The 461,373-nt window shown below is 48.9% G+C and carries 375 protein-coding genes, 3 pseudogenes and 4 riboswitches (1 of these 382 only partly in view); of the genes and pseudogenes, 95 read left to right on the top strand and 283 right to left on the bottom strand.

From position 1 onward, the window contains the following. Nucleotides 1–273: 273 nt before the first annotated feature. Together MRBLPE1_RS14560 and MRBLPE1_RS14555 are read left to right on the top strand one after the other, a co-directional pair. Nucleotides 274–909 (top strand): hydrolase, encoded by a 636-nt coding sequence (locus tag MRBLPE1_RS14560; RefSeq protein ID WP_364146387.1) that lies wholly within the window; start codon nt 274–276, stop codon nt 907–909. Nucleotides 910–1,017: 108 nt separating this feature from the next. Continuing rightward, nucleotides 1,018–1,857, top strand: a complete 840-nt coding sequence (locus tag MRBLPE1_RS14555) for an alpha/beta fold hydrolase (RefSeq protein ID WP_364146385.1) — start codon at nt 1,018–1,020, stop codon at nt 1,855–1,857. Between the two features lie 454 nt (nt 1,858–2,311). Here the strand turns inward: MRBLPE1_RS14555 and MRBLPE1_RS14550 are convergent, their stop codons facing one another. From MRBLPE1_RS14550 to MRBLPE1_RS14520, 7 genes are all read right to left on the bottom strand, one after another. Continuing rightward, complete coding sequence (locus MRBLPE1_RS14550; protein ID WP_364146383.1) at nt 2,312–3,868, bottom strand: response regulator; 1,557 nt, start codon at nt 3,866–3,868, stop codon at nt 2,312–2,314. Beyond that, the gene (locus tag MRBLPE1_RS14545; RefSeq protein WP_364147304.1) at nt 3,861–5,762 is read right to left on the bottom strand and encodes a sensor histidine kinase; all 1,902 of its coding nucleotides are present in this window, start codon (nt 5,760–5,762) and stop codon (nt 3,861–3,863) included. Before MRBLPE1_RS14545 ends, MRBLPE1_RS14550 begins: the two co-directional genes overlap by 8 nt. A gap of 35 nt (nt 5,763–5,797) precedes the next feature. Further along, the gene (locus MRBLPE1_RS14540) at nt 5,798–7,495 is read right to left on the bottom strand and encodes an extracellular solute-binding protein (protein ID WP_364146381.1); all 1,698 of its coding nucleotides are present in this window, start codon (nt 7,493–7,495) and stop codon (nt 5,798–5,800) included. A gap of 479 nt (nt 7,496–7,974) precedes the next feature. Next, nucleotides 7,975–8,835, bottom strand: coding sequence for a LysR family transcriptional regulator (locus tag MRBLPE1_RS14535; protein ID WP_364146379.1), 861 nt, complete (start codon nt 8,833–8,835; stop codon nt 7,975–7,977). Nucleotides 8,836–9,219: 384 nt separating this feature from the next. Beyond that, the gene (locus tag MRBLPE1_RS14530) at nt 9,220–9,405 is read right to left on the bottom strand and encodes a hypothetical protein (RefSeq protein WP_364146378.1); all 186 of its coding nucleotides are present in this window, start codon (nt 9,403–9,405) and stop codon (nt 9,220–9,222) included. Between the two features lie 1,078 nt (nt 9,406–10,483). Further along, on the bottom strand, nt 10,484–10,816 hold the full coding sequence (locus tag MRBLPE1_RS14525) for a transposase (RefSeq protein ID WP_364146376.1): 333 nt from the start codon (nt 10,814–10,816) through the stop codon (nt 10,484–10,486). Nucleotides 10,817–11,046: 230 nt separating this feature from the next. Then, nucleotides 11,047–11,712 (bottom strand): GntR family transcriptional regulator, encoded by a 666-nt coding sequence (locus tag MRBLPE1_RS14520; RefSeq protein WP_364146374.1) that lies wholly within the window; start codon nt 11,710–11,712, stop codon nt 11,047–11,049. Between the two features lie 283 nt (nt 11,713–11,995). Here MRBLPE1_RS14520 and MRBLPE1_RS14515 point away from each other — a divergent pair, with 283 nt between their 5' ends. From MRBLPE1_RS14515 to MRBLPE1_RS14505, 3 genes are read left to right on the top strand one after another with little or no spacing between them, the layout of a single operon-like run. Further along, nucleotides 11,996–12,424, top strand: a complete 429-nt coding sequence (locus tag MRBLPE1_RS14515; RefSeq protein ID WP_364146372.1) for a YbhB/YbcL family Raf kinase inhibitor-like protein — start codon at nt 11,996–11,998, stop codon at nt 12,422–12,424. Nucleotides 12,425–12,457: 33 nt separating this feature from the next. Continuing rightward, nucleotides 12,458–12,661 (top strand): hypothetical protein, encoded by a 204-nt coding sequence (locus MRBLPE1_RS14510; RefSeq protein ID WP_364146370.1) that lies wholly within the window; start codon nt 12,458–12,460, stop codon nt 12,659–12,661. After that, nucleotides 12,630–14,036, top strand: a complete 1,407-nt coding sequence (locus tag MRBLPE1_RS14505; RefSeq protein WP_364146369.1) for an MFS transporter — start codon at nt 12,630–12,632, stop codon at nt 14,034–14,036. Before MRBLPE1_RS14510 ends, MRBLPE1_RS14505 begins: the two co-directional genes overlap by 32 nt. Before the next feature lie 805 nt (nt 14,037–14,841). Here the strand turns inward: MRBLPE1_RS14505 and MRBLPE1_RS14500 are convergent. The 4 genes from MRBLPE1_RS14500 to MRBLPE1_RS14485 are packed head-to-tail and all read right to left on the bottom strand — an operon-like array spanning nt 14,842 to nt 18,553. Next, nucleotides 14,842–15,762: an alpha/beta hydrolase gene (locus MRBLPE1_RS14500; RefSeq protein ID WP_364146367.1), complete on the bottom strand. Its 921-nt coding sequence runs from the start codon at nt 15,760–15,762 to the stop codon at nt 14,842–14,844. A gap of 19 nt (nt 15,763–15,781) precedes the next feature. Then, the gene (locus tag MRBLPE1_RS14495; protein ID WP_364146366.1) at nt 15,782–16,414 is read right to left on the bottom strand and encodes a bifunctional 4-hydroxy-2-oxoglutarate aldolase/2-dehydro-3-deoxy-phosphogluconate aldolase; all 633 of its coding nucleotides are present in this window, start codon (nt 16,412–16,414) and stop codon (nt 15,782–15,784) included. Nucleotides 16,415–16,442: 28 nt separating this feature from the next. After that, the gene (gene mutY / locus MRBLPE1_RS14490) at nt 16,443–17,672 is read right to left on the bottom strand and encodes an A/G-specific adenine glycosylase (protein WP_364146364.1); all 1,230 of its coding nucleotides are present in this window, start codon (nt 17,670–17,672) and stop codon (nt 16,443–16,445) included. Continuing rightward, complete coding sequence (locus MRBLPE1_RS14485) at nt 17,672–18,553, bottom strand: AraC family transcriptional regulator (protein WP_364146362.1); 882 nt, start codon at nt 18,551–18,553, stop codon at nt 17,672–17,674. Before MRBLPE1_RS14485 ends, mutY begins: the two co-directional genes overlap by 1 nt. A gap of 170 nt (nt 18,554–18,723) precedes the next feature. Between MRBLPE1_RS14485 and MRBLPE1_RS14480 the strand changes: the two genes are divergently transcribed. Further along, nucleotides 18,724–19,080: a c-type cytochrome gene (locus MRBLPE1_RS14480; protein ID WP_364146360.1), complete on the top strand. Its 357-nt coding sequence runs from the start codon at nt 18,724–18,726 to the stop codon at nt 19,078–19,080. 138 nt (nt 19,081–19,218) lie between these two features. Here MRBLPE1_RS14480 and MRBLPE1_RS14475 read toward each other — a convergent pair whose 3' ends face one another. From MRBLPE1_RS14475 to MRBLPE1_RS14455, 5 genes are all read right to left on the bottom strand, one after another. After that, a complete protein-coding gene (locus MRBLPE1_RS14475) occupies nt 19,219–19,446 on the bottom strand; it encodes a hypothetical protein (RefSeq protein ID WP_364146358.1) in 228 nt (75 codons plus the stop codon). Nucleotides 19,447–19,506: 60 nt separating this feature from the next. After that, nucleotides 19,507–19,905 carry a holo-ACP synthase gene (gene acpS / locus MRBLPE1_RS14470; RefSeq protein ID WP_364146356.1) on the bottom strand — a complete coding sequence of 133 codons (399 nt, stop codon included), beginning with the start codon at nt 19,903–19,905 and terminating at the stop codon, nt 19,507–19,509. A 91-nt stretch (nt 19,906–19,996) separates the two neighbouring features. Continuing rightward, a complete protein-coding gene (locus tag MRBLPE1_RS14465; protein WP_364146355.1) occupies nt 19,997–22,099 on the bottom strand; it encodes a copper resistance CopC/CopD family protein in 2,103 nt (700 codons plus the stop codon). Nucleotides 22,100–22,108: 9 nt separating this feature from the next. Continuing rightward, a complete protein-coding gene (locus MRBLPE1_RS14460) occupies nt 22,109–23,170 on the bottom strand; it encodes a DUF4198 domain-containing protein (RefSeq protein WP_364146353.1) in 1,062 nt (353 codons plus the stop codon). A 121-nt stretch (nt 23,171–23,291) separates the two neighbouring features. Next, nucleotides 23,292–24,923, bottom strand: a complete 1,632-nt coding sequence (locus tag MRBLPE1_RS14455) for a hypothetical protein (protein WP_364146351.1) — start codon at nt 24,921–24,923, stop codon at nt 23,292–23,294. A gap of 161 nt (nt 24,924–25,084) precedes the next feature. Between MRBLPE1_RS14455 and MRBLPE1_RS14450 the strand changes: the two genes are divergently transcribed. Continuing rightward, entirely contained in the window at nt 25,085–26,233 is a 1,149-nt protein-coding gene (locus MRBLPE1_RS14450; protein ID WP_364146349.1) for an SGNH/GDSL hydrolase family protein, read from the top strand. 142 nt (nt 26,234–26,375) lie between these two features. Here MRBLPE1_RS14450 and MRBLPE1_RS14445 read toward each other — a convergent pair whose 3' ends face one another. Continuing rightward, the gene (locus tag MRBLPE1_RS14445; protein ID WP_364146348.1) at nt 26,376–26,720 is read right to left on the bottom strand and encodes a DUF3243 domain-containing protein; all 345 of its coding nucleotides are present in this window, start codon (nt 26,718–26,720) and stop codon (nt 26,376–26,378) included. Nucleotides 26,721–26,885: 165 nt separating this feature from the next. On the opposite strand from MRBLPE1_RS14445, the gene MRBLPE1_RS14440 reads away from it, so the two are divergent. Continuing rightward, nucleotides 26,886–27,104 carry a hypothetical protein gene (locus tag MRBLPE1_RS14440; protein ID WP_364146346.1) on the top strand — a complete coding sequence of 73 codons (219 nt, stop codon included), beginning with the start codon at nt 26,886–26,888 and terminating at the stop codon, nt 27,102–27,104. A 69-nt stretch (nt 27,105–27,173) separates the two neighbouring features. Here the strand turns inward: MRBLPE1_RS14440 and MRBLPE1_RS14435 are convergent, their stop codons facing one another. From MRBLPE1_RS14435 to MRBLPE1_RS14390, 10 genes are all read right to left on the bottom strand, one after another. Beyond that, nucleotides 27,174–28,364 (bottom strand): MFS transporter, encoded by a 1,191-nt coding sequence (locus tag MRBLPE1_RS14435; RefSeq protein WP_364146344.1) that lies wholly within the window; start codon nt 28,362–28,364, stop codon nt 27,174–27,176. 105 nt (nt 28,365–28,469) lie between these two features. Continuing rightward, nucleotides 28,470–28,856, bottom strand: coding sequence for a DUF2809 domain-containing protein (locus MRBLPE1_RS14430; protein ID WP_364146342.1), 387 nt, complete (start codon nt 28,854–28,856; stop codon nt 28,470–28,472). A 15-nt stretch (nt 28,857–28,871) separates the two neighbouring features. After that, nucleotides 28,872–29,702 (bottom strand): hypothetical protein, encoded by an 831-nt coding sequence (locus MRBLPE1_RS14425; RefSeq protein WP_364146340.1) that lies wholly within the window; start codon nt 29,700–29,702, stop codon nt 28,872–28,874. A 148-nt stretch (nt 29,703–29,850) separates the two neighbouring features. Next, nucleotides 29,851–30,660, bottom strand: a complete 810-nt coding sequence (gene nadE / locus MRBLPE1_RS14420) for an ammonia-dependent NAD(+) synthetase (protein ID WP_364146339.1) — start codon at nt 30,658–30,660, stop codon at nt 29,851–29,853. 14 nt (nt 30,661–30,674) lie between these two features. Next, nucleotides 30,675–31,109 (bottom strand): BrxA/BrxB family bacilliredoxin, encoded by a 435-nt coding sequence (locus tag MRBLPE1_RS14415; protein WP_364146337.1) that lies wholly within the window; start codon nt 31,107–31,109, stop codon nt 30,675–30,677. Nucleotides 31,110–31,187: 78 nt separating this feature from the next. Further along, a complete protein-coding gene (locus tag MRBLPE1_RS14410; protein ID WP_364146336.1) occupies nt 31,188–31,583 on the bottom strand; it encodes a DUF3905 domain-containing protein in 396 nt (131 codons plus the stop codon). 15 nt (nt 31,584–31,598) lie between these two features. Beyond that, entirely contained in the window at nt 31,599–31,739 is a 141-nt protein-coding gene (locus MRBLPE1_RS14405; protein ID WP_364146335.1) for a hypothetical protein, read from the bottom strand. An 82-nt stretch (nt 31,740–31,821) separates the two neighbouring features. Next, complete coding sequence (locus tag MRBLPE1_RS14400) at nt 31,822–32,274, bottom strand: GNAT family N-acetyltransferase (RefSeq protein ID WP_364146333.1); 453 nt, start codon at nt 32,272–32,274, stop codon at nt 31,822–31,824. 117 nt (nt 32,275–32,391) lie between these two features. Next, nucleotides 32,392–34,059, bottom strand: a complete 1,668-nt coding sequence (locus MRBLPE1_RS14395) for an ATP-binding protein (protein WP_364146331.1) — start codon at nt 34,057–34,059, stop codon at nt 32,392–32,394. Nucleotides 34,060–34,180: 121 nt separating this feature from the next. Then, nucleotides 34,181–35,017 carry an alpha/beta hydrolase gene (locus MRBLPE1_RS14390; RefSeq protein WP_364146329.1) on the bottom strand — a complete coding sequence of 279 codons (837 nt, stop codon included), beginning with the start codon at nt 35,015–35,017 and terminating at the stop codon, nt 34,181–34,183. Nucleotides 35,018–35,080: 63 nt separating this feature from the next. Here MRBLPE1_RS14390 and MRBLPE1_RS14385 point away from each other — a divergent pair, with 63 nt between their 5' ends. Then, nucleotides 35,081–36,337: an NAD(P)/FAD-dependent oxidoreductase gene (locus MRBLPE1_RS14385; RefSeq protein ID WP_364146327.1), complete on the top strand. Its 1,257-nt coding sequence runs from the start codon at nt 35,081–35,083 to the stop codon at nt 36,335–36,337. A gap of 84 nt (nt 36,338–36,421) precedes the next feature. Here MRBLPE1_RS14385 and MRBLPE1_RS14380 read toward each other — a convergent pair whose 3' ends face one another. Continuing rightward, complete coding sequence (locus MRBLPE1_RS14380) at nt 36,422–36,829, bottom strand: hypothetical protein (RefSeq protein WP_364146325.1); 408 nt, start codon at nt 36,827–36,829, stop codon at nt 36,422–36,424. A gap of 181 nt (nt 36,830–37,010) precedes the next feature. Between MRBLPE1_RS14380 and MRBLPE1_RS14375 the strand changes: the two genes are divergently transcribed. Then, a complete protein-coding gene (locus MRBLPE1_RS14375) occupies nt 37,011–37,916 on the top strand; it encodes a helix-turn-helix domain-containing protein (protein ID WP_364146323.1) in 906 nt (301 codons plus the stop codon). 87 nt (nt 37,917–38,003) lie between these two features. Here the strand turns inward: MRBLPE1_RS14375 and xylB are convergent, their stop codons facing one another. Further along, a complete protein-coding gene (gene xylB, locus MRBLPE1_RS14370) occupies nt 38,004–39,500 on the bottom strand; it encodes a xylulokinase (protein ID WP_364146321.1) in 1,497 nt (498 codons plus the stop codon). A 20-nt stretch (nt 39,501–39,520) separates the two neighbouring features. Then, nucleotides 39,521–40,834, bottom strand: a complete 1,314-nt coding sequence (gene xylA / locus MRBLPE1_RS14365) for a xylose isomerase (protein WP_364146319.1) — start codon at nt 40,832–40,834, stop codon at nt 39,521–39,523. 230 nt (nt 40,835–41,064) lie between these two features. Between xylA and MRBLPE1_RS14360 the strand changes: the two genes are divergently transcribed. Beyond that, complete coding sequence (locus tag MRBLPE1_RS14360; protein ID WP_364146317.1) at nt 41,065–42,231, top strand: ROK family protein; 1,167 nt, start codon at nt 41,065–41,067, stop codon at nt 42,229–42,231. Between the two features lie 78 nt (nt 42,232–42,309). Here MRBLPE1_RS14360 and MRBLPE1_RS14355 read toward each other — a convergent pair whose 3' ends face one another. The 6 genes from MRBLPE1_RS14355 to MRBLPE1_RS14330 form a co-directional block, all read right to left on the bottom strand. Beyond that, nucleotides 42,310–48,753: an Athe_2463 domain-containing protein gene (locus MRBLPE1_RS14355; protein ID WP_414698871.1), complete on the bottom strand. Its 6,444-nt coding sequence runs from the start codon at nt 48,751–48,753 to the stop codon at nt 42,310–42,312. A gap of 17 nt (nt 48,754–48,770) precedes the next feature. Beyond that, on the bottom strand, nt 48,771–49,751 hold the full coding sequence (locus MRBLPE1_RS14350; RefSeq protein ID WP_364147301.1) for an S-layer homology domain-containing protein: 981 nt from the start codon (nt 49,749–49,751) through the stop codon (nt 48,771–48,773). Between the two features lie 340 nt (nt 49,752–50,091). Beyond that, nucleotides 50,092–51,342: an MFS transporter gene (locus MRBLPE1_RS14345; protein WP_364146313.1), complete on the bottom strand. Its 1,251-nt coding sequence runs from the start codon at nt 51,340–51,342 to the stop codon at nt 50,092–50,094. 35 nt (nt 51,343–51,377) lie between these two features. Continuing rightward, on the bottom strand, nt 51,378–52,730 hold the full coding sequence (locus tag MRBLPE1_RS14340) for a DUF2087 domain-containing protein (protein WP_364146311.1): 1,353 nt from the start codon (nt 52,728–52,730) through the stop codon (nt 51,378–51,380). 143 nt (nt 52,731–52,873) lie between these two features. After that, a complete protein-coding gene (locus tag MRBLPE1_RS14335) occupies nt 52,874–54,103 on the bottom strand; it encodes an MFS transporter (RefSeq protein WP_364146309.1) in 1,230 nt (409 codons plus the stop codon). A 67-nt stretch (nt 54,104–54,170) separates the two neighbouring features. Then, nucleotides 54,171–55,268: a lactonase family protein gene (locus tag MRBLPE1_RS14330; RefSeq protein ID WP_364146307.1), complete on the bottom strand. Its 1,098-nt coding sequence runs from the start codon at nt 55,266–55,268 to the stop codon at nt 54,171–54,173. Nucleotides 55,269–55,434: 166 nt separating this feature from the next. Here MRBLPE1_RS14330 and MRBLPE1_RS14325 point away from each other — a divergent pair, with 166 nt between their 5' ends. From MRBLPE1_RS14325 to MRBLPE1_RS14310, 4 genes are all read left to right on the top strand, one after another. Continuing rightward, nucleotides 55,435–55,797, top strand: a complete 363-nt coding sequence (locus MRBLPE1_RS14325) for a hypothetical protein (protein WP_364146306.1) — start codon at nt 55,435–55,437, stop codon at nt 55,795–55,797. A gap of 149 nt (nt 55,798–55,946) precedes the next feature. Continuing rightward, a complete protein-coding gene (locus MRBLPE1_RS14320; RefSeq protein WP_364146304.1) occupies nt 55,947–56,945 on the top strand; it encodes an aldose 1-epimerase in 999 nt (332 codons plus the stop codon). A 142-nt stretch (nt 56,946–57,087) separates the two neighbouring features. Beyond that, nucleotides 57,088–57,552, top strand: coding sequence for a hypothetical protein (locus MRBLPE1_RS14315; protein ID WP_364146302.1), 465 nt, complete (start codon nt 57,088–57,090; stop codon nt 57,550–57,552). Then, nucleotides 57,549–58,238, top strand: a complete 690-nt coding sequence (locus MRBLPE1_RS14310) for an AIM24 family protein (protein ID WP_364146300.1) — start codon at nt 57,549–57,551, stop codon at nt 58,236–58,238. Before MRBLPE1_RS14315 ends, MRBLPE1_RS14310 begins: the two co-directional genes overlap by 4 nt. Nucleotides 58,239–58,288: 50 nt before the next feature. On the opposite strand, the gene MRBLPE1_RS14305 is transcribed toward MRBLPE1_RS14310, so the two are convergent. Continuing rightward, on the bottom strand, nt 58,289–61,396 hold the full coding sequence (locus tag MRBLPE1_RS14305; protein WP_364146298.1) for a glycoside hydrolase family 2 TIM barrel-domain containing protein: 3,108 nt from the start codon (nt 61,394–61,396) through the stop codon (nt 58,289–58,291). A 234-nt stretch (nt 61,397–61,630) separates the two neighbouring features. Between MRBLPE1_RS14305 and MRBLPE1_RS14300 the strand changes: the two genes are divergently transcribed. After that, nucleotides 61,631–62,470: a M23 family metallopeptidase gene (locus MRBLPE1_RS14300; RefSeq protein ID WP_364146297.1), complete on the top strand. Its 840-nt coding sequence runs from the start codon at nt 61,631–61,633 to the stop codon at nt 62,468–62,470. A gap of 85 nt (nt 62,471–62,555) precedes the next feature. Here the strand turns inward: MRBLPE1_RS14300 and MRBLPE1_RS14295 are convergent, their stop codons facing one another. The 5 genes from MRBLPE1_RS14295 to MRBLPE1_RS14275 all read right to left on the bottom strand — a co-directional run bounded on the left by MRBLPE1_RS14295 (nt 62,556) and on the right by MRBLPE1_RS14275 (nt 68,483). Continuing rightward, the gene (locus MRBLPE1_RS14295) at nt 62,556–64,364 is read right to left on the bottom strand and encodes an ABC transporter ATP-binding protein (RefSeq protein WP_364146295.1); all 1,809 of its coding nucleotides are present in this window, start codon (nt 64,362–64,364) and stop codon (nt 62,556–62,558) included. A 138-nt stretch (nt 64,365–64,502) separates the two neighbouring features. Next, entirely contained in the window at nt 64,503–65,264 is a 762-nt protein-coding gene (locus MRBLPE1_RS14290; protein WP_364146293.1) for a response regulator transcription factor, read from the bottom strand. Between the two features lie 80 nt (nt 65,265–65,344). Next, nucleotides 65,345–66,175 carry a carbohydrate ABC transporter permease gene (locus MRBLPE1_RS14285; protein WP_364146291.1) on the bottom strand — a complete coding sequence of 277 codons (831 nt, stop codon included), beginning with the start codon at nt 66,173–66,175 and terminating at the stop codon, nt 65,345–65,347. A 3-nt stretch (nt 66,176–66,178) separates the two neighbouring features. Next, the gene (locus tag MRBLPE1_RS14280; RefSeq protein ID WP_364146289.1) at nt 66,179–67,069 is read right to left on the bottom strand and encodes a carbohydrate ABC transporter permease; all 891 of its coding nucleotides are present in this window, start codon (nt 67,067–67,069) and stop codon (nt 66,179–66,181) included. A gap of 94 nt (nt 67,070–67,163) precedes the next feature. Continuing rightward, the gene (locus MRBLPE1_RS14275) at nt 67,164–68,483 is read right to left on the bottom strand and encodes an ABC transporter substrate-binding protein (protein WP_364146287.1); all 1,320 of its coding nucleotides are present in this window, start codon (nt 68,481–68,483) and stop codon (nt 67,164–67,166) included. A 316-nt stretch (nt 68,484–68,799) separates the two neighbouring features. On the opposite strand from MRBLPE1_RS14275, the gene MRBLPE1_RS14270 reads away from it, so the two are divergent. Genes MRBLPE1_RS14270 through MRBLPE1_RS14260 form a run of 3 tightly spaced genes read left to right on the top strand, consistent with a single transcriptional unit; the run spans nt 68,800 to nt 72,172 of the window. Then, a complete protein-coding gene (locus MRBLPE1_RS14270) occupies nt 68,800–69,774 on the top strand; it encodes a glycoside hydrolase family 113 (RefSeq protein WP_364146285.1) in 975 nt (324 codons plus the stop codon). Next, nucleotides 69,771–70,982: an AGE family epimerase/isomerase gene (locus MRBLPE1_RS14265; protein WP_364146283.1), complete on the top strand. Its 1,212-nt coding sequence runs from the start codon at nt 69,771–69,773 to the stop codon at nt 70,980–70,982. The genes MRBLPE1_RS14270 and MRBLPE1_RS14265 overlap by 4 nt, the downstream gene beginning before the upstream one ends. A gap of 14 nt (nt 70,983–70,996) precedes the next feature. Next, nucleotides 70,997–72,172 carry a glycosidase gene (locus tag MRBLPE1_RS14260; protein ID WP_364146281.1) on the top strand — a complete coding sequence of 392 codons (1,176 nt, stop codon included), beginning with the start codon at nt 70,997–70,999 and terminating at the stop codon, nt 72,170–72,172. 71 nt (nt 72,173–72,243) lie between these two features. On the opposite strand, the gene MRBLPE1_RS14255 is transcribed toward MRBLPE1_RS14260, so the two are convergent. The 7 genes from MRBLPE1_RS14255 to bioA all read right to left on the bottom strand — a co-directional run bounded on the left by MRBLPE1_RS14255 (nt 72,244) and on the right by bioA (nt 78,770). After that, the gene (locus tag MRBLPE1_RS14255) at nt 72,244–72,693 is read right to left on the bottom strand and encodes a hypothetical protein (protein WP_364146279.1); all 450 of its coding nucleotides are present in this window, start codon (nt 72,691–72,693) and stop codon (nt 72,244–72,246) included. Nucleotides 72,694–72,813: 120 nt separating this feature from the next. Then, a complete protein-coding gene (gene bioC, locus MRBLPE1_RS14250; RefSeq protein WP_364146278.1) occupies nt 72,814–73,683 on the bottom strand; it encodes a malonyl-ACP O-methyltransferase BioC in 870 nt (289 codons plus the stop codon). Continuing rightward, complete coding sequence (locus tag MRBLPE1_RS14245) at nt 73,646–74,461, bottom strand: alpha/beta fold hydrolase (RefSeq protein ID WP_364146276.1); 816 nt, start codon at nt 74,459–74,461, stop codon at nt 73,646–73,648. Before MRBLPE1_RS14245 ends, bioC begins: the two co-directional genes overlap by 38 nt. Next, nucleotides 74,458–75,636 carry an 8-amino-7-oxononanoate synthase gene (bioF, locus tag MRBLPE1_RS14240; protein WP_364146274.1) on the bottom strand — a complete coding sequence of 393 codons (1,179 nt, stop codon included), beginning with the start codon at nt 75,634–75,636 and terminating at the stop codon, nt 74,458–74,460. The genes MRBLPE1_RS14245 and bioF overlap by 4 nt, the downstream gene beginning before the upstream one ends. Before the next feature lie 13 nt (nt 75,637–75,649). Then, the gene (gene bioB / locus MRBLPE1_RS14235; RefSeq protein ID WP_364146272.1) at nt 75,650–76,648 is read right to left on the bottom strand and encodes a biotin synthase BioB; all 999 of its coding nucleotides are present in this window, start codon (nt 76,646–76,648) and stop codon (nt 75,650–75,652) included. A gap of 5 nt (nt 76,649–76,653) precedes the next feature. After that, the gene (bioD, locus tag MRBLPE1_RS14230; RefSeq protein ID WP_364146270.1) at nt 76,654–77,400 is read right to left on the bottom strand and encodes a dethiobiotin synthase; all 747 of its coding nucleotides are present in this window, start codon (nt 77,398–77,400) and stop codon (nt 76,654–76,656) included. After that, nucleotides 77,397–78,770 (bottom strand): adenosylmethionine--8-amino-7-oxononanoate transaminase, encoded by a 1,374-nt coding sequence (gene bioA / locus MRBLPE1_RS14225; protein WP_364146268.1) that lies wholly within the window; start codon nt 78,768–78,770, stop codon nt 77,397–77,399. The genes bioD and bioA overlap by 4 nt, the downstream gene beginning before the upstream one ends. Before the next feature lie 101 nt (nt 78,771–78,871). On the opposite strand from bioA, the gene MRBLPE1_RS14220 reads away from it, so the two are divergent. After that, nucleotides 78,872–79,108 carry a hypothetical protein gene (locus MRBLPE1_RS14220; RefSeq protein WP_364146267.1) on the top strand — a complete coding sequence of 79 codons (237 nt, stop codon included), beginning with the start codon at nt 78,872–78,874 and terminating at the stop codon, nt 79,106–79,108. On the opposite strand, the gene MRBLPE1_RS14215 is transcribed toward MRBLPE1_RS14220, so the two are convergent. Genes MRBLPE1_RS14215 through MRBLPE1_RS14200 form a run of 4 tightly spaced genes read right to left on the bottom strand, consistent with a single transcriptional unit; the run spans nt 79,086 to nt 84,124 of the window. Further along, complete coding sequence (locus MRBLPE1_RS14215; RefSeq protein ID WP_364146265.1) at nt 79,086–80,171, bottom strand: LacI family DNA-binding transcriptional regulator; 1,086 nt, start codon at nt 80,169–80,171, stop codon at nt 79,086–79,088. The genes MRBLPE1_RS14220 and MRBLPE1_RS14215 overlap by 23 nt on opposite strands. Nucleotides 80,172–80,185: 14 nt before the next feature. Continuing rightward, entirely contained in the window at nt 80,186–81,475 is a 1,290-nt protein-coding gene (locus MRBLPE1_RS14210; RefSeq protein ID WP_364146263.1) for an ABC transporter substrate-binding protein, read from the bottom strand. Beyond that, entirely contained in the window at nt 81,472–83,343 is a 1,872-nt protein-coding gene (locus MRBLPE1_RS14205) for a sensor histidine kinase (RefSeq protein WP_364146261.1), read from the bottom strand. The genes MRBLPE1_RS14210 and MRBLPE1_RS14205 overlap by 4 nt, the downstream gene beginning before the upstream one ends. A 19-nt stretch (nt 83,344–83,362) precedes the next feature. Next, a complete protein-coding gene (locus MRBLPE1_RS14200) occupies nt 83,363–84,124 on the bottom strand; it encodes an SDR family NAD(P)-dependent oxidoreductase (protein ID WP_364146259.1) in 762 nt (253 codons plus the stop codon). A gap of 290 nt (nt 84,125–84,414) precedes the next feature. Here MRBLPE1_RS14200 and MRBLPE1_RS14195 point away from each other — a divergent pair, with 290 nt between their 5' ends. The 8 genes from MRBLPE1_RS14195 to MRBLPE1_RS14160 all read left to right on the top strand — a co-directional run bounded on the left by MRBLPE1_RS14195 (nt 84,415) and on the right by MRBLPE1_RS14160 (nt 93,678). Then, on the top strand, nt 84,415–85,347 hold the full coding sequence (locus MRBLPE1_RS14195) for an ArsR/SmtB family transcription factor (protein ID WP_364146257.1): 933 nt from the start codon (nt 84,415–84,417) through the stop codon (nt 85,345–85,347). Nucleotides 85,348–85,675: 328 nt separating this feature from the next. Then, nucleotides 85,676–87,187, top strand: coding sequence for an argininosuccinate lyase (gene argH / locus MRBLPE1_RS14190; RefSeq protein ID WP_364146255.1), 1,512 nt, complete (start codon nt 85,676–85,678; stop codon nt 87,185–87,187). Between the two features lie 13 nt (nt 87,188–87,200). Next, nucleotides 87,201–88,163 carry an amidohydrolase family protein gene (locus MRBLPE1_RS14185; RefSeq protein WP_364146253.1) on the top strand — a complete coding sequence of 321 codons (963 nt, stop codon included), beginning with the start codon at nt 87,201–87,203 and terminating at the stop codon, nt 88,161–88,163. Between the two features lie 31 nt (nt 88,164–88,194). Then, the gene (locus MRBLPE1_RS14180) at nt 88,195–89,556 is read left to right on the top strand and encodes an extracellular solute-binding protein (RefSeq protein WP_364146251.1); all 1,362 of its coding nucleotides are present in this window, start codon (nt 88,195–88,197) and stop codon (nt 89,554–89,556) included. A gap of 70 nt (nt 89,557–89,626) precedes the next feature. Next, nucleotides 89,627–90,559 (top strand): carbohydrate ABC transporter permease, encoded by a 933-nt coding sequence (locus MRBLPE1_RS14175; RefSeq protein WP_364146250.1) that lies wholly within the window; start codon nt 89,627–89,629, stop codon nt 90,557–90,559. A 15-nt stretch (nt 90,560–90,574) separates the two neighbouring features. After that, the gene (locus tag MRBLPE1_RS14170) at nt 90,575–91,435 is read left to right on the top strand and encodes a carbohydrate ABC transporter permease (protein ID WP_364146248.1); all 861 of its coding nucleotides are present in this window, start codon (nt 90,575–90,577) and stop codon (nt 91,433–91,435) included. 60 nt (nt 91,436–91,495) lie between these two features. Further along, a complete protein-coding gene (locus MRBLPE1_RS14165; RefSeq protein WP_364146246.1) occupies nt 91,496–92,809 on the top strand; it encodes an LLM class flavin-dependent oxidoreductase in 1,314 nt (437 codons plus the stop codon). Between the two features lie 26 nt (nt 92,810–92,835). Further along, nucleotides 92,836–93,678, top strand: a complete 843-nt coding sequence (locus tag MRBLPE1_RS14160) for a sulfurtransferase (protein ID WP_364146244.1) — start codon at nt 92,836–92,838, stop codon at nt 93,676–93,678. 83 nt (nt 93,679–93,761) lie between these two features. Here the strand turns inward: MRBLPE1_RS14160 and MRBLPE1_RS14155 are convergent, their stop codons facing one another. The 31 genes from MRBLPE1_RS14155 to MRBLPE1_RS14005 form a co-directional block, all read right to left on the bottom strand. Continuing rightward, nucleotides 93,762–94,877, bottom strand: coding sequence for an NADH:flavin oxidoreductase (locus MRBLPE1_RS14155; protein ID WP_364146242.1), 1,116 nt, complete (start codon nt 94,875–94,877; stop codon nt 93,762–93,764). 226 nt (nt 94,878–95,103) lie between these two features. Further along, on the bottom strand, nt 95,104–95,988 hold the full coding sequence (locus MRBLPE1_RS14150; RefSeq protein WP_364146240.1) for an ABC transporter ATP-binding protein: 885 nt from the start codon (nt 95,986–95,988) through the stop codon (nt 95,104–95,106). Between the two features lie 3 nt (nt 95,989–95,991). Further along, on the bottom strand, nt 95,992–98,871 hold the full coding sequence (locus MRBLPE1_RS14145) for an ABC transporter permease (protein WP_364146238.1): 2,880 nt from the start codon (nt 98,869–98,871) through the stop codon (nt 95,992–95,994). A 58-nt stretch (nt 98,872–98,929) separates the two neighbouring features. Next, nucleotides 98,930–99,955 carry an efflux RND transporter periplasmic adaptor subunit gene (locus MRBLPE1_RS14140; RefSeq protein ID WP_364146236.1) on the bottom strand — a complete coding sequence of 342 codons (1,026 nt, stop codon included), beginning with the start codon at nt 99,953–99,955 and terminating at the stop codon, nt 98,930–98,932. Then, complete coding sequence (locus tag MRBLPE1_RS14135; RefSeq protein ID WP_364147299.1) at nt 99,939–100,631, bottom strand: ABC transporter ATP-binding protein; 693 nt, start codon at nt 100,629–100,631, stop codon at nt 99,939–99,941. Before MRBLPE1_RS14135 ends, MRBLPE1_RS14140 begins: the two co-directional genes overlap by 17 nt. Nucleotides 100,632–100,769: 138 nt before the next feature. After that, complete coding sequence (locus MRBLPE1_RS14130) at nt 100,770–101,702, bottom strand: AEC family transporter (protein ID WP_364146234.1); 933 nt, start codon at nt 101,700–101,702, stop codon at nt 100,770–100,772. A 463-nt stretch (nt 101,703–102,165) separates the two neighbouring features. Then, nucleotides 102,166–103,110, bottom strand: coding sequence for a cysteine synthase A (gene cysK, locus MRBLPE1_RS14125; protein ID WP_364146232.1), 945 nt, complete (start codon nt 103,108–103,110; stop codon nt 102,166–102,168). Between the two features lie 75 nt (nt 103,111–103,185). Beyond that, nucleotides 103,186–105,069 (bottom strand): ABC transporter ATP-binding protein, encoded by a 1,884-nt coding sequence (locus MRBLPE1_RS14120; protein WP_364146230.1) that lies wholly within the window; start codon nt 105,067–105,069, stop codon nt 103,186–103,188. Beyond that, the gene (locus tag MRBLPE1_RS14115; protein ID WP_364146228.1) at nt 105,044–106,807 is read right to left on the bottom strand and encodes an ABC transporter ATP-binding protein; all 1,764 of its coding nucleotides are present in this window, start codon (nt 106,805–106,807) and stop codon (nt 105,044–105,046) included. Before MRBLPE1_RS14115 ends, MRBLPE1_RS14120 begins: the two co-directional genes overlap by 26 nt. Before the next feature lie 33 nt (nt 106,808–106,840). Continuing rightward, on the bottom strand, nt 106,841–108,667 hold the full coding sequence (locus tag MRBLPE1_RS14110; RefSeq protein WP_364146226.1) for an ABC transporter ATP-binding protein: 1,827 nt from the start codon (nt 108,665–108,667) through the stop codon (nt 106,841–106,843). Further along, entirely contained in the window at nt 108,651–109,250 is a 600-nt protein-coding gene (locus MRBLPE1_RS14105) for a PadR family transcriptional regulator (RefSeq protein WP_364146224.1), read from the bottom strand. The genes MRBLPE1_RS14110 and MRBLPE1_RS14105 overlap by 17 nt, the downstream gene beginning before the upstream one ends. Nucleotides 109,251–109,462: 212 nt before the next feature. Continuing rightward, complete coding sequence (locus MRBLPE1_RS14100) at nt 109,463–110,437, bottom strand: aldo/keto reductase family protein (RefSeq protein WP_364146222.1); 975 nt, start codon at nt 110,435–110,437, stop codon at nt 109,463–109,465. A gap of 41 nt (nt 110,438–110,478) precedes the next feature. Further along, nucleotides 110,479–111,846: an LLM class flavin-dependent oxidoreductase gene (locus MRBLPE1_RS14095; protein WP_364146220.1), complete on the bottom strand. Its 1,368-nt coding sequence runs from the start codon at nt 111,844–111,846 to the stop codon at nt 110,479–110,481. A gap of 16 nt (nt 111,847–111,862) precedes the next feature. Continuing rightward, nucleotides 111,863–112,615: an oxygen-insensitive NADPH nitroreductase gene (nfsA, locus tag MRBLPE1_RS14090; protein ID WP_364146218.1), complete on the bottom strand. Its 753-nt coding sequence runs from the start codon at nt 112,613–112,615 to the stop codon at nt 111,863–111,865. Between the two features lie 23 nt (nt 112,616–112,638). Next, nucleotides 112,639–113,961 carry an LLM class flavin-dependent oxidoreductase gene (locus MRBLPE1_RS14085; protein WP_364146216.1) on the bottom strand — a complete coding sequence of 441 codons (1,323 nt, stop codon included), beginning with the start codon at nt 113,959–113,961 and terminating at the stop codon, nt 112,639–112,641. Nucleotides 113,962–113,987: 26 nt separating this feature from the next. After that, entirely contained in the window at nt 113,988–115,358 is a 1,371-nt protein-coding gene (locus MRBLPE1_RS14080) for an ABC transporter substrate-binding protein (protein WP_364146214.1), read from the bottom strand. A gap of 40 nt (nt 115,359–115,398) precedes the next feature. Continuing rightward, entirely contained in the window at nt 115,399–116,715 is a 1,317-nt protein-coding gene (locus MRBLPE1_RS14075; protein ID WP_364146212.1) for an LLM class flavin-dependent oxidoreductase, read from the bottom strand. Further along, nucleotides 116,712–118,049 carry an LLM class flavin-dependent oxidoreductase gene (locus MRBLPE1_RS14070; RefSeq protein ID WP_364146210.1) on the bottom strand — a complete coding sequence of 446 codons (1,338 nt, stop codon included), beginning with the start codon at nt 118,047–118,049 and terminating at the stop codon, nt 116,712–116,714. The genes MRBLPE1_RS14075 and MRBLPE1_RS14070 overlap by 4 nt, the downstream gene beginning before the upstream one ends. Nucleotides 118,050–118,317: 268 nt before the next feature. Then, the gene (locus tag MRBLPE1_RS14065; RefSeq protein WP_364146209.1) at nt 118,318–119,292 is read right to left on the bottom strand and encodes a carbohydrate ABC transporter permease; all 975 of its coding nucleotides are present in this window, start codon (nt 119,290–119,292) and stop codon (nt 118,318–118,320) included. Nucleotides 119,293–119,315: 23 nt separating this feature from the next. Further along, entirely contained in the window at nt 119,316–120,182 is an 867-nt protein-coding gene (locus MRBLPE1_RS14060) for a carbohydrate ABC transporter permease (RefSeq protein ID WP_364146207.1), read from the bottom strand. After that, nucleotides 120,179–122,449 carry a DUF5696 domain-containing protein gene (locus MRBLPE1_RS14055; protein WP_364146206.1) on the bottom strand — a complete coding sequence of 757 codons (2,271 nt, stop codon included), beginning with the start codon at nt 122,447–122,449 and terminating at the stop codon, nt 120,179–120,181. The genes MRBLPE1_RS14060 and MRBLPE1_RS14055 overlap by 4 nt, the downstream gene beginning before the upstream one ends. Next, the gene (locus MRBLPE1_RS14050) at nt 122,446–124,599 is read right to left on the bottom strand and encodes a YIP1 family protein (protein WP_364146204.1); all 2,154 of its coding nucleotides are present in this window, start codon (nt 124,597–124,599) and stop codon (nt 122,446–122,448) included. Before MRBLPE1_RS14050 ends, MRBLPE1_RS14055 begins: the two co-directional genes overlap by 4 nt. Nucleotides 124,600–124,615: 16 nt before the next feature. Next, nucleotides 124,616–125,398 carry a carbohydrate ABC transporter permease gene (locus MRBLPE1_RS14045; protein WP_364146202.1) on the bottom strand — a complete coding sequence of 261 codons (783 nt, stop codon included), beginning with the start codon at nt 125,396–125,398 and terminating at the stop codon, nt 124,616–124,618. 69 nt (nt 125,399–125,467) lie between these two features. Further along, nucleotides 125,468–126,364, bottom strand: a complete 897-nt coding sequence (locus tag MRBLPE1_RS14040; RefSeq protein WP_364146200.1) for a carbohydrate ABC transporter permease — start codon at nt 126,362–126,364, stop codon at nt 125,468–125,470. After that, nucleotides 126,354–129,311 (bottom strand): extracellular solute-binding protein, encoded by a 2,958-nt coding sequence (locus MRBLPE1_RS14035; RefSeq protein ID WP_364146198.1) that lies wholly within the window; start codon nt 129,309–129,311, stop codon nt 126,354–126,356. Before MRBLPE1_RS14035 ends, MRBLPE1_RS14040 begins: the two co-directional genes overlap by 11 nt. A 36-nt stretch (nt 129,312–129,347) precedes the next feature. Beyond that, nucleotides 129,348–130,457 (bottom strand): ABC transporter ATP-binding protein, encoded by a 1,110-nt coding sequence (locus MRBLPE1_RS14030; protein WP_364146196.1) that lies wholly within the window; start codon nt 130,455–130,457, stop codon nt 129,348–129,350. A 111-nt stretch (nt 130,458–130,568) separates the two neighbouring features. Then, a complete protein-coding gene (locus MRBLPE1_RS14025) occupies nt 130,569–131,540 on the bottom strand; it encodes an aldo/keto reductase (RefSeq protein WP_364146194.1) in 972 nt (323 codons plus the stop codon). Between the two features lie 132 nt (nt 131,541–131,672). Then, nucleotides 131,673–131,981 (bottom strand): hypothetical protein, encoded by a 309-nt coding sequence (locus MRBLPE1_RS14020; protein ID WP_364146192.1) that lies wholly within the window; start codon nt 131,979–131,981, stop codon nt 131,673–131,675. A gap of 35 nt (nt 131,982–132,016) precedes the next feature. After that, nucleotides 132,017–132,202, bottom strand: a complete 186-nt coding sequence (locus MRBLPE1_RS14015; protein ID WP_364146190.1) for a YezD family protein — start codon at nt 132,200–132,202, stop codon at nt 132,017–132,019. A gap of 216 nt (nt 132,203–132,418) precedes the next feature. Further along, nucleotides 132,419–133,753, bottom strand: coding sequence for an APC family permease (locus MRBLPE1_RS14010; protein WP_364146188.1), 1,335 nt, complete (start codon nt 133,751–133,753; stop codon nt 132,419–132,421). A gap of 92 nt (nt 133,754–133,845) precedes the next feature. Then, a riboswitch (guanidine-I (ykkC/yxkD leader) is annotated at nt 133,846–133,944 on the bottom strand. Between the two features lie 224 nt (nt 133,945–134,168). Continuing rightward, complete coding sequence (locus MRBLPE1_RS14005; protein ID WP_364146186.1) at nt 134,169–136,232, bottom strand: methyl-accepting chemotaxis protein; 2,064 nt, start codon at nt 136,230–136,232, stop codon at nt 134,169–134,171. Between the two features lie 272 nt (nt 136,233–136,504). On the opposite strand from MRBLPE1_RS14005, the gene MRBLPE1_RS14000 reads away from it, so the two are divergent. Continuing rightward, nucleotides 136,505–136,864 (top strand): YtxH domain-containing protein, encoded by a 360-nt coding sequence (locus MRBLPE1_RS14000; RefSeq protein WP_364146184.1) that lies wholly within the window; start codon nt 136,505–136,507, stop codon nt 136,862–136,864. A 4-nt stretch (nt 136,865–136,868) separates the two neighbouring features. Then, a complete protein-coding gene (locus tag MRBLPE1_RS13995) occupies nt 136,869–137,009 on the top strand; it encodes a hypothetical protein (protein WP_364146182.1) in 141 nt (46 codons plus the stop codon). 76 nt (nt 137,010–137,085) lie between these two features. Here the strand turns inward: MRBLPE1_RS13995 and MRBLPE1_RS13990 are convergent, their stop codons facing one another. Genes MRBLPE1_RS13990 through MRBLPE1_RS13980 form a run of 3 tightly spaced genes read right to left on the bottom strand, consistent with a single transcriptional unit; the run spans nt 137,086 to nt 138,775 of the window. Beyond that, nucleotides 137,086–137,868, bottom strand: a complete 783-nt coding sequence (locus tag MRBLPE1_RS13990) for a sigma-70 family RNA polymerase sigma factor (RefSeq protein WP_364146180.1) — start codon at nt 137,866–137,868, stop codon at nt 137,086–137,088. After that, complete coding sequence (gene rsbW, locus MRBLPE1_RS13985; RefSeq protein WP_364146179.1) at nt 137,865–138,305, bottom strand: anti-sigma B factor RsbW; 441 nt, start codon at nt 138,303–138,305, stop codon at nt 137,865–137,867. Before rsbW ends, MRBLPE1_RS13990 begins: the two co-directional genes overlap by 4 nt. A gap of 38 nt (nt 138,306–138,343) precedes the next feature. After that, nucleotides 138,344–138,775 (bottom strand): DUF948 domain-containing protein, encoded by a 432-nt coding sequence (locus tag MRBLPE1_RS13980; protein ID WP_364146177.1) that lies wholly within the window; start codon nt 138,773–138,775, stop codon nt 138,344–138,346. A 198-nt stretch (nt 138,776–138,973) separates the two neighbouring features. Here MRBLPE1_RS13980 and MRBLPE1_RS13975 point away from each other — a divergent pair, with 198 nt between their 5' ends. Together MRBLPE1_RS13975 and MRBLPE1_RS13970 are read left to right on the top strand one after the other, a co-directional pair. Continuing rightward, a complete protein-coding gene (locus MRBLPE1_RS13975; RefSeq protein ID WP_364146175.1) occupies nt 138,974–141,733 on the top strand; it encodes a response regulator in 2,760 nt (919 codons plus the stop codon). A 26-nt stretch (nt 141,734–141,759) separates the two neighbouring features. Next, a complete protein-coding gene (locus MRBLPE1_RS13970) occupies nt 141,760–142,602 on the top strand; it encodes a CheR family methyltransferase (protein ID WP_364147296.1) in 843 nt (280 codons plus the stop codon). A gap of 85 nt (nt 142,603–142,687) precedes the next feature. Here the strand turns inward: MRBLPE1_RS13970 and MRBLPE1_RS13965 are convergent, their stop codons facing one another. The 6 genes from MRBLPE1_RS13965 to MRBLPE1_RS13940 form a co-directional block, all read right to left on the bottom strand. Further along, nucleotides 142,688–143,125: an ATP-binding protein gene (locus MRBLPE1_RS13965; protein WP_364146173.1), complete on the bottom strand. Its 438-nt coding sequence runs from the start codon at nt 143,123–143,125 to the stop codon at nt 142,688–142,690. Next, a complete protein-coding gene (locus MRBLPE1_RS13960) occupies nt 143,122–143,454 on the bottom strand; it encodes an STAS domain-containing protein (protein WP_364146172.1) in 333 nt (110 codons plus the stop codon). The genes MRBLPE1_RS13965 and MRBLPE1_RS13960 overlap by 4 nt, the downstream gene beginning before the upstream one ends. Nucleotides 143,455–143,531: 77 nt before the next feature. After that, nucleotides 143,532–144,146 (bottom strand): hypothetical protein, encoded by a 615-nt coding sequence (locus tag MRBLPE1_RS13955; protein WP_364146170.1) that lies wholly within the window; start codon nt 144,144–144,146, stop codon nt 143,532–143,534. Between the two features lie 99 nt (nt 144,147–144,245). Beyond that, the gene (locus tag MRBLPE1_RS13950; protein ID WP_364146168.1) at nt 144,246–145,385 is read right to left on the bottom strand and encodes a fused response regulator/phosphatase; all 1,140 of its coding nucleotides are present in this window, start codon (nt 145,383–145,385) and stop codon (nt 144,246–144,248) included. Nucleotides 145,386–145,535: 150 nt separating this feature from the next. Next, nucleotides 145,536–145,934, bottom strand: coding sequence for a general stress protein (locus MRBLPE1_RS13945; RefSeq protein ID WP_364146166.1), 399 nt, complete (start codon nt 145,932–145,934; stop codon nt 145,536–145,538). A gap of 94 nt (nt 145,935–146,028) precedes the next feature. After that, entirely contained in the window at nt 146,029–146,193 is a 165-nt protein-coding gene (locus tag MRBLPE1_RS13940; RefSeq protein ID WP_364146165.1) for a DUF1328 domain-containing protein, read from the bottom strand. A 220-nt stretch (nt 146,194–146,413) separates the two neighbouring features. Here MRBLPE1_RS13940 and MRBLPE1_RS13935 point away from each other — a divergent pair, with 220 nt between their 5' ends. The 6 genes from MRBLPE1_RS13935 to MRBLPE1_RS13910 all read left to right on the top strand — a co-directional run bounded on the left by MRBLPE1_RS13935 (nt 146,414) and on the right by MRBLPE1_RS13910 (nt 150,590). Continuing rightward, nucleotides 146,414–147,298: an alpha/beta fold hydrolase gene (locus MRBLPE1_RS13935; protein WP_364146163.1), complete on the top strand. Its 885-nt coding sequence runs from the start codon at nt 146,414–146,416 to the stop codon at nt 147,296–147,298. A gap of 105 nt (nt 147,299–147,403) precedes the next feature. After that, the gene (locus MRBLPE1_RS13930; RefSeq protein ID WP_364146161.1) at nt 147,404–147,574 is read left to right on the top strand and encodes a hypothetical protein; all 171 of its coding nucleotides are present in this window, start codon (nt 147,404–147,406) and stop codon (nt 147,572–147,574) included. Between the two features lie 153 nt (nt 147,575–147,727). Further along, nucleotides 147,728–148,405: a GntR family transcriptional regulator gene (locus tag MRBLPE1_RS13925; protein ID WP_364146159.1), complete on the top strand. Its 678-nt coding sequence runs from the start codon at nt 147,728–147,730 to the stop codon at nt 148,403–148,405. A 20-nt stretch (nt 148,406–148,425) separates the two neighbouring features. Continuing rightward, nucleotides 148,426–149,517 (top strand): mannonate dehydratase, encoded by a 1,092-nt coding sequence (gene uxuA, locus MRBLPE1_RS13920; protein WP_364146158.1) that lies wholly within the window; start codon nt 148,426–148,428, stop codon nt 149,515–149,517. Next, nucleotides 149,514–150,368: an SDR family oxidoreductase gene (locus tag MRBLPE1_RS13915; protein WP_364146157.1), complete on the top strand. Its 855-nt coding sequence runs from the start codon at nt 149,514–149,516 to the stop codon at nt 150,366–150,368. Before uxuA ends, MRBLPE1_RS13915 begins: the two co-directional genes overlap by 4 nt. Before the next feature lie 87 nt (nt 150,369–150,455). Next, nucleotides 150,456–150,590 (top strand): DUF6254 family protein, encoded by a 135-nt coding sequence (locus MRBLPE1_RS13910; RefSeq protein WP_308994118.1) that lies wholly within the window; start codon nt 150,456–150,458, stop codon nt 150,588–150,590. A gap of 107 nt (nt 150,591–150,697) precedes the next feature. Here the strand turns inward: MRBLPE1_RS13910 and MRBLPE1_RS13905 are convergent, their stop codons facing one another. Then, entirely contained in the window at nt 150,698–150,994 is a 297-nt protein-coding gene (locus MRBLPE1_RS13905) for a 4a-hydroxytetrahydrobiopterin dehydratase (protein ID WP_364146155.1), read from the bottom strand. Between the two features lie 169 nt (nt 150,995–151,163). Between MRBLPE1_RS13905 and MRBLPE1_RS13900 the strand changes: the two genes are divergently transcribed. Continuing rightward, on the top strand, nt 151,164–151,676 hold the full coding sequence (locus tag MRBLPE1_RS13900) for a cupin domain-containing protein (RefSeq protein WP_364146154.1): 513 nt from the start codon (nt 151,164–151,166) through the stop codon (nt 151,674–151,676). Nucleotides 151,677–151,878: 202 nt separating this feature from the next. Here the strand turns inward: MRBLPE1_RS13900 and MRBLPE1_RS13895 are convergent, their stop codons facing one another. Beyond that, nucleotides 151,879–152,850: an SDR family NAD(P)-dependent oxidoreductase gene (locus MRBLPE1_RS13895; RefSeq protein WP_364146152.1), complete on the bottom strand. Its 972-nt coding sequence runs from the start codon at nt 152,848–152,850 to the stop codon at nt 151,879–151,881. A 121-nt stretch (nt 152,851–152,971) separates the two neighbouring features. Further along, the gene (locus MRBLPE1_RS13890) at nt 152,972–153,493 is read right to left on the bottom strand and encodes a TetR/AcrR family transcriptional regulator (RefSeq protein WP_364146150.1); all 522 of its coding nucleotides are present in this window, start codon (nt 153,491–153,493) and stop codon (nt 152,972–152,974) included. 156 nt (nt 153,494–153,649) lie between these two features. On the opposite strand from MRBLPE1_RS13890, the gene MRBLPE1_RS13885 reads away from it, so the two are divergent. From MRBLPE1_RS13885 to MRBLPE1_RS13875, 3 genes are all read left to right on the top strand, one after another. Beyond that, the gene (locus tag MRBLPE1_RS13885) at nt 153,650–154,192 is read left to right on the top strand and encodes a TraR/DksA C4-type zinc finger protein (protein WP_364146148.1); all 543 of its coding nucleotides are present in this window, start codon (nt 153,650–153,652) and stop codon (nt 154,190–154,192) included. Nucleotides 154,193–154,412: 220 nt separating this feature from the next. Next, on the top strand, nt 154,413–155,432 hold the full coding sequence (locus tag MRBLPE1_RS13880) for a Leu/Phe/Val dehydrogenase (protein WP_364147294.1): 1,020 nt from the start codon (nt 154,413–154,415) through the stop codon (nt 155,430–155,432). 46 nt (nt 155,433–155,478) lie between these two features. Next, on the top strand, nt 155,479–155,775 hold the full coding sequence (locus MRBLPE1_RS13875; protein WP_364146146.1) for a winged helix-turn-helix transcriptional regulator: 297 nt from the start codon (nt 155,479–155,481) through the stop codon (nt 155,773–155,775). Here the strand turns inward: MRBLPE1_RS13875 and MRBLPE1_RS13870 are convergent. Then, on the bottom strand, nt 155,679–156,380 hold the full coding sequence (locus MRBLPE1_RS13870) for a DUF421 domain-containing protein (RefSeq protein ID WP_364146144.1): 702 nt from the start codon (nt 156,378–156,380) through the stop codon (nt 155,679–155,681). The two genes, MRBLPE1_RS13875 and MRBLPE1_RS13870, sit on opposite strands and share 97 nt — an antisense overlap. A 189-nt stretch (nt 156,381–156,569) precedes the next feature. On the opposite strand from MRBLPE1_RS13870, the gene MRBLPE1_RS13865 reads away from it, so the two are divergent. Further along, entirely contained in the window at nt 156,570–156,872 is a 303-nt protein-coding gene (locus tag MRBLPE1_RS13865) for a hypothetical protein (protein ID WP_364146142.1), read from the top strand. A 91-nt stretch (nt 156,873–156,963) separates the two neighbouring features. Here MRBLPE1_RS13865 and MRBLPE1_RS13860 read toward each other — a convergent pair whose 3' ends face one another. The 22 genes from MRBLPE1_RS13860 to MRBLPE1_RS13755 form a co-directional block, all read right to left on the bottom strand. Further along, the gene (locus MRBLPE1_RS13860) at nt 156,964–157,179 is read right to left on the bottom strand and encodes a helix-turn-helix transcriptional regulator (RefSeq protein WP_308998098.1); all 216 of its coding nucleotides are present in this window, start codon (nt 157,177–157,179) and stop codon (nt 156,964–156,966) included. 136 nt (nt 157,180–157,315) lie between these two features. Beyond that, nucleotides 157,316–158,542, bottom strand: coding sequence for a M20 metallopeptidase family protein (locus MRBLPE1_RS13855; RefSeq protein WP_364146140.1), 1,227 nt, complete (start codon nt 158,540–158,542; stop codon nt 157,316–157,318). A 4-nt stretch (nt 158,543–158,546) separates the two neighbouring features. Next, nucleotides 158,547–159,881 carry an LLM class flavin-dependent oxidoreductase gene (locus MRBLPE1_RS13850; RefSeq protein ID WP_364146138.1) on the bottom strand — a complete coding sequence of 445 codons (1,335 nt, stop codon included), beginning with the start codon at nt 159,879–159,881 and terminating at the stop codon, nt 158,547–158,549. Nucleotides 159,882–160,442: 561 nt separating this feature from the next. Further along, entirely contained in the window at nt 160,443–160,979 is a 537-nt protein-coding gene (locus MRBLPE1_RS13845) for a GNAT family N-acetyltransferase (protein ID WP_364146136.1), read from the bottom strand. 47 nt (nt 160,980–161,026) lie between these two features. Then, nucleotides 161,027–161,521, bottom strand: coding sequence for a DinB family protein (locus tag MRBLPE1_RS13840; protein ID WP_364146135.1), 495 nt, complete (start codon nt 161,519–161,521; stop codon nt 161,027–161,029). Between the two features lie 41 nt (nt 161,522–161,562). Further along, nucleotides 161,563–162,723, bottom strand: coding sequence for an N-methyl-L-tryptophan oxidase (gene solA / locus MRBLPE1_RS13835; protein WP_364147291.1), 1,161 nt, complete (start codon nt 162,721–162,723; stop codon nt 161,563–161,565). Beyond that, nucleotides 162,680–163,870, bottom strand: coding sequence for an amidohydrolase (locus tag MRBLPE1_RS13830; RefSeq protein ID WP_364146134.1), 1,191 nt, complete (start codon nt 163,868–163,870; stop codon nt 162,680–162,682). Before MRBLPE1_RS13830 ends, solA begins: the two co-directional genes overlap by 44 nt. Then, nucleotides 163,867–164,877: an LLM class flavin-dependent oxidoreductase gene (locus MRBLPE1_RS13825; protein WP_364146132.1), complete on the bottom strand. Its 1,011-nt coding sequence runs from the start codon at nt 164,875–164,877 to the stop codon at nt 163,867–163,869. Before MRBLPE1_RS13825 ends, MRBLPE1_RS13830 begins: the two co-directional genes overlap by 4 nt. Nucleotides 164,878–164,898: 21 nt before the next feature. Next, entirely contained in the window at nt 164,899–165,651 is a 753-nt protein-coding gene (locus MRBLPE1_RS13820) for an amino acid ABC transporter ATP-binding protein (protein ID WP_364146131.1), read from the bottom strand. Further along, nucleotides 165,648–166,358 (bottom strand): amino acid ABC transporter permease, encoded by a 711-nt coding sequence (locus MRBLPE1_RS13815; protein ID WP_364146129.1) that lies wholly within the window; start codon nt 166,356–166,358, stop codon nt 165,648–165,650. Before MRBLPE1_RS13815 ends, MRBLPE1_RS13820 begins: the two co-directional genes overlap by 4 nt. Further along, on the bottom strand, nt 166,348–167,136 hold the full coding sequence (locus MRBLPE1_RS13810) for an amino acid ABC transporter permease (RefSeq protein WP_364146127.1): 789 nt from the start codon (nt 167,134–167,136) through the stop codon (nt 166,348–166,350). The genes MRBLPE1_RS13815 and MRBLPE1_RS13810 overlap by 11 nt, the downstream gene beginning before the upstream one ends. 26 nt (nt 167,137–167,162) lie before the next feature. Further along, nucleotides 167,163–167,999 carry a transporter substrate-binding domain-containing protein gene (locus tag MRBLPE1_RS13805; RefSeq protein ID WP_364146126.1) on the bottom strand — a complete coding sequence of 279 codons (837 nt, stop codon included), beginning with the start codon at nt 167,997–167,999 and terminating at the stop codon, nt 167,163–167,165. Between the two features lie 289 nt (nt 168,000–168,288). Further along, nucleotides 168,289–169,203, bottom strand: a complete 915-nt coding sequence (locus tag MRBLPE1_RS13800) for a LysR family transcriptional regulator (RefSeq protein WP_364147288.1) — start codon at nt 169,201–169,203, stop codon at nt 168,289–168,291. Nucleotides 169,204–169,420: 217 nt separating this feature from the next. Further along, the gene (locus tag MRBLPE1_RS13795) at nt 169,421–169,708 is read right to left on the bottom strand and encodes a HesB/YadR/YfhF family protein (protein WP_364146125.1); all 288 of its coding nucleotides are present in this window, start codon (nt 169,706–169,708) and stop codon (nt 169,421–169,423) included. A 176-nt stretch (nt 169,709–169,884) separates the two neighbouring features. Then, on the bottom strand, nt 169,885–173,154 hold the full coding sequence (locus MRBLPE1_RS13790; RefSeq protein WP_364146124.1) for a carbohydrate-binding protein: 3,270 nt from the start codon (nt 173,152–173,154) through the stop codon (nt 169,885–169,887). Nucleotides 173,155–173,286: 132 nt separating this feature from the next. Continuing rightward, a complete protein-coding gene (locus MRBLPE1_RS13785; protein ID WP_364146122.1) occupies nt 173,287–174,570 on the bottom strand; it encodes a glycoside hydrolase family 125 protein in 1,284 nt (427 codons plus the stop codon). Between the two features lie 48 nt (nt 174,571–174,618). Next, nucleotides 174,619–175,506: a carbohydrate ABC transporter permease gene (locus MRBLPE1_RS13780; protein ID WP_364146121.1), complete on the bottom strand. Its 888-nt coding sequence runs from the start codon at nt 175,504–175,506 to the stop codon at nt 174,619–174,621. A gap of 9 nt (nt 175,507–175,515) precedes the next feature. Then, the gene (locus MRBLPE1_RS13775; RefSeq protein ID WP_414698870.1) at nt 175,516–176,466 is read right to left on the bottom strand and encodes an ABC transporter permease; all 951 of its coding nucleotides are present in this window, start codon (nt 176,464–176,466) and stop codon (nt 175,516–175,518) included. Between the two features lie 96 nt (nt 176,467–176,562). Next, a complete protein-coding gene (locus MRBLPE1_RS13770; protein ID WP_364146119.1) occupies nt 176,563–178,197 on the bottom strand; it encodes an extracellular solute-binding protein in 1,635 nt (544 codons plus the stop codon). A gap of 179 nt (nt 178,198–178,376) precedes the next feature. Next, entirely contained in the window at nt 178,377–180,023 is a 1,647-nt protein-coding gene (locus MRBLPE1_RS13765) for a sensor histidine kinase (RefSeq protein ID WP_364146117.1), read from the bottom strand. Next, nucleotides 179,992–180,744: a response regulator transcription factor gene (locus MRBLPE1_RS13760; RefSeq protein WP_364146115.1), complete on the bottom strand. Its 753-nt coding sequence runs from the start codon at nt 180,742–180,744 to the stop codon at nt 179,992–179,994. Before MRBLPE1_RS13760 ends, MRBLPE1_RS13765 begins: the two co-directional genes overlap by 32 nt. Nucleotides 180,745–180,929: 185 nt before the next feature. Beyond that, nucleotides 180,930–181,880: a VanW family protein gene (locus MRBLPE1_RS13755; protein WP_364146113.1), complete on the bottom strand. Its 951-nt coding sequence runs from the start codon at nt 181,878–181,880 to the stop codon at nt 180,930–180,932. A gap of 142 nt (nt 181,881–182,022) precedes the next feature. Here MRBLPE1_RS13755 and MRBLPE1_RS13750 point away from each other — a divergent pair, with 142 nt between their 5' ends. Further along, nucleotides 182,023–183,243, top strand: a complete 1,221-nt coding sequence (locus MRBLPE1_RS13750; RefSeq protein WP_364146112.1) for a hypothetical protein — start codon at nt 182,023–182,025, stop codon at nt 183,241–183,243. A gap of 13 nt (nt 183,244–183,256) precedes the next feature. Here the strand turns inward: MRBLPE1_RS13750 and MRBLPE1_RS13745 are convergent, their stop codons facing one another. After that, entirely contained in the window at nt 183,257–183,526 is a 270-nt protein-coding gene (locus tag MRBLPE1_RS13745) for a hypothetical protein (protein ID WP_364146110.1), read from the bottom strand. Nucleotides 183,527–183,977: 451 nt separating this feature from the next. Between MRBLPE1_RS13745 and MRBLPE1_RS13740 the strand changes: the two genes are divergently transcribed. Both MRBLPE1_RS13740 and MRBLPE1_RS13735 read left to right on the top strand, forming a co-directional pair. Next, complete coding sequence (locus MRBLPE1_RS13740; RefSeq protein WP_364146108.1) at nt 183,978–184,334, top strand: helix-turn-helix domain-containing protein; 357 nt, start codon at nt 183,978–183,980, stop codon at nt 184,332–184,334. Between the two features lie 294 nt (nt 184,335–184,628). Next, a complete protein-coding gene (locus MRBLPE1_RS13735; protein ID WP_364146106.1) occupies nt 184,629–186,968 on the top strand; it encodes a family 16 glycoside hydrolase in 2,340 nt (779 codons plus the stop codon). Nucleotides 186,969–187,224: 256 nt separating this feature from the next. On the opposite strand, the gene MRBLPE1_RS13730 is transcribed toward MRBLPE1_RS13735, so the two are convergent. The 27 genes from MRBLPE1_RS13730 to MRBLPE1_RS13600 all read right to left on the bottom strand — a co-directional run bounded on the left by MRBLPE1_RS13730 (nt 187,225) and on the right by MRBLPE1_RS13600 (nt 216,392). Then, entirely contained in the window at nt 187,225–187,362 is a 138-nt protein-coding gene (locus tag MRBLPE1_RS13730) for a paeninodin family lasso peptide (RefSeq protein ID WP_364146105.1), read from the bottom strand. A 152-nt stretch (nt 187,363–187,514) separates the two neighbouring features. After that, the gene (locus MRBLPE1_RS13725) at nt 187,515–187,652 is read right to left on the bottom strand and encodes a paeninodin family lasso peptide (RefSeq protein WP_364146104.1); all 138 of its coding nucleotides are present in this window, start codon (nt 187,650–187,652) and stop codon (nt 187,515–187,517) included. Nucleotides 187,653–187,682: 30 nt separating this feature from the next. Continuing rightward, on the bottom strand, nt 187,683–189,605 hold the full coding sequence (locus tag MRBLPE1_RS13720) for an asparagine synthase-related protein (RefSeq protein ID WP_364146102.1): 1,923 nt from the start codon (nt 189,603–189,605) through the stop codon (nt 187,683–187,685). A 174-nt stretch (nt 189,606–189,779) separates the two neighbouring features. Further along, the gene (locus tag MRBLPE1_RS13715; protein WP_245976023.1) at nt 189,780–189,923 is read right to left on the bottom strand and encodes a paeninodin family lasso peptide; all 144 of its coding nucleotides are present in this window, start codon (nt 189,921–189,923) and stop codon (nt 189,780–189,782) included. Between the two features lie 27 nt (nt 189,924–189,950). Continuing rightward, nucleotides 189,951–191,882, bottom strand: coding sequence for an asparagine synthase-related protein (locus MRBLPE1_RS13710; protein ID WP_364146101.1), 1,932 nt, complete (start codon nt 191,880–191,882; stop codon nt 189,951–189,953). A 50-nt stretch (nt 191,883–191,932) separates the two neighbouring features. Beyond that, a complete protein-coding gene (locus MRBLPE1_RS13705) occupies nt 191,933–193,738 on the bottom strand; it encodes an ABC transporter ATP-binding protein (protein ID WP_364146099.1) in 1,806 nt (601 codons plus the stop codon). A 21-nt stretch (nt 193,739–193,759) separates the two neighbouring features. Next, nucleotides 193,760–194,251, bottom strand: a complete 492-nt coding sequence (locus tag MRBLPE1_RS13700) for a lasso peptide biosynthesis B2 protein (RefSeq protein WP_114379625.1) — start codon at nt 194,249–194,251, stop codon at nt 193,760–193,762. Next, nucleotides 194,251–194,544 carry a lasso peptide biosynthesis PqqD family chaperone gene (locus tag MRBLPE1_RS13695; RefSeq protein ID WP_114379626.1) on the bottom strand — a complete coding sequence of 98 codons (294 nt, stop codon included), beginning with the start codon at nt 194,542–194,544 and terminating at the stop codon, nt 194,251–194,253. The genes MRBLPE1_RS13700 and MRBLPE1_RS13695 overlap by 1 nt, the downstream gene beginning before the upstream one ends. Beyond that, nucleotides 194,541–195,365 (bottom strand): aldolase, encoded by an 825-nt coding sequence (locus MRBLPE1_RS13690; protein ID WP_364146096.1) that lies wholly within the window; start codon nt 195,363–195,365, stop codon nt 194,541–194,543. Before MRBLPE1_RS13690 ends, MRBLPE1_RS13695 begins: the two co-directional genes overlap by 4 nt. Before the next feature lie 191 nt (nt 195,366–195,556). Beyond that, on the bottom strand, nt 195,557–196,723 hold the full coding sequence (locus MRBLPE1_RS13685) for a nucleotidyltransferase domain-containing protein (protein WP_364146095.1): 1,167 nt from the start codon (nt 196,721–196,723) through the stop codon (nt 195,557–195,559). Between the two features lie 24 nt (nt 196,724–196,747). Further along, a complete protein-coding gene (locus MRBLPE1_RS13680) occupies nt 196,748–198,088 on the bottom strand; it encodes a UDP-glucose dehydrogenase family protein (protein WP_364146093.1) in 1,341 nt (446 codons plus the stop codon). A 32-nt stretch (nt 198,089–198,120) separates the two neighbouring features. Continuing rightward, nucleotides 198,121–199,488 carry a sugar phosphate nucleotidyltransferase gene (locus tag MRBLPE1_RS13675; protein WP_364146091.1) on the bottom strand — a complete coding sequence of 456 codons (1,368 nt, stop codon included), beginning with the start codon at nt 199,486–199,488 and terminating at the stop codon, nt 198,121–198,123. A 24-nt stretch (nt 199,489–199,512) separates the two neighbouring features. After that, nucleotides 199,513–200,499, bottom strand: a complete 987-nt coding sequence (locus tag MRBLPE1_RS13670; RefSeq protein ID WP_364146090.1) for a polysaccharide pyruvyl transferase family protein — start codon at nt 200,497–200,499, stop codon at nt 199,513–199,515. Nucleotides 200,500–200,598: 99 nt separating this feature from the next. Then, nucleotides 200,599–201,150 (bottom strand): acyltransferase, encoded by a 552-nt coding sequence (locus MRBLPE1_RS13665; RefSeq protein ID WP_364146089.1) that lies wholly within the window; start codon nt 201,148–201,150, stop codon nt 200,599–200,601. Nucleotides 201,151–201,251: 101 nt separating this feature from the next. After that, nucleotides 201,252–204,224 (bottom strand): chitobiase/beta-hexosaminidase C-terminal domain-containing protein, encoded by a 2,973-nt coding sequence (locus MRBLPE1_RS13660; protein WP_364146088.1) that lies wholly within the window; start codon nt 204,222–204,224, stop codon nt 201,252–201,254. 25 nt (nt 204,225–204,249) lie between these two features. Continuing rightward, nucleotides 204,250–205,137 (bottom strand): glycosyltransferase, encoded by an 888-nt coding sequence (locus tag MRBLPE1_RS13655; protein WP_364146087.1) that lies wholly within the window; start codon nt 205,135–205,137, stop codon nt 204,250–204,252. Beyond that, nucleotides 205,134–206,180, bottom strand: coding sequence for a glycosyltransferase family 4 protein (locus tag MRBLPE1_RS13650; RefSeq protein WP_364146085.1), 1,047 nt, complete (start codon nt 206,178–206,180; stop codon nt 205,134–205,136). Before MRBLPE1_RS13650 ends, MRBLPE1_RS13655 begins: the two co-directional genes overlap by 4 nt. Continuing rightward, nucleotides 206,173–207,546, bottom strand: coding sequence for an oligosaccharide flippase family protein (locus MRBLPE1_RS13645; RefSeq protein WP_364146083.1), 1,374 nt, complete (start codon nt 207,544–207,546; stop codon nt 206,173–206,175). Before MRBLPE1_RS13645 ends, MRBLPE1_RS13650 begins: the two co-directional genes overlap by 8 nt. A gap of 3 nt (nt 207,547–207,549) precedes the next feature. Then, the gene (locus MRBLPE1_RS13640; protein ID WP_364146082.1) at nt 207,550–208,800 is read right to left on the bottom strand and encodes a glycosyltransferase family 4 protein; all 1,251 of its coding nucleotides are present in this window, start codon (nt 208,798–208,800) and stop codon (nt 207,550–207,552) included. Continuing rightward, nucleotides 208,797–209,969 (bottom strand): O-antigen ligase family protein, encoded by a 1,173-nt coding sequence (locus MRBLPE1_RS13635; RefSeq protein WP_364146081.1) that lies wholly within the window; start codon nt 209,967–209,969, stop codon nt 208,797–208,799. The genes MRBLPE1_RS13640 and MRBLPE1_RS13635 overlap by 4 nt, the downstream gene beginning before the upstream one ends. Before the next feature lie 200 nt (nt 209,970–210,169). After that, nucleotides 210,170–211,426: a glycosyltransferase family 4 protein gene (locus MRBLPE1_RS13630; protein WP_364146079.1), complete on the bottom strand. Its 1,257-nt coding sequence runs from the start codon at nt 211,424–211,426 to the stop codon at nt 210,170–210,172. Between the two features lie 12 nt (nt 211,427–211,438). Beyond that, entirely contained in the window at nt 211,439–212,101 is a 663-nt protein-coding gene (locus MRBLPE1_RS13625; protein ID WP_364146077.1) for a sugar transferase, read from the bottom strand. 2 nt (nt 212,102–212,103) lie between these two features. Then, the gene (gene galU / locus MRBLPE1_RS13620; RefSeq protein WP_364146075.1) at nt 212,104–213,009 is read right to left on the bottom strand and encodes a UTP--glucose-1-phosphate uridylyltransferase GalU; all 906 of its coding nucleotides are present in this window, start codon (nt 213,007–213,009) and stop codon (nt 212,104–212,106) included. A 283-nt stretch (nt 213,010–213,292) separates the two neighbouring features. Continuing rightward, the gene (locus MRBLPE1_RS13615) at nt 213,293–213,985 is read right to left on the bottom strand and encodes a CpsD/CapB family tyrosine-protein kinase (protein ID WP_364146073.1); all 693 of its coding nucleotides are present in this window, start codon (nt 213,983–213,985) and stop codon (nt 213,293–213,295) included. Next, nucleotides 213,966–214,721, bottom strand: coding sequence for a YveK family protein (locus tag MRBLPE1_RS13610; RefSeq protein WP_364146071.1), 756 nt, complete (start codon nt 214,719–214,721; stop codon nt 213,966–213,968). The genes MRBLPE1_RS13615 and MRBLPE1_RS13610 overlap by 20 nt, the downstream gene beginning before the upstream one ends. A gap of 178 nt (nt 214,722–214,899) precedes the next feature. Continuing rightward, nucleotides 214,900–215,184 (bottom strand): hypothetical protein, encoded by a 285-nt coding sequence (locus MRBLPE1_RS13605; RefSeq protein WP_364146070.1) that lies wholly within the window; start codon nt 215,182–215,184, stop codon nt 214,900–214,902. Between the two features lie 725 nt (nt 215,185–215,909). Beyond that, nucleotides 215,910–216,392 (bottom strand): DUF3885 domain-containing protein, encoded by a 483-nt coding sequence (locus MRBLPE1_RS13600; protein ID WP_364146068.1) that lies wholly within the window; start codon nt 216,390–216,392, stop codon nt 215,910–215,912. A 1,077-nt stretch (nt 216,393–217,469) separates the two neighbouring features. On the opposite strand from MRBLPE1_RS13600, the gene MRBLPE1_RS13595 reads away from it, so the two are divergent. Beyond that, nucleotides 217,470–219,176 carry a glycosyl hydrolase family 28-related protein gene (locus tag MRBLPE1_RS13595; protein ID WP_364147284.1) on the top strand — a complete coding sequence of 569 codons (1,707 nt, stop codon included), beginning with the start codon at nt 217,470–217,472 and terminating at the stop codon, nt 219,174–219,176. A 119-nt stretch (nt 219,177–219,295) separates the two neighbouring features. On the opposite strand, the gene MRBLPE1_RS13590 is transcribed toward MRBLPE1_RS13595, so the two are convergent. Both MRBLPE1_RS13590 and MRBLPE1_RS13585 read right to left on the bottom strand, forming a co-directional pair. Further along, nucleotides 219,296–219,502, bottom strand: a complete 207-nt coding sequence (locus MRBLPE1_RS13590) for a hypothetical protein (protein ID WP_364146066.1) — start codon at nt 219,500–219,502, stop codon at nt 219,296–219,298. Further along, nucleotides 219,499–221,580 carry a hypothetical protein gene (locus MRBLPE1_RS13585; protein WP_364146064.1) on the bottom strand — a complete coding sequence of 694 codons (2,082 nt, stop codon included), beginning with the start codon at nt 221,578–221,580 and terminating at the stop codon, nt 219,499–219,501. The genes MRBLPE1_RS13590 and MRBLPE1_RS13585 overlap by 4 nt, the downstream gene beginning before the upstream one ends. Before the next feature lie 558 nt (nt 221,581–222,138). Here MRBLPE1_RS13585 and MRBLPE1_RS13580 point away from each other — a divergent pair. The 4 genes from MRBLPE1_RS13580 to MRBLPE1_RS13565 all read left to right on the top strand — a co-directional run bounded on the left by MRBLPE1_RS13580 (nt 222,139) and on the right by MRBLPE1_RS13565 (nt 224,927). Then, the gene (locus MRBLPE1_RS13580; protein ID WP_364146062.1) at nt 222,139–222,765 is read left to right on the top strand and encodes a bifunctional transcriptional activator/DNA repair enzyme AdaA; all 627 of its coding nucleotides are present in this window, start codon (nt 222,139–222,141) and stop codon (nt 222,763–222,765) included. Between the two features lie 16 nt (nt 222,766–222,781). Further along, nucleotides 222,782–223,330, top strand: coding sequence for a methylated-DNA--[protein]-cysteine S-methyltransferase (locus MRBLPE1_RS13575; protein ID WP_364146060.1), 549 nt, complete (start codon nt 222,782–222,784; stop codon nt 223,328–223,330). Continuing rightward, nucleotides 223,308–224,036, top strand: coding sequence for a 2OG-Fe(II) oxygenase (locus MRBLPE1_RS13570; RefSeq protein ID WP_364146058.1), 729 nt, complete (start codon nt 223,308–223,310; stop codon nt 224,034–224,036). Before MRBLPE1_RS13575 ends, MRBLPE1_RS13570 begins: the two co-directional genes overlap by 23 nt. A 72-nt stretch (nt 224,037–224,108) precedes the next feature. Next, nucleotides 224,109–224,927 carry an SPL family radical SAM protein gene (locus tag MRBLPE1_RS13565; RefSeq protein WP_364146056.1) on the top strand — a complete coding sequence of 273 codons (819 nt, stop codon included), beginning with the start codon at nt 224,109–224,111 and terminating at the stop codon, nt 224,925–224,927. 7 nt (nt 224,928–224,934) lie between these two features. Here MRBLPE1_RS13565 and MRBLPE1_RS13560 read toward each other — a convergent pair whose 3' ends face one another. The 3 genes from MRBLPE1_RS13560 to MRBLPE1_RS13550 all read right to left on the bottom strand — a co-directional run bounded on the left by MRBLPE1_RS13560 (nt 224,935) and on the right by MRBLPE1_RS13550 (nt 227,585). After that, nucleotides 224,935–225,621, bottom strand: coding sequence for a DNA alkylation repair protein (locus MRBLPE1_RS13560; protein WP_364146054.1), 687 nt, complete (start codon nt 225,619–225,621; stop codon nt 224,935–224,937). An 18-nt stretch (nt 225,622–225,639) separates the two neighbouring features. After that, nucleotides 225,640–226,257 (bottom strand): DNA-3-methyladenine glycosylase family protein, encoded by a 618-nt coding sequence (locus MRBLPE1_RS13555; RefSeq protein WP_364146052.1) that lies wholly within the window; start codon nt 226,255–226,257, stop codon nt 225,640–225,642. 221 nt (nt 226,258–226,478) lie between these two features. Continuing rightward, nucleotides 226,479–227,585, bottom strand: coding sequence for a glycoside hydrolase family 88 protein (locus MRBLPE1_RS13550; RefSeq protein ID WP_364146050.1), 1,107 nt, complete (start codon nt 227,583–227,585; stop codon nt 226,479–226,481). Between the two features lie 235 nt (nt 227,586–227,820). Here MRBLPE1_RS13550 and MRBLPE1_RS13545 point away from each other — a divergent pair, with 235 nt between their 5' ends. Continuing rightward, entirely contained in the window at nt 227,821–228,204 is a 384-nt protein-coding gene (locus tag MRBLPE1_RS13545; protein ID WP_364146048.1) for a DUF1801 domain-containing protein, read from the top strand. A 77-nt stretch (nt 228,205–228,281) separates the two neighbouring features. Here MRBLPE1_RS13545 and MRBLPE1_RS13540 read toward each other — a convergent pair whose 3' ends face one another. The 5 genes from MRBLPE1_RS13540 to MRBLPE1_RS13520 form a co-directional block, all read right to left on the bottom strand. Beyond that, on the bottom strand, nt 228,282–230,552 hold the full coding sequence (locus MRBLPE1_RS13540) for a glycoside hydrolase family 3 protein (RefSeq protein ID WP_364146046.1): 2,271 nt from the start codon (nt 230,550–230,552) through the stop codon (nt 228,282–228,284). Between the two features lie 206 nt (nt 230,553–230,758). Continuing rightward, complete coding sequence (locus MRBLPE1_RS13535) at nt 230,759–233,281, bottom strand: GH39 family glycosyl hydrolase (RefSeq protein WP_364146044.1); 2,523 nt, start codon at nt 233,279–233,281, stop codon at nt 230,759–230,761. A gap of 168 nt (nt 233,282–233,449) precedes the next feature. After that, on the bottom strand, nt 233,450–235,129 hold the full coding sequence (locus MRBLPE1_RS13530) for an ABC transporter substrate-binding protein (protein WP_364146042.1): 1,680 nt from the start codon (nt 235,127–235,129) through the stop codon (nt 233,450–233,452). A 106-nt stretch (nt 235,130–235,235) separates the two neighbouring features. Next, nucleotides 235,236–236,843 (bottom strand): response regulator, encoded by a 1,608-nt coding sequence (locus MRBLPE1_RS13525; protein ID WP_364146040.1) that lies wholly within the window; start codon nt 236,841–236,843, stop codon nt 235,236–235,238. Beyond that, nucleotides 236,821–238,659, bottom strand: coding sequence for a sensor histidine kinase (locus tag MRBLPE1_RS13520; protein ID WP_364146038.1), 1,839 nt, complete (start codon nt 238,657–238,659; stop codon nt 236,821–236,823). The genes MRBLPE1_RS13525 and MRBLPE1_RS13520 overlap by 23 nt, the downstream gene beginning before the upstream one ends. Before the next feature lie 143 nt (nt 238,660–238,802). Between MRBLPE1_RS13520 and MRBLPE1_RS13515 the strand changes: the two genes are divergently transcribed. After that, a complete protein-coding gene (locus MRBLPE1_RS13515) occupies nt 238,803–239,753 on the top strand; it encodes an ABC transporter permease (RefSeq protein ID WP_364146036.1) in 951 nt (316 codons plus the stop codon). 15 nt (nt 239,754–239,768) lie between these two features. Then, nucleotides 239,769–240,641 carry a carbohydrate ABC transporter permease gene (locus tag MRBLPE1_RS13510; protein ID WP_364146034.1) on the top strand — a complete coding sequence of 291 codons (873 nt, stop codon included), beginning with the start codon at nt 239,769–239,771 and terminating at the stop codon, nt 240,639–240,641. Nucleotides 240,642–241,723: 1,082 nt separating this feature from the next. Here the strand turns inward: MRBLPE1_RS13510 and MRBLPE1_RS13505 are convergent. Beyond that, a complete protein-coding gene (locus MRBLPE1_RS13505) occupies nt 241,724–242,881 on the bottom strand; it encodes an MFS transporter (protein WP_364146032.1) in 1,158 nt (385 codons plus the stop codon). Between the two features lie 219 nt (nt 242,882–243,100). On the opposite strand from MRBLPE1_RS13505, the gene MRBLPE1_RS13500 reads away from it, so the two are divergent. After that, nucleotides 243,101–244,066 carry a hypothetical protein gene (locus tag MRBLPE1_RS13500; RefSeq protein ID WP_364146030.1) on the top strand — a complete coding sequence of 322 codons (966 nt, stop codon included), beginning with the start codon at nt 243,101–243,103 and terminating at the stop codon, nt 244,064–244,066. 616 nt (nt 244,067–244,682) lie between these two features. On the opposite strand, the gene MRBLPE1_RS13495 is transcribed toward MRBLPE1_RS13500, so the two are convergent. From MRBLPE1_RS13495 to MRBLPE1_RS13475, 5 genes are all read right to left on the bottom strand, one after another. Continuing rightward, complete coding sequence (locus MRBLPE1_RS13495; RefSeq protein ID WP_364146028.1) at nt 244,683–245,732, bottom strand: Gfo/Idh/MocA family protein; 1,050 nt, start codon at nt 245,730–245,732, stop codon at nt 244,683–244,685. 18 nt (nt 245,733–245,750) lie between these two features. Next, nucleotides 245,751–246,479, bottom strand: coding sequence for a ThuA domain-containing protein (locus tag MRBLPE1_RS13490; RefSeq protein WP_364146027.1), 729 nt, complete (start codon nt 246,477–246,479; stop codon nt 245,751–245,753). Nucleotides 246,480–246,503: 24 nt separating this feature from the next. Further along, nucleotides 246,504–248,063, bottom strand: a complete 1,560-nt coding sequence (locus MRBLPE1_RS13485; RefSeq protein WP_414698886.1) for an extracellular solute-binding protein — start codon at nt 248,061–248,063, stop codon at nt 246,504–246,506. Between the two features lie 94 nt (nt 248,064–248,157). Then, entirely contained in the window at nt 248,158–249,072 is a 915-nt protein-coding gene (locus MRBLPE1_RS13480) for a carbohydrate ABC transporter permease (protein ID WP_364146024.1), read from the bottom strand. Between the two features lie 18 nt (nt 249,073–249,090). After that, a complete protein-coding gene (locus tag MRBLPE1_RS13475; RefSeq protein ID WP_364147281.1) occupies nt 249,091–250,005 on the bottom strand; it encodes an ABC transporter permease in 915 nt (304 codons plus the stop codon). Between the two features lie 341 nt (nt 250,006–250,346). Between MRBLPE1_RS13475 and MRBLPE1_RS13470 the strand changes: the two genes are divergently transcribed. Both MRBLPE1_RS13470 and MRBLPE1_RS13465 read left to right on the top strand, forming a co-directional pair. Beyond that, nucleotides 250,347–252,083, top strand: coding sequence for a sensor histidine kinase (locus MRBLPE1_RS13470; protein WP_364146023.1), 1,737 nt, complete (start codon nt 250,347–250,349; stop codon nt 252,081–252,083). A gap of 15 nt (nt 252,084–252,098) precedes the next feature. Then, complete coding sequence (locus MRBLPE1_RS13465; protein WP_364146022.1) at nt 252,099–253,685, top strand: response regulator; 1,587 nt, start codon at nt 252,099–252,101, stop codon at nt 253,683–253,685. A 342-nt stretch (nt 253,686–254,027) separates the two neighbouring features. Here the strand turns inward: MRBLPE1_RS13465 and MRBLPE1_RS13460 are convergent, their stop codons facing one another. Beyond that, complete coding sequence (locus MRBLPE1_RS13460) at nt 254,028–254,642, bottom strand: TVP38/TMEM64 family protein (protein ID WP_364147278.1); 615 nt, start codon at nt 254,640–254,642, stop codon at nt 254,028–254,030. Nucleotides 254,643–254,910: 268 nt separating this feature from the next. Here MRBLPE1_RS13460 and MRBLPE1_RS13455 point away from each other — a divergent pair, with 268 nt between their 5' ends. After that, complete coding sequence (locus MRBLPE1_RS13455; protein ID WP_364146020.1) at nt 254,911–256,815, top strand: PAS domain S-box protein; 1,905 nt, start codon at nt 254,911–254,913, stop codon at nt 256,813–256,815. A gap of 89 nt (nt 256,816–256,904) precedes the next feature. On the opposite strand, the gene MRBLPE1_RS13450 is transcribed toward MRBLPE1_RS13455, so the two are convergent. From MRBLPE1_RS13450 to MRBLPE1_RS13425, 6 genes are all read right to left on the bottom strand, one after another. Further along, entirely contained in the window at nt 256,905–258,104 is a 1,200-nt protein-coding gene (locus MRBLPE1_RS13450) for an MFS transporter (protein ID WP_364146018.1), read from the bottom strand. Nucleotides 258,105–258,151: 47 nt separating this feature from the next. Then, nucleotides 258,152–258,751, bottom strand: a complete 600-nt coding sequence (locus MRBLPE1_RS13445; RefSeq protein ID WP_364146017.1) for an SDR family oxidoreductase — start codon at nt 258,749–258,751, stop codon at nt 258,152–258,154. 416 nt (nt 258,752–259,167) lie between these two features. Next, the gene (locus MRBLPE1_RS13440; protein ID WP_364146016.1) at nt 259,168–260,301 is read right to left on the bottom strand and encodes a glycoside hydrolase family 88/105 protein; all 1,134 of its coding nucleotides are present in this window, start codon (nt 260,299–260,301) and stop codon (nt 259,168–259,170) included. After that, entirely contained in the window at nt 260,298–261,350 is a 1,053-nt protein-coding gene (locus MRBLPE1_RS13435; protein WP_364146014.1) for a dienelactone hydrolase family protein, read from the bottom strand. Before MRBLPE1_RS13435 ends, MRBLPE1_RS13440 begins: the two co-directional genes overlap by 4 nt. 38 nt (nt 261,351–261,388) lie before the next feature. Beyond that, nucleotides 261,389–262,285: a pectinesterase family protein gene (locus tag MRBLPE1_RS13430; protein ID WP_364146012.1), complete on the bottom strand. Its 897-nt coding sequence runs from the start codon at nt 262,283–262,285 to the stop codon at nt 261,389–261,391. A 73-nt stretch (nt 262,286–262,358) separates the two neighbouring features. After that, nucleotides 262,359–263,930, bottom strand: coding sequence for a glycoside hydrolase family 43 protein (locus MRBLPE1_RS13425; protein ID WP_364146011.1), 1,572 nt, complete (start codon nt 263,928–263,930; stop codon nt 262,359–262,361). 197 nt (nt 263,931–264,127) lie between these two features. Between MRBLPE1_RS13425 and MRBLPE1_RS13420 the strand changes: the two genes are divergently transcribed. From MRBLPE1_RS13420 to MRBLPE1_RS13400, 5 genes are all read left to right on the top strand, one after another. After that, entirely contained in the window at nt 264,128–266,389 is a 2,262-nt protein-coding gene (locus tag MRBLPE1_RS13420) for an AraC family transcriptional regulator (protein WP_364146009.1), read from the top strand. 281 nt (nt 266,390–266,670) lie between these two features. After that, nucleotides 266,671–267,627 carry an ABC transporter permease gene (locus MRBLPE1_RS13415; RefSeq protein WP_364146008.1) on the top strand — a complete coding sequence of 319 codons (957 nt, stop codon included), beginning with the start codon at nt 266,671–266,673 and terminating at the stop codon, nt 267,625–267,627. Nucleotides 267,628–267,639: 12 nt separating this feature from the next. Beyond that, nucleotides 267,640–268,524 carry a carbohydrate ABC transporter permease gene (locus MRBLPE1_RS13410; RefSeq protein ID WP_364146007.1) on the top strand — a complete coding sequence of 295 codons (885 nt, stop codon included), beginning with the start codon at nt 267,640–267,642 and terminating at the stop codon, nt 268,522–268,524. A gap of 116 nt (nt 268,525–268,640) precedes the next feature. Further along, a complete protein-coding gene (locus MRBLPE1_RS13405; protein WP_364146005.1) occupies nt 268,641–270,152 on the top strand; it encodes an ABC transporter substrate-binding protein in 1,512 nt (503 codons plus the stop codon). A gap of 105 nt (nt 270,153–270,257) precedes the next feature. Further along, nucleotides 270,258–271,100: a helix-turn-helix transcriptional regulator gene (locus MRBLPE1_RS13400; RefSeq protein ID WP_364146004.1), complete on the top strand. Its 843-nt coding sequence runs from the start codon at nt 270,258–270,260 to the stop codon at nt 271,098–271,100. Nucleotides 271,101–271,104: 4 nt separating this feature from the next. Here the strand turns inward: MRBLPE1_RS13400 and MRBLPE1_RS13395 are convergent, their stop codons facing one another. The 9 genes from MRBLPE1_RS13395 to MRBLPE1_RS13355 all read right to left on the bottom strand — a co-directional run bounded on the left by MRBLPE1_RS13395 (nt 271,105) and on the right by MRBLPE1_RS13355 (nt 285,966). Beyond that, a complete protein-coding gene (locus MRBLPE1_RS13395) occupies nt 271,105–272,700 on the bottom strand; it encodes a glycoside hydrolase family 28 protein (protein ID WP_414698885.1) in 1,596 nt (531 codons plus the stop codon). Nucleotides 272,701–272,981: 281 nt separating this feature from the next. Then, nucleotides 272,982–276,230, bottom strand: coding sequence for a hypothetical protein (locus MRBLPE1_RS13390; protein WP_364146000.1), 3,249 nt, complete (start codon nt 276,228–276,230; stop codon nt 272,982–272,984). 230 nt (nt 276,231–276,460) lie between these two features. After that, on the bottom strand, nt 276,461–277,462 hold the full coding sequence (locus MRBLPE1_RS13385; protein ID WP_364145999.1) for a zinc-dependent alcohol dehydrogenase: 1,002 nt from the start codon (nt 277,460–277,462) through the stop codon (nt 276,461–276,463). Between the two features lie 16 nt (nt 277,463–277,478). Further along, nucleotides 277,479–279,728: a helix-turn-helix transcriptional regulator gene (locus MRBLPE1_RS13380; protein WP_364145997.1), complete on the bottom strand. Its 2,250-nt coding sequence runs from the start codon at nt 279,726–279,728 to the stop codon at nt 277,479–277,481. A 50-nt stretch (nt 279,729–279,778) separates the two neighbouring features. Next, nucleotides 279,779–280,642, bottom strand: a complete 864-nt coding sequence (locus MRBLPE1_RS13375) for a carbohydrate ABC transporter permease (RefSeq protein WP_364145995.1) — start codon at nt 280,640–280,642, stop codon at nt 279,779–279,781. Continuing rightward, entirely contained in the window at nt 280,636–281,601 is a 966-nt protein-coding gene (locus tag MRBLPE1_RS13370) for an ABC transporter permease (protein ID WP_364145993.1), read from the bottom strand. Before MRBLPE1_RS13370 ends, MRBLPE1_RS13375 begins: the two co-directional genes overlap by 7 nt. 75 nt (nt 281,602–281,676) lie before the next feature. Then, the gene (locus MRBLPE1_RS13365; protein WP_364145992.1) at nt 281,677–283,299 is read right to left on the bottom strand and encodes an extracellular solute-binding protein; all 1,623 of its coding nucleotides are present in this window, start codon (nt 283,297–283,299) and stop codon (nt 281,677–281,679) included. A 365-nt stretch (nt 283,300–283,664) separates the two neighbouring features. Next, complete coding sequence (locus MRBLPE1_RS13360) at nt 283,665–283,931, bottom strand: hypothetical protein (protein ID WP_364145990.1); 267 nt, start codon at nt 283,929–283,931, stop codon at nt 283,665–283,667. After that, a complete protein-coding gene (locus MRBLPE1_RS13355) occupies nt 283,861–285,966 on the bottom strand; it encodes a trehalase family glycosidase (RefSeq protein ID WP_364145988.1) in 2,106 nt (701 codons plus the stop codon). The genes MRBLPE1_RS13360 and MRBLPE1_RS13355 overlap by 71 nt, the downstream gene beginning before the upstream one ends. 83 nt (nt 285,967–286,049) lie before the next feature. Between MRBLPE1_RS13355 and MRBLPE1_RS13350 the strand changes: the two genes are divergently transcribed. From MRBLPE1_RS13350 to MRBLPE1_RS13335, 4 genes are all read left to right on the top strand, one after another. Then, on the top strand, nt 286,050–286,982 hold the full coding sequence (locus tag MRBLPE1_RS13350; RefSeq protein WP_364145987.1) for a helix-turn-helix domain-containing protein: 933 nt from the start codon (nt 286,050–286,052) through the stop codon (nt 286,980–286,982). A 40-nt stretch (nt 286,983–287,022) separates the two neighbouring features. Continuing rightward, entirely contained in the window at nt 287,023–287,730 is a 708-nt protein-coding gene (locus tag MRBLPE1_RS13345; RefSeq protein WP_364145985.1) for a response regulator transcription factor, read from the top strand. Continuing rightward, nucleotides 287,708–289,180, top strand: a complete 1,473-nt coding sequence (locus MRBLPE1_RS13340; RefSeq protein WP_364145983.1) for a sensor histidine kinase — start codon at nt 287,708–287,710, stop codon at nt 289,178–289,180. The genes MRBLPE1_RS13345 and MRBLPE1_RS13340 overlap by 23 nt, the downstream gene beginning before the upstream one ends. A gap of 96 nt (nt 289,181–289,276) precedes the next feature. Further along, entirely contained in the window at nt 289,277–290,392 is a 1,116-nt protein-coding gene (locus tag MRBLPE1_RS13335) for a TolB family protein (RefSeq protein ID WP_364145981.1), read from the top strand. A 127-nt stretch (nt 290,393–290,519) separates the two neighbouring features. Here MRBLPE1_RS13335 and MRBLPE1_RS13330 read toward each other — a convergent pair whose 3' ends face one another. Beyond that, the gene (locus tag MRBLPE1_RS13330) at nt 290,520–292,346 is read right to left on the bottom strand and encodes an APC family permease (RefSeq protein ID WP_364147275.1); all 1,827 of its coding nucleotides are present in this window, start codon (nt 292,344–292,346) and stop codon (nt 290,520–290,522) included. 87 nt (nt 292,347–292,433) lie between these two features. Next, nucleotides 292,434–292,850, bottom strand: coding sequence for a hypothetical protein (locus MRBLPE1_RS13325; protein WP_364145979.1), 417 nt, complete (start codon nt 292,848–292,850; stop codon nt 292,434–292,436). A gap of 168 nt (nt 292,851–293,018) precedes the next feature. After that, nucleotides 293,019–293,186: riboswitch (cyclic di-AMP (ydaO/yuaA leader) on the bottom strand. A gap of 90 nt (nt 293,187–293,276) precedes the next feature. Continuing rightward, nucleotides 293,277–293,477, bottom strand: a riboswitch (cyclic di-AMP (ydaO/yuaA leader). A gap of 559 nt (nt 293,478–294,036) precedes the next feature. Between MRBLPE1_RS13325 and MRBLPE1_RS13320 the strand changes: the two genes are divergently transcribed. Genes MRBLPE1_RS13320 through MRBLPE1_RS13310 form a run of 3 tightly spaced genes read left to right on the top strand, consistent with a single transcriptional unit; the run spans nt 294,037 to nt 296,538 of the window. Beyond that, nucleotides 294,037–294,921 (top strand): ABC transporter ATP-binding protein, encoded by an 885-nt coding sequence (locus MRBLPE1_RS13320; protein ID WP_364145977.1) that lies wholly within the window; start codon nt 294,037–294,039, stop codon nt 294,919–294,921. A 6-nt stretch (nt 294,922–294,927) separates the two neighbouring features. Continuing rightward, entirely contained in the window at nt 294,928–295,725 is a 798-nt protein-coding gene (locus tag MRBLPE1_RS13315; protein ID WP_364145975.1) for an ABC transporter permease subunit, read from the top strand. A 15-nt stretch (nt 295,726–295,740) separates the two neighbouring features. Then, nucleotides 295,741–296,538, top strand: a complete 798-nt coding sequence (locus MRBLPE1_RS13310) for an ABC transporter permease subunit (RefSeq protein ID WP_364145973.1) — start codon at nt 295,741–295,743, stop codon at nt 296,536–296,538. Between the two features lie 95 nt (nt 296,539–296,633). Here MRBLPE1_RS13310 and MRBLPE1_RS13305 read toward each other — a convergent pair whose 3' ends face one another. Together MRBLPE1_RS13305 and MRBLPE1_RS13300 are read right to left on the bottom strand one after the other, a co-directional pair. Continuing rightward, nucleotides 296,634–297,659 carry an ATP-binding protein gene (locus MRBLPE1_RS13305; RefSeq protein ID WP_364145971.1) on the bottom strand — a complete coding sequence of 342 codons (1,026 nt, stop codon included), beginning with the start codon at nt 297,657–297,659 and terminating at the stop codon, nt 296,634–296,636. 1,048 nt (nt 297,660–298,707) lie between these two features. Beyond that, the gene (locus MRBLPE1_RS13300; protein WP_364145970.1) at nt 298,708–300,282 is read right to left on the bottom strand and encodes a hypothetical protein; all 1,575 of its coding nucleotides are present in this window, start codon (nt 300,280–300,282) and stop codon (nt 298,708–298,710) included. Nucleotides 300,283–300,540: 258 nt separating this feature from the next. On the opposite strand from MRBLPE1_RS13300, the pseudogene MRBLPE1_RS13295 reads away from it, so the two are divergent. Beyond that, a pseudogene (locus tag MRBLPE1_RS13295) lies at nt 300,541–300,820 on the top strand (IS5/IS1182 family transposase); the annotation flags it as partial. Nucleotides 300,821–300,977: 157 nt separating this feature from the next. Here the strand turns inward: MRBLPE1_RS13295 and MRBLPE1_RS13290 are convergent. Continuing rightward, complete coding sequence (locus MRBLPE1_RS13290) at nt 300,978–302,198, bottom strand: cytochrome P450 (RefSeq protein ID WP_364145968.1); 1,221 nt, start codon at nt 302,196–302,198, stop codon at nt 300,978–300,980. A gap of 244 nt (nt 302,199–302,442) precedes the next feature. On the opposite strand from MRBLPE1_RS13290, the gene MRBLPE1_RS13285 reads away from it, so the two are divergent. Beyond that, entirely contained in the window at nt 302,443–302,991 is a 549-nt protein-coding gene (locus tag MRBLPE1_RS13285; RefSeq protein WP_364145967.1) for a PadR family transcriptional regulator, read from the top strand. A gap of 170 nt (nt 302,992–303,161) precedes the next feature. Here MRBLPE1_RS13285 and MRBLPE1_RS13280 read toward each other — a convergent pair whose 3' ends face one another. The 14 genes from MRBLPE1_RS13280 to MRBLPE1_RS13215 form a co-directional block, all read right to left on the bottom strand. Further along, nucleotides 303,162–305,471: a glycoside hydrolase family 2 protein gene (locus tag MRBLPE1_RS13280; RefSeq protein WP_364145965.1), complete on the bottom strand. Its 2,310-nt coding sequence runs from the start codon at nt 305,469–305,471 to the stop codon at nt 303,162–303,164. A gap of 205 nt (nt 305,472–305,676) precedes the next feature. Beyond that, the gene (locus tag MRBLPE1_RS13275; RefSeq protein ID WP_364145964.1) at nt 305,677–306,435 is read right to left on the bottom strand and encodes an SDR family oxidoreductase; all 759 of its coding nucleotides are present in this window, start codon (nt 306,433–306,435) and stop codon (nt 305,677–305,679) included. 49 nt (nt 306,436–306,484) lie between these two features. Further along, the gene (locus MRBLPE1_RS13270; RefSeq protein WP_364145962.1) at nt 306,485–306,700 is read right to left on the bottom strand and encodes a hypothetical protein; all 216 of its coding nucleotides are present in this window, start codon (nt 306,698–306,700) and stop codon (nt 306,485–306,487) included. A gap of 128 nt (nt 306,701–306,828) precedes the next feature. After that, nucleotides 306,829–308,424 carry a DUF5597 domain-containing protein gene (locus MRBLPE1_RS13265; RefSeq protein WP_364145960.1) on the bottom strand — a complete coding sequence of 532 codons (1,596 nt, stop codon included), beginning with the start codon at nt 308,422–308,424 and terminating at the stop codon, nt 306,829–306,831. Between the two features lie 33 nt (nt 308,425–308,457). Continuing rightward, a complete protein-coding gene (locus tag MRBLPE1_RS13260) occupies nt 308,458–309,309 on the bottom strand; it encodes an SDR family NAD(P)-dependent oxidoreductase (protein WP_364145958.1) in 852 nt (283 codons plus the stop codon). Between the two features lie 242 nt (nt 309,310–309,551). Next, nucleotides 309,552–311,147, bottom strand: coding sequence for a response regulator (locus MRBLPE1_RS13255; RefSeq protein WP_364145957.1), 1,596 nt, complete (start codon nt 311,145–311,147; stop codon nt 309,552–309,554). Next, a complete protein-coding gene (locus MRBLPE1_RS13250; protein WP_364145956.1) occupies nt 311,144–312,901 on the bottom strand; it encodes a sensor histidine kinase in 1,758 nt (585 codons plus the stop codon). The genes MRBLPE1_RS13255 and MRBLPE1_RS13250 overlap by 4 nt, the downstream gene beginning before the upstream one ends. Before the next feature lie 107 nt (nt 312,902–313,008). Then, nucleotides 313,009–313,893, bottom strand: a complete 885-nt coding sequence (locus MRBLPE1_RS13245) for a carbohydrate ABC transporter permease (protein ID WP_364145954.1) — start codon at nt 313,891–313,893, stop codon at nt 313,009–313,011. A gap of 82 nt (nt 313,894–313,975) precedes the next feature. Further along, nucleotides 313,976–314,941 carry an ABC transporter permease gene (locus tag MRBLPE1_RS13240; protein ID WP_414698869.1) on the bottom strand — a complete coding sequence of 322 codons (966 nt, stop codon included), beginning with the start codon at nt 314,939–314,941 and terminating at the stop codon, nt 313,976–313,978. A 170-nt stretch (nt 314,942–315,111) separates the two neighbouring features. After that, a complete protein-coding gene (locus MRBLPE1_RS13235) occupies nt 315,112–316,383 on the bottom strand; it encodes a glycoside hydrolase family 1 protein (protein ID WP_364145953.1) in 1,272 nt (423 codons plus the stop codon). A gap of 180 nt (nt 316,384–316,563) precedes the next feature. Then, complete coding sequence (locus tag MRBLPE1_RS13230) at nt 316,564–318,138, bottom strand: glycoside hydrolase family 43 protein (RefSeq protein WP_364145951.1); 1,575 nt, start codon at nt 318,136–318,138, stop codon at nt 316,564–316,566. A 146-nt stretch (nt 318,139–318,284) separates the two neighbouring features. Then, nucleotides 318,285–319,838 (bottom strand): extracellular solute-binding protein, encoded by a 1,554-nt coding sequence (locus MRBLPE1_RS13225; RefSeq protein ID WP_364145949.1) that lies wholly within the window; start codon nt 319,836–319,838, stop codon nt 318,285–318,287. A gap of 110 nt (nt 319,839–319,948) precedes the next feature. Then, complete coding sequence (locus MRBLPE1_RS13220) at nt 319,949–320,797, bottom strand: sugar phosphate isomerase/epimerase family protein (protein ID WP_364145947.1); 849 nt, start codon at nt 320,795–320,797, stop codon at nt 319,949–319,951. A gap of 8 nt (nt 320,798–320,805) precedes the next feature. Next, a complete protein-coding gene (locus MRBLPE1_RS13215; RefSeq protein ID WP_364145945.1) occupies nt 320,806–323,607 on the bottom strand; it encodes a family 78 glycoside hydrolase catalytic domain in 2,802 nt (933 codons plus the stop codon). A gap of 321 nt (nt 323,608–323,928) precedes the next feature. Between MRBLPE1_RS13215 and MRBLPE1_RS13210 the strand changes: the two genes are divergently transcribed. Then, complete coding sequence (locus MRBLPE1_RS13210; protein WP_364145944.1) at nt 323,929–324,738, top strand: SDR family NAD(P)-dependent oxidoreductase; 810 nt, start codon at nt 323,929–323,931, stop codon at nt 324,736–324,738. Between the two features lie 36 nt (nt 324,739–324,774). Here MRBLPE1_RS13210 and MRBLPE1_RS13205 read toward each other — a convergent pair whose 3' ends face one another. Next, entirely contained in the window at nt 324,775–325,656 is an 882-nt protein-coding gene (locus tag MRBLPE1_RS13205) for a LysR family transcriptional regulator (protein WP_364145942.1), read from the bottom strand. A gap of 150 nt (nt 325,657–325,806) precedes the next feature. On the opposite strand from MRBLPE1_RS13205, the gene MRBLPE1_RS13200 reads away from it, so the two are divergent. Continuing rightward, nucleotides 325,807–327,426: a carboxylesterase family protein gene (locus MRBLPE1_RS13200; RefSeq protein WP_364145940.1), complete on the top strand. Its 1,620-nt coding sequence runs from the start codon at nt 325,807–325,809 to the stop codon at nt 327,424–327,426. 34 nt (nt 327,427–327,460) lie between these two features. After that, a complete protein-coding gene (locus MRBLPE1_RS13195) occupies nt 327,461–328,258 on the top strand; it encodes a sulfite exporter TauE/SafE family protein (protein WP_364145938.1) in 798 nt (265 codons plus the stop codon). A gap of 77 nt (nt 328,259–328,335) precedes the next feature. On the opposite strand, the gene MRBLPE1_RS13190 is transcribed toward MRBLPE1_RS13195, so the two are convergent. The 24 genes and pseudogenes from MRBLPE1_RS13190 to coxB form a co-directional block, all read right to left on the bottom strand. After that, nucleotides 328,336–330,126, bottom strand: a complete 1,791-nt coding sequence (locus tag MRBLPE1_RS13190) for a family 43 glycosylhydrolase (RefSeq protein WP_364145937.1) — start codon at nt 330,124–330,126, stop codon at nt 328,336–328,338. A gap of 16 nt (nt 330,127–330,142) precedes the next feature. After that, entirely contained in the window at nt 330,143–331,909 is a 1,767-nt protein-coding gene (locus MRBLPE1_RS13185) for an ABC transporter ATP-binding protein (protein ID WP_364145935.1), read from the bottom strand. Next, nucleotides 331,906–333,633, bottom strand: coding sequence for an ABC transporter ATP-binding protein (locus MRBLPE1_RS13180; protein ID WP_364145933.1), 1,728 nt, complete (start codon nt 333,631–333,633; stop codon nt 331,906–331,908). Before MRBLPE1_RS13180 ends, MRBLPE1_RS13185 begins: the two co-directional genes overlap by 4 nt. Next, nucleotides 333,630–334,082, bottom strand: coding sequence for a MarR family winged helix-turn-helix transcriptional regulator (locus tag MRBLPE1_RS13175; protein WP_364145931.1), 453 nt, complete (start codon nt 334,080–334,082; stop codon nt 333,630–333,632). Before MRBLPE1_RS13175 ends, MRBLPE1_RS13180 begins: the two co-directional genes overlap by 4 nt. A gap of 363 nt (nt 334,083–334,445) precedes the next feature. Further along, a pseudogene (locus MRBLPE1_RS13170) lies at nt 334,446–334,566 on the bottom strand (MarR family transcriptional regulator); the annotation flags it as partial. 263 nt (nt 334,567–334,829) lie between these two features. Continuing rightward, a complete protein-coding gene (locus MRBLPE1_RS13165; protein WP_364145929.1) occupies nt 334,830–337,292 on the bottom strand; it encodes a glycoside hydrolase family 2 TIM barrel-domain containing protein in 2,463 nt (820 codons plus the stop codon). A gap of 13 nt (nt 337,293–337,305) precedes the next feature. Further along, nucleotides 337,306–339,957 (bottom strand): glycosylhydrolase-like jelly roll fold domain-containing protein, encoded by a 2,652-nt coding sequence (locus tag MRBLPE1_RS13160; RefSeq protein WP_364145927.1) that lies wholly within the window; start codon nt 339,955–339,957, stop codon nt 337,306–337,308. 76 nt (nt 339,958–340,033) lie between these two features. Beyond that, on the bottom strand, nt 340,034–341,626 hold the full coding sequence (locus MRBLPE1_RS13155; RefSeq protein WP_364145925.1) for an ABC transporter substrate-binding protein: 1,593 nt from the start codon (nt 341,624–341,626) through the stop codon (nt 340,034–340,036). A 72-nt stretch (nt 341,627–341,698) separates the two neighbouring features. Next, the gene (locus MRBLPE1_RS13150) at nt 341,699–342,574 is read right to left on the bottom strand and encodes a carbohydrate ABC transporter permease (RefSeq protein ID WP_364145923.1); all 876 of its coding nucleotides are present in this window, start codon (nt 342,572–342,574) and stop codon (nt 341,699–341,701) included. A gap of 2 nt (nt 342,575–342,576) precedes the next feature. Beyond that, the gene (locus MRBLPE1_RS13145) at nt 342,577–343,482 is read right to left on the bottom strand and encodes an ABC transporter permease (protein ID WP_364145922.1); all 906 of its coding nucleotides are present in this window, start codon (nt 343,480–343,482) and stop codon (nt 342,577–342,579) included. A 148-nt stretch (nt 343,483–343,630) separates the two neighbouring features. Further along, nucleotides 343,631–345,214, bottom strand: a complete 1,584-nt coding sequence (locus MRBLPE1_RS13140) for a response regulator (protein ID WP_364145920.1) — start codon at nt 345,212–345,214, stop codon at nt 343,631–343,633. Between the two features lie 21 nt (nt 345,215–345,235). Continuing rightward, complete coding sequence (locus MRBLPE1_RS13135) at nt 345,236–347,050, bottom strand: cache domain-containing sensor histidine kinase (RefSeq protein WP_364145918.1); 1,815 nt, start codon at nt 347,048–347,050, stop codon at nt 345,236–345,238. 105 nt (nt 347,051–347,155) lie between these two features. Continuing rightward, a pseudogene (locus tag MRBLPE1_RS13130) lies at nt 347,156–347,299 on the bottom strand (recombinase family protein); the annotation flags it as partial. Nucleotides 347,300–348,761: 1,462 nt separating this feature from the next. Then, nucleotides 348,762–350,069, bottom strand: a complete 1,308-nt coding sequence (locus MRBLPE1_RS13125; protein ID WP_364145916.1) for an ABC transporter permease — start codon at nt 350,067–350,069, stop codon at nt 348,762–348,764. After that, entirely contained in the window at nt 350,062–350,967 is a 906-nt protein-coding gene (locus MRBLPE1_RS13120) for an ABC transporter ATP-binding protein (RefSeq protein WP_364145915.1), read from the bottom strand. The genes MRBLPE1_RS13125 and MRBLPE1_RS13120 overlap by 8 nt, the downstream gene beginning before the upstream one ends. 18 nt (nt 350,968–350,985) lie before the next feature. Further along, nucleotides 350,986–351,903, bottom strand: coding sequence for an ABC transporter ATP-binding protein (locus MRBLPE1_RS13115; protein WP_364145914.1), 918 nt, complete (start codon nt 351,901–351,903; stop codon nt 350,986–350,988). Between the two features lie 12 nt (nt 351,904–351,915). Further along, nucleotides 351,916–352,302: a GntR family transcriptional regulator gene (locus tag MRBLPE1_RS13110; RefSeq protein ID WP_308995970.1), complete on the bottom strand. Its 387-nt coding sequence runs from the start codon at nt 352,300–352,302 to the stop codon at nt 351,916–351,918. A 31-nt stretch (nt 352,303–352,333) separates the two neighbouring features. Further along, the gene (locus tag MRBLPE1_RS13105; protein ID WP_364145911.1) at nt 352,334–353,059 is read right to left on the bottom strand and encodes a hypothetical protein; all 726 of its coding nucleotides are present in this window, start codon (nt 353,057–353,059) and stop codon (nt 352,334–352,336) included. 207 nt (nt 353,060–353,266) lie between these two features. Continuing rightward, the gene (locus MRBLPE1_RS13100) at nt 353,267–353,710 is read right to left on the bottom strand and encodes a DUF420 domain-containing protein (protein ID WP_414698884.1); all 444 of its coding nucleotides are present in this window, start codon (nt 353,708–353,710) and stop codon (nt 353,267–353,269) included. A 57-nt stretch (nt 353,711–353,767) separates the two neighbouring features. Further along, nucleotides 353,768–354,664: a cytochrome c oxidase assembly factor CtaG gene (gene ctaG / locus MRBLPE1_RS13095; protein WP_364145908.1), complete on the bottom strand. Its 897-nt coding sequence runs from the start codon at nt 354,662–354,664 to the stop codon at nt 353,768–353,770. Between the two features lie 92 nt (nt 354,665–354,756). Further along, the gene (locus MRBLPE1_RS13090) at nt 354,757–355,074 is read right to left on the bottom strand and encodes a cytochrome C oxidase subunit IV family protein (protein WP_364145906.1); all 318 of its coding nucleotides are present in this window, start codon (nt 355,072–355,074) and stop codon (nt 354,757–354,759) included. A gap of 3 nt (nt 355,075–355,077) precedes the next feature. Continuing rightward, the gene (locus MRBLPE1_RS13085; RefSeq protein ID WP_169087959.1) at nt 355,078–355,695 is read right to left on the bottom strand and encodes a cytochrome (ubi)quinol oxidase subunit III; all 618 of its coding nucleotides are present in this window, start codon (nt 355,693–355,695) and stop codon (nt 355,078–355,080) included. Next, a complete protein-coding gene (ctaD, locus tag MRBLPE1_RS13080) occupies nt 355,692–357,539 on the bottom strand; it encodes a cytochrome c oxidase subunit I (protein WP_364147269.1) in 1,848 nt (615 codons plus the stop codon). The genes MRBLPE1_RS13085 and ctaD overlap by 4 nt, the downstream gene beginning before the upstream one ends. A 74-nt stretch (nt 357,540–357,613) precedes the next feature. Further along, nucleotides 357,614–358,663, bottom strand: a complete 1,050-nt coding sequence (gene coxB / locus MRBLPE1_RS13075; protein ID WP_364145904.1) for a cytochrome c oxidase subunit II — start codon at nt 358,661–358,663, stop codon at nt 357,614–357,616. Between the two features lie 368 nt (nt 358,664–359,031). On the opposite strand from coxB, the gene MRBLPE1_RS13070 reads away from it, so the two are divergent. After that, complete coding sequence (locus MRBLPE1_RS13070; RefSeq protein ID WP_364145902.1) at nt 359,032–359,760, top strand: YhcN/YlaJ family sporulation lipoprotein; 729 nt, start codon at nt 359,032–359,034, stop codon at nt 359,758–359,760. Nucleotides 359,761–359,835: 75 nt separating this feature from the next. Here MRBLPE1_RS13070 and MRBLPE1_RS13065 read toward each other — a convergent pair whose 3' ends face one another. Further along, on the bottom strand, nt 359,836–360,810 hold the full coding sequence (locus MRBLPE1_RS13065) for an aldo/keto reductase family protein (protein WP_364145901.1): 975 nt from the start codon (nt 360,808–360,810) through the stop codon (nt 359,836–359,838). A gap of 155 nt (nt 360,811–360,965) precedes the next feature. Between MRBLPE1_RS13065 and MRBLPE1_RS13060 the strand changes: the two genes are divergently transcribed. Further along, a complete protein-coding gene (locus MRBLPE1_RS13060; RefSeq protein ID WP_364145899.1) occupies nt 360,966–361,298 on the top strand; it encodes a winged helix-turn-helix transcriptional regulator in 333 nt (110 codons plus the stop codon). 7 nt (nt 361,299–361,305) lie between these two features. Here the strand turns inward: MRBLPE1_RS13060 and MRBLPE1_RS13055 are convergent, their stop codons facing one another. From MRBLPE1_RS13055 to MRBLPE1_RS13010, 10 genes are all read right to left on the bottom strand, one after another. Then, a complete protein-coding gene (locus tag MRBLPE1_RS13055; protein WP_364145897.1) occupies nt 361,306–362,175 on the bottom strand; it encodes a DUF421 domain-containing protein in 870 nt (289 codons plus the stop codon). Nucleotides 362,176–362,615: 440 nt separating this feature from the next. Further along, nucleotides 362,616–363,329 (bottom strand): GTP cyclohydrolase II, encoded by a 714-nt coding sequence (locus tag MRBLPE1_RS13050; protein ID WP_414698883.1) that lies wholly within the window; start codon nt 363,327–363,329, stop codon nt 362,616–362,618. 122 nt (nt 363,330–363,451) lie between these two features. Beyond that, nucleotides 363,452–364,399, bottom strand: coding sequence for a glycoside hydrolase family 43 protein (locus tag MRBLPE1_RS13045; RefSeq protein ID WP_364145893.1), 948 nt, complete (start codon nt 364,397–364,399; stop codon nt 363,452–363,454). 20 nt (nt 364,400–364,419) lie between these two features. After that, a complete protein-coding gene (locus MRBLPE1_RS13040; RefSeq protein WP_364145891.1) occupies nt 364,420–366,201 on the bottom strand; it encodes a glycoside hydrolase family 2 protein in 1,782 nt (593 codons plus the stop codon). Between the two features lie 33 nt (nt 366,202–366,234). Continuing rightward, nucleotides 366,235–368,673, bottom strand: a complete 2,439-nt coding sequence (locus tag MRBLPE1_RS13035) for a family 43 glycosylhydrolase (protein WP_364145889.1) — start codon at nt 368,671–368,673, stop codon at nt 366,235–366,237. A gap of 37 nt (nt 368,674–368,710) precedes the next feature. Further along, nucleotides 368,711–369,547 carry a carbohydrate ABC transporter permease gene (locus MRBLPE1_RS13030; RefSeq protein WP_364145887.1) on the bottom strand — a complete coding sequence of 279 codons (837 nt, stop codon included), beginning with the start codon at nt 369,545–369,547 and terminating at the stop codon, nt 368,711–368,713. Between the two features lie 39 nt (nt 369,548–369,586). Continuing rightward, entirely contained in the window at nt 369,587–370,480 is an 894-nt protein-coding gene (locus MRBLPE1_RS13025) for a carbohydrate ABC transporter permease (protein WP_364145885.1), read from the bottom strand. Between the two features lie 65 nt (nt 370,481–370,545). After that, nucleotides 370,546–371,922 (bottom strand): ABC transporter substrate-binding protein, encoded by a 1,377-nt coding sequence (locus MRBLPE1_RS13020; RefSeq protein ID WP_364145883.1) that lies wholly within the window; start codon nt 371,920–371,922, stop codon nt 370,546–370,548. Nucleotides 371,923–372,089: 167 nt separating this feature from the next. Then, complete coding sequence (locus MRBLPE1_RS13015) at nt 372,090–373,148, bottom strand: GntR family transcriptional regulator (protein ID WP_364145881.1); 1,059 nt, start codon at nt 373,146–373,148, stop codon at nt 372,090–372,092. A 127-nt stretch (nt 373,149–373,275) separates the two neighbouring features. Further along, on the bottom strand, nt 373,276–374,652 hold the full coding sequence (locus tag MRBLPE1_RS13010; RefSeq protein WP_364145880.1) for an ABC transporter substrate-binding protein: 1,377 nt from the start codon (nt 374,650–374,652) through the stop codon (nt 373,276–373,278). Between the two features lie 406 nt (nt 374,653–375,058). Here MRBLPE1_RS13010 and MRBLPE1_RS13005 point away from each other — a divergent pair, with 406 nt between their 5' ends. Further along, a complete protein-coding gene (locus MRBLPE1_RS13005; RefSeq protein ID WP_364145878.1) occupies nt 375,059–377,104 on the top strand; it encodes an RICIN domain-containing protein in 2,046 nt (681 codons plus the stop codon). A 76-nt stretch (nt 377,105–377,180) separates the two neighbouring features. Here MRBLPE1_RS13005 and MRBLPE1_RS13000 read toward each other — a convergent pair whose 3' ends face one another. Continuing rightward, the gene (locus tag MRBLPE1_RS13000; RefSeq protein ID WP_364145876.1) at nt 377,181–377,933 is read right to left on the bottom strand and encodes an SDR family NAD(P)-dependent oxidoreductase; all 753 of its coding nucleotides are present in this window, start codon (nt 377,931–377,933) and stop codon (nt 377,181–377,183) included. 154 nt (nt 377,934–378,087) lie between these two features. Between MRBLPE1_RS13000 and MRBLPE1_RS12995 the strand changes: the two genes are divergently transcribed. Together MRBLPE1_RS12995 and MRBLPE1_RS12990 are read left to right on the top strand one after the other, a co-directional pair. Further along, on the top strand, nt 378,088–378,783 hold the full coding sequence (locus MRBLPE1_RS12995) for an HAD family hydrolase (protein WP_364145874.1): 696 nt from the start codon (nt 378,088–378,090) through the stop codon (nt 378,781–378,783). Between the two features lie 336 nt (nt 378,784–379,119). Further along, nucleotides 379,120–380,448 (top strand): FAD-dependent oxidoreductase, encoded by a 1,329-nt coding sequence (locus MRBLPE1_RS12990; RefSeq protein WP_364147266.1) that lies wholly within the window; start codon nt 379,120–379,122, stop codon nt 380,446–380,448. A 194-nt stretch (nt 380,449–380,642) separates the two neighbouring features. Here the strand turns inward: MRBLPE1_RS12990 and MRBLPE1_RS12985 are convergent, their stop codons facing one another. Further along, nucleotides 380,643–381,614, bottom strand: coding sequence for a family 43 glycosylhydrolase (locus MRBLPE1_RS12985; protein WP_364145872.1), 972 nt, complete (start codon nt 381,612–381,614; stop codon nt 380,643–380,645). Between the two features lie 307 nt (nt 381,615–381,921). On the opposite strand from MRBLPE1_RS12985, the gene MRBLPE1_RS12980 reads away from it, so the two are divergent. Further along, entirely contained in the window at nt 381,922–382,836 is a 915-nt protein-coding gene (locus MRBLPE1_RS12980; RefSeq protein WP_364145870.1) for an ArsR/SmtB family transcription factor, read from the top strand. Between the two features lie 102 nt (nt 382,837–382,938). On the opposite strand, the gene MRBLPE1_RS12975 is transcribed toward MRBLPE1_RS12980, so the two are convergent. From MRBLPE1_RS12975 to MRBLPE1_RS12910, 14 genes are all read right to left on the bottom strand, one after another. Beyond that, the gene (locus tag MRBLPE1_RS12975; protein WP_364145868.1) at nt 382,939–383,097 is read right to left on the bottom strand and encodes a hypothetical protein; all 159 of its coding nucleotides are present in this window, start codon (nt 383,095–383,097) and stop codon (nt 382,939–382,941) included. Nucleotides 383,098–383,704: 607 nt separating this feature from the next. Beyond that, nucleotides 383,705–384,685: a carbohydrate ABC transporter permease gene (locus MRBLPE1_RS12970; protein ID WP_364145866.1), complete on the bottom strand. Its 981-nt coding sequence runs from the start codon at nt 384,683–384,685 to the stop codon at nt 383,705–383,707. A gap of 5 nt (nt 384,686–384,690) precedes the next feature. Beyond that, complete coding sequence (locus MRBLPE1_RS12965; RefSeq protein ID WP_364145865.1) at nt 384,691–385,569, bottom strand: carbohydrate ABC transporter permease; 879 nt, start codon at nt 385,567–385,569, stop codon at nt 384,691–384,693. 2 nt (nt 385,570–385,571) lie between these two features. Further along, nucleotides 385,572–387,908: a DUF5696 domain-containing protein gene (locus MRBLPE1_RS12960; RefSeq protein ID WP_364145863.1), complete on the bottom strand. Its 2,337-nt coding sequence runs from the start codon at nt 387,906–387,908 to the stop codon at nt 385,572–385,574. Between the two features lie 9 nt (nt 387,909–387,917). Then, complete coding sequence (locus MRBLPE1_RS12955) at nt 387,918–388,535, bottom strand: YIP1 family protein (protein ID WP_364145861.1); 618 nt, start codon at nt 388,533–388,535, stop codon at nt 387,918–387,920. After that, the gene (locus MRBLPE1_RS12950) at nt 388,519–390,018 is read right to left on the bottom strand and encodes an NHL repeat-containing protein (protein WP_364145859.1); all 1,500 of its coding nucleotides are present in this window, start codon (nt 390,016–390,018) and stop codon (nt 388,519–388,521) included. The genes MRBLPE1_RS12955 and MRBLPE1_RS12950 overlap by 17 nt, the downstream gene beginning before the upstream one ends. A gap of 13 nt (nt 390,019–390,031) precedes the next feature. Further along, nucleotides 390,032–390,892: a carbohydrate ABC transporter permease gene (locus tag MRBLPE1_RS12945; protein WP_364145858.1), complete on the bottom strand. Its 861-nt coding sequence runs from the start codon at nt 390,890–390,892 to the stop codon at nt 390,032–390,034. Nucleotides 390,893–390,898: 6 nt separating this feature from the next. Beyond that, nucleotides 390,899–391,861, bottom strand: coding sequence for a carbohydrate ABC transporter permease (locus tag MRBLPE1_RS12940; protein ID WP_364147263.1), 963 nt, complete (start codon nt 391,859–391,861; stop codon nt 390,899–390,901). Nucleotides 391,862–391,863: 2 nt separating this feature from the next. Then, entirely contained in the window at nt 391,864–394,863 is a 3,000-nt protein-coding gene (locus tag MRBLPE1_RS12935; RefSeq protein ID WP_364145856.1) for an extracellular solute-binding protein, read from the bottom strand. Nucleotides 394,864–395,029: 166 nt separating this feature from the next. Then, on the bottom strand, nt 395,030–396,451 hold the full coding sequence (locus tag MRBLPE1_RS12930; protein WP_364145854.1) for an ABC transporter substrate-binding protein: 1,422 nt from the start codon (nt 396,449–396,451) through the stop codon (nt 395,030–395,032). A 648-nt stretch (nt 396,452–397,099) separates the two neighbouring features. Further along, nucleotides 397,100–398,029, bottom strand: a complete 930-nt coding sequence (locus MRBLPE1_RS12925; RefSeq protein WP_364145852.1) for a hypothetical protein — start codon at nt 398,027–398,029, stop codon at nt 397,100–397,102. 30 nt (nt 398,030–398,059) lie between these two features. Next, complete coding sequence (locus MRBLPE1_RS12920) at nt 398,060–400,273, bottom strand: heavy metal translocating P-type ATPase (RefSeq protein ID WP_364145850.1); 2,214 nt, start codon at nt 400,271–400,273, stop codon at nt 398,060–398,062. 107 nt (nt 400,274–400,380) lie between these two features. After that, the gene (locus MRBLPE1_RS12915) at nt 400,381–400,581 is read right to left on the bottom strand and encodes a copper ion binding protein (RefSeq protein ID WP_364145848.1); all 201 of its coding nucleotides are present in this window, start codon (nt 400,579–400,581) and stop codon (nt 400,381–400,383) included. A gap of 20 nt (nt 400,582–400,601) precedes the next feature. Next, nucleotides 400,602–400,949 (bottom strand): metal-sensitive transcriptional regulator, encoded by a 348-nt coding sequence (locus MRBLPE1_RS12910; protein ID WP_364145847.1) that lies wholly within the window; start codon nt 400,947–400,949, stop codon nt 400,602–400,604. A gap of 182 nt (nt 400,950–401,131) precedes the next feature. Here MRBLPE1_RS12910 and MRBLPE1_RS12905 point away from each other — a divergent pair, with 182 nt between their 5' ends. Genes MRBLPE1_RS12905 through MRBLPE1_RS12895 form a run of 3 tightly spaced genes read left to right on the top strand, consistent with a single transcriptional unit; the run spans nt 401,132 to nt 404,047 of the window. After that, the gene (locus MRBLPE1_RS12905; protein WP_364145845.1) at nt 401,132–402,076 is read left to right on the top strand and encodes a DoxX family membrane protein; all 945 of its coding nucleotides are present in this window, start codon (nt 401,132–401,134) and stop codon (nt 402,074–402,076) included. A gap of 25 nt (nt 402,077–402,101) precedes the next feature. Further along, complete coding sequence (locus tag MRBLPE1_RS12900) at nt 402,102–402,848, top strand: glycerophosphodiester phosphodiesterase (RefSeq protein ID WP_364145843.1); 747 nt, start codon at nt 402,102–402,104, stop codon at nt 402,846–402,848. Continuing rightward, nucleotides 402,845–404,047: an SLC45 family MFS transporter gene (locus MRBLPE1_RS12895; protein WP_364145842.1), complete on the top strand. Its 1,203-nt coding sequence runs from the start codon at nt 402,845–402,847 to the stop codon at nt 404,045–404,047. The genes MRBLPE1_RS12900 and MRBLPE1_RS12895 overlap by 4 nt, the downstream gene beginning before the upstream one ends. A 71-nt stretch (nt 404,048–404,118) precedes the next feature. Here the strand turns inward: MRBLPE1_RS12895 and MRBLPE1_RS12890 are convergent, their stop codons facing one another. The 7 genes from MRBLPE1_RS12890 to MRBLPE1_RS12860 form a co-directional block, all read right to left on the bottom strand. Beyond that, nucleotides 404,119–404,985 carry a YitT family protein gene (locus MRBLPE1_RS12890; RefSeq protein ID WP_364145840.1) on the bottom strand — a complete coding sequence of 289 codons (867 nt, stop codon included), beginning with the start codon at nt 404,983–404,985 and terminating at the stop codon, nt 404,119–404,121. Between the two features lie 361 nt (nt 404,986–405,346). Further along, entirely contained in the window at nt 405,347–406,447 is a 1,101-nt protein-coding gene (locus MRBLPE1_RS12885; protein ID WP_364145838.1) for a GerAB/ArcD/ProY family transporter, read from the bottom strand. 21 nt (nt 406,448–406,468) lie between these two features. After that, nucleotides 406,469–407,680 (bottom strand): Ger(x)C family spore germination protein, encoded by a 1,212-nt coding sequence (locus MRBLPE1_RS12880; protein WP_364145837.1) that lies wholly within the window; start codon nt 407,678–407,680, stop codon nt 406,469–406,471. Beyond that, nucleotides 407,677–409,104, bottom strand: coding sequence for a spore germination protein (locus tag MRBLPE1_RS12875; protein ID WP_364145835.1), 1,428 nt, complete (start codon nt 409,102–409,104; stop codon nt 407,677–407,679). Before MRBLPE1_RS12875 ends, MRBLPE1_RS12880 begins: the two co-directional genes overlap by 4 nt. Before the next feature lie 179 nt (nt 409,105–409,283). Beyond that, nucleotides 409,284–409,562: a hypothetical protein gene (locus tag MRBLPE1_RS12870; protein ID WP_364145833.1), complete on the bottom strand. Its 279-nt coding sequence runs from the start codon at nt 409,560–409,562 to the stop codon at nt 409,284–409,286. Between the two features lie 77 nt (nt 409,563–409,639). Then, the gene (locus MRBLPE1_RS12865; RefSeq protein ID WP_364145831.1) at nt 409,640–411,379 is read right to left on the bottom strand and encodes an ABC transporter ATP-binding protein; all 1,740 of its coding nucleotides are present in this window, start codon (nt 411,377–411,379) and stop codon (nt 409,640–409,642) included. A gap of 4 nt (nt 411,380–411,383) precedes the next feature. After that, a complete protein-coding gene (locus tag MRBLPE1_RS12860) occupies nt 411,384–413,111 on the bottom strand; it encodes an ABC transporter ATP-binding protein (RefSeq protein ID WP_364145829.1) in 1,728 nt (575 codons plus the stop codon). 180 nt (nt 413,112–413,291) lie between these two features. Then, nucleotides 413,292–413,370, top strand: a riboswitch (ZMP/ZTP riboswitch). Between the two features lie 61 nt (nt 413,371–413,431). Here MRBLPE1_RS12860 and MRBLPE1_RS12855 point away from each other — a divergent pair. After that, the gene (locus MRBLPE1_RS12855) at nt 413,432–414,277 is read left to right on the top strand and encodes a bifunctional 5,10-methylenetetrahydrofolate dehydrogenase/5,10-methenyltetrahydrofolate cyclohydrolase (protein ID WP_364145827.1); all 846 of its coding nucleotides are present in this window, start codon (nt 413,432–413,434) and stop codon (nt 414,275–414,277) included. Nucleotides 414,278–415,190: 913 nt separating this feature from the next. On the opposite strand, the gene MRBLPE1_RS12850 is transcribed toward MRBLPE1_RS12855, so the two are convergent. From MRBLPE1_RS12850 to MRBLPE1_RS12835, 4 genes are all read right to left on the bottom strand, one after another. Continuing rightward, complete coding sequence (locus MRBLPE1_RS12850) at nt 415,191–416,132, bottom strand: sugar-binding transcriptional regulator (protein ID WP_364145825.1); 942 nt, start codon at nt 416,130–416,132, stop codon at nt 415,191–415,193. Nucleotides 416,133–416,318: 186 nt separating this feature from the next. Further along, on the bottom strand, nt 416,319–422,009 hold the full coding sequence (locus MRBLPE1_RS12845) for a 5'-nucleotidase C-terminal domain-containing protein (protein WP_364145823.1): 5,691 nt from the start codon (nt 422,007–422,009) through the stop codon (nt 416,319–416,321). A 417-nt stretch (nt 422,010–422,426) separates the two neighbouring features. Beyond that, on the bottom strand, nt 422,427–424,199 hold the full coding sequence (locus MRBLPE1_RS12840) for an ABC transporter ATP-binding protein (protein WP_364145822.1): 1,773 nt from the start codon (nt 424,197–424,199) through the stop codon (nt 422,427–422,429). Between the two features lie 12 nt (nt 424,200–424,211). Further along, entirely contained in the window at nt 424,212–425,954 is a 1,743-nt protein-coding gene (locus MRBLPE1_RS12835; protein WP_364145820.1) for an ABC transporter ATP-binding protein, read from the bottom strand. 287 nt (nt 425,955–426,241) lie between these two features. Between MRBLPE1_RS12835 and MRBLPE1_RS12830 the strand changes: the two genes are divergently transcribed. Then, nucleotides 426,242–427,339 (top strand): glycosyltransferase family 2 protein, encoded by a 1,098-nt coding sequence (locus MRBLPE1_RS12830; protein ID WP_364145818.1) that lies wholly within the window; start codon nt 426,242–426,244, stop codon nt 427,337–427,339. Between the two features lie 79 nt (nt 427,340–427,418). Here the strand turns inward: MRBLPE1_RS12830 and MRBLPE1_RS12825 are convergent, their stop codons facing one another. Continuing rightward, on the bottom strand, nt 427,419–428,462 hold the full coding sequence (locus MRBLPE1_RS12825; RefSeq protein ID WP_364147261.1) for an anthranilate phosphoribosyltransferase: 1,044 nt from the start codon (nt 428,460–428,462) through the stop codon (nt 427,419–427,421). 15 nt (nt 428,463–428,477) lie between these two features. Continuing rightward, nucleotides 428,478–429,095, bottom strand: coding sequence for an ANTAR domain-containing response regulator (locus MRBLPE1_RS12820; protein ID WP_364145816.1), 618 nt, complete (start codon nt 429,093–429,095; stop codon nt 428,478–428,480). 323 nt (nt 429,096–429,418) lie between these two features. Between MRBLPE1_RS12820 and nirB the strand changes: the two genes are divergently transcribed. The 4 genes from nirB (at nt 429,419) to MRBLPE1_RS12800 (ending at nt 434,263) form a co-directional block, all read left to right on the top strand. Beyond that, nucleotides 429,419–431,860 carry a nitrite reductase large subunit NirB gene (gene nirB, locus MRBLPE1_RS12815; protein WP_364145815.1) on the top strand — a complete coding sequence of 814 codons (2,442 nt, stop codon included), beginning with the start codon at nt 429,419–429,421 and terminating at the stop codon, nt 431,858–431,860. Between the two features lie 93 nt (nt 431,861–431,953). Beyond that, nucleotides 431,954–432,268 (top strand): nitrite reductase small subunit NirD, encoded by a 315-nt coding sequence (nirD, locus tag MRBLPE1_RS12810; protein ID WP_364145813.1) that lies wholly within the window; start codon nt 431,954–431,956, stop codon nt 432,266–432,268. Nucleotides 432,269–432,327: 59 nt separating this feature from the next. After that, complete coding sequence (gene cobA, locus MRBLPE1_RS12805; protein ID WP_364145811.1) at nt 432,328–433,104, top strand: uroporphyrinogen-III C-methyltransferase; 777 nt, start codon at nt 432,328–432,330, stop codon at nt 433,102–433,104. 205 nt (nt 433,105–433,309) lie between these two features. Further along, nucleotides 433,310–434,263, top strand: coding sequence for a TRM11 family SAM-dependent methyltransferase (locus tag MRBLPE1_RS12800; protein ID WP_364147258.1), 954 nt, complete (start codon nt 433,310–433,312; stop codon nt 434,261–434,263). Between the two features lie 15 nt (nt 434,264–434,278). On the opposite strand, the gene MRBLPE1_RS12795 is transcribed toward MRBLPE1_RS12800, so the two are convergent. After that, nucleotides 434,279–435,055, bottom strand: a complete 777-nt coding sequence (locus tag MRBLPE1_RS12795) for an alpha/beta hydrolase (RefSeq protein WP_414698882.1) — start codon at nt 435,053–435,055, stop codon at nt 434,279–434,281. Between the two features lie 177 nt (nt 435,056–435,232). Next, the gene (locus MRBLPE1_RS12790) at nt 435,233–435,697 is read right to left on the bottom strand and encodes a divergent PAP2 family protein (protein ID WP_364145807.1); all 465 of its coding nucleotides are present in this window, start codon (nt 435,695–435,697) and stop codon (nt 435,233–435,235) included. Nucleotides 435,698–435,883: 186 nt separating this feature from the next. On the opposite strand from MRBLPE1_RS12790, the gene MRBLPE1_RS12785 reads away from it, so the two are divergent. Next, nucleotides 435,884–436,312 (top strand): DMT family transporter, encoded by a 429-nt coding sequence (locus tag MRBLPE1_RS12785; RefSeq protein ID WP_364145805.1) that lies wholly within the window; start codon nt 435,884–435,886, stop codon nt 436,310–436,312. Between the two features lie 26 nt (nt 436,313–436,338). On the opposite strand, the gene MRBLPE1_RS12780 is transcribed toward MRBLPE1_RS12785, so the two are convergent. The 11 genes from MRBLPE1_RS12780 to MRBLPE1_RS12730 all read right to left on the bottom strand — a co-directional run bounded on the left by MRBLPE1_RS12780 (nt 436,339) and on the right by MRBLPE1_RS12730 (nt 448,893). Then, entirely contained in the window at nt 436,339–437,193 is an 855-nt protein-coding gene (locus tag MRBLPE1_RS12780) for an MBL fold metallo-hydrolase (protein WP_364145803.1), read from the bottom strand. Next, on the bottom strand, nt 437,190–437,951 hold the full coding sequence (locus tag MRBLPE1_RS12775; RefSeq protein ID WP_364145801.1) for an ABC transporter permease: 762 nt from the start codon (nt 437,949–437,951) through the stop codon (nt 437,190–437,192). Before MRBLPE1_RS12775 ends, MRBLPE1_RS12780 begins: the two co-directional genes overlap by 4 nt. After that, on the bottom strand, nt 437,939–438,691 hold the full coding sequence (locus MRBLPE1_RS12770) for an ABC transporter ATP-binding protein (RefSeq protein WP_364145799.1): 753 nt from the start codon (nt 438,689–438,691) through the stop codon (nt 437,939–437,941). Before MRBLPE1_RS12770 ends, MRBLPE1_RS12775 begins: the two co-directional genes overlap by 13 nt. A gap of 228 nt (nt 438,692–438,919) precedes the next feature. Next, entirely contained in the window at nt 438,920–439,195 is a 276-nt protein-coding gene (locus MRBLPE1_RS12765; RefSeq protein ID WP_364145797.1) for a hypothetical protein, read from the bottom strand. 66 nt (nt 439,196–439,261) lie between these two features. Beyond that, complete coding sequence (locus MRBLPE1_RS12760) at nt 439,262–440,971, bottom strand: ABC transporter ATP-binding protein (RefSeq protein WP_364145796.1); 1,710 nt, start codon at nt 440,969–440,971, stop codon at nt 439,262–439,264. Next, the gene (locus MRBLPE1_RS12755; RefSeq protein WP_364145794.1) at nt 440,958–442,769 is read right to left on the bottom strand and encodes an ABC transporter ATP-binding protein; all 1,812 of its coding nucleotides are present in this window, start codon (nt 442,767–442,769) and stop codon (nt 440,958–440,960) included. Before MRBLPE1_RS12755 ends, MRBLPE1_RS12760 begins: the two co-directional genes overlap by 14 nt. Nucleotides 442,770–443,017: 248 nt before the next feature. Then, nucleotides 443,018–444,031, bottom strand: a complete 1,014-nt coding sequence (locus MRBLPE1_RS12750) for a zinc-binding alcohol dehydrogenase family protein (RefSeq protein ID WP_364145792.1) — start codon at nt 444,029–444,031, stop codon at nt 443,018–443,020. A gap of 15 nt (nt 444,032–444,046) precedes the next feature. Next, nucleotides 444,047–444,991 carry an aldo/keto reductase gene (locus tag MRBLPE1_RS12745; RefSeq protein ID WP_364145790.1) on the bottom strand — a complete coding sequence of 315 codons (945 nt, stop codon included), beginning with the start codon at nt 444,989–444,991 and terminating at the stop codon, nt 444,047–444,049. A gap of 86 nt (nt 444,992–445,077) precedes the next feature. After that, the gene (locus MRBLPE1_RS12740; protein ID WP_364145788.1) at nt 445,078–446,577 is read right to left on the bottom strand and encodes a UxaA family hydrolase; all 1,500 of its coding nucleotides are present in this window, start codon (nt 446,575–446,577) and stop codon (nt 445,078–445,080) included. Beyond that, nucleotides 446,570–448,066 (bottom strand): tagaturonate reductase, encoded by a 1,497-nt coding sequence (locus MRBLPE1_RS12735; protein WP_364145786.1) that lies wholly within the window; start codon nt 448,064–448,066, stop codon nt 446,570–446,572. The genes MRBLPE1_RS12740 and MRBLPE1_RS12735 overlap by 8 nt, the downstream gene beginning before the upstream one ends. After that, nucleotides 448,063–448,893: an amidohydrolase family protein gene (locus MRBLPE1_RS12730; protein ID WP_364145784.1), complete on the bottom strand. Its 831-nt coding sequence runs from the start codon at nt 448,891–448,893 to the stop codon at nt 448,063–448,065. The genes MRBLPE1_RS12735 and MRBLPE1_RS12730 overlap by 4 nt, the downstream gene beginning before the upstream one ends. A 125-nt stretch (nt 448,894–449,018) precedes the next feature. Between MRBLPE1_RS12730 and MRBLPE1_RS12725 the strand changes: the two genes are divergently transcribed. After that, nucleotides 449,019–449,909: an AraC family transcriptional regulator gene (locus MRBLPE1_RS12725; RefSeq protein ID WP_364145783.1), complete on the top strand. Its 891-nt coding sequence runs from the start codon at nt 449,019–449,021 to the stop codon at nt 449,907–449,909. A gap of 66 nt (nt 449,910–449,975) precedes the next feature. On the opposite strand, the gene MRBLPE1_RS12720 is transcribed toward MRBLPE1_RS12725, so the two are convergent. Continuing rightward, nucleotides 449,976–450,953 carry an EamA family transporter gene (locus MRBLPE1_RS12720; protein ID WP_364145782.1) on the bottom strand — a complete coding sequence of 326 codons (978 nt, stop codon included), beginning with the start codon at nt 450,951–450,953 and terminating at the stop codon, nt 449,976–449,978. A 188-nt stretch (nt 450,954–451,141) separates the two neighbouring features. On the opposite strand from MRBLPE1_RS12720, the gene MRBLPE1_RS12715 reads away from it, so the two are divergent. Continuing rightward, nucleotides 451,142–452,332, top strand: a complete 1,191-nt coding sequence (locus MRBLPE1_RS12715) for an acyltransferase (protein ID WP_364145780.1) — start codon at nt 451,142–451,144, stop codon at nt 452,330–452,332. Between the two features lie 334 nt (nt 452,333–452,666). Beyond that, on the top strand, nt 452,667–453,539 hold the full coding sequence (locus MRBLPE1_RS12710) for a VOC family protein (protein WP_364145778.1): 873 nt from the start codon (nt 452,667–452,669) through the stop codon (nt 453,537–453,539). On the opposite strand, the gene MRBLPE1_RS12705 is transcribed toward MRBLPE1_RS12710, so the two are convergent. Continuing rightward, nucleotides 453,536–454,390 carry a helix-turn-helix transcriptional regulator gene (locus MRBLPE1_RS12705; RefSeq protein WP_364145776.1) on the bottom strand — a complete coding sequence of 285 codons (855 nt, stop codon included), beginning with the start codon at nt 454,388–454,390 and terminating at the stop codon, nt 453,536–453,538. The two genes, MRBLPE1_RS12710 and MRBLPE1_RS12705, sit on opposite strands and share 4 nt — an antisense overlap. Before the next feature lie 158 nt (nt 454,391–454,548). Here MRBLPE1_RS12705 and MRBLPE1_RS12700 point away from each other — a divergent pair, with 158 nt between their 5' ends. Beyond that, nucleotides 454,549–456,603: a beta-galactosidase gene (locus MRBLPE1_RS12700; protein WP_364145775.1), complete on the top strand. Its 2,055-nt coding sequence runs from the start codon at nt 454,549–454,551 to the stop codon at nt 456,601–456,603. A gap of 55 nt (nt 456,604–456,658) precedes the next feature. Here MRBLPE1_RS12700 and MRBLPE1_RS12695 read toward each other — a convergent pair whose 3' ends face one another. The 5 genes from MRBLPE1_RS12695 to MRBLPE1_RS12675 form a co-directional block, all read right to left on the bottom strand. After that, nucleotides 456,659–457,126 (bottom strand): DMT family transporter, encoded by a 468-nt coding sequence (locus MRBLPE1_RS12695; protein ID WP_364145773.1) that lies wholly within the window; start codon nt 457,124–457,126, stop codon nt 456,659–456,661. Between the two features lie 12 nt (nt 457,127–457,138). Further along, nucleotides 457,139–457,837 (bottom strand): Crp/Fnr family transcriptional regulator, encoded by a 699-nt coding sequence (locus tag MRBLPE1_RS12690; protein ID WP_364145772.1) that lies wholly within the window; start codon nt 457,835–457,837, stop codon nt 457,139–457,141. Nucleotides 457,838–457,855: 18 nt separating this feature from the next. After that, nucleotides 457,856–458,281, bottom strand: coding sequence for a DMT family transporter (locus MRBLPE1_RS12685; protein ID WP_364145770.1), 426 nt, complete (start codon nt 458,279–458,281; stop codon nt 457,856–457,858). Nucleotides 458,282–458,381: 100 nt separating this feature from the next. Further along, nucleotides 458,382–458,942, bottom strand: a complete 561-nt coding sequence (locus MRBLPE1_RS12680; RefSeq protein WP_364145768.1) for an NADPH-dependent FMN reductase — start codon at nt 458,940–458,942, stop codon at nt 458,382–458,384. A 95-nt stretch (nt 458,943–459,037) separates the two neighbouring features. Next, nucleotides 459,038–461,373: the 3' portion of a glycosyl hydrolase family 95 catalytic domain-containing protein gene (locus MRBLPE1_RS12675; protein WP_364145766.1), read on the bottom strand. 118 nt of this gene lie beyond the right edge of the window; 2,336 of the gene's 2,454 nt are visible here — the last part of the coding sequence; its start codon lies beyond the right edge, outside the window — the gene reads right to left on this strand; the stop codon is at nt 459,038–459,040.

The following is a 461,373-nucleotide window of genomic DNA, read 5'->3' as shown; positions in this document are numbered from 1 at the left end:
CTTTCAATTGTTTTGTTCTTACAAGCTAGTTTTCTATTCATAAGTTTATAAGTTGGCATTCTTACTAACAATAAGGCTTTCTCTATAACAGCCATAGGAATTGCTTATGTATATACTTTATTGAAATTTTAATATTTATAGTTTTTTCCTATACATAGTATAGAAAACTGAAGATTGTTTGTTCGATTATATTTCAATAGACTGAATACACACAGCAGGATTTCCATTTTTTTAAATCTGTTGTAATTAAATAGGGAAAGCAGGGATCTTTGTATGTTTAACGGAAAGACAGATTTACTTACGGCTGAAAACTCAGCTATTATTCTTGTAGACCATCAGCCTCAAATGCTATTTGGTGTACAAAGTGCTGATCGCCAAACTATCATTAGCAATACGGTTGCACTTGCAAAAACGGCTAAAGTTTTTAATGCACCAATTATTCTTACGACTGTTGCTGCTGAATCATTTTCAGGTCCTATTCATCCGCATATTCAAGATGTTTTTCCTAATCAAAAACCAATTGACCGTACAAACATGAACGCTTGGGAAGACGAAAACTTCGTGTCGGCTGTGAAAAAAACAGGTCGTAAGAAGCTGATTATGGCAGCTCTTTGGACGGAAGTTTGTCTCGCTTTCCCTACAGTTTCAGCCATTAAAGATGGATATGAAGTATACATTGTAACGGACGCTTCAGGTGGGACTACCACGGAGGCACATAACATAGCCGTTCAACGCATGATACAAGCGGGAGCAATTCCCGTTACTTGGATGTCTGTTCTTCTTGAGTATCAACGCGATTGGGCACGTCAAGAAACGTATGATGCAGTCTTGGAGATTGTTATGCAACATGGTGGTGCTTATGGTGCGGGTGTTGTTTATGCTCAAACGATGTTTGGTGGACATGAGTAATATTCATCCCAAAAAGGACAATTTAATTTTGACTGTCTTAGCTTGTGGATTATGCCTAAAGTGAGGGTACTATACCCAAAACAATTCTAAAGGAGTGAATTATGGAGCATGGCTAAATTAACAGTCGGAACGGAAAACGGGCATCCCATTGAATTGTATTTTGAGGATCTTGGAGCAGGCAAACCTGTAGTTTTGATCCATGGCTGGCCACTGAGCGGGCGCTCGTGGGAGAGTCAAGTTCCAGCGCTCATCGATGCAGGTTACCGCGTGATTACCTATGACCGCCGCGGATTCGGACAATCCTCCCAACCGTGGAACGGTTACGACTATGATACGTTTGCGACGGATCTCCATAAGCTGATCGAACATCTGGACCTTAAGGACGTGACACTGGTCGGATTTTCGATGGGTGGCGGAGAGGTTGCCCGTTACATTGGCACATACGGAACAAGCCGTGTCAAAAAAGCCGTGTTGGCTGCTGCGGTTCCGCCGTTCTTTTATAAATCTGCCGAGCATCCAGAGGGTGGTCTGGATGAAGCCACCATTCAAGGCTTCCAAGATGGTTTGAAAAAAGACCGTGTCGCCTTCCTTGACGGCTTCACTCACAATTTCTTTAAAGCAGGGGATAGAACCGACCTGGTCAGCGAGTCCTTCCGTGCTTACAACTTTGATATTGCTTCTTATGCATCACCAAAGGGGACGCTGGATTGTATTGATGCCTTCGGCCGGACGGATTTCCGTGACGATTTGGCGAAATTTGATATCCCATTGCTTGTTATCCATGGTGATTCCGATGTGATTGTGACGCTTGAGGTAAGCGGTCAACTATCCCATGAAGCTGTTGCAGGCAGCCAACTCGTTGTAATCGAAGGTGGACCACATGGTTTGAACGCGACTCACCCTGAAGAATTCAATACCGCTTTGATTCACTTCCTTAATACTAAATGAATGAACAGTCACGGGAATCATCAGTTACTTCATATAAAGCGCTTTCGAGACTTTTCATACTGGACTAAAGAGGAGAGTTAAAATAAACAAGTACCCATTAAATTGATGAAAAGGTGTGAACTGTGGCCCATAAGAAGGACACATTGAAAAAAAGTGACCCTCTTGTGGGTCATTTGTGTTTCAATCTAGGTAAGGATGAGGAACGAGACGAAAATGGGGAAGTTGAATCGAGCCGTATTTACAGATGAGCAGATGAGAAAGTTGGAGGCAACCCCCAACGTACAGCATGTGTCCGAGTCGGCGAGTATATGAACTAAGGCGTATGAGACGTTATACTCGGGGCCACCGGACAATTACTTGCCGACTACGTCGCAGCCACACTCGAGCTTTCACTTGTCGAACGGACGCATGTCTGTTAAAGCAACTGGACGGAAACATTCACCTTGAAGCCATTTTAGGTTTCAAACAGCCTTCGCTGGCTTCGGAATTCCAGCGCTGTGATGCCTTCGGTATCCTTAAATATTCTCGTAAAATGCTTCACATTTTCGAATCCAACCTGATCACTGATTTCGTACACCTTCAAATCGGAGTGCACCAACAGTTCCTTCGCCTTGTCCAGCCTTAACCGGCGAACATAGTTCGAGAAACTCTCACCGCTATATTCTTGGAAGGCTTGGCTGAAATACGAGTAATTGAGTGAGAAATGGTTGGACACGACCGCCATGTTCAAATCGTCGGTATAATGCGTCTGCAAGTAGGCGAGAACTTTTTGCATCGTATTTTGTTCCGTCGGGGCTTGCTCTCTCCGATCTTGAATGAACCGATCCAGACTATCGAGAAGCTGCTCCACAGCTGCATAATAATGTTCAAATCGATCGAAATTCCCGATATGGCCAACATTGGAGTACGGCATTAATAGGCCAAGCACTTTATTTCCGTAGATGCGGAACACCTTGTCGAACAGCTCTTCATTGAGCAGTTGGCTGATCCGTTCCAGGTAGCCGATTTCACAGCAGCTAATGATACGAACATCTAGAATTTGATCGAGAAGCTGTTTGATTTCATCCCCGCGTTTCATTCCGATGAGATTCAATATTCGTTGAATCAACTCAACAGGAACGACATGCCGCTCATTGCGCTCACTTATGCTGGTGTAGTCCAGCACATCGAGTTCTGGAAGCACAATTCTGTATTTCAAGGTTTGCTTCGCTTGGCTGTATGCCCGCCTTATCTGCTCTATCCCTTGAACAGACTCGCTAATCGCGATTCGCAGCTGTGACTCATATACACTCAACCTCCACCGTTCCGACAACTGGTAGAACATAACCGGATCGCGTACGATCATAATCGTGCCGCCTTCTCCATCACGCGTGAGCATCCAATCCATATGCCCTTGTAACAGCTCAGTGATTTGATTCCTGAAAGAAGCAGCATCCGTACTGCTAGGCTGTGATCCTCCACCGCGTCGCGTAAGCAAGCCCAGCGTATATCCTGCATCCAACCAGCTAAAGCCGGCCTGCTTCAGCATGTTTTGTGTTATTGCATCATCCACATCCTTTTGGGTCAAATGCTGGGTAACTAGCTCGGCAGCAACAAGGCTGGCATCTTCGCCCGCCTTGTCTGCTCGCTCTTCTCTCATCCTTATGTCCTGCATTAATCGCTCCAGGACGGCGAACAACTCCTCCCGTATCACAGGCTTCACGAGATATTCCTTCACAGCAAAGCGAATCGCTTTCTGTGCATATACGAACTGATTATAGCCAGACAGCAGTACAATCTCGGGCCTTACGGGATGCTCTTGCAGTTGCTCGAGCAGTTCGATCCCATCCATAATTGGCATTCGGATATCTGTGAACATTATATCCGCAGGCTCCTGGCTAAGCAGCTCCAGCGCCTCTTGTCCATTCTCGGCAAATCGGTAGTTGAACAGATTAGGAAACTGTCTCTCAATCACCGCTTGCAAGCCCCTCCGAATGATTTTCTCATCGTCGACGATCAGCATGCTAATCATAGATGTCTAATCCCCCTTCCATGACCCGATACGGCAAAATCATGATTATGCGTGTATAGCTTCCTTCCTGACTCTCGATCTGAATCCCATATTCCGTCCCATAGCTCATCACTAAGCGTTGGTCCACATTGCGCAGACCAATTCCATTGCCGTCCTGGTTATTTTTGCGAATGAATAATTGCCGGACATCCTGGTAAGCGGACTCTTCCATTCGTAGCATTCGATTTAATAAGCCCAGCTTCTCTTCCGGTATGCCGCAGCCGCTGTCAGTGATCTCTATGACACAAGCTTGATCACGCCGGACGGCAGAGATCGTAATGACAAGATTTCCGTCGCTGGAATGCATGCGGCTCATCCCATGCTTGATTGCATTCTCGACTGCGGGCTGCAGTGACATTTTGAGCGATTCCTGCTTGAGGCATTCCGGTGCAATCGACAATCGGAGATCAAGTCTTCCATCATAACGGATGTTCATGACGGATACATAATGCTGGACCTGCTGAATCTCATTGCTGAGCATCACGTGATCCCGCTTCCATTCCATCGAATACCGCATCATACCGCCTAGCGAGGTCATTATGTCCGATATAAGGTACTGCCCTTCAATCTCCGCCAGCATCTTAACGTTCTCCAGCGTATTGTAGAGGAAATGGGAATCTATCTGGTTCTTCAGCGCCCGAAGCTCGGCTTCTTTGCCTGCCGCCTGCCTAGCTGCCTGTTCTTGAATAAGCTCGTTAATCTTCAGAATGAGCTTACTGTAGTGCAAGCCCAGCTCTCCTACCTCATCGGTACCGGTAATCTGCGGCAGCTCGACGTCGAAGTTACCGCTTCTTACCTGTTTCATCGATTCTCTTAACACCTTAAGCCTGCGCAAAATCATCGCCTGCATCGAGTAAGACAGCAGTACGAGAAATGCCACTAGTAACGAAATAAGTACAATATAACGAACTCTCGAATGGTGAATGCCTTCAATCGTGTCCGCAAGACTAACCATATTGACCAGATGTACGTCGATCGATGGAATGTAACTCTGAATTGCCAAGTAGGACTGCCCATTAACCTTGAATTGTACCGTCTCGTGATCTGTATTACTCGTCAGCTTCACGCTGTTCATCAATTGCTCCGCGCTGTGCTGTTCGAACACAGGTGAAGCCTTCAAGCTGAATACCTGTCCGCTCCTTGCTACTACGATCAACTGGGAGTTCATGTCCTGCACACTACTGAACGTTCGAGAGAAGAAATTCGACAGCTTCATCGATATCTCTAGAATCCCATTATGTGTTGCGTTGTCCGCATATTTGAATTCCTTGAAGTACGTCATGAAGGGCTCATTCGGCGATGGTTCGGAAGGCGCACCGGTGAGGGCGACGTTCTCCTGTATCTCCCACCAGGGCAAACCGCTCTGCTTCATCACCTCATCATGCCAAGGCTTGTCCTGAATACGTGATTCCTGTAAGATGACTGGCCAAATCTCATTCACATAAGGGTTGTCCGTGAACAACCGGACATTCGCAATTCGTGGATTGTTGAACAGAAAATATTGAAAGCTGTTGACCACATTATACTTTATATGTAGAACACGCGCTGCATCTTGAATTTGTTCAATTTGCAGATAATTGTTCATTTCCCGATTGGATAACGCAAGCTGACCGGTCCATCCCATCAGCTCCATGTTATTCTCAATATTCGTCTTCTCGACCGCCAGCGCATTCTCGTTGTTCTTCGTCAATTCTTTCATTGCCTTGGCGGACTCTTCATTGATCGTATACCAGGAGAATAAAACAACCGGTATGATGATAACGAACACAAATGACAGAATCAGTTTGACTTGAAGCGAAAGTTTAAACGTAAATGCACGTATCCCCAATAACCGACGGATTGCAGCGAATCCCATCTCCTGCTTCACATCCTACTGCTTCCTCTATAGAACTATTGATTGAGCGACGACTTCAGCTTCTGTACATTTCGTTCATAGGCTGCTTGGCGGCTAGCTACGATGGCTTCATACTCGGGATCCTCGGTAATGCTGTTCATGAATTCGGTGAACAGTTGATCGAATTCAGCATCCGACTTGGACATCAGCAGCTTCGGCAGCGTCTCGGCCCAGAGCCGCACGTTTAGGTCTTCGGCAATACCTTCCTTCGTCGTCGGGTCCGGATCCAGATTGTCGAACTCGCTCATGCTGATTGTCTTGCCCCTCGTCCAATCGGCAATTTGTTTGGCAGGATCAGCATCCATCCCCGTCATCCATGCTAGTTTCATGTTTGTATCCATTAGCATCCAGTACATATAAGAACTGCCATATTTGCTATCGAACGCTTGGCGGTCGGTGTTGAGCAGATGCATGATCTCCGGCAGGAACTGATCTTTGCCGTCTATCGTATCGTAGGTAACGCCCTTCTCTCCTAAGTACAGATCCTTGTTTCCCTCTTCGCTGAGCAAATAGCTAAGGAAGGCAATTGCCCGCTTCTTATCCTTGACATTCTTCGAGATGAGCGTCACCGTCCAACCGGAGATTCCATTTCCTGCAAGTGTTGGCGCATCATGCGCATCATTCGCCGGACCATCAATCGCGATATACACCTTATTCGGGTCCTTCTGATACAACGCTTGGTTAATCTCTGTAAAATCAGACCACTGATACAGCATGGCAAAATAGCGCCCTTGCGATATTTTTTCATCCTTTTCCAGTCGTTTTTCATCAATATAGACATCTGTCGGCATCAGCCCGTCCTCATTCGCTTGGCGGAACACCTTCAGCCATTTCAGATAGGTTGGATCGCTTCGACGGTCGTACAGTTTGCCGTTTTTCTGCTGTGGAATTGCTAGAAAGTTCTGAAGATACGCTTCCAGTGAATAGTTGCCGGTTTCCGTAAATTCATGCAGGCCGATCGGAATGAGCGGCTGGCCGTCCACTTCCGGAAACTTCTCCTTAGCAGCCTTCAGCGCGCCGAGAAACCCTTCCGGCGTGCTCATATCCGGCTTCCCAAGTGCTTCATACATGTCTTTCCGAACAACAAAGGTCTGATTAGACGTAAAAAGCTGACCATATTTTTGATAATCCATAGGGGATGAAGATGCATTAGGGTAGCCATACACATTGCCGTCAGCCTGTGTATACCAGCTAAGCTTCGCGGGGTCTGCGACTTTAAAGAAATAAGGATCATACTGATCCGCTAGCTCATTCAATGGAAGCACCATATCTCCTTTGATCATCTTCAGCACGGAATCCTCGTACCAGCCTAGCGTGATGAAGTCAGGAAGCGACCTTGCTGCCATCATCGTGTTGAGCTTCTCGCTGGCGTCGCCAGCAGGCACGATAAAGTTCAAGCTGACGCCCGTCTTCTTCGTTATATAATCGGAAACGACGTTTCCTCCCCACTTGCTGGTGAACCAATCGAAATTGATATACCAGTCAAACGTAATCGGTGTCGTGTCCTGCTTCCAGGCAGGCTCATCCGGAGAAAGCTTCGTTCGAGAAGCATCTGCCTCCATAAGTTTGGCCTTGAAATTCGGATCTTCAGTAGTGCCATTGCTCGATGTGCCGTTGTTCCCAGAACAAGCCGCTAACATCCAACACATCACCAGAGCTAATAACAGTATTGCTGATTTACGCATTTTATCCATTCATAATTCTCCTTCGTCTGCGCAGTGGTGAACTTAGAATCCTATTTTTGGAGTATTCCCCCTACTAAAGCAGGATTACGCTGGTCAGAAACCTCAATTAGTATAAAGGTTATTGCAAGCAAAAGAAAGAGCTTACATGGTAGGGTTACTATATATTGGGTTTCCTACGTCGCCAACGCGAATAAGCGAGTACGACAAGGAAATATTCCTTCGTCTTGCTCGCTTTCGTTAGCTATGATGTTCTAGTTATGATTCATAATCTCCAGCGTCGTAAGATGCTCTTTCCAAATATCAACTGCGCATAAAAATAACAGATCACACCTCCTCATTTTCTGTCCAGGTGGAAAGCGATCTCTTTCATATTTGTACGGCAGCTGTCTTCAATGCGTGATCGGGATTATATTATGCAACCCCCGCAAACGGCAATAACGAAACCTATCGCCCTATTTACGATGGCCGTTGTCTGCCAACTTTTTTGATTATTCCAGAAAAAAATCGATACATTTCTGAACAGAAGGATTATTGTAATGATACTTTTTAAAAACAAGCTTGATCTCACGTATAGGCGTTGGATCTACGAGACGAATCATTTTCAATCGCTGACCAGAAAAGTTTTCAATTAAAGAAGCAGGTAAAATAGCTACCCCCATCTTTTGCATTACCATAGAAAGAAGAATAGCAGTGGAAGATGACTCAAACTTTGATTGTAAGGATTTGGCGATTTTAGCGCTGAATGTATGAAGATGCTCGATTAAACTTATATCCCCAACAAATAAGAAAGATTCTAAATCTTCTAGCTCTTGAAAAGAAACTAAGGTTCGATCTGCCCATGGATGATCCGCATAAACGACCAATGCTTGTTCTTCTTTATACAGGTGCATCATATGAATTTCTTTGTTTGGATCATAATTATCGGTAATGCCAATATCGATACTACTATTCAATAATTGCTGCGATGTATTTTCTATACTGGCAAATTTTAATGTAATGTCAGGATACTGTTCATGGAATTTCAAAAAACGGGGTATTAAACAAAAAAAGTCCATGGGCGAAATGCCTATCGAAAGTTTATTTGTCCGAGCATAGCGTAACTCGTAAGTTTCTTTCTTCGATTCTTCAATGAGCCTCATCACGGAAAGAGCTTTTTCGTAAAGTATTTCCCCGTCAGCTGTAATCTTTACCCCTCTACCAACTCTCTCGAACAAAGGGGTTCCAACTTCTACCTCTAGAAAGCGGATCTGTTGACTTAAAGTAGGTTGAGAAGTCATTAAAACTTCTGCAGCCTTAGTAAAGCTTCCTTCTTTGCAAATTTGAATGAAACATTCTAATTGCCTGAACATGAAAGATTCACCTCAACCTCTCTTATAAATGAATCCATCTCTTGAATTGTGCATTGGGACTCATAGTAACTCATTCATTATTCGTCTGTCCGAACCGAGCGGGCGGAGCGCAGTGATGGAGGTAGGGCGGCGATTCAGCAGCAAGTCATCGCGATTCCGCCTGCGATCGGACCGATACCGGCGCTTCATGGATTTTTACCCGTCGAATCCGTCGTCGTTGTCGTTGTCGTTTCCGATATTAGCCACCAAGGAGATGCCTTGAATAGAGTCCGATTCGTCACGCGTGCTTGCATTTTGAGCCAAGTTTCAATACGCATCTTCAAATTCCGCGATTTCCATTGGCGTGCCTTCGAGCTCGATGCCGTACATCGTTGCTTTCATTGGCTAATCCTCCATTAATGGTTTTTTCGCTTCCAGCCGCTTATTCAGCCTGCGAAATTCGGCGTACAGCCGCTTTACTTCTTCGTCCTGTAGACGATACGCCGCCAGAAGGTTGTCGTAGTCGTGTTTGAGCTGGGCGATCGCAGGTATATCCTTCGCGTTGTGGTGCTTGATCCCCGGTCTTGGCATAGAAGTCCCCCGTTTCTCAAATCAGCAAAAAAATAAAGGCGGGAAAGCACCGACACTTATGCATTTACTGATTTGTTTTGTCCTTCGGTTTCTTTAACATGGCGATTGGCAGACACCTATATTCGCCTTGCTGGCCGGTACTTTTCTTGGTGCTTCCCGTACTGAGTATTCACCCGCTGGTGGTGATGAGCTTGATCGTGGTAATTGCTGGACTTCGTAAACATTATATGAAAGAACCCGTCATGTAATATATCCGCTAGATTTCAGGTGAAGGTTACTAGATTTTAGGGTTGGTGCGTTGGGAACACTATGTGTGTGGTCTGAAAATATGAAGAGCCCGCTTCTCGATTCGCGGAAGTTCAGTGGTAATCGCCGAGCTGGTCGGCTGCAATACGGAGGCCTGTTCGTCCGCTACTCCGGCATGTTACCGAGCGAATATCAGCAGCGGCTAGGGCAAAATGGGGGAGGGGAATGGCAAAATCGCGTTGGCGGTTAATATGAGGTCAACCAGTTTTTACTGAACACTTTTGTCTTGGTGGTGTATTTCTCAGTAGCCGGGGCTGATCGGACGTTCTCCTGGGGTCTGTAACTCGTCGCTAAAACTGATCGCCCCTACTTGTCACAGATAAATAGATAATTCCCTTAAATTAAAGAACTTTATTTATCATTAAAAAACTTTATTTTCAATTAAAGAACTTTATTTTCCCACATCAGTAAAGGGAGTCCGATATACTTCACTTGGTGACAGAAAATAAAGATGTTAACGAAGGTCTAGTAAAATCAAGGGTTTTCGGGACATCAAAATCGGCGTCAATTATATTATAGTTGTTTAATCGAGGCGACTTTAAGTTGTGCCGCGGTAGATATCTCGAAAATAAAGTTGTTTAATCAGAGGCATGCAAAATGCCCGAAATGAAAATAAAGTTGTTTAATGAACTTGGCAGCTGGTTCATCATACCGCCCAAAAAGAACAAAATGAAAAAGTCCCAACCTTGCAATGAGCAAAGTTGGGTACTTTCGGTTTTATATATTTTAGAACCAAGTACAATATATGCTTAGTTTTTTATAAGATCTACTACTACTGACTCACATGAAGCTTTATCTTATAGATTTTTTCAAAAAAGACGTTGTTGACCACATCGGCTTTAAGCCACAGCCACAATCCTTCGACAGGGTTAAGATTAGGGCTGTACGGTGGCAGAAAGACCAACTGCAGGCGCAGGTTTTTCCTTAAAAAAGGTTGCAGCGCACTAGCATAATGAATACGGCTGTTGTCCAAAATCATAGCTATTTTTCCGCTCGGATAAGCAGAGAGAAGATCCTCTAGAAACCGAATGAAGGCGACCACATCAGCTTTTTCTTCTTCCCGATGATGTACCTGTCCAGTTTCATAGTTAATGGCTCCGAACAACTTCTCTAGTGTTACCGTACGTTGGCACTTTGCACCCCGGACAACCACCTAAACTTACAGACGAGCAGCGTAGTCAACTCGCGGCGATGTTTTTGGTTCTCCATCGATTGTTGCCTTCTTCAGCCGATTGTGGGCAAGGAGCTGCTGCCCATCTGTTATGCGTTAAACGATCCCAATCCAAGTCCCCTCAGAAACAACGTCCTCAAAGACCAAGAGTCAACCTAAACCACTTAACGGTTGTCAAACAATTTATCCGCGGTGAGCTGGATGTGCGTTCTAAAGAGCTTGACGGCAAGATCGCTGTCGCGGCTAATAACGGCATCAGCTAATGCCTTATGTTCAGCACGCCCATCGCGAACTTGCTGTTGCAGGGGCGAACAATGCCGATAAAATTCACTCAAATCCCACAGGCGCCTGCAGATATCTAACAGAATTGGATTGGGACATGCGGCGATAAGCTCGTAATGAAATTGACGGTGGATCTCGGACCACTCTTCACTAATGACAAGCTTGTCATTTGCTTCCTTGTACTCGGCTGTCTGCGATAATTTGTGGTGAACGGCAATTACATTGGATTCCCATGTAAGATCGCCACAGGCGATGGATAGGCGTAAGGCTTCGGATTCATTAATCGAACGCGCCCGTACGATGTTATTCAGTTCTTCTTCCGACGCCCTCTTCACTGAGAATCCGTGGTTAGGGTTTTGCAGGACGAGGCCTTGAGTCGCCAACCGGGTCAGTGCTTCTCGAACGACAGCAACCGAGACCTCGAAACCTTTGGCTAATTCCGAAACGGTTAATGGAAAACCCGGTTCATATTGTCCGGCCAGAATATCGGACTGCAATTTCTTCGTGACATTCTCGCTTAAAGTAGACGAACCGTTTCTTTTGGCCATGCAGCCAGCACCATCCTTCATGCACATTAGGATTACACACATTTTATCTAGTTTACACCTAAATTCACAAAAAACAAAGGTAAAATTCAATAATCTAACAACTAAACGATTTATGTTTACAGAATCGATTATTGTATATATAATCGAATTTGTATCGACAAAAAGGAGGAATTTTACAATGAACAACAATCCATTAGCCAAATTACCGGAAGTCGCAGCCTTTCAGGTGGTAAGTAACGACATTATCGAGGGCCTTCCCCTACCGCCACAGCAGTACTCAGGTATGTCAGGTGTGGAAGGTGCCAAAGATCTTTCACCCCATTTGAAATGGTCGGGTGCACCCCATGGGTCGAAGAGTTTCGCCGTAACAGCATATGACCCAGACGCCCCAACCGGATCGGGATTATGGCACTGGGCCGTCATTAACATCCCTGCCAGCGTCACCGAACTTGCGACCGGTGCAGGTGACGAGTACGGCAGCGGCTTACCGAAAGGCGCCCTGCAGCTGCCGAACGATTTGAGGCTCCAACGGTTTATCGGTGCGGCGCCCCCAGCGGGACACGGTCCTCATCGGTATTATTTTATCGTTCATGCGCTGGATGTCGAGAATATCGGCGTCGACCCTAGCGCCACGCCGGCGTTCTTAGGATTCACCATGCTGAGCCATACGCTGGGGAGAGCCGTACTCGTGGTAACAGGGGAGACCAAATAATCCAAGTCATTTGAGGTCACAGGAGACGATGACATGAAAAAAAGTGAGCTTCGGCATGTGACACAGAACGACCCGCCCCCTCAAAGCGTATGCCCCATGTGCCAGGAGCCCATGAAAATTTTGAAGCATACGATCATTTGCGGCTGCGGGAGCAAAATCAACAAAATGGGCGTTGAGCACCGTCCTAAAGGAATGAGGCGTACCCATGCAAACCCATACAAGCATTCAAAAGAATAACGGGGAGTTATTACTTGTTTTACTTGTCTTTACACTCATTATCTCTGTCATGAATGCAACTATGTTTAATGTTGTACTTCCAACGATCAGCGATCAGTTTCAACTCTCACCATCGCAAGTGAGCTGGATCATCACGGGCTATATGATCGTATATGCAATTGGCTCGGTCACTTACGGAAAATTGACAGACAGATACAGTTTGAAGAATTTGTTGACCTTTGGTCTGATCCTTTTTGCCATTGGATCCGTTGTCGGTTTGGTGGCTGCCCAATATTGGATGGTCATTGCGGGGCGGATTGTACAGGCGGCTGGCGCATCGGTCATCCCGGCGACTGCTATGATCGTGCCAGTTCGTTACTTTTCACCCGAAAGGCGCGGTCGTGCGCTCGGTACCGTCGCAATCGGGTTTGCACTCGGTTCGGCACTCGGTCCGATCATTGCTGGGATAGTGAGCAGTACGTGGAACTGGCGGGTACTATTTGTGATATCGCTATTATCGTTGCTTACGCTGCCCATGTATCGAAAATATTTGGAGGATGAAAAGGGAGCCGCCGGCAAAATGGATTTCATAGGCGGATTTCTTTTGGCGGGCACAGTAGCCATTCTTCTACTGGCTTTAACAAACGTTAATAGTTGGTTCGCCTTGGCGGGTGCTATTTCTTTCGCTCTTTTCTTATTACGTATACGCTATGCCGCAGCTCCGTTCATCAACCCGGCTATATTTCGAAACAAACCGTTTTCATTCAGTCTAATGATGACTTTCGTTATGATCGGGATCAGCTTTGCTATTCCATTCATTACACCTCAGCTGCTTTCTTCTGCCAATCATTTATCACCGGTGCTCATCGGGATGGTTATGCTGCCGTCTGCCCTAATGGCTGCACTATTGGGTCGTCGAGGCGGAAAATTAGCGGATGAAAAGGGAATTCCGTTCCTGGTGTATACAGCGTCAGCGCTTCTTATTATCGGCTTCATCTGTTTGTCTTCAGTCGTTGGCATGTCGCCAGTCTTTATTGCGGTCTTTCTTATTTTCGGCGTCCTGGGTCAATCGTTCATGCAAATTGCGATGTCAAATACCGTTTCACGAACGCTATCACAAGAGCATCTGGGAGTAGGAATGGGGTTGTTCACCATGATTACTTTTATTTCTTCGGCTGCATCAACAGCTGCGATCGGCAAGATCCTGGATTTCGGCACATCGACCTTTCACATAAATCCAATTCCTCACAATAGCTCCACTTTCGTATACAGCAACATTTTCCTAGCACTTGCCTTTCTGGTCGTTGTGATGGCCGCATTGTATTATGTACAATTTAGGTGTGCAGCCAAAATGGCTAAGGACGAAAAACCAGATCGCACATCAGTTACTTCGTGACCTGAACGCCAGGATTAAAATACATGTCCATTCCTGCCGAAAAGTTTAACAATTGTAAGGGAGCATTCTCAAAAGGGTCAAACTCGTAGTCGGCTATCTTTTCTGGAACCTCTGCTTTAGCCAAAAACGACCATGCAGGCCTATGCCTGCTTGGTCGCTTTGGTTTTCCATCTCATCTTTACTCTCATAGCGAAACACGAGCTTTTGATCGGCAGTGCACGTCCAAGTATCTGCCTCCGCGTCGTTGTTGGACCAGTTTTTTGGCGTGGCGTTAATGCCATCTTTATTCGCATACATAGTAATCTGACCATCATTCACCTTGATATTATTCGTTTCGATGCCTCCTTCAATAGGAGCAATCAGTTAAAGCCCGCTGATTGTTTCAAATGCTTTAAATAACGGGCACGGATCAGTAGAAAGTACAGGAATTGCGCGGCAATTTGGGTTTTGCTGTGTTTTTTGATCATCGTATATTGAGGACTCACGCCGTCATACCATTAAACAACTTTATTTTCTGCAACCCCTATATCAAGCGACTCAGATTAAACAACTCTATTTTCCGTTAAACAACTTTATTTCGAGTTAAACATCTTTATTTTCGCTCACCATCACTTGCTTAACGGGTAGTTTCCGAACGGCTATGTAATCAAACTGTAATATTTCTCTCATCTTGGTTTCATCTTATGCTTATATAATGAATTCATGACCCCCCTTTATTATATATTCTCTCTTGGAGCCTGCAGCCTTGTGCCGCGGGCTTCCTTTTTGTTTGAAGATAGATATATAAGCACATGATAAGCAAAAACTATGCATTATTATTTATTAAGAAAGGCATGACACTCTCCCAAAATACGGGGTCTTGCTCCGATTGGCTGTGGCCGGTCCCCGATACAAAGAGCGTTTTTACAAGCCCCTCAGGCAGCTCGCCCTTCAGTTTCATCAAATCCTCCGCGCTTATAAAATCATCGCCCTTGGCATGAATCATTAGAACCGGCGTGCGTCCGGCTTCCGAGAATCCCGCCCGCTTCGCCAGCACCAGCGGTATGCTTGCTTCCTTGAATTGCGTCCGCGAAATGCGCGCGCGGATAAGCCAAATCTTCGGAATTAGATAGGCTAACGGGAAGATCGGCAGTTTTTTGCGCCGCAGCTCCGACTTCATCATCGTCTCGAACCGAACGGGCATGGAGTCCGTTACGACGGCGCTGACCTTCATTCCTTGGTCAAGCGCGAGCAGCGCGCCAAAGCCGCCAAGCGAATGTCCGAGCACCGAAATCCGGTTTGGATCAATACCTCGCAGCTGCTTGGCCGCTTCTACCGCAGCCAGAACGTCATCACGAAACATCAACGCGGAAGGCGCCGATATGGAATCGCTGTCGCCGTGGCTCCGCGCGTCATACATCCATACCGCAAAGCCCGCTTCGTAGATCGGTCTGGCATATCGGAGTACTCTCGTCCGGTTAGAGCCCCATCCGTGTGCAATCACAATCAGAGGCGCAAGCCCCTCTCGGGTTAAGGCATCCGATGCCGGCTGCAGCAGCCAGCCCTCCAGCTTGGAGCCGTGGCTTGTAAAGGATACGGACTGCCACTGCGTCCCGATGGCAGGAGCATTGCCGTTCGCAAGCTTCCGCGGTGTCTGGCTGCGGGCGCCCATTTGCCATAATAATGCGGCAGCCAGCACAATGATGATGAGAATGAAGACGGGTAATAACCATGAGACATCGTCCATCCCAGCTACCTTCCTTTCTCTACAAGGCTTTCACGGCTTCAACGAACTGCCGGGCCTTCTCCGTTACCTGATCGAATTTGCCTTCGCGAACCCACTCCAGATTGACAAGCTTGCTGCCCATTCCGACAGCATTCGCTCCTGCTTTAAAATAATCGGCAATATTATGCAAATCAACGCCGCCGGTGGCGATCATCGGAATCGTATCGAGCGGACCGCGAATTTCTTGCAGGTAGCCTATGCCAAGCGTTCCCATTGGGAAAATTTTTACGGCATCGGCTCCGGCCTTCCATGCCTTCACGATTTCTGTCGGCGTCATAACGCCGGGCCAGACGGAGACTCCCCGCTCGCGGCCGTACGCAATCACTTCCTCATCCAAATTAGGGGATATGAGAAATTGCGCTCCTGCGGCAACGGCTTGCTCCGCGAGGGCCACATCCGTTACCGTGCCTGCTCCGACAGCTGCTTTGCCGTCAAACTTCGTACGCCAACGATTGATCATTGCCGCCGCGCCATCCGTATTCATCGTAATTTCCATCATATAAATACCGCCGTCGATTAAAGCCTGCGCGGCAGCGTCCGCATGCCGGTCTTCGATTCCCCTTAATATCGCTACGATTTTGTGCTGCAGAAGCAGCTCAAGCATTTGACCCATTCTTATCTCCTCCGGCCTGTACATTCATTTATTCCCAAAATTGCTTTAACATGCGCAAAAATAAATTCGGAAACGGCAACGTTTCCATATCTTCCTTGCCAATCCATCGATACGCGCTCATCCCGGCAGCTTGCAAACCTTGCGTATCCGCAGCCTCCGCAGCCTCATATCCGGCGTTTACTTCAGCAGCTATGAGATTACGCTCAGGCTCGGACGATGCTGCCACATCCTCAAGCACATTCGCCACTTCGCCTAAATCAGCCAAATAGAATCGCATTTTCCAATGAATATGGCTGAAAATATGATCCGCATCCATAAACCAGCTGCGCGGCCTTATGAGCAATCCCGTATCTTCCTCCAGCATGCGGCTGATCATCTCAGCCAGCTCGCCCTGCTCCTTCGGCGCTGAATCGGCCAGCCAGCCTGCCTTATCCGGCGGCAGCAGCAAATGCGGCAGCTCCCACATCTGAGCAAGCAGCCCCGTATCCGGGCGCTGCCTTACGAGCACCTTGCCCGCATTCACCCCGCTGCCTACGACAATGGCTGCCGCCCTGAATTCCGGACGCGGCGGCTTCGCCTTTGTTTTTATCGGCAATTCCGACTCCCTGCCCGCAAGGCGTGCCGCGCAATGCTCCATCACCGGGCATGGCAGGCAGCTGGGCGATTTGGGCGTGCAAACAAGCGCTCCAAGTTCCATAAGCGCTTGGTTAAAATCACCAGCGGCACCTTCCGGTATAAGCGAGGCAGCCAGCTTCTCGATGCCTACCCGCGTAGATGCCTTCGCAATGTCGTCCTCGAGGCAAAAATAACGGGAGAGCACGCGCATCACGTTACCATCGACTGCCGGCTCCGGCCGGTTAAACGCTATGCTCATAATCGCTCCGCTTGTGTACGGACCCACGCCCTTCAGTCCCGCTACGGAAGCTTTATCGTCCGGAACGATCCCGCCGTATCGCGCTACTACCTCTTTGGCGCCTGCTTGCAAATTGCGCGCGCGCGAGTAATAGCCGAGGCCCTCCCAGCTCTTGAGCACCTCCGTCTCCGGCGCTTCCGCAAGCGCGCTTACGGTCGGGAATTTACTCATGAACTGGTTATAATAAGGAATAACCGTATCCACCCTCGTCTGCTGCAGCATAATTTCAGATACCCATACGCGGTACGGGTCACGATTAATCCGCCATGGCAAATCGCGCTTGATCAGCCGATACCAATTAAGCAGCTCCGTGCTAAAAAATAGTTTGACATCCTCTTGTCCCATTAGCTGTTATCCTCCTCGCTAGTTGATGCCTCCGGCCCCAACCGGCTGCAGCTGTTAAGTCGTCCGATGCGGCGGTATTGAACAGGCGTGATCCCCATGTATCTCTTGAACAGCCTGGATAAATAGTGGTTTTGCATGCCTACCTGCTTGGCCACGGCCGCCACCGGCAGCTCCGTTCCCATTAGCAGATCCTTAGCGAGCGCAATCCGGCGATTGGTTACATATTGAATCGGGGAGCAGCCCATAATGCTTTTGAAAGAGGTAATAAAATAATTCGGATGCAAAAAGGCGAATTTCGCCAGCTCTTCGACTTGTATGTTCTCATGCAAGTTCGCTTCAATGTAGGCAAGCACCTCGTTCCACTTCACCTCGGAATCGGGATCAGGCTGGTCTTCTCTCTGAACATCGCTTTCATCCATATAAATGGCAAGCAGCTCCAGCAAAACGGCCTTCAGCCGCAGCTCTCTCGTAATGGTATTGGAGTGCTGGTACGCATCCATTTTGTCAAAAAGCTCCTTGACCGCCTGCCTGTCCTGCACGATAACGAATGGCGGCAGCTGCAAGGAATTCATGACTTGAACATCGCCTAGCTCTAATCGAAAATGGCACCAATAGCGGCTAAAATTTTCGTCGCCCTCCGTACCAAACGATTGCATCGTACCCGCCGGAAATAAATAAAGGGTTCCCGGCTGCAAATCATGCTTTTCTTCATCGATCATAGCCCAGCCTTTTCCCTTCTCTGTGTAACAGAAACGGTAAAAGTCCGGCTCAGATTTTTGTTCTAACCAGCCTGGGACACTTTCGGTATAAGCGCTCATAATAACGTCGGCTTGGAGTTTTTTCAATTGATTCTGTAAAATGCCATCTATTGTCGGTTTCATGAATTCTCCTGTAGGTAAAACTGCGATATAATAGATAAATAAACATCGTGTTCGGCTGTCAGCCTTCTCTATTATACGAATTAACGCTTCAAATTCATATGGACGTCTTGTGAATAGCCTTGATAAGACCAATATTTACATAATTATACAATAAGAAGGGATGAATTTTATTGTTCGCCAAGCGGAATCCCATTTTTATCCTTATTTTGTTCGTTTCTTTGATGCTGATGCTGGCATTAACAGCCTGCGGAGGCAGCGGGAATGCAGCATCAGGCAAAGACGGCGCGCTTGATGGGCCCGATGAAGTTGTCTCGGTATATAAGGCCAATTGCGTTAGCTGCCATGGTACCGGGCTCCAAGGGAGAGTAGGCCCTGCTACCAATCTCCAAAAGGTTGGCGAGCGTATGAGCGCTTCGGACATCACGCAGCAAATCGAACAAGGCGAGGGCTCGATGCCGGCTTTTAAAGACCGTTTGACCACCGAGGAAATTACGGGCCTTTCGAATTGGCTGGCTGCCAAAAAGTAGCATAAGGCGTCCCTAACGCAATAAAGCCTATAACGCCGGGATTATTCATAACAATAACCTTATCACTGCATATCCATAAAAAAAAGGATGCCCTGGCTGACTAAGCTGCCGCAGGCATCCTTTTTTGTTCGTAATCGTCTAATAGCCGATATGGTGACCATTTATTTTGGGAGATTTCATGAAATGAAGCGCGGACTGCCCGGCGTACGTCCAATTCGTTTCGCCCATTTGCGGATGCAACGGGAACAAATCCCCCTGGACCAGCACCAGATCTCCGCCCCAATCGTCCGAATACAGGCCGTCATACTCGACCCATTGCCCCGTCTTAAAACGGCGCTTCGTCTTCTGCTGCCGCTGCTCCTTCATTGCCGACATCCCCTCTCGACTGCTAACTTGGTATATTACATTCCAAGTATAGGCAAAAGGTTACTCCGATATCCGTTCCGCAACGGCAAATGCGGACGCGAGCTTACGCTCATGCGTAATGGTTACATGAATTCGCACGTCCTCCGGCCGAAGTCCCAGACGCTCCCAAGCACCTGCGGATAAATAGCATTCCGGTTTGCCGCAGCTCCCCCGCAAAATTTCGATGTCCGTAAATCCAATCACATTGCCAATGCCGCAGCCAAACGCCTTTACGACTGCTTCTTTTGCCGCAAAACGGCCCGCTGTAAATTGATGGAGCCGCTCTCCCGCATAATGCAATGCAAGCTCCCGTTCGCCGCCTGAGAGCACGCGCTCTAGAAATCTTTTGCCCGTGCGACCGTCTAACACTTTGGCTATTCTCGTAATATCCGATAAATCATGTCCGATGCCGATGATCATACTAACACCCGCCTTTTCCCTGAAGGTGAGATTAGCAGAAGGCATCAAAGAAGTCAAGAAATGCTTCCTTTTTCCGAGCTCCCCGGTCCAATTATTCCTTGATCGGCTCCCCTGTCAAGCGTTCGTAATGGAAGCTGTTGCCCTCTTCATCCAGCACGTCTATCGTTATTAAGCTTGCCTGCTTATCATCGATAAACTCGCCGGATGCCAGGTACGTATATTTTGTAAATCCGGGATACTCGAATAATTCAGCTGCGCGCGGCTGAAGCCCAAGCGGGATCGGCACTTCTTCCCCGTTTTTATTATCTTTAGGAGCTACAACAGCCATCACCGAAGCAGCCGCTCCTTGCCCTTCAGGAAGCCAGACATCGAGTCTCGCGGTTTGCACCTTCGACTGCTCATCCTCTGAGATGCGCATGCTCATATGCGCTTTGTCGCCCATGACATGCCAATATATCGGTTCCGAAAGTTTCTGCGCCGCATCAGCCGGAGGGGAGGTGGAGGATAACCAGCCGGCCAGCACAAACAATGCGACTGCGAGCAGCACCTCGGCCCGAATGCCCAGCAGCAACCCTCTTCCAGAAAGACCCTGCGCGATGCGCGGCATAAATACCAGCCTGTGAAAAGCAGCGATGGCGAGCACAAGCAGCATGAATCCGGTTTTGGCGGTAATAAGCCTGCCGTAAGGCGTTGCCAGCAGCTGTTCCCATGCCGAAAGCCTCGCTGCTGCCAGCCAGATCCCGCTGATCAAAATCAAGCCCATGCTGGGCAGCGCCCAAATCGCAAAGCGCGCTGCCGATTGATTCAAGCGATCGGCAGCATCCCTCTCAAAGGTTAGGGACAGCAGGCCCGCAAGGCCGCCGAACCAAATGGCTGCCGCCCCCATATGAATCGTGTGGGCGATGATGGCCGCCGCTGCGCCCTCTAATGCCGCGTAGGCATGGCCCGTCAGCGGGAAAGTCACGATGATAGCCGATGCAGCAGCAAATTTAAGAGGATTTGCCCATAAGCGCTCCCTGCTTGGCGCGAATGCGAGCAAAAGCGCGAGTATGGCGAGCGCCGTTCTAAGCACTGCCATCCTGCCAATCATCGTACCGGAAGCCAGATCATATAAGGCTGCGCCGCCAAATTGCTCGGACAGCATCGTTAATCGCGATAGTCCGGAAATCAACCACACGAATGCCGCGGCGCCGATAACAATCCGTTCGGCCCGCAGCGAGAAGCCGATCGGTGCCTTTTTCTCCCCGTCTCTCCAAATCACGTAGCGAAAGAACAAAATCCCCGTAAGCAGCACGCTTACCAGAATATCAAGCACGCGCAGCGCAACCATGCTGCCATGGCCGCCTGTATGCTCATGCTCCCCCTCCTCGGCATGGCTGCTTCCGCCGTGGCCGTCGTGATCGCCATGGCCGCTGGCCTGGCTGGTCCCTCCCGCTTCCGTCTGCGGCGAAGCAGCATCCGCGGGCTCGGCGCCGGCAGCTGACGGACTTGCTTCGCCTCCGTTTCCGCTTCCGGAGCTTCCGGCTGTCGCTGTATCCGGCGTTGCTGCCGGCTTATCGCCGCTGTCCGAAGCAGCTGGCGCGCTTGGCTCGCTGCTTGCTTCGCCAGCTGCTGACGGCGCGACGCTTGCTTCGCCAGCCGCTATCGGCGTATCGTTGGGCTTTGCCGCAGCTGTCGGCCTCGGCGTACTGCTCGGCTTCTTCGTAGGCGCGGGCTTCGCCGTTGATTCCGGCTTAACCGTCGCTTCCGCTCCATTGCCGGTGCCGTCTCCAGCGCTTCCGTTCCCGTCTCCGTCCAAGGATACCGTATCATCCGGTTTGGAATGTTCCAGCTTCACGCCGACTGCGAATTGGAAGGAACCGTCCGTCATATGCGAATCCAGCGAAAGCACCTGCCAGCCGGCCTCATAGACGCCATTCTCCAGCTTTGGAATCGTATAAATAAGCGTCTGATCGCCTTCAGCGCTTAATGTGCCTGCAATGGCTGCTCCGTCATCGACCCGTTGGAGCGAAATGCTGCTCAGCTTCGTATCGATTTTTTCAGTAAACTTAATTCGTATGGCCGTTGGTGATTCCGTCAACTCAGCATCCTGATAGGGGGCCGATTGCGCAATATAGGCATGCGCCGAGACGAAGCCCGGCATGCATGCCCACATCATAATAAATAAGGTAATCCAATTTATTCGCTTCTTCATCATCAAGCCTTACTTCGTATAGACCGCAACCGCTGCTTGATTTCCGCCTACTGCCGGGAAATACTCAACGAATGCGCCTGCCGCTTCTGCCGCGGAACGAAGCGGTACAAGGCCAGTTCCTTTATACGCTGCATCCACATGCTGTTTTATAAAGGATGCATTCACCTTTGTCGTGCCTTGCGTTATGGTCAGGCTGCTGGCAGCCGCTGCATTTCCGTTTACATAGATAAGCGGTTTAGCCGAGGATGGCGTGCCGGGAAGCTTTACGGATTTATTTTGAACCGTAAACGTTAGGGTCGCTTCGTAATTTGTAGTGCTGTACTCGCCTTCCTTGGCTTCCGCCGTGCTCGGCTTCGCGCGGACCAAATAATAATCGGCTGCGCCTGTTTTAAAGGTAATCACGCCTCTGGCATCCGTCTTCAGCTGGGCCGCTTCCGAATTGCTTCGACGGATGATATCCACTGCCGTATCGGCTAGCGGCTTACCCTTTAGGAGAAGCTGAATCGATACCGTCTCGTCCGGTGTAACCGCAGCCGGGTTAAATACGGGGACAAGCTCAGCCCGGTCCGGGCTTACCTGCTTGGAGAAGCCCTTCAGTGCTTTCACCCGCTCAAGAACGGGAATATCGCCAACGGCTACAAATGATTTTGCGCTGCGCAGGGTACGGCTTGCAGCCTCTGCCCCTTTGAACACACTGTCTGCTTCCGTGGAAATAATATACGCTCCGGGTATATTCGATTTAAACGATGCAACAAAGTAATTGTTCAGTGCAGGCGACTCTTCCGTTGCCGGCTCGCCCGTATAAAAACGCGTGCCTGTAATATCCGACTTCACGCCAGCCGGCGTTGTCACGAATACTTTCGAGCTGTTGCCCCACTGCCCGTCTATGCGGTAGCTTTTGTGCTCATTAGAGTGGTTTCCGTACATAAGCTCCACGTAAGAGATTTGGTTTTGCGCTACGATCGGAGCGCTTGTCTGCGACCATCCGTCATGCGCGAATACAGGAACCGCCGCTCCAAACACCAATACTGCCGCTAGGGCAGCGCCTGCGATTTTTTTCTTAAACATCATTCAAAAAAACCTCCATCGATTTGGATTAACTGTCCAAATTGTAGCAATGGAGGTCTTTCTGCGCATGACTCGTTAGGGCTATAGAGCTGTGAACGATGTGTGAAGAGCGTGCGGCAATGTATTAAAGCGTATATTCCGAAAAATCAACCGCAGATCCGTTTATTCGATTGTCGCTGATACCCTGGCTGTCTACCGTAAGCTCCAGCCTCGTCTCATCACGAGTGACATACCGAACGCTTAGATTCTCGCCTGATAACCATATTGGCGAGTTTCTTCTTGCCTCAGCCGCAAAAGCTTCAAAGATCGGCAGCCCGATCCGTTTTGCATCACTGCAGCTGACCGCTTCGATAATGACGCCGTTATGCGCCCCCTCGCTTGTCACGACATACCGGTCGGATAAACATTCAAGCACACAGGGCTGCATCACATAAACGGACCAATAGACCTGATTCGTCTGTCCGAGCAGCATTCCAGGCTCCTGCATCCATTCGATATGAGGTAAAATTCCGATTATACGATTCTCGGTGCCTTCCGGAATAGCGTAGAGCGCAGCAATCGTATTTTTGTAAAACAAAACTTCCGTATTCCCGGTTTGATGTCTCGGATCCTCGTTCCCATTGCGATCAGACGGGTGGAAAAAATAAGCTTGATTCACGCCTTCTTGCCGACCTGCGGGCAATGAAATATCCCAGCGATGCTGCTCGTTATCAAACTCTGCGTACCGCTCCCACATCCCGCCCGCCGCAAACTCCTCCGTAATATAGGCATAGCTGTGCAGCTTAGTCGTACCCCCGCCCGATTGCTTCGTAATGAGCTTCTTCACCTCGGCCGGCTCGCTGCGGTTGATCGCTCGTTTACGGATCTCTTCAGGCGCTTCGTAAAACAAGAAGCCTGCGTACTCCGTCCGAGGCAGCTGAGCAGGCAGCTCGAAATCGCCAAATTGCACGTAGTCATGCAGAACATTGCCGTCCAGCGGGATATCATGCTTTTGCGCTCGGCAATGAGCTCCGACAAAAGCCCCTTTCAAATAAAACGCGGACCGCTCGTCCCATAGAAAGTCCAGCATGCCCGCTAGCTCTTGCTTGATTGCTTGATCCTTGATTAAATGCCATGCGCATGTAAATGCCTGCACCCAATGCCAGAACCAAGGCAGACTATTGTATTCGGACATGCCCTGCTTTCGGATATGAGCGAGGGAGAGCCCGAGATTGCTGCGTCCGTCTTCCGTTAAAGCGGCATCCTCGTACCGTTCGCCGAAAATCAGCTTAGCAGCCGTATATTTGGCATCGTGATGACCGAATACATTATTTTGACGATAAAATCCGCTCCGATAGACATGCTCCAGCGCGGAATCAAATGCCTGTTGAAGCTTAGAGCTAAAATGGGAGCTGTAGCGGCTCGCAAAAAAAGCCATCAAGCTGCCCATCAGCTCCACGGGCAAAGCATTCGGCGCGGCTTCCCGCGGCGAAGTGCCTAAGTTAAGCGGCCAATGTCCATAGGTCGCACGGTTTGAGTCTTGATCCTGAAGAGCCAATACCTCCAGCAATACGGCTTCGGCCGTTTCCTTGGCGCCCTTCGCTTCGAAGGACAGCTTCTCCGGCTGATCAACCGCGGCCGCAAACAGGTAGGACGCATAATAAAAATTATCGCGAATATCGTGATGAAACCATAGCCCGCTGCTTAGGACGGGCTGCTGCTGCGCCGCAGTGGCTATTTTTAGCACAATCTCGTTCTGCCTGGCTGTAAAGCTCATCATACCGGTCTCCTTGAAAGTCTGATTTTTCTTCTAATCATATCTAATTTAAACCGCTAGAGAAACCTCATTATTGTTTTCTATTAAAAATAATGATAGGTTTGAGAGAAATGCTTTCTCTCACCGGAGAGGCTAAATATTCATAGAAGGAGCTGGAAATTTTGCAAACGGGCTTCACCTCACTTACCGCTTTGTCCAGTGCGTCAAATTTTATGTGGAGGCCGGAGAAACCAGCGACCATGACCTTCCGCACCTACATTCGGCCGCGGGAATACGGCCTGCTTTCGTTCAAGCTTTGGCACAGCAATACGGTCGATTCGACATGGGCGGACGGCTCGGAATCGAAGGCCAACGATCAAGGTGGACAATGGCGGATCGAATCCTGCTCCGTGGCTGACGGCGGCTTGCAGCCGGATGGCAGCGTCGCTGAAGGCAGCGTGCGCCCTGTCACGTTTGGCGGAGAGCTCTCGCGGGATGTGGAGAAGGCTGAGCAGTTCTGGAGCGACCAGGTATCGGTGCTCATACCCGAGCATCATTTTCTGGCGTTCAGCTGGTCCATTACGGTAGTCGGCTTTGAGAACGGACTGCCGTTCAATACGGAGACTTTGCTTGCAAGCGCCTATGAGGCGGAGGGAGATTTGGCTGGACAAGCTTCGGCAAACCTCTATGCGCCTGCCGGCAATCGTCAGGTCCTTCCTTCACTGCTTGCGTACGAAAAGGCCGTGTCGAAGCAGATCGTGTTTCTCGGGGATTCCATTACGCAGGGCGTACGGACGGAGCAAGATGGATACGCCTTCTGGGCTGCAAAAATTGCTGCCGGTTTTGGCGCTGATATCGGGGTATGGAATATTGGCAGCGGCTGGGCCCGCGCTTATGATCTGGTCGACGACAGCCCTTGGCTTAACAAAGCAAAGTTCGGTGACGAGGTGGTGATTTGCCTCGGCGTTAACGATATCGGTACGGCCAATCGCAGCGCCGAGCAATTGATAGCCGATTTAACGGCAATTATCCAGCAGCTTATCGAGAACAAACCGGGTCTTGCCGTTTGGCTGTGCACGCTGCCTGCTTTCAACTTCGAAGGCGAGCACGAGCTTGTCTGGCGCACCGTTAACGATTGGATCCGCTCGGGTTCGGCAGCCGGCGTTGCCGGTGTCTTCGACATGGCCAAGGTGCTTGGGCAAGTGGCTCCGAACGACCAGCTGCTGCAGGCTGCCTACATGAGCCCCCATAACGATCCCCACCCGAACGGCCATGCGGGTACAGCGGTTGCGGAAGCCTTCTTGGACTGGTATACGGAACATACGAAATAGCATTGGCCACTGGCTGCCGGCTCGCGAGCTGGCTTAAAAGCAAGGAGGCTGCCTCGGTAAGCGTTATGCCTTCCGAGACAGCCTCCTATTTGAATGGCCTTCTATCTTGGCCTGCACTAGTACAAGCAAGTAATGCGGCTGCTTACGCTTTTGCCTGCGCCAGCTTCACGAGCAGATGGGACAGCTTATGCTGCTCTTCTTCGTTTCCGACCTTCCACAGCTCCTGCAACAGCTTTTCCTCGCGGTTGCGCGGGTCCTCATTCTTCGCTAAGTATCCTGCTACCTTCTGTGCTACTAATGCCAGCTGCTCCTCATTTAAACCGATATTCTCAGCCAGCTCGATTCGTTTGGCAAGATAACCTTTGAAATGCTCGAAATTTTGCAAAATATCATCTTTGATCCCCGCGTCCATACGATCCAAGGTTTGATCGATTTTCCCAAGCTCCAGCTCGCCGTCTTTATCCACAACATGTTTAATCTCTGACATATAAATTCCTCCCAGTACGGTAAATTTACTATCGGTCTATTTATACCCCTACATCATGCGAACCAAACATCAGGCTTCAAATCGCCGCCACCTAATAGCCGCCTGTTTGACCGCCACTCGAAACGGGTAGTACAACGTAATCAAACCAAAAAGAGGTGGACAATCATGAATGAATTTGAGAAGGATGCAGACGGCGTAGACAAAATAGGCAAACGCGATCACCCCGAGCAGTACCCGACGGAGAATGAGAGCTTGTTCGATAAATTCAAGAGCCAACAAACGGTAGATCCGATTCCCGTTGAAGACCTCAAGCTTCAAGTAGAGGACGAGAAGCACAAGGAAGAGACCAAGCATAAATCATCCAGTGAGAATAAATATAAGTAAACGCAGGAAAACAGCAAAGAGGACGCCGAAATCATCCGGCGTCCTCTTTGTCGTTAGATCCAAACCTGCCTACTTTGCCTCTACCGCCTGTTCGCGCGGACGAAAACCGAAGCCAAGCAGCGCAAACGCGAGAAATGCGGCACCCATAAACAAAAAGATGCTGTACAAGGACACATAGCGGATGCCGTAGCCTCCGAGAGTTGGCCCCATGATGCTGCCGATGCTGAAATGTATCGAAGCAATGACATTTGCCGCAGGCAAAATGGCACGAGGCAAAATATCCGCCGCATAGGCAAGGCCCAAGGAATAAAACGAACCGACCGCCCCGCCCGCGATAGCGAATAAAACAAACAAAAGTGCCGTATGGCTCCCTGCAGCCGGTATAGCCAAGAACGCAAGGGAGCCGACTATGCCGCATGTTATCAGCACGGGCTTCCGCCCGATTCGGTCACTCCAAATCCCCAGCGGAAGCTGAAGGATTAGGCTGCCGATGCCGAAGGATAAAAGCAGAAGCGAGATCCAATGCTGGCCCAGCCCGATCCGCAAGCCGTAAAGCGGAAAGCTGCTGTTCATAGACGCTTCCATCAAGCCGTATAGAAACCCAGGGATGAGCACGAACCATGCGATACGATAGGTTTTTACGAACCGGTTTCCGGCAGCCGCATCTTTAACAGGCCGTTCGGGCAGCTCATTACTCATCCGCAGCACCAGCAAAAGCACCATGATGAAGAAAATACAGGAGACAATAAACGGAACGGCCCTGCCAAGCGGAAGCAAATTAATCCCGAGCGGTCCTAGGCTGAAGCCAAGTCCATACGCCATGCCGTACAACGAAATATATCTGCCTCTGCGCTCCGCGGGACTTGAGCTTACAATCCACAGCTGGGTTGCAAAATGCAGCGAGCTGTCGCCCACGCCTACCAGCAGACGCAAGATGAACCAAACCGCTAATGAATGGGTAAACGGGAAAAGGAGGCTGGCAACCGTAACTAACGCAATGCCTGCTACGATTACTTTCTTGTAACCGAAGCGCAAAACAGGTTTCTCCACGAAAAACATTGTACAGAAAATACCAATATACATAGCAGCCGAGTTAATGCCATTCCTATCGGACGAGACGCCCGCATCCTCCAGCATAATCGACAGCAGCGGCAGCAGCAGCCCTTGGCTCATTCCCGCCACAACGACGACGAGCAGCAAGGTTATTAAACGAAAACGAAAAAAAGAAGGCGAAGCTGAAGCAATTGCACTTGATGACAAACCTGTTGCACTCCCTTACGTAAACAATTGAACACATTTTCACATTGTATACGTATAGGCGGAGCCTGACAACCGCCCATTCCTTGGGAACTGAATCGTGGATCATCAGCCGATGCGTTTGCGAATAATCCATCCGTCTGCCGCTGCCGCCAGCGCGATTCCCGCTGTATACCTCACTAAATCCACTGTCACAAAACCGCTGCCGAGCACTAAGGCCCCCAGAAACGTGCTTCGGATGCCATGGATCCATTCCGCTTGGTACAGCTGGCTCAGCTCGATGCCAAAACAAAAGACAATGCCAATCAGCGCCGGCCAAACGATTGTTTTTGTAGGCCAGAGCACACGGATGCCAAAATAAACCATACTCGCCCAAAGCGCGTCGCCAAAATGCGCGGCAACGAATGCCGGCAGCGCTTCGGCATAGCTTCTAGAGCCGTAGCCAAGTATCATTGCGATAATCATCGCAGCTAAATATGGAGCCCTTGCTTTCAATCCCTACACATCCTCTTACCCGGATTGCAAAAATAAGCCGATTTTTTCATGTATGGCATCCCAGTCTGAGCTGGTCTTATCCAGCAAAATCCGATCTAGGGGCAGCGTCTCCAAAATCGCTAATTCAGCTGTCTTGCGCTGTTCGAGCACCTCAAGCAGCCCGTCTACTCCGCTTAAGCTATTCGCTTTCCCGTAGCCCTGTTCTGTATAATACCAGGTAATAAAACTTAACCACTCTTCCGGTCGTTCCGCAATAACGCTGGAGAAAGACCGTTTAAAGCGATCATCCTGCAAATAAATCAGCTTTGGGTTCAATGCGTGTATGCGGCCGTACAAGGAATGGATATACGCAGATCGTTCCGGCCCTGTCCGGTTATCCCGAACCATCATGACCGTCATTGGATTTTGTAAAAAACAGCATTCCAAGATGTACACTTCATCTCCGTTGACGGCCCGCTCTGCAAATACGCTCCACCTTTGCAGGATTAACAGCTGATGCTGCGCGAGAGGCAGATTGTAAACGTCATGAGTGCCGAAGTCTTCTCCTTCGAAAGCATCCGTTACCTTCGCCAGCTTGCCGTAATACAGCAGAATTCCGCCTGCTACTGCTTCGGAATACCTCCGTAGCAGAGACTCCTGATCTTTGTATCGTTGCAGAAGGGCTTCGAACTGCGCTTCCGTTAAATAAGCAGCAGCCTCGTAATCGGCGGGATGCTCCAAATCTCCTTCCAAAAACAATTGATTCGGTATATGCCGTTCATCCAATAGCTTCTTTACGTAACGCGCGGTGCTCGTTTTTCCTGAGCCGGGCAGGCCTTCCACTAAAATCAGCTTCGTATTTTTCATAGGCATGGCTCCTTTCATTGTTTAGGTAATTCTCTATGCTGCCAATCACTCCTTCCTTTGCTGCGAACATGGCCAAAAAAAAGACCGCCCTGCTCCGATTGCTCGGTCTCAGGACAGTCTTCGTAGCGTACTCTAAACCTAGCAGCCGTTAAATGCCCGGTATCGGGGAACGCTTATGCTCGGTTTTCAAATATTGTTTTTCAAGCTTTTCACGCGCTTCCGCAGGGACTTCTTTGCCCTCGAGATAATCGCTGTTGTCGCCATAGGTAATGCCCAGCTCTGCCTCGTCGGTTTGTCCGTCCCACAGGCCTGCGGTAGGCGCCTTATCGAGCACGCTTTGCGGCACGCCGATATGCGAAGCTAACTGGCGGACCTGGCGCTTGTTAAGCGAGCTAAGCGGAGTAATATCCACTGCACCGTCGCCCCATTTGGTATAAAAGCCCGTAATCGCTTCAGACGCGTGGTCTGTCCCGACAACCAACAGGTTTAAATCAAACGCAAGCGCGTACTGCATAACCATGCGCGTTCTTGCCTTCACGTTTCCTTTGCCACCGCGGCTCAAATGACGCGGAATGCCCAATGATTTGAAGCTATGCTCCACCTCAATCGCAATCTCGTCCACGGCTTCCGCAATGTTCGTCTCCGCGCGATGCTTCAGCTGGAAAGCTTCGGCTACCGCGTAGCTGTCAGCAATGTCGGATTGCGTCCCGTAAGGCTGGAACACGCCAAGCGTCATATACTCCCGGCCCGTCTCCGCGCTTAGCTCATCCGTTGCTTTTTTGCAAAGCCCGGCTGCTACGGCGCTGTCGATCCCGCCGCTGATCGCAATAAGCAATCCTGCCGTGCCCGATTGCTTTACGTATTGCTTCAAAAAATCTACCCGATTACGAATCTCAACCTCGGGATCGATTTCCGGCTTAACGCCGAGTCTTTCAATAATTTCTTGTTGTAAGCTCATAGCCACCGTCCCGATTAACGGCAGAACCGATCGAAAGCGTCCGACAGATCGGCTGCAATGTCCGCTGCGGAACGATTTTCGATCTGGTGCCGCTCGATAAAGTGAACTAGCTCTCCGTCCTTCATCAAAGCGATCGAAGGAGAGGATGGCGGGTATGGAGCAAAATATTCGCGGGCTTTCGCAGTCGCTTCTTTATCTTGTCCCGCAAATACGGTATACAAATGGTCTGGCGTGATATCATGCTGCAGCGCTTCTGCTACGCCGGGGCGGCATTGGCCTGCCGCGCATCCGCAAACCGAGTTCACGACAATAAGCGCCGTGCCTTTTGCGTTCGGCAATTTTTCTTCTACTTCCTCAGGCGTGCGAAGCTCCTGAATTCCAATGCGGGTAAGATCGTCCCGCATAGGCTGTACCATATCTAACATGTATCGCTCGAATGACATCGACATCGAAACACACTCCTTTAATTACTTTATTTTAGCTACTATTATACCGCCCGTAGTCAAAATAAAGCAACCGGAGCGCGTTCACTCCGGTTGTTCTTTTTCATCTGAAATTGGAGAATTCTCCGGCAAGTCCAGCCCATAGGCGGCATTTTTATCGGGATGCGTAAAAATACCTCCTTGCGGCGGCAGCCCTTTCTCGAAAATATCCCGGTTCTCTGCCGTCTGAAAGCCGATATCTTTATAGGGATGAACCCATTCATCGCCTGCCATGACGGCCGGATCCGTATCCACGCTCCACTGCGACAACGGCGAGTCAGCGGACTCATATTGATGGTCGCCAATGACGATGCCGTACTGGTTTACAAACGGAGCACGGCTTCCGCGCCCTTCGCGGAACTGCGGTAAAAATTCAATTTCATAAGGATCCAGCTCCGGATCGTCGACATGCTGCTTCGCCTCATGCTTATGATCAGTCACAAGATCACCTCCGCCCTAAACGGATGGACGGTTAGGTCCATCAAGCTTTTTGTCAAAGCCGGCGGACTCCGGCGGCTTGCTGTTATTTGCTGCGTTTTTGGATGCCTGCTGAGCTTGCTCACCCGAACGGCTTTTTTCTTCATTATTCTGTGTCAACCTTAACGCCTCCTCCCATAATAAAATCTAACCGGTCTTGCAGGTTAGCTTCCAAAGGTAGTATGCGCAGCTAGAGCCTTCCTTATAAATCCTGAGAAAGACGGACCATATCAACGACCTGGATCCCGTTCTCATAAATCGCTTCCGGATAATGCCTGATGAAAAAGTCCCGGTCAATGCCTGTCATGCGAAAGCCGCATTTTTGATATAAGGCAAGCTGGCTTACACCCGAATTCCCCGTTCCGATTTCAATTGTTTTATAGCCAAGCTGCTTCGCAATCTTTATCGCATGAAGCACCATTTGTTTTCCAAATCCTTGTCCTTGGCGAATCTCATCTACGGCCACATTCACGATTTCCACAGTCTCCGGTCTTGTTGGCAGCAGGACATATTCTGCTATGATTTCGTTATCCATAATACCTACCCAACATTCCCCGCGCTTCAAATATTCCTCTACCAGCAAAGCCGAAGGATCCGCTGACAGCAGCAGCTCCATTGGAGGTTCTTCGTTTGCGAGCAGCTTTCGTATTTCCACAGTCATCTCCTCTTCTTTCTTTGAATTTTTCGATTAACGCCCTAGCTTCCGTCGACTGCAAAAAACCGTAAATGAACAAAGGTTCATTTACAGTTCCCATTCCGTGCAATTATGTCTTTAGCATGCGAAAGCCTCCTGCAGAAAGAACGTAACGATAAAAGCCGTTCCCTCTCCCTCTCGCGACTCGACGTCTATTCGTCCATTATGCCTCTCCGCAATGCTTAAGCATAATGGAAGCCCAAGCCCGGTGCCCTGTGTCTTCGTCGAGAAAAACGGCTCGAACAAATGCTTCATCTGCTCCTGCGGTATGCCCACTCCTTGGTCCGCTATCCGAAGCTCGACTTTGCTCTCGGTGCAGCGGGTGCTGATATTTAAGGAGCCTTTATGGCCCATCGCCTCCATGCCGTTGCGGGCAATATTAAGCAGCAGCTGCTTGATCTCCCTCTCATTCATCATAATCAACGGCAGATGCTCGCAAAGGCTGACTTCAACAGACTGTCCGCGCAGATTCGCATCCGCGTGAAGCAGCGGTACGAGCTCGTTAATGACATCGTGCAAGGAGGACGGCTCCATGATGAGCGCCCTATTTTGGGCAAGCGACAGAAAATCGCTAATAATCATATTGGCCCGATCAAGCTCCTCGATCACAATCCGGAAGTATTCCGCTTGGTTCTTCGGGCTTCGTTCCTGAATGAGCTGGACAAAGCCTCGAATAACCGCCATCGGGTTACGGATTTCATGCGTGATACTTGCAGCCATCTGCCCCACCAAGCTCAGTCTCTCCATTCGGCCAACCTCACTTTGAAGATGGCGCAGCTCCGTTATATCCTGCGCAAGAAGCGCTGCTCCGGCATTTTGGTCCTCTTCCGAGGTTCTTAGCGATATGGTCGTTAGAAGCAGCACCTTGTCGCCATTAACGAATGGAACGAGCGAAGACTTCTTGCCGTTTAGCGCTTGATACAGCATTTTTACGCAAGTATCGCTTTGCCCCTGTTGAAACACGAGAGGAAAGGAGCTGCCGATCAGTCCTTCTTCACCGTTATAGTTCGCATTTAGGTTAAGCACCGTCTTCGCCATACCGTTAAAATGCGTGATATAGCCTTCGTGGTCGATAACGATTACCCCAAAAGATGTCTCGTCAATAAATTGCTGCAGCTTCTCCACTTCGTTGCGGTAATTTGCCGAAATTCGTTTTACTTCTTCATGGAGAAGCTGCTTCTCCATCACGCTTTCAATCATAAAAATAAACAGCCAAGTCGCCGCTAAGGTTCCCGTAGTAGAAATCAAGAGCGCCAAAACCATTTCAAGCGTCCATGACTTGCCGCTAAAAGAGATAAAACCCGATATCGTAATGATGTAATAAAGCATCATCGCAGACATCAGCAGCAGGCCCATTCTTTTCTTGCGAAGGGTTGAAGCATGTTGAAAATGCCGTATCGACCATAAAATCAGCGTTGCGAAAACAACGATAAACACGATGAAGCTGACCGTTTCCCACACGCTGTCCAACATTGGAATTCGGAGACCTAAATAAATGGACGTCAATAAGGCGAACGCTGGCCAGCCTCCGTAAAGCGAGCCTATCAAATACGGTATCAAACGCAAATCAGCTTCATAGCCAAAAATGTTTGATGCCGTCAGCATGCACAATATCATCGATGTACCGCAATAAACACCCATGAAGAATGGCATTCCCTTCCAGCCTTGTTCTTTGTTATACCAGAGCTGGAATGCGAAAACGGGCAATAAAGCCACAATGAATTGTAACAGCAAATCCTTTAACAAAACGATCGGTTCCCCCTGCCGCGCTTTGAATGCATGACACATATTTAGTTAAATTCAAGAAAGAAAGCGTTACTCATTCGTAAGAATCTGTTAGTCCGATTAAAACACATATTACATGTTTTTACAATTGCTCTTCCAGCCAAATGATTAGCTCTTGAATCGTCTTTTCGCCTTCAATATCATTGTGAAGCTCGTGATATCCACCGTCCCAGCGCCTAAAATCGCATTTTCCGCCCAGCTTCCCGGCCAGAAGCCGGCTTGCTTCCAGGGAAGTTACGCGGTCGGAGGTTCCATGCATGAGCAGCAGCGGGATTTGCAGGCGATCTGCGTTAGCTAAAGCCCACTCGCCGCCGGAGCTGATTTCCTTAAAGGCTTGGAGCGTTATTTTTGTATGGCACAGCTTATCCGCTGTAAGCGAATCCGCCGGCACAAAACCGGGCCGGAATAAATCCGCGGGATTTAAGCCTGTCTTCTGCTGCAGCGCCGGCATAATCGAAGCAAGCCTGCGCCCGAACCATTCCACCGCCGGGTTCGGCTTGAAGGCAAGCCGCAGCCAAGGGCTGGTCAGAATGAGTCCTTTTACATCAGGATGTAGGCGCAGCGCGCAGTTCAAGGCGACATTGCCGCCCATGCTGTGGCCGTACAAGAAAATAGGCGCGCCAGGGTGCCGCTCGGCAGCCGCCTCTATCATCAAAGCGGCATCGCTGGCTGCTGCCCCTATTGAATGTAAATGGCCGCGTTTCCCCGATGAGCGGCCGTGTCCGTGCTGGTCGAGCGCAATAACCGCAATCCCAGCCTCCGTGAAGCGTGCCGCGACATGCGCGTACCGGTCGCCATGCTCTCCCATGCCGTGAACGAGACCAACGACCGCCTTGGCCGCCTCGGTCTCCGGTTTCCACTCCCTAAGAAACAATACGGTTCCTTTTGCACCTGTTATATGCCATTCCTCACGCAGCATCAGAACGCCGCCTTTCTTTTGTGGTATTATAGATCTACTAATAAATATAGCAGGTGGAACGCGATGCAGTATGATGCAATTGTTATTGGCGGCGGCTCGGCCGGATTAATGGCCAGCATAGCCGCAAGCAAAGACGGCGCTAAGGTGCTTCTTCTCGATAAAGGAGAAAAATTAGGCCGCAAGCTAGGCATCTCCGGCGGCGGAAGATGCAATGTAACGAACAATAAAGATTTGGACGAGCTTATCAAGCATATCCCGGGAAACGGGCGTTTTCTCCACAGCGCCTTTTCTAATTTCAACAACAAGGATATCATTGCCTTTTTTGAAAACCTCGGCATTGCGCTCAAGGAAGAAGATAACGGAAGAATGTTTCCCGTATCGGACAAAGCCAAGACGGTCGTGGATACGCTTGTTAACCAAGTTCGAAAACAAGGCGTCAAAATTATAGTAAACGCTCCTGTCGATCATATCATGTTCGGAGACGGAAGGGTCACGGGCGTGCGTATCAAATCAGGCGAAACCTTCAAGGGCAGGAGCGTCATCGTTGCCTCTGGCGGAAAATCAGTGCCTCAAACCGGTTCAACCGGCGATGGCTACGCATGGGCCGAGAAAGCCGGGCACTCCATAACGGAGCTTTTTCCAACCGAGGTTCCGCTCACCTCGAATGAACCCTTTATCGTGAGCAAAGAGCTCCAAGGCCTTTCGCTCAGGGATGTCGGATTATCCGTATGGAACCCGAAAGGGAAGCAAATTATCGAGCATCATGGCGATATGCTCTTTACCCATTTCGGCATTTCAGGACCCATCGTGCTGCGCTGCAGCCAATTTGTCGTAAAAGCGTTGAAGCAATATAATGCCGGGAATATCGTTGTTGCGATCGATCTCGTACCAGATAAAAGCAAGGATGAGGTTTACCGGGAGACGTTGAAGCTCGCCGAGCAGGAATCCAAGAAAACGATCAAAAACGTGTTGAAAAACTATCTGCCGGAAAAAATGATCCCCCTTTTGCTTCAGAAAGCCGGCTTGCCTGAGGGGCTTACTTACGACAACATTCCAAAGCAGGACTGGATTACCCTGTCGCAGCTCATTAAGCATTTCCCGATTAGAGTATACGGCTCGCTTTCAATTGAAGACGCCTTCGTTACAGGCGGGGGGATTAACCTGAAGGAAGTCGATCCAAAAACAATGCAGTCTAAGCTCATGGACGGACTGTATTTTTGCGGAGAAATTTTAGATATTCACGGGTACACCGGAGGCTATAACATTACCGCCGCTTTTTCCACGGGCTATACGGCAGGGCTGAACGCGGTACTCCAATAATCGATACGCCAAAAAGGCTGTCCGCATATGTCATTAGACATTGGACAGCCTTTTTGGTGTTTCCGGCAAGCGTCGTTCGTCGTTTTAAATACGGACATCCCCCGAAAAATGGTCATACGTGCCGGGATCCGGTAAAAATCCTTCATTGAAATCCGCATCTTCGTCGCGGTTGCGCAGCCCGTCCGGGTAGGCCGCTTCATCGGACATAATCCAATCCTCATTGACGAGATGCGCAGGTATCGCGATAGCGTCAAGCGAATAGGCGCTATCCGTCATGGCGTCCGCATCGATTTGGGCTTGCTGTGCGAGCTGGCCCCCATGCGCTTGCGCGATTTCAAGCGCGGACGTCAAATCGCTTCCTTCAATATGGACATGCATGCGGCTGCCGTCATGCAGAACCGTCTCATAACCGAGCTCCTTCAGCGTCTCGCATGCGAGCGCTGCGCTCTGTGCGTCGTTAAAATCAAATAATAGGGCAGAGTTCGCAGACATTTACGATCATCCTTTCTCATGTTTGGTTTAGCTTGTCCAATTCATGAGAATACATGTAAGACGGGATAAAAAATAACATGACATGATTTTTTCACAAATAACTATGTCATTGTGTTAGATTTTGTGACATAATCATTACATGCATATCGTCTTTGCGCTAACTGATTGGAGGGTGTCATCGATGAATCATTTATTTTATTTGCTTTCTGAACCAATGCTTATCGTTGAATCCGACGAATCCCGTTGGTCTATTCGCGATGTCAATCAAGCCTTTGCCGTCTTTTCCGGCTTTAAGAAATCTGATCTTATGCTTATCGATCCGTCCACAATCATTTCCGTTCACGATTCGGGCCTATCCTTCGACGAAGCCATCCATCAGCTTGCGGATGAGTTTGCCGTCTCGCCCTTGCTCGAATGCAAGCTGGTGACCAAAGCTTCCACTCCGGCGGACGTGCGCATGTCATGCCGCAAGCTTCAACATGGGGAGCGAACCGTATACGTTCTCATTTGCAAGGATTTGCGCGAGGCAAAATGGATTGATGAATATATTTTACATAATAAAATCATGGTCTCTTCCATCGTCAATGAGCGTTACGGCATCTTGAGCTTAAAGCATTATTACGCCCCTGTGCAGCAGCCCTCCTCCTCTTATGTAAACAAATCGATATTCGATCTCGTCGCGGAGCATGAGCGGAATAAGATCAAGCGGGTGTTCGATTTTGCCAAAAACAACCGAACGGCCGAAGCCGTTGATTTTCAGCTTAAGCTCGGGGACCGAAATTATGGCACCGAAGCCATTATACAGCCTTTTTATAACGGCAACCGAAGCTTTAAAAACTTTGTCGTCATCCTGACAAGCCTATATGCCAACAATAAGGAGGAAGACCCCTCCTATAAGCTCCGCATGCTTATGCTTAGCAAAAATATTTCCGTAACCTCGCTCGCCCAGTCTACGCTTATTTCACTTACAACCATTTCAAAAATTCGCAACGGGAAAATAAAAAAGCCCCAGCGCCTGACGGCTGAATTGATTGCCGGCGAGCTCGGCGTCCGGCCTGAAATGATATGGAGCAGCTTCAAACGATGACCGCGGCAGCTCTATAACCCTAGCAAGCGACAAAAAAAGGGACTGATTACCTCGTACGAGGTGTTCAGTCCCTTTTTATGCTTAAATTTAGCCGCGATAGGGCGCGAGCGCCTCATTCAGGGCTTTTGTTTGTTCATATACCTGCTGGTAAACCTTAAAGATTCCGGCATATGCAGACACCGCGTCAGGCTGCGGCGAATACGATTCCGCATGTTTCACGAATTTGTCTGCGCAGGACTCCAGGCTGTCGAACCAACCGGAGCCGTATGCGGCAAGCATCGCGGCACCCAGCCCAGGTCCTTGTTCATTTTCAAGCGCTACGACCTTCGCATCAAAAATATCGGCTTGCATCTGCAGCCAAACCGGATTTTGAGCGCCGCCGCCGATGGAAATAATCGTATCAACCGTTTTACCCGCACGTCTGAACATGTCCACGGACTCATTCAGCGAGAAAGTAATACCTTCAATCACCGCACGGGCAAAGTGAATCCGTTCATGCGAGCCGTCTACGCCGATAAAGCTTGCGCGAATGACGGAATCCGCATGCGGTGTACGTTCGCCGACGAGGTACGGGGTAAACAGCAGCCCGCCCGCTCCCGGCTTCACGTCGCCCACGCCTTCAAGCAATTGGTCGAAGCTCTCGTTTGGAGCAAATGTTTTCTTGAACCAGCTGAGGCTGTAGCCAGCCGCAAGCGTAACGCCCATGACATAGAAGGAATCCTCTTTGCCATGGTTAAAGAAATGTACCTTGCCCGCAAAATCCTTCGTCTTGTCATTCTCATAGGAGAGAATAACGCCGGACGTGCCAATGCTGCAAAGCGTCAACCCTTCGGATAAAATACCCGAGCCAATCGCGCCGCACGCATTGTCTGCCCCGCCCGCGAATACTTTGGTTTCTGCCGGAAGGCCGGTGCTCTCCGCAAACTGCGGCAGCAGGTTTCCGACAAGGCCATGCGATTCGACAAGCGGCGGACAGAAGCTTGCCGGAAGCTCAAAAGCATCCAGCACTTCACTGCTCCACGCCTTGCCAGCCACGTCAAGAAGAAGCGTACCTGCAGCATCGGAATAATCCATATGCAGCTCGCCGGTTAGGCGGTAGCGCAGATAATCCTTCGGCAGAAGGAACAGCTTCGCCTTGGCGAAGGCTTCCGGCTCATTCTCGCGAACCCATAGGATCTTAGGAAGCGTGAAGCCCTCCAAAGCCGGATTGCGCGTTACGCTGAGCAGCTTGTCGCCAAGCTTGCGTTCAATTTCCCGGCACTGCTCCGTCGTGCGGGTATCATTCCATAGGATCGCATTGCGGATAGGGTTTCCTTCGCCGTCCAGCAGCACAAGGCCGTGCATTTGGCCGGAGAAGCTAATGCCTTCGATCGTGCCGGCATCGATACCGTTAGCGGAAGTGAGCTCGCGCAATGCTTCTACGGTACCGTCTACCCAATCATCCGCCCGCTGCTCGCTCCATCCGGAATGCTCGTGGAACAACGGATAGCTGCGGGATGCTTCCCCGGCTACCGTGCCGTTGCGATCGACGAGCAGCACTTTAACGGCGCTCGTCCCTAAATCTATACCGATTACATAGCTCATTTGCCCTTGATCCTCCCGACTTAAACGCTGAAAATAACTTCGCTCAGTACAAGGCGGATACGTTCTTGACGGCCGGACTCGTTCTTGATCGGATTGTTTTGCAATGCATATTGCTCAAGCGATGCAAGCGTCGCTTTGCCGGATACGATTTCCGCGCCGATGCCTTCTTTGAAGCTGCGGTAACGGTTGTCTACGATATTGTCGAGAATTTTCTCTTCCGTCAATTTCGCAGCCGCTTTAAGACCCCAAGCGAAGCTGTCCATACCAGCGATATGCGCCAAGAAAAGATCTTCTGCTTCAAACGAACCGCGGCGAACTTTCGCATCGAAGTTTACGCCGCCGCGGCCGATGCCGCCAGCTTTCAATACTTCGAACATCGTTAGCGTCGTGGAGTAAAGGTCAGTCGGGAACTCATCCGTATCCCAGCCAAGCAGCAAGTCGCCTTGGTTCGCGTCAAGCGATCCAAGCATGCCGTTGATTGCAGCCGTACGGATTTCGTGCTCGAACGTGTGGCCTGCAAGCGTTGCATGGTTTGCTTCAAGGTTAAGCTTGAAATGATCTTTCAAGCCGTATTTTTGCAAGAAGGAAATCGTTGTTGCAGCATCGTAGTCATATTGGTGTTTCGTTGGCTCTTTCGGTTTCGGCTCGATCAAGAATTGCGCATCGAAACCGATTTCGTTAGCGTATGCGATTGCCATATGGTACAAGCGGGCAAGGTTATCAAGCTCAAAGCCCATGTCTGTATTAAGAAGCGTTTCGTAGCCTTCACGGCCGCCCCAGAATACGTAGTTTTCAGCGCCAAGCTCTTTACCGACTTCAAGGCCTTTTTTCAACTGCGCGCCGGCATAAGCATAAACGTCAGCGTTGCAAGTCGTGCCTGCGCCGTGTACGAAACGCGGGTTGGAGAACATGTTAACCGTGTTCCAAAGCAGCTTTTTGCCGGAGGATTTCATGTTGTCCTTCAATAGAGCAACGATTACATCCAGGTTTTTGTTCGTTTCTTGCAAAGTTTCGCCTTCCGGCGCAATGTCCACATCGTGGAATGCGTAGAAAGGAATGTTTAATTTATTCATGAATTCGAAGTTTGCTTCAACGCGCGCTTTTGCACGGTCAAGGCCGTTATATTGATCCCAGCCGCGAACCATGGTAGCTGAGCCGAAAGGATCTGTACCGTTGGCGTTAAATGTATGCCAGTAAGCAACCGCGAAGCGCAGATGCTCTTCCATTGTTTTGCCCATGATAACTTGGTTAGGATCATAATGTTTGAATGCCAGCGGATTATCGGAACCCTTACCTTCAAACTGGATTGTATTAATGTTTTTGAAATAGCTCATAGAAAACTAAATCCTCCTTCACGGAATTCGATATTTTTGTTAGTGCTTACATTTAGAATAACATGCCTTAACTTAGTTTGTCTATTAAACAAACTAAGTTTTTGTGTTAAACTAGGTTTAATCTAATTTTTGCTTCCATCGCCGTATTCAGTATGCGAAGCGGATAAGCTGTATATTCAATTTTTCGTGATACAATGATAGATATCGTGACTTGGACGGAGGCTTTCTTTTTGAAAATCAAACCAACAGGAGACTTAGCGCTCATCAAAAAAATAAATACGGCCATCGTACTCGAAGCCGTGCTTAAGCATGCGCCGCTCTCGCGGGCGCAAATCTCGGAGATTACCGGTCTTAATAAAGCAACCGTATCCAGCCTCGTTCAAGATCTCATCGACAGCCATCTTGTTCTTGAAAACGGACCAGGGCAATCCAGCGGCGGACGTAAGCCCGTAATGCTTCTATTTAACGGCACGGCTGGTTATGCAGTCGGAATCGATCTTGGCGTCAATTATATCCGCGGGCTGCTTGTCGATATGGAAGGCAACGTCATTGCCGAGCATCAGCGCGGCCTCAAGCAGCAGGATGCTGAGCAGGCAATCGCGCAGTTAACGGAATGTATCGAACTGCTTATTAATGAAGCGCCGGATTGCCCCTACGGAATTGTAGGGATCGGCGTCGGCGTGCCGGGTATCGTGGACGACAATGGCATCATCCTTTTTGCTCCCAATTTAAAATGGCATCAGGTCGAGCTGCAGCGGCAGCTTGAAGAACGCTTTGGCCTGCCCGTTACCATTGACAACGAAGCGAACGCCGGCGCGCAGGGCGAGCAGAAATACGGGGCTGGACGCGGGATTCCCAACCAGATTTATGTCAGCGTAGGCATCGGGATCGGCACCGGCATTATATTGAATAAAGAGCTTTACAAAGGGGCATCCGGTTTCTCCGGCGAGCTCGGCCATCTCTCGATCGAGTATGACGGCAAGCCTTGCAGCTGCGGCAATCGAGGCTGCTGGGAGCTGTATGCCTCCGAGAACGCGCTTCTGGAGAGGGCGGCGCTGCTCGGCTTCGAGAACCTGGACGAGCTGCTGCTCGCCGCGGCTGCCGGAGATGAACGCGTCATCGAGCTTATCCGCTCCATTGGCGATTATTTGGGCGCAGGCATCGCCAACATCGTCAACGTCTTTAACCCAAACGTGGTCATCATCGGCAATCGGATGAGCCGGGCAGCGGAGTGGCTCGAGCCTGCCGTTCAGGCAGCCGTCGATCAACGCACGCTTCCTTACCACCGTGAACGCATGCGGATATTGTTCGCTGAGCTGCAGGACCAATCCGCCGTTCGCGGAGCCGCTTATTACGCTATAAGTACCTTTTTTGCAAAGATCAAAAGCGGACAATAATCGAAACGGATATCGAAAGCCCCCGACTTACATTTTCCGAGATGAAAATGATAGCCGGGGGCTCCTCTGTCTTTTCATTTATCGGACGCGGTGCACGCTTACGATTTGCATGGTTTGGCCATCGATCCACGCGTCAACCCGAGCTGTAATCACAGTGCCATTATTATAGTAAGCCGTAAAGACGAATGAAATCATACCATTGGGCAGCTGGGCATAGTCATCTTTCCAAAGCTCTCCTTCCCAGCTGTCCCTATCCGTTCCTACAGGTAGTAAAGAGGCTTCCTCGCTCCCCATCCGTACCTCTACCCGGTCCGCTCTTGTGGCGGTTCCCGTCTTCGTTGTGACCGCCTCGAGCATAAACTTTTCGCCTGCCCAAAATACCGAGTAGCCGCGAGGAGCATCTTCCTTTCCGGATACTTTGATGTTAAACGCCTTGCGATGCTTCTCCCAAAGCTCCGTATGCTTCACAAACCCGAAAAGCTGGAGCGGAAGCACCTGCAGCGATTTCGTAACGCTCACCGGATCAGCGATTCCGTCGCTTACCGTCATTTTCATGGTCCATGCGCCGGCAGCCGTCAGCCTTAAAGATGGACCTCGTGCCGGATAAGCAGGACCGTTTACAGTGTAACTGTAGCTGCTTTTTACCCCAACCGGACTGGTGAGCTCATAATGAACCGAAAGCGCATTGCCGTCCGGGTCCGCTGCTTTTGATAAAAATGAGACTCTGTCTCCTGCATACACCGGTTTTGGCGACCAATCAAAATCTCCTTCAGGCGGCCGGTTGGTCACGAAATGAATGTAGGCAAACTTCCCTTCATTAGCGGCAAGATCAATGTCGATAACCGTAAGACGATATTCCTGCCCGGCTGTTAGTCCGGTCACCCGATAAGTCTGACGGTCAAGAGGGAGCGGCAGGCTGTATTCCGATTGCCCGTCTCCGTTCAGATCTATGTTCGTTACGCCCCCATCCGCATTCACCTGTTGCAGATAAAAGGTCCGGGCAGCATGCCCGGACGACGGCTCCGCATCGCTAAAAGCATTAAATGATACCGTCACGGCCGCAGGTTCAATTTCCAATTGCTCATTAACATCGGCTGGCTTAACGGTATCTACAAAGAAAAAGCCGTTGCTTGAATATGGGCCCCATAGGTAGCTGTCATTAGCTCTCGCTTTCCAATAATGCAGTCCCTCCGAAAGCGCTGGAGGCGCATAGCTTGCGGCCATTACGGATGATTCCGTATCAACCGCCTTCGCGCCGTTTGCTGCACGGTAAACTTCATAAGCAATGGAAGTAATCGCGTGCATTTCAGGATCAACGGTAAAGGTTCGCAGCAGCGGTCGGTTTGTATTCGTATAGACGGGATGATTTGCATCCGGGCCGTTATAAGAGAGCAAGAATGTCTGCGGCGGGAGATCCAGCACAACGTATTTACTGTTGCTTAGATTCGACCACACACCCGATGAAAAGACCTGCCCTTGGATGCGTACGATGCGTCCCGGCTCGATTGTACCTTCAATCATCGGATAAGTAAGAGCAGCGCCCTCATGTTCGATGGACAAAGCGGTTTCATTACGATCCACATACGTGAGGACTAAGCGATATCGCTCCTGCTGATCATTTTCGGCATCATAATATGTCCATTTGACTATCGGATCTTTGATCAAAACCGTAGGTGCCTCTGCTGTTGTGCCTGAAGGATAAGTAATCGTCATTATTGGCTTAGTCTGGTTTACTGGCGGTATAACATCCTTATAGACGGTGAACTGCCCCCAATACGACCATGCGCCGTGTATATCCCGGACTTGCTCCTGCACGATAAGCTCCACGCCGGGACGATTGTAATACTCGCGCTTGCCTGTTCTCCAACCCGTCTCGTCTGCCCAGCGCGTTCTGAACAGCTTGTCCGATAGAATGTGCGCAATGTCGGGATCGTAGGAGGCATCAAGCGTTTCATAATCTAGAGACTCCCCCTCCGCGTACACTTTTCCAGTAAACCTAACTTCAGGTTTGGCCACTGGCCTGCGATGAACATAGAGCAGCTTTTTGACGGGCTCAGACCACTTAGCGTAAGCCGCTAAGCCAGGATTGTCGTTTGCCCGAAAGCTAATCTCATACACGCCAGCCCGATCCAAAGCGTTGGCCGTCTTTCCGTACGTTTGGCCATGATGAACGCTAAGCCGATCCGGGCTCTCAAAGAAATTCGGATTATGGGTATAGCTCCATTTTTCAGCGGCCATGGGGTCTTTTTCTATATCGGTAAACAGCTTCTCATAGGAAATGGGGTCGTTGACCAGCACGGTATCATAGGTTTCTTGCGTGTACGTATCGCCATAGTTGGTTTTCATCACGTTCGAGAACGATGCTGAGGATTGGCCGAGCGACATCAGCCCTGCGGCGCCCTTGGTGTATGTACCATCGGTAATCTCGATAACCTTGGAGTTATTAACGAAAACACGCAGCGTACCGTTCACTGCTTCAACCTTCAGCGGATATGCAGTAAACGGCGAACGCGCTAAGGTTATGGATTGTAAAGTAGTTTTCAGACCATTTACGGTTTTGTAGAGCGTTAACGTATCCATGCTCCATTCCACCGCGTACATGTTCTTTTCATTTTGAATATGGAAGCCCGCTCCGATGGATTTGTTGTTTTTAATATCGTTCACGCTAACTTCAAATTGTAGGGCATAATTTTTCATGATGCTTCCTGCATCATAAAGCAGACCGCCCCAATTATCGTCAAAGATGCCTACGGTGTTTGCATCGATATTTTGCAGAGCAGCACTTCCTGATGCAGATACAAAGGCCGTTACAGAATGGGGCCATCTTTTTTGATCAATAATAAATACTGACCCATTTGGAAGCACCGGAGTGATGGTAATATCTCCACCGCCTGCTCGGTAGTCATTTGCATCTTGCATAGGCTCCGATGCTATTATTTCATTTGTTGTTGGTTTACTGAGTCCATATTTGCCATCCGTAGTATGATAGAAAGCAGATAAAACCTCGCCGTTACTCAATAATCCAGCTTGATAAACATCAGCCATTCCCCACATGTATTGACTGGTAAGCAGAGTACCCGTTTTAGTAAAGCAATAAATATTGCGGGCTTCTTGTATGACCACCGTTCCGTCTTCTTGCACCATGGGACTGACTAGTGAGGTCCTTTGATTTTCATATAAATACGTTTCTTTTAGCGAAGTATACAAGTTAACTAAGCTCAAATCATTTGTCCTAAATGTTTGAAAATAATTGGTTTTGTAATCCCCATTGGATTGACCGAAATTTTTGAAATACAAGTACTCTCCATCCTTGCTAAGAGCGACAGCAGATCCGCCTGCATGTCCTGAAATAATAGCAGAATCTACCCGCGCACCGATGGGCGAGATTTTGGTTATCGTTTTTCCTGTCAAATAAATGCTTCCATCGGAACCTACTGTCATCTGAGTAGTCGAAGAAAAATTCTGAGTCCCATCGTATCTCGAAATGAGCGGACCAGCGGCTACCCATACGACTGATTTGGTTTCTAGAGCGTATTTATAATATTTTATTTCGTTATAGCTGTTGGCATCGGAATACGTAACGCCAATAATGACCGTTTTGAAATCAGGCATGAATTCAAATAAGTTTATTACCATGCTTCTATTATTAACATCTACTAAACCAATCGTATGCGATTGTTCTTTTTTTCCCGTTTTATCGTATTCATTAAACGCTATCGTTGTTTTATTATTTATGCCGTAAGAATAAAACTTCTCATTCCCTTTTAATATAGGGCTTAGTCCTTGTCCTTCAGAATCGTCTCCAAATGTAAAAGCCGGACGTAACGCATTTCCAGTCACCGCATCCCTTTCCGTGTAAAACATCGTATTGTGATACATCATATATTGCCCGACAGGTACAGAATAATCGTCTTGCACCTTTTCCATCGTGTAGATGCGGTTGTTGTTAAAAATAATTTCAGCCGCTAGGTGAACATTATTGCCATAAAAACCAGTAGGGAGTAAATGCTGCACTCTCCAATGTTGTTTGGCTACAAGATCGCTTGGCAGAGAGTACTTATTGCGTGAGTTTGCACCATTTCCCGCCTCTGGATACTTCAAATTAAAATTAACCATTTGACCGTTTTTCGTGCTAATCGTTGCCGCATCCGCTTTCCAAGCAAGCTTATCTGTACTTCCGCCTACGTACGGCTTTCTTAATGTCCATGATCGAAAAATGGATTGCGCTGTATAGGCAGTCACAGGCGATCCGCTCTCATCTCCTTGTCCAGGCTGCCGCGTTACGCCAAATACGTTAAAATTAACGGATGGCGCATAATTCCGGACATCCGTTTCTGTGGATGGAGAGACCGCTGTTTTACCGTAATCCTCTGTAACGGCAGCCCGGTACTGTCGTTTCCCTACCGTTGCATAGCTTAGAGAATGCGTTGTTTTGAAGGCACCGTCATAAAGCGTTGTCCATGCTTCCTCCTCGAAATCACCGTCCCCATCCTGGTCAAATCGCTCTTCGAGAAATAAATGTTCCAGCATATCCGCATCTGGACTTTCCGCATCCATATAAAGCATAAAGCCGCTGCTCCGATACGTTTCTTCTGGCGCAATGACTTCAATCGTTGGAGGCAGGTCAGGAACAACCTCCACGGCTAAATCAGCCCATTCGCTGACTCTTCCTGTCGTGTCAACTACCTTTCCTTCGAGGGTATATTGCCCCAATGCTAAATTATTTGTTGTTGGAAAATCGATGGTATAACCGACCTCTCCTACTCTTTTGTATCTTCTTTCGGATTTGCGGTGATCAATGGTCACGCCTCGCTCCGCAAGAGGGGTGTAAGAGTTGTTCAAGTGATATGGAAAAGGAAACGGTCTTCCCTCAATGATCTTAGTAGCCCCAGCTACAATGGCAACGGGTTTCGGATCGATTACCGTTAAAGTGGCTGAGGCCGAGGAGGATCCGCTGCTGTCACTCACTTTGATCGATGCTCGATATGTGCCCGCCTGCGTAAAGGTTTGATTGATATACTCGTATTTACTCTTATCCGTAAATAAAGGATCTAAATTGGACGAAAATATCCATTCGTAGCTGTCAAATCCATCTGAGCTATTCAGGAGTGATGAAGTTTCCCCTGCCAAAATTTTGTCGGGCACGAATCGAAGGCCTGCATTTAATTCGGGACGCGGCGGTAAGGTAGGAGCTGGCGGGGTCGGCTCGCCTACACGAATAATCAGCTGCGCCCACTCGGATACCTTCTTTGCGCTGTTCGTCACGCGAAGCTCTACAAGGTAAGTTCCTTCAGCCGCAAAATCCTTTGCTCCCGGCTTCGTAAATATCGTTGTTCCAGCTGGGGTCTTATATTTCCATTCTCGGATGGTGATGGTTTCCTTGCCTGGTGAATAGGAGAGTTTGTCATCAAGCTTCGGCTCAGACGCCGGCTTAATGATGATTTCGGGGGTTGTTCGATGATCGCCTTCATGATGGGAGATGACGGCTATTGGAATAGTGGGTTCATTCTTTTTGTTAAAAGCAATTTTAAAGTCTTTGATGTTGTTGTTTTCGTTAGACTCGGCTACCGCTTCTCCGAAGTCTGTTTTTGCTGCGAAGCTCTTTATGCCGTTAGTGGTGGAGGATACGTTCACCGTCACCGTCTTGATTTGACCTGGAGGCACATTTGAAATGACTTCGGATTTTGTTGTCGTTCCGACGATGCCTACTGTGAAGGGACCGCTATCTGTTTTCCCTTGGTTTTTTGTTGTGATTTGAATGGGGACTGATTCGCCGAGCCAGGCATCGGATGGAGATATGAGATTGCTGATGATGAGGTCTGGTTTCGCAGGCGGTGGTAGAAGAGGTTCAGGTGGTATTGTAAATACTTCATACCACCAAGATCCGTCTGGTTCCCATATGTTCCACATTTGAACGACGCCCGGGGAAAACTTGGTTCGTGCTTGTTGGATAATGGCGTAATCTAAAAGGGTATCCCCTGTCCAGCTAGTGCCTTTTAATTTATTGTAGCTCTCCAAGAACGTTTTTGAATGGCCGTATGGATCTTTCATATCTTTAAGCCATTCTGCGGCTATTATTGTGTTATCAGAAAATGATGTCATTTCAATGCCTTTGGAACGGCCAGTCTGTGTTCTCCACGGCTCTTTAACCCAGTTTTTTGCAACACTTTTTGTTTCATTTGAATCACTACGAAACATCCAGTTTCGATATAAATTCCCTTCATAGTCCCATCCAAGATATCGATATTGCCCCTCTTCCAAATCTTGTTTAGCTGGATCTATATCTGATGGACAACCGTATACGATAACATTTGAGCCTATGTTTGTTTGATTTAATAAGAACTTTTCATTCAATGCCCTATCCCTAGAGTCTTTTAGGGGGATATTATAAAAATCGATATACTCTTTCGCTAAGTCACTATAAGTTGCTGGTGCAGGGCAATTCGTTGCTGCCGTTACAGGAATTTGGATTGATGTGATTAATAGAAAAAAAGATAAAAGTACAAATACCCATTTTTTCATTCCCCTATTCAAATTATTCACGCTCCAATCACAATACCTACAGTTTTGTTACTACTACCTTTATAAGCAACAAAAAGAACTCCGTCATATCTCAATTCAACACTATTCTTCCCTTCAACAAATTTCATATCATTTACTTTAATGTAACTGCTATAAGCCTTTTCATATGATATTGGATAGTAATGTTTGAGTAGATCTTTAAGTAAAGCTTTGTTCTCTGCATTAGGCTCATAAATATAAATGAAGGTTTGTTTGTAATCGCTATCGTATTCAACAGTAAATGTATTATCCTCAAAAACATCCGTACCTTTTAAATTCACCAATACTTTCTGATTCCTTCCAAAAGTCGTATTCCCCTTAAAACTTGGCAAAGACTGAATCAACGCATTCAACTCTTCTTTCGTCTTCGGATAAGCCACCGGCTTACCATTTTTCGCCGTCAACGTATTCATAACCATCACCACGGCCTCTGCGCGAGTAGCATTTTTGTCCCCGCCCATCGTACCATCGGGATAACCCTTCATAATCTCAAGCTTTTTTGCTAGCGCCAAATAACCCGATTTCGCACCCTCCGCATCCTTGCCAAGCGCCCGGATCGCCATGCGCGCGATCTCCTCACGCGTAATCACGCGATTCGGTTCAAAACTGTTTTCTTTATAATCCCCAACCTTAATGATCGATTGCTTCAACCCTGTGGCGACATAAGACCGGAACCAACCGGTATCATCGACAAAAGGCGTATCGGAATCGGCTGCCTTTATTTTCATTGCTGCCACCAACGATTTTAGAAATTCAGCACGCGTCATGTTGGCATTCGGTTTAAAGGTTTTTGCATCGTAGCCATTAATCCATCCTTGATTCACGGCCACCGATATTTCATCCTTTGCCCAATGCGTCTTCGTATCATTAAAAGCGGCAGCTGCAGCAGCCCCCTGCGCACTCATCAGCATCGTCCCCAGTAATGTCAGCGCTAGAAAAACCCGTCCTATTTTTTGCATCACATCAACCCACTCCCATTATTTATAAGTCTACTTATGATCAAGCGTCTTTTTTCATCAAAAACAAACATAATTTTACAGCCTTCCTATCATTTCTTGCCGCACATCGCTTTTTCCTTCTTTCCCCTTCCCTTCCACATCTTCACTACCCACGCTATTTCTCCAAACCAACCTCTCGTGTCCTCCCGATTCGGCATGCCACTCTCCCAAGGACAGTACCGAAACAACAAAAAAGCACGCCCCTCCCTCTTACGAGGGTGTAAGCGTGCTTCGCCATACCTTGTATCAACTAAAATAGATGTTACTTCACAAGGAAGTTTCTGTCAATATCCCCATGCTGCTAGGAGTTCGTTTGGGCAATCAGCGGCTTTTGCTTAAACAATGGAACAAGGATCAGCATTCCTAAGAACATGATGGACCCTGCTACGGTATAAATGCCGACTAGCGGGAATACCAGCTTCAATTGGCCGGCAACCAATGTCATGATAACCATCATGCCCATAAACATAGGCGTAAGCACGCCGTTCACTCGGCCCGTATACGCTTCCTCCGACCACTGCAGAATCATTGTGCTAATGCCGATCTGAATCATAGGGAAGCCTAAGCCGCCAATAAACTGCAGCACCAGCGTTAGAGGTATGCTAGTTGATAATCCCGTACCGATCATCGTGAGCGAGCTGATCAGCAGACCGATCGCCAGCAGCTTTTGCGGAGCGACCTTCTTGGCTACGACCATGACTGCACCGCCGCCAACAAGCATCGCAATCCCGTTAACCATCAGCATATATTGCAAAAATTCTTTTGGCTGCCCGAGGCGCTCCAGCACGATAAACAAACCGAGCGTTTGTGCGATACCGACTGCCGTCCCTGCTAAAGCAAACGTTCCACCCAGCGCTTTCAACACCGGGCTGCGCCATACGTAAGCAAACCCGGCTTTTAATTCCTTCCAGAATTGGCGATCTGCAACGGCTTCCGTTTTCTCCACCTCACGGTCGCGAGGGATTCGGAACAAGACGATTGCCGATAACAAGAAGGCTACGCCCATTACGCCGATTGAAATCTCAATGCCGAATTTTTGATACGAAATCACGCCGAGCGACGGTCCTAGCACCATAAATATCGCCATAAGCGACTGGAACATCGCCATGGCAGATTGCAGCTGCTCCGCCGGAATATGCTGCTTAAACAGCTTCATGGCGGATGGCTGTGAGAACTGTGATAAAATCGCGGACACGAATGTCGCAAAATAAACCATATGCCATGATCCGTATAGAAGCGTAATCAGCACGATAAATACGGATAACGCGGATAAGAAATCGCACCAAATCATCGTAAGGCGCGGCTTCCAGCGATCCGCAAACGTCCCGCCGATGAACGAGAATACGAAAATCGGCAAAAATTCCACAAAGCCCATTAAGCTGATCGCGAACGGGTCTTCGTTTGTCTTATCTGTCACGTACATTAGGATAGCGAAATTCCGTACCCATATCCCGATTTGCAGCAGTACGTTTGACAACAAGATCGTTTGAAAAAATGTATTGCGGAGCAAGCTATTTCCAGCTCCAGCTCCCTTTATTCCTTTTGCAGACATGTTAATGTACACACTCCCTTTTTAATCCGTAATCTTTAATCCTTTGCGTTCTCACCTGCGCCATGGTAACCCTTCTCGCCATAAGGCCTTAGCTTCTCTACCCACTGCTCCTTTAATTCAGCGACTTCCCGGTTGTATTGGCGTACCATATCAACGGGCTGCCGGCCTTCAGGATCTAAAACGTCTTTATAATCATAACGAATCTTTTGATCCAATTTAACGGTCTCGAGAACGAGAAACGAAAAGTTTTCACTGCCGAATTGCTTCCATTCCTTCTGGAGCTCTTTGTTCGCATGGCCGTCAATATTCAGAATAAACTGCTCTTTTCCCCATAGCGCGTCTAGATTAGTCGAGCCTCCAATATAAACCTTGCCATTGGCATTATTTTTAATCTGAAAAACGCCCATCAGCCGCTCGCGTTCTTGGTATTCTGCCGTCAATTGCTTGCGCTTTTCCTTATCCATATTTGTCCCCTCCTTTCGTTCATCCGCTTGCTCCTGTAAAATCTCTTTCGGCTTCGTCTTTCCGGATTTTCCTTTTTTCCCCTTGCTGCCCGCCTTCGAAGATTCACCCTGCTCCATTGAAACTTCTGCCTCATGATGCCTTTCCCCGATGTTCGTGCCCTTTACCCAATACGCACGGCCATCATCCGTACGATCCAAATACCCGTATTCGATCAAATATCGGCGCAAAGTCACGTAATCCTGTTCCCAGAAACGGCTTAACCGCTCGTTCACTTCCTTCTCCGTATAACGCGTTCCGCTTTTAAAATAAGAAGAGATATGCCGAAGTATGGCGATTTTACGCTTTTCTTTACGGGGAAATGAGGCTAGCGGCCCTTCAGGCCCATTCGGAAAATATTGCTTCAACAGCGACGCGTATTCGTCCTCCGTAATCGCGTAACGCTCATCTATCTGCGTAGCAGTGCGGTGCACAGGCATAAAGCGCGATGCCGCAGCAGCCCCCAGCTCCATCATCTCCATAATTGCGAGCTGCAGCTTCGCCTGCTTCGCTTTCTCCTTTAGCACGAAACGGTGGTTTCGTATGGTCGAGGCGCTTCCTACGCCTGTTCGGGTCATCATTTCTTGATCGGACAATTGATCGGCAAATCCGCGAATCAGCTCTTTTTGCAGATCGGTCAGTCCTGTCTGCCTCTTATCGAGCTCCAGCAAATAAACAAGCATGGAGCCATGCTCCTGCTGAATATGATGGGCTGCGTATTTACGGGCCTCGAACCACCGCCCGGATTGCTCATGGCGAAAAATCTCCCCATCCTCAAAGCGCTCCCCGCAGATCAGACAATAATAACAGCCTTCTGCATTTTCATATACATACCCCTGCTTCAGCTCTTCTACTGACGATGACCAAAACCTTTCTTCACTCTCCATTTATCAAACACCTCATTATTTTGTTTGCTTATTCTATAAACATTATATAATTTCGTTTGGTTTTTATCAACTATCCAAATTAAAAAAAGAACAACCGCCCTAAGGATAGCTCCTTAAAACGGTTGTTCTTCATGTTATTCCTTTTATGCAGCTTCTCTTCTATCCTTCGGAAGCATAAAAGCGAGCAAGCCAATCAGCGGCAGAACGCTGCATGCTGCCATCACAAAGCTAAGCGACCGGCTGTCCGCCAAATAGCCAAGCACGACTGCGCCGAGGCCGCCCATTCCAAATGCAAGTCCGGTAATAAGACCCGAAGCCGTGCCTACCTTGCCGGGCATGAGCTCCTGCGCGTATACGACGCTAACCGAAAAGCCCGATTGCAGGATGAAGCCCAGCAGTACAATTAACGGATAAACCATAGGAAGCGGCAAATGCGGGAGTGCGAGCGCAAAAGGCGCGGCTCCAAGAATAGATAAGAGCATCATTTTCTTCCGTCCGATCCGATCCGCAAGTATCCCTCCCAGAAACGTACCGGCCACGCCGGCAGCCATAAACAGAAACAGCGGGATTTGCGCATGCTTGATGGACAGGCCGTACGTCTCCACCACATAAAACTGATAGAAATTGCCGATAGCTGCAGCATACCAGGAGCGTGCGAATACGATAGCGAACAAAATTGCAAGCGCGAATCCGACGACCTTGGGCGATAGGGCAGCCTTCATGCTGCCGGCGGCTTTTCGCTGCTGCCTTTTGCCATCCTGCACCGCAAGATGCGTTTTATACCAAGGCACGACTTTTATCAATATTATGATGGCTGCGGCAGCGAGCAGGGTGCCCCATATCGCGCCCTTTTGGCCAAACGGCAAAAAGATCAGCATCGTCATTAGAGGCCCGAGCATTTGACCGAAATTGCCGCCGACCTGATATATCGATTGAGAGAACGCTCGGCGGGGACCGGCGGCCAAATGCACGACGCGCGAGCCCTCCGGATGGAATACCGCTGAGCCAAGTCCCACAAACACAACCGCAAGCAGCACCATATAAAAATTCGGGGCAAAGGCTAAGCCTGCCATCCCGATCATGCTCGAAAACATGCCGACCGGAAGCATCCACGGCGCGGGTCTTTTATCCGATATTAAGCCAACCACAGGCTGCATGACCGAGGAGGTCATATTGAGCGTAAAAGCAATCCAGCCGATTTGCGCCAAGCTGAGCCGCAGCGACTGCTCTAAAACGGGGAATAATGCCGATACGACCGACTGCATCATATCATTCATGAGATGAACGGAGCTGATGCATATTAATATGGAATAAACGGTAGCTGATTTGATCGCTTCTTTGTTGATGACGCTTGTTGTAAGCGGCGCTGACATATTATACAGGACCTGCCTTTCTTAACGAAAAGCCTTCATCTCCTTGTTCGGATCATGTTGGCCATTATTATTTGGCGAATTTAATGCAAACCGGGCTCGGCAATTCAAGCGATGAGGCGGTTTTCTCTAACAGCCCGCTCTCCGAATCGATCGTAAATACCACGATGTTTCCTGTTTTCTGATGCGCCACCAGCAAATGGCCGCCATCAGGCGAGACGGCAAAATTACGCGGAGAGTCGCCTCCGCAATCAACAGACTGGATAAGCGTTAGCTCGCCGGTCGCTTGATCTACCGCAAATACGGCAATACTGTTATGTCCGCGGTTAGAGCTGTATAGATAACGTCCGGACGTGTCTAAATGAATGTCAGCCGCATCGTTATAGCCGCTGTAGCTTGCTGGCAGCGCCGAAATGGCTTGCCCCGCCGTTAATACGCCCTTCTCGGCATCCACCTTCAGCACCGTGACCGTGGAATCCAGTTCATTCATGACGTATCCGACAGGAAGACCCGGATGGAAGATTACATGGCGAGGACCGGCGCCGCGATGCATCTTGCTGATCCCGTGCGGGGTAAGCGAATGTTTCTCTTCATCGAAACGATAGATGACGATAGCATCGATTCCCAAATCGACGGCGCATACGTAAGGCGAATCTCCGAGCGGCACGATGCAGTGCGCATGCGGAGCATCCTGCCTTGCGGCATTCGGACCCAGCTCGCCGGCATGCTGCTCCACCGCTGCGGCCCCGGTTAGCTGGCCTTCTGCTGTAATAGGAAGCAAAGCAACGTTGCCGCCCGTATAATTAGCGGCAAGAAGCACCTTCCCCGTCTTATCCGTGCTTATATAGCAAGGATGTGCGCCGTGCGTAAGCGCCCGGCTGCTTGGGCCCGACAGCATCCCCGTTACCCCGTCAATCTCAAATACCGCGACAGAGCCCCCGCCCGCGTCTCCTGTCGCTTCCGTTTCGCTGGCTGCATACAAACGTTTTCCATCTGGATGAAGCGTTAAGTACGAAGCATTTTCCAGACCGCTTACACGTTGGATAACAGCGAGCTCACCCGTGCTCCCATCAAACGCGCAAACATGTACGGTCGCATCTTCCGCCGCTCCATATGACCCGATGTAGAGGATTTTACCCGATGTCGGTTGTCCATTTTGATTGCTCATAGCTACCCAACCTTTCTGACTTTTTGGCATTACAGTGACCATAGCACATGCCGCCTTAGCAGACAATGTCTTTTTTTTATAAAAGACTTCACAAATACTATTGTAACATGTTACAATGTAAGCGCTAACAATTCAGTGGTTCACATTTCTAAAGGGGGAAATTGAGATGATGAATGTAGTACTGAGCGAACGGAACGTGTATGAGGATTTTGAGCTGGAATCGGATGTGCTTTACTTTAAGCTCGGTATGCAGGGTCTCGTAAGCTTCCATGGCAGAAACTATAATATAAAAAAGAGAATGACTGCCGAACAGATTGCACAGCTAACGAATGAAAGCAGCTTCTATCCGATCAGCTCCAATTGCTACATTAATATCGGAAAAATCAAGACGATCGAAGGCGGCACCATTTTCTTCGGCTCCGATATTTCCGAATCCAAACAGGTTTCGGTCAATCGCCGCAAGCAATATGTCATTCAACAGCTGTTCTCGCAGCGCGCATCGAGCAAAGACTTGCGCATCACGCAATAACCGCATGAACAACCGCCCTAATTCGCAATATGCGGATTAGGGCGGTTGTTTGTTTTGCTCTGTCCTGCTATTCTTAGGTTGAATATGATTTTTCCAGCTCATGCTTGACGTGTTAAGCTTTATTCCAAATACTTTTTAGGAGGATTTTCATGTCTACGCAAGGACAAGCATTCGAACAATTATTTCATGACGAACAAGCCGTATGGCTGCAATGGGGACCTTATGAAGCGGCAGTATTGCCGGCAGTCGGAGCCAACCTCATCGCGTTCCGTGATAAAGTAAACAACTATACGTTCCTGCGCGAGCCATCGCTTGAGGAAATGGACGGCTTTAGAGCCAATCCGGGCATTCACGGCATTCCGGTGTTGTTCCCTCCCAACCGTTATGAGGACGGTACCTTCACTTGGAACGGCAGAACCTATAACTTTCCCGTTAACGAAGCCAAAACCGGCAATCATTTGCACGGATTTTTCCATACGGCTGCATGGAGCGTAGAGGATTTTGGCACGAACAAAACCGAAAGCTACGTGTCGCTCAAAATTTCTATCGATGAGACTCACCCGATCTATGCTTATTTGCCTCACCGCTTCACCTTGAAGCTACGTTACGCGTTAAATGATACAGGATTGCTGCAGCATGTATCGGTACATAATGAAGGAACGGAAGCCATGCCTTGCCTGATCGCTTTCCACACGGCAATCAATGCCCCGTTCGCTCCGAACAGCACGTCGGATGATTACCGCTTCACCCTCACAACCGGCAAACGCTGGGAGCTGAACGAGCGGATGCTTCCGACAGGCAGCTACCAGCCGCTTATCGCGGAAGAGGAAGCCATGAAAACAACCGGAATCTCGCCTTTCTGGGCGTCGATGGACAACCATTACACAACCGAACCGCAAAACGGCCGCAACGCCATGGAGCTGACCGATACGCGAAACGGCGTGACGCTTGTCTACGATATCGGAACGGCCTACAAACAGTGGATGATCTGGAACAACAATGCAACGCCAGGCTTCTTCTGTCCAGAACCGCAGCTTAATCTCGTTAACGCGCCGAACGTTAACCTTCCTGCCGAGCAAATCGGGCTTGTCTCGCTTGAGCCGGGCGGAATTTGGGAAGAAACAAGCCGCTTGTACGTTAGAAAATAGGACTTATCCCAAGGATAGCAGCCAGCCTGGCTGCTATCCTTTTTTTGATGGATAAGAGCCGGACGAGAGTGACTATTGTCGAGAAAGGCTGTAAAATATAAGCATCAGCTCCGATTATGTCGAAAATTCAAGGAGGACTATGATGCGACAGCCTGTTCGGAAAGTTCTCGCCATTGTATGTTTCTTATCCTTTATTCTAATAACTATACCGCAGCCTGCCGCATATGCGGGCTTTTTCGATCGAATCAAAGCCATTTACGATACCCCGGAAAAGATTAGCGAGCTGGAGCAGCAGTATATCGAAGCGAAGGAAGAGCTTGCCGCGCAGCAGCAGAAGCTTGCGGAGTCGGCCAAAGCAGCAGAGGAGTATGCCCACAAACAGCAAGCGCTTATTGAACAAAACGAGCGGCTTATTGCCCAGAATGCCGAAATGCAAGCCGAAATGGAGCGGATGAGGCAGGATCGCCAGTCTCTGATCAGCAAGCTCATCAACACGGTTATTGTGATTGCAGTCATTTTTATCGCTTACATCGTATCCATACGCGTATGGCGATATATGGTATGGCGTAAGCAGCGGAGCGCCGGCGGTAAAGGAATCAGCGGATGAATATTACCGTTCCTGCCCAGACGGGTCATGTGCATGTCCAGCTTGAAGCTTCGGACAAGCTCCATGTGCTGCATCCCAAATCCATTATCGCCTATCAAGGCGATCCGCAAAATCGCGAGGACCGCTTTATGGACCTTGCCGGCATGTACCGCAAAAAAAGATGGATTCGCTCCATGCTCTCGGGTCCGTCCGAATTCATCATCGGTTTGCCGGCAGGCTGCTCGCTCGAAACGGTTCAAATCGGTGAGAACAGCGATTTGCTGTTCGACTTCCGTCACGTCATCTTTTTCTCGGAAGGCATGAAGCTCAAATCCGTTGTACAAAAGCTCAAAAACGCTTGGATAACGAAAGAATTTGTCCGTATGCGTTTCTCCGGTCCCGGCAGTCTGGGCATCATTACGGCGGGTGACGTGAAATCGATTCAGCTTCAGCCGGATCGCCCGCTATATGTAGAGACAGGCGCGCTGGTCGCTTACCCGGAGCACGCCTCTATCCAGCTTTCGGTTTATGGCAATAAGCTTGCCAGCCAGCATATGAATGTCCAGTGGGAAATTCGCGGTACGGGTCCTGTGCTTATCCAAACCGGATCACGCGATGCCGAGCTGGAGGAGCAGCTCCAGAACGGCGGTTTTATCAAGCGTATTCTTCGTGAGGTGCTGCCCTTTGGCGGAATCTATATCAAATAAAAGAGAGACCGGCCTTCCGTCAACAGACGGCAGACCGGCCTCTTTTTTATTTAAATTCCCTGCAGCGAAAACCGATGCGTATAGACTTGGTTCGCATATAGGATATATTCTTTCTCGGGCCGCTGTCCCCAGCTGTCATGCCCGCCGACGCCCGTTTGCTTATGATTGACACGGACAACCGTTTTGTCGCTGTCCGGAAGCAGGTGGATATGGTCATGCGCTTCCAGCTCGGAAGGCGTATAAGGCAGTACGTTCAGCTCAAAATGAGGTGCGCCCTTCAGCACAAGCCCTTCGCCCTGCGCGTTCGTTACGGCTGCATGGCGCACATCCATTTTGTTCCCGCATTCCTGCGGCCTGATATAAGGCACGAGCTGATCGCGGACCTTGCCGCCGTAAAGCCCGAGCTTGCCGCCGGTCTGACGGTCCCAATAGGTCTCGTCCGGTCCTTTGCCGTACCAGCTGACTTGATCATAGGCAGCTGGCATATGGAACAGCATGCCCACCTCAGGAATTTCCGGCAATCCTTCTCCCGGCTGCAGCTCTTCATACACGTTAATCTCTCCGTCGCCGCTTACCGTGTAAATCAACGAAAGCAGGGAAACGGAAGTCGTAGGCAGGCTGTACTGCACGCGTACGGTCAAGTTGCTTTCCTGGGCCTCCCATGTGATCGCGCGCAGGCTCCGCTCTGCTCCTGCTTCGCGCCAGGTAGCACAACGTTCATGCTGTTTATTGCCGCGGTCGTTATCCGTATAAGCGCGCCAGAAGTTCGGCGTTAAGCCTTTGGACAGCCGCTCGGTGCCCTTCCATTTGTAGGAAACAAGGCTTCCGTTCGTCAGATCGAACAAAGCGGTAAAACTCTCGCCGCGAGCGAGCAGCCCTTCAGCCGTTTGCTCCGTTTGGATCGCCGGCTTAGATACTCCGGAACCGACGAATAGCTTAACCGGGGCGGGCAGCACAAATTGCTCAAATGCGATCTCATGACCTGCCTCCGCCCATCGCGTCTGTTCCTTTAATAGAAGCTGAACCGTAAGCACGGCTTCATCTTCGGCACGCGCCAGCAGCGGCAGTTCATAAGGAATGGCCAGCGTTTCTTCGGCTTCCGGCTGTGCCGCTGCTGCTAAGCTGCCCGATTCCACAACTTCGCCGTTCACCGCTACCTGCCACGCAAACGTAAACTGATCGAGCGTACTGAATAAATGGCGGTTTGTCACCTTCACTTCGCCGCGCTTCAAATCAACCGCTTCGAACTTTGCGTTCTGGTATACCTTCTTCACTTCTTGAAGCTTTGGCGATATCGTACGGTCTGCGAAAATAAGGCCGTTCCCGCAAAAATTTCCGTCATGCGGCGACTCGCCAAAGTCGCCGCCGTACAGCATTTTCGAAATGCCGTTTTCATCGGTCACGCGAATCGCCTGGTCAATCCAATCCCAGATGAAGCCGCCCTGCAAAACGGGATACTTCTCGAAGATCTCCAAATACACATGCAAGCCGCCGCAGGAGTTGCCCATGGCATGGCTGTATTCGCATAATATAAACGGCTTCTTTGGATTGCTTCGAGCGTAATGTTCGACGCCCTGCGGACTCGTATACATATGGCTTTCGATGTCCGACGCAGCTTCCGAGGCGCGATAATGGAAAATCCCCTCATAGTGAACGACGCGCGAAGGATCCGCGTCACGCAGGAAATCATGCATTTTGATAAAATTGTCGCCGCCAAACGATTCATTGCCGAGCGACCAAATGACGATCGACGCATGGTTTTTGTCGCGCTGGAACATTGAATTGCAGCGGTCCAGCACCGCGCCCGTCCATTCGGGCAAGCTTCCCGGAACAGTCGCGCCCAGCTCCTGCTGGCCATAAGACCATGCGCCATGCGTCTCCAGATTCGTCTCATCGATAACATACAAGCCGTATTCGTCGCACAGCTTATACCAGAGCGAATCGTTCGGATAATGCGAGGTCCGAACGGCATTGATGTTATGCTGCTTCATCAGCAATATATCCTTGCGCATATCCGCTTCATTGATCGCCCGGCCGGTATCGCAAGAGAATTCGTGACGGTTAACCCCTTTGAACATGATGCGCCGTCCATTGATCTGCATTAACCCATCCTTGATTTCGAACTTGCGGAAGCCAACCTTGCAGCTGATCGCCTCCAGCAGCGTTCCGTCCTCCGACTTCAAGCTGAGAATAAGCGTATACAAATTCGGCTGCTCCGCGCTCCATTTCAGCGGGTTTATTACAGCTGCGCGCAGCTGCACGGAAGTAAGCACCTCTCCCTCAACCTCCGTCTGAATCGATAACGGCGCTTCAAATACGGGAACCCGCTTCGCATCGTACAGCGCAGCCTCGACCGTAATTGCCCCCAGCGGTTTAACAAAATAATTGAGAAGCTTCGCATCAACGATGAACTCCGCATCTTTGAACTGCTCATCCAGCTCTGTTTTCACAAAATAATCGTAAATATGCGCTTCAGGCGTCGTATACAAATACACATCGCGGAAAATTCCGCTCATCCGCCAAAAATCCTGATCCTCCAGCCAGCTTGCATCGCTCCAGCGGTAGACCTCTACGGCAAGCTTGTTCTCGCCCGGAACGAGATAAGGGGTCAAATCAAATTCAGATGGCGTAAACGTATCTTGGCTAAATCCGACAAGATCACCGTTCAGCCACACATAAAACGCCGACTCGACGCCTTGGAAGCTGATAAACACAGGCTTGTCGCTCCAACCCGCCGGCACTGTAAAGGTCCGCGCATACGAGCCGACCGGATTGTACGCCGTCGGGGCAAACGGCGCTTTAATATCCTCATTGCCATCCCATGGGTATTTCACATTCGTATACTGCGGATAATCATAGCCCTGCAGCTGCCAGTGGGCAGGCACCGCAATGCTGTCCCACTCGCTGTGATCATAGTCCGCTTCATAGAAGTTGGCGATTCGGGCTTCCGCATTGGCCGCAAACGCGAATTTCCACTCGCCGTTTAACGTGAGGTAGTTGGTAGAATTGTGATGGCTTCCTTCCCAGGCTTCCTCCACGGTATCAAAAGGCATTAACGAAGCATGCGCGTCCATGCGGTTGATACGATAGATTTCGGGATTGTTGTTCCACTCCGGATAACCGTTAGCCGGCGGCGTATAAATGAGCTTTTTTCGCATAAATGTAAGCACCTCGTTACTATTTTATTAAATGATATTCACATTATAGTTCATTCCGATTACAGGTTTAATAAAAGAATTTTAATATTACCTATAATAATATGAATATATTTTCGGCGACTTTAGTCCCATGCGCAGCCGCATGTACCCAATATTTACCGCTAAATATAAAGCGCTTTCTCTATTAAAATGGAAGAGCAGGCCATATCTTCTACATAGAGAGGACGAGACAGCATGAATAACCGATTGAAACAGCTCGTTTGCGGCACCGCTATGTTAGCCCTCTTAACCGCCCTTCCTTTCACAGGTTCCGCCGCTTCTTACACGGTACAGAAAAACGATACCCTATGGATAATCGGAACGAAGTACAGCACGACCGCCGCGCAATTAAAGCAGCTAAACGGCCTCACCTCGGATTCGCTTATTATTGGACAGAAGCTGCATGTTCCCGATCCGCCAGAATTCAAAACTGCAAACGTTCTCACGGGCGATACGATGTGGAAAATCGCGCAGCGCTACAATGTTCCGCTTTCGAAGCTGATCGCGGCTAATCCCCAGTTGACCAACCCGAATAACATCTGGGCTGGACTTAGCGTTCGCATCCCCAAAGCGCCTAACCAATATTTGAACGGCGTATTTCCGGTCGCAAAGGGGAAATACACGCCATTCTCGAACAGCTATGCGGAAGCCCGTTCCTGGTCGGCTAACGGCCCTGCGGTACGCGCGCATGAAGGCGTGGATATTTTCGCGCCCAAAGGCACCCCAGTATACAGCGCGTTGGCCGGCACGGTAGTCAAAGCAGGCTGGAATGAATACGGCGGCTGGCGGATTACGGTTCGCGTCGACGACAGCACTGATTTCTATTACGCGCATCTATCCAAATATGCGGCCGGTATGAAGGATGGCGTCAAGGTTGCTGCCGGACAATTGCTCGGTTATGTCGGCAGCACCGGCTACGGCCCCGAAGGAACGGAAGGTAAATTCGTCACTCACCTCCACTTCGGCATCTACAAAAAATCGCCGGGCTATCATGCGGTTGATCCTTATCTTTATCTCAAATGGTGGTCGTTGTAAGCCCCATTGCATTCTTGAGTAAACGGAAAAGGTTGATCGGGCTCTATGTCCCGATCAACCTTTTTTCATCCTTCGATATGCCCTTTTACAGCTGCAGCTGCTTCAGGTTATAAAACTCGCCCTTGCTTGCCATCAGCTCGTCGAAAGTGCCCACCTCGGCAATGCGGCCGTGCTTCATGACGACGATGCGGTCGGCATCGCGAATCGTCGATAAGCGGTGGGCAACGATAAAGGTCGTGCGGCCCTTTATAAGCTCCTGCATCGCCTTCTGGACATGGAACTCCGATTCATTATCGAGAGCCGAGGTCGCCTCATCCAAAATAATAATGCTCGGCTCACGCACGAGCGCTCTCGCGATGGCGATACGCTGGCGCTGACCGCCGGACAGCTTGCCGCCATGCTCCCCGACCATCGTATCCAAGCCGTCAGGAAGCTGCCCGATAAACTCCGACAGGTTAGCCATCTCCACGACGCGTTTCACCTGCGAATCGGTGATGTCGCGCAGTCCATACGTGATATTGTCCCGAATCGTTCCCGAAAATAAAATATTCGTCTGCGGCACGACAGCCAAATGCTTGCGATAGCTGCGAAGATCGATATCCGCCAAGTCGATGCCGTCCATCAGCACCTTTCCGCCCGTTGGCTGAAGAAAGCCGATCACGAGGTTAAGCACCGTAGATTTGCCCGCGCCCGATGCGCCGACAAAAGCGATGCATTCGCCTGCCTCCACATCTAGCGTGACATCCTCGAGCACATGATGCTCGCTCCCCGGGTACGAAAGCTCAACGCCTTGGAACAAAAATTCCCCGCGCACGCCGGCCAGCTTTCTTTTGCCGCTGTTGTTTTCAATATCCGTCGATACCAGTATTTCCTTTATGGAATGAATGGATTCCAAGCCCTTGGCGATTTGCGGATAAATATTAATAAGTCCGGTAACCGAAGCCAAAATCATGGAGAAGAAGCCCTGATACATGACCACATCGCCTACCTGGATCTCGCCTTGGTAAGCAAGATAAGCCGTAAAGATCAGGCAAAGCACTTGAAAAATCTGAAAGGTAACCCAGTTCGTTGAGCCAAAATAGGCTTCAACCAGATCAAGGCGGTATCCTTTGCCCTGTATGTTACGCAGCGTTGAATCGATGCGGGCAATCTCCACCTTCTCCAGACCGTGCGCACGCGTGATCGGAATCATCTCCACCATTTCCGAGACGCGCGAGGACATTTGTTCGATCTCCTTGCGGAATTCCTTGTTCGACTTTCTGATTTTGCGGCGGAAAATGGTCACGATCGTAATCGACATGGGGATCGTCAATACGAAAAACAACGATACGATCCAGCTGCTGTTCAGCGTAATCACGAACGATACAATGATGTTCACGACGGCAGGCGCCAGCGCGATCATAAACTGCTTCGACATCATCTCGACCGCTTCTACGTCGCGAAGCACCTTCGACTGCAGCTTGCCCGCCGGCAGCTCGCGGTGCTGATTGATGGACAACTGCTGCAGCTTCCGCACCAATGCGCTACGCAGCCCCGCTTCAACGAATCTGACCGCACGGCTTAGAAAGGATATGTAAGCGGCATGCGTCGGTATGTTTTGCAAAATGACAATCAAAATAATGAAGAAATTAATCCAGATGCCGCTGATCGGATACTTTGCCGGATTCGTAGCGATGTTAATGATATTCGCGGTTACGATCGGCAGCACGTAGACAGGCGCGCTCTTAATCAATAAAAACAATAAGGAAACCAGCAGGTTGGCGAAATTCCCTTTGTACAGCGATAACAAGAATCGTAACGGACTCGCGTCCTCCTCCAAGGATGCATTTTCAAATGTGCTGGCGAGGCCTTTTGCAGCCGCGCCAAGCCTTGCCTTTTCTGCGCTCTCTGACATTGCCTTCTCCATCCCTCTGCAGCTCAACTTGCTTATAAACGCGTGTTTATTCAAAGCGCTACGGCACAATATTACGCTCATATCGTGCAGCTGTAAATATAGGATCTTGCGCTTCTTCTATTCATTTTGGCTATACTGCTAGCGGTGCTTGCCTTTATAATCCTTCGGCGTTTCTCCTGTCATCTTCTTGAACAGCTTGTTGAAATAGACCGGATCGCTATAACCGACCAGCTGCGAGATTTCATAGTTTTTCAAATTCGGATGGTCAGTCAGAAACTGCTTCGCCTTCTCGATCCGAATATCGATTAAATAATCCGTCAGGGTCATGCCCGTCTCCTGCTTGAATAGACGGCTTAAATAATTGGCGCTCATGCCGACGGTCTCAGCCATGCGCTCCATTTCGAAGTTTTTTCCGTATTCCTGCTCTAGGATGGATTTCATCTGCTCGATCACATGATGCTCTTTTTCTTTTGAAATCGGCTCCTGCGGCAGAAGCAGCTCATTCGTTTCCCCCGCCAGCCTGCTTTCCTCGCGCTCTTGCTTAATCTTGATCAAAAGGTCATATAAATTCGCTTTATCGACCGGCTTGAGCAAATAATCCCGCACGCCGTAACGCAGCGCCTTGCGAGCATATTCAAATTCGCTAAAACCGCTGAGCACGATTGTCGCAATGGCCTTACCGCGCAGATGCTCAATCAGCTTCAAGCCATCCATCATCGGCATTTTTATATCGGTAATCAACACATCCAGCTCGCCTTCGCCAAGCTTCGAAATATGCGCCCAAGCGTCCATTCCGTTGCTGTACGAGCCGATGACCGTAATGTCCAAGTCCATTTTCGTTAAAATTTTTTCAAGGCCTAACCGTATAAATTCCTCATCGTCCGCGATGATAATGTTCACTCCTGATCGCCCCTTTCGCGCATGCCTCTTACATTTTGCGCTATTATCGGTTCCTCTGCAACGAAAAAAAAAGCGGACGGTTATTTAACCGCACCGCTTGTCACGCCCGCGAATATATACTTTTGCAAGAAGATATACATGATCGCCGTTGGAATCATAATAATGAGAATCGCAGACGAGATCATTTGCCAATCTCCGCTGTTAACCCCAAAGAAGCGCATGAGCGACGTGGAGACGACGACATGTTCGGCCCTGGGCAAATAAAGCAGCGGGATGAACATATCATTATAGATGCTGATCGTTTTCAGAATAACGATGGTCGCCGTTGCCGGAGCAAGCAATGGGAAGATGATCGAGCGGAAAATCCGGATTAATGAGGCTCCCTCCAGCATTGCGCTTTCGTCCAGCTCGTTCGGAATGTTCCGGATGAATTGCAGGTAAATGTAGATTTGCAAAATATCCGCACCCACATAGATAAGAACGGGACCCATTAGATTATTCGTAAGTCCAAGCATTTGAATCGTCTTGTAGTTGACGACCTGCGTTGTAATAGCTGGAATAATCGTAGCAAATAAGAACAAACCGACAATTGGTCCCTTAAATTTAAAATTGAAGCGCCCAACCGCATAACAAAACGCTGATCCGATCAAAATATTTAAGATTAGCGTTACCGCGATAATAAATAATGTGTTTCCAAATGCATGAAGCATATCTGCCTGCTTGAAGGCTTGCGCGAAGTTTTTCAAATACAGGAAGCTGTCCGGCATCGCAATGGTTGATTTATCATGGAATTCATCCTTCGTCTTAAACGCGTTGACGACGATGATATAAGGCGGGAATAAAATCGCAAATGCCGCCAATACGAGGCTGATATATTTGACTGTGTCCCAAAGCTTATTGGATTTATTCATCGATTATTCCCCCTTTCCTTTCAATAAAAAGCGTTGAATCGACAATACAATGACAACGAAGAGCAGCAAGACGACGCTCATCGCGGATGCTAGGCCATAATTGTTAAATTGGAAGGCCGTCTCGACGATTTTCATAACGAAGGTTTCACTCGATCCCGCCGGTCCGCCCTTGGTCAAGATATAAGGCAGATCGAATACTTCCAACGCGCCCGTAACCGTAAGGAACAAATTGAGCTCGATAATTTTGTAGATGTTTGGAAGCGTGATGCTGATAAACTTCTGCCAGCCGTTTGCTCCGTCGATCGAAGCCGCTTCATAGATATCGTTCGGGATGGATTGAAGCGCAGCTAGGTAAATAACCATGTTAAAGCCCATGAAACGCCAGAAACCAATGGAAGCAAGCGTGTAATTGACGAACGATCCGCTGCCGAGCCAGCTTGTTTTCGACAAGGCATCAAAGCCGAGCTGTCCAAGCAGGTAGTTCAAAGATCCGTTCGTCGTATCAAATACGTAACCGAATAAGTATGCTACAGCAACGCCGTTTAGGATGTACGGTAAAAACAGCAGCAGCCTGAAAAAGTTTTTTCCTTTTAGCTTGCTGTTCAGCACCACGGCGAAATAGATCGCGGCGATATTTTGTACGATTCCTACGGCGAAATAGGCAAAGTTATGTTTAAAAACTCCGAAGATTTCAGGATTAGCAAATACTTCTTTATAATTTGACCAACCAATCCAAGCCTTATCAGGACTTAATCCATCCCAGCTTGTAAAGCTTAAACGAATGAGTTCAAGCGCCGGATAATAAGCGAATGTCAGCAGCAGCAGCAGCGGCAATGCGACAAATCCAATGATTACAACGTTCTTTTGTGTTTTGAAAGGCAATCTGCTAAACATGGAACAACCCCATCCTCCCTGCGTCTTTCTAATCGGAATGCGCAGGAAGGATATCCGCTTAGCGAATCATCCTTCCTGCATGCCATCCTTGTTCTTACAGACCTAGATCTTTTTTCGCTTTCGCCCAAGCCGTGTTCACTTTGTCGAGAACCTTTTGCGGATCTTTAGACAATACGAACTCTTGAACAACTGCGGCTTGATCAAGCTGCGCTTTGTTTTGGATTTGCGTAGCTGCATCTACCGGTGCTGCCGGCTCGAAGAATTTTGGCGCGAAAGTGTTAAATTCAGCAAGCTGCGGAAGCTTCGATTCTTTATCCTTCAAGGTCGGGATGAAGCCTGCGAAATCGTCATAACCCGATTCTTCAATCATCCATTGAACGAAAGCTTTACCTGCTTCAACATTGCCGCCTTTGTTGACTGCGTAGAAGAAATCCGGGTTAAGCGGCGCTTTTGCTTCGCCGGAGTTGTCGGATGGGAATGGGAAGAACCCAATATCCTCTGCTGCAGCGCCATTTTCGATCACTTGGTTGATTACCCAGTTGCCAAGCAGGTACATACCGAATTTACCGGATGCTACGTCTTTTTTTGATTGCTCCCAGTTTGTCGAGTTTACGTCTGTTTCAAGGAAACCTTTCGTATACAGCTCACGCAGGATGCTCCATGATTTGCCGTATGCATTGTCAAGCGTGTAAGGCGTGTCGCTTTCGGCGCGTTTGTTTTGGTGATCGGAAGCAGAGCCGATAAGCGTCGGAATATCGTACACCCAAGCATCAAGCGGCCATTTGTCTTTGAAGTTCGAAGCCAGCGGCACGATGCCTGCGTCTTTCAGCTTTTGTGATGCTGCAAGGAATTCATCGTATGTTTTTGGAAGAGCCGTGATACCTGCTTTTTCGAAAGCCTTTTTGTTATACACGATGCCTACTGTCGATGCGCCGGAAGAAATACCGTACATTTTGCCTTCGTTTGCTTTCAAATCTTTGAAGTGAATGTCGCCGGAAAACGCGATATCGTCAAGCGGAGCAAAATAATTAGCCAGCTCTGCGTTTGGAATCGTTGGCACAAACACAACATCAGGGAAATCGCCGGAAGCGATGCGGATTTTCAATGTTTTATCATAATCAGTGATCGCTTCGAATTTAAGATCTACGCCAGGATATTTTTCTTCAAAGCGTTTCTCATAATCAACGTACTGCTTATCGATCATGTCTGTACGGTTTGTTAAGAAAACAACATCGCCCGTAATTTTCGAAGCTTCTTCGGTACCGCCGTTTTCCGGCTTATTTGTAGCTGTGTCGTTCGTGCTCGGCTTGTTAGTAGCCGTGTTTCCGTTCGAATTTGTGTTATTTCCACCACATGCCGCTAACGATGTTAGCATAACTACAGAAACAAATGCTAACGAAATGACTTTTTTCATTTTTTTAAATCCCCCTCAGCTCGTATTGATTCCGCTTACATTACGATAATAACTTATAAAAAGCGGTTCTAAAATGGTTTAAAATATTATTTCTAGTCTTAAACTGACATTGTGTGAAAACGCTATCTCTAGCTATTTATCTAGTTTTTCCGTTTGCAACCGCGCTTTTTCCTGTTATTAAATGAAGCGGAATTATGAAATCAACGCCTTATAAAGAAAGGTATTGCAAACCTTATGCGAATCATGTTTACTTGTTATATAACAAAAAGTTTTATTAGCAATAACAAAACTACTAAATAAAAGTGAGGCGACTCAAATGACGAGTAAAGCAGCCTATATTGGCGGTATGACATGGGGCTGGACCGGTATTCGCGGCACCTGGTCCGGCGCACCAGCAGAACGTTCCATGGAGCTCATGGCCGAGCGCTTAAACGTAAACTGGACCGCTATTGCGCTGGGCGCGCTTCAGGATCACGCGCATGCGACGGAGATTAAGTTCCGGGAAGAGCCTACGGTTACCGATGAAGAGGTTCGTAACGCAATACGCAAAGCCAAAGAACTTGCTCTAAAGGTTTGCTTGAAGCCGGTCGTCAACTGTGCGGACGGGACATGGCGCGCGCATATCAATTTCTTCGATCTTGATGTTCCCTGTGAGCCCAAATGGTCCGATTGGTTCGCTTCCTATACAACATTCATTTTGCATTATGCGCGAATGGCCGAAGAAACCGGGTGTGAAATGTTCTGCATCGGCTGCGAGATGGTCCAAACCGATCGCCGTGAATCCGAATGGCGTCAATTGATTGCCGAGGTACGCAAGGTTTACTCCGGGATTGTTACCTACAACTGCGATAAATACCAAGAAGGCCAAATCAAATGGTGGGATGCCGTTGACGTCATATCCTCCAGCGGCTACTACCCTATCGATGCTTGGGAAGAGCAGCTTGACCGCATCGGGAAGGTTGTAGCCGAATTCGAAAAGCCCTTCTTCTTCATGGAAGCAGGCTGCCCTAGCCGCGAAGGCTCGCAGCATATCCCTAATGACTGGGGACTTGCGGGAGCGCCGAGCGAAGAAGTACAGCGCCTTTTTTACGAGACGATGTTTTCCCATTCCGATAAGCGTGACTGGGTCGGCGGCTTTATGCTTTGGGATTGGCCGGCACGACTATATGAAGAAACCGAAGCAGCCGTTAACGATGATTACTGCATGTACGGCAAACAAGCCGAGCAAACCGTCCGCGATTATTACGGTTCGAAAATTCCAAAGAAAGCCGTGGGAGGTTCTATTAAATGAACGAAAATAACCAGCAGTGGTTAGCCAGCATCAAGCAGGAGCTGGAATCGAACATTCTCGGCTTCTGGATGAAGCATACCGTCGACGAGAAAAACGGAGGCTTCTACGGGTACATTACCCGGGATCTTACGGTAAATCCTGAGGCCGGCAAAAGCCTTGTGCTCAACACGCGCATTTTGTGGACCTTCGCCTCCGCCTATCGGATAACGGGAAATGACAGCTATTTAAAAATCGCTGACCGAGCTTATGAGTATGTAAATGAGTATTTCGCAGACCCGGTATTCGGCGGATTGTATTGGATGGTTGACGCGTCAGGCCAACCTGCCGAAACGAAAAAACAAGTATACGGGCAAGCTTTCGCGATCTACGCTTACTCCGAATATTACCGGGCAACCGGCAGCGAGGCTGCGCTGAAGCAAGCGATCGAGCTGTTTCACACGCTTGAGTGCTACAGCTACGACAATCAATTCAAGGGCTACTTCGAAGCGCTGACGCGGGAGTGGCAGGAGACGGATGATAACAGCCTAAGCGAGAAGGATTTAAACGAAAAGAAATCCATGAATACGCATCTTCATGTCATGGAAGCTTATACCAACCTATACCGGGCATGGAAATCGGATGAGCTTCGCTCAAAGCTGAAAGAGCTTATCGAAATCACGATCAAACACATCATTCATCCGGACAAAGCGCAATTCATTCTATTTTTTGACGAGCAGTGGAACTACAAATCCGAGCATATCTCCTACGGCCATGACATCGAAGGCAGCTGGCTGTTAGTCGAAGCTGCCGAGGTGCTCGGTGATGAGGAGCTGCTCGCCGAAGCTAAAGAAATTGCAATACGAATGGCTGAAGCTGTACTGAACGAAGGCGTAGATGCGGATGGCGGCCTTTTAAACGAAGCAGGACCAGAGGGCTTGATTGATACACATAAAGATTGGTGGCCGCAGGCCGAAGCGGTCGTTGGCTTCTATAATGCTTACCAAATGACCGGCGAAGAGAAATATCGCGAGGCTGCCGTTCGGTCATGGGCCTTCATCGAGCGCTTTATCGTTGACAAAGAGCATGGGGAATGGCATTGGAGCGTAAAACGTGACGGTTCGCCAAGCGATAACGTTCAAAAGGTCAGCCCTTGGAAATGCCCATATCACAATGGACGCGCCTGCTTTGAAATGATCGAACGGCTGAACGGACAATCAACCACACATTAACGGAGGTTTATCTAATGAGTAAATTTAATGAACGCAAGCAATTGCTGACGGAGCGCTATGAGGCGCTCGTTCAACGCAAAAATGAACCGGAAGCGCTTGGCAACGGCGTATTTGAACGTTATGCTCATCCCGTACTTACGGCCGCTCATGCTCCGCTGGTTTGGAAATATGATTTTAATCCCGAGACAAATCCTTTCTTCATGGAACGCCTTGGCATCCACTGCGTTTTCAATCCCGGCGCGATTTTCTTGAACGGCAAATATCATCTCGTTGCGCGCGTCGAAGGCAATGACCGCAAGTCCTTTTTCGCGATTGCCGAAAGCGACAGCCCCGTTGACGGCTTCCGCTTCTGGGATCATCCGATCCTGCTTCCGGAGACAAGCGATCCTGACGTAAACGTTTATGATATGCGTCTCGTTCAGCACGAAGACGGATGGATTTACGGATTGTTCTGCACGGAGAGAAAAGATCCTTCCGCGCCGAAGGGAGATCTCTCGAGCGCCATCGCGCAATGCGGTATCGTGAGAACGAAGGATTTGAAGCAATGGGAGCGCCTTGCCGATCTGAAAACCGCATCGAACCAACAGCGTAACGTCGTGCTTCATCCTGAATTCGTGGAAGGCAAATATGCATTCTACACTCGTCCGCAGGATGGATTTATCGACACCGGCTCAGGCGGCGGCATCGGTTGGGGACTATCCGATACAATTGAAAATGCGGTTGTGGAACGCGAGGTTATTATCGACGAGCGTCACTACCACACCATAAAAGAAGTAAAGAACGGCCAAGGCCCTGCTCCGATCAAGACGGACAAGGGCTGGATTCATATCGCTCACGGCGTTCGCAACACGGCGGCAGGCCTCCGTTATGTGTTATACGCCTTCCTATCCGACTTGCATGAACCAAACAAGGTTACGCACCGTCCAGGCGGGCATTTGCTTGCGCCTGAAGGCATCGAACGCGTAGGCGACGTATCGAATGTTGCCTTCTGCAACGGCGTCATCGCGCAGGATAACGGCGACGTATTTATTTATTACGCTTCCTCGGATACGCGCTGCCATGTTGCCGCAACGACCGTGGACCAGCTGCTCGACTACTGCATGAACACGCCGGAGGATCCGCTTCGGTCGCACGCCTGCGTAGAACAGCGCATCGCTTTGATTGATCGCAACCTACAGCTGCAATCTTAATTTTCTAACTCAAAGAGGGAGTGCTTCCTATCGTCTTAACCGGCGCATAGGAAGCACTCCCTCTTCTTTATTTAGGGCTTTTTCAGATTATTTCTTACAAGTAATACCATCATGACAAGAAAAAAACATCCGAAAGCGTAGAGCGAAGCTTTTTTCCAGTCGAAGAGGCTGCCTGCATATTCTCCCTCGTAATTAGCTTTTATAAAGGAGTCGTCCGCTGCCTTAACCGCTATCGCCACATGGGCTTCAACGCCTTTGATGGCGTAGTACGCCGTCCCCTTCGGATAAACATTCGAGAAATTGCCAGAATATGTTCCTTCTTCATCCGAAAAGGAGGTCACCTTGCCGATCCTTTCCCCAATATGCTCTATTTCTACTGTCTGATCTGATACCGTATAGGACATCCCGTCATTTACGACAAAACGGCTTGCCCAGTCGGCATGAGCTGCATTCCAAACAAAAAACGTACTCAGCAACAAAATCATATTCGCCAGTAACCATGATTTTTTGTGCAGCTTCATCGTCATAAGCCCCCACATTCATTCATTTGTTTACCTTTGAATATTCAGACGTTTTGCAGCAGGGAAAAGTTACTTTCTTTTACACAAGCTGCGCTTCGAAAGCTCCAATCTCAATCTCTTCTATTTGTCCGCCAATGCGTATATGAACAGAAGCTCATAGGTGGCTGCAATGCCTCCATCCAAGCCAAACTGCTCCCCGTACGCCTTATACATGTTGGCGAACAGGCGCCGCGAACCGAGTCCGCTCTTGGAGACGGCTTCCGAAGCGCTCGCTCCCATCGCTTTGACCGAAAAAAGAAAATCCCTTACGGAAGCATATTTCTCCGTTTGGATCGAATGCTCATAACGAAGATTCGAAAAGCCTGTTTCCCGGAGCAGGCTGTCCCACTGTTCTGCCGATCGGAACGACAGTCCGTGCCGCTGCGGCTGCATTCCGCTTGCTCGATAGGCGTCATCAAATGACTTATGCAGCTCATGGAACGTATCGGGCCCGAATGTCGCGAACACCAGCATGCCGCCAGCACGCAGCATCCGCCGAAGATGGCCCAGGGTTTGCTTCGGATCGCTCAGCCACTGAAAACAAGCGCTCGAGACAATAAGGTCAAACGAGGCACGCGGTGCATCAGGCGCCCAAGTTTCAACATCCGCTTGAAGAAAGCTTACGCGGGCCGGCGTTACTTGGCTGATCCCGGATTGGTTTGGCGTATTCATTAGAAGACGCTGCTCAGCAGCCTTAATCATCGCGGGCGCAATATCGAGTGCAGTAATCGAGGCATCGGACCAATCATTCACCAATCGTTCAGTCAGCGCGCCCGTGCCGCAGCCGATTTCGAGAATGTCGGACCAGTCTTTGCCGACTCCAAACTCCCCCTCCTGAAGAGAATTGGCGAGCCGATTTGCCATATTGCGCTGCACAAGGGCATGAGCGTCATACGTGCCCGCCGAACTGCGGTTAAATTGACGCTGAATAACAGCCGTTCTGATGTTCATCCCACCATCTCCTCAGTTTATCAGCGATGTCCGCTTCCCTTCCCAAAAACGGCGCATGCCCGCTGCCAGGTACCGCGGCCAGCTCGGCTCGCGGCAATGACGCGGCAAGCTCTGACGCTGCGCCGTAGGGACAGATCGTATCCGCAGTCCCATGGACAAGAAGGACCGGGCATTTGATTTCCGGCAGCTCAGGCAGACAGTCCTCGCTTCTTAAAAGCTGAAGTCCGGCCATTAAAGCCGGGGTTGTCCAGCTGCCGTTATGAGGAAGGCTATCGCCGAGATTAGAATCCCATTCGGCTTCCGTAAACATATTCCTTCGAAATTTCGTTTCGACAACCTGCCGGTCGTTCATAAGCCCTTTAATCATCTGCCTGACGTATGCATCCGGCCAGCCGCGGTCCGCCTCGTCCTTTGACCTTGTAAACCGGGCGGTTGCCGCAAATAATACAAGACCGTCGGCGCAGCCTTTGGCTGCTAATTTCAGCGCCAATATACCGCCGAGCGACCAGCCGGCGATCAAAAGCGGACCGTGAAATCCATTACTATCGCAGAAAGAACCATCCGCAGATCGATTGCTTTCCGCCGCCGTTTCCGACAGGAGCAGCATTTTCTCAGGAGAATCGGCATCCTTATAATCTGCGGAAATATGATGAAACTCGGGAAGCTGCTCACGCAGCCGATCGAATACGCTATCCGGCATGCTCCATCCCGGCAGCCACAAGATGGTGCCCTTTGCCCCTGCTCCCTGCTGCTTCTTCACTATTGTAGAAGCCATCATGAGCCCAGCACGCCTAATTGCTGTCCGATGATGCGAATTTGCGCAGCTGCATCGGTTAATTCCTTATCCGTATGGGCGGCTGACAAGGAGAAGCGGATTCGCGCCGTCCCTGCCGGGACGCTAGGCGGACGTATTGCTGCCGCAGCGATACCTGCCGATTCTAGAGCGCCGCTGAAGCGGAGGGCCGTTTCGTTATCGCCGGCGATTAAAGGGATGATCGGAGAATCGCCGTAGCCGATTTTAAAACCGGAAGCCTCAAGCAGGCATCGAAAGGAACTGCTGGCCGCAAAAAGTCTTTCCCGCCGCCAATGTTCTTCTTGTACCAAAGCCAACGCCTTCAAAACGCCTGCCGTGACCGAAGGAGGAAGCGCCGTCGAATAAATGAGCGGCCTGGCCTTATTGACCAGCCATCGAATGAGCATGCGGCTTCCGCATATATAAGCGCCGTAAACGCCGAATGATTTGCTGAACGTCCCCATATGAATATCCACTTCATCCTGCAGTCCGAGCTCATGGCATAATCCCTCGCCGCGTTTCCCGTAAATCCCCCCGCTGTGCGCCTCGTCTACCATCAGCATCGCTCCAAACTCCCGTTTGAGCGCGGCAAGCTCGCGCAAGGGCGCCTGGTCGCCGTCCATGGAGAAAACGGCATCGGTTACGATCAGCTTTCTCCGCCTATCCCGGTGCTTATTTAATAACGCGCGCAAATGCTCCATATCGTTGTGACGGTAACGGGCATGCTCCGCGCGGCTGAGCACGATGCCGTCCGTAATGCTCGCATGATTCAATTGATCGCTGAAAACAATGTCTCCTCTGCTTACTAACGCGCCAATAACGCCGGAGTTAGCCATATAACCATTCGCAAAAACCAGCGCCGCCTCGCAGTTTTGCCATTCGGCCAGCGCTTCTTCAAGATGGCTGTACGGCATCCGGTTACCTGTTACAAGGCGGGAAGCGCCTGAGCCGGCGCCTTCGCTGAGAAGCGCCTCGCGCATCGCTTCAATTATTGCTGGATGCTGCGATAGACCAAGGTAATCATTGGAAGACAAATTGAGCAGCTTTCGTTCTCCGCGCATCATATAACCGGGAGCATCGGCGACCGGACTACTTTCGCGCAAGGAACGCCCTAAAGAGGCATCAGCCAACAATTCAAGTTCTTTTGCTATCCAGTTCATGGTCGGCACCGCCTTAAAGGGCGTTTAATTCAATCTCAAAGCCCAAATCCTCAATCATTTGATGGTCAGCCGAAACATCTTGCCCTGCCGTCGTCAAATAATCACCTACAAATAGCGAATTCGCGGCATACAGAGACAAAGGCTGCAGTGTACGAAGGTTGACCTCGCGGCCGCCCGCCACGCGGATTTCCTTGGACGGGCAGATGAATCGGAATAAAGCCAGCACCTTCAGTGCTTTCATCGAAGGCGTGCGGCCTGCATTTTCCAGAGGAGTTCCCGGAATCGCGTTCAGGAAATTGATCGGAATCGAATCTGCATCGAGCTCGCGAAGCGCATAAGCCATTTCAACGATCTCTTGGTTTGTCTCGCCCATGCCGATAATGACCCCGGAGCATGGGGACATGCCGTAGGCCTTTACCTTTTCTACGGTTTCGACACGCTGGTCATACGTGTGGGTCGTCGTGATCGATGGATAGTTTGCTTTGCTGGTGTTCAAGTTGTGGTTGTAGCGATGCACGCCTGCTTCAGCAAGCCGTTCGGCTTGCCCGTCTTTCAGAATGCCGAGGCATGCGCAAATTTTTAACGGCATCGTTTCACGGATTTCTCTAACCGCGTCCACTACTTGTTCGAGCTCTTTGTCTGTCGGGCCTTTCCCTGCCGCTACGATGCAGTAGGTTCCGGCTTGCCGTGCCAGCGCTTCGCGGGCGCCGTCCAACAGCGTTTCTTTATCGAGCAGGGTGTACTTATTCACCGCTGCCGTCGAAACAATGGATTGCGAGCAGTATCCGCAGTCCTCGGGACAAAGGCCACTTTTGGCATTGATGATCATGTTCAGCTTTACTTTTCTGCCGTAAAAATGTTTTCTAACTTTAAACGCGGCATGCATCAGCGGCAGTACCTCATCGTTACCGGAATCGAGCACGGCAAGCCCTTCCTCTAACGTTAGGCATTCTCCATTCAATGCTTTTTGGGCAAGCGACTGCCACTCCATATCCGCAGACATTGTTTTCATCTTCCTCATCCTCCCATTGCTTGAACTGCTAAGGCCTGTCTGATCGGCGCGAATTGTATTGAATTTCTTAGATTATGTATCCTAGTCTGGGGGGCCGCTTCCAGATGCAAGCGCGGAACGCGGCCGAGAACCTTCAGGCCGCTGCAGCGCTCGATTAATTCCGCGTTCGTGGCCACGCTCGGATCGTCATGCGGATGAGCTATTTCGCCGTCGTTCATGATGACGCCAATAATCGGAACTCCGCGATGCCGCAGAAATGACGCAGTCAGCAGCGTATGGTTAATCGTACCGAGGCCGGAACGGGCTACAATGAGCGCTGGGATCCGAAGCTCCGAGATCAAGTCCGCCGTCAAGGCGTCATCGGTTAGCGGCACCGCAACGCCGCCCGCTCCCTCAATGATCAGTGCCTCATAACGTTTTGCGAGCGGGATGCCGGCAGCGATCAACTCCTTCAGCGTAAGGTCCACACCAGCATGCTTGGCTGCGAGCAGCGGCGTAAGCGGAGCTTCGAACGAATACGGTGCTACCGCCTCCGGCCGCTCATCGATTCCCGTGCTTTGCAGCAGCCGTTCTGCATCGGTCTCCCCGCTGCCAATCGTTGCACCGGACTGAACCGGCTTCCAGACACCGATATTCATCCCTTCGGCGCGAAGCACGGCGGCTATGGCTGCCGTCACAACCGTCTTCCCCACGCCGGTGTCCGTACCTGTCACGAAAATGCCGCGTATCGCTTCCTCGTTCATTGTACTCATGCGGATGAACCGCCTTCGGTAACGCTAATAATCGATTCCGCCAAAATATCCGTCATAGCCTCGAGCTCGGTCTCGGTACTGGCAAGCGGTGGAATGAAGACCATTACATTGCCAAGCGGCCTTGTTAACATCCCGAGTTCTCTTGCCCGCATACTTGCGCGGACGCCGACCCGATCCGCCCAATCGTACGGCTCGCGCGAAGCTTTATCGCGCACGAGCTCGATTCCGATCATCAGTCCCTTTTGCCGGATTTCACCGACATGCGGGCGATCCTTTAGGTTCGCAAGCTTCTGCTCGACGAATGCTGCCTTAGCTCTCACGCCTGCAATGATGTTCCGCTCTTCATACAGCTTCAGGCTGGCCAAGGCAACGGCGCAGCCGAGCGGATTCCCCGTAAAACTATGACCGTGGAAAAAAGTCTTCTGCTCTTGGTAATCGGCGTAAAACGCGCTATATACCTCATCGGTTGCAAGCGTCGCAGCCACAGGCAAATAGCCGCCGGTCAGCCCTTTCCCGACTACCATCAAATCCGGCGACACGCCTTCGAGATCGCATGCGAACATCTCGCCCGTCCGGCCAAAGCCGGTCGCCACCTCGTCGGCGATAAGCAGTACGCCATGCTTGCGGCAAAGCGCAGCCATCTCGCGTAAACAGTTAGGCGGCATGACGACGATGCCGCCTGCCCCTTGGACAATCGGCTCCACCATGAGGGCCGCAATCTCATCTGCTCGCGTCTCGAGCAAATGACGCAGCGCGGTTAGCGTAGCTTCCAATGCCTGAGCCTCGCCTCCTTCATGGCGATAAGCGTAAGGATACGGAATCACATGCGAGGGAAACAGCATGGGGCGGAACAGGTCATGGTACAGAGGTATGGCACCTACGCTTACCGCGCCGATCGTATCTCCGTGATACGCTTGATTCATGGTGATAAACGTCTTCTTCTCCGGCCGCCCTTTATTATGCCAATATTGAAACGCCATCTTGATCGCGATCTCGACGCCGGTTGCCCCGGAATCGGAATAAAATACTTTGTTTAAGCCTTTTGGCGCGATCCCTACCAGCTTCTCCGCAAGCTCGATCGCCGGTACATTGGCCATCCCGAGAAGCGTGGAATGGGCGACCTTTCCCAGCTGTTCCGTAATCGCCTGATTAAGTTCCGGCACGTTATGTCCATGTACGTTGAGCCAGACGGATGAGAACCCGTCATAATAAGCCCGCCCATGGACGTCATACAGCATGATGCCTTCGCCGCGTTCAATAATGAGCGGGTCGGAGCTGTTGTAGACTTTCATTTGAGTAAATGGATGCCATACATGGTTCTTGTTTATGGATGCAAGCCATTCGTAATCCGCTGCCACAATGATCACCATCCTTCCATTATTTAATTGTTAACCAAAATAAAAAATATTAGGTTAACAATTAGGTGAGATTATTCTATCAAGCAGGAACGCCCCTGTAAAGAGAATTCAAAATGAAAGATCAAAAAGGCACCCCGTACCCTGCACGCAACGAACAACCCTTCTTCAAGGTCTTTACCGCTTGGTCGAATCGCAGCAGCAAACGTCGAAAATACCGTTGGAGGCCGGATAAGATGAATCCATTATTCTTTTTAAGCCGGTTCAAAAAAAAAGACTGTCCAAAAAGGCTAGCAGCCTTTCAAGACAGTCTTCTTTTCTCTTTATCTGTTACCTCGCCAAGCCTGGATTAACCTGCCCCGTAGACTCCCGATAGATCAGCTCTCCCGCAACCAAGAGCTTCTCCATCGGCTCCTGCTTGTTCTCGATTCGGCTGATAAGCCGATCAACCGCGCGTTTCCCCAGCGCTTCCTTAGGCACATGCACGGTTGTTAATGCCGGTGTCATCCGGTAGGAGTCATCAATATTGTCGTAACCCGTTACCGATACCTCCCCGGGCACCGATACGCCGAGCTCCTGCAGCGCTTTTACCGCGCCAATGCCAATCATATCGTTGGCGCAGAGCAAAGCGGTAGGCAGCGCCTTCGCCTTTATTCGTTTCATGGCCCATTGCTTAATGGGCTCCAGAAATTGTTCATGCTCGAATCCCTCGACTGGCAAATAACATTCGCTGCCGATGGCAAAGCGGGACACTTCCTCGATCTTCTCCTCCAGCGCGCTGCGGAAGCCTAAGAAACGGTCCTTAAAGCTCCGTGAATAGTTCACATCTCCGATAAAGCAGAGCTGCGTATGCCCCTTGCCTATTAAATGCTTCGTAAGGCGGTACATCGATTCGTAATTGTTCGTAAATACCGTATCGCTCGGAATAAGCATGTCCTCATGGTCGACGAGAACCATGGGCAGGCCGATCCGATGCACCTCCAGCAGCAGCGGTGTCGAGATTTCACCCACGCCGATCAGCCCCAATATGCCGTTCGGGTTTAAGAAATGCAGGAAATGGTCGACGCTCTGCTCCGACACAATAACCATGCCGTACCCGCCTTCTTCCAACCGCGAAGCTATACCGTCTAGAATACGTCCCCAATAGAGCGACTCCTTCGTCTGAAAGCGGATGTTCGGCATCAGCACGAGCACCGATTGTTTACCCGCAGCAGGAATTTTGGGCAGCTGCTCCAGCTTCATCGTTTTTACATAAGCGTTCTTTTGCGAGAAATAGCCTAACTGTGATGCCGCTTGAATAACCCGCTCCTGCGTCGCCTCGCTGACTCCGCCTTTACCGGAGAGCGCTTTGGAGACGACAAACTTGGAAACGCCCAAATAATCGGCAATTTGCTGCATCGTGACCTTCTTTGACATTACAAAACTCCACCTTAACTTTCGGTAATGGTTCGTGCTGCTTTCCATCGCTCGTTGTATTCATCGAATGCCTTCTGCAAATCGGGAGCGGCAATCCATTCTTGGATAAAATCGCCCGACCAAAAAGATATTTGCGCCGAATTCGCAATCTCGAGCAATAAATCATTCGGAACCCTGCGCTCCAGCAGCTCGATATCGTAGGATAAAAACTGCTGGAACTGCGGCAAGGATGGCTGCTTCGCTTCATTGACAGGCAAAAAACCGGAGTCATCGACATAGCCGGACTCATTTACAAAAAACTTCACCCATGCCTCAGCCAGCTGCTTATTATCGCTGAACTTGCTTACGCCGACAAACCAATCCGGACTTAATGGCGCAAAACGCTTTTCGCTATTGTCATAAGGAAACGGAAAAAAACCGATATCCTCCGATTCTGCGCCGGCAGCGATGACTTGATTGATGACCCAGTTGCCCATTAAATACATGGCGGCTCTGCCATCCGCGATTTCTGTTTTGGAGGTTTCCCATTGGTTAGACATCATCTGCTTCTCAACGTAACCGCGGTTAATTAACGTCTTAACGATTGTAATCGCTTGGCCCCAAGGGTTATCGATCTGCCAAGGCTCCTCTTCATTGACCATGTTGTTTAAATAATCGGCATTACCGGTCATGTAACTGACTAAATCCTCGCCCCATGTCATAAGCGGCCACTGGGCGCCATAGTTCAAATATACCGGCAGGATACCCGCATTTTCGAGCTTCTCGCAAGCGGCATAAAATGCCTCCAGCGTCGTTGGGATCTCCGTAATTCCAGCCTTTCTAAAAGCTTCCTTGTTATAGACGATCCCCGTTGTCGAGGCTCCCGTAGCGATGCCGTAGCGGGCTCCGCCGTGAGCTTTAAAATCAGCGAAGCGGATATCTTCGAACAAGCTGTCATTCAGCGGCTCGAAATAATCGGGCAGATCCTCATTCTTGATATTATTTGGCAGCAGCAGCACATCGCCCAGATTGCGAGTGGACAACCGGACCATAATATCGCTCGCATAGTTGAGCACGCCTTCGAAGGTCACGGTAACGCCGGGATAAAGTTCGGAGAATCGATCCGCGTATTTTTTAAATACGCCGTTCTCCACGAGATCAACGCGATTCGTCAGCACTCTAAGCGTTACGTTCCGTTCTTCCTGCCCGGTCTGGTCCGCAGGCTCGGTTTCCGCTCCGTTACTGGGCGAATTATTCTCGCAGCCAGCGATACATAGGCCGCATAACAGAACAACAAGCATTAAAATGGTCCTGTATTTGTTCATTCTGCTTCTCTCCCTAATTCTATTGGAAGCTGTAAAATCACCTCGGTGCCTATGCCCCTTTCACTCATTACCTTCATTCCATAGGCATTGCCATAGTGGAGCTTGATGCGTTCGTTTACATTTTTCAAGCCAATGCCGCCTGATTTGCGTTTTACGGCTGCTTCCTCTGCCCCTGCCAAAGAACGGTTTAAGCGCTCTAAGGTCTCCCCGTCCATGCCGAGCCCGTCATCCTTGATCCGGAGCCAAATGATTCGGGAGGTCTGCTCGCTGCTGATTTCAATTCGCATGGACGGCTTGTTGTCGTCCATGCCGTGATAAATCGCATTTTCGACTATCGGCTGCAGCACTAGCTTAATAATGGGATAGCTTAACAATTCTTCCGGCACGCGGGTCTCCAAACGGAACCGGTTCGGATACCGATAATTAAGCATTTCCACATAATTCCGCATATGGAGCAGCTCGTTATCCAAGGTCACTTCCTCATGCAGGTCGCTGATGCTGTAACGCAGCAGCTTACCGAGTATCGCAATCATATCCGCCGCGATCTGATCGTCATTCAGCTCGGCTGCCATTCGAATCGATTCCAGCGTGTTATACATAAAATGGGGATTGATCTGGCTCTGAAGCGCATGCAGCTCTGCTTCCTTCTTCTTCTTCTCGATCACGTATATATCACGGATGAGATGATCGATCCGAACAATCATCCGGTTAAACTGCGTACCCAGCTGACCAACCTCGTCACGGTATTTCACTTGGAATTGTACGTTAAAATCGCCCTCTTGCACATTTTTCATCAATCGCATCATCTTGCGCAGCGGATTCGTTAAAGCAAACGAAAAAACGAATGAAATGAAAAGCGCGACGATAATCGTAACGATCGTAGCGATCCAAGTGACCCTGCGGATAACGACCGTATCCTTCGTCAGCTCGCTGCCTTGAATGGCGGTCATTACCTTCCAATTGGTGTTCGGCGATGTCGTGTAAATGTATAACTGGTTGATGCCGTCGCGCTCGAAATAAAAGCTGCCTTTGGAGCCCTTGGCCAGCGCAACCGTCGGATCATCCGCAATATTCGTTGCCATTCTCGATTTATCGCTGTCGTATACGACATTCCCGAGCTCGTCGATAATAACCGATTTCCCGTTCGTTACCTTATCGAGCTCGCTCATCTGGTCTTCAATGACGCTAATATTCGCGTCTACGGCAATCAAGCCGATCGGCTTGAGCGATTTGTCGATGACCTTGCGGACGACGGTGAATGCATATCTGACGCTCTGCAAATTGCTTGTATATTTCTGGGTGCTGAACAGCAATGCTTCGCCTCCGGAGGTTTGCACGCGCCCGCGCCAGTAATCATAGCTCTCCTTTACATTAAGCCGAATGCCGCCGCCTGCTGTAGAATAGTAGCCGTTCCCGTACGTATCAAAAATATATACGGAATTAGCGCCGCGTTTTATCGTATTGATGAACGAAATATTTCCCTCTATCCCGCGCTGAATGAGGAGCAGCTGGTCAAAATCATCCGGCAGCTGGCTGCTGTTTTTCCCGGCCGTCAGCTGCCGCTGCTCATAATAGGCATTCGAGCGGATTAAATTTTGCTTGATATCGTCTTGATAAGCCGGAATGGAAGAAATACGTACCATATCCTCGATGTAATCATCGACTCGAACCATCATATTTTCAAGCATTTTGGTCGAATAAACGATCGTCTTCCCCTCGATCGAGCGTGAATAATTGCTATAGGAGATGTAGCCGATAAACGCTAACGGCAGCGTAATGAGAAGCAGGAAAACGATAAACAGCTTCCTCTCCATCCTCATCCCGCCAAAAGCCGCCCCTATGCGCCACAATCGTTTTTTCACACTCATCCTCATACTCCCTCATTCTCTAGATGGCAGGCATGACGTTTCCGCCGTTTACAGGAATATAGGCGCCTGTAATGAAGCTTGCCAAATCGGAGGCCAGAAAGGCTACCGTATTGGCAATCTCTTGATCGGTGCCTCTTCGCTTCAGCGGCACGCTTTGCGCATAAGGGTTGTTCTCATCGATGCCGTTTGCACGGTCGCGGTCGCTGATGGTCCACCCTGGCGCTACCTGATTCACCGTAATCTGATGCTCCCCCGCCTCTTTGGCCAATACCCGGTAAACGCCGTCCATCCCGCGTTTCCCGGCTGTGTAGGCCGATTGGTTCGCGAAGTTCTGCATCGCGCACTCCGTATTAATGCCGATCATTCTGCCGGCTCGCCGCTCAATCATCGCGGGCACGAATGCTTTAGCCAAATAGACGCTTTGCAGCACGCAGGATTCAAACTGGCTGACATAATCGGCAATGGGCTGTTCCAATACGCTTGTCCATTGATATTGGATAACCGCGTTAGCGACAACGATATCCACATGTCCAAGCTCCGCCGTTACCTTCGCTTTCATCTCATTCATCTGCTGCTCGTTCGTAACGTCCGCCTGCACAATCATCGCTTGTCTTCCGAGAGCGGTAATTTCTTGCAAAAGCTCTCTCGCTTTCGTTTCGTTATTATTATAATGCAGCACGATGTTAGCGCCGCAGCCGGCAAGCGTTCGGGCCATAACCCGGCCCAAATCGCCGGTTGCCCCTGTAATAAGCGCAGTTTTATTCGAAAGATTAATTTGCATGCGAGTGATCACCCTTCTTATTGAAAGAGATTTGTTATTTCATTTATAATTAATTATGCTACCAAAAAATCATTGTTTTATAAAGCGTATTCAAAAAAAAGGTGTTTCAACCCGTAAGTAAACGAGAAAACGAATTAATTTACATTATCGTTATCTTTTTCACCGATAATATTAGAGAGATCCTGCAATATTCCTTGTGATTTCGACCGTTTTCATGTATATTACAGTCTATATACACTACTAATCATTCACATATGTATTAATAATATTGCTCATTCGGAGGTTATCCATTGAAAATCGAGCTATCAGAGCAAAGCCTGCCCATATTTGAAGCGATTTCAAGCAATGTTCGCATTCAGATTATTCATCTGCTGTCCAAGAAATCAATGAACATTCGCGAGCTTGCCGAAGCATTGGGGCTAAGCAGCGCGATTATGACTATGCATGTCAAGAAGCTGGAGAAGGCCGGCATCATCCGTTCGGAAATGACCCCTGGTAAAGGCGGCGCCGCACAGAAGGTGTGCTCCCTTAGCATGGACGGACTTGAAATCGCTTTTCCGCGCAAGGACGTCGTTCACCGCGAATCCAGGAGAACGGAAGTATCCATCGGCCACTATACCGATCTAAGCATTGTACCGACCTGCGGGATCTGCACGACCGAGAAAGTGATCGGCATCTTTGACGATCCGCGTTACTTTCTCGACCCGGACCGCGTCAATGCCAAAATTTTATGGTTCTCGCAAGGCTATATAGAATATAAAATTCCGAACTTCCTTCTCAGCAGCGAAAATCCGGAGGAACTCGAAATTTCCATGGAAATTTCGTCGGAAGCACCGCTTACCAATATGAATTGGCCCTCGGATCTTACGTTTTTCTTTAATGGCGTCAAAGTCGGCATGTGGACGAGTCCTGCCGATTACGGCGGAAAAGGCAAGCTTAATCCTCCATGGTGGTTTGACGATGTCAACCAATTCGGTTTGCTGAAGCGCCTCATCATTAAAAAAGACGGCACTTACATGGACGGCCTCAAGCTATCCGACGTTAGTCTCGATGAAATTGACATCAGCAACAGCCACTGGACCTTCCGCATTGCCATTCTTGAGGATGCCGAGCACATTGGCGGCTTCACCCTATTCGGGTCAGGCTTTGGCAACTATAATCAGGATCTCATCTTCAAGCTCTACTATACGAAGCTGGCTCAAGAGGAACGGACGTTGGCTTAAGCAATTTTTTATACGCAAGCAAGGGAGCTCTCACTGGAGAGCTCCCTTTTTGATGCGCTCGTTGGCTCTATATCCTACGATGCAGCAATCGGTTCACCCCTCATTACTATCCCAACCAACGCCCACCTAATTTGTGGAAAAAAAGGGTTGAATATAACCGGGAATGGTGCTATGATCCTAATCATATAATTCCACTGGGAATAATAAGTTATCGACCGGACAGCCGGAGAAATCGCAATTTGCGACAACTCAGGCTGTTTTTTGTTTTCTGCAAAACAACGATTTTGCAGCTGTTGATAGCCGACTGGCAGGAAAGGAGTAAAAAACTATGGCCATTAAAAGACAAGAACTTATTGAAGGCAATACTTTCCCGGGTCGAACCTACGTTGAAGCCGTGCTTGAGCCTGCTTACCGTCAGGCACAACAGGAGCTTCTGCTGCCGATGCTTGCCGTTCATAAAGCGCATCTCGTTATGCTGCTGGAGCAAGGATTGCTGCCAAAAGAAGACGGCAGCAAAATAGCGGCAGCCTTATTAACTATCGACTTGCAGCAACTAAGCAGCGGCTCCTACAGCGGCCAATTCGAGGATTTGTATTTCGAAGTGGAGCATAAGCTCCTGGAGCTGTCCGACAAAGCATCCGGCAGCCTTCATCTTGCTCGCAGCCGCAATGACATGGGGATAGCGATCTACCGCATCGTGTTGCGGAAAAAGCTGCTTAACGTACTCCATTCCTCGCTCGAGCTGCATGCAAGCCTTCTTGCTTTTGCCTCGAAGCATACGGATACGATCATGATTGCGCATACGCATACCCAGCAAGCCCAGCCCACGACCCTTGCCCATTATATTGCCGCGGTCATTGACTCGCTGGAGAGGGATATCCGCAGACTGCAGGCCGCATATGCCAATTGCAATTTGAGCAGCATGGGGGCAGCCGCCCTGACGACCTCAGGATTCGCCATCAATCGGGAACGGGTAGCCGAGCTTCTGGCATTCGATGGCTTAATTGAAAATTCCTATGACGCTGTGAGCAGTGCCGATTACGTCGCTGAGATTGCCGCAGCCCTTCAGCTTGCTGCAATTAATCTAGGACGGTTTGCGCAGGAGCTGCTGCTATGGTGCACACAGGAATTTGCCGCTATCCAAGTAGCGGCTCCTTACGTGCAGATAAGCTCCATCATGCCGCAAAAAAGAAATCCCGTATCCGTAGAGCATGTCCGCTCCTTATTATCCAGCATTGCAGGCAATACCCAGACCGTGCTCACAATGATTCATAATACGCCCTTTGGAGACATTGTGGATACGGAGGACGATATGCAGCCCTATGCTTGGAAAAGTCTAGATACCTTGGACGCGGTATACCGGTTGTTATCCAAGGTCATCGCAACCCTGCATGTAAATGAAGATGTGCTGGAGCAGCGCGCAGCTGCCAGCTTTGCTACCGTTACGGAGCTGGCAGACACGTTAGTGCGTGAAGAGGGTTTATCCTTCCGGGAAGCCCATTCCATCGTCAGCAAACTCGTGGCATTAGCCGTTCAGCGCGGCGATAGCGTAAGCGATCTTGGTCTGCATTCCTTAAACGAAGCAGCCCTCCAAACCATTGGCATTCCACTCCGGTTAAATGAGAAGCAGCTAAAGGAAGCGCTGGATCCTCGTCATTTCGTTCAAATTCGTACGCTTCGAGGCGGCCCCAGTCCCTCCGAGATGACTCGTTCGATGCAAGCTCGACATCACAACCTGGTCAGCTTAACGCTTTGGGTGAAAGACCGGGAAACCAGCCTTGAAGAAGCGTCTTCGAAACTGGATGCCTTATTGTCTGATAGGTTCATTAAACAAACATGAATGGAGAGAAGCTATGTTTCGCAATCCCTTTAAAGTCTTTGACATTCACGGACATCTTCCTTACCGCCTGCTGCTCGGCAGCACTAACAGACATGAGTTAATCAAAAGCTACGGAGCGGAACGAAATGAACGAATGCGGCTAACCTGGGATTTCCCCGAACCGCAGCCCGAGCAGGATCAGAATGATACCCTGCCTTTAATCGATCGATGGGTTCAAGAGCTGGACAAATACCGCATAGGCGGCCTCAATTTTCTCACCGCATTGGACAATGACAATATGGCTGATCAGCTGGCTAGGCATCCCGGCCGTTTCACCGGCTTTGCCTACCATTCCATTGAAGAAGAAAATGCGGAAGCCGAGCTGCGCAGGGCGGTCAATGAGCTTGGACTAAAAGGCTATAAGCTGTTTGGACCTTTAACGTCCCGTCCTTTCGATGATCCGTCCTTTGCACCGATCTGGACTTTTCTCGCCGAGAAAAGGCTTCCCGTGCTGATTCACTTCGGTCTGCTTGGTCATGCCGGCGGCATCGCCCATCATCCCAATATCAGTCCATTAGCAATCTTCAATACCGCTCGGGAGTATCCTGATATTCCATTCATCATACCTCATTTTGGAGCCGGTTATTTTCAAGAGCTGCTGCATCTATGCTGGAGCTGCCCGAATGTATACATCGATACTTCAGGCTCCAATCAATGGATGCGCTGGATGGCTTACGAGCTTACTTTGGAGTCGGTTCTTCGCAAAACCTATGAGCTAATCGGACCTGAACGTATTCTCTTCGGTACGGATGCCAGCGGGTTTCCAAGAGGCTATCCTTACCGGTACTTACAGGATCAAGTTCGCGCTTGCCGGGAGCTTCGATTCGCAGAGACGGAGATTGAGCTTATTTTCGGCAACAACGCAAGACGGCTGCTTGGACTGGGGCTCCCGAATTACGATACTTCTCGCCAGCCCGGCATAACGGAACAAGCCTAATCAATGTTCATAATAAAAGGAGTGGATAGGCATGCAAAATAAAAAGATGATTTCTGCTTTGACAGGTTTACTAATGATCATATTGGTCTTAACCGGCTGCGGCAGCGGAAATAACAATGCCGGCAATCAGCCAGAGAAAACCAAAACCGCAAACGATACCGCTGTTCCGCAGGCTTCTGATACAGCAGCATCGGATCCAAAGGTCACCATTGAATACTGGCAATATGAATTCCCCGCCAAGGTTGAGCTGATCAATGAGCTGATTAAGGAATTCCAAGCCCTTCATCCTAATATTACGATAAAGCAAACCAACTTCCCTTATGACCAGTACAATCAAAAGGTTGCTACGCTCGTTCCTGCAGGCAAAGGGCCCGATATCATTAACCTTTATTATGGCTGGCTGCCAAAATACGTTTCTTCCGGTTATCTCCAGAAATTGCCGGAAGACGCATTCCCGACGGCAGAGATCGAGAGCCAGTTCTATCCTTTAGTCAATGCGGCCAAGATCGACGGCTCCTACTACGCAATCCCTACAGCTGTGCGTACGCTGGCGCTGTTCTACAACAAGGATTTGCTGTCTAAAGCGCAAATTACGGATCTGCCGACAACATGGGAGCAGCTTGTTGAAACCTCCAAGAAGCTTACGGAGACCGATGCCAAAGGGCAGTTTGTTACCGAAGGCCTTGCTTGGGAGCCGGGTGCGCAGCTGCATCACTGGTACCGCGACGGTCTCTTGCATCAGGCAGGTGGACAGGATCTGAGCGAGGATCGGCGGAAAATTTTGTGGGCGGAAACGCCTGCCGGCTTAGAAGCATTCCAATATTTGCTTGATTTTGCGATTAAGCATAAGGTCGGCATTAATGGCTTTTATGAGAATGACAGCAATGCCTTCATGACCGGTCATGCGGCGTTGAACATTGACGGCTCCTTCCGTATCGGCTCGATCAAAAAAGATTTTCCCGACCTGAATTACGGAATTGCCCCGCTTCCGGCGTACAAAAGCAAGTCAGCGCCTTCTTCCTTCTGGGCAAACGCGATTCCTAAGAATGTGGAAGGCGACAAGCTGAAGGCGGCATCCGCGTTTTTGAAGTTTTTAACAAGCAAAGAAGTTCAAGAGCAGTGGGTTGAGAAAATTGGCGAGCTGCCCGCGCAGAAAGCCGTCGCAACGCAGGATAAGTACGTCAATGACGAGAAGCTTGGGCCATTCATCTCGCAATTAAATGACAGCCGCGCACATTTCTTCATTGATGAGACGCAAGAGAAAACACTTTTCGTGGACGCGACTAATGAAGTCTTGCTGAACAATGTCCCTGTCGAGAAAGCCTTTCAGGAGCTCGTAGCCAAAACGCAAAAGCTCTACGACGACTACTGGGCAGCTATAGATAAAAAATAACCGGACAATAATAGGCGCTTCGCCTGTGGCGGGCGCCCCCATCTTTTAATGAAAGAAGGCGAAGTTCAATATGCCCGGAAACGCCTTACGGTTAACGGCACGCAAAAGCCGGGAGCTGCTTCATACAAAGCTTTCTTATCGTACGCAGCGCTATTTGTTTATTTACATTACGCTAGGCATTCCGCTGCTCTATTTCTTGGGCACCCGCATGGTGCCCATCTTGTATGCCTTCAACGTAAGCGTGCGTGAATGGGATTTATTGTCCTCTGAGAAGCCTTACGTCGGACTCGCGAATTTCAGAGCGATTTTCGAAGATGAAATCTTCCTCAAATCCATCGTGAATACGTTCAAATTTGTATGGATAGGCGTTCCCGGACAACTGTTCGTCGGCTTAACCGTCGCGCTGCTGCTGCACAATGTAAAGCGCCTTCGAGGTCTGTTCCGAACAGTATACTTCATCCCGTATGTGACGAGCATCATTGCGGTCAGCTGGGTATTTCGCTGGATTCTGATGCGCAACGGCTGGTTAAACGAGATGCTCTTAACCTTTGGTTTCGAGCCGCAGTTATTCCTGCAATCCCCGCGTCAGGCACTCTTGCTCATTACTTTGACCATGATTTGGCAGAGTACCGGATTTCAGATGCTCATCTTCATGACAGGCCTGGAGGCTATTCCGCGAATGTACTATGAGGCGGCTGCCATCGACGGCGCAGGCGCATGGCGCAAGTTCCGACATATTACACTGCCGCTGCTTAATCCCGTTATCGTATTCTCGGCCGTCATTGGCGTCATTTCCTATCTGCAATCATTCGGGCAGGTGCTGAGCATGACCAACGGCGGCCCTTTAAACGCAACGACAACCATGGTGCTCCACATCTACAATTTGGCGTTCCAGCAATTTAAAATGGGAAGCGCTGCGGCAGCCACTGTCATTTTATTTATCGTTATTTTGGCGTTAACCCTGCTGCAATTAAAAGTGTTGAATAAAAAAGTAGAATATTGATGGGAGGTCAGCTGTATGCGTTCGCCTAAGCTGGTATACGGGACGCGCGGCAAGCCGCCAGCAGAACGACTTGGCATTGCGGTCATTTACCTGATTCTCGCAATCGGTGTCGGAATCATGCTATTTCCGTTTTTATGGATGGTTGCTACCTCATTTAAGCTGCCGCAGGATGTTTACAACCTGCGCCTCATACCTAAAACCTTTACGTTTGACAACTATGTCTCGATTTTCCAAAAAGCTCCCTTCGGTCATTGGATCAAGAACACGCTTATCCTCTCCTTGATCGCTACAGCTTCCGTCGTAGTCTTCGATACGGCCGCGGGTTATGTGCTCGCCAAGTTCTCGTTTGCAGGAAAATCACTTATCTTTCTGCTGATCATCAGTACTTTAATGGTACCGACGGAGATGCTCATTATTCCTTGGTATTTGATCGCAAACGATCTCGGTTGGTCAGACACTTATTGGGGCGTGCTGTTCCCGGGGATCATATCGGCCTTTGGCATATTTTTAATGCGGCAGTTCATGGATTCCATTCCCTCCGACCTGCTCGATGCGGCTAGAATAGACGGCCTTAACGAATGGCGTATCCTTCTGCATATAGCGATTCCGTTAGTGAAACCGGCTATTGTTACGTTGACCATTCTTAGTTTCATCGGAAATTGGAATCAGTTTATCTGGCCGCTTATCGTCCTGCAAACCGAAGCGAAATTCACGCTGCCGGTCGGTATCGTCTATTTTTCCAGCGAACTGAAGGATACCAGCAACTGGATACTCATTATGGCAGGCACTACCATCTCGATCGCCCCGCTTATTATTCTTTTTCCGGTCTTCCAGAAGCAAATTATTCGCGGAATTGCACTCAGCGGGATGAAATGACTGTGTAGCCTAACCTCTCCTCTACTTATCGCGGCACGAACATAGGAAAAGGTGATAGATATGAGCCAAGCTAATCGCAGAATGATCTTAAATTTGTTTTTACAAAATGGGGGCTCCCACAAGGGGGCCTGGCGCCATTCCAGCACAAAGCTGGATGAACTGCATGACATCAAGTATTTTCAGCGGCTAGCCAAAAAAGCAGAGGAAGCGCGGATTGACTCGCTTTTTATCGCGGACGGCCTGTCCATCGAAGCCAAAGCCGTGCAGCACGGCCCAATTCTTGGATTTGAACCATTGACGCTGCTCTCGTCGATTGCTTCCGTTACGGAGAAGATCGGCTTAATCGCCACCGTCTCCACAAGCTTTAACGAACCGTATAACGTCGCCAGAATTCTTGCTTCGCTCGATCATATAAGCAGCGGGCGCGCCGGCTGGAATATCGTGACCACCGGCGTAGAGCGCACGGCGTTTAACTTCGGACTGAAGGAGCTGCCTGCCCATGCGGAACGTTACGAGAGAGCAAAGGAATTCATCGAGGTCGCGCTTAAATTGTGGGATAGCTGGGATGCCGATGCGCTCATACAGGATAAAGCGTCCGGCATATACGCGGATGCCCGGAAGGTCCATGATATTCAACATGAGGGGACTTATTTCTCGGTTCGCGGAGCATTAAACATTATGCGGTCTCCGCAAGCAAGACCGCTGCTTATTCAAGCCGGGGCGTCAGAGGCCGGCAGAAGCTTAGCCGCTCATTATGCCGAGCTTATTTTCACGGTTCAGCAATCCTTTGAGGATGCCCAGCTTTTTTACAAGGATATCAAAAAAAGAACAGCTGAGGCGGGAAGATCCCCGGATGCCATTAAAGTGCTGCCCGGCCTTCATGTGCTCGTCTGCGCGACCGAGGCTGAAGCGCTCGAAAAAGCGAGCGAGCTTCAGCAGCTTGGCTCGATGGAGCGTGCCGTCATGTCCCTCTCCAACCTGCTCGGCATCGATTTCTCCGTCTATGCGCTCGATGATCCTTTCCCCGAGCTGCCCGATCTTAGCCAGGTCAACGCATACCAATCCTTTTATCAAATGGTAAAAAAGATCGTCGAGAAGGAAACAACGATAACGATTAGGGAACTGCTCGAGAAGCATTGGGTCGGGAATGGCCAGCTTCGTATAGCCGGTACGCCGAACCAAGTAGCCGATCTAATGGAGGATTGGTTCGTAAACGGCGCAGCGGACGGGTTTAGCGTTATGCCGCAGCTCGCTTCGGGAGGCACGGAAGCATTTCTTGAGCTGGTCGTTCCCGAGCTGCAGCGCAGAGGGTTATTTCCTGACACCTATTCAGGTCAAACGCTGCGCGAAAATCTAGGCTTTGATCCGCTATAACATTGAAGCGATAGGAGGTTTCTTATATGACGGAAATAAACGCTTCCCCCTATCCTAACCGTCATCTGCTTGTCAGCACCGATTGGGTGGAAAAGCATAGGGAAGAGCAAGGAATCGTCCTCTTGGATACGAGGGCCAAAGGCTATCATGAGGATCATATTCCAGGCGCCTACTGGCTTGATGTTCAGAGGCTAAAGGATCGGTCCCGCCACACCTTTGCATCCGCCGATGCTGTAACGGGGCTGTTAAAGAGCTTTGGCGTAACCAACGATGCGACTATCGTGGTATATGATGAAGGAAACAGCGTACTGGCTGCCCGTGTCTTTTATGTGCTCGAGTATTACGGACTGAAAGACAACGTAAAACTGCTCCATGGCGGGTATACGGCTTGGACGGCGGAGAGACGTGAGCGTTCAAGGGAGGTTCCTGCTCCTAAAGAGGGTAGTCCGCTTAGCCTGTCTGCGGATCCGCAGCTGGTTACAACAAAAGCTAGTATCCAAGCAGGGTTAGGCGAACGCCAGCTTCTTGATACCCGTTCATTCTTGGAGTTTACCGGTGAAGACAAACGCTCTAATCGTATGGCAGGCCATATTAAAGGCGCGATTCATAAAGAATGGAGCGAAGCCCTTGGCACGCCTGACGACAACGGAGTGGTACGCTTCAAAGGCTTTCACCCTTTGAGGCGTGAATTTGCAGCTGCCGGCTTGGATCCCGCAAAAACAATCGTGCCTTATTGCCAGTCGAATCAGCGAGGCGCTCACAGCTATTTCACTTTACGCTTGATCGGTTTCCCCGATATCCGTCCTTATGAAGGCTCATGGGAAGAGTGGGGCAATGCCGAGAACACTGAAATGGCAGGCAGCAAGTGAAATCAAAAAAAGCTAGCCGGGAATATGAGCCAAAAGGCAAACATCCCGGCTAGCTATGGCCATGAAGCAGCAATCAATCTCTATCAAATTAAAGATCTTAATGCATTCGCATCGAAATCCTGCAGCTCATCCGTACGGCCGTCGCGTATTTTCGCCGCCCACTCCGGATCGGCCAGCAGCGCTCTGCCGACTGCCACGAGATCAAACTCCTCGTTTTCCAGCCTTTCCAGTAATCCGGCTAAAGAAGATGGCTTTGCCGTATTTCCTGTGCTGCTCCCAAACTCATTGTCGAGACCGACTGAGCCGACGGTTATCGTTGGTTTTCCAGTCAGCTTCTTTGTCCACCCTGCCAAATTCAATTCGGACCCCTCAAACTCAGGCTCCCAGTAACGGCGCGTAGAGCTATGAAATACATCAACTCCCGCATCAACGAGCGGTGTCAAAAATGTCGAAAGCTGCTGGGAAGACTCGGCTAATTTCGCCGTATAATGTCCGCCCTTCCACTGGGAAAAACGCAGCACAATCGGAAAATCGGCTCCGACAGCACGGCGGCAAGCCGCCACAACCTCAACTGCAAAACGTGTACGGGCTGCCAAATCACCGCCGTAACGATCTGTACGCTTATTGGTTTTATCCCAGAAAAACTGATCGATTAAATAACCATGCGCGCCATGCAGCTCAATGCCGTCAAAGCCGGTTCTAACGGCATCGGCCGCGGCCTGCGCAAAAGCTGCAATCACGTCGGCAATCTCATTTTCCGTTAACGGCTCCGTTACTTTTTCTCCGGAAAGATTTAGTCCCGATGGTCCGACCGGCAATGCCTCCGGATTAGGAAGATCTCCAATTTTACGCGTCAATCCCACATGCCACAGCTGCGGAATAATCTTCCCTCCAGCCTCATGCACGGCATTCACTACGTTTGACCAATGATTTAAAGCAGTCTCTCCGTGAAAGCTAGGCCAATTCGGGCTCGCTCCGGCTGCGGGATGATTAATAAGCGTTCCTTCCGTAATGATCAGGCCGACTCCGTTTTCCGCCCTCCGACGGTAATAGGCAGCAACATCCTCACCGGGCACTCCGTTCGGTGAATACCCCCTGGTCATCGGCGCCATTACAATGCGATTGGCTACCTCTAGATTTTTGGACGAGAAAGGCTTAAACAACGCTTCAACCGACGTTTCGCTTTTGGCATTAGACATATGGACTCCTCCTCTATATTCGGTATATAATTTAGTTACAGTTTCTGCTTCTTTATAATAGCATTAATTCCCTTCTATTCCCAGTCCTATAATCAAAATTAATTTTTATCATTTAGCCACTTATATACAAACAAAAAAGACTGCGCAAAGGCAGATTTCCGCCTCGCACAGCCTTTAATATAAGATCAGCATCTTCCTCGCCTCATGTTGATCTCCCTCTGTTTTCTTATTCCGCTTTCTCCTCCGGCGGCAGCAGCACGATTCTGCCTTCTCCCAACTCTACGCGCAGCTTGTTGGAGTTTTTCACGCCGATGGATTCGAGATAGTTGGCCGGAACCTGTAAGCGGCCTGCTTTATCAAGCACGGCATACTCCACATGGGTTCCCTCTTCCTCATCTGCTTCTTCCAGCTCCGCCAGCTCTTCAAGATACGAGCGTTTGCGCAGCATCTCGGAAGAGATTTTGCCATCGCGGATAGCGGCTACGCGATCCACCTTCTTCGCCAGCTCAGGATCATGCGTAACGATGACAACGGTAATGCCTATCGTCCGGTTCAACTCGCGGAACAAGTCGAGGATCTGATTGGCCATTCTTGAATCTACCGAGCCGGTCGGTTCATCGGCAAGCAGCAGCTTCGGATGATTCGCCAGCGCAATAGCGATCGCTACCCGTTGCTGCTCTCCCCCCGATAATTCATACAGCTTATTCGATGCCCGGTGACTGAGTCCCACCGCATCGAGCAGCTCCTTGGCCCGCCAGCGTTTGCGGTTTCCCGTAAGCAGGATCGGCAGCTCGACGTTTTCAAGCGCCGTCAAATAGGGGATAAGATTCCGCGCGTTATTTTGCCAGACGAATCCGACGCTTTCCCGTTTATAACGCACGAAATCGCGTTCTTTAAACTTCAGCATATCCCTGCCGTCAACGGTCAGCTTTCCGGCCGTAGGGCGGTCCAAGCCGCCCAGCATATTTAGAAGCGTCGATTTGCCGCTGCCGCTATTGCCGATAATCGCCATCAGCTCGCCGTTTTCAATATGAAGATCGAGGCCTTGCAGAGCGAATACCTCTAGGTCGGCTGTTTTGTATATTTTGACAAGCCCTTCGCAATGTATCATCCGTCAATCCTCCCCTAGCTTAATCGCTTGATGGATACGCAGGCGCGACAGCATGTACGCCAGTATGCCTAGCCCAATGACCAGCATGAAGCCGACAAGCAGGTAGATGCGCATTAAATCCGCCGCGTCGAACATCACCTTAAACGGCGGTACAAGGCTGCTCGGATTAAAGGCAATTTGAAAGTTGGGCACATACAATCGGCTCGCGACGTTGCCGACTGCGATTCCAATAAGAACGGCCACGCCCGAAGTAAGCAGCTGTTCAACCGCAAGCATGCCGATAAGCTGTTTGAGCGACAAACCAATGGCCCGCAAAATACCGTTTTGCAGCGTCCTGCCCCGCAGCGACAATACCCAATACAATAAGAACCCGATAAAGCTCACGAGAATCGAAAGCACGAAACCTAATGTCAAAATTCCGTTCAGCGCCATAAGAAAAGGATCGTTTTTGGCATTCACGAGCTCTTCTCTCGTATTCACGATGCTCGTAACCGGAATCTTTGACTCTTTGAGTCCTTCATAAAAATCAGCCGTGCTTGTCTCGGGCTTCAGCTTGATCCAGACCTCGTAAGGCTCCAGGGCAAGCTGCACCTGTATGCGCGGCAAATGTCCAACGATCAGCATAGGCGCATTGCCCGTTGACGACTCATCGCTGGCGTCCACGCTGCCTACGGCCGGGTTAGGATTAAAAGTAGGGAAATAATCGATAATGCCGTATACCTTAAACGGCTGCTGCGGCACATCGCTCCACCCGACCCAGATCGTATCGCCCGGCTTGACTTTGTTTTGCTCGGCAAGCGTCTTGGAGATAAGCACGGCTTGCGAGTCGGCAGCGAGCAAATTCAAGTAGTCATTAATCGGATAATCAAGCAGGCTGTCCCGGAACCAAGTCGTTTCCCCAAATTCATCGGTATCGATCCCGATGAGCGTTGCGGCTCCCGAGCTGTCATTCACGCTGAACGAGCTTTCCTTTTTGAACACTTTTGCCGCTTGCTCGACGCCCTTAATCGTCTTAAAAGGCTCGAACGCCGGCTCCAAATAATGCACGGGCGCTTGCGTGACCGGTGTCTCCGGCTGCGGCGCCCCTGGAGCTGGAGGAGGCGGGGCATCATTGGCCCATTGCGACGATAAAATGATCTCCGCGCCGTTGCCGTATCGGATTCGGTCCTCTGTATTATTGTTGATCGTTCTTGCCGCGGAGGCGCTGAATACGCCAGTCGCAATCGTCATGATAAGAAAGATCATTAAAAATTGATATTGCGTGCTGGAGCGTCCGACTTGGATCAAGGTCGCATAGACGGATGGCGGCCACCATTTTTTGCCGATCCAGTATACGAGCCTGAGCACCCATGGATACAAACGGAGCAAGAGCAAGCCCGCTCCCATAATAAACAATGCCGGAACGACGAACTGCAGCGGATCGATATTCAGATCATCGGCATTCAATCCCAGGCTTTGCAGATCGGCCAGCCTCTTTTTGAACGTATACAAGCCGTAAATAGCCAAAGCCAGCGCAATGACATCAAGAAACATTTTATGCCAAAGCGGCGATTTCAAAAGTCTCGCTAATTGCTGCTTATGCCCGACAATGGAGACACGGGTCGCCATAATAATCGGAATAAGCATAATGACAAAGCAGATGCCCGCTGCAATGGCTCCATAGCGGTAAGCCTCTTCCGTCAGCCTGACCGGCAGACGGACGCGCTGCACAAATTCGAGAAAGCCATTTGATGCACCGAGCAATTCGGTTAATAGTACGCCGAGCAGGGGACCTATGCCAAAGGCGATGCCGCATAAAATAATGCCTTCCACCGCATAGGACGTTATGACCTGCCAGCGCGCCGCTCCTCTGCTGCGCAGAACGGCTATTTCATTTTTTTGCCGGTCGGCGATGAGGTTGGACACCATGAACATATAAAAGCCAAGCATGATTAATACGGGAACATTCAGCGACCACATTAACGTTCTCAGCTGCTCCGCCCGCTCCAAATATTTGGAGATGGTGTCGAGCGCCGGCGTTTCCGACACGGTCTGGTAAAGCGTCACGTTGTTAAGCATAACGTTGCGGATTTTGTTGGTCGTCTGGATGAAATCGTCTACGAACCTTAGCTCAAGCTTGGAATAATCCAGTACGAAGAACCATCCGACGGAAGCTGTCGGAATCCGGGCTTCCTGCATAAGATGCTGCTTCGCCACCTTGTCGCTTATAATGAAGCTTCCGCTCAGCTCGCTGAGGTCCGTGTCCCTGAAATACGGATCATCATCCGTCTTTTTCTGGATAACGCCTACCGGCTTGAATTTTATTTCCCCGGCAATTTTATCGTCGTCTACATAAAATGCCGAATCCAGAACCGTTTTGAATTGAATGAGGCCGCGTTCCGTAACAAGCACTTCATATACGCCGTCAACTGGCTGCTGCTCTGCCGGCATTCTGCCGTCAGTCAGCGTTATATGCTCCTCCAGATCGGAGAAAGAGTGCAGCGTTACGGTCTTAACCGACTTTTTCGAATCGGGATCAGGATCGTTAACCGGTCTTATCTTTATCGATTTCGATTGGAAATCAACGACAAGCTGCTGCACCGGAATTTGAAAGCTGGTCTGCGCCTGCTCATGAATGTAGCGATCCACTTTCGTAAAGATCTTATTCATTTGCTCCGGTGTTTCTTTCGTGTAAAACAATTTATTGTATTGGTTTCCGGGATAAATGCTTTTCTTGGTCTGCATCGTCTCTAAGTCCTTGACCAGCATTCGCGACAAAATGGCTTCCGAATAAATCGGCATGCTGCTGACGAGCGCGACGGACATCACCAAGCCGATAAACAAACTGGCAACCAACCACTTATTTTGCACCATTTTTCGTATAATCATGACAAACAAAGCCACTTCAAAACCTCCCAAGCGTCAACGGCTGTAGATAAGCAATCGGCAAAAGCACGTTCTATTACTGCAGCACGACGATCGCGCCTTCCTCGAGACCCTTCGTAATTTCCATTTCGGTCGATCCCTTGATTCCCGTTTCCACGTCGATTTCACGAATTTTATTGCCGTCCTCAAGCGTTCTTACGAATGTTCTGCCGAGGAAGCTGCGTACGCCGCTGCGCGGAATTTTCAAGACATCGTCACGCTGCTGCAAAATGATCTTCACATCGGTAAACGCGCCGATCTTCGCATCGCTCGGCACTTTAGGCACTTCGATGAAAAGCGTCTTGGAGTAGCGGTCCTGCAGCTGCTCGTTCAATGTAGTCGGAGCGGATGAAGGCGTCTGTACCACTTTGCCCTGCAGCTCTTGCGTGCCGAAGGTAACGACGGCTGGGAAACCTACATCTACGCTGCTAATTTCCGCGCCGGCCTCGACTCTAAGCGCGACCCGCAGCTTCGAAGGATCGGAAATAATGACGAGCGTCTGGTACGCCTCGACAAAATCGCCCTCCTCCAGCTCCTCCACGAAAGTAACCTGCCCGTTCATACCGGCTACAAGCTGCTTGCTGTTGAAGGTGGCCATCAACCTTTCCAGCTTTAACTCCTCGATTTCCATTTGCAGCTTAGCGATATTGATCGCATCGCTGTCTGCGCCCGCTTTGGCTTGTTTAAACGACAGCTTCGCCCTTGCAACCGCGAGCTCCTGCTCCTTTAACTGAATATCTAATCCGTCAACGTTAAGCTGAACAAGGACATCGCCCTTCTTCACCTGCGCGCCGGCGGTCACCATCATCTTCGCGATGCGTCCGCCTTGGCCCGTAAACTGGGCAATCTCGGACTTCGTCGATTCAAGGCTGCCGCTTCCTTTGATTTCTTGCGTTATCGTTCCCTTTTCAACCGTGACCGTGCGATAGTTTTCTTGCGCCGGTTTGACGAGAGGCGGCTTTAACGCCTCCTCCTCCGCGGGCAGCAAGGAGCACCCCGTAAGTGAAGCGCCAAGAAGCAGCGCGAATGACCAGCCGAGCAGCGGCTTAAGCTTTTGCGACAATTTGTCCATCCTCCAGTTCATAAACATGGTCAACAATTTCCATAATGGCCGGATCATGGGTCGTCATAATGATCGTCATGCCCGCCGTCTCTACCAAATCGCGGAATACTTTCATAATTTGCAGGCCGGTGCGGCTGTCCAGCTCGGCTGTAGGCTCATCGGCCAGCAGCAGCTTCGGCTTATGGGCAATCGCCCGCGCGATAGCGGTTCTCTGCTGCTCCCCGCCCGAGAGCTCGAACGGCCGATGATGCATGCGTCCCTTCAAGCCCACCTGCTCCAATGCTTCAATGGCTGCTTCCTTCCGGCCGTTTGCCGCCATACCGGAAACTCTTAATATGAATTCCACGTTCTCATAGGCAGACATCAGAGGAATGAGCGCGAAGGATTGAAAAATGAGACCCATTTCATTGCGCCTTACTTTATCCCGCTCTTGATTCGACATCGCCGTCAAATCGCGACCCGCAAACGTGATTTGCCCTTCTGTCGGACGATCCAAAGCGCTTAGCAAATTGATAAGCGTCGTCTTCCCGGAGCCTGATCTTCCTTTAAACGCAATCAGCTTGCCGGCGGGGATGGATAAATCTACCCCTTTTAATACGGTGACCGCTCCGATCCCACGTCCGAACGTTCTTTTTAAAGCGTTTGCATGAATAATATCATGCGTCGTTGGCAGCATTTTAAGGTAAACCTCCGTTTCCAATAAAACGTTTACATTTATATCTTTTTCCATTTTAACCCCGTCCATCTTGATGTACAAGCATAAAAAAATAAGCCTATCAGACTAGTATGACTAGACGGATAGACTTTATGGGCTTCATACTTCCAGCTGTAAAAAGAATATGACGGCCGTGACCGTAATAATGCTTAAAATCGTAGAAACAAATACCGATTGCGAAGCAAATTCCGCTTCATTGTCGAACTCTACCGCCAGCAAAACGCTGCTGAGGGAGGTCGGCACGGCAGAGGAGACGATAAGCGCTGCGGCTGTCAGTTTATCGAGTCCCATCAGCCACACAATCAACCAGGCAAGCAGTGGTCCGGCAACGAGCCGCAGCATACCCGACAAGCTGACGTCGATGAGGAGGGAACGCTTGATTGTCCACTCCATATTGCCAAGCTGAACGCCTAATGTGATTAGCGCCGTACCGATAAAAGCAGCGGATAAGTATTCGATCGGCGTAGCTAGCGGCTGCGGGATCGCTACCTCGAAGCCCCGCAGGACAAAAGCGAGCGGAATCACGTAAATGATCGGCATGGACAAAATGGTCCGCCAAATGGCCCGCAGGTCGGCTTTATGCGCGTTGACATTATAGATGCCGTACGTGTTCGGCACCAGCGATTGCACCATCATGATCAACACCTGAATGGCAAGCGTCTTCTCGTTTCCCGCAAAAGCCAGCTGATTCAGCGGTATGCCGTAATTGGCGCTGTTATAGAATAGGACGCTGTTGCGCATCGCGCTTTTCATGCTGGGCTCATAACCTCGAATTCGGATAACAACCTCCACGATTACATATTGCGCAAGCATGAACAGCAGGAAGAAAAATAATATTTTTCCGATCACCTGCACGGAAATATCGGTTTTATAGAGCAAATCGAACATGATGGCCGGTGAAAACAAGTAAAAGTTCAGCTTGGACAAGGTCTTGATATCCAGCTTGAACGCTCTTTGAATCACAATGCCGAGACCGATCATGATGACCATCGGAAGCACGTTTGTCATGAGGATGTGAAGAAAAATGTTCATTGCTGCATCTGCTTCTTTCTATTATAGAGTGTGAGAAAGCGGCCGGTGCGGCCTATGATCGCTTCACCCATTTTAATAGGTTACCGCTCGATTAGGCAAGCTTTCTAGTGGGCTCGGACTTCCGAATGCTGTTGCCACCCGCTTTTTGCTGCCTTGTTTTCCTACTCTACTAATTAACTGGAATTTCTCACGTTAAGTTAGCTATATTCAACTGGCCTTTTGAGATAGATGGAATTTCTCCCGTTAATCCATTGGTTTCGCGTCAAATTCTCCTATTTGCTCAGAATTAGATGGAGCTTTTCCAGCTAAATTCCTTATAAAGCGGAAATCCATCTATTTACCAGGTGAAATTCCAGCTATCTTGATTGGGCGGCTAATGGATGCGGACGGATATAAACAAAAACGAACAGCCGTCCGGCGCACAAGCCGACAGCTGTTCGTTTACTCCATTTCACAATCTCTCTTAGAGCTGCTGCTCTTGCTGATACAGCACCGTCGATAAATACCGCTCGCCGTTGCTCGGAATGACCGCGACAACCCGTTTGCCGGTACCCAGCTCCTGCGCCAATTGAATGGCCGCAAATACGGCCGCCCCTGAAGAGATGCCGCCTAAAATGCCTTCCTGCTTCGCTACTCTTCTTGCCGTTTCAAAAGCGTCCTCATTGGTAACCTGAATGATTTCATCATATATACCCGTATCCAAAATCGAAGGAACGAAGCCCGCTCCGATTCCTTGGATCTTGTGGAGCCCTGGCGTCCCTCCCGATAATACGGGCGAGGAGGTCGGCTCAACGGCTGCGATGCGAATACCCGGGAACCGCCCGCGCAATATTTCGCCCGCGCCCGTAATCGTACCGCCGGTACCCACTCCCGCAACAAAGCCGTCCAGCCTGCCATCCAGCGACTCGATCGCTTTTACGATTTCGGGGCCAGTCGTTTCGCGGTGGATTTTCACGTTGGCCGGGTTATCGAATTGCAGCGCCGGAAAATATTCGGGATGCTTCGCTTGGAGCTCCTGCGCCGTTCGAATCGCGCCCTTCATTCCTTCGGATCCCGGCGTAAGCACCAGCTCCGCCCCGTAAGCCCGCAGCAGATTGCGGCGCTCCAGGCTCATTGTCTCCGGCATAACCAAAATGGCTTTATAGCCTCTGGCTGCTGCGACCAAAGCGATGCCGATGCCCGTATTGCCGCTCGTTGCTTCAATAATCGTATCGCCCGGCTTCAGCTTTCCTTCACGCTCCGCCTCTTCAATAATGCTGATCGCAATACGATCCTTGACGCTGCTGCCGGGATTAAAAAACTCCAGCTTCAAATAAATTTCGGCGCTGCCTTCCGGCACCACCTTATTTAATCGAACGAGCGGCGTGCTTCCAATTAAATCGGTAATATTGCTTACGACAAGACTCATGTGATCTACCTCCTGCTATAGTAAAGGCCTTGCGGCACGTGCCGATTCTTAAAGGGCGATGCAGCTAACTGCCGGCTATACCGCTACATTGCCCTGCGAATGCTCATAAAGCTCCTTGTAGTGGCCGTCATGCTCAAGCAGCTCTTGATGATTGCCCTGCTCCACGATCTCGCCGTGGCTCATGACGATGATCCGGTCCGCCTGCATGATGGTAGACAACCGGTGCGCGATGACAATCGTCGTTCGATCCTGGGATACGACCTGAAGCGCATTCTGGATCAGCTGCTCCGTGTGCGAATCCAGATTCGCGCTTGCCTCGTCCAAAATAAGCACCTTTGGCTTGAAAACGATAATTCTGGCGAAGGAGATAAGCTGGCGCTCGCCGGCCGACAGGCCGCTGCCGCGCTCCGACAGCTTCGTCTCGTACCCGTCCTTCAGCTTCTTGATAATCGTATCCGCCCCGACAAATTCGCAGGCGCGGATAACCTCCTCGCGGGAGATCGACTCATCAAACATTCTAATATTTTCGATGATGCTGCCCGAATAAAGGTAAGGTTCCTGCTGTACAAGCCCGACCAGCCGGTGGAGCGTGGCCTGCGGAATGTCTCTCACATCCGTCTCATCGATGAGAATGCTGCCTTCCTTCACATCATAGAAGCGGCATAACAAGCTGATCAGCGAGCTTTTGCCTGCTCCGGTCGTCCCCACCACGCCGATGAGCTCGCCGGAACTAATGTGCAGATCCAAATCGCGGATGATCGGTATCCCTTCCTCGTAAGAAAAGGAGATTCGGTTAAAGTCGATCCGTCCTTTTACCTGCTCCAGGCTGAGACTCGACATGGAAGCCTGATGTTCATCCGCTTCTTCGCCCAGCTCTTCCTTCCGCAAATCCACATGGTCCAGCCCGCGATCCGTAACATCCGGCTTATTCGCAAACACGCTCCAAATTCGGGTAACGGCCACCGTGGCCGACTGGAGCGTATTCCACTGCTGCGTGATCGTATTAATCGGCTGAAAAAACTGGCGGATATACGTAATGAATGCATAAAGCACCCCAAATTCAAGCTGCTGCCCGAGCACGGCATTGCCGCCGATCCACGTTACGAAAGCAATCGATAAATTGCTCAAAATATCAAAGGTCCGGCCAAACACGACATTCGTCCGGATTTCCCGAAGATTCGCCTTGAAATACAAGCCGTTTCGCTCATTGAACTGCTTTTCCTGTTCCTTTTGCTGGTGGAACACCTGCACCAAATTCATGCCGGACAAATTTTCGGCTACAAAAGCGACCAAACGGGATAATCTCGTCCTAGCAAGCTGATAGGTCGTACGCATAAAGGAACGGAAGGCAATGGCGATTGCCCATATGATCGGAAGCAGGATTAAGCAATACAGCGCCAGCTTCGTGTCCAGCTGAAACATCATTACAATAATGAAGACCAGGGTCAGACCGTCGCGGAACAGGCTCAGCAGCACTTGATTAAAAAATTGATTGAGCGCCTCTGTATCACTCGAAACATGCGTAATGAGACTGCCGCTCGACATGCGGTCGAAATAACGCATCGACTGCTTCAAAATATGTCCGAACAGCTGCTTGCGAATACGCGACACGATGCTTTGGCCGATATTTTGGAGCAGATTGTTTTGGAAATAAGTAAAAAGCAAGCTCGACAAAGATAAACCAAAATATATAAAACAAATCGTAAGCAGGCCTTTGAAATCGTTTTTGCCGGATAATAAATTATCATCAATCGCTATTTTCATCAAAAAAGGCTGCAGCAAATCCGATAAGATGGCAATCAATGTACAGCAAAATACGCCGATGAATGCCCATAAATGCGGTTTTGCATAGCCGAACAGCGTACGGAAGGCAGATACATATTCCGGCTTCTGTTCCGGCTGATTAGGATCACCTTTCTGATCCGCCTGCCAATTATGAATGGCTTGTGCCGGTCGCATGTTGACTCCCCTCCTCCTGTATGGCATGAAGCGTTGCATAGAGACCTTGCTGCATCAACAGTTCCGCATGCGTTCCCCGCTGCACAATCCTGCCGTCGTCCAGCACAATAATTTCATCGGCATGCTTAATGGCGCTGATGCGGTGCGCAATGATGATCGTCGTTTTGCCGTTTCTTTCGCTTTGGAGCGCTTCAATAATATCCTTCTCCGTCACCGCGTCTACCGCGCTGACGCTATCGTCCAGAATCATAATCGGAGCATTCTTGATGATTCCCCGCGCAAGGCTCGTTCGCTGGCGCTGGCCGCCCGATAAGGTTAAGCCGCGCTCGCCGAGCCTGGTTTCGAACTGATTCGGCAGTTCAACGATGTTATCGTAGATTTGGGCATGCTTTGCGGCAGCCTCAACGGCATCAAGGTCAAGCTCCCGGTTAGAGAATGCGATATTTTCTTTAATCGTCGTGCTGAATAAGAAACCATCCTGGGGCACATAGGCAATTTGATTGCGCAAGCTCGCAAGCGTCATCTCTCTCACATCCGTCTGCCCGTAAACGATCGTGCCGGGAGGCGGATCAAAGGTACGGAGCAGCAGCTTCATCAAGGTTGTTTTCCCGCTGCCTGTGCGGCCGATGATCCCCAGGGTCGTGCCTGATTTTACATGCAAGCTGATATTTCGCAGCACGGGATTCGAAGCTTGATCGTAAGCGAAGGACAAATTCCGAACGGTAATGCCTGCTTCCTCCAAATCGACAGCCTTTGCATGCTCCAGCTCCACAATATCCGATTGCTGCGCAAGCAATCCGTTTAACCTCTCGAGCGAAGCGCGCGAGCGTTGAATGGAATTGATTACGTTACCAATTTGCTGAAGCGGATTCATCAGCATTCGGATGTAAAGCGTTAAGGCAACGAAATTACCAAGCGTAATCTGCTTCGCGATCGTCAAATAGCCCCCAAAGGCAAGCGCGATAATTAAAGCAATTGCGCCAAGAAACGGAATCAACGCTTGAAAGAAAGAAGAAACGCGCACGAGACGCAATTGATTATGCCTGATTTGCTCGACGGTTTTGCCAAAGCGCTCAATCATAATGTCTTCGACCGCGAATTTCTTGGTCACCCTTATCCCGCCGAATTGCTCTTCCGCGGTTTCCGTCATTGTGCCAAGCGCTTCCTGCACCTCAAGCGACCGCTTTCTAATAATCGGACCGAGGTAGACGACGATGACCGGGATCAGCAGCAGCGGGAAAACCGAAGCCAAAATTAAATAATAAGGAATATGGCTCAGCAGCATCATGGTTACTGCCGCGATTAGCAGCATCGTGGCGTTCGCGGTCGAGTTGACGCCCATGGAGATCGACTCGCGAACCGCGGTGACATCATTCATAAAGTAGCTGAGCAGCTTGCCGACGCCGTTTTTCGAATAAAACTTCTCGCTCATGTCGGTAAAATGCTTGAACAATCCCCGCCGGACAAGAAACTCGAATTTTCTTCCCACATACATAACCAAATACATCGCTAAGCCGTTAAACAGCACATGGCCGACGCCAATCAGCAGCAGCAGCAAGCTGTAGTCCACAATCAGCTTGCTTGTTAATCCGCCCAGCTGCAGCTTATCCGTAAACTGTCCCAGCACCTTTGGGTAAAAAACATTAATCAAGTTAGAAATCAAATGGAAAAAGATCGAGACCAGGTAGATATACCACGTTTTCCGAAAAAAATCCGTCAGTATTCTTTTTGATTTCAAAAAACGATCACTTCCTAGATTGGAGTATTTTCCTTACGCTTCATCCGTTTGCGGGAATTGCAGTTCATACAGCTGGTTGTAACGGCCTTGCAGTTCCAGCAGCTCGTCATGCGTGCCATGCTCCACGATTTTGCCCTGCTCCAGCACGTAAATCCGGTTTGCCTTCTGAATGGTAGATAAACGATGCGCAATTACTAGACAGGTCCGGCCTTGCAGCAGCTGCGCCAGCGCATCCTGGATATGCTGCTCCGATTCCGTGTCAAGCGAAGCGGTGGCTTCGTCCAGAATGATGATCCGCGGATTTTTCAGAATAGCCCTGGCAATCGAAAGCCGCTGCTTTTGGCCGCCTGACAGCTTTACGCCCCGTTCGCCAATTTGCGTCTCGTAGCCCTGCGGAAAGGAATCGATAAAACCGGCAGCATTCGCCGCTTCAGCCGCCGCCATAACTTCCGCATCCGTCGAATGATGATTGCCGTAACGGATATTTTCCGCAATCGAACCGTTGAACAAGACGATGTCCTGCGATACAATCCCGATTTGCTCTCTTAGCGAGGCTAATGTGACATCCTTTAACGAATAACCGTCAATCGTTATTTCTCCGGACTGCGGATCATAAAATCTGGCAATGAGATGCGCAATCGTTGTTTTGCCCGAACCCGATGATCCGACCAGCGCGGTCACCTTGCCTGCCTCCAGCTCCAAATGAAAGTCTTTGAGAACGGCCGAGTCGCTCGAATAAGCAAAATCGATTTGATTAAAAACGATATGCCCGTTCACAACGGGAAGCCTGCGCGCATCCTTCCGCTCAACGATTTCGGCTTTTGTGTTCATGACCTCCATAATGCGCTCATAAGCGGCAGCGGATTGCTGAATCGTATTCATGATGCGGCTAAAATGGCGAACCGGATTTTGCAATAAACGCAGATAAGCGATAAACGCCACAATGGTGCCCACGGTCATCTGGTCCTTCATCGCCAGCCAAGCGCCGAAGACCAGCACGATCGCGAGACCAAGAAAATTAAGAAAATCGATAATAGGTTCATAAGCGGCCCGCAAGCGGGTCACCTGAATATTCGCATCCATGTTCCGCAGCGTTCGTTCCGAGAAACGCTCCGACTCGTATTCCTCAGCGGTAAACGCTTTGATGAGCCTGATGCCCGTCAGCGTATTTTGCAGATGGTCGCTGACGTCAGCCACGGACTCCTGCACCGTTCGGAACGATGAACGCATTCTCTTGCCAAAAAACTTCGTCGTCAAAATCATAAACGGGAAGGTCGCGAGCAGAAGCAAAGTGAGTTTCCAATCGATCCAAAGCATATAAACCGCAATGGCCGTAAAGGTGAAGAAATCGGTAAATAATTGCATCATGCTGGAGGAAATCATCTGCTGAAGGATGCTTACGTCGTTCGTGACGCGTGACATCAAATCACCGGTACGATTGCGGTCAAAGAAGGAAATATCCAAGCTTTGCATATGCCGGTAAAGCTCATTGCGAAGATTGTAAAGCACTTTTTGCCCGACGGAGGCCATGAGCGAGGTACTGATATACCGCAGGGCGCCTAACGCGACAGCCGAGCCCAATACTCCTCCGCCAATCAAAATAAGCTTGCTGAACAGCTGGTTCGGGATAATATGGTCGATGGTATAACGAGTCAATTGCGGCACGATGAATTCCAGCAGCGAAATGGCGATTACGCAGGCTATCGAAGCAATCAATAGCGGCAGCTGCGTCCGGGCATGCCTAAAGATTCGTACAAACATGCTGTAAATGCTTGCCGGCTTTGCCTTCTCGCCGTTGCCGAATTTCCCCATCCCGCCGCCTTGCCTGTACATGGGGGCCGATTTAAGATTGCTGCTCATAGGCATTACCCCCGCGATTGCTTTCTTCTTCAGAAGCGATTTGACGCAGCGCGAGCCGCAATTGATCGAGCACGATGCGCAGCTGCACCGCTTTGCCGGCATCGCCCACGGCCGTCCGTTCAGCTGCCTTCAATAAATGAAGCAGCTCCTTGCCCGCGGGCGTTAACCGCCGATTAGGCTTGTTCCGGTCACAAGGCGCCCCCTCTTCATCCGGGCTGCCAAACTCCCGGCGCTCTGACGGATCAATGCCGTTTTCCTTCTCCTCAAGCAAATAAGCCCTGCCTTCATCCGTGATTTCAAATACCTTCTTGCCGTCCTGCTTTGAGGATTCCACGAATCCCTGGTCCCGCAGCATTTGCAGGGTCGGATAGATCGAACCGGCACTCGGCTTGTAGGTGCCGCCCGATTGATCCTCAAGCGCCTTCATCATCTGATAGCCATGCATGCTCTCCTTCTCCAGCAGCTCCAGCAGCGCAAACTTCACTCCGCCGCGGCTGAAATAGCGCCTGCCCGAGCCCGTGTTATCCCTTTCAAGCGCATGGTGCAAAAATAATCGTTCCTCTGGCTGCCATCCTTCAGTCATTCCGAAATCTCCTCCGTTAACGATATATCGTATTAATTAGAATACTATACGATATATCGTTAATTGGCAATCATTAGTTACGGAATCAACCGCTTCATCGCATTCCTTGTTAACCGCCTGCTGATTTCCACCTGCTTTTTACCCATGACAAAATCCAGTAAAGAAGCATTCTTTACTGGATTTGCATTTGCTTTCATTCCATGCAATCGGTATTAGAATTTGCCTTTGGAAGCTGCCGGATCATTATCTATAATGGACGAGATGCGCTCTAACGTATTTCCGTCGAGCACGATCCCCGAGGCCTTCGCGTTTTCTTCTACCTGCTCGGGACGGCTCGCTCCGACCAATGCGCTGGATACGTTAGGCTGGCGCAGAATCCAAGCAAGAGATAGCTGACCGACCGTAATATCAAGCTCAGCCGCGATACCCTTCAGCTGCTCTACCTTTGTAAGCTTCTCTTCCGTAATTTTATTTTTAAAGTTTTCATGCTTCGCCGCGCGAGACTCGTCAGGAACTTGATTGTCTGCCGTATATTTACCTGTTAACAGGCCTTGCGCAAGCGGTGAAAAAACAACCTGGCCAAAGCCCTTTTTGAGCCCGAGGGGAATAATTTCCTTCTCGATGTAACGCTCAAATAAGTTGTAGATCGGTTGGTTGACCACAATGCGGTCGAGCAAATATTTGTCCGCAATCGCGAAGGCTTCCGTAATTTGCGCCGCCGTCCATTCGCTGACGCCGACATAATGGACCTTGCCTTGGCGAACCAAGTCCTCGAATGCGCGAAGCGTTTCTTCGAGCGGCGTCTCCGTATCAAAGCGGTGGCTGTAGAAGACATCCACATACTCGAGTCCAAGCCGCTTTAAGCTTGCGTTTGCCGATTCGATCACATGCTTTCGGGATAAGCCGCGGTCATTCGGCCCGTCGCCGATTTTTCCGTAAACCTTCGTTGCAAGCACATAAGATTCGCGGGGATAAGCCCGGAGTGTTTCCCCCACAACCTTCTCTGCCTCGCCCTTCGCGTATACGTTGGCGGTGTCAAAGAAATTAATGCCGAGGTCGTACGCGGTTTGAATCGACTTCACCGCATTCTCGCGCTCTACGTAGCCACCATACGTAAGCCAGCTTCCGAGACTGATTTCACTAACCTTTAAACCGCTTGCTCCTAAATTCCGATATTGAACGGACATCAAAAAAACCTCCTCAGATTTTTGGAAATACGATCGTTCTGCTAACCGTTTTGCGATTTTAGTTTTTTTTCTTCTTTCCCTAATGCCCAGATTGCTTTATGTTTGTTTTCGGGCTTTGCCAGGCCCAAATTTTCGCGAAGCGTTTTCCCCTCGTATGCGGTACGGAATAGTCCGCGGTTTTGCAGCTCGGGGATGACCTTATCGACAAACGTCTCGAAGCCGCTGTAATAAATATGGGGCAAAATGTTAAAGCCGTCTGCACCGTTATTTTTAATCCAGCTTTCAATAAAATCCGCTGTCTGCAGGACGGAGCCGGTGAACGATACATGGCCGTGGCCGGCAGCGCTGCGGGCAAGAAACTGGCGAATCGTCATTTTGTCCCGTATAGCCGCATCAACGACAACCTCTTGACGGCTCGTAATGCCCGTCGTTATTGCACCGTATGGCTTCGCCTTGTCAATTGGCACAAGGCCGTCGAGCGGGTATTCCGACAAGTCCACCGTAAAATAATTGGACAGCCTCTTCAGCGATTGCTTCGTATTCAACAACGCATTAAACTCTTCCTCGATCTCCCTTGCCTCCGCCGCCGTATCGGCCGTAATCGGACAAAGTCCCGGCATGATCAGCAATTGATCAGGCGTTCGTCCATGCTTTTGCAATCTTCCTTTCACATCCGCATAAAACGCCTGCGCGGCGCCAAGCGTTTGCTGTGCCGTGAAGATCACGTCAGCCGACTTGGCCGCAAGCTCCCTGCCGCTCTCCGAGGAACCTGCCTGAACCAGCACGGGATAGCCCTGCGGCGGACGCGGAATGTTGAGCGGTCCTTTTACCGAATGGTATTTCCCCTTAAAGTTGATCTCGTACACCTTGCTTGTATCCAGCGTCACCTCCGACACCCTATCGTAAATAAGCGCATCCTCTTCCCAGCTGTCCCAGAGCTGCTTCGTCACTTCGACGAACTCATCGCCGATCTCGTAACGCTTCGTCACCTCGGGATGCTCCGCCTTATTGAAGTTTTCCGCATCGGCCTGCGAATGCCCCGTAACGATATTCCAGGCTGCCCTGCCTTTGCTGATATGGTCGAGCGAAGCGAACTTTCGCGCCACATGAAAAGGATCGTTATACGTTGTGCTGACCGTCGCGATTAGTCCGACATGCTTGGTCAGCGCGGCCAGTCCCGCAAGAAGCGTAAATGGCTCCAGTCTTCTGCCGAGGCCCGAATAGTTGTCCGCGGTAAACAAGGAATCGAACAATCCGCGTTCGGCGATTTTTGCAATATTGGCGTAATAGCCGAGATCAAGGTCCTCCTTAGGGGTTGAGGCCGGATGCTTCCAAGCGGCTGCATGATGTCCGGCACCTCGCAAAAAAACGTTAAAATGCGCCTTCTTGTCCGATTTTGTATCGCTCATATGTCCTCCCCTTTCTCTACTTCAAACGAAAGCCTTGGCCCGTCAGAAAATCATGCAAATGGCCGCGAAGCCGCCCCGAGCTGAACCTTTTCTGCATCTCCAGCGACCATTTTGTAGCCTGGTCGCCGCCCTTCCCGCCTCCCTTGCGGGCTGCGTAATAACCGCGCGTGATCTCGTCGTAAGCCTCAATATCCTCTTTAAGCCCTTCTTTCTTATAGACTTCTTTATGGTAGACAGCGGTTAGCGGAAGCCTTGGACGAAGATCAGGCTCCTGATCCGGCACGCCGAGGGACAGGCCAAACACGGGATAAACAAGAGGCGGCAGCTCCAGCAAATCGGTAACGCCCTGCGGATTATTGCGGATCCCTCCAATGTAGACAATCCCGTAACCCAGCGATTCTGCGGCGATCGCCGCGTTCTGGGCGGCAAGGGTCGCGTCGATTGTCCCCAGCAGAAACAACTCTACATTTTGATGCAGCTCCGTGTCCTCATGCAAATTCGTCGCTACGGTTATCTTATTTAGATCTGCGCACCATACGAGAAAAACGGGGCTCTCGATGATATGCTGCTGATTGCCGGCAAGCTCCGCTAATTTCCGCTTCCGTTCCGGATCCGTTACGGCCACTATGGTGTAAGCCTGTATGTTAGAGGAGGTAGAGGCAGCCTGGGCTGCCAATATGATTTCCTCCAGCTTCTCCTCCGGAATCGGCGTGGACTTATATTTGCGGATCGAGCGATGGTTTTTCAATAATTGAATGGTTTCGTTCATAGCAGTCTCCTTGTCTCCGTTTCTTAGAAAATGGCCTTCTGTCCGTAACGGACGTTCGCCGGCCTTTCCAATCCCAGATTTTCACGTAAGGTAGTTCCCTCGTATTCCGTCCGGAACAAACCGCGATTTTGCAGCTCGGGAATGACCTTGTCGACGAATTGCTCCAACCCGCTGGGATAAATTTGCGGCATGACATTAAAGCCGTCCGCTGCTCCGTTAAGAAACCAGCTTTCGATGATGTCTGCCAGCTGAAGAGCCGTACCGGTAAAGGTAAAATGGCCTCTTGCTCCCGCCAGCCGGTTAATGAGCTGCCCCAGCGTCAAATGTTCATGGCGCGCGAGATCCAAGATGAGCTGATGCCGGCTTTTGTTGCCGTTCACATCCTCTGTCTCGCGAACCCCTTCCAGGGATAAGGGCTGATCGAGCGGGTGGTTCGAAAGGTCGATGCCGAGGCGTTCCGACAATCGCTTCACTGCGCTATCTTTGTTCACGAACTCAAATAGTTCGTTCTCGATCTCATAAGCCTGCTCCGACGTATCCCCGATAATAGGACTAATGCCGGGAAGGATCTTTAGCTGCTCCGGCGTTCTGCCGTATTTGGGAAGCCTGGACTTCACATCCCGGTAGAAGGCTTGAGCGCTTTCGATGCTTTGATGAGCGGTAAATATAACCTCCGCCGTCTTCGCCGCAAACTCCTTGCCGCTCTCGGAGGAGCCCGCTTGCACGAGTACCGGATAGCCCTGCGGCGGACGCGCGATGTTAAGCGGACCTTTCACCGAATAATATTTGCCTTTAAAATCGATCGTATGGACCTTATCCTTAGCCACGCGCGTTCCGGAGGCTTTGTCATTTAAGACAGCTCCGTCCTCCCAGCTGTCCCACAGCTGCTTCGCAACCTCTACGAATTCATCGGCTTCTTCATAGCGAAGGGCATGTTCGGGATGTTCATCCCGGCCAAAATTATGCGCGGCCGAGCCGGCTCCCGTTACGATATTCCAGCCTGCCCGCCCTTTGCTGATGTGATCCAGCGAAGCAAACTTGCGCGCCACGTGAAACGGCTCGTTATACGTCGTGCCCACGGTGGCAATCAGCCCGATATGCTTCGTCCTGCCCGCCAGCGCAGCCAGCTCCGTAAAGGGCTCCAGCTTGTTGGAGCGCCCGGAATAGCCGTCTGCCAAAAACACGGAATCCATGAGCCCCCTTTCTGCCGTCTGGGCGATCTTCAGCACCTGCTGAAAATCGAGATTGCGGTTCGGCTCAGACTCCGGGAGCCGCCATGATGCCTCATGGTGGCCGGTCCCGAACAAAAAGGCATTAAGATTCAACTTTCGCTGGGCATGACTCATATTGTATCTCCTCTCCAAAAGACAGCTTATTCACCGATCGTCGTTTTTAACGTTTCGACATCCTTATTAATTGCTTCAGTCGCTTTGCGAATGGCCGAGTTGACATCGAGCCCGTTAATCGCAAGATCCTCAGCCGCCTCAGTGAGACGTATGCTTATGCTTGATTCGTATGGATGGATGTAGTGCTCTTGACGCGGCTCGCCGATGAAAACGTTTTGTACCGTTTTGCCCTGCAGAACAGGAATCTCCGCGCCGTAGTCCTTCTCCAGCTCCGGGTTAATAACAGCCGGAACGCGGCCGTTCTTCGCGATAATGCGTTGTCCTTCATCGGATAAAATTTCCGCGATCACCTGGAACGCCTCGTCTTGATGAGGGCTTTGGCTATTGATCGCAATGGAGTGGATTTGGGCTTCCCTTGTTGTTCCAAGCTGGTCGCTAAAGTTCGGCGCCGGCGCGATATCCCAATTGAATTCCACGCCCTGCTGGCGCAGCTCCTCAAGCGGGCCGACCATGTTCGCGAGCCAGGATACGCGGATCGCGACATTCTGATCCTTCATAAAGTGATCGCGCGTCCAGTTCCAAGTGCCGTCCGGCGTGATATAGCCCGGTATTTCAAGGATCCGCTTGTAAAGTTCGAATACCCGCAGCCAATCCGGCGTATCCAGCGCGGCTTGACCGGTCTCGCGGTCCAAATAAGGAAGCCCCAGCGATTTGGACAGGCCTGTTAAATTATCCACGACCAGACCAATGTAATTGACTCCGTTCTCGGTTCTGGTCAGCTTCGTGCCAAGCTCAACCGCTTCATCCCATGTTAATTGTTTTTCTGTCGGGTACGGCACGCCGAATTTATCGAAAATATCTTTGTTGTAGTACATCACATGCTGATTAATATTGAATGGAAGCGCGAGTACGGCATCTCCTTTTCCCTTCGTTATGTCTTTGATATAGTCGTATCCGATGGGCTTAAGCCGGCTTTCATCAAAATTGTGTTTTTTGATCAGCTCCCGCAAATCTTGATAAACGCCCGTACGGATAACGCGCTGCTGCACGCTGCCGAAAATAATATCCGGCACATGCGTCGATAAAACCTCCTCCGGCGTCGTCGTCGCAGCCGGCGTAATGCGTTCAATCGTCACGTTCGGGTATTTCGCATGGATCGGCCCTGCGATCATGGCTTCGAATTCCACATCCGTAAACGTAGCGCCCGTTGAATAAAAGGTTAGTTTTAGCGGCTCGTCGCCCAGCTTCTTGAAATCCCCCTGCTCTGCCGAGCCTTTATCGGCACCCGGCGCATTTGACGCTGCATTCCCGCTTTCCGGAGCATTATTGCCCCCTCCGCATGCCGTGACCATTGCTGCAATTACGATTAAAATAAGGAAAGACCCCAACTTCTTCATCTGATATCCTCTCATTTCTATCAAGTAGTAGCGGTTCGTCTTAAACGCTCTGAAACTTGCGCGTATTGGCGGGACGGGCCAGACCCAGGCTCTCGCGCAGCGTCGTGCCTTCATATTCCGTGCGGAATATGCCGCGGTTCTGAAGCTCCGGTATGACCTTGTCTACGAAGATTTCCAGGCCTGTCGGAAAAAGCTGAGGCAGTACGTTAAAGCCGTCAGCCGCATGGTTTCGGAACCATTTCTCGATCAGATCGGCTGTCTGCAGAACAGATCCGGTGAACGTAATATGGCCATGCCCGCCATTGCTCCGATACAGCAGCTGCCGGATGGTGAAATTTTCCCTGCGCGCCGCATCCAGGATAACCTCTTGCCGGCTTCGGATGCCGTTAAACTCTTCGGCCGGCTTCGCTTTGTCGAGCGGCACCGGGGCATCCAATTCGTAATCATTTAAATTAACCGTGAACCGCTCGGATAAGCTGTCCAGCGCGCGCTTCGTATCCACAAAGGAATGCAGCTCCTCCTCCAGCTCGCGGGCCTCGGCTTCCGTATCGGCTACGATAGGGGCTAGACCCGGCAAAATAACGAGCTCATCGGCGGTTCTTCCGTACTTCGCCAGACGGGATTTCACATCGTGGTAAAACTCGCGGCCGGCATCGAAGGTCTGCTGCGCGGTGAAGATCACCTCTGCCGTTTTGGCTGCCAGCTCCTTGCCGAGCTCAGAGGAACCTGCCTGCACAAGCACCGGGTAACCCTGAGGCGGACGAGGAATGTTAAGCGGTCCTTTCACCGCGTACGTATGTCCTTTGAAGTTAATCTCATGGACCTTGTTCGAATCGACTAACTTGCCGCCCTCTTTGTCGAAGATGAGCGCATCGTCCTCCCAGCTGTCCCACAGCTGCTTCACGACTTCCACAAACTCCTCGCCCGTCTCATAACGCTGCGCATGCTCCGGATGTTCGTCTCTGCTGAAATTATGAGCGGCGGAGCCGGCGCCCGTAACGATGTTCCAGCCTGCCCTGCCTCCGCTGATATGGTCCAGCGAAGCAAACTGCCGCGCAACGTGAAACGGCTCGTTGTACACCGTACCCACCGTCGCGATCAAGCCGATATGCTCGGTGACGGAAGCTAATGCCGACAGCAGCGTAAACGGCTCCAGCTTGCTTCCGCCTCCTGCGTAACCATCCGCGAGAAAAACGGAATCCAGCTTGCCGCGTTCGGCAATTCTTGCAAGCTGTCCCAAATAATCAATGTCTAACTCCAGCTCGGGATGGGAGTCATCATGGCGCCATGCGCCTGCATGATGTCCCGTAGCCCTTAAAAATACATTCAAGTGAACCTTGCGATTTGCTTCGCTCATGATACATGCACCTCTTTTTCAGATGGTTGGATTTGACTGGCATTTGCCGGACGCGCAAGTCCTAAATGGCCGCGCAAGGTTTGCTCCTCGTAAGAGGTGCGGAACAGGCCGCGATTTTGCAGCTCTGGAATAACCTTATCTACAAACTGCTCCAGGCCGCTCGGGTAAATCTGAGGCATCAGGTTAAAGCCGTCCGCCGCGCCGTTCCGAAACCATTTTTCGATTTCATCGGCCAGCTGCAGCGGCGTGCCCGTAAAGGTGAAATGTCCTCTTGCTCCCGCCAAGCGGTTAATTAATTGCCTGAGCGTCGGCTGCTCCCGTTCGATCAAATCCAAGATGAGCTGATGGCGGCTCTTCATGCCGTTCACTTGATCCGTAGAATGCGCGCCGTCCAGGCTGACAAGATCATCCAGGGAATGCTGCGATAAATCGATGCCGAGCCGGGAGGACAACCGGTTAATCGCTCCCTCATGGTCGATAAGGCCGAACAACTGATCCTCGATATCCTTTGCCTCCGCCTCCGTATCTGCCAGAATCGGACTTAAGCCCGGCAAAATTTTCAGCTGGTCCGCCGTTCTCCCAAACGAGGCCAAGCGTGATTTCACGTCTTTGTAAAAAGCCTGGGCCTCGCCGAAGGTTAGCTGCGCCGTGAAGATCACCTCCGCCACCTTTGCCGCAAACGCCTTGCCGGTTTCTGAGGATCCAGCCTGCACGAGCACCGGATAGCCTTGCGGCGGGCGGGCGATATTGAGCGGTCCTTTTACGCGGTAATGCTTCCCTTCATAATCGAGCGGCCGGACCTTTGCGGGGTCAATGAGGATGTCGTTTATTTTGTCATTGCGCACCGCGTCATCCTCCCAGCTGTCCCATAATCCCTTCACGATTTCAACGAATTCCTCCGCCGATTCGTACCGCTCATGATGCTCGGGATGCTGACCTTTGCTAAAATGCTCGGCTGCCGGGCCCGCACCGGTTACGATATTCCAGCCCGCCCTGCCTTTGCTGATATGATCCAAGGATGCAAACTTCCGCGCAACATGGAACGGCTGGTTATAGGTCGTTTCGACCGTGGCAATCAAGCCGATATGCTTCGTTGCCGCCGCTAACGCCGATAACATCGTGAACGGCTCCAGCGAGCCCGAATGCGCCCAGTAGCCGTCTGCCAGAAACACGGAATCCAGCAAGCCCCTCTCGGCGATTTGAGCCAGCTTCAAATAGTGCTTGATATCCACCCCTTTATCCGGATGCGCATCTGGATGGCGCCACGAGGCTTCATGATGGCCCGAGGCTGCCAGAAACGCGTTTAGGTTAAGCTTCCGTTCCGGTCTGCTCATGCTTTCCATACCCCCAATAAAGTTTTTCACAAGCGTAAACGGCTGACGCCGTCATTGCGGCAAAAGCTCGTTTCGCGTTGAAATATAAGCAAAGTATAAGGATGAAATTTATACTTTCTTATATTTTAAAAAACAGCCAGAGCTGCCCTAAGGCATCTCCGGCTGTCCGGTCGATAATCCAATTAAGAATATAAGTTTAGTCGGCATTAATGCAAGTGCTAAGAATTTATCATCTCAAAATCATTCTGTCAACGATTGTTTTTAAGCCCTACTCCACTAAGCCCGTCCGTTCAACCCCTTCGATAAACCAACGCTGGGCAAACAGGTAAACGACGAGCAGCGGCATAATGATGAGGAACGACGCGGCCATTTTGACGGCTTCGGCATATACGGTAATCTCTCCCGCCCCTTCGGCCAGCTTCATTTCACCGGCCATTCTCGCCAGCGTGATCGATAACGGAACGTTTTCGGCCGTAAACATAAACAATGACGGAAAATAAAAATCATTCCAGTTCCATACGAACGAGAACAACACGACGACAACGGTTGCCGACCGGGATATCGGAAACATGACGCGAAAGAACATGCGGAAGGGTCCCGCTCCGTCCATCCGCGCCGCCTCGTCCAGCTCCTTCGGCAGCGTGGAATAGAAGGCGCGGTAGATTATGACGAACATCGCCCCCTTCAAGCCGTGACCGAATAAGGCCGGAACAACCATCGGCAAAAACGTGTTCAGCCAGCCGAACTCCTTAAAGAGCATGATCGATGGAAGAATCGTAATCTGCGGCGGCATAATAAACGTAAATAATAGCAAGGCTCCCCATACTTTTTTGAACGGGAAATCCAGCCTCGCAAACGCATAACCGGCAATCGCGCAGGAAAATACCTGCAGCACCGCCACCGAGGAAGCGAGCGTCATGCTGATAAGAAAGCTTTTGCCATAATTCAGCATGTCGGCCGCCTGCTGCAGATGCCCGAGAAAAATCGTTTTCGGCACCCAGATGACGGTCGGATCGAGAATGTTTTGGGCGTCCTTCACCATCGTCGTCACCATGTACAAAATCGGCTTAATGTAAATAAAGGCGACATTGATTAAAATAATATACACAAACAGCTTGAACAGCAGCCCTTTGTCGATCTCCGCTCCAAGCAGCCTATATCTCATCGCGTTTAAGCCTAGACGGAGCTTATCATCCGAATACAACCTCGCTGCTGCCCCGCTGCCTCTTTTGGCAATCTTCATCGACGCTCACCTCTCCTTCCTGCTTATCTTTTTCCTGATAGCGATTTGTCGACTCTGCTGTAAATGAATAAGGTCAGAAGCACAAAGCTCAGGATAATCGAAAAATAAATCCATGCCAGCGCGCTGGAGCTGCCATAGTTGCTCGTATTCACCCGGCTGACGATCGGATTGGACGGGAAGGTGAACAAGTCGACTACGGTGTACATTAAATTCAAGAAAATATAAGGAACGAGGCCCGGAAGCGTAATTTTCCAAAAGGTATTCCACGGACCCGACCCGTCGATGCGGGAAGCCTCGTATACGGAAGCCGGAAGCGTCTGCCGTCCCGCGAGGAAGATGAGAATTTGCACCCCCGAATACCAGAGCACGAGCACGAACGAGCTCATGACCTTTTGAATGGGAGCCGCCCATGCCCCGGGTACGTATTCCCGCAAATAATAATCGATTCTGAGCGTCTCCATGATGCTTAGCGAGCCTTCCCCCTGGGCGATAAACTCCTGAACGATTTGACCGGAGGAGAAAATAACCGGAAGAAAAAAGATCACCCGAAACAGCGTCCTCCCCGGGAAGCGCAGATTAAGCAAAATGGCGACTAAAAGCGAAAAGACAAGAATGATCGGGATCATCATGGCCGACTCTCTCAGAAAAGGAAACAGCTCCTCGTAGAGCAAGCTCCCGTTGGCAATCAAGATTTCCCTATAGTGGCTTAATCCGATAAACGTATAGTTCACGCTGTTGACCGTAATTTTGACCTGGTGGAAGCTCATATACAAGGAGTAGCCTAACGGAAACGCCACAAATACGAGAAAACCGAACACCCAAGGCGCAATAAACAAGGAGCCTTCAAGCTTCCTTACCGTCGCGGCTTCAAGCTTGCGGTTTAATTTCATTGCTTCGCTCCTCCTTCCATGACTGCAAAGTCTCTCGCCGGAACGAATAGGCCGTCTTCGCTGTAATCCGTATCATTGTAATTGACAACGATCCGGTAATCGCCGCCGTACACCGTTTCCTTCACATTTGGCGCCAGCGTGCGGTGGGCGGTTATATACCGGTCCTGCACGGCCGCTAACGCTTCATTCGTTCTCTCGTATTCCTGAAGCAAACCATCGATCCAATCCTTATAGTTCAGGCTGTAATACCAAAGCGAATACGATTTTTTCAAATCATCCGCTTGGTCTCCGCTGAGCACGTAAGCCGGATACGCGCCGTATTCGATGCTCCGCAGAAATCCATCGCCATATTCATTGCGCAGGTTCGACCATTCCAGCGTGTAGGTACGCAGGCCGTGAAGGACGATCTGGGCAAAAGGAATTTCCTCGCTGACGAATACGTCATACGAATAATCATCCGTCAGCCGGTGAACGTGATCCGTTTGATCCAGCGCATAGAAGTTCACATTGTTCGCCGCGGCCGAACCGAGGGCTGTCTTTGTTTTTTCCAAAATGCTGCGCTGCACACCGACGACATCCTCCCTGCCAGCTTGATAACGGCTGTTAAAATCGGTGTTTACCTGCTGGCCTATGCCATCCTCGAAATAGATGCCGTCCGCGCCCAAGCTTTTAAAGTCGTCCATGTCCTTCGATACAACCTTCTCGTAAAACTTAGGGCTGACAAACGCGGCGGCATCCTGATCCTCGTTTTTCTGCTCCTCCAGCACCGTACCCGCCAAGTTGCGCAAGCCGTCCCGCCTCCACCAGAACCGGTCATCCCCATTCGTATTCAGCGTATACTTCGCTGTTAAATACACTGGAATATTCAGGCTGTGCGCGAAGGAAATAAACTTTTGCATTCCGCTGTTTCCGCCTAAACGCTTATCTACGGGAAAATAACCGCCATGCGTGCTGTACCCGTCCTGCTGCCAGCCCGAATAATGGATCTGCATATGCTGAATCCCTTTATCGTAAATCTGGCGGACAAGCTCCGCCGCTTCTGACGTGGAGGTCGCTTTTAAATAGGCGTCACTGAACAGACCCTTCTCAATATCCGCTCCCACAATATCAACGAATAACGGAATATCCTTTTTGGGGGCTTGCAGCGGCTCGACGCCTTGTTCCTTGATTAAATAGTTGCGATACGCCTCAGCCATGCCCGCATAATCGCTTTTCTCAGGGAGCAGCGGATAATAACGCGTGGCGCGGGCATCCGCAATGAGCCTATCGCCGCTGTAGGTATAGAAGCCTTCCCCGGTGCTTTTGCTTACGCTTTGGAAGAACTTCTTCCGGTACTGCCATTCGGTGGTTGCCCAGTTTGAACGGCCCACAGAGCCGGAAGGCGCAGCGTAGACATTGGCAAACGCTTCGCCTTGGGAAATGACCGCAAGAAAGGCTTGATCGCCTGACTTCATGCCGTATACGGGCATCGCAATGCGCTGTCTGCCCGTATTTTCGTTGTAATAGGATAAATCCTGCCCATAGACGCTTTCATTATAGGTCAGCTGCTGCATCGTGCGGTCTTCTCCGAAGTTGATCAATGAGCCTGACCCGTCCGGCAGCAAAATGTAGCCTTCCTGGCCAACGGACGGCTGCGCTCCGAATAAGGGATAAAGTTTAATATTCAATAAGCTTAATGCGCCTTCCACGATGCCGGAATCGATAATTCTAGTCTCTACGTAATCGTCATGGAGACTTACCTCAATCGGAATTTTAAACTCAACCTTCGGCAGCGCAAAGGTCACCGTAAAGCCGTTATCGGTGGCTTGGAAATTTTCCAAATAACCCTGGTTCTCGATCAATCCGCCCGTTACCGAGGATGATTTGTAGTTTTTCGCATTGACGTATTCCACGATGACGGGCGATGACAGATTATTTTTCCACGTATTCGGCACCGTCTCTTCCTTCCAATACTGCGGGTCCGGATAGGAGCGCCATACCTTGCCGGTCGATTTGCTCAGCACCTGGAAATGGGCCGTCGATTTATCCGCGAGCAGCCTCAGCGTCTCTGACTCCGCGATCAGCTCAAATCCCGCTTCAGCTGGCAGGCCAGCCTTATACGGAGCTGCGCCATTCGCATCGAACTGGCCCGTGACAATGACCGCCTCTGCCGCCGGTTTGTTCCATAAGCCTGCTGCCAGAAAAGCCAGCCATCCTAACAGGGCCAGCACAGCGCCCAGTAGCACAAGCTTGGCGATGAGCTTAGGGTTATAATTGCGGACTGTCATCGGATGACCACCTCCTGGTACAAGGAATTGATAAAGTTGACCAATTCGATGCTGAGACTGATTAGAATAAAGATCAAAACAACGATAATGGCGAGAGCAAGCAGCGTTAAAAGAATGATAAAAATCGCTTCGATGAAGGTATAGTTATGAATGCCTTGAACCATCCAAATCAACAACAAGGCTGCCCATAATACGATCAGCAGCTTTAAGAAATTGTAGATCGAAAGCTCATTCAAGGTTAATACATTCGACAGCAACGTTACCGGTATTCCTATGAGAATAATCGGAAATAAGGCGTAAGAACTGCCGTACAAAACATCCCTGAACCGTCCCTCGCCGCGGAGCAGCGAGCTGATTAAATAATTGGCGACGACAAAGCCCAGCCAGATCCCGACAAATTGAACCGTGACGGGCAGCAGATCCACGCCGACATGCACAGCCGGATGGAAGATAAAGCTCGTTCCCGCTTGCATATACCCGTAAGAAGCTGCCGCGAGCGCGAACAGGATCAAGCTGCTTAGGATGCCAGCCTTATTCTCGTACCTAATCGCATAGAAGCCGTCGACCGGATGCCTCATAACATAAAATACATGGTTAAGCTGCTCGAGCAGCGGATGCCTCGGACGCGGCTTAGCCGCTCCCTTCCGCTTGAGGCGGAGCTTCGCGGAAAAGGTATTCCGCAGTAGATAGACGATGCCAAGCGCCAGCGCGATATTCATCAGCGTACCAAAGTTGCTTTGGAACCATTTTAACCGATTTTGCCAAAAGGATTCCGAATAGCCGTTTACGACACCCGCCTCATAAAACAGCTGCTCTGCTCTCTCGTAGTTCTCTTTCTTATAAGCAGCCTTTGCCAGCCCGATCAATGCGGGCGTATAATGGGCATTCAGCCGATGAACCTCGCTCCAAAGCGGTTCGCTTTGTTCGTACCTTCCCTCCTGCGTCAGTTGATTCGCTTCATGGACCAGGCTGCCGAACTCCGATAATCGGAGCACTTGAATAAAATTGTTGACGCTGTCCAGTATGAGCAGCTCGCCCTTGGAATTGCTTGCGATCGCCGCAGGCGTTTTTACAATCCCCGTCTTTGAAGTCGCCGTTATGACATCGCCGCCCCAGAAGAACAGCAAATTCCCATTCAAGTCATATTGGCTGACGATATTCCAGACCGAATCGATGACTGTAATATTGCCCGCTGAGTCTACGGTAATATCATTCAACTGGGGACTTATGCCCTGCTGCGTAAAATGAAAAAATTCGCCGTAGGATTTTTCAGGCTGCAGCGCGGCAAACTCCCCTTTTCCTTTGAGCTGATCGAGGCCTGCGATATTAAGCTTTTTGACCTGATCGGTTTGTATTTCTTTCGTAACGGTATAAATAAAGCCATTTTTGTCGATCGTTGCGTTCGCAATGGCCCCCGGCAGCTTCTTAAGTTCTCTTTGATACATCTCCCGCGTATAGACAAAACGTTTGAAGGCATCAAATAAAGAAAAAGCTACCCTGTTCGGACCGAAGAAGCTGATGAACTCGCCTTCGGGATCAAGCTGCACCAAGCCTTGGTAAGCGCCCAGCGTCGTTACATAAATAAAGCCCCGCTTATCTACGATGAGATTGACCGGATCATATTTGAATCCCGCAGGCAAATAGCTGGACTCGGGACGCCCGAAGGCCTTCAGCAGCTTCCCTTCCGGATCCAGCCTCACGACACGGTTATTCCCCGTATCCGCTACGTAAATCTCCCCCGCCTTGTCGACGTACAAGCCGCTCGGCTTCTTCAGCGGGCTCTCCTCCACCTTTATTTCGCGAATGTATTGCCCTTGCGCGTCCAGGTGCACGATACGGTTATTGCCGGTGTCCGCGATATAGATGTGATCCTTCTCGTCTACAAAAATATCCTTGGGCTGATTGAATTGCAGCTTTGCCGCTTCCCCTGCATCGGCGGCTCCGCTTGCTCCCGGTATCCGCACATTCGAACCGATAATGCCGGCAGGGATATAAGCCGCTTGCGTCTTGACCAGCTGTCCGAATCCATCCTTGTAATAGGTTTCGTACGGTAATTGCGAGGCTGCAGCCTGCAAGCCGGGCCACGCTATGTAAATCGCCGTAATCAGGACCATGATGACCGGACGAATCCGCAGCCTCCTGTTCTTCAAACGATTCCCCCCCTGTTTATTTGATACCCGAATGCGCCATGGTAGAAATGACCTTGCTTTGCAAAAGAATAAAGAAAATCAAGTTCGGAACGAGCATAATAAGCGCCGCTACGGCAGCCGCTCCCTGCCGGGCTACATTGTTCGCCAGATTGCTCGTCAGCGTCGATAAGAAAAAGGGGAAGTTTTTCATCTCGTCATCCTGCATGAACAGCATCGACGTCTCCACGTTGCTCCAAGAATTTTGAAAAGCAAGAATAGCGACCGTAGCTATGGCAGGCATACACATCGGAATGACGATGCGGGCAAATACAATGAATTCATTGGCGCCGTCGATCCTCGAGGCCTCCAGCAGCGAGTCGGGAATCTGATCCACGAACTGCTTGAGCAGGAAGACGGCGACCGGCAGCGCAAGCACAGGCAGCAGATGGCCCCAATACGTATTCATGATACCGAGGTTGCTCACCACCAGGTACCTCGGAATTTGTATCACCTCCGGCGTAAACATAAGCATAAGAATAATCGCGGCAAAAATAAATTTGCGCCCTGGGAACGGATGCTTTGACAACGGATAAGCGCACAGCGCGCTCACAACCGTCACGCCGGCCACGCTCGCTGCCGATATGAACAGGCTGTTGAACAAATAACGGGATACCGGAACGATCGAGTTCGAGGTTACCCAAAATAGCTCTACGAAGTTCTGGATGCTCGGCTCCTGCACGAAAAACCGAGGCGGATAAACAAATAACTCATGGTACGGCTTGAAGGCGTGATTAAAAATATAAATGATCGGAAGAATCATGATGACGGACAGCGCCAGCATGAACAGGTTAAAAATGATTTTCGCGGCTAGACTCGATTGTTTCAGGTGTTATTCCTCCTTCGTACCGAACAACCCCCAGCTAAGCTTGTTCGCAAAATACATTAATATCAGAAGAAACACGGAAACCGCCGCCGCATAGCCCATTTCAAAACGGATGAGGCCATAATCGTTGATATGGTTCACGATCAAATGACCGGCGTATTCCGGCGTCGGGTTTTGCCCGGACAGCTCAACGCCTATGGAGCCCGTCTTGAAGGTCGTGACGATTGCCATTACGGCGCCGAACAGCATTTGCGGCTTCATGGACGGTATCGTGATAAACCACAATTCTTGCAAACTATTTTTGATGCCGTCGATTCTCCCTGCTTCATAAAGCGTCGTATCCACATTAAGGATCCCTGCGAGCATCGCCAAAAAACCAACGCCCATGCTCGACCATAACGTGACGGCAATCATCGAATTCATCAGAAAATCCGGGCTGGTTACCCACAGCTTCGGCACGTCGATAAATCCGGCTTTCAAAAGAAAGCTGTTCAGGTAGCCAATCCGGTCTCCCGAAAGCAGGGGGAGCCAGATGATGGTCATGGCGATCCCAACCGTGAGGGAAGGCGTATACATAGCCAGCGCTACCCACTTGCGGTAGCCGCCGCGCAGCCGCGAAATGAGCCACGCGAGCAGAAAGGCCGCTGCATATCCGCCAGGACCGACGATCACCGCGAATTTAAAGGTGTTCGGGAGCGCGTATTTCAAGAACAGCAAATCCTGCGCGATCAAATACTGGAAGTTGCTCCACCCGATAAACCGCGGCGGCTCAATCCCGTTGTAATAGGTGAAGCCTAAGCCAACCGCAGCCACAATGGGAATCACGATAAATAAAGCAAAACAGATGAGAAAAGGCGCAATGAACAAATAAGAGATACGAAACGCCCACAGCTTACTCCACATAGCGGTCGACCCCTTCCCAAGGCTGACCGACAATCGGAATATCCAGCTTCTTCGCTTGAGTGCCGTTTTCGTCGATGAAGCCAAACTCCTGCTGCTTCCTGAGCAGCTCGCGGTTAATGTCCCTCACGGCTTGCTCGAGCGAGGACATGTAATTAGACGTTTTTACAACCGAGCGGACCCACGCATTGTTCATTTCACGCTCCAGGAAATATCCTCCCGGCACGTTAGGAATATCCTTATACCATTTCCATTGGTTCAAAATGATTGCAGCATCCTCCTTTTTCCATGGAAGATTAGTAAAGGCCTCCACATTAGATGTATTCCAGCGGAAAGCAACGCCGTTCATGGCTTCCAGATCGGAGCCGTATTGCTCCTGCACCTCGGCGGAAAGCCACCATTTCAGAAACTGCCAGGCTTCAGGCTTTTTGCCCGACTTATCGAAAATCACGCCGGTACGCTGCCCGCCGCCTGCCCAGCGGCTAATGGTGCCGTCCGCTTGCTTCGTTCCCGGAATCAGCGCGATGCCCCAGCGTCCGTTCAGCTCGGGCGCGGCCGCCGACAATTGCACGTACATGTTGTAGTCCGAGATGCCAATCGGCATCGTACCCGTGCGGAAATGCTGATAGAAACTCGGCACCTCCCGCTCCAAGGCATACGTATTGAATAAATCCGTCCATTGCTTGAAGGCGCCGTACGCCTCGGGTGTATCCAGCCCTGATTTAATGCCGCCCGGTTCATAGAACTCTACGCCGTTTTGATAGAAAAAGTGGGTAAACTCCTTCGGGTTCACGTAGAAATTCATAAAGTTTTGCTGCAGCGTTGGCAGCAGCTGATAGACTTCCTCCCAGGTTTGCGGAATTTCCAGCCCCAAGCGCTCCAATATATCCTTTCTATAATAGAGAACCTGAAACGACTGGGTCTCCGGCACGCCGTAATAGCCGCCGTTATAATGAAGCGGAAGCCAGGAGCCGGGACTAAACTGCGGGTAAAGCTGTTTAAAATCCTCAAATTCGCTCAAATCCTGCAGCGACCCGCGAATGGCATAATCAACCGGCAAATCCTGCGTTAAGCCAAGCGCAATATCCGGCTGGACGCCCGCTGCGTTAGACATGAGCAGCAGCTCCGGGTTCGGCAGCAGATTCACCTTTACTTCAATGCCCGTCTCCGGCGTAAAGGACTCGTCAGCCAATTGCTGCAGCTGATCGACATAATCCCTTCCCCGCTGAACCCATATATTAAGCTTTTTGTCGTCCATTTCTTTCAAGCTGTCCCTTGCGTCAAACGAGTAGACAAAGTTTTGGGCGCCGCCCCACATCCGGTTAAAAAAACCAGCCTCCATATTTGGCGCATCCGATTTTTCCGGAATGATATAGATCTCATCCAGCTGAAGCGATTGCTTCATCAACGTATCAATGAACGAGGCGAATTTTTCCCGCATGGAGGCGATCTCTTCCACCTGGTAAGGAATCTCCTCCGGCTTGCGGAGCAGCGCCCGCAGATCCTTCGCCGACGTATCGAGACCCTGGCTGATAGAATCCTTTTTCCCGTTCGTTTGGACAACTCTGTCGGACAATGCCCCCATCACCTCGGCCGCTAGCGCCATCCGGTCTGTCAGACCAGGGAAATCCTGATCCATATTCCAGGAACGGTTGCGGTCGATCGTTTTTTTGGTACTGGAGCCTGTAACCGTGCGCAAATCCCAATCTATGGCGTCCAGATGGGCAATCAGCTTCTCCAAATCGACAATAATCGGTTTCACGGGGGACTGCGTAACCGCAAGCGATAAGGTATGCGTCCCCTTCTCCAGCTTCAGCAAATACGGATGTTTGCTTTTATCCTGCAAAATCATGCCGTTCCAGCCTGTGGAATAAGGGAAACCATAAGCCAAAAATTGTTGAAACGGCACCTCGCCGTCTATTTTCACGGTCCGGAAGGAGGTTTTCTGCGCAATGGTATTTTGCAAGGCTCGGAAGCCGATTTTGTACAGCCCGGTCTCCGGCACTTCGAACGACCAGGAAATCTCCTGGTTTTGTTCCAGCCACCGCAGGCCGCCCACGGTGTTATAAACAATTCTTCCTTTATAACGCGGGAGAGTGCGGGAATTCTTATCCGAAAACAGTTTGATCGCCGTATCGTTTTTCGTCGAGAAGTTTTCGGCTTGCAGCGTCAGTATATTGCCGCCAATCGCTGCCGTATCCTCATTCTGCTCCGCGAACTCCTCGTAAGCAGGAATCGTCCGGCTTGGGCGAAGCTCGATTTTCTCAATCGCCACCGGGTCATAGCCTTTCAAACGAATCGTATGCGTCCCCTGCGGGATATGCCATTGCAAAGGCTGCGCATATGCCCCTCCCGAATCTATGAAAGGCTTCTCGCTCCAGCTCGAAATATCAACCGAACGAGGGCGAATCTCATCGCCGTCTGCGTTTTTCAATAAGGGACGGACATCTTCCCAGGTACGGTACAACGAGATGGAGGAGGCTTCCCTAAACGGCCTTTGGCCGTCTATCGTTATTTCCCACCCAACCGGTCCTTTTCTTCCGGTATCCTTTAACGGGTGATAAGAAACATGGATTTCATACAGCGCACTCTCTGCAACGTCAACCTTATATTCGACCCATCCGGTATCGCTCGTATTCCAAATCAGCACATTTGTTTTTCCCTCGTACTCCCCCGTTTTAATTTCTTGGTCATTAGACACAGCGGACGGCTTCGCCCCTTCCACCGATAGGGGGGCGTTTGCGTTTTCCAGCCCTTGCTCCTGCCATTTTGCGAGTGCCTCGCTAAAATAAGGCTCAGTCTCATACTCGAATGTTGAGGTGAGGCCCGCGTAATTAACCGCAGCCGTTTCCTCGCCGGATTCGGAGCTTACCGCCGCTCCAGACGAAAGCAGCCATGCCGCAATCACGATGCTGCTGCCATACACGAACCACTTTGGTTTCTTTTTCATAACGGGAAACCGCTCTCCTCCTTCGCGCAAATCCAATTATTCCGTAAATCTCGCACCGGTATCCTTATGGAAAAAATGGGCCTTTGAAATATCCAGCTCCACCTTCACTTTCTCGTTTTCAGCAAACCGATTGTCGGGATCTACCCTGGCAATCAACGGTTTCTCCTGTCCGATATCCAAATATAGAAAACGGTCGGCTCCCATCAGCTCATTATCCCGATACGTTCCGGTGATGATCGTCTCCGAAAATAAACCCTCCAGCTTCACATTTTCCGGTCTTATTCCTAATATCACCGATTTGTTTACTTGGTTATTATGGCGCAAAATATCCTCGGTCGCTTCATTAATCTTCAAGCTAAAGCGGTTCGTATGAAATTCCAATCTGCCCTGCGGGTTTTCTTGAACGCGTCCATGGATGAAATTGATTTGCGGCGAGCCGATAAAGCTCGCTACGAACGTATTCGCCGGCTTGGAATAAATCAGCTCCGGCGTATCGCATTGCTGAATGACTCCGCCCTTCATGACGACGATGCGATCGGCCATCGTCATCGCTTCCACCTGGTCATGCGTCACGAATATAAAGGTCGTACCTAATTTTTTGTGCAGCTTCGTAATTTCCATCCGCATCGTCACGCGAAGCTTCGCGTCTAAGTTCGACAGCGGCTCATCCATTAGAAACAGCTTCGGATCGCGTACGATTGCTCTGCCCAGCGCTACCCGCTGGCGTTGTCCGCCAGAGAGCTCCTTTGGCTTGCGATGCAGGTAAGCCTCGATTTCCAAAATCCGGCTCGCATTTTTGACCGCCAAATCGATCTCATGCTTAGGCAGCTTTCGCATCCGAAGCCCAAACGCAATATTCTCATAAACGCTTAGATTCGGATAAAGAGCATAGTTTTGAAAAACCATGGAAATATCCCGGTCCTTTGGCGGAAGCTTATTAACCAGCTGGTCCCCGATGAAAATTTCACCCTCGGAAATATCCTCAAGTCCGGCAATCATTCGCAGTGTCGTCGATTTCCCGCAGCCGGAAGGCCCTACGAACACAATGAATTCCTTGTCTTTGATCTCCAGCTGGAAATCCTGCACAACTGCGTGCTTGTCTTTGCCATACCGTTTGTACAAATGATTAATGGTAACTGCCGCCACACAATGACCTCCTATCATAACTATATTCCGGGAAACAAAAAATAAGGATATCAGGCCGAGCTCTGATATCCTCCATTGAAATGGTAGAATGAATATAAGCCGTTAAATGATTTAGCTGAACACTGTTTCTTTCCCTATTTGCAGCTTGGCCGTGACCTCGTCGGCCTTTGCCAGCTCTTCCGCGTTCAATCTTTCATGCCAGCTTTTTGCAGCTTCCGTAATATGGTGAGGTTTGGAAGCGCCCAGAATGGCTGACGTTATCCCCGGCCGGCTCAGCACCCATGACAAGGCATATTGTGCCCCGGTCAGTCCTTTCTCTTCCGCTAGCGGCTTAATCGCCTCCGCCAGTTGAATGGCATTTTTCTTGTTCAGAAGCTCTTCCAATCGGGGTTCACCTGCCGCTAGGCGCGAGCCTTCCGGCGGCGCTTCCCCGGCTCGGTACTTGCCTGAGAGTATGCCTCTGCCGAGCGGGCTGTAGACGATAACGCCGACATTTTCCGATTGGACGAATGGGATAATTTCTTTCTCAATCTCACGAGAAAGCAGGCTGTACTCCGGCTGAAGGCTTTCAAAGCGATGCAAGCTGTGCAGGGCGCTAATTCCATGAGCTTTCGCCAGCTGCCAAGCCGCAAAGTTCGAGGCTCCTATGTATCTCACCTTTCCTTGGCGGACCAAATCGTCTAAAGCACGCAGCGTTTCCTCAAGCGGCGTGTTCGGATCAAAGCGATGAACCTGATAAAGATCCAAGTAATCGGTTTTCAATCGTTTCAGACTATCCTCGACGGCTTTGAAAATATGATAACGGCTTTGGCCGCCATCGTTCACACCCTCGCCCGTGCGGCCGTGAACCTTAGTTGCAAGAACGATTTGCTGCCGTCTTTCCTTTAGCAGGCTGCCAAGAATACGTTCAGACTCTCCAGCGCCGTAAACATTCGCCGTATCTACCAAATTGATGCCGTTATCCAGTGCTAGATCCAAAATATCGGCCGAGGCCTGCTCGTCGATCCAACGGCCAAAGGCCATCGTTCCCAAGCTTACAGCGGATACCTTAAGTCCTGTTCTTCCTAATTTGCGATATTCCATTTTCATTTTCCTCCTTGGGGTTCGATCAAAAAAAACCGGAGACAGCCAATAAAGCATGTCTCCGGTTATCCGGTCGATAGATATGGGTATTCGATTGATAGATATGGGTTTTCGATTGATAGGGAATGCTGCTCAATAGGCGGCCAACACGCTTCTTGCATGTCTGTCATGCTCAGCGGCAAAGCGGCTTAGCTCCACGATTAAATTCCCTTTTCCAAAGGACAGAAACTTCCTCCCTTCCTCCGCTTGCATTTTAACCATGCGTTCTAAAAATAGAATGATCATCTTCCGTCTGCGTTTAATTTCGGGATAACTGTTATCGAACAGCCATTGGTCTATCGTATTATAAGTTCCCCGGTTCAGCCGGTACATCTGCAAACAATAATGATGAAAAGCCAGATCAGGCCATTCATATAAGTCCGCATTCAGGTCGTTTTTCATAAGCTGCCTCTCGTTTTTTAAAATAAGAGCTTTCACTATACTCTTTGCCGCTTTACGGATGCAGTGGATTTCTCCGTATCGAAGCGACTGCGTTCAGTCCGGTCGATTTGCACAATCTGGCCGTTATGGATGGTTATCTGGACAACGCCATATTGAACGCCTGCCAATTGCTCCTTGATCCGTTTCAGCCATTCGTCGGCAACCTCTACAGTTCGGGACATCGTCAACATCCTCTCCAATGTTATGGTGCAGCCATTAGAAAACAAAGAAGACGCACGTCAAACGAATGAGTCTTCGATTGGCATGCGCCTCCGGTTTTCCAGCGAGCGCGGCTTGCAATAAAATACAGCGGTTATTAAGCTATAATTTCTTATGCAAGCAACAATATTTATTTCCGACTAATTCAATGGGATAAATTTAATTTAACATGTTGGATTTCATTCGTCAACACTTATCCGATTAATCAAGCTGACGTTTTTGCCAAAAGGAGGCACCGCGAGCTTTGTTCGGTACAGTTGATATGCGGCTCCGACAAGCAGCCAACAGAGCCCCATGAATAACGCGGTTCGATCCAGCAGCGTAAGCAGCCAGAAAGCGAAACCGGCGCCGCAAAGCGGAACAACAAGGTAAACAATCGTCTGCGTAAAGGAACGTTTTTTCTCTTTCACGTACATTTGCGCGATGACGGAGCCGTTTACGAACACAAATGCCGTTAACGCGCCGAGACTAACGAATTTGATCGCCGTTTCCAAGCTGAGAACCAACGCGAGCAAGGAGACTATACATACAACCGCAATGCTGTTAACCGGCGTTTTATATTTGGCATGCAGCTTTCCGAAAAATCGCTTGGGCAGCGTCGAGTCCGTACCCATTACATGCAGCAATCTAGATGCGCTCGTTACGGCAATAACCCCCTGTGTAAACACAGCCAAGATAAGCACCGAAATAAATAGCGATTGCAGCCCAGCCCCGCCGACCAGCTTCATAAGCTCAAAGCCCGCTGCATCCGCATTCGAGAAAGAAAGGCTTGGGAATGCCAGCTTCGTTAGCATGGAGACGGCGATATACATGACGGATGCAATAATAACAATCAGCATAATGGCGCGGGGTATCGTTTTGCGGGCATTAATCGTTTCATCCGCCAAGGTGGTAACCGTGTCAAAGCCAAGAAAGGAAAAGCATACCAATGACGCGCCGGTCAGAATCGTTGAAATTCCCCAATCACCCTGGGGCAGCAGCGGCTGTACGGCAACCGCCGCTGCGCCGTCGGCTAGCCCTTTAAGCAAATAAAAGCAAAACACGGCAATAAACAAAATTTGTACAACCACAAATATTTTGCTGATGCCTGCCGAAAACCTAATCCCCACAATGTTCACGGCCGCAAAAATAAGATTGATCCCAATCATCCAAAGCGATGCCGGTATGTCCGGAAACTGGGCATGCATGTAAAGACCAAACGTCAGGCAGGAGATGACGGGGGAAAATATATACTCCAGCAGTACGACCCACCCGACCAAAAAACCCGCATACGGATGGATAGCCTTTTTGACATACGTATATGCCGAGGCTGAGGATGAGAATCTTTTGGACATTACGATATAGCTTATTGCGGTTAATAAAATAGCTGCCGCCGCCATGCTGTATGAGCCCGTCATCGTCCCTTTAGAGCCTTCGTAAGCTAGACCGTAAACGGTAAAATAAATCATAGGCGACATCCATGCCAAGCCAAGGGCAACGACCTGAAACAATTTTAGCGTTTTTTGATACGTCACTTTTTCTTCCATCCTACACACCTCTGCCAAATGATTTTTATCCAGTACAGGTTTTAACGCAAGAAAAACCCGGGAGGTATTGTCGTTAGACAACCTCCCGGGCTTTTATCCCTCCGTGAACACAGCAAGCTGTGCGTCTCCTCTCGGTCCAGTCCGAACAAACGGTTCGCGGAACCCTAGAAAACAATTTTTATCCAATTTAATGATAGGTTTTATGACACATTTTAAGAAAACACGAACATTCAGACTATCACTTACTCGTATGTTAAATAATATAACATAAATTGTTCCTTATTCAAAGATTTTGTTTTTCGTTCGGAGAAATCAATAAAAAGACCTAAGCAGCGCCGTTAAGCATGCTTAGGCCTTTCTTCTATTTAGATGAAGCACACTGGCGCTTTAACTTCTTGTCATGTTAGACAACCTTGAATTTCGCTGCCGCCTCTGCAAGATTTTTGGTCAGGCCGTCTATCGTGTCAACCATGTCAGCCAGGTCTTGTACGGTTGCGGATTGCTCCACCATCGTAGCGGTAACCTCCTGTACGGATGCCGATACTTCTTCGCCTGAAGCAGAAAGGCTCTGTGCGGATTGCTGAACCTCGTCTTTTTCCATTTCCATGCGGGCAACATCGCCGGCCATTGCTTTAATCTGATCCGTGATTTCCATGATTTTATCTAAAATGGTTTTGAACGCCGCTTGCGTTTGTCCTACGAATTCGTCTTGTTTCACGGCGATATTACGAATTTCCATAACGCTGTCGTTATTCTCTATGACAAACGATAGGTTTTGCTGAATAATCGCATTGATTTCATTTGACTGCTTGGAGCTTTGGTCCGCAAGTTTTCGAATTTCGGAAGCCACAACGGCAAAGCCGCGGCCATGCTCGCCCGCTCTTGCTGCTTCAATGGATGCATTCAGGGCAAGTAAATTCGTTTGGCCTGCAATTTCGCTGATTGCGCCCGTGATGTTGCTAATTTGGTCGGAGCTCTCTTTCAGCTTTAACGTGATCGCCGATATTTTTTGAACCTCTTCTTCATTCTGATCATTGATCCGCATCAAGTTATGGACCACTTCATTGCTTGTGTAAAATACCTCTATGATTTCCTCCGCTCTCTCTTTTGCCGATTGGGCTTTGTCGCTCATCGAAGCGAACTTCTCTCCGAATCCGTGGAACTTATCGACGATATGCTCGGTATCATGCGACTGGGATTCCATTGCTTTGGCAATTTCCATCGACGTTACCGAGGTTTCGTTAATCGACTGCGCGGTCTGCTTGGAGGTTTCCTCGAGCTCGGTCATGCTTTTATTAAGCACTGAGATCGTCGTATTCATATTGGTAATCAATTGATTGTTTTGAATGACCATGCTGTTGAAGCTGTCTGCCAAATCCTTGAACTCGCTGTCATATTTGCCGTTTGCCGCTATCGTAAGATCACCGGACGCCAACCGCTTAAAGAGCAATGTAAGCTGGGAAATCGGATTTGTAATGTACCTCGAAAGGAGGAGTCCAAAACCAACGGCTACGATAACAGCCAGCACGGTAATAAGCAGCGTTTTAAGAAGCATATCTTGGATCGGACGATTGATATCCTCATAGGAATCGATAACGGAAACAATAATGTCGGCGCCCGGTATCTTATTAATTCTCAGATAGTCGTTGCCAATCTCCGTGGTTTGTACTTTAATTTCCCCGACAGCCCTATCCGCTAAAAAAGCTTTAATTTCCGGACCATCGCCAATGCTTTCTCCGTTCCTGGAAGGATCCGTCGAACTATAAAGAATAATACCTCCGCGGCTCAGTATTTCAATTTTCCCTTGTCCGTTAATTTTGATGGCTCCCAATTTATCCACAAAAAAATTACTGTCTATCGTGGTTGCAAAAACACCGACGACCTGTCCCTTTTCGTCTTTAATGGGATGCGAGAACGCAAGCAGTATTTTCCCGCTGCTCTTCGAGATAATGGCATCCGATATAAAGCTTTGGCCTTTCATCGCTTCCGTAAAGTATTCGCGGTCAGCGCGTGATTGACCAATGTTTTCCGTATTCGTTCCCGATACGATAATCCCTTTATGATCAATAAGCAAAAACGATTCATTCCCGCGCGTGCCTTCAAAGCTATGCGTAATCGTCGCTTTTGCTTTCGCAAATAACGCATTCGACTCTGCAAAAAAAGCGGCATCTGACATCGTTCCTCCTTTACGAAGCACCAGCAGATCACGATAGGTGTTATGATCGGAAGCCAGGAAGGAAGACTGTTCTTGCAGCTGCATGGCCGTCATCAGCCCTTCGCTAATGCGGTCGGCAGTTGCATTGATTTCATCTTTGCTTTTTCTAAGCAGCAAATCCGATGAAAATAAGTACATCACCGATGCCGTTCCGAATAAGACAATGACCACTAACAAGCTTATTAATACAGGAAGCTTAACTCGCAATGATAGATTTCTAGCTTTATTGAACATCCCATTTTGCATTTTCATGATGTCAGATAACCCCTATTCCCTATTTTTGTTGGCCATAACCAGTCAACTACTTATATCGGCTAGGATTTCTTTAAAATGAAAGGGATAATTTTCCCAGTTTGAATTGAAACTTTTTTAGCGGCGAATGACCTATGAAAAGCGATATAAAAAATTGTAAATCCTTTCCTTTTTATTTTGATTCAAAAAGCCCCGTTTGGTTTATATATAACTATGAAATTCAAACAAGTTGATCAAAAGGTCAACAAATAAAGAATGAGGAGAGATGTCAAATGTCACGAGAAAACTCTAGTAACGGCGTATTGGTAGGCGCAATTGTAGGAGGTGCCATCGGTGCCATTTCGGCTCTGCTTTTTGCTCCAAAAACTGGCGCGAGCCTTCGGGAGGATCTCGCGAGCAAGTTTAAAACCATCAGCGAGAAAACAAAGGATATTGCCGCTACGGTAGGACAAACGACCAAAGAGCTAGCCACTTCGGTTGGGCAAAATACAAAAGACCTGGCTGCTAACATTAAAGACGAAGCCGGCGACTTGATGGATCATGCCAAAAAATCGAATCAAAACATTATGGATTCTCTTTCCTCCACGAAAGATGATGTAAAGGATGGGCTTGCTGCCACCCCCGGGAGGTAATGTGATGAAAGCCGATATTGAGAAGACTACAAACTCTATGGCTCCCACCGAGGATGAAATGATCAAACTCGGTGAGGACATGGAGAAGATGGATACTAACGCAGAAGTTATTGAAAAAGGTTTGGTTCCCGATCCCGCTCAATAAGTTCTTGTATCAACAAAAACCCCCTTTCCATATCAACTATGGAAAGGGGGTTTTTTAGTTATAAATGAAGTTGGAATTAAGTGCCGAACTCCGGATGCTGATCCGCTAACAGCAGCTTCAGCTTCTCGATCGCCCGCTTCTGAATACGGGATACGCTCATTTGTGATACGCCTAGCTGGTCAGCGATATCACGCTGGGATTTACCATTGTGATAGGCGAGCAGCAGCACGGTCTTTTCTTCTGTTTTCAATTGATCGAGCGCTTCCTCCAGGTCAAGACGATTATCGACGTTCTGATAATCGTCTTTGTCTGAGCCAATGAGATCGCCTATTGTAGCTGCGCTTTCCCCTTCGCTGGATAAAGGCGTGTCAAGAGAAACATAATGATAGGATTCCCGGCAGGAGAGCACCTCAATGGTTTCTTCCACCGATAGACCCAAATGGCCTGCAATCTCTTCCATCTTGGGCGAATGCCCAAGTTCCACCGTAAGGTGATCGATAGCCTGCTGAATTAGCAGGCCTTTTTCCTTGATTCGCCTTGGCACCTGGATATACCAAGACTTATCACGCAAATAGTTTTTCAGATGGCCGATGATGCTCTTCATCGCATAGCCCTCAAATGGAATTTCCCGCGAGCTGTCAAATTGCTTAAATAAGCGCAGCATGGACAGCTGGCCGACCTGATACAGATCCTCATAGAGATCAGGCCGGCTTCGCGACATTTTAGCCGCTGCCATTTTTACGATTGGTTCATAATGCTGCAGCAACTCCGTTGCCACATCATTGCAATTCGTATCCTGATAAACTTTCATTTTTTCAATTGTTTCTTTTGGATCCAGGAAGGATGAATTCGCGTTCATGCCATCTCCTCTTTCCTACCCAAGAGCTTGGTGAGAATTACCTCGGTACCTCTCCCGGAAAATATCTCGACTTTATCCATTAGCGCATGCATCATAAATAGACCAAGTCCGCCCGAAGTCACTTCGCTTAGTTCCTTATCGTGGAGGGTGACGGACTTATTTCCTGCCGGCTCGTATTTAAAGCTGCTGCCCTCATCCTTGATCCGAATCGTAATCCCGTTTCCTTCAAGCTCAAAGCTAATTTCAATTTCCCCCGGACGTGAATTGCTGTACGCATGGAGCACTACGTTAGTGCAAGCCTCTGTTACCGCTACCTTCATATCTTCGATTTCTTCATACGAAAAACCTGCCTTATTCGCTACGCCAAACAATGTAAGCCTAACCATATCGATAAATTCCGCCCGGGCAGGAATCGTCAAATGAATGAATGAGTTCATAATGTCTTCTTTCCTCTCCTGTATGTTCCTATTATAGCTCAAATTTTCTTCACTTTGTTCCATAGCCTAATAGTGGAAATGACGCCGTCATAGACCGTACTGATTAATCCAGGTTCTCTCTCGGGCTTCTTCTTGTTATATCCTTTAATGGTAGCCACCACGCTAGCCGCCGACTCCTTGGCCGCCCCGGTAAAGGAATGCAGCGCATGGCCAAGATCATTAACCGATGCGAATAAAACATCCAAAGAGCTTAGCTTCGTCCGCACATCCAGCGTCATCGCATTCGTATTATGGATGGCCTCTTTCACTTCGACGCTAATTTGCGTTACCTCGGTTCGAAGCGAACCCACCGTTTGACGCATCTCATCCAGCGCGCCTCGCAATACCTTCAACGTTTGAATAAGAGAGTACAATAGAACTAGAAACGCTATCGCTATTACAGCAATACTGATTTGCATTAACAAATCCATTCTCATCACTTCCTCTTTTTTCATAAGTTACCCGCTGCCATTCGATTTGAAACAGGCTGGATGCACCCTGTAATAGTTGGCAGAAAATTGTCCTTTGGACCATTCATGTTATAATAGAGTAATCGATCAAATATGAACATTCATATAAAAGAACATATAAAAGAACATATAAAAGGACCTATAAAAGGAGCTATCAAATTGCATAATATAAGATTAAGTATCCGCTGGAAAATATTAATCGGCTATTTTCTGATCATATGCTGTCTGGGCGCTGCTATCCTTGTCGTCAGCAACCGAATCTCCTCATTGCAGACGGAAATTGAAACAATGACTACCCGAGACATTGAAATCCATAATCTTATCACCACCATTAGATACAATGTAGTCGGCATGGAATCAAGCCAGCGCGGATTTGTTATTACAGGCAACGAGATCTATTTAGAACCGTATAACAGCGGGAAAGCAGAATGGGAAGCCAATTATAATACGCTTTTTCAATATATTGGGAATGATCCTTCTTCGCGCCAAAACCTAGAGGAAGTCAAGATTACCATCCAAAATTGGATAAAAACAGCCGCCGAGCCTACGATTGCAATGCGTAAAGCGAATGATACACAGGGCATTATTGAATATTTCAACGAAGATGAAGGAAAAAACGATATCGATGCCTTACGCACTCAATTAGAAACGATGCGCCAAAATGAAATAACATTGACAAAAAACCATATTTTGGAGTTAAAAAACCGCAATGATATGCTCGTGGTCAGCTTGTATTTCATGCTGATTATCATTTCCGTCGTCGCTTTCATCATCGTAACCTATGTTTCCGGCACGATCGTCAAAACAATCAAAGACGTCGTGAAAACCATTACGGATATCGCATCTACCGGAGGGGATTTATCGACGCGGATTAAAGTAAATACGCGGGATGAGATCAAGGATCTTGCCGATGCCACCAACAGCCTTCTTGACAATGTTAACGATCAATATTGGATACAGCAAAAAGTTGCTGAGATTGCAACGATGAACCAAGGCGTCAATGATATGAAAACGCTGGCGGATTCCTTCCTCGCCAAGCTTGCACCTATGCTGGGTGCGGCATATGGCGTATTTTATATTCGCGAAGGGACCGGGGAGCAGCAAAGACTTGTCAAAACAGCCTCCTATGCCGCTAGTGGGGATACGGCAGGCCGCGAAAGCTTCCGTTTAGGCGAAGGGTTAATCGGCCAAGCCGCAATCGATAAACGTACATTCTTACTGAACACCGCTCCAGAGCATCCGGTAAGCTTGACATCCGGCCTAGGAAAAATAGAGCCGAAAAGCTTTCTCGTTGTTCCTTTTGAATTTGAAGGCAAGGTGGCTGCCGTCGTTGAGTTTGCTTCCGCGGAATCCTTTACTTCCCAGCATTTAAAGCTGCTTGAGCAAATCGAAAGCCATTTTGGCGTAGCGATTAATAACGTCGATGGACGCATGGAAGTCGAAAGATTGCTTAGCGAGTCTCAAGTCTTAACGGAAGAGCTCCAGACGCAAACAGAGGAGCTCCAAACGCAGTCCGAAGAGCTGCAAATGCAGCAAGAGGAAATGCGCATGACTACCGAGCATCTAGAGGAACAGAATCTATTCGCCGAACAGAAGACGAAAGAGCTCGAAAAAGCGAAGGAAGAGCTTGAGAACTATTCCGAGGAGCTTAAAAGAAGCTCGCAGTACAAATCCAATTTTTTGGCCAACATGTCGCATGAGCTCCGGACGCCGTTAAACAGCATCTTGATTCTTTCGCAGATGCTTGCCGAAAATGAAAATAAAACGCTAACTGAAGAAGAAAAAGGTTATGCCGAGGTCATCCATACTTCCGGTAACGATTTATTAGCGCTTATTGATGATATTCTTGATTTATCCAAGGTTGAGGCGGGTAAGGTTATCTTAACGATGGATGAAGTGAATATCAGTGAAATTCCTCAGCATATGCAGCTGCTCTTTAATCCCGTAGCCGAGAATAAGAATATCGCATTCCATGCCCGTTTAAATGCCGATGTTCCTTCATTGCTGTATACGGATGGTCAGCGGCTCCAGCAAATTTTGAAAAATCTTTTGTCCAATGCCTTTAAATTTACGGAAAAAGGATCGGTTACTTTATCTATTCAAAAAGCTGATCCGCAGGACGTTCATAAATATATGCCGGCTCACTTGGATAACGCCGTAGTCGCGATTTCGGTAACCGATACCGGAATAGGCATCCCGTTAAATAAACAACAGCTTATTTTCGAAGCCTTCCAGCAGGTGGACGGCGAAACGAACCGCCAATACGGCGGTACGGGCTTAGGCTTATCCATTTGCAACGAGTTTACCAAGCTGCTGAAAGGGCGCATCATCCTTGAAAGCACGCCTGAGAAGGGAAGCACCTTTACTCTTTTTGTTCCAAGCCTCCCGAATATGGAAAAGGAGCAGCTCGTTGTTCTTAACCAGGAAGTCGCTGCAAGCGCAGAGCCTTTAACGGAAGCTCCTATAACGGTATCAGCGCCCGACGTTATCGATTATAAGGTAACCGACTCTGCTGATTTTGAAGACTCTCTTTTTAAAGGGAAGAAGGTTCTGCTGGTAGAGGACGATTCCCGTAATGTATTTGCACTGGTCAAAGCGCTTGAGAACAAAGGCATCCAAGTGGCTGTCGCGAATAACGGCAAACAATGTATGCAAATAATTGAACGGCAAAAAGATTTCGATCTTGTACTCATGGACATTATGATGCCCATTATGGATGGTTATGAAACCATGAAAGCCATTCGTCAAGACTCGGATACCAAACACACGCCTATTATTGCCCTTACGGCCAAAGCAATGAAGACCGACCGCGAGAAATGCTTGGAGGCCGGTGCTTCCGATTACATTAGCAAGCCGCTAAATATGGATCAGCTCTTCTCGCTTATGCGCGTATGGCTGACAAAGCAGGTGGGGAATTGAGCATACAATTTAATGAGGATGATGGCATGCTCGATGAATTATCGTTTGACGAGCTGGAACGCATAGAGATCGATTTGTTTTTGGATGGCATATACAGGGTCTACGGCTTCGACTTCAGAAACTACCTGCGTTCCTCGCTGCGCAGACGTATCCAGCATCGGATGAATCTCGAAGGACTGACTACGATAACATCGGTGCTGGAGAAGGCGCTGCATGAACCAGGATTTATGGAAAAGCTGCAAAATGATTTTTCGATTAAAGTAACCGAAATGTTCCGTGATCCAAGCTTTTTCGCCTCCTTCCGCACGGAGGTCGTCCCGTTGCTGCGCGACCTTCCCGAAATCCGGATTTGGCATGCAGGCTGCGCGACAGGAGAAGAGGTTTATTCCATGGCCATTCTGATGGCGGAGGAAGGTCTGCTCGGCAAAACTAAGATTTACGCTACAGATATGAACGAGCATGTGATCGAGAGCGCGAAGCTCGGCAAATTTTCGATCAAACGTATGCAGACCTTCACGAAAAACTATCTGCAAGCCGGCGGTACGAAAGAATTTTCCTCTTATTATAAGGCTGATTATGAATATGCATTGTTCCACCCTTACCTTAAAGAAAACATGATGTTTGCGCAGCATAATCTGGCTACGGATCGGTCTTTTAATGAGTTCCACGTCATTTTATGCCGAAACGTTCTCATCTATTTCGATTCGGATCTTCAGCAGCGCGTTCATGATTTGTTTTTTGGAAGCTTGGCGAATCAAGGTTTCTTGGTGCTTGGCAACATGGAATCGATTATCTCCGATCATAAAGAGCAATATGGGGACTTTAACGCTCCTGAACGTATTTTCAGGAAAATAAATAGCAGCAGCTAAAAACGCTGCATCTCGATGGAAACGAAAAAAGGGAAATGACAACATCGTCATTTCCCTTTTTTTATAAACAGAAAACCGAAGCCTTCTAGTGCGCAGCTTCAGTATCCAAATATTTCGTCAGAACGACTTCCGTACCGCTCTCAGATGCGTTAACCTCTACCTCATCCATCAGCGCCTGCATCAAATAAATGCCCAGTCCGCCAACCTTAAGCCCGCTTATGTCAACCTCAGGCAGCGGAGCAGCTTTCTCAATGGCTGCAGGCGGAAGAAATGAAGGGCCGCTGTTCTTCACTTTTATCGTGAGACCAGAATCCTTGGACTCAAACAAAACGTCGATTATATCCTCGCTGGCACCCTGAGCGCCATGGATAACCGCATTATTGCAAGCTTCCGAAACGGCAACCTTCATATCCTCCATTTCTTCATAGGCATAGTTCATTTTTGAGGCGATTCCAAAAAGACAGATTCTGACCATATCGATATAGTCTGCATGGGCCGGTATTTGTAAACGAATGGCATTCATGCTTGAGCCTCTGTCCCTTCTGTTAGATATCTGGAAATACCCGTAAGATCAAACAAGCGTTTGACGGCCGCTGGAATTTCGCGTACGTAAAAAGGCGCCTTAAGCTCATCACGCAGCTTCAGCACCGAAACGATAATGCCGATTCCGGTACTGTCGATATATTTTAATCCTTTGAGATTTAAAACCAAAGCTTTATCCGTACGGTTCATAACCGGTTCTAAAGCAGTCCGCAGCTGCGGCACCATAGACAAATCCAGTTCCCCGCTTACATGAAGAATAAATTGATCTTGTTTCTCTTCCTGGTTCACTTGAAATTGCTCAGCTTTCATTTCATTCACTCCGCTCGCGTTTGTTTAATAAATAGTATCAAGATCCTTCTCATTGTACAAGAAGCACATCCGATTTCCTACATCGAGAAGCTCTGGAAGTAATGAATGGAAGTTAACTTCCCCGTATCCGGATCGATAAAAAGCTTTAACAAAGCTTCCCCTCTTTCAAATACGATACCATCCTCCGTAATATAATCAGGCTGACCCAGCGCTTCTTTTACCGCTTCGACCGTTGCAGCAACCTTATGTCCGTCAATCATCAGAGATTTTGTTCCTTCAGCCAATTCAACGGAAAAAATCATTCCATCGCTAAAGATAACATCCATATTCGGGTATTGGTAAGTTTCCAATTCCTTCAAATATGGATCCTCCGTAATCTTTTCCGGCTTGCCCAGCTTCTTAACTACGCTGCCCGGGTCATCATAGAGGGTAATGCCGTTCACGTTTTGAAGCGTAAAGACTGGTTTTTTCACTTCCGGAACGCTTGCATCTTCTTTTGCATAGGTAACTTCAGTTACGGTTGAAGGAGGCATAGAAGCAGTCACTATTTTGTTGGCTGGTTTGGCAGAAGCTTCGGCCGCCACAGGGCTTGAATCCATCGCAGCGGGTAACGTAGTGGCGACAGGTCCAAGGTCACCCGTAAAAGCGAAGATACTTCCGATCAAACAGCTTATAAAAATAAAATTCTTCATATGGTCTCCCTCCTATGCGGGATAATTCCTTCATTCTCTTGCTTGATAAATATATTTAAACCGCTGCCGAGGATTTGAAACAGGCTGCCTGCATTTATTTTATTTGGTTTCGATCATCACTAAACAGATATCGTCCTTCTGGCTTTCGTTGTCGTGCGCCGAAACAAATCCGCTTACGATTTCAGCATGTTCGGACGGTTCCTCACGGCTCAACCGCTCGATAAGCGAATCAAGGTTAGTATCATCATCCTCGCCGATGGATTCGCTCAACCCGTCCGTATAAAGGAAAATCTTCATATTCCCGTCGTCATACGGAATGAAGCCTTTTTGAATTTCAATCCGATCAAACAATCCGATCGCGCAGCAGCCCTCAGTCAGCAGCGTAAATTGGCCGCCAGAAAGAATTTTGCCAGGGGGATGACCGGCATTGACATATTCAATGACTCGTTTTTTTGTATCCAGCACCAAGTAGATCGCAGTGAAATAATAATTAAGCAGTTCTTCCTTCTTATACAGCTGGTTCATGTACCGGTTGAGCTCATGCATTACGAGGTCCGGCTCCGTTATTCGCGTGATGGTATCCTTAAGAACCGAAGATATATACATACAAACGAGCGATGAAGATATACCATGTCCCATCATATCAAGCAAAATAACGCCGTACCGGTTCTCATCAATGCGGTACCATGCGTAAAAATCGCCCGCAAGCTCAGAGGATGGCTGATAAACCGCGCTTACTGCTATATTGTCATCATTTATTGGCTGGCTTAATACATTCCTTTGAACTTTTTTGGCAAGCTCAAGCTTCGCCTGCATTTGCCTGTCTCTTTCTTTGTGCCAATCAATCTCCTGCTTCAGACGCAAAGAGGAACGAATACGCGCGAGAAGTTCCATCTTGTTGATCGGCTTCATCACATAATCGCTTGCTCCGGCATCCAGCGCTTCCGCCATTTTATTCGAATCGCCGAGCGCGGTAACAAATATAATCGGAACATCCTTGTAACGCTCTACCTGTAAAATCCGTTTGCATGCCTCTAGTCCGTCGATTTCGGGCATCATCATATCCATTAGAATCAAATCCACGTTAGCCTCGGCTGTGCACGTGCTATCAATATCGAGCATGCTGTACAGCTCTATCGCCGATGAAGCGATCTTCAAATCCTCATAACCCTCTTTATTTAAAATTGCTTTAATAATGATCTGGTTTGTCGCGTTATCATCCACGATTATAATACTCATATATAGGCTCCTTTAACTCCATTACCTGCTATCTTTATTGTGATCGTAACAGTAAACAGAGTCAACTTTTAATAGGACAAAGGACCAATAAAAGACCTACCCTCTCGGATAGGTCTTGCATGATCATCTGCGAAGTAGAGGATCCGGCTCTTAAACGACGTAGTGAGGATAATAATATACGGCAGGGTCAAATTCTTCTCCCGAATATTCCCGGCCTCCCCATGCAATGACCAAAATTTTGTCTTGGTCCATCTCGCGTTCAAGACGCTGCGACTCCTGCTCGGAAATACCGAGCGATCTCATCTTCGCACGAAGCTCGTCGCCGTTTGAGCGGAATATATTCGCAATCGCTGATCCGAAGCCTTCTTCCGCAATCCCGATTTTCTCAGCGTCCGTATTATCGACGATCCTTTTCGTCCGATCCTTGTCATGGGTCAGAACAAAAATTTTGTCCTTCGCATACCCTTCCGTTTGGAACTTATAAACCTGCTCTTGAACCTCAACAACATTGTTTACCGTGTGTACCTTTGTATTATCCAGGTTATTCATTGTAATTCCTCCTATTTTCATATTAATTATTGTCTTTCTTCATTAAGCAGCCAGCATGATGCCCAGAAATGGACGCCCGCCTCCTTAAAGGAAGTTAACTGACTCGTCTTCTGCCAACGATGAGAGATACGATAAAGAGTACGATGAATACGACGAATAGAACTTTTGCTATTCCAGCTAGTGCGGATGCAATGCCTAGAAAGCCGAATATGCCTGCAACGATTGCAAAGATGAAAAATAATACTGCCCATCCTAACATTGGAATCACCCTTCCCTTTGAGATACTGTTTTTGTTAACTTGTCATGTTATTAACCAGCCGGCAGCCCTTTGAAACAGCCGATTTATCCGCTTCGCGGTCAAAAGGCCGTCTATTAATGAAGAAATAAAAGCTAACTTTTTTCGGATGTTTCAGAAGCTCTTGAATAGGTTAAGAGACTACACCAAACAAAACGATAATAGAAAAGGCTGGTGAAGATCGATGGAAAAACAACGTATCTACGTTAATGGCATCGATTTGGTCTATGAAGAATGTGGAAGTAGTAACGAAAATGTCGTTGTATTGCTCCACGGCTTTTGCGGCTCATCCCAATACTGGCAAAAAATATGTCCATTGCTTAGCGAAAATTATCGTGTCATTATTCCGAACCTACGGGGTCATGGCGGCTCCACGGCTTCTGAGGGAACATATACGATGGATCTGATGGCGGAGGATATCGCTGCACTCTTGACGGCGCTTCATATCGAGAAGGTTGTTATGTTCGGGCACTCCTTGGGCGGTTACGTAACGGCTGCTTTCGCGGAAAAATACCCGAACAAGCTTGCAGGGTTCGCGCTTATCCATTCCACCGTGCTCCCGGATTCAGAGTTAACGAAAGAGAAACGGCTGGAGGATATTGAAGCTATCCGTGAAAAAGGAATTTCAAAATATCTTTACGGGATTATACCGAATTTGTTTACCGATAAGAAGCTTGGAGAAATGCATAATGAGGTCCATGAGCTCATTAACGTAGGGCAAGAGATGGATGCGTGCGCGGCGATCTCTACCTTGGAAGGAATGATGCAGCGTCCTGACCGAAGCCATGTGCTGGCAGAGGCAAAATTCCCGGTCTTGCTGGTAGCAGGCTCCGAGGATGACGTCATTAAGCCGGATGATACCTTTACGGTGACAAGTCTGGACCAACCGGAAACGACCTACAAATATCCGCATATTCTGGAAACGACATTCGAAGACGTAGCGCATATGAGCCTCGTTGAGGTGTCTGACCAGCTTGCCCGGGTGATGTCCACTTACTTGAAGACCTTGGTAGAGCGCGAGAAAACAAGGGATGAGAAACATACGGAATTGCCGACGGGTCATAAATGATCATTGTGGCTAATCCTGTTTCAATTTCCTTCCAAGCGGGTATATAAGAAGGTGCGGATTCCCCCCTATCCATCCGCACCAAAATAACTGGAGGTGCTAGTTACTATGAACAATACGGAAAATAGTGCGAATACTTCTTATCGAACGGGAGAAATAGTTAAGCATGCTGGCAACTACATTTCTAAATCAGGCAAGGAAAATAAGCTGCAAGAAGGAGAAAAATTCCCTGCTTGTCCTATTAGCGGTAATGAAACAACTTGGAGTGCCGCCAATTAGCGTAAAATAACAAATTCGAACATAATGACGGGCTGCCATGGAAAGTAGGTTATCTACTTCCCGGGCAGCCCTTCTGGTTTTTTTGGAGGGGTACTTCCGCAGGAATACACTTGTATGGTAGTATGGTAGTGTAATGACGAAAGGAATGAGTGTATGGATTTCAATCATCGTCCACAGCCTGCTTCGACAAGAGACGCGGTCTACATCCAGCTCCGTGAACAAATTTTAAAGCTGGAGCTGCCGCCGGGAACGCCGCTTTCGGAAAACGAAACCTCACTATTGTTCAAGGTCAGCCGCACGCCAGTGAGGGAAAGCTTCCTTCGGCTTGCCGGGGAGGGCCTCGTGCAGGTGCTGCCCCAGCGCGGGACGTTCGTTTCGTTAATCGATACCGTTCTCGTTGAGGAAGCAAGATTTATGCGGGAGCAGCTGGAGAAAGCGGTCATTTTGCTCGCTTGCTCTCATTTTCCTGAGCTGGCCATGCAAGCGCTTGAAGAAAATCTCCGTTTGCAGCAGGCTTGCGTTCGCAACAAGGATGATAAAAGCATGTTTGAGCTCGATGAAGCCTTCCACCGTATTTTGTTTGACGGTTGCAGCAAAAGCAATACCTGGTCGATCATGCAGCAGATGAATGCGCATTTGAATCGAAGCCGCATGCTTAGGCTGGTGGATGACCATAACTGGGAGCCTCTCTACGAGCAGCACCGCCAAATGGCAGAAGCGATAAAGCAACGGGATAACGAAACGGCCCAGCAGTTGATGACAGAGCATCTTTCCTTAAATATCACGGACCAGGCTCTTCTAAAGGAAAAATATCCGAATTACTACAAATGATCGCAGGAGGCTCAATGCGCATGAAAATGACGTTTAGATGGTTCGGCGAAGGAAACGACACCGTCCCCCTCAGCTATATAAAACAAATTCCCGGAACCGACGGCATCGTATGGTCGCTTCACGATATACCGGCCGGCGAGGAATGGCCGATGGATCGGATCCTAGAGGTTAAACAGCAAGCCGAACAGGCCGGCTTACATATTGATGTCGTTGAAAGCGTTAACGTTCATGAGGATATCAAACTCGGCTTGCCTTCCCGCGATCAATACATCGAGAATTACAAGCGGACCATCGAGAAGCTCGGCAGCGTCGGCGTCAAAGTCATCTGTTATAACTTCATGCCCGTCTTCGATTGGCTGCGCACCGACTTGCACAAGCCAATGGGCAATGGAGCGACCGCTTTATTTTATGAAAACAGCCGCATTGCAAACGCCGATCCTTTCCAATTGGTCGATGAGATAAATGCGAACTCGGCGCTTACAATGCCGGGCTGGGAGCCCGAGCGGCTGCAGCATTTGACGGGCTTGTTTGAGGCTTACCAAGGGGTTACGGAAGCGCATTTGTGGGAAAACCTGCGCTATTTTCTAAATGAAATCATTCCGGTCGCGGCCCGCAGCGGCATCCGAATGGCAATCCACCCGGATGATCCGCCTTGGCCTGTATTCGGGCTGCCCCGCATCATGACTTGCCAAGAAAATTTCAGAACCTTCTTGAAGCTATATGACAGCCCTTACAATGGCATTACGCTGTGCAGCGGCTCGCTTGGCGCCAATCCAGGCAACGATATCATTGCAATGATTCATGAGTTTGCGGATCGTATTCCGTTCGCCCATATCCGTAACGTGCGCGTTTATGAAAATGGTGATTTTATCGAAACCTCGCACCGTACGCAGGATGGATCGGTCGATATCGCAGGCATCGTAAAGGCTTATCATGATATTGGCTTTACCGGCTACGCAAGACCCGATCACGGACGCCACATCTGGGATGAGCAGTGCAGGCCGGGCTACGGCCTTTACGATCGCGCGCTCGGCATTATGTATTTGTGGGGACTTTGGGATGCTTACCGGCTTGCAGCCGTATTTAACGGAGAACAGGAGGCCCGCTCATGACAGCATTACCGAAACATGAATCAATCGCTGGCAAAGTAGCCGTAATTACGGGCGGCGCAGGCGTATTGTGCCGGGTGATGGCGCTTGAGCTTGCTCGACAAGGCGCCAAGGTAGCTATCCTCAACCGCACGGCTGAGAAAGGGGCGGCCGTTGCCGAAGAAATTAAGGCGGCCGGCGGGACGGCCATTGCCGTGGCTTGCGATGTGACCAACGCGGAAAGCACGAAAGCAGCCGGCGCCGCGGTGCTTGAGCAGCTCGGCCCCTGCGATATTCTGATCAACGGCGCGGGCGGCAACCATCCGAGCGCGAATACTACAAACGAGATCTTTAAGCCTGAGCATCTGCATGCGGAAAATATAACGACGCTGTTTAACTTAAGCGTAGAAGGCTTCAGGAGCGTTATGGATCTAAATTTTATCGGGACGCTCATTCCTACCCAAATCTTTACGGAGCAAATGCTTGAGCGGCAAGGCGCTGTGGTTATTAACATTTCATCGATGAGCGCCCCCTCACCGATGACGAAGGTCCCCGCTTACAGCGCGGCCAAAGCAGCCATCGTCAACTTTACGCAGTGGCTCGCGGTTCATCTAGCGGAATCGGGCATTCGCGTTAACGCGATTGCTCCCGGCTTCTTCTTGACGGAGCAAAACCGCAAGCTGCTCTTGCATGATGACGGCTCGCTGACCGAGCGCTCGGGCAAAATCATCTCCCATACGCCAATGCGCCGCTTCGGCAAGCCGGAGGATTTGCTTGGCGCTTTGCTGTGGCTCGCTGACGAGACGACAGCCGGATTCGTTACCGGGACAACGATACCGGTGGACGGCGGATTTTTAGCGTATTCGGGCGTTTAAGCTAAGCTGTTGTTCAAAATCCCTCCCTCCTTCTGTATGAGAATGGCGGCATTATGCCAACCTACTGTAGGAAAGGAGGGGATCGCTATGACATCATCCAAAAGCCGCCGTGAAAATGCGTGGCATCAGCGCAAGCACACGCAGCAGCCCCATGGCAAAGTGAAATCGCTCGAAGAGCTGAGCCAAGAAGACAACGATACGAAAGCCAAGCAGGATTCATAAGGCTCAGACTGGCAACCTTATAGGTCAAATCTAATTAATTTATTACCAATGAATAAAAGCCTTCGTCCCTTGTCATGCTAGGGATGAAGGCTTTTTCGCGTGGACCTTTATTGGGCTTCGTTACGCTTATAAGCTAGATCAAAGGCGGCAGCGGCTTGAAAATCAAGCTCGGTTAATCCCCCGGATCGCCAGGTCGTCATGCGAAGAGTCACCATTTTATAATCTATAGAAATAAAAGGATGATGGTTTAACCGCTCCGAGGCTTCTGCTACCCCATTCACGAAAAGGATACCTTCCGGAAATGTCGGAAAGCGGTATTTTTTCACAAGCCACTTTCCATCCTCCCGCTTCCAGCCATCGATCTTCGCCAATCCTTGCTCGATTTCCGCCTCCGTAAGCTTCAACGCCTTCACGCCCTCTCTCGTTCAATTACGATTATTATACGATAGTTCGCTGGTTCAATAGGGTATAATGCGGATAAGAATCTGATAGATGCGCTAAAGCGTCTATAAATTTGCCGCGCTAGCGCTTATAAATGCTTGCTGCTAGCGAAATAGGGAGTGAAACAAGGTTATGGATCCGAAGGTTATCACTTATTATTTTGCGGATGATGGCCGTATTCCTAATCATCCGAGCTTGCCGCTTATTCTATACCCGGGTGCCCTCAAGGAGAAATCGGACCGGATCGAGTCTATTTTTAACGAAAACAACTGGCGGAACAGCTGGACCAACGGGGTATTCGATTACCATCATTATCACAGCAACGCCCATGAGGTACTGGGGGTCCAAAGCGGCTCCGCAACGCTCCAAGCAGGCGGCGAACATGGAAAAGCCCTTTCGGTCCAAGCCGGAGATGTCATCGTCCTGCCTGCTGGTACGGGACATAAACATTTGAATGCCAGTCCGGACTTTAAAGTCGTCGGTGCTTATCCGAATGGCATGAATTATAATCTGAGGCGCGGCGAGGCCGGGGAACGGCCTCAGGCGTTAGAAGAGATCGGTAAGGTACCGTTACCGGAAACAGATCCTGTTTACGGCTCTGAGGGTCCGTTAATTGAATTATGGAAGCATAAAGAACGCGACTAAAACGGCGTATTCTCAAGCATTTCGCTGATAACAAGCTATTTCCCCATCCTATTCAGCGGCTTTCTCCTAACGGCTTAAGCCTTCTGAGAAAGCCTCTTCGCATTATAGATCGGGAAGGTTGCCTGAGCGGGTTCCTGTTGCAATTCTCCTTTGTTTTGTAGATTTTACTAACAGCCACAGATTGTGATCAATCAATCAATAACTATCGTTTAACGGATAACTTACTCTCCTGCAATGCCAACATCGTTGACGCAATACCCTCCTGAAACGGGGTCGCGGTGATTGGTCCGATGAAACGTTTGTATTTCTCTCCGCTGAGCGTAAGCGGTTCTTCGGTTAAATAAAGCATCTCGACGACTTCTTTCATGACGGGTATACTCATGCCGAGTATCGACAAGCCTAATTTTTTCAATGGAATGACCGCTTTCACATTACCGCTTGCCGCTTGCGCAATCCGTACGATCTCTCGTCCCGATATAAGCCCAGCCCCCGGTATATTCCAGTTCTGTCCGTAGGCAGAGTCTTTGTCTGCCAATTCAGCTACCATGGCAGCCGCATCCGGCAAATAGATGAATTCACGGGGAACATGCATATTGCCGATGAAAAAAGCCATTTTGCCGGCAGCGATCGCATCTAAGGTAGAACCTAAATACGAAGCTTCATTAGCCGTAGGTCCATAATAATCGGGCAAGCGAGCAATCAAGACCTTAGCCTTGCTCCACTGCTTGCTGAATAACATTCGTTCAAAGTCCAGGCGGACTTTTCCCTTTTTCGTATGGGGCTGCATGGGATGATCCTCTGTGACTAGATTCGCCTGTCTTCTCCCATAAGGATAGATACCGTCAATTGCTACAACTTTTATGGCAAGCCGTTCTGCCGCTTTCATCACCGATTCGCCTAGCGGTATCAGCTTGTTCGCCATCTCATGGTAAGGTACGTTCGCGCAATGGAACAATACGTCCGCGCCGCCTGCCTGAGCTACAATATCGTCAGGACACATCGCATCTCCTACGGCAAGCGTCAAATGCGCGGGATTTCCAAGCTTTCCAGCAAAGTGCTCCAATTTCTGGCGCGAACGTCCAAAAGCAATAGTACGTATCCCCCGTTTAACCAATTCTTCCGTGATCGCCGATCCCGTCCCGCCCGTTGCTCCAATTACAATTGCCATTTCCATATCATCAGCCTCATTTCGTTTATTTGTAATTGATCAATCACTAACTCGAAGTCATCTTATCATTTAGTTATTGATTGGTCAATAACTAATCTTGTTGTGAAGGAGAATTCTTTCGCCTCCCTCACGTTTCTTTTAATTCAGGCATGCCGATGGCTTCCGCGATGTTGCATAACATCCCTCTGGCCAGAAATAACATCGTACTTTGTTCCGGATTCCCGATTTCGGCCTTGCGGAAAGCTTCAAGCACGATTTGACGGACTTCCCGAAATCCATTCCGCATGGTTTCGCGAATAGAATCTTCCTGGATCGTCTGGGCTTGCATCTGAAGAAGAATCTCATTGCGGTGGTCTTCAAGAATTTTCTCGTATGCGATAATCAGGTCCTTCTCCAGCTTCTCTGGTGAAGCGGATTCCACGACTTGGCGGAAGGATTCAATAATGCGCGCCCACGAAACCTCCAGTGCAGTCACAAGCAGCGCTTCTTTTGTAGGGAAAAAACGAAAAATATAAGGCTGCGATATTTTTGCCCGCTCAGCCACCAAAGCTGTAGTTGCCCTGTAATAACCGGTCTCGGCAAACACTTCGATTGCGGCGGATATAATGTCCGATCTGCGGTTAACGGATGTCGTTGCGTCTTTAGCCATGAATGCTGCCTCCTAAATCTTTTGTTATTGATTAATCACTATCGAAGATAGTATATCGAAAAACAAATGGAGTTGCAATTACCCGTTAATGCGGCTGCGTCATTTATGCTCCTTCGTGGTAAGAAGGAGAAAGGAATTGCGAGAGGGGATACAACGATGGCGCAGTTAACCAAAGCACAGCTGAAGGAGTTAAACGAAAGGCTCACTGAGGAAAAGACGGAGCTAACGGCTCATTTTGAAAGCAATAACGATTCCAATAGCGAACTAGACGATTCGCTTGCAATATCTACCGGCGAGCTGTCATCGTACGATAATCATCCGGCCGATCTCGGAACCGAGACGTTCGAGAAAAGCAGGGACATGGCCATTGACGAGACGCTTAGCCAGCAGCTTGATGATGTGAACAACGCCCTAGAGCTGCTGCAAGCAGGCAAATACGGAAAATGCGGCGTCTGCGGCGAGGACATCCCGTTTGAACGGCTTCAGGCGCTTCCAACCGCTGCGCGCTGCATCGAGCATGCCGCCGATACCGGGCTGTCGGATGACCGACCCGTGGAAGAGCAGGTCATGACGCCTCCCCCTGACGGAGTAGCCAACAACGGACAAGAGGATGAAAGCCATTTTGACGAGGCGGACGCTTGGAGCTCCGTTGAGGAATACGGCAATGCTAGCGATACCGTAAAACCCGATGCGAATTAGCATCGGGTTTTTATTTGTTTAGCGGAAGCGCAGAAGCTTTCATTCCTCATGCAACCCTAATACCCTTTCCGTTTGCAGCTTCGATATGAGATACCAAATAATCCTTTGCTTCGCTCAAAAGGAAAACGCGTTCCATGTACCGCGGGGGAGCAGGCTTGAATAGAATAGGAGCAGGAAGCACGGCTCACCCGGCTTCAAAGGAGGAGTTACCTTGGACGTCATGAAACAAAGCTATGAACAGCTTATCTTCCTCCAAGACCGCTCTATCGGTTTCAAAGCAATCATCGCCATACACAATACGAAGCTTGGCCCTGCCCTTGGCGGGTGCCGGATGTGGCAATACACCAGTGACGAAAACGCCGTTCTTGATGCGCTTAGGCTCGCTCAAGGAATGACCTATAAATCTGCCATTTCGGGGCTTCCCTACGGCGGCGGCAAGGCGGTAATTCTCGGCAATCCGAGCCAAGGCCCGCGTGAACTGCTGTTTCGGGCGCTGGGGCAAAAAATTCATGAATTGCAAGGCGCCTACATTACAGGCATGGACCTCGGCACCACGGTCTCCGATATGGATTGGGTCCGGCTCGAGACCTCGTTCGTTACCGATATATCCGGCTCGCTCGGAGCAGTAAGCGAACTGACCGCAAAGATGACTGCCTACGGGGTATATCTTGGAATCAAGGCCTCTCTCAAACGCGCGTACGGCAGCGAAGCGGTTAAGAATAAAATCATTGCCGTTCAAGGCTTAGGAAAAGTAGGCTATCAGCTCTGCCGCTTTTTGAAGCAGGACGGAGCCCAGCTCGTTGTTACGGATATTAACCCCAAGCTGCTGAAAAAAGCCGTCGATGATTTTGGAGCAAGCGCGCGCAAGCCGCATGACATTATTTCGGTGCCGTGCGATGTATTCTCTCCTTGCGCATTAGGCGGCATTTTGAATGATGATACGATCGGACAGCTTAACTGCAGCATCATTGCAGGGGCAGCCAACAACCAATTGGCGGAAAGCCGGCATGGCGAGATGATACATGGGCTGGGTATTTTATACGCGCCCGATTATGTTATCAACGCAGGCGGCATTATCGTCACTTCCGTGGAGCTGGACGGCGGAGATGCTGCGGCTGCGCAATGGAAAACGGAAAAAATCAGCGATACGTTGACGAAAGTATTCAGCATGGCGGATGCGCAAGGCATCTCGACAGCGGAAGCCGCCGATGAAATAGCTGAGCAGCTGATCGGGAGCTGATAGCATCCGATTATTCCTTTAACCGCTGCATTAGGATAATGCTTCCATGAAAGCCCACACAGAATGTCCACGCAAAATAAGAGCCCAACTCCCCGCGGAGTCGAGCCCTTTCTTTTTCATGCAAATAAAGCCGGTATTGCTTGTCCCACGCGAGGTGTTTCGCCTGGCACCTCCGAAGGTGGAGTATTCGCTCACGCCGATTGGGGACAAGCTTATCCCCGTGCTGCAGCTTTTCGCGGACAAGCTTTATTTCTTTTTATGTTCCTTAACGAATCGGGGGGCTGCCCTCAGCCCCCCTTCTGTTGTCCATTCGGCAAATGCGACCGATCGAATATCGGAATAACCGAGCGCTTCCAGCTCCTGGCGCAGCCACGGCTCATCGCGATTGATTGCGGCAAGCCCTTCAGGCTGCGGAATACCGTCTTCGATCAGACTGCTCGGCAAATGGACGGGAGACGGATCGAGATCGAGATCGCTGCGCTGCACGGCCTCAAACGTCGGTTTTTTTAGGATGCTGAGCGCCCCATTCGTTTCATAAACGGCATAAGCCACCTCGCTGACCGAGAAAACATCGCGCTGCCGAAGCATCATGCGCAGCTCGTCAAATGCAATGCTGTTGCGGCGCAGCGCGTCCGTATCAATTTCGCCATGGATAATTAGAAGCTCCGGTTTGCCTTCGAGCTTTCTTCGAAAAGGTTTGCTGAACTCCATTATTTTTTCAAATAAATACGAAAGCCCTGCCCAAAACGCCATGGCGGTAATGAGCATCCATATCGAAACCTGACCATCATATATCGTATTGCCGACAAGCTCGCTTAATATGAGCGAAGATATGAAATCAAAGGGCGAGAGCTGGGAGATTTCCCTTTTGCCAAGCAGTCGCGTTAAACACCAGAGCCCGGCAAATGCAATAAACAGCTTAATGAATATGGACAAATAATCTGCCATCTCGGTTCCTTCTTCCGTGTTTTATCTATGAATACCCTTCTTTCGATCATTGCTAACTTTGTTTAGCATTTTCTATTAGAAACGTAAAAAAGGCATTTGTAACTCCTGAAAGAGCCGATACATAGTAAACTAGCTGCTCATATAAATAGAGGAACCAGTCTTTTACTATGAAGGGACGCTGAGGCTTCTATGAGCTGCTGCATCGGACGGATCACGATCGAAAATAACCAAGGCACTATTATTTTTGGCAATGTTAAATCCGTAGTTGTCAATACCGCTGCTGAATCTCAAAGCGAATCATCAAGCAGCACGGCTGCCAACTCAGGTTCCGATGCGGCCGCAAATGCAGGAAACGCAGGAGATTCCCCCGATGCTGCTGCGTTAAACAATAAACGGTCAAAAAATCCGAACCAAGATAAACGTGGCGATTTCGCGGTCGAAGCCTATCGGTATTTAAATCGCAGAAAGCGCAGACGTAGGCGTAAACGTTAGCGTTTGTGATTTGTACGGCAGCCCAACGTTTAGAACACCTTCCAATATACAAAGGAGCTCCCTTGGCGTTAGCGCTAAGGAAGCTCCTTTTTCAAGTGATTGCATGCAGCTCATACAGGCTGTTGACATTACACCCCACCGTATCGGCTATTGCGATCGCTGCCTTTAACGGCATAATGCGCTTGTTGTCGATATAATCGACAATCCGCTCAGGTCTGATGCGCAGTGTCGCCGCAAGCTGCTCCTTCGACATCCCGCATTCCGCCAAGCGCTGCTCAAGCAGGCAGCTGCCAAGCTCAATTCTCATCGGACGGCACCCTCCATTAATTGGACGTACACATCCAGTTTAACCAAGCGGGCTTCTCTATACCCTCGGTTCGAAGCTCAAAAACCGCCGCTGGACATTGACTAAAACGTCAGTATGCCTACACAGCGCAGGTTGTCTATCCATTTCGTTCAGCCGCTAGAGAATCAGCCGCAAGCTGTACAAAAAGCTTCGCCCCAAGTACGAGCGCACTCTCGTCCAGCTCGAACCTCGGATGATGCAGCGGGTGAATGATTCCTTTTTCTTGATTGCCGATACCTATAAGAACCATGGCTCCGGGTGCATAGTCGAGATAATAGCTGAAGTCCTCGCCGGCTAGGCTGGGCGTATCCAGCACGCGGGAGCGGTCTTTGCCAGCCGCCTTATTCCCGGCATGCTGAACCAGTTCTACCGCTTTTGGATGATTGATTAGCGCCTTTCCCATACGGAACCTAACCTCATACTCGCCGCCAAACCGTTCAGCGCAAGCAACAGCACAGTTTTCAATGATGCCGCGGATACGTTCAACCGTATGCGGCTCGAATGCACGATAAGTACCCTCAACCTCGCCTGCTTCCGCTATGGCATTAATTACTGTTCCGGCCTGCAGCCTGCCAAATGCGAAGGCAACGGGCTCGAACGGATTCACGGCGCTCGCCACTGCGGCTCGCGACTCCGTTACAAAATGTGCGGTCATCAACAGGGCATCGGCTGCTAAATGCTGTGCCCCATGATGACCTGACCGTCCTCGGAACGAAACTCGAAAATGCGTGGAGGCTGCCATTGCATAATGGCGGTGAACGGCAACCTGTCCGGCCGGAAGCTCCGGCCATACATGGAACGCAAAAGCGGCGGACACACCGTCCGCCGCCCCGCTCTCGACCAGATCACGGCCGCCGCTTAACAATCTGCCGTCTAACGGACTTTCAGCCGCGCCTTCCTCCGCAGGCTGAAAGATGAATCTCACCGTGCCGGCGAGCTGCTCACGTTGACGGCTTAAGCCGTAAGCGGCGGCCAGCAGCATCGTCATGTGAGCGTCATGGCCGCAGGCATGCATAACTCCATCGATAGTCGATCGATAGTCGACCTCGTTTTGCTCATAAATAGGCAGTGCATCCATATCTGCCCGAAGCAAAACCGTCTTCCCGGGCAAGCCGCCCCGCAGTATGCCTATAACGCCTTTTCCAAAATGCTTCCCGACGTTACGCTGAACCTCCAGCCCATATTGCTCTAAAAGCTCAGCTACTCGTTCCGAGGTCCGATCTACGTCATACATCAGTTCAGGCTGGCGATGGAATGCCCTTCGAAGCAATTTCCATTCCTGCTCACGTTCCTCCAGCAGCGTATAAATCGGACTCGTATCCATTCGATTAGCTGTTTACTTTCTCTTTTTCTTTGGTATAGCGGTTTGTCGGAATCGGCAAGCCTAAATTGCCGCGCAGCGTATCGGATTCATAATCGGTACGGTAAATTCCGCGTTCCTGGAGGATCGGAACGACCAGTTCCACAAAATCATTCAAGCCGCTTGGAATGGACGAATGGATAATGAAGCCGTCCGCGGCGCCTTCTTCATGCCACTGCTGAATGAGATCGGCCACCTTTTCCGGCGTGCCGACAAACTGTCCGCGAGGCGTAGCGGATTGAAGCGCAACCTGGCGAAGCGTCAAATTTTGCTCCTTGGCCGTTTTTTTAATTTTATCCGTACCGCTGCGGAAGCTGTTATGCCCAAGGTCCCCAAGTTCAGGGAACGGCTCGTCAAGCGGGTACTGCGAGAAGTCATGGTGCTCGAAGAAACGTCCCAAATAATTCAGCGCGTTCTCGATCGTGACAAGCCCGGCAAGCTCTTGATACTTGCGCTCCGCTTCCTCTTCCGTACGTCCGATAATCGGCCCAATGCCGGGCAGGATGACAATATCGTCAGCCGAACGGCCTTCCGCAACCGCGCGGTCCTTCACGTCCTTGTAAAAAGCTTTCGCATCCTCGATGTTTTCATGACCAGTGAAGACGGCATCTGCTGCTTTGCCTGCCAGCTTCTTGCCGCTCTCCGAGGAGCCCGCTTGGAAAATAACCGGATGCCCCTGCTTCGAACGCGCGATATTAAGCGGACCTTGCACAGAGAAATACTCGCCTTTATGGTCAAGACGGTGCAGCTTGGAAGGATCGAAGAATACGCCCGACTCTTTGTCTCTTACAAAAGCATCGTCCTCCCATGAATCCCATAATCCGCGCGTCACCTCGAGGTACTCCTCCGCAATTTTATAGCGCTCGTCATGCGTGGGGTGATCCGTTTTGCTGAAATTGCTTGCCGAGCCTTCCAGCGGGGACGTAACCACGTTCCAACCTGCCCGGCCGCCGCTAATATGGTCCAGCGAACCAAACTGCCTCGCTACCGTAAACGGTTCGCTGTAAGAGCTTGACAGCGTTCCAACGAGCCCTATTTTGGAGGTGACAGCAGCCAGTGCGGACAATATCGTAATCGGTTCAAAGCGATTTAAGAAATGAGGAATCGATTTTTCGTTAATGTAGAGACCGTCGGCAATAAATACAAGATCAAACTTGCCCGCTTCCGCTGTCTGCGCCTGCTGGGTATAGAACTGGAAATTAACGCTCGCATCGGCCGGCACTTCCGGATGCCGCCACGCCGATACATTGCCTCCTACGCCATGAATCAATGCGCCAAACTTAATTTGTTTGCGATTCGCCATTATAAACAACCTCCCGATTTTCATTGGTTTATAACCCGACTTATTTCTAAAAGACTAATCTCATAACAGCCGTTTTAACAGAAGCAAAATCACTCCCGCCTATTGCGAGCACACCTTACCGTGTACTTTCTGCAACAGAATGTACCGCAAACCTGTCCAAACGAGTCTACACTGTACTTTGTACAGCAGAATGAGACTCCTAGGCTGCAAAGCGGACCTTATGATGCTTTTCTACTGCATTAACTGCAGTGCAGCCGGACTAAACGTTCCCCAGGCAGGTTTCTAATGTATAAAGTGCAATATAGCCAGTTAATCCTTCACCCATTTGAGGTTCTTCAGCTGCAAAAGCTTTATAGAGCTAGCTGAGCTCCTATCGAGATGCGAATTCTGCTGCATTGGCCTCTCTTTGAGCTAGCTGGACTCCTATCAAAATGCGAATTCTGCTGCATAAGCCTCTCTTTGAGCTAGCTGGACTCCTATCGAGATTCGACTCCTTCTGCATAAGCTCCTTATAGCTAGCTGAGCTCCTATAGAGATGCCGCTCCTGCCGCCTGCCCTTCGCTATTGCGCTTGCAGCAAAGGCGCTTCCTTCAACTGGAGCCGGTAGCTCTTCACGAGCGTTTCCCCGTTTATCAAATCCTTGTCGAACGCACGTTCAAAGCCCAGCCGCTCATACAGCCGAACAGCCGAATCCATCATATCTGAGGTATGGAGATGCAGCGTATCCGCGCCCCAATCTCTTGCCAGCTTGGCGCTTGCGCGAATAAGCTCAGTCGCGACGCCGAAGCCGCGCGCTTTCTTCGATACGGCAAGCAGGCGAATGATCGGCGATTGAATATCCAGCTCGGGCCGGCCGTAAGCCGCCTCCGAGGAATCGAACAGGAATACGCTCCCGACGACCTCCCCATTCAGCACCGCGACCAGCCGCGCCTTTGTGGCTGCGCCATCAACGGCCTCAAGGATGCTTTCTTTATACTGTATCCAAGCCGGCTCGGGAAGCTCCAGCTCATACTGCCCATAAGCATTGAGCAGCACATTACGGGTTGCCTCGCGATCCGTCAGCTCTGCTCCCCGTATAACCACTGCATTTTCCGGCATGCATCATCACCCGCTCTTTCTGAAAATTGTAACAGACGCTTTAATGGCTAAATGGCGCAGCTGGAATTAAGGGAGCCTAATTCGCCCTGCTTAATCCTGCGGATTTGTGCCAAGTGAACTTGAACATGGGCGACAAAAGCCGATACGATCGCAGCTATTGCTACAGCCTCGCCTTTAAAGTTAATGCCTGCTTTGTTCCATTCCTCATCCGTCAGACGATTAAACAACAGGCTATTATATTGAACGAGCGCTCTTGCGGCAATCAGAATATCCTGCGCGTCGCCCTCGTTTGCCTTCTGGCCCGATACCCAGGCATCCTGGTTGAATAACGGCAATTTCACTTCGGATCCAGCCAATATTTCCCGAACGCGGAAGGATACCACGATACTGTGATCCACGAGATGCGCGAGGACCTCCGTTATGCTCCAGGATTCAGGTGCAGCCTTCCATTTCAGCTGTACATCAGTTAATCCCTCAATTTCTTGCTCGATTTGATCGTACGCTTGCAAATACGCTTGCACATCGACAGTGGACTGGCTCATGTAAGCTCCTCCTTCAGAATGGGGTCAATTATGCCTCTTCATTACTTGCTAAAACGGCTTATCTCGAATAGCCGAAGATCAAAGCCCGTATCTTTTCTTTCCATTTTGTCTGCCAAAATCTCGCCGACAACGCTGGCAAATTTAAACCCATGGCCGGAAAACCCTCCGGCAAGCAGCACATTGGCATGCTCCGGATGCGAATCAATAATGAAATCTTCGTCGGGCGTAAACTCGTATTTGCATACCGCGCTTGCCAAAAGCTTGCCCGCTGCTCCAGGCACAAACGCATCGAGCGCGCGGCGCAGGTCTTCCTCATCCTCCGGATAGGCGCCAAACGGAGCGATCGGCCCGCCGGGCTGCCATTCCTCTCCCGTGTCATGCCTGCCAATCTTGATGCCTGCGCCCCCGATACTCGGGAAGCCGTAATATCCGCCGGCCGCTCCTCCCCAGGTGAAGCCGGGAAAAACGCCTGCATCAAAGCTCGGCGAGCTCGTTTCGAACCAGCCAACGACCTTGCGGACCGCGCGGATCGGGAGCTTGACATGATTCGAAAGCATTTTGAACCATGCGCCTACGGTAATGATGATCTGAGGAGCCGTATAAACGGCATCCTTCGTATATACGGTGACGCTTGCTGCACCGGCTTTGATATCCGTAACGAAAGTATCCGTCAGAAGCTCGGCTCCGGCCGCCAGCGCCTGCTGCTTGTAAGCAGCTACGCATTTCTCGCTGTACAGGTAGCCTGCATTCGGTTCATACATGCCTTGGAACGAATCGTCCAGCTGAATGCCGGGAAACCGCCGGTTAATCTCTGCCGCTTTCAGCAGTTCGACCTGCACGCCGTTCGCGACCGCATCATTCAGCCTGCCTTCGTAATTGTAAAAGCTCGTCTCCGCCATGTTCAGCACACCGGAACGCTCCAGCAGCTTTTGCCCGGTTGCCTTCTCGAGTGCAAGCCATTTCTCGTCCGCCCGCAGCGCCATCTTCACATACGTATCGCCGCCGTGGTAGGCATGCCTGATCAGACGAGGCTCGCCATGATGGCTTCCATTGTTATGCGGTGGATTAAAGGCATCGATGAGCAGCGTTCTGGCACCGCGTGCCGCAAGCTCATAACCCGCGCTCATGCCCATCGAGCCGGCTCCAACGACGATGGCGTCATATGATTTCGGAATGCGGTCGTCCTCCTCGCGAGCGCTCATCCGCCAGCTTGCGCAATGCATCCGAAGCGAGCGATGCAAAAAACGAAGCAGCGACCGGCAAAGCTTTCTCATCTAAATCAAATGCTGGATGATGCCACTCCTGCGGGCCTGCCGTGCCGAGAAATACGAACAGCCCCCCGGTTTCCTTCAAATAGAAAGCAAAGTCCTCGCCTGCCGGCGAAGGGATCGGCTCCACGACGGTAAATCCCGCTGCTTCGGCAGTCACAGTCGCTTGATCCGCCCATTTCTGATCGTTCACGACCGCCGGCGGGCCTTCCATCCATTTCACATGCGCCTTGGTTGCAAAGGCTGATGCTACGCCGTTTACAATCTGCTCCAGACGCTCCCGCACAGCCAAGCGTACCTGCTCGTTAAAGGTGCGCAGCGTGCCGTCAAAAACCGCTTTATCGGAAATAATATTCCAGGCCGTACCCGCATGCAGCCTCGTCACGCTGACGACCGCGCTGTCCAGCGCGCTCACATTGCGGCTTACGATCGACTGCAGCGCCGTAATGATATGCGCCGCCGTTACGATCGGGTCTAGCCCTGCCTCCGGCACTGCCGCATGGCTGCCGCGGCCTTCCACCTCAACAACAAAACCGTCTGCCGCGGCCATGAGCGGGCCTCCTTTGATACCAATGGTACCGACCGGCAAATCCGGCTTATTATGCATGCCGAACACTGCATCCACGCCTGCAAGCGCCCCGCTTGCAATGAGCAAGCCCGCTCCCTTCGCCTTCTCTTCGGCGGGCTGGAAGAGGAATCTTACGGTGCCCTGCAGCTCCTGCTCGCGCTCCTTCAACAGAAAGGCTGTTCCAAGAATCGCAGCGGTGTGGAAATCATGGCCGCAGGCATGCATTTTTCCCGGTATTTTGGAAGCAAACGGCAGCCCCGTTTCCTCTTGGATCGGCAGCGCATCTATATCTGCCCGAACGGCTACGACCGGTCCGCCATGTAGGCCGCCAACCTCCGCGATTACCCCCGTTTTTAGACCATGTTCAACGATCCGAATGCCGGCTTCCGTCAACCAGCCGCGAATGGCGGCTGTCGTTTCGAATTCCTCATGGGACAGCTCGGGATGCTCATGAAGCTGCCTGCGGATAGCTACTAGCTGCTGCTCTATCGATTCTGCCGAGAAGCCGCTCATACTAATTCTCCTTCAAAGGCTTCCTTCAGCAGCTCAAAGGAACGAATGCGTTTGGCGAAATCAGGAATGATCGTCGTAAAGACGAATTCATCCACGCCGTATTGCTCTTGGATCTCCAGCAGCCGTTTCCGAACCGTTTCCTTGGTGCCTCTCGTAATATCCGCTTCCCGCTCTTCGGCGGTATAATCCTCGCCTGCTTGCCGAGCGAACTCCTTTGCTTGCTCGAGCGAGCCCACATTGACGGTTTTACCGCTTGCCAGCGTGACTCTCACGCTTTTAAAATGCCCGGCTAACGCATTCGCTTCCTCCTCTGAATCCGAAGCGATAACGGACAAAGCCAAAATGGTTTTCGGCTCTCCGCCAAACGAGCGGTTAAAATTATTCCGGTACGTCTCGATCGCTTTCCGGGCCGTATCCGGATCATTATTAATAAATAAGGCAAAAGCATACGGATAACCCTTCTCCGCAGCCAGCTCCGCGCTTGAAACGCTCGTGCCGAGCAAATAAATATCAGCCGGGTGAACAGGCAATGGACTTGCTTCTAAACCGGCAAGAGGGTGCTCCGCTCCGGTCGGCGCAACGAGAAGCTGCTCCAGCTCCGTCAGCTTCTCGGCCAAGGTCGACGCTTCCGCAACGCCCTTCTGCAATGCTTTAGTCGAACGAGGCAGCCCTCCGGGTGCACGCCCGATCCCGAGCTCAACCCGCCCAGGCGCCAAGGAAGCCAGCACGTTGAAATTTTCCGCTACTTTATAAGGGCTGTAATGCTGCAGCATTACGCCGCCTGAACCGATACGTATCGATTTGGTTTGAGCCAGCAAATAAGCGATAAGCACCTCCGGCGAGGAGCCTGCCATGCCTGGGGAATCATGGTGCTCCGATACCCAGAAGCGTTCGAAGCCCAGCGTTTCCGCGAGCTGCGCCAGCTTAACGGTATTTCCTAAAGCTTCTGAAGCTGTCTGTCCGGGGAAAATAATGCTTTGATCCAGAATGCCAAATTTGAGTGACATATTGATTCGCTCCTCTATGCGTTAGATGGAATAAACACCTTCCGGTGTGATTCGCTTCAAAAATTGCTTTGTCCGTTCTTCCTTGGGATCATTAAAAATCTCATTCGGCTTGCCTTCTTCGACAATGACGCCGCCGTCCATGAACACCACATGGCTGGCTACATCCTGCGCAAAGCCCATTTCATGCGTCACGATAATCATCGTGATGCCTTCCCTCGCAATTTTGCGAATAACGCCAAGCACCTCGCCGACAAGCTCCGGATCAAGCGCCGAGGTTGGCTCATCGAACAGGATCACCTCCGGATTCAGCGCAAGCGCCCGGGCGATGCCAACGCGCTGCTGCTGTCCTCCGGAGAGCTCGCTTGGATAGGCATCCAGCTTATTGCCGAGCCCGACTTTCTCGAGCAGCTCCACGCTTTTCTTGCGGGCCTCATCCTTTGGAATTTTCTTCACGATGACGAGCCCTTCCATGACGTTCTCGACGGCCGTCTTATGCTTGAATAAATTATATTGCTGAAACACCATTGCGCTCTTCTGGCGGAGCGTGTGAATATCCTTTTTATCCGGACGTTTGCAGTTGACCGAGAAATCATCAATGGAGATCTGGCCGTCATTCGGCTTCTCCAAATAGTTGATGCAGCGCAGCAGCGTTGTTTTGCCGGAGCCGCTCGGTCCGAGTATAGCCACGACTTCGCCTTTCTTCACGGTAAGATCGATGCCCTTCAGCACCTCATTGCGTCCAAAGCTCTTCCTAATCTGTGTCAGCTTAATCATGAGACACCGCCTCTGTTATAAAGGTTAAAGCGCTTCTCGGCTAATGCGGTCAGACGCTCGATGATAAAGGTCAATCCCCAGAAAATGATGGCAGCCGCCAAATAAGCCTCAAAAAACTTCCAGTTCGTCGTCGCGACGATTTGCGCTTTCGCGTTTATTTCCACGACCGATACGGTAAAGGCCAGTGTTGACCCGTGCAGCATTCCAATAACCATGTTCGATAAGTTCGGCAAACTTGCCGCAAAAGCCTGTGGCAAAATAATTCTTCGCATGGCCTGCGAGGTCGTCATGCCGACTGAGTAAGCCGCTTCGATTTGTCCGCGGTTAACGGCCAGCAAACCCGATCTCACTACCTCTGACATATATGCGCCAGCCGTGATGGAGAATGATACATAAGCGAACCCAATCATTGGAATGGAGACCGATCGAAAGGATAGTCCCAAGGCACCGGCAACAGCGTCGACGATAATCGGCAGCCCGAAATAGATAAGCAATAAATGCGTCAGCATCGGCGTACCGCGGATAAAGGTGACATAAGAAGCCGCGATCGGATAAAGGACAGGCACCTTGTAAAGCCGTATAACCGCTACGGTGGTACCAATGATGAGGCCGCAGAAAACGGAAACGGCCGTTATCGCGAGTGCCGTCGGCACGGCGGTTAGCAGCTGAAGAAAAGCCGTCCATATAAATGCAAAATCAAGCTTCATTTTCCCGTCCCCCTCTGCCAAAGCCCGGCCCTATTGCGAGCCTCCTTGTTTTCTCTTTCTTCAAACGAGGTTCTTTATCCTCAGACGCTATACGGCGTTCATGCTTTAACAGCTTGTGTTCTATGAGATGGAACAGCTTTTCAAGTCCGAAACTGATGACAAAATAGATGATCGCAAGCGAGATGTACGTTTCAACAAAATGCCTGGACATCACGGCGAGCGTTTGCGACTTGCCCGTCAATTCCATAATGCCTAATGAAAAAGCAAGCGAGGTGTCCTTCAGGTTCGCGATGACTAGATTTGCGAATACCGGAACCGATATCGCCATGGCTTGCGGAAGAACGATCCTCGTAAAGGCTTGAAAACCTGTCATGCCAACCGAGTAAGCCGCTTCGACTTGCCCGCGGTCCACCGCTCCGACGGCTGCGCGTATCATTTCCGCCATATAGGCTCCGCTGTGCAGGGCGTAGGTGAGGATGACAAAATACAAGGCCGGAACCTTTGCAACGTCTACATGAACGAGCTTCAATATTTCAGGAAGACCGTAATAAAACAAAAACAACTGGATCAAGATCGGGGTGCCTCTGAAAAAAGAGAGATACACCTGCGAAAAACGTCTAAGAATCGGAATCTTATAAAGCTGGGGAAGGGCGACGATAAACCCGACGCCCAGCCCGATTACGATGGAACTCACCACAATAAGAAGAGTGACTTTCAAGGTAGGCAGCAGCTTTACTAGATATTCGAACACATAACTGATATCAAATGGTTCTCCCATCCAGCCATCTCACCTTTCACCCGCGTTTATTTTTCTTCGGAAGTAAAGTCGTTGCCTAACCATTCAGAGCTTAGCTTGGCAAGCGTGCCGTCTGCTTTAAGCTCTTTAATCGCTCCGTCAACCGCGTCGGAGAGCTTCTTTTGCTCCGGATCATCTTTACGGAACATGAACAAAATGTCAGCTTCGCTAAGCGCCGGTCCTACTGTTTTAAGCTCTTTCTTCGGATCGACAAGCGATAGCGTGAAATCGGCTGCCAAAAATGCATCCACGCGGCCGGAGGTTACTTGTGCTACCGAATCGTTAGCTCCGCCGTTTTGGTACACGATTTCAATGGCGTTATTGTTTTCTTTGTTATAGTTTTCAAGGATGGTCGCTTGTGCGCTCGTTGCCGTCGTCAACACTTTTTTGCCTTTCAGATCATCCAGCGTTTGAACGGAATCATTGTCCTTTGCGACGACAATTTTGTTTCTCCAGTGCGCGTACGGCTCCGTGTTGAACAAATATTTTTGCTCGCGTTCCGGATTTTTCTCCATTTCATGGGCAACCAGGTCGATTTTTTTCGTTTCCAAGCTCAGCAGAAGGTTCGTAAATTCAAGCGTTTGGATGTCAAACTCGTAGTCGGCCAGACGTTTATCGATTTCTCTAACCAACTCAACATCGAAGCCGGTCAGCTTTCCGTTCTCGTCTATAAAGCAAACGTTAGGAAATTGCGTCCCCGTTCCTACGACGATCTTCGTTACTTCTTTCGAGGCATTTCCGCTAGCTGCTTCCGCATCGGCGCCAGCGTTATTTTTGTTGCTGCCGCAGCCTGCAAGAGTTAGTGCCATTACGATTGCGATTGATAAAAAGAATGCTTTTTTCATTTTCTTTTCCCCCAATGAATAAAATAATTTAAATCCTTATAATTCCTACCTGTTAAGTAAGGATTAGTGTTGCATTCACTTTACCATCCAAAGATTGCCTTCGTCAATCCCATTTCTTATAGAGATCTTCTATAAGTAAATTGATTTGTCTGATTCATTGGTTTCGGCAAAAAAAATCCGCTGCTTCAGAAGGAGCAGCGGATGAACATGTTTAATCACACTATTTCAATCGGCTTAACTGACAATCTAACTTTACCATGGTTCCGTCTCTTCGGATAATAGAGCTTTTCTATAAAAGCTTTTCATTTACCGATAAGCTGCGCTTCTCCTCGGCAAGCTGCTTGCCGATCTCCGTAATCGCGTCAAGAAACGCGAGATGCTCCCCATGATGGGAAATGAGATTGGTTTGCAGGGATATGCCTTCTGTCTCCGGGACACGAATCTGATAAAGCTTCCCGTCGCGCAGTTCCTGCTGGGCGCATAAATCGGGGAGAAAACCGATGCCCGCCTTTTGAATGACCAGCTTCTTAGCCAGCTCGGAATTGTCCGTTTGAATTTGGATGTTGGGAGGGGTATCCAGATGCTCGAAAATACGGTGAATACGAAGCCAATCCAAGGAGCCGCACTCAAAAAACACGAGCGGCTGCTCCGCGATCGCTTCAATCGTTAAACTCTCCGTCGTCAGAAAAGGATGTCCGTCGTAGGCATAGAGCCGGATTGGATCCTCATAGAACTTCGTCGATTGCAGGCCGGGATGGTTCACATTGCGGACAAAACCGATATCCACTTCCTTGCCGAGCACCTTATTCATGATCTCATCCGTCGTGTTGGTAACGATTTTATAGTGCGTATTCGGAAACCTTTGCTTCAAGCGAGGCAATAAGTCCGGAATGATATAATTGGAGACGGATACGGTACAGCCGATTCGGAACTCGTCAGGAAGCGATTTCTTCTGATTAATATGCAGCTTGCCCTTCTGATAGATTAGCAGCAGCTGCTGCGCATAGGGCAGAAACCGTTTCCCATCCTCCGTGATTTGAATCTGTTTTCCCTGCCGGTCGAACAGCTTGCAATCAAGCTCGTGTTCAAGCGATTTAATTCTAGCCGTGACGGATGGCTGCGACAAATACAACGCATCCGCTGCTTTATTGAAGCTCCCGCAATGAATGACGTAGACAAAGGCCTCGATATTTTCAATGTTAATCTCCTGCACCCCCTCAACCCTTTTAAACCAACTAAACCACTAAGAATATATTTATTTAAAATAACAAACGAATGGGTTGGCTGTCAAATCGGATATATATCACTTTGCAGGTCTTCATAGGGGATAAACAACAAAATACCCCTTGCGGGGTATTCAGCGGTCTATTATTTGGGCTAATGCAGAGAGAAGAAGCAGGATGAGATCCATCCGGCTGCCGCTATTCTACAGTCATAATAATTTCTTCATGCTTCTCATCAAAGGAAATCCGCAGCGACTTATTATCTAAATACCACAAATTATCTTCCTCGATGAAATAAGTAATGCCGTCTACGTCCTCGCGAAGCCCAATGCTTCTTGGCTCATCCTTAGTGACACCGAGCGAAAGCCCCGGATGAACGCTGCCGCAGCCGCCCAGGCGGACAAAGATGCGAATCGATTCACCCTCTGTCAAACCCATTTCCTGTTTATACCAACGAGCCGCTGACTTCTCCACTACTAAATTCATCGCGGTCATCTCCTTCCACTACCTATTCTATTCCATCATTACGAATATGCGAACCGATGTCAACACTACAAATTTATTTGTTTAAAATATTGCTTTCATCGTAAAATCGACCTTCAGCAAGCATGAAACAACCTCACAGTTAATTAAAACCGTGAGGTTGTTTCATAAGATTTGATCTATTCTGAACTGCTATTTTGCCAACTATCAATTAGTGATTGAGCATCCGAAATCAGAATCGCTTTGGCACCGTCTTTAACGTTATGACTTAAAGCTTTATTATTTAAGTGCTTAATAAAATCCTTCATATGTTTAATCGCATTATTCCGTTTCCCATTATCAAGTTGATGTTGAACCTGAGCAAGAGCATTGGTAAGCTGCGGTATCATCGCTCCGCTTATTTCTCCTGCATCCTTGAAACGGGTTATTAATTGTTTCATGGAATTTACGCTAGCTGCAACATTAAATTTAAATGTTTGCTGAAGCATGTTGCCTGAGTAATCCTCCATTGCAACAGCAGCCGTCTTATCGCCTAAATTTCCGGCCATATCGATGGCTATACTGTCCTTTATCTGAGGATTATTCGTATATTGTTTACCGTCAATCGTGATTATTGCGGATTTTATAGCCGCTAAGCTGCCGCTTATTTTAAAGTTTAAAGCCATGTAATCTTCAAAAGATTCACCCTCTTTTAAAACCTTGTCGTTTGCAGAAAGTGAAAATGAAGGTAAATCCTTATCATTAATCAATATTCCCTGTGAAACATTTCCTGACTTATCTACAGTTTTTATTAAGATGGTGTAGCTTGTATCCCTTTCAATTCCTGATATAGCAGCCGTTTGTATGCCTCTATTAACTTCTATTACGTCTCCAACCTGTTGTCCATTGTTTAATAAAGAGATTTGCACCTTTTGACCATCGATATCATATGGACCGTCCCAATACAATTTCATATTGTCATCGCCACGAATGATTTGAACATTTTCCACCTCTCCCGGAGCAACATGGTCCTCTTCAGGTACAGGCGGGAGAGTTGGCGCTGTAAATACGGCAGGATCACCGAAAGTGAATTTATCAAAGTTATATAACCAGTCTTCTCCTTTAAATAATAAGAAAACAATATGTTTTCCCGTTACAGGAGCTGTAACATCCGCAGAGACAACCTTGAAGTTCTGCCAACCGCCTGTTCCTGAAACCGTACTTGTGGCTATAACAGGGCCATTCATGCTGTCAATTCTTGCTTCAATCGTTCCTCCGCCTGTGTCTGATGCTGCATTAACGGTAAATTTAGATGGGCTTGTGCTTCCAAAGTCAATATAATTATACATGGCATATGGTTGATTAGGACCATATATTCCCGCCAGGTAGGTTTGGCCACCGCCATTTTCCGTACCGACTCCTACACCGCTCGTATTATTTTCAGCCTCGAGTTTGCCATAAGCGTCCTTTGCTTGCCCTTTCACTGTTGAAAAAGTGAACCAATCCAAATGAATAGGGAAGTCGCTTTCATTTGTTCCATGGAAAACGAGATATAGATCATGAATACCTGCTGCTTTGGTATCATCTATATTAGACATGATGTCCACCCAGTTATCCGAATCGCCTAAAGCCGGAATCCCAATTACGCCTACAGTCGGTCCGTCCAGACTGTCCAGCTTAACTTCAATCGTGCCGCCTTGATTACCGCTTGTTACATGAACGGTAACACCAGCGGCGCCTGTTCCAAAGTCAATTCCTTTATAAGAGGCATAAGCGTTGTTATGAATGCCTTCTAAAAATCCGCCGTCCGCATTTTTACTCAGACCTGAACTGCTGTCAAAGTTTCCTGCCTTAAGTCTTGTGTATGCATCTGTTTTTGTTGGATCGGTTGTGGTGAATTTAAACCAGTTTACGTTAAATAAATATTGATCGTTTGTTTTTGCGAAGGACAGATATACATCATGTATTCCTGTTATAGTAATTGGATTTCCTTGATCATCCTTAAGAACCGTAACGGCATCCGTATAATTATTCCATCCGCCTGTTCCTTGTACGTTCAAGGTGCCGACTTTAGGGCCATCCAGGGAATCGAGCCTTACTTCGATATTGCCCCCGCCAGTTCCGCTTGCAGCTCTAGCAATAAATCCAACTGCGCCGGTGGATCCAAAATCCACATTTTTATATGCCGCATACATTCCGGGCTGAATTCCTCCCAATTGCTTGGATCCCTCCGTGCTGTCCTCCATAACGAATCCCGTACCGATATTATACTTTTCCGCTTCGATTTTTTGGTAAGGATCTTTAACCGCATATTGGATAGTCACATCTTGTGATTCTAAAACAGTCAGCGCTTCAACAGCACTGGATGATGACCAAGAATCATAGGTTCCGGCATGCAGCTGCCCTGCCCAGTTTCCATCCATGATATTGTCAGCATTTCTATGGTTCCATGCCATTTGCGCATTGAAGGCAAGCCAGTAGTTTAATTGTTCACTAACCTGCTTGTATGCACCTTCGCTTCTCTCTTTTAAAGCATCTTGAAGATAGGCCATATTACGGATCAGTATCGTTTTACCGCCCTTTAAATCCCCATTCGGCCCTTCAAAGTTCAACAACTGGTTTGCATCAACTAAATGGTTTTTGGTGAAATTAGCGGCTTTCACTGCATCATCAAGATAAACGGTACTTCCTGTTATTTGATACAATCCTACTGCTGCGCCAATGAAAGTGCCCTGGTTATAATGCGTTGCATCAGGGACAGCCCCTCTTTCAAGCTCTATGCGGTCAAATACTTTGCCATTGCCATCCGTAAGCATCGTCTTGCCCCATTTGTAGATACGGGTAGCGGCATCTAGATAATGATCATCCCCAGTAATGTTATAAATAAAAACAGCTGCTTGTGCCGCAGGGAAATTAATGCAGGAATTTTTTGTGTTATGCTCGCTGTTCATCCACCAGATGCCGCCGTTTGCAAAGTTGTCATCCCATTGCGTATCGTATACAAAATCAAAATAATATTTAGCCTTATCCAAATATTTTTGATCTTTAGTTATTTCATAGGCTCTTGCGGACGCCATTGCCCACCACATGATGTCATCATTGAAATGATTGTTTGTCCAGTCATCTCCATACTTAGCTGCTGTACCATCGAATATATCGTCAATCTGAGTTCTAAGCTTTGCTTTCAAGGTAGGATTAGAAGTATGAATATACGCATCCATTACCATCTCCCAAAGCTCTGCTTCCACCCAGAAGCCTTGATAGCTGTCGCCATGGTTGGTATTCGTCCAAAAATACTTTGATTCGCTATCCCAAAACTTTGCGTTAAATGCCTCCATAGCAGTGTCCGCATCGGAAGAAGTAAATGCATATGCTTTTGTACTTCCAAAGGCAGACATTGAAGCGAAAATTAAGAAAAATGCCAAAGATAACACGAATAACGCAGACGGTTTCGTTTTTTTCGGTGCCATAATCGTAATATTACCTCCATTTCAATATGGGTTTTATTTTATAAAGCGCTTTCATTAATACTATAATATCCATACTAATCTAATGTCAATATACAATTTGAAAGTCAAATGGTATATTGATATATCATTTGACTAGGACTTTCTGATTTCCAGTCCGCATACGCTTAATATAAATTCAACAAACATGGCATTGGACCAAGAAAACCATTCTCTGGTAAATTCGCCCGGATTGTCTTTATGAAATCCTTCATGAACCAAACCCGTGCCCGCGTCTGTACGTTCAAACATATCCAGTATTTCGTTCCGCTCCGATTCATCGATAGCGGTCATTCCTTGAATGGATAGAGCGATATGCCAGATGTAATGCTCAGGTGTATGAGGGCTTCCGATCCCTTTGGCATATTTGCCTTCATAATAATAAGGGTTTCTTTGGCTAAGAATCATCTTTCTTGTATTTAGATAAATCGAATCGTCTTTTTTGCAGTAATCAAGATAGGGGAGCGAAAGCAAACTTGGTACATTCGCATCGTCCATGATGTTGACCTGTCCTAATCCATCGACCTCGTAGGCATAAACCGGACCGAATTCTTCATCATTAACGACTGCGAATCGTTCAATGCCTTGCTCGATATCATGCCGAATGGACATGACCTCTCGACCCAGGCTCTGATCATGAATGAACAAATCATTAATTTCCTCCAAGTACTTCAAAACCACCACGGCGAACATATTCGAAGGCACCAAATAACCATACGTGCAGGCATCATCGCTTGGCCGGAAGCCCGACCAGGTCATCCCTGTATAAGCCACTTCACTGCCTTTTCCATTTCTATCCAAAGTGTCTGTGGCAGGGCAATTTTCTCGTTCAAAGGTGTAGGTTGATTGTTCCATGTGATATTGCTCGGTCCGCCAGACTTTCAAAACTAACCGAACCGCTTTTTCAAAATCGGGAGTAAAGTGTCCCGTTTCGCCTGTGTTTTTCCAATATAAATAGGCTAATTGAATGGGATAACACAAGGAATCGATTTCATATTTTCTTTCCCAGATCCATCCTGACATTTCAGTCTTATCATTTTGGTGTCCTTTGCCATTATCATATTCATTAAATGCATTGGCATATGGATCTCTTAAAATGGATTGGTATTGTGTTTTTAATACCCCTTCGATTATTTTCTTCAGGTCGGTATCCTGTGCTGCCAGCATTAAATAAGGCCTGAGTTGATTCACAGAATCTCTCAGCCACATGGCCGGAATATCTCCAGTCAGCATGAATACTGTTCCATCCTCTTCATGCCGGCGAATGGTTGTTTCCAGCGTATTCTGATAGCAGCTTTTGAACATCTGAATGATTTTAGGCCGGTCGGACATTCTTTCGCTAACGTATTGAATGATTTTTTCTTCCGTATTGTTATGCATTATCATTCTCCTAAATGTGATTGATGGTTTTTATAACATCGTTTTTAACTATTCCTTTACCGATCCTAAGACGATTCCGTGAATAAGATAGCGCTGAAGGAAGGGATAGATTAATAAAATAGGAATCATAGACACCAGAATTTTTGCCGAGTTCAAGGTGACATTAGATACCTTATTAAACTCCTTAAGCTGCTCGACCGTAAGATTTTGTATTTGGTCACGCGTCAGGCTGAGCTGCTGAAGATAGGTCTGCAAAGGAATTTTCGTACTGTCATTGATTAAAACAATTCCGTCAAAGAAATTATTCCAATGGCCTACAATGGAAAATAAGGCAATGGTAGCTAAGCTTGGCAATGAAACAGGAAGATAAATATGAGTTAATATTTTTAGCGGGCCCGCTCCATCCATAAATGCGGCTTCTTCCAGTTCCTTTGGAATGCCTTTAAAGAAATTCATCAGCAATATGACATTAAATACGGGGACTGCACCGGGTAATACAAGAGCCCAGATGGAATTGATCAGCCCCAGATTGCTAATGACCATAAACCAAGGGACAATGCCGCCGCTAAATAACATCGTAAATATGATAACCCACATATAAACGTTTCTGGACTTAAACTGCTTGATACTTCTAGACAGCGGGTATGCCATTAATATGGTCAGAATCATATTCAGGCTGACTCCAAGAACCACCCGCTCCACCGAGACGAGAAATGCCTTCCAAAATTTCGAATCATTTAATATCTTTTCGTAGGAGGAGAAATTAATATCTACGGGGAGAAAATAAACCTCTCCTGCATTCACGGCTGTACTGCTGCTAATTGAAATAACGATGGTATTTACCATTGGAACGATTGAAAGAAAAGTGATCAGCAAGAGTGCCGTTATGATCGATATATTTACAAACCTGGACCCCAGGGCTTTGGATTGTACCATGTTTACCTCCTAAAAAATCTTATACCCGGCATATTTTGCAGCTAACTTGTAGGAGAGAATAATTAAAATAAAACTGATGACAGATTTCATTAATCCAATGGCTGTAGCAAACGAATACTGCATGTTGATCAGACCCATACGGTAAACAAAGGTATCGATGATATCCCCTGTTCCATATACCAACGGATTATATAGATTGAATACCTGGTCAAACCCTGCATTCAATACATTTCCCAGACTCAAAGTGCCTAGCAAAACGATTGTTGGAAAGATACCTGGCAGCGTTATGCTTCTTATCTGTCTCCAGCGATTAGCGCCGTCAAGTGCAGCCGATTCATATAATGCCGGATTAATTGCTGTCAAGGCTGCCAAATAAATAATGGTCCCGTAGCCAAACTCCTTCCAAGTATCCGTTAAAATAAGCAGTGGTCTAAACCAGGTATTGCTTGCCAAAAACATAACTGGTTCCAGACCCAAAAATTCAAGCAAACCGTTTACCATGCCGTCGTATGAAAAGATCATGGAAAGCATGCTGCCTAAGACAACCCATGACATAAAATGCGGCAAATATACAATGGTTTGAACCGTACTCTTGAAAACTTTAAGCCTTACTTCATTCAATAACAGGGCAAAAAAAATAGGCACCAGTAAGCCGAGTAAAATTTTTCCTAGCGCTATGACAATCGTATTCACGAAGATTTGCTTGCTGTCCGGCAGTTGAAACATATAAGTGAAATTGGCAAGGCCTACCCAATCGGAACCCCCTATCCCTTTTGCAGGGATGAATCTTTGAAAGGCCATCACGGCTCCAAACATGGGAACAATCGAAAAAATAAACAGCATGATCATTCCGGGCAACAGCATGAAATGATAAACGATACCGTTAGACCAGTTCCGTTTTTTAGGTGTGTTATGGAGGGTCTTTCCCTCTCTGGTTACACTCATATCCACTTGCGCCATTTTCGCATCACATCCTCATACCTAAATTAGTGAACTCGCTCGCTTCAGCTAAACGAAAATGTTCAGGTGGAGGATGACTCCACCTGATGCTGATTCCTATTGATTTATCTCTTTGGTAATTTCATCTCCGCCTGTGCGATGCCACGTATCGACAAACTTATCAAACTCTTCTATCTTCGCTTCACCCATAATAATTTTCAGAATCACTTCTTCTTCCATTTTTTTTAAATTAGCCCACTTCATCTTCATCGTTTCGGTTGTTCCATAAAAACCGCCAGGAATCACTTCAAGGTTCTCGTTATTCGCTTCTCGCTGGCCTTCAATTCGGGATAAATATTCGCCATACGTATTGACATCAATACTATTTCCTTTTTCTTTAAACTCCTGATAAGCACGATAGGACACAATCCGATCTTCCTGGATCGCGGATTCATCTCCAGATTTATCTGTTTCCATAATGTCTTCGTAGTAACGCTTTAATACATCGTCATAATCGACTTGCATTGGAATTTGAGTGGGATCGTTATTCCATCTACTTGCATCTGTTAACAATTCATCCGAATGCTCTTTTTTGTATTGCACGGCATCATCGGTCATGGAATATAAGAAGTCTGTTGTTAAATTTATCGATTTCATAATCGCTTCCGGATGCTTAAATCCTTTTTTCACGACGACGATCCCGCCGCCGATTGGGTCTTGGCGAATCGTTTTAAATTTCCCATCGGCATCTACTGGAGCAGAAACCGCTACCCACTCGGCATTCGGATCTTTTTTAATGGAATCCTTATAGTTTGTATATCCGATCCACCAAGGATTAAATAGCATGCCTACCTGACCGTTAATCACCAGTGCTTCTTTTTCTTCATTCGATCTTACTGCAAATTGTTTATCTATAATTCCTTCTTTGTAATGCTCGCTCAAATCTGCCAATGCTTCTTTCATTTCCGGCTGAACTGACCCGTATACGACTTGTCCCTCTTTATCCGTAATCCATTGCGCAGGAAATGCTTGATGTGCTGCAAAAACAGGCGAAAAATTCATGGCATTCTGATCCATCACAAATCCTACCGTTTTCCCCGTTCCGGAAGCATCTTTTTCTACAAAGGTTTTTGCCAAATTCCAGACATCATCCAAGCTTTTCGGTATTTCAGCTCCAACTTTATCAACCCAATCTTTTCTCACCCACAATAGTTGATGCTGATTCCCAATATTCGTCATTGGAAGTCCCATGATTTTGCCGTCGACCTTCACTTGATCCAATAATAAGCTGCTATAAGAATCATAAATTTTCTTAATTCCATCGGATGCTGTTTTTTCATAGACCTCAGTCAAATCGGCAATCAGATCATTATCTACCAATTGATTGAAAATTTCCCGGTTGACCAGCATGACATCAGGCAAATCACCGGTAGTCATCGAAAGGGATAATTTCTGACCCATATCATCTGTCTCCCAGGCGACCTTCGCTTTTACATTCACCCTGCTTTCCACATATCGTGTAGCTAGGTTATTCTCGATGGTATCCCCTTCCGGCAAATTATTCACATGATTTGTATGTCGGCCAATCGTAAATTCGACAGGCGTTTCATATTTCCCGTAAGGATTATAATCACTTTCATTGACCGGATTTGCTGTTTCATTGCCACCATTTTTTCCACTATTACAACCGCTGGCCACTAGCAAACTAATGCAAGTTATCAATAACACTGCGAATTTCCTGCTTTTCCCCATTTTTTTCATTAGCTCCTTTGCTTATTTATATTTAAATTGTATGCGCTATCACGAATAGCGTATATGCAACATTTTTCTTTTCTGTAGCACTTTCTAGTGTTCCGTCTTCCTTTATGGACAATGCAAAAAAACCGCTGTACACGAAGTACCTCGGTTTTCAGGATGAGCACACTCCTACATCAAGAAAGCGGAATCGTTAGTGTAACCGTTGTTCCCCTATCGGGCTCACTTTCGATTTCCATCCCGTATTCGTTGCCATAATACAGCTTGATACGGTCATTGACATTCCTTACGCCGCAGCCGCTGCTATCCGCTGTTAATTGCTGCTTTTGTTGCTGCAGGGACATGCCCACGCCATTATCGCTGACAATCAATTTGATCTCCTCATTCTCGGGATACACGGAAATGATAATCTGATTGCCTTGCGTATTCGGTTCGGCGAATCCGTGTATAATGGCATTTTCCACGATAGGCTGCAATATGAAATGAATGATCGATTGATTTAGAATAGATTCGTCTATTCTGTAGTCCACTTCAAATGTGCCATCATTCATGATGTACTGCAAATCCAGATAAGCTTGAATATGCTTAATCTCGTTTTCAATCGTAACCATATTTCTGCCTTTATTTAAGGTTGATCGATAGAACTTCGCCAACGTGGTGACCATATAACTCGTTTCTATATCTTTCTTTTTTAACGCCCGCCAATGAATAAAAGAGAGGGTATTATATAAAAAGTGAGGGTTGATCTGGCTTATGAGCTTGTTATAATCACTTTCCTTCTTAGCGATTTCAGCCTGGTACACTTGGAAAATAAGACTGTTAATCCGCTCCAGCATTTTTCCGATTCCATTCGTGAGTCCGCCAAATTCATCTTTGGACGCACTTTGAATAATCACGTCTAGATTGTTTTGTTCCACTTTATCTACTTTATTCTTCAAATGGATAATACGTCTCGTGAAATTGTTTGAAAAGACGTAGATAAGAAAGAAGGTGATGATTAGACTGAGCAAAATAACAAATACGGTAATTTTAAAAATCGCGAATGCATTAATATAAGCGTTAGCGTTCGAGAGATAATAATGGATCGTCCACTCGATATTTTTCAAATTACCGCTTATTTCCAACGGGTAATCAGATAAAACGTCCGAAGATGAGAGTTCCCCTGGTTTTTTTTCACTAAAAACAATTTGCTCTTTATCATTCTCAATATGTACGAAAATATATTCCGACAGCTTATCCAAATCTGAAAAAATACTATCATAGTTAATTGAAATCACCATAAAATTGCTGTCTTTGAAATTACTGATCAGCTCTTGGACCAAGTAAACATTTTCTTCATAGACGACCCAATGTCTTCCTCTAAACCCGTCAAACCAGGGCTTATTTTTCAACTCGCTAAGCGGCAAAATATTTTCGCGGATGCCTAATAAATCTCCCGTCGTATAAAAAGTGATTCCTTCGATATCATCATCCATTAATTTGATATGCGAAATCATGGGATCCACCTTGTCCCTGAAATCGAGGTACATAGCAAAATAATTCTCTTCGTAATTATTGATAAATACATTCGAAAACTCTCGATTGAGCACCATGAATTCGCACAGCGTATTATATCGGTTAATTTTATAATCAAGGATGTTGGAAATCTGGTTTAAGCTTGAAGCCGCTTCGCTTTTCAACTCTTTGATCTGTGTTCTATACGATTGAATAAAGGAAAATAGACCCAATAAAATAATAGGAATCAAAGCGATAATAAGGTGAGAAAGCAATAACTTGTTGCGGAATCTGATATCATTGAACTTTTTCTTTATCAGATTGATCATTTGCGATACCGCTCTCTCTATATTGTAATGGGCTGACATTATATTTGGCTTTAAATAATCTGCAGAAATAAGAAGTATTTTCAATTCCTACAAAAACCGCGATATCATTTATTTTCATATTGGAATGGATTAACATATAGTTTGCCTTGCGCAGCCGATAATCGATTAAATACTTAGAGAAATTCACACCTGTTTCTTTCTTAAACAAAATGCTTAAATAACCCGGAGAAAGGTAAACTTCCTTAGATACATCCGATAATGAGAGATCTCTCTGAAAATTATCCTTCACGATTTCCTTCACTTGCTTGATGACCTTCGATTCCTGCGTTTCATGCTCAGGATTATCCTTACAGGGACTGAATTGTGTAATATCTTCCATCGCCTCCAGGAATTCATCAACTGCCAAAGGCTTCAACAAGTAGTTCACTACCCCTAATTTGATCGCACTTTTTGCATACTCAAACTCATCATAACCGCTGCATATCACGATTTTCAGATTTTCCTGCGTTTTCTTGGCTATCTTGCTTAATTCCAAACCATTCATCATGGGCATCTTTACATCCGTAATCAGGATATCAATGGATTTCCTATTTAGAATGCCTTCGGCAACTAGACCATTCTCAGCTTCCAGCACATTGAAAGGAAATTTGTACTGAGTGATTAAATTTTTTATGCCTTCCCGTTCTATTTGTTCATCGTCAACAATAAGAACATTAAACATGATGTCATCTCCTCTATAGAAATGATTGTTAAAGCGCTTTTCATTATAGCACAATTTTAGAAAGTGCTTTCAATGATAAAAAACCAAATGCGACTAGCTAATCTGGAAAGAATGCAGGAGTATTGTGATCGTTCAGAAGGCCGCAAAAATAAAAAAAGGAGACTGCCGATCGGCAGTCTCCTTCTTTAATCCGTGCGATTCGCACGCGGCTCCGAACCGCCTGCATCCATTTCCAGCTTCACCTCTTCAGGCAGCTTCTTCGAAGCGCTCGGCACTTGTCTTTTTTTCGCTTGAATATCGTCGGACGAACAAATGACGATGCTGACCTGTCCGCCGCCCGCATAGGCGCGGATTAGAACCGGCTGGTCGTATTTGTTTTGAAAAACAAAGTCGGGACCGTTCCAGCTGACCGTCGCATCCCGGCCCGGCGGTACATACTTTACATTTCGGCTGTGAGAGTACCTCTCGACGATTTTTAGCCCCGCACGGTCTACCGCATTGAACAGCGTCGATGAAATTTGGCAGATGCCGCCGCCGATATCCTCCGACATTTCTCCCCTCACGATAACGGGGGCACGCAAATAGCCCGTTTCCTTCGTCCGCTTTCCCACAACTTCATTGAACGAAAATCTCTCATTCGGAAATACGACATAATTATTAATCGCTTTTGCGGCTAAACTAACGTTATGAGAACGATTTTTATTATTCGAATTGTAATAGGTGGCATATTGGCCAATTCTGTTTCCTTTTATCGTGGAGAGCAGCTCGCCGTCAACCCTTGGAAAGGTCGTCAGCATCGGAACCTCCAACTGCGAAAACCCGCCTTCAAAAATAAAGCTGTAAAATCGTTCTTCAAACGTTTTCCGGTCAAGCTTGCTTCCCGTATGATCAGGCAAAATTCTGCCGTTTCCGTCCAGAGCCGCGTTGACGGCCGGTTTCTGTACCCGCTTGTCTATCGTCTCCATGCCTTTGTTTAAATTTTCCTGTACAATGAACGGGATGCCGGTACGCGAGTCGCTGTACTGAGCCCGGCTCATTTCCAGAACAACTTGTCCATTTCGCTCAATGACAAGCGGATCGGGATAATGCTCTTGCTGAAGCATCATCAATATGGCTAAAATCCAATACAACCCCATTGTCTCTATTCCCCCAAACGGTAGTATATCCGTGATAGTATGAATCATTTTACGTTTATCCATTCATGGGCAGCTTTCACATATTTAAATGCAAAATGGTTGAACCTAATAAAAAAAATGATGTAGGAGGAGGGCAGCGAAAATGAACTTTATACGGAGGCAAACGATATTTGTTTTTACTGTGGTTCTTATCTCGCTGCTGACGGTACAGCCGCATGACGCACTAGCACAGTCCATACTCCAAAAACCGAAAACCTCCCCCCATGCGCAGCAGCAAAATAGCCTCATTATTACTGTCCGTTCCGGAAAGCAAGCCGCCTTCGTCAGCGACCTTCACATCGAGAGCCGCGAAATGAATGCAGCACTACGCCAAGCTAAGATCGTTCCGGCTTCTGCCAGTGAAGTGGATGTTTACTCGGATATTTACATCACGCTGCTGGCCCCGGAAGCGACGTATTACCGTTTGGAGCGAAGCGGTCAGCTATGGAATGAAACAAAGACAGAAAGAACGATTTTACCGTCAAAAATGACCGAGAAGCTCATCAGACTAGCGGAAGCGCTGCGGACACAGCATTACGGAGAGCTCCTTTCCTGGCAGCAGTCGACTCAAATCCTGCCTAACAAAAGCATCTTTTCCGTTACGGAGCTGGAAACGGGATTGACGTTCAATGTGCAGCGCCGCGCAGGCAGCGACCATGCAGATGTGCAGCCCTTGACGAAGGATGACAGCCGCATAATGAAACAAATCTATCACGGCAGGTGGAGCTGGAAAAGAAAGGCCGTGCTCATCCACGCAGGCGAAGCTTGGATCGCAGCTTCCATGAACGGGATGCCCCATGGCGGAGACGGCATTCCGGAGAATGGTTTCTCCGGCCATTTCTGCATTCACTTCTATCTAAGCAGTACCCACAAATCTGATCTTCCTGATTTGGCGCATCAGATCATGGTACACAAGGCAGCCGGGAATTTGAAACCTTTTTTCGATTCCGCATCACCGCTTGTATTAGCTAAAAGCTTCATTGAAATAATGAACCATCAGGATCAGGGGCTGCTTCAGCAGGTTGCAGAAGGCATTTCGAAGGAGAAATTCGCGTATTTCGTTAAGGAAATGGAGTCGCTCGATTCCATTCGAGAAAAAAAACAGTCGAAATACAAGGGGGCAAGCGACACAGATGATGGGGGTTTCGATGAGAGCTTGTCAGCAGAAATCAGATTGCCAATTACGATTCATAAACAAAACCATGCTGAGCGGAACACCGGTTATAGGTTTATTTTCAAACGCGAATCTAAGCAATCGCCTTGGCGTATCCAAAACATTTTGACAGATGAAGATAATATGGATTCGAATATTCAAATGAAATAAACAAAGGCTGCCGTTATAATCTCCGGCAGCCTAAAGTGTTATACAAACCGTTACTCAACGAGACTACCCGATTCTCCTTGGCTGAAATATAGGCGCTATCGAGCAAGGAAACCGAATGCAGATTATCTCTTGCACTATTAGCCGCCTCTATTCCCGTTTCAATCCAAACGAGCAGTTGGTCCAAGTCGTCAAACACGGCTTCCTCTATCGGCATCACCGCTTGCCAGGTTTGAACAGACGTCGGATTCCAATTCGGGACGCCTGAGGGATCGAGACGATACAAACCGATCACATCCGAATTAGAGCATATTACACCCTCGCTCCCGAGAACCGGTATTCACCCTCCAACCTTTATCCTGACGGTAAAATGGAGAGGAGAAATGAATGCCTTCCAGCTTTCCAACAATCCCTTCCTGAATGAGTCCGCGTATAAAATCAAACTTATGATGCTTTCGGAAGTTCTGATTTACGGAAACCGGAATCTGCCTGCGTTCTGCTTCCTCTGCAATGCTCTTAGCTTCCGAGTAAGTATCTGCGATGAAGTCACATATATTGCCGTTTTCTCGCAAAATCATTAGGGTCCTAGATCATTCGCCCCTTCCGTTTCATCATTCTATCAGATGCAGACAGCTGTTAAACATGCTATAATTATCTTTGCGCTTACTAGAAGGATACTAATAAGGTTTAGCTGAAAGAACTACTATACATATAGGTGTTCGGGAGGAGGACAGAAGATGTTCGCGAAGCGATTGAAGCAGACGCGTAAAAAGAGGAAATTGACTATGCAGGAAGTGGCCGATTACGTCGGAGTTGCAAAGAGCACGTATGCGGGGTATGAATCCGGTTACCGGCAGCCGACAATCGAATCCATTCAGACGATTTCCCGAAAGCTGCGCACGTCCGCGGATTATCTTCTAGGACTTACCGAATTTCCGGAGCCGCCAACGGAACTAAACCATAATGCAAAAGAATATTTGAATTACGAGCAGCTTCATTGGGATGGTGTTCCTTTGGAAAGGGACGATCTGGAGCTGATTCGCAGCTTGCTCGAACGCGTGCTCCGTGACCGAACTTTACCCAAAGAAGAATAAACCACTCTCTAACTAACAGGTCCGTTAATGGTGAATCACACCATGAACGGACCTGTTTTTACATGTAAGCACCCCATTCTAGGGTCCGCCGGCAAGTTTCGAAAGCGCTCGCTATTCGGAATAGAACATCTTGCCCGCTATGTGAATATGATTACCAGAACGATATATCAAATCAGGCAAGATTTTGTATCCGCTTTCATACCTTATATTAAGGGGGATTCTCCCTTTGCTGCCGCCAGTTCCGAAGATGTCGTTCATATGGATGGTCATGTGCAAATAAGGAGGAATAATGGCATGAACAAATGGTTGAAACTCGTCACCTTGGCCGTTATGCTGCTTACGTACGATTCTTTTTTCAATTTATGGCCGGCTCGTGTACATGCGGAATTTACAGACTATATCACACGCAGCGGGGATACGTTGATGGAGGGAGCGTACACGTTTCGTTTTATCGGAACCAACGAGCCTTTATTGAATAGAACATGGACTGGTTCGTCAGAGATCGAGGATGCGATTCGCGCGGCTGCCAGCTCAGGGATTAACGTCATTCGCTTGTATCCGTTCGAAGTGAAAATGAGCAGCGATCCACAAGGAACTTTTCGCCATGTGATGGGGCCTAATGACTATAATGAGAGCGCATTCAAGCTACTGGATAAAATTGTTCAACTGGCAAATCAGTACAATATTCGGCTTATTGTGCCTTTCGTGGATAAGTACAACTACATCGGAGGGATTGCCGATTGGTCGGCTTTCCGCGGGAAAACGGCGAATGATTTCTGGAGCGATCCTACCGTGAAGCAGGACTTCAAAAATTTCATTAAATATGTGATTAATCGGACTAATTCGTATACGGGTATTCCGTACAAAAACGATAAATCCATTCTGGCCTGGCAGTTGGGGAACGAACTTCCCTCCACGGATAGCTGGGTAAGCGAGATGGCCGCGTATGTAAAGAGTCTCGATTCCAACCACCTGTTAGCCGATGGTGGATATGTCCGGGCACAGGGAATAAGGACCAATGCACTGAATGACAACCATATTGATATTATTGTTCCGCACATTTACAAATATCACAATGTCGATACGGTTACGAAACTCAATGAGTGGAGAGATAAAACAAAAGGAAAAAAAGCTTTGATTATTGGCGAATTCGGCGACTACTCCCCCACGGAAACCGAACAGCTTTTGGACATCGTTCAGAACAATGAAACATCAGGTGCCATGTTCTGGGGCAGCATGTACCATCACAAGATGGGCGGATGGCATTGGCCTCCGGTTGGAGACTGGTCCTATTTGCGCTATCCCGGTTTCGCAACCGGCGATTGGGCGAACGAATCGGCCACCATCGACTTGCTGCGCAAGTATGCCTATTCGATGAAAGGCCTGGCCGTACCTCCTTGGCCGACACCCGATGCGCCAATTATGTTCCCTGTCGATTCCGTTCATACCCTCTCCTGGATGGGTGTCTCAGGGGCAAGCGCTTATGACGTTGAACGTTCGACAAGTTCTTCCGGTCCATGGACAGCAGTAGGCAGCGATGTGACGGACGATATTGCCACGCCGCGTCATCATACGTTTACCGTACCGATTTTCGACGATGCATCTGCTCAGGACGGCACAAGCTATTACTATAGGGTGAGAGCGAAAAATGTTCACGGTTCCTATTCCCCGAATTCCAACATCATCGGTCCAATTAAGGCGAAAAACGGGGCCATCGTCGACGAAGAAAGCAGCGGCTATACCGAGACCGGAACATGGGGGACTAGTACGCTGGGCGGCAGTTACAGCGGCAGTTCCCGTTACAGCAGTACCATTGGAAGTACGGCTACATGGAGGCCGAACTTGAAGGTGCCGGGATATTACAATGTGTATGTCCGATATCCTTACCATCAGGGTTCAACGAAGTATGCTCAATATTCGGTCTATCATAATGGCGTGACGAACACCGTAACCATCAATCAGACGACTATAGCGGGCGGTCAGTGGCGCCTGATTGATACAGTATATTTCGCTGGCGGACCGGAAGAATATGTGAAGTTGACGACCGTTGGAGGCGGTTCCAACAGAGCCGATGCGGTCATGTTTGAACCGCAGAACTTTGGCGACAGCTTTCAAAACAATAGTTCCGGCAGTTGGACCCCTATGAGCGGCAGTTGGTTTTTAACCAATGATGTCAGTCACGACAGCATTCCTCTAGACAATAAAGTGTTGAAACAATCTGGAACAGGCATTGCCGAAACCGTTATCGGTTCGACCTACTCCAACGCTACCATAACCGTAGCCTTAAAAGCATATGACAATCATATGGCCAATGCTTCCTCCGGCTTGGTTACCCGGGCAAATTCAGATTTCTCCTTCATGTACACCCTGCGCATCAATTATGATCTGAATAAAGTCCAACTCTACAAAAAACTGGGCAATAGTTGGACCATGATCGGGGAAGCGAGTATGATCGCTACTCCAGGCACTTGGTATCTGCTTAAGCTGGAGATGAATGGAAGCTCATTTAAAGCTTATGTGGACGGCGTGAAAAAAATCAGCGTTAGCGACTACAGCTTGACCAGCGGGAACATCGGTTTGCGAACGTACGATCAGACGGCTGTCTTCGATAACTTCCTTGTTTCGACGAACTGATCAGCTCGTGGTACGTAGAACACAGAAAGCGCCATAGAGGATCACAGCTTACGCTGTGATCCTCTATGGCGCTTTTTGTTGTATCAGTTAAATACGATGAATCCTAGGAATCATAGACGTCTACGTCTACGATCTTGCCGTCAACATAAGTAAAGTCCTGTTTCGTTGTTTTAAATGCAAAAAAGCGCCGTAAAGGCATAGCTTACGCTATGATCCTTACGGCGCCTTCCGGTGAATCGGTTACATACGATAAATCCTAGGAATCATAAACGTCGATGTCTACGAGCTTGCCGTCGACATAAGTGAAGTCCATTTTCGCTACGCCGAAACCTGCCATAGTCTCAGATACATTCATTACTTCCAGGGAAAGTGCTGTCCATTGTTTTTTCTCCATTATATTTCACCTCCTTTTATGTGCAATTCGTATGCCGATTTCTGCCGTTTGAGAAACCGATAGGCTATCTAGCTGTACGTAAGTATATTTAAGTATGGGTCATCAGCCTGCTCCGGCTTTAGTGCCGTAGACATCTAGGAATCCTAGGAATCCTAGGAATCATAAACATCGAGGTCTACGAGTTTGCCATCAACATAAGTAAAGTCCATTTTCGCTGTACCGAAACCTGCCATAGTTTCCGATACATTCATCACTTCCAGGGAAAGTGCTGTCCATTGTTTTTTCTCCATTGTATTTCACCTCCTTTCAAGTACAGTTTCCTAATTCAGCCGTTTGAGAAAGCGATAGGCAATCAAGCTGCGCATAAGCAGCTTTAAGTGGGGGTCATCAGCCTGTTCCGGCTTAATGGCCGAACCTACCTTGCTCATTGATTCCTTCACTTGCATCAGGTTCAAGTAGCGCGAAGCCTGCTCATCCCTGCACAGCGTACGAAGCTCTTCTTCTATCGACTGCCACCGGGGTATAATCCGATGTACCCAATCCATGCCTTGAATGCCTCGTGTCCGTTGATTCATTCGAACTTTGTCTGGCAGAATATTTTTGGTTGCTCTTCGGATAAGAGAACGCCCGAAGCCATTCTTAACATATTGCTCCACGGGGATCGACAGACAAAATTTGATAAGGCGTACATCGCTGGTTGCATCCCGTTCCCATATTCCCAGCCGGTAGGATGACTTTGCCGAAATGGTGCCCTGCATGCTTAAAACCGCCTGGTTGCTGAAGTAATCCTCGCGTTCCCTCAGCATTTGATACGTTGACTCCCGCAAACCGACATCATACTGCGACAGCTTCTCGAATACCCCGGAGCTCCTTGCGAAATCAGGTTGAATGATGGGAGGTATCCCCGGGTGAAAAGGAGCCGCTTTTTCCGGAAAAACTTGCTGTCTAATCGCGCGAACGATTCGTTTCCGGCCGGTGCCCAGCTGTCTGCCGAACATATTAATCTCTCGGTATAATTGGAGCCAATGGAGCTTCTTCAGCAGCAGGCTGTAATAACCGATAGCTGAACCCCAGGATATGGAGTAATTCCCCCGGGCGCCTGTGAGCAAAACACCGACGCCTTGACGAGCCGCTTCTTCATGAATGCCTTTAACCCAGAATGCATTCTCGAAATTTTTGTACGGTCCTTCTAAACCGTCAATCCATTCATCAATTTCAGTAAAAGAGCTTTTCCCCGAAAAATCTAAAAAGTTAGTCTCAATATTTCCCACATAGTCTACGATCGACTGAATAAAGGGACTCTCATCCGCAAACAAGTTGCTGGGCGTCCAATCTTTGAAATCGCGCTCCGGAACATAGCTGTAGGCGTGTAAGCTCTTGCCTTCCTCGGAGAGCATCCTCGCTGCGAGTCCCGAAACCGATCCGGAATCCAGTCCCCCGCTCAAGGTGACTCCCACCGGCTTGAAGGTACGCAGTCTGGAGCGGACCGATTGTTGGAAAATTTCTTGAAAGGCCTCCACATATTCGTCATCAGAGCCCAACATTAATTTCTCTTCCGGTATTAATCCGCCATACCTTGCAACCGTAAGCTTACCCTCTTGCAACGTAAAAGTGTGTGCCGGAGGCAGCTGCAAAACATCCGCATAATAGGTCGTATGGACATCGACTGCATCCAGGAGCGTCGGTATCGCCAAAAATTCGGCAAATCTCTCATCGCACAGACTCTTCTCTATTCCCGCCAGGGTGAAGAGTGGATGGATTACACTGCAGAACGAGAATTGATTCGAACTGTGATGGTAATACAGCGTCCTGCTGGCCAGCTGATCTCTCGCCCCATACAGCAGCTTTCTGCTTGCATCCCATATGACGAAGGCGAAATCTCCGATTAGATAACGCGGCGTATCCGGCCCCCATTTGCGATAAGCCAGCAGGATGAGCTCACTGTCCGTTATCCCGCTTCTTCTATCTCGTCCAATATCGAGCTGCTCGAACAATTGCGCACGATTGTCAATGATTGCATCAGCGGTTACAACCAGTCCAGAATGCTCATCCCGAAAAGGAAGGCGTTCATTAACCGATTCCGGTGTTATCCATTGAGACCGGCAGCCGAGTAGAACCGACGCATCTTCCCATGTTTCAAAGCTATCTCCGGGAAACTGCTGTACGGCTTCCATGAAATCTGCAGTCCCATCAGTTGGATGCAGCGGCCTATCGAATTGTATAACACCGGCAATAACGCTCATGCACTCACACCCTATCGACTTATGATTTATTACACCTATTCTTCCTTACCTTCTTAACGATAAAGTAAGCCTTCTCCGTGAACTTAAAACTTTCTTTATCGTTAAGAAGGGCCCTTATCCGTTAAAATGATAAGGGCCATGAAAATAATAGTACTAGTATTAAGTCATCCTATCCTAGGAATCTTCATGAGGGTGACCATTATTGTTACCTTTACCATTTCTGTCAGGATACACTCCATTTTTTCCACCCATGGTCGCGCTGACATCAAGGAGTTCCAACGTCAGTGGCTGCCATTCTTTCTTCATTTCCTTTGTCATTTGTATCACCTCCTTTCATGCGTGGCGTTATGAAAATTGCCTTATAAAACGGTAAACAATTAAGCTCTGCATTAATAATCTTACATTCGGATCAAAGGCGTATTCAGGTTTGGGTGAGTTTCCAATCATCGAAAGCGATTCTTTAATTTGTTTCACATTTAAAAAATACGAAGCCCCGGTATCACCACAAAGCTGATGAAGTTCTTCCATAAAAGCACTCCACGATGGAATCATGCGATGGATCCAGTCCGCTCCCTGCACACCCCGAACACGAAGATTGCACCGGACTTTATCGGGCAAATAATTTTCGGTCGACCTTCGAATTAAAGAACGGTCTATACCATTTTGGACATACTGTTCTACAGGCACGGATAAGCAAAATCGAACCACCCTGGGATCAGAGGTCGGATCCCTTTCCCTGACGGCATAACGTAATGATAATTTCGTTGATGACGTCCCCTGATGGTTTAAGAACGACAAATTTTCGAACTGATCGATTCTTGCCGCAAATTCGTTCATTGAAAATTCGGTCAATCCGACATTATGGTTTTTAAGTTTATCGAAGACTTTGGTTCGTTCCGCTAAATCCGGATGGATTAAAAGCGGGATATCGGGCCGCGGCTTCGAAAAAAAAGACGGAGCCGGAAATGCCAGTTTTCCGATTATGGGCAGCAGTCGGGATCTCCCGATTCTCATATTTCTTCCATAGAGCTTCAGTTCATGGTAAAAACGTATCAAACGCAGCTTTCTTAAAAGCTGAGCGTAGTAATCCAGCGCCGGGCCCCACGAGATGGAGTAATTCCCGCCCCCTCCATTCAACAATACTCCGACTCCGTCCTTATCCGCTTGCTCGAGAATCCCTTTGATCCAGAATGAATTTTCAAAAAACTTATAAGGCGCCTCCATCAGCTCGAGCAGGTCATTCATTTCCTCAAATGAGTTTCGACCCGAGAAGTCCAAATTGTTGTGCGCGATATTTCCTACATGTTGAACCGTGGCTTGGATATAAGGACTCTCATCGGCAATCAAGCTTTTCGGTGTCCAATCCACAAAATCAGAGGGAGGGACATAACTGTAGGTTTGTAATGTTTTCCCTTCCTGTAGCAACGGGTTTGCGGCAAAGCTTACGACAGCCCCCGAATCCAACCCTCCGCTTAAGCTTGCACCAACTTTCCGGTATGTCCGGAGCTTCGATGTAACGGCTTCCTGAAAGACTTCACGAAATGCTTCTTCGTATTCGCCGTTTGTTTTTAGTTTAAGATTTCCGCCAGGCGTTATGAATGTCCCGTATTGCTCCAATGCAATGTTTCCATCCGCCACCGTAATCGAATGGCCGGGAGGAATTTGATCGATATTATCATAAACCGTGGAGTGAACATCGATCGTATCCAAGATGATAGGGATCATGAGAAACTCGGCCAACCATGACTCATTCAGTTCCTTCTTAACACCGGAAATAGTAAACAGCGGATTCATCACCGTGCAAAAAGCAAACTGTCGTGAATGATGATAATAATAAAGCGTTCGATTTCCCGACAGATCACGCGCGCCGAAAAGCTGGCGTTTTTGCTCATCCCATATAATGAAAGCAAAGTCTCCTATCAGGTATCGAGGGGCTTCCTTCCCCCATTTCAAGTATGCCGCTAAAATAAGCTCGCTGTCCGTCATCTGTTTCCGCTGGAGATGCTCAACCTGCAACCGGTTAAATAATTCCTCCCTGTTGTCAATGATCGCGTCTGCGGTAATGGCAAGCTTATGCTGTTCGTCGTAAAAGGGCAGCCGTTCTTTAGTCGATTCTGGTGTGATCCATTGCGCGTGACAACCTAAAAATACGAAACGGTCATGCCAAACCCGCACATCATGGGCAGGGTATTTTTGCAAGGCTTGCATCATATTTTCGATCGTTTCGACAGATACAGGTTCTTCATTACAATTAAAAACACCGGTTATCGCACTCATTATTACTCCAATCATTTCTAGTTATATTTAATAGTGGTTGGGTAACCGAACTAACTGTTAACGCCTGTTTGATAGTTAAGCAGCTGTCTGAACTTTCCTTTGGCCTCTTGAGACAGCTGTTTATAACCGCCTTGCTGAATAACTTCGCCCTGCTCTATGACTATGACCTGATCCGCATTGCGGATGGTCGACAATCGGTGGGCAATGACAATAATCGTCATGCTTCCCTTAAGACGGTCAAGCGCCTCTTGAATCAGCCGTTCATTCTCGCTGTCCAGCGCGCTGGTCGCTTCATCCAGCACTAGAATGGAGGGACGCTTCAATATGGCTCTCGCGAGTACAATCCGCTGCCGCTCTCCCCCGGACAACCGAATGCCCCTGTCACCGATGACCGTATCCAAACCTTGAGGCAGCATGCGTACAAATTCATCGGATACTGAGAATTTCAAAGCGTTCCACAGCTCGGTGTCCTCGGCATAAGGGTCAACCAGCTTCAAGTTATCCCGAATGCTTGCATTGAAGAGAAACGGATCCTGTGCAACATAGCCGATTGCGCTCCGCAGCGAGAGAAGCTGCTTCTCGTCTCTCAGCGTAACGCCGTCAATCAGCACTTGCCCTCTCTCCGGTTGAATAAGCCCCATGAGCATATCAATCAGCGTGCTTTTCCCCGCACCGGACATACCTACGATAGCCGTCATGCGATTCGCAGGAATATAGACGTTAATATCACGCAGAGCAAACACCGGCTCTTTAGGGTCGTACCGATAATTGACTTGTCTGCATTCGATACCGTCCTGCAATTGAAATTGCTTTCCCCTGTCCGAAGAACCTGACAAGTTGAGCTCCTTCTCCTGCTCATATTCCTGCTGCAGCTTACGCATGGCTTTGAATGCGGGCAGATTGGTCGCCAGCTGTTCGATATTCGACTGAATCCCGATAAACCTCGGCCACAGCCGCGAGAAGATGAGAACAACCAGAATCAATTGCTCAGCCGGCGTGTGGAAGACCTCTAAAGCTAAATAGACGAATCCGGCAATAAGCGTAATGGAAGAGATCCGGTAGATGAACTGGGACAAAGAATTGACTCGTACTAATTGGATAACGTTGCTCTCAAGCTCCTTGCTCATGTTGTTGAACCAACTGATATGGGAGCGTTCCAGCCTGTTACTCTTAATATCCTTGATGCCGTTGAAATGATCGCTTATTCCTGCAAAATAGCTCTGAGACAGCTCCGATGTCTTATCGCCAATATGTCCCGCCTTCTTAATAAACTTGCGCGAGAATATAGCGAGTATTCCGCCGCTTATAAGCACGACGGCCGTTAACAACGGGGAGAGCCAGAAGGCCAGAGCGATTTGAATAACCGTAAAAATAATGCCTGTGACCATCTGCAGGAAGAGTGAAGTGCCGTAGCTGACCCGTCCGAGCTCGTTAACCATGACATGATGAAAATCCGACTTCCGCTTGCGGAGAAAGAACTCCCATTTCGCCCCAAGCAGCCCCTGATACGTTTCCGTCCGGAGTGAACGGACGAAGGCTTGCAGAATCCGTGAGTTCAACACCATCTGGCTTCGCTGAAGCAATGCTTGTCCGCCAACGATCATCACGTATATCGCTAGTACCACCGGCAAGTTTAACTCGATGGACGATGACTCGATGAATGCGAATAAGGAAGAGACAAGCGGCACTTCGTCCATATTCATTTGAAATACGCCTATAATGCTAAGCATAGGAACGATCATATAGATTCCAATGCCGTCCAGGCAGCTGATCACGAATGTAGTGAACATATTGAGGTACAGACGGAATCCTGAGACCTGGTGCATTTTTCGAATAAAATAGAATAAATCCTTCATAAGAAAAACCCCTAATGCGGATTACCGCTCAATTGGCGACAGAACCGCAGCTTCTGTGTGATTCCCGAACACGGCAACGACAGCATACCGTTCCAATCTTTCATTGCCGGTTACATAATACGACCCGCTGCGAAGCCAAGCGTGAGCAATCATTTTCCCCGTCTCATCCCTGCCGCTGCCCAGATAAAGCGTACTCTCGATCCCTCTTCGCTTCAGCATCTTCATGGCCGCGACAGCCTTGACTAAGCACTGGCTTTCCCACCAGGTGATTCGGCTCATCGCATGAACGGCCTTGGATACTTTACGATGGATGAGATCCTGCTCTATAGTGCTCGTATATGGTGTCTCCCTCATATGCTCGCCAAGAGAAGGAGCTACTTTTGCGAATGGCAGCAGCTTAAGCACCCTCGCCAAAGCTAAGTAAAAATAAGCCTCCACATACATCCGCTTCAAGTCTGCGGGGTAAGCTATAAATCTCTTAACTTTTCTTATCGCTTTCCTATACAAGTTCATTATTCCTTTCTAACTTGTATGAGTCCTTCGGATTTAAGCTGCTGCAGGAAAGTACGAACTTGCTGTTCGCACGCTCCGGGCTCTATCTCATATTCCGTCACTAGTTGCTTCACCATATCTTGTATGGACACAGGGGATGCCATCAGCTCCCACACACGGCCCCCGAGCTGGCCTAAGTTGTAGTACTTGCCATTCTCGATGCTCAGCATGATCTTCTCCCCGTTCATTTCGCTTACGAGGTAACCATCCGACTGTACAACAAGTTCGTTAGCGGTAATTATATCAACGCTCATGAAATAACAACCTCCTTTTTATTAGTCAGACTGACAATTTGATCAACTAAGTTAAAGGCAGAAAAGCCGTCTGCCGGGCGGCGGAGCTGGTACACCGGGAGCCCGGAAGCAAGCCGGGCAATCGATTGAAATTGCCATTGCTGCAGGTTCAACAGATGGAGAAGAGAATTTCGATAGGTATGCACATTTAAGACATGAAGCCCTTCTAATCTGTTATAAGCTTTAAGAGATGGTTCTGGTTCGGAAGCTTTGATAAGCTCAACTACCCCAGCGAGAGGGAGAGGCTCTCTGCAAAATTGGGACCGTATAGGCACCGCGTATTTGTTAACCCTTTGGTAAATCGATGAATAGTTGTGAGAAATCAATCCTAATTGTTCTATGCTTTCCTCCCACAGCTTCTGCTGCGGATAGGACGGATAGACAGTAGCTGCTGCCGAATCATTGGATAAGGAGACCGCGATAACGTCATCCGTCATTAATGGATATCCTGCATGAGCAAACGCTGCGGCAAGAGTCGATTTACCGGCACCCGATTCCCCGACAATGGCGTAAACCTTCCCGTCAATGACGACTGCACTCCCGTGCAGGGGAAGAATCCCTCTCTGCATGAGCAGTACGCCCATACAGGTTCCGAGCAGGAAAAGCCGAATTTTCGCCTCATCCGCTCCCGGGTATGGGGTTATCGTGATTTGGGTACCGGATGTAATGCTGTAAAAGGCTGTTTCGGGTACATGAAAGAGAAATCGACCGTTATCGAAGTGGTAGTTGGCCGTTTTAAATTGATCCTGGCAATCTTCCAGCGGTGGATTCAATTCAATCACTACATCAAATTCCGAAATAATTCCATGTATTTCATATGCTTCAGGCAGAACAATTTTACTTTTAATGTTCAAACCAAATATTCGATAATCATTCAGAGTAAACACCCCGTTTAGCAAGTAGTATAACTTTGTATTTATTTATACTATTCGTATTGAAAATTCATTTTATGTCGCTTTTTTCTAAATAAAAATTAATTATTTATGATATTTCTCCAAAACCATAGAATCGGCCGGAGCGGAACATATAGAAAATGAAATGGTTTATATAGCGGCAGCAGAGACATATCTTTCACGTTAGGTTCCAGGTGATTCAGAAGATATCTCGCTCTCTGCCTGCCTGTCATTAGTGACAGAGTGTATCGAAAATAATGCCAAACGACGCTTTTCTCCGGTACCGGGTTTAATTTAACTATCTTTTTGATAAAAAACAAAGATGATTTCGCTAGCCGAAGAGCCTTTTTATTATTCGTCACTTGATTCATAGAATGAGGAATCTTTGAATCAAGCAGATTGAAAGCTAATATGAAGGCTTGCCCTGTAAATGATTGACCACCGTGCTGTCTAAAATAATCATGCATTTTCCCGCTATCCATTTTAGGCATTAAACGATCGATATCCATTAACCAGCGTAATCGAAACCAGGCATGCCTGGCACCATGATCAGCAAGATAATAGAGCAGGTCTTCATTGCCTAAGCAATGAAATTCCTGATTCAATAAATGAACTGTATTTCTACGTTCCCACAGTTGATTGAATGAATGAGAACCACTGGAATTAGGATTTAACCGCCAATGAATTTCAATTTGTACAGAATGTTCTTTATGACGGAAGGAAAGATGGTGATGCTTATCTTTCCAATTATGATGTAATGAATCCTTATCCTCTAATTCATATCCAAGCTGTGTCATGACTTCCAATGCTCTTTCCACATCTTCTACATCGAGCAGAATATCCAGATCTTTGGAAGTCCTATGCGACATATCACCGTAAAGTTGAATCGCCAGAATGGGGCCTTTCAACAAAATGGTGCGTATACTGTTGACTGATAATTTATCGCAAATTTTATTCATCTCTCTAGTTAGCTGCATCATCTTAATAATATTGGAATTGTAATGATAGTGGAGCGTCTCCATAATATCGGCAGGAATAAGAGATGAACGGATTTGATTTAGTTTCAAGTAAACGATCGGATAAACACGATGATGCAAGGTTAATTGTATAAACGAATCCCACTTCATATTTGAAGTGAATTCTCGTATTCTCTTCTCATCCAACTCTTGAACGTCGCGCAGAATGAATAGCATAAATGACAATTCATTCGAAATATCGCTTAAATCAATTTTCTCTGCTTTCATCATGTTAGAACCCCACTATCGTTAGAATTACAATTGCATAACAGGAATTTGCTGTTTGACGCCTTTATTTAGGCTCGGGCGGCCGACGGAATAATAAACGAAATCGGTTCCGAGCAAATCTTCCTCTTTAAACACATTGCGTCCATCGATCAGAATGGCCTGCTTCATGACGGATTGCAGCAGATTCAAATCCACTTCCGCGAATTCATCCCATTCCGTTAGTAAACAAAGCGCATCTGAGTCTTGTGCCGTATCGAGCGCCTGATTGCACCATATGACGCCTTCCTTGCCGTATAAGCCTTTGAAGTTTTCCATAGCAATAGGATCGTAAGCTTTCACCTTCACGCCGTTCTCTACCAAATATTGTATGATTTCGAGCGCCGGTGAATCGCGGACGTCATCGGTATTCGGCTTAAAGGCCAATCCCCATACCGCGACTGTCTTCCCTCGCAGCTGGCCATTAAAGATCGTCTCCAGCTTGCGGATAACATTAAACCTTTGATCCTGATTGACTTCCACAACCGACCGCAGCAGCTTGAACTCGTAATCGACGTTACCGGCGATTTGGATAAGGGCTCTGGTATCCTTCGGAAAACAGGAGCCTCCATAGCCGATACCGGCTTTAAGGAACGACTGTCCAATCCGTTTATCGTAACCCATCCCTTCCGCAACCTTCGTCACGTCTGCGCCTACCTTCTCGCAAATGTTCGCAATCTCATTGATGAACGAGATCTTCGTAGCGAGGAAAGCATTGGACGCATATTTAATCATTTCTGCGCTGCGGATATCCGTCACGATAATTTGCTCCGTCAGCGGCCGATGCAGCTCGGCCATCGTATCGGCTGCGTCTTGGTTATCAGCACCGATGACGATCCGGTCCGGATTTAGCGTATCTTTGACGGCAGAACCTTCGCGGAGAAATTCCGGCAGCGAAATGCTGTCGAACGGCTCGGATGTGCGGGTACGGATCAGCTCATGGATCCGTTCGTTCGTGCCGACCGGTACCGTGCTTTTTATAGCGATGATTTTATAGCCGTTCATCGCTTCGGCGATATCAAGGGCGGCTTGATTGATATAGGCCATATTCGCCTCGCCGCTTGGCATCGGAGGCGTTCCGACAGCCAGAATAATTATGTCCGATTGACGCACCGCTTCGGTCAGATCGGTTGTGAAAGAGAGTTTCCCGGCGGAACTGTTCTTATCCGCCAATTCCTTCAGCCCCGGCTCATAGATGGGGATCTCTCCAGCCTGCAGTGTCTCAATCTTCCCAAGATCCTTGTCGACACAGATGACTTTATTCCCCAGCTCCGCATAACAGACACCCGATACGAGCCCGACATAGCCGGTGCCAATGACTGTAATGTTCATTCTCATCACTCCCTATATTGAAATCCCTTCACTTATACGGCACATATTTCAATAATTTCATTCCAATCGAAGGCAAGCCGGACGATATCCTCTTCAACAAGCTCCGACCCGGTTTGCACCTCAATGATGTCCATTTCCGTCTCCGCCCGCAAACTGTGCTTGCTCTGTTTCGATATAACAAGCACATCTCCGGCCTTAACCGGAAACCGCTTATCGTTCAGGATCATCTCCCCGTTACCGGAAACGACGGTCCATACCTCGTCTCTAAGCAGATGGTATTGGTAGCTTAAATTATTGCCAGGCCCTATGCATATCCGTTTGGTCAGCACTTCTTTCCCGTCCGGATATTTCAAGTAATCGAGCACCCTGTAACGGCCCCAACGCCTCTCCTCGTACATAGGACGTTGATCCGAATGCTTCATAACCTCCTTAATCATCGGGCTTGATGCTTTGTCCGAGACGAGAATGCCATCCGGACTCGCCGCGACGACGACATTGGATAAATTAAGCAGCGTAATCGGAATATCCAGTTCGTTTATAATATGCGTATTGATTGAATTGTCGGTAATGATTCCTTTGCCGATCAGTGGGGTCGCAATTTCCTCCGTCAGCGTGTTCCACGTTCCAAGGTCCTTCCAATCCCCCTCGTATGGCAGAGCGACGATTAGATTGGCTTTCTCCACCACCTCGTAGTCGAAGCTGTTTTTCGTTAGCTTGTCGTACTGCTTCACCATCTCGTCGTATTGGATCGGAAGCCCGTGCGATAGCAGAATATTAATGATGAAATCCAGTTTGAATGCGAAAACCCCGCAGTTCCAAAGTGCTGCCTGCTCAATCATGACCGCTGCTTCTTCTTCGCGGGGTTTCTCCCGGAAGCTTTGTACATTCATATATGGCGCGTCATGCGTGGTCCCGTTTTGCGGAACGATATACCCGTATTTCTCCGAAGGATATGTCGGTTTTACTCCCATAAGCGCCAAATCCGCGCCTGACTCGTTCAAGACCCGGTCCAGTTCTTTGGTCTTGTGGAAGAACGACTCCTCAACGTAAGGATCGACCGGCATGACCACGACCGTCTCATTCAGGCTGACGCCTTTAACCGAATACAAATAGGTAGCCGCCAGCGCGATCGCAGGATACGTATCCCTTCTTTCCGGTTCGACAATCACTTCAATCTCGCTTCCCAGCTGGTTGTAAATCATTTCAACCTGCGGCTTGCTCGTTGCGATAAAAGCATGATCGCCAAGTCCGGCACTCGCAATCTGCCCCCAAACCCGCTGTACCATCGACTCAAGCTTTCCTTCCGAACTCAGCACCTTCAAGAACTGCTTGGAACGGGAATCGTTTGACAGCGGCCACAGGCGTTTGCCCGATCCCCCTGAGAGTAGAACAATTTTCATGGTGACTCCTCCTATACATATTAGTTAACTGATTTGCGAAGCATTTGAATTTGTTTTTTGCCCTTCATTCTTCACAATCAATTGGGCGGACCCTATGCCGCTTGTCCATGTATGATAATAGTTGGAGTTCTTGCCGTACGAATTGTCCAGCAGCGTATTGGGCTTGTCCATCAAGCACGATAAAATATGGCCATGCAGCCTTGACGTCTGTACCGTCTGGTAGCCGCTGAAGCGCTTGACAGCTTTATCTACCAAATAATCGGTGTACCTGCCCCAAATCGCCTGCATCGGCAGTGGACTGCTGCCTTTCTTTATCATTCTGACAATGAGATTAATCGATTTCTGCTCCACCCGGTTATACAAGGAGTTCCAATCCAAATAATCGCCGCGGCCCGCCGATTCGAGCTTCTCCTGCTCAATCGTTTTCTCAATATCCGTACGGAAGAAGCAGAGCAGATCTTTGCCCGGGCTGCCTTTGTGCCGGATCGGCCATAATTGATGGGCCATGTCGGGCGATAAATAAACGTTGCATTTATGGAATTTCTCAGATGCAGATTGATAGGACAACGTGTCGCGGACATAGAGATGAATATCTTTATGTCCATTGAATATTTGCGCCGTCCGGTCGAATTCAGACTCTTTCTTATAAAATATCGTCTGTGGAAGCATCACGATCCGATGGTACGGATAGCTGGTAATAATTTTCTCGCGCAGCTTCTGATGCGCCGGATACAGGTCTCCGAAGTTCCCTCCCCCATGCAGCACGATGATATGATCTTTCGGAATCATCAGTGAATCGGGAAAATCAAGCACGCTGTAGCGTGCACGGACGCGAATATTATAGTCTTTGAAGAACGTTTCCGTGCCTTTCATAATGAGCAGGTCGCCGCCGTTGCTATGAACGGGAATATCGATATAGTAAATGTTAGAGCCCGGCGGAATAACATTCAAAATTTGGCTAAGCTTATTTTTGAGACCATCCATAGGGTGAACATTCGGGGTACTCTTCATGACAATCCACTCCTTTATTGTTTCTCTCTTTCATTCGCTAGGTCAAAAATTAAAAAACATTTCTATCAATGAGCTGGGATGATAGAACCAATCCACTCCCTAGAGACTCCACTCGACGTTCCGTTTGACTAGCTTTGCCGGTACTCCCGCCACAAGCGTATAGGGCTCCACATCCTTCGTTACAACAGAACCCGCCGCAACAACGGCACCATTACCAATGGTGATGCCTTTTAAAATCGTCGATTTACAGCCGATCCAAACCTTATCTCCAATAAAGACCGGCTTCGTCGATTCGGTACCTAAAAGTTGATGATAATCGGTGTCTATTATGGATACATCCCAGGAAATTGCACAATTATTCCCTATCTTTACTTGTTCTTTGCACCTAATTTCAGATCTTCGATTAATAAATGTATGATCGCCAATCTCGATCTTCGCTTTTTTCGATTCCAGATAAAAGCCGGTATCTTTATGCAAGATGACGTTTTTCCCGATAATCAATTTGGAATCTTTAGCTTTGGATACAATGACTCTGCCGCACACCCGAAGCATGCTGCCTCCCTGTTCCAACTTCATTCTGAACAACATGCCGAGCAAAATACGGTATCCATATCTGACAAATTCCTTAAGGCTTCGCTTTCTCTTATCCATGATGTTTATCACCTCCAGTGGTGAAGTCTATCCTTGAAAACGGCCAACATCGACGAGATAATCGAGAAGCTGAGGCTTGTTTTTCAAATAACACTTGCTGCTCATTTTTTGCTGATATCGTAATAAAATTTCGGCCGTTCCCCTAGAACTAACTTGTAGATGTCGTAGTTGGTGTCCATAATCCCTTCCAGGTATTCCTTATAAGGACGGTCGGCGACATTCACAAGGCCTGAGTTATAACGTTCTCCCCAAATTCCCTGCCAATATCTTCCTAGACCTGCCTGGTCCATGTAATTGAATACATGAACGCCTACAATGAAGTCCAGACTGGCTGCACCCTCCATATAATTCCGGTAACGCATTGCTCTCTCAAACTGGTTCGCGGCCGAATTAGGAAGGAGAGGATCCAATCCTTGTTCCGCTGTACCGTAACCGAATTCGCTTATCAGAATCGGTTTGCCGCCCGACTTCTTGTGAACATCCTCCAAAAGTTCGGGTTTGAGATGATAACTGTAATGGTTGATACTGATAACATCCACGTATTTCCCTTCGATCTCCGCCATAACGCTCCGAAACTTCTCATTGTGAAAAGGAGTCGTTAGCCAGCGGTCTCCGAGAAGGAGATGATTCGGATCATATTTGCGGTAGATCCGTGAAACCGTTCCGAAGAACGTGTCCAGATAATATCTAAAAAATGCGTCCATATCACGCCAAGCCGACGATGTATTGATCGGCAGCTCCGCTTCCTTCAATTCTTCAAAGGAATTAAAGCTTGTCTGCCAATGGCTGTTAAATTTGTCTATGTCTTGATATTTATCCTTCAGCCTTTTAACCAAACGTCCTTTGATCGCTGCTTTGCTAGCCTTCAGCTTCGGAACATGGGAATAAAACTTATGGTACTCGTATTCGTTGTCGATGAAGTACCCGATCAGCAGCGGATCATCCTTGTTCGGCTTGAGTACATTTGCTAACGTCTTATCGAGCTTGGCTTCCGCATCCGGCGCAAAAATGTCGAATATCGAAATCCCGCCAATATTAGCCCAGTTCATGCTCGTAAGCGGAAGCATCCGCACGTAAGGCAATTTGGTCTCATTGCTGTATTTCTCAGGCGAATAGCCCCCCGCACTGTTAAAACCCCATTTTCTGATACGCTCGGCCGCTTCCGAATAGATAGCATGCTCGGTTGGAACTTTCCCTGTTTTCCGGTATTTGTTCGCCAGATAGAACGAGAAGTTTTCTAACCCCATAAATGCCGATTTATATTCCTCTTGATTAGAAGGCATCGATTCGAACAGTTCCTCCCGGCCCTTTACCATCGTATAGGTTTCGTTGGCTGTAAGACCGTTCACCCCTAAGCTGAAAAAGAGATTGCCTCCCGGAGTTGTCATCACTTTGCGGCTTCCTATTTGTTGAATTGTAAAAAATCCTGTTTTTTGCAACCCGTATTTTGCCGCACTGCCTTCCAGGCCGCCGTATTGGTCACGATTCGAAGGCGGTGTTAAACCGCTGTAATAGGAGGCGTCTGCCGCGGCATCCGCTTCCAGTTGCTGTTCATTTGTCACCTTCCCGGGAAAATTCGCCGAGGTCAATTGACCGAACCTGTCCACTTTAATTAGGTTGCTTGCGTTGAGCGTATATTTACGGATGGGGCTTGGCTCCATACCATCCTTGACCGCATAGGTTTCCAGCACGTTATAACCTGTGAGTTGAAGCGGTTCGGAATAGGGCTTGAAGCCGAACCCATTATTCAAACGGTAAAAAACCTTTGCCTCGCCCGGAGCCGTTAACTGCACATCGTGCAATGTTTCGGCGCTTTTGGTTGACTTAATGTTCACGGAAGAGGTGCTTCGATTTAAAATCACATTTGAAACCTGAGGCGACCAAGATGCAGCCGATCCGTGCAGCTCGATTTTCAAATACCTCGTACCCGCCGGCAGTGACGAAGCTTCGTAAGCGTACTTCTGCCAATTGCCTACTGGATGGCCTACCGAATAGGCTTTAGCAGAAATTTCGGAATAATCCTTTCCATTCTCCGAAATGAAGATCCGATGTTTCTCAATGGTCTTTCCAGTAAAAAAGTAGCTGTAGACCATAAAGGAAGAAATATCGTAATCCGTATGATAAATGATGTTCCCCGGCTTCTTTGAAGTACGCACCATCCGGTTTGAATCGTTGCCGAAGAAATAGGGAGCACTTCTCAAAATATAAATACCCGATTTGCTGTAAAGCTGTTTAAAATTTTCGAGCGTGTCGTTCATTCCGACTGTCGTATCCAAAGTACCATCCGGCACATACCGGTAGGTGGAAACCCTGCTGGCCGCTGATTTGCCCGATGCCGAATGGCTTACGGCGGAAATCTTTATCAGAAGTTCGTTCACCAATTTGATCGGTGAAGTATAAAGCTTGCGTGTAAGAGATGTTCTGGGGTCGCTGCCGTCCGTAGTGTAATACACGGTATCGCCGGCAGTTGCTCTTTCCAACATGACCATACTGCCGTAAGGGACGGACCCCGAAGGCAGGTTGGACCTTACGCCCAATGAACCATTCAGCACCGCTTTCCCAATTACCGGTGATTTAGCGATATCGCTGCCAGTGTATTGTATTTTCAAATATCTTGCATCTCCACGAAAGTTCCGTACTTCATATACGACAAAATTCATGTTATCCGCGTCTTTGTAAATTTGCGGAGTCACTTCCTCGTATTCTTGTCCATCGTGGGAAACATAAAAATTCGGATGATTGTAAGGCCCGTTGTCCGGACGATAGTACGTGTATAAGGAAAAATTCCTTAGAGGACCGTTCGACCGGTACGTCATGTATTCGTTTGATCGAAAGCTTCGGATCACCCGGGTGGGATCAGCCGCAGCCTCAGATACTTGAAGAGAGAGAGTCTCCGAATGTTTGTAAACATGACTCCAATCCACAAGATCATCAACTACTATTTCAGCTGAAGTAGTGTTGGTAGAGTTGTCTGCAAAACCGTGTATCGGCATAATGGTTATAAGTAAACTAAAAATCAATAAAATATAAAGCAGTGTACGATTATATTTCTTGATGTTTTTTAACCTCTCCACCATTTTTCTCCTTTTCTCTCTTTGTCTAGTTATAGGTGCGCAATACACCGCTGATCAAACCGTTATTGTATATAATTTTGCTGATATTGCGGAAAATCCGATGCTTATCGAAGAAAAAAATGATCGTCAACAGCAGAAACACCGGAATCTTCAGGACGGATTTGACGATAATGCCTTTTTTCCTCTCCGAGCTGACTGCACTGCTCACTCCCTGCCAATAGATCCTGCGCAGCAGCCATTTCCTGCTAACTCTGCTGTGCGGAATTTTGTGCCGCACCCAGGCATGAGGGGTGTAATAGACGGTATAGCGGCTGCGGATTCGATCAATGAGCTCGGCTTCCTCGCTTGAAAGCAGGTTACTCCCCACTCTGCCCAAATCTTCCCGAAAAGGTTTTAGCGAATTGAAGACGGATTTGCGGAACGCCACATTGGCTCCGAATGGTATGGCCGGCTTTTTCATTTCTACAATTTCATTGGAATAATCCAAAATGGTATAGAGCGTCCGGTTTTCCGGCAAAAGCCAAGTCGGCTCCGCCCCTTCCCAAGCGGGTTCGATTCTGCCGCCAACGCAGCCGATTCGGGGATCGGTCTCAAATAAGGAGACAATCCCACTAATCCATTCCTTGGAAGCCATTGCATCATCGTCTAAGAACAGCACATACTCGCCCTTCGCTTCGCGAATCGCACGATTCCGGGCTACGGAGAGCCCCAGCCGTTCTTCATAAACATAAATAATCGGGATGCTTGTCATCTGATTGACTTCTTGAACAACCTGTTTGGTGTTGTCGGTGGACCGGTTGTCAACCACAATCACCTCAAACGCATCCGTAAAGTTTTGCCGTAAAAGACTTAAAAGAGCTTCTCTCACGTCCTCAGCCCTGTTATGGGTGCAAATCGCTACTGTCGCTTTCATGCATTCACCTCGTACCGTTTTGTCCCGGTATAAACTTTTATCATTTTTCCGGCTATCCCCTGCCAGTCCAGTTCTGCCAATTTTTTTGAAATGTGCTTCTCTACCTCGTTCATATTCATATTTACCGACATCGCCAGTGCCTTGCTTAATCCGTCCGGGTCAGCAGGATCGTATAAGATTCCGCATCCTTCGGAAACATATTCGCTAAGCGAACCGAGCTTGGGCGCAACGACCGGCTTATAATGAGAGAGAGCCAGAATCGCGCTTCCGGAAGTCGTAATCTGGTTGTAAGGCAGCACCATAACATTTCCCGCCCGTAAATAATCGACAAGTTCGTGATCATCCACAAAATGAGGATAAACTTTGATTCTGCCGTCATTAATCGGATCAATATAATCCAATTTATAACCGTCATCTACTTTTCCCGCTATCAGCAATCCAACGGAGTCCGACTTAACCGATAAAAAAGCTTCGACCAGCTTCTCGATTCCTTTATAAGGGTTGATTCTGCCGATAAATAAGAATAGGAACTGTTCCGGCGGAATGCCGAATCGCTTACGGATATCCGTCCCTTTGCCGACATAGGCGTCCACGTAATGGCCATGCGGTGTAACAATCAGCTTATCAGCGCTCACCCCGAACGTTTCGATAACCTCTTGTTTTACCGTTTCACTCATGACGAATCCTTTGTTGCAGACGGATAAAATAAACTTTCGCATCATATAATTCCATTTACTTTTGCCTGTCGAATGCGGCCAAATATTGTGAACGGTCCAAAACAACCGTACACCCCGGACTTTCAAAAACAATAGAAGTCCGGCAAATAACAGCGACTTCACGATCGTTAGGGGGAAATTGGACGCCTGATACGAATAACTGGGCCAATGCATATGGACGATGTCTCCCTTTGCAGGTTTAAGGGTGTTCTTTGTATCGTAATGTTCCACCTGCAGACCGTTATCTTCGATGGACTTTGTCAGCAATTCGGAATATTTGTTATATTCGCTAACTTTAGGCCACATGTAAACTGTTGGGTTACTCATCCATTCCACCTGCTCTTCCAGCTCTTTTAATGATCTTTTTTTCTCTCAGACGCCCGATCAAAAAACGGAAATCGTCTTTATCAAAAAGCATACCGGCAAACCGCACCTTAAACACGACCCGCATCGCCGCTATTGTGATCAGCATTCTTACCAGTGCACCGATTAATAAAGATAGGGCAATTCCGTTCAGACCGTATAAAGGGGTAAATACAAAGAATAGTCCGATTGTAATCGCAAGTGCTATAACCTGTCTGATTAGTACGAGACCGGGACGACCCAATGCGTTGAACGAAGTTGCCAGAATCCATGAGCCGCCCCCGAGAATGCATTCTATAGAAAGAAGATAAAACGCGGTGCTGGCCTCCAAAAATTCCTTACCGAATAAAATTCCCATCAGGAATTTGCCGATGAATATACTCGGTACGACCACGATCGTCATCAGGATAAGCGACAACCGGAAAGCCCGGCCGACCGTTGCGATAATCTTGTCCTTGTCCAGCCCTGTCAATTTCGGAAAAATGACATTCGAGATGGCCATCTGAACCGTGTTGAAAACGCGGGACAGAGCATATACGACGCTATACAGACCGAAATCCCGCGGCGTGAGCAGCGATAAGATAATGATTTTGTCAAACTGCGAATACAAGGTACCAAGCAGTTCAACGCCAAACACCCTGCTGCCGTAACCGAACAACGACTTGGCCGCAGCCCGGTCAACCATACGCTTCAACCAATCGATCTTTAGCTCGCCCCTCAATTGATACAAGGACCAAATGACGACTATCAGCGTTGTGATCAGGTAGACGAATGAAGCAGCGTGGATATCAAGCACTCCGGTCATAAAGAGTACGAGGATACCCGCCAAATTAAAAAGCGGAACAAACAACCTTACGCCGTTATAGATTTTGAAGTTATCCGAGCTTTGGGCAAGCGCCGCAATCAGATTGACCGCTAGCAGCAGCGGCAGCGTCAGCACGGTGTACCATCGTGCGGTCTGAATGACCTCGGCAGAATAGTTGCCCAGCCAAACCGGAAGATACATCCATGAAATGACGCCTACAATGATGCTGACCGGGAGCTGGAACAGGAAGCCTGCCCTGATGTATTCCGCTCCTTTGCCGGCATGCCGCTTCATGTTGTAAATAAGAGAAGTGGGAAGTCCGAATCCAACAACCCCTACCAGGAAGGTCGACCAGAACAGAATCGCCGAAAATTCCCCTTTGCCGGCGACGCCGAACATTCTTGCCGTCATGATGGAGGTCAGCGTGGTGATGACCATCACCATAAAATTGGTTGCGCTTGTGCGCATAATCGTTTGTACAAGACCGTTCCCATTTAATATTTTACGGATTGCCAATTGTGCCATAGACTACCTTCCCACGCCGGCCTTTATTTTTTTTCCAGTTGAAAAAATCTTCTCCGATTGTGCAGTACCGGTTACCTGTGTCAGAACCGATTTATATAATTCCGAATACTGTTCTAGCTGCGATTGTTTGGTGAAATTGCGGCTATGTTCCAGACATTGTCTTTGAATTGTTCGTTTTTCTTCAGCCGAGAATGAATAATATTCCCTTAACTTATCTTGAATGGCTTCTGAGCTGCCTGGAGCAAAAAGAAATTGACGATCCGGCACAACGTCCGGAATTCCTCCTACTGCTGAGGCGTATACGGGCGTACCGACTTGATAGGATTCGATGAGGACCCGCCCGAACGGCTCTTCCCAAATCGAAGGAACAACTGTGACATCTACTTGGGCCATGAGTTCCCGAGCCTCTTTCGGCTTCACTTTACCGGTGAACACGATGCGGCCGTCATTCCGGCACGATTCCGAAAGCTCCTCTTTCAGCTTGCCTTCCCCGCATACATATAGCCGCTCAACCATCTCTTTCGGTAATGAGCGGACAGCATCGATTATTTCACGAACACCCTTCTCCGGTTCGATTCTGCCGAAATAGCCAATACGCAGCGCCTTACGCTCGAAATCTTTCTCTCCCGCGGCGATGTCGCCATCCACTACGTTCGGAATGACCAGCTTTTGAGCATTCGGAAACAATCCCGCCGCTTCCGTATGACGCTTTAAAATATGCGAAGATATACCGACAACCGCGGATACCCGTTTGCTGAATCCAAGAGAAGTCAGCTTGTATAACCCCGCAATCAGTGGATTGGATATCGGCGAGCTGACAGGCGAGATGAGCGAGTAATCTCTTAATGTATGAACGATCGGTACACCTGCTTTGAAGAAAGCAGTCCATATCCCAGCCCCGAAACCGGACAAATTCTGAGTATGAACCAAATCAGGTTTGATTTCCTTCAATAGCTTCGTCACAGTCGCGATTTGCACAGGATTATAAAAATCGAGAAGTCTGCGAGCCACCTTATGCAGCGTGCCGTGGTTTTCCGAATCGCCGATCCAATACAAATTGTTGTAAGGAACACGATGAACCGTAACCCCATTAATCAACTCAGACGTTATACCGGCGTTTCTCTTTTGCCCTCCAGTCGTAAGCACGTGCACATCAGCTACTGAATTAAGCGTTTCGGCTAAGATTTGAGTCGATATTTCCGCACCGCCAATAATATGAGGGCTGTACAAACTATTTACAATAACGATCTTCATGCCTTTCGTCTCCATTCGCTATAGATGGGTCTAGCGGGAATTATCAGACCTTTACCCCTAACGGGCATACGCACAGGCATTCCGGTACGTATGGCTTCCGTTTCGAACCCCCCCCCGCGGATGAACCCGAACAACAACCAAAAATCCAGAAAAGCATATGAATCAAAATTCATGACGAGTGCGATGCATAATGCAAAAGCGAATTTCGAATACGAATTTGCCCCACAGCTGCGAAAAATCGAAACCAGAAATCCTCCAAAAAGGATAACCCCGATAAGGCCTTCCTCAGCGAACACCTTCGACACCATATTTCTCGACGTTGCGTCATAGGGATTAATAAATACCAGATCGTGCACTTCACTGAATTTCAATCCGCTGCTGAAATACTGCTGTAGGAGGGAGGCAAATTCCGTATAATAAAAGCCGCCGCCTACTCCAAAAATCGGATGCCTGGCAAATTCTAAAAAACCAATGGCCGGAAACACCAGCCTGATAAAAAATGAATTATCATTATTTATTAATTGATTGAAATTGAACTGAAACCGCTGCGTAAAATAGCCGCTTACCTTGAACGTTTCGATCAGAAAAGGAACGCCTACAACAACAACAAAAGCGCAGACTGACAGAACGACCAGCATCCGTCCCCTATTCTTGTTCGTTACTAGTACATAAATAACCAGCGCAGTCAGAATTACGGTGTACGCGTAAGCGGAGAAGGAAAGTACCATAAGCAGGATAACAGCGATAAGCAGATGCATCTGCTTTCGGAATCCCTGTTTATACAAGAAGAACATGATTAGCCCGCCGCTCAGCATATGGATCGCCGCCCATGAAGGCTCGCCCGACAGCATCTGAATTCTTCGGAGGTACACTTTATCCGCGAATAATCCTGTAAAGACTCCGGAAAATCCGTTGCGGATGAAAAATGCATCGATTAGCTGCAGAAAACCGGCTGCAAGCGGAGGAATAAACGCTATAGCAATACTTTTAGCGATACCGCTTCTAATCTCCGGATCTTCTTTCGCTTGTTCAGCGACATATACCGTTACCCTGTACATAGACAGACCAAACAGAAGCGTGATAATATGCGACGCACTGCTGGCGATATCACCGTTTCTCGTTGCCACAAGCAAGGAATGCCCAATGCTGTACATCACGAAGATGAGCAAGAATGCATCCCCCTTCTTGAACCTGAAGTCGGTAAACAAGAGGAGGACGGAAGCAAGGAACATTGGAAACATGGATACAGGCCTATAGACCGAGAATGGGATATATGGCAAGCTGTCGTACGTCAAAAGCATCAGGGATAACATAAATAGCGCAATAACAAGATTTCGAATAACCAACACCTGCTCTTTGCGCAATTGCCCTACGATAGAATCAACTCCAGATTTTTACGGGTCACAGAGCTGCTGAAATGATGGGTCACGTAACGGATCGAATTGCGCGATACTTTTTCGTTTATCTCATCGTTGTCCAATAATAGGAGTACATTTTGTACCATCTCCTCATCCGTTTCACAGACGAACAGATCCTCATGATTGATTGCATTAATGCCTTCACTGCCGATCGGATTGGTTACGACTGGTACTCCCCAAGACATAGCCTCGACGATCTTCGTTTTAATTCCTGTGCCAAAAAGCAGCGGAGCGATCATTAGAGCGGCATCGCTTACGACCCGCTTAACGTTATCCACTTCGCCGGTTACGATAATGTCAGGATAGGCCTGCTGCAGCCTAAGCACTTCGGCAGTCGGATTTTTTCCGACGATATAGAACTTTGCTTTCGGTGCTTGCTGCTTTATCTTGGGCCATATCTGCTCACAGAAATAAACGACGGCGGAGCTATTGTGCGGGATGTCCATTTTCCCTACAAAGACGATCTTGTTCCTGTCGTACGACCTGGGATTCCCCGTCATTTTCTTATCCGGGTCGAATCTCATCGGGATGCCGAGACAAGAGCGATGACTGACAATTTGCCGGAAGGTCTCCGCTTCTTTGGGAGAAGTAAAGATAAGATGTTGGAAATTTTGGGCTGCATGTTTTTCGTACTTGTGCAGCAGCTTGCTTTCGAAAGAAACAAGCCATTTTTGAATGAACTTCAAATTTGCAAACCGCTTGATACCGGATGGGAGCTTGTCCGAGAAGCCGCCGAATACAGATGGAATGTAGTGAAACCATTGAAGCTGCCGTTCATAGCGCAATGACAGAAGATCATCGTAGCTGAGCACCTTTTGTCCGATTCCGTCCGTAACGTATTCCGCTACACGCACCATATCGTAAAAGATGAATTCCGGCTGCTCTTCCTTGATCATTTCCTTGATCAGCCGATGTGTTCTCCGGGAGTAATAAACGGATACTTGCAGCGGCCACCTTCGCATTAACAAGGAATAGACCAGGACATTGAACAGTTTTTCGGCCATACCGGGCAATTGCAGGCATACCAAGCGAGAAATCGCATCCGGTTGATCCTTCAGGTACTTCTTGTCATCAACAAAAGACAAGTTCACGATCTGACATTCGGGATAAATATCTTTGATTTGATAAATGTATTGCTGAAGCAGGTTTTTTCTGCCGTCCGTATTTGGAAATGGCAGCCGGTTCGTAATAAACATCATCTTTTTCATTCATTTTCCGCCTTAAAAAGCATCTTTTGCCCCAAGGAGCACTTTGAATGTCTTGAATATGATTTTCAAGTCAAACCCAACGCTCCGATTTTGGATGTACTTCAAGTCCAGCTCAACCATTTCTTTAAAACTTAATTCATTACGGCCGCTTACCTGCCAAAGTCCTGTACAACCAGGTTTAACCGTTAAACGCAGCTTGTCGTAATCTGTATACTCCGCAACTTCCCTTACAAGAGGAGGTCTTGGGCCTACCAAGGACATTTCGCCCCGGAGCACGTTGATCAGCTGCGGGAGCTCATCAATGCTTGTTTTCCGTATGAACTTCCCGATTTTCGTAATGCGCGGATCGTTCTTCATCTTGAACATAGCGCCTTCAATTTCATTCTGAGCGAGCAGTTCTTTAAGCTTTTCTTCCGCATTGCTAACCATGGAGCGGAATTTATACATCCGGAACGGCTTCTCGTTCTTGCCGATCCTTGTTTGATAGAATAATACGGAGCCTTTCGGATCCTCTAATTTAATCAAAATAGCAATGATAACAAACAGCGGACTTAACAGAATCAATCCAAACAGCGAACCGGTTACATCAATGGTACGTTTGAACACCGAATTCAGGGAAAACCTATAGTCATTAGGAGTGTTCAATACCACTTCATCGCGATACTGCGGATGCATGGTTATTCACCCCCTATGCCTATTAATTGCTGTTTCAAATGCTCCCGTTCCAACAATTCTCCAAGCTCTCTCATGAGCTTGTGTCGAAGGTCGTTATTCCGGAGCGCAAAATCGACCGTTGTCATAATAAAGCCATGAGTTTCACCCACATCATAGCGCTTGCCTTGGAAGTCATATGCATAAACGCCTTTATCTACATTCAGCTTTTGAATCGCATCGGTTAGCTGAATTTCTCCGCCTGCGCCAATCTCTTGCTGTCCTAAGTAATCGAATATATCCGGGGTTAGAATATATCGGCCCATAATTGCCAAGTTGGATGGAGCCTGTCCTTTTGGCGGCTTCTCCACAAAACGGTTCACTTGATACAGACGGTCCATCTTCTCGCCAGGATCGACAATCCCGTACCGGTCTGTTTGATCCGCATGAACGGTTTGAACGCCGATGACCGAACTTCCGGTACGCTCATACTGCTCGATCAACTGCCTGATGCAAGGCACTTCGGCCTCTACGATATCATCGCCAAGCAGAACAGCGAACGGCTCGTCTCCGATAAAATTGCGTGCGCACCATACAGCGTGACCGAGCCCTCTTGCTTCTTTTTGCCTTATATAATGAAGATTTACATTGGAGGATTTTCTAACTTTTTCCAAAATGTCAAACTTCCCTTTACTCTCGAGCGTATATTCCAGCTCAAACGCAATATCAAAGTGATCTTCGATTGCACGTTTACCTTTACCAGTCACGACGATGATGTCTTCTACCCCTGATTCAATGGCTTCCTCTACGATGTACTGAATGGTGGGCTTATCAACGATTGGAAGCATTTCTTTCGGCATCGCTTTCGTCGCCGGCAAAAACCGGGTACCAAGTCCTGCAGCAGGAATAATGGCTTTTCTCACTTTTTTCATTTGACTTCACCCTATCCTATTTATATTTTTTTATTCGCATTGTACCGAGATGCTAAAAATGCGAGCTATGCTTTCCTTGTCTGAGAGCATAGCTCGGATTTTTAGAAAAAAAACCCGAGGTAAAATAAAGATTGCTAGGGCATTTAACCCTTCCTCACGTCACACTCTTGACGATAAACGTCTAAGGTCCTTTGACCCACAGCATGACCGAGTGCCTCCGGTGATAGAGGTGCAGGAGGCATTACCTTCCAATCCAACTAGCTATTATCTCGGTATAATGACGTTAAGCCTCGTTGCTAGCTCCGTAATAGTAGGAATAGGAATCCGAATGATTTCGGTTAATGTTATTGAGAACAACGCCGATAAGATTGGCTTGCACATGCTCGAGAGAGGCCTTCGCCTTGAGCGCAACTTCTTTTTTCACTTTTCCCGAGCCGATGACAAGAACGACGCCATCGCTTTGGGCCGCAACGATTTGAGCGTCCGTTACGGACATGATCGACGGTGTATCGATGATGATCACGTCATAGGTTTCTCTCAACTTCTCAAGCAGCGCCCCCATATGATCCGACGATAGCAGCTCTGATGGATTAGGCGGATTCGGGCCTGCGGCAATGACCGACAGATTCTCCGTATTCGAATGCTGGATGACATCCTTCAGCTCTTGTTGATGGAACAAGGCGGATGTCAAGCCTTTATGGTTGGATAGTCCAAAAATGTGATGCTGCGCCGGTTTTCGCAAATCCGCATCGATCACCAGCACCCGTTTGTTTGCATGAGCGAAAGAAACCGCCATATTGGCGCATGTTATGCTTTTCCCTTCGCCCGGTTGGGATGAGGTGACCATAATGATCTGCAGTTTATGGTCGATCGTCGAAAACTCGATGTTGGTCCGCAGCATCCGATAACCTTCGGATATTGGCGAATTTGGATTTTTTTCCGCAATAAGGTTCCATTTACGTATCAAGCGAGACATTGCTTCCCCTCCCGGCTCTTGGTGTTAGCTTGGCTTTGCTGCCCCTATCTATGGCATCACTCTCTTTAAACTTCGGAATCGATGTCAGTACCGGAACCCCAAGCAGCATCTCGATGTCTTCTTCGTTCTTGATCGTGTCATCCAAATAATCCAGAAGGAAGGAAATGCCTACGCCCGCCATCAAAGACAGTATGAATGCGACAGCAATATTCATAATCGGATTTGGAGCCACCGGGCCATGCGTCTCTTTCGGATCGGCCTGGTCCAAGACGGAAACATTGTCAACCTTCATCAGCTCAGGAACCGATTTTTGAAAAACGATCGCAACGGCGTTGGCGATATTGGCCGCCTTCTCATAGGAGTCTTCCCGGGCGGTTATGGTCATTATCTGTGTTTCATTAGCCGAGCTGACGTTTACCTTGCCAGCGAGCTCTCCGTACGTCTTAGCAAGCTCCGGGTACTCTTTGATGACTTTTTTCATCATACGAGGCGTTTTAATGATTTCTTTGTAGGTTTTGATGAGTCCAATCGTGGAGTTAATGGAGCCTACGTCTATGCTTGGTTGCATCGAGCTGCTGTCCTTGAAGTCGTTGACGATTAGTGTAGCGGAAGCTTGATACTGCGGTTCGATGAAGTTGAACGAGTAAATGCCGATGGTCAGACAACTTACTGAAATAATTAAAGCAATCCATAAAAGCCTTCTTTTGATGATCATCCAATATCGTTTTAATTCCAACTTGGTTCCTCCGTTACTAGTTAAGTCATCTTGCCGTTAATGTTTGTAATAAATTATTCCTAGTGAATATTAATGTTTTTAAGTTATTCAAAACGCGAACTTTCGGGCACGGTTAATTCAGAGAAGCACCCAGTCCGATGCTTCCAATCACGTTTATGTAACTCTGCTATGTAACTGCTTATTTACTTATATTCATAAACTCATCGACCGTTCCGCCATTCATGACGTGCTCCATCATATCTTCCGAGCAAGCCTCATGTCCCACCTTCTTGAGCAGCAGCGATACAAGCTCAGCCATGTCAACGGGTTCGTTACTTACCGTATATCCAGTGACCATAAGAAGTTCAGCTAACGATCTCGAATCCTCTTGTCTCTCTTGATTCATTAGAGAAGGATCTTCAGATAGTATTTCCAAAAATTGCTTCAGCCGTACTCGCTTCTGCTCCACATTCGAAACATTCATCTTTGACACCCTCCATTTTTCAACCCTCTCGTTCACTTAAGATTGCTACAAATCGACAAATAACACAAGCTTCATTAAGAGGTTTTAATATTAGTAAAATATAATTTTTGCTATAGCATTTGATTTTTCTCCTAACTTGTTTCAGGAGTCATGTTAGCCTTGCTCCCACTGTGAATCTAAGTATGACACAGATTTTTGATATTCTTGAGGGAATAAAGACATGTTGTCGGTTAGACATTCCTGCTCATTTTCAAAATGGTTTTCATAAGTACGGACTCCTAATTTATCGAATTAGGTAATTTTAACTTTTCTCATTATTAGTGCCTGAATAGATGAATTTGTCATTTGGAAGCGCTTTATGTATGTTTACAAATATTCCTTCTTCAGATTCATTCAGTATATAGTTAAACTAACTCTTTTCCTTGTAAAATATAGGTTTTTGACTGTTCATCACTATGTCTTTCATTCAAATTTCATTAATAATTGCGCTCTATTTTTTATAAAATAAGGGACTATTGACTAGTGTCCTAGAAAAGTAGGACCCAAAAACACCATTCGACAACATTCGCATTTACTTGTTTCATGATCATTTTTGTACATGGAAACGTCTTTTTTATCTCTATGTAATAAAAAAACAAGCATTTCCGCAAAAAACGGATCTGCTCGTTTCCAAAAATTTCCTTATCGATGTTCAAAAAAAGTCATTTTAGCTTCTCTTCCACGCATTACTTATTTTGAAAATAGGAAAATAGACGACTCCATACCCCCCGGTATGAAAGCGCTTCGACAGGCATCCTGCCGAAAGTCTTATTTCCGATTACACACTGCGCATTGTTTAGAAAAAAACACTCCCACGCCTCTCCCATACGCTCATGGATAGCATCATAGGCCTCGCGCAGCCGAAATCCTCTGCGCTCTAGATGATGTGCGTCCGACGAACCGATGTAAATGAGGCCGCTGCTGCAAAACGACCATGCTGTTTGTTCGATGCGCCTGCCAAAGCCGCCAAGTAACGAATGGGTTGTCAGGTAGCTAATGCGATTGATCACATAAACTTCGTCATTTTTTGAAAAGAGAAAGTTACAAATGCTGTACGAGCGTTGCATTACTTCATTAAAGTATGCTTTTTCCTCAAGGCCGCTTATTCCAAGTTCAAATCTTATCCAGTATTTTTGCTTGAACAATTGATTAACTACATTGGTTTTCATGTGCTGTCCCTTCACTAACAGTTACTTCTTTTGTGAGCTTGTCGATTATAGGACAATTTGATTCCTCCTTTAATAACAAGCCTGCTCAAGCGTCTCAAGCATGGATAATAACTCCTTCTTTAGTTCTGGATCCGTTATAACGCCCTCTTTATTCAGTCTCAAATTGATGTGCGGTATGATCACTCTTTCTACAATTTCAGCATTGATCATTTTAAGGGTAAGCAGCAGTGAAGCATGGGCTTTATCACCGCCCATTGGAGTTGGTGAGGCGCTGTGGATTTAATATTTAATTGCATGTATCGATAACCATTGAGATTATCAGCATGTAAAAGTAATAATTCACTGTAGTCCGTATCTGATTTTAAAATTGCCTTTTCAATTTGAACATACAGAGATTTGTTTTGTTGCAGTAACCAAATGAAAAGGATGAAGGAAATAAAAATTAAGAGAATTATGATGGTTGGGTAAAGAGCCTTATTAGTCTTCATTTTCTCCTCTTTCACAGGGAATAGTAATCTGTTGAAACGTTGCTGACTGAAAGCGTACAATCGAAGCGTTCGACTCCCGGATACTTTTCCCCCAAACTCGTTATCGAGAAACCATTTTTTCTATAGGAACCAACAGCATCTTTATCGGTTTCCGCCTTTATTCTTACGATTCTTTTCTTTTTTATGAGTTCATTTATCATTCACTGCCTATACCCATACAGCGGTAATCGGTTTTAATTGCAATATGCTTTATCACTACGTTCGTATATGAATCCAATTAATCCTACCAGCTCATTATTTTTGAAACTTCCTATAAGTTCTCTTGAATCCATTTCTAAAAGACGCAGCCAACTGATTAACTGATCATCTTTAATGGTCTGGTCGTGGTGCAAAGCTCTTAGATTCATGATAACATGATTAAAATAAAGTCGGGGATGGGGCAATTACTTTAGAAAAGGAACAGATTTTTTAAGTGGAAGCAGTATGAATAAGAGATAATCTTGCTAATAGTAATTGGGCCGAAACTAGGAGGATAGAGATGGAGGGAAATAATAAGTTCATAATCAGCCGGAGAAAGCTGTTGGCGGGAATGGCAGCAATGGGCCTCAGTTTTATGAGCGGGGGTGTTATTAACCGTCTTTCCGACAAGAGCTCGAATACAGGAGTAAGTGTAAGAGATTACGGAGCCGCCGGCAATGGAGTGAAAGATGATACGGCAGCATTCCAGAAAGCAATCAACGATTGTGTAGCCAAAGGTTATAAACTATATGTTCCCGCAGGTAAGTATCTCATCAAGGGAACTCTCGATAATTTTGACAATCTGATTATGGAAGGTGTTTCGAATAATAAATCCTACTGGTCACAGACCGGTTATGACGATTTCGAAAAGGGGTCCGTTCTGCATGGTTCCGGGGATAATGTACTGATCGGAGGAAGCATAAAAAGGGCTCAATTTTCAAATTTATGTTTTGAAAATTTTGATCTGGTCGCCGGTGTATCCAGTCCCAGATATGTCCTTTTTGATTCCTGCAGCTTTAAGGAGATTCGTCGAGTACTCAGCGCACCAGGCAACAAGAAGGGTGCCTATCATAATTACAAATTCAGATACTGCTCGTTTACGGTTTATGATACAGACGTGCTGTTTGAAGGCAGAATCATTGACAGTTCATGGGATCAGTGTGTCTTTGTAGGAACAAAACCGTTTGATTGGGTACAGGCGATTGCCAATCAGGTGACAAACTGCCGGTTCGAATGGATTGACAGGGATGCCGCGATATCCATGTATGCCTGCCGCATGATTCAAATCTCCAACAATTTCTTTGACAGAGTTAGAGGAGCGGCTATTGAAATCAAACAGAAAAATAATGGAATTGTCATTTCTGCCAATCAATTCAACCGGTGCGGCAGCGGCAAAAATTCAGCCGGCGGCGGTACGAACATGAAGGAATTGTATAAATCTTTTGTGGTGGTGTATGGCGACTTCTCGGATGTGAACATCATTCAAAATACGTTTCTGAAGAGTCAAAGCAACGACCGATCGGGTGAATTATGTCCCCAATATGTGATCGCCAAGCGTGCAGACATACCGAACTGCCAATTCAAATTCCAAGGAAACGTCGTAGTTAATGGATTTGTCTCCTCATTGATTTTCGATGAAGATCAAACCTATGAAAATATTAAAATCGATGTGGATTATGTATTTCCCTCCCTTGCCGATTATGTGGTCAACTTGGCCCAGTGTGCTTCTCACGAAATTCAAACGTCCTGCGATACGGATACGATCGTGGAAGAAATACCGGCGCAGCTGACGGTTCGGAATAAGGCGAACATCCAAATTGCCGGGGAACAAAAGGGAGCGGTATTCGGCGGCAAGGTTAACGGTTTTATGCGTTATGACCGTGGAGAAGTCATTTTTGAAGATTACGCGTATCATAAAATCGTACCATTAAGTATGGATTGGAATAAATCTTATGACATCCCGCTGTCGCACATGGTGAAAGGAGTTTATTTGCACCTTTCCATTTTGTATTCGACGAGTGGAAATCCGGACGGTGGAGTGACTGTTTCCATGTCTGGATCTTCTACGTTAAGCTTGCCGAAACTTCCATTAAGCGGCTTTGAGAAAAAATTATACACGTCTAAATTTTATATTCCTTTCCAATCATCAAGTGACTCAGCCCGAATAAACGTATTTGCGGACGGTTCTTCGAACGGGACGGGATCCATTTTTATTCATGCACTCAGTGCGACTTACACATCTTTTACACCAAAACAGATGTATGATTTAATGAGTTAATATATTCTCGCTCGATGCCCACGATGATCCCGGTCAGAGTCGGAAATACGTGTGGTATAAACTGGACAGACGCACGCAAAAAGTGCCTGTTTCCGAAAGGAAACAGGCACTCTCCTTGATCATTTGGTTACTACAGTCAGCACCGGCGCATTACTTCCATTATCCTTTGTAAAAAAAACGATGCCGATATTGTTAGTCGCAATCGGATCCTTCACATGCAGGCTAACGATTTTGTTCCCCGCATTCCACGAATCATCCGCAACATGACCTTGCTCGGAAAAAGTAGAAATCTCGGCTTCTATCCTGACTAGAGAAGGAATTTTCAACGGGAAGCCCCGTTAAGGTGAACACTTTCTAATCCGGCATGTGCCGTCTTCATGATGTTGACCATATCCGCATAAGGCTGATCCTGCTGATTGACCAGGCCAACGTTGTAGCTCTCGCCGTCCGGACGCCCGGTAACCGGCTGATCGTAGTAGGCATACCAGCCTGAGCCGACAAACAACGGATGCGCAGCCTGGCTTTCCACAAAAGCTCGGTAAGCCATTCCTCTTTCACTGATGCTTGTTGTCATCGTAGCCGCACTGATATAGGAAAGTCCGCGTTCGGACGAGCCGAATGAATGTTCCAGATTCAACAGGGGCTTTCCATAATCTTCGTATCTGGAAATCCAACTCGCATCTCTTGCATAACTGTCCACGGAAAAGGCATCTACAAACTCCATAGCCGCTTGATCCCAATCTAAGCTGGTTCGCCAGGTAGGAACGATGGACGTGCCCAGGAACAGATGGTTCGGATCGTATTTTTTAATAATGTCCCTGATCAAGGAATAATAAGTTCTGGATGCCAGCCTGATATATTCCGATATATCGACCGCGGGAACTTTGGTGATATTGACCTTGGTATCTTTCAAAGCGTCAAACGATACAGCGTTCGTACCCAGAAGCTGATTGACCGCGTCGAGGCTGCCATTATATCTTGGCTCAAGAAAATCCACGAATGCGCTTTTTGCCGGAGAGGACGAAGAATAGGTCAGCACCTCTTTTACGATATCGGCATTCCAACCCGCTTCATTATCGTAGGTATAACCGATCAACCACTTGCTGTATCTCGCATTTTGAAGCTGTGTCTTCAGCGCGTACTCGATGATGGGCCCGCTCTGCGGGTCAAAAACGTCGTACGTCCATTGTATCCTTCTCAAATTCGAGGGGTCTTGCAGCGATTGAATGTACGGAAACGTTATGTTTTTCGGTTTGGTCCACTTGCTGAAGGTGTTAAAGCCCCACTGGATTAAACGCTTCTTCGTAATATCCTCCCATTTCGACTCAAATCCGCTTCCGTATTTTTTCATGACATTGGCCATAACGAAGCTGACGTATTCGCCGTTGGCATCTCTGGTGTAGGCGGGAGCGTAAGCAGTACGATCGGGCAATTCCTCAAAAATCTGCTTAGAGGTGCCGTCCGGTTTCAGGATCGACGTCTTATATCCGGTTTCCCATAAACTTGCTGCATCCACTCCTTTAACAATAAAGGGATATCCGTCCGGCGTAATAAACCACCATTTCCCGTTAATTGTTTGAAGCCTGAAGTACCCGGTGCTTGCTTGCTTTTCTAAGCTTTTAAAGCCTCCATATTGATCATATTTTGTGGGATCTAGCGAAACATTCGCCAAGGCAACGGCCTCATTCGCATATTCCAGCCGCAGCTGTGCTTCGGATGTAACCTTTCCGGCCCAGGTTTCATTCATCCATTGACCGAACTTGTCCGCCAGCAGAGCCTCCTTCTTCAATTCAGCTTTCAATCCTTCCTGGATAAGAGCAGGTCTCAGATATTGCCCCTCAACGCCAGTACCTCTATAAATCTCAACTTCCGTCAGCGGAATATGTTGATAGGCTTGGGTACGCTTAATGTTCAGCACGATAAACCTGACCGTCTTGTTTGACATCGGGATGGTTACCGAATAGTTTAAATCGGTTCCCGTTCTTACGTGTCTGGTTGCAATGTAATACCCCGTCGCCGATTCGGGACGGTACTTTACGGTAATGTCCTTAAATCCCCAATATTTGTTGGGTGAATTCAGCACCACGCGGATCTGGTGCAAGGGGTAGTCCTTCAACAGATCAATAACCACATTCACAGTTGAGTGAGAGTTTGCGCTACCCATCCAGCCTGCGTAAGCCGGGGTTCCGTCGAACAAGACGCCGTCCGCCGAGGATATAACCCCAGACTCGTTCCAGTCGGGAGAGTTCCCTGCGTTCGGAACAGGGCTATGAATATAGTTTCCTGTATTTAGCATAGTGTCTTCACCTCTAACTTTACCCATTGGGACAAAAACGGTTGTAACGACAAATGCCAATAAGAACGTCAAAATACCGCTGCGATTAAACTTTGATTTTTTGTTCATATTTAGTAGAACCTCCAGTTAGTGATACTCCCTATATCGTCATCTCGAACGGTTAATATTAGTGTTAAGTTATTAAATTTTTTACGTGTAACACTGGAAGAGCTGTGAATGAGAAGCCAGCACCACTGAGTTAGCAGAATTGTTGCGGCCGTACCCTTAATCACACGGGCATCATGGAAGCGATAATGACCATCATAATCCGAAGCACAAAAATAAGAAGCACACCGTGTTCGATGTTTTCGATGAACGTTGCTAGAACTGCCAGACGAAAGAACAGTCCGTGGACACTCGTACACCGCGGAAAGGGATTGGCTCCATTTTACAGAAACTGTATTCGTTTTGCAGGGCTCTCTCACAGTAGCAGGCTTTTATTATTTCACCTGTCTACCGTATGGGGAGCATATCAAACTTTTCCTAAACCGCCGCTGTTACTTATCTCCACGTTCCCAATTTACGGAAATTACAATCGTTAATCAATTTCGTTATCTTGCTATTCCATCCGCAAATGCGTACATACGTTCACTTTCGGGGTTATACTAGTGGTGGAGGTGAAGAGGCATGGTAAACCAAAGCAAGCAAAACCCGAACCAGCCCTTTTTCGATTCTCAATCCGCAGCGGAAACACCGTCAACGGCATTGGGACTTCAAGAAAAGTGGAATGCCGTCCTCGGCAACGATGCTTCTTATAATGAAACCTTTCTTTATGCCGTCAAGACAACGGGAATTTTTTGCCGGCCATCCTGCAAATCAAGACCGCCGAACCCGGATAATATCACTTACTTCGATACGGCTGAGCAAGCGGCGACCGCCGGATTTCGTCCATGCAAACGCTGCAAGCCGACCGGACAACGCCTGCCCGATGATGAATGGATCGCTGCCGTGACTGACTATATCGACCAAAACTATAGCAATGCTCTAACCTTAGAGCGGCTGGCAGAGATCTGTCACGGCAGCCCCTACCACCTGCATCGGACTTTCAGAAGGTTGAAGCAAATGACTCCCGTCGCTTATATCCAGCAGCAAAGGATTAACAAGGCGAAGGAGCTGCTCCTTTCTTCGGATGATCCTATTTCAGATATAGGCATTCGTGTGGGCCTAGCCAATACGCCGTATTTTATTACCCTTTTCAAAAAAATAACCGGACATACGCCGGCAAGCTTTCGGAAAAAACAAACTGATCATTGAATGGAGGCTTCATCCTATGGAAAACAACGCAAGCCCGCAATTATATTGGACGCTTCTGTCGCATGAGGAGTGGAATATTCACCTTGCCGCGACTTCTGAGGGCCTTTGTTTTGCCGGCTCTCAAAACCAACCGATGGAGGAGCTTGTTCAATGGGCGAAAACAAAGCTTCCGGGCAGCGTCTTGATTCAAAATGACCAGCTGCTGCAGCCGTACAAAGACGAGCTGATCGAGTATTTCCAAGGCAGGCGCACAAGCTTCACTGTCCCGTTCGATTACCGCGGAACCAGCTTCCAGCTAGAAGTATGGCGCGCGCTGAACGACATTCCTTATGGCCAAACCAAATCCTATTCGGATATCGCCAATCTCATTCAAAGGCCGGCCGCGGTCCGGGCCGTAGGCACGGCGATCGGTGCAAATCCGATCCTCATTACGATTCCCTGCCACCGCGTGATCGGTAAAAACGGAGCCCTAACCGGTTATCGCGGCGGCATGGAGATGAAAAAAAAGCTGCTGCAATTGGAGAATGAAGCGGCGAGACGGGATGGAGTTGAATCCCTTGCTTGAGCCTCTCGCCAGCCGTATCGCAAAGCTGGACATCGCAGCGCTTCAGCAATCGCTAGAAGAGCAGGGATTTGCGAAGCTGCCCGTCTTATTAGATCCTTCGGAATGCCGGGAAATGATTGGCACCTACGAGAACGAAGCGCTTTTTCGCAGCACCGTTAACATGGCAAGATACCGGTTCGGAATCGGAGAATATAAGTATTACAGCTCTCCGCTTCCCTCCATGCTGCAGCTGCTGCGTGAAGGCTTATATCCTGGCCTTGCTGTCACGGCTAACCGCTGGTTAGAACAATTAGGCAAAGAAGCCGCTTATCCGCCAGCCTTCCATGATTTTCTCGCCCATTGCCACAGCGAGGAACAGAGGCGTTCTACCCCGTTAATATTGAAATACGAAGCAGGCGGCTATAACTGCCTGCATCAGGATTTGTATGGAAAAGTATATTTCCCGTTTCAGGTCGTCTTTGCATTGAACCAGAAGGAGACCGACTTTACGGGCGGTGAATTTCTGCTCGTCGAGCAGCGTCCGCGAGCGCAGAGCCGTGGGCATGCCATTACGCTTGAGCAAGGCGAAGGCCTTATTTTCCCCACTCATGATCGACCGGTCTTAGGTACGCGCGGCTATTACAAGACGACGCTTCGGCATGGCGTAAGCACCGTTACCTCAGGAACGAGGTACAGCCTCGGCATTATTTTCCATGATGCCACGTAAACGCAGTTCCACATTCAAGGAGGTTTATCTTATGGCAATCATTCCAAAGCTTATTCACTTGCAGGTATCCCAATGAAAACCGAGTATTTATACAAGCAGCCTAAGACGCTTCTGAATAAGGGAACCGGTTTTCTGACTGGCTACAGCCATTCGCTGAACCCTTATACCGGCTGTGTTTTTGGCTGCTCTTACTGCTATGTCCGGAAAATGCCGGTTTCGCTGTTTAGAAACAAAGAATGGGGGACCTGGGTCGATATCAAGAAGGATGCTGCGGAGGTTTTTCGGAAGGAACTGCTTAGAGCCCGCACCAAAGGACCTGTCACGATCTTTATGTCCTCCAGTACCGATCCTTACCAGCCTATTGAGCATAAGGAAAGGATTACACGCTCCTTGTTGGAGGTCATGGTAGAGAATCCGCCCGACTTTCTGCTCGTTCAAACGCGCAGCCCGCTTGTCCGCAGAGATATCGATCTTTTGCTGCGGCTCGGGGGGAAGGTCCGCGTCAGCATGACGGTGGAGACGGATCTCGATGAGATCCGCAAGCATTTTTCGCCGCAGGCCCCTCCGATTCAAGCCAGGCTTAAGACTCTTCAATTATTGAAGGAAGCCGGTGTTCAAGCGCAGGCCGCAATCGCTCCCGTACTGCCAAGCAGCGAGGCATTTCCGGACAAGCTGCGGCCGCTTGTTGACCGAATCTGCATCGACGATTATTTTATGGGCGACGGCAGCAGCGGAAAAAGAACCCGGCAAATGGGCATTCATAAATGGTATGAGCCGCTGGGGCTTGAAGAATGGCATGATCCTTCCGCATATCAAATCGTTTATGAACGGATGAAGCGCGTTTACTCCGAGGAGCAAATCTATATCAGCCAGCAGGGCTTTGAACCCTAGCCTCTGGCTAGCGCTTTCGCTTCATGGCGCGAATCCGTGTTTTCGTTTCCGGATCTACGCGGTAGGATTCCGTTATTTTTTGCAAAGCTTTGTTGTATGTGAAATCGTCCAGAGAGCTGCTCGCCAAATAGGCTTGCGTGATCTCTGGCAGCTTCACATAACAAATCGAAATCGCCCACGCCACCGCCATTTTGACGTAGTAGCTGCTGCGGTCGGTCTGATCAAGTAGCCGCAATAGACGGTGAATGTAATCTTCGTCGATATAAAAATCAAGCAGCATGACGACGCCGAAGCGTATTTCATACTCTTTATCCGACGCAAGATACGGCTGTAAAAAATTCCACACGGTATCCTTGTTCGTTTTCGTGATCTTCAGTCCGATGCAGAAGCTGTCGCACACGGACCAATTGTCCATTTTCGGCACAAAATCAGCGATATAGGGCAAAACTTCCTCGATGTCGGCTTGTATATATCCAATGACCATCCCCTGCAGCATGACTTCCTCGAAGTACTCGCTTTCGGCATTTTCAAGAAATTGGCGCCAATCGCCCTTTGCGATCGTTTTTGCGAGCTTCCGCAGATATGGCAGACGAACGCCTAAAACGTTGTTTATGTTCGGAATAAGCGCAGCAGAAAATTTCCGGTAATCCTCCTCCGCCCACGCAAGCAGCTGTTCCTTAACGGTTATATCCATGACCTTGCTCCTTTTTGCTTATTCAAATGAAAGGTTCCATAAATAAATGGAAGCGACTGAACCATGCGGAGAATACCGGCGTCTATATCCGTCAAATTGCTCTTTGGTCAGCGAATCAAGACCATACAATTTCATCATACCGCGCCGGACGGCAATATCTCCCCAGCTGACGATATCCGGACGCTCCAGCGCATGAATAAGCAGCATTTCCGCTGTCCACTTTCCGACTCCCTTTAAGCCGATCAGCCTCTTTATGACTTCAGAATCCGGAAGCTGCCGCAGTTCATTCAATGGGAAGTCTCCCTGCGCGATCGTCTGCGCGATATTTTTAATGCATACGGCTTTTTTCATGGTCATGCCGCAGCCTTGAATCGCTTCGGCTGCCTGCATCGCCAGATTGGCCGGCGTGATTTCTCCCAGCCTTTCCTGCATTCGCTCCCATATGGTGCGGGCTGCCTTAGCTGAAATAAGCTGGCCGACAATCGCATGCACGAGTGCCGTAAACAACTCCGGCATGATGACCCGTTCGACCTTGCCCAGGCGCTCCATGGCTTCGCCAAGCACAGGATCAACGCTTTTTAAATAGTCGATTTCCTTAGCTCCATAATCAAAACACTTCGTTATTACGGCCGGCATTCCGCTTACCCTCCACCTTCAACGCCCATCGGCTCCGATTGAATGACGAGCTCATTTTATTTACACCTGTTCTCTAACTATACATCACGAGGCGGCGTATAGCAGAATATACGAATAGAAGAGCAAGATAACGAAGCTTCGCATTACGGAGATGAGGAGCCGGACAAAGAAAAACAGCCTTCCCGATAGTAAAGGAACGCTGCTTTTGTATAAATATAAGCTTAGTATATACGGTGTTTCCAGCCGTTTAGCTTGGCAACAGCCTCAAGATAATAATAATCGCCATAGATTAAGGAGCCTTCGGCGTTAGCTGATACGCTGCTCGAGCCATGCAGAAGAATAGCTTCATGCTCGGGGTTATCCCAGGTTGCGTAATTTTCAGTAAGCGAACGCAAAATACGCTCGGCCGCTCCCGCATACAGGCCTTTTTCGCCTGCCGGAACAACCTCCGCGATTTCAAGCAGGCCTGATGCTGCGATCGCCGCCGCCGAGCTGTCGCGGAACCGGCCTTCCACCGATTCAAAACGGAAATCGGAATAAGGAACATGATCCTCCGGTGAAGCTGCTATAAAATAATGCGCGATCCGTTTGGCCGTATCCAGGAACCGCTCATCGCCGGTATTGCGGTACGCATTAATGAAGCCGTACAGCCCCCAAGACGTACCGCGGCTCCAGGAGGATTCAGCAGACAGGCCTTGCCCGCCAAAGTTTTCAATATAGGTGCCTGTCTCCGCATCAAAGGAAAGAATATGCTTTGTCGAGCCGTCTTCGCGAATACCGTACTTCATCGTCGTTTCCGCATGGGCAGTTGCCATATGTTTATAACGAGGATCACCCGTCACCTTGCTCGCCCAGAAGAGCAGCGATATATTAAGCATGCAGTCGATGATTACCCAGCCATGCTTGTCTTCATTCCAGGCACGAATAAACCGGCCTACCGGATTGTATCTTGCCGCCAGGAAGTTGGCTGCTTCGATCCCGCGGCGAAAAGCATCCTCATCGCCGGTAATCGTATGCTTAATGACTGCCGTGGATAGGAATTGAAAGCCAACATCATGATGCATCTCCACCGTCGGTTTAATGAACCATTGCTCGAGCTCCTCATCCCAGCGCCACGCCGCCTCTTTATAATGCGCCTTGCCCGTCATGTCATGCATAATCCAGAGCATGCCCGGCCAGAAACCGGTGGTCCACCAATCGCTGCCGATATCATCGTATTTCCCGTCTTCTTTCGCAAAATGAGGACATTTATCGCCCATCTGCCCAATCGTCCGCGTCACTTTTTTATCGAGTCTTTCCATGATTTCCTGCCAATATGCTGTGCTCATCTCATCAGCCTCCACCGTTTTTCTTGATTATAGCCGGATGAAAGCGTTAAATGTATTGCATTAATGCTTAAAAATGTTGATATCTTGTTGTTATAAGGCCGCTGCGCGAGCAGATCATTCTTCCGATCGCTGTTGCAGCCTGAGTCTTTGATTTTCTTATCCTCTGCAGGGTAGCTTGATTCCCTCTTTTTACATTCCTTTACATTATTCTTCAAGCTATGGTATATATAAATAAATGAATCTAATTCTAACCAAGAAGGTGAACGGGATTTCTACGAATCCAGAAGTTACCGCTTTTATCGATAGCATGAGCCAACCCTGGCAAATCGTGATTAGCAATGAGCTCCGCCAAATGATTCATCAATCGATCCCGGATGCCGCAGAGCGTATTCAATACAAGAAGCCGCATTTTCTCAAAAACGGGAAATACGCGGCCGTTATCTCGCCTTCCAAGGATGCGTTAAGCTTTATGATTTTTAACACAGCTGAGCTTGAGCTGCCCACTGGCGTTGTTTTCGAAGGGCCGTCTGAACGAAAATGGATCAAAATTCGCGAGGGACAAGCTCCGGACTACGCTATGCTTAGCAATCTCCTTATTCAAGCGTCAAGCTCGCTTTAGGTGATCAAACAAAGAGAAAACGAAAAAACCATCGCGAGCCTCGCGATGGTTTTTCGTTATCTATAGACTGTAATGTATTATTTTTTATATTTCGCAGTTCTTGCGTCTTGGATCGTTCCGCTCCAGTTCAAGCCGAAAGCGAAATCATAAACGTTATTCTCGGAATCCACATGACACGCCATATCATGCGCAACGTCCTCCAGCTGCTCTTCTACTGTCTTCATATTAGCCGGCATTTGCATTGGCAGAAGGCCTGACGGCTCTACATTCCCGGTCAAAACCTCCATGATTGCTTGGTCCTGCACGCCAAAATTAGCAATGATCGCATCGACCGCCGATTCAAACTCCTCCACGACAGCCGGATTAGCCAGCAAAAGCGAGACAACGACAGGCTTGCCCTTCATTTTCTCCTTTGTATCCAGAACCGCATCTAAATCGCTCGTATTGTGAGCCGTGACGCTTTTGCCTTTATAGGAACGATTAAGCACATCGCCTTCCCGCGGATCGCCTGCCAAACTTTGCTCACGGGCATGCTCAGCCGTGTACGTCTTATACTGGAGACTGATAGGCATGTATCCGTTACCGCCCATCTCGGCATCCTCTTGGCTGTAACCAACGCCAGACTTTGGATTGCTGATGAATACGAGAGCAAAATCAGCCGCATCCGCATCATCCGTTATATTGAAATATTTGCGGACGATATCAAGGTTTACCGGATATTCCAGCGTTTCCGGCGTAGGAAAGCCAAACCAATCCTTTCCTGCCGGGGTAAATCTCTTCGGAATATATACCGTGCTTTTCAATGGCAGAGGCAGCAGCTGCGCTTTGTTTTTGAGAAGTACGATCGATTTCAGCTGGGCTTCATAACCTTCTTTCATGAAGGCGGGACTGCCCACGATTTGCGCACTCTCTTCCACCTGCAGGTAAGGATTCTCGAACAGCCCAAGGCGGAAAATGTTTTTCAGCAAGCGTACTGCCGATTGCTCGAAACGGCTGCGCATAAAGGCTTCGCCATACTCTGCGACTCCCATTTGATAAGCTTCCAGCACGGGAGCAATCTCATTATTGCCGCCAAATTGGTCGACGCCGGCCATAAGCAGCTTGTAATGGCGCTCCGCCACGGATAGGCCTTCTACTCCCCACGGCTTTCCGCTTAGAAAAGAATCCTTGCTTGGCGTTTCATCCGCCGTTATTAACCAATCCGTGCATACGACGCCGTCATAGCCGTACTTGCCGCGAAGCAGATCCTGAATAAGATACGTGTTGTAGGAGTTGCCTACGTTCTCGCCGTTTACACCGTCCTGATCAACCGAGACCGTATAATACGGCATAACTGCCGAGGCTTTGCCCGTCTTGCCATCCAGCTTAAAGGCCCCATCCACGAACGGAATCAGATGCTCTTCGAAATTTCCGCCCGGATACACGGCATACTTGCCGCATCCATAATGTGCATCGCGTCCCGCTTCGCCGGAGCCGCCGCCCGGCCAGTGCTTCACCATCGCGTTTACGCTTTCGTAACCCCAGCCGTCTGCAATTTCATTATCACCGGCTGAATTCTGAAATCCATCAACATAAGCACGCGCCATATCCGCGGAGAGCCTGGAATCCTCGCCGAAGGTGCCGTTAAAGCGGAACCAGCGCGGGTCGGTCGCGATGTCAATTTGCGGGGAGAGTGCGGTGGCAAGGCCCAATGCGCGATATTCCTTGGCCGCGATTTCTCCGAATTTCTCCGTTACCTTTGGATCGAAGGTTGCTGCCAGTCCCAGCGTTTCTGGCCACATGGAGATGTGACCGCCCGAGCCCGCGTTAAATTCCGAGCTGGAATCCGAGCCATGTCTAGGGTCGGAGCTGTTGTTTGCCGGAATGCCAAAACCCGTTCCTTCCGCAAAAGCCTGGACGGCATTATTCCATCTCGCTGCGGTCTCCGGGGATTGCACCGTCGTAATCAAGACATGCCTAAGATGATCGCGGGCCAAAAATTGCAGCTGCTCATCGGTAAGCTCCCAAGGCTTCGCCCCGCTTTCTTCATAGCTTTTGCCGCCATACGTACTGGCGAACCAGCCATGGGAAGCTGCCGGAATCGATTGATGCCTGCTGTACAGCATCAGCCCCGCGATCTGCTCTACGGACATTTGGGAAGCCAGGTCCATGGCCCGCTCCTCTGGCGACAGACGCCAATCCTCGTATTTGTCCAGCGATCCGTTTTGATTCAAATCCTTAAAGAACAATCCGTCCTGCTCCACAATCTTCACGCCGGATGCCGGGGAGTAACCAAGCGTCGGTCCTCCGTCATTGCGAACATAATGTATGCCCTCTTGGAGCTTTTCTTCGGTCATATCCTGTTTCATCGTTGTCGTCCTCCCATTTATATAGCCTTATTTTCTTTTTCATCTATTCAATGATAACGTTTACAAAACTATTATAAGCAATACTGCCTATATCCAATAGGCAGCGGCTTGTCGACTTTTATAGTCATTTTTAATGTGTTTTTGCAACTTTTTTAATCAAGTAAATGATTCGAGGTTAAAAAATGACCCATTCGATAAAGGTTTGTTTAATAGAGGGGAATCAACTCTATCAGCGCCACGGCGTGCGGCTCTAGCACCGTATCGAAAGTAAAGCCATGCTCAGCTTCAACCGTTTGCACCGATCTCTCCGGTACGGAAGCCGTCTTGATGTATTCGATATCCTCTGCCGATAACGGCTCCGGGGCTCCCATCTCCACCCATTTATCATAGGAGCTTCCATGTTTTCGATTAATCCTATGCGTGATCATGCGATATTTCCCATTCGCAATAGCCTTTAGCTCAAAAGCCATTTTCAAAACCTTCTCGTCCTTAAAACCGTTGTAGCGATTTGTTTCATCAATAAAGGAGGTGTCGCCCAGCGCATACAAATCATCGAAATGGCAATAGTTATACGCGAGCACCTGGTACCCGCCGCTGCTAGCGGTCACGATATAGCCTTCCTCGCGAGCAATCAGCCTATCGCCCAGCTTGGCCAGCAAATCATACGCATACTGGGCTGCCTTTGGAACTCCATGCTGGGCAACGAGACCAAGGCCGCCGTGGAACAACCGCGGGGATGCAACGGTTTCTTCTATATTATCGCTAAGCACCCAGTAACCGAAGCCTTGAATATCATCGAGATTTTCCACCAGATTTTTCACGATATAAGCCGCTTTATACAAGGTATCATTCGTCAATTCCCTGTGATATGCCGTTGAGTTCCATTCCGTCAAATAAACCTCCCGGTCCGCGAGGCCTTGCTCCTTCAGAAATCCAACCTCATGGATGAGCTTCTCCTTCAGGTAATTCGGATTAGGCGAGATACGCCGGAAATGATCCTGTAATTGGCGGTACGGAGCCAGCTGCATCAGCTTGTTCTGCCAGTCGTCCATCATGTCGTCAATATGCTCATGCGGGTAAAAATGCAGAGGTATAAAGTCCGGCAAGCAGTCGTTTTGTTTGCAGAAAGCGAAAAAAGCTTCGCTAAACGCGAAAGAGCCAAAGGTGATGATTCGGCCGGGAGCCCCGATTTGGAGCCGCGCGGAAATGCTTTTGATCGTTTGGAAGGTTCGTTTATACATCTGCATGTACTCCGCCTCGGTAGCTGGCCAGAATGCAGGAAACTCCGGTTCATTCCAAAATTCGAACTTCCAGCTTTCCACTTCCGGAGCTCCGTACCGATTCATGCAGTGACGGACGAAATGACGGACCATTTCGCACCATCGGTTCAGCGATTTAGGCGGGCTCGTATAGCTGGCTTTGGAGAAAACCGTTTGGCTTGGGTCAGCAGCCAGCTTCGAGGGCATAAAACCTAATTCTACGAACGGCTTTAAACCAATCGACAGCAAAAAATCAAACAGCTGGTCTACGAAGCGAAAATTATAGCGCGGTTCCCCAGCCTCATCCTCGTCATACAGCATCATGGCATCATCAAAAATACCGTGAAATCTGATATTCGAAAAAGGGCAACGCCGCTGTAAGTTACGCAGTTCCCGCTGCACATCGGCATGCAGACCTTCTTTTGCTTTGCCTATAGTGATGACCGTTTTCCATGTATGCTTAATCGGCTTGCCGATTGTTTCCATATCCACTTGATGCGTCACCGAATGCAGCGGCTGCACAGGTGCTTGTGAAAAGGATTGGCCGCGCTGCAAATACTGATTAATTATGCCCAAAGCGCTCGATTGATTGAACGCCAAATAGTTGGAGGACCATTTCTCCTTTTGCTCATAAATGTCAGGCCGGTACTGCTTGCGGTATTCGGTCGGCGTCAACTCGTACCGGTTTTTAAATGCGGCATAAAAGGACTTGGCGTTTGGAAAACCATGCTGCATAGCCAAATCGGCAATCGGTGTCTCTACATGGTGCAATAAAGCTTCTACTGTATTTTTAAGCCGAATATTCGTCAAATAAGATTGAAAGTTCAATCCGATATTTTCGCTGAAAAACTTCGATAAATAAGGCACCGACAAAAACTCGCGCTCTGCCAGATCCAGAAGAGAGACCGGCTCCCTGTAATGCTCGTCAATAAAGGTAATAATGCGCATCATACGTTCCATATATTTCTCATTCATGGCGGCGCTCGCCGCTTCCGCCTTGAATTGCTTCATTAATATCGATAAAATCCCCAGCATCCTGACCTGCATGTCTAGCTCATACGACTCGCCTTTCTTGTGAATCAGCTGAACCATCTCGGCAAGCAGCTGGCGCATGCGGTCCATGGCTTCTCTTTTGTTTGGGCCCAATTGGCTGGAATGGCAATCGAATTGAATCTGTTCTACCCCGCTGATGTAGGTTTTAAGAAAGGAGAGCGGAATTTGATAGGTTGCAATGATGTTGAGATCGCGGCCGATGACCTCATGCACATGCCATGAATTGATCACCAGCACATCCCCCTCGGATAGCGTGGATTTCTCGGCTCCTACGGTAACCTCCAGCTTTCCGCGCAGCACAAAAATAATTTCAACGCTGTTATGCCAATGGCTGGGTACATAATTCACGCTATGCAGCGAAACGTCAAACGGCAGCATTGTCCCCGTCTCAACCAGCTCGTACTTGGAATTACCCATCTGATGCTCCTTTCGGACTTCCCCTCAATAAATGTGCCGGTATATGGTTAATTATAACTCATATCCTTGGTTGGCTATGCTCCTGTTTTCAAACCGCAATTGGAAAAAGCCAGCAAGATCATTAAGATGATCTTGCTGGCTTTCATTTTTTAACGATTATTGCTTTTGTTATTTGGAAACCGACTTGAACCATTCATTCACTTCGGTCGTAATTTGGTCGCCTCCGTTTGCTTTCCAATTGGTTACGAAGCTGTCAAAAGCATCAATCGGCAATTTGCCGTAAATGATTTTGTTGAACGTCTCCAGCTCGGATTGGCGAAGCAGGCTCCATTTTGAAATCATCGTTGGCGTCGCCGCGCCTGTAAAGAAGTTTTGCTTGCGGATATCGATCTGCGACATCACGACTTTGGCGGAATACCAGTTTTCCGGTTTACGGAATTCGGCAGTCTGCTTCTCGTAAGGCGTTTCCGGCGCCGCGCCGTCTGCAAGCTTAACCAGTGTTTTCATATAAAGGTCTGGGATACGGGCCGGACCGGTAATAAAGGCAAACTCATTGTTAAAGTCTTTGATTTTGTCTTTGTTATTGGTCGGTTGTCCGTCCACTTCGTCCCAGTCATACCCTTTGGCAAAACCGTATTCGAACTTGCTTCCGGCTGCAGGGTTAGCCAAATTATCGAGCAGGTAATTGTAGTACAGGAAGAACGCTTCCGGATGCTCGGCATCCTTGTTAATCATAAAGCTGCTGTTCACGCCTGAATTTTGCCATTTCGTACCGATTAGGCCGTCAGGACCTGCCGGGATCGGATACGCTTTGTATTTAGAGCCTTTTACGTTTTTGAGCAGATCCGGTGCCGGCCAGTCAGGAACCCAGTTTGCGCCCGGCAGAACGCCCGCTTTTCCGTTTGTCCAAATTTCGGCTGTTTTGCCTTCGTCCCATAATGCCGCATCCGGATGAATATAGCCTTTTTCCATCCATTCCTTCAGCTTGGCGAGCGCTTGCTTCGCTCCCGGGTTAACGGAACCGTACTCGAGATTGCCGTTTGCGTCCTTATTCCATTGCTCTTCCACCGCGCCATAGGCGCCATAAAGCCAGTCGAGCGAACCCATCCACGTGTTCGTGTTGTTTTTCAAAGAAATCGCAAGCGGATAAACGTCACTAGGAGCGAGTCCGTCCGGATTCTGGTTTTTAAATTTGTCCAAAATATTATCGAGGTCCGCAATCGTTTTAGGAGCTTCCAGGTTCAGCTTCTCCATCCAATCCTCGCGCAGCCACAAGAGCGTGTCGTCATTGTCGGTATATTCTAGAATCGGTACATTCCACTTCTTGCCGTCCTTCGTGAAGGGATACCATAATTCCGGATGCTTCGCGGCATGGTCTTTCCATGTCTGGTTGGCATATTTATCGAACAGCTCGTCAATCGGCAAAAATTGTCCGGAATCGATCAGCTGATTCGTCAAGATCGGGTCGGTCGGCACAAAGACGAAATCCGGAAGTTTCTCGCCGGAGGCTATCGCAAGCTGAAGCTTCTGCTTGTATTGGTCGTTGCCTGCCGGGTACCAAGTATCCTTATGCTTCATGCCGAACTGCTCCAGCATCCAGCGGTCATGGACATTGTTTTCCTTGGTGTCGCCATTCGTATACTTTCTCGGCATAATGACTGTGCTGATTTCAATCGGCGGATCATATTTTCCTTTTGCAAACGCGGTATCAGACTCTGACTCAGCGGCTGTATTCGTCGCGGTATTCTCTGTGCCTTTATTCTCGTTCTTGCCGGTATTTCCGCTGCAAGCACTTACGATGAAGGCCATAGCGATGAGCAGCACCCATGCTTTTCTCCGTTTATTCATGTTTCAGTCCCCTTTGAAGTAAGATGATCACATAAGCTACTTTACCAAGCAGCAGGGGAATGCATCTATATGACTTTGTTAGTTTCCATAGGACTCTGTCATGTTGTTAGGAGCCGATCCGATAGTCCTGCGGCGTTACGCCAAACTGTCGTTTGAACACCTTGATGAAGTACGCCGGCTCCAAATATCCGATTTCCGCGCTGATTTCATACACCTTTTTGTCGGTCGTTTTCAGCAGATGGCAGGCCCGTTCCATACGAAGCCGGGACACGTAATCGCTAATTCCTTCGCCGGTTTCGATTTTATAGATTTTGGACAAATGCGTCGTATGCAGGTTCACATGATCGGCAAGCGCGCGCAATGACACGTCCAGGTGAAGGTTTTTTTCCGTAAACGCCTGCACCTTCTTCACATAATGGGAACGGATATCGTTCACCTCATTGGCTGTTCCCGCTTTCAGCTTGCCAAGACCCGTTATAGACCAATGGCGAAGCTTGCTGATGGAGGTGAAGGCTTCCCCGCTCTGCAAAAACTCCATGTCCTCTCCTAACAGCTTGGCCAGCGAAAAGCCGTTTCGATGGGCATAGTGGGTAAATGCCGACGCGATCAGAAAGCCGGCCTCCATGCAATGCTCCCATGAATCGGACCATTTGAGATCAAGCTCCGCGAACACCTGCTGCAGCTTTTCCTCCACGGCATCCCAGCGTCCGGCCTCCAGCAAATTGTTCAAAGACGGCGGGCTGTGGATCGCATCCAAAGCTCCCTCGGATACCGTTTGCTCCAGATCGCTGACGCGCATAACGAATTCGCGTTCATCCCCGACAATTTGGCGGAAGGAAGCGGCAGCCTTCCGGTAAACATCAGCAAGCTGCTCCGGGAAACGGAACGTCTCGGTGATTACGATCGAAAGCGAGCCTTTCAAAAATTGTTTGACCTTTGCCTGCAGCTGCACGGCCAGCTTCTCCAGCAGCATTTCCTTCTTGACTGCCGGGTCGTCTCCCTTGAACTGAAGCAGGAAAGCCAAGTAGCCATGCTCCTCCCTGACCCCCCAAACCTCCGTAAACTCGCCGAAAATTTCTTCCGCTATGTTGATAATCGCATATTCCATCAGCTGCTGGCCGTTGTTGCGGTACTGCCCGAACTCCTCCTCCAAACGGACGAGCAGCAGCGCGCAATCCCCGAACCGGATCGGCAAATGGTAATTTTCCAGCTTACGGCTCCATTCATCGGCAGGATACCTCGTTCCGCGAAGCGCATCAAGCAGCAGCTGCCCCCGCAGCAGCGGAAGGTTCTCCCGCAGCGTATACTCCGTGCGTTCATGGGAGCTGATGCTCTCCCATTCCGCTTTCAATTGATCGATTGCCGTCTTGACCGCTCCGAACAATTCCTGGTCGGTCGGCGGTTTCAGCAGGTATTCAACGGCTTGATGCCGCACGGCCTCCTTGGCATAATCAAAATCGGAATGGCCGGATAAAATAATGCATTTGATTCGCTTATCGCTGGCCCGGACTTGTTCTATGAGCTCGATCCCAGTCATTTCAGGCATTAATATATCCGATATGATAATATCAATCGGCTGGGTTGCTATGATCTGCAGCGCTTCCTGCGCGGAATAGGCTTTATGGACCTGTTCGATACCGAGCGTATGCCAAGGCTTGTGCATCGATAAATTATCTACCCAGTGGGCTTCATCATCTACTATGATCAATTGCATGTAACGGATCTCCTTGTATGTTGGGATGATAGCGCTTCTCTTCTTCAATGGGCATTTGCCATATGATTTCGGTTCGGAAGCCTCCTAGAGGCGATTTGGTAAAATGCAGATAAGACCCATCTCCGAACTGATGCATTATTCGCTGATTCGTATTCCAAAGGCCGCAGCCCATTTCCTCCTGCAGCGGCTCCTTCATTTTCCGGTTAAGCGCGTCCTGCTGCTCCGGATTCATGCCGGGACCGTCGTCATCGATGTATATTTTGCACAGACCTCCCGAAACCTCGCCCCGGATGCGAATTTCTCCCGATGAATAGGACTTTCCTACGCCATGAAGGACGGCATTTTCCACAACGGGCTGGATCAACAAACGCGGCACCTGCTGCTTCAGCATCTCATTCGGGATATCGATCGTGTAGTAAATTCTTTCATTGCGCAGCTTCTGAATGTCCAAATAATTGACGATCAGCTTGATTTCTTCCTCCACGGAGCCGGTTTGCCGCTCCATTCGAGTCGTATAACGGTAATAAGCGCTTAAATTATAAGCCATCGATACGACCGCCTCCTCCTCCTTCATCTGGGCCATATTAATAATATAGCCCAGGCAGTTATAGAGAAAATGGGGATTGATCTGCGCCTGCAGCTGCTTCAGCGTCGCTTCCCTTGCCCGCAGCTTCTCGCCGAGCACCTTCTCGACCAGATCCTGGATTTGCCGCGACATTTCATTGAACCGGTAAAAGAGAAAAGCAAACTCGTTGTTGACATTCTCTTTGATCTGTACCGAGAAATCTCCGCGCTGCACGCTCTGCAAGCCGCGGATCAGCTTGATGATCGGACGCTGCACGTTCCGGTAAAGCAGCACGGATGCGGATATCCCGACCGCAAACAGCAAAGCCATCGACAAGTAAAAGAGATTCCGGCTAAACGATATCGGTCCGAGCATCTGGTCCAGCGGCACGATATCGACCAAATACCAATTCAGCTGCGGCGATTTCACCGCGCTTACCAAATAGTTTTTACTGTCCAAGCGGACGACCTCCTGCTCGGTCCCCCCAAGCTGCCTGCCATCCAGAAAACCAACCAGCTCGCCAGCCAGCTCCTTGGATGCGCTTCGATTCAGGATCGGCGCCTCGCCTTTGCGGTAAAAGATCGGGTCCCCTTGTCCTCCCGCTTTATATGTATCCAGCATATTCTCGATGTTCTCATGGCCGAAGCTCGCATGCACAACTAGATTGCTGCCTTTAAGCGCGCCTTGATGGCCGAAGGAATCGGTATAAAACCAATGGAATGATTTTTGGTCGTCAGGCACGCTCTCCCTGCCGTCGCCGTATGTCCATTCACCCGTCATGTTGTTATTCAAATATGCTTCGTCGTATTTGACCGTATCCTTATTGTTGGATATCGCTTCTTTGTTTTGCTGCGAATAAACCGTATACGTAACCGGCCAAATGGTCGTTATGCCCGACTGCAGCATCATCTTCTCCTGCACGACGTATTTGGTCTGCATCCGGTCATAGAGATCGTCCCAAATATTTAACCCGTTGAACTTCTCGACATTCGGATCCTTCGAGAACGTAATGACGAAATCGACCGTCTGATTGATCCGCGAATCGATTTGGCTGGACAGAAAGGAAAGCTGCTTTATATTGGAAGCTCGAAGCTCCTTGCTGATAATACTCGTTGCAATCTCGTTAGAATAAGTGAACAGAATAATGATCGGAATAAATAAGACCAGTATCAATATATTCATTTTGGCAAAAAGGCTGTACCTCGGCCCCATCTTCTTTTTCACGTACGCTGCGCTTTGGCGTAGTACCATTGTTCGATCCCCCCGGCTGATCTGCCTAACAAAAACCTATGAATCCTAACATTGTCTTATAGTTTCGCGCGGATGCACTTTGTTACTATTTATATCAGGGTTTCAAGTGTTACACAAATATGATTTTACGGAAAGGGAGAATTATGGACTCTAATACCCTATTGCAACCAAACCCTAAAGCTGCCCAGAAAACGAAAAAGAACAGCGGCTACAAACAGCCGTGGATGCTGCATTTGATGGTGCTTCCAGCTGTGCTGCTGGTTTTCATTTTTGCTTATCTTCCCATGTCCGGGCTTGTCATGGCGTTTCAGGATTATAAGGCCGGACTCGGCATATCCGGCTCGCCGTGGGTCGGACTCAAACATTTCCGCTACATGCTCGAGAATGAGTATTTTCTGCAAATTACGTGGAATACGCTATTTTTTGCCTGCTCCAAGATCATTATGAACTTGATCGTTCCGTTTATTTTCGCCTTGCTGCTTAACGAGGTACGGAACATGGGGCTCAAAAGATCGATCCAAACGCTCGTCTATTTGCCTCACTTTCTTTCTTGGGTTACGCTCTCCGGCATTCTGATCGACGTGCTTGCCCAGACCGGACTGATCAACCAGTTCCTGTCGAGTGTATTCGGCATCAAGCCGATTTTCTTCCTCGGCGACGGCTTCTGGTTCCGGTTCACGATTATTTTCAGCGATGTATGGAAGGAATTCGGCTTTAACACGATTATCATTCTCGCGGCGCTTGCCGGCATTAATCCGGCTTTATACGAAGCGGCCGAGGTCGACGGGGCGAACCGGATCAAGCAAACGATGCATATTACGATACCGGCGCTTATCCCGATTCTCATCGTGGTCGCGACGCTCGCGCTCGGCAACGTGCTTAACGCCAATTTCGACCAAGTGTTCAACCTATACAGCCCGCTCATCTATCAGCAAGGCGATATTATTGACACATTCGTATACCGTGAAGGCTTGCTTAGCGGACAATTCAGCTTTGCGACGGCTGTCGGCTTCTTCAAATCCTTGATCAGCTTAATCCTGATCGTTATCTCCTACCGTCTTGCCTATAAATTCGCCGGCTACAGGATCTTCTAGAAAGGGTGACTGCTCATGTATCACAAAACCATGTCTTACCGCATTTTCAGCCTCTTCAACAATGTGCTGCTCACCGTCATCTCGGTTATCTGTCTGCTGCCGTTGTACCATTTGCTGATGGTGTCCTTAAGCTCGTCCGCTCCGGCTAACGCCGGACTTGTCACCTTTTGGCCGGTTGGCTTCACCTTCGAGGCTTATTCCAAAACCTTCGAGAACGCCAACTTCTTGTCTTCCCTTTGGGTATCGGTGCAGCGGACCGTTCTCGGGACGGCGCTTGCCATGGCCGTAAACGCCGTGGCCGCCTATGCCCTCTCCAAAGAAACCCGCATCTTCCGGGCGCGGAACATCTATTTATGGTATTTCGTCGTGACGATGCTTTTCAGCGGCGGATTGATTCCAGGCTATATTCTTATTCTCAAGCTTGGGCTGATGAACACGCTGATGGCGCTTATTCTTCCAGTCACGGTATCGGTATATAACGTTATTCTGCTGCTCAATTTCTTCCGTACCGTGCCGAAAGAGCTGGAAGAGGCAGCCTTCATTGACGGCGCGAGCCACTTAAGAAGCTTTATCTCGATTTATCTGCCGATCTCCATGCCGGCCATTGCAACGATCTCGTTGTTTACGATGGTTATGCATTGGAACGCTTATTTCGACGGCTTGATCTATATCAAGGAATCGATGGATCTTCCGCTTGCCAGCTTCCTGCAGACCGTTATCGTACAGGCGGATATGAGCAAATTCGATCCGTCGATCGTCGCGAACAAATCCCAGCGTACGCTTCGGGCTTCGCAAATCTTCATCGGCGCCCTGCCGATTCTGCTGGTTTATCCGATCCTGCAGCGCTACTTTGTCAAAGGGATCGTTATTGGCGCGGTAAAAGAATAATGGGACGGCTGTAGGAGCAGAGGCTCCGCTACTATCACTTCGACCTCACTCATTACAGCGATACCGGCGACTTCCCCCGCCTTTGTCGAACCGAACAGCCGGCAGACGACTGTGCTGGCTTTCAAATTAGTGAAATAGCAGGAAACAAAACAACCAACATGCCTTGTGGGCACGTTGGTTGTTTTATTTTTGCATCTAGCGTTAGAAATCGAGATGATTATGTTTCATATCGCTTCTACTGCTTTGCTTGTACTCCTTTGTTTGTACTGCTATGTTTCTACTCCTATGCCTCTGCCCCATCCAATCAATTAGCTGGAATTTCTCCAATTAAATGACCGCGCTTTAGTCCACAATTTAGATTAGATGGATTTTCTCCTGTTAATTCGGTGGTTTTCGCCAGGTTCAATGGTTTAGTTGAAATTAGCTGGAGAAATTCCATCTAATCGCTTGAAATCGTCGATTCTCCTCAATTTAACGGGAGAAATTCCATTTAAATAATATGATTTGCGTAAACGCTGGGACGGAACGAGGGAGGGGGGGAGAACACTTCTGCTTTTCTTCCACGATTACACTCTACTTCTTAGCTGTATCTGCTCCATCCTACTTCCCAGTCCATCTGCTTTGTTTCTACTCCTATGCCTCTGCTCTCTGCCCCATCCAATCAATTAGCTGGAATTTCTCCAGTTAAATGAACGCGCTGCAGTCCACGATTTAGATTAGTTGGATTTTCTCCTGTTAATTCGGTGGTTTTCGCCAGATTCATTGGTTTAGTTGAAATTAGCTGGAGAAATTCCATCTAATCGCTTGCAATCGTCGATTCTCCTCAATTTAACGGGAGAAATTCCATCTAAATTATATGAATAGCACAAACGAGAGGATGGAGCGAGGCAGGAGGGAAAGGTTTTGAACACGAGGAGGAACCGCGCCCCCGCCCCCCGATTTATTCCTTATTAACTGCGATACTTTCCTTTAAACGAGCGAGGATAGGGAAGAGCAGCGGCCGAAAGTTCTCACCCTCTTCGTGGTAGCGGCAACACGAAAGCAAGCGTTACCTGTGATTTACAGCATCACACTTGTTCGGCTTATCCCGCTTCTGCTTTTCCCTTTTTCTCATACACCCGATACAAAACCAGACCGAACAGCATACCGGCAAAAGACATCGCCGCTATCGTTAGGTAAAGCGTTTTGGCACCGAACAAACCATAGACAGAGCCTCCTAAATAGGAAGCCAAAATGCCTGATACGCCGAAGAAAAGCAGCGCCAGCACCGTCTGCCCCGTAGCCCGCCATTCCACCGGCACGATCCGGTACAGATATTGAATCGCCGCGGAATAAAAGACCGGGAACGTCAGCAGCTGCAGGATTTGCAAATACGCTAACATATGCGGATCGGTAATCCACGCCGAGATGAAAAACCGGATGAAGAAAAACGCAGACGAAATGGATATTAGCAGCATTTCCTTCCCCTTGCGCAACCACCAGAAGCTTAAAGCAAATACCAATATTTCACTTCCTGCCGCCAAAAAGAAAGCCAATCCGACCAGCTCGGGACTCCCGCCCAGTTCCCGGATGTAAATGCCGAGAAACGTATCGTTCATCCGCGCCGGAACCGAGCAAACAAAGATAAGCATGAGAAACATCAGCGTTTCTTTATTGCTTATGAAACGCTTCAAGCTGCTTAAAGTGACGGGATTGCCTGTAACCGGCACATCCGGCATCAGCCAGCTTACGACTAAACTGATGACACCAATGGCAGCAAAGAGCATGGCGAGACTGCCCGCTCCGAAATAAGACATCACGTAACCCGTGAGCAGCGAAGTGACAGCGTATCCCAAGGCTCCGTACGTACGGATCGAGCCATAGCTAACGCCCGATGCCTCGGATATCGAGAAGTTGAGACTTTCCGTTAACGGATCGATCGGCATCAGGAAAAAATACATCAGCATTGCAAACAAAATAAGCAAAATAAAATGACTGGAGCTGTAGAGCGCATAACCGAGTATGCTGGATAAAACGAGCAGCAGCAGCAAGATTTTGCGAATGGTCTTCGTTCTATCGCTAATCATTCCCCAAAGCGGCTGGGTGATGATCGTAACAAAACCCCCTGTACCGATGATGAAGCCAATTTGCGCCGGTTGTAAGCCTTGTTCATCCAAATAGACAGGCAGGAATGTAATAAACATGGAAAGTAAGGCAAAGTACAGAAAGTTAAAGCTTCGTAGTAATCTTAGTGCTTGCATCTGCTTAAAGACTCCTCGCAATTTATTGAATCAGCAGTAACCTTTATGTTTATATCGATGAGGATGCCGATTAATTTTGTTTAGTATAACAGATTAGCCGTCAATCCCTAACTATTCGCAGGAAAGAAATCAAATGTAGTTGCATTGAGGCATTTACCATAATATGTTACTGTAATTCTATGAATAGCCAATGGTATTCGGATACTAGGAGGCGGATTTTTGAAAAATACAATTACGCCGCAGTCGGCTCAAAAACAGGCGGCTGTATCGCAACAACCCCATTCTTCACCAGCATCGCATACGATGCAGCTTGCATCCGCATCATCAGGAGCCTATACGGCGGCACAGCTCATTCAGCTGCAGCGAACCATCGGAAACGGCGCCGCGCGGCAGCTAATGAAATCCGATGGTTCAGCGAAACCGATTCAGAGAATGACAGTAGATGATGTTCCAAAAAAAGAAGCAAAAAAATTCAAGAAATTGCGGGAGCTATACGGAAACAAGCTTGGTGTACGTTCTACGTTATATGACTACCACGATGAGAGTTTCGATCGGTTATTAGAACTTGCCGACGATCTCGATGCATTGGAAAGCAGTATTAACGCTCTCGTTATAAAAGCGGAGAAAACGAAAGAAATTCGAACAGCAAAAGCCGAAGAAGAAGCCTCCGCCCCTAAACCTGAACCAAAAAAAGCGGAAGAATCAAAGACTGAAGCCGTAGTGACGCCGAAAAAAGAAAAGAAGAAAAAACCGCCTAAGGTTAATCATGCTGCCACTCTATTCACCGGGGCATCGAAGACCGTTCAACAGGCTGTCGACGTTCAAAAGGTAGCTACCAATCCCATCATTAAAAATTGGATTAAAGGAAAACCAGCCTCTGCGACCATTACGGAGGAAAGCATAGAAGTTAAAGCAGAAACCGTATATATTTACGCCACCGTGAGAATCTCAGACAATTCCGTTCCGGGCATGCCGCAAATACACGTCTACCCGATTGAAATTCATTACCACCCGGTGCCTACCTCCACCAATTACTTACATGTTAAGAGGAGCGCCGGTTCCGATGCCGGAAATACAGTTACCAATGTCTCATGGTTGATCCCAAGAGGCAATAACACGCTTCGCGACGCCGTAGCCGCATGGAATTCAGAGAATCCTGGCAATCCGTCCACTCATGCCTGGTAGCCTTCAAAGCAATCAGTATAATAAGCGCCCAAGCGTAAACGAGTGATGCCGTCCTCTGTGCCAAAAGCTCGTTTCTCGGAGATATAGAAACAGAATGATAAATCAAAACCGAATAATTCTTATATATTAAAAAATGAAGATGTCTCTGACAGCCCAGCGCCTATCGGAGCCATCTTCTTTGTTTTCCGTACCTGTCCTTATGGCTTATTATTCTAGTTTCTCCATTACAGTAGACCATTTAGCATGCAATCAAGCAGCACCTGCGCTAAATTCTAATGCAGAAAGTACAACAGAACTCTCACATGGCACTACACTGGAGAAGCTACGCTGCAGAAAATACAGCAGAAATCTCCCTCAACCAGATAAAAAAACCTAAAATGGGCGATTCAATTGTATAAACTGCAATGTAGAGCAGATGATACCGCGCCAGGCGTATTTCTGTTGCACAGACTTGATTGCCCGATTGCCCGATTGCCGGATTGCCGAATTGCCCCGCCCTAAATGGAATGAGCAGTAACGCCAGCCTATGCTAAGGCTGCTGGCGGGATATACCGCAAAAAAACAGCCGCTCCACAAGGAGCAGGCTGCTTTCTCTAAGTGCTGTATCCGCATAAAATTATAGACGTATGGCTGCTTTCGATTCACTTGCCCTGACAATGGCGTCCAATATCTGCTGGTTGCGGTAGCCGTCCATAAATCCCGCTATGCCATCGGGGACACTCCCCTCGAGCAGAGCCGTGAAATCGGCGTATTGCGTTACTTTGCAGTACTTAGGCACTTCGATCACGGTCTTCGCAAGCTGTCCGGGCGCTTCCTCGCGGATCCAAACCAAGTGTTCCGGATGCTGCGTTGACGCATGGATCGTACCGGTGTCACCGTAGATGGACACCTCGTGCTGATTGCCCGAACCGATGGCGTTGCGTGTCGTCTGGAAGACGCCCATGGCGTCTCCCGTCATCCGCGCCTGGAAGCTCGCGAAGTCGTCGACCTCGATTTTGACTTTATTCCCGCTTGCGGGATCCTGCCGTTCGGGAATAATGGTATGCAGCTGCGCCGACAGCTCTTCGAATTCTCCAAAGAGAAAGCGTGCCATATCAATCATATGCGAACCCAAATCGCCAAGCGTCCCCGTACCGGTAATTTCTTTGTTGAACCGCCATATATAGGGCACATTGTTTGGTGCCGCGCCCCATCCCTGCAAATACTGAATGGAGAAGCTGCGGACCGCGCCAATCCTTCCTTCCCGCAGGAGCTCCCGTGCGTAACGGAAAGCCGGCGTATAGCGGTACGTAAAAGCGAGCATCGCCGGAATCGGCTGCTGTTCGTACAATTCAAGCAGCGGCACAGCTTCTTCGAACACGCGGGTAAACGGCTTTTCTGCCATGAACGGCTTCCGCGCCTGCAGGCACGCCCTGATAATATCCGCATGGACATTGTTCGGCGTGACGGACACCACGGCATCGACATCCGGGTCTTCAATCAAGCCGTTATAGTCGGAATAACGCTTCTCGGGAGCGATAGCGAGCTGCTCCCCGACTTTGACCAACGCTTCTTCGTACACGTCGCTCACGGCAATCACCTCAAAACGGCCCTCCGCGTTCATCCACCTGATATGCTCTTGGGCCATTCCTCCCAAACCGATCAAACCGATACGGAACTTTCTCATCTTTCTCTCTCTCCTCCCTTAAGCTTTCGAACGTATCGGTTCCAGCGGCGACGCATTGCCGTATACGGGTTCGCTCGCGTTGCTTGGCGCTGCCCAGCGTACGCCGTTTGCGATTACTTTCTGGATTTCTTTATTGTGATAGGTCGGATACGTCTCATGGCCCGGACGGAAATAGAAGATTTTCCCTTGGCCCCGGTGGTACGTGACGCCGCTGCGGAACACCTCGCCGCCTTCAAACCAAGAGACGAATACCAGCTGGTCGGGTGCCGGGATATTGAAATGCTCGCCGTACATCTCCTCTTGCGGAAGCTCGATATATTCGCCTAGCCCAGATGCGATCGGATGGGCCGGATCGATCACCCATATCCGTTCCTTTTCGTCCGCTTCGCGCCATTTCAACTGCCCGGTCCTCGTGCCAAGCAGTTTGGCGAAAATTTTCGAAGCGTGCCCCGAGTGCAGAACGATCAGTCCCATTCCTTTCAGCACCCGATCATACACCTTCTCGACGACAGCCTCTTCCACCTCATGATGCGCCAAATGTCCCCACCAAATTAATACATCGGTCCGATTCAGAACATCATCCGTCAAACCGTGCTCCGGCTCATCGAGCGTAGCCGTTCCTGCATCATAACCGGCTTCTGATAAAAATCCGGCAATCGCGCCATGAATGCCATCCGGGTAAATTTCACCTACGAGCGGATTAATCCGCTCGTGGCGATTTTCATTCCATACCGTTACCTTTACCATCGCTAGCATGCTCCTTCATGATTATTACTTGACGTCTAAGTAACGCTCATAAGCGTCGGTACGAATCTCAACAAGCCGTTCCAGTCCCATCGCATTAAGCTGCTTGATATACGCATCCCATTCTTCGTCGATGTTTCCTTTGGTTATCCACTGGGCGCGTGTCGTCTTGACATAGCTGTCGATATCCGTAGTAAGCGTAGGCAGCTCCTGGAATTCTTCCGCGCTGTACATTACATTCGGGAATGGCTCGGTCACATACTCGTTGCTCAGTTTATCAATGACGAGCTTCAGTCCGTCACCGGTCTTCTCGTCCAGAATAATATTTTTCTCGAAGCTCGGGCTTACGTATTTCGGTCCGAAATCCCGCAAGGATTGCTCCCAGTACCAAGCATCCGCGCTTGTGCCTTCCGGAGGGGACATCAATGCGTAAGTGCCGTCGTCATTTTTCTGGATTACCGTGCCGATTGCACCCCAGAAATTTTGAATGCTTGCTTCATTGGTGTAGAACTGGTCTGCCCAACGTGCCGCAACTTCCGGATGCTTGCTGGAAGTCGTGATCAACAGCTCGTTGCGTCTCAAGCTTAAGCCTACCGGATCCCCTGTCTGGTACCGGTTTCCGTCCGGTCCAGCTATTGAAGGAATGGTTGCATATTCATCTTTCCATTTGCCGAAGACGGCGTCCGGTATCCATTGATTGGAGAAGCCTATAAGAGCGGCGTCGGGATTTTGCTGCTTCGCCGTCGACATCGTGTTGTCCTGCGTGAACAGCTCCTGATCGATCAAGCCTTCCGAATACAATTTATGCGCCCATTTCAGGCCCTCTTTGTATTCGTTGGAAGCGGGATAGAATATCGGATCGCCTTCCTTAAGCATCATGCTGTTGCCGTTCAAATCCGTAATGCCGAATGGGTTCAGAAAATCCATGCTGATGTCGACCGAACCGCTAAAAGGAATTTCATCCGCTTTTCCATTTTGGTTCGGGTCTTTTTCTTTGAATGCTTTGAACACATTGTACAGATCCTCGATATTGCTTGGAATATCAAGGCCCAGGCGCTCCAGCCATGCTTTATTGATGACAGGCTGCATCGTAGTCATAGGCCGCGAAGGCAGTCTTGCAGGAAGCGAATACATCTTTCCGTCCGGGAACGTGCTAATTTTCTTCATCTCAGGCGTTTCTAGCAAGGCAGCTTTCAGATTCGGCATGTATTCATCGATATAATCATCCAGCGGAAGGAAATAGGTTAAGTTGTTTACGATATCGGAATCCGAAAATACGTTGTCGCCAAGTATGATATCCGGCAGCGTGCCGCTCGCCAGCATAATCGACTTTTGCTCGCCCCAGTCATTGGAGGACATGACCTGCCAATTGATCTTTACGTTGCTCTCTTTCTCAAGGTCCTGCAGCCATTTATTGCTCTTGAACGTATCGCCCATATTGCCCCAACGAACGGTCAACACGTCCAGCGTGACGGGAGCCGCTACGATCGGCAGTCCTTCTTTGTTGAAATCGGAGCCTTTATCAGCCGGTGCATCCTCGGCTTTGCCTGCGCAGCCAATCAGACTGAACAGCATGGTGAAGCTCATAAGCAATATAGCCAGCCGTCTTTTTCCCGTTGTTTTTGATTTGATACCCATTCGAAAATTCCCCCTCGACCTATTTTGAAATCATCCGACAGGCTTACTTTACGGCGCCGATCATCACCCCCTGGTTGAAGTACTTTTGCACGAACGGATACAAACACATAATCGGCAGCGTAGACACAATGATGACGGCATAGCGCATCAGATTGGCAAGGCGCAGGGCAACGACCGCCGCTTCGCCTGTCCCCAGGCTCGACTGCATCTGGTTCGTAATCAGGATGTTCCGCAGCACGAGCTGCAGCGGATACAAATCCTGGTCTTTCAAGTAAATGAGCGCATTAAAATAGGAATTCCAATAGCCTACGGCCGTCCAAAGCGCCAAAACCGACAGGATCGCTTTGGACAGCGGCAAAACGATTTGAACGTAATATTTCAGGTTGCCGCACCCGTCGAGCTGCGCGGCTTCCCATAAATCGCCGGGAATGCTGGACTGGAAAAACGTTCGAGCCACGATGATATTGAATACGGCAACGGAGAAAGGCAGCACCATGACGAGAAACGTGTCATACATATGAAAGTCCCGAATCGTCAGGAAGGTAGGGATTAGACCCCCGTTAAAAAACATCGTGAAGATAAAAAACATCGTGATGGCTTTGCGGCCGACAAGGTCCTTTCTGGAGAGCGCATACGCTGCCGAGACATTGATCGCCAAGCTGATTAACGTCCCAGCTGCCGTGTATAAAATCGTATTTTTGTAGCCAATCCAAATGTTCGAATGCTTTAACAGCTCCTTGTAGCCATCCAATGTGAAGCCTTTCGGGAATAACCACATCTTGCCGTTAGCGACCGCAGCCGGATCGCTGAATGACGCCATTACGATAAAATAAAGCGGATATACGATGATGATCAGCATTAGCGCCGCAAACAAATATATTAACATTTCCATGACGTCCGGGGTACGCCTTTTTCCTTTCGGTAAAGCCGGCTTCGCCGCCGCTTCCAGTGCGTTCATCATGATCCTTCCTTTCTGTTACCACAGGCTGTTTTCGCTGTATTTTTTCGCCATTTGGTTGACAAGAATCAGCAAAACGAAATTAATAATCGTATTGAACAGGTTGATCGCCGAGGAAAAGCTGTATTGGCTGCTAAGCATCCCGATTTTGTATACATAGGTCGCAATCACCTCGCTCGAGGATATGTTCAAGTTGTTTTGCATGAGATATACCTTTTCAAAGCCCACGCCCAGCAGTCCACCGATCCGAAGAATCAGCAAAGTGATTGCCGTCGGGAGCAGCATGGGTATATCAATAAACCGAATTCGCTGCCAGCGGCTTGCTCCATCCACCTTCGCCGCCTCGTAAAGGCTCGGATCGACCGCCGATAAGGCCGCAATGTAGATGATGCTGTCCCAGCCGGTATGCTGCCAGACATCCGTCCAAACATATACGCTGCTGAACCACCCGGCCGATCCCATCAGGTTCGGTGCTTCAGCTCCCAGCAGCCGGTAAATATTTCCGATCAGGCCATTGCCGGGTGAAAATAAGATCAAGATCAGGCCGACCATAACTACGGTAGAAATGAAATGCGGCATGTAGGTGACGGTCTGGAACAATTGCTTAAAGCGGTTTACGCGCATTTGATTGATCATCAGCGCCAGCATAATCGGGATCGGAAAGGTCGCTATGCTGTAAAGGCTAATGATCAGCGTATTTTTTATCGTGATCGAAAATTGATAGGAGTTGAAAAATTTCTCGAAATACTTGAACCCCGCCCAAGGGCTTTCCATGATTCCCAGAGCTGGACTGTAATCCTTAAAAGCAATCAGCACGCCGTACATCGGTTTATACGAAAAAAGCAAAAGCAGCACCACTGCAGGCAGCAGCAGGATGTACAAGCCCCAGTTCTTTCTTATCCGCCCGAATGTGTGCAGCATATTGCCATTCATTTGGCTGGTTTTCAAAGCGTTCCCCCCATCCTTCATCTTTCTCCGTCCATGTAGTTGCCACTCTCTCCCGCCTCTTTATTATAGAACCTTCTTTTTTAACAATGCGGACTTCCCAGAACGGTTATTCGGACTTTTATGGGGAAAATGGCAGATAGGCTTGTCCGGCAAACCCTGATGATTACCGCAATGATAACGCTATCCAGACTTTCTATGGTTCATTTCGGACTTTGGATCAAAAAGGAAACAATCGGTATGTCTTATTGCTCAGCATTGGCATTATAATAGGATTTACTAACAGATACAGCCGTTTTCTCAGCTAATCCGGAAGGAAAGGACTCTGAATGAGACATATGACAAAACGAACGGCAGGCAAATCCTATCCGATCAGGCACTATGTTAAAGTGATGCTTTTGATTCTCATCTCTGTACTAGTACTGGATTGCGTTATCAGCTTTTCGGCAATTTCAATCGTAAAGCAGCAAACCACCCGATTTTTGCAGGATACCGCCAATATGTACATCGATCGGATCAACCTTGATTTTTCCAATATCAACCAATATATGGGTTGGACGCTCGCAAACGACGAAAACGTAAAAACCATGAACAAATTTCGTCCGGACGACAGCGAATTTATAAAGGCGAATACAGAGCTGTATAAGCGTTTTTCCGAGCTTCAAAAAAATTATAATCAAAAATATAATTTCTTTGTCTACCTAAAGGACCAGCAATACTTTTTGAATACCGCGCCGACAAGCCTAAACTATTCCGATTACCTGGAATTAAAAAAGCAGATATTTACCTACGTTCAAGATAAAAACCTATTTGAAAAGTTTTATTCCAATTGGTCTCCTATCCTTATCAATGATCAATATTTCATCATTAATATCGTGCCTTATTATGAAAGCTACATGATTTGCCTGATTTCCGCCGATAACCTGATCCGTCCCTTGCAGCAGATCGATCAAGAAAGCAACGGCCTTGTTTCCTTGGTTGATCAGAACGGAGACATCATCGTTAACCCGAAATCGGAGGAAGAAGCGGCAGCCCTGAAGGACGCGGAGAAGAAGTCCATTCTGGACCTGGCGCAAACCAGAACCACCGTCAGCGGGCAATTTGCAAACGCAACCTTCGGCGTAGAGATGCTTATGAAATTCGGAGCGTTTGAAAAAATAATGATTGCCCAGCTGCTCATTATGCTCCTGGCTGCCATTGTCGCTTGTTCCATATGCGGGATCATGGTCTATTTCAATATCCTAATCCTAAGGCCCCTTAAAAAATTTTCGTATAATCTGACGCAGTTTAACGAGGACAGCAAGCCGCTCGATCTCAAAATGAATAAAATCGTCGAGCTCGAGTATGCGAACAAGCTGTTTAAAAATCTGCTCGAGCAAATTAAAATTTTCAAAATCGATATTTACGAGCATGAGCTCGAAAAACAAAGAATTCAGCTTGAATACATGAAATTGCAGATCAAGCCCCACTTTTTTCTGAACTGCTTAACGAATATTCATAGCATGGCCCAGATGCAGATGCATGAGGAAATTCAAAGCATGGCCATTTCAACATCCAATTATTTTCGTTATATCTTTCAGAACGGACAGGATTTCGTGAGGCTGGAAGATGAGATTAACCATGTCCGCATTTATTTGGAAATCCAAAAACACCGTTATAGGGATGCGTTTACGTTCCATATTGACCAGGCTGACGGTACGGGCCATTTGAAAATTCCGCCGCTTGTCCTCCAAACGTTTATCGAGAACTCGGTGAAATACGCCGTTTCGCGTGTAAATGAGGTGCAAATCCAACTGGCTGTCGACTTGAAAACGGATTCGGAGGAGGAGACGGCTGTCATTCGCATCTCCGATACCGGCCCCGGATTCACTACGGAAATATTGGAACGGCTTGAGAGCGGATTGCCTTTGGATCAGTCGGACGGTAATCATATCGGTATCATGAATACGCTCGAGAGGCTGGAATACTTGTACCGCAGCAAAGCGAGCATCCATTTCTCCAATGCGGAGACTGGCGGCGCTTGCGTAACGATCTGCCTTCCCCATCCCCCGCAGGATAAGCTGTGAAAGGAGCAAAACCTAATGAACGTACTGCTTGTAGATGACGACTACTTTGTCGTGACCGCGCTCGAGAAGAAGATTAATTGGCAAGCGCTGTCGATCGGGAATGTCTATACCGCCTATAATATTGCCCAAGCGCAGGAACAGCTGAAGCAGAACACGATTCAGATTTTGATATGCGACATCGAAATGCCGCAGGGCAGCGGCCTGGAGCTGCTCGCTTGGATCAGGGAGGAACAATACGACATCCAAACGATCTTCCTGACCAATTACGCCGATTTCAACTATGCGCAAAAAGCGATTGAGCTGCAAAGCTTTGACTATTTCTTAAAACCGATCGAGTTCGACAAGCTCGCGCTAATTATCCAAAAAGCGGTCGTCAAAGCCAATGAACGGCAGGATCACGCTAAAGCGGTACAGGAAGGCTACTATTGGAAAAGAAACCAAAAAAACGTTCATGAGCATTTCTGGCGCAAGCTGATTTCGGGAAAAACCGCTTACTCCAATCCCGCCAACATTGCGAGCTTGATCGCGGAGCAAAATCTTTCTTATGAATTAGCGGACAGGATGCAGCCTTTGCATATTCATATCTTCCCTTACGAGGAAAGCCTGGGCAAAAAAGATAAGGACCTGTTTGATTTTGCGCTGCTCAATGTTATGCATGAATTGTTCCAAGATGCCCGGTTTGCGGTAGAAACCATCTTGGAGTTCAAGGAATACAACTGGATCGCCATTCTGAAATGGCATGACAAGCCGGACTCCCTTATCGTTGAAAGCATTTGCTCAACCTTCATACAAAGAGCGAATAAATACCTCAAGTGCGACGCATGCTGCAATATCGCACCCACGGAAGAGCTTGCGGACATCCATCAGGTGATGAAAAACCTGCTCGGCATGAATGAGAAGGTGATCAACTTCCGCAATCAGACCTTTTTGCTCGAACATTACAAGCAGCAGGAAGCATTCTATACGCCGCCGGATTTGGCGCTGCTGGAGCAGCTGCTGGAGGAAAACAAGCCGCTTGCATTTCTAGAGGAAACAGGAAAATATTTGCTGAATATCACGCATACCCAAATGCTGAACGCTTCCGTCCTGAGCTTGTTCCGGCTCGATATGGTTCAGCTTGTATACGCTTATCTCAGAAGCAAAGAGATTCAGGCACATAAAATGTATACGGGAAGAACCAACGACCAATTGTTTATGCAATCGTTGAATTCGATCGAAGACATGGAGAAATATCTCCGGTATTTGGTAAACAGCGCGACGGAATACCGTAATTTCACGGAACAGCCTAAATCGGTCGTCGAAGAAATAAAGCATCACATCCGCACCCATTGCGGGGATGAACTGACAAGAACGAGCCTGGCGGAAATCGTCTATCTCAATCCGGATTATTTGGCGAGGCTGTTTAAGAAAGAAACGGGCATCTCGTTAGGGAACTATATCATTCAAGCCCGCATCAAGGTTGCGAAGCATTTACTCGAAACCACGCCGTTATCCGTAAATGCCATCGCGGCCAAAATCGGCTACGCGAATTACTCCTATTTTATTAAGCTTTTCAAACAGGAAATCGGTTGTACGCCTATTGAATTCAGAAAAAACCGGTAAGGTTTGTTGGAAGGCTGCTACGTGAAAAAGCCCGGAATGATCAAGGAAATTGATCATACCCGGGCTTATTTTTTTTGCATCATACTCTACGCTATCCGATGACCTGATCCACATCCACGATGGGTTTGCCGTCTACAAATTGAATGCTAAAATTGATCTGACAGCAGCACCGGTCTGCTTTAAAGATAACCATATCCTCTTCCAGCGGAACGATCCAGCATTTTCCTTGGCCCCACAACAGATATGGAATTTCGCCCAATATTAAGAAAACAAGACAAAGCCCTTCTTGTCAAGGAAGGGCTTTCATTCATTTTTATAGTAATCGCGGTATTCCATCTATATTTATATTCTTTTGTAACGCCATTGATATCCTGCATAAACCATAAGCAAAAATAGACAATAAATAGCAACCGCAGCCATCCAATTTGTGGAACCGGAGCGCATATTCGCCCCAACATATGCAAACACAAGCATAACGGGAATTTTTCCAAGAAGGGTCGACAAAATAAAGATTTTAAATGGCAAGCCAAACACGCCTGCATATAAATTGATAAGTGCCGCAGGCATAACAGGAATAATACGCGCAATGAGCAGCGCCCAGAATGTATGGTGTTTTATAAATTCATGCATTCGCCGAAATGAGGCATTTTTCTCCGCCAATGCCGTTCCCAGACTGTTCAGCAGATAACGGAATAAGAGATAAACTAACGCAGCAGCCAGCGTAGAGGCAGCAACGTTCATCATACTCCCCCACAACAAACCATACTTTGCCCCAATAAGACCGCCGACTAAACCAAACGGAATGCCTGGAACTGCAGCTAATACTACGGTAAGAACAAAGACAACGATGAAGCCGCTATTTTCTTTCTGCTCTATCCAATCGATTAAGACATCCATATTCAAAAAAACGGCCAGCATAACAGCAATGTTAAGGGATGCAATAATCCATTTGATCATTTTCAAACAAACATTCCTTTCCGCATGTGCATGATCTTCAGCATTTCATATAAATCCCATCATAATCGACGGCTCCTATTTATACTATCACGGGACCTGCCGCCATTCTGAAAAAAAATAATTTTCGATGCAGATCCTGTTTCAATTTTTAGAGGAATGGTTAATAAATAAAGTTAGATTCATAATTCAATCCTAGGATGGCGAGACATGCAGCGCTCTCACGTTGGACAAAAAAATAAGCCAAATAAAAAACATATGGAGGCCCACCGTGCATCGAGTTAATCTAAACCCTACTTCCTTTAATGAACAGGTATTTAAGTATGCATCCTTTGGAATTGCTCTTGTAGCCGTTGATGGATCTATTCTTGCTGTAAATCCGGCTCTCACGAAAATTTTAGGGTATTCCAAGAAGGAATGTCTTACCCTTAAATTTGGCCAACTCTCCCATCCCAATGATGCCATACAGGGAATTGAAGATATCAAACAATTAATAGGAGACGCAAAATCGGAAATACACCTCGAGAATCGGTTTATCTCTAAGCACGGCAAGAACCTATGGGCGCAATTAACCATGCGGATTTTCAGGGACGATGCCGGCACACCGCTTTACTATCTCTTACAGCTCATTGACATTACTACTCAAAAAGAATCGGAGCAGAAGCTGCAGGAATCGGTAGAACGGTATACTTCACTCAAAAAGTATAATCACGATGCCGTTATCTCTCTGGATCTGCAAGGCAGAATTATTAACGCCAACAATATGGCCGAAAAGCTTACGGGCTATCACGTTCAAAGCGAGTTAGTCGGCATGGAGCTCGCCAACTTAATCGGTCAAGCCAATGTCAACCGGATTATCGGGGATGCGCTGCATGATAACACGGTAGAACAAGATATTACTTATTTAACAGTCAAGGGAGGCGAAACGGTTGAGGTGCTTACCAGTATCGCCCCTATATTCGTGAACAGGCAAAACATCGGCTTTTACTTGATCTGCAAAGATATTACGGAACAAAAGCAGCTAATCCTTGCCAAGGAATCAGCGGAAAATACCAACAAAGCCAAAAGCGAATTTTTGGCCATGATGAGCCATGAAATCCGAACGCCTATGAACGGGGTAATCGGGATGACGGATTTATTACTCGAGACGACCGATTTGGATGAGGAGCAGCGGAGCTACGTCGAGATTATTCGCACAAGCGGAGATACGCTTCTCGGCATCATTAACGACATCTTGGACTTGTCTAAAATCGAGGCAGGAAAGAGCGAATTGCAAGAAAAAACGTTTGAGCTTCGCAGCTGTATCAGAGACACCTTTGCGGTGGTCTCGTCAAAAGCTGCTGAAAAGCAGCTGAAAATGACTTATACGATTGACCATAATGTACCTGAATTCATATATGCCGATTCGGAACGGCTCAAGCAGGTCCTTCTCAATCTGGTCGGCAATGCAGTGAAGTTCACAACGAGCGGCTCCGTTTCAGTGTCCGTTAGAAACGTAATTAAGGATCAACAAGCTCCCTTTCTCGCATTTACTATCATAGATACCGGAATTGGCATCCCGCCGGAGAAGTTAACCGATATCTTTGAACCTTTTACCCAGCTCGATCATTTTATGACCCGGCAGCATGAAGGGACAGGCCTAGGCCTTGCGATCAGCAAAAGAATCGTTGATCTTATGGGCGGCGAGATTCATGCGGATAGTGACGGCGTGAACGGTTCTACCTTTACGTTCCATATTAAGTACGGAGCGCAAGCTAAAGATCTGCGCGGCAAATCTTTGAATGCTCTGCTGGCTAGCAATCAGCATGCGAAGATTCTGCTGGCGGAAGATAACCCAACCAATCAATTGGTGCTTACCAAAATGATTGAGAGTCTCGGGCATTCCGTAGCGATTGTTGAAAACGGGCAGCAAGCAGTCGACGCGGCAGTTCATGAACACTTCGATTTGATCCTGATGGATCTCCATATGCCGGTAATGAACGGGGTAGACGCAACCAGAGCCATCAAAAAAGCGCTGCATCCAAACCCGGCCCCTCCAATTATCGCCATAACCGCCAATGCCCTGAAGGGCGATCGGGAAAAATGCGTGGAAGCGGGTATGGACGATTACATCAGCAAACCCGTAAGAAGAGAAGCCATTCTTAACCTGCTAGCCCAATATCTCAATAGAAACTAACATCCCACGAAAATTACATAGTGAGAGGCTCGGGTATTTTACCCGAGCCTCTCTTTCATGCCTCTCTACATTAGAACGATTGCGGAAGGCTACAATGAAGCTGCGTCAACTTCTTCGGATGCAAGAGCACCGGTATTCAGCGGGCGGCTAAGCGGATTATTTTTCAGTAATCGTTTTACGTACAATGTGAATACCAGCAAAGAAACCACGACTGACACCGCGCCGACTGTAAACAATACCTGAAAGCTCGTGTACTGGGAGACCCAGCCCAGCATGATCGCCCCCAGCCCGATGCCGAGATCCGTAGCCGTTAATAAAGAACCGTTGGCAACCCCTTTACGGTCCGGCCGGGCAAGACTTATCGTTGCGGCTTGAAGCGCCGGCTGCGCGGAGCCGAATCCGATGCCGTACAGAACAGCCGAGATGAGCACGCCGAGCAATCCGGTCGAGAAGCTCAAAGCAATTAAAGCCAATATCGTTATGACAAGGGCCGGTACAATGACAAACGTCTCTCCGTGACGGTCCGAAAGCTTTCCCGCGATAGGACGAATAAGCGCGAGCGTCGCAGCATAGGCCAGAAAAAACGCGCCGGCATTGACATTGATCGAGATAGCGAACAGCGGGACAAACGTAGTAATGCCGCCATAAGCGATCGTCAGAAAAAACACCGATGCCGTAACGGGCAAGACCGATTTTTCAAAAAACTCAATTTTCTTTGCCCCTTGCTGCGGCCGGAACGGTGTTTTAGCATCAAACATCAAGAGCAGCGCTGCGGCAGAAAAACCAACGACGAATAGAAACAGAGCGTGGTACGACAGGTTCTGCGTAACCCAGATACCGAAAATCGGGCCGACCGCCATAGCAAGAGTCATAGCCATGCTGAACCATCCCATTCCTTCTCCGCGGCGGGTGGACGGAATAATATCCGTAATCGCCGTGAAAACTGCGGTCGTGGAAACGGCCCAGCTCATCCCGTGTACTATTCTGAGCCCCAACAGAACGACGATTCCGCCGACCCAGTCATACATATACATCGCCAAAGTGAAAAGAAGCAGCCCCCAGATGATAAACGGACGCCTGCCGAACCGGTCCAGCAAACCGCCTACGATCGGCCGGAAAATGACGGCAGACAGCATAAACGCGCCTGCCGAAAGCCCGATCTGCGCTTCGTTTCCGCCCATTTGTTTGATGAACAGCGGCAGCGTCGGAAGCAGCGAATAAAATCCGGTGAATAGAAATAGCATCCCTACGGTCATGAGAATAAACGGCTTCGTCCATAAGCGTTCCACGTTTCAGTCCTCCTCGGTTATATGATTAGGTACGGGCGGCTTCTTCATCATTCGGGTTTGTTTACCCCCAAGCTGCGCCTAACCTCCAGTTCCGGCAATTCCGCTAATTTAACGATCAAGTCTGCAACGCTTTTGCGCGATACGACCGATCCTTTAAACGGTTCGCCCTTCTGTGTTGTCTCATAGTCAACTTCATCCCTATTGGTAAACCATCCGGGCCTCAAGATCGTATAGTCGAGGTCAGAGGCTTCAATGATTTGAGCTGACTTTCGGTATGGATTCAATATACTGCCATACTTCTCTCCAGGCACTTCATCATAAATCCCCATGGTACTGATAAAAATTAGACGTTTGACGCCAGTCGAATCCATTGCCCTCACAATGTTTTTTGCCATTTTTTCCAGATCATCAGCTAGATCGCCAGCCAGATTGGCATAGACGATATCCTGTCCCTGCATTTCTTCTTTTAGTTTTTCGATATCCAAAACATCGCCTTCAACTACCCGATTGCGGCTTGATTCCATGTTTCTCAGATTGTTTTTGTTACGCAGATAAAGCGTCAACTGGGCATCGGTCTCGTTAAGGAATTTATCAATAGCATAACGGGCAACCTGCCCGTTTGCTCCAAGAATCAAAACATTGCTCAAAATCAAACTCCCTTTCATTAATTTTGGCTTGCGGCCTTATTCCTGAACGTCTGTTTCCCTTCAGTAAACACTGAATACAGAAAGCATACAATTGTTAGATGAGCGCAATTTGTTAATTAGTGAACAAATGCTTTATCATTGTTCATGATCTCGAGGGCTCGGCTCTTCTTCGGCCCCTTTCTCTGATATATAGGAGTTTACAGTCTGGAGTTAACTCCAAGTCAATACTAAACGGCAAGTATTTTAAACCTTTCCTTATACCCCTATCAAAGTTTCTACTCCGTTCTGCGGGAACTGAATCGATACGGATCTCACAAAAAAGCAGCCGTTTTACCGAAATTCCGGTAAAACGGCTGCTAGTATCCAACTCCGTTTGATTACTGATTTGTTACTAATTCATGTATGAAGCAAATGTATTAGGCGTCAAGCACCTGCTCCACCTCAAGCGCCGCGAGCAGCAGCGGACCTATACCCATATAATGATCGGAGACGACCGCTTCGGAAATGTAGTAGTCGAACGAGCCGTTGCGGTCCTTGCTGAGCCCCGCTCCGTGGCATATCTGATGGAGATGCACGCCTTTCTCGTCTTCTGTCACCAGCTTCCCGATAATGCCTTCATAGCCCTTCAGCATAGCAGCGCGGAAGACCGGGCTCAGATAGCCGAGCCGCAGCCCCTTCGCCATTGCATAGACGAACATAATCGAGCCTGTCGCCTCCAAATAATTGCCTTTCCTCTCGCCTTGATCGAGCACCTGATACCATAAGCCGCTCGACGGATCCTGTACGCGCGCGAGAGCAAGGCACATGCGCTCGAATATGCCTATGATTGTGCCGCGCTGCCGGTGCGTGACCGGAAAGTGCTCCAGGCAATCGACCAGAGCCATCGCATACCAGCCCATCGCCCTGCTCCAGAAGTGCGGGGACAGTCCGGTAAGCGAGTCCGCCCATTCCTGCTCTGCTGATTCGTCCCAGCCGTGATAGAGCAGGCCGCTGCGCTTATCGCGGGTTCTGCGTTCAATGAGCAGCAGCTGATGCGCAGTCTCGTCCAGCAGCTCGGGACGCTCGAATACTTTGGCATATTCCGCCAGAAAGGGCGATGCCATATATAGGCCGTCCAGCCACATTTGGAACGGATAAACCTTCTTGTGCCAGAAGCCGCCCTCCGAGGTGCGGGGCTGGCTCATGAGCTGAGCGGCCAACGTATGAGCCGCCTTGGCATAACGCTCTTCGCTGGTGCGCGCATACTGCATGAACAAATTTTTGCCCTGATTGATTTGGTCGAGGTTATATTCCTCCAGCGAATAGGTGCCGATTGTTCCATCCTCTGCCACGAAATGATCCATGTGGCGGTGCATAAAGGAAAAATAGCGGTCCTCGTTCAACTGCTTGCCCGCTCGCGCCATCGCCATCAGCAGCATGCCCGGGACGTAAGCCCAGCGCTCAAGCGGATAGTCGTGGAAGCCGTCCTCCCGGCATTGGCTCATTATCGTATCGGCTATCCGGCGCGACCAGCCCTCCAATTGCATTTGCTTATGTTCAGACGTCATCATGCCTCTCCTCCCTTAATATCGGCAGGCTCCGTCAACTGCCTGCGCAGCCATGCAAGAGCCGGACCCCCGTTCATTTCATGGCCTCCCAGGAAAAAATCGCATAACACGGCATCCGGCGCTCCCGCCGCCGCATACAGACTTAGCAGCTCGCCGTACGCCTTCTCTGCCGGCCCGCGCGGGAACACGCGGTCCGTATCTCCTGATTCCAGGAATAATCCTCTAGGCGCGATGAGTCCGAGCAGCTCAGGCATCTCTGCCTCCAGCAAAATCCCCGGGATATAATTATCCAGGCAGTGGTTGCGAGCCAATATGCTCTCTTCGAACAAGCTTGCGTACCCGCTGACGACCGCGCAGCGGATTCTCGGATCAAGCGCCGCCGTGAAGCCCGCAACAAGTCCGCCGCCGGAAATGCCCATGATTGCGATCCGGTTCGGATCCACGCCGGACCTTCCCTGCAAATAATCGATTGCTCTCGCTGTTTCGCGGATACGGAGGCCGGCAAGCGTCCGACCGGTCAAAAGCAAAGACGCAGCCAGCCGGAAGCAAGAGTTTTTACCCGGCCCCTCCTCCTTGTCCTCGGCGAGCCTCCGCTCGCCAAAGCCCATCAGCTCAGGCGCGGCTACCACGTACCCCTCCCGCACAAGCGAAACGGCAAAATCCTTATGGAGCCCTGGATTACCCGCGCGCTCCGTGCCATCCGGCTCCAAGCCGACAATCTCCCGGCACCCATAGCCATGGCCGTGCAGCGCGATGACGGCCGGCGCAGGATCAGTTGCCGGCCGATCCGGCACCAGCACGTACATCTTCATCCGCAGCCCTTCCAGCGTCGCGATTTCGATATGCTCGCGCATGTAGCCGTCACATTCGCGCCGTTCAAGCAGCCGCGGCTGAAGCTCCTCTTTCTCATCCGGGAATTCGCCGAGCAGACGGCTGAAGGCAGCCCCCAGCCTGGCCCTTCTCTCCGCGCTGCCGGGCACAGCGCCTGCCGTCCTTTTCCTCGCCGCTTGCTCTGTCAGCGAGCTCAAATAACGTTCAACATTCATCGGCATCGCCCTCTCCTCTCCCCTGCCTGCTCCAACGGGCGGCGCTAGTAGCCCTCAGGATGCCAGCCGTCGAAAATATGAATGATCCGATAGCCCGCCGCCTCTTCCGCTGACAGCTGGCGCGACCAGGACACCCGCTTGTCCGCGGCAGCTCCCGCTCCGATACTAGCGTATTCCTCGTAGCGGCTCGTCGTTTCGCGATCCGGCTGTCCCCAGTTATGCCAACCTTCCGCCGTAATCGAAGCGTCGATGGTAGCCCGGATGAATGCTACATGGGCATAAGGCCGCCATGGCCTGCCCAAATAAACGTCTCGCACCCCTTCGCCGCCCGTAATGACGCAATCAAGGAACACATAACCGAACGCTTCGTCTTGCGGCGTGGAAGCAGCCGTTATGTACCCCCTTGAACGCTTATTATGCAGCCGGCATCTGTCGAATACCGCCGTAGCCGCGCCAAATATATAATCGACATCGCCTTCGATGTAACATTCGCTATAGTATTGTTTGCCTTTGCCCGTATACAGCGTATCCTGGTCACCCAGCATCTTAACGCGGCGGAATACCGCCTTCCCGGCATCCACGAAGGCAGCCACCGCTTGGCCCGTACCCGGCCCCGAGGCGTTGCGGATCGTCACATTCTCCGCCGTGAACGAATCGGCGAACACATTCAGCGTGCCCGTGCGGAACGTCCCGAGCGGCTCGCCGTCGGCCCCCAGTGTATGGGCGTTATCCGACCATGTCAGTATCGTCCTTTCTTGATCCTCGCCGAGCAGCAGAATAGGCGGCGCGGTTGCCGGTATCGTCACCTTCTCCTCGTAAAGCCCCGGCTTGATGCGGATCGTGACCGCTTCCTCCAAGCCCTTCGGAATGGCGTCGACCGCCTCCTGCAAACGGCTGTAATCTGCCTTATCCTTTTCATGCACGGATACGGTAATCAGCATAGCTGCACTCCTTTCTCATTTACGAACCCGTTAATTTATACTGTTGTACTAGCAAAAAAGGGTTAGCCGCTCCCTATTCGCGATCGAGCGGTTCATAGCTGAACCAGTCGAAGTCGGCGTAATGCCTGCGGCCTGCTTCCGTGCAAGCTGCGTACATGCCCATATAGGCACCGGTGAAACCTCCAGCCACATCGGTACTCAGAATCGTGCCGTCGGCTTCCTCGGCCAGCGCCTGCCAATGCTCCGATTCGATTCCTCGCCAGAAGAAGCTGTACCGCTGGCCATTCGCCTCCGCCCGCAGGATCAGGCTTTCTCCTCCGTATCGGCTTGCGGCGAGCACCGTCTCTTCTCCGTGCTTCCGCTGCGTAAGCCGGATTTCCGTAACGCCGCCGAAGCTTCCGTATTCCATCCTGAACTGGAAGTCGGCGTTCTGCAGCAGCACGAGCCCCGCCACATCGCCGGCTTCCTGCGGTGCGAAGCGGAACGAGGTTTCGGCTCGAAAGCTGCTATGCTGCTGTCTCCTGCCCACGAAGGAAGGATTGCCGGCAACGGCGATGGACGCCGGCTTCAAGGTCAGGCGCAGCGCGCCGGGTCGATCCGTAAGGCTCCAGAAATCACCGCACGGCGTACGGATGAAGTTCCAGACCGGCGCCAGCTCCGGCGAATCGAAATCGTCGCGCGCCGGAAGCTGCGGCCAGGCCGTTTCCGGCAAGTCCGGCGCTTGCCCTTCCTGCTCCACAACCCCTTTCCCCGGGCTAACGACCGGCCACTCGCTTTCCCAAATAACAGGAACAAGAAACGTTTCGCGCCCCAAGTTGCGGAAATAGCCGCCATACGGACGGGAAGCGAGACAAAGCATCCACCAGTCGCCTTTCTGCGTTTCGATTAGCTCGCCATGGCCGACGTTGACGATAGGATAACTGCGCCCCAAATGACGATGGGTCAGAATCGGATTGCCCTTGTAGCCCTCAAACGGTCCTGCCGGCGAATCGCTTCGCGCAATCGTGATCGCATGGGTATGACCGGTGCCGCCTTCCGCAATCAACAAATAATACCAGCTGCCGATTTTGTACAGATGCGGCCCTTCTTGGGCGTGCGCAACCTTGAGCGCTCCCTGCCAAATGCTCGTTTTTGGCCCGATAAGCCGCCCGCTCGCTAAATCCAGCTCCTGAAGCCAGATGTCCATATGCTTCGGATACAGCTGTCCCTCCGGCGGAACCCGGTTGCCGGTGTAATAGACCTTTCCGTCATCGTCGAAAAACAACGAAGGATCGATGCCAGGCGCATCCTCCAGCCATACGGGATCAGACCAACTGCCGGCCGGGTCGGTTGCTGTGACATAAAAGTTATGGCACTCCTTATCGTTGTCTACGAAAGTTGTAATCATATAATAGACGCCGTTATGACAGCGAAGCGTAGGCGCCCAAATGCCTCTTGATGGTTGAATGTTGTCCAGATTCAGCTGGGACGGGCGGTCAAGTACATGGCCGAGCTGGCGCCAATTCACAAGATCCTTGCTGTGGAAAATCGGCACTCCCGGAAAAAACTCAAAGCTGGACGTAACCAGGTAATAGTCATCGCCGACTCGTATGGCGGATGGGTCGGGATAAAAGCCCGACAAAATCGGATTTTGAAACTTGCGCATGCTCCTGCCTCCCTGTACGGAATGAAATGTAAGCCTATACAAGTATAGTTCAAGAAAACATCGTAATGTTAAAACATCCTTGCTTATTTTCACGTTTTTTATATATTCATGCTATATGGATAAGTTGATTTTGCTGTCAAGCAGTTACCTTCCTTTTCAATTATGTGTATAGTTATTACCATAAAGGAGCGATAGCGATGAGGGGAGAAAGGCAGCTGAAAATCAGATTTTTTATGAGTCTAACCTTGATATCGATCTGTTCGGTGCTTGTGCTGGCTACCGCCTTGTTCTTTTGGTTTCGGGAAAAAACGATCGACAATGTCAATCAAGTAAATGAAAGCGTTCTCCTTAATACGGAAACGGTATTCTCGAAGTACATGGACATGGTTCAGAACTATACGATGGACTTCTATCGCAATCCGAACATTAACACGGTGATGCAAAGCGGAGACAACAGCTGGAGCGGCCAGCTGTACAGCGCGCTCAGCCAAATACGCGGCACGCTTACGGTCAACGCTTTTCTGGAGAACGCCTATATCATGGGGCAGGACGGTCCGGTCCTCATGTTCGAGAACAATCCGCTCAGCAACTCGGCGAAGCAGGAGCTGTTCGAACGCGTCAAGGGCAGCGAGATCAAGCAGTCACCGTATGTATGGTCCGCGGCAATGAACAGCGGAGCGGAAGTGACGCTCATGACCCTCTTTTACAATGACCGCGCCTTCGGCAGCAGCGAATACAATGGAGCGATCGCCATGACGGTCAATTTGCGGAAGCTTCAGGAAAATGTGTTCCGAAGCAGCGATGACGGCGGTACGCGATATGCGGTACTGGACGCTGAAGGCCTTCTCCTGATGCAGAACGGGCCGCCCGGAACAACCTTCGATCAAGGCATGCTGCGGCAAATCGTAACCGGGGACAGCAAGATCGGGACGGTAATATGGAAGTCCGAGAAAGGGAGCAAGAAGCTGATTACGTATCGCAAAGCGCAGCAGGGAGAGCTTTGGTTTCTTTCGGAAACCTCTTACAAGGACAGCATTCGGGACATATCGAATGCCTTAAGTTTGATGATCGGACTATGTCTGGCGCTGATCGCCGCCGCTTCGGCCGTTGCCGCGTTCGTCTCGCATCGCATGTACAAGCCGATCGGGCATCTATTCGGCAACATCCATAATTTGTTCGGCGATCGCCCAGCCTTCGCGCATGGCGGAGGCTTCGAAGAAGCGAACCGGGAGCTCGAGAGAATCGCCGGACGATTCGGGGAGCTAAAGCGCGAGAACGAGGACAGCGCCCTGCTTCGCTGGCTCACGTCGCCTTACCGGTCCGGGGAGCATTTATCGTCCCCGCTTCCTCCCATGAAGGATTCTAACGGCAATGCGGCGTTTTACGTGGCGGTGCTTCATTTGAACCATTCCGCCGCAGAGAACGGCATGTCGGGCGAAGAATGGATGGAGAAGATCAAGAGCCTGCCAAAGCTGACCGAGGAGCTGTTCGGCGACATGGCTGCCTGTCGCGGATTTTTTCCGCATCCGGAAGCCGCCGTACTGATCGTCAGCGAGACGCTATCCGGCAGCTTCGGCGATTACGGCCTCTCCCGCGAACGCTGGGAACAGCTCGAAAGCCAGGTTCGAACATGGCCAAGCGCCACCTGCGCTATCGGCATCAGCCGGCTGTCTAGCGATTCGGGTCAGCTGAAGCAGCTGTACGACGAGGCAAACGGCTGCCTGCAGTACTTGAAGTTCCAATTTCAAGCATCCGTTATCCATACGGTCGATACGATTCATTTGAACAGCAGCCCGATACCGGACCCTACGCTTGAAGCTGTGCTGCAAGTCGTGAGAAACCAGGAGCATGAACTGATTCCAAGAGCAATCGAGCGGCTTCTGGCCGCAGCCGGCAGCTACCGGGCGGAGCAGGCGACGATCGCCATGTCCAGACTCGCCTCGGAGCTGAACAAGCTAGGCGATGCCAGCCATGCGGACGGCTTCGCGCGGCATTCGGACTTTCTGGAGCATTATCAGCGCATTTGGCGGATAACGGATTATGAAGAGCTGAGAAGCTGGCTGGAGCAGCTTTGCTTGAACGCATGCGAGAAGCTTAGGATGCTCAATACGGTGCAAACCCGCAGCGTGGCGGGCGAGGCCATTGCCTATATCCGCAAGCATTACGGCGATCAGATGCTCTCGTTGAACAGCTTGGCCGAGATGCTGGCGATCAGTCCTCCGTATTTGAGCCGCCTCATTACCGAAGCAACGGGCAGCAGCTTTCCGGACTTCGTGAATCTGGTTAGGCTCGAGCAAGCCCGCACGCTGCTCATGACCGAGCAGGAGCTGGATATTCGGGAAATCGCGGAGAGGACGGGCTACGGCAGCAGCACCTACTTCACCACGCTGTTCAAAAAACGTTACGGCGTGACTCCGTCCAAATGGCGCTTGAACCATATTCTGCAGCAAAACGACTAATGGGAAGCCCAAAGCAAATTGCTTTGGGGCTTCTTTTTTTTCGCGAGCTTTCCGTTCACTGCCGCCAAAGACGGGAAAAAACCGCTTAAAACCGGTTTTTTTAAGCGATTTCATTTTTTTAAAGCCGCTTGAACACGGTCGATTTAAGCGATTTCATTTCTTTATGATGGCGCTTACATTTGTGCGGGATATATGCTGTTTTCAGGTAAGCACGCCGGCTCTTCGTTACCCTAAACGGCGGAAGCTTCCATCTTACAGAGATCTTGAAGGAGTGAATTACGATGTCAGACGAAGCGTTACAGCGGCCCAGACCTGCCGGCCGCAAGAGCTGGCTCCAATCCATGCGCAACGACAGCCCGCTGCTGCTGCTTGCCTTGCCCGGAGTTATTGTACTTATTCTGTTTGCCTACTTACCTATGAGCGGCCTCATTCTAGTCTTCAAAAATTACAATTACAACGGCGGCATATTCGGCAGCCCTTGGGCGGGCTTCGACAATTTCGATTTTTTCTTCTCCAGCATGGACAGCGCGATTCGCGCCACGCGCAATACGGTCATGCTGAACGTGCTGTACATGCTGACCGGCACCTTCTTCTCGGTGGCGATTGCCATTATTTTGAACGAGCTGAGAAGCAAATCCTTCATCAAAATTACGCAAAGCGTCATGTTTTTTCCTTATTTTATTTCTTGGATCGTCATCGGCGCCATTCTGTTCTCCCTCTTGGACTTCGATAAAGGGCTGATCAACCGCCTGTTCGGAACGCTTGGGATGCAGCCTGTCGACTGGTATTCCGATCCGTGGATGTTCGTTGTCATCTTGGTCGCCGCAAACATCTGGAAGAGCGCGGGCTATGGCGCGATCATTTATTACGCAGTCCTGCAAGGCATCGATACTGCTTATTATGAAGCGGCCCGAATCGACGGCGCATCCAGAATTCAGCTGATAACGCGAATAACGCTGCCGCTGCTCATACCTTCGATTATTTTGCTTACCCTGCTCAGTATCGGCGGCATGCTTAAAGGCGATCTCAGCATGATTATGGGGGTCACGTTCCTGAATCCGCTGCTGCTTCCGACGACCGATATTATCGACGTTTATGTTTATCGCACAGCGATTCGTTCAGGGGAGTTCGGCTTTGCTTCGGCTATTACGCTGTATCAGTCCGTTTTCGGATTTCTGCTCGTCCTGGTCGCGAACAAGCTGGCCGGCTGGTACGACAAAGAAAGTAAACTATTTTAGGAGACATGTGATATGGCTAATCAAGAAAATAGAACGCTTATTGTTATTTTCTATATTTGCATCGGCATATTCGCCCTCATCTGCCTGGCACCGTTCGTGCTCGCCGTCTCCGGCTCGCTGTCGACGGAAGCGAAGCTCGCGGCGGAAGGCTACTCCTTCCTGCCTCGCGGCTTCAGCCTGGACACGTACAAATTCATGTTCGGCTCGAAGGCGGAGCAAATCATTCAAGCATATATGACCTCCGTTGCCGTTACCGTGCTCGGCACCGCATGCGCCGTTCTCGTTACGACGGCCTATGCTTACGTCATTACGGTCAAAGGCTTCCGTTACCGTAATTTCTTCGCCTTCCTGGCGTATTTCACCATGCTGTTCAGCGGGGGAACGCTGCCTTGGTATATTTTGAGCACCAAATACTATCACCTGGACGATACGCTCGCGGGGCTGTTCGTTCCTTATCTGCTCAATGTGTTTCTCATGTATTTGCAAGCCAATTATTTCAAAAGCATCCCGCACGAGATTATCGAATCCGCGCAAATCGACGGCGCAGGCCACTTCCGCATCTTCTTCCGGATTATGCTGCCGCTCGGCCAAGTCGGTCTCGTCACCATCTCGCTGTTCTATGCGCTTCAGTTCTGGAACGACTTCTATTTGTCGCTGATGCTCATCTCGGACGAGAAGCTGTATACGATTCAATACATGATGTACTTCATGATGGCCAATATTCAATATCTCGCATCAGGCAACAGCGCGCAGATCGGCGGCGCAGTGATCGCCCCGCCGCTCGAAACAGCCAAGATGGCCATGACCTGCCTGACCGTTCTGCCTATCGCAATCTTATATCCGTTCCTTCAACGTTATTTCGTCAGAGGCATTATTGTCGGCTCCGTTAAGGGCTAGTTCATGATAGGACCGGTTGTACATGGTATGATGGAACAATCCGATGTCTAATATCAGGAGCGAACTTTCATGCCATTGAACAATAAATAAACAGAATTTTATAGGAGGGTTCACGCATGTTAAAGAAACGAGTATGGGTAAGTCTGCTCCTTGCAATCCTGCTTCTCCTCTCGGCCTGCAGCAAAGGCGAGACTGGAACGACACCGGAGAACACGGCCGAAGGCAATAATGAAAGCGCTGGCAGCGAGCTTAAGCCGGCCAAGCTGAAGATCGTTCTCTACGGAGAGGAATCGCTTCGGATGAAGGAGCTTGCGAAAGCGGAATTCAAGGACATCGTAAAAAAAGAAATCAACGCCGAAATCGAGTTTCAATTTATTCCATGGACCGAATACGGAGGCGGCAAAACCGATCTGATGCTGTCGACCGGCGAAGACTTCGCAACCTATACGGATACCAACTACATGGTCAAATCGGTAGCCAAAGGACTGTACGCGGACCTGACTCCTTATATGGACAGCGCAGCAGCCGCGGATATGAAAAAAACGGTGGACGACAATTCGTTCAAAGCTTTCCAACTCGGCGGCAAGCAATATGCCGTTCCGGTCGGCAATAAGCCGAACTCCGGCGAATTCTACAGCGTGCTCGTCCGTCAGGATTTGCTCGAGGAGGTCGGCATGAGCAGCGTGTCCTCTTTAGCGGAGCTTGAGCAATTTTACGATAAAGTCCATGCCGCCCACCCGGAGCTGATCGGCTACGCAAGCACGGATGCCCGCAGGATGCTGATGTACGAATATACGGATAAAAATCTGTATTGGCAAAATGATTTCCTTGCGATCGATGAAGCGGCTGACGGCGATCAAATCATCAGCTGGTTCGAAAGCGAAGAATTCAAAGCCTATTCCCAGCTCATTAGAAGCTGGTATGTAAAAGGAATCATTCCGAAATACGCCGCAACCAACACGCCGCAGCTGCAATCCGATTGGAACTCGGGCAAGGCGATGTTCTGGGCCGGAACCGCCGCGCGTCCGTTCGAAGGCGCAGCGACGATCTCTCAGGCCGTGCCGACAGCCAAGCTCACGAACTATTTCCTGAGCAAGGATCTGCCTAAGATCAGCCGCGGCACGTACAGCACCGCCTGGTTCGTATCGGCGAATGCCGCCGATCCTGAACGTTACGTGATGTTCTTCAACCTGCTCCAAAAAAACCAGGAGCTGTACGATCTGTTCGCGTACGGCATCCAGGATAAAGACTATACGCTCGACGAGAACGGCCGATTGACACGGAATTCGACCGATTCCCTCATTCCTGACTGGCTGCTTATGAACAAAAACTTTATCCGCTTCGACAAATCCGTCCCTGACGATTTTATTGCGCAATACAAAGCATGGGACGACGAAGCGATTATTTCCAAAGGCGCAGGCTTCAACTTCGACAATACACCGGTCAAAAACGAGGAAACGAAGATTAACGGCGTCTTCTCCGAATTTCTGGCGCCAATCGCCAGCGGTTTCCTTGACTACGAGGAAAATTTCCCGGGAGCGCTCGAGAAGCTGAAGGCAGCCGGCTTCGATAAATATATCGCGGAATATCAGAAACAATTCTCCGAATGGTACGCGGCGAAATCATAAGTAAACGCATAATAAGGCGAAACAGCAGCTTGTCTGAGCTCTGTTTCGCCTCTTGCTAACCGGATATCTCGAATCGTTACTTGATGCTAAGGAGGTTCTTTACGGATGAATGACCTAATCGGCAAAAAACATATGATCGGAGACGCTTCGTTCGTCATTCAGCATATGCGCAGCACCCGCTCCACCTCTATGCCCCGCGCCCACTCGCATGCCAGCTATGAGCTGTATTGCTTGCTGGAGGGAGAGCGGGTCTATCTGATGAACGGCAGCGTATTTACCGCGCAAAAAGGCGACATCGTCGTGATCGTCCCCCACGAGCTTCACTCCACCGCGAGCTCGCAGGTGGAGTATTTCGAACGGGTGCTTATTCATTTCACTCCGGAATTTTTTCGCGAAGCGGACGGCAATGTGCTCCGGCTCCCTCCCTTTCAGGAATCCACCTTGCTGAGGGTTCCCGTGAAGGAGCAGTCTGAAATCGAACGCCTTCTTGTGCAAATGGTTGCAGAATGCAAGGAGGAGCCATCCCTTTACGATAGTTACGTACGCCATTTGCTGATTGAACTGCTCATCCGTTTGAGCCGCGTGCACGCGGTCAGCCCGGAGACGCCTGGCTCGAACCATCCGATGCATGAAAAAGTAGCGGAGATTATGGGTTATATCCATGCGCATTACCGCGACGCTCTAACGCTGGAGCAGCTTGCCAAACATTTTTTCATCAGCCCGGCTTATTTAAGCCGTGTCTTCTTGAAGCTGACCGGCTACCATATTAGCGAATATGTGCGGGTGGTCCGCATTCGCGAAGCGCAGAAGCTGCTCCGGACGACCCGTCAGAAAGTAACTGCCATAGCCGAGCAGGTCGGCTTCGAGCATATTTCCCATTTCAACAAGACGTTCAAAAAAGTCGCAGGCGTGGCGCCCGTGCGCTACAGGCAATCTCACAAATATTAGCTGATCAACTGATGCGGATCGCTGCGTTGGCGTCCACCTCATCGGATGCCCATACAGACCGCTGCGTGACAGCCGTTCGCGGATCGCGGCATTCGATTTGCTCAGTGCTGCTGCCGGTTACTGCCAGCATCGCTTCATCGGAAACTCCCCCAGCACCGCCTAGACGGATGATCTCCACGTCCCGGCTCTGGTGCAGCTTCACGAGCGGACCTTCTTCCGTGAACAAAGTAACATCCTCAAGCGTCAGCCGCTTGACGTGATGACAAACGACGCCTTGCCGGCTGGCTGCGGTGAGGCCCTGCACCGTCACCCCTTCGAGCGGCATTTCCGCCAAGCCGTTCACGAGAAACGCTTTGGCCGCTCCATCGCAATGGACATCCTTGATATGAATGTTGCGGAACACCGGCGTCCCAATCGTAACCGGAACCTCTTCATCGCGTGCTGTTCCCGAACCTTCGACGCCTTCATAGAAGAGGTGAAAGGAGATCGCCTCGCTTGCGATATCAGTCATGCGGATACGTTCGATGACGATATCCTCGACGACGCCCCCGCGTCCCCTTGCGCTCTTGAACCGGAGTCCGATGTCGGTACCCATGAACGTACAATCGCTGACATGGACATGGCGGACGCCTCCGGACATTTCACTGCCAATTACGAATCCCCCGTGTCCGTGGTATACCATGCAGTTCTTGATCATGATATATTCGCTTGGCATGCCGAGTTCTCGGCCCGCTTCGTCCTTTCCTGACTTCAGGCAGATGGCGTCGTCGCCCACGTCGAATGTGCAGTCTTCCACGACGACATTGCGGCACGAGTCGATATCAAGCCCGTCGCTGTTTTGCGCGTACCACGGATTACGCACCGTAACGTTCCGTATGGTCACATGCTCGGACGCCCACGGATGCAGGTTCCATGCCGCCGAGTTTTGAAAGGTCGGTCCGTCCAGCAGGACGCGGCTGCATCGCCGGAAGCTGAGGAGGTTCGGGCGCAAGAAATCGCGCCAAGGCAAATAATCCGCAGGCTCCCGCTTTCCTTCGCCAATCAGCCGCTCCAAAACGGCGGCTCCTTCCATCGCTGCCGCAGATGGCCACCATAAGCCATCCGCTTCGTCAACGATTCCGCCGGAGCGCAGCAGACGCTCCCATTGCTTATCCGTCATTTTCCACCGTTTGACGGGTCGCCACGCTTCTCCTCCGCCGTCGAATACGCCTTTTCCCGTAATCGCCACATGGTTCGCGCCTTCGGCATCGAGCGGCGATTGGCAGCGAATCGCCGGTTTCCCTTCGAACTGTGAAGCAATTAGCGGATAATCGTCAAACCGCTTGCTGAACCGTATGACCGCCCCATTCTGGGCATGCAATTCCAGCCGGGACGCCAGCTTTATCGGACCGGTCAACCAGATGCCCGGCGGTATAACCACCCGGCCTCCCCCGGCGTTAACGCAGGCTTCGATCGCTTGGCGGAACGCATACGTATTGTCGGTTCGCCCGTCGCCCACCGCGCCGAAGTCGGTTATTCGCACCGAATAATCCGGAATTTCCGGCAGCAGCGCCTCCGTCATCGCCCAGCGGTATTCTCTATTCGTTTTCTCCGATTTCATGGCCAACTCATCCCATCCTCTTCTCTTGATTCCGGTGATCGCTTCTTCATTATAGAACAACACCCTTCCTGCTTACTTACAAGATGCTTGTCTATTTGCGATAGGATTGCATCTATATGTCCTGCTTGCTTGACGGCTGCATGCTTGTCGTCAAGAATGGGAGTTAATAGTAAAAGAACACTCCTGGAAAGGGATGAATGCCAAAAATAAAGCAGACCCTAAGGGCCTGCTTTTGCCGTTTGTGCTCTATGAAAGGTTCTATAAAAGGTACTATGAAAGCTTTATAAATAAGCCGTAAGTTTGGTTAAAATCCCTGCCTGTTCCTTGGTCATTTTTTTGCCAGAATAGACTTGAACCTGCTTCTTAAATACATTGAGCAAATTCGTTTTCGCTTTATCGTTCCCGCGTTTCTCCGCTTCCTGCGCAAGCAGCAAGTTGGTGCATAACGCTTTGCTTATCCCCGGATTTTGAGCGGTAAATTTACGAACGAGCGCGCACATGCCTTCATAGGTCACGTCTATTTCAAAAGTAATCGTGCTTGTGCTTGAATTGCCCGCAGCATCGTCAGCCGTCACCTCAATTGAATGGCTTCCAGGCTCCATCTGATAAGCAGCGCCTTCCGCCAACGGCTTGGAACAAGGATCCTCGGCCAAGCCGGATAAATTGTCAACGGCCGCACATCCCACATTCACCGTTTCTTCAATGGAATAGGCCGTTTTGCCGGTAAATTGTATGACAGGCGCCGTTTTATCGATTTGGATTTCCAATGATCGCGGCTCCTCTTGAACGCCCGAAGCATTGGCTGCAGCATAGGTGATTGTCGTAACTCCTTCATTAGTAATCGGAAACTCCGCCCGGTTTCCTTTAACAATCACTTTCTCAATCGGCTGTGCTCCTTCCGCCGCATACGATATGGAGGCTGCGGATTCTGCTGCTATCGTGATGAGCGCATCTTGCTTGATCCAGCCGGAGGCATTAGGTGAAGGACTCACGTTTGCGGCTGAGACCGGAGGTCTTGTATCCTTAACCGTGACATAGAAATCATCATAGTAAGCTGACGCGATATTATACCGGCTCGTGACTGCAATGAGTCTGGCATATGCGGCATTAGCAGGCGCTTTTCCTTTCAGCATGACTTTCTGCCACTGCGCCAGCCTAGACTCATCCAAATGGATCTCCAAGGTGGAGATTGTTGCGTTTTTCTCATCGAAGAAGCGGAACATGAAGCCTGGTTGGCCTGATTCGATGTACAAGTTGACTCCCGCTTCATAATCTTCGCTAGGCGTAACCGGAATTTTATCGCTCTGCAGCGCGACGGAAGCCGTTCGCAATTTATCGGTAATAAGCAGGCTTTTACTGCCCGTTAAGCTCTTTTTATCGCTGATTTCATAGCCGTAATCCGCTCCGGTGGCAAACAAGGAGCTCCAGCCCGGGATCGCTCCATTGTTCACGCTCTCTTCCAATCCTGCGTTCGAAACAGGGAGAGGGATGCCCGGCGGTTCGACGACTACCTCCCCGTCCACCTTCACGCGGTACAGGATCGTATTCGTAGCTTGGTCCGTAAAGTACAAGTTGCCGTCCATCCCCAGATCGAAACGGGAAGTATCTGCCAGCGTTCGGAAATCTAACGTTTCCGGATCAATCACCGTTAATTTATTGTTGAATAAAACATAGAGCAGACCATCCTCGGACCAGCGAAGCGGGTGATGCGCCCATTGGCTGAAATTTAGCTTCGGATAAATCTTTTTGCTTTTGACGACCTCATACGTATCGGGATCTATGGCGAAAATATATTCGTAAGATGCGCCCCAGATCAAACCGTCCGGACCGACGGAGAGATCGCCGATATAAATCGGTTTCTCAAGACCCGGAATCCGCAGCGGAAATTCAGTAATTTTCTGCTCGGTCACAGCATCCCAGACGAATATTTTCGCTTCCTCTTCCGTCGGCTCGGAGCCAAGCCCTCCTCGAATCGTTGTAGATCCGAAAAGCTTATTATCGTGGAACGTTGTACTCAGAACGCTCTGATTCTCCACGACATGACGATGAACGTTCATTTCCCCGGTTGCTAGGTCATAAACCGTAAGTGAGCCTCCCAGTGTACCGTAACCGGAAATGGTAGAAATAAACAGTTTGCCAAGACCGTCCGTTATATTTACCAATCTCTCCTGGTCGTTCCCCAATACCGCCAAGCGTTTGGGATTTGCAGGACCCGGTTCAGCAGCCAAATCATATTCATAGAGGCCGCCTTCCGGATATACGCCCAAATATACTTTCGTGCCAACCGCGTATACGCTGTCTGCTTGACCAATGCTGAACGGCTTCGTTGTATTATCCGTTAAATTAACCAATGATGATCTCGCTTGGGAACCGGTCGTAATCAGCTGCGTTTCGGATACACTCTGCAGCCGGTTCACGACGCCAGGCAGTCCGGGAATGACCGGAGGCAGCAAATGCACCTGTTTCGTCTCGATATTCATGATCGTGACGCCGCCGTCGTATCGCACCGTTACAAGTGATTTGCCGGGCAGCTCCGGATGGTTTGGAAATTCGGCCCAGTCCGCGCCGCGAAGGCCGCTCGCATATTCCATGCCGGTAAGCTCCACTTCATGAGTGGCAAGGTCAAACGTCTTCAGCTTCTTGTCGGACATATAATAAAGTTTTCCATTCAAAGAGTCCGTTGCATGCAAGCCCGTCACATTGTCCAGAACGACATCCAGCCAGGCTTCCGTTTGTGTATCATAGATAAAAGCTTCGCCCGGAATTCCGCTTCCGTCGGTATATCTTGCGAATAAGTAGCGGTTATCGATTGTGCTCAAATCGTATACCGTATCCTCTTTGACGATGAGGGAAGCCGCAATATCCGTCTTCTCCCCCGTCTCCAGATTCACCCGAACAATTTGCTTGTGGGCGGTTCCAGCGTAAATATTGCCGCCTTGATAAGCAATGGAACGAACGTATTCTTGATCCAGCTGCCCGATGACACGGCCATAATCTCTGGTTTGACTAGTGGTTGGATCGTATTGATAGACCTTTCCGCCCGGATATGTCCCTACATACACGCGTCCCTGCTCATCGGTCGTAATGCTGTTCGGGACGGACTGACCGTCGAACTGTGCAACCTGCACCGGAATATGCGTAACAGGCGAATAGCTCCACAGCCTAGCTCCTCCTCCATCAGCGGCTAAGAACAACGTGCCGTCAGGAGCGATGGTATGGGCCCATGAGCTTTCTGAAGGGCCGATCGGAATACTTCGAAGAAGCTTATAATCCTCTAAGTCGATGACATTAAGATGACCCGGCTTCCCCTTGCTTGTCGCATAAAGCACATTCCGCCCCTCTTCTTGGCCAACCGTTCCATTAAATACCGCTACCGTGTAATTGTTCGGGATGAGCAGCTCTTCTGGACTTCCATAGGTTTTCTGAGCCAATCTGCTTGATTCGGCTGCTGCAAACACACCACCCCAGCCTGTGACTGCCAAAATCGAACAAAGCATAAGGATGAAAGCACGAAATTTACCGTTTTGCATCACATTACCTCCTTTGTTTTAAACCCATTCCCGGCATTGCAACACATTTCAAGAGCAACCGTATGTCATCCACAGGTGTAAGAAAGCAAGCGTTCGGTCCGAAGCAGAATTTGATCCCTCCTTTCATTAGGGCTGTATGACCCTTTTATTTATAGAAATGTCCTTTAATAGTCTCTAAATAGGTGAAGCGATCCCCTTTTATCGCGTGATTTCCCGGCTGTGACGATGATTTAATTCTCATATTTGAGAAGCGTCCCCATCACATCATGCGAGTTTTCATAATTGGCATAGGCTTCCTGTGCCCTCTCCATGGGATAGACGTTCGTAATAAGCGGCAAAATCGAGATTCGGTTATCGGAGAGCAGCCGTATATATTCGCCAATGTTTCTCCCTTCCGTCCATCTTACATGCCCGATCGGGTAATCATGGTTTTCTTTTTCATAGCCGGCATCATACCTGCCTGGTCCTCCTGCCCGGGATATAAGCACCTGTGCCTCTTTCCCGAACATCAGATTGCGAGAAAAGGCGGTAGATAAATCTCCTACGATGACGATTTTCCCTTTGTCCCGGATCCAATGCAGCGATTGATTAATGAGTTCCTCCCCTGGACCGCCTGCACACAAGAGGATGCAATCCGCGCCATGCCCTCCCGTTATCTGCAGCAATTGCTCTTCCATAACCTTCTGATTATCGTAAGCGTGCTTCACGCCATGTCTTTTAAGCAGCCCGGCGCGGTTGGCCGCCAAATCGAGACCAATTACGCCGAAAGCTGCCGCAGAAGCAATTTGGCAGATGATCTGACCGAGCAAGCCAAGCCCTACGATCACCGCGGTCTCGCCGAACCGGATATCTGCCGTTCGCAGTGCATGGATCGCGATTGCTCCGAGTCCCGCAAAGGCGGCTTCCTCGGACCGTACATGTTCGGGCACGATTGCCGTCAGATTAGACGGAACCGTTAACCATTCCGCATGCTTTACATAAGGAGCTCCGTAACAGGCTACTCTCTGGCCGATTTTAACTCCCGTGACGTTTTCGCCGAGCTCTTCTACGATTCCTACGGCACTGTAGCCGAGTATGACCTGCTGATCCGAAGCGCGCCGCAGGAAGGACAGCTCGGTACCTGGGCTGATCGCCGAATATTCGGTGCGGATCAGAATATGACCGGGAAGAGGCGATGCTCTATCTATGTCCGTGATCGAGATTTTGCCTTTTAAGGCCGCAACAGCTTTCATGCCTGATTCCTCCGATTCAATCCGTTTCTTTTTTTCGATACTCGCTTGGCGATATTCCGTTATATTTTTTGAAGGTAGTCGTGAAGGTGGAAGAGTTCATATAACCGGTCTTTTCCCCAATTTCCGCGACACTGAGGTCGGTGTTTTTCAGAAATTCCCGCGCGTGAGACAATCTGACCTTATTGAGATATTCCACGAAATTAATGCCAAACGTTTTCTTGAAATAATTCGAGAAGTATTTTGGGCTGGTGCCCAGCACTTCGGCCATATGATCCAAATACAGGTTCTCCATGTAATGAAGCTCGATGTACTGTGATATAAATGCTGCATTAAGCTTGCTCTTCTGTTCGCTGCCGCGCTTATCAGCTATAAAACTTACGGCTTCAATAACAGCTTCATGGATTTCCTCGTAATGGAAAGCCAGTTCCATCTTTCTGGAAAAATCTCTAGCCTCCTGCTGAAGGTCCTTGCTGTTAACCGCCGTTTCTCCGACTTGCTTCAGCAAATAAAGAAATATGCTTTTGGCAATATGCGTAAGCTGATGAAAATGAATGTTGCGGTGCACGTTTTCTGCCAGCATTTCTTCCACGATTTTCAAGCCCTCGTTTGTTTTACCACTTAACAGGCAATTGGAGAGCTTCTCGATCTTTTCAAACGGAAAATAAACGTCTGAAACGTAGCGGATCGTTTCCGTATCGACGACAGCACCGGTTTGCTTCACGTTCCGGTACTCCATGCCGTGCCGGATGTCTTGATTGGCGGCATAAATGTTGCTGATTCTCGAATCATAGCATTTACTCGCGAATGCGTTGATTCGAAATGATTCAAGCTCCTGTTCGGCCGCGTCTTTAACGAAAGCGCCTATGCCGTCCAGCACCTGTTTTCGGTTCGCAGCTTCCTTCATCCCAACAAGCGCCAGAAACTCCAAATGCCCGGCATGAAAAACAACAGCGTGATTAAACCTTTGCAGCAGCTGCTGCTGCATCCACTCCGTCAGCTCTTCGATCCGCCAATTCGCCTGTTCCCCTTCTTCGCGGCGAATGAATAGCAGGCTGGCCATTACAAAATAACGCTCTTGGAAGAAATACGGATAATATTTCTGCATTTGCAGCTCATATTGTTGAGAATGGGAATGTTCATCCAACGACTGGAGGAAAACGCCCCTCCGCATCTCCTTATCGACGAAATCCATTTGTTTAATTAAGGTTTCGTTCTCTGTCTGCACTTTTACGATTCCGCTGTGAATCTTCCGAAAATCGTTGCCTTTGATTGCTCCCCCGCCCAGCAATTTAAGGATGCCTTTTACCGGCCGGTACAAATAAACGCTTAGCAAGACAGACAATATAATGGCGCTGATGATCGCGCTGATCATAATCATTTGGCTTGCATCCGTAACGGATCCGATATTTTGAAATTGGTACGGCACTTTATCGATATAAATAAAATCGTTATAGTCGGACTTATAGAAATGATATTCAAAATTTTCGCGAGTAAAGGAAGCTTCATCGGATGCGTTGAAATAGACGTCGTTAAGCACTTCGATCAGATCCCAATCCTTCTCCGTGCTCAAAATAACGTTACGGCTGGAATCGAGCACGATAAGCGAGGCGCCTGGAATTAATCCTTTGAGATTGACCTGCTGCTGCAGCTTTTCGACGTCGATGATGAGCATGACGTTTTTGTCCGATAACCTGACTTTATTGCCGTCCATCGCCACCATCAGCTGCCGGCTTCTTCTCGATAAACCGTCCGTTGAAACGGAGTAGTCGTCGGCTGGAAACATCGTGAACGTATGTTTTGACCGGGCAAAGGATTTCCAATACTCCGCCGTTTGCATCGAATGCTTATATTTTTGATTAAACAGGACATTCATATCACTCGTGCCCTTCGAAGTAATCGCCAAGTCGGCATTATCATAAAATACGATGACATCATCGATGAAATCGATCGAAGAGATTAAAGTTGAAAGGCTGTCCTGCAGCATATAAACCTTGACCATATCGATTTCCCCGTTTTCGCGCGACACGACGTTTTCATAGGGCAAGCCATGTATGGCAAAAATCAAGTTGTTCACGGTCATAAAGTGGCTGTCAAACGATTGAATAATATTTTTAACGGCCATCCGGTTATTTTGCGTCACCTTATCGTAGATGCCGGAGATCGAATTTTGATAGACGATATAATTGGATGCAAACATGATTACGATGACTAGCAGCAGGGAGAAAAAAATTTGCAGCAGCCCTCTGTTAGCGATTAGTCGATTCATTGGCGTCACCTCTCAGGATGTCATCCAACTTATATTCCACATTCGTCCATTTAACCCTTTTCCGATCCCAGCATAACGCCGTTCGCAAAATACTTCTGTGCAAAAGGATAGATCATCAGCACGGGAACCATCGACAGCACAATGGTCGCGTTTTTCATCGCTTGCGGCGCCAAGGCGGCACGATCCACAAGCCCTGCGTCATTCTCGGTGTTATAAATGAGCATATCCCTTAGCACAACCTGCAAAGGATACATATCTTTGTCGCTTAAATAAATCAAAGGCAGGAAGAAGCTGTTCCAATGGCCCATAAAGTAAAACAATCCGATAGATGCCAGCGCCGGCTTGGATAACGGAATGACGATGTTAAACAAAATTCGAAATTCCGAAGCGCCGTCGATTAAGGCCGCTTCCCGAATTTGGCTCGACATATTTTCGTAGAAACTTTTTAAAATAATCAATTCCATCGTCCATATCGCATTCGGCAAAACAAGCGCCCACACGGAATCCAAAAGGCCAAGCTGCTGCACGACCATGTACGTTGGTATAATGCCGGCATTAAAGAACATCGTCATCACAATGGCCAGCATAAAAAATCTTCTTCCGAAAAACGTCCGTTGCGACAGCGGATAGGCGGCTATGGCCGTAAACAGCAAATTTACGAGTGTGCCCAGTGCCGTATAGCAGATCGAATTCAAATAAGCCCTCGGTATTTTGTTGTTTTTCAAAACCTCCGCATAAGCCTCCAGATTCCATCCTTTAGGGAGCAAAAAAACGTCTCCTTGCATAACGGATGCCGTATCGCTTAAAGATATAGCGGTTATATAGATGACAGGGTAAAGCGTAGCGATGGCGACACAGGTCAAAATAATGGTATTGACGATGCCGAAAACGGTAATCCTGCTCTCTCCTACCATAGCCCGTTCCCTCCGATCCGCTTGCTTAGGTAGTTTGCCGCCAGCAGCATAACCATGGCTACCAATGCTTCGAACAAGCCGACGGCTGCCGCATAGCTGTAGTTGGATTCCAATAAACCTTTTCTATATACATAGGTAGAAAAGACATCCGCAACGTCATAAGTGAGCGGATTGTAAAGCAGCAAAACCTTCTCATAACCGATGCGGATCATGGAGCCGGTCTTGAGAATGAACATGATCAGCAGCGTAGGCAGCAGCCCGGGAAGCGTTATATGTCTAAGCATCCGGAACCGGCTTGCCCCATCGACTCTTGCTGCCTCATAAAGCGTCGGGCTGATGCCCGCGATTGCAGCCAAATAGATGATGGCCTCATAGCCCATCGTTCCCCAAATTTCAGAGATGACATAAATCGGCCGGAACCAATTCGGATCAATCAGAAAGTATTTTTTTTCAAAACCGAGCGCTGCGATTATCTGATTAAATAATCCGTTGTTCGGAGACAAAAAATCGATGATCATGCTGCAAATAATGACTACAGACAAAAACGCAGGAAGATAACTGAAGGTTTGCACCGATTTTTTAAACCATTTTACCCTGACTTCATTTAACAATACGGCTAACAGGATCGGGAAAGGAAAACCGAAAATAAGCGTATAGAATCCTAACAGCAGCGTGTTTTTAAACAAAAGCCAGAAATCATCGCTCGTAAAAAATTTGATAAAATGTTTGAGCCCTACCCAATCGCTGCCCCAAACGCCTGAAAAAACGCTGTAGTCCTTAAAAGCAATAATTAATCCATAAAGCGGGCCGTAACGAAACAAGAGATAGAAGACGATGCATGGAATGAATAAAATAAGCAGTTGCTTGTCACGCTTGATATGCTTCCAAGTTGCCTCAAATCGTGAATGCAGCCGCTTCTCGCCGCTCGGCGATTCGAGTTCCAGGTTAGATTGCTGCATGATGGTTCCTCCCCGCCTTGAGAGGAGGCATCCGGTAAGGTATCCGAATGCCCTCTCGCCTGCTAAATGGCATCTTTATTTCTTTTCGTCGAATCGTTTCTGCGCGTCATTGTATACCTTGATCACCTGCTCCGCCCCATTCTTTGCGGCATTGCCTACCCAATCCGTCCACTGCTTCTCTCCGTAATTTTTATCGAGAATATATTTGGCGTTAAATTCTTCGGCCGCCTTCTGCAAGGAGGTTTGAAGTTCGGAGAGGATAGAGATTTCTTCGTCGGTAAAATTCAGGATCGGATCGCGGGCTTCCCGCTTATCCCCATTCAAGATTTTATCCTGCGCCTCCTGTTCCTTCTCGGAAAATTTGTAATATACGCTGCGTCTGTCCGGTCTTAAATAGGCGCCTTCCAGCCACATGCTGTAGCGGTCCTCAAGCACGCCAATGTCAACCAAAGGCAAATCGGCAAGCTCAGGATAAATCGGGAATCCGTCTGGGCCCCATTCGAAGTTTACGCCTTCCACGCCAATGGTCATTAATTCGCTGCCGGATGGGCTGGTCAAATAATCAAGCAGCTTCAACGAAATTTCAGTGTTTTTATTGTTCGCCACGGCGATGCTGAAGTCGGACACTTCAGGAAGGCTTCGGACATTGCCGGTCGGCCCTACAGGATTGCCATACCTGAGATCGTATTCGGGATTTTGGCTCTTGATTTGGTTGTAAAATAAGTCTAGTCTTCCGATCCAATCCCACGTGACGAACGACTTGTCGGTCGTCATTTTCGTCGTCCACGAATCCTGCGTATCCGTTAGAAACTCGGGATCAATCAGGCCTTCGTTATACAGCTTTTTCATGAAATCCAGCATTTCCTTATGGGCAGGCTGTACGCTGGCGAACTTCCACAATCCATCCTTCTCGTCATAATAAGCCGGATAATTGTCGGTATTGCCAAGTCTCCATCCAAACGACCAGTCCCTGAAAATATTGGCCAGCCCTTTGGAGGCGTACGGATATGAATCCGGATAAGCCTCTTTTAGTTTTTTGAGAGCTTGATAGAACTCCTCCGTATTCGTCCATTCTTGAATGCCAAGCTTGTCGAAGATATCTTTCCGATACAAGAAGCCGTGGTTCACGTCCCTATTCAGGTTGAAGATCGGCCATGTATACAGATTGCCGTTCTGATCGCCGTAAGATTTAATTACCCAAGGATTTTCCTCTACGTAAAGCTTTTTGAAATTCGGGAGCGCATCTACGTAATCCGTGATGGCCGCTACTCCCTTCTGCTGACCGATCTTCTTTAGCTCCGCGGATTTCAGTCCAGTAAAAATATCAGGCAGCTTTCCTGAAGCAACGACAACCTTCAATTTATCCTGATACGTTTGCGGCGAATACGTTTGAAATTCCACTTTAATGCCCGTACGCTTCAGAATCTCGTTTACTACCAATTTGTTATCGTTCAAGTTCGCGGCATTACTCGGCAGCATGTAAGTAATCGTGGTTGGCTCTTTTACAATCGGAAGCGTCAAGCCCCCGGTGTCGCCGTATTGCTGGGGATCGGCAGCAGGCGTAGTACTTGGATTATTGCTTGGTGAATTCGTCGTACTGCCCTCGTTATTTTTTTCTCCGCCGTTCCCGCTGCAAGCTGCCAAACTTACGATAATCATCGTTAAGGCAAGCATGACCGTTAACCATTTCTTTTTCATTTGCATTCCTCCCTTTTCATTTACCCGCCATTAGATAGATCGCGATAAGAGGTCATCGGAGTGCTAGAGTTGTGAAGCTGCCAGGCGCCGATGATCCGCTCCTTGCATTTTCAGTTTAAAAGCGCTTCCAGGAAACGTAAACAGAACGAATTCCCAAGCTATCGTTTTTTTTCGTCATTCTACGGTCATTTCACGAAAAACCTTGATAAATCAACCATTTTTGCCGTGTGGAAAATGATGAAGAGGTGGAAATATATAAAATCCGCTCATGAAAGTTCTTTCTTTGAAAGCTTATTTTACGCCAAAAGAAAACCGCCTACTGTGTATAGGCGGTTAATCTAACTTTGCTTTTACAAAATAGCGGTTTATTCATAATCTTCAATTCGCCATTCCTCTTTCCAGTCTAGATAAGCCATCTTGCCGTCAAATCGGAACGGAAGCCATACAAAGCCCGATTTAGTCGTATCAACGGGTTGGAAATTATCTCCGTTGTCCTCATTCAGATCCCCCGATGGATTAAAAATACGTTCAAATACGGCCGCAGCCTCCCCCTTCAAATGATCAACGGTTATGATAGGCTTCCGGACGATAAGTAATCGAATAGCTTTTGTTTGGCTCGATCGTGATTTCATAGCAGTTCCCGCCAGTGGCCCGGACCTTGGCATCGACGCATAGCGGAGGTTCAGCGCTTATGATGGCAAGCACTCCTGTTCCAATCGTGCTTTCCACGCGAATGCTCGTAAAGTCCATCTCGATAGACACTTGACCCTCTCCCGCCGGCACCTTCCCCTTCATATACGTCAGACCGCCAAGATTCGGCGAGATCCGATAGGTCTCGTAACCCGGGGAAATTGGCGTGACCCCAAGGTAGTATTTTCCGAGCAGATAGATTGGACCCGCTCCCCAGGCGTGACACAAGCTTTTACCGAAGGGCATCCCGTACATGCCATAATGCGCATCGTCCGCCAACGACGGATCGTACTCTTCCCAAAAAGAGGTCGCTCCGAGCTCGATCATACCTCCCCAGTAGGAGAGCATTTCCCTTCGTACATAATCATGCTCCCCGCTTTCGCACAGTACCGCTAGTTCGTGAAACCGCATATACGGCGTCCGGATTTTCGGAACGTCGGGATTCAGCATCACCTTGCTTATGACGCTTGCGCGTTGTTCCGACGATAAGTAGCCATAAGTCATTGCGAACATGCTGGCATGTTTCGTGAGCGTGGAATTCGTTTCGCCATCGACCCGATGATGCAGCAGACCACCCTTTTCCTCATCCCAAAACAGCCGAAGCGTGGTTGACTTGATCTCTTCCGCGAGTGCGCCGTAGGAGGCCGAGGCCGCGTTGTCACCCATTAGCGAAGCGAACAGGCTCATTGCCTCCAGCCCGCGCGCGAGTAGAATCTGCTCCGTGCTGACGGCGCCCGTGTTCTGGAAATCCGCCCAATCCACGAACACCCAGTCCTGCGGCCTTCCTTCGACCAGACCCTCTTCGTTCAGCTGCTTCAGACAGAAGTCCATCAGACTCGCCGCCCGGTCATAGTACTGCTGAATGAAAGCGAAATCGCCGGTGTAAAGATAATAATCGTAAAGCGAGATAAACCAGTAGAACGAATAGTCCAAAATGGTGTTGATGTGCATCGTGAGCGGATCCTTGCCCCTCAGCGCGACCAGCGTTCTTCGCGTCACATCGAGGTCGAAGAAGCTGTAATAATTCATCAGGAACGCCTGGTAAGCGTCACCCGACCAGACCCATCGGTCCCGCTTGATTCCGTCGAGGAAGAACTCTCGCGTGTTCAAATGCAGCGTATAGAGAGAGATCTTGTAAATCTCGTTAAGCTTTGGATCCGAGCATTCGAACGAGCTGCGGTAAGTCACCGGCACATATTCGTACAACATCGATACGCTGTCCCAGCGCACGTCAGGATCGGACTGGATCCATACATACCGAAAGGCTTTGCCGTCCTCCAGTGTGTAAATGCCTTCTTCTTCCCGTTCTTTCGCGCCATGGGCCTCAAACCGATCAAGCGTGACGCATTCCTCCGGCGAGAGCGCTTCCGCTATTGACTCCCCATAGTACACCCGCACTGTTCCAGAGCCCGTCAAGTTGTGAAACCGAAGATACCCGAACGATTCCCGGCCAAAGTCAAGTAACGGATAGCCATCCCGCAGCTCCTCGGATACCGCTTCCTGCGGAGTAAGCGACAGGCGGAAGTGCGACGGCGGGTTATCCGACGAATCGAACGTCCAAGTTCCAACCGCCACCCACTCATTCTGATAGGAGGTAGCTTCCCAAGATGAGTCGGTCCGAATGTTGCGACCCTCGATGAACAGGGCCGGCGCCTCCATATCATGGTAGACGCTTATATTAATCTCATGGCGCCCGGCCGGCAGCGTAATGGCGGAATCGCCCGAGCGATAGTTGTCCCTCCCGTCGATATATAGGGAGAACGTCCCTTCCGCATGAATTGTAATTTGCTCCTCCTCCGGTAAATCGTATATATAGCGGAACTTAATGTTGGAATAGTGCCGGTCAAGTCGCCAATAGGCAGGGTACATGACTCCTCGCGCAGTGCGCTTGACCGACATTTTTTCGTGCAAACGGATTTCGAAATCACCGGGATACCAGATCCAGGTTGCCGCTTGTTTCTTCGTAGTCTGCTTCATGTATGGATAACCCCTTTCGCTTTTATAAGGTTGATTGTATAATAAGCGGGCAGAAGACAGAACTGGGAGAAGTGACGAAGAACATGGACAAAAGTGACCAGGAACAGAGAGTTCTATCTAAAAAGGCTCCCAAGGCGCCCATTCATCATTCCGCGGTCGCAGAGCATTTTCAGGGAGATTTTCCGCTGTTCATAAATCGCTGGGAAGAAGGCTTCGAGCTGAGGGAGCATGATCACGCTTATCTTGAAATCGTCTATGTTATGTCAGGAGAAGGCTACCATTACGTTGGTGAACAAGTCGAGAGGACGACCAAGGGGTGTCTGTATATTTTGCCGGTTGGCACCTCGCATATCTTGCGTCCAAGCGGAGCGTCGGCCAAAAGCAAACTTCTCGTGTACAACATCTGCATCCTCCCGGAATTCATAAATGAGCTTAAAAACTGGCTGTCCCCTTACGGCAATGGCGGCGAGGCATTATCCGTGTTCGATCGTCCCCCCGGGACTCATATCGCGCTTGTCGACAAAAGCTTGGAGTTCGGACAATGGTTTGACCAGTTGCATCGTGAATTTAATGAAAAACAATTGGGATTTGAAGCAAGCATGTTCGCGGGTCTTATGCAGTTGACAGTGCGCGTAGCCCGGCTTTTGAAGCAGAATACATCTTCCGGCAACTCCGCTCATGAAGCAAGGTCGAGACGCTCAGAGATAACGGCGGTTTTAGAGTATATCAACTCGCATGTGACCGATCGATTGACCGTGGAGCAGCTAGCTTTAGAAGCCGGTTTAAGCCGCCGGCATTTCATTAGATTGTTTCGATTGTCGGCGGGGATGGGGTTTTCGGACTATGTACAGCTGAGAAGAGTAGAATACTCCTGCCGGCTGTTGCTGGAAACAGACCATAAAATTGCATCTATTGCAAAAAGCACGGGCTATCGGGATACGACGCATTTCCGCGAAGTGTTTCGCAAAATAATGGGCACAAGTCCGCACAGTTACCGGAGAAGCAATAGAAATTAAATGATCCGTGCTCACTTCACAATGGATTGGCGGTGAATCGATGAACGAAAAAATTATGGTAATTGAAGATGAAAGAAAAATTGCGGATGCAATTGCCTACGCCTTAAGAAGAGAAGGATATACCGTCGAGGTTGTTGATCATGGCGCAGCAGCTATGGAAAGGTTATATGCGTTTCGTCCGGATGCTATCATTTTGGATGTGATGCTTCCCGGCATGGATGGCTACGACATTCTAAAGAAGCTTCAGGATAAAGGGTGCATTGGCGTGATCATGTTGACTGCCAAAGAGGATATCGTCAACAAAATTTTAGGACTTGAGCTGGGAGCAGACGATTATATCACAAAGCCTTTTGATATGCGGGAGCTGCTTGCGCGTTTAAAGTCATTACTAAGAAGAATGCAGGCTGCAGGAGAAAAGCAAGAGCTTGACGAGATCAAGTTGGGTGAAATCGTGCTGCATGTAAGTAAACGAACGGCTTTGGCAGGCGATAAGAAGCTGGATTTGACACCTAAAGAATACGATCTATTGACTCTACTGGTATCCAGCCCCGACAGGGTTTATACAAGGGAACAGCTTTTGGATTTGGTCTGGGGAATGGATTATATAGGCGGAACGCGTACTGTGGATATTCATGTGCAAAGGGTGAGAAAAAAGCTGGGACCGGATATCAGCGAAGTGATACAAACCGTTCACGGTATCGGTTATAAAGCTTTGGGAGGTTACGGTGAGAATCAGCATAAAAATTAAATTCAGTATTTTTTTGGCTGCCCTATTGCTTCTTACTGTATTTGTTTTAAGTTTGCTGGTGCTGGAAGGCATTAAAAAAAATCAGCAGATAGAGGTTGAGCAGTATTTGGCCCAGCAAGCGACAACTGCAAACGTATATTTTATCCAGACCCTTATGGCTGAGTCTAATAAGGCGACTCAAACTTTTCTGGCATCGAAAGGCAAGGAATTTGCAGAGCAATTGGAATTAATTAGCGGGCAATCGGTCGTGTTGTATGATCAGCAAGGGGCAATCGTTAATAAAAATAGATCGTATATAACATCCGATAGCATTAAAAAAACGTTGGCTTTTGCGCTAAATAATAAAACAGCCTATTTGACGGCAAAAGATTCGTTATATTACATGACTCCATTAAGAACAGGCAATGAGCAAGTAGGCGTTGTACAGTTCAATTACTCCCTGTCAAAAAACCTTGCCTTTTACAATCAGATCAAGCAATTGTTTATCTATATAGGAACAGGTGTATTTTTACTCAGCTTTATTCTGGCTTACTTTTATTTTAATTCGTTTGCCAGTGGAATCATCAGACTTAACAAAACGGTGGACAGGATTCGGGAAGGACATTTTGATACTGACACGCTCACACGTAAGGATGAAATCGGTGAACTAAGCGAGGGTATTCGCCTTATGAGCGAGCAAATTACGAAAACGATGCGGGATAAGGATCTTGAACGAGAAAAATTAACACTGGCGGTCCATAAGTTATCCCTGCTTGATCAGCAGCAAAAGCAGTTTATTGGCAATGTCACCCACGAATTTAAAACACCTTTAACATCAATCAAAGCCTATATCGATTTGCTCGAAATGTATCCGGATGATGAGAAGTTGCTGGAAACAGCAATAATAAATATCCAAAGCGAAACGCAAAGGCTTTATGAAATGGTTGAAAAGGTTTTACAGTTGGCTTCTCTGGAAAAATATGATTTTGAATTTAGCAAGGAAAAGGTCGATGTACAGCATGCTATCCAAATGGTGATGAACAGCCTGAAAGGTAAAATGGATAAGTTTGGCATACAACTGGAGACAGAATTAACTGAAGCTTATGTGGAAGCTGACAAAGACTGCATGACCATTGTGTTTGTCAATCTCATGGATAATGCCATTAAATATAACAAAGCAAGGGGCCATATTTTTGTAAAAAATGAATGGAAGAATGGTCAGGTTATCATTGAAATTGCCGATACGGGCATTGGCATCCCGGAAGATCTGGTGCACAAGATTTTTGAGCCTTTCTACACCGTTGATAAAAACAGATCCCGGGAAAACGGCGGCGCAGGACTTGGACTTTCACTTGCTAAAAAGTATGCGGAATCCCAAGGAGGTTCCATAGCTCTTGTGAACACAGATTTGGCAGGAACCGTATTCAGAATTACTTTTCCAGCATATGGAATCACGAACACGAGAAAATAATTAACATTTTCGATGCTTTTGTTTACATGTTGGAAACATTCGTTTGTATTTTTGGAACAATTTCTTGATATTGTAGGTATCGAGGAGGCGATCATGATGAAGAAAACAAAAATGATTATTATGGGGTTAGCTATAGCGCTGCTTGTATTCACTACAGCCTGCAGTTCAGAAGAGGATGCTGACAGGGTGATCATCAAAGAGCCCGGGGAAACGATTACGGTCATTGATGATGCCGGTAAGGAAGCTGGCGAGCCTGGTGTATCCGTGGAAAAAATAGAGCGTTATGATAATGTCGAGATTTCGGACTGGCTGGATGAGGAAACCGTCATCGTATCAAAAGAAAACACGTCGCTAGACAAAATGAAGCTGGAAGAATTGTCCGATTCCTATCCTAGAAGCTTGTATGTGTACAATCTAAATACCAAACAATACGAGCTGCTAAAAGAACAGGATAATGTGTTTTTGGGAGGCGTGGCCTTATCACCTGATAAAAAGCATTTGCTGTATCATGAATACGATTTAGGTGATCCTGTCTATCATGTGTTGAACCTGGATACGTTGGATTCATTCGATATCATTGGCAATCCTATTGGGGGGGCCGTCAGTGCCAAATGGGCTGATGAAGAAACGATTATTGGCGCAGCTTACAGCGGAGGCGCTTATACGGCAAGCATATCAGGGAACATCGCTCCACTCGCCGGTTTAAATGAGGAAGCTTTGTTTATCGTTGAAAGAATGAAGGATAAGGTTTATTACAATACCAATTCCAATGAGTCCTTAATGGTGCTGAACCTGGCTACTAAGGAAAAGACAAGTTTGAATTTTGATCATGTATACGGTGTAGTCCCCTCGCCGGATGGGAATCAACTACTGGTTTTGCAATCAAACGGCTCCAAAAATGTTATGATTCTTTGCGACGCAAATGGAGGAAATCAAAAAACGATTGCAGAAGGTACAGAGCTTGGCGGGGTATCATGGTCGCTGGATCAGCGGATGATTGCATATAGCCAGAAGGCCGATGTAAACGGAATACCCGTCAAAGGGCTTTATCTCTACGATATGTTATCCGGCAAGTCCACCCAGATAGCGGTAGATGTCGAAAATGCAGCGACCTCTTGGAGCCCTTCCGGCAAAGCGCTGGTATATACGGAATGGAATGGCAACCAATATAACAGCAATATTGTCCATTTAAAGTACTCGTTACAAAAATAAAAAGACTAGCAAAATGCTCTTTATCTATTCAATTATTGTTACCAGTTCCGTTACTTCAATGAAGAAGCAGATTGCCGATGCAATCTGCTTCTTTCCAGTATCGTTACTCGTTAGGTTAATAAGACGATCATTTTTTTAAATGGTACGGAACAGTAGTGATAATCACATTTCTCCGATACAGCAAGTGTGCACGAATCAGTAAACTGGATTGGTTATGTAGGATGTTATGCCAACCTTTCTTTGGAATGAACTGTGGAATAACAACTGTAACTTGGTAATTTGATTCACTCGCCTTGCGTTGAACGGTATCAATAAATTTAGTCAGTGGCTGAATGATGCTTCTATAAGGAGAATGAAGAGTTACCAGTCTCACGTCAGGTTGCCACTTGCTCCATTTTTCTTCAAACGTCGCTTCATCTTCTCTTTCAAATGGAATGTGAACCGCAATGATCTGGTGGGCTGAGAGCGATTTGGCATAGTTTAACGAATTCTCCACTACATGTGTCATACCTGCTACAGGAAGAATGATTATATTCCCCTCAATCGGAACAGCTGGCTCACAAGTTGTAGTTCTTAATTGGTCGGCTACCGCTTCATAATGCTTTCTAATTCGATGAAAGGAATAAATGATTAGGGGTAAAAATACTAAGACCGGCCAAACTTGAACGAATTTTGTTAAGAAAAACATGATGGTGACGATAAAGCTAATAAGAGCCCCTGTTGCGTTAATGATCAGCTTTGAAATCCATCCTTTGGGCTTTTGACGAATCCATTTTATGATCATTCCAGTCTGCGACAGAGTAAAGGGAATAAAAACACCGACAGCATAAAGCGGGATTAAGTGTTCGGTTTGAGCTTTAAACACAATAATTAAGATGATGGACAAAATACCTAGCATGATAATGCCGTTGGAATAGCCAAGCCGGTCCCCTCTAACCGTAAACATCCTAGGTATGAACTTATCATTGGCAAGATTTACGGCAAGCAAAGGAAAAGCCGAATATCCCGTGTTAGCGGCTAGGATAAGAATCAACGCCGTTGTTCCTTGAATGAAGAAGTACATAAAATTTCGCCCAAAGGTCTGTTCGGCGATTTGGGAGACTACGGTTACCTCGAGGTTAGGTGTTATCCCGTAATAATAAGCTAAATAAACGATTCCCGAAAATAACAAAGCAAGCAAGATTCCCATCGCCATTAATGTTTTAGCAGCGTTATTAGGAGATGGGCTTTTAAAGTTCGGGATGGCATTCGAAATGGCCTCTACTCCTGTTAATGCAGAACTGCCTGAAGCAAATGCTTTTAAGAGCAAAAATAAGCTTATACCTGCTACTGGTGTACCGATTGAAGAATGTAATTCGGGAGAAACATGACCGGTTATTATGTTGTATAGGCCTGCTCCTATTAGAATGAACAATGCCAAAACAAACAAATAGACCGGATAAGCTAAAATAGAAGCGGACTCGGTTACCCCCCGTAAGTTCAGGATGGTTATGAAAATGACAAATATCACAGCAATGATAACCGTATGTTCATGCAAGCTAGGAAAAGCGGAAGTTATAGCGTCCGTTCCGGCGGATACGCTAACTGCCACGGTTAAAATATAATCAACCAACAAGGAGCCTCCGGCTACTAACCCGGGGTACTTGCCTAGATTTTCTTTGGACACCACATATGCGCCACCGCCATGCGGATATGCAAAGATAATTTGCCTATAAGATAAAATAAGTGCTAATAATAAAATTAATACTCCAATTGCGATTGGTACCGAATACCAAAACGCTGCGGCACTAACTGTAATTAAAACGATCAAAATTTGCTCAGGACCATAGGCCACTGAAGATAAAGCATCTGAAGAAAGAATGGCAAGAGCTTTCGTTTTATTAAGTTTCTGCTCGCCTAATTCATTTGATTTTAAAGGTCGACCGATTAAAAATCTTTTTAAAGAAAGCATCAGTTTCACTCCACATTTTTTGTTTTTAAATTACCTGTACTTTAAATTACCCTAAAAATAAAATGAAACACAGGTAAGAACCTCCCTCAATCAATTATTATGAGGTTTCCTGCTTCTGTTTAATAAAAAACCAACCTCGCCGTTTTGTGAATACACGATATGATCCGCTCCAAGACCTTTGTAAATGGCCCGCGGATTCCATTGCTGCGTAATCACATAAATGGACTTCGACGTCCAGGCCCTACAGCACTGTACAAAACGGCAGCTCAGCGCGAAACTGCTCTCAAAAATATAAACCTCGCGAATGAATACAAACGGAATATTCCAACTTTTTCTGTTATTCGTATTAATGTAGTGCACATTAAAAAATCCTTGGCTTCGGAGTTGCCTCTCCTCTTGCTTACTGTTGGTCAGCACCATAAAAGGCAGCTCGTAAAACTCCAAAATTTTTATGAATGATTTGCCGGATTCGCTTAGGCCGGCGACAATAATATGCTCATTTTCCAAAGTGGTTCGCCTCCAAATTTTGAAAAAAAGGCAACAAAAAAGAAGCCTTAGGAAAAGAGGAACTTTCCCCGCGGCTTCTTGACCCGCAGCAGGCAAAAACGGCTTAGACCGAAATTTGACGGTAAAGCTCGTTTTGCACTAAAAAGCCGCAGGCAGCGCGATGGTTGTTGCCTCTCCCGAGTACGCTTACGTGGTTAGCTGTCGGATTCGGGCGTGAGAGTCGCCCTACGCTTGGCAAAGACCAAGTGATTCACCCCGTGAGACGATTCGTATTTGCACACGAACGCTCGTTGGTTCCCCCGCTCCTGCTGCTGCAGGACTCAGCGTTTTAGATCCTTTCTTACCAGCTGCCCCTGTTTTGGACAGCAAAAAACCGCAGAGGCAAATGGCTCTGCGGTCGAAATTAATCGATCACAAGCTTCATCATTCCTCTCTCAATCCACGCTTACGAGGTTAGCTGACGGATTCGGGCGGTGAGAGTCGCCCTACTTTGTCCGGCATCCATGGTGCCAGATCAATGATTCACCCCTGCAATGCAACCATCCGACTCTCACATCGAACATGCGCACTGCCTAACATTTGGTTCCCCCGTTTTCCGCATTCACGGAAACTCAGCGATCAGTCAATTGCACTAATTTGTAATTCCTGTATCGAATCTTACTCCTCGCTACACCTGCTGTAAAGAGGCCGTACAGGCCAAATCAAGTTATTACAGACAATAAAGAGTTATGTTAACGCTTTCATTAATTCCTATCTCGGTTTACCTCACTATTTCTACGTTTATCTCTGGTTTTCAAAAATAATGACAAAGGCCTATATACTGAAATATTAATCAAATCATCTGATTTCTTTAAATAAGAGAATGAGTGAGAATCAGCGTGATTTTCGAAGAATAAACCTTTTTTAACACATGAAATAATCGTATTACTTCGTAAATGACGATATGGCGTCAAATCCCCATAAACCTTTGTTTTACAAAAGATGGCTGCAGGTTTACTATTGACGGCAAGCCGACTAAGGCAAACAATTATCAGCTAAGCGAATAGGCATTCAGCCAACCTCTCCTAATTGCCTAGAGTACCAATCTGAAGAATCCGTTCTTCTAGAAAGAGCTGTCGCTTACGTATCTTTATTCTAAAAACCACTGCTTTCTCCTTACCCGATCATACTACGAGGAGGTTTTACCATGGATGTCTTAAAAATCAGCAACTTGACCAAAACCTACGGGAATGCAAGAGGAATCACAAATGTCAGCTTTCATGTAGAAGAAGGTGAAATTTTCGGGTTTATCGGTCCGAACGGAGCTGGGAAATCGACGACGATCAGAACTTTATTGTCCCTGATTTACCCGACAAGCGGCAAGGCCGAAATCTTCGGCAAGGACTGCATCGAGTTTGCACCCGAAATTGCCAAGCAAGTAGGTTATTTGCCTTCGGAGGTTTTCTATTATGACAATATGAAGGTGATCGACCTCTTAAAATACTCGGCAAGCTTTTACAAAAAGGATTGCAGCAAAAGAATCAAAGAACTGGCAGAGATCATGGATCTTGATTTAAAGAAGAAAATCGACGACTTATCGCTCGGCAACAAAAAGAAAGTAGGGATTGTCCAAGGACTGCTGCATGAACCTAAATTAATCATACTCGATGAACCGACCAGCGGCCTTGATCCGTTAATGCAGCAAAGATTCTTCGATCTGCTTTTGGAAGAGAATAAAAAGGGAGCCACCATCTTGTTTTCATCCCATATTTTGAGCGAGGTTCAGCGTTTGTGCGATCGGGTCGCCATCATAAAGGAAGGCAAAATCGTCACGGTCGAAAAGATCAGCACGTTAAAAGAAAACAATTATAAAAAATTCAAAATCGAAACGAAGAAAACAGCGGAGCAGGATTTCTTCAACATAGCCGGCGTGGATAATCTTAACGTGGCGGATCATTCGGTAAGCTTCTTATTCAGAGGCGATATTAATACCGTCATGAAAAAGATAGCCGACGTCGAAATCGCAAACCTATGGATTGAAGAACCGGACCTCGAGGAGATCTTTATGCACTACTACGAAAAGGAGGTCTGACCAGCGATGAATATTTTTCTCCATGAATTAAACTTTTATAAAAAATCAACGTTGATTTGGTCCGTTTCATTGGTAGCCCTGCTCGTCTTGTTCATGTCCATGTATCCTTCTATTGCAGGAGATATCGATTCTTTTAAAAAGCTATTGGAAGGTTATCCGGAGGCTGTTCGGAAAGCGATCGGTCTTGAAGTGGAGAACCTTGGTTCGGTGCTGGGCTTCTATTCTTATATCTTTCTCTATTTGTCACTTTGCGGGGCCATTCAAGGAATGAATATAGGTACGTCCATCATTTCCAAGGAAATACGAGACAAAACGGCGGATTTTCTTATGACAAAGCCTGTAACGCGAACCACGATATTAACGGCCAAGATTTTGGCGGCATTGACTTCGTTAGTTGCTACGAATGTGGTTTTTTTAGCGGCAGCCGGCATCATGTTGTCCCAGATGAAAACGGAAGAGTACAGTACTAAAACTTTTTTCATGATTTCCGTTACGCTGTTTTTTGTTCAGCTTATTTTTCTTGCCTTGGGCATTGTTATTTCGGTCATCGCTCGGAAAATAAAATCCGTATTGACTGTGTCTCTTGGAACCGTGTTCGCCTTTTTCATCGTCGGCATGCTCGTATCGACAAGCGACGATGAAGCGAAAAGGTATTTATCTCCCTTTAAATATTTCGACACAGCTGATATCTCAAGAACTTCCAGCTATGACACCTCTTTCGTGCTTGCTGGAGCAGGAATCGTCGTAGTTTCACTGGTTATTAGCTATATCGTTTACATCAGGAAGGATATCCACGCGGTTTAGTGGGGAGGAAATCGAATGAATATATTTTGGATCGAAATGAAAGCATACAAGAAATCTCTCATTTTCTGGAGTATCGGCATCCTATTCTTAATTGCCTCCAGCATGGGCAAATATGCCGGGTTATCGTCCTCTGGCCAATCGATGAACGATTTAATGGAGAGCATGCCTAAATCTTTGCAAGCCATCATGGGGATCGGAACACTCGATCTATCGAAGGCAAGCGGATATTACGGCGTTATCTTCGTCTATTTGGTTTTAATGGGAACGATTCATGCCACGATGCTTGGCGCTAATATTATCGCTAAGGAAGAACGGGATAAAACGGCGGAGTTTTTGTTCGTCAAACCCGTTTCAAGAAACAAAGTGATTTTATCAAAATTCATGGCTTCACTTGCAAATCTCGTGATCTTTAACCTCGTTTCGCTGATCACCTCCATCTCCCTGGTCTCGAAATACAGCAAAGGCGAATCCGTAACTGGCGATATCGCAATCACAATGGCGGGAATGTTTATTTTGCAGGTCTTGTTTTTGGTCATCGGATCAGCGACGGCGGCCGTCAATAAAAATCCGAAGAAGGCTGCTTCCCTTTCTACAGGGATTCTATTGATCACCTATATATTATCAATAGCAATCGACTTAAATGATCAATTCGAAAACCTGAAATACCTTTCCCCGTTTAAATATTTCGAAGCGAAGAATGTGATGTATGGCGGAGGCTTAGAGGCAGTCTTCATTATATTGTCAGTGGTACTGATTGTCGCATTAACCGTAGTAACCTTTATATGTTTCAAAAAAAGGGATTTAAGGTTGTAATTTCATGAATCCAACCCGTTCCAGATTTGTTTGCCGGGGCGGGTTGGATTCCATTGCGTCACCATGAGCATCCTATCCATATTGCAATAGTAATTTCAAACGTTTGGAAAATTAATTTCTACCGTAGTACCTTGCTGTAATTTGCTTTTGAATGACAATGTCCCTTTGTGTGCCTCAACGATACGGTGACATATAACTATACCTAAGCCAGTTCCATTCTCTTTCCCTGAATAAAATGGTTCTCCCAATCTAGCTAAACCATCCTCTGGTATTCCTAGTCCTTCATCAGTTACTTTAATAGTAACATTTCCATCACCATTACGATTTACAAATAAGGTAACAACGCCGCCATTTGGCATTGCTTCAATAGCATTTTTTATAATGTTTATAAATAATTGTTTAAGTTGGTTAGGCTCACATTTGAATTCATTAATGTCAACGGTAAAATCAACTACCATTGCCACTCCATGCAAATGAGCTTGAGGTCGCATAAATAATACAACATCCTCAATGAGTTTGTTCAAATTTATTCTCACAAAATTAATATTATGGGGTTTTGCCAAGCTCATAAACTCATTTACAATACTATTAATTCGTTCAATTTCAACCAACATAATATCTACATAATTTGTGTTTCTTTCTTTCAATAATTGCATAAAACCTTTAATAGCGGTCAAAGGATTCCGTATTTCATGTGCTATACCTGCCGCAAGTTCACCCACAACGGATAGCATTTCTGATTTCCGAAGAATCTCTTGTGCTTTTTTATTTTCCGAAATATCCCTTCCAATTCCGACAAAGGCAATAATCTCACCCATTTCATTTTTCAAAGGAAAGACAGATACATTTGCAAAGAAAGAACTACCGTCTTTACGTAACATAATAATGTCGATACCAGATATTTCTTCCCCATGAACTATTCGCTGTAACATTTGGAAAATTCCCTCCCGAGATTCCTCAGGAATCATAGGAATGATTTCCCCAACAATTTCCTCATGTTTCCACCGATGTAATTCCTCAAATTTCTTGTTTACTGCCAAAAGGCGGCCTTGTAAATCAAGAACTGCAACACAGTCAGATGTTTGGTTAAATAACGCATCATAAAGTTGCATTTTATTCATGTGATTTGAAAAGAACTGGTTCGGAATAGGTATCACCCTAGGATTTTATTTGTATGAATATTCACTATATTACAGCAAAATCATTCTTTAATAAAGATAGTAGCTACACTTATTAAACTACCCGTTAACGTGACGAAAGACCGCCATATGTGCCGGCAGCCTTGTATTGACGGTTTAACTCCTTTAGTATACGGCTATTCTTCCAGGAGTACTTGAGCCTTAGATTTACCTTCCACATCTTCCCCATGATTTTTTAATTCGTTCTCTACGGGATCTATCGAATTCTCCCTAACTATGATTACAGGGGATCCAATGAACCTAAACTATCGTTATACTCCACATTCCCTTGGAGGTTCACCCTCCCAATTCTCAATGGGTCACTGCCCTTACATTCCTTCGTTATACCTGTCCAAGGTGTGGACGTTTAGCGGATGAGGCTGGGCCCTTATGGGTAACGAACCCCCGTAAATACAGGCTTTCAGTATAATTACGGGGGGCATTTCGGTGACAAATCATCGTATTTCTTATGACATTAGTACGTCCAACGTGTGACAATAGTAGGTATTACCCACTTTCACCCCCAACCACTTGGTAACTATAGGCCCCTACATCGGACTTTCACCACCTAGTTAGTCGCCATGCGTGGCGCACATACAAAAGCGCCACCTTATCAGGGTGGCGCTACGGTATTACTTCTTCGCTTTAAAACTCATGATAAACACTCATGAGCACCCGCTTCTCAAGCCGGCTCACTGATTGGATTAACATTATTCTTTCGGCCCCTTTTTACGAGATAATAATTCCTATTATCATCGTAATCGAACATCACCGGTGATACTAACGCTTTGTCGACCTTCGGAGTAATACTTTGACGACTTCTTCAACGAAAAAAAACAAAGAGGCGGCTTCCCTCTTTGTTTTTAGCTTACTCCATATGAAGCCACCCATTAACTATAACGGAAAATCGCTATTCATCCTGTTTCATCTTTCTCAAGCTGTGCCTATTACGTTCATTCAGACGCAATTGTTAAATGGTATTATTTCACAACTATTCTAACAGATCTGCAATGTTTAGTGTGATACCGTTAAATGTTGCAGATCCGTAACTTTTGGGCTTTCCATCTGCATCTGTGTCAAATAAAAGCCTGACTGGCTCAGGTCCTACAAGCGCCGAGAATGTTGCCCTGAAATTCATTTCCCCTTGATTGGAGCCAGTCCATTGAAGGTCAGTTTCATAGCGGCAACCTTCGGCTGCATTATAATGGTTCTTCTCATATCCATTATAGAAATTTTCGCCGTCATCACTAAAGTTGACATACTGCGCCTCCGTCTTACCCGAGTAACCGGTGACATGCCGGAAATAGTTCATGTATCCGGAGTGTTTCCCCGCAATTTTCCCTTCTATATTTGGATTAACGGAATCCAATACGGTCAAGTCTTTTATACCATACGGGATATTATCAGTAGTTGTTGTAAACGGTACTGGAGGTTCCGGCTTATAATCAGGCAACTTCGCTGTCTGGAGCCGCATTTGTGTGCCGTCGCTGCCTCTAAGCATCTCCGGCCACATTGCCCGTTTCCCGTCCGGATGCCAGGACATGGGCGAGCTATAAACCCAATTCTTCTCGTCCGTTGTCAGCTGTATCCCTTGATATCCTGCTTCGTGCATGGAACGTTGAATGTCGATCAATACCGGACCAATATTCCCTGGCCTGAATTTACGTACTCCATCTACTGCATACATATATTGATAACTAATCATCCCCATCGAGGTATAGATCCCGTAGGGCCTAGGCATAAGTCCGAATATGGCCTGATCCGTATTTTTCGAGAACCTGGTGCTCATGACGATTCCCAATCGCTCATCGGGAGAAAAGATTGTGGTTTCATCATATCCTGGGGTATAGGTGATTTGCGTAAGATTGTCGGAAATCAAATCCTGCACGATGGAATCGGTGGTACTGTTATGTTTTCCCCCAACGACGGATATGGCATTTCCTCCCCGCACAAACTGCTTCACTTCCCCTCCCCGTAAGGGGCTCGGAATGATAAAGTCAGGATTGGTCGGGTCATGCTCAAAGGAATGTATGTTGTTAATAAGCTGTACGTTTTCGATCGCATAGTGATCCGTTTTGCGTTCCAGTACGCCTATCGCTACAGCGGCACCAAGATCTGAGCGGAGTATCGTCCAACTCATATGCTTATTGTCAGGCGCGATGATGATTTCCGACCAGTGATGGGTTGTGCGCTCATCTTCCTCGAGAATCGACGGATATGCGATGGGAACCAACGTTGCGCTTGTGCAGGTGTCAATATCGGGCGTGCATTCGAGCACGTAATCTCCCAGCAGCACCCGCTTATTATCCTGATAGGGCATATACCGAATCCCGTTGGCCTTAGGTTTTTGTGGAATGACGCCGGAGAAGATCACCCTGAAATCCGTTCCATCATCATTGAGAACAGCCAGGTTATAAAAATCGGCTGTATGAATATCCTTCTCTGTCTTATACGAAACTAGTACTTTCCCGGAGTATGTGTAAGTACCTATTAGCAGAATAACATCATCCTGCATTGGGACAGTACTTACCACTACTCTTCCGATTGAAGCATCTCTTTTTTCCACCAAAATCGCCTCCTGATTTTTATATCATTTTCATCATAAGGTTAATCTTAAGAGATCACTAACACTCTCACGACTTATCCATAACGGTTTTACCGACTTCCTATTTTGAAATTTCACAATTTTCGTTGAAGGAAGTACGAATCATATGAATCCGCCTTTGCATTGAAGCGATCCTACCGGAATCTACAAGCGAGGACAGGTAAAAAAGGAATCGGTGAAGAGTTATTTAGTGGCCTCCAGCAAAACACACGGGACTTTTTGGATGAGCTCAACGCAGCGATTGAAAACGATCGTAAGGCACAAGGAAAAAAGCGCTAAAACCACAAGAGGAGGTGAACGAGGACAAAGAGTGAAGGTTAGTACAACCGACCCGGACAGTGGTTATATGTTTCGGGAAGGAAGGCCGGAAGAGTTCTTTTATCTGGATCATCGTACCGTCGATGTAAAGTACAGTCTCATTACTGATGTTTTCGTAACCGTAGGCAATGTTCACGATTTCGTGCCGTACCTCTCTCGATTAGAAGTGCGATTAAACCGGCTCAGCAAGTCTGGCAAAAAACAGTACCTGAAACCGCCTTGAAAAAAAAGAGAAACCCAACGTTTTGAAAGAAACTTGGGTTTCTCGACAATCTGACAAAGAGGCGTCCCTCTTGTTTTTAGCTTACTTCGTATTTACATAACGCTCGCGATAAGCGCTACGACTGAAGTCCGATAGGCAAACTCGTTAAAGACTGACCTGCAATCGACTCGGTTAAATGCTCGCCTACGTCGAACGCCTCCACCCGATGAATGCCGGCAAACCTTTTCACAAACGACGCTATAGCCATGTTCGCTTCCATCCGTGCGAGCGGTGCGCCCAAACAAAAATGAGGACCGGCTCCGAACGCTAGATGGCGTTGATTTCCCGGACGATGGATATCAAAAACGTCGGCACTTGCAAATTGGGATTCATCCCGATTCGCGGCTCCGATCCATGCTACGATCGCTTGCCCCTCCTTCATCTGGGGCCCGAAGACATTGGTATCTTGGGCTACCCTCCGATCCATCGAAGCGGGAAACCGGAAACGAAGCACTTCCTCGACTACATTGGGAACCAAGAGCAAGTCGGCTTTAAGTTCTTGATAGACGTTCGGCCCGTCGTAAAGCATGGAATAGAAAATATTGGAGAGCAGCGTGGTCGTCGTTTCGTTGCCCGCGCCGAGCAGGCCGATGGCCGACATCACCACTTCTTCATCCGTTAATCGTTCGCCATCCAGTTCGGCCTTGGTCAAGTCGGATATGATGTCATCTTCCGGGTGCTGCCGTTTCTTCAGGACAATGGGATACAAGTATTCCACGAACGCCTTCATGGCGATTCCTTTTCGCCTGTCGATATCGGCATATGCCTCCATGTTATACGGGAGGAAGAGAATATCGGACCATCCTTTGATCAAATGGCGATCCTGGGAAGGAACTCCTAGCAGATCCGCAATGACGGTAACGGGCAATGGAATTGCCAGCTTCTCCACGATATCGATAGTCGGGACGCCTTCCATGTCCGCAATCAACTCGTCAACGATACCCTGGATCCGCGGCTCCCACTCTTTGAGACTGCGGGGAGTAAAGGCTTGAGAAAGAAGGGCACGCCGTTTCCGATGTTCCGGCGGATCCACCAAATTGACGTTGCTGCGGCTTTCAAGCCGATCGGGAATCGGAATCAAGCTTCTTTTCTTTTTGTTAGAGAACAGCTCATGGTCGAATAGCACGCGTTTAACATGGTCGTATAAGAACACGTTCCAAACATCTTGCTCGGCATCGTAATAGACGGGATTATTGTCCCTCATCTCCTTATACCAAGCATACGGTTCCCACCCAGCTTCCTTGGTGTTAAGCTTCGTGATTTCGTTCAGCAGGATCATCTGACGCTTCCCATTCATAATCGTTCCCTCCAAACCGGATTCATTTGCATGAATTGTGTGTTTTTATTTTACAATCTGCCTTCCTCTCATGATGATGTTCCTAAATAAATCATTAGAGCTCGAAAAACCTCCTTCCAGACGCAGCCATTATTGGCTTTGCCATTATTATATGTTAATCTTACATAGGTTAGTTTAACATATAAATCGAACTTCCGGTATTTGGATAACGCCGTTCACAAAAAATTCACCGAAGGAGGACCCTATGTACGCGGATATCTTGATACTGGGACAGTTATTATCCGGTCCGAAGCATGGCTACGAAATAAAAAAAAACGTTCAGGAGGCGCTCGGGGAATCGTTCGAAATCAACAATAATTTATTGTATCCTGCATTGCGGCGATTTTTGACAATGGGTGCGATAAGCAAGAAGATCGAGAAAACGGAGGGTAAACCTGACCGGCATATCTATCTGTTGACGAACGCGGGGGAAGAAATCTTTAATGAGCTCATTCGCGATTTTCCGAGAAAATCGGCTGCCAATTCATTGGATTTTATGGTGCGCGTCGCGCTGTTCGACCGATTGGAGCCCGATGTGCAGCTCGAGATATTGCGTAAACGGCTGACGGTGTTGGAGGAAGAGATGGGGCGATACCGCAAATTCGACGAAGTCCATACGGAAAATCGGTTTACCGCGGAAGTCATTCATTTCAACAGGACGCAAACCGAGCATGAATGGACATGGGTGAAGAAGTTGATGTTGATCGCCCAATCGGCGGCCTCGGCTTCAGACCACGAAGAGACAACCTTCTAATTGCTAACCAGTCAATCCCCTCCATGCAGACCATGCAGGAAGCACGCTATCGTTTACATGGAGGGGATATTACTACTGAACGATGTTTCTACCTTGTTTCTTTTTCAATAAATCTATGAGTAGAGAAACAGGTTTGAACCGCTTAAAGGGCTTCAACCTTCGTTTCAGAACTATATTTTTTTTATTTTGGTGAGTTCTTTATTAATGGCGAATATGAGCTTGTCAGGGAAATTTTCCGGCGCCATACCTGCCAACATATCAATCGTAAATCCTTGCATCATGGGGTATTGCGGCCTGTCCCTGAAACTTTCTCCGAAATACTTATTCAGGACGATTTCCGCATCTTTGTTTTCAAACAGATCTTTAAACGTGCAACGGGCGGAATACACATCGTCTGTAATCTGTAACGACGCTAACTCTTCTGTGCTCGTATCAGGCAGTTCGAACCAGTTGTTAACTTCTTCGCCTTTATCCGCAACCGGCGGCGCCTCATAACTTGCATTCGGTTCTTCCGACTTATTAAACCATGCAAGATCTTGATAAGTTACGAGATTTTCACTTGCAACTGCACGAATTTCATTCATGCCCTCCGCCAGGACAACTCTCTCAAAGACAAAGATTTTCTCTTCACTGGATATAGATTGCAACTCTTCGCCATTCAAATAAAGCGTAACCTTTCTGCAATTCGAATAGACCTTAACTTGAATGCCGTCCTCTGCCCGATCCACAAAGCGCTTGCTGGTAATATGGACGAATTTGTCGTTGGACCAATGGGCTTTGTACATATAGAAAGCGTCCTTCTTAATCTTTCTATCGTAGGTGACCAGCCCTTTATTGTTTCTTCCTTTGACTCCGCCTTCATCTCTGATATTGGCTCCAAAATCGAACATATTCCATACATACGTTGCCCAAAGGAACGGCTTTTTCTCAAAAATTTTCCAAGCGACTTCATGATACAGCGCGTGGTATTCTTCAGTGTAGTCTTTCACCTTCGGCTCAGCACTGTGGTATTGTACGATCCCTTCTACGCCGTATTCGGAAATACAAAGCGGTCTGTCGGGATTGATCTCATGGAACTTGTCTATCCAAGGATCGAAATCTTCTGTCTTGCCGTGATACCAGCCGTAATACTTATTGTATCCAACCACGTCCGTCATCCGGTTGAATTCGTCTTTCTCGTCGACAAATAGAACGTTGGCCATCGTCGTCAGTCTGGTAGGATCTTCTGTTTTGGTCAATTCATTTAACTCTTTAACGAGTTTTCTAACCTCCGGACGTTCTCCGCCAATTTGAATTTCATTCTGCAGTCCCCAGAATATGATCGAAGGGTGATTAAAATTCTGTTTGATCAATTCCAACATCTGCTGCTTGGCATTGATCCCTTCCACTTCATTCTTTGACATGATCGAAATGAAAGGAATCTCCGCCCATACCACCATGCCTTCTTTGTCGCACAAATCGTAAAAAGTTTGGCTGTGCTGGTAGTGGGCGAGTCGAAGCGAAGTCGCTCCAATTTCTTTGATCAATGCCATATCTTCGATTTGCTCTTGTTCCGTTATGGCCCAGCCCATATCTTTTCTGTCCTGGTGTCTCGATACGCCGTACAACGGCAAATGCTCGCCGTTCAAGAAGAAACCTTTCTCAGAGTCGACATGAAAGTACCTAACGCCGAACGGAATCGCGATTTCATCCACCGTGTCGTTAAATCTAGTCATGGATACGGTAGCTTGATACATATAGGGATTATTTCTTCCGTTCCAGATTATCGGATTATCGATGACGCATGCCAGCGTTTCCGTTCTTGACTCGCCTGCGGCCAAGACGACTTCCTTGGCGGCATAAGTTACGGAACCGCCATCGTCATCCGCAATATCTGCCCAAAGCCTGACTTTTTTCTCCTCGTCGCTGCCATTTACCAATCTGGATTCGATTTTGAGATGAGCCTTTTCTTTCGACACCTGTTCCTGTACGATATAAACGCCGCTCGAACCATAATCCATCGCGTCGAAATGAACCGGATTCGTTACAAGGATGTTCACATCGCGGTATATACCGCCATAGAAAGTAAAATCCGCTTTCTGAGGATAGACGTCGTCCACGACCGTATTATCCACCTTAACGGCGATCACGTTCTTCGATCCGAAGGCAACGTCAGCTGTAATGTCAAACCTGAAGGTGGAGTAACCGCCTTTGTGCTGACCCGCATGCCGACCGTTCACATAGACATCGGTAATGCTATTGGAACCGTTGAATTCGATAAACACTTTCCTTCCCTCATCGGAAGAATCAAGGGCGAGCTCCTTTCTGTACCAGCAAGCGCCTTGGTAATATTCATACCCGTTCGCCCCATCGACCGCATTCCAGGTGTGTGGGAGACGTACCTCGCTCCAATGGTCGTCTTGGCAAGATACGGCTTCAGCCCGCTCTTCGTTATTGCGTATAAAACGCCATGCATCATTTATCGAATTGATCTTTCTCATTCTACTCGCTCCCCCAGAGACTCAGTCTCAATAATTGGTGTTACCGTTATCCTCCTATGATAAGACGAATAGCTTCTCGCCTCTAACACTCTTACGACTTATCGACTAACGGTCTGACGACTTCTTATCTATAGAAAAAAAATCCCCTTACGATACAGGAGCGGATTCCGCGCCTGCCTTCGTTAAGGGGAACGATGTTCTTCGTTTAATAGGCCGTCCAGCCCGCATCCGCGGTAACCGTCGTGCCGTTGACAAAGCTGGAGTCGTCGGAGGCAAGGAACAACGCAACCTTCGCGATGTCTTCCGGTTGGCCAATGGCGGGGTTAATACCCATGCCGATCTGTGTACGTTCCGCACCGAAAGGATTCGGTGCCGTTATGGTCAACGCGATATTCGTTGCGACCCCGCCCGGCGCGATCGCATTGCAGCGTATGCCTTGCGTCGCATATTGGAAGCCGACGTTTTTCGTAAATCCGACTACGGCGTGCTTCGAAGCGGTATAGGCAGCACCCGCCCGGGAACCGAACAAGCCGCCGGCCGAAGCGATATTCACGATGACGCCTTTCTTCTGGCCGATGAAGATAGGAAGAACCTTCCGCGTCGTACGCATTGGACCGGTCGTGTTCACGGCGAACACCTTGTCCCATAGCTCGTCCGTCAAGTCCCCAGCAGGAACAAAATTGTCCATGATGCCGGCATTGTTGACGAGAATGTCCACGGTACCGTACGTTTGAACCGTAATGTCGATCAAGCGTTGAACGTCTTCTTCGATGGCGACATTAGTTGCCGCCGCGATAGCCGTTCCGCCTTTCGCCTCGATTCCCTCGGCCACTTTGCCTGCGTTATCAGCATTCAGATCGGAAACGACCACTTTCGCACCTTCTTCGGCGAAGAGCTCCGCGATTGCTTTGCCCATCCCCGATGCCGCTCCAGTAACGATCGCTACTTTGCCCTTAAGTTTCATCTAATCAACCTCCTTGGTTCCGACTCTTCGGAATACCTGGTTCTTCTATTTATTCTTCGATAGCAGCTAAATCAGAAACGATGAGTGCCAATACTTCCGCAGAGACATTCGCCTGCGGGAATGCTGCCAATTGACTGAGCGAAAAAGCTCCAGCCATTCCAGTCATTGGGTTAGTCGAAAATCCTGGGATATATTTGTCCAGCACGACTTTCGCTGCTGCGTTCCCCAGCAAGTCTCCTACTTTGGAGTTTTGATCGAATTTCATTGTCGTATTCACCTCCTTTAAGTCATGCGATCGTATGCTTGCTAAGTATAATGATATCCTTTTGACCCAAGCTGGACTAACGGTTAGACGACATCTCGAATAACACTTTCACGACTTCTGCGCCCTCTTTATCGGTACCCGAACAATTTGATTTTCAGCAACGTAGGCTTCTCATACCGCATGATTGCGACCTCGTCCCCATTCAGCCGCCGAGTCATTTTCCAATTTCCTTGTTCAAACCGCCCTTCTTCCAGGAATAAGATATCCACGTTGGGCTTTGTCGGATTTGCGGAGAAAGGGAAGACGGCACAGCCATTCGCAATGATATAAAACTCGTCCGCGGTCTTCTTCAGCACAAGGCACACCCCATCTTTCCGAGTCAAAAGGGGCATATTCATCATCACTTTGAAGCCATACTCCCCGAACACCATCGTGTCCTGTTCCGGACGCTCGACGATCGCGGCCTGCAAATCCGATGTCCCGTATTTTTCTGTCAATAACGGCATCATGCTGTTAATCGTTTTGTTATACCATGCGTATTCCTCTACGTTTTGAGGTGTTTTCAACATGGGGTCGGAAATATCCACGCCGAAAAGATAGCTTTCGATGGCCGTAAACGGCTCTCCCATGTCCTCAAAACCGAACGGAGCAAATCCCAACGCATGATAATGCCCCACCACATAAACCAGCCTCGGGCCTGCGTAGCTATGGGTCGCCGTCTCTGGAATAAAGAGAGGGTTGTCCATCTTGACGTACTCGTCGCACACGTCGCAGAAATTTTGAACATAAATATCCGGTGCGATCACATCCACATTAGGCGCGCAGTATTTCCACACTTCCATCACCCGGGATACCGGCCCGCCGCTCGGATATTTCCCGGCCTTCTGGCCTTTATCCAACCAGCAGTTGGTCATCATTGGCAGGGGATAAATCTCCTTGCCTGCAGCAGCTACTTTATCTATATAACTTGCAACGTGATACGCACTGAATACTTCTTCCGCTGCATCTCCGAACACCGCCTGCCAGTTACCGCTCTTCGCGCCATTCTCGACGGCCTGGCGGACATCCGCGGCCATGGTTCCGGTGTGCGTAATCATATAATCGACAAATGACTGCGGGACATTCGCTTCAAACAAGGCGTCGGCCGTATCGGAATGTTCTCTCGCAGCCCCTTGCAGACCCGGTTCGTTCTCCACCTGAATCAAAATAACCGTTTGCTCTTTTTCGTCCGCTTTTTTAATATGCAGCATCAATTCCCGAAACGCTTTGGCATCCGCGGCACAGGTTGCTTCGCAAAGATAGGAAAGCGTTGTATATAACATCCCATGGAAATCTATTAAATTTGTCTTATTTTTGCCTTTCTCGACTTCTGCCCTTTTGAAGCGTTCCAAGTCCGTCTTGACCCACGATGGAGCATAATAGCACTGGGCGTTTTTCCAAGCACCGAACCACAAGAAGCCAAGTTTCATCTCATGCCTTCTCGCTTGAGCAATCAGTTCATCCACGATTCGGAAATCAAACACGCCTTCTTCGGGTTCGATCATTTCCCAAGTCACGGGAAGCAATAAACTGTTCATGCCGAGCCTGACAGCTTTTTCCCAGATAGGTTCCATATATTCAGCGGATGATGAGCTTGAATTATGGACCTCTCCCGCCAGCATAATAAACGGTCTCCCTTGATCGACTAGCAGGTGTTCTTTTCTTTGCAGCACTTGATTCAACATGTAAATCCCCCTCTTAATGTATGTTAATGGTGTTTACGAATCCGCCATCCCTTGAAGAATCGCCAACAACTCTTGTTGCACAGCGGTATCTCTTGCAACACGAGGCAGAGCGGCAGGTCGTCCGGACTCGAAGTACAATCCGCTCCGGCCGTCATCGGCCGGCAAAGTTGCCGCTTCGAATATGCGCTCGGCTCCATACTCAGACGGGACGAAGTACCAGCGAATCAAACGGAACCATACCGGCATCGCTCCGCTGAGAGACATCGGCGTGCGGGTTGGCCCCGGATCGGCAATCCGAAGCGTAATGCCATCCTTCGCATAATCGCCGGCCATCGCATGGAATGCCGCGGCTGTTGCCAGCTTCGTATGGGAGTAAGGCTGGAACCTCCTGAATTTATCGGGCTTGCGCAGTCCTTGAGGGTCGAAATTGCGCGCCATTCTCATCCCGCTTGAACCGACGGCGACGACGACGGCATTGTTCGCGGTCGCTAATTGCGGCCGGAGCAGCTCGGTCAACAAATACGGGGCGAACGTATTCACCTCGTAATGGAGATCGTTGCCTTGAACGGATAGCTCTAATCGCTCCGTTACGACACCTGCATTATGGATAAGGAGATCGATAAAATCATGAGTTCCCGCTACCTGCTCGGCGGCCCGCCGTATGTCCTGATGATTCGATAAATCGGCTTGAATCGATTGCACGGATACGTAGGGTGCGAAGGATTGAAGATCACGCAGCTGCTGGCTCGTTCGATCGGAGCTCCTGTTAATGACAACCAGGTCATAGCCGGCGCCGGCGAGCCGCTTGCTCAGTTCGGTTCCGATGCCGGAATAAGAAGCCGTTAGAACAGCGACCGGGCGTCTTGCGCTCGGATTGTCATTCATGTTTTACCCATCCCCTTTCGTACTTTGTTTCATCATATCTTCTTGCCCTTTGGCGGACTAACGGTTAGACGACATGCTGAATAACACTTTCACGACCAATCGTAAACGGCTGACGCCGTCCTTCGGTGGCTTAAGCTTTCGTTTCGCGTTGAAATATAGGACTAAGGATAAGAGTGAAACTTATGCTTTCCTATATTTTAAAAAAAGAAGCTGCCGCATTGAGCGACAACCTCTTCCTCCGTTTAACCTAGCTTGTTGCGAAATTCCGTCGGCCCTGTTCCCACATACTTTTTGAATATTTTTGCAAAGTGTGAGAAGTTCGTGTATCCAACCGAAGATGCGACGGCGCTAACGGACACGTTCGTTTGGAGCAGCAGCTCCTTCGCTTTATTAATTTTTTCCAATAAGACGTAGTCCGAAATGGAGTATCCCGTTTCCTTTTTGAAAATTCTGGATAAATAATCGGGATTCAAATAAACCTGCTCAGCGATTGTCTCTCTCGACATGTCTTGATCCATATTGAGCGCAATGAACCGTTTAACGGTTAGAACGACGGTATCGTTTTCCTTGACCGCTTCCGCTTGATACATGGCTTTGTTAACGGCATGATGAACCCAGACAATCATATCGGTAACGGAACGCCCTGCCATCTCCGATAAGCGCCTTGACGGTTCATCGCCGAATAAATGGTGAGCCTGTATGCCATTCGTGTTCAGAAACGTATACAGAACCTGGATAAAGTTCTGACTGAATTGATGCAGCGTATCCGCATTGATCTCATGGTTGGTAACGAGATCGTCTAGGTATTTCTCCACTTCGTGCTTGACGGATTCCTTCGTTCCGGTTTTCAACAAAGAAGACAAAGCGCCGAGTTCAGGCAGCTGTGCCGGGTAATCCGCTTGCTCCGTACGGTCGAGAGCCAATACTCGATTGATGTACGCAACGTTGTTCCGGTCGCGATCCCGCAGCGCCGCGACCATTCCGGCCATCTCATGCGCTTCTGCAGAACGTCCCAAATAACAGGATAGGTTGCAGTAGAAATAGCGATGGCAAGACTCCACATAGAGACCGGCGGCTTCTCTTAGCCTTTCCTCATTCCACGGGATATCCCTTTCCGACATCAAGATCACGAGCAGCAACCCTCTGTCGAGCTGAAAACAGATTCCGTTATCATGGCTTCCGATAAGCATCTCTTGCGCGGAATTTTTAAGCGCGTATTCAAGAATTTTCTCGTCTCTGCTCTTCATCTCTTTGTTCCAGCGTTGGATGGAAATCAAGATCGGAAAGAAAACCGAATCTTCCGTAATCGGGATATGATGCTGTTCGACCTGCTCCCGAATCGCGGCTTGTTGGCTGGGGATCGAATGGTGGATCAGATCGAACCAGAATCGTTCGATAATGAACGATTGATGCTTCTGCCACAATTGATGGAATTTAACGTTACGATTGTTTTCGCTGTTCTTGTCGATTACGGCCTGGGCCTTTCGAATAGCGTTCTCCAGCTCTTCCGCGAGCACCGGCTTAAGCAAATAGTCAAGACTGCCGAGCGAAAGCGCTTCTTTCGCGTATTTGAAGTCGGCATGGCTCGTTAAAAAAATCGTGACCGTGTGCGGATAACGTTCCTTTACCCAGGTCAGCAATTCCAAGCCGTTCCCTTGCGGCATCTCGATATCGCATAACAGTATATCGATTCTTGCGCTTTCGAACCATTCTTTCGCCTGCCTGATATTATTGGCAGTATACAACTCCGAGATCCCGAGTTTTTGCAAATCGAGATCCGCTTTTACGCCTTCGATGGCATGAATTTCGTCGTCGACGATGAGCAAGTGGTCGTTCATTGCTTGTCCTCCATTAGGGGATTAATCGGGAGAATGATGAATACGGACGCGCCGCCGATTTCCGGATCGTTAGCGTAACGAATGGATACCGAATCTCCATACAATAGCTTCAGCCGTCGCTGAACGTTCCATATTCCGGTATGCTCTCCACGTTCGTTTTCGACGCTTCTGCCCGCCTGCAGTTCGCGAAGCACCTCTTCGCCGAACCCGCAGCCCGTATCTAGAATGCTGATTTTCACCCAGGATCCGCTGTCTTCGTCCACAAAGTCAATCTGTACGGAAATATGGACGGGTCTGTCCATCGTAACCGCGTGTTTAATCGAATTTTCGACGAACGACTGAATGACGAGGGGAGGAATAGGCGTATCCGTCAAGTAGTCAGGGACTTCAAGAGCCCACGTCAGTTTCTCTGGAAAACGCAAGGCTTGAATTCCCAAGTAGTTCCGGGTGTGCTCCAGCTCGTCTTTCAATGGGACGAATGTCGTATTGCTTCTGAACATGTAACGGAAATAGTGTACCAATGACCGTGTCAATTTCATCGTTAATTCATAATTTTTAACCTTAGCCAAATTATAAACGATATTTAGCGAATTCAGGAAAAAGTGGGGGTTAACCTGCAGCTGCAGCCGCTGCAGCTCTTCCTTCTGCTTGTTTAACTGCTCTTCGTAAACGTTGACGCGAAGCGTTTCGATTTCCGTCATCATCGAGTTGAATGATTCTCCGAGTATTCTGAACTCCTCCGAACCGCCTTTTTGCATATCGACCCGAATGCTCCAATCCCCGCCTCGGACTTTCTTCATCGAGAGAAGGACCCGATATAACGGCACGAGTATGGCCTGCCTGATGGAATACAGCCCGATCGGGATAAAGAGCAGGGAGGAAGCGGTAATTATCCATATGATCCCTTGCAGGTACGGCAGTCTATCCAAGATGTGGTGATCCGGTATGACGGCGACCAGCTTGAAGTTGCCTCTGACGGAAGCCGAATCGACGATCAAATATTTCCGGTCAGAACCGGTTAAATAATAGTCGCCTTCGCTTTGGTGCAGCTGGATTCCGTTCTCGTCGACAAGCTCCGTGTCCGTAATCGGTTCTCCCTGGTCATTCGCGAGCAATACGCTCCCCCCTTCTCCGATCTGAAGAGATTGGAGGGGCGCCATCAATTGGTCGGTTCTCACCCAGCCGCCCAAATACACACTGCCGGATCGGACGATATCGATTAGATAATCATTTTGTCCAATTCGGGCGTAATGCCATCTTTGCGCCGAGTTACCCTTAAGAATGCTGGCCGATCGGATAAGATCGGAGACATATTGTTGGATGAGATCCTTTTCCTCCAACGTTAAATTTTGCGTCTTATTCACATCCATAAACTCTTGCCGTTTCTCCGCATAAACGAAAAAAGAACTTAGGGAGTCGTATAAAGCGATATCCTTGCCCAATTTGTTAAACAAAAACACCTTCGAATCGTAATAATCCGCATCCGATTCGGCCTGATCAAGAGAAAGCAAATCAATACCCGTTAACATGGAGTTCAAATAGGCATCGACATCGTTTAATCCGGAATCGATCTGTTTCATGTATAGAGTCAGCATGTTTTTATACGAATCCGCGACCTGCTCCCTAACGACATCAATGGCATAAAAGTTGTTATATAAAAGCATGCTTAACAGCGGTCCCGTCATGATCAGCACGCTTAAGATCAACTTGAAATTCAGGGAACCTCGTTGCCGCAACAATCCGGGTATCTTCATATTCCTGGCTCCTTAATCGGTTTCCTCCATCATATACGAAATGAAAGTCCAATCGCCACAACCCTCTTGTGCTGGTTTGCGGCGTTTGGACCTCATTTGCGATCAATTTAACCTTTTACGGCACCGATCATGATCCCTTTGATGAAATACTTCTGAAAGAACGGGTAGGCGACCAGGATCGGCAACACGCCGATTACCGCAATGGCCATCTTAACCGAGTCGGTCGGCATCTGCTGCATGGCCTCGCCTGCGTTAGAGCTCAAATTAGTGCTAATAAACTGAATATCTTGCATAATTCGGTTAAGCAGATTTTGGACGCTGAACAGCTCCGGGTTGGTGATGTAAATCATCCCGTTCTGCCAGTCGTTCCAGTACATGATGCAGGTAAACAAGCCGATTGTCGCGAGGACGGGCGTCGACAGCGGCAGTACGATGGACCAAAGCGTCCGGTACTCGCTGGCTCCGTCCAGCTGCGCCGATTCGATTAACGCCGGCGGCACGGTCGTCTGGAAGAATGTGCGCATCATCATGACGTAAAAGCCATTCGTGAGCAGCCCCGGTACGATAAGCGCCCAAATCGAGTTCTTAAAATCGAGCAATTGCGCATACACCAGGTACGAGGGGACGAGACCTCCATGGAACAGCATCGTAAAGAAGACAATGAACATGATCAGAAATCGGTGCGGCGTTTCACTTCTAGATAGCGGATAGGCCAGCAAAGTCGTAAGGGCCAACCCGACCACAGTACCGACGACCGTAACGAATACCGTTACTCCGTAAGCTCTCGCGATGTCTGAGCCTCTATTCAACAAATATTCATAAGCCGACGTACTGAACACTTGAGGAATGAAAGAATAACCGTGAGCGGTGATCGCATTCTGATCCGTAAAGGATGCCGAAATGAGCAGCAGGAACGGAATGAGACAAACTGCAGCGAATAGAAACATCGAAATATGGCTAAACCAGGTTATAACTCTGCCTTCGTTTTTCATGTCAAGACCTCCTAATTTTTACGGGGCCCCCCAAAAGTAATCGGAATTCACTACGGAGGCCTTCGTCACTTTTGGGGGATTTTTAGAACAGTGCATTATCTTTGTTGGCACGCCTTACGACAAGATTTGCCACGATGACGAGGATAAAGCCGACGATAGATTGATAGACGCCCGCCGCTGTGGACATACCGATGTCGCCTGAGCCCATCAGTCCTCTGAACACATAAGTGTCGATCGTCGAAGTTGATTCGAACAGTGCCCCGGAGTTCATCGGAACCTGATAGAACAACCCGAAGTCAGAGTAGAAAATTCGGCCGATATTTAGCAGCGTCAACATGGTGATGACCGGCACAATAATCGGCAGCGTGATGTGACGGATTTGCTGCCATCGGGTAGCGCCGTCAAGTCTGGCCGCCTCGTAATATTCTTCGTCAATGCCAAGAAGCGCTGCGAAGTATACGATGCTGGAATACCCGATGGCCTTCCAGAAATGGACCAAGGTCAGAATCCAAGGCCAATACTTATTTTCCGTATACCACGAAATCCCTTCCTCGATGCCGAGCCATGGCAGCACCGTCTTGTTAAGGAACCCCGTGTCCGGGCTTAAGAAAGCGAATCCGAGATAACCGACGATAACCATGGAAATCAGATGCGGCAGCGTGATGATGCTCTGGTACGCCTTCACCAGCACCTTGCTTTTGATTTCGTTCAGCAGAATCGCAGCGGCCAACGATAGCACCGTTCCTAGAATAATGAATACAAGGTTGTAGAGAATCGTATTGCGCGTGATGATGTACGCATCGGTAGTCTTGAATAGGTACTCGAAATTCGCGAATCCAACCCAATCACTCTGTAGAATGCCTTTGGCAAAGTTCACGTCCTTAAAGGCGATGACGATCCCGAGCATTGGGAGATAGTTGTTGATCAACATGTAAAGAAGACCTGGAATCATCATAATCAGAAGCGGCGCATATTTCCGATATTGGTTCTTCCTTTTCCTTTGTTTCTTTACGACTTGCCCAGCATTTACCACAGTGGCTTGTGCCATAGTCGTTCCCCTTCCTGTTCATGTGTTTTCTATTTCTGACTATCCTTATCATAAGGGATGACCGCACAGCCAACTAACGGATTGACGACTTTTTCAATAACGGTTTAACGACTTTTCTCCCCGCTTAATTATGAAGCCGGATCCTCTTCAGGATCCGGCTTCAACCGCTCTTATATCGAATTATCCCTAGCGATGCTTCCGAGATGATACGCACTCGGTTTGGGCTTGCGTTCTTGCGTTGAACGGTCCACTTCGATCAATCCGAACGTCTTCGAGTAACCGAGCTGCCATTCAAAGTTATCGAGCAGAGACCAGTGCATATAACCAATGACCCGGATTCCGTCCGAAATACAAGCTTGTACACCTTTCAACGCTTGATCGATAAATGCAATGCGGCGCTCGTCGTTGTCCGTCCCGATCCCGTTTTCTGTGATCATAATCGGCTGTTTTAGATACTTGGAGACGAAACGAACGACTCCCCCAAGCGCTTCCGGATAATACTCGTTCCCCATCTGGGTCTTCTCCGCATCTGCGGGAACCGGCAGAAGACCATCCGGCCCGTATACCATACGGGTATAATTTTGCAAACCGAAGAAATCGTCGTCTTCCAGATAAGGAAGAAACTGCAAGAATTCTTCGTGGTAAGCTTCAGCAGCCAGCTCTTCTCCGCCAGGAATCGATTGAATGTCATACAGCGACAAAGACAGTCCAATCCGGGTATTCGGACTTACCTGACGAATCGCGCTTCTCGCCTCCGTATGCGACTTGAAGATAACTTCCAGCCCTTTCTCCGTACGAGCACCGAGGAAAGAATGCACCTCTTGTGGATGAACGCCGAAAGCTTGCCCTAGTGCCATAAAATACTTTTGCATCTGGCTCATATTATCCGTATTGATTCCGACCTGCGCTTGGCCTCCCCCGGCTTGATGCCGCTTAATGATTTTCGTAATTCCGATGGAGATATTCGCTTCATTGATCGTGCAAACAAAAGGAATCCATTCGCCTAATTCCTTCATGACATGGGCACAATAACGGGCAAATCGGGCAGGCGTCTCAGCAGATTCCCATCCGCCCGCGCGAATGAGCCATTGCGGCGTAGTGAAATGGTGCAAGGTGACAATCGGCATTACATTCGAACTTTGGCAGGCCAACAATACGTCCCGATAATGTTCAATGGCTGCCGGATCGAAACGCCCTTCTTCCGGTTCAATCCTCGCCCATTCGATGGAGAACCTGTATGAATTCAATCCGAACGAGGAGAGCAGCGCAATGTCCTCCTTGAACAGCCGATAGTGGTCTACGGCGCTTCCCGAACGCTCCTTAAAAATCGATCCCTCCAAATTTTCCATAAGCCAGAAATCGGAGTGGGTATTATTTCCTTCCACCTGATGAGCGGCCGTCGAGGCCCCCCAATAGAAATCGTTGGGAAATTGACTTGCCATAATGAATTGCTCCTCTCTAGTTTTGTCTATAAGCTCTCAATCATCATATTTCAATTGCCATAGGGCCAACTAACGTTATCGCGACTAAACCGCTAACGCTTTCACGACTTCTTAAGCAGAGACGTCATTCCGGCAAAACAAAAAAATCCCGCTCCGTGAAGAGCAGGAATCGACGTTTCCTCAAGATAAGGCCATAATCGTGAAAAAGTCCATCGGTTTATCTTCCAAAGGCTGATAGTCGAGATAATCGAAATGAGCAGGCGTTGTTGCGTTCCTCCCATTCCCGGTCGCATACATCCCGAAGAACACGCCAGTAAACCCCCCCGCGACTTCCTTGGATAGGAAAGCCGTCTCTCCCTTGCCAATCACAACAGGTTCCTTGCCGGGAGCAGCGTACGTAAACGTATACAACACTTCGTTCGCATGTACGCCGAGAATGACTGTCGGTTCGGTGTAATCCACTTCTGCTTCGAGAAGCGACATTGTTCCGACCCGGCGCCTCAGGATAAGCTTTGGCTTGCTGTCCTTCATCGTTATAGCAACTTCGTAATGGAATTTCTCGTTCATGAATACGGTTATTCCGGCCTCTTCGCCTTCTTCCGACGGCCCAAACTCCAGCAGGGTCTTGATCTCGCAATTTAAATGCTGCTGTCTGCGGCCGACGAACGCCGGCGATTGTTTGTCGTTCAAGGTGCAAGCCTGCCCCCTGAGCGTCAACCATCCCGCCCGGTCTGTCAGAGACCACGAATCCGGGACGGGGTTCCGGTAGAAATTCCAAGCCGGTTGCAGCTTGTCCGAATCAAAATCATCCCGGCTTACCCACTCAATCGGCTCTCCTAGCTGCAAACTTCCGGCATCGTGCTCAAGCTCGGCTCTGCCATGATTGCCGCCAACCGGCCAACCTTCTTCGTTCCAAGTGACGGGCGCCAGATTCGTCTCACGGCCCAGGATATGGCGTTTCGCGTTAGCGACCGGCCGGATGCCTAGAAATACACACCACCAGCTGCCGTCTGCAGCTTGTACGAGATCGGCATGTCCAGTCCCCTGAATCGGCTTCGGCGTACTTCGATTGGAGAGGATCGGGTTCGCCGGATTGCTCTCGAACGGACCGTACGGGCTGCGGCTCCGCGCGATCGTTTCCATGTGTCCGTATTCCGTTCCGCCCTCCGCCACCATGAGATAATACCACCCATTGATCCGATATAGATGCGGACCTTCGGGATGGCTTCCGCCCGTACCTTCCCATATCAACCGCCGCTCGCTTAATAATGTCCCGCTTGCAATATCGATCTCCGCTTGATAAATACCTGCGCTTTCCCCATAAAAGTTAGCCGTTCCCGTCAAATACACGTTGCCATCTTCATCGAAGAACAATGACGGATCTACGCCACCCCAGCCCTCAAGGTAGATAGGCTCAGACCAAGGCCCTTCCGGACTCTCAGCCCACACATAGAAGCTTTTCTGGATGGAAATGTTCGTCGTAATGACGTAGAAGCGCCCATCCTGATAACGAATCGTTGGCGCGTAAATCCCTTGAGAATATCCCGGCGGAAGCATACCCATAAGCGGCAACTGGCTTTCTCGCGTCAACACATGCCCCAACTGACGCCAGTTCACCAAGTCCTTGCTATGGAAAATCGGAATGCCCGGAAAATAATCGAAGGAGCTCGTAACCAAATAGTAATCTTCTCCGACCCTGCAAACGCTGGGATCGGGATGAAAGCCCGGGATAACAGGATTTTTGAATGTTGCCATAGCTTACTCCCCTTATCGAAAAATAGAGGGCCTAATGAATGACGCTTCGAGCGACGCATTGATCCGATCAAGTTGCTTCAGATCGATGCGCCCAAGCGTCCCATTAAGCCCCGCGATGCCTTAGAGGTAGAACCCTCTTGCCTTTATTATTTGTTCGATGCCGCCCACTCGTCCAGCTGCTTTTGCTTTTCCGCGATGACTTTATCAATCCCTGACGACTTCAGCTTCTCTCTGAGCTCTGGAAGTTTGTCTGCCGGATCGAAGGTTCCCGACTCCAGGGCTTTTCTATATTGTTCGATGACATTATTGAGAGCTGTAATTTCGTTCTTGACCGGCTCCGAATTGAATGCGAAGCCAAGCGCTTTCGATTTGATAGCTTTTTGATTCGCTTCCGCCGTTAATTCCCATACATTCGGCAAGTCAGTCGTCCGAATATAGCCGATGGATTGGTTAGGGACCATCCATGTTTGAAGGGAATACCCTACCGTCGTCGCTTCGACGCCTTCCGGATAATCAATCGTGGTATCCGACACCTTCACATAGTGTTTACCTTCAATACCCCATAAGAACAAATTGGAAAGATCCTTATCCGAGTACATGAGGTCCAGGAACATCATCGTTCTTTCAGGATTCTTAGAATTGTTGGAGATTGCCCACAATCCCGCCGTCGCATCGGATGTTGTCGCATAGGTGTTCGACGATATCGGTACAGCGATGAGTTCTTTGCCTGCAGCTGCGCTTTGCACTTCTGCTCCTCCTACCTTAAGGCCGTCGAAGTAAGCAAAGGCTTTGCCCGCCTTCACCATTTCCATACCGGAGACTTGGCTTGTAGCCGCGTCTTTGTTGATATATCCTGCCTTAAACCAGCTATGCATCTTATTCAAATAGTCTTCGTACTCTTTGGACTCAAATACGTTTTCAACCTTAAGCCCATTGTCGAATCCAGGTAAAACGCCAAAACGATCACCCAGTTTGTCATAATCGCCATACTTATCCGAAGGAACGGATAACCCTACCGCAAACGGTACAATACCGGGCTCGTTTTCTTTAATCGTCTTAAATACCTGATCCAGATCATCGAGTCCTTTGATGGAAGCTACATCGATCTTATGTTTGTCCACCAGTGCTTTATCCATGAGGATCGAATTTGTTCCGGTTGTATAGTCCTTGTACACAGGTACGCCGTAAGTTTCTCCTTTAAGCTTGGCGCTTGCCAAATATTCCGGAGCAATCGCTTGTTTGATGCCCGCGCCATATTGATCTAAGAGACCGTCTAACGGAATAATTTTCCCTGTTGCCATAGAGGCGCTGTAGCCCTGTCCAAATTGGAACAACAGGTCCAGCTTCTCGCCGCTGGATGACATCAAATTCATTTGTTGCGTCCATGCGCCAATGCTAATTGGCAAAATTTTTACGGTTGCGTTTATTTTCGCTTTCGTGATTTTGCTCATTTCTTCTTGAACCAACGCAATATCTGCCGGCGTTGCTCCAATGATCGGCAGCGCAAGCGCGATTTCGAAAGGATCTTTCGTTGCTTCGTCCGGACTAACGCTTGGCTCCTGGCCCGTATTCGACGAATTTCCCGATGGGGTGTTTGTAGCAGCGTTCTCTCCGTTGTTAGACGACGAGCACGCGCTGATCAACCCCATCAACATAACCGCTGCAAGTGTCAAAACGACAAATCTCAAATTCTTTCTCATTGCAATCCCCCTCATTTATCGTTAGCTTACACCTTCATCGTAACGTTATGCCCCTAGTGCCGACTAACACTTTGACGACTTTTTTGATACCGCTTTCGCGACTTGTTCAATCACTTTATGTGTTCATACATAAATTTTGCGCTAAGCTGCAACGATTGGATCGGAGAATCATCTACCCAGTTCGTATGGGATTCCAAGATAACGGCCTGCACGCCGTAGCTTTTCGCCGTAGTCACGAGCGCTTCGAGATTCATATTGCCGTAGCCCAGTTCCATGCTGCCTGACTCAATAATCGAAGCGGATGGTCCATTGACGCGGAAGCCCCGGTCATTGATATGATAAAGCTTCATTCTGCTGCCAAGACTATTCATGAGGGCCAAAGCATCATATCCGGCTTCCGTAGGCCAATAGGAGTCGAACTCGAAATTCACATAATTTGGATCCGTTTGCTCGATGAGTAATTGAAACGCGGTCTTCTCCGCATCGACTTTACGCAGCTCGCAATTGTGATTATGATACAGCAGGCGGAGGCCTTCCTTCTCAAGCATTCTGCCCGCTTGATTCAGCCTTTCCGCAAGGTCAATCACGGCTTGTTTGTCCGAAAAATCGAAGCTCCTCATTCCCGTAACGATAATCGTATCCGTTCCGTATGCTTTGGCATCAGCGACGATGCTCGCCGTTAACATAAGGATCATATCCAGATCTTCATGAAGGCCCACCACCTCCAGACCGGATTGTTTAATCAATGTTTTCCAATCGAGTTCGGCGCTGCTTTCCAGTTCAATGCTTGAGGCTTTCGCCATCTCAATCGCTGCCTTCGGCAAAGGTCGAACGAGAAAACCGCATAGCTCGATTCCATCGTATCCTGCGTCCTTTATTGCCTTAAGCGTATCTTGGGCCTGTTGTTCCGTTCCAACGACCGATCTGATTTGAAACTGCTGTACGGCCTTACGAACCATTACAATCCCTATCCTTTCATCTCCAGCAACGAAATGGTAAAGCGATATTCGCCGCTTCCCGCCGTAAACAGGATTCGGCCATCTTCGTAACGCGCATCCGGGAAATCCTCGAATCCGCTCTTCAGGTCGTCTTGATTGCCCGGAAGCATGATCGTCGCTGTCGTATTGGCCGGTACTTCAAAACGATAGATGATCCCTTGTCCCGTCTTTTCCCAGCCCGATTGAATAGTCCCATAAGGGGATTCGAACGTAGCGGATGCATGCGTAAGCGTTCCACCATGCAATGGTTTCAAAATAAAATGCTTATAGCCCGGCACGTCCCAAACCGGACGGATTCCGGCAATGCCCGCGAAGAGAAAATCGCATACGGCTCCGTACGAATAATGGTTAAGCGATCCCGAGAACTCGCCGTCAGGCTTCATTCCTCTCCAGCTTTCCCAGACCGTCGTCGCTCCCTTGCTGACGGCATACAGCCACGACGGGCACGATTGTTGCTCCAACAACCGGAAAGCGATATCCGCATGTCCGGAATCCGCCAACATATGGAGAATGAACGGCGTCGACAGGAAACCCGTGTTCAGATGAAAGTCTTGCTCCGTGACCAGTTGCGCGAGCCTGTCGGCAACAGCTTGTTTTTTGTCGTCATCCGCCAAGTCAAATGCAAGCGTACGGACATTCGGCGCTTGCCTGCCTTCAACAATTTGACCGTCTTCTTTTATAAAATACCGATTGTACACGCGCTTGATTTTGCCGTAGAGCTCCCGGTACTTCGCTTCCTCTTCGACTTTTCCAAGCACTTGCGCCATTTCGGCAAGCAGTCTGGTGGAATAAGCATAATAAGCAGTCGATACGTCAGGGAAGCATCCGCCGGTTTTTGTCAATACCGCAGCCAGATCCGTAAATTCCGTGTCGGTTTCCAGCCACTCTCCCCAGTGGAACTTCGTATCCCACACGTAATTCGCGTCAAGTTCCCCATCGGTATAATTTAGATAAACCGGGGTATCCTTAAATCGTTGATTCGATTCTTTCGCATTTGAGACCATATAATCTACCCACGCCTTTGCGGAATCGAACTGTTTCTCCAGAATCGACTTGTCGCCATAGCATAGGTACATGGTCCACGGGATAATGACGGCCGCATCTCCCCAACCCGAAGAACCGTCAAGCATGCTGGCTGCTCCAGGCTTGCGAAACGCCATCATTGGACTGGTGCTTGTCTTGGAAAGCCGCTCCCATTCGGCTAAGTTGTGGTAGCCGATGACAGTGGGCACCGTGCTTGCCACCGATCCGTCGGGGAACTGCTCGGCTGCCAGATCGGCCATCCACTTTTCGAAGAAAGGATACACATTCATGAAATCGGTCGACGTTCTGGAATAGACCTGCGCATCCCCCGTCCATCCAGCCCTCTCCCGTGTCGGGCAGTCGGTAGGAACCTCCATAAAGTTGCCCTTCTGGCTCCATTTGGAGTTGGATACAAGCTGATTGATCAACGGATGCGAACTAGTGAAATCGCCCGTTTCTTCCATGTCGGAGTACACAGCCACCGCTGTAAAGTTCTGCGGATCGGTTGTACCCGGATAATTTTTCAGCAGGACATAACGGAAGCCAAAGATGGCAAACCGCGGACGGTAGCTCTCTACCCCGTTCCCTGCCAAAATGTAATGGACCTCTTGGAAATCCGTCAATTCTCCATGCGCAAGATTTTGCAACGAGAAGTTTCCGTTCTTGTCCAACGCTTCTCCATGGATGAGAACGACCTCCGTCCCCGCGTCTCCTTGAACCTGCATGTCGACCCAGCCGGCGATATTTTGCCCGAAGTCCAGTACCGTTTCTCCGTTCGGCGTCTGCAGCACTTTAGGCGTGAAACGTTCTTTCGTTCTTACCGGCACGCTGTTCGTACCGATTAAGCTGTCGTATCCATCCTCCGTGACGGCGACTTGCTCCCATGCGGAATCGTCATACCCGGTCTTATTCCATCCTTCGATATCGAGAGTGGCGTCGTAGACCTCTCCCGCCTTCATATCCGTCTTCAGCAAAGGTCCGTGGGACGACTTAAAGGAATCGTCGCTGGCGATGATTTCGCGACTGCCGTCCTCGTAGGTCAACACTATTTGTCCCAAAAAGGCTACTTTATAGCCGAAGTTGTTTTTCAGGCTTGCCCCGCCGGTAGTGCCTCTCCACCAACCGTCCCCGAGAATAACCCCCAACGCATTCGCACCTTCGCGCAGAAGGTGAGTCACATCGTAGGATTGGACCTGCAGCCTCTTGTGATAAGAGGTGAATCCCGGCGTAAACAAGTGGTCCGTACCTTCGATCCCGTTCAAATAAAAGCTGTACAATCCTTTCGCCGTCAGATAGGCTCTTGCCGAGACGAGACCCTTCTTCACGTCAAACTCTTTCCGTATATACGGCGCCGGTTTATAGGCGTCGATGTCTACCTCTTTCTCCGGTTCGATCCAGCGAGCCTTCCAATCCGAACGGTGCAGCAGTCCGGTTTCGAAATACACCGGCTCGCTGAACGGCGATTCCTCTCCCTTGTTGTTCCATACCTTGACCCGCCAATATACGCGCTGCATCGATTTCAATTCGGGACCTGCGTACAAGACATGCTGCGATTGGCTTGTCTCCATCCTCCCGCTGTCCCACGTCACGTCAGCGAAACTCTTTGTCACGGATGCTTGCAGCTGATATGCGCATTGCAGCACATTTTTTCCGTCGCTTCGAAGCTTCCAGCCCAGACGCGGCTTGACCGAATCCAACCCCATTGGATTATCAAGATATTCCGTTCGCAAAGACACTGCTTCCAGCATATTTAGTAGCCTCCTATACCATTTCCGTTGTAATTCGTTTCCCTTTTCACGATACCATTTCGAAAATAAGCAGACTAACACTTAGCCGACTTTTTAGATGCCGTTATCACGACTAAGGTGAAACGGCTGTAACCGTCCTTTGGCGGTGCAGTGCGTTTCATTCCGGAAAAATATAAGCACAATAAAATCACGAATTTTATGCTTATATTTCAAAAAAAGTCGTGATAACGACATCCGTAAAGTCGTAAAAACGTTAGTTAAGCAACCCGAATTGTCTTAAGGTGGAGTTGACAGGAAACGTTCCATATAGGAGGATGTTAAATGACGGATTTTTCCAGCACAAAAGGCAAAGTTGCCATTGTTACAGGCGCTGCCGACGGTCTCGGCAAAGCGATCGCATGGTGTTATGCAGAGAACGGCTTAAAGGTCGTAGTTTCCGATATCAATGCCGACAAGGGATCGAAGGTCGCTGAGGAGATTCGAGTTGCGGGCGGAGAGGCAGTCTTCTTCAAAACGGATGTAAGCAAAGAGGATGAAGTAAAAGGACTCGTCGATTTCGCTGTCTCGACGTACGGCCGATTAGACGGCCTCGTGAATAATGCCGGAATTGCAGCCGAGAGTAGACCCACGCATGAATTCTCGGTGGCTGAGTTCGATAAATTATTGGCGATCGACCTACGCGGCGTTTTCCTGGGAATGAAGTTCGCCGTCGAAGCTATTCTGAAGACCAAGTCGACCGGCGGGTTCATTATTAACGTTGCTTCCCAAGCAGGAATATTGGGCAACAGCTCCATGGCTACTTATGTTTCCGCCAAACATGGCGTGGTTGGTCTAACGAAGAGCGCAGCCCTCGACTATGCGCCGCACAACATCTCCATCAATGCAATTTGTCCTGGAACGTTCCGAACCTCTATCTGGGGACAAGCTCCTGAGGAAGTCGTCTCTCAATACGCGAAGCTCCTGTCCCCGAACGGAAGGCTTGGCGACCCTAAAGAAATCGGTCATTTGGCCTTGTTCTTAGCCTCTGACTTGGCGCGTTATATCAGCGGTTCCGCTATTGTAATCGATGCCGGCTCTCATGCGGGCAAGGTGACTCCCGTCCAATGGGCTCATCCGGAAATTTTGGAGTAACGCGATTTCCTAGAAAATAACTTCCTTCAAAGGGAGTTATTTTTTTATTCGCTCACTCTGTTTGAAATAATCTTGAATAAACGCCCTGAACTTATGGGCAACATTCGTCATGTACCGGTTCGTGTACCACGAGATCTCAATCGTCCGGGTACTTACTGGTTCTTCAATGGAAATAAGAACAACGGAAGAGCCTTGAGAACCGCCCCAAGTGACTGCCGGAATAAAAGAAACGCCTAGCCCCGAACGGACTAAGCTGCGAACCATTGAAGGCTCATCGCATTCATAAATGATTCGAGGCGTAAATCCGGCTGCGCGACAGAGGGAATCCGTCGTTTCGCGCAGTTGCTTGCCGGGCTTTAAACTAATAAAGCTGTCCTCCGAGAGCTCGGATAGGTGAATGCTTTCGCGGTTTGCAAGCCTATGGTCGCTCGGGACCGCAAGCATGATTTCTTCCGTTAATACCGGAATGGACTCGGTTCCCGGTATTCTGAACGGAGAAGAAGAAATACTAAGATCAAAGACCGGGTTAATGGGATGACTCTCATGCTGAAGTAATTTGAATTGGGCTTCCGGGTATAGCTGCCGAAATAATGTGATCATATCCGGAAGCAAATAGGATCCGACTTGGATGAAGATCACGACGGTTCCTGTCGGCCTTTCAGCCATGTCGAGGAGCTCTGTTTTTCCATCCTCCAACGTTTGCAAGGCCAGATCGACCTTCGCTAGAAAGCGCTTCCCGTATTCATTTAATCGAATGTATTTTCCTGTGCGATCAAACAATTTTATTTTTAATTCTTTTTCAAGATTGCCTATCAATTTGCTAATGGCAGGCTGAGAGACATGCAGCATTTCGGCGGCTTTGGTCATATTCTCAAGCCGCGCAACAGTTTGAAAGTACCGGAGGGAAAGCAAATCCATCGAAATCCACCTTTTTATTCATAACCATAAGGTTATATATAATATAAAAAACAATATATTATTATTTATAGTAGCAGAACCTTATAATGAAGAGAAGATCTATTACAAGATAAGATAGCGATCATTCTGAGTGGAGACGAGGGGCTTTTTATGAGTGCAAAAGAAAGAATGGACGAAACGGTTACAATTTCTAACGGCCGGCTTGAGGGCATACGTCTGACGGGAACCGGGGCGATCGCTTGGCTGGGGATTCCGTATGCGAAGCCTCCGGTGGAGAAGCTCAGGTGGAAAGCGCCGCGCGAGGTTGAACCATGGTCAGGCGTATTGTCCGTAAGTGATTTTAATCATAACAGTGTTCAGTTTGTTCAAGGGGTTCCAAACGGAAGCGAAGACTGCTTATATTTGAACATTTGGCGCCCGGATCATGCAGAAGCGAAGTTACCCGTTTTCGTATTTCTGCACGGAGGCGGCAATATAGGTGGTTCGGGAAAGGATTTTCAGGGCGGCATATTGGCACGTGAGACGAACAGTATCGTTGTCACGGTGAACTACCGTCTAGGTGCGATGGGGTTTTTCCGACATCAAGCACTTCTGACCGGAGATCCTTTGGATGACTCGGGCAATTATGGTCTCCTTGATATTCTACATGCTCTAAAGTGGGTGCAAAAAAACATCGTTTCCTTTGGCGGAAATCCCGACAATGTAACGTTGGCGGGCCAGTCCGCCGGTGCCAGAAATGCATTGGCTGCTTATCTTTCTCCGCTTGGAGAAGGACTATTCCATAAGCTGTATGTAATGAGCGGAGGCTGCACGACCGCTACAGTAGAACAAGGCGAAGGCAAAGCAAACGATATGCTAACGACGTTGCTCATCAAGTCGGGTGAAACGACGAATCATGATGAGGCGCTCGATTGGATTTCAACGCAATCTGCCGATACGATTTCCGATTACCTGCATCGTCAGAAAGCCATTCACTTTGCCGAATCGATCGGTGACACCGGACTTCGTATGACTGCATTTCCACACTTATTCGAAGATGGCTTTGTCATTCCGGAAGGCGGTTTTGACAATTTTAAATACCGGCCGCATCTTTGCATGCCGATCGTTCTTGGAAGCACAGCCAGTGAATTTTCCACATTTGCTTTGGGTGACCCTCATTTTCTACCGCAAGTGCTACAGGAGGGACAATTATTCGGCAATTCGGAACAAAGGATGCTTTACGAAGCAGCCGTACAATATGGAAGCGAGATTTATGGGGCATTCAATGTAGAGGAAGTTGCGGAGAGATTAGCGGCCTCGATCCCGCAGATGCCGATATTCGCTTACCGATTTGGCTGGGGATTGCAAGACGGCGTTATCGATCCGTCCCTCCGTTTTCTTATGGGCGCTTCTCATGGCGCGGATATCCCCTTCCATACAGGCGATTTTTCGATACCGAGTATTTCTGCGGGTATGTTCACCGAGCATAACGAATCAGGACGCAAGGCGCTCTCTTCACTTATGAAAAGCTATTTACGGCGCTTCTTGAACAATAGCGATCCGAATGGCGAGGGACTCCCCGCTTGGAAACGCTGGACCGCCGACTCCCGGTCTGCCGAAATCCTCTCACTGGATGCAAGCACGGACAACGTTGCCGTTCAACTGATCCGGAAGCTTTCGACCAAAGAAATCATGTCCAGACTGGACGAAGACGAACGTTTGTCGGAAGATCAGCGAAATTGGCTTAAAACTCATCTATTCGCGGGGCGCTTTTTCTGGAAAGATGAATGAGCGTTGAATCCAATAAGCTGAAGGGACATGCGATGTGATAACTTTCTTGCTTTTATTAGGAATTGGACTGGCAGCGGGAATATCCGGTTCATTGGTCGGCCTTGGCGGCGGTTTTATCGTCGTACCTGCGATGGCTTTCCTTTTTCCTGATATGCAACCCTCTCATTTAGCCGGTACGTCAATGGCGATGCTTCTGTTCAATTCCATCTCAAGCACTTACGTGTATGCCAAGCAGAAGAGAATTGATTATCAGGCGGCGATTCGGTTCGCTGCCGCCTCGATTCCTGGATCGGTTATTGGCGCGCTTTTTGCAGAGCAGATCGAAGGAAAAATGTTTTTCGTTAGTTTCGGTATTTTCTTAATCTTAATCGCTCTAATCCTCCTATTTAAACCGAATAAGCCAATCGCTTGGCCTTTCAAACCAACGGTGAATCGGAGCTTAATCGATAACTGCGGTGAACGTTTCGATTATGCTTATCACATGCCTACGGGTATCGTCATTAGTTTTATGGTTGGGTTTATGGCAAGCCTGTTTGGGGTAGGGGGCGGCAGCCTTATGGTTCCGACGATGACACTGCTACTCGGATTTTCGCCCCATATTGCTGTCGCGACTTCCATGCTTCAAATTTTTCTTTCCGCTATCGTAAGCACGTCAACGCACGCCTTCTTATTGAATATTGACTGGTTCATGGTGCTTGGCCTAGCTCCAGGAGCTATTATTGGCGGCCAAATCGGCGCCAGACTAGCCCGACACCTGCCCGCCAAACTGCTGCTAAAGCTTTTAGCCGTGTTTCTAATCGTGGTTTCGTTTCGGTTGATGATGAGAGGGTAGATATACAAAACTGACATGTAGCGAAGGGGGGTCCCTGCAATTGCCGGGACCCCTTTTCATTGCTATTATCAGCCGATTTACCCGATCGCCTTGCGTACTTCGCCTTCTGTTATCCCTACTTCATTGAAGCTATCCACCCTTACATAAACCGGTTCTCCTTTGATCAACGCTTTAATAGTACGCTGGTTGACGCCGAATACCATATGGCTGTGATACAGTTTATCCGGCGCATATCCCCAGAGCACGTTGTAACCGATGGCATCGTCAAGCTCATTCCACGTTACGGATAGATCTAGTTCGCCTAACAGTTCTGTTTGGACAGCGATTGCTTGTTTCGGCTGCTCTCCATGTCCGATCCCGAACACTCTAAGACCGGAAATGCATGCGGACTGGTTATAAGGAAGTTCCTTTACCGTTAATCTAATAAACCTGGCCTTGACCCCCTCGTCCTTGACGATCAGATCGTGTGCCAAATCGGTTGCAGCTTCTGATTTATCTTCGATTACGAAATAGGAGTTGCCGTCCGTCGAGCCCTCTAGAAGCCACCTTGTAACATACTTCCGCTCGTCAATGTATCTTCTTATTTCTCCAACTTGCTGTAGAGTTGCTCCATCAGGAAGCGGAAGATTCATCTGATCATCCGCAAAATTAATTTGTACGGCATGCACATCATATACATGCTTCAGATCAACCTCAAGCCATTCTCCAGGCTCATAGGTTGCTGCTTTCCACCAGCTTTGTACATTCTCATCCGTAGCCTTTGAAGCCCCTTTCCCCTCTTCAAAGGAAGACGCCTTGGCCGGCTTGCCATAGGATAGAAGCATCCACTGCGGATTGTTCCATGGATTCATGGCAGCTTGGTCGATCCGAATCGGCCAGTCACCATAGCGTTGATTACAAAATAATTCCCCGTCTTCATCAAAGCCTGCCGGCCAAAGCCCAATCCTTCTTTCAAAAATATGGTTGACGCTGACTCTCATCGTCGAAGCATGCCACCAATTTCCGTGTTGATCTTCCATGGTCGATCCATGTCCTGCTCCTGGTAGAAAACCTCCAGGCTTATACGAGTACGGATTATTTTTCGCTAGCGTAAACGGCCCGAGAGGGTTGTCCGAAATGTAGACCCCGTCCGCATACACGTTATATTGCGTCCCGGGTGCGGAATACTGGAGATAGTACTTGCCGTTATGCTTATCCATCCACGCCCCCTCGATATACGGATCTGCATTCCCGAGGGACTTCCTGATGATTTGCAAGAACTCCTCCGTAACGCCGGGATTCATTTTCACGTAGTTTTTAACCATCTCCTCGACCTGTTCCGGCGGTCTGGGTACGTGATTTTCGCCATTTCTTTCATAGCCGATAACCGCAGTATTGCCCTGCACGAGGGCGATCGGTTCCCCGATGGGCTTCATATTCTCCGGATTTAGTTCAACGCCGTAAAGCGGCGTGACATTGGAGCATCCCCAGTAGAAATAAACCCTGCCGTCGTCATCCAAGAACAGATTCGGGTCCCAGAAGGGAAATATCCCTTCGATTTCTTCAAACGCGCCGTTAAGCGGATCTTTCGTTCTGTAGAAGGAACAGTTCTTGGATTTACTCGATGCGGAAAAATATACATATTCTCCGATGACCCGAACATCCGGGGCATAGTCGTAAACCGGCACATCCTTCAGATGGTGGAAGGTCCAATCGGTCAAATTGTCGCTGACAAGAAACCCTGCCGTCATCGAAGGAAACAGATAATATTGGCCTTTGAACAAAATCATTGAAGGATCCGCAGCTTCCCTATAAGTGACATTAAGCCCTCTTAATTCGGTGAATTGATATTTGTATTCCATATTGATCGGGTTGCACATATACGTCATTGTCGTTCGCTCCTCTTCAGATCGCTACTTTTTCTTTAAATTGGCTATGATACAAATCCGCATAAAAGCCTCTATGTTCCAATAATTCAGGGTGGTTGCCCTGTTCCACGATCTCGCCGTTGTTCATGACGAGGATCAGATCAGCATCCCGGATCGTGGACAGCCGGTGGGCGATGACGAAGCTCGTTCTGCCGGCCATTAATTCCTTCATCGCTTTCTGAATATTCATCTCCGTCCGAGTGTCGACGCTGCTCGTCGCTTCGTCGAGGATCAGGACGGTAGGGTCAGCGAGGATCGCCCGGGTGATCGTTAGTAATTGTTTTTGCCCTTGCGATATATTCGAGGCGTCTTCTCCCAGCATCGTACCGTAGCCGTCTGGCAGCTTGCGGATAAAATCGTCCGCGTAAGCGCTTCGGGCGGTCCGGACGATGTCTTCTTCCGTCGCTCCTGGGCTTCCGTAGGCGATATTGTCCCGGATCGTTCCGTTAAACAGCCACGTATCCTGAATGACCATGCCGTATCGGCTTCGGACTTGCTCACGGCTCATGTCCTTGTAATCGACGCCGCCCAGCAAGATGCTCCCTTCGTCGACCTCGTAAAATCGCATCAACAGGTTAATCAGCGTGGTTTTGCCCGCACCCGTCGGTCCGACGATGGCGATGGTCTGGCCTTCCTTCACGTCAAGATCGAATCCGCGAATGATCGGCTTGGCTTTCTCGTAACCGAAGCTGACGTTCCGGAAGCTAACGCTTCCCTCGATTTCGCCGGCAGGGCCGATCGACGGCTCGTGCAGGTCTTCCTCTTCTTCATCCAAAACGCGAAATACCCTCTCGGCGGAAGCGATCGCCGTCTGGATCAAATTCATGATGCCAGCCACCTGCATCATCGGATAATTGATCTGCTGCGTATATTGGATGAACGCTTGAACATAGCCGATCCGCATATTCCCGTTCAACACGAGAACGCTGCCGACGATGGCGACCACTACGTAACCGATGTTGCCGACGAAAGTCATCAAAGGCATCATCAGGCCGGAAACGAACTGCGCCTTCCTTCCGGCTTCATAGAGCTTCTGATTCATCTGATCGAAGGATCGAATCGCTTCCTCTTCGTACCCATACGTTTTCACGACCCGATGGCCACCGAACATCTCTTCTACATGTCCGTTCACGTTGCCTAATTCCGCTTGCTGACTAACAAAAAACCTCTTGGATTTGCCGGCCATCCATCTCATCACGAACGCGCTGAGCGGCAGGGTGATACCGATCACGATCGTGAGCCACGGGCTGATATAGAGCATCATCACGACGATCCCGATGACGGTCAGGACCGAGCTCATAATTTGAGAGATCGCCTGCTGAAGAGAAGCATTGATGCTATCGACGTCGTTAACCGCCCTGCTGAGCAAGTCACCCTGGGAATGCCGGTCGAAATACCGAAGAGGCAGGCGCGACATTTTCTCCGTTACCTGTTGTCGCAACGTCGCGGTTACCCGTTGGGCAACGCTTGCCAGGACGTACTGCTGCAAAAAGGAAAAGAACGAAGAAGCGGCATACAGTCCGATCATCCCGATTAGCCATTTGCCGAGCCAAGTGAAATCCACACCCGTACCTTCCCTGTAACTGTCGAACAAGAAATTCGTCGCGTCCCCGAGCAGTTTCGGATTGACGACACTGAATAGCGTGCCCGCGATAGCCGCGAACCCGACGAACGCCAGTTTGCCTCGATGGGGCTTGAGGTACCCCATCAACCTCCGGAGCGTGTTTCCTTTGTTTCCCGTCATGCGCTCTCCTCCTCCGTCAGCTGGGAAGCAACGATTTCCCGATAAATGCCGTTTGATGACAGCAACTCTTCGTGGGTTCCGATGCCGGCGATTTCTCCCTCGTGAAGCACGATAATCCGATCGGCGTCCTTCACCGTGCTGACCCGCTGGGCGACGATCAAGATCGTGGCATCCCCCGTGACCTGCTTCAACGCTCTCCTTAACTCGGCGTCCGTCTTATAATCTAGCGCCGAGAAGCTATCGTCGAACAAATAGATGGCGGGTTTTCTCGCGAGAGCTCTTGCAATCGACAACCGCTGCTTCTGGCCCCCCGAGAAATTGACTCCTCCTTGCGCGACTTCTTCTTCCGAACCCTTCTCCTTCGAACGGACGAAATCCAAAGCCTGCGCGGTCCGAAGTGCTTCTTCCAGCTGTTCCGGTGATAGCCGATCTTGGCCGAACGCCACATTATCCGCAATCGTCCCCCGGAATAAGGACGCTTTCTGGGTGACGTACCCGATGCGCGACCTGATCGATCGCTGAGGCATATTCCGAATGTCCACGCCATCGATGAGTATCGCACCGCTCTCTACGTCATATAAGCGAGGAATGAGTTGCAGCAGCGTCGTCTTGCCCGAACCCGTGCTTCCGATAATCGCCGTCGTTTCACCCGGTCCGGCTTGAAACGAAATCGATCGAAGCGCCGGATTCGCGGCTCCGGGATAACGAAAGGTGACCTCCGCGAATTCGATACGGCCCTTGATCTCGTTTGCAAGCTCGTTGCTCCCGGCGTCCGCGATCGTCGGTTCGAGCCGCAACACGTCGGCAATCCTATTGGCGGAAGCTTGCGCTCGCGGAATCATGACGAACATCATCGATAACATAATCAAAGCGACCATAATCATCATCGCGTATTGCAGGAATGCCATCAGGTTGCCGATTTGCATGTGCCCTTGGTCGATTCGAAATCCGCCGAACCAGACAATCGAAACATTCGTTAAACTCATCACCATGGTCATCAAGGGAAACAGATAAGCCATTATTTTGTTCACCTTGATGCCCGTATCGCGATAATCTTCGTTCGCCTCGTTAAACCGCCCGCTCTCGTATTCCGTCCGATTAAACGCACGAATGACGCGCATGCCGCTTAACATTTCGCGAATGATTAGATTCAAGCGATCCGTCTTCGACTGCAACAAACCGAATAAGGGAACGGCCTTACGCATAATTAAGAAAATAATTCCTACCAATACCGGCAAAACGGCGATAAAAACCAAGGAAAGCATCGAATCCCGATAGAACGCTAGAATGATGCCCCCCAGAAGCATGATCGGCGCACGGGTCATCGTCCCGAACAGCGCGTTGACCAAATCCTGCACTTGCCGGATGTCGTTCGTCGTTCGCGTCATCAGCGAAGCCGGGCCGAAGCGTTCGAATTGTTGCAAGGAGAACTTCTGTACTTGGATGAACAAATTGCGACGCAAATCTTTGCCAAAACCGTGCGCAACTCCGGAAGAGAGGTAATTCACGCCAACGGTGAGCGCCACCGCGAAGATGGAACAGAAGATCATCCACCCGCCGGTCTGAAAGACGTAATCCATATCCTCTTTCGCGATGCCGAAGTCCACCATGTTGGCCATCAGCGTAGGCAAATACAGTTCGAGCATGATCCCCGCGAACATCAGGATGAGAAGCTCCGTAATTGATTTCTTGTAAGGCTTCAAATATCGCAATAATAAGGTCATGAACGCCCCTTCTCCGAATCGTATATTCGGGTATCTAGATAATCGATCGATTTCTGTAGCAGATTGGACAACATGCGGCTTTCCTCGGCGCCCAGATGCTCTGCCAACCCTTCGTAAAGCTTGCGCGAATATTGGAGAACATCTGAAGCTTGCTGTTTTCCCTTCTCGGTCAATGAAACCCGAACGACCCGACGGTCTATCGGATCTTTGGCGCGAACGATCAAATCCCGTTCGACCATATCGTTCAACAGTTGGGATACAAACGGAGAAGTCACTCCCAAATACTCACTAATCTCCATCACGCTCATACGGTCTTGCTCTCTTTCCATGAGGATCAACAACATCCGGGCTTGGTTTACTTTTCGGTTAGCAGCGTCTATGCGGGTTTCGATATTTTTGCGGTACAGACGCCCGAAAACCTTCATCAGCTCCAACGATTCGTGATCCATGTGACTCTCCTTTCGCGATAATAATCGAATAGGTAAGTTACTTATTTATTCGATCTGATTTGATTGTAAAAAATCGCGCATTCCCCCACTAACACTTTGAAGACTTTTTCGCTATCACTATTACGACTTCTTGGAACGCTTGGATAACAAAAAACACCTCTCGGGTGTCTTGTAAGCCCGAAGGGTGCCCTTGAGGTGTCTCTCTTCTTGAAAGAATTGCTCTCTCATTCTTTTCCCCGACCCGTAACCAGATCTTCTTTTTTTCCGTTCTTGCGCTATTTCTAATTGTTTTAAGTCAAATCCTCATCTCAAGTAGGCTATCATATTTTCAGGCGCATTTTGATTCTTAAATGTCTCAGTAAACTCCGAGAATCCGGATAGTGCGACCACATTGGAATAATCGTTTTCCCTTGTAATAGATGGTCAAACAGTTGTTCCTTTCTCCGAAGATCTCAAGTTTCTGGATAGCACGAACAGCTGTTGTTGTCGGATGACAAGAACTTGATCCCAATCCCTACGCGAATAAGCAAAATAAGCAAAAAAAGTGCTGAGAGGATTTCCGGAATCTTACACGATTAATACAAATAAAAAATCGCTTGCGCGGATTCCAATTTGTTGATTGTGCAGTTTATAATTTCAATCCTTTATTGTGGCCTTTGATATCTTTTCCTCCCTTTTTCCAAGCATTAAGCAATTAACCATTATTCAAATTCTTCGGCGGGAAAGATAGCACCTTACTTGATTCGATTAATTTTCGATTTCGTTTGCAACAGCCTTGATCTGTATGACCCTGGGGTCGCACCCGTCTGCAGCTACCGTCACGGTGATCATTCCAGCATCCTTGGGACGTACAACAGCCAACACTTTCCCATCAAAAGTTGTACGTTCGGTATCAAAGAAATTTTCCGTAGACTTTGGATCCGCACTGCCGAATCCTTGCAGAACACCTGGCCCCTCAACCTGGACTTTCACTTTACGGTCGGCGCTGTTGTATAGATTCCCTTGGACGTCCATCAAACTGATCGTTACAAACGACAGGTCACGGTCGGATGCGACGATTTCCTTCCGGTCCGCTTCTACGTTCAACTGGACGTCGCCAGTTGCTGAATAAAGAGTCATTCGGCCGGTTGGTTGACCATCCGTATAGGCTACGGCCATGATTTCTCCTGGCTCGTAGTTGAGATCAAATTCAGCTTTATATCTGTGCTCTTCTCCTGCAGCTGCCTTTCCTGCCGCTTTGCCATTCACGAACAGCTCAACTTCATCCGCATCGGCATACACTTCCACCCGGATCGGTTTTCCTTCGAAACCGTTCCAGGACCAGCTAGATACGGAATCGCTCCAGCTCCATTTGGTCAGTATAGGTTGTTTACCGTAATACTCGGGGCGTTGAACCGCGATATACGGATCTTTGCGAAGGCCAAAGACGATCTCACGGTAATACGATACCGGGCGCCGGTTACCGATAATATCAATATCGCCGCACCAAGCCGTAAGCCAAGGGTATGCCCCCATAAAACCGCCAGATTCGTTAAGATCATACTTGATCCGCCCAATACCCACTTCGCCCAGATAGTCCCAGCCCGTCCAAGTAAAATCGCCAATAACATGACTGTTCTCCTTTACCAGTTTCCAATTCATATCGATCATCGAAGGAAAAGTCTCGCTGCCCACGATCACTCTGTTAGGAAACCGCGCCCTATCAGCCAGATATCGTGCCTCCGCATAGTTATAGCCTGCAATATCCACATAGCCGAACGATTCTGACGTTCGACGCGTGGCGAGCTCGGACGTATTAATAGCTGCCATCGCCTGACCGATGTTATTCATCATTGTATTAATGCCTGCATCGTTAGCGGCCTGGTTCTCGCTCGTCAACTTTAATTGTTCTTCTATAACGGAAATAATGAAGTTGACTGAGTTTGTAATGAAACGGGTGTTGTCAATCGACCGGATCTTTTCTGCCAGTTTATGTCCCCAAACAGAATCAATCGGCTTACCCGCTTCCGGAACTTCATTCCCGATTGAATACATAATGACACAGGGGTGATTGTAATTCTTATCTACCATCGCTTGGATATCGTGCTCCCACCAAACTGGAAAATGAATCGCGTAATCGTTTTCTACCTTTGTTGAGCTCCACATATCAAAGCTCTCGTCCATAACAAGCATGCCGAGACGGTCGCACGCGTCAAGAAGCGCCTTGCTTATCGGGTTATGAGCGCTTCGCAGCGCATTGAAGCCCGCTTGCTTTAGAATTTCGACACGGCGCTCTTCGGCCCGATCGATCGTAGCAGCTCCGATCACGCCGTTGTCGTGATGAATGCATGCTCCGCGCAACTTCACAACTTCGCCATTGATACTAAGCCCTCTGTCCGGATCCAGTGTAAGAGAACGGATTCCGAACGAATTTGTCTCCTCATCCACCAACTTGTTTTCTTCTTCAATACGAGTCCAGCACGTATATAAATGAGGCTGTTCAACGCTCCAAAGTTGAGGCGATCTGACATTCAAGCGCTGGCGAAATGTCGCACGTTCTCCAGCGAACGAAGTAACGGGTATCGTATCGCTGGCAACGATGTTACCGTCTTTATCCATGATTGTCGTATGAACGTTAACACTTCGGGTATGATGACCTTCATTTTCGATTACGGTCCCTATGGTGACTACGGCACGGTCATTCGTTATGTCCGGGGTGGAAATTTTTACGCCGTCCAAGGCAATATGCACTAGATCCCCTATAATAAGGTTTGTATTGCGGTATATCCCTGCACCGGAATACCAACGTGAATCCTTATGGTTCATCGCAATCACTTTGATTTCATTTTCTTCGCCGTATTTCAGGTAGCGGTCTGCTTTTATATAAAAGTTCGTATAGCCATAAGGATGTTGTCCAGCGAAAGCTCCATTCAAGTACACCATCGCATTCCTGTACACGCCTTCAAATTCAAAGGTTACTCTCTTATCTTTGTAAACGTCAGGCACAAAAAACGTCTTTCTATACTCGTATTCCCCTTCTGGGTAAAAACCGATATTGAAATCGTTTTTACCGCTTTCTTCCCCTACTGCAGGTTTCTTGCGATGCCTCTCGATCATGGCATCATGAGGCAGTGTAACGGTCTTCGGTATTATTTTTGCATGAGCTTTTTCTGAAAAAAAACCCTTTTTGGGGCCGACTGTCCAATTTTTGTTAAAGGATGTACGATTCATGGTAATCTCCAATTCATATGATACGGATTAATCGGACAGGCCCGATCAAGCCGCTCGGCTCTTGCTGAGCAAAGGCAGACAAAAAGTCCTGCTGATCCTTCGCCAGTGTGTTTGTCACTTCGATTACAAGCGTATTGATGCCCTTCTTAATCAGGCCATCTATCTCAATGCGGTATGGTGGACAAATCCGCACGCCGGCTTGTTCGCCGTTCACCCATACTTCGGCCGTTTCGTACACCTCGCCCATGTCCAGCAGCACGCGGACAGCGGATTCGTTCCACTCAAACTCCGTTTCATAGCGGAAGGTGCCGGTAAAACGAGGCAGCTGCTCACGTCCACTCATATTTGTCAACGCCGTCAATGTTCCCCATTCCTTGAAATTTGGATAGTGCTCGGAATCGACAATGGAAATCGACCAATCGCCCCGAAACTCGAGCTCCACATCGGCAGTAAAACCAGAGAGTGTAGTGAATCCGTCAATATCGCTGCCATGGAGCAATATGATAGACTCATACGGGGTAAGCTCCAGCTGTACATCCGTCATGCCGTTCTCCGCTTTTCCGCTCAAACGTGTAAGACGGTTCAGGAACGCATCATAGACATAGAGCTCCCCATGGACAGGCAGGGTAATCCTCGTCGACAACGGTTGATTCGGATGCTCATTGAAGAACATAAATACTTCCAGTCCGTCATGCACATAATGATAGCTTCGAAGATACGGCTCATATTGATTCACTCGAATATCGTAATGTCCGTCTGTAATCAGTTCTTTTGCCAGTTGTTCCAGAGCGACGCACTTCACCTGCCGGTGTCCAGTAAGCTGAGACAGCTCAGCAGAAACATCGTGCCCCTCGCTCGATCGAACTGGGAGCCCGTCCACGAACCGAATAGCTAATTCTTGCTCCGCCAATTGAACTAGGCGCTGTATCATCGCTGCCGGAAGTGCTTCTGCATAAGGGACGATCAAACAGCTGAAATCCTCGTGATGAATCAGTAGCCGCCCGTCGCTCACGCTCGCAGCTTCCAACATAAGATCGATGGGAACTACGTCGCAGTCGATCTGATGCTGCATGAGCGTCTTTAAAGGCTTATGGAAATACATCGCGTCCCCCGACCATTCGGCTTCGGCGTGATAGAGGACGGCCGCGGACGCGACGTGGCTCCCGCCGGTTAATAGGTGGCTGATCCGATTCATGTAATGGTTCAGATGCTTGTAATACCGGAATTGTGGATTCTTCCCGCTTGCGTACATATGCGGCGGACAGTCCGAATCAGGGAAAGCCTTCTGGGTAAAAGCATGCGGGACAAAATAATTGACACCGCGGACGAGCATATGGTCGGTCAGCCATTTCATCAGTTTTAGACCCTCCGTCCATCCATACGCCCCGTACACCTCGGCCATCGTCCGGCCTTTCTTCTTGGGATCGAGATGTCCAAGCGACACGCCAAGCTTCGCGAGTCCATAGTGAAAAAATTCGCTATCCGTCTCCGCGCCGACACCACGGAAGGAGATTTCATCAAATCCAGGCACGATCTGCCAGAGCACTACATCAATGCCCGACATATCCTGTCCCCACAGCGAGCGGAAGAAGTGTCCGGTACTAGGACCAAGTCTGGAATGAACATTGTTGTCTTCGAGTACATGCCCGATATATTCAACTCCGCGTGATCTGCACCATTCACCGATCTGATTGCAAAAATTTTCCCCGTAGAGTTTGCTGACGATATTCATATAGGCATACCGGACGCTGTTCGACTGTTCGCCTGCCTCATGCCAGAGGAGATGCAACTGCTTCCGATAGTCCACACCAAGTGCCTGCTCTAGCAGAGCCGGCATCTCGCTGCACCAAGGCAGCGGCACTCCTTTCTTACCGGGCCTCGAGTTGAAGTCGAAGGTTGTTTTATCGTTGTAGAAGCCCGGTTCGTCCGAGAAGAAACCGACGAACGTCTTGCCGAATTCGTCTTTGTACCGTTCATAAAAAGCTTCGTAGACCGTGTCGATCAAAATACGTACGGAATCCCGCTCCAACGGGTTTAAGTAATCCTTCTGGGCCTCGCTACCACCATCCTTATTTTCGGATAGAATAAAGATCCGCCAATATCCATCTGGGATATCCCAATACAGAATACCGTCATGCGCATACTCCGTGATGTCGACACAGTCATCAATCAACGCGCCATTCGATGGATCACGGCGGACTGCGATAACGGCAATCAACTTATTCTTACCGTTTGCATGTGAGGTATTCGAGAAGGTCGGCCGAAGCCCGCTCATAAGCAGTGTATCTATTAGCAGCGAGGCGCCTTGCGCAGGGCCGACAGTATCGATATAACGTTCGCCCAGAAATTTACGGTGTAGTGATTCAGGTGCCTCCCTCACCTTTCCTGCAGCATGTCCCGTAGGAAAATGATCATCGTCGAGCATCCATACCTTCATGCCGCGCTGCCGTGCTTCATCCAAAATGATGTCCATATCCGTCCACCACTTAGATCCGAGAAAATCCGGATGCGGTCGGGCCTCGATACATACGGCTCCAATACCGGACTCATGTACACGGGCGATCTCTTCCCGGATAACGTGCTCTTCCTCACCATGTTGCCATAGAAAAGGTAGTATATAATTGTGCTCCTGACCCTCTAGCACTTCCTTCAGTCGATTGCTCATATGCTAGCCTCCTTATTAAAACGCGCGCCCATACAGGCGCGCGTTCCAGCATTAAATTCCAGTCCATTGGATCACACTACTGCTTGACCTTTGCTTGCCATTCTCTGGCCCGCTTTGTAACCTCTTCGCCGCCCGACTGGTTCCACTTCTCGACAAATTCGTCGAACTTATCGATCGAATATGTGCCAATGATGATTTTGCTAGCATACTCCGCGTACAACGTACGGTTATTGATGTCCGGAAAGCCATCATAAATGCTTGCCGGCATACCGTCACCTGCAATTGATTTCGCATACTTCTGTGCTTCCTGAATATTTCGGGTAACCTGATCCATTGCCCACTTATTGTCTTCTGAAGCGGTACTGTTATAGAGATCAACGGTCATATCCAGCGTTCCTACACTCGAGTACGTATTCAAAAGCAGATTTTCCTGATTGGCCTTGTCATCCGGAAGCTTGACGGCTTTGCCATCCTTCATCGTATAGTGCATGCCTTCAACGCCTAGGTAAAGGTCCTTAAATTTGCTCTTATCGTACATGTTATTCAGCAACTTCAGTGTGGCCATCAGCTTGGCCTCATCTTTGTTGTTCTTGACAACCCATTGCGCGTTCGCAATCTTCTTCATCGTATAGAAGCCTTCATAACCTTCAACTTTCGGAAGAGGGAGTACGGAGTACTGGGCCTTGATTCCTGCATTCTTATAGAGATTTTCAAAAACTAGGCTTCCATGCTCGACCCAATGGAAGTAGTTACCGACTTTATCCGAATGAATTTTCCCTTCCCACTTATCCTTTGTATTCAAAAGAGATTCCTTGTCGATCAGGCCTTCCTTGTACAGCTCGGCTATGAACGCCAAGGCCGCTTTCATGTTAGGCGTTACCGCAGAATATGTCAGTTCGCCGTTATAAATATCCCACTCCGGATAACCTTCAAACATCGCGACCCCGTACATTGCAAAGAGGTGGTCCATCCAACGTACCTGCTCCCGGCCACCTGTCGGGATTTCATCCTGCTTTCCATTGCCGTTCGGATCCTTGTCCCGAAATGCCTTCAGTACCTCGACATATTCGTCCTGCGTCGTCGGCATTTTCAGACCAAGCTTGTCGAGCCAGTCCTGACGGATCATTCCCCCGTATCTGCCGTATTCCACAATGCTCGGGATATAATAAATTTTACCTTGACCTGTCGGATCGTTCGCCTTGACCACATTCCAGATATCCTCCGAAATTGCAGACATGACATTCGGGGCGTACTTCGGCAGCAACTCAGTCAGGTCCGCGATCGCACCATTCTTGGCCAGGCTGTCTTCAATCCCCTGTTGGGGGATGAACAGATCTGGCATTTCATTGGCCGCAATCTTCATGTTAAGCTGATTTAGATAGTTGGTGCCTCCACCCCATTCGATGTAAGGGTGTATAACGCCGACGCCAAGCTTCTCTTTGTAGAACTCATACAACTTGCTTCCTTGCTCAATCGGCTTATAACCGATATTCGTACCCCATACTTCAATATCAACACTACTCTCTGCTGTGCCCTTTTGATTCTGTTCATTCTCTTTGGACGAGTTCTCGTTGTTGCCGCAACCAGACAAGGCTGTAATGGCCAGGATGAGAGCTGTTAAAAGCAGCCCCAATTTCTTAATCTTCATGCTTCTTCTCTTAGTCTTCATGCTTGTTCCCCCTTAGGATCATAATGATATGTTCAAGGCGTTTTGCCTATAAACCGGATGGAATTTTCAAGCTTAGCCTTTCACGGAGCCGATCATAGCCCCTTTGACGAAATACTTCTGTAAAAACGGATACACTGCAATAATTGGAATGATCGCGAAAATAACGGTCGCTGCTCTGAGCGTGCGTTCATTATAGTTCAGATCTACCGTTGAAGCGGCACCGGCCATAATGACGTTGTCGTCGGTAATGAACTGCCGAATTTTTATTTGCAGCGGGAACCAATCCGGATTCTGCAGGAAGAAGAGCGGGTGCTGGAACTGGTTCCATAGCAAAACTCCGTAGAACAATGCTAGTGTTGCAAGAACTGCTTTAGACAGCGGAAGCACAAATTGAAACAGCATCCGAAAGTAACCACAACCTTCTAGGAAAGCCGCCTCCTCAAGCTCCTTAGAGAATTGCCTGAAGAAAGTTAGCATAATGATCAGGTTGAACGGGTTTAAAATATGCGGGATGATCAGCACAAGTGGATTATTATAAAGACCAATGCCTCGAATCGTCAGGAAATATGGAACGATCGGTGCCTTGAAAATCATCGCGATGACGACGCCGATCATAATAACGGTTCCCCATCGGAACTCCGACTTCGACTTTGATAACGGGTATGCCAGCAGCGCGGTCATTAATAGGGCCGCAATCGTTCCAATCACCGTCGTGCTTAAGGTCAGGAAGAACGAGCGCCACAGGTCTGGACGGTCGATGATATAGAGCCAGGAGTCGAACGTCAGCTGCTTTGGCCACAAGGTGACCAGGTTCATTTCTACGGCGCTTTTGGAACTAAGTGAGGTAGAAATGACAGACAAAAGCGGAATAAGCGCCATAATGGATAAGAGGATGAGAACGATTGTAATGGCGTTGACAAATAATTTTTCGCCTCTCGATTCGAACATGTTTACCAAAGCCCCCCATCCGATACTTTCTTCGATATTCGATTAAAGACGAATACAAGAATAAAGCCAATAATAGATTGGAACAATCCGACCGCGGTTGCAAAGCTGTATTGCCCTTGCTGAATGCCTGTCCGGAAGACGTACGTGTCTAGAATATCGCCGACGTTGTACGTCATCGGCGTAATTAGATTAAATACTTGATCGAATCCGAGATCCATAAAGTTACCGATCTCCAACAGGAACAGCACGAGTACGGTCGGTAGTAGTAACGGGAATGTAATATGACGTATTTGCTTGAACTTTGACGCGCCGTCAATCATCGACGATTCGTACAACTGTGGATCGATTGCACTGATGGCTGCGATATAAACAACCGTTCCCCAACCGGCATCTCGCCAGATGGAGCTAAGCACGTACACCGGCCGGAAGTACTCGCTCTCCTGCATCGCCAGAAGCGGTTCGTATCCGAGCCTGTCAAGAATGATGTTGAACAATCCGCTTAAGGAGAAAAAGTCGAACACGATGCCGGCCACGATAACCCAGGACAGGAAATGCGGGATATACAGTGCGGTTTGAATGCCTTTCTTCAGCGCCTTCTTCCGTATCTCGTTAATCATGAGCGCCAATAGGACAGGGACAGGGAAGACCAGCGCTAGCTTGAAAAATCCCAGTATGAGCGTGTTAACGAACACGCGGGCAAAGTCGGGATGCTGCAGCAACGCCTCGAAGTGTTTGAATCCGACCCAAGGGCTATCGAGCATTCCTTTAAACACGGAATAATCTTTGAATGCGATTACAGCTCCGGTCAGCGGAATGAATTTAAACACAATGAGAAATACGATTCCTGGAATCGCCATCACATATAGCGGCCAATACACCTTAAATCGATGAATTGCGATAACTTTCACTTGATTCCCCCCAATATCTTATTGTTGATTTCGCTTACATTGTAAATATACAGTTGGTGGCCGAATCTCTCAATCGGGCTATTTAAAGAAAAAACACGGGGTTTTTTGCTCAAAAAAAACCACTCCTTAACGAGTGGTGGTGTCTTTACTATGCATTTGGTAGCAGCTTCCGATAATCCCTCGGCTTGCAGCCGGCCAATTTCTCGAACATCTGCGCGAAATGTTGCGTATCTGAATAGCCAACCATCCGACATATTTCGTACACCTTGAGATCAGTCTGCTTCAGCAGCTCTTTCGCTTTGGCAATGCGGATCTGGGTCAGGAAGCTCACATAGGTTTCCCCTGTTTTCTGCTTGAAATATTTGCTCAGATAGTAGGGACTAATAAAGAAACGCGCAGACAAATCAGCGAGTGTTATCGGTTCATCATAATGCGCTGCCACGTATTCCTTAACCTGAGTGATAATGTCATTCTTCTTAAGATTATTATGCTCCTGTTTGAAGGTGATCATTCTATCGATGATCTCAATCATCCATTCCTCTAGCACTTCGAGCGTCCGGAATTTGGATATCCCCTCCAGCGACAGGATGTGGCGGCCAAGGAAATCATTCTGCTGAAGCTGCTGAAACGATATCTTCCGAATGCTCGATAATAGAATGTTTAGGCAATGCATTTGGAGTTCGTCGGGCCTCATGTCCGGCTCATCTTCCATGAGCCGGAAAATGTCGCGTAAGATGCGTGTGCACTCCTCTTTGTCCATATTATCAATGGCCGCTTCAAGCTTGGCGATTACCTCTTCCGGAACCGATAGTCCCGGTCCTGCGAGCTTCAACATCTCAAAATAGGGAAGAACGGCGTCCGTCCCTTTTATCACCTTATAGCTCAGTGCTTGCCTAGCCTCCTCGAACGACTTACTGATCCCCGTTACTCCATCATGGACTTTGCCGATGCCGACGGTGACGGACAGTTTCAACTCTCGGAGAGCTGCCTCCTTCATCACACGTACCATTCGGATTAATTCCTCGTTTTTCATCGGAGCACCATGGGCAACGACAATCGCGATCTGGCCAGCAGAATACCGGAAGCGATACACACAATGGTACCTTCGTAACGCGAGGTCGATCTGCTGGTATAGCGGCTGAAAGCCATTCTCCTTCAAAGGATCGGTATTTCCATCAAATTCCATTAGAATAGATGCAAACCGAGAGCATTTCTTTGGAATACGAGCGGCTTGCAGCAGTTCTTCCATCAGGTCCGCTTGCTCAGGACCGATATACGAAATATCCCGCAACGCATCCTCTTGGATACGGCTTAACACTTCCTGACGCAATTCATCTACCTCTGCAAGCTTATCCCTGTTCGAGCTGATAGCATCCATCACCTGAATGACGCATTGGCGCAGCTCCTCTTCCTCAACCGGCTTGTTGAGGTAGAACTTCACCCCTAGTTGAATACCTTTTCGGGCGTATTCGAAATCCGCATAGCCGCTTAATAAAATAAATTCTGCCCGGCTGTTAGCCTCTCGCAACATGTTGATCATATCAAGGCCATCTGCTTGGGGCATTCGGATATCGGTAATAACAATATCCGGTTGCTTCTTCTGAATGAGTTCGAACCCCTCAAGCCCATTGTGCGCGCTACCGACAACCTCACATTCTGGGATATAGCGGCTAATCATCTTTTTGAGCCCTTCTACTATGCCTTTCTCATCGTCCACGAGGATGAGCTTCATAGACTACCATCCTTTCTTAATTCAAGTTTTGGGAATGAGAAACTCCACCATCGTTCCGCGCTTATCCGTTGGAACGATTTTCAAATAATACTGGTCACCGTATTTGAGCTTGATGCGATCGGCGATATTCCGCAGCCCTAAGCCTTGATCGGCCGAGTCTTCCGGAAGCAGTTTGTATTTGTTCGATTCTGCCCCTTCCAACAGCACCTGCAGCTCCACCTGCTTGAACATGGACATACCGATTCCATCATCCGTGATCCGTATTAACATCTCGTTATCTGTGGTCCATACCCCAATGATGTCGATATTCATGGATCGACTGTAATCCTCAAAGCCATGATTAATGCTATTCTCCACAATCGGCTGGAAGACGAGCGGAATGACGCTGCAATCTAACATCTCATCGGGCATCTGAATATTTAGTTTAAACATATTATTGAACCTGATATTCTGCAAATGCAGATAGTTGGTCGTATACTCCAGCTCGTTCCGGATCGAATGGTGCTGTCCTTCTTTACCTAACGATAAACGAAACATGCGCGCCAGTATTTTGATCATTTCTGCAATCTCGTCCTCATCCTTGACGAGCGCTTTCATGCGAATTGACTCCAGTGTATTGTATAGCATATGGGGATTGATCTGATTCTGGAGCGAAATGAATTTAGCCTGCCGCTGCTTGATCTCCGCGATATATACGTCTTCGATCAGCGTTCGGATGGTCGTGATCATCTTGTTGTAGCTGTGCACGAGACTGCCGATCTCGTCGATCGTATGCTCCTTTTCAATCGGTATATATTGGCCCACTTCCGCCTGCTTCATGCTTCTCCGGAGCGCTTTAATCGGCTTAGTAATCGTATAGCTTAAACCTAGCGAGATGAGAGTGATGACCAGACAGCTGATAAGGATGACAATAACGGTTGTCCCTTTGATCTGATTGATCTTCGCCAACAGCTTCGCGCGCGGGATCTCTGTCTTAATGTTCAGTTCCCCCTGCGAGGTGCTTCCAGTCAGCTTAATGAGGTCCTCTCCGCTGTCGGTCTGGATATATTTCGAGCCCCGTCGGAGCACATGGTCCCATGATAACCGTCCGCTGGCCGCATCAGAATGGTAGACGATTTCGTTATGACGGTTGCTGATCGTCACGCTCATCCCGTACTTATCCCGGGCGAGGACGAATTCGTGATCAAGCTGCAGCAGCGAGAACGGATCCAGATCGATCAATAGGATGCCAGCAAAGGCCCCATTGGAGCTGAACAGCACACGTCCGACGGTCACTACCGCGCCTGATTCTTTATCTTCATAATAGGCACGATTATGCAGCCCGGTTATAAACAACGTTTCCCCCAAGTTGCGGATCCCTTGAAACCATTCTTGTGCCAGCAACTGCTCCTCATTCACTTTGCCTTTCGTATTTGTATATTGATACACACTGTTTCCGCGGCTGATCAGCATGACAGTACCGATTTCCGGCTTAAGAAGCGCTACCCGCATCAGCAACCGTTGCACTTCCAGTCGCTGATTTACAATCTCGTCGATCTTTAGATTCTGCTCATCCCCGAGCTGGTAGATTAGTTCGTTATCGACTAGCACAGACTTCGTAACCTTGTCGTACTCTTTTATAAACTCATTCAACGAATTCTTGATTTGTGACGTGTACAGGGAGGCGAATTCTTGCGAAGAATCCTGAAGCCCCGTGGCTGACTGACGAAAGATGAGCACGCTTACAAATAAGAGTGGAGCGACGCAAGCGAGCAGATAACCGGCCATTAGTTTTTTTTGGAATTTCATGTTGCGAATTGATAACGATGCCCTTCGTATCCAGCCTTTATACTCCATTCACGGTCCTTCCTTTCAAAATTGTATTCCATTCTCCGTAACGATACGTAAAGATCATAACAAAAACAACAGGGCATTTCGGTGTTTGTATATGGGGTTTTTAGCTTTTCTTATAGCTTGGTACTGTGGCCGATTAAAATCCTTACCGCTGTGCTTATCGACAAAGATGTATCGCTCATCGATCCCAAGTTCCTTGAATTTGATGAGCTGCCGCTCCAGATTTTGCTCCTTAGTTGAAACACGCGCAATGGTTCATTAGGAACTTTACGCCTTTCAGCAATTCACCGTATAAAGAAGAATTTTTAAAAAACACACTTATAATATATCAGCAATTGCAACGTTTCCATAATAAAGATGTCCAAACGGCAGTAATGTCGTGTGGCCGAGAGCCGCTTCCATTATCGGCTTGTATAGATTCGTGTAATGTAATCGCATTGGGGGTTACGTTTGGAGAAGCTAGTAACCTTAAAGGTACTAATTGAAGTCAAAGTGCGTACTTATCTAAGGCGGATCAGTTTTGATCACTACTAAGTTTCTCGAAATTTAGAAATACATATGTCAAAATCCTAAAGACAAAGGCGCAGCTTACGCTGCGCCTGGTTTTGTGTATTCAAAGAAAATTAAGTTTTAGACTGAAATCTAATGGACTACCGAGAAAGAATACAGAGTTCGGCCGTTTTTCGCATCGGCCATGTACCGTGGTAACTGCTGGAATTCAAGGCGGTTTTGGATGCATTATAGGCAAATGACTTGGCAAGTCTTTTTTTCGAATCCGCCTGTAATGTCAGCGATCCGAGAATGGGCGAAACATTGACTATGCGACTGGCAGGGCTTTTTCGAATCAGCGGAAGCAACGATTGGTTACAGCAACAACTCCAAAGAAGCTGATGTCAAACGTCTTGCGCAGAATATCAAGCGAGCTGGACGAGGTTTTGTTTTAGCCCTGTTATCTAAGCCACTTTCTTTTGTTCCATCATACGAATTCCCTCCCAAACTAATCTTTTGGGTAGCAATAACTATAGTACAGACGTTGAAATTCTAAGCTCGCATGGCAAAAGTGAAAGATTTAATTCCAAAGGATCAAATAAAGGATTTTGAAAATCAAATTACCATCGACCATTCCTCAGATAAAATGTAGTCTGCCTTATTTGTTCTGGTTTGCTCCTACTCTTTTTCGTTAAAGTTCTGCAATCCTTAAGCTGCTCCACGCTAAATAAATACATACAACTGCTACAATGAAAAAGACGCCAGATACCTTCTTATTTCTCCGCATTTTTATTCCATATGAGCCGAAGAAGATTGCCGCAGCTAATTTGGAAAGGCTTTGATAATAACCATGGTCCGAAAAATAGGAGCTACTAAATACAATCGATATAAGCAAAGCGGATAGAATCATTACTTTGAGCCACATCGGTTCGCATAAAAATTGTCTATATATCGCTTTAATTGGTTGCATGTAGGGAAACTTCCTTTCTCATTTGGTTTGACTGTTTCGCTTTCAAAATTATTCTCATTAATTTTGACGCCATACAGTAAGTCTTGCTTATAATTATAAATTTCCTGAATTTCATAATGTGATTTGCTTCTTTTATTTTATACTCCACGATTTAAGGCTCAAACGAAAAAGCCTGATAGATCAATGATCTTGACCATATCAGGCATCTTTTAGTCTCATTTATAGATATAACCCACAGTTGTCCCTACCCAACCCCTAAATCTTATAGGCCTTCATCGCCTTGCGCAGCTCCTTAAAGCTAGGACGCTTGCCGTACATCAGTACGCCCGTACGGTAGATTTTCGCCGATACCAATACCGAAATGTAAATGGTAACCAGCAGAATGCCGATGGATGCCCATAACTGCCAAACCGGCGGATCAGACAAACCAAGGCGGAGCATCATGACGAATGGCGAGAAGAACGGGATGAAGGAAGCTACCTTCACCAGAACGCTGTCCGGGCTTGAAATGCTGAATATCGAAATATAGAAGCCTGCTAGCGAAAGCATGGTGATTGGAAGCACCGCTTGGCCCAGGTCCTCCGTACGGCTAACAATCGATCCAACCGCTGCGAATAAAGTGGCGAACAGGAAGTAACCCGTCAAATAGAACAAGATGGCATACAGCAGAAGCATCGGATCAATTTGGGTTAAATCGATATTGAATTTATCCATCATTTTGTTATTATGCGGCAAGCTGATATTCACGATGATGACAATGACATAGATCGAAATTTGAATGAGTCCCACCAAAAACATGCCGAAGATTTTACCGAACATCTGCTTCAGCGGCGAAACGCTTGTAATGAGCAGCTCCATCACCCGCGAGCTTTTCTCAGCCGTAATTTCCGATGCAATCAATTGGCCCGTAATCATGATAGCCATAAACAGAAGAACGACGATGAAATAAACGAGCCCCATATTCATGGCTTGCTCTTCCGGTGTCTTGCCTTCGCCTACGTTACCTGCGCCTTCCGTGGCGGAAATTTGAACCGATGCGATTTCAATCGGCGCGTTCAGCAAGGCCATCTGTGCATCCGTTAAGCCTGCATCCTGCAATACGGTAGCCTGACGAATCGCCTGAAGACCGTTTTGAATCGAGCTGGTTAAATCGAATGCAAGCAGCTTCTCGGATTTATACGTGATTGCCGGAAAACCGCTGTCGGTCATTTGGCCAAAGGCTAAGTACCCTTTCACGTCTTTATCCGTAATGGCTTGCTTCAGCTGCTTTTCATTCTCTGCCTCTGAGCCTTTATCCTCGTATGGGATAAGCTTTACACCCGGCTTTTCCTGCAGTTCGAAATATGCTTTAAGCTGATCGCCTGTGGTTGTACCTTCTGCTTGCTGCGTTTGAATATATCCGATTTTCGTAACTTTGTCTCCACTGCCAAACTGCGAGAAAATATAAGGTAAATTAATAGCGATAGACATAATAACGGCAATAATGATCGTCGTAATCAGGAATGCTTTGCCTCTGAATTTATTTCTCAGCGTAAAACCTACTACTGTCCAAAACTTATTCATGGCTATCACCGCCTACTGTTTTAATAAAGATTTCATTTAACGTCGGTTCCTTGATCTCGAATTTGGTAATCGTCGTTTGTCCCAATGCGTGGCGTAAAATTTCGCCGCCTGCCGCTTCACTCGCAATGCCGACCTCATAGCCGTATTCATGCCGGTTAACGCTCGTAACGCCTGCAATCCGCTCGATGCCCGTTACTTCCTTCTCCGTGTTCAAAATAACGCGTTCTTTCGGGAATTGTTTTTTGATTTCCTTCAAATTCCCTTTCAGCACGACGTTTGAGCGATGCAAAATCGTAATGTTTCGGCATAGCTCCTCTACATGCTCCATGCGATGGGTAGAGAATAGAATACTCGTGCCGGAATCACGAAGCTCCTTAACCGTTGATTTAAGCAGCTCGACGTTAACCGGATCGAGTCCGCTGAACGCTTCATCGAGAATAACAATTTTGGGAGAGTGGATTACGCTTGCGATAAATTGAATTTTTTGCTGGTTACCTTTGGAAAGCTCTTCGACCTTCTTGCCGTAATACTCCGGAACCTCGAAGCGGTCCAGCCATTTCTTCAAGCTTTGCTCCGCATCCCTCTTCGACATGCCGCGCAGCTGGGCCAAATAGATAAGCTGGTCACAAACGCGAATCTTTGGATACAAGCCTCTCTCCTCAGGCAAATAGCCAAGATTGCTAAGCTGATTGTGACTGTAAGCCTTGCCGTGATACAAAATGCTGCCTTCGTCCGGATAGATCAGACCAAGCACCATTCTCATCGTCGTTGTTTTCCCTGCGCCGTTGGCGCCGAGCAAGCCGTAAATCTCACCCTCGCTAACCTCGAAGCTGATGCCGTTGACGGCCGTTTTTTCCCCGTATTGCTTAACGACTTTCTCTACTTTTAATGGATTCAATTCACTCATCCCCCTCGATTAGTTACTTCTTATGCTCAAACGGTCCTGCATGAGCAAAGCACTCATAATTTCGTCCAGCTCCAGCGATTGCCTGCTTACGATTTGATATCCCTCGCCTGCGCACCATTCTTCTGCGGCTGCTGCTTTATTCGTTGTGATGCGGTACGTTGTCGCCCCGGCATGCTCTACCCCGCATTGGCCAGGCATGGCAGCCGCCTTCTTCGGCGACAGGTCAGCGCCGCTTACGAATAATGTAAACCAGCTGCTGAACAGCTCATCCTTCTCATACATGCCAAGCACACGTCCCCCAGCCATAAATACGATGAAATCGGCAAGCCTTTTCACTTCTTCGATAATATGGGAGGTCATGAGAATCGTACGATCTCCGCGATCCATATACCGGTGGAGCACTTCGATCATCGTTTTCCATGCAAGCGGATCAAGCCCGGAAGAGGGTTCATCCAGCAAGAGCAGCTCAGGCCCATGTGCCATCGTTAAAGCAAATTCGAATTTGCGGCGCATGCCCTTCGACATTTTGCCCAGCAGCTGGTTATCATCGACTTCAAGGATATGAAGCAGCTCCCGATAGCGATTCACGTCCCAGTTGTTATACCAGAATCGATGAAACTCAGCCTTAGCCGTCCCTTTCATATTGTCCTCGTGCGAGGAGGACTGATCGTGCAAATAACCGATCTTTTGCTTCAGCTCTGTATTGATGCCTTGCTCTACACGGTGACCAAGCAGCTCGATTTTCCCTTCGTCCGCCTTATCCAAATCAAGCATTAACCGGAACGTAGAACTCTTGCCGCAGCCGTTCGGGCCAACAATCGCCGTGATATAACCCTTTGGAATGCTCATATGGAGCGGCCCCAGCTTAAAATTCGCACGATTCTGCACAACTCCGTCTAATTGAATCGCCATCGTCTCATCTATCATGCGTACTCTCCTTTAGTCAAAATGCTTATTCATCGCTTCCTTAAACATCGTCTCCAGTTCTTCCTCCGTGCACTGCACTCTTTTGCCGGCAACGACCGCTTGTTCAAGCGCTTCAATCACGGCAGAAAGCCGATGCCGATCACGCTCCTGTTCTCCAACCTGGGCGACGTACGTCCCCGTTCCTTGCCGCGTCCGCAGCAGACCTTCTGCTTCCAAATCGTTATACACTCGCTTAACTGTTATAACACTGCATTTTACCGTCTGGGCAAGCTCGCGTATCGACGGCAGCAGCATCCCTTCCGCAAGCTGGCCGCTGACGATTAATGCGCGCAGCTGCACTTCGATTTGATGATACAGCGGCTCTGCGCTTTGCTCGTTGATTTGTATCGGCAGCCGCATGGCCTTCACCTTCTTCCTTTCCTGAATAGATCTATGCTCTGTAGGTGCGACTCTCTAACCGTTTCTCAATTCGATTCACTCCGATGAATATGGCCACAGCGCTAACTGCGATAGCAGCTACCGATATCCACCAGAAGCCGTTCTCTATTGCTTCAAATGAGGTAGCCACAATATTGCCAACCTTGAAAACGGCTAAGCCTATTGATATCAGGAGTAACCCGGCAATATAGGCCATGTTAATGAAAAAGTACATTTTACCGGAATGGCCTACTTCCCAGTACACATATCCAATTGATACCGTTAGGGAGTAACCGAACCAGAATAGCGCATACAGCGCGAAATGTCCGGCCGATATGTCTGCCCCCATATAGCGCACAAAGAGGAATTGTAAAATAAAGTAGAGAAGCTGAGCAAAAAATAAGACTACCGCCAGTTGTATGATCCGTCCTAGCGCGATTTGTCTAGAAGAGATAGGCAGCGTCCTCCACTGGGCCATCTTCCTTGTATATGAGTTTTCCTTCCAATATCGCATCATCGTTTGATTCATTACAAATCCGAGAATAGGCAGAATCGTTAGATAGATAAAGTCCGTTGCCCAGCTGCTCATACCTCCGTCTTTCCCGTCTATAACATCATTCAATAACGGAACCGTGAATAACAATAAATAACCGACAAACAATAACGTGTAAAGACTTCTCCATCCATCCTTTAGCAGCTCATGCTTTGCTAAATACCAAGCACCCTTCCATAAACCCACGGCATTTGCTCCTTTCGAACCTTCACTCGACATACTGTATATATCCTTATACACAGTATATTCACTGTATACACAGTTGTCAACCATTCCCATAAACTTTATTGTGAAATATTGGATGGCCTCTCCTTCAGCACAAAAAAAACCATGCAGTCAAAAGAGTCGTCTCTTTCGTTAGCATGGTTTTCGCTGTGTGCATTGAATAGCAGGTTAGCCAAAAATAGCGTCGATGACCGGCTTCGTATGACCGCCCGGATACATCAGGTACAACAGTATATAGACCATCGTTCCAGTGATTGCCGTTACAAACCAGATCAGCGAGGTTACCTTCCCCCATTTGCGATGCTTCGCAAATTTCTTCTTATAGCCTAGTGTTAGCGTTGTAATGCCGAATACGGCCGCAACCGTAGCCAGTACGATATGAAATAACAAGAAGACAAGATAGTAAGGCTTCAAGCCATCCGGTCCGCCCCATGATGTATTGCCTACGAATATCGTACGCGATACATAGACGATAAAGAAGATCGTTGCGGAGACCGCGGCATAGAACATCACCTTCTGATGCTCCTCCAGCCTGCGTTTAATGGCCAGTCTCCAGCCGACGGCTACCAAGACCGCACTCAGTACGATGAAGAAGGTACTTATTGTCGGCATAATATTATAACTGTTCAACGTTACCCCACCTATAGTTAACAAAATGATTAGTACGGATTAAGCCGTACCGGTATTCGTATTCGGCAAATCGTCTTCGGTATGTTCACGTTTGAACCATTGCTTGAAAATATAGGCGAGGATGATTCCGTACATAAGCTCTTGTACGAGCTTCATCACAATACCGCCAAGCTGCTGATCCTCAACGACATCCATTATATTAAAAAATTGCGGTCCGCTGAAGCTCTCTAGCAGCCTTGATGGATCACCAGATACGCAATAGCCCATAGCAGTCACCCAAACGTTGGGATCACTATATATCGCATACATAGAGCTTTTGGCAAAAATAATTAATGCGCACGCGGGCGTCAACAGCATCCCGTTTGCAAAAACATAGGCCATTCTCTTCAGATCCGTCAGCTTGGCCCACTCCGTCACGGGAACTGCGATTTGCCACCACATCATAAAGGACGTAATCAGCAAAATAAAATAATAAAGACGATGCACCGCAAAGTGCGTCATCACATAGTCATGGACAATAGGGATATGGTAAACAGAAAACAACACATTAAACAGAACGAGACACATAACCGGATGCATCATAAAGCTCAGCTTTTTCCAAAAAGGAGCCGAAAACGTCATTTTCCATAGGAAGCTTGGAATGCCAAGCAGCACAAGCGGCGGCACGATCAAGTACGACACCGACATATTGATCATATGAAACGTAAACATCAGATGACCTAATAGATTAAAAGGCCCGCCATGCACCAAATAAAACATGACCGCAGCCGAAACAAACATCGTTTTTTGTTTTGCTGTCGCAGCAGGAGCCTGCGGAGCATGCTTCTCACGCCATGGACCGATCAAATAGAAATATAGAATGACTATGGCAGCCATCCCGAACATAAACATGGGGGTCCACAATTCTTCGAAGCGAAAGTATTGTAAGCCAAGCATCGTGGAATCTCCTTTCAATTGCGATAACCTTTTTTACAAAAGAGGAGGGACCCAAGCCTCGGGACCCTCCTCTCTTCCAATAAACAGTTGTCTTACCACCAAGCCCAGTATTCAGCCATGATGACGCATGTGAATACGATGAATACACCAGTCAAAATTCCGATAATGGCGAATGTATGACCACGATCCTTCATATGCATCCAGAATGCCATCTGAACGAATACTTGCAAAACCGCTAAGCCGACTAAAATAATGTAGATAAAGTCTTTATTGATTTCTCCGCTGATTACGGTCGCGAATGCGATAAACGTAAGCAGGATCGAAAAAAGAAATGCGATGATATGCTTCTTTGGTCCTTCGACCCTATGACGCTTGGGGCTTTCCTCTGTGGCTGTATGATTGCTCGCCATGGATTAAACCACCTTTCCCATCAAGTAAACGACGGTGAAAATGAATACCCAGACAACGTCGATAAAGTGCCAGTACATACCGGCCACATATACCTTCGGTGCGGTAACGACAGTCAAACCTTTTCTTGCCAATTGGATAATGATCAATGTGATCCATGTAATACCAAAAGCTACGTGAGCGCCGTGGAAACCTACAAGCGTGTAGAACGATGAGCTGAATGCGCTTGTGGTAAAGCCATGGCCTTCATGTACATAGTGGTAGAACTCGTAAATCTCAAGACCAAGAAACCCTGCACCTAGAACTACGGTAATAATCAGCCAGTTAATGAGCGCCTTCACTCTATTCGTGTGCAAGGCATGAACAGCGAAAACGCTGGTTAAGCTTGACGTCAACAATAGCGCGGTCGCTAGAGCGACGAGCGGCAGCTGGAACAACTCATGTGCTGGAGGACCATCCAAAACTTGATGGCGCAGTGCAAGGAACGCAGAGAATAACGTTCCGAACAATACCGTCTCGCCACCTAGGAAAAGCCAAAAGCCTAATACTTTATTGCGTCCCTCGAGGGTCGCCTTTTCGGGCTCATGAGGCAATTGCCCCTCTACATGCGAATGCGCACTCATGCTTTCCCCCCCAAATCTCTAAGGATTTCGTCTTCTTCAATGTGGAAGCCATGATCGTCGATTGCAGAACGAAGGAACATGCACCCGAACAAGATTAGCAAACCAACAATACCGACGGCGTAGCCTGTTTTGAATGAACCGAACAAGTTACCCCAATCACGAGCATACATAAAGCCTAAACCTGCGATGAACAATCCAAGTCCCATAAAGAAAGGCAGGATTGATGGGGATGGCATATGGATTGGACCAATTGGCTCCGCAGGCGTCATGCCCTTGTGACCATCCGTTTTTTCTTTCCAGTATGCATCATATCCGCGTACAAGCGGCGTTTGAGCAAAGTTGTACTCTGGCGGCGGAGATGGAATCGTCCACTCCAGCGTACGGCCGTCTTCCCAAGGATCTGCTGGCGCGTTTTGCGGCTTGAAAGCCGTCACGACAACATTCAGCAAGAAGAAGATTGTACCAAAGCCCATCAAGAATGCGCCCACTGTACTGATCATATTCATTTCGTTAAAGCCTAGACCGTCCAGATATGTCCAAATACGACGCGGCATACCGAGCAAGCCAAGGAAATGCTGAATGAAGAATGTTAAATGGAAGCCGATAAAGAATGTCCAGAACGTTAGCTTACCAAGCGTTTCATTAAGCACGCGTCCGAACATTTTTGGCCACCAGTAGTGAAGGCCCGAGAAAATCCCGAGAATCAATCCGCCTACGATAACGTAGTGGAAATGCGCTACGACAAAGTAAGAATCATGATACTGGAAATCAGCTGGAGCTGCTGCAAGCATAACGCCTGTAACGCCACCCATTACGAAAGTTGGGATAAATCCGACTGCAAACAAATTCGCTGTCGTGAATTTGATAGAGCCGCCCCACATCGTGAACAACCAGTTGAAAATTTTGATACCCGTCGGAACGGCGATAAGCATCGTTGCAATGGAGAACAGCGCGTTCGCAACCGGTCCAAGACCAACGGTGAACATGTGATGCGCCCAAACCATGAAGCCTAAGAAGCCGATCAGGATTGTAGCGAAAACCATCGAGCTGTAACCGAATAAACGCTTACGGGAGAACGTACTTATTACCTCGGAAATAACGCCGAAGGCCGGCAGGATGAGGATATAAACCTCAGGATGCCCGAATATCCAGAAAATATGCTCCCAGAGGACTGCGTTACCGCCGCCTGAAGGATCAAAGAAGTTAGCATCAAACAATCTGTCAAACATAAGCGCCGCAAGACCAACTGCCAATGCAGGGAATGCGAACAGGATAAGCGCAGAAGTAATGAACGCCGTCCATGTAAACATCGGCATCCGCATGAAAGTCATGCCTGGAGCACGCATGTTAATAATCGTAACCAAGAAGTTGATACCGCCGATTAATGTACCGATACCTGCGATTTGCAAGCCTAGAACATAATAATCGACGCCATGATCTCCGCTGTAAGACGTGCCTGCAAGTGGTGCGTAAGACGTCCAACCTGCATCCGGAGCTCCGCCTGTAAACCAGCTGACGTTAAGCAAAACGCCGCCGAACAAGAATGTCCAGAAACCTAATGAGTTAACGAAAGGAAAGGCTACGTCGCGAGCGCCGATTTGAAGCGGAACGACCGCATTCATAAGCGCGAACAACAGCGGCATCGCTGCGAGGAAGATCATTGTCGTTCCGTGCATCGTAAGCAGCTCGTTGTATGTATCCGCGCTAACAAAGTTATTTAACGGCTTCCATAATTGAACCCGTATCAAAATGGCTTCCAAACCGCCGACAAGGAAGAAAAATCCGCCAGCGATCATATACAATATTCCAATTTTCTTATGGTCAACCGTAGTCAGCCAGTCCATCAGACCGCTGTAACGTTTGACCGTATGCGTATGCGCATGAGCCAAAGTAGGTACCTCCTTCAATCACCGATAAATTATTGTTCGTAGTTAAGTTTCAGTTCGGATAAATATTTAGCAATACCTTCAAGTTCTTGTTCAGTCAGATCAATTTTGCCCATTTGGTTACCCGGTTTAACTTCATCCGGATTTTCGATCCAACGGTGCAGGTTGTCGTATACTGAACCTTCATTGGAATATTGCGGATCATCGGTGTTAACAAGTATACCTCCGACAGTCTCACGGCTTCCGATACCCGTCAAGTTAGGGTAAGCCGGTCCGCCAAGGTCTCCCACTGCGTGGCAAGATAGACATTTGCTCTCGAATGCTTTTGCAATTGCCGGATCGCTCGGAAGAGCAACTGGCTCTTGAAGCGCTGCTACCCAGCGATCAAATGAAGACTCGTCCACTGATTTGACCTTAAAGTCCATCAGTCCGTGTGAAGGTCCGCATAACTCGGCGCATTTGCCTAGGTAAACGCCTTCTTTTGGAGCTGAGAAATACATCGCATTTACGTTCGCGCCAGGATTTGTATCGATTTTACCTGCAAGCGACGGAATCCAGAACGAGTGAAGCACGTCAGCGGATTTCGCTTGAACCGAAATCGTTTTGCCTTTTGGAATAATTAGCTCTTGGGCTGTTTTGATTCCGTATTCAGGATATTCAAATTCCCACCAGTATTGATGCGAAGTAACGATGACCTGAACCGCTTCCGGATCTTTGCTGTAATCTTTAGCTAAGTTAAATACGGATTGTACGGTTGGAACCCCCAAAATGATAAGCATGATAATTGGAATTACGGTCCAAATAATCTCTAGCTTATGGTTTCCTTCTACTTGCTTAGGAATGGTTTTGTCTCCTTGACGTCTGCGAAAACGAATAATGACATACAAAGAGATACCAAATACGGCAATAATCACGATTAACATGATTCCAATTGCCAGCTTCATCAGTCCGAATTGCTCTTCCGCTACAGGTCCCTGAGGATTCAGCGTCGACAAATCGCTCCGCCCGCAGGCCGTCAGCACCAATACCATCATGGCCATAAGCGGCGCAAGCCGTTTTACAAATCGCCACCGTTTCATCATTAATCAACCCCACTTTTGACGTTTTCGCAGCTGCCTAATTTTCACGTGGCATGCGGCTGGCTGCGTGTTTCACAGATGTTATTACAACTCCTGCAACTTAAATCACTTTATTAAATATAAAGTTGAAGGCCCTATTTGTCAATGTTCCACAGAGAGTTCACAAATTGTTCTCAAAGCTGTCAAAAACGCATCATTACAACGTTTTTCCGCTTTCTTTTTCGTTGCGTTACGCCTGTCAGCATGGCATTCTCTCTATCCTACATTGTGCACCAAACCCATGGTCAATTATGTATACCCCCTTAAACGTATATTTAAGCTTCCAAGGCAAAAACTAAAGCCATTATCGTATGAATGGGGGTCCTCACTTTATGGTTAAACGAATAGCTGCGCTGCTGCTGTCAGCTGCAGTGCTCACTGCGGCAGCAGGCTGCAATTACGAAGAACTCGCCCAGAGAAGCGACAGCGACTACGGCAGCCGCCAGGCTAACGATCCGAAGATGCTGGGCGGCAAATCCTACGGCCCGATGTCAACGAATCCGCACCAGCATGATAACTCCTTCTTCGAATACAGCTCCGTCATTTCACGAAAGGTAACGGACCTGAACGGCGTCGCTTCCGCGATCGTTATGCTCACGGACAAAAACGCGTATGTCGGTCTCATGCTGGATTGGTCAGCCGTGGGCACACGCAATTCAGGCAGATTACGCGAGCAGGACAATACCGGTACAAACGAAGGCGTGTATAATCACGATACAGGTAGTCCGTATGGAAACAGCCGGGCGCTTGTCTCGCCTTACAATTCCTATTTTTCGGTGAACGATATTAACGACTTGTCCGATGAACTGAAACAGACCGTTGCGCTAAAAGTCCGAGAGCTTGCGCCGGCCGCACAAGAAGTGCACATCTCGGCTAACATGGAACTCGTAAACTATTTTAATCATTTTGCCAAGGAAGCTTGGGGCGGACGTTCGCTTATGCCTTGGATCGATCAATTCAATACCGTGGTGAAATATCATTTTGCCGGCGGCAAGGAAATGCCTCCACCCATCACGCAGCCAGGCACCTACAGCCCTTCCGAGTCCCAAATGGACCGCTAAAAAAATTGCTTCTATTATATATAGCAAAAAGGCTCTTCCGAGGAAGAGCCTTTTTGGCTATCAGCAATATAGAGATCAGCGCATTGGGGCGAAGCCTTTTACTTCCGCTAAGATCGCTTCTGTTTGAGCGAGCAAATCATCCGAAAGAACAAGATCTACGGCTTTCACATTTTCTTCCACTTGAGCCGGGCGGCTGGATCCGATAATCGCCGAGCTTATATTTGGCTGACGAAGCACCCACGCCAGCGCAAATTGCGACAACGACGCGCCAATGTTCGCTGCCAACTGCTCGAGTTTCTCGGCCACCTGCAGCACGTCTTCACGCAAATAGCTGTTAATAACGCCGTTTGTTTTATCATTTGCTGCGCGGCTGCCAGCCGGCACCGCTTGTCCAGGTTTGTATTTACCGGTCAATACGCCTTGTGCAAGCGGTGAAAAGACAACCTGGCCAAGACCTTCCTGCTCGCAGGCTTGGACTACCCCTTGCTCGATATATCGCTCAAACATATTGTAGATGGGTTGATTGGATACGAGCGGACGCAGGCCAAGCCGTCTACTTGTCTGAGCCGCATCCGTAATTTGCTGCGCTGTCCATTCGCTGATGCCGGCGTAGAGCACTTTCCCTTGCGCGGTCAAATCATCGAGCGCCCTCAGCGTTTCTTCAGTCGGTGTGTCCGAATCATAGCGATGGCATTGATAGAGGTCAATATAATCGGTGCCGAGACGCTTAAGGCTCGCTTCGCACTGCTCGACGATATGCTTTCTGGATAACCCGCGGTCATTGGGACCTGCCCCCATCGGGAAAAATACCTTTGTTGCGAGAACGTAGCTGCTGCGCGTATACGCTTTCAAAGCATCGCCCATTACTTTTTCCGCTTCGCCATTATTATAAGCATTTGCCGTATCAAAAAAGTTAATGCCAAGGTCATAAGCTTTATGTATGCATGCTTGAGCCGTTTCCGCCTCCGTTGCCGTTCCGTAAGTCAGCCAGCTGCCAAGTCCGATTTCACTTATTTTAAGCCCGCTGTTGCCAAGTTTTCTATATTTCATCTTCTAACACTCCTTTTCGGCTTTTCCATCGCTCTCATGTAGTAGTGTATAGCAGATTGTGTTTTAATGTAAGTAGTGAATGTTTTTTCATTTTATTATCTTTAATATATATACTATACTCATTGTTAGTAATATACGAAAAGGGGTATGACGTTTTGAGCGTACAAAATTACATCCCGAAAGAACCCGTTCATATTGAATGCAACATCGAGAAAACCTTGGATGTTATCGGCGGCAAATGGGCATTTCTTGTACTGAGAGAGTTATTTTGCGGCACCAAACGATTCGGGGAAATTCAGAAGCTCATTCCTGCGGTAAGCCCGCGAGCGTTAACAAGCACGCTCCGTCATCTGGAAGACAAGGGCGTGCTTGAACGCAAGGTTTTTCCCACCGTACCCGTGACGGTCGAGTATACGCTCACCCCGAAGGGCGAAGACCTGCATCATATTTTGAAAGAGATGAAGCTTTGGTCAGCGAGATGGAACTAACTCTAGCTTAACGCTTCAACAGCCGATCGGGCATCGAATTTATGCTCGATTGAAACCGATCGCGCGCCGTCTGATAAACGCGGCGATCGTTCTCGTTCCGGGATAACCGTTCAAGGCGGAGCAGCTCCGCCTCAAACTGTTCCATGAGAATGGCAACTCGTTCCTTTGGCTTAGATGAGCTATTTTGCGGATGCTTGCCCTCTTCGCCAGTCTGGAGCAGCAGTTGACCGGTGCTGTCCATCTGAGCGATAAAAACATCCTCCTCTTTCAAATTCCTAGTCTTAAGCTCATGCAGCAGCCAGTCGCGATTACGGCCTAACCTCTCCAATACCTCATCTTGAATGTCTCCATCCATCATGACGGTTTGCGCTTCATGCTCGCTTGCCACCTTCCAGCCAAGAAGATCAGCGGTTATAGGCTGATATTCCTTTTTCAGCAGCACGTTAACCTCCCCGCTTGATTCCATGACCGCAAACTCCACATCAGCTAAGCGGTAAACATCCTTTTTACGCAATTGCTCCAACACTTCATCTATCGTCAGCCGTTCTTTATGCAAATTCTTTTTGAGCATTTGGCCATCTTTAATGAGAACCGTACCCTTGCCGTCAACGAAATCTCGAATTTTTTTGCTTTTCATCGTAATAAACTCCATTGCAACCGATACGCTAACCCACACCGCTAATGACACCATACCCAAATACCATAGATTATCGAGATCCAGCGACACATAGGCGGCAATATTACCGATCGATATGCCGGTTATGTACTCGAATAGCGATAGCTGCGATATTTGGCGTTTGCCCAGCGCCTTTGTCAAAGCAAATAAAATGACAATAGCAGCCAATGTGCGAATAACAATTTCCAACCAACTTGGCATCTCTATTCCCCCTTCCGTCCTATAGTGTCCAGAATGGCTAAAGTCATTCGTTTTTCATTAAACTGTTGCAAATCATAAATATATGTAGTACAATATAAAGAATGTATTATATTTAACCCCAGCATATCCCCAGTAAGATTCAATGTTTTTCCTCAGATTTTGATTTCTTTGCTGTTAATCCCAAACCTGTTTCGTGATGTATTTCTGATTCACACTGGCGCGGTCATCGGAGCCGCGAGGACGGAAGAGAGGTAGGGCTTTCGTTGTTTTAGGATGCGAGTTTTAGACAACTTGGTACACATGCTGTTTGCTGTTAACAAGGGGATTCCATACGGCCTTTCATTAGAGAAGAGGTCCGGTTAAATATACGATACAACTAAGGGCTGTCCTGTTAGCGCATTTATGCGTTAACGGGACAGCCCTATCCAATTTCCAGACCTTTATTCGTTAGGGCAAGCACTTGCCGCGAAATGCCCTGAACGTTTTATTTTGGTATCCAAATAACGTTCATTATGCTCGGACCGATCTCCCCAAAGCGGAATTCGATCGGTTACATCCAGCCCCTCCGCTTGCAGCGCATCCAGCTTTTTCGGATTATTCGTGATCAGCGCAACCGGCTTCGACCTCAGCGATTTCAACACGCGAATGGCATCTCCATAGTTGCGTGCATCATCCACAAAACCAAGCTCCACGTTTGCCTCCACCGTGTCAAAGCCCTTTTCCTGCAGCAGATAAGCCATGGCCTTGCTGAATAAGCCGATGCCTCTTCCCTCATGATTCGCCAAATAAAACAAAGCGCCTGAGCCTTTATCGACGATCATGCGCATCGACTCATGCAGCTGGTAACCGCAATCGCAGCGCTTGCTCCCAAAGATATCCCCCGTGTGGCAAATGCTGTGCATGCGGATCCAAGCCTCATCGGCTTGCTCGAAATCGCCGTATACAAGCACGCTGGATTGCTGCATTTCCGCAAGATTAATGGCAGAGAGCTTCTTAATGATCTGCTCCGCATCTTCCAGCTTTTCTTTGCACAGGAGCCAGCAGTACCAGTCAAAAAGCGCTTCGCCTTCTTCAAGCTTAACCGGCAGCTTAATCGGACCCACCAAATAAATAATGCCTTTTTCACTGTCGATTACCTTTATCTTATTGTCCATAACGGAGACAGCTTCTGTGTACATAAGGGTATGCTCCTGACCTTAGTATAATAGTTGTTTGGACTATTATGTTCGGTAAGCATACCCGCTATGCTCTGCTTTGGTTCATGATCTTAATATAGCTATTCACCGGATGGCAAAGGGATCTTTGTATCGACAGCAACAGGGACGCCAAAATCCGGATAACCTGACTCATTCCAGCCAAAAGCTTGAATTCTCGTGCTTCGTGTTTCCGTCGGTGCGCCTGATTCAGAAAGGGCATGATAAACGATCCAATCCTCTGTCCCGTCAGGCGATACGGTGAAGCTGTTATGTCCTGGCGCAAACACGTTTCGTTCCGGCGATTTACTGAATACCGGCAGCGGAAGCTTCGTCCAAGCAGCGGCATCGGTCGGCTCGCATGCTTCGTCTGCTATTAACATGCCTAATCCATAATCATCCGCCCATGTCGTGCTAGCAGAGTATACGAGAAACAGCTTACCATTCCTCTGTATAACAACCGGACCTTCATTAATGGCCATGCCGCCCTGCTTCTCCCATTCAAACTCAGGCTTCGTAAGCAAGGTTTCCTTGGCAGCAATCGTCCAAGGATTTTCCATTCTGGCGATATAGATAGCAGAACCGTAATCGGGAAAATGCCCATATCCGGCATACAAGAAATACAGCGTCCCTTTATGGTGAAACACCGTTCCATCCAGACCCGGCAATTGCGTATTTACGGCGCCGCGCTCTATCCACGTTCCTTCAAATGGATCATGATGCTCGTTCTCAAGCACATAGACTCGCCTTGTATCATCTCCTCCGCCATCATTAGCGGTGAAATATACATACCATTTGCCGTTGATCACATGCAATTCCGGCGCCCATAGATTCTGACATCCGGGACCCGAGGCAGGCGGCGTATAGATAACCTCATGCCGTCCTTCAGCGATTCCGGTCATCGAATCAGCCGATCTTAATTCCAAATGGCTTCTTTTGGTTACCATCAAATAATATTTGCCGTCTGAATGCTTCATCATCCACGGATCTGCTCCGCCCATCAGAATAGGATTCACAAATGTTCTATCCATTTCAACCCGCCCCTCTATGACTATTTCAATCCGCCCGTTAACACCGGAGTCGCGCCCGATACAATTTGGCGATAGGTTTCAATCGGAAGCTTAGGCACGCGGTCGAATGACAGCAGACCGTTTTTCTCCTGTTCGACGTCGGTCAGCTGCGTATAGCAGTAGCCCTGTAATCCTCCTGCTGCAATAATCGGACGCATCACTGCGGTCAAACGGTTCAGGAAGTCCTGATCATCCTTCGCCGAAGAGTAACCCCAGCCTTCGCCGCTGCCTTGAATGTATGATATGCCTCCGAATTCCGATAGCTGTACCGGCTCGCCATGATAGGAAAATCCGGGGATGATAATTTTTCTGCCTTGCGGATCGCTCTTGACGGATAACTCAGGCGTTGCATATCGGCGCGCAAGCACTTCTTCGCGGCTTTCATAGTCATGAACGGTATAGATATCCGATTTCACATGCTCCCAGCCGTCATTCGAAATAACCGGTCTAGTATCATCCAGCGATTTGGTCAAATAATAGAGCGTGGATGCATGATGCTGCTGTCTTTTATCGATTAAAATATTCGGCGTTCCCCAGCTTTCATTCAGCGGAACCCAGACGACGATACAAGGATGGTTATAATCACGGTGAACCGCTTCCTGCCACTCCTTCGTGATGCGGCTCACGTATTGCTCCGAGAATTGATAAGCATTCGCCATCTCTCCCCATACTAGCAATCCAAGCTTATCGCACCAGTACAAATAACGCGGATCTTCTATTTTCTGATGCTTCCTCGCGCCGTTGAATCCCATCAGCTTGGTCAATTCCACATCCGTACGCAGCATTTCATCGCTCGGAGCCGTAAGCACGCCGCCCGGAAAATAACCTTGATCCAAAATTAACTTCATATAATAAGGACGGTTATTCAAACAAATGACGCCGTCTTCAATCGATATTTTCCGCATGCCGAAATAGCTTTTCACTTGGTCTAATTCTTCTTCGCCGTCCAGCAGCTTAAATTCGACGTCATAGAGATGCGGCTTCTCCGGCGACCACCAGCGTCCAAGGCCGTGATCGTTAAAGTCATGCAGCTTAATGGAAACTTCCTCTTCCTGCGCCATGACACGAATGGCATCCTCGGCTATCAGCTCGCCCTCAAAAGATATTTTTATACTGAGGCGTAAGCCTTTGTATAATTCCGCGCCCTTAATAAAACTGCGAATATGAATTTTATTGGAATCAATATCCGGCGTCAGCCTCACTCGTTCCACATGCGCAGCATTTACGGCCTCGATCCATACCGTTTGCCATATGCCCGTCGTCCGTGTATAGAAGACCTGTTCCGACTTCTCCTTCCAGTACTGCTTGCCTCTTGGCAGCGTAACATCCTTGCTGTAATCCTGTGCGCGCACAACAATGATGTTTTTCCCGCTTACCTGAAGGGCTGCCGTAACATCGGCTTGAAAAGGGGTATGGCCGCCCTCATGGGATGCAACCAAATGGCCGTTCACCCATACCTTAGCATCGTAATCGACTGCGCCAAAATGAAGGATAATGCGTTTTCCGGCATATTCAGAGGGCAGCTCGACATTTTTCCGGTACCATACGATATCGTGAAAGGCTTGTTCATTAATGCCGCTCAGCTCGCTTTGGTAACAAAACGGCACCTGGATCTTACGGTCAAAATTTTCTCCCTCATACCATCTATTATCGCAGCCAGCATTCGTATCATCGTACGCAAATTCCCACTCCCCGTTTAAGTTAAGCCAAGAAGCCCGTTCAAACTGCGGTCTAGGGTATTCATTTCTTGATGGTATAATCATGTTCCCACTCCAGTCCTATTGCTTATGTTTATATTATTTTTTTATTGGTTTTACGATTAAATCGTAGAATGATAAAGTTGAGCGTTCGGCATGAATGCCTACCTTGCCGTATAAAAACGGGTTCGGATCCGTGTACTGAATTAACGGCTTCGGATCATCATTTAGAAACACTTGTATATTCCCGCCTTTTGCTGCTGCCTTCAGCGTATAAACGCGTCCCGTTTCCAGCTCTACGGTTTCACTGGCTATGAGCTCGGAATCATAGTTCAAACGATGTAAGGTCAGCTGCGAAGAAGAAATGCCGATATAATAGCCCATCGCCGCATCTCTGACTTGAGCGGGATGATACGATTCATTCGTCTCGCGTATAAATAGACCGCCAATATCCGTATCGGCATTCAGCTTTACGCGAGCCGAAAACGTATAGTCATCCCATGCGTCGCTGCCCGCAAACAAGCGGTCATCCTCTGTCCCGCTGCCGGTATAAGCATGGTCGTTCTGTCCAAATAAACCAAAACCCGATTGAACAGGCAATTGCTCGAAGGATTGCTGCTCTTCCAGCTGCTCGGCAGTAAACAGTTCAAAAGATTGAATAACAGCCGCACCGCTTTTTAATTCAATCTTCATTTCATGAAAGCCTGCGGAAATATCCAGCGTTCCGATTCGAAGCTTGGCTGTGTCTTCCGTAAAGGCCGGATCATCAGCGTTAATCTTCGTTTTTACCGGATCTCCTCCGTCAATGGACCATTCCAGCACGCTATCCTTCTCCGGCTTCCGGAGCGTCAGTCCGATTCCATACTTCGCATCCGCCTTCGCATTGAGCTTATACTTCAACCAGTCTCCGCGCTGCTGCAGCGTTACGGAGTAGCTGCCGTCATCCAGCTTTTGAATGGGGACGCTGTCTGCCGCCCGGTATGCGCTTATCTCCGATGGTTTCTGCTCTACGTGGAAGCCTCGTTCCGCTTCCTTCAAATAATGAACCGCTTCAATCGTGCCAGGCACCGGCTTATAAGCCTCAAAATCGCTGCTGCCGCCTGCATCATTCGTAAACGCCGTATACTCATAGACCGGTTTCGCATTTGTCGCGATATACCCGATTTTCCCTTCGCCCGGTCCAGCCGTTTCTTCCTCCAGCTTCTTCATCCCGTCAAAGAAAACAAGAACCCGGTCGTCACGCCGCTCCACCCGGATCGCATGCAGCTTCGAATAATCAAACTCTTGGGGAAGCGCGGCATAACCGCCATGCTGCTCGGATCCATTTTTTACGTTAATATAGTGAAGCTCATGCTTGGATGGCAGCAGGATAACCGCAGAATAATTCGATGCGTCCGTATATGAAAATACCGCTTCAACCATACCGTTATCTGCTGCTGCGTCTGCATCGAATCGAAAATTATATTCCGCAATAAAATTCGTTTCCGTCGTTAATTGGCTAAGCACCGTCCCGCCTTTAGCCGAATCCGTCTTGTCCCATTGTTCGGCCGCAATCCCTTCCGACAACCAGCTATACAACGCCGGCATCGCGGGTGCAGGCTGCTTATGGTCATGCGTGGGACCAAAAACCACCAGCTTATCGCCATTATAAGCAAGCCGGTCAATATTGAGCTCGCGTACCGGCGGGCCTTCAGCGGAATGCCCGACCAAATTATGATAGGTCAAATAATAGGAGTCCATATCCGGGCCAAGCACCGTCGCGCTATGGCCCAGCCCCTTAAATTCATCCTTCACGTTGATGACGATCGGATTGTTGGCAGGCAATGCATAATCACCGAAAGGCCCTTCTTTTGACACCGCATAGTTGACGCGGTAACCATTGCTGAATACGTGATTGCCCGTATAAGTCATATAATACAAGCCGTTTCGCTTCCATATCATCGAACCTTCCGTCCAGTGCCCAAGAAAGGCATTGGTCGTTACGCCGATATCAATCGTAAACGGATCTGGCATCTCATGGGCAACAATGCCCTGCGTGCCTGCATTGGTGAAATACCACTTTCCGTCATCATCGATAAATACGGAACCGTCAATGGAATTGCCCAGATTTTCGGTTTTGACGACGAACGGCCCCGTTGGGCTGTCGCTCTGCAGTACGTAATGCCCTTGTCCGGCTGGCGATGTATATAAATAGAAACTTCCGTTCCAGTAAAAAACTTCGGGAGCATAAGCGCCTGTCGTGATCGGATCCTCTGTAACGAGTCCTTCATAGTTCCAATCCACGAGGTTGTCGGAACTCCATGCCTTAATGCCGGGCCGAAAGTCCTTTGTGCTGCAGTATAAGTAAAACCTTCCGTTATAGCGCATGATGAAAGGATCGCCGATTCCGTAATCCTCCCACTCTTGATCCAGCTTAAACGAGTTCGTATACACTTTTGCATCCTCCTTCAACAGGTTGATCTCTTTCTCATCCGGGCTCGATTCGCAACCGCTCAGCATGACCGCCAATGCTGCGGCAATGAGGGCGACAGCTTTCATCGCCCTCATTTTTCCTGCTACAAATATGCGCATCCGGTTAACCCTTTAACCCGCTGATCGCCATTGATTCGATAAAATAGCGCTGGCAGAAGAAAAATACGAGAATGACGGGAACCATGGAAATGATCGACGCCGCCAGAATAACCGGATAGTTAGAGGATCCCATATATTGTGCTTGCATAGAAGCAATCAGTACTTGAATCGTTTGCTTCTCCGGCGAGCTCAAATAGATAAGCGGACCCATAAAATCATTCCAGATGCCCATGAAGCTTAGTGCTGCTTGAGCGGCAATCGCCGGTTTGGCGACTGGCAATGCGATCGTCCAGAAGGTGCGGAAGAATCCGCTGCCATCCAGCTTGGCTGCTTCGACCAACTCATTCGGTAAACCGCCCGCCAAAAACTGTCGCAAGAAGAAAATAACGACGATATTTCCGAATAGGCCCGGTACAATGAGCGGCAGCAGCGTATCGATCCAGTTGATCTTCGAGAAGCCAATGAACTGCGGAATCATGACGACCGAGAAAGGAATCATCATCGTTCCAAGCAAGGATAGGAAAATCGCATCCTTAAACGGAAATTCGATTTTAGCAAAAGCATATGCCGCCATCGTGGATACAAAAAGTCCAATCACGAGAACAAAAACGACGATAATCATGCTGTTCATAAAACCGCTGAGCAATGGAGAATCGTTCCATGCCGTGACATAGTTTTTGAAAGTAGCAGGATCAGGAACCCACTTTGGCGGAATTTCGAATACGTTTCGTTGATCTTTTAATGAAGTGGAAATCGTCCATACGAACGGTGCCAGCATGACAACCGAGCCGATACAGAGGATTAAGGCCACCCAAAGGTTTGTCATTCTTTTTTGCAGCATGTGAAATCAAACTCCCCTCGCAAACTGTGACGCTAACGATCAATCGTTGTACACCCATTTTTTTGAAAGCCGGAACTGAACGAGCGTAACGATGAAGATAATAAGGCCAAGAACCCAAGCAATGGCACTGGCATAGCCCATATTGAAGTACTTGAACGCATTTTCGAAAATATAAAATACAACGGTCGCCGCACTGTATTCCGGTCCGCCGTCGCCTGCCAATACGTAGATCTGGCTGAACGACTGGAATGCGCCGATAACGCCCATCACAACGACGAAGAAATGAATATTCGTAAGCAGCGGAATCGTAATCAACCACAGCTTCTGGAACGCGTTAGCGCCGTCTACCTCGGCAGCTTCGTAATACGTAGAAGAGATGGACTGCAGCCCGGCCAAGTAAAGCACCATCGTACCGCCAACGCCGCCCCATACGCCCATCAGAATCATCGAAGGCTTAATCCAGCTTGCATCGCCGAGCCAGTTAGGACCTTCAATGCCGAACCAGTTCCACATCGTTTGATTGAGCAATCCAAAATCTTGATTCAAAATCCACTGCCACAGCAGCGAAACGGCGATGATCGGGGAAATGACCGGCAAATAATAAATCGTCCGAAGATAGGATATGCCCTTGAGCGGCCGGTTCATCATAATGGCCAACAGCAGCGCGACTACCATGCCGATCGGGATGCCAAGCATCATAAACACCGTGTTATAGAGAGATTTGTACACTTTCTCGTCGTGGAAAACCTCCACGTAATTCTCAAAGCCTACAAATTCAGGCGGTGTAACGAGATCCCACGAAGTGAAGCTCAGCCAGGCCGAGTAGAGAAGCGGCGCGACTCCAAAGATGAGAAAGCCAAGCACCGGCGCTGCCACAAATAGATAGGCCCATGCGTATTCTTTGCGGATATAACTAGGTTTTCTTGTTTTCATGCGTACACATCCTCGCACTAGCTATTCGTTATTTCATTTCTAAAATCGGGCTTTATTTCTAAAGCTTATTTGTTGCCCTTGTCATACAGCTCCTGAAGCTTCGGCTGCATTTCCTTCGCCCAGTCGGCTGCCGTCATCTTGCCGTCCCATACCTTTCCTGCCTCTTGCCACATCGTATCGATCCATTTCGTATCCTTCGAGCCGAATTCCACCGGCGGATGCCCGTAATCCTCGATAATGTCCAGGAACACCTTGCGGTTAGCCGGCGCTTTATCAAAAGCCACAAACTCGCCTTTTGCCATATCGATCAGGTTGGGTACCGCTTGCCCCAGCTCGTAGTTTTGCTTTTGGCCTTCCGCGTCCAGTGCCAAGAATGCGGCGAGGTTAAACGCTTCCTGCGCATGCTTCGATTTGCTCGAGACCGAGTAGCCCATCGACCCGACCCATGTTCCCGCTTTGCCTGTCGCCGGATTTACCGGCCATGCCGCAATATCCCATTCAAACGGCAAATCCCAGAAGCCCGGTTGATCCCATGGGCCCATCGGGAACATGCCTACCTTGCCTGCCACGAAGCGCGAGTAAGAATTCATCGCCTTCTCATCCTCCGGCGACGGGGTTACGTTGTGCTTCAAACGAAGATCCGCTACCCATTGCATCGCGTTTGCGAATTCAGGCGTGTCGATGGTAACCTTGCCTGTGCCGTAGTCGATGAAGTCTCCGCCGCTTGCCCATACAGCTCCTTCAAGCGTAAAGTTTGCACCGCCGTAAATGTCGACCTTGCCGTCGCCGTTATCATCCTTCGTTAGCTTTTTCGCCGCGTCCAGCCAGTTATCCCATGTCCATTTACCAACCTCGGCCGGCGGCAATTCCACTCCGGCTTCCTCGAACATCGTTTTGTTGTACGCCATTGCCCATGGGCCTACATCCTTCGGCAGGCCGTACAGATCGCCTTGACCGAGCTGCTTCCCGTCGTAGCGGTAACGGTCGAGCGCCTGCTTCCATACATTATCCTCTTGGAACAGCTCGGTCGTTTCTAGAAACGGCTGCAGGTTCTGAATCGTGCCGGCCTCGGCGAATTTATAAAATTGCGGCCCCGATACGTAGAATACATCCGGCGTTTTGCCTGAGGCGACCAGCGTGGACAGCTTTTGGTTGTACTCTGCCGGAGGCACGCTTGTATATTCAACCTTTACGTTCGGGTATTTCGTTTCATAGGACTTAATGAGCTTCGTGAATATATCCTTCTCCTGCGGGCTGCCATGGCCCATAAACGAAATCTTCACCTGCTCCTGCGGTGTATTTCCCGCGCCTTCTTCTTTATTGCCCGTGCTGCCGTTCGCGGCGGAGCCGCTGCCATTATTGCCGGATGAGCATGCAGATAGCAGCATCCCGAAGCATAATAGAAAAATAAGTCCAAGTCTTGCCGATTGTTTTCTCTTCATTTCGTTTGACCCTCCCTCGTAATTTAAACACGCTTGACGTACACTGTAAGCGCTTAAATCAATAAGCTCATTATAAATTATATTGTTATATGTTTATATACTAAATATAATATAAAAAAGCATCCTTGCACTAAAACTGTGCAAAGATGCTTGTTATAGGATAAAGCTTATTTTTTACAAAACTTCACGGGTACGACGATTCGCTGCGGCGTATATTCGCCTTGCAGCTGCGCATGCAGCAAATCAACCGTAACCCTGCAGATTTCATCCTCATTTTGCTGCAAATAGGATACATCCTGGAAATCCGGCTGGTCGAAGCAGACAAGCTCGATGTCGTCGGGCACTGATTTTTTCAACCGTTTGGCTGCGTAGTAGGTATAGTTGGTCAATTCCACATTGACTACGAATGCAGCTGAGACCGCAGGTCTCTCGTTCATGAAGGCTTCAATAATAGGCTGCGCGTTGCCGCTTGATATATCCTCGATTTTTAATATGCACCACAAATCCTTATCAATCGGAAGCTTCTTGGCCATATAGGCTTTCTCGAAACCGATCAAGCGCTCTTCGGTCGCTGTATTCGTAATTTCCGGGGTAATAAGCGCAATATGCTCGTGGCCGCTCTCCAGCAAATGCGTAATCGCCTGTTCCGTGCCGTTCACATTATCCGAGCTGACGCTGTACGTCCGGATCTCTTTGAGGAAGCGGTCGATCAGCACATGGGGAAATTTATCGAGCGACAATCGCAAAATACTATCATTATAGCGTTCCTCTTCCGTTGGAAACACTATTAGTCCCCGTACGCCGGAAGCGACCATCGATTCAATCGCCGCGCTCTCTTCGATTTGAGACTCCCGCGTAATGCGAACCTGCAAGCTGTATCCGCCAGCCGTCACGTATTTCTCAATGGAATCAAGGATTTTCTGATCCACCTTGGTCTTCATGCACGGCAAAATGAGTCCAATCACGTCTCTCGCATGGCTGGATGCAGCGGCTTCTACCGTGGATTCGCCATCCTGCCGCACAAACGTACCTTTACCCTGCACGCGAACAAGCACGCCTTCGTCCGCAAGCCCGATCAAAGCATTTTTGCTCGTAATTTGGCTGACCCTGTATTGCTCTGCCAGCTCTTTCTCTGAGGGGACACGGTCTCCGGGACGCAGCTTGCCTGTTTGAATTTGTCCTAAAATATCCGCTTGGATTTGTTTATATAAAGGATAATTTTTCACGTCGCACCCTCTTTTTTATATTAATATATTAAGTATACTAAATTAGTTATGATTTGTCTTTATAAAAAAAACTGCGCCTCCGAGGTTAAGAACCTGAAGGCACAGCTTTTAAACTTGCGTATTCCTCTTATTTGTTGCCCTTGTCATACAGCTCCTGAAGCTTCGGCTGCATTTCCTTCGCCCAATCAGCAGCCGTCATCTTGCCGTCCCATACCTTGCCTGCCTCTTGCCACATCGTATCGATCCATTTCGTATCCTTCGAGCCAAAATCTAATGTCGGATGACCGTAACCCTCGATGATATCAAGGAATACCTTGCGGTTAGCCGGCGCTTTATCATAGGCCACAAACTCGCCTTTTGCCATGTCGATCAGGTTAGGCACCGCTTGGCCCAGCTCGTAGTTTTGCTTCTGGCCTTCCGCGTCCAGCGCCAGGAATGAGGCGAGGTTAAACGCTTCCTGCGCATGCTTGGATTTGCTAGATACTGAGTAGCCCATCGACCCGACCCAGGTTCCCGCTTTGCCTGTCGCCGGATTTACCGGCCATGCCGCAATATCCCAATCGAACGGCAAATCCCAGAAGCCCGGTTGATCCCATGGGCCCATCGGGAACATGCCTACCTTGCCTGCCACGAAGCGCGAGTAAGAATTCATCGCCTTCTCATCCTCTGGCGACGGGGTTACGTTGTGCTTCAAACGAAGATCCGCTACCCATTGCATCGCGTTTGCGAATTCAGGCGTATCGATGGTAACCTTGCCAGTGCCGTAGTCGATGAAGTCTCCGCCGCTTGCCCATACCGCTCCTTCAAGCGTAAAGTTCGCTCCGCCGTAAATATCGACCTTGCCGTCGCCGTTATCATCCTTCGTCAGCTTTTTCGCCGCGTCCAGCCAGTTATCCCATGTCCATTTGCCCACCTCGGCCGGCGGCAATTCCACTCCGGCTTCCTCGAACATCGTTTTGTTGTACGCCATTGCCCATGGGCCTACATCCTTCGGCAGGCCGTACAGATCGCCTTGACCGAGCTGCTTGCCGTCAAAGCGGTAACGGTCGAGCGCCTGCTTCCATACATTATCCTCTTGGAACAACTCGGTCGTTTCTAGAAACGGCTGCAGGTTCTGAATCGTTCCTGCCTCGGCGAATTTATAAAATTGCGGCCCCGATACGTAGAATACATCCGGCGTTTTGCCCGATGCGACCAGCGTAGACAGCTTTTGGTTGTACTCTGCTGGAGGCACGCTTGTATATTCAACCTTTACGTTCGGGTATTTCGTTTCATAGGACTTAATGAGCTTCGTGAATATATCCTTCTCCTGCGGGCTGCCATGGCCCATAAACGAAATCTTCACCTGCTCCTGCGGCGTATTTCCCGCTTCTGCTTCTTTGTTGCCCGCGTTGCCGTTCGTGGCCGAGCCGCTGCCATTATTGCCGGATGAGCATGCTGACAACAGCATCCCGAAGCATAATAGAAAAATAAGTCCAAGCCTTGCCGATTGTTTTCTCTTCATTTCGTTTGACGCCTCCCTTTTGTATGTGCTGCATAAAATACGGTTTCGCCATCAAGGATTCTGCAAAGCGAAGCTTCATGCAATGAGCCATCCTATACTCGCTTCCGGTGCCCACTTTTTTTGCAAGCGCTTCCTTGATGAGCTTATTCTAGTTTATATTGTTATAAGTTTAAATACTGTATTTAGTATAAAAACTAAATTATTTTTCTCTAACTACATGTCCATGCTTCAATTTTGATCATTTTCTCAATCAATTTTGTATAGGCCCACCCTTCGATCCTCATTTTCGGCTGGTCACTTCATTAGAAAGACTTTTATTATACTAAGTTCAGTATATATTTAAATACTAACATACCTTATAATCCGTTTTGAAGCGCTTACATTATTTAAAAGGAGATGAAATCACTTGATCTTAGCCAAAAAAATGAGAATCGCTGCAAGCTCAACCGCCTTACTGCTTGTGCTCACTACCCTGTTAGCCTGCTTTCAAGCTTTTGCAGCACCAGGCTTAGCTTGGCCTACTAACACCTCCACTGTTTTTGCTCCATCTAACGGAGGGGTATGGTATCCGCGTTTGCTTAAGCTTAACAATAACGATATTCTTGCTTCCTTTGATACGAATGCCGGCGGCGGCAAAACAAGAATCATGATTGCCCGAAGCAACGACGGCGGGCACAACTGGTCTCCTGCCATACAAGCTGCAGCCGATGCTAGCGGCGATGTTGGCAACGGACAAATGCTTCAACTTGCTAACGGCGATATTTGGTTATCCTACCGGCTTGTCGTGCAGTCCGGCTCCAATTACAACACCTATCTTAGAACAAGAAAAAGCACGGACGGCGGCAATACGTGGTCGGATCTCGCAAACGGACAGATCGGTGCTACGACTGCCAGCTCCTTTAAAGGCTTATGGGAGCCGCATCTACAGATGTTAGGCAATACCGTCGCTGTTTATTATGCGGATGACGGTCCTGCGGCAGCCGGAACAACGGGTCTTCAAAAGCTCATTATGAAAACCTGGACCGGAAACGGCTGGAGCGCCGAAACGGTTGTCAGCGACGGCGTTGCCGCGGGTTCGAGAGACGGTATGCCCGTCGTCACCCAAATGGCGGACGGAAGATATATGCTTGTTTTCGAAGCGACAGATGTTGCCGGTCATCCCTTCGTCATCAAATATAAGATTTCAGCTGACGGCTATAACTGGAATGTGCCCCGTCAAACCTTGTATATTCCATCAAAGGCCGGCAAAAAAGCCGGCGCTCCCTTTGTCGTGAAGCTCGGGGACGGTCGACTTCTCGTTTCCTTCCAAACCGATAATGACAGCATTAACACCGGCGACGCCTACTCCTCCATGTATACGATGATTAGCGCCGATAACGGAGCGACCTGGCAGTTCCGCACCAATATTTTTCCGGTAAGCGACTCGACCAGCTCCAATTGGAATGCCTTGCTCCCTATAGACGCTACGCATGTGCTGGCGGCAACTAGCTCGAACTATCCCGGCAGCGGCGTTTATGTTCGTTTCGGCCATGCCGTCACACCCTCCAACGCGAATCTGCTTACGAATTGGAGCTTCGAAACCGCCAATGTAAGCGGCTGGTCCACGTACGGCGATGATTATCCCACACGAATTAAGGTTCACGGTACAAATGACGGCGTTGGCGTCCCGGCCGCAGATGGCAATCATTTTATCGGATTAGCCGGAACGAGCGGCCCTGCAACGGCTTATGTCGGTCAAACCGTCAGCGGTCTAGATAACGGCAATTATACGATGCGCGCGTATATGCGAAGCAGCGGCGGGCAAAGCGCATGCGTCATGGAAGCCAAAGACTTTGGCGGTACGATGCGGCAAATAACTTGTCCGGTAACGACGGCTTGGACGCCGGTTACTCTCTCCAATATTGCGGTTACGAACGGGCAAGCAACGGTTGGATTTTTTGCCTCGAACACGCTAGCAAGCCAATGGGTCGATATAGACCGTGTTGAATTTTATCGTAATGACGTTTATAACGGTGTGGTATCCGGCGGTGTGTATAAGCTCGTAAATTCGAACAGCGGAAAAGCGCTCGAGGTTGACGGCTGGGGGACGGCAAACGGAGCCAATGTGCAAATTTGGACGGAAGGCGCGAGCCAAGCGAATCAGCTATGGCAAATCACGCATGTGGGAGGCGGAGCATACAAGCTTATTAATACGAATAGCGGCAGAGCGCTTGAGGTTAACGGGTGGGGCACGGCGAACGGAGCGAACGTGCAAATCTGGGATTATGCTGGCACCCCAAATCAGCTCTGGAAGGTCGTCGATACGGGCAGCGGATATATGAAGCTTATCGACTCAAACAGCAATAAGGCATTAGATGTATCAGGCTCGGGGACGGCGGACGGCACCAACGTTCAAATTTGGGACGATCTGGGCAACGGCGCCCAAAAGTGGAAGCTCGTGAGGGTGAGTTAATCGGAGAATGTGTGGTCCCGTCAAGGTTATATACCTTGCGGGACCACGTTTTTTTTGCGGATTATAAAAGCACAGGCTATTCCTCGTAAAGCATTCTTCTTGTCATTCCGCCGTCCAGCGTAATGTGGGTGCCCGTCACAAAGTCATTTTGGGGATCGGTCAAATAAAGGCATGCACGCGCAACATCCTCCGGCTTGCCGACCCGCTGCGACGGATGCTGCGTATGGTCCGCTTCACGCAGCTGGCTGTAATCGCCCGTTTCAATCCAGCCTGGGCATATCGCGTTGACCGTGATGCGATCCTGACCTAAAGATACGGCCATCGCATGCGTCAACGACAAAATCCCTCCCTTGGAAGCGGCATAAGCTTCCGAATTCGGCTCCGACATCATCGCCCGGGTGGATGAAATGTTCACGATGGCTCCGCCGCCTGTAGTTCGCATAAGCTTAGCTGCTTCCCGTGAGCAGACAAACGTCCCGCGCAAATTCGTATTGACGACGCTGTCCCACTCCTCGATCTCCAAATCATAGGGGGACTTCCATATGCCAAAGCCGGCGTTGTTAATGACAATGTCCAGTCTGCCAACAAGCGTCTGGACATCCTGCAGCAGCCGGGTAATCTCCTCAGGCTTGCTCATATCGGCCGTAATGGACAAGGAATGATAGCCGGCCTCCTCCAGCAGCAAAGCCGTTTGCTCCAGCCCTTCTTCATTTTTATCCGCAATAATAGGAAGAGCGCCTTGCTCGGCGTAAGCCAGCGCAAGCGCCCGGCCGATTCCAGCTCCGGCCCCTGTTATGAGTACATGCTTATCCTCGTATGTTAATTTCATATGAACTCCTCCTCAGGCTAATCCAGCTTTACGATAGAGTTTATAGCAAAATAAATGAAAATGGAAATGGTTAACTCTTAGCATTCCTATTAAAATAGAGATGCGACCGCTAGTTCCCGCTAGTTCCCGCCAGTCCCCTAAGGAGATGATTATTTTGCGTATTCAAGCTGTGTTTTTCGATTTGTTTGAAACGTTAATCACCGAGTTTGAAGAAGGACAACGTAAATCCGTTCGTTCCATCGATTATTTCGAATTATTCGGTTTGCGCAATGAAGATTTCAAGCGTGAATGGGGGAATCGGCAGGTGCAAAGAATGACCGGCTTATTACCGAATTATTTTGCCGCAATCAAGGACATTTTAGAAAGCCGAAATTTAAAAATAGACACTCAAGTGCTCGACCGCCTTTATCATGATCGTGTCGTTGAAAAAAGGATTCCCTTTCAACAGATCCATCCCGAAATCATACGGACCTTAGATCGTCTGCGAGCCATGGATATGAAGCTTGGAATCATCAGCAATTGCACGGAGGAAGAAGTAAGGCACTGGCACGAAAGCGAGCTTGCCGGTTATTTTGACGATGTTATTTTCTCCTACGAGGTTGGAGCGGCTAAGCCTGACGGACAGATTTATAAGCTGGCTTGCGAACGGTTGGAGGTGGCGCCCGGGCAGTCTGTTTTTGTCGGTGACGGCGGCTCAAAAGAATTGGACGGTGCAAGCAAAGCAGGATTGCTGCCTTTTCATGCCATTTGGTTCAATACTTACATCGAAAGCGCTTATAAGAAGCTGCTTCATCCCGAACAACTGCTGGATGAGCTCGCTGTCTTAAGCAACCAACCGGGACCGGGTTGATCAAACAACCGGCCACCGTTTCAAATACGCATCATTATCTATACCAGACAATGATCCTACCTCGTGTGCGCGTTTTCGACGAGTCAGCTCACGCGCACCCTCCCGGTTTAAGGTTGTTACAAAATCGTGTCAAATAGTCTGAAAATTTAATTTAATAGGCTTAAAATGGTGCAAAAGCCCTTGTCATCCTTTTCAAAAAAGCATATGATAAAAGCAAGAAAAGGTTGTGAATGTTTTCACATAATAACTAAGGTTGTGAAATAATTCACGTTGTAAAGACGGCTGCAGCTGCTGCTATCCTCTTTACATCTACTATAGGAGGCGTTCAAAATGACAATGAACATCGCAGTTATCGGTTGCACACACGCAGGAACCGCTGCTATCACCCAAATGGCAAAGCTTCACCCAGACGCTCGCATTACGGTCTATGAACGGAACGACAATATCTCGTTTCTCTCGTGCGGAATCGCCCTGCATGTCGGCGGCATCGTAAAGGATGCTGAGCAATTATTTTATGCAACGCCCGATCAGCTCGCAAAGCTCGGCGTGACGACGAATATGCGCCATGATGTGCTAGCCGTCGATACGGATGCCAAAACCATTCGGGTCCGCAATCTCATCACGGGCAGCGAATTTACGGACAGCTACGATAAGCTCGTCGTAACGACAGGCTCGTGGCCGATTATCCCGCAAATGGACGGAATCGAGCTTGAAAACATCGTGTTATGCAAAAACTACAACCACTCGCAAACCATTATTGAGAAGGCCAAAAATGCGAATCGGATCGCCGTAATCGGTGCCGGTTATATCGGAATTGAGCTCGTCGAAGCCTTCGAACTGTTAGGCAAGCAAGTAACCTTAATCGATAACATGGAGCGCATTTTGTATAAATATTTGGATAGTGAGTTTACCGATTTGACGGAGCAAGCGCTTCTGGATAAAGGAATTACGATCGCAACCGGGCAAACCGTCACTTCGTTCAAAGGCACGGAAGGGAAAGTAACGACCGTCATGACGACTGCAGGCGAATATGAGGCGGATCTTGTTGTCCTTTGCATCGGCTTCCGACCAAATACAGAGCTGCTTAAGGGGCAAGTCGACATGCTGCCAAACGGAGCCATAATCGTTGATGATTATATGAGAACGAGCAAGCCTGATGTATTTGCCGCCGGCGACAGCTGTGCCGTCCATTACAATCCAACGGGTCAAAATGCCTACATCCCGCTTGCGACAAACGCTGTGCGCATGGGGACGCTCGTAGCCAAAAACCTTATTCAACCCACCGTTCGCTATCTCGGCACGCAAGGCACATCGGGGATCAAAATTTACGATTACAACATCGCGTCGACAGGCTTAACGGAAACGGCTGCCCTTGCCGCGGGCATGAATGTGAAAAATGTCACAATCATAGATCATTACCGTCCCGAATTTATGCCTACACATGAACAAGTTACTTTAAAGGTCGTCTATGAGGCGGATAGCGGCAGAATTGTCGGTGCTCAGGTGTTATCGAAGGTTGATTTGACGCAATCGATCAATACGATTTCGGTTTGCATCCAGAACAGCATGACGATGGACGAATTAAGCTACGTCGACTTTTTCTTTCAGCCGCATTACAACAAGCCGTGGAATCTTCTTAACCAAGCCGGCTTGCAGGCCGTATAATGTTCGAAGAAGCAGCGATGAAGCTCTACTCACAATCGCTGCTCCTTTTTTCCACCGAATTTCTGCGCGAAACTTTTCCTTTAAAATATATGCGTAGCAAATCCCGTTGCTTATCGTATCAAACCTGCCGTAACCATACGCCGACTTAGCAAAGAGGAGCCACCTTTACCAGGATGGCTCTTCTTTGCTGCCTGCTATTCCGTATCCGCCGGAGGTTTCCCGAAGTCGGGCGTTCCGTCGCTGTTCCATGTAAACACCTTCGCGCGGGCATGACGGTTAGGATCAAACAGCGGATCGCCTACAATCTCTTTGTAGCTGCGGGCATGGTAAATCAGAATATCCTGCTCGCCGTCCTCCGAAACCGTGAAGCTGTTATGACCTGGCCCATATTGACTCGTTTCCGGACAGCTGGCAAACACGGGTGACTGCGACTTCATCCAGGAAGCCGGATCAAGCAGGTCGCTTGATTCCGAAGCAGTTAGCAAGCCCATCGCATAATGATGGTTCGTGGCGCTTGCGGAATACGTCATAAAGATCTTTCCGTCCCGCTTCAGCACAGCCGCCCCTTCGTTCACCATAAAGCCGATGACTTCCCAATCCAGCTCTGGCTTCGTGATGAGCACCTGCTTGCTTTTGAGCGTCCAAGGGCTGCTCATAGCAGCGATGTACAAATTGGTATTGCCCTGAATGGCAGGATCCTGCTGCGCCCATACTAGATACTGCTCATCATTATGCCTGAAGGTCGTTGCATCCAGCGAAAAGGAATCCCAGTCCGTTATAATCTGGCCTTTCTCGGTCCAGCTTCCTTCAAGCGGATTGGCCGATTCATTCTCAAGAACGTACATACGATGCCGGAACGGCGCATCTTCCCTTGCTGCGGCAAAATAGATATACCATTTATCATCGATAAAATGCAGCTCCGGCGCCCAAATATGCTTGCTCATCGGTCCTGAATCATGCTGCACCCATACGACTGCTCCAGCGGCATCGCTTAAGCCGGAAATCGTCGCAGCTCTGCGCAGCTCGATACGGTCATACTCGGGAACGGAGCCCGTAAAATAATAATAGCCGTCCGTATGCTTCCAAACCCAAGGATCTGCCCGCTGCTCTACCAACGGATTTCGCAGCTGCGCAAGCGACTGCCCGGATGTTTGTGTACTTGTCATTTCTCTCAATCCTCCAGCCCATAATTCGATATGCAAGGAACGCATCAGGTCGTAATCATTAATATATTTATGAATGGCTTATTCAGTGTTAAATATTATTTGTCAAGCCATCTTTTTACCTATAAAATAAATGAATAGTTTATCTAAGTTTAAGCCGGATTTACGTCGAAAAAAAAGCGTTATCCATCACCATGTAGTTTAAGCTGCTGTTCGGTTAACATTTTTATTAACCTCAACCTAACCTTTGATAGGCCCGAGTTGAAACTGGCAGCTATTATTTTGTTAATTAGCGAAGCGGAGTGAAAGCATGAAGATCGATATTTCTGATACCCATTTACCCATCTATGAAGCGTTAGCCAGCGATGTGCGGCTTCGAATTATTCAACTGCTTGCCCTGCAGGAAATGAACATCAAGGATCTTGCCCAAGCGCTTGAGCTCAGCAGTCCGATCATGACCATGCACGTCAAGAAGCTGGAGAAAGCCGGACTAATCAGCTCAGAGATGGTCTCAAGCAGCGGCGGCACCAAAAAAATGTGCAAGCTCATCACCGACAGCATAGAAATTGATTTCCCTTCCAAAAACCGTCCCGCGCTGCGCACCTATCACGAAACCATCGTTTCCATCGGCCATTACACCGACTTTGAAGTGGAGCCTACCTGCGGCCTCGCTACGACCGTCAAAGTCATCGGCATGTTCGACGAGCCTCGCTTTTTCCTGGACCCTGACCGTATGAATGCCAAAATTTTATGGTTCAGCAGCGGCTTCATCGAATACAAGACGGCCAATTTCCTGCTCAAAAGCGAGAGGCCTACCGAGCTTGAAATCTCGTTCGAAATCTCGTCCGAGGCGCCTTTTGCCAATGAAAATTGGCCATCTGATATTTCCTTCTACTTAAACGGCACGAAGATCGGCCTCTGGACCAGTCCCGGTGACTTCGGCGGAAAACGCGGCAAGTACACCCCTGACTGGTGGTGGGACGAAATTAATCAATACGGCCTGCTTAAGGTGCTGAAAATAACGCCAAACGGAACCTTTATCGACGGCCAGCAAATTTCCGACGTCACTTTAGATGAGGTAAACATCCTCAGCAAACAATGGAAGTTCCGCATTGCAGTCGAAGAGGATGCCGAAAACGTTGGCGGCGTCACTTTATTCGGCTCCGGCTTCGGCAATTATAACCAAGACATCGTGTTCAAGCTTTATTACGAAAGAAACGAGTAGAACCTGTAGCGTTAGCCGCTAGCTCTTCAGCCTGTAAAACGTAACCGATTGCTTGGGAAGGTCCAGCGTAAACGGATTTGATAATCCGTAGATGGATTGTTCTTAAGTCTGCACCCCATCCGGCCGGCTTGGCAAACGTACTTTCCATCCTGGATCCGCAAGGAGCGATAGCTTCGTTCCTTGCGGCGAGTCGGATAGCCCCAGTATATTAATCGATACCTTCATAGCACGCCCCTTCGCGTTTACGAGCTTCCGTATCATCTCTTTTCATCCGTCTTCTCGCCCCTGCCTGCTATGTAGTAAAACGGTTCCTCGCTTATGTTCCACACCGCGCATATCGTCCATGCAGCCAGCATCAGTAATTCGGCACCCTCCATATTCGCACAACATCAACCTGGTGGGCATCATGCATATCAAGTAAAACTAACCTCTCTTAGCACTACATCATTTTACTCTCTACTTGTGGCTTGCTGGTAGGACGGCAACCTCCACATTCCCACAAAAATCAACCTGGTGGGCATCATGCATATCAAGTAAAACTAACCTCTTCTTAGAACTACATCATGTAAAACGGGTATTCGTGATGGCTTTCAGCAAGTTTAACTGGAAAAGCTCCCGTTAATTTTGAAGCAAGTAGGTTCTCCGTTAAATTAGATGGAATTTCTCCCGTTAAAATTGTTGTTTTAAGCACTTGGAAGCATTTTTGTTGAGATTAACAGGAGTTTTTCCAGTTAAATGCTCCAAAACAACCAATTAATGAAAATTAACTGGAGTTATTCCCGTTATTTTCGCGCGACTGTTCGAGCTAAAACCGGCTGCGCCGACGAAAGCCTCCTGCATCTCGCATGAGAGCAGGAGCTTCTCGGTCTTATTCGCCCGCGATACCGGAACGCTCGACGCTTTCCACGAAATAACGCTGCGTGAACATATACAGGATCAGGACCGGCAGGATTGTAAGCATAACCCCCGCCATAACTTGGTTTTGCAGCGTAGGCGCCATGCCGAGCGTGCCCGCGGATACCGAGCTCGATGCCTGCTGGAGATCCAAATTCGCGTTTCCGTTGAAGAAGGCCATATTTTGCGCCAGATTGAAATATTCCGGGACGAGCAAATACATGTTGGGCTCGAACAAGTCATTCCAGTGCCATACGACCGAGAACAAGAAGACGACCAGCATCGCAGGCTTCGCGAGCGGGAACATGATCATCCAGTACGTACGGAACGCGCCCGCTCCGTCGATTCTCGCGGCTTCCTCCAGCACATTCGGGAGCGTCCGATAAAATTGGATGAAGATGAGCACGAATAAGGAGCCCTTCAGCCCATGTCCGAGCAGCGCCGGCACCACGAACGGCAAATGCGTATTTACCCAGCCCAGGTCGAGGAAAAAGGTAAACAGAGGGACTACGATGGTTTGCGGCGGTACAAGGAACGTAAACACCACCATCGCCAGAAACAGCGATTGGCCAGGAAAGCGGTAGCGCGCGAAGCCGTAGCCTACGATCGAGCAGCTTATTACCTGCAGGACCGCGCTGCCGAACGAAATAATTACGCTGTTCAGCAAGCCGGGCCAGAAATTGATCTCTTCCAGCGCGATCGAATAATTCGTCAGGCTGAACTGCTTCGGAATCCATTGAATCGTAGCATCTGCTACGTCCTCCGGCCGCATAAGCGATTTCGATACCATGTACAGCAGCGGATAGACGAACACAAATGCCAAGCTAAGAATGACTAAATAGTAGAAGAACGTTCCGGCAACTCCCCGGCCGCGCTTCATCCACGTGATCTTCCAGACCGCTTCCGCTTTGCCTTGAAGGCCGGCATATTTTTCGGTCATACTAGGTGAACTCATGCCCACTACCCCCTACCTTCGGTCGCTGACAAGCTTTTGCGGAAAACGAAGAACACGACCGCCAGCACGACCGAAATCACAATAAAGTAAATCCAGCCCATCGCAGAGCCGTAAGCGTAATTATTCGTTTTGAACACGTTGTTCATAATATGGTTCATAATCTGGTTATCCGTTTTGGTGAACGAGTTCACGACGCTGTACAGCGTGTTCACGAACATCATCGGCATAATCATCGGGAAGGTGATTTTCCAGAAGCTTTCCCATTTTGTTGCTCCATCACATTTGGCCGCTTCATATAAAGCAGGAGAAATGGTCTGTAAGCCCGCGATGAAAATCAGGATCTGAACGCCGGAATCCCACATGACGAGCGTAAGCGAATCTGCATACTGAAGCAGCGGTTCCAAAATACTTTCCGGTATGAAGGCGTTCAGCATGCTGAACAGGTCGTACTGGTAGAAGATCGGGAGCTGGGCAGCGCCCTGCTCCAGCAGCTCCCTCAGAATTGCGCCCGACGCGATAATGACCGGCAGGAAGAAAATGCCGCGAAATAACGTACGGCCGCGAAATTGGCGATTAAGCAGCAAAGCGCTGAACATCGCAAAAATTAGAATCAGCGGCACCTGCGACAGCATCGTCGTAATCGTGCTTTGCAGCAGCGGAACAAAATCGATGTCGGTCGTGAACGCAGCCCGGTAATGGGTTAAGCCCGTATAGGAAGCTTTTAGCCCTTCCTTCGTAACCTCTAGATTATTAAGCGAATAATAGAGTGACTTACCGAGCGGGATGACCATGAACAGCAAGAAACCGACAATCCATATGGAAATGAACGAGTAGCCCTCAAAGATGTGACGGCCCCTCATCGAGAGTCCTAATTTTTTGCCCATGCTCATTCCCCTCCGTTCTGCATGAGATAGCCTGCCGCAGGAACAGAAAGACCATCGACCGTCGCCGGTGTACCGCCATAATTGACAATAACTTTCGTTCCGTTCGCGTAAGTCGTTCTGTAAACGTCGCTGCCCAGCTTCTCGTGATCGGCTATCGCTTGATTCGAGATTGCTTTATAAATGGGCTCAAGCTCTTTATATTGCTCGGCAGCATCATCAATCCATGTCGTATATTGCGAGCTCCACAGCCGGTCCTCCAGCGTACGCTGAAGCTTCGTCGTCGGCGCGTAGGTCAGCTCCAGACTAGGCAGCGCGCCGTATTCAACCATCCGCAGCAGCTCGTTTTGCGCATCGTTACGCAGATTGATCGGGTTAGCCGCATAAGGTACTAATCCGCGCACCGCGATTTGGTAGAAAGGCACGGTCTCGTCATTGTAAATAAAATGGCTGGAATCCAGCGGCACATCGCTTATGCCGTCTATATGCCCGAGCATGTAAGCAAAGCCGTAATCGACCGATGCCCCGCCCGTCGCTTTGCGTACTTCATCAGCGGCTTTTACCCATGCGGCTGCCGTCTCGCCGCGCGTCGTGAGCGATTTTGAATCGATATCGGAATACAGCGTATCTCCCCAGTAGGCAAGATGCACGCCTGAAATGCCCAGCTTCGCATAATCCTTCAGCTCTTTATTCAAGTGCTTGCTGATGACGCGCTCCGGCTTCATCCAGTAGAAGAGCCTGCTGTCGTCATTCCATCTGCTGCCGATAAAATAATCGGTGCTTGGCGCAACCTCCCGGTCCATGCCGCGAATCGCATCCTTCCCCTTCTTCATGCCGTCGCTCTCCGAGAAGGCGCGGGCATAATTAGCTTCCAAATAAAGCGAAACGCCTTTATTAGCCGCATAAGCGGCAAGCTCCTTCAGATCCTTCGCCCCGCCCAGCTTCTTCTCTACCGGGAAATGATCGGGCTGATCGCCATACAAGCCGTCATCGGACCATCCTGCAAAAGTAAGCTCTAAATCCGTTATCCCTTTTTGCTGGAAAGCATCGATAATTTCGCGCGCCTGCTCAAAGGTCGTCATGGTAATGAACGTGCTTCCGAGTACTTCATCCCGCGAAATACCGCCGAGCAGCTTCACCTTCACAGGTACGGTCGTTTGCTCGGCAGGTTTAACCGCCTGCTCGTCTTGCAGGTATTTGCCGTATGCCTGCGCCATGCCGACATAATCAGCCTGCTTATCCTGCAGCAGCACGTAACGCGTTTGCCGATCGCCTTTGATCCAGTTTCCTTGGAAAAACGGAATTTCGCCCGATGTTCCAATAAAGATCACATCGCTCCAGCGGTATACGAATTCCGCGGACGTCCGGTAATACGAAATCGCGCGTATGCCCGATGGCGTACCGTTGATTTTCGCATCATACTGTCCCTTCGTTACGATTCCGAGCGAAGCGATTTCATTCCGGTAGTTGCCGAAAACAGGCAGCGCCACCGCTTCCTTCGGCGCCAGCTTTTGTCTCCACAGCTGATCGATGTTTTCATGCGACTGCGTAACGTAAGCGGGATCCGCGCCGTAAATCATTTCCGAGTAGCCTGCAAAAAATTGCGGATGCTTCGCGCTGTATTTCATAAGCGCGCCTGAGCCGTCCGGCAGGAAGATTGCGCCTTCCTCCGTATCGGCAGCCGCGTTCCAGAACGGCAGCGGCTCAATGCTCACAAATTTTGCTTTGCCTGATTCTTTAATCGAGGATTCCGGAATCGTCAGCTCGAAGCCGTTTTCCACCAAGCGGTACTCCATGGCAAACTCAAGCTTTTCCTTTACGAATTGGAAGGTAACCTTAGCCCCGCCATCGTTGGTTTCGATTTTTAGCTTGTTTTCCTTTTCCTTCGTTAAATACGTTTGAACCGTATCGGAACCCTCCGTGTATTTCACATGAACGGCCGCGTCCATAAACTTCTTGTTATTGGGCATCGTCGTGCGAGGCAGCTGCGGCGTGCCCAGCCACTCCGTATCCGTTCGTTTATCAACGAGACGAATATTGCCCGTCTTCTCGTCGATGTACATTTTGTAGCCGTCGTTTTCCGCAATCTGCTTCGTCGCCGTGACAGGATACAGCTTCACATTCCCCGCGGCAGCAGGTACCGCCGTCTCCACCACGGTGTCCACAGAAGCTTCATCAGCCGGTGCTTCCACTGCTGCCGTCGCTTCCGCCTCAGCCGTGCTTCCGCCAGCATCTTCCTCTGTCTGCACCTCGTTAATCCCTTCCGCGGTCCCGATTGGAGGGAATATGCTGACAACGAGCAGCAATGCCGCGATAATAAGCCATTTTCGTTGTTTCCTCATCTCGTCCACCTACCTTCGGAAGTTTATTTCTTTGAACATGTCTACCACAAAGTTAATAAGCTGATTGACTAAGCCAAACATGAGAATGCCGATAAACCAGATGATCAATATGCCGACGATGCTCAGCACCGTGATCCATATCATTTTCATCAACTCGAAATCATGAACGATTCTGACCTTCAGCAGCAGCAGCCAGCATACCCAATAAACGGTGAAATTGATCAGGAACGAATAAATCGAGCTTTCATCCAGCGCCAAAATATTCGTAAGCAGCGTAATCGGGATAATGAAGATCGCATACGGCACCAGCGCAAACGCGCTGCCGACGAATACTTCCTTGAACTTCCCTTCTCCCTCAAGGATGGCGCTGACTCCCCAATTGGACACGGTCCAGGTTAACCAAGGCACCACGATCCAGATCAGCTCATGCACGAACGAAATCTCGTAGGTTTCCCTCGTCTCAAACGCGTAGCCCGTAATTAGAATCGCAATCATTCTCGCTAAATAAGCGAGTGCGACAATGAAGAGCGCTTGCCCCCACTTAATGCGGCCCGGCTCCTGAATGTCATGGTAGAAATCAATCGGGTGCACGAGCACCTGCCGCATCATTTTAAACGTTGCGATCATGGGGCACCCCTCCCTTCATGCCAACCGCTCTAGCGGTATTTCGAGCTGCTAAAATCGCAGTCATCCTTCTCCACAGGAATGGAATGACATAGCGCAATGCCACGATCAGCACAATGATGGCTAAGCAGATCCATGCAAAATGCTCTCTAATATATTCCTTCCGGTATTCCTTGAACGCGACCGAATAATCGAAGCGCGATCTTGCCAGCTCAAAGTAAGTCATAGCATCCTTATAGTTTTCTGCTTTATAGAGCGATTTGCCGATGGCCAGATAGGCGAGATCGAAGTTTGCATTCAAATGCAGCACCTCGTTCCACATTCCCTCGGCTTCCTTATAGCGACCGTCAACGAACAGCCGCGAAGCATCATGCACCAGATCGGCGAACGGCGTCGTCCGAAACAGATCGATCCGGTTACGTCCTTTGTCTACCACATACACCGTGCCGTCTGCCGACTGCGCAAGGCTCGACGGCGTAATGAACAAGCCGTTCTGATCCCCGAGACCGCCGAACACGAACAAAAAATTGCCCAGCTTATCGTATTGATACACCTTGCTGGATTGCAGATCGAGTGCCGTAATGACGCCGTCCTTGTCGACAGCAAGGTCAAGAAACGACGGTACCTCGAACGGGCCGGCATCGAAACGTCCGCCGTACCTTTTCGGAACGACATTGAGCGTGTCTACGCCAACGGGCGACAGCCGCTTCAATTGATTCATTTCCGTTCCGAGCGTGGACGTGTAAATAAAGCCTTCCGCATCCTGCACCGCATTGGAGAACTCAAGCGGCTTCACGACCGACAGCTTTGCCTTCTGCTCATCCGTCGCGACAAGCTTCACGAACAAGCGGCTCCAACTGAAGCCGACGTGGTTGGCGCCGTAAAAGCCTTTGAATTGGCCGTTTGGATCAATTTGAATGAGTCCCTGCGTGTTGCCGTCGCTCACGACAAACATATAATTACGCTTATCGACGAGAAGCTTCGAGGGAGAATAGGAGAAGGTCGCTCCCAGCAGCGGGCTTTCCGGCTTGCCGTACTGCTTCTCGAATTTTCCGTTTTGATCAAAAATCGCGATCCGCTGGTTTTTCGTATCGGCTACATATACGGTACCGTCCTGCTTTACATAAACGCCCTTCGGCTCGTTCAGCATGCCGTCCCCTTCGGTGTCGCCGATGATTTTCAGAACCTCGTGATTTGCATCCAAATGCACGACGCGGCTGTTTCCGGTGTCAACGACATAAATCGTTCCGTCGTCCGCAAGGAAAACATCCTCGGGTGCGTTAAACGGTCCCGACGACAAGTTAAAACCGTCAATCGAGCTCTCGTACATGTACCCGTTGATCGAGTGAACGTCTTCGCCCAGCTTATTCCTCGTATACCCCTCGTAAGGCGAGGCGGCGAACGTTTGAACCGGTAGAGCCGCAACTAACATCAGTAAAGCGATAGCCGTACTGACAACGCATCGGAATATCGTAACCTGCTTCATCCCGGTTGTCCTCCTACTCTTTCAGACCTGAATGCGCCATCGTTTGCAGCACCAGGCGCTGCGTGACGATAAAGACGATAATCGTCGGCACAATCATCAATAAACTTGCAGCCGCCAATGTGCCGACACGCGCGACCACACCATATCCGCCGCTTAATGTCTGAATCGCAAGCGGCAATGATTTCATATCCTGATCGGTCGTATATACCATCGCCGGATACGGATCGTTCCAGGCGGAGATAAAGCTGAATAAAGCAAACGTAGCAATGGCCGGTTTCAACATTGGCATCACGACAACCCAAAACACCTTCCATTCGGATGCGCCGTCCATGCGGGCCGCCTCAAGTAGGGCATCCGGAATTTGGCGCAAAAACTGCGTCATCAAAAACATCCCGATCGGAGCGGCCAAATAAGGCAATATCATCGCCCAATACGTATTGATCAGGCCGATTTTGCTGATAAGCAAATATTGCGGAATTTGAACGACCATCGGCGAGAACATGATCGCAAGCACGACCATGTTAAAAATCGCGCTGCGGAACGGCATGTTATGCTTCGCGAGCGGGTAAGCCGCCATTGCCGATACGATAATGCCGAAGCCGACGATGCAGGAGCTAATCAGCAAGCTGTTAAAAATAAACCGCGAGAACGGAACGCTCGTCGTTCCCGTTATGAGCAATAGATCGCGAAAATTGATCAACGTCGGGTTGTTTACGAAAAACCGCGGCGGGAACAGGAACAGCTCGCTTGTCGGTTTAAAGGCGGTAGATACCATGTAAACGAGCGGTGCAAGCATCAAAAGACCGAACAACGTTAGAAATAGATAGAGGAGAAAGCCGCCCCAGTCCTTCCTGCCCTTTACTGCGCCAGTCATATCGGTTCAGTCCTTTCCTAGCCATTTGAATATGAGACGGTTCAGTCCGATCATCATGACGAACAGCACGACCGCGATGGCCGCAGCATAGCCCATCTCAAACTTAATAAAGGCGTAATCGAATAAATGCGTCAAAATCGTATGGCCCGCGTACAGCGGACTCGGCAAGCCGACGAGCTGGACACTGACATCGAATACGGTCAGCGAGCTAACGACCTGGAGCACCGCACCGAACAGTAGCTGCGGCTTAACCGACGGCACCGTAATATAAATGAGCTGCTGCCATCTATATTTGATGCCGTCAATTTCCCCTGCCTCATACAAATCCTTCGGTACGTTTTGAAGACCGGCAAGGAAGGCCAGAAAGCCTACGCCCATCGACATCCACAAGGAAACGATAATGATAACGGGAACGATCGAATTAATATTTTGCAAAAACAAATACGGCTCGTCGATAATGCCCAGCTTCGATGCAAAATAGTTGAGCAGTCCCTTGCGGTCGCCCGCAAACAGATAGAGCCACACGACCGACATCGCCGTCGCGCTCGTTATCGATGGCGTGTAGTAACAAAGCGTATAGAAAAAACGGTATTTTTGCGGAATTTGGCTGATAAGCCAAGCCAGCAGAAACGCCATGACATAGCCGACCGGCCCTGTAATGAACGCGAATTTCAAGGTAATGCCAATCGCTTTGAGGAAGATATCGTCATCAACGAACAAGAGCCTGTAATTGGAGAGGCCGATAAATCTCGGCGCCTCCAAAATGTTGTAATACGTGAAGCTCAGAACGACCGATGTGACGACCGGAACGATCGTAAACAGCGTGAACAGAATGAGGAACGGGGCGAGAAACAAGTAGGATACCTTGTTTCTCTTCATTTCCTGCCACAGCAAGGACATTTTCCCCGGCTTGCGGAGGCGCTCCGCTTTTGGAGTGTCCACGGTTATCGCCGCCGGCTCTGTGTTCATTTTCACGGACTATCGCCTCCTTTTGAAGCTGCCTGATCGGCGGGTTCTTCGTTTAAACCAAACTCTTCGCGCTTCTTGCGCAGTTCCTTATCGATTTCCTTAACGCCTTCCTCCACCGCTTCGCGCGGTATCTTGCCGTTCAATACGATTTGGTTCCAAATATTCGCGATATGCCTTGTCGTATAGTAACCGCCAATAACGACCTCGCGCTCCTTGAACCATTCCCATTGCTCCAGGATGGCCTCGATATCCGAGGACTGCCAAGGCATACGCTGCAGCGCTTCGATATTGGCCGTATTCCATCTCGCCTCGACGCCGAGCAGCGCTTCCAGCTCAGAGCCGAATCTTTCCTGCGTATCCGCGCTCGTCCACCACTTCAGGAATTCCCATGACTGTTCCTTCATGTCCGTGTCTTTGAAGATCATGCCCGTTTGCGCTAGGCCCCCGGTCGAACGGTTAATTTGCCCGTCCTCCTGCTGAATGCCCGGCATCGGCTTCATTCCCCACCAACCCGTCAGCTCCGGCGCTGCGGTCGACAGCAGTACATAGGTCGAGTAATCCGCTACCCCGATCGGCATTTCGCCGGAACGGAAGCGGTTATAGAAGTCGGCTTGCTTCGAGATTTTAAAATTCGTGAACAGCCCCGTCCACAGCTTGAACGCCTCCATCGCCTCCGGCGAATCGAGGTTTGAGAATTTACCGCCTTCACGGTAGAACTCGCTGTTCTGCTGGAATAGGAACGGAGCGAATTCATTGATTGCAAGGGCCGGATTGTTCGGCGCATGCGGGTAGAAGAAGTCCATCCCGTTTTGCTGCAAAATAGGGATAAGATCCATCACTTCCTGCCAGGTATCCGGAATTTCTTCCTCCTTTATGCCCAGCTGCTGCATAATATCCTTGCGATAGAACAGCATGTTGAAGTTTTGATTCTCCGGCAGGGCATAGCTGCCGCCGTCATATTTGTAAGGAATGAGTGCGCCTGGCCTGAAGCGCGCGGCTACCTCATCGTAATCTTCGTACTCCTCCAGGTTGACCAGCCCGTTCCGGACGGCGTAATCGATCGGAATTTCGCCCTCTACGCCAAGCGCGACATCCGGTGCCAGACCGGCAGTACTCGCAAGCAGAAGCACTTGCATTTGCTGTGCCGGTATAACGTTGACGTTCACTTTAATGCCCGTTTCCGTCGTGAAATCCTCATCAATCATTTGCTTGATAATATCGACCCAATCACGGCCTCTGGCTACCCATACGTCGAGCACCTGCTCGTCTTCATAGACGTTGCCGATACCGCCGTAATTTTTCGTAAAAGAGCTCGTAAAGTCGTACAGCATCGTGCCCGTTCTGGCCACCCATCCGGCGGCAGGCTTCGGCCAAGCCGTATCCGGCGATTTAATGATGAGATAATCAAGCAGCAGGCTTTGCTTGCTCAGCCCGTTCACCCATGTTCCGAGCGATGCCTGCAGATCATTGAACTGCGGCATTCTTCCCGGAATGGAAGAGGAATCCTCTGCCATGCTCAGCAGCACATCCCGGACTTCATAAAGCGTGCTCACCTCCGAGCTGCCTTCATCGACGCCAAGCGCGTACAGCCCCTTGATCGTTTCATCGAAGCTTTTCGCCATCAGCTGCAGGCGCGGCACCAGGTTCGCAATATTTTGCTCCAAGCGCCAGTCGCCGTTCGGGTCGGGATTCGTCCCGGTTACTTGAATGACCTCGCGTCCCAGAAGAGACATTTTGCGCGTCGTATCCGTAACCGTCTCCAGCATCCGCCCAAGCGCTCCGACCTGCACTTCCATGCGAATCGTGTGCTTGCCCTTCTCCAAATAATAGAGATAAGGTTCGTTGCTTTCGCTATTGCCGCCAAATTTGGAAATTTGGAATTCGGACTTGTAAGGAAAGGAAATTTCATTCATTTCTTTAAAAGGCAGCTTGCCGTCGATGGTTACCGTTCGCTGTGTCGGCATGCCGTTCAGAAACCATTGCCCGTAACGGGCGCCAATCTCATACAAGCCGCTCTCCGGCACCTCGACTTCCCACTCTGCCCATTGTCCGCCCGTCCGCCAGCTGGCTCCGCCGAACGTGTTGAGCACGATCGAATCCTTCTTGAACGGCTCCGTTGCCGGCTCGCGGTCCTCGATCCGTTTGAGCGTGGGATCTGACTTCAAAGTCGAGAGCTCCGCTTGTACTTTTATAAGCTGGCCCTCGGTTTTCTTATAGCCCTTCTGCTCATACGCGGCAGCCACTTCTGCATAGGTAGGCAATTGTACCGGCGAGTAAATATCGATCTTCCCGATTGCAGCCGGCTCGCGCACTGCCTGTATGCGAAGCGTGTGCTTGCCCTTCGTCAGGTAGAACCGGAACGGATCGTACGTTTTCCCTTCCGAATCTCGGAATTCCCGGTACTGCCAGCCTGCTGTCTCTTCCCTGCGCGGATTGAATTCATTGTTTTGATTATCGAACCAAGGCTCGCCTGCTTCCTTCCACATCCTCTGGAATTCCAGCTTTTTGGCCTGGTAAAAAGGATACTGCCCGTCAATCTGCACGCTGCGAACAACCGATGAGCGTTTGCCCTCCATAGCGTAGTAGCTCATCCCCATCTGATAATAGCCGTCCTCCGGCACCTCAAAGGCATAATCCGCCCAGCTATCTTCATCGATTAGCGCCAATGCTTGGCCAGCTTGACCGCCAAGGCCCGTTTCGATTCGCGTCCCCGCCTCGCTGATCGCCAAATAATCAGTTGAAGGCAGCGTCACGCTGAAACCCTTCGTATCCTTTGCGCCCTGCTCATTCCAGCTGTCCGCATATTTATTAAAAGACGGCTCCAGCTTACTGCTGGCGTCTTCACCTTCCAAAATTGACGATTCATCGATTCCCGCATCCAGTGCAATTCCAGCCATCGCATCATCGTTGTAGCCCCTTGAATTATTCCACCACAAAAAGAAGCAGACTAATGCGGCAATGACAACCAATGTTACCTTATACTTACTTAGCCAACGAATCACCAAGGAGCACCCCCTTGCCATACTAGCGTAAACGGCTGCCGTCATTCTCAGGCGGTTCAGCTATCGTTTCGCAATGAAAGTTATTTTGCGGTCGAGCAGAAATACCGAATCATCCTCCGCTCGGAAGGATGATTCGGACCTGCAAAAGCATAGATTACTGCAAGAGCTATTGTGCTAGCTCTTTCACCAATTTTTCTTTTTCAGCCTTCAGCTTGTTCTCGATATTTTCTTGCGTTTGCTGAATCGCTGTTTTGGAATCGATGTTTTTATCAAGCGCAGCGAGCACGCCTTCTACCCATAGCGGCCACGCCAAGCCGTCAAGACGAGTATAGCGTCTTACCGGAATCAAGCTCGCAAGCTCATTGTAGAACTTGTAATCCTCTTGGTCGCCAAGGTACGGATTCGTGTGGTTGATGTACCATTCTTGGCTTGTAATATGCTTATAATCCGGTTGAACCGATTGCTCGATCCAAAGCTTCCAAGCTGCTTCGGAGGTCGTAATGAATTCCACGAATGCCCATGCCGCATCTTTGTTTCCGCTTTGCGAAGGAATAACGAAGGTCGAACCGCCCATGCCTACGTTAAGGCCGAAAGGCATTGTGGTTGCTCTCCATTTGCCCTTTTGATCCGGGAAGTTGATTTCCAGGTCACGCGCGCCGAAAGTTCCCGCTACGTACATCGGGGATTCGCCCTTTTTCACGCGCTGCTTGCCTTTGTCGCTATAGATCCCGTCGTGAGGAGCAATTTTCAATTGGTTAACCTGCTTCGAAATATCAAGGAATTTCACGAATTCATCCGTATTCCGTACCCAGTTCATTTCACTGTCATAGTAGCCTACCGAGTCGCCAAGCCAGTGAACCGGTGAATCGCGCCATTCCATCGAATACTTGCCGTTTGCTTTCAAGGTTTGAGCCAGCGTGAAGAAATTGTCCGGGTCTTGGATGTACTCGCCAAGCTCGGCTGGATCGGAAGGCAGGCCCAGCTCTTCGAAAATGTCTGCGCGGTAGTAAGTGACGGCAGGCGTAACATCCCACGGCATACCAAGCAATTTGCTGCCGTCGATGGATGACCAGCGGTTCCAGTTGTACTCGGACACGAGGCTTTGGTATTTGCCTGCGTCATATTGCGGCTGAAGCAAATCCTCGAGCACGTTGCCAGTGCTGTAACGGGTAAATTGGCCTTGCTCGACCAGAGCTACATCCGGTGCGCCTTTTCCTGCTGCCAAAGTCGTTTGCAGCTTATCATGCAAATCTGCAAACGGTACAAAAATCGTTTTCAGCTTAATGTTTGGATAAACTTCGTTAAATGCCTTTTGGAGCGCTGCATCCTTTTCTTTATTGTCGAGGAACGTCCAGAACGTTACTTCTCCGGAGATGGACGGATCGACGGTCGATTTGGCAACCGCATCCCCGGATTCCGCATTTTCTGCTGCCGGCTCATTCGTCGCCGCTTCGTTCGTGCTTCCTGCATTCGCAGGCGTATTTTCCGTGCCGTTGTTGACCGTGTTCGTTCCGGCACCGCTGGAGCAGGCTGTAACGAGCATGATCATTGCCAACATAAAAATGAAAGTGCTTGCCATCTTTTTCATCTTAATTCCTCCTTTATTTTTTAGAAATAAAGCGTTTACAATTCATCTCTTAAAAGATATAGTCATAAGTACCTGACACGTTTTTCGAGTTAGGCTGAATCACCGAGATTAATAAATTTGTTAATCGTTATTCCAAGCTTTGTTTGAAGCAAAAATGGTTTCTTATGCCTGTCATGCTGTCATGACTCCCCTTAGTAAGCAGCCGTATCCATCGCGATTGGATCATGCAGTTCCGATCGGAAGCACTTTCCAGTTGCGAGAAAGATAAGCAGTGTCTAGCATTATCGCTCGAACCTGCTTAATAAAACATTAATTTATTAACCGTAAAGCACGGTATCGGATTAGAGAACCAATAATCCCGCATGCTGAATCGGCTTACGCTCACCTCCAAAAGAAATAGTAATTATATTAATCGATTAACAACTTTGTTACACGATTAGTTTAACACGTATTCCCATCTTTTCAAGCCCCAAAATTGCATTTTTCAATATTTTTAGTAAGCGCTTTCTATCCCCGTCCCCTCATACCTACTCAGAATCCGCATAACAAAAGGGTTTTCCATGCCTGTGCTCCGTAAAAAAACATAAAAAAAAATCACCCGTTTCCAGGTGATTAGCAATTATATAAAGGTTTTCGGACTTTCCTTTATCATTCGGCCTCGACCGTAAACGGAATAATAAATGTTTTTCCGTTCCGTTGAAATTGGCCCCATATTTTGTATAAACCCGGCTCCGGGAAACTCGTTGAGAAGTCGGCGTTTGGCCCGCTGCCATTCCCATCCTTCGGATGAACATGCAGATAGCGTGTCAAATCCTTATTCAAAATAACGACATGCCCGATCGCGCCTAAATAAGGCTGCAAATCGGTAATCGGCTTCTTCGTCGCTGCATCGTTAAACGTAAAGGTCAAATCCGCCTCTTCGCCCGCTTTGAATGAGGATACCTTTAATGCTGCCGTAATGCCGTCAACGCTTTTGGTCAATTCCGCATCCTTCTCCAGCGGCTCTGCGGTTTCCTTCGCACCTGCAACCTTGAGTGTCGATGTAATCGTCGTCTGGGCGGAGCCTGTCGGAATAAAATCCGCAAACAGCTTGTACGCTCCGCTCTTGGCGAAGGAAGCCGCAGCCTCGAATTTGCCTTCGCCCGCATATTCCGGGTGAATATGCATGAACTCAGCCATATCTTCGCTAACAATGATCAGATGCATCAGCTTTTCATGGTTGACCTCATATTTCTCAATCGGCTTGCCTGCGTTGTCATACAAAAACAACTCGATATTCGTCTCTTCTCCCGGCTTCGGGTTCTGCGGCGAAAAACGCCATTCTTGCGACAGATCCGCGGCAGGCTTTTCCGAGTCGACACCATCACCATCGCTGCCGTGACCGCTATGGCTGTCAGCATCGCTGTCGCCGCCTGCATTTCCGTTCTCGCTTGCAGGATGTCCGCTATGCTCGTTTGCCGCCTCTTGATTATCCGAAGCATGCTGTGCATGCCCGTCGTTAGATGCGCTGCCGCAGCCGGCAGCAAGCAAGCTTAGCACGATGACGGCCGCAGCAGCCGTACGCTTTCGATCATTCATTTTTTCCGATGCTCCCTTATTCATATCGCATTATCGCATCCTTTGCAGCCTGAGCGCGTTCAACACTACGGATACCGAGCTTAAAGCCATAGCTGCCCCTGCCAGCCATGGAGCAAGAAAACCGGCTGCGGCAATCGGTATGCCGATGACATTGTAGGCGAGCGCCCAGAATAAATTTTGTTTGATATTAGCCATGGTAACCTTGCTCATTCGAATGGCGTCCGCGATGCTGTTCAAATCGCCGCGCATCAGCGTGATGTCCGCGGCCTCAATCGCCACGTCGGTCCCTCCGCCAATCGCCATCCCGATATCTGCCGCGACGAGCGCAGGCGCATCGTTCATGCCGTCTCCGACCATGGCTACCTTGCGTCCCTCCGCCTGCAGCTCCTGAACCGCCTTTGCCTTCTGCTCGGGCAATACCTCGGCAAGAACGCGTTCAATCCCGACAGCCTTTGCTACCGCCCGTGCCGTTCGTTCGTTATCCCCCGTCAGCATAATGACCTCGAGTCCCATCGCCTTCAGGCGGGCAACGGCAGCAGCCGACGTTTCCTTTACCGTATCCGCTACCGCAGCCATGCCTGCATATTGACCGTTAACCGCGATGAGCATGACCGTCTTGCCTTCCGATTCCAACCTATGCTGCTCAGCTTCTGCCTTTTGGACATTGACGCCGTGTTTCTCCATCAGCCGCCGGGTCCCTACCAGCAATTGTTGCCCGTTAACCAGCGCCTCAATCCCAAAGCCAGGCACCGCTTCAAAACGCTCCGCATACGGCAGCGCAATCGAACGAGCCTGGATCCCTGTAACAAGCGCTTCGGCTACGGGATGCTCCGAGTTTTTTTCCGCAGCTCCAACCCAGCTGAGCAGCAGTTTTTCCTCAAAGCCTGCGGCAGCCCTTACATCGGTTAATTCCGGCTTTCCTTTCGTCACCGTACCCGTCTTATCCAGCACCACCGTATCAATATGATGCGTGCTCTCCAAATGCTCTCCGCCCTTGAATAAAACGCCGAGCTCGGCCGCTCTTCCCGATCCGGCCATAATCGAGGTCGGAGTCGCCAGGCCAAGCGCGCAAGGGCACGCAATAACGAGAACCGCAATCGCCTTTTCCAACGCATTCCCCAGCTCGCCCGGTTCAATAATCAAATACCAAACCGCAAATGCGGCAGCCGCCAAAATGGTCACGATCGGCACGAAGATCCCTGAAATCCGGTCGGCAACACGCTGAATAGGCGCCTTTGAGCCCTGTGCTTCCTCAACGACCCTGATGATCTGAGCGAGCGCCGTTTCTTTGCCGACTTTTGTGGCTTGCATCCGCAGTACGCCGTTTTTATTGATCGTAGCGCCAATCAGCTCATCGCCTTGCCCTTTCTCGACCGGCATGCTCTCTCCGGTAAGCATCGCTTCGTCAACGGTGGACGAGCCGTCCAGTACGATGCCGTCAACGGGAATTTTCTCGCCCGGCTTTACGAGCAGGATATCGCCTGCGATAACTTCCTGCACGGCTATGCGCTGCTCTTCTCCATTCCGAATCACGAGCGCCGAAGCGGCTTGAAGTCCCATCAGCGTCTTGATCGCTTCGGAGGATCTTCCTTTCGCCAAAGCCTCCAGCAGCTTGCCGAGCACAATCAAGGTAATGAGCACCGCGCTTGTCTCGTAATAAAGCTCCGCCTCATGAGCGCCGTGCCCAGACGGATTTAATGTCCGGAACGTCTCGTATAAGCTGTAGAAGAACGCCGCTGACGTTCCCAGCGCTACGAGCACATCCATATTGGCGCTGCCGTTTCGAAGCGCTTTGTAGGCACCCACGTAAAACGGCCAGCCGATAATGAACTGAACCGGCGCAGCCAGCGCCAGCTGAAACCAAGCATTCATAAACAGCTGCGGCACCGGCAGGAAGCTCGTGAATGCGAAATGCCCTGCCATTGCCCACAGCAGCGGCAAGGAAAGCGCGATGGCAGCGGCAAGCCGCAGCTGCTGCCGTCTAATTTCTTGCTTCTTGTAATCACCGGCGCTCTCGTTTGAATCCTCCGTCTGCTTAATTGTGCCATAACCCAAATCAATAATTTTTTGCTCCAGCTTAGCATCATCTACCACAAGCGGATCATACCGAACCGACGCCCGCTCCAGCGCCAAATTTACATTGGCCTCGACGCCTTCCATCCGATTGAGGCCTTTCTCAATCCGATTCGCGCAGGCCGCGCAGGTCATTCCCGTAATTTGAATGGTCGTTTGCGCTTTATCCATGCATGCTCACCTACCGCTACTATACCCTCACGGGGTATATATTTTTGTAAAAAAAGAGAGGCTGGGCTCAGCCTCTGCTTGCTTCATCATTACGCGATGCCTATGCTTTAAACCACATCGTAGCCTTGATCCTCGATGGCTGCTTTGACGGCTTCAAGCGTTACTTTGCTTTCATCAAACTCAACCGATACCTTCTTGCCCGCCAAATCAACCTTGCCTACGGCACCCGCATTGCCAACTGCTTTCTCAACTGCGCTTACGCAGTGCCCGCAAGTCATTCCCTCTACTTTCAATACTGCATTAGCCATTTTATTATTCCCCTCTCCGACTATTTCATTAATTTGTTAACCGTAACAAGCAATTCATCAATCACTTCGCTCTCGCCGGCTTGAATGCGTTCAATGACGCAGCTTTTCATGTGTCCCTCAAGCAGCAGCTTGCCGACGCTGTTCAGAGCGGATTGCGCGGCCGCAATCTGATTAAGCACATCATCGCAATACGTATTCTTCTCGATCATGGCTTTTACGCCTCGAATTTGCCCTTCAATCCGATTAAGGCGTTTCGTTAAATTATCCTTCATCTGATCGGAGTGATGGCTCTTGCGAGGGGCAGCCGAATCGCAGCATTCTGCGGTAGAATGATCGTGTTCCCCTTTGTTTATTGCGCTTTTGTTCATTCGACATACCTCCATGGGGTATATGTTTCTGAGATCAGCTTATCATACCCCCATGGGGTATGTAAATACCTTTTTTTATTTTGTGTTTTTATTCCATTCCTGGCACTTTTATTATGGTGGTCAATATGCTACGATCCTCGTAAACAACTGTAAACCACATCTAATCGGAGGAATAGCAGCTTATGGATTATTATGCACATGTCAAATGGTTCACAGACGTCGTCCCGGAGAAAGTACCGATCGCCGCAGTGCTCTCACCTTTTTTCATGACACTGGCCGTGTTCGTTGCGGTTCTCCTGGCGGTCCTGACCCAGCTTTTGCCGGCGATTTCCAAATCGAAGCTCTCGACGCGAATTGACAGCGAGCTCGATAAGCTTAGAAAATATTCCTTGCCGATTCTCAAATACGGCACTGCCGCATCGCTTCTCATACAAGCCGCTTCGGGAACACGCTTCGCGCTTGAGTTCGAGCTGACAAGCGGCTGGCAGACCATCCTCATGTGGACAGCAATCGCACTTCTGCTTATTCCGCAGCATTATGCGACGAAGATCGGAGCGCTTGTCATGCTCGTCTTGTTTATTGACACGGGCATCGAAGCCGGACTGTTCCATATGCTCGATTACGGCTTTTATCTCGCCATTATCGGCGTCCTTCTCCTCGAGAGAACCAAGGAATCTGAGTGGGGCTTCCCGCTTCTCTACTTAGGAACCGGGCTGTCGCTTTGCTGGGTCGCCGTGGAAAAATGGATTTATCCCACGATGGCAGAGGATATTATCGCGAACCATAACGTGCCGACGTTCGGCTTCCAGCCGGCGCTGTTCATCGTCATGGCAGGGTTCATCGAATTTGTTGTCGGTTATTTGCTTGTCGTCGGCATTTTGAACCGGCTGTTATCCGTCGTGTTGACGCTTATTTTCATCTCAACGACGATGCTGTTCGGCATGAAGGAGCTTGCCGGTCATTTTATGATCCATATCGTGCTGATCCTGTTCATTATCGAGGGCGCCAGCTTCTATAAGCCGCCTGTCTCGATGCACCGCACGGTGATCGATCAAATGATATTCGTATCGCTCAACTTTATCTTTGTGCTAGCTACCTTCGTGCTTATTTATTATCGCTTCGCTTAACTTGAAAAAGAGAGGATGATCCTTTATGAAAAACGTGATCAATTTCGCCCACCGCGGCGCAAGCGGCTGTTGTCCTGAAAATACGTTAGCTGCATTTCAGAAAGCTTTAGAGCTGGGCGCTACAGGTATCGAGACCGATGTCCAATTAACCAAGGACGGGCAGGTCGTCGTCATTCATGATGAATCCTTGGCAAGAACCGCAGGCTTAAATAAGCTTGTAAAAGATACCGAGTATGAAGAGCTTTCTACCCTGGACGCAGGAAGCTGGTTCGCCCCAGAATTCCATAATCAGCGGATTCCCACGCTTGAGCAGCTGCTGGAGCTGCTCAAGCCAGCCGGCATTGTTCTCAATATCGAGCTCAAAAACGGTTCCATCCCCTACCCCGGTATCGAGGAGAAGGTTATCGGAATGGTTCGGGATTACCGCATGACGGAACGCGTTATTATATCGAGCTTTAATCATTATTCGCTTGTGCGCTGCAAGCAGCTTGCGCCTGAAATCCGTACCGGGATTTTGTACATGGAAGGTCTTTACCGTCCATGGGATTATGCGGCGTCGCTCCAAGCCGATGCGCTGCATGCCTACAAATATGCGGTAACGCCGGAATGGGCAGCAGAGGCTTCCGCGCACGGCATCGCCTATCACCCTTTTACAGTCAATGATCCATCTGAAATGGAGACGCTGATCGACGCCGGCGCGGCAGGCATCATTACCGATTATCCTGATCGGCTGGCAGAGATTCTGGCAAGGAGAGGAGCAAGCGCAGGGTGAAAAAAACATGGCTGCTCGGATTCGGTTTTTTCAGCATCAGCATCACATGGGCGCTGTATAACGCCTTTGTCCCATTTTTCCTCGATAATTTTTTGAAAAGCACCGCACTTATCGGGTTTATGATGACGATCGATAACTATTTCGCTTTATTCTTACAGCCATGGATCGGCAGCCGCAGCGACCGCACAACCAGCCGTTTTGGCAAAAGAATGCCTTACCTGCTTATCGGCATGCCGCTCGCCGCCCTGTTTGGCGCATTGATTCCATGGCATACCAGCCTGCTTACGCTGGTTTTGTTCATGGTCATGATGAACCTGTCGATGAGCTTATACCGCTCTCCAGCCGTTGCGCTTATGCCGGATATCACGCCTGACAGCAAACGGACGCAAGCAAACGGCATTATCAATTTTATGGGCGGTATCGGCTCCATCATCGCTTTTGGCGGAGGCTCGATTCTTTACGAGAAGCACGCTTCGCTGCCCTTCCTTACGGCATCCGTATTAACGCTGGGCTGTCTTGTCATTCTCTTCTTTGCGATTAAGGAAAGACGCGATGCGATTGCCTACAATGCAACCGAAGAGAAGGCCAAAATCTCTTTTAAAGGACAGCTGACCCGCCCGACTCTCTTTCTGCTTGGCGCGATTTTCTTCTGGTTCCTTTCCTATCAAGGCGTTGAAGCCTTCTTTACCTTATATGGCAAAAACCATTTGCAGCTGACCGAAGGTCAATCCTCCTTCTCGCTCGCTTTCTTCTCGCTCGCCTTCGTGCTAGCCGCCATTCCAAGCGGCCTGCTAGGCAACCGTTTCGGCAAAAAGCTTATTATCACCCTTGGCGTCCTCGGCCTCGTCTTGATTTTTGCCGCCATTTCATTCGTTGATTCGCTGCTCCCGCTTCGGGCACTGCTTCTTATCGGCGGCATATGCTGGGCCATGATCAACATCAATTCCTATCCCTTTATCGTTTCACTCGGTAAGGAGCAAAGCATCGGTACGCGCACCGGTATCTATTATTTGATATCCTCGCTTGCAGCCATCGCTTCTCCGCCGCTGATGGGTTCCTTGATTGACCTGTTCGGCTATTCTGTCTTATTTTATTTCTCATCGGGCGGTATGATTATCGCTTTGCTCTTTCTTCTCGGGGTTAAGGATAAAGGCTTGGCAAGGACAGCGGACGATACGGCTGCGACGACAAGTTTTTGACCCCAAAAAAGCGCAACAAAAAATCCGGCTCCGCGTCGTTATATGACGCTGCCGGATTTTTTTGTTGGCGATTAGTGAATGCTGCCCTTGCTGAAACCGCCGCCCATGACGTCGGATACATGCTCGATGGCAATAAAAGCATTCTCATCGATGGATTGCACAATAGCTTTTAGCTTAGCCAGCTCCAGACGGGATACCACGCAATAGATCATTTGCGTCTCATCCTTCGAGTATCCGCCGCGGGCCTGAATCAACGTTGTGGTGCGGCCAAGCCGATCAATGATCGCTTGCGATACCTCTTCGTATTCGGATGAAATAATCGTAACCGATTTGGATTCATCGAGTCCTTCCACGACAATGTCGATCAATTTAATAGCGATATAGTATGTAAACATCGAATACATAGCCGAATCCCACTCAAAGACGAAACCGGCGACTACAAAAATAACCACGTTAAAAATCATGATAATCTGTCCGACCGGCATGCGCAGCTTCTTCGAAATAAGAATCGATACAATCTCCACGCCATCCAGCGATCCGCCGAATCGAATCGCAAGACCGACGCCCGCTCCCAGAATAAGTCCGCCGAACAATACAGCCAGCAGCTTCTCCTCCGTAAATGCTTCAACATGATGGAGCAGCGACGTTGTAACGGACATGACAATAATGCCGTACAGCGTCGAGATCGCGAAGGTTTTCCCTATTTGCTTATAACCGAGAATTAGAAACGGTACGTTTACAATGAACAAGAACACGCCTAGGGGAAGCGAAGTTAAATGCGCCAGCATAATCGAGATTCCGGCAATGCCTCCGTCGATCACGTTATTGGGCACTAGAAACAATTCCAAGGCAACGCCCATTAGAACCGAGCCGATCGTAATGAATATAAACCGTTTAAAAATTTCTAAAGATGATAACCCCTTATGTACCTTTGCCAACAGCTCAACCTCCGTTTTTTCTTATTCTATCCTTTAACCTTAGCACAAAATTGGTATTTTCTCAAAAATGCATGTACCCCGTTTAGAACATATGCCGCATACTCACGTCCCTATTCCGCCACAATAACAAAAAGCGTTTCCCAGCAAAAAAGGAGTGTTCAAATGAAGCTGCCGTTCATTATTATCGGATATGCCATATCCAATTTGATCTACGATTACATCATGAATCTATTTGACGGTATGACTTTTCTGGAAGCCTGGTTCAGCCTAGGCACGTATTTCATCATGCTTACGACCGCGGAATACCTAATGATCTTTATAAGCCTGCTGGTGCTGATCTTAAGCCTGTTTCCCCCGGCCCTCAAGCAGCGCTTTGCTTCTTTCTCCGCGCCAAAGCAACGATTAACAGAACGACCGGGATCGCAGTCTGAAAAGGAAATGCCACGTAAGGGTTGATGATATAGCCCTCGATATAATTTTCCACCGCATTTTCCGCAACCATAATCGAGGAGAAAAAAATAATAATGCCAAGCGGAACCACAACAGTCTGAATCCCCTTTAGCTTCCACAAATCGGTCACGGCCATGACGGCCACGTAAAAATAAACAACGGCCTTAAAAAAATAACTGATGACCAGCGTAGATAGCGAAATGCCGTCCATTTTCTGAATAAAATCCCCGATGTTGATCTTCGAAGTGGTTGCCAAAAGCGGTATCATCGATCGGCTAAGCAGATCCGGGCCAAGCACCGAAGCGTTAAGCGCCATCGTATAGCTAAGCACCAGACCCGAGAAAATGGCGGCCATGACGCCAATCTTCACTACCGAACCCGTTTTTTTTGTATCGACATACGGAAAAAACATCATGACTACGACCATCTCGGCATAGGGCAGGAAATAAGTAAGCGGAATCGAGTTAATGACCGTTTTCCACCCATTTTCGAGTAAAGGCAGCATGTTGTTCACATCAATGATATTCGAGAAAATGACAAATAAATTCCCGAGTACCCCGAGAACCACCATGACGATTAAAAAAGTAACGATCGTCCGCGTCATGGCTTCTATCCCCTGATAGACGATATAGATCAATGCAATCGCCATTAAACACAGCAGCGCAATAAGCGGTGTTTCGTCGTAAACAGCAATGGACATGACATTGCCGATTCCGCGAAAGTTACGCACCGATTGATACATGAAGTGGACGCTGTAGAGGAATACAACCGGTTTTCCAATGTAGGGTCCGAGGATTTTGGGCACAAACGTTGTGAAGGGTTCTTTTGGATAGAGCATATAGAGCTTCCCGTAAACAAGCAGGATACAGAGACCCGGAATAAGTCCGAATAAGATGGCTATCCATGTATCCTGTTTAGCGGTCCCGCCAACGCCAAGGGCTATTACCCCGCCTAACTCAAACATGACGATGATGCTAAAAAATTGAAGACCGCTGATTTTTCCTGATTCCATAAGCAATCACCTTTTGGCCTTTTATTTCGATATGTTGCTCAAATAGGATTTGTTACGCAAGCCCTGATGGCGAATTTCGGTATGCACGGTTACCGTTACTTCGCTTTCCGCAAAAGCGCTGCTCCAATCCATCTTCAGCTTGCGCCACTGCTTGGGATGCTCCCGCCTAAACAACTGGCCCAGCCCCAGCATGTCCCGTTTGTCGGACTGCGCCTGCTTAAACGCCGTCATCACTTCCTCGCGGATCGCATCCGCCCATTGCTTCTCGAGCTTGTCGATGGCCTCCGGCTTGCTCAGGTCCAGCGGAACCTGCAGCTCGCTTACGGAGCCCTCGGCGTTGATCATATAGCGGAAGCTAAGCTTGTTGCCGGCCAGCTGCGACTTGACCTTCGTTTTGCCCTTCAATACCTCTATACTGACCGCTTTCGGCTTACCCATTGCATCAATCGTCATAACGGAGCTATCCATCTTATTGCGAGCCCAGATGACCCCTCTGGCCAAACTTCCGTCCAGCCATTTCTTTAACTTCCCATCCTGCATGACAGCCATTCCGCTAATATTGATGCTCGCGGCCGGACTCGTTCGCTCCACGTTGCGCTTCACAGTCGACTGATTCAAGTCTCCAATCAGCCTAACGCCGCTTACAAGCAGCACGTTCTCTTCCGAGACCATCATTTTGATTACATCATCGATATAGACCGTCAGGTTCTCCGACCATAGCCTCGTGCTGTATTCCATCTTGCCCATGACCGCGTTCGCGGGGATTTTCTCCAGCGGCGTCAGCGTGCGAACGACCTGCTCGGCCTCTCTGCCCCGCGCGACAAGAACGATAGCCGTAAGTCTCGTCTCCCGTGACCGGTCAAAGAAATCAAACAGCTCCTGCATCCCCGCCTTGGCGAGTGATTCTCCAATGACGACAAGCCGAATATGGGCAAAAAACAGCTGTCGCGGCACTTTGCGGGAGCTTTGGCGAATCGCCTCATAGATTGAGCTTCCTGTCCCGGTGTAAACCGTAGCCGGCGCTCCATATGCGCTGCCTCCGGCAACGATCCCAGGCGCCACCTGTCCGGAGTTCGCAACCTGAAACGATACCTTGTATTTATTTCCCGGCGCTTTGTCTATGCCAAGAGCCATTACGATGGCCAGCTGCTTCGGCTCGCGGCTGTTCCAGCAGCCTGTCAAAGGCATTGCCGCGGCCAGCAGGATCAGCACATAAACGAGACGTTTCTTCATCCTTTTCCCTGTCCCCGCTTTAGATTAAATGCAAAATAAGGCATTCCAATCGACTTTAAGCTGGATAAATGCGCCACTAATATAAACAATCCGATCAGGATGCCGAATAGTCCGAATACGCTGGCCAAAATCATTAAGACAAAGCGTAAAATACGCACCGATATCGCAATATTAAACGCCGGCGCCGTAAAGCTGGCAATGCCTGTCGCCGCGACAATAATGACCATGGCTGCAGATACGATGCCCGCCTGTACCGCAGCTTGCCCTAATATCAATGCGCCGACGATGGATACGGCTTGTCCGACCGCCCTTGGCATGCGAACCCCCGCTTCCCTCATCAGCTCAAAGCTAAGCTCCATCAGGAGCGCCTCGACAATGACCGGGAAAGGCACGCCTTCCCTCTGGGCGACAAGGCTGATGAGAAGCGGCGTAGGAATCATTTCTTGGTGAAACGTAATTGCGGCTATGTACAAAGCGGGCAGCATAAGCGAGATAAAATAGCCAACGTATCTCAAGAGCCGGATCAGGACGCCGATATCGGAAAGCTGATAAACATCCTCCACCGATTGAAAGAACTGAAAAAAAGTAACCGGTGCAATAAGCACAAAAGGCGTACCGTCTACGATGACCGCAATGCGCCCGTCCATTAAATGCCCGACGACGCCATCGGGCCGTTCCGTATCATAAATGGTCGGAAACGGCGAAAGCTTTTTATCCATCAGATGTTTTTCAATCGTCCCGGACTCTAGGATCCCATCCTCACGAATGGCGTTAAGCCGCTTCCGCATCTCCTGAATCACTTTCTCATCGGCAAGCCCGTTAATATACATCACCGCAACATCCGTTTCCGTCAAATCCCCTACGGTAAACATTTCAAGCCAGAGGTTCTCGTTTTTAACCCGACGGCGAATCAAGGAAATATTGGTGCTGAACGATTCCGTAAAGCTGTCTTTTGGCCCGCGAATCGTCACTTGGGTCGTAGGCTCCGTAATCGCTCGCCATTCCATCCCTTGGGTAAAGACAATGACAGCCTCGCTGCTGCCTTCCACAAAAATAATCAGGTCGCCCGTTACGACCGCGCGAATAACCGTTTTCCAGTTCATTGATTTAGCTGCGCTGCCGATTAGTGATGCCTGGGCCATTACCCAGTGCAGCGGATTTAGATGCTCGTCCCGCTCCTGTTCGCAGGGCCTGCTTTCATCGAATAAATGGGTGATCACATCATCGATGGCTTGGCGATTAGAGAGATTGGCATTGTAAACGACTGCGGCAGTCAAGCCCGGCTCGACGCTTCGCGAGTAATGCCGGATAACATAATCAGGGCTTTGACCAACCGTTTGATAGAGATGCTCGATATTCAGTTTCATTTGCTTGACCAGCAAGGTCTCGTTTCCGGCTGTGGTTTGAACATCCGCTTGCGCCATTCCATCACCCCATGTTGAAGTATTCCCGGGAATAAATGGGAGTATGCACCGTACCCGTTCTCCGCGTAAGCAGCTGGCCCAATCGTTCATGCCGCAGCACAAAAAGGGACTGCCTCCGCAAGCCATAGCTTGGAAGCAGTCCCTTAGTGAACCGGCATTTCTTCAATTCAAACAGCCATCTAATCGACGTAGCCGGCAAGGCCTTTATCCATCAAATAATCCATCTCTGCGTCCAAAATCGATTCTACGACCAGTTCGTTCGACTTCACGTCAGGGCGGCTCAGCACATAATCAACCAAATCATCGCCGTCGATATCGACCTCGCCGTTTTTGTCTTCCTTTGCACTGTTGATATAAGCCTGCTCATGCTTCAAAACCAGCTTTATCAGCTTCTCGTCCGCATTGGTTTCGCCTGCTATATACTGCACCAGTTCTTGCTCGTTTAATTGTTCACTCATCGTTTGTCATCTCCTAATTGCATCGCTCGTCTCATTGTACCACATTCATTCCGCATGCATGAACGGAACGGGTCAAGCTAAGCGTTTTGTAAAAACTGATTGCCGTGCAGCTGATAATAAAGCCCTCTGCCTGCAAGCAGCTCCTCATGGCTGCCGCTCTCCGCGATTTGGCCGTCTTTAATGTATAGGATCTTATCCGCATGGCGGATCGTACTCAACCGGTGGGCAATGACGAAGCTTGTTCTTCCGCTAAGCAGCTTTTTCATCGCCTCTTGGATCTGAAGCTCAGCAAGCGTATCGACGCTGCTCGTCGCTTCATCCAATATGAGAAGCGCGGGATCTCCAAGGATCGCGCGCGCAATGGTAATTAGCTGGCGCTGTCCATGGCTGACGTTGCCGCCCTCGGCTGTCAGCTCCGTGTCATAGCCGTCAGGCAGCTTGGCAATAAAGCTGCTTGCATTCGCCTGAACCGCCGCGGCTTCCACCTCTTCGTCCGTCGCATCCAGCCTGCCGTAGCGTATATTCTCGCGAATGGTTCCCGAGAACAAGTGGGCATCCTGCAGCACGATGCCGAGCTGGCTTCGGAGACTGTTTTTGTCCATGGAACGGATATCTTCGTCATCAATCAATATCTGTCCCTCTTTGATTTCGAAAAAACGGCCGATGAGATTAATGATAGTCGTCTTGCCCGCTCCGGTCGGCCCAACCAAAGCAATCGTCTCACCGGGCCTGGCGGTAAAGCTGATGTTGTTCAACGCGGCCGTTCCATCCGTATATTCAAAGCGCACATTCCGGAATTCCACTTTGCCGGCAATCGACTCTATCCGCTTGACTGCTCCCTCTTCTTCATATTCGGAAGGAACCTCCATCATGTCGAACACCCGCTCCGCTCCCGCGACGCCGGACTGGATCATGTTGTACTGGTTGGCAACTTCATTTAACGGGCCGCTGAATTGCCTCGAATAGCCGAGAAAGCTAATAATGACGCCTACGGTAGCTTGGTCATGAACAGCAAGCCAGCCGCCGACGCCCGCAATGATTAAATAGCTGATATGGCCGAACATATTCATGAACGGTCCCATCGTACCGGAGTAGATTTGGGCCTTGATGCCGACTTTCTTCAGCTTCGCGTTTGCCGCGCTGAACTGCTCCGCCATCCGTTCCTCCTGATGGAACAACGCCACAACCTTCTGCCCGGATATCGTCTCCTCGATAAAGCCGTTAAGCCCTCCCAGCTCCTGCTGCTGTCCCTTGAATTGCCGCTGCGTCGCCTTCGCGATTCGTTTGGATACGAATACGATCAACGGAATGACTACAAGCGCAACCAGCGTAAGCCAAACGTTGAGGAGGAGCATCATTGTGAAGGAGCCGATAAGCATAATAACACTTGATATAATTTGAATTAAGCTTTGATTTAACGTATTCGTGACGTTGTCGATGTCGTTCGTTGTACGGCTCATCAGCTCGCCGTGGTTTTTGCTGGCAAAGAAAGGAACGGGAAGCTTTTGCAAATGATGGAACAAATCCTTCCGCATGCTCCAAACCGTCCGCTGCGATACCTCCGCTAAGAAAAAAGCCTGCAGCCAGCCGACCAAGCTGCCCGCCGCATATACCCCGAGCATGAGTAAGCAAATGCCAAGAAGGCCGTCGTATTGCTTGGCTATGATATAGTCATCGAGCGCGGTCCCCAGCAGATAGGGACCTGCAAGAGTAAGCCCCGCTGCGGCAAGCGTAAGCAAAATAACCGTCAGAAGACTTGTTTTTTGATGAAATAAATAATAGCCGATTTTTTTTAATGTCGCCAAAGTAGGATTCATCTGATTACGCTCCTTGCTGGGATAAGGCCATTTGCCGATAAAGCTTGCTGCCTTGAAGCAGCTCGCCATGCGTTCCGATTGCTGTTATTTGACCGTCCTCTAGCACGATAATCCGATCCGCCTGCTGAACGGATGCGATCCGTTGTCCGATAATGAGGCAGGTGCTGCTCTTCATGATGGTTTGCAGCGATTTCCGGATGAGCAGGTCCGTATTGAGATCAACCGCGCTTGTGCAGTCATCGAGTATGACGATCTTCGGCTTCAGCAGCAGGGTGCGCGCTATCGATAGGCGCTGCTTTTGCCCGCCGGATAGATTGACGCCGCGCTGTCCAAGCTCGGTATCATAGCCTTTTTCCAACTTCATAATGAAAGAATGGGCTTCGGCAGCTTTAGCCGCTGCTTCAATTTCTTGCTGCGTTGCATCCGGCTTGCCGAAGCAGATATTGTCCCGAATCGTGCCGCTGAACAAATGAGCCTGCTGCAGCACCATGCCGATCTGGCTGTGAAGCTCATAGGGATCCATCTCGTTAATCGGCACCGAATCGATGCACAGCTGGCCGTCCGTCGCTTCGTAAAAAGCCGGAATCAGGCTGACCAGCGTCGATTTCCCCGCTCCGTTCACGCCGACGATCCCTATCGTCTCTCCCGGCTCCGCCGTGAAATCAATATCGCGTAATACGGCTTTCTCCAAATTACCGTCATAGCTAAAGCTTACTTGCTCAAACGAGATTCGGCCTTCTCGAATTTGCTTCGGCTGCTGAAGGGGCAGCTGCTCTTCCTTCGGTTGGTCGATCGAGAACTCCAATATTTCATTAATGCGGTCGGCGGAGGCTTTTGCCCTGGATATGGCCATTAGTTGATTGCCGAGCCCTAAGGTGGAGAACAGCAGCTGCGTAATATACGTTAGAAACGCTGCAAGGCTGCCGACCGAAAGCGTACCCTGCTCTGAAAGCATGCCGCCGTACCATAACGCCGCTACGATGCTGAAATTCAGAATAATCGACATCAGCGGCGTATTGAGCGCAACGATTTTTGCCGCCCGCAGACTGGCATGCAGCAAATTCGAATTCGTTTCATTAAACCGCTCTTCCTCGTAATCGGCGCGGACAAATGCTTTGACAACTCGAATACCCGACAAATTTTCCTGCATCACCGTATTCACTTGATCAAGCCGCTGCTGCATCTTCGCGAATAACGGAACGGTTACCCGCGTGGTAATGACGAGAAATGCAGCCAGCAAAGGGATCATCGCCAGCAAAATAATAGATAAACGCGGGCTGATCAGGAATGCCATGACCAGGCTCCCGATAATAATGAACGTATCCCGCGCAAAAACACGGAGAAGTAACAGCACCAAGCCTTGTATTTGCGTGACGTCTCCGGTCAAACGGGTCACGATGGACCCTGAACCGAAGCGGTCAAGCGATTGAAGCGACAAGCCCTGTATCTTTTGAAACAGCTCCTGCCTCAGATCCGCTCCAAAGCTTTGAGAAGCTATGGTCGCAAACACCGTACAGCCGACGCCGGCAACTAAACCGATAAGCGCCGCCAGCAGCATTTTCGGCGCGGTGCCGGCAATCGCTCCCAAGTCCCCGCCCATAATCCCGTCATTCACGATGCTCGCCATAAACCGCGGCTGCAGCAGATCCATGCATACCTCCAGCAGCATGAACAGCGGCGCCAGCACGGCAGGCAGCTTATATTTCCCCAAAAATCTACCCAGCTTTAACACGCCTGCACCCCAATCCCTGTCGTTTTGTGAAGCGGTAATAAGAGGGCATCGTCTCCCGCACCCTCAATTTAAAGTAATTATAGCATCCCGCCAATCGTTTCCCCACTACTAAAATTGGAGTAACTGAGCGTAATGGCTCGTTTTTTCTCGCAGGAGCTGTTAGAATGAAGCTAACAACAAAAAGCTGTGCGTAACTGGCGGAGCATGGGGAACCATGAGGAAGCGCGCAGATCATTAGCCGTACGCCTGGGCAAAGGTAAGGGGACATTCCCCTTGCCTTTTTATGTTTTTCGACAACCATTCGAAGGAGCTGGGTAAACATGACGGACAAAATGATTTTAAACGGCACACGCGTCGCAGACGCAATTAAAGAGCAGTTGAAAGCTAGGGTAGAAACGCTTGGAGCCGCAGGCATTGTGCCCTGTTTGGCGACGATACTGGTCGGAGACGATCCTGCTTCCGAGACTTATGTCCGCATGAAAGGAAATGCCTGCAAGAAGCTAGGCATCGAGTCGAAACGAATCCATTTGGATAAGTCCATTTCGACCGAGGATTTGATTGCGGTCATCTCGCAGCTTAACCGCGATCCGCTCGTTCACGGCATCCTGCTGCAGCATCCCGTGCCGCATCAAATTGATGAACGCGCAGCTTTTGAAGCGATAAGCATCCACAAGGACGTGGACGGGGTGACCGCGCTTGGCTTTGCCCAAAATGCTTTCGGCTATGCGGACTATCCGTCCTGCACGCCTGCTGCCATTATGGCTATTCTGGATTATTATCAAATCCCGATCGAGGGCAAGCATGCCGTAGTCGTCGGCCGCAGCCCGATTCTGGGCAAGCCCGTTTCGCTGATGCTGCTAAACCGCAATGCCACCGTGACAACATGCCATTCCAAGACACAAAATCTAGCCGAAATGCTGAAGCCCGCAGACATCGTCGTCGCTGCGGTCGGCAAACCTTCTTTCATTCAAGGAGAGTGGATTCGCGAAGGCGCCGTCGTGCTGGATGCCGGTTACAACCCGGGGAACATCGGGGATGTCGATTATGAGACTTGCCTTGCGAAGGCCAGCGCCATCACCCCTGTCCCCGCAGGCGTCGGGCCCGTCACGATCGCTATGCTGCTGAAGCATACGGTCGACGCCGCGGCAAAGCTTGCCGCAATCTAGTTTCGTGTAGCAAAATCGTGCTGGGAGGAATGGTTTCTTACTATATTACAGTTTGTGCAGCAGAATCACGCTCTGACGAGTGGTATTCTGGCTACGTTGCAGTTTGTGCAGTAGAATCACGTAGGGACGAGTGGTTTCATACTACATTCCAGTTTGTGCAGCAGAAAGCGCTCGGACATGTGGTTTTCTGGCTACGTTGCAGTTTGTGCAACGTAATCGCGCTCAATCGTGACGAATCTCAGCTACGTTGCACTTAGTGCAACAGAAACAGCCGATACAGACTCATTAGAGTCTTCATCGGCTGTTTCTGTTGTATTTTCTACATTGTAGCGCGCTAGTGCCGCTAAAATTCGTATTTCTATTGCACAAAGTGCAGTGTAGCTGAACGAAACGCAGATGCGCGGCTTTACGCAACGTTTCCCCCTTCCGACTCCCTTCCTTCCACCACGCGACTTCCACGCGATTTCTTACTACATTCCAGTTTGTGCAGCAGCATTGCGCTCTGACGAGTGGCTTCATACTACATTCCAGTTTGTGCAGCAGAAAGCGCTCGGACATGTGGTTTTCTGGCTACGTTGCAGTTTGTGCAACGTAATCGCGCTCAATCGTGACGAATCTCAGCTACGTTGCACTTAGTGCAACAGAAACAGCCGAGCCAGACTCATTAGAGTCTTCATCGGCTGTTTCTGTTGTATTTTCTACACTGTAGCGCGCTAGTGCCGCTAAAATTCGTCTTTCTATTGCACAAAGTGCAGTGCAGCTGTCCGAAGCGCAGCTGCGCGGCTGTAAATAACGTTTCCTCTTTCGACTCCCTACCTTCCCCCACGCGACTTCTTACTACATTGCAGTTTGTGCAGCAGCATTGCGCTCTGATGGCTTCTTACTACATTGCAGTTTGTGCAGTAGAATTGCGCTACACATCCCGCTCCAGTAAATACCTTCCCGTAAACTGATCGGTAATCAGCACGTTCGTATAGCCTCCGCGCAGCGCGCCGTAGATGCCGTTCACCTTTTTCGCTCCGCCGGCCACCAGAATCGACTGCTCCTTGCGCTTCAATTCATCGAGACTAATGCCAATTGTGCGTTCATTGAGCTCTTCCGAACAAACGGCCCCCGCCGTATCGATATAGCGCGAGCATATGTCGCCTGCGGCCTTCGAGCGAATAATATCCATATCCGAATCGGTGAAATAGTTCGCTCTTATTAATACCGAATCTTCGGTTGGCGCTCCCACGGTGACGACCGCAATGTTTGACAGTTTTCCCAGCTCCAAAATATTGCGAATATGGCGGTCCGACTCAATCGTTCGCTTCACCACCTCATGATCAACAAGCGCGGGAAGCGGAATAAAGTAGGGGATCGTGTGAAAAGCCTTGCCGAATAAATGAACGATTTCATAAGCATACGTATTGGTCTCCGAATGGCTGACCCCGCCGTTTAGCTGAACGACCTTAACATCGCGGACGGGCTTGTCCTTGAGCTGGGTCGCCATTTGAAAAAGCGTCGTTCCCCAAGTCGTCGCAATAATATCGCCATCTCTCACCGTATCATATAAATAGGATGCCGCGGCTTCGCCAATGTATCGTTTGACAATGCTGTCCTCGTATTGCGGCACGGAGACGATGACTGCTTTTTTCAGCCCAAACTTGGACTGCAGCCGCTCGGCGAGCACAAAATTGTTCTCATTAGGGTGAACGATTTTTATTTGAACATATCCTTCATCCTTCGCCTGCTGAAGAAACCTGGATATCGTTGGACGCGAAACGCCCAGCTTCTGCGCGATTTCCTCCTGATTATAGTTCAATTCATAATACAGCCTTGCCACATCGATCATTTTGCTCAGTTTATCATCCATTCGATCATCCGCCATCCGAACTCAACTCTTTCTATGTATGAATACCGCTCTCCATAATTCCACAAAACTATAACAAAGCAGCATTAATAATACAACAAGAGCACGGCCCTTTCGATAGGCAAAATACAACGTCCCATCCCACTATTTTGCAAAGTGGAATGGGACGCTTCTACTTCTTTAAGATTTTCAGTTCTGTTCGTAATCTAGCGCCGCCAATATTAGCGTAACGACCTCTGCTCTCGTTGCCTTCACATCCGGAGCAAACCGGTTGCTGCCAATGCCATTAACGAGACCTGCCCTCTGTGCCGCTGCAATATACGGTCTTGCCCATACCGGAATGTCGCTCACATCCGCAAAGGTTGGCTTCGCATTCGGATCAATCTCAATACCAAGCGCGCGAACGAGAATAACGGTCATCTCCGTTCTAGTTAAGGAACTTCCCGGCCTTATTGTATTGTCCTCGTAACCTGTTATGATTTTATCTTCAATCAACTGGGCAAAGAAGGAACGAGCCCATGCAGGAACCTCACCCGCATCCGCAAAATCCAACTGGCCCGCTGTTGATTCCAGCTGAAGCGCTCTGCCGACCATCGTAATAAATTGCGCTCTCGTTGCTGTTTCCCCAGGGTGGAACGTGCCGTCTCCATACCCTTTGACAAACCCGACTTTCACGGCTTCTTCAATAGCCTTCGCTGCCCAATGGCTGCCTACGTCACTGAACTCGATGTCCGTCGGAGTCGGCGTTGGTGTCGGCGTTGGTGTCGGTGTCGGTGTCGGTGTCGGTGTCGGTGTCGGCGTAGGCGTCGGTGTTGGATTCACTCCGCCGTCACCAGGCAGCGGCTGGCCCAACAAATCTGTAATGCGGCCTTCCGTTCCAATATTGATCGTGCCGAGATTCGTCAAATGCTCCCAGAACACTTCATAGTCGACGATATTCAGCTCATGCTGGCGTCCCGCATCCTTCGCCTGCTTCATCGAGCGGTAGAAATCGCCGCCATTTGCCATAAAGGAGTTCGTGGCCACAAAATAATAGCCGTTCACATCAATTGGGCTATAGCTGCCGTCCGCATTTTTAATTTCCACCTTGACTATGCGGCTGCCCGCTTGCGTTAATTGTCCATTCGCGTCAAGCACCTCTGCCTGCTTCTTGGAATCATAATAATAACGCAGGCCAGACACTTGCGGAAAGCGTCCTTGTCCCGTTTCGACTCCGCTCACGCCGTTTTCCAGCGCCGCAATGATTTCTTGCCCCGTCATGCGCAGCGCCGTAAGGTTATTGCCAAACGGCATGACCGTCAGCAATTCGCCGAGCGTGATGTCGCCATCCGTTTTGCCCGCTGCGGTTTTCTTAATCGATGCGCGAATACCGCCTCCGTTTTGAATCGCCACGAACCCTTTTACATCATACTGCTGCAAATCCGGATTGCCGCTGACTAGGCTTTTTACTTTAGCGAGCATGCCATCTGCCATCAAATTGCCCAGATTCGTTTCCTTGGCACGAACGTTGGTGCGTTCGCCATCCAGGAGCACATTCGTTTTACCGATGATTTGACGCTCAATTTCCGCAACGCCTGCTTGATAAGGTTTCAGCATTTCCGTCGCAACCGGGTCTGCCGCAAAGGTGGCAATATCCAGCAGCTTGCCGTTCCATTTGGTAAGCACGCCTGCATCGTTAAATTTCAAATCCAATCTGCCTAAATATTTGTTGTACTCCTCTGCCTGCACGACCAACGTAGGCTCGCCGTCAGCGTGGAATACCTTTGGCGCATCAACCTTCGTGTGGCTGTGTCCGCCGACGATGACGTCAATACCGGTCACCTGCTCAGCCATTTTAAGATCAAACTCGTAGCCAAGGTGAGTTAACGCTACAATTTTGTTAATGCCCTTGTCCTGCAGCATTTTGACTGTTTCCTTCGCCTTCGCGATATGATCCTCGAATACGATATTTTCGCCCGGCGATGCAAGAAACTTCGTATCCTCGGTCGTTAAGCCGAATACCCCGATTTTCTCGCCGCCCTCATCCAAAATAACCGCGTCGTAAATTTTCCCTGCGTCCGCCGATTCACCGATAGCTTGCTCGGATACTAATCCGCTTATCTCGGGTTCCTTGCTGAAATCAATGTTCGAGCTCACGAACGGGAATTTTGCTTTTTCCACAAAATCAGCCAGCACTGAAGGCCCTTTATCGAATTCATGATTACCGAATACCATGGCATCGTACCCGAGTTTATTCATAAACTCCAAATCCGCTTGACCTAAATACTTATTAAAGAACAGCGTACCCGAGAATACGTCTCCCGCATCAAGAAGGATGGAATGAGCCGTTTCTTGACGTATCTGATTCACTGCTGTAAATCTTTTTGCAACATTCGCCAAGTTGGCATGCGAATCATTCACATGCATAATCGTCATCGCAAACTCCGCATCCTTCTTCGCCGACAAGTCAAGCTGCGCAAGCAGCGGATCATGATCGCTTACTCTGCCGTGTTCGATAGCGAAGTCAGCATTGACATGAACGACATCAATCTCGGCTTTCTCTTCATTCCCCTTGTCTACCAAAATGTGATCCAGCGTTTGCGAGTTGCCGTCATAGATGTAAGAATAGCGATCTGAAACGGGCAGCTTATCTACAAGGTTCGATAGTTCTGCACCCTTCAGCTTGTTCAGTGTGCCGGAGAATTGGAAATCATTAAAGTCTCCAAGCACAACTACGCTTGCCTCTGGATCCTTGGTCGTAAGCTCCTTAACGAAGCTGTTTACGGCTTCCGCCTGCTTCGCGCGCTGCACTTCACTGCTGCGGACAACCGGCTGGATATCGCCCCAAGGCTTGCCGTCCCCGCCTTTAGAGTTTAAGTGATTGGCGATCGCTACTACGCGTTTTCCTTCAAAAAGGAACTCTGCAACCAGCGGCTTGCGGGATGAGGCAAAGGTCGTTGCATCCGCGGATCCGATCCGTCCCGGATTTTGCGTCAATCCTCCCAGTGCATCCACCTTCACCGAAGTTGCAAAACTTCCTTTCCTGTCTGATGCCAGAGTTACGCGATCGGCATTATACAAGAAGCCAACGCGGATATTGCCGCCGGGAGCCCCGCCGTCTTTGTTATTCTCGGGAGCTACGTCAGTGTAAGCATACGCAGGTCCGCCCTTCAATTTGATGGCATCGATTAATACTTGGAAGCTTTGGGAAGCGTCCGTAATGCCGGTATCGTTCTCGCCGTCATTATCTTGAACCTCCATCAAGCCGATAATATCCGGCTGCTTCATGTTCGTCACGATAATAGATGCGATTTTCGCCGCCTTTGCCGTTTCAGCCGCATTGAAGTTTTCCACATTAAACGTACCAATGGTCAGCTTGTCCGAATCCGGTACGATACTCGTCACCTTCTGCGTATTGCCGCTGCGAGTAATAGCCGGCAATGGCTGAGTCGGCATCAACTTGTAAAGATCGCTTGCGTAATTAATGACGCCGACGATGCTGCCGTCAAAAGCATCGCCTGTTTTGATCTCTGTGCCCGCCGGTTTGGAACCGCCGATAAATAGCTTTTGAGGATTCAGACTGCTGTCTGCCGGATCTAATCCGTCACCCTGCAGCACAATGCCGCCTGCAGCCGTTTTTACCGGATTATTCGCGCCGTTATCAACCGTAACCGGAGTTACAGAATTGGCATACGGTCCCGTAATCGTCGGCTGTTTGAGCTCGACAAGCATGCTTTCCAAACTTTCAAAAAAATCAATCGCATCGACGGCTGGATTAAACACGCCAAAACGGTCTGAATCGATTAGGTTGGGAATGATGCGTCCGCCTGTCCCGATCAAGGCTGCGGCTGGAAGCTCATTGCCGCTTGACAGCTTATTGATCGACTCGGCATTAATTTGAGTGACCGTAAGCGATGGGCTGTTGCCGTATTCCTGCACCGTACCCGATACGGATACAGCATCCTTCACTGCCAAGCCATGCACTGGCTTATAGATCTGAATGGCTTCCGACGTGTTAGGTTTGTTATCCTTCTCCGCATCAGGCGCTTGCATATAGAAGGAATTCGTAGTTACCGAAGTTATGATGCCCGTGACATTGGAAACCTGTACATTGTTGTAAATCGACTTATGTGACTCGCCTTGAATTTTATTAATCGCAATGCCATCTGTATTTTCCAGCAGCTTATAAGTAAAGGTTGCTACTTCGCTTGTCTGTCCTCCAGCAGTAACAACCGCTTTAATAACGGTATCCGCATTAACGACAATCGAGCCTGTATAAATGGTGCCCACCGATGCCGTCGGTACGGTTCCATCGGTTGTATAACGAATGACACCGCCCTCAGCCAGCGTGCTTAGCACTACTGAGCCGCCGGCGTTAATGCCGCCAGAAGGAACACTAGCTTGTACTGCCAAACGCTTCTCTACAATGTCCAGCGGAAAGCGGGGAAGAAGCTCCAGCCCGACGCTGGAATGATACGTCATAACGCCCGTTACCTGCTCAAACATTTTCCCAGCTACAAATGAAGCATCGGAAGAATAGATAATGATTTTATCGCCGCTGGCCGCATCCGTTGCTATAACTACGCCGCTCGCGACACTTTCAACGGTCAAGTTATTCACTTGAACCAGACGACCTTCAAACTTATTGCGATTTTCGATCGTTTTGCCGAAACTTGTTGAATCTACATGGATAGGCGCCGGGACAGGAACAGATCCCGTTACCTTCGTATTTTCTACGCTGGCATTCAATTGAAGCAAACCCGAAAATTCGCTCAGCGTGCCGTAAGCCTCAATTTGATTTCCCGGCTCTGCAGAGACGCTGTTTGGAACTCTAACGATGATGCCGTTATTCGCATCCTGAACGAAAAGATTTACAAACCCGCCGGAGTCTGCCCTATGCGTAATTACCCCGCTGAGGGTAACGTTTGTACCGATTGCTGCAGCACGGGCCTCTGCAATTGTACCTAACTCCGAGAGGCTGTACGAAAATTCGCGAAGCTCGCTATTCGTTAAGCCTTCTTTCTTCGCATACGTATGTACCTTCGTCGGTCCATTTATGACGATAGATGAAGTACCCGGTTGATACCAAGTGAAATTTTCAGGAGCGACCTGCGCATCTCCTGCGCCATAGACGCTGTAGTAGACGCTGGCGCCAACCGTTGGCGTTGAGAGCTTGATGATCGTGCCCGATTGCACGGCTCCAGGGCTTACATCCGGTTCGACCGCTTCTACTCCTTCTGCAATAACGCCATAAGAAGAATTGCGAGGATCGGGCGTCCTGATTTCAAAGTCTGTGCTGTTGTTATCCGTATCGAGAGCTCTTTCTACTTGATCAAGCGATTTGCGAATCGCCGCTTTCGTCGAGTTTAAAGCGCCGGCCGGTGTGGTCTCCAGCGTCTCAGGCACGCTAGCCGATCCATAGCCGACTGTATCCACAACAGCAGAAGAGCCATTATACAGTCGTATCTTCCCGTTCGTACCGCCCATATCGATTGCTGCCGAACTCAAATCCGGTGAGCTCAATTCAACCGTACCTGCCGCTCCTGCTTTAAGCTGAATCAAATAATATTGACCTGCGCCAATCTTCCCTGAAAGCTCAAGCGTATTTGAAGCATTTCTTGCCGGATAGGCTGTCGCTCCTGTTGATGCATAAGCGATGTACCATTCGTCTAACGTGACATCGAATGGAGTAGGGTTGTACAATTCAATAAAATCATTTTTGAACACGGCCCCGCTGTTGCCGCCTCCGCCATACACCTGCGAAATCACTAGATTATCATTGGCTGGCGCTGCTTGTACCGGACTCCCGATGCTCCCAAGCGTGCTGCCAGCAACAAGAAGAGCCGCAAGCATCATGCAGGCTTTTCTTTGTGTTCGTCTAATCAAATTCTGCATTCCCATGTTCCCCTCTCCACAACTATAAATAGCATTACTTATCTTGGTTATCTTAGTAAAAATTTGTCATCCCCATATCAAATTGAAATAAAGTTCTAGTAAACATGCACATTTGTTCATACGCGGCAATAAAAAAATCCCTTTGCTTCATTACATGCATGCCATCTGAAAGCAGACTATTTGCATTGATGAAGGAAAGGGATCCTAGCTTTGGGCCCAAAAGCTAAAGGGCCGCGTAAATTAAATGTGATGTAAACTGACATTAAACTTATTCAAGAGTATACATTGGAACGAATTTCCTGTCAATTGGTAGAAAGTAATAGAAAATTAGCCTTAAGTCAAGCGTAAACACAAACAAAAAGGCTCCGCACACATGACTGTTTATGTCATATATACGGAACCTTAGCCTCTGTTTTATTCGAACTATGCTTCTTTCGTCACGCCTGCCTGTTCCAACACGGCCTTCTCGCCCTTCTGAAGCTGATACATCTTGAAATACCTGCCTTCAAGAGCCATTAATGCATCATGATTTCCTCGCTCTACGATCTCGCCGCGATGCAGCACAAGAATTTGATCCGCCTCGCGAATGGTAGACAAACGGTGCGCGATCACCAGCGTCGTCCGGCCTTGGCTGACCACTCGCAGCGCCTGCTGGATAAGTCCCTCCGTCTCGCTATCTATGCTCGCTGTTGCCTCGTCCAGAATGAGAATCGACGGATCGAACGCCAGCGCTCTGGCGAAGGAGATAAGCTGCCGCTGCCCCGATGACAGCGTACTGCCGCGCTCAACCACCAATTCATCGTAGCCGTTTGGCAGCTGTTCAATAAACGGAGCTGCGCCGACATCCTTCAGCACGCTTTTCACGCGGTCGATCGAAATATCCTTGTTGTACAGACTGACATTAAACTTAATGTCCCCCGCAAACAAATAAGGATCCTGCAGCACAATCCCCATATGCTTGCGCAGCTCTTGCTTCGAGTACGTCGCAATATTGCGTCCGTCAATCGAAATGCTTCCTTTATCCGGCTCATAAAAGCCGAGCAAAAGGTTCATAATCGAGCTTTTTCCCGAACCGGTATGCCCGACCAAAGCGACCGTCTCCCCCTTGCGCGCTTCGAACGATATTTGTTTCAGCACATTTTCGCCCGGCTTATACGCAAACGTCACATTGTCGAATTTCACGGCGCCGTCCGGTTTTTTCGCCTGACTGACCTCTTCCACCTCCGTGCCTTCCATATCGAGGATGGCGAACACCTTCTCCGCGGAAACGAAAGCGCGCTGCGCATTCGTGAGCTGATCGAAGATACCGATAATCGGCTGAAAAATACGTCCTAAATAGTCAATAAACGCATAGAATACCCCGTACATAATAGCCGTTTCCAGGGATGCGCGCCCAAAATACCAAATGACCATCGCCGTAACCAAGCTGCCGATTGTGCCCACGATATTTCTCGAGGATAAAGAGAATACCCGAAATTGTTTGATCTGGTTAACATACCGATCCTCATTGAGTACCTCAAACTCCTCCAGCGTGACCTTCTCGCGGCGAAAAGCTTGAATAATCGGCATAACGACGATCGATTCATTGATCATGGCATTCATATCGCTAAGCCTGGCCCGCATGACCGTAATGTATTTCTTCGAATATTTCAAATGCACGACCATAATGAGCGCGAAAATCGGCGGCAGCAGCAGGCAAAACAAAGCCAAGCGCACATCTAATATAAACAGCGCCGTAAAAATGCCGATGAGCTGCACGAAGCTTACAACGAAGGTTGCCATGAAGCTCATGAACAAATCACGCACCGCTTCCGTGTCGTTCGCGATTCTCGATACGATCTGGCCGATCGGCGTGTTGTCAAAATAGCGCAGCGGAATCCGCTGGATATGCCGCATAAGATCCATGCGCATGTTCTGGATAATTTGCAATGCAGTCGATTGCAAAATATAGGACTGCGAGAAATTTCCGATACTGGCGAGAAGCAGCAGTCCCATATATAACGCGAGAAGCCACAATACGGGCCCTAACTCGCCGCCGCCCGCCGATAAGTGTTTGTCGATAATCGTTTTTATAATAAAAGGTCCGCCAAGCTCGGCCCCTACCGCGCTGCAAAGAATGAGCAGGGCGCCGATAATTCTAAACTTATAAACGAGAGCATATGCGAATAGTCTTCTCGCCGTCGATTGCTTTGGCATTCAAGAGCCTCCTCATTCTTCCAAGCTAGCTTCCATTTGCTGCCGTTCCCATTGTTCCTTATACCAGCCTCCGAACAGCATCAATTCCTCATGCGTGCCTTCTTCCATGATGCGTCCTTCGTTCAGCACGATAATCCAGTCCGCATGGCTAACCGCGGAGAGACGATGTGTCGTAATAAACGTCGTTTTACCTTCGCGTTCCAGCCTTATATGGTGAAGAATCCGGCTTTCCGTCCGCGCATCCACCGCCGATAACGAGTCATCCAGCAGCAAAATTTCAGAATCGATCAGCAAAGCGCGCGCGATTGCCAGGCGCTGCTTCTGACCGCCCGAGAGCATCACGCCGTTTTCGCCTACGACGGTTTCAAGCCCTTCAGGCATTTGCGCGATATCCTCCGTAAAGGAAGCCATTTGCACGGCGCGGGCGACCTCCTCCGGCGTCGCATTCGGCTTGCCAAGTGCTATGTTGTCATAGATCGATTTGGATAACAGCAAATGCTCCTGCGGCACATATGCGATCCAGCGCCGCATTTGGTCAATCGCAATCTGCTCGACGGGCACGCCTGCAATAAACAGCCGCTCCTGCTCTAAGGGATATTGGCGAAGCAGCTGCTTCAGCAGCGTGCTCTTCCCGCTCCCCGTTTTGCCTACGATACCCAGCGTCTGGCCGCGTTCAAGCTGAAAGGAAACGCCCGATAGGCTAGGCTGGCTCGCCGTAGGATAAGTAAAGGTAAGCTGCTTCGTCTCGATGCGGGTAGGAACCTTAATCGAAACGGGCATATCCGCGTCTTTCAGATCGGGCTTTTGCGTCAGCGCCGTATCCAACCGGTCAGCCGAGGCGCTTCCGCGCTGCAGGACATTGATAAATTCGCCAAAAGAAATCATCGGCCAAATGAGCATGCCTAAGTAAATATTGAACGAAATGAGCTGTCCGAGCGAAATCTCATCCTGGAAGACGAGATATGAGCCATAGCCGATTCCGATGGAATAGCTCACTCCGACAATCAACGAAATGATCGGCTGGAAAAGCGCATTCAAAATGGAAACCCGCTTATTTTTGAGCATCACGTCGGTCGTCACCTTATGGAACGCAGACAAGTCATTGTTCTCCTGTACATAGGAGCGGATGACGCGTATGCCCGAGATGGACTCCAGCGCGTGATCATTCATTTTGCCGAAGGATGCCTGAGCGTCTAGAAAGCGCGTTCTCACCTTTTTGCCCAGCTTGCTGATCACGACCGCCAGCAGCGGGAGCGGAATTAGGGCCGCAATCATTAATTTATAGCTTACGAGCGAAATCATCATAATAACGACTACCGAAGCGCCAACAAGCGTATTGACGAGCGTCATCACGCCATAACCAGCCGTTTGCCCGATCGCGAGCACATCATTCGTAGCTAGAGCCATGAGCTGGCCCGTACTGTTGCGTTGGAAAAAGGCCGGCGTCATCCTCGTCAGATTGGCCAGCAGCCGTCCCCTCAGCACCTTCTCGATAAGCGCCGAATTCCCGAACAGCGTCGTGATCCATATGTACACCATGATGTATAAAAATAGCGAAAGACCGATCAGCAGCAGTACCGTCTGCGTCAAACCCGAAGAGGTCAGCTCGCCTTCGCGGATGTGGTCTACCGTTTTGCCAATGAGATTGGGCGGTACCGTTGATAACAGGCTGACTAATGCCATGATGCCGACAGCGAGCACGTAGCTTCCCCATCTATCCTTAAAAAACCATCGCAATCGATTTACAAAAGACATGATATCCCCCTTTTCACCTTATCTTTCACACGGCGTATACCCATGCGCCAGGTCGCTTCGAGCCTATTCCATTCGATCGCCAAAGCCCGGACGCACCCGATCAACCGCCACTTTTCAGTATAGCAGTTTCGCAGGTCAAATTTCACCTTAATGTGTAACAATATCCTTCTTTTGGGCAAAATTTTAGACACTGCCGCATAGATCAAAAACGTGTTGTTCTTTATAACGAATATGATATGATAGGGTTACTTAGCTTGGCTGCGTCATGAATTTGGATCAATCCCGAGGTGAAGCATGTGGACGCTGCCGTAAGTGTAGTCGTACCTATTTATAATGCGGAGAAATGGTTATATCGAGGCCTGGATCGCATTCTTCGGCAGCCCTTCCGTTCTATCGAGCTGCTGCTCGTCAATGACGGCTCCACCGACCACAGCGGAGCAATCTGCGAGGAGTATGCAGCCAAGGATGCACGGATCAAAGTACTCCATAAGGCTAACGGCGGCACAAGCAGCGCAAAAAACGCCGGATTTAAGGCCGCAACGGGCAAATACATCGCATTTTTGGACGCTGACGATGAAATCGACGAACTATTTTTCGCCAAGCTTTATGCCGCTGCCGAGGAGCATGCCTGCGACATTGTCGTCAGCGGCTTCGAGACCATTCCCTCCCAGCTCGCGCGCGCTCCGCGGTTCACCCTCCATACCGTCATGAACGGCAAGGACTTTGTGCTCAGCGCTGCCTCCGTTCATTCGGACAACGAGCTTTGCTTCGTCTGGCGCTGTCTCTTTCTTCACTCTTGGCTTGCGAATAGCAGCATTCGTTTCCAAGAGGAGCTGACGATCGGAGAGGATACGATATTCCTGCTCGAGTCTATGCTCAGCGCCGATCGCGTATATGCGATTCCGGATTGCTTATACTTTTACAACACCGTTAACAATTTGGACAGTCTCATGCGCGCCCCCTATAAGCCATACTTGGAGCGGAGCCTTGTCCTGCAGTACCGATACAGAAAACAGCATTCCGAAAAATCCCGTTTGATTGCCCATGATCATTACAGAAAAGATATGGCGGTTTATTACATACAAACGATTCTCGGCATGCTGATCAAAAATATGAAAAACAGTCCGACAGCTGCCAAGAAGGAGGATCTAGCCAAACTCGTTTCCCTGGAGATGTTTACGGACAGTACAAAGGCTTTGGGTTTCCGGTACAAATGCGCAAGCCCGAAGGAGTATATTTATTATCTGGCATTCAAATTCAAGCTGTCCGCCGTTCTCTTCTACTGGGAATTTGGCAAGCCCGCAGCACGCTCCTTCTTTCCCTTCAACCTATTCGGGAAAAGCAAACGCCTTACCGATCAGTCCTTGCGCATCAACAAACGGTAAGTGAAGCACGCGTTCGCTTCCCGTCTTAAGCAAAGAAAGGCCTGTGCACATTTGGGCACAGGCCTTTACAATATAAGTATTAGCTGCTGCAGGGCAGCGCGCTTTGGGTCCCCATGACATTTTGCCATATGCGGTAAAGCTCCCACGGAGAGCCATTGTCGAGCAAATCCTTGCTGACGTAAAGACCTTCCTCAATCGAGTCGACCTTATCCGCCAGCTTGAGCCTCACGGCTGCATTAAGCATGACTTGATTGGCGAATGCAAGGTGTCCGCGTCCTTGCAGCACGGCTTCCGTTTCCCTCACCTGCTCGGCAGGCGTCCAAATGATGTCCGGTACGGAGGTTTCCAAACCGTAGGCATCCGGATCGATAATATGAAGCTGCGATTGCCCTTCTTCTACAAAATAGGTCCGGGTCGGCCGCTCGATGAACAAATCCTCCGAGCCTTCCACTCCTTGAACGATGAGCGCTTTCTTATAGGCTAAGTTGTTCGCTAACTTGGCCATGCGCTCGAAAACGGTATTATGATAAACCCCGAATATTAAATACGGGGAATGAGAATAATCGATCAGTTTCTCCGCCGTATTCAGCACCGTGCGCATATCAAGCTCAACCCGAATCGAACGCAGCGCTTTAAGGGGAGGACACCATTCTTCGGCCGGCACATACAGCACGCCCGTTTTCTTTGCTGCTTGGATAATGCGGTCCTGGGAAAGCAGATCGGCATCAATGCCGGAATCCTTCAACAGATCATGCAGCGTGATTCCCCATTTGGGTGGCAAGGACGCCGCTCCGTGAAGCGTAACCGGCAAGCCCGCAGCGGCAAGAACGAACGCGGTTGAGTATGACGCATAGAATGATTTTTTCCTGCCGTCATACGGCCCTGCGCAATCAAGCCCTTGCTGGATAGGCGCACGATGCGCATGCTTGCGGCATACGTTAACGAAAGCTTCGATTTCTTCGACGCTTTCCATTTTTATGCGTTCAGCAATGAAAAAGGCGCCTATTTGCGCCGGGGTTGCCTTTAATTCCAGGATGGCGTTGGCTGCAAGCAATGCTTCATCATACGCCAGATCCCGCGCCCCTCTCTTTCCCCGGCCTACTTCCTTTAATAGGTTGATCATCATCGCAAAGCCCCCTTATTTTTGATCCTGAAGGATTTGATAGACCTTAACGATAGACGTCGCCACATCCACCATGCGTTTACGCTCGTTCATCGCCTGCTTCCGCAGCACATCGTAAGCTTCCGCTTCAGAAATATTTTTGATTTTGCACAAAATACCCTTTGCCATATCAATCCATTTCCGCTCTTCGAGCCTGCCCTCCAGCTGCTTGCGTTCATTGATCCACTGCAGCCTCTCAAAGCATTGCTTGGAGCCAAAATGAAGAGCCCAGTGAAGCTCCTGCTCACTCATCGAAGGTGCAAGGATACCGTCCACTTGAATGTCGTCCTCGCAAAATGACGCTGAAAGAGAAGCAGATACCGTACTGCACCACCATAATAAAGGAACGGTTTTTTGCTTTAACAGCCTAGCTCTCCATTGCTTTACTTCATTAAGAGGCACATGAAGCACGACTGCGTCTGCGTTGTTCATCTGCAACTCAGCCTTCTTCTCGTCCCCTGCGCGAAGCACCTGATAACCATACTCTTCTAATAAATACTTTGGCGTTTGTTTCTTGGAATGCTGATCCGACTGAGGGTCCGCGATTGCCACCTCGTTTGACGCACAATGTTCGACTACTAACAAAGAACGCATTTAGAAGTGCCCCCTCCTATTCGACTTTATTGTGAATACAGCACAAGTCGATACCTTTGTGATTATATATAACATACAAAAGCATGAATTGTCACTAACCAAGTTTTTTCACACTTTTTGATGTCAACTATATTGACATGAGCTCCAAATCCATTGTATATTTACGTTATCATATTCATAACATTCACGAGTACAACGGTGTATTCGTTTTGAAGCGGCAAAGAAGCCTGCTTTCGTTTTCTTAGGGGACGTGCGTTTTCCCTAGGAGCGAAGCAGGCTTTTCTTCTTTTCGCCTAGGCAGAGTTTGAGAGGAGAGAAATACAATGACTACAACTAAGAAGAAGTTAGTATTAATCGGAAACGGCATGGCGGGGGTTCGAGCGATTGAGCATTTGCTGAAGCTGGCTCCCGAAAGCTACGACGTTACGATCTTCGGGGCCGAACCGCATCCTAACTATAACCGCATTATGCTGTCTTCCGTCCTAGGCGGCGGCGCCGATATGCAAGAAATCGTCATAAACGACTGGGATTGGTACAAAGAAAACAACATTACTCTTCATACAGGCCACAAGGTAACGAAAATTGATACGGAACTTAAGAAGGTTACCTCCCATCTAGGCATTGAAGTTGACTACGATAACATCATTATTGCAACCGGCTCTAATCCATTTATGCTTCCTCTTCCAGGCGCGGACAAAGAAGGCGTTATCGCATTCCGCGATATCCACGATTGCGAAGTGATGATCGACGCGTCCAAAAAATACAAAAAAGCCGTAGTCATCGGCGGCGGCTTGCTCGGTCTTGAAGCGGCACGCGGTTTGCTCCATCTGGGAATGGAAGTAAACGTCGTCCACATTTTTAGCTATTTGATGGAACGCCAGTTGGACGAGGCGGCTGCCAAAATGCTGCAGCGCGAGCTCGAAGCGCAAGGCATGCAATTTTTGCTGCAAAAAAGTACGGCTTCCATTAAAGGTAAAAGCCGTGCAACCGGCTTAGTGTTCGCTGACGGCAGCGAGGTAGACGGCGATTTGGTCGTTATGGCCGTCGGTATTAAACCTAACGTGGATCTGGCAAGAGCATCGGGCATCGAAGTCAACCGCGGAATCGTTGTCGACGATTTCATGCAAACAAACGTACCTGGCATTTACGCCGTAGGCGAATGCGCTGAGCACAGAGGAATCGCTTACGGCCTCGTGGCTCCCCTTTATGAGCAAGGCGCTGTACTCGCTAAGCATCTGGCTGGGGTTGAAACGGCTGGTTATGCCGGCTCGGTTACTTCGACAAAGCTTAAAGTATCCGGCGTTGACGTGTTCTCGGCTGGCCGCTTTGATGAAGTGCCTGGCACCCGCTCGCTCAAGATTCAAGACGACATGGCAAACACCTACAAAAAGATTGTCGTTCAAGACGGCAAACTCATCGGCGCCGTTCTTTTCGGCGATACGTCCGACGGTGCCGAATTGTTTGCTTCTATTAAGAAAGGTGAATCGATTGCCGGACGCGAGAAAGAAATTCTGCTCGGCATTTCATCCGATTTATTGGGCCAATCTTCCGGCGGGAACAGACTTGAAGCAATGGCCGATGACGAAATCATTTGCGGCTGCAACGGGGTTTCTAAAGGAACGATAGCGGATGCCATCGCGAACAAAGGCTGCAACACGGTAGGCGCGATTAAATCCTGCACGAAAGCATCCGCTTCCTGCGGCGGCTGTAAGCCGCTCGTGGAAGGCTTGCTTCACCTGTATGCCGGCGATGCGGTCGGCGAGCCGGTAAAAGAAGGCATTTGCGGCTGTACCACGCATAGCAGGGATGAGATCGTTACGGAAATTACGCGCATGAATCTCAACTCGACCAAGGAAGTCATGAACGTTCTTGGCTGGAGCAATCCGGAGGGCTGCTCAAAATGCCGTCCGGCGCTCAACTACTACCTCGGTATGGTTAATCCAGAGGAATACGTGGATGAGAACGAATCACGGATCACCAATGAACGCTATCATGCAAATATTCAAAAGGATGGCACATACTCCGTTGTTCCTCGTATTTACGGCGGCGTAACGTCCCCTGCCGATTTAAAGAAAATCGCGGAGGTCGCCGAGAAATTCGATGTGCCGATGGTGAAATTCACGGGCGGACAACGGCTAGACTTGCTTGGCGTCAAGAAAGAGGATCTTCCGAAAATTTGGGAAGAGCTGGATATGCCATCAGGCCACGCTTACGGCAAAACGCTTAGAACCGTTAAAACTTGCGTCGGTTCAACCTTCTGCCGATTCGGCACGCAGGATTCAATCGGAATGGGCATCAAATTGGAGAAAGCATTCGAGCGTCTAAATACACCGGCTAAGGTTAAGCTTGCCGTATCCGGCTGCCCGCGAAATTGCGCGGAAGCTACGATTAAGGACTTCGGCGTAGTCGCCATAGACGGAGGCTGGGAGCTTCATGTCGGCGGAAACGGCGGCGTAAAGGTTCGGGCTACCGATCTTCTCTGCATCGTCAAAACAGAGGATGAGGTTCTGGAATGGTCCTCCGCATTCTTGCAGCTCTATCGGGAAAATGCACAATGGAACGAACGTACTGCTCAATGGATCGAACGCGTGGGTCTCGACCATGTCAAGAAAGGCCTCGAAAATCGCGAAGAGCGCCTTGCCCTTAAATCGCGTATCGAGAAAACACTCAGCCTGACAACCGACCCATGGAAGCAAATTGTCGAAACGGACGAACTCCGTAAAAACTTCGAGCAATTGAACAGCGCTCAGCCCGTGCAGCTATAGGATCTACGCGCAGCTAGCATTGAACGCATGGCCAATAGCGAATTTCTTCGAAATAGGGCTTTGCTAAACAAAACTTTTCAGGGGGAGTCACCTATGACAACAAAGCTGTTAGTAGCCAACCTATCTGACATAGATGTAAAGGGATCACGACGCATTAAAGTAAAAGACATTGAAATTGCCGTATTTCGGTTAACTGACGGCAGCGTGCTTGCCGTTGAGAATAAATGCCCGCATAAGGGCGGCCTGCTTTCGGAAGGGATGGTGTGCGGCACAGCCGTACACTGCCCGCTTCATGACTGGAAAGTTGATTTGCGCAGCGGACGCGTGCATGAGCCTGACGATGGCTGCGTAACGACCTTTGAGACCGAAATCGATAGTGAGAGCGGATCGATCTACGTAACGGTCTAAGGAGAGAAAGAATTAAATTCAGATACTAAAACGGCATAATCAGCCGAAGGGAGCAGCCTATGAGAAACATAACAACAGGTACGGTATATATAGTCGGCGCTGGTCCTGGCGATCCAGAGCTTATTTCGGTGAAAGCCATGCGACGTATTCAGCAGGCAGACGTTATCCTCTATGATCGTCTTATCAGCAAAGAATTATTAGCCTACGCCGGCTCCGATACAGAGCTGGTCTACTGCGGCAAAGCTCCCGGCTCGCATGCGATGCCTCAACATATCATTAACGAAGCGCTCGTCAAATACGCGCAAGCAGGAAAAACGGTCGTCCGCCTTAAGGGCGGCGATCCACTAGTCTTCGGAAGAGGCGCCGAAGAAGCTTTAGAGCTCGCCTCTTGGGGCATTCCCTACGAGATCGTGCCCGGGATCACCTCAGCTATCGGCGCTGCCGCTGCTGCCGGCATTCCCGTCACGCACCGTGAATATGCCGCATCCTTCGCCTGCGTGACCGGCAGCCGCTGTCACGGCGACAAATCGCCGATTCGCTGGGATTTGCTCGCTCACAGCGTCGATACGCTGGCCATTTACATGGGTGTAAGCGAGCTTCCTGCTATTCGCGAAGAACTTTTGAAGCATGGGAAATCCGCAGCAACGCCCGTTGCCTTAATCGAACGTGGCACAACGAATCGTCAACGCACGATCGTCGGAACGTTATCGGATATCCATACCCTAGCGGTAACGATGAAGCTTGCCAATCCCGCTCTCATTATTATCGGCGAAGTCGTCCGCGTGCGCGAACGTTTGATGCAAGCGGAGCAGCAAGCTGTATCGCTTATTAGTTAAGCCGTCTTACTCCTTGTTTCAGTTATCTCTGCCGTCTCTGCCCGCTTCGTCGCATCGTCGCAGCGGCAGCGCATCCCGCTGTCGCTCGCGGCTTCATGCAAATCCACGCAAAAAGCCTCTACTCGTCCGCTCCATTCCTTTGTAAGGACTGCGGTTTCCTGTATACTAGAAGCCTCAATTGTTTTTTATAAAGGATGCGAATCAGCTGGAAACTAGAAACCAACCGCCGTTATACCTCTATACCTATGGCTATCGATTGGAAGAAACTGAGCTTTGCCATTTAGAAATGCGTTCGTTTTTCGATAAACAATCAGACTCTGGGCTATTAATGAGCGAAATAGACGTCCATCCCGACCGCAGCCCTTTCATGAGAGAGCGGCTCGAGGTCCTCTATCAAGGCGAGCGCCTAGAGGATATTTTGGAGCAGGTAAGGCAAATCGAATTAGGCGATGCGACGTTCAAGGTCATTTTCGTCAAAATGACGGATCTCTCGAAGGAGGAAAAACCCGATTTCGACGATCAACGCAGCATTGAACGAGAAATTGGCATGTATATCGAAGGGGAAGCCGATGTGCGAAGCCCTGACTTTACTTTTGGCATTTTACGCTGGGGCGGCCGTTGGTATTTCGGTAACTACATCAAAAGCAAGGCCGTTTGGCTAACGCAAATAAAGAAGCCGCGCAGCTATTCCATAGCGCTCAGCACCCGGGTAGCCAGGGCCGCTGCGAATATCGCAGTGCCTCAGCCACTCGGGAAAACCGCTATCGACCCCTGCTGCGGCATTGGGACCGTGCTTGTTGAAGCGCTGTCGATGAATATTAATATCGTAGGCCGAGATATCAATCCTTTTGTCATCCGGGGAACGCTCGAGAATCTCGCGCATTTCGAATTCAAAACAGATGTCGTTTGCGGGGATATTGCCGATATCATAAGCCACTACGATGCGGCTGTCGTAGATATGCCTTACAACCACTTTTCCCGCACAACGCCTGAAGAACAGCTTTCTTTGCTGAAGCATGCCCGCCGAATTGCAAGCAAAGTGATCGTTATCACTGCCGATCCGATGGACGACCTTATTGCAGACGCCGGCTTCAACATATCCGATCGTTGTTCGACCCGGAAAGGCGGCTTCGTCAGGCAAATCATTGTTTGCGTTTAAAGGCGACAGTTAAGGCTATGAATGATAACCATTGAGCGCAAGCCAGGAGGCGCATGCAGACGTCCATTCGTTCGTATGCTCTTCATCCTCGGCTAAACCGAGCCCATGCCGGCCCTTTGCGTACACATGCAGGTCAAACAGCACTTTATGTTTGCTGAGAGCCGCAGCGAACAATAAGCTGTTTTCCACGGGTACGGCTGCGTCATCCGATGTATGCCACAAAAAAGTAGGCGGCGTATCCTCGGATACTTGAGCCTCGCTGCTCAGCTGTTCCACTTTCTCAGGCAAGGCTTCTTTGCCAAGCAGATTATTTCGAGAGCCAACATGCGCATAAGGCTCCTTGAGCGTGATAACGGGATAACACAATACGAGCAAATCCGGACGGCAGGACTCCCTTTCGATAATATCCTCCGCATGTTTGTTTCCTTTATCATAGCTTGTGCCTGCATTGGACACTAAATGGCCGCCTGCAGAGAAGCCCAGTATGCCAATCTTGTCCGGATTGACGCGAAACTGATCGGCTTTGAATCTGACCGTTCGTATCGCCCGCTGGATATCGAGCAACGCGCAGGGATACTGGTAAGGCGCTACCCGGTAACGCAGCACAAATGCCGAAATACCGAGGCTGTTCAGCCACTGGGCAATAGGCTTGCCTTCATGATAAGCCCTCCCGCCATACCCTCCGCCTGGACATATGATGATTGCAGGACGGTTGTCGCCCTCTACCAAATAAGGCGTAATTGCAGGGCAGTCCTCATCCGAATTTCCGAGCGCGAACGGCGCTCCATGCATCCATAATAATTGCTCCGCCACTTTTATAATCTCCTTTTTGCATGCATATTAATTGTCAGACTTCTCCATTATATAACTAATGAAACAAGCCAGCCATCTAAACGCATATAAAAAAAAACAGGTCTAAGCCGTAAGCGCCTAAACCTGTCTCCATACCTGTTTCTTCGCTCGCCGCCATCATCGTTTGAAGGCGGTTATACCGCCGATAAAGCCAAATAAAGCGCCAAGCAGCGAACCTGCCGCTACCTCGCGAGGCTGATGCCCAAGGCTTTCCTTAAGCCGCTCGCGCCTGCGCTTATGATAAATGCCCGGATGCTCCCCAGCCAGCCTTTCAACGTCCTCGTCCAAATCGTTTACCTGTACCGCAATTTCACCAGCATGCCTGCGAATATTCATGGCATCGTACATCACAATGATGCCGAGCATCGCGGAAATCGCAAATTCAGGCGTCTTGACGCCATATTTGGTTGCCGTGTACGCGGCTAAAGCCGATACGCCGCTCGAATGCGCGCTAGGCATACCGCCTGAACCGATTATTTTACGTATGTCCCAAGTTCCGGTTTTTGCATAATGCAGCGGCAGCTTGAGCATTTGAGCCGCTCCTACTGCCGTAAGCGCCGTCACTAGTCCTCTGTTTGCCACAGCTGTCACCTCCAATCATCCTGCCTCCCTCATTTTGTCCTATTGCCGCAAAATCATGTGGTTCCAGATTGTTTAGCAGAAATTAAGGTTATATAGTAAGGGATGCCTCCGGAGGCTAATCTTATGCGATAGGCTTCCGCCAGAGAAAGTCCATAACTCTAACTAGCGTACTTGGGGGAAAAAGATATGATGGGAATTGTCTATTCACTGATTGCTGGGGTATTCATCAGCTTTCAAGGCGTTTTCAATACAAAGCTAAGCGACAAAGCCGGCTTCTGGTTTACGAATGCTTGGGTGCACGGAAGCGGCTTTCTGCTGTCGCTGATCCTACTGCTTATCATGAAAGACGGCAGCTTCTCGAAGTTTTTCACGGTCAATAAGCTGTATTGGCTGGGCGGCGTATTCGGCGTCATGATCATATTCACCGTCACAAAGAGCATTTCTGCGCTTGGTCCCGCTTATTCCGTCGCCCTGCTGCTTATTACCCAGCTGGTCATATCGATGCTCATTGACAGCCTTGGCTTGTTTGGCGTCGACAAAGTACCGTTATCCGCCAACAGGCTCTTCGGAATCGGAATTATGATTGCAGGCATTATCGTATTTAAGCTGAAATAGCCAATGTCCTGTTATTCTTGAATCTCTTATTTCATATAAATAAATCGCTCGCCCGGGGCGAACATATGGAACTTCTTAGCCGGATAATTGCGCTGGATATAGTCGACGAAATAGGCCGGATTCTCATCATTATGCGGAAATAGGCCGTAATGCATCGGAATCAGTAAATCGGCATGGATTTGCACAGCGATCTCAACGGCTTCGCGGTAGTTGCAATTTCCGACGATCCCCTGCTCATTGCGGACAAAGTCCCGCCCGTTTATTGGCAAAAGGGCAACATCGATCTGTCTGCTTTGCAGCCAAGTGACCAGCTCGGGAAAGCCAACGGTATCGCCGGCATGATAGAGATGGATCCCGCAAAAACTAGCTACAAAGCCAAGAAATTTATGCTCTCCCGCTTCATCCTGTTCAAATTGCTCATGCTTGGCAGCAAACGCTTCTAGACGGATGCCGTTTTCCAGCTCTAATGCTTGTCCATGCGAGATGCCGATCAGCTGATCATCCCGCAGTCCCCACTCCTTCAACAACGGCAGATGCGCCTTCGGTGCGATAAAACGCGTTTTGGCCGATTTCCCAATCGCCTGCAGCGTGAGCTTATCCATGTGGTCCTCATGGTGATGCGAGCAAACGACGTAGTCCACATCCAAGCAGTCCGACGGCTCGAGCGGCGTTTCGAAAGCGCGCGACCATGGCGGGCCGCTCAGCTCGTACACCCAGTTCGACAGGTACGGATCGAACAAGATCGTTTTTTTCTTCCATTTGACTAGAAAGCCCTCTTGTCCCAAAGCCCAAAGCGCCAATGCCTGATCGGGGAGCTCCGTCTCGGCAATCTGCTTCACCAAAGCCGCCCCGCTGTTGTATACGTTCACGAGTTCCATCATCCTTTTTGCTCTAGATTTTGAATACGCAGGTCCTTCGTAAACCACTGCCGGTAGCTTAATAGACTTAAAATAATGCTCGTTACCGCGGCAGAGCTTGCGAAGGCAAACACAATTAATATTTGATATCGAACGGCTTCGATCGGGTTGGCTCCGGCGATGATCATTCCCGTCATCATGCCGGGCAGCTGAACGAGTCCCACCGTCTTCATCCCGTCGATTGTCGGAATCATGCTCGATTTGACCGACCGCTTCATCACGTCCTGAATGGCTTGCCTCGCCGTAGCTCCGAGCGAAAGCAGCGTCTCGATCTCGCCTTTCGAGGCTCCGACCTCTCTCCTCATCTGATTCAAAAGCAAGCCGGATACGACCATTGCATTGCCGATCGTCATGCCGCTTATCGGTATGATATATTGGGGCGTTGCTTCAATGATTCGAAAGCCCAGCAGCAGCCCCATCATTAGGAGCTCTGTCGAGGCGATGGCAATCGCGATTTTCCATGTGATCCCTTTCAGGCCCTCGCCTCTTTTGCCGGCATTAAAGGAAGCAACCGCAATCATCAGCATAAGAATAAAGCCGATAAGCAGGGGATTGCTCGTATTGAAAATATATTGCAGCACATAACCGACAAGCAGCAGCTGTACCGCAGAACGAATGGTGCCTAAGGCGATATCGCGTTCGAGCCCAAGCTTTTGCCACACGGATATGAGCATGGTAATCATGACGAATAACAGCGTAAAGCTAAGCGCTAAGATGGACATGGCGGCTCCTTATGTTCGGGTGCTTTGATATAATTGCGCGCGGGCTCCGTTAAGGGCTGGTCAAAAAAATTCGCGGTTTTGCTGTTTTCGAGCAATGTACCCTCGCCCATAAACCATACCGAGCCGCTCATCTGCTTCGCTTGCTCTAGGTCATGCGTAACCCAAAGCATCGTCGTCCCTTGTTGATGATGCCACTCCCGAAGCACTTGTTCAACCAGTTCCTTGCTGCCGCGGTCCAGCGAGGCCGTAATTTCATCGAGCAGCAGCACTGCCGGATGAAGAAGCAAAGAGCGCAGCAGTGAAACCCGCTGCTTCTCTCCACCTGAGAGCTGATCCGCGCTTTTAGAGACATCCAAATGATCAAGCCCCAGCCGAGGCAGCAAGCGGCGCACTAGCTTTTCATCATAAGGAATACGATGCAGCAGACTAACCGTCCGCAAATTTTGCTCGATGCTTCCTTGCAGCATAACGGATTGCTGGGCGACATAACACATCTTCATTCTCCATGCTCTCGGATCCGTACCGCGCTGCGAAACATTATGTAAACGAATTTCTCCTTCATCGACCTGTTCTAAACCGGCCAGCATGCGGAGCAGCGTGCTCTTCCCTTGGCCGGATACGCCCAGTATCGCAATCATAGCAGGCTCGGCGATGTCAGCCGATACATTCGCGAACAAGGGCCCTCCTTCAACGCCGCTGCGATTTTTCCGCAATTGCCGCAGCTCCAATACAGGCTCCATAAAAGGCCCTCCTTTCTGCTTTCCCTTCATTATAGCGCGATTGCCGCTGAACATAACAGGAAATCGTTTAGATTTCCGGATATCGTCCATGGTCGGCATGATTTGCCTATTTTATAATGATAACGATCAGAAAAGGACGATAAAAATGAATTTATCAATCTCAAATTCGAATGAGAGAGGAACGCTGGTCTATGAAACATGAATCTATAGCACAATTCTTTGAATCGATTACTTTGAAAGGTAATCTTTCATTAAATCATTGCGCAGTTTTATCATTATTTCGTCTTCACCCAGCAATATTGGATATAGATCACTATCTTCAAATACCTTGTTTTTTGCTTCATCATAATTAGCCGCACTTTCAATTACAAATGCTTTTAACCCTTCAACATAGGTTATTTTGTAATAACTCCCGCCTTGCGAATATAGCGGCTCATTTATAATCACCGTTTCAAATCCTAACTCCTCGAATAAATCATTTATTTTTTTAAAAATACGATCCATGCCATCATTCCTTAAAAGGTGTATTTTCAAAAAAAAAACAAGTCTCACCTTCCGTGAGACCTGAACTTAATGCTGTGCCATCAGCAGCTGTTGATATACCTTCCCTCTCGCCAGCAGCTCGTTATGGGTCCCCGTTTCCGCCAAAGCGCCTTGATCCATTACAAAAATAATGTCCGCATTCTCGATCGTGGATAGACGGTGCGCGATCATAATCGTCGTCAGCCCTTCCCTTCTTGCCTCCAGCGATGCAAGCAGCTGGCGCTCCGTCTCGAGATCAAGCGCCGAGGTCGCTTCATCCAGCACCAATATTTCCGGATCGGTAACGATCGCGCGCGCTATCGCTATGCGCTGGCGCTGTCCGCCGGAGAGCTTAATGCCTCTTTCCCCGATATTCGTATCGTAACCGTCGGGCATTCCTAGAATAAAGTCATGGATCTGCGCAATGCGGCAGGCTTCCTCGATATCCGCTTCCGTCACGCCGTCTCGTCCGAGCATCAGATTCTCGCGAATCGAATCCGAGAACATATACGGGTCTTGGAATACAATCGCTACTTTCCGGGCCCATTGTTCGCGGTTATAGGTATAGGCATCCCTGTCATTCAGTTTGAAAAGTCCGGGCGACACATCGTAGAAGCGTACCAACAGCTGGGCAATCGTCGATTTCCCGCCGCCGCTCGTCCCAACGAAGGCGATCTTTCGTCCGATAGGCAGATCTGCGGTAAAGCCGCGGATCACCTCAGGCAGCTCCGGCGAATAGCGAAAGCTTGTGTCGTTAAAGGCTAAATGCCCGATTTTGCGCTCCAAGCCCTGAAGACCGGGTTCATTCTGTTCCAGCTCCAAAATACGCTGTACCCTGTCCACATTCGCAAGCTGCGACGACATGCCCATAATAAACTGAAATAAATTATAAAACGAATCGGACATTTGCGTTGAGAATTGGAACAAAATAACGAAGGTTCCGATCGACATCTGATCATGAATCAGCTGAAAGCCGCAGTATCCCAGCACGAGAATACCAATGCCCCATTTCATCGGATCGCTGTAACGGATTTGCCGGTTAACGAGCTTCGCTTCGATCATGACCTGGTCAAAATATTCCGAAAACATTTTGTTATACAGCTTCTCTTCCCATTTTAACCGGTGATAGGCGACCACCTCGCGCGTAGATGCGACGCCCTCCTCGATTTGAATGAGCAGCGCGGTGCGCTTCTCGGCTACCTGTCTGGCCTGCGCTTTCAGCTTCGGCGTGAAATAGTATCCGATCATTACATAAATCGTACAAAGCCCTACGATCATGAGCAGCAGGATGGGACTGGAGAAGCCGATGATGGCCATCAAAATGCAGAGGTTCAGCGTCTCCTGCATCCCCCGCGGGATCTGCCAGCCGATTACGCTCGCCGATACGAACAGATCCTGCGTAAACGAATAGACGTATTTGCCGGTTCGTTCATTTTGAAACCGCTCGACCGGGACATTTTCGAGCCGCTTCAGCATACGGGAGAGCAGCGAGCGGCTGACCGCGAATTCATTGCGGACGAGGCTTCGGCTCGTCACCGTAAACATGAGCGAGTATACGATGCCTGCCACCCCGAAGATACCGATTACGAGGGGCATCAGCTCATAGTTCCCTTTCGTAAACACATCATCGATTAATATTTTTTGGACATAGACAAGCGTGTAATTGGATACCGACTCCAGCGCTAGATAGAGCAGCACAATCAGATAGGTGCCCCTCAGCAGAACCGAATGGCTCCAAAAGATTTTAAGATACTTCATGCGCGACCTTCCCTTCCGCTGCTTCCGTTTGTCCGCTTTCCAGCTCATACAGCAGCCCTTTCCGTTCAAGCAGCTCCTCGTAGCTGCCTGCCTCCGCGACGCGTCCCTCATGAATGACGACGATTTTGTCAAAATGCTTCACCGTGGACAACCTATGCGCTATCGCAATCGTCGTTCGGTTCACCAGCACCTCATCCAGCGCGCGCTGCACTTCATATTCGCTTACATTATCAAGCGATGAGGTCGCTTCATCGAGCAAAATAATAGCCGGCTGCTTCACGAACATGCGCGCAATCGATATGCGCTGCTTCTGTCCGCCCGACAGCTTCATGCCCCGCTCGCCGACGAGCGTGTCGTAGCCCTCCGGCAGCTGCATAATAAAGTCATGCGCGTACGCGGCTTTTGCAGCCGCGATGACCTCTTCGTCGCTCGCTTCCGGTTTGCCGAAGCGAATGTTTTCTTTGACCGAGGAGCCGAACAAATACGTCTCTTGAAAGACGTAACCGATGGATTCGCGCAGACGCTCCAGCGTCATATGCTGAATCGGCACACCGTCGAGCTTGATGGTCCCCGCGGTCGGATCGTAGAACCGCCCGATCATTTTGAACATCGTCGTTTTGCCGTTTCCGCTCGCGCCTACAAATGCCACCTTCTCGCCAGGCTTAATCGTTAGCGTGAAGCCGTTAATGACCGAAGGCTGCCCCGGATATTGAAAATGAACATTATGGAATACAAGTCCCCCGCGCACCTCGCCCAAAGCGACCGGCTCGGCCGGGTCATCAATTTCAATCGGCTTATGCATGAACCGGAACAACGGAATCGTCTGATGGATGATGAGCTTCTGCTCGGTAAGCTGCGTGACGAGCAAGGTGAGCCGGAACATCGTTGTCATGTACAGAAGGGTAAAAGCGATAAAGCCGCCTAATGTAATCCACTGATTTTGCAAAGAGTAGTAGCCGGTAATAAACAAAGCGATTGCGCCCAAATAAAAGGTAAACCGCCGAAAGCTTCCTCTGCCGAAGCTGTACGTTGCCGCAAGCAAATAATAATCGGACCAGTTTTTGTGTTTGCCGAGCGTACGCTCATGGTACCAGGGCTGGGAGCCAAAAGCGCGGAATTCGCGCAAGCCGGATATGCTCTCGTATACCGCTTGGTTATAGTCGATTCGGGATTGGCCGGATTGCCTGCCGTACAAAGCCGCTTTGCGCTCGAAATAGGGGCCGAATAAATAATAAAGCCCGAATGTCGGCAGCATGATGAGGCATAACCAGCCGCTGATGCTGAGCAGCAGCACGATTGCCACGGCTATGAAAAGTAAATTTTCGATGACGCTCGGCAGGACGTTGCGGTAAATTTTCTGAACGGAGGCCACCTCGGAGTTGAACATCGACAGCGTCTCTCCCGCCGGATGCCGTTCATAATGGGCAAAGCCGAGCTTGCGCAAATGCTTGAAGATCGCTGTCTGCATGTCGCGCGAGGCCAGCTCGCCGATCGTCCGCTGCAGCAGGTTGCGAAAGTTCTTGGCGATAAGCATGAGCAAATTGATAACCGTAAGCGCTGCTAAAATGGCGATAAACATGGACGTATCCTTATTAACCACGACATGATCAATGACATATTGAATCATTTTGGGCGTCAGCGTTTCACCCGCCACCGCCATTGTGCCGCATGCCGCGAGCGCTGCGATCTGCTTCTTATAGGGCAGCAGAAACCGGAGCGCCCAGACATAGGAGCGCCTCGATTCGTCCAGCTCCGCCTTTTGCTTGGCTTTGCCAGCTTGCTTCTCTGTTTGTAACATCGTTTTCCCCCCTTGATCCTTCAACCTAATCCTTTTAATAAAGCCTATTTTTTGGAAGTTAGCTACCAATCATAATTCCGGCCGCCCTTTTTTGTCAACGTACCAATTTAGTATAAAAATTCTCTACCTGATCGCAGCCCAAGCGCCGGCTCTGAAGGTCATGCAGACGAATAAACGCGTAGAAAGCCCGGCACAAGGCAGGAACGCCTTTTTTTGCCGGACTCTCTATAATAGTGGCTATGCCTTGGCTATAATTCCACCATTGCTTTAATTACCTTCGATTCCGGCTTCAGCCAGCTATCGAAATGGTTGATCATTTCGGCAAAAGGAACGCGGTGCGTGATGAAGCTGCTCACGTCTATGCTTCCGCTTCGCACAGCCTCCTGCACGGCGGCAAAATCCTCGATCGTGGCGTTGCGGCTGCCCATTAACGTCATTTCCCTTTTATGGAATTCCGGGTCATTGAAGGACAGCTCCGCCTTGACCAGCCCTACATAGACCAGCCTCCCGCCGTGTGCGACATAGCCGAACGCATCTGTCATGCTGCGTGCATTGCCGGTAGCATCGAACACAGCCGTTGGATACTCGCCTCCCGTTAACTCGGCAATCCGCTCTTTAGCGCCATGCAATGCGTTTACCGTTTCATCAACCTTTGCCCACTGCTTGCAAAAGGCGAGCCGCTCGTCTTGGATATCCATGGCGATGACGCGTGCCCCGCGGTGCTTGGCAAAAGCCATCACACCTAGCCCGATAGGCCCCGAACCGATGACAAGCACCGTCTCTCCGGCCTGAAGCGCAGCCCGTCGAACGGCATGCGCGCCGATGCTCAGCGGCTCCAGCACCGCCGCCTGATCCAGCGTCAGCTCGTTCGTAACGAGCAAATGCGTAAGCGGTACGACAATGAGCTCCCGCATGCCGCCATCGATATGAACGCCAAGCACTTTCATATCCGTGCAGCAGTTCGTTTTTCCGTTCCGGCAAGCTATACAGTCGCCGCAGTGCATATAAGGAATGATGCTCACTTGGTCGCCTATACGAACAATGCCATTGGAATCATCGATTTGTTCTACGACGCCAGCCAGCTCGTGACCCAGCACGCGCGGATAGGAGAAAAAAGGCTGGTTCCCCTTATACGCATGCAGATCAGTGCCGCAAATGCCGATCCTGCGAATCCGAACGACAGCCGTACCCGGCTGCAGCGCAGGCTCTTCCTGCTCCACTAATTTAAGCTGATCTATTTGCTCACATACGATTGCTCTCACTCTGCAGCTCTCCCTTTATACGACAATGCCCGTATTGTATTCTTCCCGTCCGCTCTCCCAGCTCCGGTTATGGATCGGAGCCAGAATCGCAAGCACCTCCGCCAGCAGCTCATCATTGATCGGCTCGTCCGTCCATTCGATATTTTTGCTGATGTTTTCCGGGTTAGCCGTACTCACAAGCGTTGTCGGGATTCGCTCGTTAGCGGTTGCGAATTGCACCGCCAGCTTAGCGATATCCTCGCCTTTGGACGCGCAGTACGCGGCAGCTTCCCGGCATGCAGCCCGGATCGCGGCGCCTGCGGGATGCCAATCGGCGAGCGCGCGGTTGCCAAGCAAGCCCATTGAAAGCGGGGATGCGCTGATTAAACCGACCTGCTTCTGCTCCAGCAGAGGCAGGATGTCCAGCAAAGATGTGTCATTCAAGGAATAATGGCAATAAGAAAGCACGGCATCGAGCTCCGTGTAAGCGAGCGATTTCTCAAATACCGTTAGCGGAAGCCCCGATACGCCGGAAAAACGGATTTTACCCGCCTGCTTCAGCTTCTCCAGCGCAAGGAATGCCCCCTCGGCTACCTGCTCGAACGGCACGAATTCAATATCATGCAGAAACAAGATGTCGATGTAATCCGTTTGCAGACGCTTCAAGCTCTCGTCCACGCTAGCAATGATGCGCTGCTCGGAAAAGTCGAACGTATCGGCGCCGTAACGGCCAGCCTTCGTCGACAAAATAAACCGGTCCCGCGCGATCTCCGCTATGGCCTTGCCCAGCACCGTCTCCGCCTTCGTTAATCCGTAATAAGGCGACACGTCGATCAGATTAATCCCCCTATCAACTGCCGTGTGTACCGTACGCACGCTTTCTGCGTCATCCGTCTCCCTAAAAACGGACCCCAGCGACGATGCTCCGAAGCTAAGCGCCGACACCTCCAACCCCGTCTTGCCAAGCTTGCGGTATTTCACCAATGTCCACTCCTAACGTGAGAATTTATTTGATATCCCATTGATCCCGGCTGCGCCGCCGTCCTCTGCTGAACATGAAGACTCTCTTACAAAATAACGCCGTCCTTGAATATGGCGATTTCCTTGAAGCCGTTGCGCTCATTGTTCGTTTGGGATTCACCCGATGCGAGGCTGATCAATTGCTCCCACAGCTCATCGGTCAGCGTCTCCATGCTCTTGTTTTCAAGCAGCTGGCCTGCATTAAAATCGATCCAGTTCTTCTTCCGTCCAGCCAGCTCGCTGTTCGTCGCAATTTTCACCGTCGGCACGGGCCCGCCAAACGGCGTTCCTCTTCCTGTCGTGAACAGCACAATATGCGCGCCTCCCGCGGATAAGGCCGTTACCGAGACAAGGTCATTGCCCGGCGCCTCAAGCAGATTGAGTCCGCTGCTCGTTATGCGCTCCCCGTAAGGCACAACATCCCGCACGATCGCATGGCCGCCCTTTTGGGTACAGCCGAGCGACTTCTCCTCCAGCGTGCTGATTCCTCCATCCTTGTTCCCAGGTGACGGATTCTCGTAAATCTCTTGGTCATGCTTAATGAAATATTGTTTAAAATCATTGATTAAATGAACGATTTTATGAAAAACCCGCTCGTCCGCCGCGCGGTTCATGAGTATCGTCTCCGCGCCAAACATCTCCGGCACCTCGGTCAAAATCGCCGTTCCTCCCGCTTCGATCAAACGGTCGGATACCGCGCCGACAAGCGGATTGGCCGTGATGCCGGACAGTCCGTCCGAGCCGCCGCATTTAAGACCCAGCTTCAGCTTCGACACCGGAACCGGCTCGCGCTTAAATCGCTCGGCGTATCCCACCAGCTCTTCCACAAACTCCAGCGCCTCTTCGATCTCGTCCTCCGCTTCCTGGGACTTCAGAAATTTCACCCGCTCCGGGCTGTGCTCGCCGATTGCCCGCTTGAAGGCATCGACCTGATTATTTTCGCAGCCGAGTCCGATCACCAGCACGCCCGCCGCATTCGGATGGTTCGCCAGCGAAGCCAGCAGCTTCTGCGTATGAACAAGGTCATCGCCAAGCTGCGAGCAGCCAAACGGATGCGCAAAATGATAAACGCCGTCCACCCGGCCTTCAAACTTCGCATTTGCTTTTCTCGCGACAATTTCACAGGTCTTATTGATACAGCCTACCGTGTTGATAATCCAAATCTCGTTGCGGATGCCGACATCCCCATTCTCGCGGACAAAGCCTTGGAAGGTGCGGCCTGCATCAAGCGACGGCGCCTTGATCTGCTCAGCTGCAGTCGGCTCAAAGGAGTAATCCAGAAACCCCTTTAGGCCGGTGCCCATATTATGCGTATGCACCCAGCTCCCCGGCATGAGATCTTCCTTCGCCACGCCAATCGAATAACCGAATTTCAGCACATGCTCGCCTTTGCGGACAACGCTCGTCAGCACCTTATGGCCCTTCGGCACCTCATCCTGCAGCTCCAGGACAGTCCCGCCTTCAAGCGTAAGCTTATCCCCTTTGGCAAAAGGCTGAAGGGCAATCACGACATGGTCCTGCTCATGCAATCTAACCCAGTTATTCATTGGCGTACCGCTCCATTTCCGTTATATTGACGCTAACCGCGGCTACCAGATCCGGCCATTCGGCCGCCAAGTCGCGTCCCCAGACTCCCGTTAGGCTAAGCAGCTTCAGGGTTGTTTTCTCCTGCGGCCATTGCTGCTCCCGCGCCTCCGCCCATACTTCCGCAATCATCGCCAGCAAGCCAGCGTCATCCCGTACCGTATACGAAGCACCGCTCAAGGTCTTGCCTTCAAAGCCGGCTTCCGTCTTGCTCACCTTGTAATACCGCAGCAAGCCGGCAAACCCGGCGGCAAGACCGCTTGGCACCGCCTTGCCGCCTTCCGCATAATGCAGCAGGGACGGAAGCAGCCGCACTTTGAATTTACTGAGGCTGTTCATTGCGATATCGGCCAGTCTATGGCGGATAAACGGATTCAGAAAACGCTCATATACATCCCCCGCGTAAGCCTTCAGTTCTTCCTCGGCGATGGATAGCGAAGGGATAATCTCCGTCTCCACGGTATTCCGCACGAGCGGACCAAGCACGGCATGCTCCATAGCCTCTCTCACCTGCTCAATGTCATGAAGCAGCCCAAGCGGCGTCATAAGCGTATGGGCGCCGTTTAGGATACGGACCTTGCGCAGCTGAAACGGCTTCAAATCCTTCACCCAATGAACATTCAGCCCCGCCTTGCGCAGCGGCAGCAGTTCTTCAAGCTCCGGCTCCGCCTCGATTGCCCATAGGTGATAAGGCTCCGCCGTCGTCAGCATCGGATCGGAGTAGCCCCATTCGCCAAACCAGGCCTCCGCCTGCGTTTCGTCCGGGTAACCGGTTACGATTCGGTCCACCAGCGAATTCAAAAACCGGTTATGCTTGATAACCCAATCCTTAAAATCCTCCGAATACCCCCAATCCTCGCTGTAACGCAAAATGCAGCTGCGCAGCTCGTCGCCGTTGCGCTCGAGCAGCTCGCAAGGCAGGCAAATGAGTCCGCGTTCCGGATCGCCGTTGAAATGAGTGAACCTGCGGTGAAGCAGCTTCGTCAGCTTGCCGGGAAACGACAGTATCGGCTGTCCTTCCGCAAGCTCCTCCGGCCGGTAAACGAGTCCCGCCTCCGTCGTATTGGAGACGACGATCCGAAGATCGGCATTTTCGGCCAAGGCTAGATAGCTCTCCCATTCGGAATAAGGATCGAACACGCTGCCAAATACGGAGATCACCTCGGTCCGCTGCACGCTCACCCCGTTCTCCAAGCCGCGGATGACCAGCGTATATAACCCGTCTTGGCCTGCAAGCGCGTCAATTTTCGGCTTCCCGCCAGGGCGCGGCTGCGTTACCGCGATGCTGCCCTCGAATAGTCCCTGCTTCCTGCACTCATGAAGCATCCAGTCAAAGAAGCCGCGCAGAAAGTTACCCTCTCCGATCTGCAGCACCGTTATCTTCGCCTGCTTCATTTCGCCGTATAATACGGCTTGCTCCTCGTTAAGCTGTTTATGGTTTAAAGTTGTCATATGCGGTAAAACTCCTTTGCATTTAGTCCGAACAGCCGCTCACGATCCTCTTCCGGCCAAGTCTCCGGCAGAGCCTGCTCCAGCACGGAAACCACCTCGTCGTAGCTTGCCGCGAGCAAGCTTACCGGCCAGTCGCTGCCGTACATCACTCGCCCGGGTCCGAATACTTCCAGCACATGCCCGATGTAAGGCTTGAACGCCGCCGGCTCCCAGTTATTGTGATCCGCCTCGGTCACCATGCCGGAAAGCTTGCAATAAATCCCGGGATGGGCCGCGATTTGGCTCATTTGCTCTTTCCATGGCTCCAGCACCCCGTCTTTGATTCGCGGCTTGGCGATATGGTCAATGACGGCATGCAGGTCAGGAACCTGATCCAGCAGCTTTACTAATGGCTCCAGCTGATGCGATACAACCAGCAAATCCACGGGCACGCCCTTCTCCGCAAAAAAAGCGAGCGCTTCCACATATGCCGGCGCAAGTATCGCGTTTGCATCCGGCATCTCCTGTATCATCAAGCGAAAGCCTACGAATTTAGGATGCTTCGCAAACCGTTCATAGTTAATCCGATAGTCAGGGTCTGCTAAATCCAGCCACGCAACGACACCCCGAATCGTCGGTTCCGTCTCGCTCAAAGCCAGCAAAAAATCAGTCTCCGCAAGCGTCGCCGCCGCTTGTACCACAATCGTTCCGTCCAGCTGATGTTTATGTAGAAGAGGCTCCAAATGCTGCGGCAAAAAATCCCGGTACAGCACCGGTATCGCCGGTGTAATCCAGCCGTAATCCCCGCGTTCTATGCTCCAATAATGCTGATGCGCATCCAATCTCATCTCTTCCGCCTCTTTTCTAGCAGATTAGCTTCCTCTTTATTATAAAAAACAATATCGATGTCTGAAATAATCAATTATCGCATATTTGTACTCTTTTTTGATATTTGCTACAATCAGGCTGACAAATGACAAAAGATGAGGTAACGCCTATGAATCCGTATCGGAAAAGGTTCGACGCCTTGACCCCGTTTCCATTCGAATGCGTCTATCGGGATACCAAAAGCGCGCAGAACGAGCTGCCCGACCATTTTCATGACTGGTATGAGCTCGTCTATATTTATAGCGGCAAAGGAACCTTTTTTATCGATCAAACCTTTTATGATGCCGTACCCGGCGACGTCTTCCTAATTCCCGGCAATACGATTCACCGTTCCTTCCCCGACCCGGATGATCCGAAGACATCAACCGCGCTGTTTTTTAACGCATCGCTCGTGCATAGCCCGCCGCTCGGTGACGCCTTCTCCTATTTACGCTGCTTCGAGCAAGCCAAACGCCGGAAAGCCTACAAGCTGCCGGCAGCCGCTGCGGACGATAAACAGCAGATGATCGCCTTAATCGATCGCATCCATAACGAGGAAACCGAGAAGCTGCCAGGCTATCGCCAGGCCGTTCTTCTTCATCTTCAGCAAATCTTGCTGCTGCTCGGCCGCACCCTTCATCCTGCAGAAGAAGGCCAAACCGCCGTATCCGCCTCTGCACCTGGCTGGATGACAGCGATTCTGGCCTATATCGACGGGCATCCCGGCAGCCCTCTCGGCCTGTCGCTGCTTGCTAAACGCGCATCCGTTACGCCTTCGCATTTCTCCCGTGTCTTTAAGAAGCTGACCGGCATGAACGTTACGGAATATGTCACGACCAAACGGATTATCCGCGCGAAGGAGCTGCTGGTCGAGAGCGATGCCAATATCGACGGCATCGCGGAGCAGTGCGGCTTCGAAAGCCTTCCGCATTTTCACCGTATGTTCAAGAAACTAACAGGCATGACTCCCTCGCATTACAAAAGGAGCGATAATTGATATTCGCATCAAACGAAAAGGACCCACCCAGAGGTCAATGACCTTTAGGCGAGCCCTTTTTTATCGTTACGCTCCGAACAGCCTCATCAGCAATATACCCGCGAACGCAAGCGAGATCCCCGTGACCTCTGCCGGCGTAAAGCGTTCCTTCACGACAAAGCGCGTATAAAGCAGTACGATCAGTACATTAAGCGCGGTCACTGCCGATACGAGTCCGGCTTTGCCGAGATCAAATGCCGTCAAAATAAACATCATGCCGACCGCATTCGTTATGCCTACAGCCAAACCAACGAGGTATGTGCGTTTGCCGCTCCATGCCGCTCCGTATGCAGCCGCTTTGCCTGCGCCAATGGAGGAAACCTGCAAAACACGTACCTCGCCCCCTGCCGTGCCCGAGGTTTGAACCGCCAGCGATCGGCTGCCCCGCTCGCTTTGCAAATCCCGCAGCCACCATAAACCAAAGCAAACCGTTCCCGTTACGAACATAAAAAACATCGTCGGGAATATATCCGCCTCCATCAGCGTGGACCATTTGCCCGACAAATCATTTGCCGCGAACAGCAGCATCGCCAGCAGGCCCCACTGCGCTCCCTGCAAATTTCGAAGCGAGATATCGTTTGACAGGCGAACCAGCAGCACGCCGCCAATAATGACGACAAAAGCGATGAGCTGCATGGCATGGAGCTTCTCCTGCCATAACCCAAAAGCAACAATGACGACTACAACCGAAGGCAGTGCCGTTAATATGGCCACTAACGATGCCTTGCCAACCGCAAAGCCCTTGAACATGCTCGCATTCGCACCGAAAGAAAACAATCCCATTTGTATTCCGATTAAAGCCGCTATTGTCCAATCTGACGAGAAGACGAGCGCGCAAATCCCGTTTACGATGGCTCCCATGCTAAAAGTGCCGCATAACAGAAGATTCCGGTTAAGCGGCTTTTGACTTGACCAATGATACAGAATGCCTCGTAAACCAAAGAAAATGGCGGCAAACACCGAATAAGTAAGCCACATTTGGGCAAAACGCTCCTTTCCTGCCATAAACATAATCGCACCTATCATATCAATCTAAGCTTCATTTGTCTTTACCCAATAGGGCAATGGAATCCTTCCGGTTGGTTAAAAATAAAAGTATTGGCTGAAATTACCCCTAACCTTATAATAACGGTATAGGCCTCTCCTTGAACTCAAGCAGGCGTTCGCATCTTATAAAAAATAAGGGGATTTTCATGGCACAAGCTGCAAAGAGACCGTATCTGCCCGAGCTCGATATCGTTAGAACATTCGGTATTCTCGCGGTCATCATGATTCATGCCACATCGGCGATCGTAGCGAACTATGATCATCATGCCACGCTTTATCCGCTTTACGTTTTTCTGAATACCGTATCCAAATTCGCGGTTCCCGTTTTCATTTTTTTAAGCGGCTTCGTGCTGTTCTACAACTACTATGACAAGCCCTTTACGGCAAAAACCATCGGACAGTTTTACAAGAAACGAATGTCCAAAATTTTAATCCCTTTTCTTCTATTTTCTTTTTTGTATTTTGGCTTAACGAGATTCGCGCAGTTCGGGTTTGTTGACCTGCAGGCGTTTATCGGTTATTTTACGACGGAGAAATTTCTCAAAATGCTCGTCTTCGGGAAAACATACACGCATCTTTATTTCGTCGTTATTATTATTCAATTTTACGCGCTCTCGCCGCTCATGCTGTATGCCGTCAAACGGTTTCCCGCGCTCGGCAAGCATATTGCCTGGATAGGGCTGCTCGTGCAGTGGCTGTTTATTTATAAAGTAATCGGAGAATTTCATTTGAAAAGCCCCGGAAGCTATTGCTTTACCTATATGTTCTATTTTACGGCAGGCGCGTTTATCGGCATCCATTATATGAAGCTATCTTCATGGATCAACCTCGCCAGAACGAATATTACGCCGCAAAAAATTGCGGCAGCGATAACGCTTTGGGTGCTGTTCCTCTCCTCAAGCCTGATATTATTCTATTTTTATTACGAGAACCGGCTATACACGATAAAAGTTATTAATACGAATCTGCTGGAAATCATCGATGAGATTCGCTGCGTTACGGCAGGAATTCTGCTCCTCCAGATCGCTTACTGGGTTTATACGCTTTGGAACAAAAAGGTCGTTAGGGCGCTCCTTCATATTGGCGCGACCTCTTTTGGGATCTATTTGGTACATCCCTTAATCTTGTATTTATACCGTAATACGAGCGTGAGCGGCGATCCGATTTTGTACCACGCTTGGGCGGCAGGAGGATTCTTCATCGCGCTGCTTGTTCCTTGGGCGATCGTATCGTTTAGCGCGAGATTCAAGTGGCACTGGCTGCTGTTCGGTCCGCTTCCCGCAAAGAAAAATCGGCCTGCGTTACCCGTTCAGACGAAGCCGGGGATCGATGCGTAAAGCAAAAAGCCGTCCGATCGCTTTCAATAGCGCAGACGGCTCTTTTTTTTATTAGGAGGCCCGCGATACCGTCTTCTGCTCTTTCTAATGGAATAAGTTAATTACTTTTAATAAGTTACTTTATTAAAATAAATAAGTGTGATACGATAAATCCACGCCTGATCAAGCGCATGACGGCTAAATATAAGCATGATACTCGGTATGCTTTTATAGTACGGAATCTCGATTGGGTTTTTTCCAGTATTTTGTACATCCTATAACCATAGGAGTTTATTTGGAGGCTTACAGCTTGCGAAGCAGGGATGCTTCACACCTATATAGAGGAGGAGTTACCATGTCTGCAATTTTAGATCCGCATATCTCGCTCGGCGAGGTGAAGCTTAAGGTTAGCCAATTGGAGAAATCGATTCTATTTTACGAGGAAACGGTCGGATTAAAGGTGCTTCGGCTTGATGAGGCAAAGCGCCAGGTTTCATTTACGGCTGACGGAGAACAAACGCTGCTTGTGCTGGAGGAAGTGCGGGGTGCCGACGTGCCGCAGAGACGCTCCAACGCGGGACTTTACCATTTTGCCATCCTGCTTCCGGATCGTCCTTCTTTATCGCTTGCTTTGCGCAATCTGATTCGCAGCGGCATTCATATCGGGCAAGCGGACCATCTCGTCAGCGAGGCGCTTTATATTGCCGATCCGGATAATAACGGCATCGAGATTTATAGGGACCGTCCGCGCGACCAGTGGAAGAAGGATGCAGGCGGCAACTACGTGATGGCATCCGATCCGCTGGATTGGGAGAGCTTGCTCGCAGAGAGCGAAGGACAAGAATGGAGCGGCCTGCCGACAGGTACGGTCATTGGGCATATCCATCTTCATGTTGGCGATCTGCGTACATCGAGAGCCTTCTACGAGGGCAAGCTTGGCTTTGACGTGGTTGGGGACTATGCGCAGATGTCTGCCGTATTTGTCTCGGCCGGCGGCTACCACCATCATATCGGAATGAACATTTGGGCAGGCGTCGGTGCTGTTTTGCCGCCGGCGAATACAGTGGGCTTGTCTTATTATACCATCGCGTTCCCGAATGCCGCTTCACGCGAAGTTTGGCTGGAGCAGCTGCGCAGCGAAGGCGTAGAAGCCGCGTCGCAAGGCAATGCATTCGTGGTTCACGATCCTTCGGGCATTGCTATCCACGCGACCGTCAAAAACGGTTAATGCAGCATAGCTCCCTGTCCGTAAATGGTTCGGTATATTTTGGGCGAAACCCCCTCGGATGAACGAAACACACGTATAAAATAACTCGCCTGCGCGTACCCGCACCGCGCCGCGACCTCTGTCACGGATAATGCCGTTGTCGCCAGCAGCAGCTTCGCCGCATCGATGCGGCATTCCGTGACATAATGGTTCGGCGTTTTTCCCATGACCTGCTGAAATAATCTTAGAAAATGAAAATGGCTGTAGCCGGCCAGCGCCGCCATCCGCTCCAGACTCCATGACTCCGCGCATTTGTGCCGTATCTGATCGGCCGCTACCCGTATCGCATTTTGCTTCTCCAAAGCGGAAGAGCCTTCCAGCCGTTCGGAATGCTGCACGAGCTCCACTAGAATTTCATATAGCAAGGCCGATAATCGCGGCTCATTGCCGGTCTCGAAAGGGCTGCAAAGCCCATACATTTCCTCCGTCAGCTCCTTGAACCTCTCACGGTTGGAAAACGTAAACAGCCAGCCTCCGGTTTCATCCGCCTCTCTGAGCATCGGGAGCGGAATTTGCGTTTCAAAGTGAATCCACCGCACATCCCAAGGCTCCTCCTCGCTCGAGCCGTACTGCTGAAAAGCATGCTTCGGAAACAAAAACCCGTCGCCTGCCCGCAGCTGCAGCCGCTCGCCGCCGCTTCCGTTGATCAAATAGCCGCTTCCCTCAAAAATAAGATGCAAGTTATAATGCTTCAGCTGACCCAGCTCTCTCCGCTCCGCATGCTGCGGGAACGCATTATATCGGCCGAACATATCGGGGTAGCATACATACTGGGGAAAAGCCGGGCTTGGCACGATATAGTGCTCTCGCATCGCTGCATCCCTCCTTATTGAAGTTCGCAATATTGTATCATGGATCGCATTATATTGTCATTTACGGTTACTATGATTGATTTTAAAATGAATAAAGAGAGTAAGTATTCGCAATATATTCGCATGATCTATATCCCGTCCCCAAGGAGGAACAGTTAATGAAGACGATTGATGCGTTAAAAGAATTTCGTCTAGGCACCTGTTATTACCCGGAGCATTGGCCAGAATCGCTATGGGAGGATGATTTCCGCCGCATGCGCGAGCTTGGTTTCTCGATCATTCGCGTGGCTGAATTTGCATGGTCGATTTTTGAGCCGGAGGAAGGCGTGTTTTCGTTCGAAAAGTTTGACCGTGCGCTTGACCTCGCTCATAAGCATGGGCTTAAGGTTATCGTCGGCACGCCGACGGCAACACCGCCGGCATGGCTTACCCATAAATATCCCGAGGTGCTGAATGTCTCGCAGGATGGCGTAACGCTTCACCACGGCCTGCGCCGCCATTACAACTACAGCAGCCAAAAATACCGCGAGCTGTCCGCGATTATCACGCGTCAAATGGCCGAGCACTATAAAAATCATCCCGCGGTGATCGGCTGGCAGATTGATAATGAATTCAATTGCGAAATCAGCGAGTTTTACGCGCCTGCCGATCATGACGCCTTCCGCGTATGGCTGCAGGAGAAATACGGCACGCTGGACAAGCTGAATGAGGCATGGGGCACCGTTTTCTGGAGCCAAACCTATACGGATTGGGAGCAGGTATTTCTGCCTCGTCCAACACCCGCCAAGAAGCAGCCTAATCCGCATCAGGCGCTTGATGAAAAACGGTTTATTTCCGATAACACGATTTCATACGCGAAGGTGCAGAGCGATATTTTGCGCGAGGTTGCGCCCGATCACTGGGTAACGACAAACGGCTTATTCGGCCACTTGGACAGCCACCGGATGAACGATGAGCTGCTTGATTTCTTCAGCTACGATTCTTATCCGCAATTCTCTACGATTTATTATGATAAAAACGAAGAAAATCCGCTTGCTGACCGGGGCTGGAGCCAGACGCTCGGCGCGGTTCGCTCCATCTCGCCGAACTTCGCCATCATGGAGCAGCAATCGGGTCCGGGCGGCTGGGTGAACCGAATGGATATGCCGTCTCCCAAGCCGGGACAAATGCGGCTCTGGACGTACCAATCCATAGCCCACGGCGCTAACATGGTGCTATATTTCCGTTGGCGGACGGCCACGTTCGGCAATGAAATCTATTGGCATGGCATCAATGATTACCACAATAGACCGAACCGCCGCGTTCGGGAGGCCGGACAAATCGGGGCCGAGCTTGCGCAAGCAGGCAATCGGATCGCGAATACGCGCTTCAAGGCTGAGATCGCGCTGCTGCGCGACTATGATAACGAGTGGGACGGCGAATATGATGTATGGCATGGCCCGTTCTCATGGCAAAGCGGCAAGTCATGGTTTAAAGCGCTCAACCATCGGCATATTCCAAGCGATACGCTGTATGTTCGCAGCGGCACAACCATCGAGGATTTGAAGCGCTACAAGGTGCTCGTCTACCCGCATCCTGCCATTATGCGCGATGAAACGGCGGCACTGCTGGAGCAATATACACGTGAAGGCGGCATTATTATTTTCGGCTGCCGGACCGGCTATAAAGATGAGCACGGACACTGCTACATGCGTCCTTTCCCTGGAGCGGCTGCGGGATTATGCGGCATTTCCGTAGAGGAGTTTACGATGGTCAAGGGCACGCGTGCCGCGACCTCGATGAAATGGAGCGGCGGAGATGAAGCGCTGACAGGCGCGGATTCCTTCAATGATATTCTTTATGTGGAGAACGATTCGGTCGAGGTGGTCGCCCATTATGCTTCCGACTACTATGCCGGCAAGCCTGCGGTAACGAAAAATGCGTTTGGCGAAGGTCAGGCATGGTACTTCGGCGCCGTATTTAACGAAGCTTCGGCAGGACAAATCATTGACCGGCTTGGCCTTGCTTCCCCGGCAGCCGGCTGGCTGACGCTTCCGCAGAGCGTTGAGCTGACGATTCGCGAGGACGAGGACGGACCGCTCTACTTCCTGCTCAACTACAGCGAGCAGCCTGCTGCGATAACGCTTAGCGAACAAAAAAATGATCTGCTTACTGGCAACAACCTTAGCGGCAGCGTAACGCTCGAAGGCTACGGCGTTGTTGTTTTAAGTTAATGCCATACTGCGCAGCCAAGCTCGTATTGAGCTTTGGCTGTTTTTTTCTGCAGCTTTAAGTCATTTTAGCCGCCTTCGCGGATTCCCGGCTGCCGCTTAATTTAAATACCAGAATGCCGCAGGCGATAGCCAGCACGCCGATCAGCTTGGTGAACGTGAAAGGAACCTTTTCTAAGCCCAGCCAGCCAAATGAATCCCACAATAAAGCCAATCCGAGCTGCGAGGTCAAAGCGATCGAGACAGCGTACGTCGGACCAAGCAGCCTCATTCCTTGCACCAAGCTCATGACTATGCCCACGCCAATCACGCCGCTGAACCAATACCAGGGCTGCATGTGTTGAAAATTAAACATCTGTTTGCCTTCAAAAATGAGGCCTAAAGTCAGCGAAGCCGCGAATCCCAGGCTCAGCACCAACGTTGTGGTTGCCCAAGCTCCCGCTCGTTCATTCACCTTGCTGTTAAAAATATTTTGCAGACTGACCAGCGAGCCTGCCGTAAACGCCAATAATAATCCCAAAACCATACTCATTTCCCCCTATTTGCCGATAGGTTGATTGGCCATCGCGCTTAAGCCTTCTTTATCCTTCACCAGGATAAACGTTTTATTGCGCTCGATCAGACCCTCTGCGCAAAACTTCCGGATCACCCGATTCAAATGTCTGTAGCTGGTTCCGATTAAGTTCGCTGCATCCGTTAAGTGGGAGGTGCTGATTTGCCCTCTAAATAAGGCGTCCGTTTCGTCAAAAGAGACGGACAGCAAATAACTCGCTAATCTTACTTCTACCGGATACATCAAATTAAAGCTCATAAAATTGGATTTGATGAAAAATTTTTGCGTGATGATTTTCAATAAAAATTGCAGCAGCGGAGAATAATCGCTTCCGTATTTTCTCAGCCAGCGCTGATGGATCCCAATCATATAAACGGGCGAGACGGCCACGACCGTGTTGATCGTGTCGATTTCCTGTATATATTCGATGTCGCCGATCACCTCAAGCGGCGTCTTGAAGGAAATAACGAGCGTTTTACCTTCTGCCGAGGTGTTATAGATTTTTATCTTTCCTTTGACAAGCACGTACAAATACTGCGCAGGTTCACCTTGGGCGCATACGGGCTCGCCCGGCTCAAAGCTGTACAGCGACAAATAGGGCCTTAACGGCTCATGGAATACGTCTTCGATTCGATGGGCATGCAAAAAATCATTTAATTGCGCATGATCGTGGATTTCTTTCATCCGTCGGCTTCACCTCTGTCAAAATTTTAAGATCACCACACCGGCCATCATCATCCCCAAACCGATGAATTGCGGCAGTCTCATCTTCTGCTTGGCCACGCCGAACCAGCCGTTTCCATCGATCAAAAAAGTTAGGCACAGCTGGGCAATCAGCACGGCGGCTATCGTAAAGGTTACGCCAATTTGATGTATCGCCGTCACATTGCTGAAAATAATGACCGCTGCATAGGCGCCTCCGGTGAGATAAAGCGGCTTCACCTGCTTAAATTCTCGCCAATTTCCATCACGGATAAGCAGCAGGATAAGCAGCGCCGTTATAAATCCGGTCAATTGGGTAATCATCGCGGCTTGCCAAGTTCCGATATCCTGGCTGATCCGGGAATTGGCTGCTCCTTGCAGCGTAATTAAAGCTCCGCCTATGAAAGCAAATAAGCTCCCTTTCATTTTTTCTCTCCTTTAGCAAGACTTATACCTTATTAAAGGATAGAATCAAGTGCTTCGGAAAGGACATATGTCCTCGCGTAACCAAAACTTACGGAATCACTTATTTTTTCTCTCGAACCGCCTGTAAAAGTGCCTGCATGAGGTTGAGCAGCATTGATGCGATATTTCCATCCTTTATGCTGCCGTCGCTTCCGAGCTTCGTGCCTATGAACGGAACAGCCAGCGAAGCTTCATCCGGAATGTCCGCACTCATCATTTTGAGCGTCATCATCAGCGATGCCAACGCTTCTTTGCCGCCGTCTGGATGCGGAGAAGCGCTTATGGCCGCCGTTGGCATGCCCATGAACTCGCCCGAAGACACGATCCAGTCCAGCGCGTTTTTGAGCGATCCCGGAACGCCGCGGGCATATTCCGGCGTACAGATCATGACCGCATCCGCAGCGCGCAGCTGTTCCCTCCATTCTTCTACAGCCTTATTCCGTTCAGACTCGTCACCGTCTAAGTCAGGACTGAAATGCGGTAAATTCGCCAGCCCGTCATATTGGCGAAACTCCACATGCGATGGCGCCATTCCCTCAATAACCGAGAGCAGGCGCGAATTGGATGACTGCTTGCGCAGGCTTCCGGATATTGCAAGTACGACCAACCTTTTATGATCCATTCCGATCACCGGCTTTCTGTATAATATCTGCACTATAAACCATGACACTAGTGTCATGGTCAATTGTTTCATCCTAAACGGAGAAAGGCCGCCGATTATAGGCAGCCTTCTTCGTATGATTTCGTGTCATTAAACCTGGCAGATTCAAAAACAACCGGTGGCGCGCCGCTTTTCATTCGCACCGTAAAGTACGCGGGACCGAGCGGGGAAGGCTGAACTTCCTCGCCGGTTATGCTGCAGGCCCCTGCCCAATCCGGCAGCTTGACGATTGTGTCGGTATCCCTGTCCGCCGTTAGCTCCGCTCTGAACGAGCCCGATTCCCGATTCCAAGATAGCGCCACTTTGCCCGTGTGAAACCTCCAATCGGCCAGACGTCCCCGATTCCAACGCCCCGGAAGCGCCGGCAGCAAGGTAATGAGATGGTCCGATACCTGAAGCAGCAGCTCCTGCACGGCGTTCACCCACCCCATATTGGCGTCCAACTGCACGGGAGCCGCAGGCATTTGCATCGATACTCCCATTCCCCGCCAATCATTATGGAGCGTGAACAGATTTGGCAGCAGACTCGATCTTGTGAGGATATCCAGACAATTCAAGGAACTGTCTCCATCTCCAAAACGGGCATAAATAGCTGCCATGTGAGCCAGCGACCAGCCGCTTTGGGCACCGATCTCGCGCCGCTGCACCGCCGTTTCAAACGCGCTGAACAAGCTCGGGTCGCTCTCTTTCGTCACCTCCTGCCCGGGGAAAACCGGATACAGATGAGATAGATGGCGGTGTGCGTATCGATCTTCGAAAGCAGGATGAATCCATTCACTGACCGCGCCGTCCTTATTCAGCCGATACGCCGGCAAATGCGTCAGCATACGGCTCCATTCCTTCTCCGCCTCCGGATCGCCGCCCACCTTCCTGTTCGCTTCTATTAGGTGCTGCAGCAGCTCTTTTAGAATGGCAACATCCATCGTCGCATTGATCGCCGTAGGCATCGGATGCGCAAGCGGTTTGCCATCCGCCGGCATGAAATTGAGCGGTGTGTTCTCCGGCGATACGGAGGGATAAATTTTGTGAAATCCATCCGCATCCATAACCAGGAAGTCCTCGTAAAACCGCAGCGCCTCAAGCATGAACGGCAGCGCCGTCTCGCGCAGAAATTGAAGATTACCGGTAAAACGGAAATGTTCAAAATAGTGGCAGGCCAGCCAACCAGCCGCCCCGGTCCAATTTAGAATGACTGGTACAATCTGATTAGGAACACCGATGCCCGGCGTGGAGCCTGCTGGGATATAGATGCCGCGGCAGCCGTACAGCCTGCGTGCATTTTCACGAAAGTCATCCATCAATCCCTCATAATAACGGAATAAGGAAGGGACGAGCTCGCCCAGACCGCCAACATGGGCATGCCAGTACATCATCTGGATATTCTCGTTTGCCATATTGTGGCTCCATACCAGCCTGTAATCGCCTCCCCACAGCCCATACAAGCCGAAAGGCTCGGCCTCTTCCGCAGACGCGGTACCGCTCAAGAACAAATAACGGCCGTATGCCCACATCTTACGTACAAGCGCTGGCGGTGCCTCCCCCTCATACGCCTCCAACAGCAGCCGTTCATTAGAGCGCAAATCATCGTCTGCGTCAGCAAGCTCCAGTGAGGCTGAACGGTACAGCGGTTGATGAAGGGCGAGATGGCGCTCAAGCAGTATTTCGTAGGAGGAATCGACCACAAGCCCGGCCAATTCCTTCTTCAGCCGCTCCCAGTCCGTGGAGCGCTCGCCCAGGACAAACAGCTTCACCAGCACCAGCAGACGCCTCGCTCCCTCGAACCGGATCATGCTTCCCTCCGCTTCGATGCTGCCGCCCTCCGGAATGACCCGCATAACTGCCCCGAAATCCGTTCCATCGTCATTCGTTCCGGCAAACCAGGCATAAGCATCGCCCGCTCCGGTTTCGATCGTTTGCTCGAGTTCCTTGAATTCCGGCGTATCTGCCCAGCGGTCGCTCGGGTGAAGAACAAGACCGATCTCGCCCGATACACGGGCATCCCCGTCCCCTCCAAGCTCATAGACAACCGCATCATCGGCCCGCGAAACGAATAGCCGCCGATAATACCGGCTCTGTGCGTCCGTCCAGCCTACCGTTACTTCTCCGCTGTCCATCGCCAGCGTCCTGCTGTACCCGCGAAAGGCACTGACGCAGGGCATGACAAGCCGGACCGCGGCCAGCGGGAATCTCGAAGCGAGCTTCGTCCCGTATCCGCGGTCCTTTAAAGCATTCGCGAGCTGCCAGCTGGCCTCGGCATATCGCTCGGCATCCATCAGCCTGCGGGTCGTTGCAAGCGTGCCGCTCACATCCGGCAGCTCATCCTTGCTCCCCCAATGCCATAGACGGGCATGATTGAGCAGCACCGTCTCCTCCTGTACGCCGCCGAATACGG

The sequence above is a fragment of the Paenibacillus sp. LPE1-1-1.1 genome, from assembly GCF_040676435.1.
In the GTDB taxonomy this organism is placed as follows: Bacteria; Bacillota; Bacilli; order Paenibacillales; family Paenibacillaceae; genus Pristimantibacillus.
The sequence above is the reverse complement of the archived record's forward strand: the minus strand, read 5'-3'. Positions and strand labels throughout refer to the sequence as shown.

What these genes read in the sequence shown, in the direction of transcription:
- MRBLPE1_RS13400 (WP_364146004.1), top strand. Translation starts at nt 270,258, where the DNA reads ATGAATGACCTAATCGGCAAAAAACATATGATCGGAGACGCTTCGTTC.
- MRBLPE1_RS13070 (WP_364145902.1), top strand. Translation starts at nt 359,032, where the DNA reads ATGGTTAAACGAATAGCTGCGCTGCTGCTGTCAGCTGCAGTGCTCACT.
- rsbW (WP_364146179.1), bottom strand. Translation starts at nt 138,305, where the DNA reads ATGAACTCATTCATTCATTTGACGATTCCTGCCCGGGCGGAATTTATC.
- MRBLPE1_RS14295 (WP_364146295.1), bottom strand. Translation starts at nt 64,364, where the DNA reads ATGTCAGAGAGCGCAGAAAAGGCAAGGCTTGGCGCGGCTGCAAAAGGC.
- MRBLPE1_RS12980 (WP_364145870.1), top strand. Translation starts at nt 381,922, where the DNA reads ATGAAGATCGATATTTCTGATACCCATTTACCCATCTATGAAGCGTTA.
- MRBLPE1_RS13565 (WP_364146056.1), top strand. Translation starts at nt 224,109, where the DNA reads ATGAAAACCGAGTATTTATACAAGCAGCCTAAGACGCTTCTGAATAAG.
- ctaG (WP_364145908.1), bottom strand. Translation starts at nt 354,664, where the DNA reads ATGCTTGGCTTACAATACTTTCGCTTCGAAGAATTGTGGACCCCCATG.
- MRBLPE1_RS13385 (WP_364145999.1), bottom strand. Translation starts at nt 277,462, where the DNA reads ATGAAAGCTGTTGCGGCCTTAAAAGGCAAAATCTCGATCACGGACATA.
- MRBLPE1_RS13875 (WP_364146146.1), top strand. Translation starts at nt 155,479, where the DNA reads ATGAAAGCCCACACAGAATGTCCACGCAAAATAAGAGCCCAACTCCCC.
- MRBLPE1_RS12945 (WP_364145858.1), bottom strand. Translation starts at nt 390,892, where the DNA reads ATGACTGGCGCAGTAAAGGGCAGGAAGGACTGGGGCGGCTTTCTCCTC.
- MRBLPE1_RS13715 (WP_245976023.1), bottom strand. Translation starts at nt 189,923, where the DNA reads ATGACAAAGGAAATGAAGAAAGAATGGCAGCCACTGACGTTGGAACTC.
- MRBLPE1_RS13215 (WP_364145945.1), bottom strand. Translation starts at nt 323,607, where the DNA reads ATGCTGGAAGCAGTGTCTTTGCGAACGGAATATCTTGATAATCCAATG.
- MRBLPE1_RS14245 (WP_364146276.1), bottom strand. Translation starts at nt 74,461, where the DNA reads ATGATGGCTTCTACAATAGTGAAGAAGCAGCAGGGAGCAGGGGCAAAG.
- MRBLPE1_RS12710 (WP_364145778.1), top strand. Translation starts at nt 452,667, where the DNA reads ATGTCTGCAATTTTAGATCCGCATATCTCGCTCGGCGAGGTGAAGCTT.
- MRBLPE1_RS14020 (WP_364146192.1), bottom strand. Translation starts at nt 131,981, where the DNA reads ATGAAAAACGACCTGAATGCGGACTTATATGAATGGCCTGATCTGGCT.
- MRBLPE1_RS14015 (WP_364146190.1), bottom strand. Translation starts at nt 132,202, where the DNA reads ATGTCCCGAACTGTAGAGGTTGCCGACGAATGGCTGAAACGGATCAAG.
- bioA (WP_364146268.1), bottom strand. Translation starts at nt 78,770, where the DNA reads ATGGTGATCATTGTGGCAGCGGATTACGAATGGCTTGCATCCATAAAC.
- MRBLPE1_RS13885 (WP_364146148.1), top strand. Translation starts at nt 153,650, where the DNA reads ATGGCGCAGTTAACCAAAGCACAGCTGAAGGAGTTAAACGAAAGGCTC.
- MRBLPE1_RS13680 (WP_364146093.1), bottom strand. Translation starts at nt 198,088, where the DNA reads ATGAACATTACAGTCATTGGCACCGGCTATGTCGGGCTCGTATCGGGT.
- MRBLPE1_RS13720 (WP_364146102.1), bottom strand. Translation starts at nt 189,605, where the DNA reads ATGAGCGTTATTGCCGGTGTTATACAATTCGATAGGCCGCTGCATCCA.
- MRBLPE1_RS12820 (WP_364145816.1), bottom strand. Translation starts at nt 429,095, where the DNA reads ATGCGTTCTTTGTTAGTAGTCGAACATTGTGCGTCAAACGAGGTGGCA.
- mutY (WP_364146364.1), bottom strand. Translation starts at nt 17,672, where the DNA reads ATGGGACAAGAGGATGTCAAACTATTTTTTAGCACGGAGCTGCTTAAT.
- MRBLPE1_RS12780 (WP_364145803.1), bottom strand. Translation starts at nt 437,193, where the DNA reads ATGATGGAACTCGTGAACGTATACAACAGCGGGGCGGCTTTGGTGAAG.
- MRBLPE1_RS13545 (WP_364146048.1), top strand. Translation starts at nt 227,821, where the DNA reads ATGAATCTAATTCTAACCAAGAAGGTGAACGGGATTTCTACGAATCCA.
- MRBLPE1_RS12715 (WP_364145780.1), top strand. Translation starts at nt 451,142, where the DNA reads ATGGCACAAGCTGCAAAGAGACCGTATCTGCCCGAGCTCGATATCGTT.
- MRBLPE1_RS14260 (WP_364146281.1), top strand. Translation starts at nt 70,997, where the DNA reads ATGAGTAAATTTAATGAACGCAAGCAATTGCTGACGGAGCGCTATGAG.
- MRBLPE1_RS13155 (WP_364145925.1), bottom strand. Translation starts at nt 341,626, where the DNA reads ATGAAGACTAAGAGAAGAAGCATGAAGATTAAGAAATTGGGGCTGCTT.
- nfsA (WP_364146218.1), bottom strand. Translation starts at nt 112,615, where the DNA reads ATGAACGAAACCATTCAATTATTGAAAAACCATCGCTCGATCCGCAAA.
- MRBLPE1_RS13775 (WP_414698870.1), bottom strand. Translation starts at nt 176,466, where the DNA reads ATGGCGCAAGTGGATATGAGTGTAACCAGAGAGGGAAAGACCCTCCAT.
- MRBLPE1_RS12725 (WP_364145783.1), top strand. Translation starts at nt 449,019, where the DNA reads ATGACAAAAGATGAGGTAACGCCTATGAATCCGTATCGGAAAAGGTTC.
- MRBLPE1_RS13595 (WP_364147284.1), top strand. Translation starts at nt 217,470, where the DNA reads ATGGCAGCAATGGGCCTCAGTTTTATGAGCGGGGGTGTTATTAACCGT.
- MRBLPE1_RS13090 (WP_364145906.1), bottom strand. Translation starts at nt 355,074, where the DNA reads ATGGCGAGCAATCATACAGCCACAGAGGAAAGCCCCAAGCGTCATAGG.
- MRBLPE1_RS12765 (WP_364145797.1), bottom strand. Translation starts at nt 439,195, where the DNA reads ATGGATCGTATTTTTAAAAAAATAAATGATTTATTCGAGGAGTTAGGA.
- MRBLPE1_RS14040 (WP_364146200.1), bottom strand. Translation starts at nt 126,364, where the DNA reads ATGTGGAGTAAGCTGTGGGCGTTTCGTATCTCTTATTTGTTCATTGCG.
- MRBLPE1_RS13125 (WP_364145916.1), bottom strand. Translation starts at nt 350,069, where the DNA reads ATGAATAAGTTTTGGACAGTAGTAGGTTTTACGCTGAGAAATAAATTC.
- MRBLPE1_RS12900 (WP_364145843.1), top strand. Translation starts at nt 402,102, where the DNA reads ATGAAAAACGTGATCAATTTCGCCCACCGCGGCGCAAGCGGCTGTTGT.
- MRBLPE1_RS14025 (WP_364146194.1), bottom strand. Translation starts at nt 131,540, where the DNA reads ATGGAATATCGCAAATTAGGAAGAACAGGACTTAAGGTATCCGCTGTA.
- MRBLPE1_RS13465 (WP_364146022.1), top strand. Translation starts at nt 252,099, where the DNA reads ATGAACGTACTGCTTGTAGATGACGACTACTTTGTCGTGACCGCGCTC.
- MRBLPE1_RS13685 (WP_364146095.1), bottom strand. Translation starts at nt 196,723, where the DNA reads ATGATGAAAGCAGAGAAAATTGATTTAAGCGATATTTCGAATGAATTG.
- MRBLPE1_RS13250 (WP_364145956.1), bottom strand. Translation starts at nt 312,901, where the DNA reads ATGAAGATACCCGGATTGTTGCGGCAACGAGGTTCCCTGAATTTCAAG.
- MRBLPE1_RS13050 (WP_414698883.1), bottom strand. Translation starts at nt 363,329, where the DNA reads ATGGACAATAAGATAAAGGTAATCGACAGTGAAAAAGGCATTATTTAT.
- MRBLPE1_RS13655 (WP_364146087.1), bottom strand. Translation starts at nt 205,137, where the DNA reads ATGAAAGCGACAGTAGCGATTTGCACCCATAACAGGGCTGAGGACGTG.
- MRBLPE1_RS14110 (WP_364146226.1), bottom strand. Translation starts at nt 108,667, where the DNA reads ATGAGCAGCAATCTTAAATCGGCCCCCATGTACAGGCAAGGCGGCGGG.
- MRBLPE1_RS13230 (WP_364145951.1), bottom strand. Translation starts at nt 318,138, where the DNA reads ATGGCAACATTCAAAAATCCTGTTATCCCGGGCTTTCATCCCGATCCC.
- MRBLPE1_RS13765 (WP_364146117.1), bottom strand. Translation starts at nt 180,023, where the DNA reads ATGATCAATCTGATAAAGAAAAAGTTCAATGATATCAGATTCCGCAAC.
- MRBLPE1_RS13755 (WP_364146113.1), bottom strand. Translation starts at nt 181,880, where the DNA reads ATGGGGTTGTATTGGATTTTAGCCATATTGATGATGCTTCAGCAAGAG.
- uxuA (WP_364146158.1), top strand. Translation starts at nt 148,426, where the DNA reads ATGAAAATGACGTTTAGATGGTTCGGCGAAGGAAACGACACCGTCCCC.
- MRBLPE1_RS14100 (WP_364146222.1), bottom strand. Translation starts at nt 110,437, where the DNA reads ATGTCCGTTCAATATCGGAATTTAGGAGCAAGCGGTTTAAAGGTTAGT.
- MRBLPE1_RS12930 (WP_364145854.1), bottom strand. Translation starts at nt 396,451, where the DNA reads ATGAAAAAGATGGCAAGCACTTTCATTTTTATGTTGGCAATGATCATG.
- MRBLPE1_RS12685 (WP_364145770.1), bottom strand. Translation starts at nt 458,281, where the DNA reads ATGAAAGGGAGCTTATTTGCTTTCATAGGCGGAGCTTTAATTACGCTG.
- MRBLPE1_RS13560 (WP_364146054.1), bottom strand. Translation starts at nt 225,621, where the DNA reads ATGGATATAACCGTTAAGGAACAGCTGCTTGCGTGGGCGGAGGAGGAT.
- MRBLPE1_RS12925 (WP_364145852.1), bottom strand. Translation starts at nt 398,029, where the DNA reads ATGAATGATCGAAAGCGTACGGCTGCTGCGGCCGTCATCGTGCTAAGC.
- MRBLPE1_RS13540 (WP_364146046.1), bottom strand. Translation starts at nt 230,552, where the DNA reads ATGAAACAGGATATGACCGAAGAAAAGCTCCAAGAGGGCATACATTAT.
- MRBLPE1_RS13670 (WP_364146090.1), bottom strand. Translation starts at nt 200,499, where the DNA reads ATGAAGAGTACCCCGAATGTTCACCCTATGGATGGTCTCAAAAATAAG.
- MRBLPE1_RS14170 (WP_364146248.1), top strand. Translation starts at nt 90,575, where the DNA reads ATGCGTTCGCCTAAGCTGGTATACGGGACGCGCGGCAAGCCGCCAGCA.
- MRBLPE1_RS13995 (WP_364146182.1), top strand. Translation starts at nt 136,869, where the DNA reads ATGAAAGCCGATATTGAGAAGACTACAAACTCTATGGCTCCCACCGAG.
- MRBLPE1_RS13470 (WP_364146023.1), top strand. Translation starts at nt 250,347, where the DNA reads ATGAGACATATGACAAAACGAACGGCAGGCAAATCCTATCCGATCAGG.
- MRBLPE1_RS12825 (WP_364147261.1), bottom strand. Translation starts at nt 428,462, where the DNA reads ATGATCAACCTATTAAAGGAAGTAGGCCGGGGAAAGAGAGGGGCGCGG.
- MRBLPE1_RS14080 (WP_364146214.1), bottom strand. Translation starts at nt 115,358, where the DNA reads ATGAAGAAGTTGGGGTCTTTCCTTATTTTAATCGTAATTGCAGCAATG.
- MRBLPE1_RS14130 (WP_364146234.1), bottom strand. Translation starts at nt 101,702, where the DNA reads ATGAACATTTTTCTTCACATCCTCATGACAAACGTGCTTCCGATGGTC.
- MRBLPE1_RS13100 (WP_414698884.1), bottom strand. Translation starts at nt 353,710, where the DNA reads ATGCCGACAATAAGTACCTTCTTCATCGTACTGAGTGCGGTCTTGGTA.
- MRBLPE1_RS13235 (WP_364145953.1), bottom strand. Translation starts at nt 316,383, where the DNA reads ATGGCAAGTCAATTTCCCAACGATTTCTATTGGGGGGCCTCGACGGCC.
- MRBLPE1_RS13550 (WP_364146050.1), bottom strand. Translation starts at nt 227,585, where the DNA reads ATGAGCACAGCATATTGGCAGGAAATCATGGAAAGACTCGATAAAAAA.
- MRBLPE1_RS13935 (WP_364146163.1), top strand. Translation starts at nt 146,414, where the DNA reads ATGGAAAAACAACGTATCTACGTTAATGGCATCGATTTGGTCTATGAA.
- MRBLPE1_RS13820 (WP_364146131.1), bottom strand. Translation starts at nt 165,651, where the DNA reads ATGATTAAGCTGACACAGATTAGGAAGAGCTTTGGACGCAATGAGGTG.
- MRBLPE1_RS13205 (WP_364145942.1), bottom strand. Translation starts at nt 325,656, where the DNA reads ATGGATTTGCTTTCCCTCCGGTACTTTCAAACTGTTGCGCGGCTTGAG.
- MRBLPE1_RS14390 (WP_364146329.1), bottom strand. Translation starts at nt 35,017, where the DNA reads ATGCTGCGTGAGGAATGGCATATAACAGGTGCAAAAGGAACCGTATTG.
- MRBLPE1_RS13035 (WP_364145889.1), bottom strand. Translation starts at nt 368,673, where the DNA reads ATGAAAGCTGTCGCCCTCATTGCCGCAGCATTGGCGGTCATGCTGAGC.
- MRBLPE1_RS13535 (WP_364146044.1), bottom strand. Translation starts at nt 233,281, where the DNA reads ATGGGTAATTCCAAGTACGAGCTGGTTGAGACGGGGACAATGCTGCCG.
- MRBLPE1_RS12955 (WP_364145861.1), bottom strand. Translation starts at nt 388,535, where the DNA reads ATGATCGCAACGTTTAAAATGATGCGGCAGGTGCTCGTGCACCCGATT.
- MRBLPE1_RS14095 (WP_364146220.1), bottom strand. Translation starts at nt 111,846, where the DNA reads ATGAGCGATACAAAATCGGACAAGAAGGCGCATTTTAACGTTTTTTTG.
- MRBLPE1_RS12910 (WP_364145847.1), bottom strand. Translation starts at nt 400,949, where the DNA reads ATGAACAAAAGCGCAATAAACAAAGGGGAACACGATCATTCTACCGCA.
- cobA (WP_364145811.1), top strand. Translation starts at nt 432,328, where the DNA reads ATGAGAAACATAACAACAGGTACGGTATATATAGTCGGCGCTGGTCCT.
- galU (WP_364146075.1), bottom strand. Translation starts at nt 213,009, where the DNA reads ATGAAAAAAGTGAGAAAAGCCATTATTCCTGCTGCAGGACTTGGTACC.
- MRBLPE1_RS12855 (WP_364145827.1), top strand. Translation starts at nt 413,432, where the DNA reads ATGACGGACAAAATGATTTTAAACGGCACACGCGTCGCAGACGCAATT.
- MRBLPE1_RS13865 (WP_364146142.1), top strand. Translation starts at nt 156,570, where the DNA reads ATGAGCTGCTGCATCGGACGGATCACGATCGAAAATAACCAAGGCACT.
- MRBLPE1_RS14105 (WP_364146224.1), bottom strand. Translation starts at nt 109,250, where the DNA reads ATGACTGAAGGATGGCAGCCAGAGGAACGATTATTTTTGCACCATGCG.
- MRBLPE1_RS14045 (WP_364146202.1), bottom strand. Translation starts at nt 125,398, where the DNA reads ATGATTCTTCCGATCATTTATATTTTTAATCACGCCTTCAAGCCGTAC.
- MRBLPE1_RS13150 (WP_364145923.1), bottom strand. Translation starts at nt 342,574, where the DNA reads ATGTTCGAATCGAGAGGCGAAAAATTATTTGTCAACGCCATTACAATC.
- MRBLPE1_RS13770 (WP_364146119.1), bottom strand. Translation starts at nt 178,197, where the DNA reads ATGGGGAAAAGCAGGAAATTCGCAGTGTTATTGATAACTTGCATTAGT.
- MRBLPE1_RS13265 (WP_364145960.1), bottom strand. Translation starts at nt 308,424, where the DNA reads ATGTTGAATCAAGTGCTGCAAAGAAAAGAACACCTGCTAGTCGATCAA.
- MRBLPE1_RS13210 (WP_364145944.1), top strand. Translation starts at nt 323,929, where the DNA reads ATGACGGATTTTTCCAGCACAAAAGGCAAAGTTGCCATTGTTACAGGC.
- MRBLPE1_RS14060 (WP_364146207.1), bottom strand. Translation starts at nt 120,182, where the DNA reads ATGAAATTAAACCGCAAGCTTGAAGCCGCGACGGTAAGGAAGCTTGAA.
- MRBLPE1_RS14455 (WP_364146351.1), bottom strand. Translation starts at nt 24,923, where the DNA reads ATGAGCTTTACAGCCAGGCAGAACGAGATTGTGCTAAAAATAGCCACT.
- MRBLPE1_RS13925 (WP_364146159.1), top strand. Translation starts at nt 147,728, where the DNA reads ATGGATTTCAATCATCGTCCACAGCCTGCTTCGACAAGAGACGCGGTC.
- MRBLPE1_RS13510 (WP_364146034.1), top strand. Translation starts at nt 239,769, where the DNA reads ATGTATCACAAAACCATGTCTTACCGCATTTTCAGCCTCTTCAACAAT.
- MRBLPE1_RS13365 (WP_364145992.1), bottom strand. Translation starts at nt 283,299, where the DNA reads ATGAAAAAGAAATGGTTAACGGTCATGCTTGCCTTAACGATGATTATC.
- MRBLPE1_RS14085 (WP_364146216.1), bottom strand. Translation starts at nt 113,961, where the DNA reads ATGAGTCATGCCCAGCGAAAGTTGAATCTTAATGCCTTTTTGTTCGGG.
- MRBLPE1_RS14545 (WP_364147304.1), bottom strand. Translation starts at nt 5,762, where the DNA reads ATGGGATTCGCTGCAATCCGTCGGTTATTGGGGATACGTGCATTTACG.
- MRBLPE1_RS12960 (WP_364145863.1), bottom strand. Translation starts at nt 387,908, where the DNA reads ATGAGGAAACAACGAAAATGGCTTATTATCGCGGCATTGCTGCTCGTT.
- MRBLPE1_RS12730 (WP_364145784.1), bottom strand. Translation starts at nt 448,893, where the DNA reads ATGAGATTGGATGCGCATCAGCATTATTGGAGCATAGAACGCGGGGAT.
- MRBLPE1_RS13475 (WP_364147281.1), bottom strand. Translation starts at nt 250,005, where the DNA reads ATGAATGGCAATATGCTGCACACATTCGGGCGGATAAGAAAGAACTGG.
- MRBLPE1_RS12905 (WP_364145845.1), top strand. Translation starts at nt 401,132, where the DNA reads ATGGATTATTATGCACATGTCAAATGGTTCACAGACGTCGTCCCGGAG.
- MRBLPE1_RS12740 (WP_364145788.1), bottom strand. Translation starts at nt 446,577, where the DNA reads ATGAATAACTGGGTTAGATTGCATGAGCAGGACCATGTCGTGATTGCC.
- xylA (WP_364146319.1), bottom strand. Translation starts at nt 40,834, where the DNA reads ATGAGCTATTTCAAAAACATTAATACAATCCAGTTTGAAGGTAAGGGT.
- MRBLPE1_RS14120 (WP_364146230.1), bottom strand. Translation starts at nt 105,069, where the DNA reads ATGCGACCGGCACAAGCCATTCATAATTGGCAGGCGGATCAGAAAGGT.
- MRBLPE1_RS13860 (WP_308998098.1), bottom strand. Translation starts at nt 157,179, where the DNA reads ATGAGAATTGAGCTTGGCAGCTGCCTGCTTGAGCAGCGCTTGGCGGAA.
- cysK (WP_364146232.1), bottom strand. Translation starts at nt 103,110, where the DNA reads ATGAGTCTTGTCGTAAGCAATATTACCGATTTAATTGGAAGCACGCCG.
- acpS (WP_364146356.1), bottom strand. Translation starts at nt 19,905, where the DNA reads ATGATCATCGGCATCGGACATGATTTATCGGATATTACGAGAATAGCC.
- MRBLPE1_RS14180 (WP_364146251.1), top strand. Translation starts at nt 88,195, where the DNA reads ATGCAAAATAAAAAGATGATTTCTGCTTTGACAGGTTTACTAATGATC.
- MRBLPE1_RS13480 (WP_364146024.1), bottom strand. Translation starts at nt 249,072, where the DNA reads ATGAACGCACTGGAAGCGGCGGCGAAGCCGGCTTTACCGAAAGGAAAA.
- MRBLPE1_RS13615 (WP_364146073.1), bottom strand. Translation starts at nt 213,985, where the DNA reads ATGTCTCGCTTGATACGTAAATGGAACCTTATTGCGGAAAAAAATCCA.
- nirD (WP_364145813.1), top strand. Translation starts at nt 431,954, where the DNA reads ATGACAACAAAGCTGTTAGTAGCCAACCTATCTGACATAGATGTAAAG.
- MRBLPE1_RS13370 (WP_364145993.1), bottom strand. Translation starts at nt 281,601, where the DNA reads ATGCAGCAATCTAACCTGGAACTCGAATCGCCGAGCGGCGAGAAGCGG.
- MRBLPE1_RS13695 (WP_114379626.1), bottom strand. Translation starts at nt 194,544, where the DNA reads ATGAGCGTTGATATAATTACCGCTAACGAACTTGTTGTACAGTCGGAT.
- MRBLPE1_RS13600 (WP_364146068.1), bottom strand. Translation starts at nt 216,392, where the DNA reads ATGAAAACCAATGTAGTTAATCAATTGTTCAAGCAAAAATACTGGATA.
- MRBLPE1_RS13490 (WP_364146027.1), bottom strand. Translation starts at nt 246,479, where the DNA reads ATGGTAAAGGTAACGGTATGGAATGAAAATCGCCACGAGCGGATTAAT.
- MRBLPE1_RS13280 (WP_364145965.1), bottom strand. Translation starts at nt 305,471, where the DNA reads ATGAGAAAGATCAATTCGATAAATGATGCATGGCGTTTTATACGCAAT.
- MRBLPE1_RS13760 (WP_364146115.1), bottom strand. Translation starts at nt 180,744, where the DNA reads ATGTTTAATGTTCTTATTGTTGACGATGAACAAATAGAACGGGAAGGC.
- ctaD (WP_364147269.1), bottom strand. Translation starts at nt 357,539, where the DNA reads ATGGACTGGCTGACTACGGTTGACCATAAGAAAATTGGAATATTGTAT.
- nadE (WP_364146339.1), bottom strand. Translation starts at nt 30,660, where the DNA reads ATGAGCTTACAACAAGAAATTATTGAAAGACTCGGCGTTAAGCCGGAA.
- MRBLPE1_RS13710 (WP_364146101.1), bottom strand. Translation starts at nt 191,882, where the DNA reads ATGAGTGCGATAACCGGTGTTTTTAATTGTAATGAAGAACCTGTATCT.
- MRBLPE1_RS13675 (WP_364146091.1), bottom strand. Translation starts at nt 199,488, where the DNA reads ATGAAAATTGTTCTACTCTCAGGGGGATCGGGCAAACGCCTGTGGCCG.
- MRBLPE1_RS14460 (WP_364146353.1), bottom strand. Translation starts at nt 23,170, where the DNA reads ATGATGTTTAAGAAAAAAATCGCAGGCGCTGCCCTAGCGGCAGTATTG.
- MRBLPE1_RS14350 (WP_364147301.1), bottom strand. Translation starts at nt 49,751, where the DNA reads ATGCAAAAAATAGGACGGGTTTTTCTAGCGCTGACATTACTGGGGACG.
- MRBLPE1_RS12695 (WP_364145773.1), bottom strand. Translation starts at nt 457,126, where the DNA reads ATGGTTTTGGGATTATTATTGGCGTTTACGGCAGGCTCGCTGGTCAGT.
- MRBLPE1_RS13485 (WP_414698886.1), bottom strand. Translation starts at nt 248,063, where the DNA reads ATGAGCTTCACCATGCTGTTCAGTCTGATTGGCTGCGCAGGCAAAGCC.
- MRBLPE1_RS14165 (WP_364146246.1), top strand. Translation starts at nt 91,496, where the DNA reads ATGAGCCAAGCTAATCGCAGAATGATCTTAAATTTGTTTTTACAAAAT.
- MRBLPE1_RS13415 (WP_364146008.1), top strand. Translation starts at nt 266,671, where the DNA reads ATGTCAGACGAAGCGTTACAGCGGCCCAGACCTGCCGGCCGCAAGAGC.
- MRBLPE1_RS13165 (WP_364145929.1), bottom strand. Translation starts at nt 337,292, where the DNA reads ATGAATCGTACATCCTTTAACAAAAATTGGACAGTCGGCCCCAAAAAG.
- MRBLPE1_RS13665 (WP_364146089.1), bottom strand. Translation starts at nt 201,150, where the DNA reads ATGGATAAGAGAAAGCGAAGCCTTAAGGAATTTGTCAGATATGGATAC.
- bioF (WP_364146274.1), bottom strand. Translation starts at nt 75,636, where the DNA reads ATGAACTGGATAGCAAAAGAACTTGAATTGTTGGCTGATGCCTCTTTA.
- MRBLPE1_RS13910 (WP_308994118.1), top strand. Translation starts at nt 150,456, where the DNA reads ATGACATCATCCAAAAGCCGCCGTGAAAATGCGTGGCATCAGCGCAAG.
- MRBLPE1_RS13990 (WP_364146180.1), bottom strand. Translation starts at nt 137,868, where the DNA reads ATGAACGCGAATTCATCCTTCCTGGATCCAAAAGAAACAATTGAAAAA.
- MRBLPE1_RS12775 (WP_364145801.1), bottom strand. Translation starts at nt 437,951, where the DNA reads ATGTCCATCTTAGCGCTTAGCTTTACGCTGTTATTCGTCATGATTACC.
- MRBLPE1_RS14415 (WP_364146337.1), bottom strand. Translation starts at nt 31,109, where the DNA reads ATGTCGATGTCATTCGAGCGATACATGTTAGATATGGTACAGCCTATG.
- MRBLPE1_RS14175 (WP_364146250.1), top strand. Translation starts at nt 89,627, where the DNA reads ATGCCCGGAAACGCCTTACGGTTAACGGCACGCAAAAGCCGGGAGCTG.
- bioB (WP_364146272.1), bottom strand. Translation starts at nt 76,648, where the DNA reads ATGAAAACAATGTCTGCGGATATGGAGTGGCAGTCGCTTGCCCAAAAA.
- MRBLPE1_RS13855 (WP_364146140.1), bottom strand. Translation starts at nt 158,542, where the DNA reads ATGGATACGAGTCCGATTTATACGCTGCTGGAGGAACGTGAGCAGGAA.
- MRBLPE1_RS13420 (WP_364146009.1), top strand. Translation starts at nt 264,128, where the DNA reads ATGAGGGGAGAAAGGCAGCTGAAAATCAGATTTTTTATGAGTCTAACC.
- MRBLPE1_RS12785 (WP_364145805.1), top strand. Translation starts at nt 435,884, where the DNA reads ATGATGGGAATTGTCTATTCACTGATTGCTGGGGTATTCATCAGCTTT.
- MRBLPE1_RS14005 (WP_364146186.1), bottom strand. Translation starts at nt 136,232, where the DNA reads ATGAAAATGCAAAATGGGATGTTCAATAAAGCTAGAAATCTATCATTG.
- MRBLPE1_RS12795 (WP_414698882.1), bottom strand. Translation starts at nt 435,055, where the DNA reads ATGCATGGAGCGCCGTTCGCGCTCGGAAATTCGGATGAGGACTGCCCT.
- MRBLPE1_RS13440 (WP_364146016.1), bottom strand. Translation starts at nt 260,301, where the DNA reads ATGATGACGTCTGAACATAAGCAAATGCAATTGGAGGGCTGGTCGCGC.
- MRBLPE1_RS14035 (WP_364146198.1), bottom strand. Translation starts at nt 129,311, where the DNA reads ATGAAAAAGAAACCAAAGTGGTTCGTGTATGGCAGCAGCATCGTGATT.
- MRBLPE1_RS13360 (WP_364145990.1), bottom strand. Translation starts at nt 283,931, where the DNA reads ATGAAATCACGATCGAGCCAAACAAAAGCTATTCGATTACTTATCGTC.
- MRBLPE1_RS12840 (WP_364145822.1), bottom strand. Translation starts at nt 424,199, where the DNA reads ATGCCAAAGCAATCGACGGCGAGAAGACTATTCGCATATGCTCTCGTT.
- MRBLPE1_RS14200 (WP_364146259.1), bottom strand. Translation starts at nt 84,124, where the DNA reads ATGCAAATTAATCTTTCGAATAAAACTGCGCTTATTACAGGGGCAACC.
- MRBLPE1_RS13530 (WP_364146042.1), bottom strand. Translation starts at nt 235,129, where the DNA reads ATGAATAAACGGAGAAAAGCATGGGTGCTGCTCATCGCTATGGCCTTC.
- MRBLPE1_RS14425 (WP_364146340.1), bottom strand. Translation starts at nt 29,702, where the DNA reads ATGAAAAATACGAAGCTGATTTTAGTGGAAGGCCTGCCCGGCTCAGGA.
- MRBLPE1_RS13630 (WP_364146079.1), bottom strand. Translation starts at nt 211,426, where the DNA reads ATGAAAAAGATGATGTTTATTACGAACCGGCTGCCATTTCCAAATACG.
- MRBLPE1_RS13220 (WP_364145947.1), bottom strand. Translation starts at nt 320,797, where the DNA reads ATGGTTCGTAAGGCCGTACAGCAGTTTCAAATCAGATCGGTCGTTGGA.
- MRBLPE1_RS13750 (WP_364146112.1), top strand. Translation starts at nt 182,023, where the DNA reads ATGAACTTTATACGGAGGCAAACGATATTTGTTTTTACTGTGGTTCTT.
- MRBLPE1_RS13395 (WP_414698885.1), bottom strand. Translation starts at nt 272,700, where the DNA reads ATGAAATCGGAGAAAACGAATAGAGAATACCGCTGGGCGATGACGGAG.
- MRBLPE1_RS13505 (WP_364146032.1), bottom strand. Translation starts at nt 242,881, where the DNA reads ATGCAAGCACTAAGATTACTACGAAGCTTTAACTTTCTGTACTTTGCC.
- MRBLPE1_RS14440 (WP_364146346.1), top strand. Translation starts at nt 26,886, where the DNA reads ATGAATGAATTTGAGAAGGATGCAGACGGCGTAGACAAAATAGGCAAA.
- MRBLPE1_RS14270 (WP_364146285.1), top strand. Translation starts at nt 68,800, where the DNA reads ATGACGAGTAAAGCAGCCTATATTGGCGGTATGACATGGGGCTGGACC.
- MRBLPE1_RS13320 (WP_364145977.1), top strand. Translation starts at nt 294,037, where the DNA reads ATGGATGTCTTAAAAATCAGCAACTTGACCAAAACCTACGGGAATGCA.
- MRBLPE1_RS13315 (WP_364145975.1), top strand. Translation starts at nt 294,928, where the DNA reads ATGAATATTTTTCTCCATGAATTAAACTTTTATAAAAAATCAACGTTG.
- MRBLPE1_RS14205 (WP_364146261.1), bottom strand. Translation starts at nt 83,343, where the DNA reads ATGAGTGTGAAAAAACGATTGTGGCGCATAGGGGCGGCTTTTGGCGGG.
- MRBLPE1_RS13055 (WP_364145897.1), bottom strand. Translation starts at nt 362,175, where the DNA reads ATGCCAAGTTGGTTGGAAATTGTTATTCGCACATTGGCTGCTATTGTC.
- MRBLPE1_RS14380 (WP_364146325.1), bottom strand. Translation starts at nt 36,829, where the DNA reads ATGTCTGCGAACTCTGCCCTATTATTTGATTTTAACGACGCACAGAGC.
- MRBLPE1_RS14135 (WP_364147299.1), bottom strand. Translation starts at nt 100,631, where the DNA reads ATGCTGCCAACGACGCATGATATTATTCATGCAAACGCTTTAAAAAGA.
- MRBLPE1_RS12865 (WP_364145831.1), bottom strand. Translation starts at nt 411,379, where the DNA reads ATGAATCCTACTTTGGCGACATTAAAAAAAATCGGCTATTATTTATTT.
- MRBLPE1_RS13375 (WP_364145995.1), bottom strand. Translation starts at nt 280,642, where the DNA reads ATGGTAGGAGAGAGCAGGATTACCGTTTTCGGCATCGTCAATACCATT.
- MRBLPE1_RS13870 (WP_364146144.1), bottom strand. Translation starts at nt 156,380, where the DNA reads ATGGCAGATTATTTGTCCATATTCATTAAGCTGTTTATTGCATTTGCC.
- MRBLPE1_RS13185 (WP_364145935.1), bottom strand. Translation starts at nt 331,909, where the DNA reads ATGACGGGAAACAAAGGAAACACGCTCCGGAGGTTGATGGGGTACCTC.
- MRBLPE1_RS13930 (WP_364146161.1), top strand. Translation starts at nt 147,404, where the DNA reads ATGAACAATACGGAAAATAGTGCGAATACTTCTTATCGAACGGGAGAA.
- MRBLPE1_RS14065 (WP_364146209.1), bottom strand. Translation starts at nt 119,292, where the DNA reads ATGAAGATTGCCAAAAGAGGCAGCGGGGCAGCAGCGAGGTTGTATTCG.
- MRBLPE1_RS14265 (WP_364146283.1), top strand. Translation starts at nt 69,771, where the DNA reads ATGAACGAAAATAACCAGCAGTGGTTAGCCAGCATCAAGCAGGAGCTG.
- MRBLPE1_RS13525 (WP_364146040.1), bottom strand. Translation starts at nt 236,843, where the DNA reads ATGCAATTGATCATAGTAGATGATGAAGCCCACTGGGTAGATAATTTA.
- MRBLPE1_RS14185 (WP_364146253.1), top strand. Translation starts at nt 87,201, where the DNA reads ATGTTTCGCAATCCCTTTAAAGTCTTTGACATTCACGGACATCTTCCT.
- MRBLPE1_RS14485 (WP_364146362.1), bottom strand. Translation starts at nt 18,553, where the DNA reads ATGAAACCGACAATAGATGGCATTTTACAGAATCAATTGAAAAAACTC.
- MRBLPE1_RS13225 (WP_364145949.1), bottom strand. Translation starts at nt 319,838, where the DNA reads ATGAGAAAGAATTTGAGATTTGTCGTTTTGACACTTGCAGCGGTTATG.
- MRBLPE1_RS13845 (WP_364146136.1), bottom strand. Translation starts at nt 160,979, where the DNA reads ATGCCGGAAAATGCAGTGGTTATACGGGGAGCAGAGCTGACGGATCGC.
- MRBLPE1_RS12940 (WP_364147263.1), bottom strand. Translation starts at nt 391,861, where the DNA reads ATGAACACAGAGCCGGCGGCGATAACCGTGGACACTCCAAAAGCGGAG.
- MRBLPE1_RS13110 (WP_308995970.1), bottom strand. Translation starts at nt 352,302, where the DNA reads ATGCGGCTGCCGATACAAATCAACGAGCAAAGCGCAGAGCCGCTGTAT.
- MRBLPE1_RS12770 (WP_364145799.1), bottom strand. Translation starts at nt 438,691, where the DNA reads ATGGAGCCTGTATTGGAGCTGCGGCAATTGCGGAAAAATCGCAGCGGC.
- MRBLPE1_RS13335 (WP_364145981.1), top strand. Translation starts at nt 289,277, where the DNA reads ATGAAGAAAACAAAAATGATTATTATGGGGTTAGCTATAGCGCTGCTT.
- MRBLPE1_RS13085 (WP_169087959.1), bottom strand. Translation starts at nt 355,695, where the DNA reads ATGAGTGCGCATTCGCATGTAGAGGGGCAATTGCCTCATGAGCCCGAA.
- MRBLPE1_RS12700 (WP_364145775.1), top strand. Translation starts at nt 454,549, where the DNA reads ATGAAGACGATTGATGCGTTAAAAGAATTTCGTCTAGGCACCTGTTAT.
- MRBLPE1_RS14330 (WP_364146307.1), bottom strand. Translation starts at nt 55,268, where the DNA reads ATGAGCAATCAAAATGGACAACCGACATCGGGTAAAATCCTCTACATC.
- MRBLPE1_RS12845 (WP_364145823.1), bottom strand. Translation starts at nt 422,009, where the DNA reads ATGGGAATGCAGAATTTGATTAGACGAACACAAAGAAAAGCCTGCATG.
- MRBLPE1_RS13240 (WP_414698869.1), bottom strand. Translation starts at nt 314,941, where the DNA reads ATGGCACAAGCCACTGTGGTAAATGCTGGGCAAGTCGTAAAGAAACAA.
- MRBLPE1_RS13810 (WP_364146127.1), bottom strand. Translation starts at nt 167,136, where the DNA reads ATGGGAGAACCATTTGATATCAGTTATGTGTTCGAATATCTAGTAAAG.
- MRBLPE1_RS12835 (WP_364145820.1), bottom strand. Translation starts at nt 425,954, where the DNA reads ATGTCTTTTGTAAATCGATTGCGATGGTTTTTTAAGGATAGATGGGGA.
- MRBLPE1_RS13970 (WP_364147296.1), top strand. Translation starts at nt 141,760, where the DNA reads ATGCTCGATGAATTATCGTTTGACGAGCTGGAACGCATAGAGATCGAT.
- MRBLPE1_RS12885 (WP_364145838.1), bottom strand. Translation starts at nt 406,447, where the DNA reads ATGGAATCAGGAAAAATCAGCGGTCTTCAATTTTTTAGCATCATCGTC.
- MRBLPE1_RS13585 (WP_364146064.1), bottom strand. Translation starts at nt 221,580, where the DNA reads ATGAACAAAAAATCAAAGTTTAATCGCAGCGGTATTTTGACGTTCTTA.
- MRBLPE1_RS14335 (WP_364146309.1), bottom strand. Translation starts at nt 54,103, where the DNA reads ATGTCAGCGCCGCTTACAACAAGCGTCATCAACAAAGAAGCGATCAAA.
- MRBLPE1_RS12870 (WP_364145833.1), bottom strand. Translation starts at nt 409,562, where the DNA reads ATGAGTGAACAATTAAACGAGCAAGAACTGGTGCAGTATATAGCAGGC.
- MRBLPE1_RS13825 (WP_364146132.1), bottom strand. Translation starts at nt 164,877, where the DNA reads ATGTCACTCAAATTTGGCATTCTGGATCAAAGCATTATTTTCCCCGGA.
- MRBLPE1_RS13290 (WP_364145968.1), bottom strand. Translation starts at nt 302,198, where the DNA reads ATGAATGGGAAGCGTCAGATGATCCTGCTGAACGAAATCACGAAGCTT.
- MRBLPE1_RS13980 (WP_364146177.1), bottom strand. Translation starts at nt 138,775, where the DNA reads ATGGATTTGTTAATGCAAATCAGTATTGCTGTAATAGCGATAGCGTTT.
- MRBLPE1_RS13350 (WP_364145987.1), top strand. Translation starts at nt 286,050, where the DNA reads ATGGACAAAAGTGACCAGGAACAGAGAGTTCTATCTAAAAAGGCTCCC.
- MRBLPE1_RS13065 (WP_364145901.1), bottom strand. Translation starts at nt 360,810, where the DNA reads ATGAAATATAGAAAACTTGGCAACAGCGGGCTTAAAATAAGTGAAATC.
- MRBLPE1_RS14000 (WP_364146184.1), top strand. Translation starts at nt 136,505, where the DNA reads ATGTCACGAGAAAACTCTAGTAACGGCGTATTGGTAGGCGCAATTGTA.
- MRBLPE1_RS13025 (WP_364145885.1), bottom strand. Translation starts at nt 370,480, where the DNA reads ATGAAAACAAGAAAACCTAGTTATATCCGCAAAGAATACGCATGGGCC.
- xylB (WP_364146321.1), bottom strand. Translation starts at nt 39,500, where the DNA reads ATGAGCTATGTAATCGGTATAGATTTAGGGACGAGCGCCGTTAAAGTG.
- MRBLPE1_RS12875 (WP_364145835.1), bottom strand. Translation starts at nt 409,104, where the DNA reads ATGGCGCAAGCGGATGTTCAAACCACAGCCGGAAACGAGACCTTGCTG.
- MRBLPE1_RS14315 (WP_364146302.1), top strand. Translation starts at nt 57,088, where the DNA reads ATGCGACAGCCTGTTCGGAAAGTTCTCGCCATTGTATGTTTCTTATCC.
- MRBLPE1_RS13410 (WP_364146007.1), top strand. Translation starts at nt 267,640, where the DNA reads ATGGCTAATCAAGAAAATAGAACGCTTATTGTTATTTTCTATATTTGC.
- MRBLPE1_RS12760 (WP_364145796.1), bottom strand. Translation starts at nt 440,971, where the DNA reads ATGAAGTATCTTAAAATCTTTTGGAGCCATTCGGTTCTGCTGAGGGGC.
- solA (WP_364147291.1), bottom strand. Translation starts at nt 162,723, where the DNA reads ATGAGCGCTCGCGAGGAGGACGACCGCATTCCGAAATCATATGACGCC.
- MRBLPE1_RS13725 (WP_364146104.1), bottom strand. Translation starts at nt 187,652, where the DNA reads ATGGAGAAAAAACAATGGACAGCACTTTCCCTGGAAGTGATGAATGTA.
- MRBLPE1_RS13255 (WP_364145957.1), bottom strand. Translation starts at nt 311,147, where the DNA reads ATGAACGACCACTTGCTCATCGTCGACGACGAAATTCATGCCATCGAA.
- MRBLPE1_RS13405 (WP_364146005.1), top strand. Translation starts at nt 268,641, where the DNA reads ATGTTAAAGAAACGAGTATGGGTAAGTCTGCTCCTTGCAATCCTGCTT.
- MRBLPE1_RS14070 (WP_364146210.1), bottom strand. Translation starts at nt 118,049, where the DNA reads ATGAGCAGACCGGAACGGAAGCTTAACCTAAACGCGTTTCTGGCAGCC.
- MRBLPE1_RS12690 (WP_364145772.1), bottom strand. Translation starts at nt 457,837, where the DNA reads ATGAAAGAAATCCACGATCATGCGCAATTAAATGATTTTTTGCATGCC.
- MRBLPE1_RS13020 (WP_364145883.1), bottom strand. Translation starts at nt 371,922, where the DNA reads ATGAAGAGAAAACAATCGGCAAGACTTGGACTTATTTTTCTATTATGC.
- MRBLPE1_RS13605 (WP_364146070.1), bottom strand. Translation starts at nt 215,184, where the DNA reads ATGAATGTTTCGAATGTGGAGCAGAAGCGAGTACGGCTGAAGCAATTT.
- MRBLPE1_RS12755 (WP_364145794.1), bottom strand. Translation starts at nt 442,769, where the DNA reads ATGTTACAAACAGAGAAGCAAGCTGGCAAAGCCAAGCAAAAGGCGGAG.
- MRBLPE1_RS14155 (WP_364146242.1), bottom strand. Translation starts at nt 94,877, where the DNA reads ATGTCTAATGCCAAAAGCGAAACGTCGGTTGAAGCGTTGTTTAAGCCT.
- argH (WP_364146255.1), top strand. Translation starts at nt 85,676, where the DNA reads ATGGCCATTAAAAGACAAGAACTTATTGAAGGCAATACTTTCCCGGGT.
- MRBLPE1_RS14510 (WP_364146370.1), top strand. Translation starts at nt 12,458, where the DNA reads ATGAAAAAAAGTGAGCTTCGGCATGTGACACAGAACGACCCGCCCCCT.
- MRBLPE1_RS13140 (WP_364145920.1), bottom strand. Translation starts at nt 345,214, where the DNA reads ATGAAGCTCATCCTCGTGGACGATGAGAAAGGCATAGTAGAAGGGCTC.
- MRBLPE1_RS13815 (WP_364146129.1), bottom strand. Translation starts at nt 166,358, where the DNA reads ATGAAGCTTGATTTTGCATTTATATGGACGGCTTTTCTTCAGCTGCTA.
- MRBLPE1_RS13650 (WP_364146085.1), bottom strand. Translation starts at nt 206,180, where the DNA reads ATGAGTAACCCAACAGTTTACATGTGGCCTAAAGTTAGCGAATATAAC.
- MRBLPE1_RS13955 (WP_364146170.1), bottom strand. Translation starts at nt 144,146, where the DNA reads ATGAAGAATTTTATTTTTATAAGCTGTTTGATCGGAAGTATCTTCGCT.
- MRBLPE1_RS13390 (WP_364146000.1), bottom strand. Translation starts at nt 276,230, where the DNA reads ATGCAAAACGGTAAATTTCGTGCTTTCATCCTTATGCTTTGTTCGATT.
- MRBLPE1_RS13260 (WP_364145958.1), bottom strand. Translation starts at nt 309,309, where the DNA reads ATGAATGACAATCCGAGCGCAAGACGCCCGGTCGCTGTTCTAACGGCT.
- MRBLPE1_RS12880 (WP_364145837.1), bottom strand. Translation starts at nt 407,680, where the DNA reads ATGAAGAAACGTCTCGTTTATGTGCTGATCCTGCTGGCCGCGGCAATG.
- bioC (WP_364146278.1), bottom strand. Translation starts at nt 73,683, where the DNA reads ATGAACATCAGAACGGCTGTTATTCAGCGTCAATTTAACCGCAGTTCG.
- MRBLPE1_RS13950 (WP_364146168.1), bottom strand. Translation starts at nt 145,385, where the DNA reads ATGAGTATTATAATCGTGGATGATAACGCGACAAACCAGATCATTATT.
- MRBLPE1_RS13940 (WP_364146165.1), bottom strand. Translation starts at nt 146,193, where the DNA reads ATGTTAGGATGGGCAGTATTATTTTTCATCTTTGCAATCGTTGCAGGC.
- MRBLPE1_RS13895 (WP_364146152.1), bottom strand. Translation starts at nt 152,850, where the DNA reads ATGGAAATGGCAATTGTAATTGGAGCAACGGGCGGGACGGGATCGGCG.
- MRBLPE1_RS13180 (WP_364145933.1), bottom strand. Translation starts at nt 333,633, where the DNA reads ATGACCTTATTATTGCGATATTTGAAGCCTTACAAGAAATCAATTACG.
- MRBLPE1_RS13790 (WP_364146124.1), bottom strand. Translation starts at nt 173,154, where the DNA reads ATGGCACCGAAAAAAACGAAACCGTCTGCGTTATTCGTGTTATCTTTG.
- MRBLPE1_RS13040 (WP_364145891.1), bottom strand. Translation starts at nt 366,201, where the DNA reads ATGATTATACCATCAAGAAATGAATACCCTAGACCGCAGTTTGAACGG.
- MRBLPE1_RS13030 (WP_364145887.1), bottom strand. Translation starts at nt 369,547, where the DNA reads ATGCTGCAAAAAAGAATGACAAACCTTTGGGTGGCCTTAATCCTCTGT.
- MRBLPE1_RS14505 (WP_364146369.1), top strand. Translation starts at nt 12,630, where the DNA reads ATGCAAACCCATACAAGCATTCAAAAGAATAACGGGGAGTTATTACTT.
- MRBLPE1_RS13435 (WP_364146014.1), bottom strand. Translation starts at nt 261,350, where the DNA reads ATGCCGATGAATGTTGAACGTTATTTGAGCTCGCTGACAGAGCAAGCG.
- MRBLPE1_RS13275 (WP_364145964.1), bottom strand. Translation starts at nt 306,435, where the DNA reads ATGAAACTTAAGGGCAAAGTAGCGATCGTTACTGGAGCGGCATCGGGG.
- MRBLPE1_RS14385 (WP_364146327.1), top strand. Translation starts at nt 35,081, where the DNA reads ATGCAGTATGATGCAATTGTTATTGGCGGCGGCTCGGCCGGATTAATG.
- MRBLPE1_RS12705 (WP_364145776.1), bottom strand. Translation starts at nt 454,390, where the DNA reads ATGCGAGAGCACTATATCGTGCCAAGCCCGGCTTTTCCCCAGTATGTA.
- MRBLPE1_RS13795 (WP_364146125.1), bottom strand. Translation starts at nt 169,708, where the DNA reads ATGAATTTAGTAGTGGAGAAGTCAGCGGCTCGTTGGTATAAACAGGAA.
- MRBLPE1_RS13945 (WP_364146166.1), bottom strand. Translation starts at nt 145,934, where the DNA reads ATGAATAACCTGGATAATACAAAGGTACACACGGTAAACAATGTTGTT.
- MRBLPE1_RS13735 (WP_364146106.1), top strand. Translation starts at nt 184,629, where the DNA reads ATGAACAAATGGTTGAAACTCGTCACCTTGGCCGTTATGCTGCTTACG.
- MRBLPE1_RS14550 (WP_364146383.1), bottom strand. Translation starts at nt 3,868, where the DNA reads ATGATTAGCATGCTGATCGTCGACGATGAGAAAATCATTCGGAGGGGC.
- MRBLPE1_RS13355 (WP_364145988.1), bottom strand. Translation starts at nt 285,966, where the DNA reads ATGAAGCAGACTACGAAGAAACAAGCGGCAACCTGGATCTGGTATCCC.
- MRBLPE1_RS14520 (WP_364146374.1), bottom strand. Translation starts at nt 11,712, where the DNA reads ATGGCCAAAAGAAACGGTTCGTCTACTTTAAGCGAGAATGTCACGAAG.
- MRBLPE1_RS13740 (WP_364146108.1), top strand. Translation starts at nt 183,978, where the DNA reads ATGTTCGCGAAGCGATTGAAGCAGACGCGTAAAAAGAGGAAATTGACT.
- MRBLPE1_RS14310 (WP_364146300.1), top strand. Translation starts at nt 57,549, where the DNA reads ATGAATATTACCGTTCCTGCCCAGACGGGTCATGTGCATGTCCAGCTT.
- MRBLPE1_RS14150 (WP_364146240.1), bottom strand. Translation starts at nt 95,988, where the DNA reads ATGATACATTGCGAAGGGCTTGTCAAAATATACAAAACAGCCGACCTA.
- MRBLPE1_RS13460 (WP_364147278.1), bottom strand. Translation starts at nt 254,642, where the DNA reads ATGATCAAATGGATTATTGCATCCCTTAACATTGCTGTTATGCTGGCC.
- MRBLPE1_RS12850 (WP_364145825.1), bottom strand. Translation starts at nt 416,132, where the DNA reads ATGGATGATAAACTGAGCAAAATGATCGATGTGGCAAGGCTGTATTAT.
- MRBLPE1_RS14285 (WP_364146291.1), bottom strand. Translation starts at nt 66,175, where the DNA reads ATGAATAAATCCAATAAGCTTTGGGACACAGTCAAATATATCAGCCTC.
- MRBLPE1_RS13625 (WP_364146077.1), bottom strand. Translation starts at nt 212,101, where the DNA reads ATGCATCCGCAGTATCGCGATGAAGTGGTATTGAACACTCCTAATGAC.
- MRBLPE1_RS14340 (WP_364146311.1), bottom strand. Translation starts at nt 52,730, where the DNA reads ATGGAGAGTGAAGAAAGGTTTTGGTCATCGTCAGTAGAAGAGCTGAAG.
- MRBLPE1_RS12720 (WP_364145782.1), bottom strand. Translation starts at nt 450,953, where the DNA reads ATGGCAGGAAAGGAGCGTTTTGCCCAAATGTGGCTTACTTATTCGGTG.
- MRBLPE1_RS12990 (WP_364147266.1), top strand. Translation starts at nt 379,120, where the DNA reads ATGAACATCGCAGTTATCGGTTGCACACACGCAGGAACCGCTGCTATC.
- MRBLPE1_RS14210 (WP_364146263.1), bottom strand. Translation starts at nt 81,475, where the DNA reads ATGAACAAATACAGGACCATTTTAATGCTTGTTGTTCTGTTATGCGGC.
- MRBLPE1_RS13430 (WP_364146012.1), bottom strand. Translation starts at nt 262,285, where the DNA reads ATGCTGATTACCGTATCCGTGCATGAAAAGGATAAGGCAGATTACAGC.
- MRBLPE1_RS12985 (WP_364145872.1), bottom strand. Translation starts at nt 381,614, where the DNA reads ATGACAAGTACACAAACATCCGGGCAGTCGCTTGCGCAGCTGCGAAAT.
- MRBLPE1_RS13890 (WP_364146150.1), bottom strand. Translation starts at nt 153,493, where the DNA reads ATGGCTAAAGACGCAACGACATCCGTTAACCGCAGATCGGACATTATA.
- MRBLPE1_RS14535 (WP_364146379.1), bottom strand. Translation starts at nt 8,835, where the DNA reads ATGTTCAGGCAATTAGAATGTTTCATTCAAATTTGCAAAGAAGGAAGC.
- MRBLPE1_RS13190 (WP_364145937.1), bottom strand. Translation starts at nt 330,126, where the DNA reads ATGACGTATATGTGCAACCCGATCAATATGGAATACAAATATCAATTC.
- MRBLPE1_RS13310 (WP_364145973.1), top strand. Translation starts at nt 295,741, where the DNA reads ATGAATATATTTTGGATCGAAATGAAAGCATACAAGAAATCTCTCATT.
- MRBLPE1_RS13175 (WP_364145931.1), bottom strand. Translation starts at nt 334,082, where the DNA reads ATGGATCACGAATCGTTGGAGCTGATGAAGGTTTTCGGGCGTCTGTAC.
- MRBLPE1_RS14220 (WP_364146267.1), top strand. Translation starts at nt 78,872, where the DNA reads ATGAAAGATCAAAAAGGCACCCCGTACCCTGCACGCAACGAACAACCC.
- MRBLPE1_RS13785 (WP_364146122.1), bottom strand. Translation starts at nt 174,570, where the DNA reads ATGCATAACAATACGGAAGAAAAAATCATTCAATACGTTAGCGAAAGA.
- MRBLPE1_RS13805 (WP_364146126.1), bottom strand. Translation starts at nt 167,999, where the DNA reads ATGAAAAAAGCATTCTTTTTATCAATCGCAATCGTAATGGCACTAACT.
- MRBLPE1_RS14530 (WP_364146378.1), bottom strand. Translation starts at nt 9,405, where the DNA reads ATGCCAAGACCGGGGATCAAGCACCACAACGCGAAGGATATACCTGCG.
- MRBLPE1_RS14515 (WP_364146372.1), top strand. Translation starts at nt 11,996, where the DNA reads ATGTCAGGTGTGGAAGGTGCCAAAGATCTTTCACCCCATTTGAAATGG.
- MRBLPE1_RS13700 (WP_114379625.1), bottom strand. Translation starts at nt 194,251, where the DNA reads ATGAACTTGTATAGGAAAGCGATAAGAAAAGTTAAGAGATTTATAGCT.
- MRBLPE1_RS12975 (WP_364145868.1), bottom strand. Translation starts at nt 383,097, where the DNA reads ATGATACGGAAGCTCGTAAACGCGAAGGGGCGTGCTATGAAGGTATCG.
- MRBLPE1_RS13380 (WP_364145997.1), bottom strand. Translation starts at nt 279,728, where the DNA reads ATGAATCGACTAATCGCTAACAGAGGGCTGCTGCAAATTTTTTTCTCC.
- MRBLPE1_RS12920 (WP_364145850.1), bottom strand. Translation starts at nt 400,273, where the DNA reads ATGGATAAAGCGCAAACGACCATTCAAATTACGGGAATGACCTGCGCG.
- nirB (WP_364145815.1), top strand. Translation starts at nt 429,419, where the DNA reads ATGACTACAACTAAGAAGAAGTTAGTATTAATCGGAAACGGCATGGCG.
- bioD (WP_364146270.1), bottom strand. Translation starts at nt 77,400, where the DNA reads ATGAGTACAATGAACGAGGAAGCGATACGCGGCATTTTCGTGACAGGT.
- MRBLPE1_RS14305 (WP_364146298.1), bottom strand. Translation starts at nt 61,396, where the DNA reads ATGCGAAAAAAGCTCATTTATACGCCGCCGGCTAACGGTTATCCGGAG.
- MRBLPE1_RS13960 (WP_364146172.1), bottom strand. Translation starts at nt 143,454, where the DNA reads ATGAAAGCTGAGCAATTTCAAGTGAACCAGGAAGAGAAACAAGATCAA.
- coxB (WP_364145904.1), bottom strand. Translation starts at nt 358,663, where the DNA reads ATGATGAAACGGTGGCGATTTGTAAAACGGCTTGCGCCGCTTATGGCC.
- MRBLPE1_RS14475 (WP_364146358.1), bottom strand. Translation starts at nt 19,446, where the DNA reads ATGAAGGAGCAGCGGCAGCAGAAGACGAAGCGCCGTTTTAAGACGGGG.
- MRBLPE1_RS13850 (WP_364146138.1), bottom strand. Translation starts at nt 159,881, where the DNA reads ATGGCGAATCGCAAACAAATTAAGTTTGGCGCATTGATTCATGGCGTA.
- MRBLPE1_RS14445 (WP_364146348.1), bottom strand. Translation starts at nt 26,720, where the DNA reads ATGTCAGAGATTAAACATGTTGTGGATAAAGACGGCGAGCTGGAGCTT.
- MRBLPE1_RS13200 (WP_364145940.1), top strand. Translation starts at nt 325,807, where the DNA reads ATGAGTGCAAAAGAAAGAATGGACGAAACGGTTACAATTTCTAACGGC.
- MRBLPE1_RS14555 (WP_364146385.1), top strand. Translation starts at nt 1,018, where the DNA reads ATGGCTAAATTAACAGTCGGAACGGAAAACGGGCATCCCATTGAATTG.
- MRBLPE1_RS12735 (WP_364145786.1), bottom strand. Translation starts at nt 448,066, where the DNA reads ATGACAACTTTAAACCATAAACAGCTTAACGAGGAGCAAGCCGTATTA.
- MRBLPE1_RS13270 (WP_364145962.1), bottom strand. Translation starts at nt 306,700, where the DNA reads ATGAAATTCGATCAAAACTCCAAAGTAGGAGACTTGCTGGGGAACGCA.
- MRBLPE1_RS13880 (WP_364147294.1), top strand. Translation starts at nt 154,413, where the DNA reads ATGAAACAAAGCTATGAACAGCTTATCTTCCTCCAAGACCGCTCTATC.
- MRBLPE1_RS13830 (WP_364146134.1), bottom strand. Translation starts at nt 163,870, where the DNA reads ATGAGCGGCTTCTCGGCAGAATCGATAGAGCAGCAGCTAGTAGCTATC.
- MRBLPE1_RS14540 (WP_364146381.1), bottom strand. Translation starts at nt 7,495, where the DNA reads ATGGATAAAATGCGTAAATCAGCAATACTGTTATTAGCTCTGGTGATG.
- MRBLPE1_RS14355 (WP_414698871.1), bottom strand. Translation starts at nt 48,753, where the DNA reads ATGAAAAAATGGGTATTTGTACTTTTATCTTTTTTTCTATTAATCACA.
- MRBLPE1_RS12680 (WP_364145768.1), bottom strand. Translation starts at nt 458,942, where the DNA reads ATGGATCATAAAAGGTTGGTCGTACTTGCAATATCCGGAAGCCTGCGC.
- MRBLPE1_RS13010 (WP_364145880.1), bottom strand. Translation starts at nt 374,652, where the DNA reads ATGAAGAGAAAACAATCGGCAAGGCTTGGACTTATTTTTCTATTATGC.
- MRBLPE1_RS13965 (WP_364146173.1), bottom strand. Translation starts at nt 143,125, where the DNA reads ATGAATGCCATTCGTTTACAAATACCGGCCCATGCAGACTATATCGAT.
- MRBLPE1_RS13730 (WP_364146105.1), bottom strand. Translation starts at nt 187,362, where the DNA reads ATGGAGAAAAAACAATGGACAGCACTTTCCCTGGAAGTAATGAATGTA.
- MRBLPE1_RS13645 (WP_364146083.1), bottom strand. Translation starts at nt 207,546, where the DNA reads ATGGCACAATTGGCAATCCGTAAAATATTAAATGGGAACGGTCTTGTA.
- MRBLPE1_RS14075 (WP_364146212.1), bottom strand. Translation starts at nt 116,715, where the DNA reads ATGAGCGAAGCAAATCGCAAGGTTCACTTGAATGTATTTTTAAGGGCT.
- MRBLPE1_RS14500 (WP_364146367.1), bottom strand. Translation starts at nt 15,762, where the DNA reads ATGGACGATGTCTCATGGTTATTACCCGTCTTCATTCTCATCATCATT.
- MRBLPE1_RS13575 (WP_364146060.1), top strand. Translation starts at nt 222,782, where the DNA reads ATGGAAAACAACGCAAGCCCGCAATTATATTGGACGCTTCTGTCGCAT.
- MRBLPE1_RS12915 (WP_364145848.1), bottom strand. Translation starts at nt 400,581, where the DNA reads ATGGCTAATGCAGTATTGAAAGTAGAGGGAATGACTTGCGGGCACTGC.
- MRBLPE1_RS13115 (WP_364145914.1), bottom strand. Translation starts at nt 351,903, where the DNA reads ATGATAGATGAGACGATGGCGATTCAATTAGACGGAGTTGTGCAGAAT.
- MRBLPE1_RS13135 (WP_364145918.1), bottom strand. Translation starts at nt 347,050, where the DNA reads ATGGAGTATAAAGGCTGGATACGAAGGGCATCGTTATCAATTCGCAAC.
- MRBLPE1_RS12965 (WP_364145865.1), bottom strand. Translation starts at nt 385,569, where the DNA reads ATGGGCAAAAAATTAGGACTCTCGATGAGGGGCCGTCACATCTTTGAG.
- MRBLPE1_RS14465 (WP_364146355.1), bottom strand. Translation starts at nt 22,099, where the DNA reads ATGAAGAAGCGAATAAATTGGATTACCTTATTTATTATGATGTGGGCA.
- MRBLPE1_RS13305 (WP_364145971.1), bottom strand. Translation starts at nt 297,659, where the DNA reads ATGAATAAAATGCAACTTTATGATGCGTTATTTAACCAAACATCTGAC.
- MRBLPE1_RS13580 (WP_364146062.1), top strand. Translation starts at nt 222,139, where the DNA reads ATGGTAAACCAAAGCAAGCAAAACCCGAACCAGCCCTTTTTCGATTCT.
- MRBLPE1_RS14325 (WP_364146306.1), top strand. Translation starts at nt 55,435, where the DNA reads ATGATGAATGTAGTACTGAGCGAACGGAACGTGTATGAGGATTTTGAG.
- MRBLPE1_RS14560 (WP_364146387.1), top strand. Translation starts at nt 274, where the DNA reads ATGTTTAACGGAAAGACAGATTTACTTACGGCTGAAAACTCAGCTATT.
- MRBLPE1_RS14320 (WP_364146304.1), top strand. Translation starts at nt 55,947, where the DNA reads ATGTCTACGCAAGGACAAGCATTCGAACAATTATTTCATGACGAACAA.
- MRBLPE1_RS14255 (WP_364146279.1), bottom strand. Translation starts at nt 72,693, where the DNA reads ATGAAGCTGCACAAAAAATCATGGTTACTGGCGAATATGATTTTGTTG.
- MRBLPE1_RS13245 (WP_364145954.1), bottom strand. Translation starts at nt 313,893, where the DNA reads ATGAAAAACGAAGGCAGAGTTATAACCTGGTTTAGCCATATTTCGATG.
- MRBLPE1_RS13285 (WP_364145967.1), top strand. Translation starts at nt 302,443, where the DNA reads ATGTACGCGGATATCTTGATACTGGGACAGTTATTATCCGGTCCGAAG.
- MRBLPE1_RS13840 (WP_364146135.1), bottom strand. Translation starts at nt 161,521, where the DNA reads ATGAGCCAGTCCACTGTCGATGTGCAAGCGTATTTGCAAGCGTACGAT.
- MRBLPE1_RS14345 (WP_364146313.1), bottom strand. Translation starts at nt 51,342, where the DNA reads ATGTCTGCAAAAGGAATAAAGGGAGCTGGAGCTGGAAATAGCTTGCTC.
- MRBLPE1_RS14055 (WP_364146206.1), bottom strand. Translation starts at nt 122,449, where the DNA reads ATGACAGTCCGCAATTATAACCCTAAGCTCATCGCCAAGCTTGTGCTA.
- MRBLPE1_RS12950 (WP_364145859.1), bottom strand. Translation starts at nt 390,018, where the DNA reads ATGAAGCAGGTTACGATATTCCGATGCGTTGTCAGTACGGCTATCGCT.
- MRBLPE1_RS13515 (WP_364146036.1), top strand. Translation starts at nt 238,803, where the DNA reads ATGGACTCTAATACCCTATTGCAACCAAACCCTAAAGCTGCCCAGAAA.
- MRBLPE1_RS14275 (WP_364146287.1), bottom strand. Translation starts at nt 68,483, where the DNA reads ATGAAAAAAGTCATTTCGTTAGCATTTGTTTCTGTAGTTATGCTAACA.
- MRBLPE1_RS13705 (WP_364146099.1), bottom strand. Translation starts at nt 193,738, where the DNA reads ATGAAGGATTTATTCTATTTTATTCGAAAAATGCACCAGGTCTCAGGA.
- MRBLPE1_RS13000 (WP_364145876.1), bottom strand. Translation starts at nt 377,933, where the DNA reads ATGAAATTAACATACGAGGATAAGCATGTACTCATAACAGGGGCCGGA.
- MRBLPE1_RS14160 (WP_364146244.1), top strand. Translation starts at nt 92,836, where the DNA reads ATGACGGAAATAAACGCTTCCCCCTATCCTAACCGTCATCTGCTTGTC.
- MRBLPE1_RS13570 (WP_364146058.1), top strand. Translation starts at nt 223,308, where the DNA reads ATGGAGTTGAATCCCTTGCTTGAGCCTCTCGCCAGCCGTATCGCAAAG.
- MRBLPE1_RS13520 (WP_364146038.1), bottom strand. Translation starts at nt 238,659, where the DNA reads ATGGTACTACGCCAAAGCGCAGCGTACGTGAAAAAGAAGATGGGGCCG.
- MRBLPE1_RS13345 (WP_364145985.1), top strand. Translation starts at nt 287,023, where the DNA reads ATGAACGAAAAAATTATGGTAATTGAAGATGAAAGAAAAATTGCGGAT.
- MRBLPE1_RS13160 (WP_364145927.1), bottom strand. Translation starts at nt 339,957, where the DNA reads ATGAGCAATCGACTGAAGGAAGTGCTAGAGGGTCAGGAGCACAATTAT.
- MRBLPE1_RS14215 (WP_364146265.1), bottom strand. Translation starts at nt 80,171, where the DNA reads ATGTCAAAGAAGGTCACGATGCAGCAAATTGCCGATTATTTGGGCGTT.
- MRBLPE1_RS14280 (WP_364146289.1), bottom strand. Translation starts at nt 67,069, where the DNA reads ATGTTTAGCAGATTGCCTTTCAAAACACAAAAGAACGTTGTAATCATT.
- MRBLPE1_RS12970 (WP_364145866.1), bottom strand. Translation starts at nt 384,685, where the DNA reads ATGAGTTCACCTAGTATGACCGAAAAATATGCCGGCCTTCAAGGCAAA.
- MRBLPE1_RS13640 (WP_364146082.1), bottom strand. Translation starts at nt 208,800, where the DNA reads ATGAAGATCGTTATTGTAAATAGTTTGTACAGCCCTCATATTATTGGC.
- MRBLPE1_RS13495 (WP_364146028.1), bottom strand. Translation starts at nt 245,732, where the DNA reads ATGAGAAAGTTCCGTATCGGTTTGATCGGTTTGGGAGGAATGGCCCAA.
- MRBLPE1_RS14375 (WP_364146323.1), top strand. Translation starts at nt 37,011, where the DNA reads ATGAATCATTTATTTTATTTGCTTTCTGAACCAATGCTTATCGTTGAA.
- MRBLPE1_RS14495 (WP_364146366.1), bottom strand. Translation starts at nt 16,414, where the DNA reads ATGGGTCAAATGCTTGAGCTGCTTCTGCAGCACAAAATCGTAGCGATA.
- MRBLPE1_RS13555 (WP_364146052.1), bottom strand. Translation starts at nt 226,257, where the DNA reads ATGCCGGCCGTAATAACGAAGTGTTTTGATTATGGAGCTAAGGAAATC.
- MRBLPE1_RS13045 (WP_364145893.1), bottom strand. Translation starts at nt 364,399, where the DNA reads ATGGATAGAACATTTGTGAATCCTATTCTGATGGGCGGAGCAGATCCG.
- MRBLPE1_RS13780 (WP_364146121.1), bottom strand. Translation starts at nt 175,506, where the DNA reads ATGGTACAATCCAAAGCCCTGGGGTCCAGGTTTGTAAATATATCGATC.
- MRBLPE1_RS13425 (WP_364146011.1), bottom strand. Translation starts at nt 263,930, where the DNA reads ATGCGCAAGTTTCAAAATCCGATTTTGTCGGGCTTTTATCCCGACCCA.
- MRBLPE1_RS14300 (WP_364146297.1), top strand. Translation starts at nt 61,631, where the DNA reads ATGAATAACCGATTGAAACAGCTCGTTTGCGGCACCGCTATGTTAGCC.
- MRBLPE1_RS13900 (WP_364146154.1), top strand. Translation starts at nt 151,164, where the DNA reads ATGGATCCGAAGGTTATCACTTATTATTTTGCGGATGATGGCCGTATT.
- MRBLPE1_RS13915 (WP_364146157.1), top strand. Translation starts at nt 149,514, where the DNA reads ATGACAGCATTACCGAAACATGAATCAATCGCTGGCAAAGTAGCCGTA.